The following is a 461,373-nucleotide window of genomic DNA, read 5'->3' as shown; positions in this document are numbered from 1 at the left end:
CGTCGGTCGAGTTCGCCGTACGTGAGCGTGACGGATGTGGCGACGTCGACGATTGCCGGAGCGTGCGGATCGGCAGCGCCGCGAAGCAGCAACTCCGGCAAGGTCAAAGCATCGCCGGCCGGACGTCCGGGCAACGCACGCAGGCGACGTCCCGCAAGATCCACGTCACCGACGACGGCGGAGGGCTGGGCAGTCAGTGTCTCGACGATCGTTTCCAGCATCACTGCAAACGACTCCGCTGTATCGGTGTCGAAGAGATCCTTCGCGTAGGTGAGGGAGGCCTCGTAGCCGCCGCCTTCCTCCGTGGTCTGTTCGACAACGGTGAACTGCAGGTCGTACTTGGCGATGTCCGGTGTGATCTCGTGGGCACGAACGGCAAGTCCAGGCAGGTCCCACGTCGTCGGGTGGGCGCCGTGGAACGAGATCATCGTCTGGAACACCGGATGACGGTCGGTGCTCCGGGTCGGCGCCACCACGTCCACGACCTGCTCGAACGGAATGTCCGCGTGGGCGAAGGCGTCGAGATCGACGGAGCGGACAGTACGCAGAACGTCGACGAACGTCGACCCGGGGTCGACCGTCGTGCGCAGTCCCACCGTGCCCACGAACATTCCCACGAGGTCGTCGAGAACTCGGTGTCCTCGCCCGGCGACCGGAGATCCGATCACGATGTCGGTGCTTCGACTCAGCCTGGACAGCAGGACGGCATAGGCAGCGTGCAGCACCATGAACGGCGTCGCCGCATTGGCTCCGGCAACCGCCTCGACCGCGATCCGGGTGTGCGCCGGAAGCGAGACCGCGGTGTGGGCACCGCTCAACGACTGGGTGAGCGGACGCGCTCGATCGCTCGGAAGGTCGATCAATTCAGGTGCGCCCCGCAACGTCTCCCGCCAGTACGACGCCTGTGCCCCGAGCACGCTCTCGGATTCGTTCACCGAGCCCAGCGCTTCCCGCTGCCAGATGGCGAAGTCCGCGTAGTGCACTTCGAGCGGGGTGAACTCGGGAGCGTGTCCCGAACTTCTCGCGACGTAGGCGGTGAGCACGTCCTTCATCAACGGCGCGATCGACCATCCGTCCGCCGCGATGTGGTGGATCACGATGACAAGTGTGTGGTGCTGCGGCGTCGATTCGAGCAGGAGCGCGCGAACGGGAGCTTGGGTCGTGATGTCGAATCCACGCGACGCGAATTCTCTGGCGAGCTCTGCCGGTTCACGGGTGTCCGCATTTCCGTACTCGAGCGAGGTGAATGCATCCTGGATCACCTGGTGTGGACCGGAGTCGGAGTCGGGGAACACCGTGCGCAGGATTTCGTGCCTTTCGATCACGTCGAGGACCGCAGCTTCGAGGGCCGGCACGTCGAGTGCACCGTCGAGGGAGATCGCAGCAGGGACGTTGTACGCGGGTGAGCCGGGATCCATCTGGTTGAGGAACCAGATGCGTGCTTGCGCGTAGGACAGCGGAATTCGCTCGGGGCGGTCTACGGCGGTGATCGGTGGAAGCGCCTTCGCCCCGGCGGATGTGTCGAGCGCAGTGGCAAGTTCCCGAATTTCGGGGTGCTCGAACAGCATTCGGACAGGCACCTGCCTGCCCAACGACTCGCCGAGTCGCTGGGCCAGTCTGGTGGCGAGCAGTGAGTTGCCACCGAGTTCGAAGAAACTGTCCGACGCACTGATCTGTTCGATACCCAGCAGTTCCGCCACGACGCCGGCAACCTGGAGTTCGGTCGCGGTCGTCAGCGGCTCGACACTTCGCTCGGACGAACGCAGTGTCGGCGCCGGCAATGCCGATCGGTCGAGCTTCCCGACGGGGGTCAGCGGTACGTGATCGATCGGGGTGATCGCCGACGGCACCATGAAGGCGGGCAGTGAGCGGCGCGCATGGCTCAGCAACTCGTCCATCTCGACCGCATCGGCACCGAGCACTACGTACGACGCCAACATCGTCTCACCGGAAGCTGCGTCGACGCCCACGGTGACCGCGAACTCGACGCCGGGGTAAGTGCTGAGGACGGAGTCGATCTCGCCCAGTTCGATGCGGAATCCGCGCACTTTCACCTGGTGATCGGAGCGTCCGACGTATTCGATCGTCTCGAGCGGCGTCCACCGAACCAAGTCACCGGTCCGGTACATGCGGGTGCCGGCCGGGCCGAACGGCGCTGCCACGAATCGCGTCGCCGTCAAGGCGGGTTGGTCGAGGTAGCCGCGGGCAAGTCCCAGGCCGGCGATGTAGAGCTCACCGGTGACCCCGACGGGTACCGGCTGAGCCGAGCCGTCGAGAATTACCGCGGACACGCCGCGGACGGGCCCGCCGATGGTCACGGTCTCCCCCACGCTCAAGGCATCACTGATGCAGACCATGACGGTGGTTTCCGTCGGCCCGTAGCCGTTGAACAATCGGCGACCCGGTGCCCACTTACGGACCAGTTCGGGTGGGCATGCCTCGCCACCGACAACGATCGACTGCAAGACGTCCAGCCCGGTGGGATCGACCGAGGCCAGCGCTGCCGGTGTGATGAACGCGTGGGTCACCTGGTGATCGGTGACCAATTCGGCTAGGTCCTGGCCGCCGTAGACGTCGGGAGAGGCGATCACCATCGTCGCGCCTTCACCGACTGCGAGCAGCAGTTCGAGGATGGATGCGTCGAAGCTCGGTGAGGAGAAGTGCAGCGTCCGCGACTGCGCCGAGATGCCGTAACGCGCCGTCTGCTCGGCCGCCAACGCGCTCAGGCCACGATGAGTGACGCTGACGCCCTTGGGCTTTCCCGTCGATCCGGAGGTGTAGATGATGTAGGCGAGGTTGTCGATTCGGATCGGCGCGGCCGGAACCGGCTGCCCGACACCGTCGCCGTGGATGTCGTCCATTGTCATCCACGGAACCGGGCGGGGCAGTGATTCGATTACCGCTTCCGTCGTCACTCCGCGAGTGGCTCCGGAGTCGGTGAGCATGTGCAGAATGCGATCGGCGGGGTATCGCGGATCGACCGGAACAAACGCGGCGCCGGTCAAGGAAACGCCCCACAAGGCGACGATCGAGTCGATCGAGCGCGGAATCGCGATCGCCACAATGTCTTCGGCACCGATCCCTTCCGTGGTCAGACGGCGGGCAAGCGCCGATGCACGGGCGAAGAGATCTCGGTAGAGCACGGTGGTGTCACCGGATCGAAGGGCCACCGAATCGCCTGAACGGGTGGCGGTCCGCGTCAATATTTCGGCCAAGGTGCGCGAACTGGTCCACGCCGGACCTCGTACCGGCATCAGCGACGCCCGCTCGAGGGTGCTGAGGAAATCTAGGTCGTCGATCGCGGCGTCCGGATCTGCGGCGACGGCGCGGGCCACCGACTGCACACGCGCGGCGATCGTTTCCGCGGTGGCAATGTCGAAGAGCGCCTCGGCGAACCTGAGCGACCCGGTGATCTCGGTCTTCTCGGAATCGCCTGCCAGCAGGGTGAACTCGAGGTCGAACTTCGCGACGGACGGTTCGAGTGCTTGCGCTTCGAGATGCGCGTCGTGGACCGTGACCTGCGGCGAGACCACATTCTGGTGGTACGACAGCATGACCTGAAACAGGGGGTGTCGCGTAGTGGACCGGTCGAGATCGAGGGCGTCGACCAGCACCTCGAAGGGCAGCTCGGGGTGCGCGAAGGCGGCAAGGTCGCGTTCACGGACGACCTCGAGCAGGGAGGTGAACGGCGCTCGGTGATCGACCGGCGTGCGAAGCGGTACCGAATTGACGAACATCCCGATCAGGGAATCCAGCTCGGGTCGCCCGCGGCCTGCCACCGGGGTGCCGACCACCACGTCGTCGGTTGCACCGAGACGCGCGAGAACAACCGCCAGGATCGCGTGTACGACCATGAACTGCGTCGAGCCACTGCGCCTCGCCAAGGCGGCGAGACGCTCCCCGGTCGCCGCGTCGATGACGATCGGCACCGATCCGACGGCGGTCGTGGAGACAGATCCGCGTGGGCGATCGACCGGTAGCAGTACCTCGTCCGGGGCACCAGCCATGGCAGTGGTCCAGAAGGTCAGTTCGCGGGCAACCAGAGACTCCTGGTCGCCGACCTGTCCGAGCGAGTCTTGCTGCCACACCGCGTAGTCGGCGTACTGCACGTCGAGCGGTGTGAAAACCGGGGCGTCTCCGACGACGCGTGCGGAGTACGCCGCGACGAAATCTGCCGCAAAGGGAGTCAGGGACCAGCCGTCGAAGGCGATGTGATGGATGACGACGACCAGTACGTGAGCGAAAGTGTCCTCGCGCACACGCATGGCCCGAATCGGCAGATCCGAACCGAGATCGAACCCACGCGCCGCGAACTCCGTCGTCGCGGATTCGATACCTTCGGATCCGCGGTAGCGCTCGACGGAGAACTGCACGTCGGAAATTGCTCGGATGACCTGACTCGGGCCGTCGGCGCTGTCGACGTAGATCGTTCGAAGCACCTCATGGCGTGCAATGACGTCCGCAAGCGCCTCCTCGAGTGCATCGCCGTGGATGTCTCCGGTGATGCGGATCGCGAACGGAATGTTGTAGACCGCGGACTGCGGGTCGAAGCGATTGACGAACCACAGCCGCTGTTGCGCAGCGGAGAGCGGTAGGCGGTCCGGGCGAGCACCGGCGCTCAGGGCAGGTCGATCGTCTGATTCTTCGGCGCTCGCCGCCAGACGTGCAGCGAGCGCTTCGACGGTCGGCGCTTCGAAGATCGAGCGAACGTCCACCGTGAGTCCCGTCGCTGCGCTCAACCGCGCGGACACCTGCGTCGCGACGAGCGAGTTGCCCCCGAGATCGAAGAAGCTGTCTCCGGCCCGGACCTCGGGCACGTCGAGCAGTGAAGCGAACACGTCGGCAACGGTTCGTTCGAGTCCGGCCTCGGGTTCACGGCCCGTTCCGAGGATTTCGCGCGGTATCGGCGTCGGCAACGCTCTGCGATCGAGTTTGCCGACCGGAGTCAACGGAATGGCGTCGATCGGGGTGATCGACGACGGAATCATGTACCGCGGCAGCGTGTCGGCGAGTCCCACGAACAGCGACTCGATATCAGCGTCGCCGCTGAGCAACACGTACGACGCCAGAGTGGTACCCGCGGCGGATTCGACGGGAATCGTCGTGGCGAACTGGACGAGAGGGGAATCCATCAGAGCAGCGTCGATCTCGCCGAGTTCGATGCGGAACCCGCGGATCTTGAGCTGATGATCGCTGCGGCCCACGTAGCGAAGGGTCAGGTCCTTGGTCCAGCGGACCAGGTCACCGGTTCGGTACATCCGGGCACCGGGCGTCGAGTACGGATGCGCGACAAACCGATCCGACGTCAGCGCGGGACGAAGGTGGTAACCACGTGCAAGGCCCGGCCCACCGATGTACAGCTCGCCGACGCCGCCGATCGGGACCGGTTGCAGCCGAGAGTCGAGCACCACGGCGTCGATTCCGCGGATGGGACCGCCGATGGTGATCGGATCCCCCGGTGAGAGTGGGTCACTGATGGCAACCATGACAGTGGTTTCGGTCGGACCGTATCCGTTGTGCAGTCTGCGCCCGTTGCCCCAGCTCGAGACCAATTCCGGCGTGCACACGTCGCCGCCGACGACTACGCATTCCAGTGCCGTCACGCCCGCCGGATCGACGGTCGCCAGCGCAGCCGGAGTGATGAAGGCATGAGTGACCTCGCGGCTTCGGAGGAACTCGCTCAACGCCTCCCCTCCGTAGATGTCGGGAGGGGCGATCACCATCGTCGCGCCGGTCGAACCGGCGAGCAGTAGCTCGAGTACGGCGCCGTCGAAGCTCGGTGACGCAAAATGCAGAGTTCGCGACCCGGCGGTGATCCGGTACCGATCCTGTTGTTCGCGAGCAAGATTGGCCAAACCCGCGTGAGTGACGACGGTGCCCTTCGGCACTCCGGTCGAGCCGGACGTGTAGATGACGTACGCGGCCGACGCCGCAGTGGTCGACGCTGTTCTGTCAGCGTCGTCGATGGCAGAGTCGGAGTAGGCGGCACATTCTGCAACCGTGTCCGCGTCGCCGAGGTCGATCCAGACTGCGACGTTCCCACCGGCTGCCGGACCGGCCGCAACCTCGGCGGACCGAATTCCGATCCGCACACCCGAATCCGCGAGCATGTGCGCAACTCGATCTGCGGGATAACGGGGATCGACCGGGACGAAAACGCCACCGGCTTTGGTGACCGACCAGACTGCGAGCACGGAGTCGACCGATCGGGCAACTGCCAGTGCGACCGGTGTCTCGGGGCCGACGCCCAGGTCCATGAGGTATCGAGCGATCCGATTCGATCGACGCTCCAGCTCCCCGTACGAGAGTGAGCGCTCGGAGTCTTCGAGGGCGATCGCGTCGGGATACGTCCTCGCGGTGTCTCCGAGGATCTGCGCCAGCGTCGATTCGCCCACCGAAGCCACGCCGCGCCGCGGCAATATCGCGGCACTCTCCCGGGATCCGAGTACACGAAGGTCACCAACCGGTGCAGTCGGTTCCGACACTGCCGATTCCACGAGGGTTACGAAGTTTCGCGCCAAGGCTTCGACGGTCGCGTTGTCGAACAGGTCGGTGGAATAGGTGAACGTGGCATCGATTCCTGCTGCGGCCCCGGCCTCGTGACGTTCGGTGACGGTGAGCTCGAGGTCGAACTTGGTCAGCCCCGTCTCGACTGCCCGCGCCGTCATCGACACCCCTGCCAGTTCGGCTGTGTGGGTGGTGGCTATCCGCGAGGTGATGGCCGCTTGAAAGACCGGGTGGTGTGCGGGCGAGCGGTCCAGTTCGAGCGCGTCCACGACGACGTCGAAAGGCACGTCCGCATTGTCGAAGGCATCCACGTCGACGGCCCTGACCTGTGACAGGTATGCGGCGAACGTTGCGTCCCGATCGACGACGGTCCGCAGGGCAAGAGTGTTGACGAACATGCCGACGAGCAGATCGAGAGATCTGTCCCCTCGTCCGGCCACCGGTGTTCCGATGACGATGTCGTCCGTGCCGCTGTACCTGGCCAGAAGCAGGGCGAAGCACGCGTGCAGGGCGATGAACGGCGTGGCGTCGTGATCGGCGGCAAGTACAACGAGCTTCTGATGCGTGGAAGCGCCGATTCTGATGTCGACTCCGGCTCCGCGCATGGTCGGGTCGAGTGCGCGCGGACGGTCCGTCGGCAGGTGGAGCTGCTCGGGCGCTCCCGCCAGCTGCTGCTTCCAGAACGCGATCTGTGAGTGGGCAAGTGAATCGGTGGATGACGCGTCGCCGAGGTGTTCTCGGTGCCAGAGCGTGTAGTCGGCGTACTGCACCGGAAGGGGTGCCCACTGCGGGCTGTTGCCGCCGACGCGGGCGGCGTAGGCGCCGGTGAGATCAGCAGCCAACGGCGCGAGCGACCAACCGTCGGCCACCATGTGGTGCAGAACCACTACGAGGACAGCTTCCTCGTCATCGCCTTCCTTCTCGGCGGCGACAGTGATCAGCAGGTAGCGCACCGGACGTTCGCGGACCAGATCGAAACCGGCCGAAGAGAATTCGAAGATCACTCTCTCGAGGCTTCCGCGTTCCACGTCGATCGACTCGAGCCCTGCGATCCCCTCGCCCAGGCCCAGAACCTTCTGCGTCGCGTTGTCCCCGATCTGAGGAAACACGGTGCGTAGTGACTCGTGACGTGTCACGACGTCCACGATCGCGGCACTGAGTGCGTCGGGATCGACGGCGCCGCGCAACGACACCGCCAGTGGAATGTTGTACGCACCTGATTCCGGTGCCACGCGGTTCAGGAACCACAGTCGCTGCTGCGCGGGAGCGAGAGGCAGTACAGCCGGCCGGGCCACGACCTGAATACCGTCGGCGTCCGGGGTCTGTGCCGCACGCTCGATCGTCGCCGCGATCCCAGACACCGTGGGATGGTCGAAGAGTGCACGCAGCGGCATTTTAACCCCGGTGGCTTCGGTCAAGCGCGCTACCGCCGTCGTCGCTACCAGCGAGTTTCCGCCCAGATGGAAGAAATTATCGTCGAGTCCGAGCGGTCCACTACCCAGGATGTCAGCCAGAACCGCCGCAACCTTGCCCTCGGTCGGGGTCGTCGGGGGTCGGAAGACCTTGGTGGAGGCCAGGATAGGCGACGGCAGCGCACGCCGGTCCAGTTTTCCGTTGGTGGTCAACGGAATCGAATCGAGGACCATGAAGGCATCGGGAACCATGTAGGTCGGGAGGGCTTCGGCGGCGTGAGCTCGGAGGGCGTCGGCGTCCACGACGTCGGAAGCGGTCACATAGGTCACGAGAGCGCCGCCCGCCGGCGTCGGAGCCACAACCGTCACGGCATCGTCGATTCCCGGCGCGCTGAGGATGACGGAGTCGATTTCGCCGAGTTCGATCCGGAATCCGCGGATCTTGACCTGCGCGTCGCCGCGTCCGAGGTACTCGAGTTGTCCGGGCGCAATCCATCGTGCGCGGTCGCCGGACCGGTACAACCGTCGTCCGCCGGCATTGAAAGGATCGGCAACGAACCGGCCCGCGGTGAGGTCTGGACGGCCCAGATAGCCACGGGCGAGTTGACCGCCCGCGACATAGATCTCCCCCGCGATCCCCACCGGGACCGGGGAGAGATGCTCGTCGAGCAGGTACACACGAAGTCCGTCGATCGCGTCACCGATCCGGCTGCCGGTCAGCGCACTCGCGCTCGCCCGGTCGAGTTCGAGATGGGTGACGTGCACCGTCGTCTCGGTGATGCCGTACATGTTGACGAGTGCAGGCGCGGATTCCGTGTGACTTTCGTACCCCGGGTGATTGTCGTACCAGCGCCCGAGTCGACGCAGGTCCAAGGCTTCGCCACCGAAGATCACGTACCGGAGCCGGGTCTCCGAATCGGCCCGAAGGTCGGCTTCGATGTACTGGTAGAAGGCCGAGGGCGTCTGATTGAGCACGGTGACGCCTTCTGCGGCGACCAGCGCCCGGAAGGCGTCAGGGTCGCGTGATACCTCGTGATCGACCAGGACCAGCGTTCCGCCGTGGAGCAGCGCGCCCCACAGTTCCCAGACCGAGAAGTCGAAGGCGAACGAGTGGAACATCGTCCACACGTCGTTGCCGTCGAATCCGAATTCGACGTGCGTGTTCTCGAACAATCGCACCACGGTGGCGTGGGTGACGGAGACACCTTTGGGTCGGCCCGTCGACCCCGAGGTGTAGATCACGTACGCCAGATTGTCGGCTCCGTGTCCGCGCGGGCGCTCATCGGTTTCCAGACTCTCACCGGAGTATTCGTCGGATTCGACGCCGACGACCACCACGTCAGAGTTCGGGAAGGCGGAGTTCGGGAAAGTGGAATCGGAGATGACGCACACCGGTTGCGCATCCTCGACCACGTATGCCAAACGCTCGGCGGGGTGTGCACGATCGAGTGGGAGGTATCCGCCGCCGGCCTTCACTACCGCGACAGCGGCAACGATCATGTCCACGGATTTCGGCAGCATGATTCCGACCAACGACTCGGATTGCACGCCATGATCGACGAGCTTGCGCGCCAACTGATTCGATCGTCGATCGAGTTCGCGGTACGACACGCGCTCGCTGCCCGCGACCACGGCGATCGCTTCCGGGGTCGCCCGAATGCGGTCGGAAAGGATCTCGGAGAGCGTTCGGACCGGGGTAATCGGCAGAACGGGCGGCACCAGCGCCTGGCGCGCCTCCGGGCGCAGTAGATCCACTGAGCCGAGCGCCGAGTGCGGAGTACCGACCATCGCGGTCAAGATTCGTAGATAACGGTCGGCGAGGTCCTCGGCTTGCTCTTTCGTGCCGAGCCAATCCAGAACACCGGAGATCGGCTGATCGAAATCGGCATGCTCACCAGTCGGAATCGCCAGGGAGACAAACAGTTCCGGCACGGTGGCCAGATCCGATCCGATAGGCGCACCGACCATGAGCCCCGGAAATCTCGGGTGAGCATCCAGCGGCTCCTCGAAACAGACCATCGCCCGGAACAACGGGCCCGTCTCGACCCAGCGGCCGTCACCGAGTGCGGCGGTCACCGAAGACAGAAGAATGTCTGCGTGTTCGAGAGCTTCGATTGCGACGGTGTCCACCGCACCGACCAGGTCGGTGAGCGTCATGGTGTTCGACACCGTCGAGCGAAGCACCAACTGGTTGGCGAACATCGAGACGAAATCGTCCGGATTGGAGGCGCCGTACCCTCGGACCGAGACGCCGATCGACACCTCGTCGGCCGAACCGACGCGGCGCAGCAGTCCGGCCATCGCAGACTGAAACAGCACGAACAGACTCGTGTTCATCGTCGTCGCCATCGTCTCGAGGCTCCGGCAGAGGCCTGCCTCGATCTCGAGGGGCGTGGACGTTCGACCGGATCCGGCGACGACCGGCAAACCCAGTTCCTCGGCGGGGTTCGACAAGGTCGCAGACCAGTACTCGACGTTGCGGGCGTGTTGGACTTCGGCGATCCATTTACCCGCGGCGTCGGGGTCGATATCCATCAATCGAGTTCCCGATTCCGCAGCGCAGAACAAGTCGAGGAACTCGAGGAAACGCCGGTGGTGACGCGAGATGTCCTCGTTGGTGTACAGGTCTGGATTCGCGGCGAAGTCGATCTGGATCTCTTCGGCTGCGGAAGTCTGATAGACGTTGACGGAGAGGTCTTCGATCGGCCCGGTCGAGATCACGTTCAGTTCGCCGTGCGCGTCCCCGAGAGTGATTCCGGAATGGAACAGCATGAGGTTGATCAACGGCCCGTGGAAGCCTCGTCCGTCGGCGATGCTGTGATCACCGGCGTTGAGGTCGCGTCGTAGGTCCTCGTGGCGGTATTTCTGATGACGCAGTGCGCCGGTGAGTTCGATCTTCACCTCGTGCAGCAAGTCCCCGACCGCGAAATGCGGATCGACGCTCGCACGTATCGGGACGACGTTCGACATCATTCCGCCGGACCTGCGAGCAGCTTTTGTCGTCCGCCCCGAGACCGGCAGGCTGAGGACCACGTCGCGGGTCCCGGTGGCCCGGGCGAGGTAAGCCGCCAGAGCACCGATCACCACTGACGACGTCGTCACATCGTGGGCGGCGGCCAGCCGTTCGAGGGAGCTCCGCAGTTCCGTAGGTACCGTCGCCGACCGTAGGCGAGACCATGCCTGCGACGGAGCAGTCGAGGACGCGAGCGAGGTTCCGCCCGGTTTGTCGGCCATCTTGGTGTTCCAGTAGTCGCGATCGCGCTCCCACCGCGTGGAGCCCAGATAGTCGGCCTCTGCCTTCACCAACGATTGGAGGGGGGCAGTTACCGCTGGGGGAACTGGTAGATCGCGCACCGCGGCGGTGTAGATCTCGGCTGTGCGGTTCATCATCGACATCGCGCCGAAACCGTCGAGCGCTACGTGATGAATACGGCTGTACCAGTAGTAATGGTCGTCGCGCAGCACCAGGACTGCCAGCCTGACCAGACGATCGGTGAACGGATCGATGGCGGTGGTGTGCTCTCTGCGCATCCATTCCTGCGCTGCAGATTCCGGATCCGATTCGGCGCGAAGATCGACCACGTCGAGGGAGTCGTCCATGTCGAGATCGAGCCACTGACGCGCAACCCCGTCCACCTCGACCAGGCGCAGATATCCGGAGCCGATCTCACGGCCGGTCTGTTTGCTGGCAGCGGTCAGCAGCTCGATGTCGAGTGGGCCGTCCACGTCCACGTACTGAGCGATGCTGACGGGAATCTCGGGTCGAAGCTGTTGTGCGACAAGCAGGGAAAGTTGCGCGGCAGAAAGAGGGAAGGTGAGTTCGTCGTCCGGACGAGCTGCGGAAACGATTCCTCGGTCGGGACTGCCATCCACACGAATCTCCCTCTTACAACTTGATCATGATGCAAACAGGTTTATGCGTCTGCTGGACGCTTCGAACTGATCGGGGCACTTCGAAAATGAGACGAATACTTTGGAAAGCTCGGGTGGAAACTGGCAAATCGCCCGCCGGAGATCACATCGTGACAAGCAGCTGCGATGTTACCGATCAGTCAGCTTCCAGCAAATATTCATCAAACAACCATTTGGGACTATTGTCCTGAATATCATGGCTAAAACGGCCCTATATAACAAACCGAAGCGCCGGTACCCGACGAACGGGCACCGACGCTCCGGTGAAATGTATTCAGTTGATCGTGCCGAGGTTGCTTGTCAGACCGTGAAGCCGAGTGCGCGAAGTTGCTCGCGTCCGTCTTCGGTGATCTTGTCCGGTCCCCACGGCGGCAACCACACCCAGTTGATCTTCATGTCGGTACACAGATCGCTACGCACAAGTGCGCCGCGTGCCTGGTCCTCGATCACGTCGGTCAACGGGCATGCCGCCGACGTCAAAGTCATGTCGATCGTGACGACACCGTCGTCTTCGAAGAGTCCGTAGACCAAGCCGAGATCGACGACGTTGATTCCCAGTTCGGGATCGACGACGTCGCGCATCGCTTCTTCGAGTTCGTCGAGTCGCTCAGGCGACGGGACAGTGCCACTGCCCTGTGCGCCACCGAATTCCGCAGTGGAATCGGGATTCGGATTCACCGGAGCGCCGACCTCGGCGTCCTGCAATGGTTGTGTCTCGGTCATGATCCCTGTCCTTCAGTCGTGTCGACCAATTCACTGCTGCTGTCCGCCGTCGTCACAGCACTGCCGTCGACAATCTGGACTACAGCATCCTTGAATGCCATCCATCCGAGCAAGGCGCACTTCACGCGTGCCGGGTACTTCGAGACACCGACGAACGCGATGCCGTCGCCGAGAACGTCCTCGTCCCCCTCGACGGTGCCCCGACTGCTCACCATCTCGTTGAACGCCGTCACCGTCTTCAGTGCGTCGGTGACCTGCATCCCGATGACGAGGTCGTTGAGCACCGACGTCGACGCCTGGCTGATCGAACAACCCTGACCGTCGTACGAGACGTCGGAGACCGTTCCGTCCTCGGATATCTGGACGCGCAACGTCACCTCGTCGCCACACGTCGGGTTGACGTGGTGCACCTCGGCGCCGAACGGCTCACGGAGTCCGCGGCCGTGCGGATGTTTGTAGTGATCGAGGATCACTTCCTGATACATCTGCTCCATGCGCATGATTCAGTTCAACTCCCCTGCGACACCGAAAAATTCCTGCGCACGCTTGATCGCGGCAACGAGAACATCGATTTCCGCGGTGGTGTTGTAGAGCGCAAACGACGCACGGGCCGTCGCAGCGACACCGAACTTACGATGCAGCGGCCACGCACAATGGTGTCCGACGCGAATCGCGACGCCCTCGTCGTCGAGGATCTGTCCGAGGTCGTGGGCGTGAATACCGTCCACGACAAAGGAAATCGCTCCGCCGCGGTTCTCGGACGTCTGCGGTCCGATGATGCGCAGACCTTCGATCGCCGACAACTTTTCGAGAGCAGCCTCCACCAACACGTGCTCGTGCGCGGCGACTGCGTCCATCCCGAAGGTGTTCAGGTAATCCACGGCAGCGCCCAACCCGACCACCTGTGAGGTCATCGGTACGCCGGCTTCGAAACGCTGAGGCGGTGGCGCGTAAGTGCTGACCTCCATGGTGACCGTCTCGATCATCGAGCCACCGGTGATGAACGGAGGCATCGCTGCCAGCAGTTCACGACGGCCGTAGAGAACTCCGACCCCCGAAGGGCCGAGCATCTTGTGACCGGAGAACGCCGCGTAGTCCACTCCCAGTTCGTGGAAGTCGACCGCCATGTGAGGCACCGACTGGCACGCGTCGAGCACGACGAGCGCACCGACGGCGCGTGCTCGTCGCACCAATTCCTCGACGGGCGCGATCGCGCCGGTCACGTTGGACTGGTGGGTGAACGAAACGACCTTCACCGCGTCCGTCAGCTCCAGCGAATCAAGATCGATCCGGCCGTCGTCGGTGACGCCGTACCACTTGAGCGTCGCACCGGTTCGGCGCGCAAGTTCCTGCCAGGGAACGAGGTTGGCGTGGTGTTCGAGTTCGGTGATGACGATTTCGTCGCCAGGACCGACATGGCGGTCGAAGCGATCGTCACCGAGAACGTAGGTCACCAGATTGAGAGCCTCGGTGGCGTTCTTGGTGAACACCAACTCGTCCGAATCCGCACCCACGAAGGAAGCGATGGTGGCGCGAGCATTCTCGTACGCGTCAGTCGCCTCTTCTGCGAGCTGATGAGCACCCCGGTGTACTGCCGCGTTACACGTGGTCAGGAAGTCCCGTTCGGCATCGAGAACCTGGACCGGACGCTGTGAGGTAGCGCCGGAATCCAAGTACACCAAAGGTTTTCCGTCGCGCACGGTTCGCGCCAGGATCGGGAAGTCGGCCCGAACCGCTGTGACGTCGAGCTCGCGCACCGAGGTGGTCATCGTGATTACGCTCCCTGGGTAGCTGCGGTGTCCGCGGTGAAACGAACGTAGCCGTTGGTCTCGAGCTCGTCGGCCAGCTCCGGTCCACCGGACTCGACGATGCGGCCACCGACGAACACGTGAACGAAGTCGGGGTTGATGTAGCGCAGAATGCGCGTGTAGTGCGTGATCAGCAGAACGCCGCCGTTCTCGCGCTCCTTGTAGCGGTTGACGCCTTCCGAGACGGTGCGCAGAGCGTCGACGTCGAGGCCGGAGTCGGTCTCGTCGAGGATCGCGATCTTCGGCTTGAGCATGCCCAACTGCAGGATCTCGTGGCGCTTCTTCTCGCCACCGGAGAAACCTTCGTTGACCGAGCGCTCGATGAACGAGGGATCGATCTCGAGCTCGCTGAGGGCTTCCTTGACTTCCTTGACCCAGTGGCGCAGCTTGGGAGCCTCGCCTCGCACGGCCGTAGCGGCGGTGCGCAGGAAGTTGGACATGGAAACGCCGGGAACCTCGACGGGGTACTGCATGGCCAGGAAGAGCCCGGCACGCGCACGCTCGTCGACGCTCATTGCGAGGACGTCTTCACCGTTGAGGGTGATGGAGCCGGACGTGACCTGGTACTTGGGGTGACCGGCGATGGCGTACGACAGAGTCGACTTGCCGGAGCCGTTGGGGCCCATGATCGCGTGGGTCTCCCCCGAGCGGACCGTGAGGTCGACGCCCTTGAGGATCTGGATGGGCTCGGCGTTGGCATCGGAGTTGGCGACCTCGACGTGCAGGTCACGAACCTCGAGGACCGAAGTGGTGGTGTTGTCACTGGTAGACATGAAATTCCTTCAAGATGAGGCGGGCGAGCGTAGCGACGGGGTGGTGTCGCCGGCGGGGCGGTCAGGAGCCGACGGCTGCGAGTTCGGCTTCGACTGCGGCTTCGAGGCGATCGCGCACCTCGGGAACAGCGATCTTGTTGATGATTTCGTGGAAGAACCCACGTACGACCAGACGACGAGCCTGATCCTCCGGGATACCACGAGCACGCAGGTAGAACAGCTGCTCGTCGTCGAAACGTCCCGTTGCACTTGCGTGGCCGGCCCCGACGATCTCACCGGTTTCGATTTCGAGGTTCGGAACCGAGTCGGCGCGGGCGCCGTCGGTCAGCACCAGGTTGCGGTTGAGCTCGAACGTGTCGGTGCCCTCCGCTGCGGCGCGGATGAGAACGTCGCCGATCCACACGGTGTGCGCGTCGGGCTTGCCGGATCCGGGATCGCCCTGAAGCGCACCCTTGTAGACCACGTTGGACTTGCAGTTGGGCTGCGAATGGTCCACCAGCAGACGCTGTTCCAGATGCTGGCCGGCGTCGGCGAAGTACAGGCCGAGCAGTTCGGCGTCGCCGCCCGGTCCGTCGTACTTGACGGTGGCGGACAGGCGCACCAGGTCGCCGCCCAGGCTGATCGAGGTGTATCGAAGCACTGCGTCGCGGTTCAGGCGAGCGTGGTGTGACGTCACATGAACTGCGTCGTCCGCCCAGTCCTGGATGGCCACCACAGTCAGCTGCGCACTGTCACCGAGAACGAATTCGATGTTCTCCGCGAAGGTTCCGCTGCCGCGCTGGTCGATCACGAACGTCGCCTTGGCGAACTGCGCCAGACGAATCTGGGTGTGTCCGTAGGCGACGTTGTCGACTCCGGGGCCGGTCATGGTGACCACAACGGGCTTCTCGACCTCGACCTCGGCACCAACCGAGATGACCGTTGCCGTCTCGAAGCTCGAATACGCCTGCGCTGCAATGCGATCAGCGGGAACGCCGGCTTTGCCCAGACGTGCGTCGTCACGGCCGACGGTCTCGACGGTGATGTCGCTTCCGCCGTCGACCTCGACGGTGACCTGTCCGTTGGCGACGGCGCTGCCGTCGTGCAATCCCCGGAGGCGACGCAGCGGGGTGAACCGCCAGATCTCGTCACGTCCGCCGGGAACCTCGAAAGCATTGACGTCGAACGAGGAGAACTGCTCACCCTTGTTCGTGATGGGTGAGCCTGTGGCTGCACCCTTTACAGGAGCGGTCGGGTTCTCCCCGGCAACAGCTCCGATGACTCCGGTCTCTGGCGTGGTCACTAACCCACAGCCCCTTCCATCTGAAGTTCGATAAGGCGGTTGAGCTCGAGCGCGTACTCCATCGGGAGTTCCTTCGCGATGGGCTCGACGAATCCACGCACGATGGTGGCCATCGCCTCGTCCTCGGTCAGTCCGCGGCTCATCAGGTAGAAGAGCTGATCGTCACTGACCTTCGAAACGGTGGCCTCGTGACCCATGGTGACGTCGTCCTCGCGGATGTCGACGTACGGGTAGGTGTCGCTTCGGCTGATCTGGTCGACCAGCAGAGCGTCACACTTGACGGTCGACTTGGAGCCGTGGGCACCCTTGTTGACCTGCACCAGACCGCGGTACGACGCACGTCCACCACCACGGGCGACAGACTTGCTGATGATGGTCGAGGACGTGTGCGGCGCGAGGTGGAGCATCTTGGCGCCGGTGTCCTGGTGCTGGCCCTCGCCGGAGAACGCAACGGAGAGAACCTCACCGCGGGCGTACTCGCCCATCAGCCACACGGCCGGGTACTTCATGGTGACCTTGGAGCCGATGTTGCCGTCGACCCACTCCATGGATCCGCCGGCCTCGACCTTGGTGCGCTTGGTCACCAGGTTGTAGACGTTGTTGGACCAGTTCTGGATGGTCGTGTAGCGGCAGTGGCCGCCCTTCTTCACGATGATCTCGACGACGGCCGAGTGCAGTGAATCGGACTTGTAGATCGGCGCGGTGCAACCCTCGACATAGTGCACGGAGGCATCTTCGTCGACGATGATCAGGGTGCGCTCGAACTGACCCATGTTCTCGGTGTTGATGCGGAAGTACGCCTGCAACGGGATGTCCACGTGGACTCCCGGCGGAACGTAGATGAACGAGCCACCGGACCACACGGCGGTGTTCAGCGCGGAGAACTTGTTGTCGCCGGCCGGGATGACCGATCCGAAGTACTCCTTGAACAGCTCCGGGTGCTGCTTGAGACCGGTGTCCGTGTCGAGGAAGATGACGCCCTGCTCCTCGAGGTCCTCACGGATCGAGTGGTAGACGACCTCGGACTCGTACTGAGCTGCGACGCCGGCCACGAGGCGCTGCTTCTCCGCCTCGGGGATGCCGAGCTTGTCGTACGTGTTCTTGATGTCCTCGGGCAAATCTTCCCACGACTCGGCCTGCTTCTCGCTGGACCGGACGAAGTACTTGATGTTGTCGAAGTGAATACCTTCGAGGTCGCTGCCCCAGTTCGGCATCGGCTTCTTGTCGAAGGTGCGCAGCGCCTTGAGGCGGATGTCGAGCATCCACTCGGGCTCGCTCTTCTTGGCGGAGATGTCCCGCACGACAGCCTCGGACAACCCGCGCTGCGCGCTGGCTCCGGCTTCGTCGGAATCGGACCAGCCGTAGCCGTAATGACCGAGGGACGCGATGGTCTCTTCCTGCGTGAGCGGCTCGGTGCCTGCTGCCGCAGTGGTAGTCGCCTGGTCTGATGTGACGGTCATGCGAGCTCCTTCCGGAGTCTTGTTTCTTGACGGCTGCTCGGGTTCAGCGAGGGCTGGTCGCTGTGGTCGAGCAGTTCTGACTTTGAAGAACTAGCTGAAAAATCTCTATTCGAACGCTGCACGGTGGCAACGCTCTGTAGAACAATCTGGTCCGGTCATCTACTCCCGGTGGACACGAGGGGCACGTGCGTCGTGCAGGCGCAGTCACCGTTGGCGATGGTCGCCAGACGCTGAACATGAGTCCCGAGCAATTGCCGGAATGCTTGCTGCTCTGCCTCGCACAGTTCCGGAAACTCTTCTGCCACATGGGAAACCGGGCAATGGTGTTGGCAGATCTGCACGCCGTTGCCGACCGGCCGGGTCGACGCTGCGAACCCCACCGCGTTGAAGGCTTCGGCGATTGCGTCCGCTGTCGCCTCGACGTTGTCGACATCTGTCGGATCAGCCGGTTCGACGTCGCCGACGATCGCCTGAACCCGACGCTTGGCGAACTCCTCGATTGCCGCGTCTCCGCCGATTTCACGGAGTTGCCGCATCGCGGCTCCCGCCAGATCGTCGTAGGTGTGGCCGAGGCGGCCGCGGCCGGTCGCGGTGATCTGGAACTGCTTGGCGGGACGACCTCGTCCGCGCTGACGCAGCGACGCCGCCGAAGCGGTACGGGCTTCGCCGGACTCGATCAACGCATCCAAGTGACGTCGGACACCTGCGGCACTCAAACCGAGGCGCGTGCCGATTTCGGAGGCGGTAATGGGGCCTTCTTCGAGTAGCAGCTTGACCACTGCGGCCCGGGTCTGGCCTTCGACGCTCACCGTCACCGGATTTGCGGCAGCACTAGGCGAGGTCGCTACAGTGGGCTGACCTGCAACTTCCTTGCTTCGTGGGTCTGACGCATTTCTTTTCACAACACAAGTGTGACGGAATTCTTTTCGCAGGTCTACTAAGGGCAACCTGCATTACATTCGGGAATATCCGGACAACGTACGTTGTTTGTGCTTGTCTGTCCGGCTGGATGGAGCCGCTACGCTGCCTGGTGTGCCGCAGACCCCCGAGAAGACGACGACCGCCCGATCGGCGCGCGCGATCCTGCTGGAAAAACCCAAGGCACTCGCGCTTTCCACAATCGGCGTTCGACCTTTCGGATCCGCTCCCCGGCAGAGTATGGCCGCGGTGCTGCACGGCGACGAGGACGAGCGCCCTGGCCTGAACGCGAAGGAAACCGCACAAATGCGAGGGATTCGCCGATTCGGCGCAACCGGCGCGGTCTTGATGGCAGTCGGAGCGCTCGGCGCCGGCGCACAACCCGTCCTGCAGAATCCGACCGCAGGACTTCGAGTCCTCAGCCTTCCCGGACGTATGCCGACGGTCTCACTCACCATGACGATGACCGGAACCGTGCTCGTCGTTCTGGCCTGGCTGATGATGGGCCGATTTGCAGTCGGGGACATACGCAGCCGTTCCGGCGCACCGCGGCGCATGACCCGTTCCCAGTTGGACCGCACACTCCTGCTGTGGATCCTGCCGCTCTCGGTCGCACCGCCGATGTTCAGCCGCGACGTCTACTCGTATCTGGCTCAAAGCGAAATCGCGGCCCGTGGACTCGATCCGTACGCCATCGGCCCCAAGGCGGCACTGGGCGTCGACCACGTTCTCACCCGCACGGTTCCGACGATCTGGCGCGACACCCCGGCTCCGTACGGACCGTTCTTCCTGTGGCTGGGACGCGGGATCAGCTCACTGACCGGCGACAACATCGTGGCCGGAATCTTCTTGCACCGCTTGCTCGCATTGGCCGGCGTCGCGCTCATCGTGTGGGCGATACCGCGACTGGCCAAGCGATGCGGTGTCTCTGCCGTCAGTTCGCTCTGGCTCGGTGCCGCGAACCCGCTGTTGCTCTTCCACTTGGTGGCCGGCATCCACAACGAAGCACTCATGCTCGGGTTGATGCTCGCCGGAATCGAGATCGCTCTTCGCGCAGTCGAAGGGTCCGGGCCCATCCGTGGGCGAGCGCTGTTCTATCTCGTTGCGGGATCAGGTTTGATCGCCTTGTCGTCGACCGTCAAAATTCCGTCCTTGCTTGCACTGGGATTTGTCGGCATGGCTTTGGCCCGGCGTTGGGGTGGAACCTGGAAAGCCCTGGCGGGAGCCGCGATTCTCCTGGGCATCGTTGCCGCTGTCGTCACGTTTGTCATCAGCGTGGCCAGTGGGCTCGGTATGGGTTGGATCAACACCCTCGACACCGCCACGGCAGTCCGGAGTTGGATGTCCATCCCGACGCTCCTGGGCGTCGGCACGGGATTGGCAGGCGTACTGCTCGGACTCGGCGATCACACGACGGCGATCCTCACGATCACGCGGCCCATCGCAACTCTCGTCGCCATGCTCGTCACCGCACGGATGATGATCTCGGTCTACATGGGCCGCATCCATCCGGTCGGCGGACTCGGCATCGCGCTCGGCGCGATCGTTCTCCTGTTCCCCGTCGTTCAGCCGTGGTACCTGCTGTGGGCGATCCTTCCGTTGGCGGCGTGGGCCACCGCGCCGATTTTCCGCATCCCTGCCGTCGTCTTCACCTCGATCGTCAGCGTCATGTTGATGTCCAACGGCGCCGAATACCTTCCGTTCATGATCGTGCAGGCCGTCATCGCGACCATCCTCACCGCCGGAACGCTCATTGTCTTCACCCGCAATTCACTCCCCTGGCGTAGCGACAAGCCAGTAGCGGAGATCACGAAAGGCGGACCGGTAGACGAAGACAACTCGGCGGGGGCTTACGCTGATTCCCCGTGACCTCGAGAGCCTCCAGATCGTCGACGCCGGCGGTACAGATCCAGGGTGTCGTCAAGTCCTTCGACGGTGTTCGAGCCGTCGACGGTATCGATCTCACTGTCGAGACGGCCCAGGTCGTTGCCCTGCTCGGCCCCAACGGAGCCGGTAAGACGACCACCGTCGAAATGTGCGAAGGTTTTGTCACCCCCGATGCCGGCACGGTTCGAGTGCTCGGTCTCGACCCCATCGCCGACTCCGGTGAAGTCCGCTCGCGAATCGGCGTCATGCTGCAGGGCGGCGGCGCGTACCCCGGGTCCAAGGCCGGGGAAATGCTCGACCTCGTGGCCGCATACTCGGCCGACCCGCTCGATCCCGCCTGGCTCCTTTCCAAACTCGGCCTCACCGATGCGCGCAAGACCCCGTACCGCCGCCTCTCCGGAGGCCAGCAGCAACGACTGTCACTGGCGTGCGCGCTGGTCGGCCGTCCCGAATTGGTATTTCTGGACGAACCCACCGCCGGCCTCGACGCTCAGGCACGTCTACTCGTGTGGGAACTCATCGACGCTCTGCGACGCGACGGCGTGAGCGTCCTGCTCACCACACACCTCATGGACGAGGCCGAAGCGCTCGCCGACGAACTGGTCATCATCGACCACGGCAAGATCGTCGCGTCGGGAACGCCGGCGGAGGTCACCAGCAAGGGCGCCGAAGGACAACTCCGTCTGACGACGGTTCCCGGTTTGAGCCTCGATTCGCTGGCCGGTTCACTCGCCGGGTTCCGCATCGAGGAATCCAACCCCGGCACCTACGTCGTCGAAGGTGCAATCGATCCGGCAACCGTGGCGACTGTCGCAACGTGGTGTGCCGATCAGGACGTGCTGATCAACGACATTCGCGTCGATCAACGGAGTCTGGAAGACGTCTTCCTCGAATTGACGGGCCGGGAACTGAGGGGATGACGGAGATCAAGGTCATGAACGAAACAGCGTCGAACGGCCAGAGCAGTCCCATCAGCGTTGCCAGAGACCGACGGCTCGCCGAGAACCGCTTCGAGCCAGGCACCTTCTCGCCGGATCCCCGCCCCAATTCGGCGGCCAAGATGCTGGCGGCGCAGACCAAACTGGAGCTGACTCTTCTGCTCCGCAACGGTGAGCAATTGCTGCTCACCATGTTCATCCCGATCACCCTGCTCATCGGACTGTGTCTACTTCCGATCGGCGATTTGGGCGATTCTCGGGTCGATACCGTGCTCCCTGGTGTCATGATGGTTGCCGTGATGTCGACGGCGTTCACCGGACAGGCCATCGCCGTCGGATTCGACCGCCGATACGGCGCGCTCAAGCGACTCGGTGCAACGCCGCTACCGCGGTGGGGAATCATCGCAGGCAAGAGCGCTGCCGTCATCATCGTCGTGGCTCTGCAGTCACTCTTGCTCGGCGCTATCGGTTTGGCGTTGGGATGGCGTCCGTCATTCGTCGAACTTGTACTCGGCGCAGTGGTCATTGCCATCGGTACTGTCACATTTGCAGCGCTTGGCCTACTGCTCGGCGGTACTTTGCGAGCAGAGATCGTTCTCGCTCTCGCCAACATCCTGTGGTTCATCATGGTGGGCATCGGCAGTGTGGTCTTCGCCAGCGGCGAACTCCCGACCGCCGTCCACACGCTGGTCCGCATTGTTCCGTCCGGCGCTCTCGCACACGCACTCGAAGCGGCCCTCGACACCTCGATGGACTGGTTCTCGATTCTCGTACTACTCATCTGGGCCGCAGTGGCCGGAGTCTGCGCAGCAAGGTGGTTCAAGTTCACGTGAGTACACGACGGACAGCTCAGATCGTCGGCTGTGTGGCCGCAACAGTCATGTTGTGTGCCGGACCCGCAACGGCGACCCCTTCGGTGTCCGGTCCACTCGCACCTGCAAATCCGTACCTCGGTCCCGTCGGTACTTCCACCATGCACGGTGACGCGGGCTCGTCCGACGTCACTCCGCTGCCCGGTCCAGGAACCGGCCCCCACGAGGTGACTGCTTTCCCGATGATGGCCGCCTGCCCGACGGTCCTCCAGGGTTCCGACGGCATGGTCGTCTCGCTCTGCACGACGATGATCGGCCAGATCCCGACCATCCATTTGATCGATCCGAAGGCCGACGCCACGCCGTTGGGTAGATCCGTAGCACAACTGCCGCTCGCGAAGGGCAGTCTGCTCGGCGGCGTCTACGCCTACCTCGACAACGAGAACCGTCTCGTAGCCGTTGACGGAAACCGTCAACTGGTCCGCATTTCCCATGCGCAGAATCCGGACGGCAGTTGGCGGCTGGAACTCGCGGATGTAGTCGATCTCAGTGGTGCGGTTGCCGCCGATGACAACGTCACCGGCCTCGCTCCGGACTGGGAAGGCAATGTCTGGTTCGCCACCGGGCACGGCACCGTCGGGTATGTCGGCGCGGATCGAATCGCGCACAGCATTGCGCTCCCCGAAGGTGAACAGGTGCAGAACAGCATCTCCACCTCCCCGACGGGCACTGCCGTCGCAACGACCCACGCGCTCTACCAACTGAAGCGAAATGGCGACGAGGTCGTCATCGACTGGCGTCAGCCGTACGACCGCGGGCCGGCCCGTAATCCGGGTCAGCTCAGCTGGGGAACCGGATCGACGCCGACATACTTCGGCCCGTCGACGGGCAGCGATTTCTTGACCATCGTCGACAACGCCCACCCGACAGTAAGCTTGCATGTCTATCGTGCTGACACGGGCGCCGAGGTGTGCACGCAGCCGGTGTTGTCCGCTGCCAGCCAGGACGGCTCACCGAGCGGCAGCGAGAACTCCCCCGTCGGCATCGGTCATTCCGTCTACGTCGCCGGCACTTACGGATACCCGTACCCCACGACTCCTGAAGGTGCCGGTCCAGCGGTCCCCGCCACGGCACCCTTCAACGGCGGAATGACCCGCGTCGACATCGATCCGGTCGGCTGCCATGTCGTGTGGGACAACACGATTCGTAGCTCCGCGGTACCCCACCTCTCGACGGCTGACGGCTCGATTTACACGGTGACACGGGACGGTGCTCCGAACACCTCTCCGCTGGACGGTTACTCCTTCGCGGTGATCGACTCGAAGGACGGGTCGCAGATCGGTTCGACTCCCCTGCCGTCGACCATCCTCAACGACACCCTTCAGATGTCGGCACTCATCACCGAGTCGGGCGAGTACTTCCAGGGAACGATCTCGGGAATCGTGCGAGTTCGCGCGAACTGACGCGAGCTGGCCCCAACGACGCGGGGCAAGCGCGGAGCGAGCTGGCCCCAACGACGCGGGGCAGGCGCGGAGCGAGCTGGCCCCAACGACGCGGGGCAGGCGCGGAGCGAGCTGGCCCCAACGACGCGGGGCAGGCGCGGAGCGAGCTGGCCCCAACGACGCGGGGCAGGCGCGGAGCGAGCTGGCCCCAACGACACTGTGTAGTTGATGGGGAACTACGATCGTTGGCGTGGTGAATCGTGTGTATGCCGGATAACCGCATGTAGTTGTACGTTCCACTGCACAATAGCAGTCGGTTTTGGGGTCTTCTCGCAACGGCAACCAGCCAATTCGGTCAATCAAATTTTCATTTTCACGCAGTGCATGCACACCACGCACTGCGTGGAAGTCTGAATTTGACGTCTTTCCATACCCACAAAAAATGTGCGGTTGATCTGACCTCTGCGTGTCGTGTCTGACCTGCACTGACAGCACAATCTACGGTTAGCGCATGCAATCGGTTCTGGCTCAAGCTCAGGCTTCACAAGTCATCGTCAAAGCGGCGTCACCTTGGATCACCCTCGGCGCTGCTGCGCTGGCTGCCGTGATCGCGGGCCTGATCGCGTGTGTCGGCTGGTATGTCGTCCATCGGACAAGCAGAAGCAGAGACTTGCTCAACTGGCGCAGAACAGCGCTTTTACAGGCAGCCACTTCGCTCATTGATGCTTCAAATCATCGAAACGAAATACTTCACACCAAAGATGCTCTGAGATCAGAACTTCGCACACAGTATTACCGAATGCAAGTACCGTATGACCAAATTCGGATATGCGGGTCAGAAGACGTATTTTCACTGGCTACTCGCGTGATGAAACTTCACCATGAAAGCGAAGAGCAGATAACGGCATACCCCACCAGGTGGCTTACAGAGGAACCCATGTCTCGACACACAAAAGTAGGAGATGCTCAAGAATACGCTGGCCTGGACAGCAAGCAGCTATACGCCTACCACCACAGCTTGATCAGCGAAGTCCAGGTTGATCTTAAGCTAGTTTCGAGAAAAGATGCTTTGAAATTCCCGTGGCCAGAAGATGCAAAGAAAGATAAGAACAGAAAAGCGGTTGTCCAGTGAGTTCAGGCGCGCCCTGGTGGGCATTCATCGTTACCGCTGTCGCGTCACTTGGATCAGCCCTGTTCAGTTGGCTGATGACACATCGTTCAGCCGGTAAGCGAGACCTGAAGAACTGGCAGCGAGCAATGATCACCGAAACGGTTTCCGATTTTATTGAGCTTTCCGACGAACGGTTCGATCTGATAATTCCGTACCTCCACACTAGACCAAACGAACCTTGGTGGGGAGACGAAGTTGGAGAAAAACTATTGTCCCACCTTCTACGAATGAAAAGAACGAATCATAAAATCCTGATGTGTGCAAGCGGAACAGACATTGAAACCGAAGCTCTGAAAATATTGACCGCGCACACAAGTAGCTATTGGGGCGAAATGATGCTCAATCTGCTTACGCTGCACCACACCGATTCGGACCGTGAAAGGTATAGAAACGCTGCCAGAATGAAGGAATTTGATTTAGCAAATGCTAACAACCAACTACTACGCGCCGCCCAGAAAGAGCTGGGACAAACACAATCGCCTGCAATGAATCGTGAAGGTGCCAAAGTAACGTACGGGGACACTCCGGAAACGAAATCAACAGGCAAGGATGAAAGCGAATGAGTACAGGCGCGCCCTGGTGGGCATTCATCGTTACCGCTGCAATCGCGATTTTAGGGTGGTTTCTAGTTAATGCACTCAACACAAAAAGAGAAATAAGGAACTGGAAACGAAGCGAACTACTGAAAATCAGCAGTCAACTGATTACATTGTCCAGCAGACGCAATCGGTTATTGTTGGACCAGATTTCAACAATGGAATCTAACGACGCAGTGTTTAGATCGCATTTCCAGCAAGCTTTTACGGATCTACTAGAAATGCAGAGCGTACTCGATCAATTCGAATTACTGAAGGAACAAGATTTGCATGATCGAGCGAAAGAGATTGTGCAACTTCACATTGACGCTGACAAGGAATCTGACCAACAGGACACACGTGACGAATATATGGTCGTCAGACAAGCAATTGTCGACACCGACAGCCTTGCCGCTAGCCACAAGGTCTTTATTCAGACTTTCCATAGGACAACCCGACCAGTAAGAATGCTGAGATAGTGATATAATAGAGGGGTTCCACACTCCTCCTAGAGTGTTTATTTTGTACCGGGTAAGAATAAGGGCCACAAGCATTCAGCTTGTGGCCCTTTTCGTTTATCTAGCGATCTTTTTAATCGTCGTTGCATACAGCTCTAAATACAGCTCGTAGCAGTCATTCTGACCGTTCAAGTCGATACGGGTGCCAATGTTGCTGATGTTGAACACTTCTGGGTAGAAGTCTCCGTCTATGAACCGTTGATAATAACGCTGCTTTCCGTCTTTGCTTCTCAAGTTTCCAGCCTGTTGACCTAGATCGAACTGACCTGTTGGAATTTCGAGCTTGACGAACTTTTTGTTGACATGAACAAACTGTTTGCAGGCCATGACCGTAGGAAGCTCTCAGATTAATTGGAATCTCCGTCACATACAGATTGGCCCGACAGCCAATTTCATTAACCAGAGAGAGGATTACGTGCCAAAACAGGACTGCACAGCGACGGCAGACGGATAGGTCCGTCTGCCGTCAGCAGGAGCTACCCGAACGCTCGTTTGACCTGCGTTTCTACGTCATCGGTCGTAGTTTGCACGTAGAAGGTCAACGATGTCTGCACACTATGGTGCCGAAGCTGTCTACGCAGAATCTCCGGTGAACAACCGTTGTTGACCAGCTCGGTTGCGAACTTGTGCCGTAGTGCATGCGGAGTGACTTCTATTTCTGCGTTACGTCCTACTCGTTGCAGACCCAGGTACACAGTATTTCGGGTGACCTTCGGATTCCACTGCGCGTACTCCGCTGCAAACCACTCAGGAACTACGACCGGACCGGACGATTTGGCTGAACTGAGTGTTCCGTTGGGTAGCATTTGCCTATCTACCAGCATGACATTTCCCGAAATACGTTGCTTCACAACAGATTCGCCCAAGCGAAGTCCCGCATAGAGCATCGAGAAACCGTACATTTTGTATCGTGACGATTCGATTGCCTGGTGAATGGTCGTCAGCGGAGCAAGTGTGTAGATCCTTGGTTGACCCTTGGACACTTTGAGCTGTACACCGAGCATCGAACGCAGTGCAATCGCATGCTTGTTGCGTGTGGATTGGTTCAGCACGGTTTGCAGGCGGTTGTGCAGGAAGCCCACCGTTGCCTGTTCGATCGGCACCTCACACAGGTCGAGGCATCGCAGAGTGCTCAGATAGTGATAGACGGTTGATGCCTTCACCTGCTTGTTGGCAAGGTTCTGCTGGGCAACGTCGAGAATCGTTGTAGTTGACACTTCCACTCCTCACATCGGAGCAGTCACCCGGCAAGCCCCCAACGACACTGTGTAGTTGATGGGGAACTACGATCGTTGGCGTGGTGAATCGTGTGTATGCCGGATTTTTACGCTTGGTGGATCGACTACCTCTCCCCTCGCTGAAAACGCAGAAGATCATCGCGTTCATCGTGATCCTGACGCAGGGCGGCATCGCTGTCACCGGCGCGGTGGTGCGCGTGACGGACTCGGGACTCGGTTGCCCGACGTGGCCGCAGTGCTTCCCCGGTAGCTTCGTCCCGGTCGGCCACGGACAGGTCGCGGTGATTCACCAAGCCGTCGAGTTCGGCAACCGCCTGCTGACCTTCCTGGTCGTCATCGTCGCCGCTGCGATCGTGCTTGCGGTGACTCGCGCTCGCCGACGCAAAGAGGTGCTTGTCTACGCCTGGATGATGCCGCTCGGCACTGTCGTTCAGGCAGTGATCGGCGGTATCACCGTCCTCACAGGCTTGCTGTGGTGGACGGTCGCCATTCACCTGGTTGCGTCGATGCTGATGGTCTGGGTTGCCACGGTGATGTACGCGAAGATCGCGGAACCCGACGAAGCAACAACTCTGGTCGTGATGCCGAAGCCGTTGCGCTGGCTTACCGCGCTGTCAGGTGTCGCGCTCGCCGGCGTTTTGGTCGCTGGAACTCTCGTAACGGGCGCAGGCCCGCACGCCGGCGACAAGGGACTGGACCGGACGGTGCCTCGCCTGGAGATCGAGATCGTGACGCTCGTCCATCTGCACTCACAGCTTCTGGTCGGATATCTCGCGCTGGTCGTGGGTCTGACCTTCGGCCTGTATGCGGTCGGGACATCCGCAGCCGTGAAGATCCGCCTGAAGGTCCTGCTGGGACTGATCCTCGCGCAGTCGCTCATCGGTGTCGTGCAGTACTTCACCGATGTGCCGGAAGTTCTGGTGATCATGCACGTCGCCGGTGCAGGACTGTGCACGGCTGCGACCGCAGCAGTTTGGGCTGCGGGTAAGACCCGCCAGTACACGCCGACCAATTCGCCGATACCAGCTGTCTGACGCTTCAAGACACGTGTGGGGCGTAGGAACACCAAAAGGTGTTCCTACGCCCCACACGTCCATTTCAGGATTCGTTGCGAGCTTTCGGGAACCGAGTCTGGTTGGCGACCCAACCGGCCATCTTCTTGAAATGGCCTTCCTGCGGGGTGACGATGCTCGTCAGTTCGCGCTCCCACTCGGCGACGGTGACGTTGTCGAAGGACGCGACGACCGCGTTTGCCGTGGCGAGGTCCTCGACGACCTGATCACCGAGGATGCCGTCGGCACCTACGAGGGTGATGCGAACGCCGGCCAGGCCGACCGGCTGGATGACGGCGCTGGCGGAGCCGCCGTGCTCGGCGACGAACTTGGTGATGGCGTTCACCGTGGACTTCGGCAGTTCCGGCGCGGACGGGGTGGCGTCCGACTTCTCGGTATCGGTGCTCATGACTCGACAATACTGGTCGGTAGCCCGGAAGCGACACCAGGCATGGACTGAGCGTCGGCCGCCTCGGGTGTAGAACAGAAACCATGCGAGCCATCTACGTGACCGAGACCGGCGGACCAGAGGTTCTGACTCTGACCGAACAACCCGAACCGACACCAGGCCCAGGCGATCTACTCGTCAAGACCGAAACGATCGGCATCAATTTCATCGACACGTACTTCCGAATGGGCCAGTACAAGCGTCCGCTCCCCTACATTCCCGGCGACGAGGGCAGCGGTGTTGTCGAAGCTGTCGGCTCCGACGTCTCCGAATTCTCCGTGGGCGACCGGGTCGCGTGGGCCGCTGCCACTGGCAGCTATGCCGAGAAGGTGGCTGTTCCCGCCGCAGTCGCAGTGAAAGTGCCTGACGGTGTCCCGGCATCGGCCGCAGCGTCGGCGCTCCTGCAGGGGATGACGGCGCACTACCTCGCGAAGTCGACGTATCCGATTCAGAGCGGCGACACCGTGCTCGTGCACGCAGGCGCGGGCGGCGTCGGGTTGATCCTGACGCAGATGGCCGTCAGCCTCGGGGCGAAGGTCATCACGACTGTGTCATCGGATGCAAAGGAAGAACTCTCGCGTGGCGCGGGCGCCGCGGAGGTCCTGCGGTACGACGAGGACATCGTAGCGCGAGTCCGGGAGTTGACCGGCGGCGAAGGAGTAGCGGCGGCATACGACGGCGTCGGTGCGACAACTTTTGATTCGAGCTTGGCTTCCGTGCGCATCCGCGGCACGGTCGCTTTGTTCGGTGCGGCCAGTGGACCGGTTCCGCCTGTCGACCCGCAGCGGCTCAATTCGTCGGGTTCGCTGTTCCTGACGCGTCCGACGCTCGCGCATCACATTCGCACTCGAGAGGAACTGACCTGGCGTGCCGGCGATGTCTTCGACGCCATTGCAGCCGGGAAACTCGATATTCGCGTCGGCGCCGAGTATCCCCTCGCCGACGCGGCAACAGCCCATCGGGATCTGGAAGGTAGAGCAACGACCGGGTCGATCGTTCTGATTCCCTAGCGAAGTGCTGTGCGCCTTTATTAACCGCCCGCGGTTAATAAAGGCGCACAGCAGAATCAGCTCAGCATGTCGCTGATCGTCTGCAGTCCGAGAACCGAGTCGACGGCGAGGCCGACGAACACGATCGCAAGATAGTTGTTGGACTGCAGGAACAGGCGGAGCGGTTTGACCTGAGCACCACCGCGAACGCTGCGGTACAGCTGATGTGCCATGAGCAGGAACCACGCACCGGCGACGATGGTGATTGCGGCGTAGATGACGCCCGACGCGGGGACGAGGACAAGCGTCGTGACGACCATTGCCCAGCTGTAGAACAGAATCTGCTTGGTGACGTGCTCTTCGGTGGCGATCACCGGAAGCATGGGAACACCGGCAGCTTTGTAGTCCTCTTTGTATCGCATCGCCAGCGCCCAGGTGTGCGGCGGCGTCCAGAAGAAGATGATCAGGAACAGCACGACGGGCTGCCAGCTCAGCGACCCGGTGACAGCGGCCCAGCCCACGAGGACGGGCATACATCCGGCTGCGCCACCCCAGATGACGTTCTGCCAGGTACGACGCTTGAGAACCATCGTGTAGATGAGGACGTAGAACGCGATCGTGATCACGACGAGGATGCCGGCTAGGAGGTTGGCTCGCCACCACAGCCACAGGAACGACGCGAGTCCGAGAAGGAGCCCGAAGACGAGCGCGTTGCGCGTCGGCACCGCCTCGCGGGCCAGCGGACGCTTCGCCGTGCGCTTCATGACCTTGTCGATGTCGGCGTCGACGACGCAGTTGAGCGAGTTCGCACTCGCCGCGCCCATCCAGCCACCGAAGAGGGTGCTGAGGATCAGAACGATGTCGACTGTTCCGCGATCGGCCAGCAGCATTGCCGGAATGGTTGCCACCAACAGCAATTCGATCACTCGCGGCTTCGTGAGCGCGATATAAGCCAGAACCTTGCCCGTTGCGCGACCCCACACCGTATCGGTATTGGTCGCCCGCGGGGCGGCACCTGGGCTGCCGAAGCCATGTCCGCTCGGCTGTTGCCCTGTCCGCACGTTCTCTCCTTGCACCACGCGTTACCGCACTAACTCTTCACGACACACTGCTGACACTGTTCTCTACTACGAACGATGGTAGACCGCAGCCATTGAGGAACCGAATCGACCCGGACAGCCAGGACCATTAGGCTGGGTTACGCAGTGGAGGGACACCCCACCCTCGCAATCCACGTACACCATGTCAGGAGACATCTGCCAGTGTCGATCACAGACGAGATCCACGTCCTCACGCAACCCGTCCACCCCTCGGACTGGACCGACCTGGACACCAAGGCTGTCGATACCGCCCGCGTGCTCGCCGCCGACGCGGTTCAGAAGGTCGGCAACGGCCATCCCGGAACTGCAATGAGCTTGGCGCCGTTGGCATACACCCTCTTCCAGCGCGTCATGCGCCACGATCCTTCGGATGCAGAATGGGTCGGCCGTGACCGCTTCGTTCTCTCCTGTGGCCATTCATCCTTGACGCTGTACACCCAGCTCTACCTGTCGGGCTACGGCCTCGAGCTCGCTGACCTCGAAGCTCTCCGCACGTGGGGCGCACTGACCCCCGGCCACCCCGAGGTCGGCCACACCGTCGGCGTCGAGATGACCACCGGTCCGCTGGGCCAGGGCCTTGCGTCCGCAGTCGGTATGGCGATGGCCGCGCGTCGTGAGCGTGGGCTGTTCGATCCGGAGACCCCGGTCGGCTCCTCCCCCTTCGACCATCACATCTACGTGATCGCGTCCGACGGTGACATCGAAGAAGGCGTCACGTCCGAGGCCTCGTCCCTCGCCGGTGTCCAGGAACTGGGCAACCTCATCGTCTTCTACGACGACAACAAGATCTCCATCGAGCACGACACCACCATCGCTCTCGGCGAAGACGTCGGAAAGCGATACGAGGCGTACGGCTGGCACGTTCAGCACGTCGAAGGTGGCGAGAACGTCTCCGGCATCCTCGACGCGGTTGCCGCGGCCAAGGCCGTCGTCGATCGTCCGTCCATCATCTTGCTCCGCACCATCATCGGTTTTCCGGCTCCGAAGAAGATGAACACCGGCGACGTCCACGGCTCCGCTCTCGGTGCCGACGAAGTTGCAGCGGTCAAGGAAGCCCTCGGCTTCGATCCGGCCAAGTCCTTCGACGTCGACGCCGACGCTCTGGCTCACGCCCGTGAGGTCGTCTCCCGCGGCGCCGACGCACGCAAGGCATGGCAGGTCGAGTTCGACGCGTGGGCTGCACGTGAGACCGAGCGCAAGGAACTCTTCGACCGCCTGTTCGCCGGTGAGTTCCCCGCCGGCTGGGCCGACGCTCTCCCGACCTACGAGGCCGACGCCAAGGGCGTTGCGACTCGCAAGGCCTCCGGTTCGGCACTCAACGCGCTCGGACCGATCCTGCCCGAGCTGTGGGGCGGCTCCGCCGACCTCGCCGGCAGCAACAACACCACCATCAAGGGCGCAGATTCGTTCGGCCCGTTCTCCATCTCCACAAACGACTGGAATGCGCAGCCTTACGGCCGCACGCTCCACTTCGGCATCCGCGAGCACGCGATGGGCTCGATCCTCAACGGCATCGCGCTTCACGGCCCGACCCGCCCGTACGGCGGAACCTTCATGGTCTTCTCCGACTACATGCGTCCGGCGGTTCGCCTGGCCGCACTGATGAAGACTGCCGTCACCTACGTCTGGACCCACGACTCCATCGGTCTCGGCGAAGACGGCCCGACTCACCAGCCGGTCGAGCACCTCGCTGCTCTTCGTGCGATCCCGAACCTCGCCGTCGTCCGCCCGGGTGACGCCAACGAGACCTCTTTCGCATGGCAGGCAGCACTCGAGAACAAGACGGGCCCGACGGCTCTGGCACTCACTCGCCAGGACATCCCGGTTCTCGAAGGCACCAAGGAGAAGGCTGCCGAGGGCGTCAAGCGCGGCGCTTACGTCCTCGTCGACGCAGCCAACGGTTCGCCCGAGGTCATCTTGCTGGCGACCGGTTCCGAACTGCATCTGGCCACCGAGGCTCGCGAAACCCTCGAAGCTCAGGGCGTCGCAACCCGCGTCGTTTCCGTGCCGTGCCTCGATTGGTTCCTCGAGCAGGATCAGGCGTACCGCGACGAGGTCATTCCGCCCGCCGTGCGCGCGCGTGTGTCCGTCGAAGCCGGCATCGCGATGCCGTGGTGGCGCATCCTCGGCGACGCCGGTCAGGCCGTCTCGCTCGAGCACTACGGCGCTTCCGCCGATTACAAGACCTTGTTCCGGGAGTTCGGCATCACTGCCGACGCGACTGTCGAAGCCGCGCAGCGCTCCCTCGCAGCTGTGAAGGGATGATCTCGATGACACAGAACGTGAATACCGAAAAGCTCTCCGCTGCAGGCGTTTCCATCTGGCTCGACGACCTCTCGCGGGATCGCATCCAGTCCGGCAACCTGCAGAACCTCATCGACACGAAGTCGATCGTGGGTGTCACGACCAACCCGTCGATCTTCCAGGCGGCACTGTCCAAGGGATCGGCGTACGACGCTCAGGTCCGTGAGCTCGCACAGCGCGGCGCCGATGTCGACGCCACCATCACCGCGGTGACCACCGACGACGTGCGTGCTGCGTGCGACATCCTGGCTCCGCAGTTCGAGGCGTCGAACGGCGTCGACGGCCGCGTGTCCATCGAAGTCGATCCTCGCCTGGCACACGATACCGACGCCACCGTCGCGCAGGCGATCGAGCTGCACAAGATCGTCGATCGTCCGAACGTCCTGATCAAGATCCCCGCGACGCTGGCAGGCATTCCCGCCATCGCCAAGGTGATCGGTGAGGGCATCAGCGTCAACGTCACCTTGATCTTCTCGGTCGAGCGCTACGAGGCAGTCATGGGCGCATACCTGGAAGGTCTGGACACCGCCAAGGCTGCCGGCCGCGACATCTCGTCCATCGAGTCGGTCGCCTCGTTCTTCGTCTCCCGCGTGGATTCCGAGATCGACAACCGCCTCACGGCAATCGGCACGCCGGAAGCCCTCGAGCTTCGTGGCAAGGCTGCACTCGCAAACGCGCGTCTGGCGTACAACGCGTACCAGCAGATCTTCGAGGTGCAGCCGCGCTTCCAGGCTCTTCTGTCCGACGGCGCCAAGGCTCAGCGTCCGCTGTGGGCGTCGACCGGCGTGAAGAACCCGGATTACCCCGACACTCTCTACGTCACCGAGTTGGTTGCGCCGAACACGGTCAACACCATGCCGGAGAAGACGCTCGACGCTCTCGCCGACCACGGCGAGATCACCGGCGACACGATCTCGGGCACCGCTCAGGAGTCACAGGCGGTCTTCGATCAGCTCGCTGCAGTCGGCATCGATCTTGCGGACGTGTTCAAGGACCTCGAGACAGAGGGCGTCGACAAGTTCGAGGTGTCCTGGAACGAGTTGCTCGACGCAACCGCCGAGCAGCTCCGCGCAGCAACCCAGAAGAGCTGAGCCTGTGAGCGATTCCGCGGCGGCATCAGATTGGGTGAATCCCCTTCGGGACAGCACCGACAAACGGCTTCCGCACATTGCGGGGCCCTGCGCCCTGGTGATTTTCGGTGTTACCGGCGACCTTGCCAGGCGCAAGCTCATGCCCGCCATCTACGACCTCGCCAACCGTGGACTGTTGCCGCCCGGATTCGCTCTGGTCGGGTTCGCCCGGCGTGACTGGACGGACGAGGACTTCACGAACGTCGTCCTCGAAGCAGTCAAGGACGGCGCTCGCACCAAGTTCCGTCAGGACGTCTGGGAGAGGCTCGCCGAAGGTATCCGGTTCGTGGAGGGCAGTTTCGACGAGGCCGAGGCCTTCCAGAACCTGTCCGACACGTTGGCCACGCTCGACAACGAACGTGGTATCGGCGGCAATCACGGTTTCTACCTTGCGATTCCGCCCAACGCGTTTCCTCAGGTGCTCGAGCAACTGTCGGCGTCGGGCCTCGCGCAGGCCGAGGACGGTCAGTGGCGACGAGTCGTCATCGAGAAGCCGTTCGGCCACGACCTCGAGAGCGCTCGCGAACTGAACGCCGTCGTCAACAAGGTGTTCCCCGAGGACACGGTCTTCCGTATCGACCACTACCTCGGTAAGGAAACCGTCCAGAACATTCTGGCTCTGCGCTTCGCGAACCAGTTGTTCGATCCGATCTGGAACGCGCACTACGTCGACCACGTTCAGATCACGATGGCCGAGGACATCGGCCTCGGTGGACGCGCCGGGTACTACGACGGCATCGGCGCGGCCCGTGACGTGATCCAGAACCACCTGCTGCAGTTGCTCGCGTTCACGGCGATGGAAGAACCCATCAGCTTCGAGCCGCTCAATCTGCAGGCGGAGAAGATCAAGGTCCTCTCGGCCACTCGCCTTGCCGAGCCCCTCGACGAGACCACCGCACGCGGCCAGTACGCGGGCGGCTGGCAGGGTGGGCTGCCGGTGGTCGGGCTCCTCGAAGAAGACGGCTTCGCAGCGGACTCCATCACGGAGACCTTTGCCGCCATCACCCTCGAGGTCGACACCCGCCGCTGGGCGGGTGTGCCGTTCTACCTGCGCACGGGCAAACGACTCGGACGCCGTGTCACCGAGATCGCGGTGGTGTTCAAACGTGCACCGCACCTACCGTTCGACAAGACGATGACCGAAGACCTCGGCCAGAACGCTCTGGTCATCCGCGTGCAGCCCGACGAGGGTGTCACCATGCGGTTCGGTTCGAAGGTTCCCGGATCGAGCATGGAAGTCCGTGACGTCAACATGGACTTCTCGTACGGCCAGGCTTTCACCGAGTCGTCACCGGAGGCGTACGAGCGACTCATTCTCGACGTGTTGCTCGGTGAGCCGTCACTCTTCCCGGTCAACGCCGAAGTCGAATTGTCTTGGGAAATCCTCGATCCCGTCCTCGAACACTGGGCAGCCGGCGGCAAGCCGGAACCCTACGAGGCCGGAACGTGGGGACCACCGTCTGCGGACGAAATGATGCAACGCACCGGACGCGAATGGAGGCGACCCTAGTGATTCTCGATCTGCCCTCCACCACCACGGTCCAGGTCAGCAAGAAACTGGTCGAGGTGCGTAAGACCGGCGGCGCTGTCACCTTGGGGCGAGTGCTGACGCTCGTCGTCTGCACCAGGGACACCGGGAATGCCGAGGAAGCCATCGAGGCCGCCAACGAAGCAAGCCGCGAGCACCCTTGCCGCGTCATCGTGCTCCTGCGTGGCGACGAGCAGAGTGAGCCCAGGCTCGATGCTCAGATCCGTGTCGGCGGGGACGCCGGCGCCTCGGAGGTTGTCGTGCTGCGTCTCTACGGTCCCCTGGCGGACCACGAGAGCAGCGTCGTCATCCCGTTCCTGCTCCCCGATACACCGGTAGTCGCGTGGTGGCCCCTCGAGGCACCCGAGATTCCAGCCAAGGATCCCGTCGGGAAGCTCGCGATACGGCGCATCACCGATGCCACCGGCGCCCCCGATCCGACCGCCACCATCAAGGGGCGACTCGCGTCGTACACCGCCGGCGATACCGATCTCGCTTGGAGTCGCGTCACCTACTGGCGCGCGCTCCTCGCGTCGGCTCTCGATCAGCCGCCGCACGAGAAGATCACCTCAGCGGTGGTCTCCGGTCTCAAAACCGAACCGGCACTGGATATTCTCGCCGGTTGGTTGGCAGCCAAGATCGACGGTCCGGTCATTCGACGTACGGGTGAGCTGACGGTCGAGTTGAAGCTCGAGACCCGCAGTATCTCCATCAGTCGTCCGCAGGAGGGCACGACCGCTACGTTGATCCGCACCGGTCAGCCTGACGCGCTGGTTTCTCTGGGTCGTCGAGAGACACGCGATTGCCTCGCCGAGGAATTGCGTCGGCTCGATCCGGACGAGATCTACGAAGAAGCTCTGGCCGGATTGGAGAAGGTGACCTATGAGTGATGTTGTCGTGGAGAAGTTTTCCGACGCCGGCCAACTTGTCGACGCTGCCGCCGCACGGCTGGTCACGACCATCGTCGATGCCCAGAAGGCTCGCGGGTTTGCGTCCATCGTGCTGACCGGTGGCGGAACCGGCATCGCACTTCTCGAGAAGTTGCGTGAAGCTCCCGGCGACATCGACTGGTCGCAGATCGATCTGTACTGGGGCGACGAACGGTTCCTGCCGTCCGGCGATCCCGAGCGGAACGAAGTGCAAGCACGTGAGGCGCTTCTCGATCATGTGCCGGTCGATCCCGACAGGGTACATGCGATGGCCGCATCCGACGGTATCTACGACGGTGATCCACACGGGGCGGCGACGGCGTACGAACAACTGCTGGGCGCTCAGGCACACGGGAATCAGGTTCCGACGTTCGACGTGCACCTGCTCGGTATGGGCGGCGAAGGACACGTCAACTCGTTGTTCCCGCACACCGACGCTGTTCGCGAAGAAGCGCGTTTCGTAGTCGCGGTGACGGACTCCCCCAAGCCGCCACCGGTGCGGATCACCCTCACGTTGCCTGCTGTTCGGCGAGCCAAAGAGGTTTGGCTGCTCGTCTCGGGTGCTGCAAAGGCCGAGGCCGTTGCCAAAGCCGTCGGAGGTGCTTCGGCCGACGACTGGCCGTCCGCCGGCGCCACCGGTTTGGTTGCGACACGTTGGTTCCTCGATTCGGACGCTGCCTCGCAGCTTCCCTGATCTGATTTCACAGATCTGATTTCACACCGGTCGGGAATCGTCTTCCGGCGATTCCCGGCTTGGTGGTACGTCGACGACTTCCTCACCGTGGCGACTTTCGACTACCCGCCGAGTCCGGATCCGATGCGAATTTCCTTTTGACGGAACGGAACTCAATCCCGAGATCCCGTTTCTCCAACCAGCACTGCGCCCCACACAACGATTCATCTCTCCCCCTGCCTCCTTCATCCGAATGATTACTACCTTGGACGCCGCGAAGTAAGGTTCGGTTCCGCAGATCGCGTTCACTCTTGAACGAAGCAATCCAGGCGAGAACAATCGAACAATGTCGTGGACACCGAATCCGGACGCACTTCGCGGGCGAGTGGCTGTAGTTGCCGGGGCGACGAGGGGCGCCGGACGCGGAATCGCCGCGGCCTTGGGCGAGGCCGGTGCAACCGTCATCTGCACTGGCCGGAGCACATCTGCCGGAATTCTTCAGTCGGACTATCCGCGCGGAGAGACCATCGAAGAGACGGCAGAGTTGGTCACCGAACTGGGCGGCGTCGGCGTGCCGATTGCCGTCGATCATCTCAAGAGCAAACAAGTGGCTGATCTCGCCGAACGCTTGCGAATCGACTATCACCATATCGACATCTTGGTCAACGACATCTGGGGCGCGGAATTACTCAAGGGTGGGCCGGCGGAGTGGAACACGCCGGTATGGGAACACGATCTGGACAAGGGGTTTCACATCTTGCGTCTGGCGATCGACACCCACATCACCACGTCGCACCACCTCCTGCCGCTGATGATCGATCGGCCGGGCGGACTGGTCGCCGAAATAACCGATGGCACTACCGAATACAACGCATCGAACTATCGCATCTCGGTGTTCTACGACTTGGCCAAGGTGTCCGTGAACAGGCTCGCATTTTCGCAAGGCCACGAACTTGCCCCGTTCGGCTGTACTGCCGTCGCCATCACTCCCGGGTTCCTGCGATCGGAGATGATGCTCGACAATTTTGGTGTCGGCGAATCGAATTGGCGTGACGCTCTGTTGCCGGAGCGCGATGGCCCGACTGCGCCCGCGGATTTCGCACGCTCCGAGTCACCAAGATTCATCGGACGTGCGATCGCGGCCATCGCTGCCGATCCGAATCGACAGCGATGGAATCAGCGATCGGTCAGTTCAGGCGAACTCGGAACGGAATACGGGTTCACCGACGCGGACGGCAGCCGCCCCGATTTCTGGCGGACCAAATGAATCCGGCTGCGATTATGATCCGCGCATGGCCGAATTCGCGACGATCGACGAATACATCGCTTCGTTTCCCACCGACGTGCAACCAGCCCTCGAGAGTATCCGCGAGACGATTCACAACACGGTTCCAGGCCTCGATGAGACCATCAGCTATCAGATGCCGACCATGACGGTGAACGGAAAGAACCTGATTCACTTCGCAGGCTGGAAAAACCACATCTCGATGTACCCGCTCCCGGCGGGTGACGCCGAGTTCGAGAAGTCCGTCGACCCTTACCGGGCTGCGAAATCAACGGTGAAGTTCCCGCTGAACAAACCGATCCCTCTCGATCTCGTGGCTCAGATCGTCGAATTGCTCGCGCAGCGCCACTAACGTCCGTTCTCGTCGGAGCCTTGTGAGAACGTATGGCCGTGCAGAGACAACCCATCCGCCGCATCAAGGCCGGGCCATCGTCGGGCGCCGACGTAGGCAGCTGGCCGATGACGGTGCCTGCAGTCGCGCAGATCGTTCAGCACGGTCTCGAGCTACCACCGGGTGTCACCATTCTGGTCGGCGAAAACGGAGCGGGAAAGTCGACCGTCATCGAAATTATTGCCGCCGTTCTCGGTCTCAACGCCGAAGGCGGGTCGACCAATACGCGGCATCAGACTCGATCGAGTGAACCGGGCGGCCTCGACCTTGTGCTCGAACGGAGTCCCGGAGCATCGAAGTGGGCGTACTACCTCCGAGACGAAACCCTGCACGGTTTGTACACGTACTTGGAGGACAACCCCAATCCCAAGCGACCTGAACCGCTTTACCATCACCTCTCCCACGGTGAGGCGCTGCTCGAGATCCTGTCGTCGAGGACCTCCGACGGCGGCTTCTATCTCATCGACGAACCCGATGCCGCACTCTCCTTCCAAGGGACCCTGACACTGGCCGCGCTGCTCGGCGAGCTGGTGGAATCCGGCGCGCAGGCGGTGATCGCGACGCACTCGCCGATCATCGCGGCGCTGCCGAACGCCAACCTGCTCGAGATCGGAGAATGGGGAATCCGAGCCTCGAGCTGGGAGGACCTCGATCTGGTGTCGAACTGGCAGCGGTTCCTTCACGACCCGCACACGTACCTGCGCCATCTGATCTAACCTGGAACTCCACCCCAGGAGGCCTCCATGGCATACGACAAAGCGCTGGCTGAGCGTATCCGCGATGCGCTCTCGGGCGAGGACGACGTCGAGGAAGTAAAGATGTTCGGTGGGCTGAGCTTCATGGTGAACGGGAAGCTGGCCGCCAGTGCGAACTCACACGGCAACATCATGGTTCGGTGTGACCCCGATCGAGTCGACGAGCTTCTGACGCACAAGGGTGCAAGCTGGCCCGAGATGCGGGGTAAGCCGATGAGCAAGGGATGGATCGTCGTCGACCGAACCGGGACGAGTTCGAACGTCGAATTCAACGCGTGGATCAAGGAAGCTCTGGACTTCGTTCACTGACAGCTGGGGTGCGTTGCCGAAGATATCTGACGAGACTGGTGTGGCCGCGGGCTCTCGCGTCGGTGAGAGACTAAACCGTGCCCGATCGACCTGAGATTGTCTGTATCTGCGGCTCTGCGCGATTCGCTGAAGAGATGCGGGAGGCGAACCGCGACCTGACGTTCGCGGGCGTGATCGTCGTCGCGCCGGTTGAAGCAGACGAGGCGGTCTCTGTCGAGCAGAAGAACCTGCTCGACGCGCTCCATCTGCGCAAGATCGACCTCGCCGATCGGGTTCTGGTCGTCAACCCTCGCGGATACATCGGTGAGTCCACGCGCCGAGAGATCGCGTACGCGCGCGCCGCCGGCAAACCAGTGTCGTTCACGACGCCGTTTGAACAGTAAGCGCCTCGTCGGTGCGGGCTGCAACGAATATTCTCACGCCGAGTTGCTCGAGCCCTAGCGCCGGTTCGATCAATTTCGCTCGATTCGGCAAAAGTGAACTGGGCGGCCCTTAGACTCCGGAAAAGCATTGGATTGGGCGGCTCGACGCCGCGGAGGAAAGGTGGTCCGTCCCGTGACGTTCACACCCAATCAGCCGGATCACCAACGCGCCTTCGGGTTTCAGCTGCCGTCGACCCGCGCAATTCCCTCCCTCATGCCCGACCGTTTCGGACCTAGCCTCATCGGATCGCTCTGGGCGTGCGCCGGGATCGTCGCCGGAAGCCTCGGCCCGTGGACGTCATCCTCCGCGCTGGACCACAGTGGTATCGACGAATGCGGAGTGATCACTCTCGTCCTCGCTCTCTGCGCGGTGACCGCGCTGATCACCCTCGTGGTTCGAGACGTCACGCCCGAGATCAAGAATCACTGCACCGGCCCTTTGGTCGGAATCGCGGTCTTGATCGTTGCCGTCGGAAACGCCGCGTCCATCGTGCGACGTAGTACCGAGTTCGCAGGGCACACTGCCGGACCGTCCATCGGGTGGGGACTGTGGGTGGTCATCGCGTCCGCAGTGATCCTGTGCATCACGTCGTCGACCGTCGCGCACATGATCAGGTTTCAGGCAGCAATGATCACAAGGTCTTGATCAGACCGCCGTCGATCACGAAATCCGCGCCTGTCACGTTCCCCGCACGATCGCTGGCGAGGAACAACACCAGGTCGGCAACCTCTTCGGGGAAGGTGAACCGCCCAGTCTCGGCTCCGGCCGCGGCGCTTTCGACGATGTCGTCGGCGGCTGATCCACTCGCCTTCGCCAGCGTCGAGGCCACTCCGTGCTTGCCGAGCCACAACTCCGTTTGCACCGGGCCAGGGCTGACGGTATTGACGCGGATCCCCTGCCCGCCCAGTTCTTTCGACAACGACTTCGAGAAGTTGGTCAACGCCGCTTTGGCGGCGCTGTAGTCGATCACCGTGGGGTCAGGTAAGAATGCGTTGACCGAACTGATCGTCACGATGCTCCCGCCACCTCGGCGGATCAACTCCGGCAGCGCAGCGCGAACAGTGCGTACAGCCGACAAGAACGTCAGATTGAACGACGCCGTCCACTCTTCGTCTGTGATTGCCGCGAAACCGCTCGTTCTCGGGGTGACGGCGCCGACGTTGTTGACCAGGATGTCGACGCCGCCCCTCACTGCTGCAACCGCGAGCAGTCGGGTTGATCCTTCGACACTCGCGAGGTCGACGCCGACAAAGGTGACGGCGCCGCCGGACTGCAGCGATTCGAGTTCCGGCGAGAGCGTCCGCGAGCCCGCGACGACGTGGACTCCCTCGGCCACCAAGGCCCGAGTGATCGCCAACCCGATACCTTTTCCCGCGCCGGTAACGACGGCAGTTCGTCCGTCCAATTGCAGATCCACTGCGGTCCCCGTTCGGTCCGGTGCGCAGCGTTGGGTGTGCGTGCGACAGCTCTAGAGTCGCCGCACGCACACCCTGGTAAACCTGCAGAACCAGCCGCTGTTACCTAGCCACTGTTACGAAGCGCAGTGGCCAGGCCGTTCATCGTCAGCTGGATACCCCGACGCACCTGATCGCTCTCGTCGCCGGAACGGTACCGACGGATCAGCTCGACCTGTAGATGGTTGAGAGGTTCGAGGTACGGGAACCGGTTGTGGACCGAACGCTCGAGGCCCGAGTTGTCGGCAAAGAGGTTCTCGTTGCCCGTGATTGCCTTGTACATGCGAATTGTGCGTTCGTGCTCGTCGGTGATCATTCCGAAGACTCGATCGCGCAGTTCGGCGTCGGGCACGAGGTCCGCGTACCGGGCCGCCAAACCGAGATCCGACTTCGACATCACCATGGCCATGTTCGAGAGCACGGTTCGGAAGAACGGCCACTTCTCGTACAGGGCCGTCAACGTGGCAAGCCGAGCGTCGTCTCCGTCGATCCATCGTTCGAACGCGGCGCCGGTTCCGTACCAACCCGGAAGCATCACGCGAGACTGACTCCACGAGAGCACCCAGGGAATCGCTCGCAGGTCGGAGATCGCCTTGGTCTGCTTGCGAGAGGCCGGACGAGAGCCGATGTTGAGTGCCCCGATCTCCGCGACCGGTGTCGACGCTTCGAAGTACTGCACGAATCCTGGTGTGTCGTGCACCAATTCGCTGTACGCAGTGCGGGCGAGGGCCGCGAGCTCGTCCAGTACCGCGTAGGCAGCGTCGGCATCGCTGCCGAGTCCTTCGACGTCGAGCAATGTCGACTCGATAGTCGCGGCGATGAGTGTTTCGAGGTTGCGATGTGCCAGACGCGGTTCGGCGTACTTGGCCGCAATCACCTCACCCTGCTCGGTGATTCGCAGAGAACCAGCGACTGCACCGGGAGGCTGAGCCAGAATCGCTTCGTAACTCGGTCCGCCGCCACGTCCGACGGTTCCGCCGCGGCCGTGGAAGAGCCTCAACCTGATTCCGCTCTTACGCGCGGCATCGACGAGGTCGAGTTCGGCACGGTACAGCGCCCAGTTGGCTGCCAGGTACCCGCCGTCCTTGTTCGAGTCGGAGTACCCGAGCATCACTTCTTGACTGTCACCACGGGAACGGACGATCGCACGATAGATCGGGATGTCGAGCGTCGCCAGCAGTGTGTCGGCGCCGCCCTGCAGATCCTCGATCGTCTCGAACAACGGCACGATGCCGATCGGGCACGAGGGCTCGCTACCGACGCCCGGATCGAGCACCCCGACCTCTTTGAGCAGCACTGCGGCCTCGAGCATGTCACTGACCGAGGTACACATGCTGATGATGTAGTTGGGTACTGCGCCCGCTCCGAGAACCCGCACTGCCTTGGCACCCGCCGCCATGATGGCCAGTTCCTTGGTGGTCAATTCGCTGAACTCGGCGTCCGGCGAAGTCAGTGGTCGCCGCGTCGTCAACTCGGCCGACAGCAATTCGACTCGATCGCCTTCCGGCAAGGACGCGTAGTCCGGGTGAACTCCGGCCCACGCCAGAAGTTCTGCGACGACGCTTTCGTGTACCTCGGAGTTCTGCCGCATGTCCAGACCGGACAGGTGAAAGCCGAACACCTCCACCGCTTCTCGGAGCCGATCGAGTCGATCGTCGGCGATGGTCTCGTCACCGAAACGACGCAACGAGGTGTCGATGATTCCGAGATCCCGCTGCAACTGTGCCGGGTCGGTGTACGCCTCGAGTCCGTCGTCGGACCCGTGGGCGGGCAACTCCCCCAGTACCGTCAGTGCTGTGGCGCTCAAGCGCCCGCGGATACCGCGAATCGCGCGACGGTACGGCTCATCGGCCCTGAAGGCAGAGTCGTCGCCGGAGGTAGACGCCAGCAGATCGAGTTCGGGCGTGACGGAAACCAGCCGCGCCGACATCGACAGTTCACGCTCGAGATGTTCGAGTTCCTCGAGGTGATGCTCGAGAGCAGTCGCCGCAGCGCGCGACGTGGCGCGCTGGACGATTTCGCCGGTCACGTACGGATTGCCGTCTCGGTCACCGCCGATCCACGAACCCGGCCTCAGGATCGGTTCCGGCAGGAGCCCGGCGTCCGGCCAACGAGTGCGCAGAGCTTTGCGAACCTCGGCGTTGATCTTCGGAATCACCTCGAACAACGCTGCGTCGTAGTAGCGCAGGCCTACCTCGATTTCATCCTGGATGCGGAGGCGGCTGAGCCGGATCAGAGCCGTCTGCCACAGGGTCAGGATCTGACGGCGCAATTGCAGATCGACATCAGCGGTTTCTGCGACGCTCAGCGCCGTGCGCTCGCGGTATCGCATCAACTCGGTGATCCGACTCTGCGTCTCGAACACCGTACGGCGTCGAGTCTCCGTCGGGTGAGCGGTGATGACGGGTGAGACCAGGGCGCCCCGCAGCGCTTCTTCGACGGTGGCCGAATCGATATCGGCTGCATCAAGTTTGGTGTACGTGGCCGCGAGAGTGCTGTCGCGGGGCGGTTCCCCCGCGTTGACGTGGATGGCCCGTCGACGCTCGCGATGGATGTCCTCGGCCAGGTTGGCGAGCAGTGCGAAGTGACTGAACGCCCGGATGACGGGAATGGCGTCGTCCGTACTGATTTCGGCGAACAGCGACACCAGTTCGGCGCGATCGATCTCCGAACGACGGACTCGGAACGACTCGACACGGGCTCGCTCGACCAGATCGAACACATTGTCGCCGGCTTGCTCTCGCACTATTTGTCCGAGTATTCCGCCGAGAAGCCGGATGTCTTCGCGCAGCGGCTCGGTGGCCTCTCGCGGTGTTTCTCGATGCGACGCGGTTTCAGTCATCACACAATTATCGACCGAAACAAAGAACCCCGCTCGATAGGCGGGGTTCCGTGTCTGAAATTCGTGTGTGAAAAACTACCGGCTGTAAGTCATGAGCCGAGAATCAGGCGAACTTGATCTCCAGGCCGATGCCGACGATCGAAATGAGCCAGATCAACGCGGTGAAGACCGTCAACCGGTCGAGGTTCTTCTCGACAACAGTCGATCCGGACAGGCTGGACTGGACACCGCCACCGAACAGACTCGACAAACCGCCGCCCTTACCGCGATGCAGGAGCACCAAGGCGATGAGGAGCAAGCTGGTGATGACCAGCAGGATATCCAGGAACAGTTTCATGTCTGTCTACGTCCACCAATCCAATAGGGACAACTACAACCGATAACACCATACAGGCGCGCGCAGATAGCCTGACCACATACCCGCCTCGCACATAACTTTGCACCCGGCCAGGCACGACTCTTGGTCAGTGGCATCGATCACACTGTCGAGATACCGATTCAGTAGTTTTTCAGTTGACGCGACTCTACCTCCGAAAGGCCGGCTCCATGCTTTCCGACACTGCCCTGCCCGACACACCACGTCTGGCTTCGATTCACAACTTCCGCGACGTGGCCGGCCCCGGGTACGTCACGACCAGCGGACAGGCGATGAGCCGCGGAGTCTTCTACCGTGCAAACGTACTGACGCCCTCGCCCGAGGATCTTGCAATCGTGGAATCGCTGGGGCTGACCGCCGTCTATGACGTGCGCTCCGAAACCGAGGCGAACGAAACTCCCGACATCGTGCCGGCGCCGGCGATGTACGCCCACATTCCCATCCTGTCCGGAAACATCCACGCCGAAGCGATGGCGCTCCGAACAGCGGACGCTGCAACAGCTTTCATGCAGAACATCAATCGCAGCTTTGTCGCAGACCCCGTCACTCGGAACGGATTTTCGCAGTTGTTCGCCGCCCTGGCGACCACCGAGGGGCCGCAACTCTTCCACTGCACGGCGGGCAAGGACCGAACTGGTTGGGCGGCAGCGCTACTGCAGACACTCGCTGGTGTACCGCGCGAAACGATCACGGCGGACTACCTGCTCACGAACACGTACTCGGCCGAGTACATCGAGGCAACAGTCGCGAAGATCGCCGCTGCCACAGATGCAGACAAGGGCGAGGTGATCCGGTTGCTGCTTTCCGTCGACGCGAGTTACCTGGGCGCTGCCTTCGAGCAGGTCGAGCACCACTACGGAACCGTTGAGAACTATCTGACCGCCGGGTTGGAGCTTGCTCCCGAACTCGTCGGCGCTCTGGAAACCAAACTGGTGAGCTGACTCGCGAACAAAAAAACTGCGGGTGTGTGACCTACTCGGTCACACACCCGCAGACTTAGTCGCGAGCAGTTTCAGCTCACTACCCGATCATCACGGGAGCGGACCGCCTGCAGCGATCGCAGACAGTGTTGCGAACTCGTCAGCCTTGAGCGACGCGCCTCCGACAAGAGCGCCGTCGACGTCGGTCTGGCCGACGATCTCTCCGACGTTCTTGGAGCTGACGCTACCGCCGTACAGAACGCGAACGCCGGCCGCGACCTCGGCGTCGGCAAGTTCGGCCACTGTTGCTCGTACCGCAGCACACACTTCCTGTGCATCGGCGGCAGAAGCGACACGGCCGGTGCCGATGGCCCAGACAGGTTCGTACGCGATGACGATCTTGGAGATCTCCTCCGCGCTCAGGCCCGCCAACGAACCCTTGAGCTGGTCGACGTTGTAGGCGACATGCTCGCCCGCTTCGCGGATCTCGAGGCCTTCGCCGATGCACACGATCGGCGTGAGGCCGTTCTTGAGAGCAGCCTTCGTCTTCGCGAGGACGGTCTCGTTGGTCTCACCGTGAAGGGTGCGACGCTCGGAGTGACCGACCACGACGAAGGTGCAACCGAGCTTGGCCAGCATGGAGCCGCTGATCTCGCCCGTGAACGCACCCGAGTCATGAGCCGAGACATCTTGCGCGCCGTACGTGAGGAGGAGCTTGTCGCCCTCGATCAGCGTCTGGACGCTTCGGATGTCGGTGAACGGCGGGATGACCGTGACGTCCACTTTGTCGAAGTACTTCGCAGGCAAAGAGAAAGCGATCTTCTGCACCAGGGCGATAGCCTCGAGGTGGTTCAGGTTCATCTTCCAGTTGCCGGCGATCAACGGCTTACGTGCCATGTCGGATCAGCCTTCCAGTACTGCGATGCCAGGCAGCTCTTTGCCCTCGAGGTACTCGAGGGAAGCGCCACCACCGGTGGAAATGTGCGAGAAGCCCTCGTCCGGGATACCGAGCTGACGAACGGCTGCTGCGGAGTCGCCGCCGCCGACGACGCTGAAGGCGCCCTTCTCGGTTGCCTCCACGATTGCCTCGGCGACACCGCGGGTGCCTGCCTCGAACTTCGGGAACTCGAACACGCCCATCGGGCCGTTCCAGAACACCGTCTTGGCGCCGGTCAGGATCGCGGCAAAGCGCTTGACCGACTCCGGTCCGATGTCCAGACCCATCCAGCCGTCGGGAATCTTGTCGAACGGAACGATCTTCGACTCGGCATCGGCCGAGAAGGAGTCCGCGACGACAACATCCTGAGGGATGTGGATGACGTCGGCGTACCGGTCGAGGAGATCCTTGCAGGTCTCGATCATGGACTCTTCGCACAGCGAATTGCCCACGGACACACCCTGAGCCGCGAGGAACGTGTAGAACATTCCGCCGCCGATCACCAGAGTGTCGACCTTCGGCGCCAGTGCCTCGATGACGGCCAGCTTGTCCGAGACCTTGGAGCCACCGAGCACCACCGCGTACGGACGCGCTGCGTCCTGCGTGAGCTTGGCGAGCACCTCGACCTCGGCGCCGACCAGGTATCCGGCGTAATGCGGGAGCAGCTTCGCGACGTCGAAGACCGACGCCTGCTTACGGTGAACAACACCGAATCCGTCGGAGACGAATGCGCCGTCGTCACCGACCAGCTCGACGAGAGCCTTGGCGAGCTTGACCCGCTCGGCTTCGTCCTTGCTGGTCTCGCGAGGGTCGAAACGGATGTTCTCGAGCATCAGGACGTCACCATCGGTGAGTCCTTCGGAACGAGCCAGCGCGTCCTGTCCCACGACGTCACCGGCGAGTTGCACGTTGCGACCGAGGATTTCGGCCAACTTCGCGGCAACCGGTGCGAGGGAGAACTTGGGATCGGGCTGACCGTCGGGGCGCCCGAGGTGCGCGGTCACGATGACCTTCGCTCCACCCTCGGCAAGTGCCCGCAGGGTGGGAGCGGACGCGACGATGCGACCCGGGTCCGTGATTTCTCCGCCATCCAACGGGACGTTGAGATCGGAACGCACCAGTACGGTGCGCCCTCCGACCCCAGCGTCCAGCAGATCCTTCAGCGTCTGAACTGCCACTGTTATCGAAACTCCGCTCAGAGAGACTTGGCGACGAGGCCGATGAGGTCGGCGAGGCGGTTGGAGTAGCCCCACTCGTTGTCGTACCAGGAGACGATCTTGACCTGGTCGTCGATGACCTTCGTCAGACCCGAGTCGAAGATCGACGAGTGCGGGTCGGTGACGATGTCCGAGGAGACGATCGGTGCGTCGGTGTACTTCAGGATGCCCTTGAGGGGTCCCTCGGCAGCAGCCTTCATCGCAGCGTTGATCTCGTCGGCGGTGGCCGACTTCTTCAGGTTCGCGGTGAGGTCGGTGACCGAGCCCGTGGGGATCGGCACGCGCAGTGCGTAGCCGTCGAGCTTGCCGAGCAGCTGCGGAAGAACCAGGCCGATTGCCTTGGCTGCACCGGTACCGGTGGGAACGATGTTGAGGGCAGCTGCGCGGGCGCGACGGAGGTCTGCGTGCGGAGCGTCCTGCAGGTTCTGATCCTGGGTGTACGCGTGGATCGTGGTCATCAGACCCTTGACGATGCCGAACTCGTCGTCGAGAACCTTGGCGATGGGGCCGAGGCAGTTGGTGGTGCACGACGCGTTGGAGATGATGTTCTGGCTGCCGTCGTACTTGTCGTCGTTGACGCCCATCACGATGGTGATGTCTTCACCCTTGGCCGGAGCCGAGATGATGACCTTCTTGGCGCCGGCTTCGAGGTGTCCCTTGGCCTTTGCGGCGTCGGTGAAGATGCCGGTGGACTCGACGACGACGTCGACGCCCAGCTCGCCCCAGGGAAGTTCGTTCAACGGGCCACGGTGTGCGAGGGCCTTGATGCGCTGATCGCCGACGACGATCGTGTCGTCACCGTCGAGCGACACGTCGTACGGCAAACGGCCGAGGATGGAGTCGTACTTCAGCAGGTGAGCGAGCGTCGCGTTGTCAGTCAGGTCGTTGACTGCCACGATCTCGATATCGGTGGTTCCGAGCGCCTTCTGCGCATCCACCGCCCTGAAGAAGTTACGTCCGATACGGCCGAAACCGTTTACGCCAACCCGGACAGTCACAATTCGCTCCTTTGACCATGATTCTGGTGTGCAACTTGACCCACGCATACTCCGAATCCGTGTGTGCACGACGCGGACGTGGGGTTCATCGGTCGATGTGACTCATACCCTAATGCGCGTGGCCCGAACGTGCGCAGCCCACCCTGACGGAGGGCAGGTCACCCCTCTTCGAGTAGCTCCACATTCACTGCGGATTCGGTGTCGGGTATGCCCGTTTCCTTGGCCTTGCGATCAGCCATCGACAGCAGGCGACGGATACGTCCGGCAACGGCGTCCTTGGTCATCGGCGGGTCGGCCAACTGGCCGAGTTCTTCGAGGGACGCCTGCCGATGCTCGACGCGCAGTGCACCCGCCGCCGCGAGGTGATCGGGCACGTCCTCACCGAGGATCTCCAACGCACGCTCGACGCGCGCAGCAGCCGCAACGGCAGCGCGAGCAGAGCGTCGCAGGTTTGCGTCGTCGAAATTGGCGAGACGATTGGCGGTGGCGCGGACCTCGCGTCGCATCCGCCTCTCCTCCCACACCAGACGTGTGTCCTGGGCTCCCATTCGGGTCAGGAGATCGCCGATGGCCTCACCGTCGCGGATCACCACACGATCCGTTCCGCGAACCTCACGTGCCTTCGCCGAGATCCCCAGACGCCGCGCAGCTCCAACCAGAGCAAGTGCGGCTTCCGGGCCCGGGCAGCTCACTTCGAGCGCCGACGAACGGCCGGGTTCGGTCAGGGAACCGTGCGCGAGGAACGCACCGCGCCACGCTGCTTCGGCATCGCCGACACTTCCGCCGACGACCTGCGCAGGCAAGCCGCGAACCGGGCGCCCGCGAAGATCGAGCAGTCCCGTCTGGCGCGCGAGGGCCTCACCCTCCTTCGCCACACGCACGATGTAGCGAGCGGACTTTCGAAGCCCGCCCGCACTGAGTACGTGCACATCGGCACTGTAGGTGAACAGGTCGAATATCTCCCGGCGCAGACGTCGCGCCGTGGAGCCCAGATCCACCTCTGCTTCGACGACCACCCGGCCGCCGACGATGTGGAGCCCACCGGCAAAGCGCAGCAACGCGGAGACCTCTGCCTTGCGGCAGCTGACCTGAGTCACCACTAACCGGCTCAGTTCGTCCTTGACCTCCGCTGTCATTGCCACGAAGCGTTCTCCCTCTGTTCTTCGGATTGCTGTTCTTGCAGGGAAGACTGTGTCGAATCCCCTACTGCCGCACTGCTCGACAGTTCAGCCAGTACATCGGCCAGTTTTGCCGGATCGTGTACATGCGCTGCGCCCGGTGAGGTGTCCGCGACATCCGCGTACCTGACTTCGGCTGAAAATTGATCCGCCGCACGCTGCAGATGTTCACGTTCACGCCCGGCCGGTACCGACGCCGAGTCGACCACCACGTAGTCGACCCGGAAATCGGGCACGTGTTGGGAGAGTACGTGCAGGTGACGCTCTGCGGAGAATCCGGCGGTCTCCCCCGGCTCGGGTGCGAGATTGAGCACCAGTACCTTTCGAGCCTTCGTCGACGACAGTGATTCGACGAGTTCGGGTACCAGGACGTGTGGGATCACGCTCGAGAACCACGATCCCGGGCCGAGAACCACGAGATCGGCACGATCGATCGCAGTCACGGCATCGGGGCACGCGGGCGGATTGGACGGGAGCAGTCTCACACGCCGAACCTTGCCCGGGGTGGTCGCGACGGCAACCTGTCCACGAATGCAGCGGCTGACGCGGGGGTCCTCTTCGAGTCCCTGAACGTCGGCTTCGATCTCGAGCGCGATCGGCGACATCGGCAGCACACGGCCACGGATTCGCAGCAGTCGCGCCATCTCGTCGAGCGCGGCGACCGGATCGCCGAGCACCTCGGTCAGTCCGGCCAGGATGAGATTGCCCACCGAATGCCCGGCAAGTGCGCCGACACCGCCGAAGCGATGCTGAATGGTCCGAGTCCAGTCGACTATCTCGGGTTCGTCCGACGCGAGAGCAGCCAGCGCCATCCGGAGGTCTCCAGGCGGGATGACGCCGAGTTCGGCGCGCAGCCGGCCCGACGAACCACCGTCGTCGGCGACCGTGACCACGGCGGTGACGTCGACCGTCAAGCGTCTGACGGCCTGGAGCGTGGCGAACAATCCGTGCCCGCCGCCGAGCGCGACGATGGCCGGCCCCTCGGGTGTCTCCCGCGAGCGATGTGTCGGTTCACTCATTCGCGCCCCAGATCCCGGTGCACGATGCTGACCGAGATGTCGTCCTCGGAACCCAAACGCCTCGCGAGAGCTTCGGACATGGCCACGCTTCGGTGCTTACCGCCGGTGCACCCGACCGCAATTGTCATGTAGCGCTTTCCTTCTCGTCGATATCCGGCGATCGTCAAATCCACCAGATGTCGGTAGGTGTCGAGATAGTCTTCCGCGCCCTCGCGCGACAACACGTAGTCGCGGACGTCGGCATCCTGACCGGTGTGCGGGCGAAGTTCAGGGATCCAGTGGGGATTGGGCAGGAAACGAACGTCACAGACGAGATCGGCGTCCATCGGCAGGCCGTACTTGAATCCGAACGACTGGACCGTCACCTTCATCGTGCGGTTGGCATCGTTTCCGAACGCCGTTTCGATCTTCTGACGCAGCTGATGCGCCTTCAGTGCCGACGTGTCGATGACCAGATCGGCGGCCGCCTTCACCACGGCCAACTGCCGACGCTCGGCTGCGATCCCTTCGGACAACGTGCCGTCGATGCCGTCGTTCTGCAACGGATGACTGCGGCGCACCTGTTCGAACCGTCGGATCAACACGTCGTCCGACGCTTCGAGGTACAGCACCCGAGTGTGGATCGGTTCCGCCTCGAGTTCGGTGAGCACCCACCCGAGATCGCCGGTGAAGAGTCGACTCCGCACGTCGATCACGACGGCGAGACGATCGACCGGCGGATCGGAGGTCAAGCTCAGACCGACCATTCGGGAAATGAGCTCAGGTGGCAAATTGTCCGCGACATACCAGCCGAGGTCTTCGAGCACCTTGGCAGCGGTACTCAAACCTGCTCCGGACAATCCCGTCACCAGCAGGAAATCCATCGTTCGACTGTCTTTGGCGCTGTCGGTAGTCACTGTGCACTCGGCCCCGTCGTCGGCATGGACAATTCTCGCGACTCGGAGCCCTCGTCATCGCTACCGGATTCGGCGCTGGGCGCGTCAGCAGACGTAACAGACGATTCGGATTCCGTGTCCAGCTCATCATCCCCTACCGCGGCTGGCAGCGCTCGAGCTTCAGCGCCCGCGTCGGCTGCAGCCGAATCCGTGCCGAGTGCGGCCAGAACTGCTGTGGCGGTGGTCTCACCGATACCGGGGACCTGCATGATCTCCTCGACCGTTGCCGTTTTCAGCTTCGCCACGGAACCGAAGTGAGCCACCAGAGCGGTTCGACGAGTTTCACCGAGCCCCTTGACCGAATCCAGAGCCGAAGCCGTCATCCGCCTCGAGCGTTTGCTGCGATGGAACGTGATCGCGAAGCGGTGGGCTTCGTCTCGGATGCGCTGCAGTAGGTACAACGACTCGCTCGTCCGAGGGAGGATGACCGGATCTTCTTCCCCCGGCACCCATACCTCTTCGAGTCTTTTGGCCAACCCGACTACCGCGACGTCAGTGACCCCCAGCTCGTCGAGGACCGCCGCTGCCGCCGTGACCTGAGGGGCGCCGCCGTCCACGACGAACAGATTGGGCGGATAGGCGAACCGCCGAGGCCGGCCCGTCGCCGGGTCGATCGCCGCTTCGGGAGCCAGATCCCCACCGTCCGAGTCCATGGTCGACGCCGACGCCGCGAGGACGCCCAGGTCGCGGTTGTGGCGCAGGAACCGCCGACGCGTGATCTCCGCGATACTCGCGACGTCGTCGGAATGACCGTCGCCGGCAGCTTCCTTGATCGCGTAATGGCGGTAGTCCGACTTACGCGGGAGCCCGTCCTCGAACACGACCAGTGACGCCACGACGTCGGTTCCCTGGACGTGACTGATGTCGATGCATTCGATTCGTAGCGGAGCCGAGTCCAGGTCCAGTGCTTCCTGGATGCCCTGCAGCGCCGCGGAACGCGAAGTGAAATCGCCGGCGCGCTTGAGCTTGTGCTGCGCCAGAGCCTCTTTCGCGTTTCGCTGGACTGTTTCGGCGAGGTCTTTCTTGTCGCCGCGTTGCGGAACCCGCAGTTGCACTTGCGATCCCCGAAGCTTGCTCAGCCACGCCTGGATCTCGGTCGCGTTTGCCGGCAGAACCGGCACCAGAACTTCCTTGGGAACTGCGCTGATCCCGGCCTCGGAACCCGCTCCCGGGTCGAGGGCCGCCTGCTCACCGTAGAACTGGGTGAGGAACTGCTCGACCAGGATCGGCAGGTCGGACTCGGCGTCGAGTGCGGCCCAGTCGATGGCGTCGCCTGCCTTCTCCACGACCCATCCACGCTGACCCCGCACGCGTCCGCCCCGCACGTGGAACACCTGAACGGCGGCTTCGAGATCATCGGTGGCAAAGGCGACGAGATCGGCGTCGGTGCCGTCACCGAGTACGACGGCCTGCTTCTCGAGCGCCTTGCGCAAAGCCCCGATATCGTCACGCAGACGGGCTGCGGTCTCGAAGTCGAGATCCTCGGAAGCCTGCTGCATGCGCTTTTCGAGATCTTTGACCAACTTGTCCGTGCGGCCGGCGAGGAAGTCGCAGAAATCTTCGACGATCTGACGATGCTCCTCGGCGCTGACTCGCCCGACGCAGGGCGCCGAGCACTTGTCGATGTAGCCGAGCAGACACGGACGACCGATCTGGTTGTGCCGTTTGAAGACTCCGGACGAGCACGTTCGTGCGGGAAAGACTCGTAGCAGCAGATCGAGAGTTTCGCGGATCGCCCAGGCATGGGAGTAGGGACCGAAGTACCGGACACCCTTGCGCCGCGGACCGCGGTAGACGAACAAGCGCGGGAACTCTTCGTTGAGCGTCACCGCGAGAACCGGATACGTCTTGTCGTCGCGGTACCGGACGTTGAACCGCGGATCGAATTCCTTGATCCAGTTGTACTCGAGCTGAAGCGCTTCGACTTCGGTACTGACGACGGTCCACTCGACGCTGCCGGCGGTGGTCACCATCTGCCGAGTACGGGGATGAAGTGTCGTGACGTCCGCGAAGTACGAGTTCAAACGTGAACGGAGGCTTTTCGCCTTTCCGACGTAAATGACCCGACCATGCGGATCGCGAAATTTGTAGACGCCCGGCGCAGCCGGAATGGTTCCGGTAGCGGGGCGGTAAGTCGAGGGATCCGGCACGGTTTCAGGTTAGTCGCCGCCACCGACCGACTCGGAAACGCGCAGGATGCGGGCACCGAACCGGTCGGAAGACGTCAGTTGCTCTTGTGCGCGACCGGTGCGTAGCGGTCGGCCAGTTCGCGGAACTTACCGACCGTGTCGACGGCGTACTCGCGGTCGTTGGACTGGATCGCCATCACTGCCATGTACTCGTCGTCGGGCAATTCGATGCGTGCCCAGGCGGCACCGTCGGGGAACGAGAGTCCCTCGAACAGATCCCAGTCGACGATCTTCTCGCCCAGGATGTTTCGTACGGCAATACCCTGCTTGCCCACCTTGACCCGGGGCCGCGTCAACATCAGCACACCGAGAGCCAGAATGGTGCCGATGCCTGCCATCGCGATCTGGTCCGCGGCACGGAAGTACACGCCGGTGGACCCCTGGCGAAGCAGGAGCGCCAGTGTGACGTGAACGATCACCAGAAGGACAGCAACTCCGATCGCGTATCGCGTCGACTTACGCGGTGACGCAATCAGTTCCCAGTTCTCGTTGTCGCCGGGTGTACTCATCGAAACGAATCCTCGGTCCATGGTGCTCGGAGATGGCGCAGGGTCACTGCGGTGTCCAGTGCGGCGGCGCAGGCCTGTGCGCCCTTGTCCTCGACGCTACCCGGCAGACCCGAACGGTCAAGAGCCTGCTGCTCGGTGTCGGTGGTCAGGACACCGTTCCCCACGGGAGTGCTTTCGTCGAGCGAGACGCGTGTAAGGCCCGCGGTGACCGCGTCGCACACGTACTCGAAGTGCGGCGTGCCGCCGCGGATGACAACACCGAGTGCGACGACGGCGTCGTGCGTGCGCGCCAATGCCTGCGCAACGACCGGCAGTTCGATCGCGCCGGCGACACGGACCAGTGTCACGTCCTTGATCTGCGCCTCCTGCGCGACGCGCTGCGCGCCGGCGATCAGAGCCTCGGAGATCGTCGCGTGCCACTGCCCGGCAACGATCGCCAGCTTCAGATCCTTGGCCTCGGCGATCGCGAGCTGCGGCTGACCTTCGCCGCTCACAGTGCGGTTCCCGGCTGTGCGGTGTTCTGGTTCGCCTCGTACTCGTCCAGTCCGATCAGATCGTGACCCATCCGATCGCGCTTGGTGCGCAGGTAGGTGAGGTTCTCCGCATTCGCGCGCAGCGGCATCGGAACACGATCGGTGATCTGCAGGCCGTAGCCGTCCAGACCCACACGCTTGGCCGGGTTGTTGGTCAGCAGACGCATCGACGAGATCCCCAGATCGACGAGGATCTGCGCACCGATGCCGTAGTCGCGGGCGTCCGCCGGTAGGCCGAGTTCGAGATTGGCGTCGACGGTGTCGGAACCGGCGTCCTGGAGCTGGTAGGCCTGCAGCTTGTGCATGAGACCGATGCCACGACCCTCGTGCCCGCGCATGTACAGAACAACGCCGCGGCCCTCCTGGGCGACCATGTCCAGTGCGGCGTCGAGCTGCGGGCCGCAATCGCACCGCAGCGAACCGAAGACGTCGCCGGTGAGGCACTCGGAGTGAACGCGGACGAGTACGTCGCTACCGTCGCCGTCGGGGCCTGCGATGTCGCCGCGCACCAGCGCAACGTGCTCGACCTCGTCGTAGATGCTCGTGTAGCCGACAGCGGTGAACTCACCGTGGCGGGTGGGGATGCGGGCCTCGGCGATGCGCAGCACGTGCTTCTCGTGCTTGCGACGCCACGCGATGAGGTCCGCGATCGAGATCAGAGCAAGGTTGTGTTCGTCGGCAAATACTCGCAGCTCGTCGGTCTGAGCCATCGCGCCTTCGTCCTTCTGGCTGACGATTTCGCAGATGACGCCGGCAGGACGCAGGTCCGCCATGCGGGCGAGGTCGACTGCAGCTTCCGTGTGGCCAGGACGACGCAGTACTCCGCCTTCCTTCGCGCGGAGCGGAACGACGTGACCGGGGCGAGTGAAATCGTTGGCACCGGATTCGGGGTTGGCGAGCAGACGCATCGTCGCAGCGCGGTCCGACGCCGAGATGCCGGTACCGATTCCCTCACGGGCGTCGACGGTGACGGTGTACGCCGTGCCGTGCTTGTCCTGGTTGGTGGCGTACATCGGGGGCAGGCCCAGCCGATCGCAATCGTCACCGTCGAGCGGCACGCACAGGTAGCCGGAGGTGTACCGGACCATGAACGCCACCAGTTCCGGGGTGGCTTTCTCGGCGGCGAAGATGAGGTCGCCCTCGTTCTCGCGATCCTCGTCGTCCACGACGACAACAGCTTTACCTGCAGCGATATCTGCTACTGCGCGCTCGATACTGTCGAACCTGGTCACGTGCTCGCACTCCAAAGTCTTGACTTTTCACATCATCGAATACAACAAGTGCATCCGACGGATGCACTGACAACCCTACGACCAATCGGACGGGTCCGATCAGCCTGGTCCTACCGACCGGCAGAGTGAAGCCGCTCGACGTACTTCGCGATCACGTCCACCTCGAGGTTGACCGGCGTACCGACCACAGCGGTTCCGAGCGTCGTCAACTCGAGCGTTGTCGGGATCAGCGAGATCTCGAAGTACTCGAACCCGCGGTCTCCGCCCAGCGCGGAGACCGTCAGCGAGACTCCGTCGACGGTGATCGAACCCTTCTCCACGACGTAACGGGAAATGGAGTCGGGCAGTGCGATCCGCACTACCTCCCAGTTCTCGGACGGCGAGCGGGAAATGACGTGGCCTGTTCCATCGACATGCCCTTGAACCAGGTGGCCGCCGAGTCGGCTGTTCAGCGCCGCGGCACGCTCGAGGTTGACGCGAGAGCCGACATCCAATTTCGCCAGGCTCGAGCGGTTCAGGGTTTCCTGCATGACATCTGCGGTGAACGAACCGTCGGCAAGCACGTCGACCACCGTCAGGCACACTCCGTTGACCGCGATTGAATCACCGTGGCCGGCGTCGGAGGTGACCAGTGGCCCGCGCACCGTGAAACGTGCAGCATCGACCAGTTCTTCCTTGGCGACAATTTCGCCGAGTTCTTCCACAATTCCTGTGAACACGCGCCCTACTCCTCGTTCCCCGGAGCAGAACTCTCCGGAACCAGACTCAACAAAATATCGGGGCCGATCGTTACCGCAGACTCCAAACGGAATCGGTGGGCGTCGGTGATGGTGTGCACTCCGGCATCGACGAGTGCGGAGGCGCCCGCGCCGAGCAGGATCGGAGCGATGTATGCCTCTATGACGTCGACATATCCGGCGGCAAGGAATGCTCCGGCCAGACGGGGCCCACCCTCGAGAAGTACGTCCGTGTACTCCCCCAACGCCTCGACTACTTCGTCGATGTTGTCGGTGTTGAGCACCAGAGTCGGTGCGGTGTCGTCGAGAATGCTTGCCGTCGAGGGTATTTCGCGCTTTCCGACGACGACGCGAACGGGCTGGTGCGCCGCGAGCTCACCGGTGGGCTGACGTGCGGTCAGCCACGGATCGTCGGCAAACACGGTGCCGGTACCGACCACGATCGCATCGATCTGCGCTCGCTGCGCATGCACGCGCGCCCTCGCCTGCGGACCGGTGATCCACTGACTCGTTCCGTCCTCGGCGGCGCTGCGTCCGTCCAGACTGGCCGCGTACTTCCACGTGATGTGCGGGCGACCGGTGCGCTGTTTGTGCAGCCAGGCCCGCAGTGGACCAGCTTCCACCTCGGGTGCTCGCAGTCCGGCCGTGACGCTGATTCCAGCGCGCATGAGGGTCGCTGCGCCGCCGGAAGCCTCGGGATTGGGATCACCGACGGCGTAGACAACCGCCGAGACTCCGGCGTCGATCAATGCCTGCGAGCAAGGGCCGGTTCGTCCCTGGTGATTGCACGGTTCCAGTGTCACCACTGCCGTACCGCCACGCGCTGCATCGCCGGCCTCGTCGAGAGCCACGACCTCCGCGTGCGGTCCACCGGGCGGTTGCGTCATACCGACGCCCGCGATGGTTCCGTCGGCAGCGAGGATGACCGCGCCGACCGGTGGGTTGGGGCTGGTGAATCCGCGCGCGGAATCAGCTGCGGCCAGCGCGATCTGCATCGCGGCGTCGAGATCAGCCGTCGACGCCTGTCCACCCTTTGCCATCGAGCGGCTCAGACCGACAGCGTCAGGTGCGGCGACGCCGAGGCGGCCTGCGCGCGCAGCTTGCGCACCGCCTCACCGGGATCACTCGCTCCGTACACCGCCGAACCGGCGACGAAGCAGTCGATCCCTGCTTCAGCGGCCTGCTCGATCGTGGAAGCGTTGATGCCGCCGTCGATTTCGACAAGGAGCGTCAGCTCACCCGAGTCGACGAGCTTTCGAACTGCGCGTGCCTTGTCGAGCACCTGAGGCATGAAGGACTGACCACCGAATCCGGGTTCGACGCTCATGATCAAGAGGGTGTCGAAGTCCTTGAGGATTTCCAGGTAGTCGTCGATCGGGGTTCCAGGCTTGATGCTCAGCCCCGCCTTGGCACCAGCTGCACGAATATCGCGGGCAACCGAACGCGGATCGTCGGTGGCCTCGGCGTGAAACGTGACGTTGTACGCACCGGCCTCGGCGTACGGCGGCGCCCAGCGCTCCGGATTCTCGATCATGAGATGGCAGTCGAGCGGAATATCCGTCGCCTTCAGCAGACTCTCGACCACCGGCAGACCCAGCGTGAGATTGGGAACGAAATGCGCGTCCATCACGTCGACGTGAAGCCAGTCGGAGCCGGACACGGCAGTCGCTTCATCAGCGAGTCGAGCAAAATCTGCGGACAGAATGGACGGTGCAATCATCGGGGAAGCCACGACGCCGAGTTTAGCTGTGTCTCATTGCCGACCGTGCATGCACATCGGAGCCGGTGCAATCAGATCAGTTCTTGACGACGGTGTGGAGCTTTCGCACCTTGGCCGGTGCCTTGATCCGCCACGCGTCTTCGAGCATCTCACCCAACTGCACCTCGTCGATCAGTTCGAGGTGCACCAGGATCGAGCCGTGCCCGTGATAGTGATCGGTGGTGAAGAAAGCCGCCTCGCCACTGGCGAGTAGCGCCTCCTTCTCGTCCAGACCGCACATCACGACCAAAGCACCCTCCGCTTCGGTGCGGAGCCGCGCAAAAGTTTTACCTGCCACCTTGAGTGCCGGGGTGTTGTACGAGGTCGACTCTTCCACGGAGGGAAGAGCCGAACCCAGTACTACAACCTGTTCCCACGTAACCATGTAGGCACCATACGACTACCGATGCCCAGAAGTCATCCGATCAGGCCAGCGGCTTGCGCAAAGCGGCCATGAACATAGCGTCCGTGCCGTGTCGATGCGGCCACAACTGAACCGACGATCCGTCTCCGACGTCCGGGACACCTGGCACCAATGCCTTGGTGTCGAGTTCCACGACGCCATGACGCCGCACCGCATCGGCGACCACAGCCAGCGTTTCCGACAAGTGCGGCGAGCACGTGGAGTACAGCACCACTCCGCCGGGGCGAACCAGTTCGATTGCGGCAGCAAGCAATTCACGCTGCAACTTCACGAGCGGGGCCACATCGGACGGCTGCCGACGCCAACGTGCCTCCGGGCGCCGACGCAGCGCACCCAACCCGGTGCAGGGAGCGTCGACGAGGATGCGGTCGTATCCGGGTTCGAGCCCGGATTCGCGGCCGTCCGCCACGTGTACGTCCACGGGAAGCTCGCGAGTGGTCTTGCGGATCAGTTCGGCGCGATGTTCGACGGGCTCGACGGCGTCGAGTCGCCCGCCTTCGATACCGGCGAGAGCGCCGAGAAGCGCTGCCTTACCGCCCGGACCTGCGCAGAGATCGAGCCAGCGTCCGGAGTCTTCACCTTCGAGAGGAGCAATGCTGAGGGCGCGGGCCACCAGCTGACTGCCCTCGTCCTGCACGCCCGCCAAGCCTTGGCGGACCGCCTCGAGCTGTCCGGGGTCACCGCCGTCGAGATGCACGGCGTACGGCGAGTACGGCCCGATCTCGCCGCCGGTCACCAGTGCTAGCTCCTCGGCGGAGATCTCGCCGGGGCGGGCGACGAGGTGTACTGCAGGGCGGGCGTCGTCGGCGATCAGGACGTCTTCGAGTTCACCGGCAGCAGCGCCGAGCGAGTCGGCAAATACCTGCGCGATCCACAGGGGGTGAGCGTGCTCGAAGGCGAGCCGGCCGACCGGGTCCTTCGGGGCCAGCAGCTCGACCCACTCCTCCTGGGTGCGTTCGGAAACACGGCGCAGGACCGCATTGACGAATCCTGCTCGGCCCTGGCCGTTTTCGGCGCGGACCAGATCGACCGAGGTTGCGACGGCAGCGTGCGGTGCGACACGAGTGCGCAGCAATTGGTACGAGCCGAGTCGGAGTACATCGAGCAGCGTTCCGTCGATCTCTTCGATCGGCCGACCCGCTGCATGGGCGATCACCGCATCCAGCAGTCCCTGAGCACGTGCCGCGCCGTACGCCAGTTCGGTTGCCAGCGCAGCGTCGCGTGCGTCGAGTTTGCGGTCACGCAGGAGCCCTGGCAGAACCAGGTTCGCGTACGCGTCACGCTCACGGACCGCGCGCAGGACGTCACGCGCCGCCAGACGCGGTTGATCGAGCCCGGCGGTTGCCGGATCAGGCCGCTTGGCCTGCTTCGGCTTGGTGTTCTTGCCGCCGCCGGTCTTGGCTCCGGGACCCTGTGTCCGCCGTGCCGGTCGTCGTGATTCGGTCACTGTGCTCGTACCTCCGCGTCGAGTCGGGCACCGCGTGCCCAGTCCCCTGCCGACATCAATTTCTTGCCCGGGGGCTGAATCTGCCCGAGTCGCACCGCGGTGGTCGCGGTACCGATGTACAGACCATCCTTGCGTACCGAGATCTCACCGACTGCCAGGGTCTCGTCCGTGACGGTGATCGGGCCGACCTTGACTCGAAGATCACCGATCATCGTCCATGCCCCGGGCGCGGGTGTGACGGCCCGGATATGCCGGTCCACTGTGGGAGCGGGCAGTTCCCACCGCACGCGGGCCGCGTCCACCGTCACCTTGGGGGCATACGAGACGCCGTCGGCAGACTGCGGAACCGCGTTGATCTCGCCGGCCTCGAGTCCGTCGAGTACCGATTCGAGCAGGGCAGCGCCGTTTTCCGCGAGACGTCCGAGCAGGTCGCCCGCCGTATCGGTGTCGCGAATCCGCTCGGTCATCACTCCGTACACGGGGCCGGTATCCATGCCGGCTTCCAAACGGAACGCGCTGGCGCCCGTCACCTCGTCACCGGCACTGATCGCGGCCTGCACCGGCGCGGCGCCGCGCCACGCGGGAAGCAACGAGAAATGCAGATTGACCCAACCGTATTTCGGAATGTCGAGGACGTTCTGCGGCAACAGGTTTCCGTAGGCGACGACGGGTGCACAGTCCGGTTCGAGGCGGGCGAGTTCGGCCGCGAAGTCGGGATCGGACGCCTTGGCCGGCGTCAGCACCGGGATGCCGTGCTCGTCGGCAAGCAGACCGATCGGCGATCGGGTGACTTTTCGACCGCGGCCCGCCACAGCGTCCGGACGCGTGACGACGGCTACCACTTCGTGGTTGGCGGATTCGATGAGCCGACGCAGTGAAGGAACCGCGGGTTCGGGTGTTCCGGCGAACACGACGCGCATGTCAGCTCTCCCGTTTCGTTGGGCTCTTCGGACTCTGATCAGCCGATCGGCCTGTCGAACGCGGTGGACTGCAACTCACGAAAATGCTCCCGGATGTGTCGGTGGGTGGAACTGTCAGTCTAAGGACTGCGAGAGCTACGACCTACCTCGCGCCACACCGAACCACTTTCTCAGCAATTTCTTTGATCAGAACCCTGCACATTCACCGGTCCTCGGTATTGACTGTTTCTGTCGTCGCCACTCGGCGGAGGCTGATACGGGATACACCGATCACACGGAGGAACTTAGATGGCAGGCATCGACAGTAAGTTCGACAAGGCCTACGCAGGAAAGTCCGTCGAAGAATTGGCGGACGCCCCAGTCGCGGCACTCAACGGCGTAAGCGATTCGGACGCAGAACATTTGAAGGCAGCGTTCAACATCAAGACCGTCCGCGACCTCGGAACGAACAAGTTCTTCCTGTGGGCGCAGGCCACTGCCAAGCTCGCCGAGTAAACATCCCGACCCACGTGATCTCGGTGCTCACGAGTTAGCAGCTCACGAATTTGCAGCTCACGAATTTGCGTCGATGACCACTTGCGGAATATCCGTGCCGAGCGGCACCACGCTGCACGAAGCGTGCCGCTCGGCATCGGGGTCGAGGACCGTCCGGATGACGTCGATCACGTAGGGGTCGTACGGCATGCGGAAGTGGCCGGTCAGGTTAGACGGGCACAGATCCTGGAGGACGATGTTTTCTGCACCGGCACCGCGGAGCGCGATGTTCGAGGACGGCTGGATCATCTCGTCGACAGTGGACCCGATGGTCGTGTAGCGCACTCCGGGTACGGTGTCACCGCCGGCGTTGAGGGCGTTCAACATATCCGACCCCTGCATCTGCTCACGGACAGCTCGAGAAAAGACGTCTTCGACAAAGTCTTCTCCGCCGGGGATCGCACGCACAATGGGAACCAACCCGAACATCACCCCGCCGTAGGTCGGCGAAGCCAAACCGACCCAATGATCGACGTAGGCGTCGCCGCCCATCTTGTTGACGTAGTACCGCGTCACCGTCGCGCCTTGCGAATAGCCGATGACGTCGACCTTGTCCGCGCCGGTCGCGGTCAGCACCTGATCGACGAAAGAACCGAACGCGGTGGCACTACCGACTATGTCGCCGACGCCGTAGGTCTCGTGTGCGACGTCCCCGTCTTCTTCTTTGATCGCACCGCCGTAATTGAGGGCGAAGACGCAGTAGCCGTCAGCTGCCAGTGCCGGCGACATGGCCGCCCAATCCGCGTACGCCTCGGTGTCGGTTCCGTGGGCGAGTACAACCGGTCGGGGATGCGTGGCGGAAGGCTCACAGCCGAAATCGTTCGATCCGGCAGGTGCGGATGCTGGATGAGCATGCGCATATGCCGTAGCAACGGAACGGGTCGCCTGACCCGGACCGACGTCGAGAGGAACGTCCATCGCGTCGGCACTCGCAGACGGAAGCGTCGGTGCGGCACCCGATATAGCCGGCGGTGCTCCGATCAGCAGCGCCACTGCTACCGAAAATGTCAGTCCCACAGACCGTTTGACGCCAGACATTGTTCCTGCTCCTGCTCTGATCCTACGAGGGAGCTGACCGTAACACCAGAAACTTCGAGGCGCATACCCTACCGAACAGTAGGTATCCGACGTCTCAATTGCCGCCTTCATCGGCGTCATCACCGGCAAGCACTCGGTAGAGCGATTTGCGCGCCTCGACAAGCACGTCGGCTGCGGCCTTGACCTGCGCTGGTGTGCCTACAGCAGCCACTTGACCGGCCGCGCCCATCAGCTGGCCGATCAGTTCTCGAAGGTCCTGCTCCGGCTCCCCTACGCTGAGACGAACGTCATCCCACGGCGCCCCGAGATCGGCGCGATGTTCCTCGACGTACGCGACGCCTTCTTCTGTCAGCTTGGCGGTCTTGCGGCCGGCAACCTTTTCGATGATCACCAGTCCTTCGTCCTCGAGTTGGGACAGCGCGGGATAAATGGAGCCCGGACTCGGCTTCCAGACGCCGCCGCTGCGCTCGACGATCTGCTGAATCAATTCGTAGCCGTGCATCGGCTCTTCCGCGATCAACAGCAGAATCGCAGCGCGCACATCTCCTCGACGACCTCGTCCGCCACGTCCTCGCCCGCGACCGAACTGAGCGCCCGGACCGAAGCCGGGGCCGGGTCCGCCGTCTGGACCGAAACGCCCCCGCCGATGGCCTCTGCGTGGCATGTCACCGAAGCCCGGCCGCTCGTGCGGTCGACCGCGTCGTCCACCGTCTCGATCGCCGGGACCATCGCCCGACGCGCCGTCGTCCGTCGGCACCCACATCACAAATGGTGGCCGTTGCTCACGGCCGAAACCGCCGAAGAAACCGCGCCGGCCGAACATCCCCTCGTTCGGGAAACTTGCATCCATCGTCGAACCTCCATCACTATCGTTGATAGTTCGACGATATATCGTCATATCGGGTAGCGCAAGGATTCCTCCGACAACTCGAAACTCAGCCGATGCGGCGTGGGTCGATCTGAATGCGGACCGGACCCGAAGACTTCCGCGCACTGCGCGCGGCCCTCGCATGTGCCAGAGCGTCCGCAAGGCCGCGACCGTCCTTGCGTGGAACGCGGACCAGCATTCGCTCCGGCGCGACACCGCTCTCGTCCTCACCGGAATACGGAAGCCTCTCCCCCGCAGGCAATTCCACTGGTCCGAGCAGTACAGCACTTGCCGGCAGATCAGCTGAATCCACCAACTCCGCAATTGCCGCGGATCCACCGTCGATCGCAGCCATGTGAACGGCCGGAGGAAAGCCGACCTCGTCCCGTTCCTCGAATTGAGACTGTGCGTGCCCCACTGGATCCCATCGGACCAACGCCTGCACCGTCGGGATACCCGAGTCTGCGACAACCACAACTTCACCGCCTTCGGACAGCGGAATCACCATGGCAGCAGCCGACATCCAGCGTCTGAGTGTTTCCTCGGCGGCGCGAAGATCGGGCCGGCCGAGCAGTGCCCAACCGTCGAGCAAGAGCGCGGCGCCGTAGCCGCCGGTCATCACCGGCTCCGCACCCACTGTCGAGACCACCAACGCGGGCCCGTGTGGCAGTTCCTTGACCACATCACTGCCCCCGGACAGAACAACTTTCACACCGGGAAACGCCCGCCCGAGTTCTTCGGCGGTCCGGCCGGCACCGACCACCACCGCGCGCAACGCTTTCGCCCCGCACGCGTGACATCGGTAGGCGGCATCGGCAACCCCGCACCAGCGGCACGCCGGTGTCCCGGCGCCGTCGGGACCTGCCGCAGCGGGAAGAGCCAGTGGGCCGTTGCACCGACGGCACCGTGCCGGGGCACGGCACTTTCCGCAGGCCAGGGTCGGTACGTACCCCCGCCGAGGCACCTGTACCAGGACTCCGTTGCCCTCACCCAGAGCGCGCCGGGCGGCCGCGAATGCAATAGCGGGCAAACGAGCCGCTCTGGCTCCCGGATCGCGGGCCAAGGCTTGATCGCTGTCGGCAAGCGCGGTGATCTTGGGTGCGTGGGCACGAACGACGTCCCGCGTAGCGACCAGATCGTGCGCCCATCCCGAGTCGACGAGTACCTGCGCTTCTGCCGTACGGGAGAACCCACCGATCACGACGGCGCACCCGGCGACGTAGCCACGCAGGACGGCAACTTCGCGGGCATGTGGATACGGCGACCGCGGCTCGGACAAGTTGTCGTCGCCGTCGTCCCAGACGACGACAAGACCGGTCTCGGGCGTCGGCGCAAAAACAGCACTCCGCGTGCCGACGACGATCCGGGCGGTCCCGCGCAGTGCAGCGAGCCACCTCCGATATCGCATGGCCGGCCCCAGGCCCGCGGACAGACCTACCACCGCATCCGCTCCGGAGAGTTCGGTACAAGCGGCGACGACGCGGTCCAGGTCGCGTTGATCGGGCACAACCAGGATCGCGGATTTACCACTTGCCGCTACGGCCCCGGCCAGTTCGGCCAGGCGCAGTGGCCAGTTTTCACCAGGCAACGCCTGCCAGACCGCACGTGGGCTTTTCGACTCGCGAATCGCGGACAGGAAGGCGTCACCGAATCTGTAGAGATGCCAACCATTTTCGATCGGTTCAGGAGCGGACGGCGGCTCGGCGGGCCCCCACGGTTCCGCCTCGACCTTCGCGTGCCGCGGCGGTACCGCCAAACGGAGAACATCGGCGCGGGTTCCGGCATAACGCTCCGCCACACGATCGACGACTTGCGCGATTTCGGCCGTCAGGACCCGCTCGGACGAGATGACGCGTTCGAGCCAGCCGAACTTCCCCTGATGGTCACTGGTCGCCTCGCGCGAGACGATGAAACCGTCCACCAGACGACCAGCGAAGCGGATGCGCACCCGGACTCCGGGCTGCGCATCCGCTTCGAGTTCACGAGGAACGAGGTAGTCGAATTCACGGTCGAGGTGAGCGAGCGGGAGCATCGGCAGCACCCGGGCGACCGGATCGACTTCTGCCGCTACTCTTTCCGCGCCCACCCGCGCCCCGTCTGTACGTCAGTGATCAGAGACCAGCTGCGCTACGCAGCTTGTCGGCGCGATCGGTGCTCTCCCACGGGAGGTCGATATCGGTGCGACCGAAGTGACCGTATGCCGCCGTCTGCGCGTAGATCGGGCGCAGCAGGTCGAGGTCGCGGATGATCGCTCCCGGACGCAGGTCGAAGATCTCGGTGATCGCCTTCTGGATCCGTGCCGGATCGGTCTTCTCGGTGCCGAAGGTTTCGACGAAGAGTCCGACCGGAGCTGCCTTGCCGATGGCGTAGGCGACCTGAACCTCGATGCGGTCGGCCAGACCTGCGGCAACAGCGTTCTTGGCCACCCAGCGCATGGCGTAGGCAGCGCTGCGGTCGACCTTTGACGGGTCCTTGCCGGAGAACGCGCCGCCACCGTGGCGAGCCATTCCGCCGTAGGTGTCGACGATGATCTTGCGGCCGGTCAAACCGGCGTCACCCATCGGGCCACCGAGGACGAACTTGCCCGTCGGGTTCACCAGCAGACGAACATCGGAGGTGTCGAGATCGGTGAGGTTGACGTCGGTCAGCACCGAGTGAAGCACCTTCTCGCGAAGATCGGGCGTCAACAGGTTGTCGAGGTCGATGTCAGCGGCATGTTGGGTGGAGATGACCACGGTGTCGAGACGGACAGCCTTGTCACCGTCGTACTCGATGGTGACCTGGGTCTTGCCGTCCGGGCGCAGGTACGGCAGCACGCCGGACTTACGGACCTCGGTCAACCGGCGAGAGAGACGATGAGCCAGCGCGATGGGCAGCGGCATCAGTTCCGGCGTGTCGGTGGTGGCGTAGCCGAACATCAGGCCCTGGTCGCCCGCACCCTGACGGTCGATCTCGTCGTCGCTGATTCCGTCGACGCGAGCCTCGTGCGAGTGATCGACACCCTGCGCGATCTCGGGCGACTGGGCGCCGATCGCGACGTTGACGCCGCACGAATTTCCGTCGAAGCCCTTTGCGGAGCTGTCGTAGCCGATTTCGAGGACCGTGTCGCGCACGATCTTCGGAATGTCCGCGTACGCAGTGGTCGTGACCTCACCGGCTACGTGAACCTGGCCGGTGGTGACCAGTGTCTCGACGGCCACGCGGGCGCGCGGGTCCTGGGTGAGCAGCGCGTCGAGGATCGAGTCGCTGATCGCGTCACAGATCTTGTCCGGGTGCCCCTCGGTGACGGACTCGCTGGTGAATAGCCGACTGCCGGACTTGCTCACAGATCTCCCTCTCGACGACTGAGTTCTTGACTACAGCTTATTGAAGTATCCGAATCACCGTTCGGTGACCGTTTTGTCATGCTTTGTTAGCTGGGGGCTGAGCCGACGATAACGGTTGGACCGCCTGCGCAACACCCTTGTACTCACCCGATTATCGTGGGGTAACTCTCACCACCGGGCGCGTGTCGCTACTCGGGAAAGAGCTTGACCAGGGCGTCGAGTACTCGACTGGCCATCAAAGCCTTGGATCCGTGTTCGAGAGCGGACTCCGAGCCGTCGGAACCGAGCAGCCAACCGTCGTTGTGATCGACCTCGAACGCCTTGCCCTCGCCGACCGCATTGACCACGAGGAGATCGCAACCTTTGCGGGCAAGCTTGGAGCGGGCATAGGTGAGTACGTCACCATGGGCGTCACCGGTCTCAGCGGCGAATCCGACGATCACCGTTCGAGCATCCAAGTCGCCGTCACGACGCGCTTCGACGAGACCGGCGAGGATGTCGGCATTTCTGGTGAGGCTGATCGAGTCGGGTTCGTTTGCGCCCTTCTTGATCTTGCTACCTTCGACGGTGGTGGGGCGGAAGTCCGCGACAGCCGCAGCCATGACGACTCCGTCGTGTCCCGGTGCGTGCTTTTCCACTGCCAACCGGAGATCTTCGGCCGTCTTGATGTGCACGACGTCGACAGCGGCGGGGTCGGCGAGATCAGCCGTGTACCCGGCGATCAGTGTCACGTGCGCGCCGCGTTGCGCAGCAAGTCGGGCGAGCGCGTAGCCCTGCTTGCCCGAGCTGCGATTACCGAGAAAGCGCACGGGATCGAGCGGCTCGCGAGTACCGCCGGCGGTGACCAGAATGCGGCGACCCTCCAGGTCGCGCGGCAACGCGTCCGAGCGCTCGAGGAGCAACGATGCCAACCCGACGATCTCGTCGGGTTCGGGAAGTCGACCGGCTCCGGTGTCTTTCCCGGTCAAACGCCCGGAGGCAGGTTCGATCACGTGGACGCCGCGCGAACGCAGTGTCGCCACGTTCGAGACCGTTGCGGGGTGTTCCCACATCTCGGTGTGCATTGCTGGGGCGAAGACGACCGGACAGCGCGCGGTCAACAAAGTGGCCGTCAACAGGTCGTCTGCGCGACCCATGACCGCTCGCGCCATCAGATCAGCGGTTGCCGGCGCGATGACGACCAGATCGGCTTCCTGTCCGAGACGGACATGCGGAACCTGCGGGACGTCGTTGAAGACGCCGGTGTGAACCGGGTTGCCGGAGAGTGCTTCGAACGTCGCGCGCCCGACGAACTCCAGAGCGGATCCGGTCGGAATCACGCGGACGTGATGACCGCTCTCGGTGAAGCTGCGGATGATCGAGCACGCCTTGTACGCGGCGATACCCCCACCGACACCGACGACAATGCGCTTACGTATCGATGTGGGCGCGTCGGACACTCCCCCGACACCCGAACGAGGTTCGGGTGCGGCAGATGTGGTGCTCACTCGCCTTCGGTGTGCTCGAGGAGATCAGCGTGGATTTCACGCAACGCGATGGACAGCGGCTTTTCCTGCAGACCGGGCTCGACCAGAGGTCCGACGTATTCGAGGATGCCGTCACCGAGCTGGTTGTAGTAGTCGTTGATCTGGCGCGCGCGCTTGGCCGAGTAGATGACCAGGGCGTACTTGGAAGAGGTGCGTTCGAGCAACTCGTCGATCGGCGGGTTGGTGATGCCGAGCGGGGTGTCGTAGGCAGGCAGAGCGCCCTGACCTGCTGCGGACGCGGCTGAAGTGCTGCTCACTCTTGTGTCTCCTGAATTAGATCTTCATTGAAGAACTAGTTTTATCGATCCGGATATCTGAGAAACGGGGTGGAAATCGGTTCCCGAAGGGTGCGGAATCAGTTCCCAACCAACAAGGATACCAACTCATCGCAAGCACGGCTTACATCCTCATTCACGATGACCGTGTCGAACTCGTCCTGTGCGGCCAATTCCACTCGGGCCGTCTCGAGTCGGCGCGCCACGACGTCTTCCGTTTCGGTTCCACGTCCGGTCAGCCGTTGCACCAGAACGTCCCAGCTCGGTGGAGCCATGAACACCAACAGAGCCTCGGGCATCGCCTTGCGGACAGCTCGTGCTCCGGCGAGATCGACCTCGACGAGAACGGGCTTTCCAGCTTCGAGCGCTTCTTCGACCGGAGCTGCGGGGGTGCCGGAGCGCTGCAGGCCGCCGTGGATTTCCGCCCATTCGAGAAGTTCACCGGAGTCGATCATCCGTTGAAATTCTTCACGGGAGGTGAATCGGTAGTCCTTGCCGTCCACTTCACCTGGACGGGGATCGCGAGTGGTCGCCGAAACACTGAAAACGAGTTCAGGCAACCGAGTTCTCAGCTCGCGAACGACGCTGGACTTACCGACAGCCGAAGGGCCGGCCAGTACAACCAGCCGACCCCTCCGCACTGCGGTCTTGCTCTCTGACACTGTTGCGTCAGCAATCATCAGACACTGCCGCGTCAGCAATCATCACTTGTCGGCTCAGGCCTCGAAGTCAAACTTGGTGAGCAGAGCCTTGCGCTGCCGATCACCGAGGCCACGAAGGCGACGGGTCGGTGCAATCTCCAGCTCGGTCATGATCTCCTGAGCCTTGACCTTGCCCACCTTGGGCAGCGCCTCGAGCAGTGCCGAAACCTTCATCTTGCCCAAGATTTCGTTGTCTTCGGCGTCCTTGAGGACCTGCTTGAGGTCGGTGCCGCCACGCTTCAGGCGCTCCTTGAGCTCAGCCCTGGCCTTGCGGGCAGCAGCTGCCTTCTCCAAAGCAGCAGCGCGCTGCTCATCAGTCAACTGGGGAAGGGCCACGGTTCCTCCGTCTCGTCGTGTGCAAATTTTGTCTATTCCGCTGATAACCAGCAGCGATAGCGACCGTACTCACGCCTGGCGCGAATTGCTAACCCACCCCCCGCGGTCCGATGCAGATCGCGGTGGGTTATGCGCGTCGAATCGATGTCACGGATCGTCACCGTTTTCGGCTGGATCGAGACGAATTCGACGCCACACGAACGTGCGTACAGTACCGAAATAGACTGTAACACAATGTATTTCGACCCATAGCGTGCGACACCCCCGTGCGAGTGTGCGAAATCGTTACCTGCGGGAATGAACGTGGTCGCCGACACATCCAAAATTTTCGAGCATTTTCGACGCCTATGCGCGTGTCGCGGCCCGTTTTCAGGTCTGCAGCGACGATTTCGGATCGCCGGCGTCGACCGTCTCGGGTTCGATGCGACTCACGCCGGGGGCGGCCAGAGCGAGCACTACCGCGAGGCTCGCCCAGAGCAATGAATTCTCCAGCACGAAGCCGACTACCGGGATATCCATGTCCGCGCCGACTCGAGGAAGCCGAAACAGCACTACGACAGCGGTGAGACCGATCGCGATCCAGGACCACACAGGGACCGATCGAGTGCCCTCCCCCACGCCCGACTTGATCGGAACGAGGAGTACACCCACCGCCGGCACCAACCACACGAAGTGGTGCGTCCAGGCAATGGGAGTCACGATTGCCGCCAGCAGAGCCACCACCGTGAAACCGGCGAGATCGCCCCGCAGGCGCTGAGCGCGCCGCGTCGCGACAATTCCGAGGACACCCAACACCGCACAGGCGACGAGCCACGCCGGACCCACCAGGCCCTCGGGAAGTAGCCGCAAGGCCATTCCACGCACGGACTGGTTACCGAACACGGACGGGTCACCGACGGCGACGCGCCCCGAGAGTGAGGCGATGTCGCCGAAGTAGTCGATCGTCTGGCGCGGGAGAACCGCAAAGCCCAGAGCCGTGGCGCCGAGGAAGCCGGCGAGGCCGCCCGCAACTGCTTTCCAGCGCCCGGTGATCACGTAGTAACCGATGTAGACGAGTGGCACCAGTTTGACCGCGCCGGCGATCCCCACCAGCACACCCTCGGGAATCCACCGTGGTCGAGCCAGCACGTCGATCAAGCACAGGAGAGTCAGAAACAACCCGACCTGGCCGTACCCGAGGTGATCGGAGATCGGCGATGCCGCCGTCCACAGGACCAGGAAACCCACGTAGACGACGACTGGCCGCTTACGTGTGAACGGGACTTCGCGATAGCTGAGCACGATGATCGCGGCCAGCATCAGGAGGCTGACGAAACTCCATCCCCACTGGACCGCACCCCAGGAACCCAATGCGACGGGAACGGCGACGAGCGCAGCGAAGGGCGGATACGTGAACGGCAATCTCGCGTTGAACGACTCGTCGTACAGGTTCGAGCCGTCGAGGACGGCCTGACCCGCTGTCCGGTACACGGCAAGATCGTCGCCGTGTACGCCGGTGACGGATTGGAACCCGGTGGCCAGCAGCGCGCACGCCGCGACGAGAAGTCCGATCTGCCACCAACGATTCACCGACGGACGGTACCACCGGGTTCCACCGCTCGAACGAGCCTCGAGGTCACTCACGGATCAGTTCGCCAATGCGGCTTCGATCTCGTCTCGGTCACGCATTGCTGCCTCCCGAAGTGCCGATACCGAAGGACCATGCTTGAGCACCCCACGGGAAGTGTTCGGCAGCAGGAGCTCGGTCGATCCCGCGAAGATGTCTGCGAGATCCGCTGCCGTCGCACCCTGCGCGCCGAGTCCCGGAGCGAGAATCGGGCCGTTGAACTGCGACAGGTCCAGACCGTGGTCCCGAGTTGCACCGACCACCAGTCCGACGGTGTCACGGCCGTCGCCGTTCGCATCGACCGCAGCGTCGACGATCGACTGAGCCACGCTCACACCGTCAGCCGACGACTGTTGAAGTACGCCGCCTTCCGGATTGGAGGTTCGTGCCAGGACGAAGATCCCGCGGGCGTTCTGCCTTGCCAGTTCGAGTGTCGGAGTCAGCGCCCCGAATCCCAGGTACGGCGAAACGGTGACCGAGTCGGAGGCCAACGGCGAATCACCCAACCAGGCTTGGGCGTACGCGTCCATCGTCGAACCGATGTCACCGCGCTTGGCATCCGCGACGACCAGCGTTCCCGCATCGCGAAGAACCGAGATGGTCCGCTCCAACACGGCGAAGCCGGCGCTGCCGTAAGCCTCGAAGAACGCGACCTGCGGTTTGACCAGTCCGACCTCACCGGTGAACGCCTCGACGCAGATCTCGGCGAAAGTCTCGAGACCTTCGGCCGTACGCGGCAGTCCCCACGCGTCGAGAAGCGCGGGATGCGGGTCGATACCGACGCACAGCCGCCCCCGGTCCGCGATCGCGGACCGGAGACGCTGCCCCCAACTGTGACTCACGACTGCTGTGCCGGCTGACGAAGACCTGCGTGCAATTCCTGCAGGGAGTGAACTCCGATGTCGCCGCGAATGGCTGCTTCGATGCCCTGCACGGCAGCCGAGGCGCCCTGCACCGTCGTGATGCACGGGATGTTCGACGCAACCGCTGCGCTTCGGATCTCGTAGCCGTCGACACGCGGGCCGTTGTTGCCGTACGGCGTGTTGATGACCATGGCGACCTCGCCGCTGCGGATCTGGTCGACGATGGTCTCGGCACCGGCCGGAACATCTTCACCCGACTGCTTGTACACCTGCTTGCACTCGATACCGTTGCGCCGCAAAACATCTGCGGTTCCTTCGGTGGCAAGAATGGTGAATCCGAGGTCTGCCAGGCGCTTGACCGGGAAGATCAGCGAACGCTTGTCCTTGTTGGCGACCGAGACGAACACCGCGCCCGTGGTGGGCAACGAACCGTAGGCGGCAGTCTGCGACTTGGCAAAAGCCGTACCGAAGTCGAAGTCGATTCCCATGACTTCACCGGTGGACTTCATTTCCGGGCTGAGCAAGGTATCCACGCCGGTACCGTCGGCGCGGCGGAAGCGGTTGAACGGCAACACAGCTTCCTTGACCGCGATCGGTGCACCGGCCGGGGTGTTTCCGCCGTCGCCCTTCGCCGGCAGAATGCCGCTCGCACGCAGTTCCGCGATGGATTCGCCGAGCATGACGCGGGCGCATGCCTTGGCCAGCTGGACGGCCGTCGCCTTGGACACGAACGGAACCGTGCGGCTGGCGCGGGGATTTGCTTCCAGCACGTAGAGGATGTCGTCCTTGAGGGCGTACTGGACGTTGAGCAGGCCCTTGACGCCGATGCCCTTCGCGAGAGCCTCGGTGGAGCGGCGGACGTTCTCGAGATCCGCCCGGCCCAGAGTGATGGGCGGGAGCGCACACGCCGAGTCACCGGAGTGAATGCCGGCTTCCTCGATGTGCTCCATGACGCCGCCGAGGTACACCTCGGTGCCGTCACACAGAGCGTCGACGTCGATCTCGACCGCGTCTTCGAGGAAGCGGTCGACCAGGACCGGACGATCGTCGGAGATCTCCGTGGCGCGCGAGATGTAGTCGGCGAGGGAAGCCTCGTCGTAGACGATCTCCATGCCGCGTCCACCGAGCACGTACGACGGACGCACCAGCACCGGGTAGCCGATACCTGCCGCGATCTCGCGGGCGCCGTCGAACGTGGTGGCGGTACCGAACTTCGGTGCGGGCAGACCGGCTTCGGTCAGTACGCGGCCGAATTCGCCGCGGTCCTCCGCCAGGTCGATGGCTGCGGGGCTGGTTCCCACGATGGGGACGCCGGCAGCTTCGAGACGCTTCGCCAGTCCGAGCGGGGTCTGGCCGCCGAGCTGGACGATGACGCCGGCAACGGTGCCCGACTGCGCCTCCGCGCGGTAGACCTCGAAGACGTCCTCGAACGTCAGCGGCTCGAAGTACAGGCGATCAGCGGTGTCGTAGTCCGTGGAGACGGTCTCGGGGTTGCAGTTGACCATGACGGTCTCGTACCCGGCCTCGGACAGCGTCTGCGCCGCGTGGACACACGAGTAGTCGAACTCGATACCCTGACCGATGCGGTTGGGGCCGGATCCGAGGATCAGAACCTTGGGTCGCTCGGTCTGCGGAGCAACTTCGGACTCGGCCTCGGGATCGAGCTCGTAGGTCGAGTAGTGGTACGGCGTCTTGGCCTCGAACTCTGCGGCGCAGGTGTCGACGGTCTTGTAGACGGGGCGCACGCCCAGCTGATCACGCAGAGCGCGAACGGCGTCCTCACCTGCGTGAGTGTCACCACCGAGTTCGGGGCGCAGAGCCGCGATCTGGCGGTCCGAGATGCCGTGGTACTTGGCCTGACGCAGGGAAGCCTCGTCGAAAGACTCCGCAGCGCGCAGCTTTTCACCGAGCTCGTGAATCTGCTGGAACTGGTCGAGGAACCACGGATCGATCTTGGTGGCGTCGAAGAGCTGCTCGACAGTTGCTCCGAGCGCGAATGCCTTCTCGATGCCGTACATGCGGCCGTCCTGCGGAACGCTCAGATCGGCGAGCAGTGCATCCAGGCTCTCCGTCTCGATGTCGGCGCCGGTCCAGTAACCCGCACGCTTGGTCTCGAGCGAACGCATGACCTTGCCGAAAGCCTCGGTGAAGTTGCGGCCGATGCTCATGGCCTCGCCCACCGACTTCATCGTGGTGGTCAGAGTTCCGTCGGCACCGGGGAACTTCTCGAAAGCGAACCGCGGAGCCTTGACGACGACGTAGTCGAGCGTCGGCTCGAAGCAAGCCGGGGTTTCCTTGGTGATGTCGTTGACGATCTCGTCGAGCGTGTAGCCGATGGCAAGCTTGGCCGCCATCTTCGCGATCGGGTAACCGGTCGCCTTCGACGCCAGAGCCGACGAGCGGGAGACACGCGGGTTCATCTCGATGACGACCAGGCGGCCGTCCTTCGGGTCCATCGCGAACTGGATGTTGCAGCCGCCGGTGTCGACGCCCACCTCACGCAGAATGTCGATGGAAAGGTCGCGCATCGCCTGGTACTCGCGGTCGGTCAGCGTCATCGCCGGGGCGACGGTGACCGAGTCTCCGGTGTGGACACCGACCGGGTCGACGTTCTCGATGGAGCAGACGATCACGACGTTGTCGCGACTGTCACGCATGAGCTCGAGTTCGTATTCCTTCCAACCGAGGATGGATTCCTCGATCAGGACGTTCGCCGTCGGCGACGCGGCCAGACCGCCACCGGCGATGCGGTTGAGATCGTCGACGTCGTACGCCATGCCGGAACCGAGGCCGCCCATGGTGAAGGACGGACGCACGACAACCGGGTAACCGAGTTCGGCGACCGTGGCGTGTACTTCGTCCATCGTGTAGCAAACTGCGGACTTCGCGGATTCGCCACCGACCTTGGCGACGATGTCCTTGAACTTCTGGCGATCCTCGCCGCGCTGGATGGCATCGAAGTCGGCGCCGATCAGTTCGACGTCGTACTTCTCGAGGATGCCCTGCTCATGCAGCGCCACTGCGGCGTTGAGCGCAGTCTGACCGCCGAGCGTCGCGAGGACGGCGTCGATCTTGTTGCCCTGCAAGGCTTCCTTGGCGATGACCTTCTCGAGGAACTCGGCCGTGATCGGCTCGACGTACGTGGCGTCGGCGAACTCGGGGTCCGTCATGATGGTGGCCGGGTTGGAGTTGACCAGGCTGACGCGCAGGCCCTCCTCCTGGAGGACGCGGCAGGCCTGGGTGCCCGAGTAGTCGAACTCGCAGGCCTGACCGATGACGATCGGACCGGAGCCGATTACCAGGATGTGCTTGAGATCTGTACGGCGTGGCATTAGTTCTTGACTCCGGTTTCTTTCCGTGCGGAGAGCAGGCTGGTGAAGCGGTCGAAGAGGTACGCGGCGTCGTGCGGGCCGGCTGCTGCCTCGGGGTGGTACTGCACCGAGAAGGCCGAATCGTCCAGCAGGCGAACACCTTCGACGGCTCCGTCGTTGGCGCAGGTGTGGCTGACCACCGCGCGGCCGAACGGGGTGTCGAATTCCTGACCGGCTTCGCCTTCGAGCGCGAAGCCGTGGTTCTGAGCGGTGATCGCGATGCGACCGGTCTGATGCTCGATCACCGGGATGTTGATGCCGCGGTGGCCGAACTTCATCTTGTAGGTGCTCAGGCCCAGGGCGCGGCCCAGGATCTGGTTGCCGAAGCAGATACCGAACAGCGGCAAGCCCTGTCCGATGACCTCTTTCGTGAGGTGGACTGCGCCGTCGGCGGTGGCCGGGTCACCGGGACCGTTGGAGAGGAACACTCCGTCGGCCTTCAGGTCGAGGATCTGTTCGAGACTCGCGTTGGACGGCAACACGTGGACGCGGATACCGCGCTCGGCGAACATGCGCGGGGTGTTGGTCTTGATACCGAGGTCGATGGCGGCAACCGTGTACAGCGCCTCCCCGCCCTTCGGCTCGACGACGTAGCCGCTGGTGGTGCTGACCTCACCGGCAAGATCGGCGCCGAGCATGGTCGGCTGATCCTGAACCCGTCGGACCAGTTCGTCATCGGCGGCGATGGCTTCACCGGAAAAAATTCCGGCCTTCATCGAACCGCGAGTACGCAGGTGGCGAACCAGGGCGCGGGTGTCGATCCCGGCGATTCCGACGATGCCCTGCTCTTCGAGCTTGGCCTGGAGCGAACCAGTTGCACGCCAGCTCGAGGTGACGCGCGAGGGGTCACGAACGACGTACCCGGCAACCCAGATCTTGGCGCCGGCACGCTCGCCGGTCGGTCCGACCGACTCGTCGTCTTCGTCGTTCCAGCCGGTGTTGCCGATCTGCGGTGCGGTGGAGACGACGATCTGGCGGTGGTAGCTGGGATCGGTGAGCGTTTCCTGGTAGCCGGTCATTCCGGTGCTGAACACCGCTTCGCCCAGGGTCTGTCCAACCGCACCGAAGGTGGTTCCGCGGAACACCCGTCCGTCTTCGAGGACCAGTACTGCGGGGCTGTTGTCAAAGCCGCTCATGCGTTCTTTCCGTTCTGCTCGATGTCGCCAGAGCTTGCGTCTTCGTTGTCATTCGTCTTGTTCGAAGCGGTCTTGTTCGAAGCAGTCACCGGCTTGACCCAGTCCGGATAAACCGTCTTGTCGTCACCGCGCACGCCCGTGTCGATCTCGGTTCCGCTCGGCAATTCCCAGCGAATCACCAGGACGCCGTCCTTGCTCATGACCTTGCCGGCAAGACCGTTCTCCGTGCGGATCGCGCGGATCGACTTCTCCGGAATCCAGATGGCCGACGCGCCGTCACGCTCGACCAGAATTCCGCCGCTGTAGCGGCTGATCTCGCAGGTGGCGCGGAAACCGAGGTCGCCGACGGCGATACGGTCCTGCCAACTGGGTGCGATGGTGCTGCCGACGTACAGGCCGGTGGTCGGCAGGACGAGCAGTTCACCCAGGGTTGCCGGTACCGTCGGCAGTTCGCCGATCTTGTCTTTCTGGCGTCGAGCGCGTCCACGCCAGCCGACGTACATCAGGCCGATCATCGCGACCCAGAAGATCGCCAGACCGATGATCCACAGTGCTCTGTCCATGACGCGCTACTCCTCGCTACTCCGCAGCCGCACATTCCCGTCGTGTGCGGTGATGCGGCCACGTAACAGTGTGGTCGTGACCCGAGCGGGCAATGTCATCGACTCGTACGGAGTGTTATGCGCGACACTCGCCAGGTCGGGACCGTGGACCGTCCACTCGGCCGACGGATCGACCAATGTCAGGTTCGCGGGCTCCCCCACCTCGATGGGACGGCCCTGATCGTCGAGGCCCACGATTGCCGCGGGGCGCTCGCTCATGACCCGGGCAACACCGCGCCAGTCCAACAGGCCGGGCTGGACCATCGTCTGCACGATGATCGAGAGTGCGGTCTCGAGGCCGAGCATTCCAGGGCGAGCGGCTGCGAACTCGCAGCACTTGTCCTGCTCGGCGTGCGGAGCATGGTCGGTCGCGACGCAGTCGATGATTCCCTCGGCCAGACCCTTGCGCAGCGCGGCAACATCACTGGCCTCACGCAAGGGCGGGTTGACCTTGTTGATCGCGTCGTACGTCTCGAGCCGTGAATCGTCGAGGAGCAGGTGATGCGGGGTGACCTCGGCGGTGATCGAAATCCCTTGGCTGCGAGCCCACTTCACGAGTTCGACGGTTCCGGCGGTGGAGGCGTGGCAGATGTGAACGCGGGCGCCGGCGTCACGCGCGAGCAGTGCGTCGCGGGCCACGATCGATTCTTCGGCTGCGCGCGGCCATCCGGCCAGGCCGAGACGCGCGGCCGTGGGGCCCTCGTGGGCGACCGCACCGACGGTCAAACGCGGCTCTTCCGCGTGCTGGGCGATCAGGACGCCCAGTGAACTGGAGTATTCGAGCGCGCGACGCATGATCAGTGGGTCGTAGACGCAGTGGCCGTCGTCGGAGAACATCTTGACCTTGCCGACGCCTGCGGCCATGGTCGCCATCTCGGCGAGTTGTTTGCCTTCCAGGCCCGCTGTGACTGCGCCGACGGGGTGGACGTCGACGAGGCCGACTTCCTGCCCGCGTCGCCAGACGTGATCGGTGATGACCACCGAATCGGCGACGGGACTCGTGTTGGCCATCGCGAAGACCGCGGTGTATCCACCCAGAGCCGCTGCCGAGCTTCCGGTTTCGATGGTCTCGGTGTCTTCGCGGCCGGGCTCACGCAGATGTGTGTGCAGGTCCACGAAGCCGGGAAGCAGGATCTGCCCGCCGGCATCGATCACCTCGGATGCCGTGGCCGGATCGAGGTCCACGCCGATCTCGAGGATCGTGCCGTCGCCGACGAGTACGTCGGTGGGCTCACCTTCTCCGTAGATCAGGACTCCGCGGAGCAGGACACTCACGGGTGATTCTCCGTTCTCGTTTCTGGTCACAGCGCACCGTCCTCCGACCCGACCAGCAGTCGGAACAAGACAGCCATGCGCATGTGTACGCCGTTGGTAACCTGTTGCAGTACAGCAGTTTTGGAGGAATCGGCAACGGCGGATGCAATCTCCATGCCGCGCAGCATCGGGCCGGGGTGCAGGACCACCGCGTGATCGGCCAGCATCGCCAGCCGCTTCTCGGACAGGCCGTAGTTGATCGAGTACTCGCGCTGCGACGGGAAGAAGCCACCGTTCATGCGTTCGGCCTGAACCCGCAGCATCAGCACCGCGTCGAGTCCGGGCAGTTCGGCGTCGAGCGAATGCGAAACCGTGACCGGCCACGTGTGCGCACCGACCGGCAGCAGTGTCGGCGGCGCAACAAGAACAACCTCGGCACCGAGCATCGAGAGCAGCAGTGCGTTGGAGCGGGCGACACGGCTGTGCAGGATGTCGCCGACGATGGCGATCCGCTTGCCCTCGATGTCGCCGAGACGCTGGCGAAGGGTCAAAGCGTCGAGAAGCGCCTGAGTGGGGTGCTCGTGCGTGCCGTCACCTGCGTTGATGACTGCCGGGCCACCGTCGTCGGCCGCTCCGGTCCACTTTGCGATCTGGTGGGCGGCGCCCGAAGCCGGGTGGCGCACGATGAGTGCGTCGGCACCGGCCGCGCGCAGGGTCATCGCGGTATCGCGCAGGGATTCACCTTTGGACACCGAGGAACTGGATGCGCTGACATTGATGACGTCGGCACTCATCCATTTGCCTGCCACCTCGAAAGACACCCGGGTGCGCGTCGAGTTCTCGAAGAACACCGTCATGACCGTGCGTCCGCGCAGCGTCGGGAGCTTGCGTACCTCGCGTCCCAGAAGTGCCTGCTCGAACCGTTCTGCCTCGTCGAGAAGTTCTACCGCGGACTCACGATCGAGGTCCGCGATGGAAAGTAGGTGCTTCACGCGCTCTTACCCCCGGAGATGACTACCGCTTCCCTGCCGTCGTGCTCCTGGAGGAGAACCTTGACGTCCTCGGACCTCGCGGTCGGGACGTTCTTGCCGACGTAGTCGGCGCGCAGCGGGAGTTCGCGGTGACCACGATCCACGAGCACTGCGAGTTGGACCGCGCGGGGGCGGCCCAGATCGCGCAACGCGTCAAGTGCCGAGCGCACGGTGCGACCGGAGAAGAGGACGTCGTCCACGAGAACGACCAGCGCATTGTCGACGCCACCCTCGGGGACGGACGTGCGCTCGAGCGGGCGGTGCGGCTTGTTCCGGAGATCGTCGCGGTAGAGGGTGATGTCGAGAGATCCGATGGGAAGACGCACACCGGAGAATTCTTCGATCTTGGCGCGCAGTCGCGTGGCGAGGGTGGTTCCACGCGTCGGGATCCCGATCAGGACCACACGAGGGGCAGTTCCCTCGGGTCCGTCGAGTGCGGTCTTCTCGATGATCTCGTGAGCGATCCGCGCGATGGTCCGGCCCACATCCTGGGCGGACAACAATTCGCGGGTTTCGCTACCTGCCTCGGCACCGACCGGCGCCTTCGAGTTACCTGGACCTGCAAGATCGGATGGGCGAGACCCTTCGGGCACGCTCATGCAGCGACCTCCTTCTCCGCCTCACTGGACGGATCGTTAAAGGATGTCTGACGGTCCCCACCCTATCAGCCGACAGACCTGATCCCGCCGTGCGAGCAGCGACTCCGACCGGTTGTGTGCAGACACACAACGCGCTCGGTGACACTCGCACGGCGGTGGTGGAACAAAACTTGCTACTCGGTACCCGAATCCGATTCCTGCGCGCGCTGGGAGGTCGCGGCCGCAGCCGATCGAACCTGCGGCGCCACGAGAACGACCTGGCCGAGGATTCCGTTGACGAATCCCGGAGAGTCGTCCGTCGAGAGCTGCTTCGCGAGTTCGACGGCCTCGTCCACGGCGACAACCGGGGGAACGTCCGTCGCGTGGAAGAGCTCCCACACGGCGATACGCAGAATCGCACGGTCGACGGCGGGCAGACGCTCGAGCGTCCAGTCCTGCAGATGCGAGGAGATGACCTGATCGATCCGGTCCAGATTCTCCGCAACGCCGGACACCAACGTGACGGTGTAGGCCGCGACGGGTGCTACCGCGTCGTCCTTGACGGACAGATCGGAACGCTCCGACGCCAGTGCGACCGGATCGAGGTCACGTGCCTCGGCTTCGAAGAGGAAGTCGACGGCACGCTTGCGCGCCTTGTGGCGTGCACCGAGTTTCTTATGTGTGCCGGACACTCAGGAATTCACACGCCCGAGGTAGTTGCCGTCACGAGAATCGACCTTGAGCTTGTCACCGGTGTTGATGAAGAGCGGGACGTTGATCTCGGCACCGGTCTCGAGGGTCGCAGGCTTGGTGCCGCCGGTGGAGCGGTCGCCCTGCAGGCCCGGATCGGTGTGCTTGACGACGAGCTCGACGGTGACCGGAAGCTCGACGAAGAGGGGAACGTCTTCGTGGGTCGCGACCTGGACTGCCATGTTCTCGAGCAGGAAACGCGACTGGTCGCCGACGGTGGATTCGCTGATCGACACCTGGTCGTAGGTGTCGCCGTCCATGAAGATGTAGTCGCTGCCGTCGTGGTACAGGTACGTCATGTCACGACGGTCGACCGTGGCGGTCTCGACCTTCACACCGGCGTTGAACGTCTTGTCCACTACCTTGCCCGAGAGCACGTTCTTGAGCTTGGTGCGCACGAAGGCAGGGCCCTTGCCGGGCTTGACGTGCTGGAACTCGATGATCGTCCACAGCTGGCCTTCGATCTGCAGAACCAGACCATTCTTGAAATCACTGGTGGAAGCCACTTGCTTCGCGTCTCCTAGGGGTCGGGAAACCGTCTCAGACGACGGTAAGGTCTTTTGCGGTCAGTGTGAGCAGCTCTGGCCCCTGCTCACGAACAACGAGCGTGTCCTCGATCCGTACACCTCCGCGCCCGGAGAAGTACACGCCCGGCTCGACGGTCACCGCCGCGCCGGAAAGAAGTGTACCGGTGCCGAGCTTGCCGATCCCCGGTGCTTCGTGGATTTCGAGCCCCACACCGTGGCCGAGGCCGTGCAGGAACAACTCGCCGTAGCCTGCATCGTCGATCACCGCACGGGCGACGGCGTCGACTGCCGCACATTCGACACCCGGCGCGAGCGCGTCGCAACCGGCAGCTTGCGAACGCGCGACGAGCTCGTAGATCTCCCGTTGCCAATCGGAAACGGACTCGAGCACGTAGGTCCGTGTCATGTCCGAGTGGTACCCACCGACCTGGGCTCCGAAGTCGAGTTTGACGAAGTCACCCGACGCCAGGATCGCATCGGTCGGTCGGTGATGCGGAATCGCCGAGTTGGCGCCGGCCGCCACGATCGTCTCGAAGGAAATACCGTCCGACCCGTTGTCGAGCATCAGATTTTCCAGCTCGCGGCCGACCTCTCGTTCCGTTCGGCCAGGTCGCAGGCCACCGCGAGCGATCAACTGCGCCAACGCGACATCGGCTGCGGTGCACGCGGCTCGCAACAACTCCACCTCGTACTCGTCCTTGACCATGCGCAATTGTTCGACGAGTCCGCTCACCGGTTCGAACCGGATCTTCGGCGCTGCTTCGGTCCAAGCCCGATGTTCGGCGAACGTCGCCACATGTGACTCGAACGCGAGAACGGGCGCCGTGGACTTCTCGATCAAGTGCGCAGCACTCGAACGGGCGATTTCGGCCCGAAGGTCCGGCACCTGCTCTGACACCTGCGTCACGTAGCGGCCGTCGGTGCAGATCACCGTCTCACGCTCGTCGGACGCTGAATCCGATGCACTGACGACGAGCGCCGCATTGGAACCGGTGAAACCGGTGAGGTATCTGATGTTGAGGAGATCTGTGACGAGAATCGCGTCGAGTTCGCGCTCCGAGAGGAGACGTCTGAGGGATTCACGGCGTGTTCTGAAGTCGACCGGCATCCCTCGAACCTACCGCCCGCGCAGACCTGCCGATCAACTCGAAACTCGCGGTTACAGCAATAAGTGTGGGTTAGGCCACAAGGTGTAATGGGTTCTAGTTAGGCTGTACCCATGAATGCGTGGTTGGTACGTGGCCTCGGCATGGCCCTGATACATGTTGTGTTTCGTGCGTTGCTCGGTGCAGCGATCGCACAGTGGCCACTTCAGGGGTCCACCCTGCGCTGGCTGTCCCTGTTGATCGTCATCGTCTTCGCCGCGATCTGGGGTGGTATCGACGGCATTCGTGACCGCCGGAATTTCCCCGAACCCGAGGACGGCGCCGATCTGACCATGCTGTGGCTCAAGGCCGCATTGGTCGGCGGGTTCGTCGCCGGCGCTGCCAGCTGGGCACTCAGCCTGGTCCCCTCCCTCGAACTCACCCAGCAGGGCTTGTTCTTCGAGGTGACCTCCGGTGCGGCGTTCACGATCCTTCTCATCTTCGTCCCCGCCATGATCGCCATCACCGTCGGACGCTTCTTCGTCAGCCGTGAACAGCGCAAGAACGGAACAGCTCCGCAGACCCCGTCCCACGAGCGTCACCACGAACCGGTGCCCGTCAGCGAGGGCTACGACTCCCCCACCGAGCAGCACGCATACAGCGGAGCCGCGATGTCCGTCGAGGAATCCGACGCCGATACCGCGGTCTTCCCGGCGATCGATCTGGGCAAGCGCGAGCAGTAACGCCCACCGTCCACACAACCGAATGCGGCCCCGAGGATATTTTCCTCGGGGCCGCATTCGTGTGGCTGTTTTTTCGACTTCCCTCGTTCAGCCTCGCTCGGCGAGGAACCTGATCGCCAGCGGATACGCGGCGACGCCGAGTCCGACGATCACTCCGGTCACAATCGGACTCAGGTAGGAGTGGTGCCGAAACTCTTCTCGCGCATGAACGTTCGAGATGTGTACCTCGACGAGACCTGCGGTCAGTTCGGCGCATGCATCTCGCAGGACCACCGACGTGTGCGTCAAGCCACCGGCATTGAGGATCACCGGTTCCCCCGCGTCCGCCGCGTCGTGGATCCAACCGAGCAGATCGCCTTCGTGATCGCTCTGACGGACGATCACCTCGACACCGAGCTCCTTGCCTGCCGCGACGCACAATTCGATCAGATCGTCGTGTGTGGTCGCGCCGTAGACCTCGGGCTGACGCTTACCCAGACGCCCCAGATTGGGTCCGTTGACGACGTTGATCCTCACAGCAGGACCGTTCCGCCGGCCGGCCGCGCATCGCGGGCAATCGCGGAGTACGCCGCAACCAGCAGACTCGGATCCGGCCCCTCGAGGCGACCCGGCTTGGCCAGTCCGTCGAGGACCACGAAACGCAGCAGCCCGGCACGGTTCTTCTTGTCGGTCTGCATTCCCTTCATCAGATCGCCGAACGCATCACCGTCGTACGACGTCGGCAGCCCGACGAGATCGAGGATCGACTTGTGACGATCCGCGGTGGCGTCGTCGAGTCGGCCCGCGAGCCGTCCGAGTTCGGCAGCGAAGACCAGGCCGACGGAGACAGCGGCACCGTGGCGCCACTTGTAGCGCTCACGACGTTCGATCGCGTGGCCGAGGGTGTGGCCGTAGTTGAGGATTTCGCGCAGATCCGACTCGCGCAGATCCGCGGCCACGACCTTGGCCTTGACCTCTACGGAGCGCCGAATCAACTCGGGCAGAACAGTTCCCGACGGATCGAGAGCTGCCTTGGGATCGGCTTCGATGAGATCCAGGATCACCGGGTCGGCGATGAATCCGGTCTTGATGACCTCGGCCATGCCGGCAACGATCTCGTTGTGCGGCACAGTCTCGAGCGTCGCGAGATCGATGAACACCGCTCCCGGCTCGTGGAACGAACCGACGAGGTTCTTGCCCGCTTCGGTGTTGATACCGGTCTTGCCGCCCACTGCTGCGTCGACCATCGCGAGCAAGGTGGTGGGGACGTGAACTACCTTGACACCGCGCATCCACGTAGCCGCGACGAAGCCGGTGAGGTCGGTCGCCGCTCCCCCGCCCAAACTCATGATCGCGTCGCTGCGAGTCAGGCCGATCCGGCCGAGCACGTCCCAGCAGAAGCCCGCCACAGCAAGATCCTTGCCGTCCTCGGCATCGGGGATCTCGATACGGTGGGCGTCGATTCCCTTCTCCGCCAACGCAGCCCGTACGGCCTCCGCGGTCTCTGCCAGCGGCGGCTGATGGAAGATCGCGACAGTGCGCGCGCCGTCGAACTCGGCAACGAGATCACCGAGCAGGCCGCGGCCGATCACGACCGGGTAAGGACTTGCGGTCTTCACCTCTACACGTACGGGTTCGGTCACTGCTCCACTACTCCGCTCCGGTTGTTCATTTGTCTTGAAGTTTCGACACCAGTTGCCCGACGACACGCGCCGGACTTCGGCCGTCGGTCCGAATCCGAATCGTGGCCGAACGCCGGTACAGCGGACGACGACGCCTCATCAACTCCTGGTACTTGACCTTGGGATCTCCGCCGGCCAGCAGCGGGCGATGATTGTTCGCCCCCGTGCGGCGAAGCCCTTCGGCGACACTGATCTCGAGGTAGATGACCGTGTGCCCCTGGAGCAGTTCGCGCGTGCGATCGGAGAGGATCGCACCACCGCCGAGCGAGACGATTCCGTCGGTGGCCTGCAACGCTTCGCGAACCACCGATTCCTCGATCTCACGAAACCGAGGCTCTCCGTCATGGGTGAAGATCTCCGGGATCGTCCTACCCGTGGTCCGTTCGATCTCGGCGTCGGTATCGACCAATTCGAGTTCGAGTGCCTGCGCGAGACGTCGACCGATGGTCGATTTGCCGGCACCGGGCGGACCGATGAGTACAGCCTTCGGCTTCATCGATACGTGAGTCCTATCGAGGCGGTCGGGCTGCGATGCCCTCGGCGTAACGACGGTAGTTGGCAGTGGTTTCAGCAATGGAATCACCACCGAACTTTTCGAGTGCAGCCTGAGCCACGACAAGCGCGACCATCGACTCGGCGACGACGCCGGCGGCCGGAACCGCGCACACGTCGCTGCGCTGGTGGATGGCAACCGCTTCCTCGCCGCTCTCCATGTCGACCGTCGCCAGAGCGCGCGGAACCGTCGAGATCGGCTTCATCGCGGCGCGAACTCGAAGAGCCTCACCATTGGTCATGCCACCTTCGATTCCGCCTGCGCGGTTCGTGGAGCGCACGATGCCGTCCGGGCCCGGGCGGATTTCGTCGTGAGCTTCGCTGCCACGACGTCGCGCGGTCTCGAAGCCGTCACCGACCTCAACGCCCTTGATGGCCTGAATTCCCATGAGAGCAGCAGCAAGTCGTGAATCGAGACGCTCGGCGCCGCTGACGAAGGTGCCGAGTCCGACCGGCAGGCCGTGGATGACGACCTCCACGACGCCACCGAGGGTGTCGCCGTCCTTCTTCGCCGATTCGATTTCGGCGATCATCGACTCTTCTGCAGCCTTGTCGAATGCGCGGACCGGGCTCGCATCGATCGCGTCGAGATCCTTGCCCGCCGGCACGGGGCCGACGTACGGCTCGGAAGCACCGATGGAAATAACGTGTGAAACGACCTCGGCACCGAATACTTGACGCAGGAAGGACCGTGCGACGGTTCCAGCGGCTACGCGGGCCGCGGTCTCGCGAGCGCTGGCGCGCTCGAGGACGGGACGCGCGTCGTTGAAGCCGTACTTGAGCATGCCGCTGTAATCGGCGTGTCCGGGACGCGGGCGCGTCAACGGGGCATTGCGAGCCTGATCGGCGAGCAGGTCCGGGTCGACCGGGTCGGCGGACATGATGGTTTCCCACTTGGGCCACTCGGTGTTGCCGATCTCGATGGCCACGGGGCCACCGAGCGTAAATCCGTGGCGGACACCGCCGATGATGGTGACCTTGTCGGCCTCGAACTTCATCCGTGCGCCACGGCCGTAACCGAGTCGACGACGGGCAAGTTCGGACGAGATGGCCTCAGAGGTCACTTCGACCCCCGCGACCATGCCCTCGAGCATCGCGACGAGGGCGGGACCATGGGATTCTCCGGCAGTTATCCAACGCAGCACGCCGACCATCTTTCCACGTCGCAGACCTCAGTTGTCACAGTGGTCCTCCCGGTGAACACAGATGGCCCACACGCACGAGGCGTGTGGGCCATCTCAGAGGTACCTGTGGGTCTAGAACAGGCGGAATCCTCCACCGTTTGCGTTGATGTCAGCCAAACCGATGTTGATGTCCGCCGAGTTGTCGGGAGCGTGGAACGGCGGCGGAAGCGGCTCGAAGCAGTACGGCGGGTAGCCGTTGCTGATCAAGCCCACCAGGCGGTCACCGACGACGAGCGGTCCACCGGAATCACCGGGAATCGAGCACGTGTGCTCGACGATCTCACCGTAGACGGAGTCGTAGCCCCAGGTGATACCGCACGTGTTGCCGGTCGAACGGCCTTCCTTGCACACGATCGTGCCCGGTGCCGGCGGGGCGCCGATTCCGTTGATCGTCGTGCCGCCGACGGTACGCAGCGGAGCTACCTTGGCGTCGTCGAGATCGATCACGGCGATGTCCGAGACCGGGCTCGAGTAAGAGAACCGACCGATGGGTCCGGCCTCGGGCAGGTACTCGGCGAACACCCGGTCCCCGACAACTCCGCAGTGTCCGGCGGTGAGTGCCACGAGAGAACCGGCGTTGTCGTAGCCGACCGCGGTCAACGTGCATGCTGCAACTCGGTCAGGATCGGAGTGATCCACGTCCGGCAGCAGGATTCCTGAGCCCCCGCCCAGTGCCACCGATGAAGGTGCAGGCGCGGCGCCGGCGACGCCCGCTCCTGCAGCCACAGCCGCCAAACAGGCTGCCGCAGCGACGAAAAGCCTTGTGCGCATAGGTTCCCCCGATAATCGAGTGCGAAACGAGATTCGTTTTGTCCCATTTCCGAAACCTCAGTGAACGTCAGGGTGTGGACATTCGGCAAGTCCGACTCGCCGCATACTGGGACCGCGCGCTGGCAATACCCGCATTTATGAAACCGACGGTTACGTCTTTCCTGCAGTTCACCGTCCGTCGTTGAACGGTCAATAACGCCAGACTTCTCGCGGATGTTGCACTCGTCACGTCAGCCAGGCAAACGCAATCGAACCGCAGGCTGCCAGGCACATCGAGGGTCCGTGCGCAATGGGCGAATTATGGGCTACCGGCCCTTGTCTTCGCAGTTCGAGCGCGGTGCCCAGCGTTGCGGTGAGCACCGACGCAGACACCAACGACCACAGCCAGGCGTCCGCTCCCACCAATCCGGTCACGGCGCCCAGAGGAAGCGAGAGCTTCACATCGCCGACGCCCATGGAACCAGGCGACATCACGTGCGCCAGGAGGTGGATTCCGGCGAGCAGTGCCGACCCCACCACCGCCACCCACACCGTTCCCGACACCGTCGCGTAGACCATCACGACGGCGTAGCCCGGCAGCGTGAAACTGTTGGGCAGCCGACGCACAGCCAGGTCGACAGTCGAGATCGCGACGCACCACCACACCACGGCGAGACCGGAAAATAACTGCACCACCGAGGTATTCAGCGCACCGACGACAACCCAGCCTGTTGCGACGGCGCACTGCGGCACACAACAGAAAGTCACGACTGGTCGATAACCGTGTCGCCGCAACCAATTGTCGACGATCGCCCGAGCTCCGAAGCCAGCGACTACCCCCGAGCCTGCCAAGACCATCAACGTCCACATGGTTTCGAGCTTGGCGTCTGGCGTTCACCAGCGGCAGACTACGAATCGTCTTGTGGACTACCTCGACACTGTGAACAGACCTAAGCGATAGCGGCTGCCATCGCCTCTCGCGGAGCGGGCTTGCCCGTGAACTGCTCTACCTGCCCGAAGGCCTGATTGAGCAACATCTCGAGGCCACCGATCACCGTGCCATCGGCCGCCTCGACAACCGAAGCAAGTGGCGTCGGCCAGGGGTTGTAGATCGCGTCGAGGACAAATCGCGCCTTCCCCAATTGCTGGGCAAAGGGCGCTGCCGCTTCCGCGGGAACGGTACTGACCAAGACCGAGGATTCGGCGCAGATCCCTCCTAGCCGTGCGTCGTCGAAGGCGACCAGATCAATGTCCAACCCGACAGCACCGCCGCATTCGATGGCACCGGATGCGCGCCCCGGATCACGCGCGACCACGGTGACCGTCCGAACTCCCATGTCGGCCAACGCGACCAATGCCGGCCGCGCGGTGCCGCCCGCGCCGACAACTACCGCCGAAGTGCCGCTGAGATCGCCGACACCGCCGGCGATCAACGCACCGCTGACTCCGTCGACGTCCGTGCAGTCGGCACGCCAACCGCCGTCGATGCGAACCAGGGTGTTGGCCGAGCCGATGGTCACCGCTCGCGGTGTGCGTTCGGTGGCATATTCGAGTGCTGCGATCTTGCCCGGCATCGTCACCGAGAGGCCGATCCATTCGGGGCCGAGTGAGTCGACGAGGGCAGGCAACTGCTCGCCGGTGCATTCGATCCGCTCGTAGGTCCAATCGCTCAGCCCCAAAGCCGCGTACGCCGCAAGATGCAGCAACGGGGACTTCGAGTGAGCGATCGGGCTTCCGAGAACTGCCGCCTTACGTGGCGTCGCGAGCGAAGTCGCGGTACTACCGTCCACTGTCGAGAATCCCACTTTGCTGTGCCAGTTCGATGTTGGCCAAATGCTCCTCGTAGCTCTTGGTGAAGAGCGTCTGGCCTTCCTTGTTGATCGTGACGAAGTACAACCAGTCACCGGCCGCCGGCGATTCCACGGCCTTCAGCGCGTCGATGCTCGGCGCAGCGATGGGCGTTGCAGGCAGACCCGGCATTGCGTACGTGTTCCACGGCGTGACGCGCTCACGGTCGGCATCCGTGGTTGCGACCTCGGTGGTGTCGAGTGAGTAGTTGACCGTGGAGTCGAACTGCAGAGGCTGATCGACTGCGAGTCGGTTGACGATCACCCGCGCGACCTTGGCCATGTCAGCGGGCAACGCCTCACGCTCGACCAGCGACGCTGCCACCAACAACTGGTACGGAGACATTCCGACCCCGCTGCCGGCTGTCAGAATTCCCGTGGCCTCGTACTTGGCGGCGCTACCCTCGACCAACGACCGCAGGATCTCGGTGGGCGTCGCAGTGGGATCGAAATCCCAACTGCTGGCGGCGATCAGGCCTTCGAGCTGACGGTCCTTGTCCGGCACGCTCTTGACCGACGACATCGCCCATTCGGGCACGCCGAGCGAAGCCAGATCGGAAGATGCTCCCGCAGTGTTCAATTCGTCTGTCGAGACACATTTCTGAGCGGAAACCGGGCCTACACAACTCGCCTCGGAAATGAGGTTGTAGATGCCCTTCTTGAGTGAGCCCGTCTGCGCGTCCGAACTGTCGTGCAGCTGACGCCCCTCGGCGATGACAACACTGCCGACTCGGGAGTCCGGGGCAACCAAGGTGTCGAGTGCGCTCGCGGCGCTACTCTGCACCGGCACCTGGTAGAAGCCGGGTTGCACCTTCTGGATCTCCGACGGATTGGCGATCGCCGCGTTGTAGAAAGCAGCGGAACTCGCGACGACGTTTTTCGCCTCGAGCGTCGCACCGATCTCCGATGCAGTTTCTCCACTGTTGATCTGGATGACCACGGGTGCGCCGCCGGGGCCGGCAAAATCCTCCGCGGTCTTGTTGCGATCCATGTACCAGAGAGCGCCGTATGCACCGACACCGAGGACTGCGATCACCAACACCAGCAGGGCGAGAACGCCGACCTTCTTGCCACGCTTGGCGCGCTTGTTGCGCGCTTCGCGTTGCTTGCGTGCCTCGGCTCGCGACATATGCGGCGGATCGATGTTCTGCGGCAGTGCACGCATGACCATGGTCTCGTCGTTGTCGAAGTCGAACGAACTGGTGGGCCGGCTTCCGCCGCCCTCATCCCACCGCGCGTTCACAGATCGCCCTCCAGTGCAGCGTCCTTCGACGACTCCCCTGGTTTCACAGCTCTACTCCGCTCGTCCAGCCAGCCTTGCAGGATTTCCACCGCCGCAGCCTGATCGATCATCGGTCGCTGGCCGCGTGCCTTGACTCCACTTTCGCGGAGATTGCGCGCAGCCGTGACGGTCGTCAGTCGTTCGTCGGACAGTCTCACCGGAATCGGTTCGACGGCCCGCTGCAGTCGTTTGGCGAATGCAGTCGCGATACCGGCGGCTTTACCTTGCTCACCGCGCAGCGTCTGTGGCAGTCCGACGATAACCTCAACGGCCTCGTATTCGGACACGATGGCGATAATGCGCCGGATATCCGGCGCGTCGGGCCCACGCTCCTTCGAGCGTGGAACCGTTTCCACCGGTGTCGCGAGGATGCCGTCGGGGTCGCTGGACGCGACGCCGATGCGAACACTGCCCACGTCGATGGCGATGCGCCGCCCGCGACCAGGGTCGTCGATGCCGGGGCGATCGGGACCCTGCTGCGTAGCCACCACCGTCAGCTGCCGCCCGCCAGCTCTCCGACTCTGTCCCGGATCGCATCGAGCGCCGCCGGGATTCCTGCGGAGTCCGAACCCGAACCCTGGGCCATGTCGGGCTTTCCGCCGCCGCGGCCACCGATCTTGGGACCGAACGACGCGACCAGCTCACCGGCCTTCACACCGAGACCTTGAGCTGCCTTGCTCGAGGCGACCACGAACGGAACCTTGCCGTCGACATCACCGAGCAGAGCTACGACGGCAGGTTCGGAGCCGAGGCGACCCTTGATGTCCGTGACGAGGCTGCGCAGGTCGTTTCCGCCGACTCCGGCGGGAGCAGGCTCGGCGATGACGAGGACACTGCCGATGCGCTTGGCCTTGGCGACGTACTCGCCTGCCGACGCCAGCACAGCCTTGGCCTTGGTCTGCTCGAGTTCCTTCTCGGCCACCTTGAGTCGCTCGACGAGCGCCTCGACGCGGGCGGGCACCTCTTCCGAAGGAACCTTCAGCGAGGAGGAGAGTCCGGCCAGGAGCGCGCGTTCCTTGGCGAGGTAGCGGTAGGAGTCCAAACCGACGTACGCCTCGACGCGTCGGATTCCGGAGCCGACCGACTGCTCACCGAGCAGCGTTACCTGACCGATCTGTGCGGAGCTTCCGACGTGAGTGCCACCGCACAGTTCCATCGAGAACGGGCCGCCGATTTCGACGACACGAACCTCGTCGCCGTAGTTCTCACCGAAGAGTGCCATCGCACCCATCGCCTTGGCCTTGTCGAGATCCGTGACAAATGTGTTGACCGCGTAGTTCGACGCCACGGCTTCGTTGGTGAGTGCCTCGATGTCCTGCTTCTGGGAGTCGGACAGCGCGCCCTGCCACGAGAAGTCGAAGCGGAGGTAACCCGGCTTGTTGAGCGAGCCCGCCTGAACGGCGTTGGGGCCGAGCACCTGACGCAGCGCCGCGTGCACCATGTGGGTACCGGAGTGCCCCTGGGTTGCACCCTTGCGCCACTCGGCGTCGACGTGCGCGAGCACGACGTCGCCCTCGGTGATCTCACCCTTCTGCACCGTCACCTTGTGCGTCCAGACTTTCTTGGCGATCTTCTGCACATCGTTGACCTTGGCTTCGAGGCCCGGAGCGGTGAGCGAACCGATGTCGGCGATCTGTCCACCGGACTCTGCGTAGAGAGGGCTTCGGTCGAGGATGACCTCGACGTTCTGACCGGCCTTCGCGACCGGGACACGGACGCCGTCGACGATCAGTGCGAGGACGTGAGCCTCGGAGACGAGCTCGTCGAAACCGGTGAACTCGGTGGCTCCTCGGTCGAGCAGTTCCTTGTAGACCGTGAGGTCGGCATGGGCGTGCTTGCGCGCTTGAGCGTCGTCCTTGGCGCGCTTGCGCTGCTCGGCCATGAGCGCGCGGAAGCCGTCCTCGTCCACGGTGAGACCGGCCTCGGACGCCATCTCGAGCGTGAGATCGATCGGGAAGCCGTAGGTGTCGTGCAGTGCAAATGCCTGATCGCCGGCGATGACCGACTTTCCGGACGACTTGACCGTCTCGGCAGCATTCTCGAACAGAGCAGAACCCGAAGCCAGCGTCTTGAGGAACGCGGTCTCCTCGCCGACGGCAACGTTCTCGATGCGCGTGAAGTCGGTTTCCAAAACCGGGTACGACGGCGCCATCGTGTCGCGGACGACGACCATGAACTCGCGCATGGTGGGCTGCTCGCTGCCGAGCAGTTTGGCCGAACGCACGATGCGACGCAGCAACCGGCGCAGGACGTAGCCGCGGCCGTAGTTGCCGGGGTTCACACCGTCGGCGATCAACATCGCTGCGGTGCGTGCGTGGTCGGCGATGACGCGGAAACGGACGTCTGAAGTGTGGTCGGTCCCGTAGACACTGCCGGTCAGTTCGGCGGCCTTGTCGATGACGGGGCGGAGAAGATCTGTCTCGTAGACGTTTTCGACGCCCTGCAGGAGGAACGCAACGCGCTCGACGCCCATGCCGGTGTCGATGTTCTTCTTCGGCAACGGTCCGAGGATCGGGTAGTCGCCCTTGTTGGTGCCCTCGCCGCGCTCGTTCTGCATGAACACGAGGTTCCATATCTCGATGTAGCGATCCTCGTCGGCTTCGGGGCCACCCTCGACGCCGTATTCGGCGCCGCGGTCGTAGAAGATCTCCGAGCAGGGACCGCACGGCCCGGGAATGCCCATGGACCAGTAGTTGTCCTTCATGCCGCGGCGCTGGATGCGCTCTTCGGGCACTCCTACCTCGTCGCGCCAGATCGAGAACGCTTCGTCGTCGTCGAGGTAGACGGTGGCCCACAGGCGCGTGGGATCGATGCCGTATCCGCCGTCCTCGACCGAACCTGTCAGCAACTGCCAGGCGTGGGAGATGGCTTCCTTCTTGAAGTAGTCACCGAAGGAGAAGTTGCCCGCCATCTGGAAGAAGGTGTTGTGGCGGGTGGTGATGCCGACCTCTTCGATGTCCAGGGTGCGGACGCACTTCTGCACGGACGTCGCCCGTGAGTAGGACGGCGTCTGCTGCCCGAGGAAGAACGGCACGAACGGAACCATGCCCGCGTTGACGAACAGAAGGTTCGGGTCGTCGAGAATCAGCGAGGCGCTGGGCACCTCGGTGTGGCCGGCCTTGACGAAGTGGTCGAGGAATCGCCTGCGGATCTCGTGGGTTTGCACTAACCGGTCCTTACCTTCAAGAGCGTCGAGCTATGGGTGTCCAGACTAACGCGTCGGCCGGTGGAACCTGGCAGGCGTCAGCCACGAACTATTCGGCGAAGTTTGCTCACCCGATCGGCGATCTCCCGCTCGTTGCCGTGCGCGGTGGGCTGGTAATAGTCGACACCCACCAGATCGTCCGGTGGATACTGTTGCCGCAGAACACCATCACGTGTGTCGTGCGGGTACTTGTATCCGACTGCGTTGCCCAATTGCTCGGCGCCCTTGTAGTGCCCGTCACGCAGGTGCGGCGGTACCAGTCCGGATTTTCCGGCGGCCACGTCGGCCATGGCCGCGCCGAGTGCGGCGATGACCGCACCCGATTTGGGAGCCGTCGCCAGATGAATGGTGGCCTGTGCCAGCGCCAGACGAGCCTCCGGCATACCGATCAGCTGCACTGCCTGCGCCGCGGCGGTGGCAGTCTGCAGCGCCATCGGATCAGCCATGCCGATGTCTTCGCTGGCGTGAACCACCAGACGCCGTGCGATGAAGCGAGGGTCTTCGCCCGCGGTCAGCATCCGTGCGAGGTAGTGCAGGGCGGCGTCGACGTCTGATCCACGAATGCTCTTGATGAATGCACTGATGACGTCGTAGTGCTGATCTCCGGCACGGTCGTACCGAACCGCGGCCTTGTCGACACTGGCCTCGACGGTCGCGAGGTCGAGCACCACCGGGCCCGAAGCGTCACCGGCCGTGTCCAGTGCAGCTCCGGCGGCAGCCTCGAGTGCCGTCAGGGCTCGGCGGGCGTCGCCGGCCGCCAGACGAACGAGGTGTTCCATCGCGTCGTCGTCGATCGTGATCGCTCCGCCGAACCCGCGTTCGTCGGCGACAGCGCGCTCGAGCAGTTCCTGGACATCCGCAGCGGTGAGCGATTGCAGTTGCAGGACCAACGAGCGCGACAACAGAGCGGAGACGACCGAGAACGACGGGTTCTCGGTGGTCGCGCCGACCAAGAGCACGATGCGGTTCTCGACCGCGGCGAGCAAGGCGTCCTGCTGGGTCTTGGAGAAGCGATGAACTTCGTCGATGAACAAGACGGTTTGTTCGCCGTTCAGCAGGCGGCGGCGCGCGAGTTCGATGACACCGCGGACTTCTTTGACTCCGGCGGACAGAGCCGACAGAGCCTCGAACCGGCGGCCGGTAGCACCCGAGATCAACGATGCGAGCGTGGTCTTGCCGGTGCCGGGAGGTCCGTACAGAAGTACCGATGCGGCGCCGGACCCCTCGACCATTCTGCGGAGTGGCGCGCCGGGCCCGAGTAAGTGCTGTTGGCCGACAACTTCACCAAGAGTGAGCGGACGCATGCGGACAGCCAGAGGAGCACCGGGCGGCACCGAGGACAGGGCGCGCTCGGCTACAGACACGACATCTGGTTCGTCGACGATCGCGGATTCCTCCGGAGTTGCCTCGAACAGGCCGTCTTCCGCCACCACGCCGTCTTTCGCCCCCACACTGTCTTCCGCTTGCCAATCGCTCACGAATCGACGCTACTAGAGACCACCGACGCCCGACACAATCCGCTGTTCCGCCAGCCCTCACCCAGTCGTGAATCCGCATTGGATAGCGTTGTCGCCATGAGCACCTCCGAGATCGCCACCGTCCTCGCGTGGCACGATGCACTCAACTCCCAAGACGTCGACACTCTGCTGCAGTTGTCGAGTGACGACATCGAGGTAGGCGGCCCCAAGGGCGCGAGCCAGGGACTCGCTGCCCTGCGCGAGTGGGCCACCAACGCCGGCATCACGCTCGTCCCCGGAAAGATGTACGTCCACCACGGCGTGGTCGTCGTCGAACAGAGCGCAACGTGGGCGGCCGAACCGGACAAGTCCGCGACCCTGGCCTCTGCTTTCCGAGTCGTGGCCGACCAGGTGACGTCGACGTTCCGGCATCCCGATCTGGCGACGGCGCTCGCGGCGACGGACCTGTCCGAGAACGATCTGGTCTCCGACAACTGAGCGGACTCGACCGAGAAAGGGCGCTCGTGCTTCGTGCACGGGCGCCCTTCTGTGTGTGATAGGTCAGGGCCTCAGCTGAACTCGGTCCGCAGCGCCGCCACGACGTCGCGGGCGTGTGCCTCGACGGCGTCGTTGCCGGCGAGCTGAGCCGAGCGTGCGAGCCTGGCCCAGCGTCCGACCAGTGCGTCGGCGCGTGGAATCGAGAGATAATGTTCGCGGACGGCGGCGATACGCGAATGATCCTCGGGCAGGTACAGATAGGTACTGAGCCAGACCCAGATGAGTTGGGCCTCGACGATCCTGCGCCCCAATTCGGCCTCGTCGGCCAGGGCGGGCCACATCCCCACCACCTCGGCCCGCCAGGCATCGACCATCGCCGACGCCCGCTCTTCGGTCAGGTCGATGTTGCACAGGCAACCGGGGAAAGACACCAACGCGTAGGTGATGTCGAGGAGGGCATCGCGGTAGCCACCCCACTCGTAGTCGAGGAACTGCACGCCGTCGTCGTTGACGATGATGTTGTCGGGGCACAGGTCCGACGGACTGAAGGCACGGAACCGGCCACCGCTGAACAGTGTCTGCGCATGCTGAACCTGCTCGAGAATGTCCGAACTCACATCGATGCCGAGACTTTCCACCAGCATCGCGGGAACACCGGCCACGGCACGTCCCACCTGATCCGCCACTTCGTCGGAACAATGCGCAACCTCGGCTCGACGCAGAAGCGCGGTGAAGTCGTCCTCACGGCCGACGGTCGCGGCGTGCATGCGTCCCATTGCCTGAGCCATGGCCATCAACGTGTAAGTGACGGTGTCCGGGTCGGAGTCTTCGAGTCGGACGCTGATTGCGGTGGCGTCGCCGAGATCACTCAGGATCAGGAGGCGAGCATCGAGGTCGGACGCCAACAGTTCGGCGCCGGGGCGCGCGTCCTTGGCAAGCGCGTTGGCGAACTGATAAGACACCGCTTCACGAAGGAATGCGGTCTCGACGTCGAAGTCACCTTCGGACGCGGCCGGGAGCGCAATCGCTGTTTTGGTAGCTCCCTGGAAGTTGTCGCGGACCTGCTTGATCACCAAAGTTCGGGGCAGGGAGAACGGGTTCTCGGCGACGCGAACGCGCAGCACGACGGTGCGGCCACTCCCCCCGAGATCTACGGGATCCACCAGGGTTACGGGTGCCCCTGTGCGGCGTGTCAGCAACTGCTCAGCAGCTGCGACGACTTCGGAAACGGGGTCTGCCAGTAATGCGGTCATCACCGACCAACTTACCCGTTAGTGACTCCGATCATGCCCAGCTCGTCCGCTCGCAGCGGAGAATTCAAGGCCTCACAGCATCAGAAATTGCCGACTACCTGCGGTGATGACAAAAGTCCCCAATCGCCACACCGGCACACAGTTCTCTCGAGAATTTTGCTGTCGGTGAGCAGAACTCCGAACCGGCGACGTCATGGAGTTTTGTCCTCGTCGACAAATCGAGAAATGCCTTTCAACGCTGCTTCGAATTCCTCGTCGGCCCGGGTTCTGAGCCAGAGAACAAGCACGCAGGCAGTGACGATCCCAAGCAGGTTGACAGCCAGTTGCAGAGACGACAACCCGGCGATCCGCCATTCTCCGTTTGCTGCCGCAACCACCGCGAAACCGGCGGCAGGAACCGTGGTGACAGAGATGAACACCCCGACCAAGGCAGCGGACTTCGACGAGACGAGTGCCAGCATCCCAGCCGCACCGGCAAGAAGCGCGACGACAAACGAAATGGGCCCGACCTTGTATACGAAATCGACCTCGTGGAGTGACTCGAGACTGACGACGTCCATCCATCCGAAGAACTTCACCACGAACGTTGCGGCAAGCGTCACGCCCATCGCGATGGGGAATCCGACGGCAAGCGCGAGAATCGAACGTCGACGCAACCGTCGATCTCGCCGTACGAGTGCGACTGCCAAAGCAGCCAGCGGACCGAACTCCGGACCGACGACCATGGCGCCGACGATCGTGATCTGAGAGTCGGTGACGACGCCGATCGCGGCCAGCAGACACGCAATGGTCAGGAACGCGACGAACAATCCGTTGAGAGTCGACTCTTCGCGAGTGCGGGACAGCAATTCCTCCCACACGACGGAATCCGCGGGATCACCAGGCACGTCACGCTCGGCTTTGCGCGCCGACGCCGACAACACCGTCTCGACCGGTACGAGCGTCATTCCGCCGTCCTCGGCGACGCCGAGTTCGTTCAGGGCATCGACGACGTCGTTTGCCGCCTCACGGGCGACGTCGGCCTCCACCATGTCGCCGGCAGGATGAACCGCGACGTCGCGCATCACGACGATGTGTGTCGCGCCCCGCTGCGACGCGAGCGCACCGAGAACTTGCTCGGTGCGCTCGGTCGGGCAGATCACCCGCAAATGCAGCATGGCGATCCGGTGTCGGCTCTACTTGGCTTCGCCGGTGTCGCCTTCGGACTTCTTGTCCTCTGACTTCTTCTCGGGCTTCGCGTCGATACCCGATTCCTTGCGCTGCTGAGCCGAGATCGGTGCCGGAGCATCCGTCAGCGGGTCGACGCCGCCGCCGGACTTCGGGAACGCGATGACCTCACGGATGGAATCCATGCCGGCGAGGAGCGCGGTGATGCGGTCCCAGCCGAATGCGATTCCGCCGTGCGGCGGCGCACCGAAGGCGAAGGCGTCGAGGAGGAAGCCGAACTGCTCCTGAGCCTCGTCCTCGGAGATACCCATCACCTTGAACACTCGTTCCTGAATGTCCTTGCGGTGGATACGAATACTGCCGCCGCCGATCTCGTTGCCGTTGCAGACGATGTCGTACGCGTAGGCGAGAGCGGAATCCGGATCGGTGTCGAACGTGTCGAAGAACTCCGGCTTCGGCGACGTGAACGCGTGGTGCACGGCGGTCCACGCGGAGTGGCCGAGAGCGACGTCACCGGATGCAGTGGCGTCGGCGGTCGGCTCGAACATCGGAGCGTCGACGATCCACACGAAGGCCCACGCGTCAGGATCGATGAGGTCCTTCTTGCGGGCGATCTCACCACGGGCAGCGCCGAGGAGGGCGCGCATCGGCTTCGTTGCACCAGCTGCGAAGAAGACGCAGTCTCCCGGCTGAGCTCCGACGTGGGCGGCCAGGCCCTCACGCTCGGCGTCGGTCAGGTTCTTGGCAACAGGTCCACCGAGAGTGCCGTCTTCACCGACCAACACGTACGCCAGACCCTTGGCCCCACGCTGCTTGGCCCATTCCTGCCAGGCGTCGAGTTGCTTGCGCGGCTGGCTTGCACCGCCTGGCATCACGACGGCGCCGACGTACTCCGCCTGGAACACGCGGAACGTCGTGTCCTTGAAGAAGTCCATGCACTCGACGAGTTCGATGTCGAAACGCAGGTCCGGCTTGTCGCTGCCGTAACGACGCATTGCCTCGGTGTAGGTCATGCGGTCGATCGGCGTCTTGATCTCGTGGCCGACGAGCTTCCAGAGCGCCGTCAGGATTTCCTCGGCGAGCAGGATGATGTCGTCCTGGTTGACGAAAGCCATCTCGATGTCGAGCTGAGTGAACTCGGGCTGGCGATCGGCGCGGAAATCCTCGTCGCGGTAGCAACGTGCGATCTGGTAGTAGCGCTCGATGCCGCCGACCATGAGGAGCTGCTTGAACAGCTGCGGGCTCTGCGGCAGTGCGTAGAAGCTACCGGGCTGAAGGCGCGACGGCACCAGGAAGTCACGGGCACCCTCGGGCGTCGAGCGCGTGAGCGTCGGAGTCTCGACCTCGACGAACTCGTGATGCGCGAGAACGCCGCGCGCTGCAGCACTTACCTTGGAGCGCAAGCGAATTGCGGAGCCGGGGCCTTCACGACGCAGGTCGAGGTAGCGGTACTTGAGGCGCGCTTCTTCGCCGACCTGATCGTCGAGCTGGAACGGCAGCGGTGCGCTTTCGTTGAGAACCTCGAGTTCTGTGGCGTTGACCTCGATCGCTCCGGTGGGGATCTCGAAGTTCTGGTTGCCCTCGGGGCGAACCTCGACCGTTCCGGTCACGCGAACGCAGTATTCCGCGCGCAGACGGTGCGCCTGCTCGGCCACGTCACCTGCCCGGAAAACTACCTGCGCAACTCCGGATGCATCACGGAGATCGATGAAGATCACTCCGCCGTGATCACGACGCCTGGCTACCCAACCGGTGAGCGTTACGGTCTGCTCTGCCTGCTCGGGTCGCAATGAACCGGCGAGATGTGTGCGCAGCACGGGATTCCTTTCGAACTACTTCCAATAACCGACGACCGACTACTTTGCCTGCGATCCTACGGAGCGAACTGCACAGAGCGGAAACGCGGACCCGCATCGCATGCGAAGCTATCTCCAGAAGTGACGGCAAGCACTTGTTCACGACAGCAGAAAGCGGACATAGATGACCTTCAACGAGGGGGCCCGCGGCGAAGCGGGACGCGTTCAGGTTCAAGGCGGCGGGGGTGGCGGTGGCCGCGGCGGCAAAATCGCGATCGGCGGTGGCGCGGGCGGCATTATCGTTCTGATCCTGGCGCTGTTGTTCGGCGGTGACCCCGGCTCACTCCTGGGTACGTCTACCGAGACTTCGAGTTCGTCGACCGGACTGTCGTCGGTCGACGAGTGCACCGGCGCTCAGGCAAACGCCGATGTGAACTGCCGCGTCACACTGACCGTCGGAAGCCTCGACGACGTTTGGGAACAGCAGTTGGTCAAGCAGACCGGCACGGCGTACGTGCGACCCGAAGTCATTCTGTTCAGCGGTTCGGTCAACACCGGTTGCGGCCAGGCGTCTAGTGACGTCGGTCCGTTCTACTGCCCGGCCGACCAGACTGCGTACTTCGACACGAGTTTCTTCCAACTACTCGTCGACCGTTTCGGTTCCAGCGCCGGACCGCTCGCACAGGAGTACGTGGTCGCGCACGAGTTCGGACATCACATCCAGAATCAGCTCGGCGACATCGGCCGCGCGCAGGCCGACCCGCAGGGTGAGCAGTCGGGTGCGGTTCGCACCGAACTCCAGGCCGATTGCTACGCAGGCGTCTGGGCACATTTTGCGGACACGATTCCCGATCAGGCGACCGGTCAACCGTTCCTGAAGCCCTTGTCAAAAGACGACATTCGCGACGCGTTGTCCGCCGCCTCGTCGGTGGGCGACGACCGTATCCAAAAGTCCACGACCGGTCGGGTCAACCCTGAAGGTTGGACACACGGCTCCTCCGCACAGCGTCAGGCGTGGTTCATGACCGGATACCAGACCGGCCAGATTTCGTCGTGTGACACGTACTCGGCGCGGGATCTGAACAACCCGCCCGACCTCAAGCGATAGCGAATCTCCGAAACCATCCCACCGACAATTTTTTCTGTCTTGACAGATTTAGTTGTCGGTGGGATGGTTTTCTCATGTTGGACGTAGCAGTCATCGATCGCCCCGGAGCTGCCGAGGCGTCGCTCGATCCGATTCGGCAACGGATTCTGGCCGAATTGGCGGTGCCGGGATCGGCATCCTCGCTGGCGCCCCGGATCGGGCTGACACGCCAGAAGGTGAACTACCACCTGCGCACTCTCGAAGACCACGGACTTGTCGAGCTCGTCGAGGAACGCAAGCGCGGCAACATGACCGAGCGAATCATGCAGGCCAGTGCCGCGTCGTACGTCATATCCCCTGCCGCCATGTCGGCGCTCGCCCCGGACCCGGGCCGGTTCCCCGATCAACTCTCGGCGCGCTGGCTCGTCAGTCTCGCAGCGCGGATCGTCCGAGAGGTCGGCGAACTGATCGCCGGAGCAACTGCAGCCGGAAAACCGTTGGCGTCCTTTGCCATCGACAGCGACATCACCTTTGCCACGGCGGCCGACCGTGCCGCCTTCGCCGGCGAACTCGGCGAGTCGATCAACTCACTCGTCGCCAAGTATCACGACGGCAATTCCGAAGGCGGACGCAAACACCGCCTCGTTGTCGCCCTGCATCCCAGCCTCACCACACCCCAAACCATCACAACCCAAGCGATCGACGCGCCCGAAACGGAGAAGTAGCAATGTCCGAGAAATTCGAAATCCGCCGCGAGGTGGTCGTCCCAGGAACCCCCGAGCAGATCTGGGCCGCCATCTCGGCCGAAACGGCCGGCTGGATGTTCCCCTCCCCTCTCGAGATCCCCGCCGACGGCAGCCGCCCGGACAGCCCGATCATCGCGACCTGGGAGCCACCCCGCGAACTCGCCATCCACATGCAAGGCCCCGACGGCTGGTTCAACAACCTCGAATACGTCGTCGAGGCCCGCGACGAGAGCACCGCCGTTGTCCGCTACGTCCACGCCGGAGTGTTTGCCGATGACTGGGACAACCAGTACGACGGCGCGAGCAAGCACACGGACTTCTACCTGCACAGTCTCGGCCAGTACGTGCGGTACTTCGCCGGCAGGCCCACCACCTATGTCTCGGCTGAAGGCCCGGAATCCTCTTCCGCGCCGCAAGCGATGGGAACGCTTCGCAGCGCCCTCGGAATCACCTCGGGCGCCGCTGTCGGTGACTCCGCGTCGGTGGAAGTCCCCGGAATCGGAACCGTCGACGCGATTGTCGACTACATCAACGACTGGTTCATCGGCTTGCGCACCCAGGACGCATTGCTGCGGTTCTACGGCCGAAATGCTTTCGGCGGCACCGTCGACGCGGCCCATCACCTCTTCGCAGAGGGTGCTGACGGTGGATCAGCAACGGCAGCGTGGCAGGGCTGGCTCGACGGCGCGTTCGCCTGAGTCGTCACACTCCCCGCTCTGCTGACACGCGACCGTCGTCGATCGCGGTCAGCAGAGCGGCGTGATCGCGAGCATTGCGCTTGGCGTAGGCAGCCGCGAACTCCCCGATCGCGAAATCGAATTCGGTTCCGTCACCGAGATATTCGGCGATCGCTATCCGATCGGACGAGCGAGCGTGTGCGTAGGCAAGGACCCTGGCGCACAGGCGCCCGTAGAGTTCCAGCCCCTGCGGCACCATCTCTTCGATGACTGCCGACCCTTTACCGTCACGCAGTTGACGAATGTAGAAATCGTGCTCACCCTCGTCGAGCCCCGGCCCTCGTTCCCAGCCGAGAAAGATGTCGCTTGTCGCTTGCATCAAGCGTTGCCCGTTGACGACGCGTTCCCCTTCGTTCTTGAAGGTCGGACCATCGACGTAGCCGGACAATACCGAGGGTTGAGCTTCCTTGACCTGCAGGATCAACGGATCGTCGTCGTCGACTCCTTTCATGAGGATCATCCATGCGCGTGTTCCGACGCTCCCGACACCGACAACCTTCCGCGCAATGTGCGTCATCTCGAAGCTTTCGAGCAACACCCGACGGTCCCACTGCAGCGTGCTCCGATACGACCGAACGCGCTGACGTAGCAACTCCTCGATCTGCGTGAGATCGGTCCCTGCGAACAACTCGTTTGCGGGCACGATCAGCGGCGGATCACTGATGAATTGCCGCCGGCCGTCGACGATTTCGGTGAACTTGCCTGCCGCCTGCACACTGTCGCGGCGACGAGCCTTGTCCAGCGTCGCTTGTGTGCGAGCAAGCATGCGCTTCTTCAGGTCGATCTGGAGAGCCTCGAGCCCGTCCTCGGGTGCGATGTGCGAGTACCAGACTGCAAGATTTCCCAATCCTGCCTGGGTGATCATGGTTTCCCGATACTCGGCCGCGCATCCGCGAACGATCTTCTTCCGCTCCTTGCCCGAAAATCCGTTGTCCTTTGCGGCGATCACCAAACTTGCGGCCAGTCGTTTCACGTCCCATTCGAACGGTCCCGGGTACGTTTCGTCGAAGTCGTTGATGTCGAACGCGAGCTTTCGCTCGGGCGTCGCATAGATACCGAAGTTGCTCAGGTGCGCGTCGCCGCAGAGTTGGCTGGCAAGACCCGAATCCGGACTGCGTGACAAATCGTCGGCCATCACCAGAGCAGCGCCGCGGAAGAACGAGAACCGCGATGCCGACATCCGCCCGTATCGGATGGGCACCAGGTCCTGTACCCGCGACTTCGCCTGCAATTCGAGCAGTGATATCGGATCACGGTCACTCTCTGCCAGATCCGCGAGCGCGGCCAATGGCGTATCTCTACGCGCCTGACGGCCGCGCGCCCGCCTTTCGTCGACCGTGAGATGCTCGGTACGCACTGCTGTCATCTGCCCGACCTTTCACTCGCAACGGCTATCGCTACGAACTCGACGCGTCGGGCGTCGTGCGGCCTCCTGATCCGCGCGCTGCGCGTACCAGGAGTTCCGGACTTGACACCAACGCCTTGCGCCACGGAAGTACCCCGTCGATCTCAATCTGAATCGACAGGCTCAGCACGGTCCTAATAAGAACGATCATGCCCAGAACTGCGGCGTCTGTCAGCGACGGCGACGACGTCACCGTCTTCACCAGATCAGCGGCGACAAGGATCTCGAGGCCGAGAAGGATGACCGCGCCCATGGTCTCGCGCAGAGTACGAAACGCCGAACTACCGTCCCGCGTTCGACTCCATGCGCGCCCCGCGATCACGAATGCGAACACGAACCCGAGAACCATGGCGACAACACCGAGTACCTCGAACCATTCGGTGACCAGCTCGAAGAACCTGATTTTGTCCATGGTCATGATTCTCGAGGTAATGCACCGATAAGTCGAGGTGACACGACGGCGTCAGCTGAAGATCCGCTCGATGTCGTCGAGTCGCAGCTCGGTCGCGCGGGGAGAATAGCCCGAGCCCCACAGGCTGTCGTCGACGTAATGGACGTTCCCCGAGCGGACAGCGGGAAGACGCTCCCAGAGCGGGTTCATCGCCAACTGCGCGCGGACGTCCTGCTGGTCCTGGAATGCGCCCACGATGATCACGTCGCTGGTCACCTGATCGAGTTGCTCCGCTGTGAGTGTGCGCGTGAACTCCTCCGATGTAGCTCGTTCGCCGGGGAAACCGAGGGCGTCGAGAAGAGCGTCGACCTGGTTGTAGACGACACCGTTCTCGCCGGTGCGGAGGAGGGTCACCGACGGCAACGAACCGAGGGCGGAGAGTCGATCCTTGATTGCCAGGAGGCGGTCTTCCGTTCGCGCGTTCAATTCGGCCGCCGCGTCTTCGCGTCGGACCGCGACGCCCATCGAGGTGACCAATTTCTTCATCTCGTCCCACGTGAGGTACCCGTTGAAGCCGGCGAATACTGGAACACCAGTCGCGGAGAGTTCGTCGTAGGACTTTGCCGCATAAGCATTTCCGGCGGTCAGGAGCATGACGATCAGATCCGGCGACGCGCCGATGATCGCTTCCTTGTTCCACGTCCCCGCCGTGCCGAGGTTCGGGATGTTCGCAGCCTCCGGCATCGTGCGCAACACCGCGTCACCGCTCACACCCTCGAGACCGAAGAAGCCGCCGACGATCTTCTCCGGCGGCACACCGAGGTCGAGCACCGTCGCCATGGCGCTGACATGGGCGATGACCATTCGCTGCGGATCCGAAGGGATCTCGACACTGCCCGTCTCGTCCTGCACCGTGACGAGACCGCCTGACTCCAAGCCATTTTCGTCACTGCTGCACGCTGCCAGCAAGGTCGCGGCCGCGGCACCGAGCCCGGCGCCGAGGAAACCCCTGCGCGTCAGCGCATCGACGATGCGTTTCCACTGCTCCTCTGTATCGAGTGTGGTGTTATCGAGTGCGGGCGCCAGGCAGATCGAGTTCGGCACAGTTCGGTCCATTCGTTCGAGCGGTCGAGAATCACCTCGATTGTGGCTATCGAACCGTCGAAACTGAACAGGATTTCGAGCCGACAACTATCGCTGTCCGGTCACACCTTCTTGACGACGCTCGACTTCAATTGCATCGGTCCGATGCCGTCGACCTTGCAGTCGATGTCGTGGTCACCAACACCCTGAACAAGGCGGATGTTGCGAACTTTCGTACCTGACTTGATGCCGGTCGGACTGCCCTTCACCTTGAGCGTCTTGACGACCGTCACCGTGTCGCCGTCCGCAAGAATGTTGCCTACGGCATCTTTCACTACACCCAGGTCCTCGCCGGCACTATCGGTCGGCGCCCACTCGTGCGCGCAGGACGGGCAGACCATCAACGCGCCCATCTCGTAGGTGTATTCGCCGGCGCATTCAGGGCAAGGGGGCAAGGTGTCTTCCACGCGGTTCATCCTATCCACCAGGCACCCGATCCCCATTTTTGCATTTCATGAGGCATTCTTGGGCGAAATATTGCATTCGATGAAACTTTGCACTCTGTGCAATTATGGATGAAATGGGAACCGAAACTCTCGGATTGCGCGAACGAAAACGAATTGCGACGAGGCAGCTGATCGAGCACACCGCCGTCGAACTCGTTCTCGACCTGGGCTATGACGAAGTGACCGTCGAGAAAATCTGCGAAGCCTGCAATCTGTCGACCCGCACGTTCTTCAACTACTTCCCCACCAAGGACGCAGCGATCGGTGGGCTCATGCTCGTCGTGCCAAGTGAGACGACCATGCTCACGCTCATCGGCGAGCACCCGGACGATCCGCTGCGCGGCGCTCTCGCGGTATTCGAGGCGGCGATGCAAATCGTCGACGAGCGACCCGATCTGCTCGCGCATCGACGCGAATTGTTCGAGCGTCATCCCACGCTGTTGCAACAACATCTGGCCACCTTCCACGATCTTGAAGACACGCTCACCCGGATCCTCACGCGGGAGTTGTCGAACAGAACCGAGTATCGCCGCCTGCACTCGGACACAGCCGCTGCCGACGAAGCCACAGCAACGGTCATCACCGCAGGCGCCGCGATGCGTTACGTCTTCCGAAAATGGCAGAACAGTGAACGGGCAAGCCCCAGAACAGATTTGCTCGATCCGGCACTACTCCTGATGGCTCGAATACTGAGGTCCGAGAGCTGATCCACACTCTCGCACCCGCCGTCACTCAACTAAGGAACTACATGTCCACTCGAGAAGCTGCGACCGTCGAGCCCGACGGCACGCATACCGACACCGAGGCCTCGCCGGACAAACGGTCGATCATCCTCGTTTTTGTCGGGCTGATGATCACGATGCTTCTGGCTTCGCTCGACCAGATGATCTTCAGTACCGCTTTGCCCACCATCGTGGGCGAATTGAACGGCGTCAACCACATGGTCTGGGTGACGACGGCATACATCCTCGCCTCGACCGTCATGATGCCGGTGTACGGAAAACTCGGTGACCTGATCGGCCGCAAGGGCCTCTTCATCGGCGCCATCAGCATTTTCATCGTCGGTTCGGTGATCGGCGGTCTGTCCCACGACATGACCACACTCATCGCTGGTCGAGCCGTGCAGGGACTCGGCGGCGGCGGATTGATCCTGCTGTCCCAGGCGATCATCGCCGACGTCGTCCCCGCCAGGCAACGCGGCCGGTACATGGGTGCGATGGGCGGGGTGTTCGCACTGGCTTCGGTTGCCGGTCCCCTACTCGGCGGCTGGTTCACCGAGGGCATCGGTTGGCGTTGGGCCTTCTGGATCAACATCCCCCTAGGCCTACTCGCCATCGCGAGCGCGATGGCATTTCTGCACCTGCGGAAGCCGAACCTCGGCAAGCCTCGCATCGACTATCTGGGCATGGTTCTCGTCGCGACGGCAGCGACGTGTCTGATCCTGTTCACGACCTGGGGTGGAAACACCTACGCCTGGGGATCGGCCGTCATCATCGGGTTGATCGTCGGCTGCGTCGTGACGGCAGTGGCTTTTGTCTTCGTCGAGAAGCGTGCCGACGAACCGGTGATTCCGATGCACCTGTTCGCTCAGCGCAACTTCGTGTTGACCACCGTCGCCGGCCTGATCATCGGAATCGCCATGTTCGGTGCGCTCGCCTACCTGCCGACCTACATCCAAATGGTGACAGGCAAGAACGCCACCGAAGCTGGATTGATGATGATTCCCATGATGGCGGGCCTGCTCGTCGCCTCCATCGGGTCCGGCCAGCTGGTCAGCAAGACCGGCCGCTACAAGATCTTCCCCATCGTCGGAACATCCATCGTCGCTGTTGCTCTGGTCCTGCTCTCACGTCTGACGCCGTCGACCTCACTGCTGGTCTTCGGTTGCTACATCGCACTCATGGGTATCGGACTCGGCCTCGTCATGCAGATCTTGATCTTGATCGTGCAGAACACCTTCCCCGCGGCCGAAGTGGGAACGGCCACCGCGTCGAACAACTTCTTCCGCCAGATCGGTGCGTCGTTGGGCAGCGCGATCGTGGGCAGCCTGTTCGCCTCGCGTCTGACCAATCTCCTGGCCGAGCGACTCCCGGCGAATGGCGGCGCGGTCGGTGGTGACGAGAACTCCTTGACCCCGGGAATCCTCTGGAAGTTGCCGAGCCAGGTTCGCGAGATCATCGTCGGTGCATACAACGACGCGCTGGCGCCGATCTTCCTGTACCTCGTCCCCTTGGTCATCGCGGCGGTCGTGTTGTTGCTCTTCGTCAAGGAGAAGCCACTCGCGACGACGATCGATCGCTCGGCGCCCCCGCTCGAGTAATTGACTATCGTGGCGTGATGTCGCACCCACCGAATACGCCCAGACGCACTCTCGCTGTTCTGGGCGTATTCGGCGTTGCGGTGGTCGTAGTTGTCGCCGGCGCACTGTGGTGGTTCGCGCGCGGCGACGACGCTCTTGCCGGCGAGAATCTCGATTCGTTCCCGGCCGTCGACCACAGCATTCTCAGCGCTCAGCAGAGTGCGCTACTGGGCGTCCTCGAGCAGGAGTGGGAGTCAGGGAGTCCCGGCACCAAATACGCCGAGGGTGTCGAAGAATCGTGGTGTGCCGATTTCGTGAGCTGGTCGATGAACCAGATCGGCACGCCGTTCTCGAACCCCAACTCAGGGTCGTGGCGCATCCCCGGGGTGTACACGCTGCAGGAGTATTACGAGTCCGTCGACGCGTTTGTCCCCTACGGTCAGGACTACCAACCCAAGGTCGGCGACACGATCCTGTACGGCGACTCGAGCCCCTTCGGCCAACACGTCAACGTCGTTCTGGTCAACGACGCCGGCACTCTGACGACCGTCGGCGGCAACGAGAACAACAAGGTCATGCTCCATCGCATCGTCCCGTCGGAAGTCCCGGGGATCGTCGGGTTCGGCGTCATCTGAGCCCGAGCCCCACCGTCGTTGCTTGATGGTTCCTGCGATGTGCAGAGGTGAGGCTACAGATTGGGGGTTGCCGTTGGATGGCACTTGCTATCAACCAATATTCTGATAATTCCGTGTTTCCGTCATTGACAGACATTAGACATCTGTGAAGAAATTTCCCTGCCAACTAGATTCGCATCCAGCTGTCCCCCCACCCAGAACAGGAATTCGATGCGCCCTGGTGAGCTCTCCACTCTCGAGCAGATACAACTCATGGCCCGCGCGGCTGCTGCGCAGGCCATGAGTGCTCCGTCGATGCTCCGACTGCGGCTCGGCCGCTACCCCACTCGCACACCCGAGCTGCGCAAACGCCCACTCCCCGACACCAAGCTGTGCAGCGAAGCGCTCGATCACGCCAGAGGAACCCTGTCCCCCGCGGTCTTGAACCACAGCCTGCGCTGCTGGATCTGGGCCGACGCCTTCGCGCAGATCGATGCGATCGAGTACGACCCCGAAGATCTCTTCACTGCGTGCGCCCTTCACGATGTCGGACTGGGCGCAGAAGGATCGGCCGAGCAGGGGTGTTTCACCTACATCAGTGCCGCAGACGCAGAAGAACTCGCGACCAGAGTGGGAACTTCGGAGAGGTCGGTACAGCGAATCGGCGAAGCGATCCGCCTGCACATGGATCTGACCGTCGACCGCGGCGCGGGCGCTGACGCCTACCTACTGCATGCCGCAGCGCATTTCGACGTTGCCGGTCGGCGTGCGCCCGAAATTCCGCGAGCAACTGTTGATGCAACAATCGCGGAGTACCCGCGAACAGGGTTCACCGACGAGTTCGCGCAGTCGATGCGGCGCGAGGTCGAGCTCCGTCCTCACTCTCGCGCGGCGACGCTCTGGAGATCGGGAATGGCCTTGCCGTTGCGTACCAATCCCCTGGATTGGAAGAGCCGGTAACTACGAAAAGTCCTCGAGCACTGCGGTTCGTGATCCTCCGACGTTCCCGGTATTCACCACGCCCACGGGTTCGATCAACATCACCTCCGCTTCGTCCTCGGCGATCGGGCAATGTTCGACTCCGCGAGGCACAACGAACAATTCACCGGGCCCCAGCGAAACATCTCCGTCGCGCAGTTGGATTCGAATCTGCCCCTTCGTCACCAGGAACATTTCGTCGGTGTCGGTGTGGGAGTGCCAGACGAATTCACCTTTGATCTTGACGATCTTGATCTCGTAATCATTGAGGGCCGCAATCTTCTTGGGCGACCAGTGCTCGGTGAACTGACCGAACTTCTCGCGGAGCGATACCGCTGTTGCCGAACTGTTCATGTTGTTCCTCCCTCGGGCGCGCCACCACCGCGATGACGACCCCGCCACTCTTCGTCACCCGAGGCAGCTGCGTCTTGTACGTTTCTGACATGGATCCCCGCGGCGCACAGATCACCGCGTGGGCACCGAGCCTCGCGGGAATCACCGAGGTCTTCCATGCCGATTTCGTCGGACACGCCTATCCCAAACACACGCACGATCAGTGGTCCCTGATGCTCGTCGACCGCGGCACGATTGCATACGACCTCGATCATCGCGCTCATGGCGCAGCACCAGAGATCGTGACTCTGTTGCCGCCAGGCATCGCACACGACGGAGTTCCGGTCACCGAGGCCGGATTTCGTCAACGAATCCTCTACCTCGACACGTCAGTTCTCGGCGAGGTCCTCATAGGCCCGGCGGTGGACAGCCCCGAGATTCGAGACCCTCTGCTGCGCCACCGCATTGATCAACTGCACTCTGCACTCGGCCCACACGGCGAATCACTCGAAGCCGAAAGTCGCCTGGGGTTCCTCGCTGAAAGATTGAACGAGATCCTCACACCGGCCACAGGTCGATCCCTTCACACGCCGACCGTTGACGAACGCGTTGCCGATCAACTTCGGGACCTGCTCGATGCGCGACTCACAACAGGAATCACGATGCGGGAAGCGTCGAACATCCTGCAACGGAACCCCACGTATCTGATCAAGAACTTCGCGAAGCATTTCGGGCTTCCGCCTCACAAGTACGTGACGGGACGTCGAATCGATCTGGCGCGACGCGCAATCCTCGCCGGGCGCGAATTGGCGGACGTGGCCGTCGACGTCGGATTCCACGATCAATCCCACCTGTCGCGGCACTTCGTCAAGCATGTCGGGGCGCCGCCCGGCAAATACTCACTGAACGTGGCCAGTGGAGCGCGCTAGTCGCAGCACCTGGCACCGGTTTCGTCGAGCAGACACTGGTTCCGGTCAGCTGGAGTCTGTGTCCACTGAATAAAAACGGTGTCAGGTCCCAACGATCAAGCAGCCGTCTCGAGGTCGACCAGGAGGAAGTCCTCGCGCCGCGGCCCGTATTCACGATCGGTCAGCTGATACGAGCGCAACGCACGAGGTGCACGGGCCAACTCGTAGAACCGCTCGGAGCCAGGCACGAATTGCCTCGTAGCCCAACCCCAGTTCGGGCCGTGCGGAAACTTCGGGTCGGGCAGCATGTCGGACTCCATCGACATGAGCCGCAGGCGCCGAACTACCCCGGTCGTGGCGGCATCCGCGCCGAAGTCTATCCACGCCTGACGCGCGTTTGGGTCGTCACGAGGAGTTCCGGCAAGTAGGTGCAATGCACCCGCGACTTCGGCAACCGCCCACCGGCGCGGGTTGTCGGCATTCCAGGAGAGTCCCCACCGGACGGTCTCCCCCAATTCTGGAGGAACAAACCACCGAAAACGCAGACCGTCGATGACTACCGGCGTGATCATCGTGTCGAGGTTCGCCGACGCACCGACCATTCGACCGGCTCGGCCGCATCGTCGAGCCCGAGAACCACGCGAGCTGCATTGCGCCCTTGATCGAACAGGGACTGGCGAACCGTTGTCAGGCCGGCGTCCGATGCGGCTGTTGTGTCGTCCCATCCGACGACTGCGACATCGTCGGGCAGCGCGAGGCCGAGTTCACGGATCGCGTCCAGAACCCCCAGAGCCAGTTCGTCACTCATCGCCAAGATGACATCGGGCCTTCGGCTCTCGGGAACGTCGAGCAGGGACCGAGCCATTCGCGCACCCTCGCTCCGCTCGTTGACGGTGACCACCCCCACCCGCACCGAGGACCAATCGAGGCCCGCATCGCGGACGGCACGCTCGTAGCCCTCGAGCCGATGGCGGGACACCGGAAAGAACGCTTCACCTGGATCCACGTCCATCCGAATCTCGGACCGACGCTCACGATCCCACGGAAGGCTGATCACCGCGGGCCGCTGCGCCCCCGACAACCCGACTGCCCCGATCGCAACGGCGCCGGCAACATCGTCCATCCCGACGAGATCCACACCCTCGTGCAACGGACCACCCTGGATGCATGCGGGTTTTCCGGTGCCGACAATCGCGTCGAGGATGGGATCGTCGAAGACGGTGGTCCAGACGACAAAACCGTCTACTGCCGCCTCGCGAACTCTGTCGACGTCTCCCGGTTTCCCCGAGTTCGGCAGCATCATCAGCCCGGCGTTCGCATCCAGGCACGCTTCGGCGACTCCCGAGAGGAATCGCCGAGCTACTGCGTCTTCGAAGGCGTACGTCAGCTTCTCGCTGAAGACGACCGCGATGTTGTTGAATTTCCCGCTCCGCAAGGACTGCGCCGCCCGGTTCGGGCCCGCGTACTCGAGCTCTTCGGCGGCGGCGAACACCTTGGCCCGCGTTGATTCAGACACGCGCTCGGGCTGCGCGAAGGAGTACGACACCGACATCACCGACACGCCTGCGGCCTTGGCGACGTCGGCCATCGTCGGACGACTCGAACGCTGCGCACGTATGGCCATGAGCATCAGCATAGCGAATGAAAAATATCCATTGCGCAGGCGTGTATCGATACATGTATCGTTACACAACATGAGTGCTCGACTGCCGAAGGCAACCACGCTACGGCTGATGACACTGGCCGGAGCAGCCTTCGCCTACGTGACGGCCGAAATGCTCCCCGTCGGACTGCTCAGCGAAATCTCGACGGACCTCGACGTCACCGAAGGGCGTGTCGGCCTACTGCTGACCTTCTACGCATACGGTGTCGCGGTCTTGACGCTTCCGCTGATCGGAGCGGTCAAAACCTGGCCGCGACGACGCGTCGTCGTTCTGACGGTGGCCACCCTCGCGGTGTCGCAACTGGTCGCAGCATTGGCCGTCAACTATCCGATGCTGGTGATCGGACGATTGCTCTGCGCTGCGACGCACGGAGTGTTCTGGGCTGTCGTTGCACCGGTCGCAGCCACTCTGGTTCCGCGCGGACAACAGGGCAAGGCAATCGCGATGGTGTATGCCGGTACGTCTCTCGCATTTGTTCTCGGAGGTCCCCTGTCTTCGGCGATCGGCCAGTCCTGGGGTTGGCGGACCGCGTCGGCGGCAATCGGTGTGGTGGCAGTGGGCATTGCTTTCTCACTGCATCGTGCGTTGCCAGAAATGCCGGTCGATCAACACCATCGGAGTAAGCCAGACAAACCGAAGCCGACACCGGCGATGAAACGGGCACTCGCCGTCATCTGCGCGGCAACGCTGTTTGCCGCCCTGGGGCAATTCGCTTCGTACACGTTCTTCACACTTCTGGTGGAGGAAAGCCTCGGCTCGTCCGGTGGCATCCGTACCGCGATGCTTCTGGTCTACGGCGCCGCCGGCGCCGTCGGAGTGTGGGTCGCCGGCAAGTACTACGACCGCCGACCGCGTCTCTTCACGCTCATCTCGATCGCGACAGTGGCAGGCGCGCTGGCCATGTTCTGGCTCTTGGCGCCGTCGATGGGAGCGTTCGCAGTTGTCGCCACGATCTTGTGGGGTGCGGCGTTCACCACCGTTCCGATCTGCCTCCAGTCCTCGGTTCTGCGCGCCGTTCCGATCGGGACCGACCGTGCCTCGGCCATCTACGTCGTCGTGTTCCAGATCGCGATTGCAACGGGCGCTCTGCTCGGTGCGGCCGTCGTCGACAGTGGCGGGCTCTCACATCTGGCGGGCATCGGGGTCGCTCTGATGATCGCTTCGTTGGCGATAGTCGGGTTCGGCCGACGCGCGTTTCCCCAGGAACCGGAACGGTCTACTCACTCCCCCACCGACGCGCCGGCCGGACTCTCGTCGTAGATCAGGGTGTATCGCCAGAACAGTCGTCTCCTGATCCGGCTACCTGGCAAATACAACGCGGCCGCGCGTCGGACGTCAGCCATCGACTCACCCGGTTCCGCGGTGGGAGCTGTCATCGCCTTCAGCGGCTCGGAGGCAACCCGTCGATGCTTGACGACGCCGACGACGGGATTGCACACGGTCGCCAACACCGACAGGAGTGCGTCGGTGGCTGTGGTCGATCGATAACACCCGACCACGACGAGCCGCCCGCCCGGTTCGAGCAGGCTACTCAGCTGCTTCATCGATTCTTCGAGTGGAAGATGATGCAACGCTGCGACGACTGTGATCGCGTCGTACTTCGCCTCGGATGCAAAGTCCTCGATCCGCTGCGCGTCGATGATCACGTTCCCGTCGTCGACAAACCTTGCGCGCACGGCGGCCGAGGTTGTCAGGTCGGGTTCCACACCGACCACCACGTCGAACCGCCGACGCAAGAGGTCGATCAGATTGCCGGTCCCGCTCCCCACGTCGAGAGCGCGACCGGACCTGACCCCGCTCAGATTACGTAGAACCCACCGGCCATAGTGATCGTTGTGACTCCACGGATGGCGTCGATTGAAACCGTCCAAGCGAGCAATCACACCCATACCCGACGGTATCAATCCGAGCCCGCGCACCGGCCGTCACAACCGCGGGTCGACCGGCTCCGATTCGAGAGCCAGCACCGCGAACACGGCCTGGTGCGCTCGCCACAAAGGTTCACGGTCGACGAGCCTGGATACCGCCTCCATGCCGAGCGCGTACTCGCGCAGCGCCATCGACTGCTTGTGTCCGAGGTTGCGGTTACGCAATCTCGCAAGCGTCGACGGTTCGAGGTAGTCGGCACCGTAGATCAATCGCAGGTAATCCCGGCCGCGGACCTTGATCCCCGGCTGAACCTTCGCGTTGTACCCCCGCGGTCCGTGAATCTGATTCGCCAGCGGTTTGACGACCATCCCCTCACCACCGTCGCCGGTGAGCGACTCCCACCACTTCGTCGCTTCGAACACCGAGTCCTCGGAACCGAGATCGACCACCAGGCGACGTGTAGTGGTAAATCGACTCGGGTCGGCCGCGGCCAGGCGGTCCAAAATACCGAGGTGCCATTCGTGATCCCGTTCCCCGTACGACTGGCCCTCGGCCGCCAGAATCTGGAACGGCGCGATGGTGACGCCGTCCAGTCCGTTCGTCGGCCACACGTACCGTCGGTACGCCTCGCCGAAGCGCTCGATACTGGCGGCCCGAACAGTTGTCTGTTCGAACATCTCCGCCACGTCCAGGCCCCGCGACCCGGCCCGCGCCAACACGGCCTCGCGAGCTGTGAGGTCTGATCGCCCGGCCGCCGCGACCGACGCGTACTGCGAGCGCAGCAGACCTTCCGCTTTGACGTTCCACGGCAACAGTTCGCAGTCGAGGAGCAGCCAGTCGGTGCCCAGCTCTTCCCACAACCCAGCGGAGGTGACTGCGGCGGCGATGTCGTCGATCAACTGCTGAGTCAGGTCGTCGTCGAAGAACTGGCGGCCGGTGCGGGTGTGCACCATCCCGGTGAGCGCATCCGGTGCGTCGAAGCGGGACTGAGCAACCGATCGATCACGGCACACGAGCACCACTGCCCGCGAACCCATGTGCTTCTCTTCGCAGATCACTGTTCCGATTCCGCCGGCCCGGTATGCGTCGAACGCGGTCGACGGGTGTTCCAGATAGTCATCGGATTGGGCGCTCGCGCAAGGCGCCATGGTCGGCGGTAGGTACCGCAGCCATTGCGGCGCGACCGCGAATCGGCTCATCACTTCCAAGGCGCCGGCAGCGTTGTCGGTGCGAACGGACACTCGACCGCGCAGTTCGGTGTCGACGCCGGTCGTTTCGAGGACGTCGGCGAGATCGAGCACGTCCGGATCACGAGTCGGCGGTGCCAGCGGTACCACCGGCTCGTACCAAACCTGCTCCGCCGGAACCGACACGATCTCTCGTTCCGGGTATCGAAGGGCGGTGAGGGATCCACCGAAGACGCACCCGGTGTCGAGGCACGCGGTGTTGTTGATCCATTCCACCTCGTGCACCGGCGTGTGACCGTAGAGGACCATCGCTGATCCTCGGTAGTCCTGCGCCCACGGGTATCGAACGGGTAAGCCGAATTCGTCCGTCTCACCGGTAGTTTCACCGTAGAGCGCAAAGCTCCGGACTCGACCGGATGCCCTGTTGTGGTAATCCTCCTTGAGACCGGCGTGCGCGACAACGAGTTTGCCGTCGTCCAGGACGAGGTGCGCGACGAGGCCGTCACAGAAGTCGACGACGCTTTCGCGGAACTCCGCCGACTCGGTGGCCATCTGCTCGAGGGTCTCGGCGAGTCCGTGACTGGCCGTGACCTTCTTACCGCGCAAGGCCTTGACGAGTTTGTTCTCGTGGTTACCCGGAACCGCTATCGCATGTCCCGCCGCGACCATCCCCATGACCAGACGCAGCACACCGACCGAATCCGGTCCTCGATCCACGTAGTCACCGAGAAAGACGGCAGTTCGCCCTTCCGGCGGCACCGCATCGACAGCTCTGCCGTCCGTCCCGTAGTCGACGGTGTAGCCGAGTTTCACGAGGAGCGTCTCGAGCTCGCTTCGACATCCGTGGATGTCACCGATGACGTCGAACGGACCACGCTCGACACGCAGATCGCTGCGGAGCGGGTGGCGTAAGAATGTGGCTTCGGAAACCGCGTCCTCACCTGTGAGGATGTGAACCGAACGGAAACCTTCCTTACCCAGCCCGCGGAGCGAGCGAGTCAGCTGTTGGTGCTGGCGGCGAATCACGTCGCGTCCGAACGTCCGGTCAGAGCGTGCGTCGTTTCGTGCAGAACAGACCGATTCCGGAACATCGAGCACGACTGCCACCGGCAGTATGTCGTGCTCGCGAGCCAACGCGACGAGTCGCTTGCGCGCGGCGGGCTGGACGTTGGTCGCGTCGACCACCGTGAGGCGTCCGCGTCGCAAACGCTTGGCCGCGACGAACTCCAGCACTTCGAAAGCATCGGACGTCGACTCCTGTGAGTTCGGATCATCACTGACCCACCCTCTGAATGTGTCACTCGAGAGAGTTTCGAACTCACTGAAGTGACGCGCCGCGAAGGTCGACTTTCCCGAGCCACTGACGCCGATGAGTACTACCAGGGCGAGATCTGGAATCTCGTACACCGTCATGACGTTCGTGCCTCCTTCGTGAAAATTGCCATCTGTGTCGGTCCGCCAAGGACCGGATCAATTGCTCCGACAAGTTCGAACTCCACGCAATAGCCGTGGACTCGGGCCGTTTCGGTTGCCCAGTCGCGGAATTGGGTTCGGGAGAACTCGAACCTGTGATCGGGGTGCCTGAACTCTCCCGCGGCCAATGCCGGATACAGCACGTTGTAGTCGGCATTCGGAGTAGTCAGCAGCACATACTGCGGTGCTGCGTCCACGAAGACCGATCTGACCAGCGCCGGCAGGCGCGCCGTATCGACGTGCTCGACCACCTCCATCAGCACGGCCGCGTCGAAGCCTTTCAAGCGTGCGTCGCGGTACGTCGCAGACGACTGCATCAGAGAGACACGATCACGTTGGGCGTCGGACATTTCGGTGAACTTCAATCTGCGTTGCGCCCGTGTCAGTTCGCGCGCGCTCACATCGACGCCGACAAGTTTGTCGAATTGAGCGTGCGGCATCAGCGCCTCGATCAGTTTGCCTTCGCCGCAACCGATGTCGACAATCGTTCTGACGTGCAGTCGCTGAAGCGTCGCCAAAACTGCGTCGACGCGAAGCCGTGCCAGCGGCGGATCCGGTCGCGGTACTTCGATCTGCGCCTCTGCTTGTTCGGGAATCAGTCGATCGACCACCGATTCGACCAGGTCGCGTCGACGCGCCAGGTAGCGGGACATGATCAGCGCGGAATCCGGATGCGACGCCAACCACTCTCCAGCGACGCGGATCAACTTGTCTGCCTCGTCGGGTCCCACCCAGTAGTGCTTCACGTCGTCGAGGACCGGCAACAGCACGTAGAGGTGCCGAAGGGCACTCTGCACCGTGTGTTCCCCGGTGAGCGTCAACGACACGAAGTCGGAGTTTCCCCACGTCGGCAGGTGCGGATCAAGCTGCACCGGTATCGCGGTCACATCCCAGCCCAGCGGCTCGAACAACCGACGAGGCAATTCCGCATCGCCGCCGCACGGAACCACCGGAATCGAGACGGTCAACGCGAGTTCGGTTCCGACGAGTTCCGGGTGCGACTTGCACGTTCCCGTCAACGCGGTGCGAAACAGCTTCGACAGAGCAACCGAGAGTATGGACGACGCCGCATACGGCCGATCGTTGACATACTCACCCAGCGAAAAGTTGTCGCCACTCTTGCCGCGTCGATACCTACTCTGCACAAGTTCGATGGGGTCGACGTCCACAATCACTGCCACCGTGGTCTTTTCGGCCGAGGCCTCCGGGTACAGAACCGTGGCGGTGCCGATCGCCAAGTCGAAGCTTTGCACGCGGTCGGGATGTTTGTGCAGCAGGTAGCTCAACGCGGTCGCATCAGGAGTCTGCGGGGTCGGGGTGGACGTCAGTGTGAGTAGCACCAGGCGAATGTAGCCCGGCAAACGTCCGGGGCGCCTCCGATTTACGCGCCCGCGGCCGTCAGAACAAAGTGAGAGCTGCTCCCGCACCCACCAGTTCCCGGGGCGCCTCACGCGGCTCACTGCCAGCTGCACTGACGTCTCGATGCTCCGAACGACCACCCAACCCATGGCGCTCGACCAATGGCTCGACACGGCTTGCGAGCCAACGCTTGTATTCGGGAGTGACATACGCGCCCCGCCCGTACAGCTCGCGGTAGCGACGGATGAGCGCCGGATGTTCCTGAGCAAGCCAATTCATGAACCAACCCCGAGTACTCCCCCGCAGGTGCATCGGGAAGACCGTCACACTCGTCGCACCGGCTTCGGACAGTGCCTCGAACAGCCCGTCGAGATGGCTGGTGGAATCGGTGAGGAACGGAATCACCGGCGCCACCATGACATTGCACGAGAATCCCGCGTCGGTGATGGCGCGGATCATCTCGAGACGCGCCCGCGGCGACGGGGTACCAGGCTCGATCTGCTTCTGAAGTGCAGCGTCGTTGATCGCCAACGACACTCCGATTCCGACGTCGACCTGCGCCGCCGCCATTTTCAACAGCGGCAGGTCCCGTCGGAGCAAAGTTCCCTTCGTCAAGATCGAGAAGGGAGTTCCCGATTCGGTCAACGCGCGAATAATGCCGGGCATCAAGCGGTATCGGCCCTCCGCTCGCTGATAGGGATCGGTGTTGGTACCCAGTGCCACCGCCTCCCGCTTCCAGGACTTTCGCGCCAACTCTTTGCGGAGCACCGCGGCAATGTTCGTCTTCACGACCACTTGGGAGTCGAAATCCGCGCCGGCGTCGAGGTCGAGATACTCGTGACTCGGTCTCGCGAAACAATATCGGCATGCGTGCGAGCAACCACGAAAAGCGTTGACGGTGAAGCTGAACGGCAATGTCGACTCTTCGGGCATCTTGTTGAGCGCGCTCTTGCAGAGCACCTCGTGAAACGTGATTCCCTCGAACTCGGGAGTCTGCACGGAGCGAACCAACCCGGCTCGTTCGAGTCCGGGTAGCGCTCCGTCATCTGCATCCAATGCCTGACCCGACCACCTCATGGTCCCAAGTCGAACACTTGTTCTAAGGTATGTCAAGATGGAGCGAATACCCGACCGTGCCTCACCACGGCCGGGAAGTTGTTGGCAGAATTCGGTGCATGTCGAACAGAATCAATATTTCGTCCGGTTCCGAATGGGAACCCAAGATCGGTTACTCACGCGCTGTGCGCATCGGTAACCAGATCGCAGTCTCCGGCACCACCGCTCCTGGTGAGACCCTCACAGATCAGACCCGCGCAGCGCTCGAAACGATCAAGGCGGCACTGGCCGAGGCCGGCGCCTCGCTCGACGACGTCATTCGCACTCGCATGTACCTGCGCGACATGACGCAGTGGGAGCAGGCCGCTCTCGCGCACGGTGAAGTGTTCGGCGAGATTCGTCCCGCCACGACGATCCTCGAGGTCAGCTCGCTGATCGACCCCGCTCTGCTCATCGAGATCGAGGCCGACGCGGTTCTCAGCTGATCGCCAATCCGGACATTTGTGAAATGGGCGCCTAGTCTGAGCCGATGAAACCGATGCGGCTGTATCCGTTGACGCTCGCGCTCGGCATCACCGCCGCTTTCCTCTCGCCCGGTTCTGCACTCGCAGAACCGGGCGAGAGTCTTTCGACGGCTTGCGGCAGCCAGTTGAGCAATGCCGAGGTGGGCCGGATTGCCGAACTCAGCGACGTCACGACCCTGAACGGTGCCGGACTGCCTCGGCTCGAGACCGCTGTCGAACGTCATCGTGAGATCACGTCGATCCTCGTCTCCCACCACGATTGGCGAGGCCTGTTCTCCGTCGGCCTCGACGCTGTCGAGCACGAGGCGGTGATGCCGCTGCAGCGAGACCCCGCGGCCTTCGACAATGACGAGTGGGCCCATTCGGTCAGCTACGAATTGCTGCGAAGGTACCTGGTGAACGTCCATGCGGAGTTCACCGGCACTCCCACAGATCCGGCGTGGAACAACTACTTCACCCTGACGCGTCAGTGCGACGCCAGTCCGGCACGAGTCGCCATGGCCGGCTACAACGCGCATCTCACCGTCGACCTCGCTCACGCCGTCGCCGCTTCCGGAACCACAGCAGAGGATGTCCCCGATTTTTACAAGATCGTCGATTCCATTGCCGTCAAAGGTGGTTCGATCGTGACGCTCACCAAGGCCGAGTACGACGCCGATCTCGGGCCCCTCTGGCGGTTCTACTTCGTCGGCGAAGGACTCGACCGATTGGCCGGAAACTCGCAGCCCTCGGAACTGTTGCTCCGCGCCGCCGACAGCGGATACAACACCATCACGCTGGCCAACGGGTTCGCCCTCCAGAATCCGCAGACACGTCCCGGCGCAGAACAGGAGATCGACGCGCTCTGGCGTACTACAGATTCCGCTCTCGACGTACTCTCGCGACTCGGTGGTCTCTGACATCTCACCCTCCGCTGCCTGAACCGGACACACCTGCGACAATGACCCCATGACGGGGCACTCGACGGGGCAAGGCATGCAGAGTCCCGCCATGCGCCGGGTGCGAGACCTGTTGCGCGGGCCCGCAATTGTCTGCGATGGCCGGGCAACCATCCGCGAGGCCGCGAAGTTGATGACCGATGCGGGCCGCCGCGCTGTTGTGATCCCGACGGAGACAACCGGTTTCGGAATCTTCACCGAAGGTGACCTACGTGCTCGTGTGGTAGTCGGTGGTATCGACAGCAATCAGCCGGTATCAACGGTGATGACGCCGTCAGCAGTGACAGTCGATCCGGATCGATTGGGCGCCGACGCCGTGACCGACATGCTCGAGTACGGATTGCGCCATCTCCCGGTCGTGACCGAGGCAGGCGCACTGATGGGCGTGCTCGAACTCAGCGACCTCCTGACTTCGGCCACCAATCAGGGTTTCGAACTGCGCGCAGCGCTCGCCACAGCACAGGATGACGCCCACCTCGTCGAAACAGCCCGCGCGGTCCCTGTTCTGGTGACGGAATTGGTGGCGTCACGGGTCTCACCGCTCGACATCGGTGCGACGCTGGCGGTGCTGATCGACGTGACGGTCAGGCGCGCCATCGAATTGGTGGTGGACGGAGACGAGCGACCGGATTTCGCGTGGCTGTCGCTCGGCAGCGTCGCCAGACGTGAAGCGCTCCCCTCTTCGGATATCGACAGTGCGCTGGTGTGGGGCGGCGAATCTCATCACGAGGGAGCCGACGCCGCGAAGACGATCCACGACATCCTCGATCTCTGCGGGTTCCCTCGCGACACCAAGAACGCCGTCGCGACCCAGGCCAGGTTCGCTCGGACGCTCCCACAATGGCGCACTGCGCTGCGGAAATGGGTATCCAATCCGTACCAGGACCAGGCCCTGGTCATGTTGTCGATGCTGGCGGATGCCCGCGTCGTCGCGGGCGATCCGGCGTTGGATCCTCGCCCTGCGGCGTTGGATCAACTGCGACTGCACCCGGCCGTCATGCGACTGCTCCTTCGCGAAGCCGTCGGAGACAAGGCAAAGCTCCATTCGTTCAAGGACGTGATGACGCGTCGGACCGGAACCGTCGACCTCAAAGCCAGCGCCGTCCAACCGATCGTGAACATCGCTCGTTGGGCGGGGATTTCCGTGGGCGCCCGCACGAGTTCGACACTCGAACGCCTCAAGGCTGCAGCGGGAAGCGGTTTCCTACTCGACGACGACGCCCAGGTACTGATCGAATCTTTCGAGGTGTTGCAGCAGATTCGTGTCCGCCACCAGACCGATCAGTTCGCGGCAGGTCGGCCACCGACCGACGAAGTCGTGATCTCCGAACTCACTCCGCTCTCGCGGAGCTTGCTGAGCAATGCAGTGCGCGAGGTCGCAGGTGTGCAACGACGACTCGAATATGCCGCGTCCGCGTCGGCGCTACCCGACATCGACCCGTGAATCGCACTGCGCTCGAACAGGTTCTAGCGGCGGAGCGCCTCGAAGGCTGGGATCCGAGTAACGAGCAGATCGCGGAACTCGAGGCCGTCATGATCGGGATGCTCTCTCGGCGTGAGTATTTCGAGCAGGAATTAGCGCGAGCAGTCGGCCTCTCGTCTGCAATTCCCCCGCGAATCCGCTGGCGAAGATCAGCGCCGTACGTCTATCGCGGTACATCGGTGCTCGAGAACAATTTCGACGTGCGAGATCCCGCCGCACTGCAATCACTCGAGTTCGCGGCGACCGCGCTTCGTCTGGGTGAGGCGCATCTCGGCAGCGACCTCGTACCGCACACGCGAGACACAGCCGAACTTCTCCTACTTCACCAGCACGTTTTCCAAGATCTGTACCAGTGGGCCGGCCATATCAGAACCGTCGACATCAGGAAAGGTGCGGCAACGTTTGCTCCGGTCTCGGCGATTCGGAACTACCTGTCCGAGGTGGAAGAGATCATCGCCGCCGTCGATTGGGTAGCGCTCGATCACGGCGCTGCGTCGTTCGCGCTCGCATCGGTGTACTCGACGCTCAATCATGCCCACCCGTTTCGGGAAGGAAACGGGCGAACCGGAACCCTCTTCCTGCACCGACTCGCCGCCGACACCCGGTATCAGCTCGACTTGTCGCGGGTGAGCAGAACCGAGTGGGTATCCGCGTCGAGGGATTCTGCGCCTTTCCGGCCCACCGGAACCCCGTCACCTCGCCCGTTCACCGATCTGTTCAATCGCGCGCTGACTCGCTGACGCAGACATCTGCAACCGTTCCAGGCGGACTGAACACCTTTACTACTGAGTGAGCACCGCTTCCGACACTCTGGAAGCGGTGCTCACTTGAGGAAAAGGGTGCTCACTCGACCATCAACCGGGCAGCGCGAACTCCCCTGCGTCGGACCAGCGCTGACGCTCGGCCCCGAACGCGACGGACTGCATCGCGCGAAACTCCTCGATCGAGCGCGAGTTCGACGCGAGGAACTCCTGATGCTCGGCCAGCGAGAAGCTGCCGTCCTCGATCTCGACGCCCCCGCCGCGGCCGGCGGCGGTGTCCGCGCGCAGATCCATCAACTCTTCCGGCTCGACGGGGTACCAGGAGATCCGGTCGAAGAATCGCAGCAACCACGGAGTGCCCTCCTCGAACGGCCCGGACTTCGCGGGGTGGCGGTGATTCCACACCTGCGTCGTACGTCCGACGAACTGGTACCCGCCTGGGCCTTCCATGCCGTAGATGCAGAGGTACGCCCCACCGATCCCGACGGCGTTTTCGGGGGTCCAGGTGCGGGCGGGGTTGTACTTGGTCGTGACCAGACGATGACGCGGATCGAGCGGCGTCGCGACCGGCGCTCCGAGGTAGACGTCACCGAGTCCGAGCACCATGTATTCGGCGCCGAAGACGGTGTCGAACACGTCGTTCACGGATTCGAGACCGTTCATCCGGCGGATGAACTCGATGTTCCACGGGCACCACGGCGCGTCGGCGCGAACCCCGTGCATGTACCGCTGGATCGCTTCGCGCGTAGCCGGGTCGTCCCACGACAGTGGCATCCGCACAGTGCGACTGGGCACAACGAGTTCGTTGGCCGCCGGCAAGGTGTCCTCCGCCTCGGCGAGCATTCCCATCAGCTTGCCGACGGGCAGCACGTCCGGGTCGACGCGGACCTGCAGGCTGCGGATTCCCGGGGTGAGATCGAGTAGTCCGGCCGGCTTCTCGGCGTCGAGTCGCTGATGCAGTGCATGAGCACGCGCACGTAACGCCAGGTCGAGATTCATGTCGCCGTATTCGACCAACACGTTGTCATCGCCTGAGCGCCGGTACGTGACCGCGGTGTCGCCGTCACGGCGGGCTATGACGCCGTCGTCGCCGTCACCACCGGAGGAATGAACAACCGAATTGGACGCTCGACGCGATACTCCGAGGTCACGCCGGGAGGCTGCCCGTTCGGCGCGGACCGGCACGAAGCGAATCTTGTTCCCGGGAGCCAACTGTCCGAGCTTCCAGCGATCAGCGGACACCACCGTGATCGGGCAGACGAAGCCGCCGAGGCTCGGTCCGTCGGGTCCGAGGAGGATGGGCGTGTCGCCGGTGAAGTCGAGTGCACCGATCGAATACGCGTTGTCGTGGATGTTCGAAGGGTGAAGTCCGGCTTCGCCGCCGGTGGTTCTGGCCCAGTCTGGTTTCGGACCTATCAACCGGACACCGGTGCGGTCGGAGTTGAAGTGGACCTCGTACTCGGTCGCGTACAGCGTGTCGATGTCGGAGCGGGTGAAGAACTCCGGCGCCCCGTGCGGGCCCTCGGTCACCGCAAGTTCCCAGCACGTGTGTATCGCCGGAACATGCTCGGCGGGAACAGCTCCCGCGACCCCGGTCGCCTGTCCGAGTTTGAGAACGTCTCCTGCCCGCAGAGTCCTACCTTCGTGTCCCCCGAACCTGCCCAGGGTGAAGGTCGACGCACTGCCGAGATAGTCGTCGGTCTCGATTCCGCCCTGTACGAGTACGTAGATGCGCAGTCCCGGGCCGCTGACCGTTCCGACGTCGAGCACCGATCCAGCGGGGACGAAAACTGGTCGCCACTGACCGTGTACGACGCCGTCGACGGTCACCGACACCGGGGCACCTGTGATGCAGACCGTGGTGTCTTCGTCGAACGTCATGGCAGGTCCGGCCATCGCGCATTCGATGCCGGGGGCGCCTTCGGGGTTTCCGAGTGCGGTGTTTCCCAACCGAAACGACAGGTCGTCCATCGGGCCCGATGGTGGGACTCCGATCTGCCAGTATCCGACGCGTCCTGGATAGTCCTGAACCGTCGTCAGCATTCCGGGACGCACGATGGTCAGTTTTGCGTTCATTCGTCTGCTCCCGGCCGTGTGACGATCATGCGGACGGCCGTGGGATCGAAGCCGTTGCACGGGTTGTTGATCTGCGGGCAGTTGGACACGAGGACGAGCACGTCACGTTCGGCACGCAACGCGAGCCGCTTGCCTGGTGCCGACAGTCCGTCGACGATTCCGAGTGTGCCGTCGGGGTCGACCGGGACGTTCATGAAGAAGTTGATGTTGGACACCAGGTCCCGCTTACCGAGCCCCCATTTTGCGCCCTCGACGAGGAAGTTCTCGACGCACGCGTGCTGATGCTTGGTGTGGTGGCCGTATCGCAGGGTGTTCGATTCCTGTGAGCACGCGCCGCCGACGGTGTCGTGGTTTCCGACCTCGTCTGCGACCAGGGTCATGAGTGGAGTTCCGTCGTCACTGCGGAGCACGGAGCCTGTGGACAGAAACAGGTTCTTCTGGGCTGTGACCGTCGCTGCTGCCGAGTACCGAACGCTGTGATCGTCACCGGCGTAGACGAGGGTGTCGACGGCTTGATTTCCGTGTAGATCGACGATGGTCAGAACGTCACCGGCACGGACAACTGCGGACCACGGCCCGAATGCGTCAGCAATCTCGTCGAGGATCACCGTTCCGGGAACGAGGGCGGGGACATCCAAGGTGGTGGTCATGCGATCTCCTCCAAGTTCGAAGCCGTCCAGGCATCTTCGGTATTGAGCACTGCGCGTTGGTATTCCGGCCCGAGATCGTCAAGGCTGCCGAGTTCGTCGGCGGCCTTCCACGCGAGCACTTCGAGGGACGTGGTGGGAAACTGCGGCGCCGGATCGAGTGGGTGCGCGGTGTTGGCGATCATCACGATGACCGGCAGGTGGATCAGAAGATCGACCGTCGCGCCTGAGCCGGCGGACCCCGTACTGGTGAGAGCGCCGTCCGCCTCGACGCGGACACCATGGAAGAAGGACAACGGAGGCGCGATGTCCTGCGGCCCGAGCCCGTTCTTCGCGGCAGCGACGGTGAACAGTTCACGACCGGCGGGTGAGGCACTGTGCAGCGAACCCTGCCCGTACTTCGCCTCGTTGGTGGCGCGTGACGTCGTTCCGCAGAACGCGTCGTGGTGACCCGACGTGTCTGCGACCACGGTCGCAAGTACTCGCCCCTGATCGGAGAGCAACGGGTGCCCGACGCCGAGATAGGCCTGCCATGGCACCTTGACGGTATCGGCGACGTTGAGACGCTCCCAGGGGGCGTCGGCGCGATAGAGCAAGATGTTTGCGCAGGCGCTGCCAGCGATGTCGCGAAGTCGCAATCGGGTTCCACGTGCGAGAACCTTGGTCGTGTACCGCCCACCCGGCACGGTCTCAGCCCAGGTCAGACGTTCGGGAGCGACGTCTTCGGGTGGGTTCGGCCAACGCGTTGCCGGCAATACGGGCATGGAATCGGTGATCGTTCCAGCTTGAGACCGGGCATGCTCGCGCGCTCCGGCGGTGGTCTGAGTACTCATGGTCAGGCTCCGATCGTGACGGGATTCGGGGTGGCGCGGCCACGTGGGAAGCAAGCGACTCCCAGCCCCACGACCAGCGCTACCGTGATGGGCGCGGCCCACTGCAGAATGGGGTACTCCCCGGTGGGGTTGAAGATCTCGGCTCGTGGCCAGGACAGGTTGATCACCATCAGCGCGCCGTACACAACCGCGGCGATGTTGACCGGAACTCCCCAGATGCCCAGGGAGAAAAGCTTTTTGCCTTCGGCGTCGAACTTGGGGCCGACTGCCGTGCGAGGCCATCCCTTGAGACGCTGAACCAGCAGCGGCACGGTCACCATGAGGTAGGCCAAGTAGATCAAGATGATGCATACGCTGGACAGGGTTGCAAAAATTGCCGAGTTGCCCACGTTGACGGCCAGGACGGCAATGCAGACCAGACCGATGAGGACGGACGGCGCGATAGGTGTTCCGGTGCGGGGGTTGACCTTTGCCAGTACCTGCGAGGCAGGAAGCCGCCCGTCGCGGGCCATCGAGAACATCAGCCGTGAAGCAGCAGTCTGAATGGCCAAGGTGCACACGAACACTGCGATCGAGACGTCGATCAACAAGACCGTGCCCCACGGGGAACTGAGAATCGATGTCAGTACGTACGGCAAACCTTCCGTGGCCAGGCGTCCGTCGGTGAGTGAGGGCGCTGCCATCAACGCGCCGAGGATCATCAAGCCGCCGCCGAGCGCAGAAGCGGACAGTGCAAGCCGGATCGTACGAGGTGCGACGCGTCGGGGGTTGCGGGTCTCCTCGGCCAGTTCGCCTGCCGAACCGAAGCCGACCATGACGTAAGCAGCCATCAGTCCGGACATGATCCACGCCCAGGCGTATCCGGGCTGACCGCCGGCACTGCCGGTGTCGAAGACGACGTCCGGTCCGCGCTGAGCGTGGGTGAAGAACATCCCAATCACTGCGATGACACCGACGATTTCGCAGGTCACGCCGATGTTGTTGATACGCGACATCCAATTGACGCCGATGCAGTTGATGAAGGTGGTCAGAACCAGAAGTACCGAACCGAGCAGTACGGCATTGGCAGCACCGCTCGAGGAGGTGAGTGCACTGTCCTCGCCGATGATCTGGAACCCGCTCCACACATTGGGGAGCACGACCTGCAAGGCGATCGCGGCGGCGGACGCGGTGACGATCTGAGCGAGAATCATGAACCAACCGGCGAACCAGCCGACGATTTCACCACCCATCCGCCGCGACCACTGGTAGATGGCGCCCGAAATCGGATATCTGGCAGCAAGTTCCGCGAAGTTGAGAGCAACCATGAACTGACCGATGAAGACGACGGGCCAGGTCCAGAAGAACGCCGGACCCGCGAAACCGAAACCGAGGCCGAACAATTGGAAGATCGTGGTCAGGATGGAGACGAAGGAGAAGCCCGCGGCGAAAGACGCGAACTTTCCCAGCGATCGATGCAGCTGCTGCTCGTAGCCGAACTCCGCGAGGTCACCGTCGTCGTGAGGCGAAGAGGCGAGTGCGGATGCGGTGGTGGGCTGCGCAGCCGGGGTGGTTGCACTCAACGGCGTACTCCTTCGGCGAAGCGATTCAGAGGCGAATAACTGTCGATTGATAGTTTTCGCGAAATCCACTCGCCGCAGGTGACGCCCGCGTATACGATTCGCCTGATTCTGTAACAGGCTCGTTGAGTACGTTTCGAGCACGTGACCGAATGCTCACAGCGGCGGCCATCCCGCACGTAAGGCCGCAGCCTGCCACTATGGAAGGCGTGACCAACGCCGGCCCCGGAAGACCCCGCCTGACCGCTCGCCGACGCCCGGGTGGCACTGCCCGGGCGGAGATCTTGGATGCAGCCGCTGAACTGTTCACCACCCGAGGCTTCGCCGCGACGTCCACACGCCACATCGCCGAAGCAGTCGGAATGCGTCAGGCGTCGCTGTACAACCATTTCGCCACCAAGGACGACATTCTGGTTGCACTGCTCGCCGACACCGTGACGCCGGCGCTCGACTTCGCGGAGAATCTCAGGCCACTCGACACCGCACCCGAGGTGAAGCTTTACGCACTTTCGTACATCGACGCGGCACAACTGATCACCGGACGGTGGAACCTCGGCGTCCTTTATCTCTTACCGGAACTGAGAAGTGACAGGTTCATGTCGTTCCGAGCCGATCGCGATCGGCTTCGCGAGCAATACCGGGCACTCGCCCAGGATGTGCTCGACGCGATTGACGATCCATCATCAACGCACCTGGCCGAGCTTCCGTTTCGCCTGGTAGAAAGTGTGATCAGCGCGCGAGCCGACGCGCTCGAAGGCACCCCGATTCCCGACGCAGCTGTCATCGCCGGGTCGGCGCTGCACATTCTTGGGTGGCGCCAGGATCTTGACCCCATCCATACGGAAGCGGCAACGCTCATTGCGAACGCAGAAACGCCGAAATTGTCCGGGGCTGCATCAGCTCCGGACAATTTCGACGCATTGAGGACCTAAACGGCCACGTGACTAGACCGAGAGGGACTGTCCCGGGAAGATCAGGTTGATGTTCGGAACCTGGCTGGCGAGGTTCTCGAGCGAGATGCCGTGTGCAGCAGCGATCTTCGACAGGGTGTCGCCTGCCTTGACCACGTAGTTGCCGCTTCCGGTGCTTGCTGCCGGAGCCGACTCGACGGAAGCCTCAGCGGTGACGGGGGCGGCTGCGGCCTCGTAGTTGCCTGCGGTGGTGCCGGTGGTCAGGTACTGACCGCAGACGGGCCATGCGCCGACGCCCTGGCCTGCGAGAACGTTCTCGGCGACACGGATCTGCTCGGCCTGGCTGGCGTTGGCAGCGTTGCCCGATCCACCGAATGCGTTCCAGGTGCTCTGCGTGAACTGCAGACCACCGTAGAAGCCGTTTCCGGTGTTGGCGGCCCAGTTACCGGAGGACTCGCAGTTTGCGACTCCGGACCAGTCGTGGCCGGCTGCCGAAGCGGTGCCGGTGCTCATGGCGAGCGGGATCGCGACGACTGCGCCTGCGGTTGCAACTGCGCCGAGGGCGCGCTTGAAGGTGATGCTGGTCATTGGGTAAATCCTCTCCGCTACCGCGGACGAGGTCGGCCCGGACGCTTTCACGTCTAGTCGATCGACTCGTCTGTTTCACTCCTGCCCCGCGAAGGTTTCGGGAGTACCGGACCCGCGGGGCAGAAGCACGCAGTTGCGGGTCGGTGTTTGCCCGGTAGTTTCGGGCTGTCAACGACCGTAGGTGATGGTCACGGATTGGTCACGGGGCAAGTTTCCGGCACTGCCGTACCAGATTCAGTCGAGTTTCAAGAAATAACCACAGGTCAACTAGTTGATTCGAGGTTCAACCATACCGATCGTTATCCGTCCGTTATGTGTCAACCGTCACTGCGATTTTGTGACCCACCGCACCGAAAAAGGGCCGTGTCGGACCACGAAGGAGCCCCCTTCGGATGTTAAGAGATTCCTGGCAACGGGCAAAAACCAACCGCCCCAATCGTTATGGAGAATCAACTGGTGATCATCGCAGTAGAAGGACCCAGCGCCGCCGGCAAGACCACTTGGTGCCGAGCCCAGATGACGAATGAATCGGTCGTCGAGGAATTCGTGGCCGAATATCAGCCCACCGGGTTCGAACCGGATGGAACCAACCTCGAAGTGCAGGCAAGTTACTGGACAACGGTCAATTCGAAGCGATGGTCGCAAGCGGAAGATCTCGAAGCGAGAACCGGTATCGCGCTCTGCGACAGCGACCCGCTGAAACTGCACTACAGCTGGTGTCTCGCTGCGGTGGGCGCAGCACCTCGGGAGCGATTCGAGTACGAGCTCGCGGCAGTCGAGACAGCTTTCGAGCACCTCGAACTGGGTTTCGCGGATCTGACCGTCATCTCGATACCGTCACCGGGGCAGCTTCTACTTCAGCGCGAAGGAGACCCCAGCCGCCGACGACGGCATTTCGAGCTTCACGCGGCGCTCGCCGAGCCCCTCACCCACTGGTACTCGGCGGTGAACAGGGTAGATCCAGGTCGCGTTGTGTGGCGCTTTCCGACACAGCTCGATCTTTCGCGCTGTCCCCCGCCTCGATCGGATCGCAGCGATCCGGGCCTCCTTCGCGCGATGATCAACGAGCTGCCGCCTCTCCCCAGGTAGGGAGTGGCTGCTCGATCTCAGCGCGCTCGTTCGACCCTGGCCTCGTCCCACACCGGCGACTCGCTCTCGTACACGTTCCCATCCGATCCGAAGACGAGGAACCTGTCGAACCCGCGCGCGAACCAGCGATCGTGCGTGACCGAGATGACCGTGCCGGCAAACTGAGCAATGCCCTGCTCGAGCGCGTCAGCCGAATGAAGGTCAAGGTTGTCGGTCGGTTCGTCGAGCAACAACATCGTGGCGCCGGAGAGCTCGAGGAGCAGGATCTGCAATCGTGCCTGCTGACCGCCGGACAGGTCGTCGTACTTCTGTTCCGCAGCTTGGGACAATCCGTAACGGTCCAGCGCGCGGCTCGCCGCTTCGCGTCCCATTCCGCTGCGGTGTTCGTCGCCCATGTGCAGGATCTCGAGCAGCGTGTTTCCGGTCAGATCGGGCCTGGAGTGTGTCTGCGCAAACAATCCGGGACGTACCCGGGCACCCAGCGTCGCAGTACCCCCGTGCTCGACCGGCGCGATGTCGAGCGCCTCGACGGGCAGATGCTCGCTCCCCGGATCGGTCCCCCCACCCGCCAAGAGCCGAAGGAAATGCGACTTTCCGGATCCATTGGAGCCCAGCACGGCAACCCGATCTCCGTACCAGATCTCGGTGTCGAAAGGCTTCATCAATCCGGTCAGCTCGAGATCTTGACATACCAACGCGCGCTTGGCGGTTCGCCCGCCCGCCAGCCGAACCGTCACCTTCTGCTGAAGTGGAATCGCTTCGGGTGGCCCTGCCTCCTCGAACTTCGCCAACCTGGTTTGCGAGGCGTGATACCGCGCAGCGACGCCGTCGTTGAACTTGGCCTTTTCACGCAATCGCAGAACCAGGGCACGTAATTTCGCGTGCTCCTCGTCCCAGCGTCGGCGCAGTTCTTCGAATCGAGCGTTGCGATCCTCGCGGGCTTGGTGGTAGCTGGCCAGCCCAGCGCCGTGCGTCCACGACGTTGCGCCGCTGATTCCGGGCTCGAGCGTCACGATGTGGGTGGCCGCGTTGGCGATCAGTTCGCGGTCGTGGCTGACGAACAAAACCACTTTCGACGATTCCGAGATCGTCTTTTCCAGCCATCGCTTGCCCGGAACATCGAGGTAGTTGTCCGGCTCGTCCAGTAGGAGTGCGTCGTCGGGCCCAGCGAACAGTGCTTCGAGAACCAACCGTTTCTGCTCGCCACCACTGAGGGAGTTGGCCGCGCGCCACTTCGCACGGTCATAGGGAACACCGAGAGCCGCGGTAGTGACCTTGTCCCAGAAGTCTTCGGTCTCGTAGCCGCCCACGTCGGCCCAATCGGCCAGCGCATGCGAATACTTCATTTGAGTTGATTCCTCGTCGCGCTCGATCATCGCGTTTTCTGCCGTATCGAGCGCCAGTGCTGCGTCCCGGATCCGTGCCGGCGAGACGGACAACAGAAGATCGCGCACGGTGGACTCGTCGCGAACCTGGCCGACGAATTGCCGCATCACGCCCAGTGTTCCGGATCGAGTGACAGCGCCCTCGTCGGCGACGACGTCTCCGGCGACAATGCGGAGCAACGTCGTCTTACCAGTCCCGTTGGGGCCTATCAGTGCAGTTTTTGCACCGTTGCCGACCCGAAAGCTGACACCGCTGAGCAGTTGCCGACCATCAGGGAGAAAGTAGTCGACGTCGGCGATGTTGAGGTGGGTCACGCTGTCAAGAGAACCCTACCCACGGCGATCTGCCAAACCATTATTCCTGCCTTCGGTCTCGAGCTCACTACCGTCGCGGGATCGTCCGACCGCATCGAGCGCCGCCAGATATCCGAAAACCATTGCGGGACCGATAGTTGCACCTGGACCGGCATAGGTATGACCCATCACCGGTGAGCTGGTGTTACCTGCTGCATAGAGCCCGTCGATGACCGAACCGTCGGCGCGCAACGCTCGCGCGCGAGCGTCCGTGTTGATGCCGCCTTTGGTCCCCAGGTCTCCAGGCACCATCTTCGCGGCATAGAACGGACCCTTCGTGAGTTCTCCGAGGCTGGAGTTGGGCCTGTTGGTGCAGTCGCCGTAGTAGTGGTCGTATCTGCTTGTCCCACGGCCGAAGTCGCGATCGACTCCGTCGCGCGCGTGACTGTTGAATCGTGTGATGGTCGCGGACAGCGCATCGCCCGGCACTCCGATCTCGGCAGCGAGTTCGGCAATCGATCCAGCTCGCACGATCGCACCCGATTCGATCCACGACCGAGGTATCGGCCTGCGCGCCGGAACCCCCGCGAACAGGTAACGGTCACGGTACGTCTGATCGAAGATCAGCCAAGCCGGGATGTTCTCAGCGGGTCCTTCACCTCGGCCGTACTTTCCGCCGAACATGGCGTGTGCCGCTTCGACATAGGGAAGTGACTCGTTCATGAAGCGCTGACCGCTGGCGTTGACCATGAGGCTGCGAGGCAACGAGCGTTCCGCCAAGGCGAACCACGGGCCTTTGGGCAGTGGAATCGACGGGGCCCACCACGCGTCGTCCATGTACGAAATTGCGGCGTCGACGCGTAGAGCTGCACGGATGCCATCCCCGGTATTGGTCGGTGCCCCGAGAGTCCACTGCGCGCTACTCGGCCGTCGCTGGTACTCGCCTCGCATGTCGTCGTTGTTGTCGAACCCGCCACACGCGAGGATGACACCGCATCGAGCGTGCATGGTGGTCTGCACTCCCCCGGACTCGAGTCGCACACCCACGACACGATCACTGTCGGTCACCAAATCCACAAGCCTCGTCCCGAGCTCCACCGTCACTCCGGCGTCCCGAACTCCGAGCATCAGTTCGGCCATGAGCGCCGGCCCGAGCCCGATCAGCTTCTTCTTCCGAGCTCTTGCGGCCAGGGATCTCATTCCTACCCGAAGCATCCGCACCGGACCCCGCCAATGCCGGATCCCCGTGCTCAGCCAACGGTAATCAGATTGTTGGACAACCATGTTGAGCGGAACCTTCATGTACGGCGGATGAAGTGTCGCAAGATCGTCGCCCAGAGCTCGCGCGTCGAACGGGCGCGGCTCGCACGAGCGGCCGCTTGCACGTCCGCCAGGTGCCTCGGGAAAGTAGTCGGAGTAACCCTTCACCCATTCGAGCTCGAGTGCAGAGTGACGAATCAGGAAATCGAGGGCTTCCGGACCTCGATCGAGATACGTGTCGATTCGGTCGCTGTCTGCATCCTCTCCGACAATGCTCTTCAGATATGTTCGCGCAGAGTCGATATCATCTTTCGGTGCCTCGCGGCGAAGTATCGAGTTTCCCGGAATCCACACGCCGCCCCCGGACCGGGACGACGAACCGCCCCAGTATTCGGACTTCTCCACGAGTATCGTCGAGAGTCCGTTGCGGGCTGCGGTGATGGCTGCGGACATGCCGGCAGCCCCCGATCCGACAACAACGACATCCACTACGGGCGGCGCGGCGCCCTGAGAGTTCTCGTCCATCACTGGTCACGACCTTTCGTGTCATCTTCGTCCTGCGTGTGCCACCGGGATCCCCGAACTGCGTCGAGCGCCCCCTCGACGCACACGGGAAGTGATGCCCCGCGCTTGTGAGGGTTACGTATCCATTGCCGATAACCGAACTCCGCCGCTGCCAACATCAAATGAACGAGAAGTCCTGGGCGGCTGTCATTTTCCGGATCGAGGTACATCCGTTGTGCCACCAACTCGACCAACCGATCACGATGCTCGGGCGCGATCAGGGCGACTCGATCCATCAGGTGCGGCGCGGTGCGGAACGCTGCTCGCCACTGATCGATCTCCGAGGACTCGAAAGCATTGGAGCGTTCCAGGATTGCCCGCGAGATCGCAAGATCAGCCGACTCGGATGCCGGGCGATCCTCGAGCAGCGTCACGATTCCGGCGCCGCCCTGCCTGACCGGATCCAACAGCAGATCCTCCTTGTTACGAACGTGCCGGAAGTACGTACTCGCCGATACCCCCGCTGCCGCCGCAATCTGCTCGGTGGTCACATCCTCGAAACCGTCACGCGCGAACAGATCGAATGCCGCACGTTGAATGTCTGCTCGCACCTGCAACCGCTGTCTCTCCCGTAGTGACATCAGCAACGTCCTCCCGCCTCGGCCGAGATCCGGCCATTCTCGATAATGCGAGTCTCACCTATTGTGACAGTCACTGTCAATATCCAATTCTCTGTCAGATATCAGCAGACCCGGGCACATCGTTGACAGGGCATTCGATGCCACGACAAGCTTCGAAGATGAAGCGATGGGGACCGAATCGAGACGTTTCTCCAACAATTTGTCGATGCGGGGCTTCAAGGCGCGGTCACCGAAGCGTATTTCGGTGGTCCACTCTGGCGCATGACCCTGCTCGCCCGTTTCGACGACCGAGCCCTTGGCCCCGACGGCGCCGTCATCTATCGAAATCGAACAGTGCTTCTCGTTCGGACCAAGTGGGAAAGATCATCGAGCAAGAGGACTACTACGAGGACACCGCCAGAATCGGTGACTTCGACAGGCGGCTCCGCGAAATCGAAGCCGGACGAGCCTGTGGCACAGTCGTGGAATGACAGACGTCAGGATTGACCGCCACCGAAAGCTGTCGGCGTTCCTGTCTTCCCAGAACGATGTCGAACTGGCCCGACTGGTCGACACCGTTCAAATCTCGAGTGTCGGCGTAGGTGGCGCCGCAGGAGTGATCAGGGTCTATGACAACAGGCTCAACGGCGTTCCGGTATTCACCAAACGCATCCCACTGAGCGTGCGGGAAATCGCCGAGGTGGGCTCTACTTCCAACCATTTCGATCTGCCGACGTTCTGCCAGTACGGCATTGGTGGCCCAAGCTTCAACGCCTGGCGAGAACTGGCCGCGAACATCGTGGTCACCGATGCCGTTCTGGCCGGCGAAACACAGTCGTTCCCAATGCTTTACCACTGGCGGATACTTCCCGGACGTTCGCCCGTTGCGGCCGAACACGCCGACATCGATTCCGTTCACACCGCCGGCGCCAGCCGTGAAGTGCGGACCCGTCTCGAAGCGCTTGCCGCTGCGCCGTGCAGCCTCGTACTGTTCTGCGAGTACATCGAACACCCGATCTCGAATTGGCTGGAAGACAACCCGTCCGCCAAAGCTGCCGAAGTCGAGCGACAGTTTTCGGAGATCGTGGCATTCTTGCGCGATCGACAGTTGCTGCACATGGACGGACATTTCGGCAACATGCGCACCGACATGGAGCGGATCTATCTCACCGACTTCGGACTGGCCACATCCCCACACTTCGACCTGTCGACTGCCGAGCACGACTTCGTCCGGCGCCACGCCACTCATGACGCCGACTACGCCGCCATGCTTCTGGTCAACTGGCTGGTGACCGAGGTCTGCGGGGTACCGAGGCCGACGAGCGGCGGACCAGTCGCCCGCAACCAGTACGTACGACGATGCGCCACAGGTCATATTCCAGGTGATGTGACACCAGAGGTGGCCGCGATCGTGACACGGCACGCGCCCGTCGCTGCGAGGATGAACGACTTCTACTGGCGATTGTTCGACGGCGACTTCGATGCGCCCTACCCGCATGCCGCGCCAGTTCCGACTTCCGGTCGAGCACAGGGTTTTCCCTGAACTGCCGTATTCACATCTCAGGGTTCATGTCATCCTCGGGACCGATGTGCTGGTCAGTGCCGGTAGGGCACAGTTCTCCTCATGATTGAACTGAGGGGATTGACCAAGGTTTACGGACCGACGAAAGCGGTGGACGACTTGTCGTTCACGGTCAAGCCGGGCATCGTGACGGGCTTCCTGGGCCCGAACGGTGCAGGCAAGTCGACGACGATGCGGATGATCCTGGGTTTGGATCAGCCGACGTCGGGTGCGGCGTTGATCGAGGGCAAGCCGTACCGCGAGCTCAAGACGCCGTTGCGGACGGTGGGTGCGTTGCTGGATGCGAAGTGGGTGCACCCCAATCGCAGCGCGCGTGCACATCTGCAGTGGATGGCTGCTTCGAACGGGATCCCGAAGTCCCGCGTCGACGAGGTGCTCGGGTTGGTCGGATTGTCCGAGGTGGCGGGCAAGAAGGCCGGCGGGTTCTCGCTCGGTATGTCGCAGCGTCTGGGGTTGGCGGGTGCGCTGTTGGGGGATCCGAAGGTGTTGTTGTTCGACGAGCCGGTCAACGGTCTCGATCCGGAGGGCATCGTCTGGATTCGTAAGTTCATGCAGCGGTTGGCGGCCGAGGGCCGCACGGTGCTCGTGTCGAGTCACCTCCTGTCGGAGATGGCGCTCACGGCGGAGCAGTTGGTGGTGATCGGTCGGGGTCGGTTGATTTCGGATTCGACGGTCGCGGAGTTCGTGGATCGTTCGTCGGAGTCGACGGTGCGCGTGCGCAGCCCACAATTGGACGCTCTCCATGCCGCATTGACTGCCCAGGGACTGACTGTCCGCGAGGAACATTCAGGATCGGAGCCGGTGTTGGTGGTCGTGGATTCGACCACCGATGTGATCGGTGGTTTGGCTGGTTCGCAGGGAATCGTGTTGCACGAGTTGGCTTCTGTGCAGGGATCGCTCGAGGATGCGTTCATGAAGTTGACCGGGGACGATGTCCAGTACCACGCATCCGGTATCGATCCGGGCGCCGGAGCCCACCACGCAAACACACAGCACGCTATGGGAGGTGCACTGTAATGGCTGTTCTCAGTGCTGAACGTATCAAGATCACCACGACCAAGTCGCCGCTGTGGTGCACGATCACAATCATCGTCCTAGGGTTGGGCGTCGCCTGGATGATCGGGCGTTCGTCGAGTTCGAGCATTCAGGCGTACAACGACGAAGCCGCATCAGGAACTCCTGATTTCGAGAAATTCCTCCCCACGTTCAACGACGCGGGGCTAGGAGTATCCGGATTCGGCGTCATGGTCCTGATGATCATGGCGGCGCTCGCGATCACCAGCGAGTACCGCTTCGGCATCATCCGTACCACCTTCCAGGCCATCCCGAGTCGGGCTTCGGTTCTGATCGCCAAAGCCTGCCTGATCGGGGCTTTCGGCGCGGTGCTGTCCTTCGTTCTCATGCTCGGCGCGGTATTCATCACCAAAGCTGCGGCAGGCTCTGAAGGTTCCACCAATCTGGCACTGGACAACGCCGACGCCTGGCGCGCCGTTTACGGCGTACCGATCTTCGCGTTCCTCTGCGTTGCCCTTGCCATCGCCGTCGGAGCACTCCTTCGTCAGTCCGCAGGCGCCATTGCACTACTGCTGCTGTGGCCACTGCTCATCGAGAGCCTGTTCGGCATGTTCGGATCCTTCGGCAGAAACGTCACACCGTTCCTCCCGTTCGCCAACGCCGACCACTTCCTCTCTTCGGGTTCGAGCACCAATTTCCATTGGGGCCCTTGGGGAAGCTTGTTCTACTTCGCAGCGTTTGTGCTGGTGATATTCGGAATCAGCATCGCCGTCGTCAACAAGCGCGACGCCTGACCGAGTCGCAAACCGACCAAGACCAAAACTGGCCGCACCGGAGCCCTTCCGGTGCGGCCAGTTTCGCGTTGACAGAACCCGCAGCGCTTGTCGATCACGCCAAGGAACAGGGCACGCGCGGGTTCGCGTCACTCTGCCCCGCGGACGCGGCACCTCGAAATAAGACCTGGTCGAGTTCCTGGCAGACTGACCTTACGCGTCAGCGTTCCAGTTGCGCGGCAAGCTCTTTCATCCAATCGAGGAATGCCTGCGGGCCGTCGAACTGGACGCCGTCGACAGCAGCCACTTCCGGTGCGATGTCGTCGCCCTTGACCACCAACGCTTCTCCACCCGAGGCAAGGACAACGGCAAAGGCCGGTAGGTCACCCCGGTCGTCGCCCGCGTACGCGACGACGTCGACCCCTGCGGCCGCGATCGCGCGAAGGAGGCCTGTCCCCTTGTCCTCCTCAACGGGTGGACGCAATTCCTCGACCAACTTGCCGGGCTCACGCCGCAACCCGGTCCGGCTCGCGATTTCTGTCGTCGCTGCTTCCACCAGGCGCTGCGCGACCGCACGATCCGCGGCCCGACGCCAATGCACGGCCACCGCAAGGCCTTTGCTCTCGACATGGATGCCAGCAACTGCCGGAGAGTCGAACAAGCGTCGCAATTCGGCTTCTGCTTCGGCGACAGCATCACTGAACGCCGCGACGGCCGGAAGCACGTGGATTCCGTCGTCCGTCCAGGTCTCGACGCCGTAGGAACCCATGAGCACAACGGAATTCAAGCTGAGCCGCTCTCGCAAGAACGACACAGGCCGTCCCGAGAGCAAGCCGACAACACCGAGATGCTCGGCCAGGGTCGCAAGCACGTCTTCGGCGCCGGGCAGTAGCGCACTCGCCGACGGATCGTCGACGATGGGTGCAAGCACGCCGTCGAAATCCATCACCAGTCCACAGCGAGCTGGATCGGACGTGAGTCGGAGGATGACGTCCGAAGCGGTTCGCATGGTTCGAGTGTGCCAAATCGATCGCACTCGTAATACCAACACCGGAGCCGAATGTAATCTCTGCCACTTCGTCCAGGTTGTCCGGAACCGCTGAGTAGGTCGCGTCGTCTCCCTGTAAGGGCCCACAGTGGTCCGCTAAAGTTCTCACGACGCTTACCAACTGGGGGGTAATGATGAGCGAATTGACTGTCGCCACTGACGGCATCCGAAAGTACGGCTCGACGTCGACCGAAGCGGCAGGACGCATCGCGCAGGCCGCCGCCGTCGATCTGGGTGCAAACATCGCAGCAGTCGCACCGGCCGTGGGCCCCGTCGGGATCGAATTTCTCGAAGCATTCGCGCGCGCTCAGGCCACACACACCAAAGATGTTGCAGCACTCGCCACGTTCTACGCCGGCAACGCCGCGACGGCCGGTGCAGCCGCGCAGGCCTACGACACCACAGATCATGCAATCGCAACAGATCTGACCGCTGCGGCCGGATCGACGGGCGCGACCGCGTGAGCACCGAAGACGACTCGACAACCGTCATCGAATTCCTTCACGGTGGCGCTCCTGCCCCGGTACTGCCGAACAATGTGGTCGAATCGATGCTCGCCGGCATACCGGTACCGGCACTCCCCGGAATCGAAGATCTGTTCGCGCCCTTGATCGAACTCGGGAAGAGTCTCGGCACAGGCACTTTTGCGGGCATCGATCCCGTCGGCATCTTCGATCAGGCGTCCACTCTCATCGACCACGCCATGGGACTGTCCCGAAGCGCGGTCGCCGACGTGGGCCAGACCTGGAACAGCACCGGCAGTGACGCCGCGACCGAACTGTCGCGATCCGCCCAGAACAGCGGCGCAGAATTGAGCGAACGCGGAACCGCGATATCGAAAACTGCTGCCGCCGCCGCGGAATCGGTGCAGCGAGGCAACGCGAATCTCGCGGCAATCGCGCAGTCCTTCGCCACCACGGTTGCAGCTGCCGCGCCCATCGCGTGGACACCACCAGGACAGGCGATGTTGCTTGCCTCGGCAGCTGAACACATGCAGGCAGCCGTCGCGGCGGTGACTCGGACGCGTGGGGAGATGCTCGGGCACACCGCAGCCATGAACGCCCTTGCCGGACCGATCCCCGTGCCGACCCCACCGACCAGTGAGGCACTCTCCAACCTGGTCACTGCGGAGGCAATCAACAACGCCGCCCGTCAGATCGCCCAACCTCTTTCTGCCTCAACCGATGCCAGTGATGCACCGTACTCCACCCACCCGGACTCCACTCAGCCAGGCACAGAGGCTGTTCGAACTTCGGCTGCACGGGCCGGCGCCGGGCTTCCGACCGGCGTCGACAAGCTGTGGGGCGCAGGCAATCCGTCGACGTCACTCGCAGCCGGCGCGTCGCCGTCACCCAGTGCGACGGCAAGCTCTGGCGGAGCATGGGTGAGCGGAAGCGGTGGCACTACCGGCGGAATGGTGAGGGGTGCAGCGGGAGTTGCTGCAGTTCAACCGGTTCCGGTAGCAACGCCCGGCCTGGGTGCACCATCGTCGACAGTCGGCAGTAGCGGCATGTCGCCGGGCGGCATGCTGGGCGGTGGACCCCGCGGATCTCGGGACGACGAGTCGTCACGCACTACCCCGAGGTATCTCGTCACTGCCGGCGACGAGAATTCGATGGTCGACGATCTGCCGATGGTGTCGCCGCCCGTGCTCGGGGCTGACGATCCCGATCAGTACCTGTTCCGAGATCTCTGATCAAGACAAACCTCAGACGAAGCCCAACTCCCGCACCGCCGCACGCTCCTGCTCCAGTTCGCTGACGGACAGGTCGATCCGTTCGCGCGAGAAGTCGTCGATCGCGAGGTCGGGCACGATAGCGAACTCGCCATCGGCACAGGTCACAGGGAAGGACGAGATCAATCCTTCGGGCACCCCGTAGGAACCGTCCGAACAGACGGCCATGGATACCCAGTCATCCTCGGCGGTACCGATCACCCAGTCGCGGACGTGGTCGATCGACGCGCTGGCCGCACTCGCCGCAGAGGACGATCCACGCGCAGCGATGATGGCGGTGCCTCGCACCTGCACAGTCGGGATGAAATCGTTCTCCACCCAGTCGCGGTCGTCGATCACCGCGAGTGCAGGCTCACCTGCGACAGTCGCGTGGGACAGGTCCGGGTACTGCGTCGCCGAATGGTTTCCCCAGACGGACACCTTGCGCACCGACGACGCACGAACCCCGGTCTTCTTCACCACCTGCGCGATCGCTCGGTTGTGGTCGAGACGCGTCAGTGCACTGAACCGAGTATCGGGCACATCCGGTGCATTGTTCATCGCGATGAGCGCGTTGGTGTTGGCCGGATTTCCCACGACCAGCACCTTGACGTCCGAGGCTGCGTTGTTGTTGATCGCCTTCCCGTGGGCTGTGAATATCGCGCCGTTCGCACTCAGCAAGTCGGCACGCTCCATCCCCTTGCTCCGCGGACGTGCGCCGACCAGCATCCCGACGTTCGCGCCGGAGAAGGCGACATCGGGATCGTCGGTGATGTCGATGGAGCTCAGCAACGGAAATGCGCCGTCTTCGAGTTCCATCGCAACGCCTTCGGCAGCGGACACGGCGGCAGGAATCTCGAGCAGTCGAAGTTTGATCGGGACGTCAGCGCCGAGCATCTCCCCCGCAGCTATGCGGAAAAGCATTCCGTATGCGATCTGACCCGACGCTCCGGTTACCGTGACGGTTACGGGCGCAATACTCATTGCCGACTCCTCACCTGCCGTTTTCACGACTGTCCGTTCTACAACGCTGTAAGAACGGTTTCCACGCTAGTCGAGTAAACCGGCCACTTCGTGGTCTGTCAGTGTGGTTCTCGGCACTCGTCCCTCCGCCGTCACGAGTTCGACGGCGCGGTAGAGCGGACGCTCGGCGAGTCCGGCGCCGCGGGCTTCGGCACGCAACTGTTCGATCAGCACCGAGGACAACGCGGCAGCCGGTACCAACTCGCTGGCCGCCAGCGCGTCGGCGAGCTTGCGGAGTGCAAGGATCTCCAACTCGCGCCCACCCCCCGCGGTATACAGCGCGAGCGGGATCCGCACGGTGGACCGTCCGTCGCCGAGCGTCAAGCTGACTTCGCTGATCCGGCCGGATCGCACCGTCAATGCCGCCGTGAGTACCTCGGCCACGTCGACGTCGTTGGTTCGAAAACCAGCTTGCGCACGAACTCTGTTGCCGTACAACGTGATATGTCGGCGCAGCGTCATCAGGATCGCCAGTGACGTCGGCACCGCGATGACGGCACCGACGATCACTCCAACGGTCGCCGTCGAGAACACACTGACGATCAACCCGACGACCACACCGAACACCACGACAACAACGGCGAACTTCTTCAGCCGCGGCGCGATCAACGCCACGGGAACCAGATCGAGCGAAACCGGTTCGGCCTCAGTGCTCAACGAGTTCCCCGAGCTTGTCGACAACCTGGTCGAGCGCCACTGTCTCCTGCTCACCTGTTGCCAACTGTTTGACAACGACAACGCCCTCTTCGAGTTCACGCTCGCCGAGAACCAAAGCGATCGCGGCACCCGAACGATCAGCTGCCTTCATCGAGCCCTTCACGCCACGGTTTCCGTACGCCAGGTCGACGCGAATCCCATTGGCACGCAACTGATGTGCGATCTTCACCAGTGCAGCCTTCGCCTCGGCACCCATCGGTACACAGAAGACGTCGACACGCGCCGGTGGCGCAACGGACTTGCCCTCGGCCTCGAGCGCGAGAACCGTGCGGTCGACGCCGATTCCGAACCCGATGCCCGAGAGCGGCTGTCCACCCAGCTGTTCCATCAGACCGTCGTAACGACCACCACCACCGATTCCGGACTGCGCACCCAGTCCGTCGTGCACGAATTCGAAGGTTGTCTTGGTGTAGTAGTCGAGGCCGCGGACCATGCGCGGGTTGACGACGTACGGAACGCCCAATGCGTCCAGGTGCGCTAGCACCTCGTCGAAGTGCGCCTTGCAGCTCTCGGACAGGTGATCGAGCATGAGCGGTGCGCCGGCCGTCATCTCGCGTACATCTGGGCGCTTGTCGTCGAGCACGCGGAGCGGGTTGATCTCGGCGCGTCGACGCGTGTCTTCGTCGAGTGGGAGTGCAAAGAGAAACTCCTGCAGCAGTTCGCGATACTGCGGCCGGCAGGTGTCGTCACCGAGAGAGGTGATTTCGAGGCGGAAGCCGTCGAGCCCCAACGACCGGAATCCGGCGTCGGCGATCGCGATGACCTCAGCGTCGAGCGCGGGGTCGTCGATCCCGATGGCTTCGACGCCGACCTGCTGCAACTGGCGGTAGCGACCGGCCTGCGGGCGCTCGTAGCGGAAGAACGGGCCCGCGTAGCTGACCTTGACCGGCAACTGTCCACGATCGAGGCTGTGCTCGATGACCGCACGCATGACTCCGGCGGTTCCCTCGGGACGCAACGTCACCGAACGGTCACCGCGGTCGGCGAATGTGTACATCTCTTTGCTGACGACGTCGGTCGACTCACCGACACCGCGAGCGAACAGGCCGGTGTCCTCGAAGATCGGCAATTCGATGTGGCCGTATCCGGCCAATCTCGCGGCGCGCGTCAAACCGTCACGAACGGCGACGAATTCGGCTGACTGCGGCGGAACGTAGTCCGGAATGCCCTTGGGTGCAGAGAAGGTGCTGGCTTTACTCACGAGAGGTACTTTTCCTTATTCTTGTGCGCTGAGTCCAACGAGAAACGGATTCGAGCTTCGCTCGGCGCCGATCGAACTGTTGCCGCCGTGCCCGGGCAGGACCACTGTCTCGTCACCGAGTACCAATAGCTTGCGGGCGATCGAAGCGAGCAACTGCTCGTGATTTCCGCCGGGCAGGTCGCTGCGCCCGATGGAACCCTGGAACAGGGTGTCACCGGTGAACGCCAAATCCACGGGCCCGCTCTCGGTGTTCGCCTGGGTGCGGAACACCACCGATCCCTGCGTGTGCCCGGGTGTGTGGTCCACGACGAACGTCATTCCGGCCTCGGTGATCTTGTCTCCGTCGGCCAGTTCGATCACCTCGTCCGGCTCCACGAACGTCATGCCTTGAATGAATTCCTTCATCGTCGGGCCGATCCCCCGTGCCGGATCGCTGAGCATGTAGCGATCCTCGGGATGGATGTACGCGGGTACGGAATACCGCTCACAGACCTCGCGGGCCGACCACACGTGATCGAGATGACCGTGCGTCAGGAGGACCGCCGTGACCGACATGTCCTTGGAGTCCAGATATTCGAAGAGCGGCTCAGCTGCATCCTGACCCGGATCTACGACTACGCACTCGCACGCGTCGTCCTGAGCGAGTATGTAGCAGTTGGTTTGGAACATCCCGGCCGGAAAACCAGTGACGAGCACGGGGGCAACTCCTCTTCGAAGGGTGGAAACAAACAACACGCTGTCGGTTACAGCCTAAGCTGCTGCCCCGCCAGTAAGTTCTCAGGTTGCAATGGGAGACTCTGACGACGAGTAGAGCCGCTTGCCGAAGCCGACCCCCAGGGTGTCGCTCGGCCGGCCGACCACGATCCACCCGCGATACGGAGGACTACAGCAGTGCCGAGTAACGAGCAACGCCGCGAGGCGGCGAAACGCAAGCTCGAGCGTCAGCTCGAACGTCGCGCAGAACGTGCCCGCAAGCGCAAGCAGATGACGATAGCCGGAACTGCGCTCGGCGTGGTCGTCGTAGTCGGCGTCGTCGGTGGACTCATCTGGCTGAGCAATCGCAGTGACGACGACGCGAACACCACCAACACTGCTGCCGACGACTCGAGCCTCACGCCACAAACCGCGGGTGCAATGCCGGCCGGTCTGTCGACGCCACTGGCCGACACGGTTTCCTGCTCGTATCCAGCCGACGGCGCTACCGCGTCCAAGGCCAACAACCCTCCTCGTACCGACGGGATTCCCACCACCGCGCCGGACGCGACGCCGAGCATCAGCGTCGAGACCTCGCAGGGAAACATCGGGCTCACACTCGACGGAACGAAGTCTCCGTGCACCGTCAACAGCTTCGTGAGCTTGGCGCAGCAGGACTACTTCAACGACACCACCTGCCACCGCATGACGACGAGCCCCTCGCTCCAGGTGCTGCAGTGCGGTGACCCGTCGGGCACCGGCACCGGCGGACCGGGCTACGGCTTCGACAACGAATTCCCCACCACGGCGTATTCCACCACCGACCCGGCAGCGCAGGAGCCCGTCACCTACGCGCGCGGCACGGTTGCGATGGCCAACACCGGGGCACCCGGTAGCAACGGCAGCCAGTTCTTCCTCGTCTACGGCGACTCACAACTCCCCCCGCAGTACACGGTTTTCGGCACGATCGACGAAACCGGGCTCGCCACTTTGGACAAGGTCGCGGCCGGCGGATCGACGCCAGAGGGTGACGGCAAGCCGAATCTGACCACCGACATCAAGACAGTAAGGCTCGACTGATGCGACGTAATCCTGTGATGCGCTTTCCTGTAGTTATTGCCGCCGCCAGCGCCGCGGCGCTGCTTCTGGCTGGTTGTTCCAGTGATTCCGGTAGCTCGGACTCGCCGTCCAGCACCTCCAAGGCGAAGACGACAACGGCTGCCATGCCGCCGCTCGACATGTCACAGTTCGACGCACTCCCGCCTGTCCCGACTCCGGCCTCGGCGACCGTCGACTGCTCGTACCCGAGCGCGGCGGGTGCAGCAAAAACCGTCAATCCGCCGAACTCCACGGGTGTGTCCACCGAGGGAACCGTCAACGTCGCGCTCACGACTACGGCCGGCCCGATCGGGATGGAACTGAACCGGGCGGAAGCCCCCTGCACGGTCAACAGCATCGTGAGCTTGACCGAGCAGAAGTACTTCGACGACACCCCGTGCCATCGACTCGTCACCACACCCGGTCTACAGATCCTGCAGTGCGGCGATCCCTCGGGCAAGGGCACGGGCGGACCAGGCTATGGCTTCGACAACGAGTACCCGACCACTGCCTACCCGGCTAACGATCCGGCACTCTCCTTGCCTGCCGTCTACCCCCGCGGCACGCTGGCAATGGCCAACTCGGGTAAACCGGGCAGCAACGGCAGTCAGTTCTTCCTCGTCTACGAGGATTCGGTCTTGCCGCCCAACTACACGGTCTTCGGAAAGATCGACGACGCCGGCCTGGCGACGATCGAGAAGATCGCGGCCGACGGCGACGACGGTGGCATGGGAGCAACCGGCGGCGGTGCACCCAACACCCCGATCACCATCGAGACTGCAGTAGTCGCCTGACCCCCTGTGCGCCTTTATTAACCGCCCGCGGTTAATAAAGGCGCACAGCAGTTTACGAGGCAGAGGTCACGCGGTAGACGTCGTAGACGCCTTCCACGTTACGAACCACGTTGAGAACATGACCCAAGTGCTTCGGGTCGCCCATCTCGAAGGTGAACTTGCTGATCGCCACTCGGTCACCTGAGGTGGTGACCGAGGCCGACAGGATGTTCACCTTCTCGTCTGCCAACGCCTTGGTGACGTCGGAAAGCAACCGATGACGATCGAGTGCCTCGATCTGGATCGCGACCAGGAACACCGATGTCGCTGACGGTGCCCATTCGACGTCGATGATTCGCTCCGACTGATCGTGGAGCGAGTTGGCGTTGGTGCAGTCGGTACGGTGCACGCTGACCGCGCCGCCACGCGTGACGAAGCCCAGAATCGAATCGCCCGGTACCGGCGTGCAACACTTCGCGAGTTTTGCCACCGTGCCCGGTGCTCCGGGAACCAGAATTCCGGAGTCACCCGTACTGCGGGTGCGCACCGGCATGGTCGACGGCGTCGAACGCTCGGCCAGTTCCTCCTCGACGGCGCCGACGCCGCCCAGATGAGCAACCAGTCGCTGCACGACGTGGTGCGCCGACACCTGACTCTCGCCTACGGCCGTGTACAACGCCGAGACGTCGGGATAGCGAAGTTCGTGCGCGATCGTGCTCATCGATTCGGCATTCATCAACCGCTGCAACGGAAGTCCCACACGGCGGACCTCCTTCGCGATCTGATCCTTGCCGGACTCGAGCGCCTCCTCGCGGCGTTCCTTCGCGAACCACTGACGGATCTTCGCCTTGGCACGCGGCGAGACGACAAACGTCTGCCAATCACGGCTCGGCCCGGCGGTGGCAGCCTTCGACGTGAAGACCTCCACCACTTCGCCGTTTTCGAGAGTTCGTTCCAGCGCGACCAGTCGGCCGTTGACCCTGGCACCGATGCATCGGTGCCCGACCTCGGTGTGCACCGCATACGCGAAATCGACGGGGGTCGATCCGGCAGGCAACGTGATGACGTCGCCCTTCGGCGTGAAGACGAAGATCTCCTTGACCGCGAGGTCGTAACGCAACGATTCGAGGAACTCCCCCGGATCGGCCGCTTCACGTTGCCAGTCGAGTAGCTGACGCATCCACGCCATGTCGTCGACCTCGGCGATGTCGCCCGCGTGCTTGCCCTTGGTCTCCTTGTACCGCCAGTGCGCGGCGATACCGAACTCCGCGGTCCGGTGCATGTCCTGGGTCCGGATCTGGACCTCCAGGGGCTTGCCTTCCGGTCCCACGACGGTGGTGTGCAGCGACTGGTAGACGCCGTAGCGCGGCTGTGCGATGTAGTCCTTGAAGCGTCCGGCCATCGGCTGCCACAGTGAGTGGACAACGCCGACCGCGGCGTAACAGTCACGCACTTCTTCACACAGGATGCGGACGCCGACCAGATCGTGGATGTCGTCGAAATCGCGGCCCTTGACGATCATCTTCTGATAGATCGACCAGTAATGCTTGGGCCTGCCTTCGACGATGGCGTTGATCCGCGAGGCGGACAGGGTCGAGTTGATCTCGGCGCGAACCTTGGCCAGATAGGTGTCACGAGAAGGCGCGCGATCGGCGACCAGTCGAACGATCTCGTCATACTTCTTCGGGTGCAAGATGGCGAATGAGAGGTCCTCGAGTTCCCACTTGACGGTCGCCATTCCTAGTCGATGTGCAAGTGGCGCAATGACTTCGAGAGTCTCTCGCGCCTTACGTGCCTGCTTTTCTGGCGGCAGGAATCGCATCGTGCGCATGTTGTGCAGACGATCCGCGACCTTGATCACGAGCACGCGCGGGTCCCGCGCCATCGCGATGATCATCTTGCGGATGGTTTCGCCCTCGGCGGCGGTGCCCAGAACGACCTTGTCGAGTTTGGTGACGCCGTCGACGAGGTGAGCGACCTCGTCACCGAAGTCCTTGGTCAACTCTTCGAGTGAGTACCCGGTGTCCTCGACGGTGTCGTGCAGCAGGGCTGCGACGAGGGTGGTGGTGTCCATACCCAACTCGGCCAGAATGCTTGCGACGGCCAACGGATGCGTGATGTACGGATCGCCGGACTTGCGCCGCTGGCTCGAATGTCTGTCCTCGGCGACGTCGTACGCACGCTGGAGCAGCGCGAGGTCGGCCTTCGGATACAGCTCACGGTGGAGGCTGACCAACGGCTCGAGCACCGGGCGGATGGTGGCGTTGCGCTGACCGGTGATGCGTCGAGCAAGCCGAGCGCGCACCCTACGGGAGGCGGAAGCGGGCACGGCCAGATTCTGCCCACCCCGATTGCCGGCAGTTTGCGCAGATCCCGAATCGTCGGGCACCGCGGACTTCGATGGTGTCGTCTCCGGAGCCGGAACTGCACCCGTCTCCTGCGACACTGCACCCGAGTTCTGTGATCGATCAAGATTCGACGTCATGTCGCCACCTCCTACCACCGAGTTGGTTGAGGCAACCGCCCTGCATCGGGTAATTGCCCTGGAGGTCTAACTCGACCCCCAGGAGACAACTTTAATACTCAGACCTTCACCAGTGATGTCAGTGGGTACTTCAAGAAGCGATCTCGACCGCGCAGTTCCTCGATCTCGAGCACCACTGCGACGCCGACGACGTTCGCTCCACCCAACTCGACCAACTGTACAGCAGCCTCGAGTGTCCCTCCGGTAGCCAGAACGTCGTCGATCACCAGAACATTCCGCCCGGTGAGATCGAAGCCGTTTGCGGGAATCTCGAGAGTCGAGGATCCGTACTCGAGGCTGTACGAACGAGAGAGCACCGGCGGCGGCAGTTTGCCGACCTTCCGCACGGCAACGACTCCCGCACCCATCTTCGCGGCCGCACCGGCACCGAGCAGGAATCCACGAGCATCGACGGCGGCGATCGTGTCGGCGTCCGGAGCACAGGCGACAAGGGCATCGAGCACGGCCCCGAACCCCTCGGCGTCGGCGAACACCGGAGTCAGATCGGCGAACCGAACACCGGGACCGGGAAAGTTGTCCGCCCAGCGGGTCAGCCGAACAACTGCGTCCCCGGCAGCCCGGTGGATTGCGATCAATTCTTCAGTCGTGTGCAAGGCAACACCATTCGAGACGCTCATCTGCGTAGTACCCATCTGTCCATGTTCCAGCCGGTAGCGGCCCGAGTCGGATTGACCAACACTGCCGACATGCCTGGAGCTACAGCGACAGTTCGTAGTTGATTGAACAGTGGAATCGTAGGCACCTGGGTCCACAGGATGTTCTCCGCCTCCACCGAGAGTCCCAATTGCGCACTCGTGCTCGCATCCACGTTCAACTGATCGATGATCTGATCGATCCTGGCATTTCCGTACGTACCGAGGTTTGCGCCGTTGCCCGATCGCAGCGCTCCGCGCGCGTCGATCATGCTCGCTGTTCCGCCTGCGCCGACTTTGCCTGCCATGCCGGAGAGCACGGCGTCGACTCCCCCACTCTGCAGACTCGCGGGATCGAAGCTGTCGCTACTTGCGTCCTCGACCGTGATTCCCGCCGGAGCACACGCGGCTTTCGCTTCGGAGACGATCTGCGCCCGCACCGGGTCCGGTGCGAGGTACCCGACCCGGACGGTCAACTGGTCGAGGTCGGCTTCCGACAACGACGTCTTCGCAGCCTCGATGTCGGCATTGGCGTACCGATCACCGTCGACCGCAGCGGCGTCGCTGTAAACGAGTGAATCCGGCGCCATCAGTCGCGAATCGACCACGCCGGAACCCAAACCCGCCTGCGGCGCATTCTCCGTCTGCCCGAACTTCTCGAACAGAGTCGTACGCGGAACACAATGCGCGAACGCTCGACGGGCGGCTTCGTCGCCCAGCGAACCAGAGGTCGCGAGAACGAACTGCTCGATCGACCGCGACGGAATCTGTTGGACGTCGAACCCGGACGGAGTACCGAGTTCGCCAGCCGAGCCGGAAGCGACGTCGACTACCTCGATCGAGTTCTTGTCGAGATCCTCGGTCAGATTCACACCACGTGGCCAGACGACGATGCGATCGGTCGCAGGCTTGTTGCCCCACCACCGCTCGTTCGCGACCAGCACCAGGCCGTCGTCGGTACTGTACGAGTCGATTCGATACGGACCAGCGGAGGGCAGTACGGAGGTGTCCACCTGACCTGGAGTCAGGTTCCACCCGGTGTTCCAGAAGTCCGCGATCTTCGACAACGCTTCGGTGTCACCGGCATTCACCGCGCTCACCACGTCGCTGACACCCGTGCGCTGCGTCACGACGTGTGAAGGCATCAACGCAGTCGCACCGAACAACGACCGCCAATCGGTGAACGATCGCCCGGGTTTGAAGAACACCGTCGCGTCCTTCGCCCCGCTCTGGCAGTCGATCCGGTCGATGTCCGCGTATCCGAGATTGTTCGCCGTGTCGAACATGGGCTTCACGGCACCATCGACGTCTTCGGTGAACTTGCCACTCGACGCCGCCCAGGTGAGGACGAGATCGTCACAGGACATCGGAATCCCGTCGGAGTACACGGACGCCGGATTGAGCTTGTACGAGACCGTGAGCACGTCACCGGGCAACTCAGACGCCGTTCCGATGTCGGTGTCGGAGACAGGTGCTCCGGCCGGGCCGGTGAACGTGAAGCCGGGAAGCACCCGGCCGAACGCGGCCATCGCCCCGGACACCGATCCAGCTGTCGTGTTGGCGTTGTACGTGGAGATGGAGTTGTCGATGGCATATCCGATGGACGGAACCTGCTCGGCGCTTTCCGAGCAGGCCGCCAACGAACCCGCAGCCACAGCGGTGGCCGCAACGAACGTCATCGATCGAACCAGTGTGCGTGTTCTTGGGAGCATGTTCAGTGCCCCTTCTTGTTTCGCTTTCCGGTCGGCCGCGCACCCGGCTGCGGAGCAACCGGCGCACGGCGTGCAACTGGTGCGCCGACGGCAACCGTCTGCGTACCCTTCTCGGCCAGCGTAGCCCGGCGCGAGAGCACCTTACGAGTGTGCGCGGCAACGGGTCCCCAGCGTTCCTTCATCGACACCAGGAGCGGCGTCGCGAAGAAGATCGAGGAGTACGCACCCACGATGATGCCGACGAGCTGAACGAGCGCAAGGTCCTTGAGTGTGCCGACGCCGAGCATCCAGACCGCGACGACCATCAGAGCGATCACCGGGAGCACACTGATGACGGTCGTGTTGATCGATCGCATCAAGGTCTGATTCACCGCGAGGTTGGCCTGCTCGCCGTACGTCCGGCGCGTCAGATGCAGAACACCGCGGGTGTTCTCTTCGACCTTGTCGAACACCACCACGGTGTCGTACAGCGAGAAGCCGAGAATGGTGAGCAAACCGATCACCGTCGCGGGCGTCACCTCGAAACCGACGAGCGAGTAGACGCCGGCAGTGACGATGATGTCGAAGAACAACGCAACGATCGCAGCTACCGCCATGTCCCGCTCGAAGCGGATGGCGATGTAGATACTCACGATCACCAGGAACACAATCAGCGCGATCAGCGCCTTCTTGGTGATCTGGCCGCCCCAGGTTTCACTCACGTCCGCAAAACTGATGGCTTGCGCCGACGGGTTCCCGTTCTTGTCCTTGGGCTGGAACTCGTCGAAGAGAGCCGACTGAAGATCGTTGATCTGCGTCGCGTTCAACGTCTCCGACCGGATCTGCACGGTTGCGCTGGCACCCGAGCCGACTGTCTGCACGCTGACCGGTTCGAACCCGAGTGTGTCGGAGTAGACGGTTTCCACCGCCGACGTCTCGACTCCGCCCTCGGCCGGGAACTGAATGCGTGATCCGCCTTCGAAATCGATACCGAAGGTGAAGCCGCGCAGGATGATGCTCAGCAGCGCAATGGCGACCAGAGCGCCGGTCAGTCCGTAGTAGAAGCGACGCTTGCCGACGACCTCGAACGCACCCGTTCCGGTGTACAACCGCGAGAGCCAGCTGTGCTTGGGCATCGCGCCCTGATCGACGCCTGAGTCAGTGATCTCCGACCGGGCCGCCGCATCGGCGGACTCGGCGGCGGAACTGTTGGTGGACCCCACCGGGGAGTTGTTGGACTCGCTCATGCTCGTGTCTCCTTAGCCGACGCAGCGGCGGCAACCTTACGTTCGCGGGCAACCTCTTGCACTGCGCCGAGACCGTTGACGCTGGGCTTGGACCAGAACGCCGAACGGGACGCCATGCTGACCAGTGGCCACGTCACGAGGAACACGACAATCACGTCGAGAATGGTCGTCAGACCCAAGGTGAAGGCGAAGCCTCGCACCTGTCCGACCGCCAGCACGTACAGAACTGCAGCGGCGATGAAGCTCACCGCGTTGCCGGAAAGAATTGTTCGGCGTGCTCTTGCCCAACCGCGTGGCACCGCCGAGCGGAAGCTACGGCCCTCACGCATTTCGTCCTTGATGCGTTCGAAGAACACGACGAACGAGTCGGCGGTCATACCGATACCGATGATCAGACCAGCCATGCCGGCCAAGTCGAGCGTGAAGCCGATGTATCTGCCGAGCAGAACCATGATCGCGTAGACCATGACTCCGGAGAGAATCAGCGACAACGCCGTCAGGACGCCGAGCATGCGGTAGTAGACGAGGCAGTACAGCAGAACGAGAACGAGACCGACCGCGCCGGCGATCAATGCCGCCTGCAGTGAGGCCAGGCCGAGCGTGGCCGAGACCGTCTCGGCCTCAGAGGCTGCGAACGAGAGCGGAAGCGAACCGTACTTCAGTGTGTTGGCAAGTTCTTTGGCACTCTCGGCAGTGAAACTGCCCGTGATCGAGGTGGCGCTACCCGCAGGCGTTGCACCTTGAATCGTGGGAGCGCTGACGACCTTCGAGTCGAGCGTGAACGCTGCCTGCTTGCCGATGTTGGCTGAGGTGAACTCGGCCCAGGTGTTGCTGCCGGTCGTCTTGAACGAGAGGCTGATCTCGTGGCGCGACTGCTGCGAGTTGAAGACCGAAGACGCGTCGGCAATCTCCTGGCCGTCGATGATCGAAGGACCGAGGAGATAGATGTTCAGTCCGTCTTGCGAGCACGCGACCAGCGGCAGGGTCGGGTCGTCGTTTCCACGGAGCGGATCCGCGACGGAGCAGTCGAGGTTCGCCACTGCTTGCTGCTGCACTGTCGGATCGCTGCTCTGCCGGAGGGCGCGCGCTGCGGCGATTTCCGCTGCTGCTGCGTCGCCTTCGTCGGTGCCGTCGCTCGGAGCGTCCCCGGTGGGGGCCGGAGTCGTTGTCTGCGGCGCGGGCGTTGCCTCGGGAGTAGTCGGGTCCTGAGCCAGGAACGGACGGTTCTGCGGCGTCTGCGTCCCGTCAGCGGGTGCTTCGGGGGCCGGTGCATCAGTGGCCGGAGTTTCGGCCGCCGGCGCCTCAGGCGTAGCTGTCCGATTCGCGTCACGGGTGGCGACGTCGATCGAACCCGTCACCGGGCGGATGTACAGACGAGCGGTCTGGCCGAGCGAGCGAGCCTGCGCACTGTCGTCGCCGGGAACGGTGATGACGAGGTTGTCACCGTCGACAACGACCTCGGAACCGGAAACGCCGAGACCGTTGACGCGGGTCTCGATGATTTCCTGAGCCTGCTTGAGACTGTCCTGACTGGGAGCGCTGCCGTCCGGGGTACGAGCGGTCAACGTGACGCGCGTTCCACCCTGCAGGTCGATGCCGAGTTTCGGCGTGGCCGACTTGTCTCCAGTGAAGAACACCAGGGCATACAGTGCCACTACCAGGACCCCGAAAAGGGCCAGGTAGCGGACCGGATGCACCGTTCCGGTGGAAGGTGCCACGATCTTTAAGTCTCCTCGGTAGGTGCAGAGCTTCAGTAAGTGCACGGCTCGGGTGGTCGACGACCACCCGAGCTGCGGCGTTCGAACTGCAACGATTGATCAACGGGGTGAACTGAGCTGCTGGTGTAAGAGCGGACAAGACAATCTGGACGTGTGTCCGAGTTCACAACTCTAGAACACGTACCAGTTCGACGAAGTCAGGACTCCTTGGTGAGCCGGATTTCGGTGTCGGCAGCAGACTCTTCGATCTCGGAAATCGAGTCGTCGTCGTACTCGTCGGTCTCGGTCGTCTCGACGACGCGCTCACGGATGACCAGACGCGACCAGGTGGTGATGACACCGTCCGCGATCTCGAGGTCCACGGTGTCGTCGTCCAGGGAAGCGATCGTGGCGTAGAGCCCGGCCGTGGTCTGCACCCGATCGCCGACTTGCAGCGAGTCCTGCATCTCGGAAGTCGCGGCCAAGGCCTTCTTCTGCTTGCGCATGCCCAGGAACATGGGCACCAGCAGTGCGAGGATCAAGAGGGGGAAAAGCAAACTCGACATGTGTTGATCAACCTCGGTTGTGTTGCACGTTTTACGCCGCGATGGTCCCGGATGGACCTACGCAATACACCAGTGTGCCATTAGTTGCTGAGGATTCCTGACAGATCGGCCGTTCAAGTAGGCCTTTCCAGTCGAAATTCACTCGCCGTTCGGATCGAACAACGTGGCCTGCGGTTCGTTGACACGAACCTCGATACCCCCCGCTGCGGCATCCGGCGGCGGTGTCATTCCGAGTTGAGTCCAGGCAGCGGCGGTAGCCACACGTCCTCGCGGCGTCCGGGCGATCATTCCGGCCCGGACCAGGAACGGCTCGCACACTTCTTCCACCGTCGACGGTTCCTCGCCGACGGCCACCGCAAGCGTCGACACGCCGACGGGCCCGCCGCCGAACGAACGCACCAAAGCACTCAGTACCGAACGGTCGAGACGGTCCAAGCCCAACTGGTCCACGTCGTAGACGGCCAAGGCCGCCTGAGCGACGTCCATGGTGACGATTCCGTCGGCGCGCACCTCGGCGAAGTCGCGAACCCGGCGCAGCAATCGGTTCGCGATACGCGGTGTCCCCCGCGAGCGTCGTGCGATTTCGGCACCGGCGTCAACTTCGAGATCGACGCCCAGAATTCCGGCCGAACGCATCAGAATCTGTTGCAGCTCTTCGGGTTCGTAGAAATCCATGTGAGCGGTGAACCCGAAGCGGTCGCGCAACGGACCGGTCAGCGCACCCGACCGCGTAGTCGCACCGACCAGCGTGAACGGTGCAACCTCCAGAGGAATCGACGTGGCGCCCGGCCCCTTACCGACGACGACGTCGACACGGAAGTCTTCCATGGCCAGGTACAACATCTCCTCGGCCGGACGAGCGATTCGGTGAATCTCGTCGATGAACAACACGTCGCCCTCGACGAGGTTGCTCAGCATCGCAGCCAGGTCTCCGGCGCGTTCGAGCGCCGGTCCGGACGTCAACCGCAGAGAAGAGCCCAACTCCCCCGCGATGATCATCGCCATCGACGTCTTGCCGAGCCCGGGGGGACCGGACATCAGGATGTGATCAGGCGTGCTGCCGCGAAGTTTTGCTCCGGTGAGCACGAGCTGCAGTTGTTCGCGAACACGAGGTTGACCGATGAAGTCGTCGAGACTCTTGGGGCGCAGACTCGCTTCGACATCACCGTCTCCCGCCACCAATTCGGCAGAGACCTGCGACTCGTCGTCGAAATCGTCGATCGGGTCGAAGTTCATCGAGTCTTACCGAGCAGCGACAGAGCAGAACGCAGTGCGACCGACGTGGTGGCCTCGGGCGATTCCGCCAGAACCGAATCCGTGGCCTGCTCAGCCTGCTTGATCGGGAAGCCCAGACCTTCGAGAGCCTCGACGATCTGATCACGGATCGAACTGCCGACGACGACACCGGACGCCGCGCCGGCCGTCGTCGCGACGGCGTCGACCTTGTCACGCAGTTCGACAACCATGCGCTCGGCGCCGCGTTTTCCGATACCGGGCACCCTCGTCAACGCCGTCAGGTTGCCTTCCGAGAGCGCCCGCCGCAGCGCGTCCGGTTCGAGAACTGCGAGAGTTGCCATCGCCAGGCGCGGTCCGACTCCGGAAACCGTCTGCAGGAGGCTGAACAGGTCCTTCGACTCGGTATCGGAAAAACCGTACAGCGTCATCGAGTCTTCGCGAACGATCATCGTCGTGAACAGTCGCGCTTCGCTTCCCCGGTGCAGCGCACCGAGAGTCACCGGGGTGGCATTGACCCGATAGCCGACACCTGACGCTTCGATGACCGCGTGATCGAGCGCAATATCGAGTACCTCGCCGCGTACCGACGCGATCATCGTGAACCTGCCTTCTTCGTCTCGGCCAATTTTGCCTGATACTTACGCATTTGTTCAGCGGCCATCGCCTCGGCGCGGGCCATCCGCTCGATCATCGGTGCTCGCCAGCAGTGACAGATCGCCAGCGCCAGAGCGTCGGCAGCGTCAGCCGGTTTCGGCGCCGTCTTCAAATTCAGAATTCGCGTCACCATCGCAGTGACCTGCGCCTTGTCGGCGTTACCGCTGCCGGTGACGGCGGCCTTCACCTCGCTGGGCGTGTGGAAACACACCGGAATGCCGCGTCTGGCGGCAGCGAGCGCGACAACTCCGCCTGCTTGCGCCGTCCCCATCGCGGTACTGACGTTGTGCTGCGCGAACACGCGCTCGATCGCGACCACCTCCGGCTTGTACTGCTCGATCCACAGTTCAGCCGCATCGGAGATCCGCAGAAGCCGAGAACCGAGGTCCATTTCGGCCGGAGTCCGCACCACGTCGACCGCAATGGGGCGCACTTTCCTGCCGTTGCTCCCGTCGACCACTCCCAACCCGCAGCGAGTCAAGCCTGGGTCCACTCCGAGCACGCGCACTTGTCACACCTCTCCATACCGAACAGCTGTTCGATAGCTTAGCGGTGCGCGGGACTACTACCCCGCATCAACACGCAACCCGGCCCGGACGCGGACGTCAGGGCCGGGTTGAGTTGAAAAGCAATCAGTCTTCGAGCGCCGCGAGAACCTCGTCGGACAGATCGATGTTGGTGTAGACGTTCTGCACGTCGTCAGAATCTTCGAGCGCGTCGACGAGCTTGAAGATCTTGCGTGCGCCGTCGACATCCAAGGGAACCTCGACGGAAGCGCGGAAATCGGCTTCGGCGGAGTCGTAGTCGATGCCGGCTTCCTGAAGTGCCGACCGTACGGCAACCAGATCCTGTGGCTCACTGACGATTTCGAAGGTGTCACCGAGATCGGTGACTTCCTCGGCACCGGCGTCGAGCACAGCCATCAGGACGTCGTCCTCCGACTGGCCGTTCTTCTCGAGCGTGACGACACCCTTGCGAGCAAACAGGTAGGAGACGGAACCCGGGTCAGCGAGGTTGCCACCGTTACGGGTCATCGCGGTGCGAACTTCACCGGCTGCGCGGTTGCGGTTGTCGGTGAGGCACTCGATCAGGACGGCGACGCCGTTGGGTCCGTAGCCCTCGTACATGATGGTCTGCCAGTCTGCGCCGCCCGCTTCTTCACCGGCGCCGCGCTTGCGCGCACGCTCGATGTTGTCATTGGGAACAGACGTCTTCTTCGCCTTCTGGATGGCGTCGTACAAGGTGGGGTTGCCCGTGGGATCGCCACCGCCGGTTCGTGCCGCCACCTCGATGTTCTTGATCAGCTTCGCGAAGGATTTGCCACGACGTGCGTCGATCACAGCCTTCTTGTGCTTGGTGGTGGCCCATTTTGAGTGGCCGCTCATGCGATTCAAGCCCCTTTCCTGCTGCGTTGCGCACGCCGAATGCGCGTCTTTCAGCTCTGCCGATGTTACCCGTCCCACGTCACAACTCGCTGCATCCCCCGACACGAATTAGTCAAACCGCGCATTGTTTGCATAGAATGCAAACATGTTTGTCCGAATAGATCACGCCTCCACAACTCCACTCGCGGAGCAGATTGCAGCCGGGGTTCGTGGCTCGGTCATCCGCGGTGAGATCGGACCAGGTGACCGCCTGCCGTCCGCTCGCGCTCTCGCCGAGTCGATCGACGTCAATCTCCACACGGTTCTTCGTGCGTACGCAACACTCCGCGACGAAGGCCTGATCGACCTCCGACGCGGACGTGGCGCCGTCATTCGCGCCGAATTCGACTCGGGAAGAACAGCTCTCAACGAATCTGCGCGCGAGTTCGTACGGCAGGCCCGAAATCTCGGACTCGACACCGCGCACATGCTCGACCTCATCAAGGAGACCAGCACACAATGACGACCAGCAAGATCCGACTCTGGACAGCAGCTTCGCTGACTCTGATCCCGACCCTGATCCTGGTTCTCGCACGCTTCGCGTGGGGTGACCGCCTACCCGAGACCGTCGCGAGCCATTGGTCCGGATCGACCCCGGACGGCTTCAGCACCACGACGACGTTTTTCGCCATCGCGCTGGTGATTTCTCTGGTGGCTGTCGTTTGCGCCTGTGTCGTCGCGGCCCGTTCGAGCGACAACGCGCCCTTGTTTCTCGCCGTAACCTCGATCTCGAGTGCGACACTGGCGACGATCTGGATTCTGAGCGTCGCCCTGACGATCGACGCCGGGTCGCCGGAAGCCGCGCGTATCGGCTGGTGGATTCTTGCGCCGATCGCGGCGGTACTCGTAGGAGTTCTGGCATACGCGCTGCCTGACCAGCAACGAAGCGGACCGGAGTCGCCACTGCCGACCCCGACGCTCGACACTCCGCTGACGGCCTCCGAACGTGCAGTGTGGGTCGGGCAGGTCCGCAGCGTCTGGCCGTGGATCGTTACCGCCGGCCTCGTAGTTCTCGTGATCGCGACTGCCGCGTACTCGGATTGGTGGGTTGCCGTGATCCTGGGTGTGTCCACCCTCGCCGTCACAGCATTCGCGTCGGTCACCGTGCGCGTCGACCGTCACGGTGTCGGCATCAGTTCCTGGGGCGTTCAATGGAAGAAGATCCCCATCTCGAAGGTGAAGTCCGCATCAGTCGACGCGATACGTCCGGCCGAATGGGGCGGATGGGGTTACCGAATTACACCGCGCGGAACAGCCGTCACTCTCCGCTCGGGTGAGGCCATCGTGGTCACTCTCGAGAACGGACGACTGTTCGCCGTGACCGTCGATCACCCGGAAGACGGTGTGAAGCTGATCAATTCGTTGGTTCAGGCTGGTTGATTCACGAACAACGTCAATTCACGAACAACACGGCAGCGGCATTGCCGGCGAGGTAGAAGCCGGCAATGCCGAACACCCAACCCATCGCGCTGTCGCCGTAGCGAGACATCAGCGAGTCCACCCCGCTCAGCGGCTTGTCCAGTCGGTCGCCGGCCACGATCCGCCCGCACAACAGAAGCACTGCCGGAGTGGCCATGATCAGGCAGTATCCGGCAAGTATCGACGCAGACGTGACTGCGGACAGCCCAGCAGCGGTGATCATCGCGATCGCCGCCAAGTAGGGCAGCATCGTCACCAATTCGGCGGTTCCGGCAGCAATCGCCAGAAGTACAACACTTCTCGCGGAACTGGCCGAGCCGAGCACCCGCTCTCGCCAAACATGGGTTCGATCGGCCTGACCGGATGTGCGCCTCTTCTCGGAATCGAATCGAAAGCTCCACGCGAACAACGCGATACCGAGAATCAACTGCGCACCGCGGGCGGCGGGGGTTTCGAGCAGCGGGGCGACGACAGGCATACCTGCCCGTGCCGTCGTCCAGACTGCCACCCCGACAACAAAATAGAACGTCGTGATGACCACCAGATACGTCAGCAGCCTGCGAACCTGCGGTCGTCCCGGCATCAACAACATCCAGACCGGGACGACCAAAGTTCCGATGCTCGTACTGTCCAGCAGGGCGAGCCCGCCCAGGGACGTGATCAGGACGAGTTCCACGTCAGTCGTTTCGGCGCTCGAGCATCGCTGTCTCCCTCGTTCGGACTGCATTCACGATGTCGAAGGCACCGATGATCGCGAGGATCACGCCGAGTGGCCCGCCGCGAAACCAGAAGAACTCGGCGTCACGCGCGAACAGCCACAGACAGCCGCCACCGACGACCAAGAGAATGCCGATCATCAACTCGAAGCGAATTTTCATACGTCGAGCCTGTCTTCTCTCTCGAATCCGCACATCAGCCATCGGAACAACGCCGACCTCATCATTTGGTATGACAAGTCAGGCGCCCCGATGTGCTCTGATAAGTCTGTGGTGACCAGAAGTCGGAGTGTCGGCAAGTGGAACGATCCGCTCATCGCCTTCGGCCTGTTCGCGATCGGGGTACTCCTCTACCTGGTCGGCCTGTACCAAATGTGGACAGATGTCGGAGGTGTCGCCGACGTTCCCGCCGGGGTTCGGATCGGGATGCTGGCTCTGCTGTGTGCGATCGACTCGTTCCGGCGGGTGCGTCCGGCAACGGCCTTGGCGGCGGGGGCCGTCATCGTCGCGGTCGACGCCGCCCTGGGACCCACTCTGCCGATGTGGCTGGTCCTCTCGGATCTCACCTACGCCGCAGTTCTGTACGGGACGGCGCGGTTGGGCCGAGTGGTCTGTTCTCTGACCGCAGTGACGGTTGCCGCGCTCACAGCCCTCGTCTACCTGTCCGCCCAGGACGTCCGCGCTGCGGCTGGGGCAGGCGTCGTGACCGCTCTGTTCTTCGGTACACCGGTGTGGTGGGCACTGGTCATCCGTCGACAAGTCGAACTGACCGAGGCCGAACGCGAGCGTTCCAGAGTCCACGAAGCACTCGCCGCTCTGGACCGCGAGGCCGCGGTCGCTCACGAACGCGCGACCATGGCGCGCGATCTGCACGACGTGATCGCAAGCCACCTCTCCGCCATCGCCATCCATTCGGAGGCGGCACTGTCCACCTCAGCTCTCGCCGCTGAACGGGGTGAACCCGACGACGGTTTGCGGGAGATGATCGGGGCGATCAGATCGAGCAGTCTCGCGGGCCTTTCCGAGATGCGGTCGATGATCGAACTGCTCCACGCCGGGGACGACGAGACCCCGGACCCGCGTTCCTCTCCCCCGAGGCTGACCGAGTTACCCGTAGTCCTGGATGCAGTTCGGGCAGCCGGCGCCGCCGTGCACGTTGCGATCGACATCGATACTGCCGACCTGCCGAGCGTGGTCGATCACACGGCGTACCGGATCACCCAGGAAGCCTTGACCAACGCACTCAAACATGCGCCCGGTGCGCCGATCTCGATGTCGATCTCTTTCCAGCACAATGCATTACAGATCGAGATCCGAAACCCCGTCGGTCGCGACACATCCAGTTTTCGGGCGGGAACGCACGGACTTGCAAACATGCGTCACCGCGCCGAACTGCTGGGCGGTTCACTCGACGCACTTCCGGTCGACGGAGAATGGACGGTATGCGCACAGCTACCGGTCCCCGCGCCGAACGGAACGGATCGGTGATCACCGTCGCCCTGGTCGACGACCACGCCGCGATCCGGTCGGGACTCGCGATGATCCTGCGGCAGCACGACGACATCGATGTCGTCGCAGAAGCCGGTGACGGAGCGTCGGCGATCACCGTCACCCGCACGCATCAACCCGACGTCGTACTCATGGACGTCCGGATGCCAGGCACCGACGGCATCGAGGCGACGCGTCAGATCATCGGGACGACCCGCAGCCGGGTTCTGGTGTTGACCACCTTCGACCTCGACGAATACGTCTTCGCGGCCCTGCGCGCCGGTGCTTCGGGATTCCTGCTCAAGACTGCGACCGCGGACGAGCTGACCAGCGCTATCCGCAACGTCGCGGCCGGAGATGCAGTGCTCGCTCCGCGCGCGGCGCGTGTCCTGATCGGCGAGTTCGTGCAGCGCGCACCCAAACCCACCGAACCGCTGGGATTGAGCGAGCTCACCGACCGTGAACGCGAGGTCCTCGCGCTGTTGGGTACGGGTATGTCCAACGCCGAACTGTCGCGTGAACTCGGAGTCGGTGCTCCGACGGTGAAGTCGCACGTGTCGCGAGTTCTGTCGAAGTTGCACCTCACCTCACGCGTCCAGGCGGCGATCCTTGCCCGCGAACTGGAGCTGTAGGTTCGGCCGAGGCTGACTACTCCAGTTATCCGCGAACCAGATCGACGAACATCTCGTGCACTCGACGGTCCCCGGTAACCTCGGGATGGAAAGAAGTGGCGATCACCGAGCCCTGCCGAACCGCGACGATCCGGCCCGCGGCCTCCCCCGCGGCGGCGGGAACCTGCGCAAGGACCTCAACGCCCGGCCCAACTCGCTCCACCCACGGCGCGCGGATGAAGACAGCGCGAATGGGATCACCGATGATGCCCTCGAACGCCAGGTCGGACTCGAAAGAATCGACCTGCCGACCGAAAGCGTTGCGGCGCACCGTCATGTCGATGGCGCCGAGATGCTCGGCGTCCGGCCGGGTGTCTAGTACCTCGCTCGCCAGCAGAATCATGCCGGCACACGAACCGTAGGCCGGCAGCCCCCCGCGAAGACGCTCACGCAGCGGATCCAACAGTTCGAACACCTGCAGAAGCCGGCTCATGGTGGTGGATTCGCCACCCGGAATCACGATTCCGTCGACCTTGTCCAGCTCCTCCGGCCGTCGGACACCCACGGCATCCGCACCCGAATCATCAAGTGCGGCAAGGTGCTCGCGAACATCACCTTGGAGGGCGAGTACACCGATCAACGGACGCGTCATCACACAGTTCCTGTCTTGTTCTCACGGCTGTTCTTGCTCTCATGGCTGTCGGGTTCGCGTTCGAGACGCGTCAAACCCTCCTGAACCACCGCTGCCACCATGTTGCCATCGCGATCGTAGATACGCCCCTGAGTGAGCGCGCGACCGAAACCTGCCGACGGCGATGTCTGGTCGTAGAGCAACCACTCGTCGGCCCGGAACGGACGCAGGAACCACATCGCGTGATCGAGCGAAGCAGTCTGCGTCTTCACGCCGCGGTGCGGGACTTTCGAAGTTCCGAGCAGGGTCATGTCACTGAGATACGCAAGCGTGCAGATGTGCAGCAACGGACGATCCGGCAGAGCCTCGCGGTAGCGCATCCACACGCGTTGCTGCGCGGCGAGATCCGGCGCTGACGCGCTCTGCTCAGCGGGCACAATTCTGATGTCCCAGTTCTTCCACTCCTGATAGAACTGCGATTCAGCCAACTTCGGAACGGTCTGCGCGTCCGGCAAGTCCTCCGGCGCCGGAACGGAGGGCATCCGGTCCTGGTGCTCGATACCTTCGTCGTCGACGTGGAACGAGGCCGACATCGTGAAGATCGTCTTGCCGTCCTGAACTGCATTCACCCGGCGGGTGCAGAACGAGCGCCCGTCGCGGATGCGGTCCACCAGGTAGACCGTCGGAATCTTCGGATTGCCCGGGCGCAGGAAATACCCGTGCAACGAGTGCACGTGGTAGCTCTCGTCAACGGTGCTCACGGCAGAAACCAACGACTGCCCGGCAACCTGCCCGCCGAACGTCCGTTGAAGTGCGGTGGGATGGACCGCACCACGGAAGATGTCCTTCTCCAGGTGTTCGAGCGCGAGGATCTCCTCGATACCAACCATGAGTCCTCCGAAAACATAGACCGCCGCACTGGGCGCGATGACGGTTCACAATATCGCCTCGGCGAGCGGGCACGGCACCATGGTGGGCGTGAGTACATTCATCCCGTCCAGTCCCCTCGCCTTGGCCGAGCAGATTGCAACGCTGAGCGGATCGTTTCCGTCGGTGGCGGTAGTAGCGATCGACGGACCTGATTGTGCACAGCCGTCTCGGCTCGCGGAACTGGTCAGCACCGCCGTCGAGTCGCGCAACAGGCCGAGTGCTGTTGTGTCACTGCACGACTACGTGCGGCCGGCTTCGCTGCGATACGAGTTCGGCCACGAGGATGCGCTGAGTTACCGCACTATCTGGTTCGACTATCGGGCACTCGATCGTGAAGTGATCACCGCAGCCCGCACCAAACGGGCGTTCTTGCCGAAACTCTGGGACGAACCCACCGATCGATCGGCTCGTTCGACCCGTATCCCCGTCCATGAGCGCGCGGTCATCGTGATCGCCGGTCCGATGTTGCTCGGGCGCGGGCTGGAGTTCGACGTCAGCGTCCGCCTGGACATGAGCGAACCTGCCATGCGGCGGCACACACCGGAGGCAGATCTGTGGACCGTCGAGGCACTCCTCGAACACCGATCAGAAGTGTCCGAGGAGGTCGATTTCGAGGTCAGATACGACCATCCGGCCCGGCCTGCGGTGCGGTCTCGCCAGTGAAGGTCTCACTGCGATTGATCTCACGTCGGCCGACCTCACTTCGGGCGATACAGCCTGGTCAGACCCTCCTGGACGACTGCAGCAACCATATTTCCTCGGCTGTCGAAGATTCGTCCCTGCGTCAGTGCGCGACCGAAGCCCGCTGACGGCGACGTCTGGTCGTACAACAGCCACTCGTCGGCGCGGAACGGCCGCAGGAACCACATGGCGTGATCGAGCGAAGCGCTTTGCATGGCCACGTCCATGTGGGGGCCGCGGGAAGATCCGAGCAGCGTCATGTCGCTCATGTAGGCAAGCGTGCACACGTGAAATACCGGGTCGTCCGGGAGTGCCTCGCGGGAACGAAACCACACTTGCTGCTGCGCGGCAGCGCCCGGACGTTTGTCGATGTCGGCCTTCGGCACCATTCGAAGGTCCCAATCGGACCACTCACGCGCCAGCCACGCAGTCTCGGGATCCTCCGAATCCTGGGCGATGGCCAAGGTCTCGGGGTCAGGAACGGGTGGCATCTCGTCCTGGTGCTCGATGCCTTCGTCTTGGACGTGGAAGGACGCCGACATCGTGAAAATGGCTTGCCCGTCTTGAATTCCGGTGACCAAGCGGGTCGCGAACGATCGACCGTCCCGAACACGATCAACCAGAAAAACCGTCGGCTCCATCGGATTTCCCGGACGCAGGAAATATCCGTGCAACGAATGAACCGAGTAGGCCGGATCGACCGTGCGTACCGCCGACACCAATGCCTGTCCGGCGACCTGGCCGCCGAAAGTGCGGGTCAGGGTGGTCTCCGCGATGATTCCTCGAAAGATGTCCCGCTCGAGGCGTTCCAACTCCAGAATTTCTTCGATCCTCGCCATCGATGCTCCACATCTTCCCGTGTACCGACGTCTACCGACCTTCACACAATGCCTGACGCACCCCCGGCCACCAAAGTGGGCATCCGAAAACACTGAGCGACGGGGCGCATCGACTCAGAATGGCGGTGGATCGTCTCCGCCGTCGAAGGTCCTCCTCCGGGCCTTCTTCTTCATTCGGAGGTGCATTCGTAACCGCTGCCGCCGGCGTTCACCCCGCACACGAGCGGCTTTGTTTTCCAGACGTGTGCGCCGACGCCGACCACCCTCGGGCAGTACAGGCTCGAGCATTCCCGCCAGCAGACCTGACGGCCTCGTTCGGTAGCAATGTCCGGTCGGCGAGGTCAGCATGACACTCCGGTCCGGGTTCGAGATATGCAACCACTGACCGGAATGCTTGAGGCGGTGATGGTTTCGACAATAGGCACTCAGATTCGACGCCACGGTCTTTCCACCACAAGTGGGATCGCGATGATCAAAGGGCTCAGTGTGATCAAGATCTGAATTCCATGCAGCGACATCGCAGTGCAACCACTGGCAGCTTCCTGCGATCACCCGCACCCAGGTGTCGAGGACAGCGCCGGGGCGGTAGACCGACGCCGAAGGAACAACGGGCGGAGGTACTGGCTCGCCCTCACCGGAAGACTCGAGCGCGGCATCGGCTGGTACCTTCACCTTCCGAATCAGCGCACCCGCGGCGATGTCACGCGCATGCTCTGCACTGATCACTCCATAACCGTCGAGGTGAGCGGGTTCGTCTGCACCTGGTGCGTCACCGCCCTGAAGCGTTGATTCCAGCATGACCACGTGAACCAACGGCCGACGCACCACCACAATCCCGCTTCGATCTTGTGGGCACTCGTCCCGGCCGCAATCGCACGGCAGAATCGTCGACCCGGATACCAACGCTCCCAATGCGTCAGCTCGTCGTTGCTCGTACTTACGGGAATCGTGTCGACACACCGACATTGCCAACTCCCGCAACCGACGGTCGAAAGCCCGTGCTTCCTCCGCCGGAATACTCCCCAATATCCGCGCCATTCCGTCCTCGGCAGCGCTCACACCCACGAACCGATCAGCCAGGGCGCGGCGTCGACGTTCGCGTATCCCCTCGGGATCCACCACGGCGACGATCCGGTCGATAGCCGCTGTCAATCGGCGACCCGTCAAGCCGGTACCGCCAGGCATCGGTGGCGCCGAGATCTTCTCGAGGAGTTGCCGTTCCACCTCGTCGATCAAATCGTCGGCTACGTTGGCCGTAGCGGAGTCGATCAATCCGACTCGATACAGATCCAGTTCTCCGCGCGCCATGGCGGCACGCGTGCGATGGAGGCGAGTCTTGAGAGAAAAGCCGAGACCGATCAACTTTCCCGCTGCGGCACGGCCCATGGTCAATGCCGCGCCGAGCTCGGCCTCAGCCAGTTCGTGAGCGGTAGACGACCAAGCACCGTTATCAGTGTGGTCAGCGCTGCGACGCTCGAAAAACTCGGCAATGGCAGCCAGTTTCCGTTCCACGAGCATCGATTCGCGCGCATGCAGTTCGGCGATGAGATCGATGAGGGCGCAGTCGGATTCAGCACCGGACAGCTGCGCTGCGGTACCCGAACTTCCTACTCCGTCATCGAACATTCCTCAACATTATTCGAATATACGTTCGATATCCATGATTTCCAGGAATCAGTCCGAACAATCCTGATTGACCGAAAATTGTTGCGGAGCAACCTTTGCGGCCACTCGTGTTCCGGCAACGGATTCCCCTACTGAACGAGGGCGTTGATAATGCGGGCAGCTTCGGCCGGGTAGATAGGGCGGTCGGACCCACCACTCAATACCCAGTGGACTGGACTACCTTCGTCTAGGACTCGGAGTTGCACGTCGAGCGGAAACGCATCGATGTCAGCCGAGTCGACTCCAAAGACATGGACAATCTCATGCCCAGGTCGCCCCTCGAACTCGAAGATGTTCTCTACGACCTCGAGCAACTCGACGCTTCCCAACGTGACGCCGAGTTCCTCCGCGAACTCGCGCCGCAGCGCTGCCTCGGCCGTCTCACCGAACTCGATACCGCCACCGATCAATCGATGAAAGTTCTCCCCCGTGACAGAGTCCGTGCCGTCGAGTATGTGTATGTGACCGGAACGGACAGGTATCCCCAGTGAGATGTTACGAATTGACGACATACGACACAGTTTAGGTGGCCAACTCGAACACCATTTTGAATCCGACGACGGCGAATATCACCAAAAGTGATGGGGTGGGCGCAAATACGACTTGGACTTGCCGAGACTCCCGATGACAGACTCGAACACCATTCCCGGACAAAAGAACCCATTGAGGAACCGATGAACGACGCTAGTACCTGGACCGCACGACTCGCAGCACTCGACCTGACCCTCCCGCCGGTCGCTACCCCGGCAGGCTCCTACCTCCCCGCTGTTCAGACGGGGGCATACGTCTACACGTCGGGACAATTGCCGCTCGTCGACGGCACTACGACGTGCATCGGCAAGTTGGGCGAAGGTGTCTCCGTCGAAGACGCCGCCCAGGCGGCGCGGTTGTGCACACTCAACGGACTCGCGGCCGTCGATGCCTTGGTCGGGCTCGATCGCATCGTTCGCGTCGTCAAGGTTGTTGGATTTGTTGCTTCCGGATCCGGATTCTCGCAGCAACCCCAGGTGATCAACGGCGCCTCCGACCTGCTGGCCGAGATCTTCGGCACGGCAGGACAACACGCACGCTCCGCGATCGGCGTCGCCGAACTACCCCGAAACAGTGCCGTCGAGGTCGAGTTCGTGTTCGAGGTATCGGACAGCATCTGATCGGTCTGCCACACCCCGAAGGGGCGGCGGTTGCCAACGCAACCGCCGCCCCTTCGTCTGTGAGGACTTTCAGGCACTGAGCCCGGTCGTCGAACCTGCTGTCACCAACCGCGCTCTGCGAGGCGGTGTCCGACAGGCAGGTCGTCGACGTTGATACCGACCATTGCCTCGCCGAGTCCGCGCGAGACCTTGGCGAGCACGTCCGGGTCGTCGTAGAACGTGGTGGCCTTGACGATGGCCTCGGCGCGCTGCTTCGGGTTGCCGGACTTGAAGATGCCCGATCCGACGAACACGCCCTCGGCGCCGAGCTGCATCATCATGGCAGCGTCTGCCGGGGTGGCGATGCCGCCGGCGGTGAACATGGTGACAGGCAGCTTGCCGGCCTTGGCGACCTCGACGACCAGTTCGTACGGGGCCTGCAGTTCCTTGGCGGCTACGTACAGTTCGTCCTCGCTCAGCGAGGTCAACCGGCGGATCTCGCCGCGGATGGTGCGCATATGGGTGGTGGCGTTGGAGACGTCTCCGGTGCCTGCTTCACCCTTCGAGCGGATCATGGCCGCGCCTTCGTTGATGCGACGGAGCGCTTCGCCGAGGTTGGTGGCGCCACAGACGAAGGGAGCGGTGAACTTCCACTTGTCGATGTGGTTGGCGTAGTCGGCCGGGGTCAGGACCTCGGACTCGTCGATGTAGTCGACGCCGAGGCTCTGCAGGATCTGCGCTTCGACGAAGTGACCGATGCGTGCCTTGGCCATGACGGGGATGCTCACGGTGGAGATGATGCTGTCGATCATGTCCGGGTCGCTCATGCGCGAGACGCCGCCCTGTGCGCGAATGTCTGCGGGGACCCGCTCGAGTGCCATGACGGCGACGGCGCCTGCGTCTTCGGCGATCTTGGCCTGCTCAGCGGTGACCACGTCCATGATCACACCGCCCTTGAGCATTTCAGCCATGCCGCGCTTGACGCGGGCGGTGCCGATGGCGGTGGTGGGGGCAGAGTCGGGGGTGCTCACAGCAAACTCCTGCAGTAGTGGCGTGACAAAAGAAACGAGGCACGGCGAACACACGAGTTCATTCGCTCGGAGGCCTCTGGCCAGAACTCTAGGACTAACCGGCCTTCGATTCCGTATCCAATTTGCCATTGCTGGCCTTAGACTGCCCGCGAGCACTGAACGACCGAAAGATCAGCGGATGGAACGCACTTCCGGATCCTCGGTACCGTCCGCGATCGTCGCCGCTTCCACCAGGAGGTTTGCCAGATCCAACGGGTAGACCGGCTCACCGGACTTGGCCAATTGGCGGATCTCGTCGGCGCTGCACCAGCGATGGCCGGTGATGGCACGCTGCTCCAATTCGGTGTGGCCTTGGAAGACCGGCTCGAAGCCGTGAGTGCGCGTAGCGAAGAACAGCTCTTCCGAACGGATCAGCTCACCGTCGAACGGGAAAATCGCCACACGCCGCCAGAGCGGACCTCGCAGATTCTCCGGAGCCACGACGAATCCGGTCTCCTCCTCGATCTCACGAACGGCAGCCGCCCGTAGGTGTTCGCCCCGTTCGAGCCCTCCGCCGACGGTGAACCAGAAGTAAGTGTTCGGGATCTTGGGATCGTGGCCGCGCAACAGCAGCACCCGATCGTCCTCGTCCAGCATCACCACGCGGGCAGAGGTCCGTGACGTATCCACGGTGATGCCCTCGGGCACCGCCGCCGCGGTCGTGCGCTCCGATATCTCGAAGTACTGAGGTAGCGGTGCCGTTCCCCCGAGGTGCAGCCAGCGAACAAGTCGACGCGTACGCAACGCGAGAGTGTCGCGCACCGCGTCGTTGTGGAACCGCCGAGCGATCAGGACCCTCGCCTCGGCATCGGCCAACTCGGCCACCAGTTGAGGTCGCAGCGACGTCGTGCCGTAGGCAGCGAGAGCATTGGACAGCCGGTTCTCGGCAAGCTCGCGATCCTGACGATCCGCACGTTCGGCGGCGTCCGCCAAGGTGACGAATCTGCGCGCGTCGTCGGCGTTCATGTCCACCGCCGCCGCGCGGACAACCGCGGCACGACGGGACAGAGCCGCATCGAGCGCCAACCACGACTGATCCGAACGCACATGCAGTCGATCGAGTCGGTTCGCCGTCCCGTACGCCCACAGTCCGACGACCAGGACGACGGCAGCGACAAGCCCGAGAATGAAGATCGTCAGAGCGGAGAAGGTCATGAACCCACCACGCGTACGCCGGCGCCGCCAACCGTGACGGTCTCGTAGACACGCAGGATCTGTTCGGCCACCACCGGCCAGTCGTATTCGGCAACAACACTTGTCGCGGTGTTGACCAGCGCGCGTCGTCGATCCGGGTCACCGAGAACGGAATCGATTGCCTCGGCCAAGGCATCGGAGTTCCCGATGGGGACCAGCAAGCCGGCCTGACCGTCGCGAAGGACACGGCGAAAAGCGTCCAACTCACTGGCCACGACGGCAGTGCCAGCCGCCATGGCCTCGACCAGCACGATCCCGAAGCTCTCACCGCCGAGATTGGGCGCGCAGTAGACGTCCGCACTGCGAAGCGCCGACGCTTTCTCCTCGTCACTGACCTGCCCGAGCAGGCGGAGATGCTTGAAGTACTTACCCGCCTCTTTGCGGAGTTTCTCCTCGTCGCCGCGTCCGACCACGATCACTTCGAGATCCGGGTGACGCTCGACCAACTCCGGCAGCGCACCGAGGAGGACGGCCATCCCCTTGCGCGGTTCGTCGTAGCGACCGAGGAACAGAATGGTTCCACCTTCGCGCGGGTAGCCGGGCAACAGATCGGCCTCGGCAAACGCTGCGACATCGACGCCGTTGGGGATCTCGACCGCGTCGGATCCGAGAGACTCGACCTGCCAACGACGCGCCAACTCAGAGACTGCGATCCGGCCGCTGATCTTCTCGAGATACGGAGCCAAGACACCCTGAAACGTGCTCAGCACCAACGACTTCGTGGTCGACGTGTGGAAGGTGGCGACGATCGGGCCTTCCGCGATGCGCAACGCGAGCATGGACAGACTCGGCGCATTGGGTTCGTGGATATGTAGAACGTCGAAGTCACCTTCCGCGATGAACTTGCGGAGGCGGTTGTTCGCCGTCGGGCCGAAAGACAACCGCGCAACAGAACCGTTGTAGGGAATCGCGACGGCTTTACCTGCGGAAACCACAAAATCCGGCAACTCGTCGTCATCGGACGACGGCGCAAGCACACTCACTTTGTGACCACGTTCGATCAGCACCTCGGCCAGATCCACCACGTGCGCCTGGACGCCGCCGGGGACGTCGAAGGAGTACGGGCAGATCATGCCGATTTTCATTCACCCTCCATGCGGGCGAGCCGCGATTCGGAAAGGTCCGAGCGCCACAGCGGTTGAAGCATGTGCCAGTCAGCGGGGTGCGCTGCGATGTTGACCGCGAAACGGTCGGCAAGTGCTTGCGTGGCCGGGCCGACTCCGCCGGATACGTCGATCGGCGGGTCGATCTTGAAACCCCAACCGTCGGGAGTGAACCAGCAGTGGACCGGAAGTAGCGGCGCGCCGGTATCGATCGCGAGCTTCGCCGGGCCGGCGGGCATGCGAGTGGGTTCTCCGAAGAAGGTGACGGGCACACCCTTCTTCGCCAGATCGCGCTCCCCCAGCAAGCACACGATCTTGTTCTCGCGCAGATGCTTGGACAGTTCGACGAACGGAGGATGCTCCCCGCCGCTGAGCGGAAAGATCTCGAAACCGAGACTCTCGCGGTATTCGACAAACCGTTCGTACAGGGATTCGGGCTTGAGCCGTTCGGCAACGGAGGTCAACCCACCCCATTGCTGAACACACCACACGCCGGCCATGTCCCAATTACCGCTGTGGGGCAGCGCCAATACCGCGCCATGACCTGCTGCCATTGCTTTTTCCAGATGTTCCTGGCCCTCGACCAGCGCATGCAACGCCTTACCTGTCGCGACCAGGTCCATCGACGGTAGACGGAATGCCTCACGCCAGTACCGGGCGTACGAGCGCATAGAATCCTTGATCAACTGATCCGGAACTTCCTCCGGCGTCGTGCCCAGAACTCTCGCGAGGTTCTTCCTGAGTTGTTCGGGTCCGCCCTTGCGTACCGCGAAATCCGCTCCGGCGTCGAACAGCTTGACCGCCACCGATTCCGGCAGGCTTCGCACCAGACGCCAACCCGCGGCGTATCCCAGGTCGGTTGCACGCTCGGCAAAGCTCATTTCTCTGCCTCGCCGTCCGTGTCCGGCGCACCTTCGACCGTCGATGCGGCCGGGGCGATCGGCAGAAGTTCCCGAGCGCCAGGGGAATTGCGCACCGCGAGCACTCGCTGGAAGACCGTCACGATGCTTCCGGCGGCAAGTACCCACATCGCGATGTGGATTGCCCACGGAAGACCCATACCCGTCAGGCCGGATCCGACCAACACGATGATCAGTCGGTCCGGGCGCTCGATCCACCCGCCGTCCGCAGTCAGCCCGCTCGCCTCCGCACGCGCCTTCGCGTACGAGATGACCTGCGAGGTGACGAGGCAGATGAGCGTCGCGACGAGCAGCCACTTGCTGTTCTCGTGGTAGACCGCCCACCAGGCCAGGCCGGCAAAAATCGCGCCGTCGGCTACGCGGTCGCAGGTCGCGTCCAGTACCGCCCCGTACCGCGTTCCGCCGCCGCGAGCACGAGCCATTGCGCCGTCGAGCATGTCGAACATGACGAAGAACCAGATGAACATGGTTCCCCAGAACAGATGTCCGGACGGAAACAGCGTCACCGCACCGGCGACGCTTGCCACCGTGCCGATCACCGTCACCGAGTCCGGCGTCAGACCGGTCTTGACCAGCGCCTTCCCCATAGGTGCCGTCACCTTGGACACCGATGCGCGCCCGAAGAAGCTCAACACCGCAGGAACCCTCCAAGTCGTGAGTTCCGGTTCGGAACTCGTTGCAGCAATGCATCCTGCCATGAAGCCGGATGCGTCAACCTATTGTTGCCAGGCACCGGCGAGTAGTCCCCTGGTCTCTCGCAGCAATTGCGGCATCACCTTGACCCCACCGAGCACGGTGATGAAGTTGGCGTCGCCGCCCCAACGTGGCACTACGTGTTGGTGAAGGTGCTCGGACAGCGAACCGCCCGCAGCGGCACCGAGATTCAGGCCGACGTTGAATCCGTGAGGATTCGACACACTCTTGATCACCCGCAACGCACGCTGGGTGAACGCCATCAACTCGGCGCTCTCCTCCGGCGTCAGATCTTCGAGAGCCGCGACCTTGCGATACGGAACCACCATGAGATGCCCGGGGTTGTACGGATACAGGTTCAGAACCGCATAGACATGCTCACCGCGGGCAACGATCAGTCCTTCTTCGTCCGACATCTTCGGAATGTCGATGAACGGTTCACCCGTCGTGCCCGGGGTGTTGGGCGCCTCGGTGATGTACGACATCCGATGCGGCGACCAAATGCGCTGCAAATGGTCAGGGTCACCGACGCCGTGGTCGATCAGCGAACCCGGACCGTCGTCACCGGGGGCGCTCACTGCGCCACGCTTGGCTGCACCAGTTCGGCTGTCGGCGAGGCGTTCTCGCGGCGGCCGATCCACTCGGTGATGATCCGGACGGCGTCGTCGACGGGAATGCCGTTGATCTGCGTGCCGTCACGGAAACGGAAGCTGACCGCGCCGGCCTCCACGTCACGCTCGCCCGCGAGGAGCATGAACGGGACCTTTTGCGTGGTGTGGTTACGGATCTTCTTCTGCATACGGTCGTCACTGAAGTCGACCTCGGCGCGAACACCGGCTGCCTTGAGCTTCTTCGTGACGTCGAACAGGTGATCGGCGAACGCCTCGGCCACCGGGATTCCGACGACCTGCACCGGTGCCAGCCACGCCGGGAACGCGCCCGCGTAGTGCTCGGTCAGGACACCGAAGAACCGTTCGATCGAGCCGAACAGCGCGCGGTGGATCATGACCGGACGAGTCTTGACGCCGTCGTTGCCGGTGTATTCGAGCTCGAACCGCTCGGGCAGGTTGAAGTCGAGCTGGATGGTCGACATCTGCCAGGTGCGGCCGAGTGCGTCCTTGACCTGAACGGAAATCTTGGGACCGTAGAAGGCGGCTCCGCCCGGATCCGGCACCAGCGTCAGGCCGGAAGCTTCGCCGACCTCGGCGAGCGTTGCGGTCGCCTCTTCCCAGACGTCGTCGCTACCGACGAACTTGTCCGGGTTTTTGGTGGACAGTTCGAGGTAGAAGTCGTCGAGGCCGTAGTCCTTGAGCAGGTTCAGAACGAACTGCAGGGTGGTGGTCAGCTCGTCGCGCATCTGCTCACGGGTGCAGTAGATGTGAGCGTCGTCCTGGGTCATGCCGCGCACGCGGGTCAGTCCGTGGATGACGCCGGACTTCTCGTAGCGGTAGACCGAGCCGAATTCGAAGAGCCGCAACGGCAATTCACGGTACGAGCGTCCGCGAGCACGGAAGATCAGGTTGTGCATCGGGCAGTTCATCGGCTTGAGGTAGTAGTCCTGGCCCGGCTTGCGCACGGTGCCGTCCTCGTTCAGTTCCTCGTCGACGTGCATCGCCGGGAACATGCCGTCGCGGTACCAGTCGAGGTGACCGGAAACCTCGTACAGATGCCCCTTGGTGATGTGCGGAGTGTTGACGAACTCGTAGCCCGCCTCGATGTGGCGGCTGCGCGAGTAGTTCTCCATCTCGGTGCGGATGATGCCGCCCTTGGGATGGAACACCGGCAGACCCGAACCGAGCTCGTCGGGGAAGCTGAAGAGGTCCAGTTCGGTACCGAGCTTGCGGTGATCACGACGCTCGGCCTCGGCGAGCAGTTCGAGGTATTCGTCCTGAGCCTCGGTGGACTCCCACGCAGTGCCGTAGACACGCTGAAGATCGGCGTTGTCCTGGTTGCCACGCCAGTAGGCGGCGGAGCTTCGGGTCAACTTGAAGGCCGGGATGTGCTTGGTGGTCGGAATGTGCGGGCCGCGGCACAGATCGGACCAGATCTTGTCGCCGGTACGAGGATCGAGATTGTCGTAGATGGTCAGCTCGTTGCCGCCCACCTCCATGATCTCGGGATCGTCGATACCGGACTTGTCGTCGATCAATTCGAGCTTGAACGGCTCGTCGGCCAACTCGACCCGAGCGTCCTCGATCGAATCGACCACTCGACGCGAAAAGCGCTGTGATCCCTTGATGATCTGCTTCATACGCTTTTCGAGCTTGGCCAGATCCTCCGGAGTGAACGGGCGGTCCACCGCGAAGTCGTAGTAGAAGCCGTCCTTGATCGGCGGACCGATGCCGAGCTTCGCGTCGGGGAATTCTTTCTGAACCGCCTGCGCGAGGACGTGGGCCGCGGAGTGCCGGATGACGCTGCGGCCGTCTTCGGTGGATGCTGCCACCGGCTCGACGTCGACATCGACATCAGGTGTCCACGACAGATCCTTGAGCGTTCCCTCGCCATCGCGGACAACGACGATCACGTCGGGCCCCTTCGTGGGGTATCCGGCTTCGCGCACTGCAGTCCCGGCGGTCGTCCCCGCGGGCACCCGAAGTGGGGCGGCTGAGTGCTCTGGCGCGGGACTGGTCACGGCGATGTGCTCCTAAAGGTATTGCGACAAGTTAGACAGGCGTCGTACCCACTGCGAGCACGCGCACGATCATGTTATCGGCCCTACCGACATGGTGAGACAACCGAGTGAAGGAAACCGGGCCGCGTTCAACTCACAGCGGCGACTCGAGCCACGAGTAGTCCAGGCCCACCCATGTCCCGATCAGGCCGAAAGTGCCGAGCACCCACAAAGTCGCCAAGACGATCACTGTGGTGAACAGAACGCCCAACCCTTTGACGAACAGCGACTGCTTGCCGAACCATTCCATGAACCGGTCGTATCGCGCCTTCGCGAAATGAAGGAGTCGATGTGCCCACGCGAACTCCGACGCCAGGATGCCGAGGCCGGCGAAAACGATGAGCCAACCGGGCCCGGGGTACGGAATAGCCACGATGCCGGCGGCGAACACGATCGTGCCCACGACTCCGACGCCGATGCGGTACGCAAGATTGAGGGTGGGCCGCGCGGCGATTCCCGCGCGCCACCGCTCCCAGCGGGACTCTGCGTCCTGGAAGACGGACAGGTCTGAATCGTCGACGGAAGAATCGACCTTTTCGGTACTCAAAGCAGTCACCTTTTCGGTCGCGAAATGTCTCTTCGACCAGGCTACCGAAATCGTCGCCCGGCGACCTGCGACGACGGTCTGCATGCCGAAATAACCGTGCCCTCGAACAGCTGTGCTCTCAAACGACTGAAGGCGTCCCCGATGATCGGGAACGCCTTCAGTGTTTTTCTGTGGTCCCGGCTGGGATCGAACCAGATGTGATATACCTGCTCGGAGCGTCTAACCATGAGTTCAGAGGCATCGGGGAGTGCCACACCGTGCCAAGATATGCCGACTTCTTACACTCTAGGGCCCACGGAGGGCCCACGAAATCAAGGAAACCAGCTGAATGGCCAGAAAAGTCTTCGGACGCATTGAAAAGTTGCCGTCAGGCCGGTACCGAGCCCGCCACCCCGACCCCACTCCGGGGAGCGCGGAACGTATCCCTGCACCCAGCACGTTCAGCACGAAAGGCGCGGCGCAGACCTGGCTGAACACGCAGCAGGACGCAATCGCCGGGGGCACTTGGGTACACCCAGATGACGCTGCCGCGGCACAGCAGGCCACTCAGGCCGAGAAGGCACGTAAAGCTGTCGCGTTCGGTGTGTACGCCGAGAAATGGGTCGCCACCAGGACCAATAGCAAGGGCGAGCCGCTACGCCCCCGCACACGCAAGGAATACGAGCGAATGCTTGGCACAACCGGATCGCTATTCCATTGGTCGGCAACACCCATCAACGAAATACGCCCCGACGCAGTCCGTGAGTGGCGATCTGAACTACTCGCAACGGGCAAGGCCACGGCCACCGCAAGGGCCTACGACTTAATGAAATCGATATTGAAAACAGCCGCAGAAGATGGTCTGATCAGCGCAAACCCTTGCAAAATCAAAGGTGGCTCGCTTACTACCACGGGGAAGTCCACAACGCCGCCGACCGAGGTCGAGCTGGACATCGTCATCGAAAAGATCGTGCCGAAGTACAAACCATTCGTGATCATCGCCGCCGCCGGTGGCCTGCGATTCGGCGAGGTCATCGGCCTGACCAGCGACGATGTGGCTGTTGAGCGCGATGGTGATCGCGAGGTGGACGCGGTGCGTATCGCTGTCGTGCGCAGCATCGTCGAAGGCAACGGCATCGCCAAGGTAGCCGGACCTCCGAAGAGCGCCGCAGGGCGACGAATCATCGCAATTTTCGGCCACGACGCCCGGATCGTGGCCGCCCACGTCGAATCCGTGAGACCGGGCGCACTCCTGTGGACAGACCGTAGCGGTGGTTACGTGTCACAAAGCACAGTGAATAACCACTGGCGCAAGGCTCGGGCAGCAGCTGGCCGCTCCGACTTGGCGTTTCACTCGCTGCGCCACTACGCGGGCACTCGATACGCGCAAACTGGTGCGACCGTGGCCGAGACTATGGCAAGGCTAGGGCACAGCAGCGTGAAGGCCGCGATGCGTTACCAGCATGCCGGCACCCGTGACGACGAACTCGCCAGGCGCGCTTCGCGCCGGTAACACCGGCTACCACCCCGAACTACATCAGTGCGAGGTGGTTTCGACACCGTCGCCGGGGTGTTCTCGGCGCCCCGGGCGCTGCGCGCCCTACATCGGGGCGAAACACCCTCTGACCTGGGATTTTGAATTTGCCGCCCTGTTTCTCAGTGAGTTCGCATACTTTCCGGGTTCTTCCGGTTCTGGAAGAACCCCTTTAGGAGAGTCGGTCGTCAAAACATGGCGAGTGCACCATACAATTCAAGGTACGTTCGTGTGCGATCGATGAAAGCTGCACGGCAGTGGGGACGCCGCCAGCGGCGTGCTCCTGCCTGTGGCAAGGGAAGTAGGAGTAAGTGGCCGGGAATAACAACGCCAATCTGGTGTGGAGCATCGCAAACATTCTGCGAGGTACCTACAAGCCTGCACAGTATGGTTCGGTGGTTCTCCCGTTCACCATCCTGCGCCGGCTAGACGGTGTCCTTGAAAACACAAAGGATGGCGTGCTGAAAGAGGCAGAGGCCAAGAAAGATCTGAACATTCCCTTGGACACATTCCTCCAGAAGGCTTCAGGCCATAGCTTCTTCAACACCTCTCTATTCAACTTCGCCAAGCTCCTGGATGACCCTACGAATATCAAGGCGAACATCCTTAACTACGTCCAGGGGTTCTCGGAGAACACCCGGGACATCTTCGAACGATTCGAGTTCTACAAGACGCTTGAGAAACTGGACGGCGCGGACCTCCTGTACCACGTGGTCAAGGACTTTGCCGAGATCGACCTTCGCCCGGAGACCATCAGCAACATCGAGATGGGCCTCATGTTCGAAGAGCTCATTCGCCGCTTCGCTGAATCTTCCAACGAGACCGCCGGTGAGCACTTCACCCCGCGCGAAGTCATCCAACTCATGGTCCAGCTCCTACTGAACTACGACGACGACGTACTCACCAAAGAGGGCATCGTCCGCAGCATCTATGACCCCACCGCCGGCACGGGCGGCATGCTCACCGTCGCCCAAGAGCACCTCCACGCTCTCAACCCCAGCGCCTCACTCGTCGCATATGGCCAGGAGATCAACGACGAGTCCTACGCTATCTGCAAGTCTGACTTGCTCATCAAGGGCCAGGACATCTCCAAGATCTCCGTCGGCGACACCCTGGCCAATGATCAAAACATCGGCCAGCAGTTCGACTTCATGCTCTCCAACCCGCCCTTCGGCGTGGAATGGAAGAAGATTCAGCCGCAGATCCAAAAGGAACATGATCTTCACGGATTCGACGGGCGCTTCGGCCCGGGACTCCCCCGGGTCAGCGACGGATCCCTGTTGTTCCTGCTGCATTTGGTCCGCAAAATGCGCCCGGCTCACGAAGGCGGCTCGCGCATCGGCATCGTCCTGAACGGCTCGCCGTTGTTCACCGGCAATGCCAGCTCCGGTGAGTCAGAGATCCGCAAGTACCTGATCGAGAACGACTTCGTGGAGGCCATCATCGCGCTGCCCACTGACATGTTCTACAACACCGGCATCGCCACCTACATCTGGGTCCTGTCCAACAGCAAGAAGAAGAAGCATCCGGAGCGCGTCGGCAAGATCCAGCTCATCAACGGTGTGGACTCTTTCCAAAAGATGCGAAAGAGCCTTGGGTCCAAGCGCAAGGAACTCGGGCCCAGCGATATTGAGAGCATCGTGCGGCTGTACGGTGAGTTCGAGGACAATGGCGAGACCTCCAAGATCTTCGATAACCGAGATTTCGGCTATTCAACCATTACCGTGGAGCGAGCACTCAAACTGAATTTCGCGTTCACGGCCGAACGCATCGACACCGTGCTGGAGCAGAAGCCGGTCGAAAAGTTAGCTAACGACGACCGGGGGCTTCTGGAGAAAGCCCTCCGCTCGGCGGCCGTTGATCCGGGAGAGGTCTACAAGAACCGGGAGACCTTCCTCAAGGTCCTCAAACCAGTTCTCGCCAGCAGCGGGCTGAAACTCGGCGCTCCAATCTTGAAGGCGGTGCTCGCGGGGCTGTCTGAACGAGACGAGACGGCGGACGTGTGCAAGACGCCAAAAGGAACGCCGGAGGTTGACACAGAGCTTCGCGACACCGAAAACGTTCCGTTGACCGAAGTCATTCAAACCTACTTCGAACGAGAAGTGCTCCCGCACTTCCCCGATGCTTGGATCGACGAACTGAAGACGAAGGTGGGCTACGAAATCCCGTTTACGCGACACTTTTACAAATACGTCGCACCCAGGTCACTGGAAGAGATCGACGCAGATCTCAACATCCTTATCTCGGAGATCACCACACTGTTAGCCGAGGTCGAGAAGTGACCGGAAACAAACGGTACGAGGAATACAAGGATTCCGGTATCGAATGGGCCCGCACTATACCCATGGAGTGGGAAAAGTGCCCACTATTCGCCTTGGTTCGGGTGAATACCGAGTCGAACAAAACTGGGACTGAATCTAACCTTTTATCTCTCAGCTATGGGCGAATCATTCGAAAGGACATCACATCCAATGACGGGCTTCTGCCAGCGTCATTTAATACCTACCAAATGATCCAACAAAACGACATCGTCCTTCGCCTAACAGATCTTCAGAACGACAAGCGCAGCCTTCGATCGGCTATCTCGCCGGAACGCGGAATCATCACCTCCGCCTATCTGGCCGTGACACCAACTGGTATTTTACCCAACTTCCTAAGCTATCTCCTAAGGGCCTACGACCTCCAGAAAGTGTTTTACGCCATGGGCGGCGGTCTGCGACAGTCCATGAAGTTCTCGGACATAAAGTGGCTCCCAGTCGTTCTTCCGCCGGAGTCTACCCAGCAAGCAATCGTTGACTTTCTGGACCAGGAAACTTTCCAAATCAATGAACTTATTGGTAAGCAGGAGCAGCTCGTCGAACTGCTTGCCGAGAAACGTCAGGCCATTATTACTCGTGCGGTCACCAAAGGTCTTGACCCCACATCTCTCACCAAACCCTCCGGCGACCCATGGATTGGTAATGTCCCGGAACATTGGTCGCTCCTTACACTGAAGAATTGTAGTCAAGTTAAGCGTGGCCGTTTTACGCACCGCCCCAGAAACGCTCCTCACCTCTACGGCGGGAAGTACCCATTCATCCAGACAGGTGCCATAGCCCGGGCTCAGGGCAAGTACATCACCGAATACTCTCAGACTTTGTCAGAGGCAGGCCTGGAGACCAGCGCTTTGATGCCTCAAGGAACGCTTGTCATGGCGATTGCAGCCAACATTGCTGACGTGGCAATACTTTCCTTTGATAGCTGTGCACCTGATTCCGTACTCGGCTTTCGGCCTACGGATCGCACTAACCCTGATTTTCTCTACTATGCCCTAACCGCGAAGCGTGCAGAACTAATTAGTGAAGCGCCAGTCACGTCACAAGGCAATCTCAACGTAGAGCGAGTAGGAGGCGTTACTATTCCACTGCCTCCGCTTCGGGATCAACAGGACATCGTGAAAATGCTAGATTACGAATTGGAAAAAATGGCACAAATTTCATCTAAAGCCTCTAGCGTTCTTCGTCTCTTAAACGAACGTCGTTCCGCCCTCGTCTCTGCTGCCGTAACAGGCAAAATCGATGTTTCTTAGCTATGGTGTTGCAGCGATGGAATGGAGTCGTTGACCCTGTCCTTAGGATTATTTCTGATGGGCAGATTCGGAGGAAATGCCGAGATTCGAACCGCCGTGGCGGACCGTACGCAGCCTTCCCCCGAGGCCATGTCTCGACCAAGATTTTTTCGACGGTTTCTAGGGGGAACAAGATGGCGCAGCACAATGAAGTGACGTTTGAGGACGAGATCTGCCAGGCGCTTGCCGCCCGGGGCTGGATCTACGAGCCGCAGCGCAAAGCCGGCCAGCTTTACGACACCACCCGGGCACTGATCCCCGAGGATGTCTTCGGCTGGCTGGCCGACACACAGTCGGAGCAGCTGGCGAAAGTCCTGAAGCCCACGGATTCGCCAGCTGAGCTGGAGTTCGCCCAGCGTCTGCTGATGGACCGACTCTGCAAGGTGCTGGACAAGCCAGCGACCAAGGAAGCAGGCATGCTTTCGGTCCTCCGCACCGGGTTCAAGGACGTTGCCGCCAAGTTCGAGATGTGCCAATTCAAGCCCGCCATGGGCCTGAACCCGGCAACTTTGGAGCGATACAGCAAGGTTCGGCTGCGGGTGGTTCGGCAAGTCCACTACTCGACGGTCGACACCAAGAAGAGCATCGATTTGGTCCTGTTCGTCAACGGCCTGCCTGTGGCCACCATCGAACTCAAGACCGACTTCACCCAGAACATCAACGACGCCGTCGCACAGTACCGAAACGACCGATTGCCCCGCAACGCGAAGAACAAGGACGAGCCGCTGCTGTCCTTTGGTCGACGGGCGTTGGTGCACTTTGCCGTCAGCAACGATGAAATCCAGATGACCACCGAACTCAAGGGCAAGGACACCTATTTCCTGCCGTTCAACCTCGGCGACGACGGCCATGCCGGAAACCCGGTCAATCCGAAGGGGTCGGCCACCAGCTACTTGTGGGATCAAGTGTTGCAGCGTGATTCCTGGCTGAACATTATCGGCAAGTTCCTGCACCTGCAGGTCAGCGACAGGACCGACCCTGTCACTGGTGAACGCGACCTCCGGAAGTCTTTGCTCTTCCCGCGGTACCACCAGTGGGACGTGGTCAACCAGCTCATCGAGACGAGCCGCACCGAGGGCCCTGGCCACCGGTATCTCGTCCAGCACTCGGCGGGTTCCGGCAAGACCAACTCGATTGCCTGGACCGCACACCAGCTCAGTTCCCTGCACGGGGCTGGCAACGAGAAGCTCTTCGATTCGGTAATCGTGGTGACAGACCGCACCGTGCTGGATTCTCAGCTGCAGGACGCGATCTACCAGATCGAGCACAAATCCGGTGTCGTGGTTCCCGTCCGAGGCAATTCGGGTTCCAAATCCGCTGAACTCACCGCCGCGCTGGTGGCCCGGACGCCGATCATCATAGTCACCATCCAGACGTTCCCCTTCGCGTTGAAGGCCATCGCAGAATCTCAGACCCTGAAAGGGCGGAATTTCGCAATCATCGCGGACGAGGCACACTCGTCCCAGACCGGTTCCACAGCCAACAAGCTGAAGAAAGTCCTGTCTTCGGAGGAACTGGCGGACGTCAATGACGGCGGAGAGTTCGACGTTGAGTCGTTCCTCGCAGCCGAGATGGCCGAACGCGCGGACGCGAAGAACATCAGCTACTTTGCGTTCACTGCCACCCCGAAGGCCAAGACCCTTGAGCTGTTTGGCAGAAAAGGGCCGGACGGGTTGCCGCAGCCGTTCCACCTGTACTCCATGCAGCAGGCCATCGAAGAACGTTTCATCCTGGACGTTCTCCAGAACTACACCAGCTACAAGGTCGCCTACCGGCTCACCCACGAGGGACGAGACTATGACTCCGAGGACTCCAAGGTCGAAAAGTCCGAGGCGCTCAAATCGTTGATGGCCTGGGTGAAGCTGCATCCCTACAACATCAGCCAGAAGGTTCAGGTGATTGTCGAGCACTTCCGTAGCAATGTTGCCTGGCGCCTGGACGGCAAGGCCAAGGCCATGGTGGTCACCGGCTCCCGCAAGGAAGCGGTCCGCTACAAGCTCGCGATTGACAGGTACATCAACGACGCGGGCTACTCCGGGCTGGGGACAATGGTCGCCTTCTCCGGCGAGGTGACCGACGACGAGTCTGGCCCCGAGCAGTTCACCGAAATCAACATGAACCCGGGGCTGAAGGGCAGGACGCTGCCCGAGGCGTTCTCCACCGAGGAATACAAGATCATGCTGGTGGCCAACAAATTCCAGACCGGCTTCGACCAGCCCTTACTGGTGGCAATGTATGTGGACAAGAAACTCTCCGGGGTCTCCGCCGTACAGACGCTCTCCCGGCTGAACCGTATCGCCGTGGGCAAGGACCAGACATTTGTGCTGGACTTCGTCAATAATCCCGACGAAATCCTAGCCTCCTTCCAGCCGTACTTCCACGAGGCCACACTGGAGGGCGTCTCTGACCCGAACATCGTCCACGATCTGCAGGCCAAGCTTGATGCTGCTCAGGTCTATCTCGAATCCGAGGTGGACGGGATGGTGAAAGCCTATGTCCTGGAGGAAGGCAACAACGCCATGTCCGGCTGGGTGGCACCGGCGAAGTCCCGCTTCAATACCCGGTACAACGCCGCCGTGGCAGAGGAAAATAAGACCATACAAGACGAACTTGACCTGTTCCGCAAGGATCTGGGCTCGTTCGTCCGTGCCTACGATTTTCTCTCCCAAATCTTCGACTTCGCCGACACGGACCTAGAAAAACGCTCGATATACTACAAGCACCTGTTGCCTGTGCTCCGGGTAAACGACGCCAAGGTGGCGCTGGACCTTTCGGGAGTTGTGATGGCTAAGTACGCGCTGAAGGACAAGGGGCAAGCGCAGCTGGAGCTCACGGGGGAAGACGCGACCTTGAAACCGCCAACAGAGATGGGCACCGGGCAGGCGAAGGATCCTGTCCTTTCGACCTGGGAAGAAATCATCCAGCAGGCTAACCTGCCTTTCGAAGGTGAAGAAATGGATGCCGTGGCGCACTTCGTTGAAGGCGTACGGCGGGAGCTGGTAAAAAACGAGACGCTTCAGAAACAGGCGCAGAACAATTCCCGCAGCCACTTCGGAAGCAGCCCCGACCTGGCCCAAGCAATCACCGATGCCGTGTCGAACTCGATGGACAGTCACTACAACCTGAGCCTGCAGGCGCTGGGAGATAAGACAAAAATGGGCGCCCTACTCAAAATGCTCAGCGAAGTCATATATGAGGAGCTACAGCAATAGGAGGCAGGCCGACCAACTTGGTACCTGTCCGTCCTGAATGCTGGAGATCGGAATGGTGAAGAGTATTCTTGCTCCAAGGGGCAGAAGATGGTCACCGGATGAACTAGTCCTTCGAAGGTGGCCTCAGTGCAACACGCTGAAAGCGTGTAGGGAACCCCTGTACAACACCGGTAACGACGGCTGGATCTACGGTGACCGCTGCGTCGACCAGAACGACCGGGCGAAATAAGGCAAACCCAACGCGGGCGAGTTTCTGGTGGAGACGTCTCGTTTGGCATGGGAAGCGCAGGTCCTCGACGTCGAGCGGGCCGCCGAGACGCTCGTTAGCTGGTACCGGAATCCCTGGTCGGGCCGGCACGCTCTCACGGTGCCTTACGTGTTCAGCAACAAGCATCAGCTGATGCACCCCGACTTCCTATTCTGGCACGACGACGGCGACGGCGAGTACGTCATGGACATCGTCGACCCCACCGGTTCGACCTCCCCGACACCTCGGCGAAGTGGTCAGCGCTGTCGCGCTACGCCCACGATCACCCTGACCGGGTCCGCCGCTACCTCGCGATCGCTAAGGTAGGTGATTCTCTCCGGGCGCTCGACCTTACGACTACAGGAATTGACGAGCGCATCGCGGAGGCGACCAACCAGAACTTGATCGAGGCGATTTTCGTTGCTGACGGGATGTCCTATCCGTAGATAAGGCGCGACGCAATGGTCAGGATGTCTTGATCCAACTGTGGCACGGCGTGGATCCCACGCCGGTAGTGCAGTCAGGTAGGGAATCCGTGCTTCCGCAGTGCCACCAACCACTCATGCTGTCGTGCGTCTGCCCAGTCCGGCTGCACGGAGTGTGCATAGGCAATGCACCCGTCGATATGGCTTACGAACGAAAGCATCGAATCGAACCGGCGATGTGTGGCATGGTGCGCAATCCCAAATTTACTGACACCGCGTATATGGACCTCGACTCTGCGACGGAATTCCGGGGTAAGCCGTAGGCGGTCGCCATCAACCAGCAGGCCGAGCACGATTCGTCGTGCGCCTGGTGGTACCACCCTTGTCTTTTTTTGATGCAGTTGGAAGCGGTGAAAGCCTATTATTTCGCTGACCTCACGGATAATTGACTTCGCCTGTGTACGGTCAAATCCGTTGAGTGTTGTTGACAAAACCATATCGTCCGAATAACGGGTGTACGTGAAACCGCTACGGGCGGCAAACCCCGCCATGTCATAGTCGAGCGGTGTGGCGACCATGTTCGATAGCGCCCCGCTTGTGGGTGCACCTTGCGGCAGACACCCGGAAACCTGCACCTCATAACCCGGAATGGCTTGGTAACGTCCGCTCCCGCGCTCAGGTCGATCGAATACCGTCAACCGCGTACATAACCGCGCTAACTCAAATGACACCAATTTGGAGTACCCGCGGCCTTCGAATACACGGAAGACATCGCGCTCTTGAATCTGACCGAAGAAATCGTGCAAGTCGAACTTGATCATCCACTGAGCACCGAGATGCTGCTCGGCGCACTGCTGGACACTGCGCCCCGCCGTGTAGGCATAACTGAACGGGTGGAGGGGGAGATTACTAAGTGCTCGGTGCAGAACCGTGCGGTGCACGTCCATCAGAACGGGCTCGGGGGCAGAAATCGACCTAGTTCCACCGGAGCGTTTAGATAAGATCACGTCATCGTAGGGGTCTCTCTGACGCTGGACGATCTCCCGTAAGTACAAGTAGGGAGTGCCGGTAAGGTGCGCAAGGTGTCCCAGACTCAAGATCGGACCGGCTCCCCGCGAGCGAGTGGCCGACGCTTGTGCGACGCTGGCCCTGAGAACATCTAACGGTACGCCCGCGGACCTGCCAGCTTCGACGTACTGGTGAAGAGTCGAGGGGTTCATCTACTTTTGGTGTTATCCCGACAGGTCGGGCGGACGTGGCCCCAGCTCGCGTCGGGAAATGTCACGTTCGCCCGGGCACGCGTAGCGAGGGATAGTCCAACGATCACGGTCAGCCGTGACCTTCGAGCCGTTCGACTCGACGTGCCGGCGCGAGGCACCGGCGTCCTAGATTCACCACCTCGACTCCTCATCGCAACATCTTAGGGTAGTAGGGATCAGGGTTGTTACCTCGATGGCTTGTCACGACGCGGTCTAGTCTTCTGGCATGCCAAAGCTCGTTCCGGCCGGCCAGGGTGATTTCGAAGCCCTTTGTGATGAAGCCCTCCTTGACTAGGAAACCGATCAACGCATTCACCTCTTCAACCGGCCTGGCAAGACGGTGCGCGAGAGACGTCGGCGTCTGAGCGCTGTGCGCGACGAGCGCCAAGGTCGCAACTAGCCTCTCCGACGGAGTACGGAGCCTGCCTGCATCGATAGCATCTGCGACTCTTCGCTGGTTAGCACCGCGGACCACCTCACTCAGATCCCGATTGCGCGCCTCGTAGCCGCTCAATTCGCTGACAAGGTCCGACGGCATCGTGCGGCCATCGAGAAACGGTTTCCATCCGGGCGATTTACGTCGCAGTATGAATGGAAGGTTATTAGGCACGCTGGTCTTGGTTAGAAAAAGACCACCGCTGGCCTTGTAACCCAGTGCCTGTTTCCGCTCCCCCGAGGGCGTATAGCGATTACATAGCTCTTCGATAGCAGTACGCTCCTGTGCACACCATCCAGCGTCGTCAAAGGATGCAGCAGGCGTATGCGGCCGAATACGATCGATGGTCGGAGCATTCTCGATCGATGCGACCGCAGAAGCTGACGCTGTGTAGGTAACCACGATGATTTCCAATCGACCGAACGACCGCCAGCTTCGCAACTGAGCGTTACGTGGAAAGGTTGCGGCGAAATCGATCACCTGACGACCAGAGCTCGTGTAATCAGTCACCAGGACGATCACCCGGCAGTTGCGCGCACGAAGATCGTCAATGCTCGACGACGGGTGCAACCATGGTCCGTTTTCCTTGCCTGGTGCTTCACCGGTGAATTCGCGGATCACGTTTCCGACGGTGGCTTCGCTGCCTGGGGTCACCGCGCCGCGCATACCCGGTGCGAACGTTTCGTACGCGACATGGCGGGCAGCCACTTGCTGTCGCTGACTTGCGCTGGAGGCTCTCTCAATATCTTCGATACTCAGCACCGGGATGACTACAGCACGTCCATTAAGCTCAGGAGCAAGTGCCCCGATTCGGGACTTGAGTCCGTGATAGATGTCTTCTGGGCTTGCAATCTGCAAGCTGTCGAGAAGGAGCGTGGCAACTGGGCGTTCACTTTCGGCAAAGTTCGTCAGCCACGACTGGCCGCGTTGCGTCTCACTCGGCATCAACAGTGACATGGACCCATCTTGCCTTCCTGCGCCCGTGGTGCTCGCGCCGTATTCCGCCCGTGAGCCGGTCAATCACCACCCGCACCCCGGACAGCCACCTCACCATCACTGCCCCCACTGACCTACCGACGTCCGCCCGAAACTTATCTGTGATGCTCGAAAAACCGCTAAGAAATACGCCTCGGAAGCGGGCGACGACCCCTATCCCCTGCACCCTCGTTCCTATACCAGCCTCGCCCACAACGACATTCGTGGCGCAGCATGTTCAGTGTTTCGGCATAGATTCTCCCCACATCGCAGGCGATCCCATCGAGCTACCAGTGGAACATCTTTCCATGCTCGAAACCGTGGTGGCCGCCAACTACGCTGCTGGTCCAGAATATGGGTGACAACTTCTGGCTCGTTCAGCAAGCGGGCTCGGCCCGTTGAGACCAAGGTCGATAGTCGAACATCTCAAACGACGCACCCCCGGACGATCGTCGCCCAAAGCGTTCGGAAATCCGTCAGCGACTGGTAACCCGACCCTGACCGCCTCGGTGAGCGGGCACCCTGCGGCCGGCCGCTCGACCTGGGCGGCAAGGTGTCCGTAAGACCCGCCCGCGCCTGTGCGCCAGTGAAGGTGCCACTAGCCACCGTTCCCGGCGAAGAGTACGGCTTCATCCCGCAACTCATTTAGAACTCGATGGACGTGCCGCGCTTGGGCCTCCCGAGAAGTGTGCGGCGGCGCCAACCGCTCAGCTCGCGCATTCACCTCGGCGTCTGACAATTGGTCGAGCCAAGCGGTTATCTGTTGGTTCGACAGGCTGTCGTCAATATCTGGTAGATCGTCGGCCGCGAGACCCAGCGGCTACGGCTTCATTGGCCCGCCCCATTGTTGATGGACGGAAATGCTGTACAAGGACGCTCCTCCAGCACTGCTCGGTCCAGAATCTCCGCACACGTGGAGAGGAGCTTGGCGACTTCGCGCTTCGCCACAGGCACCGGCACCGCGACCATCTCCGAAACAGTCTTTGGTGATGACGGTGACACATTGCTGCGCATCTCACTAAGAAAGAACTGCACGCGCTCCGCGTTGTGCTTCCACGACTCACGGTCGGCGTCACTGGCAAGGGCTACCAACTCATCATCTCCCGTATGCACCGACACCCTTGACCACCTCACAGAGACCTCGCGCAGCTGCTCTGGCTCCAGCTCCGCTCCAGGAACCCTCATCAGTGTCCGAACCTCGTCCAGCGCGCTTGTCAAAGAGCTGATCGACACAGCTCGGTCCACCCGCCCCGAGGCGACTCGTGTCACCGCGTTGAGCGCGACCAATGCCACCGGGACGCCGACCAGAAACCCGATGAGTGCGGTCACGAGGTTTACCCGGTACCCCGATGCCCAGAACCCTTCGGTCGGACCTACGACGAAGAAGACCGCAGCCAGGAACAGTCCCCCTGCGGATGAACACAGCAGACCCGCCCGCTCGCCCTTGGAAAATGACTTCCACGACAGCTTGATTGAACCCCACATGGCCGCGACCCTACCGCGTACAAGTCCGAACAAACCTGTTCAACAAACGGTCGTTGACTGAACAGGTGAACACTGCTCGGATCGAGCCGAAATTACCGTCGCCAATGTTCAAAAACCCGTTCAACAATTGGTACCGCGGACAGCACAAGATGAACACCTTTTCTGAACGGAGATCGCCGTGGCGCTCGTCGGACTGGTGCGCGTGAACACCGACAAACAGGAGACGCAGCGCCAGCGCGATGCGCTCGACCCGATTTGCGTCAAAGTTTTCGAGGAGAAAGTCTCGGGCGCACTCAGCGTCGACCAGCGCCCCGGAACTGCAGGCCGCCCTCCACTACCTCCGTCCCGATGATCTGCTCACCGTCCAAGAGGCCGCCTCGGCCGCAACCTCCTTGAGGGACTGTTGGCCTTGACGGACCTGTTCGAGCGCGGTAGCGGGTTCAAGGTGCTCGACGGCATCGCGGTCGGCGAGCACACCGAGCGGTCGCTGGTCCTCGACCTCGCACTCGCTTTGGCAGAGGACCGGCGCCGCGACATCGTGCGCAAGAACCCGCAACGGCCTAGAGGCTGCCCGCAAGCGCGGCAACGTCGGTGGTCGCCCCACTGTCGTCGACGACGACAAACGTGCGGCGACCCTGGCTCGCCACGATCGCGACGAGTCGATTCGCACCATAGCGGCCGGCGTGCGGGTCTCGGTAGGTACGGTCCATCGAGTTCTTTCCGGCGCTGCTACTGATGTCGACGGAGTGCTCGCAAGAGGCGATACTGACTGCGTAGAGGAGGATCATTCTTGACGAACTCGATACCATTCAAACCGTCACGTGTGACTGACGCGCGAATCAATGCGGCTCGGACGAAGTTGATCATCGACAAGAAGCTGAAGAGAACGTCCAAGCCCGAGATCGAGAAACTTGCGGCACTCAAGACCACGAGTGAACGACGGCTCATCGCTGGTTGACGCCGCCGAGGCCACTACGGTTGACCTGGTTGACCAACTAGGAGATCGCATGAACACCCTCGTCGAGCAGGAACGCAAGCTCATGGACCTTCTCACCCGCCGCGTCCACCAGACGTTCGCCGACGCGCGCGCCGCCGGCGTCCCCGCCGAAGTCTTCGATGAGGTCGAGTCGATCGCCCGCTCCATGACCGCAGCACTGCCCACCAACCACGTCTACGACCGGCTCATCGGCCCGTTCTACGACACCAACGGCCCGACACAGTGGTGGGGTGTGAGCCGCAAAGCCGTCGACAAGGCTGTTGCACCGGTCCCGCCACAACAGAACGAGCAGCCGACCCCACCGGCAGAGAAGAAGCAGAGCAACAAGCCGGTGACGGTGTACATCTCGCAAGAGGTGTACACCCAGGCCCGTCTGGCCTTCAATGCCACACGCACAGTTGAAGCAGACCGCAACTGGTCCCAGTTCGTCGAGAAAGCCGTTGCAGGGGAAATCCGGCGCCGGGCGGAACGTCACAACGGCGGAGAGGACTTCGAGGGGATCGATGCACCACTCTCTCCAGGCCGCCCCCTGTCCGACCACTGAGTACGATTCAAAGGCCCGTTCTGGAGGTCGACCACATGATCCTCAGTTCTCTGACAACCCATCAGCTAACTTAATAACTTGTTAGAAACAGAGATTTACATGCACAGTTCGCAAGTGCGGCGAGTCGATTCGCACCACCGCGCCCCTGTGTGCGGGTCTCGATAGAAATGGCTCGAATCGGACTGTAGATACTTGCGCAACGCTCTTTAACGAACGCGGATGCTACCTTTGCGCTACGACCGCCTCTGATGCTCAATGCATCATGCGGGAGGGGTCCGGTTCCGCCTCTGCCGATCTTGATCGGTATGCAGATCGGGCCCCTTCTTCGTTTCTCCATCAGCCATTTCCAGGGAAGATGGAGCAGGAGACATGCCCATATAAAGCAGTTGCCCCTAGTGACTCGGCACTGGGTGCTAGCTGACTAGGGGCTTACGAGAAGCAACCGTACCCTGTTCATCCGCACCAACTTCCTTCGGAGACGCCGCATGGACACGAACATGAACGCCGTCGTCGAGCAGGAACGCAAGCTCATGGCCCTCATCACCTGCCGCGTCCACCAGACGTTCGCCGACGCCCGCGCTGCCGGCGTCCCCGCCGAGGTCTTCGGCGATATCGAGTCGATCGTCCGCTCGATGGACGCGGCGCTGCCTACCATCCAAATCTACGACCAACTCGTCGTCCGTTCTATGACACCACTGGTCAGCACTGAACTCGGTGACACGTCCGCTCCCGCAGCACCCTCCGGGTGCGCTCGCCGAGAGCGTTCACCGCCTCGGACATTGATCCCCGAATTCGTCGGGCGGGCAGCCCCGTACCAACCTCACGAAGCAAGGGCTGCGGACTCCACCAGAGGCGCTGAAAATCAGGGTCAAGAAGCAGCCCTGACGTCACATCCCGCCCCAGCCGATGAGACCCGCCCAGTCGTATCGACTGCCGGTGTGGCGGTGTCGATACGACACTCACCGCCACCCCTGAAATCGACCTCAGAGCGGGCAGACCGAGCCGAGCGGAGCGAGAGCCTCCACCGCCCGAACCAGTCCGGCCGGCACGCCGGAACCACCAGCGCAGCCACCGGATGTCTCCGGTTAATGCAGCAGATCGCAGCGGACGCTGCGATAGGAAGTTCCGTCACAGGCCGTGGACGGCCGACCCACCCGGCGAGCGAGCGAGGCGGGGGAAACAGCAGAAGGCCGCCAGGCCGCCACACCCGCAGCAGCAGCCGAGCGGACGCCGGCTGATCGCGGCCCCACTGTCACAGCAAAGCGCGCCAGCGGCGCGAACCAGGCCGACAAGACGCAGCGGCATCAGAGGTTACGAGCGAGCGAGTAACCGACCCGGAACGGGCCGCAGGCGCGCCAGCGCCGAGCACCGCTCCGGATCTCCGCCGCAGCGGACCAGGGCACCCCGAAGGGGGCGCCGACAGGAGAGAACGAGAAGGCCGCCCGCGGCCGCCCGAGAGAACCCTGACGGCGATAAGGACCCGAGCGCAGCGAGGGCGACGAGGCGCCAGCCGAGGAGGTCGTCCCGGCTCTGCCGGGCAAACAAGGGTGCAGAGAGCGAAGCGAACGAAACCCGCCGTGCGTCACGACTCCTTATGCCCTTTCAGCTTGGAGCCACAGCAGCCGACCTGGAGCGTTAGCGGAGGGAGGTTGCGACCGTGGCGTACTGGGGAAACACGGCAGATTTGCCATCTTTGCGACCGGTCGCAAATACGTGAGATCACCCTGAAACGGGGGGTCGCAAAGATGGCCTCCGTTGTAGGTTTCCCCAGTTCAGGGCGGGTTCGGTTTGCCCCCTGTGTTTCAAGTCACTGACGCAGTTGACGCAAACCCTGTTTTTGGGGTTTGTGGCAGCCTCAGGGCCGCCTGGGAGCGCAGCGAGTGGCGGGACTGCACCCGTGGTGGCGTCAGGGTCGTACAGGCCGCGCCAGCGGCCTGTGGGGGCAAGGCGGAGCCGTGTTCGCAGCATCGCTGCGACCGTCTGTGAGTCGATTCCAGGTGGCGGACGCAGGCCACCACGTTGGGTCCGGGAGTCTCCAGATTCAGTAGGGACGAAGTCCCGACCAACCTCCGCGTAGGTGGAGTGTTTTCGTGGGTCCGATGCCCGCGCGTCAGCGCGCCTATAAGAGTTGTTGGCATCGGTGAGGGCCCCACGAAAACGCGCAACCGCAGCGGCCCGGCACGCCGGGCTGGGCGCCGAAGGCGCATCAACCTTCGTCGCCGAGGTCGTTTCTCTCGTGTCGCCGGTGTGGCTCAGGGCCGGTCCGCGTCAGCGGCCGGCGGGTCGCCGATGCGCCGCGAGGCGGCGGCGAGCTGCGCAGCTAGCCGGTGTCACCGGCTGGGAATCAGTGGCAGCCGCCGGGCTGCTCCGTCGTGCGTCCCGCAGGGGCGCGAAACAAGCCGGGCCGGTCTCGGCCGCTGGCCTAGTTGCAGCCGTCGAGGCTGCCTCGGTAGAGGCGCCGTAGACGGGCGTGCGGCACAGCGCGCTGGGTCCGGTGACGTCACGAAGTGGCATTCTGCTGGCGCGGCTGCAGCGGCCCGATCTGCAGGGGCTACGAGGTGGCCGCCGGGCGGCCACAGTGTCGGGGGCAGACATGCGGCGGCGGAGCCGCCAGCGCCGGCTGGGACGGCCACCGGGCCGGTCCGCAGATCTCGTGGCGAGCCAGTTTTATCGGCCGGCCACGAGGCACGGTGGGGGTTGGCGCGGGGCGGCCGCGTGGCTTTCGAAGCGGGCTTCGGAAGCCACGGTCGCAGCCGCCGGGCTGCGCGGCGCTGTTACCGACCTTGGTGGCAGCGGTGGATACAGGCGGGCTCATTCGGCTCACGTGGGTGGCGGCCGCAGCGCTTTTCTGCGGTCGACGCGGGCGCGAAGCGACCGGCATCAGGTCATTATCGAAGAATCGAAATACCTGGTGCCCACGTGCGCCGGAGGAGGCTGTTCACCTCGACCGGGAGTATCGCCGCGACCGGAAAAGAATGGCGCCGACGGCGCACAATATTGATCGCGGGATTGTTGTTATCAACGGGGCGTCTCGATATTCACGAAACAATCTATTTATGTGGTTCGAGGAATTGTTTTCGGCGCATTTATGTGCGGCCTGTTCGTATTAGTGCCGCTGTGAGGGGAAAGGGATTGTCTCGGTACCTCGGCACTGCCTTTTGTGGCTTGCGGAGAAACGGAAATTGCCGCATCGGGGTGTCTTCAGGGCGTCTCAGGGCGGGTTTCCGGCCGCTACAACGACTACAAAAGCCCAGGTCGCTGTGTTTCGGTGTGCCGGTGGGTCATGGTGCTGTTGTACTGGCTGCACGGCGGCCATTGTGCTGTCCATTACCCGCCCACGCGGATCTTCAGCCAAGTAAGAGCCACTTGTACTGTGACTATAACGCCGCCGTACTGACAGATGAGAGCCACTACAAAGGCGGTATAGCTGTGCATCAGTAGCCGGTTGTGCAGTGTTGTGGCCGTCCAGGTGCGCGTATTGCAGATGAAGTGTCCTTTGAGGGACGGTTGAACTGTTATACAGCCGTATAACCGTCTCAGTGCTGTTATATGGCCGTAGTTCAGCCACATATGCGGCGGTATAGCGGCGTTCACTCGGCGGTGTTTGGCACGTCAGTGACGGTATAACAGCCACTACTGCGGCCATTGAACAGTTATGCAGGCAGTTGGGCGGCAGCGCGGCGGGCCGGCGAAAAGCGCGAACCCGAACACGGTCGGGGTGGTGCTGGGCGCCGGCTCGGGCCGACTCGGCAGGCTTCTCACCGCGCTGGATCTGGCCGAGTCGACGAGTCGACGGGCTCGGTGCTCGACGGGTGGAGGCCGGGGCGGCTGGCCGATCCGAGGTCCTGGCACCAGGTTCAGCGATAGCGTGCGGACATGAATGATGCACCGAACGGACCTGAGTCAGGCGCGAAGACCTACCGGGACTTCGAGTGGGTGACCCGCGACTACCCGTGGATCGCGAACGGCCTTTTCGTGACGTATGTGCAGGGTTCGGATCCCGCATTCGTGATCGACGCGATGACCGTCGAAGACCTGGGGTCGGAGACCGGCCTGGTCGGTCTCAACGAGCGCGGATGGGAGGAGCCCGGCATCATCGGGGCCGCATCAGTGGGTAACTGGACGATTGCGATCGCGCCTGCAGCGACCGCAGGCGCATCCGAGGAGTTGATGCGGCCGCTCTCCCTCGGCCGCGAGGTGGTGACCCACTACCGCGACGTCAACGGAGGTTCCGGGTTCTACGTGTGGGCGGACGGTGAACGCACGGTGTACTTCGATCCGATGTTGCGTTGCGGCTTCGGGCTGGACCCGATGCCGGCGCAATGGGTGCCTCGACTGGTGGAGGTCGGTGTCAACCCTGACGGCGAGGAGCCCATGACAGCGGACGGAGGCTTCCCGGTGATCGAAGCATCACTGGCGCTGGCGGCGAACTACACCGGCGCGCTGATGACGCCGGAGTCCTTGGCGAGCGCGACCTTCATTGTGGGCAGCGCCGACTGATCGAGCGGAACCACTAGAGTCCCAGGTCATGAACGTTCCGTATTGGAAAGACCTAATCTATGAGGGAGAGTTGTTGACCGATGCCGCCGAGGGCATCCCTCGCGACTTGAGCAACGACATCTCGGACTCTGAGGCCGGTCGAGCGTCGGTCCGACGCGAGGCCGAACAGTTTCGGGCATCGGTGAACGACAAGCGTCCGCGTGATCCGGATCGGCCGGAGCACCAGCTCCAGGACGTGGTCGATGCGTACAGGTGGAACCATCCCGATGCCGCTCGTGCGGTACGCCGCGGCATCGGGTTCACCCGCCCCGGGCGATAGAAGTAGCTGTTCGAGACCGGCGCTACGGTTGCAACAATCGTTCGGTCCGCACCAGGAGCAATCCTGGGAGCGGGCCGGATCTCTGTGGATGGGTTGCGGCATCTGCTATCCGCCTCTCCCCCGTCACCACAGTGTGAACGGCAGCCCTGATTGTTCGGCGGCGAGGATTCTCTGTTCGATGCTGTCGAGGTCTTCGTGCTGGCCAAGGCCGGTTCGGATGGCATCGGCAATGGCGCGGGTGCGCCCAGCCTGTCCGCGGACGTCGGCCAGCGGGCTGGAAATGTTGCGGCGCCGGAGGTCGTATTCACTGCGGTTGGTGCGATTCGTCCCGAGCAGCATGTGCGCAGGGTTGACGCAGCCGGCGAAATCGCACTGATGACACAGCACTGCATCGTCGGTGTTGGTCCACCCCAACCGTGGGATCACCCCGTATTCGAGCTGGTAGGCGAACAGATGCGCCGGGACGGTACCGCGGCGGGTCGTGCCGGGCAGACTGGCGGCGCGGAACGACCCGTGCCCGGTCGAGGACACCCCGGCCAGCCAGGGGGTGCAGAGATTTCCGGCCCGGAGGAAGCGTTTGGCTTCGAACCTGGCGACGACAGCAGGATTGTCGAGCCAGGACCGCCACAAGCGTTCGGGGATCCGGACCGGTTGCGGATGCCCGATCAGCGTCATCTGGAGCGCAGGCGGCGCAGGAGTGGCATCGGGCATTCCGGGAAGTAGCAGCGGAGCGTCTTCGGCGAACGTCATCGCAGGTCTCCTGACAGCCGATTCGAGCTGTTACCAGGGTGACGGTAGGCGCAGGGTCTGACAGTTTCCCCTTGTGACAGATGTAGGCGGCATGTACCCCATTACCGATAGTGGTGACGGCGTAGCGGGGCAACGCCGACTGATCGAGCGGCGAAAAAGAAGAACCCGCACCTGCCCGTGGAGGCAAAGTGCGGGTTCGTAAGTGAGGCGATTGGCAATGTGGGGTTCTGGTTTGGCCCCGTCGTGATGTGGGAGGCTACGACCGCCTTGACGGCCACTACCGAACCACCAACTCTGACTACGAGAGAGAGCTGTAAAGGGTGCGAGCAGATATCGAACGCGCTGCCCAGGCGGTGCGCGCGGCCGCCGGGTTCGACTGGACGTGGACCGTCAATGACCTGCCGTCGTTCTGCGGTGAGGCCGGTTGGCAGTTCAGCGGCCTCGATGAGCAGGTGCCAGCAGCCGTGACCAATCTCGAAGTCAATCGCCCGGATGTGATGGTGGGCGTCGCGGACATATCGACAACCGAGTTGTCGCGAGCGATCGATGAGATCTCCTTCCGTGCCAGTGATGTGGTTCTCGGTCGGAGCGACTTGGAGCCTGAGCTGGATGAAGTTTTCAATGCACTGGTGGACCGGATGTTCGAACTGCTGGGGCAGCGGCCCACGGATTGGTGGATCGAACCGACCCGCGGCCTGCGCTGGGACCTTCCGGGCCTGGTGGTTAGGGCCCAGATCGGCGTCTCATCGGTCTGGGTGGATCTGCTCAGTCCTGCGTACCAGCAATGGAGCGACGAAATCGAGCAGAGCGCCGAAGATGAGTAGACGTGAGGTCGGTTGAGGTTGCGGCCGGCCCGACTCACTGGCATTCCTGAAAATCGATAGCTTGCGCAGCTCGCACTGGGTACACCTAGGCCGTGATCCCGTGCGACTTCGGCGGACACTGCCCCTGATTGGAGGTGAAGTTGATGTCTGCAACGGATTGGGCCTTTTGGGGGCCTTATGCGCCGCTCGTCTACTTGCTCTACAGGCTCGGCGTGCCGATCAACTGACACCAGAACGACACGGGACCGCCGTGACATAGTTCGTGTCATGGGACGAACGACGGCGACGGTGCGGGAGTGGCATGGCGAGCTGGGTTGGGGAGTGCTGGACTCCCCGGAAACTCCTGGTGGATGCTGGGCGCATTTCAGCAACATCGACGGGCCCGGATACCGCGCTTTGACTGTCGATGAGACAGTCGACCTCGACTGGGAACAGACAGAACAGGACGGCTACGCGTTCCGGGCAATCCTGGTCAAGCAGAGGAACACGTAAGGGCCGCGAAGCTGCGGGCAATGAATCTGACGGAGATTAATGGACCGCATCTTCAGCGAGGGCGGTCCCGTCGACAGGTCAGCAGCCATGATGGAGCTGTTCATCGATCAAAGCCGCCCGGTGGGCTAAAGGAGCAACCCGCATGAGCAAAGTGACAGGTTCGGTAAGAGTTTGGTACGCCGAGCAAGGATGGGGTGTATTCGACTCCGCGGAGACTCCCGGCGGATGTTGGGCCGACGCCAACGAAGTGATGCCGATGGAGCAACCCCTCGATCTGTACCCCGGCTCGCCAGTCAGGTTCGACTGGACGGACATCAGCCCGTCGCTTGTCGAAGGTTTCCGCTACCGCGCACACTCCTTCTATCCGATCGACGAATCGCTCGACCTCGACGACGAGGATTACGAACTACTCGATCTCGAAGACGCGGTCATCCTCGATGACGATGACGAACCACCCAGGTCGGCGGCAGACTTCGTTCGGGACTCGGAGATCGGGATCCAACCGACATGAACGGTGCATGAGCGGGTCCGAGGCAGGCGGGACGACCTACCGAAACTTCGAGTGGCTGACCCACGGCTGCCCATGGATCACGAAGAGCCTTTTCGGACGTAGGTGAAGGATTCGGATCGCTAGTTCGCGGGCAGATGAAGGCGCCGGTTGTGTGCGACGGTGACGACCAGAGTAGGGACCACGATGGCTAGTACTGCGAGCACTGCACAAAGAATCGGTCCAAGCAACGGCCGCTCAGACCACAGCTCCTGCGCCAGTATCCACGCACCGATTCCTGAACTACCTGCACTGATTCCTCGAAGAGCAGCCACACGCACAGGCGGCCTGACGGGGTACTGCCCAGTGACAATCGGCAGTCGGCGCCCGGCATTGAGAGACGACAACCGCACCGCGTACAGCCAGTTCACACCTGCAGCGATAACCAGTAAGCCAACACCAAGCGCAGTCATCCCCGGACCATACCGAAGGGGCGGTGTGCGGCCGACTGATCAGGGAAGCAAAAAGTAACCCGCACCTGCCCGGGGAGGCAGAGTGCGGGTTCTAGAGTTGCGAGCTTCGATTAGCCTTCGCCCACTGTCAGCAATGCGGGAGTGCAGGTCACCGGTACCGGAAACCTTCCGTAAATGTGACAACGACATGTGTATCGCTACGGACGATCTCTCCAGCTGAGGGCTCTATTGCGAATGCCCGCCAATCTTGAGGCCTGCTGATCGACGTCGTCGACACGTCCTTGGCGGCCAGCTCGATATCGGTGAAACCTAGGCTCTTCAGTTCATCGACGACGATCCCGCCGTTGCGTCCGTACACCTCCGGAACGGTGACATAGACCGATGGGACTGCGGACGTAGTCCGAAGAAAGGTTGCAACGTCAGCCTCAGGGGCAGCACAGCCGGCACTCCCAAGTCCTGCCGAGATGGCTACCACCGCAATGATCTTTTTCATCAGTTTTCCTCTCGGTAGCTCTTGCTCGGTTATGTCGGATGGAACTGGCCGTCTGATACAGCCGACAAAAAGCAAGAACCCGCACCTGCCCGTGGAGGCAAAGTGCGGGTTCTTCTGTGGTCAGCACTGCGCAGTCTGACGACTTCACCATACTCAGTGAACCGTTGTCAGCTCACGGGCGGCGGGACAATGCTCACCGATCGCGGCGGCATGACAACGGTGAAGCCGTTCCTTTGAGCAGCAGCGGTGAACGGCTCGGGGTTGGGATCTGCCGGCCATGCCACGGCCTCCCCTGCTTGCCCGAACAAGCCGACTGCGTTGGGCTTCGGCCCGGTGGTAAACCGGGTTTGGTACTGCAGCCCAGCGAAGGTCGCGTCGAACGCCGCTGCCCATTCCTGCGGAATGGCGTACGGCGTCATGGACGCGAGTTCCCTGGTCAGGCCGAAGTCTGCAGCCTCGTCCGCGCAGGTATCGGCGAGGCGGTGGTCGTGCGGCACGGTCAGGGTGGAGAGCTGGCGGCCGGCAGAAAACGCATGACTGATCACCCCGGTTGTCGTGAGCGCCGCTCCGACGGTCTCCCGGATCGCGGTGAGCTCGTCGTAGGCGAGGTAGCACGTACCGCGGGGCGGGTTCAGATCGAAGCGGCCACCACCCGAGGAGGCGAACCACCATGGTCCGTTCCCGGTGCTGTGCCCGCGGTGCAACGGTTTCGCTGTCGTGAGCGTGGCGCCGGGGAATCGGTACAACGACCGGGACGGCGGTTCGAGAGCGACGCTGTCCCGGCTCACGCGGCCCACCGCTGCGCATCGGCGCGGGCCAGCTCCAGGGCTGTATCGACGGGGCGGCCCTCTGCGATCCAGTCGGCGGCGCTGCGGTCGCCGAGTTCGGACTGCGGGCTGCGCAGCCAGATTGCGCAGGTCCAGGGGTCGGCGCTCTCACGAAGTGTCTGCCACAGGGTGATCAGGTCCGGGTGCACCGTTCGGGACTCAGTGAACTGCCAGGTGGGATAGACCCACTGCCCACCTTCGAGCTGGCAGGCGATCACAGTGCCTGCAGAGACAGCCTTGTTGATGGCTTGGCGGCTCACGCCTCGCCACTGGGTGAGGCTGGGGGTGTCGTAGAACGGTCCGACGAGTTTGTCGTAGACGTGGATGGCGGGCAGTGCTGCGGTCATGGATCGGGCGATCGATTCGACGTCGTCGAAGATCTCGACGGAGGCGCCGGCGGCGCGGGCGTCAGCGAACGTCCGATGGACGGAGATCGTGAGCAGGTCGAGAAGCTTGCGTTCCTGCTCGGCGAGGGTGTTCATGAGAAATCCTCCTAATTAGTCAACCGCGTCAACTCCAGTGTCCGCGTTTGCGTCAACCGTGTCAACGAGTGAAGGCGGGTTGTTCGGATCCTGCCCGATGTTGGCTTCGCCAAGAAACCCTCCGCTGCCTGAGGCAGCGGAGGGTTCGAGGGGGGTGTGCTGAGGGTCAGTACGGCCAGGGATCAGTCGAAGCTGAAGGTCTCACCGACGAGGTCGGATCGGTCGACGCAATCGAGAACCTTGATCGTGTGGAGGCTGTCGACGAAGTACCCGTTGCGACCGGGGAACACGGACAGGGTGTCGTACGCCCATTCCTTGAGGCAGGCACCATCGAGGGGCTGGCCGACAGCGACTTCTTCGGTGCGGATGAACTCGTCACCGTTGGTGTAGCTGTCCGTGATTTCGATGGTGATCTGCATGGGATTCGTTCCTTCTGTTCGTACGTACCGGTTGGCAATGCGCCGTGGTCGGGTTACGGGTCTCGACGTACTTCTCGCCGACCTGTCAGAAGGTGGCGTCGATGCCGATCCAGAAGTCGGCCTTGCCGCCGGCTTCCTTCACGTGGCTGATGTCGGTGAGGATCGCGGTGTCCGTCTGATCGGGCTTGTACATTCCGCTCGGAGCCTCCAGCAGGATGGTGCGACCGGCCGCGGTTGCGGTGTACAGACTCGTTCCCGAGCACTTGCCGGCTTCGATCGGGCTGTCCGTGATCGTGAATGTCATGAGTCCGCTCATCGTGTCTACATCCTTTTCGTGTGGGGCTGGTTTCGGCGCTACAGCCTGATGACCAGCGTTTTTCCGGGGTACTCGGTGCAGGCTGGCGGTCGATGTGACCTGTGTGCTTCGAACTTGTTCCGATGTTGGCTCCGCCAACTCCCCCGATGTAGACGTGCGCCGGATGGTTGATCGTGTAGCGAAAGAGAAGAACCCGCACCTGCCGTGGCGGCAGAGTGCGGGTGGAAAGCGTGGGCGCCCTGGTGGCGACTCCGCCGCCGCCAGGACAACAGCAGCCAGCTCGAGAACCTGACCATCGCAATCGAGACACTGGTGTCAACAGCACGACCGTGAGACGCCTTCACACGGACGATAAGCGCAGCAAAAAGCAAGAACCCCGACACCAAAAGGCGTCGGGGTTCTCAGGGTTTGAGGCCGTAGCCGCGTCAGGGCTTTTCGGCTGGAGGGGTGATGGGGCGACCTTCAGCGGCGTCACGAATCCACTGGGGTACCTCGCGGCCGCTGCGTTCACGGAGTGCGATGGAGGCGCGGGCTGCTGCGGCAGCGACATTGCGCCGTTCTTTCGGGGTCCAGGTCCTGCGGGCTTCTGCGGTGGTCATCGCGGGTCCTCCTGCTCGTTCTGGTTGTCAGTGTCCTCGGTTTGGTCGGGTTCCGCCAGTGCACGCCGGGCGGATCGGTCGGCGATGGCGACTAGGACGTCTTGGTCGGTGGTGGTGATGAGCGGTGAGTCGGTGACGGCGGCGTAGATGTCCCACCCGAGTTCGACTTCGGCGGGATCGGCGCTGGTGGTGCGTTCGAGACACCACGTGATCCGTTGCCAGGCTTGGGCACGTTTGTCGGCGACGGTGCGTTGGCGGACGGTCAGGGCGACGCCGACGACGTGCAGACACACCTGCCGGAGCTTCGCCGACAAGATCCAGAAGGCCACCAACAAGGATGAAGCCAGGGAGCAGGAGCTACGAGGCACTACGGGCAAACTCCTCAACACCCTCTTTCGTCCTCTCCAGTGAGCAGGAAACCCATCGGGGCCAGCCTGTTTCGGAGCGGTAGATCACCGCAGTGTTCGACCCGGTGTTACGAGCTTGTGGAGATCGACAGAGATGGCAGCAGAGGTGTCGCGACCATTCGGTTACTAAAGCCTGTACCACTTCTTCACCGCGTACCGTTTCTGCCCTGATCAAAACTGGTACACCAACGTCAAACCATCGCCGCAGGTCAGCGACACAATCCTCACAACCACCCTGTCGAATTTCACTAAAAATTTAAAAGAAAATGGTACAACCTGCAACCGTCTGACCAGGACTGATGCGGGCCGTGTACCACCGATTAGCGGATGTACCACTTATTTCTAGGAAAGCCCTTGAGAAAGGGTCACGGCAGCATTCACAGACACAGGGCGCCGAAAACGTCAACATAGAGTTTCTCGGACCCGAAAAAGTTGAAAAACGGTACAGATCCTTGAGGAGAAGCGAAGTCGCAGGTCAGAGACCTGACCGTTGTACCGTTTCTGCTGCCGAGCTGTACCACTTTTTACTGGACTTCGATGAGAGCAGGTCAGCGAGGTGCATCCTGGAAATAACTGGTACACGAAAGTGGTACAGCGCGATGTTCCCGGTGGCGGCTTCATCGACTCCGGACAGGGACAGCGCTACTACCTCGGCGGTGAGACCTTCTTCGGTCCTTTCCTGATCGGCAACAACACGCTGACCCCTCGCTGATCAAATCCTGTCAGCGCACCACTGCGTACAAAACGCCGCCTCGTACTTCACGGGGCGGCGTTTTCTTTTCTTCGTGACTACGAACGTGCCCGCAGATACCTGTTACGCGTAATACCGACCAGTCGGACATCAGTGGCATCGTGCAGTATTACCGGCATGCCTGAGATTAACTGCCTGCCCACTGCGAGAATTTGAACACGATGACCAACGACACTGCGCCTGTCAGCAACCAGGTGATCCCAGTGGTGATCGACCTTGCCACCCGCACGCAGCCGGTTCGTCTTGTACTCGACCTGAACGAAGTGTGGGATAGCTGGCTGGGGTTCGGCCCGATGGAAGACGACGAGTTCATGACGATCGACCGTGAACTGCAGCGCAAGAACCTCACCCACGGCCAACGATCAGCGCTCGTCGACGAACAAGCGAACATCGAAGCACTCTTCGAATCAGATCGCCGCGCCTACGCTGCCGCGTACACCACCGCTGTCCATGAGGCCGCTGCAACTTACGGCATTACTGTTCCCGTCGTCGTTGTCATCGCGACCCGTGGGCAGCACGGGGCAATGTGGGACAACCTCGCGGAAGAGCTCCATAGGGTCGCCCGGCAGAAAACGCCAGTACCGGGTTCAGGCCTGGTGCCCGGCGATTACCCGCGCCCCGAGGGTAAAGACCCCCTGAGCTGGACTGTTGCCAAAGGGGAACAGGCTGCTGGGCGAACCTATCGCGCACGAGTGGCCGCGGCCGCCAATCAAATTTGATCTGAGGCGAAGCGTCCCATGCCGAACTATGAGTTGCATTCGGCATGGGGCTGGCGATGACACGCTGACCCGCGCGTCCTAGAAATGATCTGATCTGCGACATGATCCGCTAAGCAGCGGGTCATGCGACGATAGCGCTATTCGTGTTCCTTGGCCTCGTCATCGTCCTCTGCACTAGGTTGTGCCATCAGAGCAGGTGGCCAGACATCCGGTGAAACATTCTCCGGTTTCATTTTTTTCATCTTGTTTGGAACTTTGGCGCTCCAATCAAATTCTACGTTTACCCACACCTCCGGTTGATCAAAAGAAACGCCTTTGGTGAAAATGGCACCGCTAAATTTTATTCGACCGCCAATGAATCTTGCATTGTAGAAGGTGGTGCCGCCCTCGTTATTGAACTCCGCACCAAGAAAGGTGGCCTGGGTGGCACCGAATTTCGACTTATCGAAAGACGTCTGGTATCCGTTGAACTTAACATGAGCGAAGCGCGTCGATCCTGCGAGAAACTCGGCGTCAGTGAAACTGGTACTGGCGCTGGAAAATTCCGCCTTTTCAAATGTTGTACTTTCTGCTCGAAATATAGTTCGGTCGAAGCTCACGACTTCGCCAACGAAGGTCGAAACTTGGAACGACGTCAGCGAGCCGTCGAAGGTGGCATCGGAGAACCATGTTCGAGCACTGTGTAGCTTAGCGTGGATAAAATACGTTTCTCGACTCTTAAACAAAGTGCCCTCGAAGGATGTATCCTCGCCCTCGAACTCAGAATATCTAAAGTTTGTGATGCCGTCGGCGGAGGAAAATTCTACTCGATCGAATATATTATTTTTGCTTTTAAACTTTGTATCAGAGAAATTATTGTAGGGCCCAAGAAACTTTGCTTCGACAAATGTCGTGAGGTCGCTATAAAATTGCGCCCCGCCGAAACGCGCCGACGATGCGAAAGTTGCACGAGTAAATCGGGTAGATGATCCGAGTAGCTTTGCGCGTTCGAAAGAGACACGTTTGTTGAATATTGCGTTAGAGAAGTCCGCATTGTTGAGGTGCGCGCCGGTGAAATCGAAATCTAGATCACTCCATTTGACCTCGCTATCAGACTTCAAGTGAGCAACAATCGTGAGAATGATGCTTTGACGTATTTCACGATCGTCCAGACGGTATTCGTAGTGCTCTTCGACGATTCGGTCCGTAAGAGTGTTCCGGACTATTCTGCTCGTCTGATTCTGGCCGAGGCCCTGCGGTGGTGCATAGGGCGTACGAATGTAGCTGCACAGGACGTTGATGCAAGCTTGCGCCTCGGACTTATTTCCGCGTACCAGCCAGTCGTTGGCAAGAGCTTCCATTGCGTAGACGCCAGCAGTACGAACAGCTGAGGCAGGATCCGCGAGTTGGCCGGCGATGGTGGTGAATCTGTCGCGCAAACCGCGAGTGACTTCGAGATCATGAGAAGTCTTGAAGTGCTTCTTGGTTTGTCTTCGTGTCCAAATTCCGGTCAAGTACACGAGTAATCCGGATAATAGGACTGCAAGGCTCGCGATCACGGTCGCACATGGTTGAGTCAGCCCTTCGGGCGACGACGATGCCGAGTCGAGGAAACTTTTCAAGTCTTCAAGTGTGATGGGGATCGTCGGAGGCGAGGGGATTTCAGCAGGCGGCAGAGTTTCCACCGGAATATCCGGCAGAACTGTTTCCACTGGGACATCCGGCAGAACTGGAGGCTCGGTCGTCGGCACCTGGGCGAGCAAAATGGGCAGCACAGTTCATCTTCGCCTGCATTGCGTCGATTAGTAGATGGGCGCGCCGTGACCGCCACTGTAAGTCAGCGTCTTCAGATTGCGGAGAATCCCGTCCCGCTCGTTGTCCAATGCAGGGGCCAGTGCGTCACAGCGCATTGGACCATTCCTCGGAGACAAGGTGTACGCGGTCACTAAGACAAGAGAATCTATCGAATCCGACTCATCCATCAATCGATCTACTCTGCGACTTCTCTAGAAGGCTCCGCCGTACTCGCTGCGCGAGTAAAAGAGCCGGTACAACACGTCCGTCTCCGCGTTATGAAGGGCTGCTCTGGGATCGAGCCACTGGTCAGCGACCTTTTTCCAGCCGTCTGCCCCGTACTCCTTGTCAGCAAAACCTGCGACGAGAGCTGCAAGGTTCTCGGCGACTTCGGTGTACCCGGCAGGGTCAGTGACCCACCGTTCGATGATCACGGCGATGTCGTCGCGCACCTGAGCATCGACACGGCGATGTGGTCCCTCAGCACGTTGCCGTGTGGGATCACCCGCAGGTTTGTCGGCGAGGTTGAGACTGTTGCCGAACAACACAATCGGGTAGATCAGCTCCGATTCCCATGAACCGGGGCGCCCTGCAATCAACGTGGTGTTCGCGTAGGCGCTGGACTCGGCCCACCGTTCGAGTCCGCCGCGGCTCTCACGCAACCGGTAGTGGACCAACTCGAGTGCGGCCGCAAGAGTCGCCACTGTTTTACGACCAGCGCGAGCGAAAAGCCCGCGCAACGCGTCCGCGTCGGTGCTGGTGAGGGCGACAACGGGGCGCAGCGGGCCATGCGCGGCGACGAGATCGACGTAGACCTGCGCAGCGCCGGCAGGCCTCTCGGCGTACACGTCTCGGTTGTCAGCATCAAGGGTGAGAAACCAGCCCCGATTGTCGTGGTCGACGACTCGGCTGGGTAGGAGGTCGGGTGTGTCGACGTTCATGTGCTGATGTCCTCTCGGGCAGTACTTGAATTCAGAGTAGAGCCCGAGTGCTGCCGAGAACGAACAAACACGCCCCCACCTGCGGATTTCACGTCTCAAGGGCTGAGTCAGGCCCCGTACATGAAAGTCTGCCGCCGCGCCTGGACAGTCTCGTCAGCCCTGTAATTCATGTATGTTCCCGCCGGACTCGTAAATGGTGCAGCGCGCGGACGGGCGGCGTTCCAATCTCATGTCAGTCAGGGATTCTCACAATCTGATCAGAATCCTCAGGCATCCGCGACGGCGCCGTGAGTCACATGTAGTAGGGCATGCTGTCGACCGAGTAACCGAAGGCACACATCGCCAGTCCCGTAAGGAGACAAGCTACGGCGAACCCTGCCACGGCGGGGCGTGCACCACGCCAGATCGTGAACGTGGTCGTACCAATGGTGGCGACAGCGATGAGGGGCAGTCCCCACGCGAGCCAGTACAGTCCCCCACCGGGTGGAAAGGCGGGCACATCCCACGCCCTGCGCAGCGCGTAGACCAGCGGCCAGTAGCCCACGGCACAGACAACGATGCCAGCGAGCGCGCCCCACCACATCAGCGCCCACCGGAACCCGGACCACACATCGGACATCGTGACAACCTAGCCGACCTCCAGGTCGAACAGGTCTGATCGTGACTCAAACCCGAGCCGTCCAGGATCATTCTTGCTGTTCAGAGATATTTTGACGGTGTCTGGCTGGTGCGATGCCGACCGACATGAAACGCGGAAACCGCCCCGCTACCGACATAAAGACTGGAAACCGACCCGGAATCGTGAAACCTAGTGTCGAGATGCAGTGAAGATTAGCGGGGCACGCCGTGCTAGATTGCCCAACCTCGGGCGAGTCGTCTGCGCCCGCTGATTTGCGTGCGCGTATGCCGACGATCGCAATCCGCGGTCGCAACGCTATTCACAGGGGTCAGCTGCGGCGGCCGAGCCCAGGGGCGCCCCCGCTGACGATCCGGAAGGCTCCGTCGACCGGAATCGACCGGTCGGAGCGCCGGCGCTTCGCATCACGGGTCCGATCGCGCTCGAGTGTCTCGTGCAGCTTCTGGTAGTCCTTGGCCCTGGACTTGAAGTCCGCCTTCTCCAGCCTCACCCGCTCGCAGAATGCTTCCAGCATCGACAGCCGATCAATCTCGGACTTGCCGGCGATGCCGAGTTCTGCGCGCGAACGCAACTCCTGCAGCAACATGTCGAGGCGCTGGGGATCCTTGCGCAGAGCGTCAAGTTCCTTGAGGTCCGACCTCGACAGGACACCGACGTGCTTTCGCTTCTTTGCAGTCCGGGGCATGGTGGCATCGTATAGCGATGCTCGATCGGGCTCGCCTGTGCGTTCATGGCGTTGATCTTGATACGCCCACCCGACAACCTTGTGGCTCCGCGCCGACGATCCCAGCGGCTGCACCCATCTCGATCTGGTGCGTCCACAACCGTGAGGCAGATTGACAACCTACTTTGACGGAAAGGAGGTGACGCCGACTGCATTTCTTGCGCATAAGTGCAGGTACGAGCGATGGCGGCCTGAATGGTCGTTGTCAATCTGTGTGGTCGGGCTTGTCAATCTTCGCTGCATCTCGACACCTAGTTCTCGCCGAAATCGGGCTTCACTACTTCCCCGCATTGTCACTCCCCCTTTATGCGCGATCAGTGACGAGAATTTCCTTTCTCGCAGCGTCTCCGGGAAAAGGCCACCTCAGCGCACTTTTCGCGCGACGGAAATGTCGGTTGGGGCCTATACCGTGGCCTTATGGCGTCTCAGCGAGAAGTGCCGGTCCCGCTCACCTGGGGAAACAGGTCTGAGCGTGAGAGGTTGCGGTGTAAATGCCTTTTCCGTCCAACGGGTCTGGTAGTCATAGCGGATGAACAAGACATTCGTGGCTGTCCTCGGTGCCGGCGCTCTGCTCCTTGCCGGGTGCGGGAGTGATGACAAGGCTGACGACAACCATGCGAAGGCTTGCACTGATTTCGCTACAGCCCAGAACAAGCTCGTCAACTACGGAGTTGACGGTAAGCAGAGCTTGACGTTGGAACAGTTCACCGCAGCGAAGACGGAAACAGTCGGGGCAATCGATTCGGCCGGCCTCTCAACGAGTGACGCGGACGTCAAGTCTCGAATCTCAACCTTGGTCACAGGCATTCCGACTGAAACGGTGAAGCTAATGACAAGTAAGTCGGTAGCCGAATCGTTCAACTCGAATTCAACGGCAGTCGCTCGTGCCTGTGAATCAGCAGGGACCCCGATCACGGTTTCGAACATCCGGATCATTAGATTCATGGGGCCCTAATCCATCCGTGCAATCGGAAATATTCGCACCGGTTTCGTGCCGACCGGCTGTCTGTCTGACCTGATCGCACCGGGTCTTGGTTCGGCGAGGGTAGTCGTCGTATCCGTAGTAGCACTTGAGCTTCGATGAATCAGGGCTAGTTGGTCTGATTGGCGGGATGACCAAATCGCATCAATATACGGACATTTCACGGAAGCAGTATTGTTCAGGTATGGCAACAGTGGCGATGGCGACGAGTTCGGGGTTTCCCGCGCCAACTGCTGGTGTCCATCAAGCCCTCTCGGTTATCAGACAGGCTATGCGCTCACCGGTAGTAGCTGAACTTGAGCGGATGCGTGAACAAACATTGGCTTCGCACCGTGCTGCGTATGGCACGGTGTCTCGTGCCACTGAAGATATGGTCCGCGCCATGTCACCGATGCGCTCACCCGTAGTTCCTGAACTCGAGCGGATGCGCGAACAAACATTGGCTTCGCACCGTGCTGCGTATGGCACGGTGTCTCGTGCCACTGAAGATATGGTCCGCGTCATGTCGCCGATGCGTCAGGTGCTAAATGAGCTGGGGTTCTCTCGCCGCTCGTTGAAATCGTGGATATGCCGAAATACGCCGGTTCGCTGGGCGAAGATCACAGGCCTCCAGGAACACCTCCCTCCAAGCAAGCGCCGGAAGCTTCAAACAGAGACCGGACTCACCGCCCGCATAAAATCCTTGTTGGTTCGGCGCGCCCAACAGAGCGACGCCCCGGGGCGGACAGTCACAACTAAGCCGCAGGTCACACGCGGCCCCAATGCTCGCAGGTCGATTGCAACTAATCCACCTGCGGGTCTTCGGCGCGTCTAAACAACGAAATCGAAGCCCGCCCAACACGCACTCTGCGTGGAAGGACGATCTTCGTGAATATTTTCACCACGTTGACTGACGCTGTACCTAATTCACCTGTTGCCTGGATCTTCTCGGCGGTCCTGATCCTCGTACTGCAGTGGCGCGGCATCATCATGCTCTCGCTAGTGCCCTGCACTTTGGCCCTTGCGCTATTCGCATCGGCAGACCGATCGGAGCGCGCCACTCGGCTCTTCGAGATCCTGCTGAACCGCCTGGCGCGCGGCGGTAAGAAATGAACGGCCGCAGTGTTGGCCGTCCGATGATGTGCCCTCGTCCGGTGGTTCGCAGAATTGTGGAGATGCGCAAAGACGGGAGAAAACTGCAATCCATTGCCGACGAGCTCAACCGCGATGAAATCCCCACGGCGACAGGAAAGCCGGAGTGGAAACGCCCTCATGTTCACAGAATTCTCGGAACAGCAGTCGCGTCGAAGCTGCGCGACGAAATGACCTCGACTGAGGATACGAGCATCTTTGGCGGAGAACTATTTTCGGAAAACGGGGGACGCCAAGCCTCCTAGCTCGATGACGCCGACGCTGGTGATAGTGACCCAACCTGGTTAAGTCGCTATCACCCGTCGAGGCGAAAGTTGTCTTCTCCCATACCTTTACCGGCACAGATCCTGATCTGACAGTGAGGTGGATTCGACCACGGACGCACCGAAAAGCTCCGGGGTAGCGGGACGACGAAGAATGTCGGTGGGTGCCGATACTGTGGCCTGATGCCGTCTCAACGAGCAGTTCCGGTCCCGCTCACCTGGGAGAACGACGTCGCTGTGGCCGCGCCGCCCGATCTAACCGACTCGATGGCGACCAAGATCATGCAGTCGATGTCCGCCTCGCGCTCGGATGGCACCATGCAGGCCTACGCCTCAGCGCGACTGAGCACACGATCCCCGGGTCAGCATCTTCGCTCGTCCCTCGCGAGAACGACAGCGTCGACAGGTCCCCCCGCATCGGTCCCTCTCTGCCCCGTCGGTTGGGATCGACGAATTCGTCGCCGCGCAGAATTGGGAGCAAAGACATCTACGGAATGATCGAGTAATCATGTTTACTACCTCAGGTGTGGTCCGGGCACCGCAACTCCCGCGCCACCGTCCACCCGCTCGAGGTGAGCCACTGCTGCACCGGATCCGGAAGGATTCCGTCCTGTGCGGTCTGCGCGAAATCACCGGCCAGGATCGGCCCGTCACCGCACACCGCGCACGCGACATCGAATGCCGGCGGCGCGGGTTCGCAGTGGTGGCAATGTAATCGGGCGATCACCGAACCCAAATCGGCGGGATACGGGTAGAGCCAGATGACGGCCAGGTCCGCACGTTGGTGAGCGGCTTCCGCTCGGGTGCTCGGCGCGTACCCGCAGCTCGGGCAGATCCGCGGCGACCGCACCGCCGCAACAGAATCCGCGACCGCCGCGGGTTCTCTACCCGGACGAGTCTGCGAACTCGTGGCCTGGCTTCGTTTGTTGAGATGCCCGTAGACGGTCGTGCGAGGAACATTCAACATCGCCGCGATCTGCGCGACCGTCTTCTCCCCGCCGTCGTACAACTGTTGGGCGAGTGCGATCTGATCGCCGGACAGTTTCGACGGGCGACCGCCGGTGCGGCCCCGCGCCCGTGCCGCGGCCAACCCGTCGCGGGTGTTCGCCACGATCAACTCACGCTGGAGCTCCGCGAGCACCGACAGCATCCCGAACATCGCCCGGCCCTCGGCGGTGGCGGTGTCGATGCCCTGCTCGAGGACCTTCAATCCGATCCCACGCTCACGCAGGTCGGCGCCGAGGGTGATCAGATGCAACACCGAGCGCCCCAACCGATCGAGCCGGGTAATGACCAGGGTGTCACCGCTACGTAGTCGAGTCAGCACCGCATCGAGTTGCGGGCGTGAGGCTTTCGCGCCGCTGGCGTGGTCGGTGTGGATGTTCGCAGCGTCGATCCCTGCCCGAACCAAGGCATCGATCTGATGGGCGGGGTTCTGATCTGCGCTCGAGACTCGGGCGTAACCGAACAACATCTGTCGAAAACTACCCTTGTTTAAGGTTTTCCGACAGGTTTGGAGTTGTCGGAATCAGGCGTGAGGGGGCACGAACTCAGACCCTCACCCGGCGCACCGGGATCATCGCGCTCTGAAACGTCGCACCACCATGAACCTCGGCGATGTGCCAAAACCAACCGCAGTTCACAGCAGCGGAGGAGCCACCGACGATCCTTCGTATATCTTCTCCACCGCGTCGTTGTAGGACGACTTGTGTTCGGCGTAGACGATCCGGGAGCGGGCAATGGAACTTTCTGCTGTGGAACCAGCTGCGGTGTATAGCGTTTCGAGGTAGTAGCCGAAACCGTCGACAGACTCGTTGATATCACTCACCGCCCCCTCTAGATGATCGGGAAGGTCCCGGCCTTCGAGGATCGCTATATAGGAATCCATCGTCCGTTTGAAGGCCTGCTTGTAACTGACGATGTCGAGAACTGATGCGCGACCTGCACTGACATCCTCTCCGAAGACCAACGCCTCGTCGATGGCAGCCTTCGCCAGTCGGGTCGCGGGATCGACCTTGCCGACATAACTCTTCGAGTCCGCCAGGCGTTGCGCTGCGTCTTTGCGTTCCTTCTCCGCAGCTTTACGGTCGTCTTCGGCCTTCCTGCGTTCGGCGGCTGCGTCACGCTCGCGTATTTCCGCCAGGACAGGTGAATCCTGGGGAAGAATTTCCCTTATTCCCTCGTCTTCCGGTTTCGCGATCTTCAAGGTGACGCTGTCCTTCTGGTCCATCCGATCCCCCGCCGGCGGGATCTGCTCGACCACCACCCAGTTGGCATCCATCAAGGGCTGCCGGTCCGATATCGCGTCGATATCCTCGAATTCCTTGAAACCGGCATCTTTGAGGACATTATGGGCGTCGTCGAGTCGAATACCTGCCACCTTCGGCACTTCGACCGGATCACTCCCACACGCCACCAACGCGAAAGAAATAGCGAATCCGGATATCAGGGCTGTGGTGGTGCGTTTCGTCGGCATTTTTACCTGTCTTGGGGCAACTGGAAGATTCGGTAACTGTTTTCCGGATGACTGATTTCTCGGATATTGCATCATGCGGCAAAACCGTCCGCTGCATCGCCCGATCTTCTATTTCGCTCAGCGATGTCGGAGTACTCGGGCATAGTGCGCGGGGAAGCCATCCAATTCAGACCACAGATCAGAGGACACAGCATGCCCACAACGTCAGATGCTCGGCTTGAACTTCTCGCGAAGCGCTGCGACGCCGACCTCGGTGATCCTGACCTGTGGTTCCGCCCCGACGGTTATCCGCACAGTCTTGCCCTGTGCATCATCGACTCGATCGCATCCACCGGCGCGCACTACAACTCCGTCAAAAACGTCCTGCGGCATTACATCGACTATCGACAAGCTCAAGACGGTAATGCCGATACCGACAATGCCGGCACTCTGTTGGGTACCTTCGACGAACTCGGCGGCCCGCAGGAGTGGGCTGCGATGACGAATAACCGCAAACCGACCTCGACGACCAAAGGCGCTCCACTCAAGGCTGCGGCCATTCACGAGGCTGCCGGGCGGCTGCGTGAACTGGGTATCGACAGCACCGACGACCTCCGCGCAGCCGACGCCGACGCCCTCGCCAACGCGAAGAAAGTCTGGGCCACAGTTCCTGGCCAGCGCTCCGGGATCACCTGGAACTACTTCCTGATGCTCGCAGGCATCCCCGGCGTGAAAGCCGATCGCATGGTCATCCGCTACGTCGCCGACGCGATCGGCACCACTCCGGAGAATGTGAGCGCACCCGATGCCGCGATGCTCGTGAAAACAGTCGCCGAAAAATCCGGCCACAACGTCACCCACCTCGATCATGCGATCTGGCGATTCGAATCCGGCCGACCCGTGAATCAGCAGAGCTGAGTTTCGCAGATCCGAGCGGAGATTCTCGGAACCTTCTCCACACGCCAGACTCAGCGAAAAACGAACTTACGGAAGTGCAACCGCATGGCAAGTGATGCAGAGCAAGGATTGTTGGTCCGGCGTCTAGGTACAACAGGAACCTGGGATTCACCGGAAATGACTGCCTACGACAACGAAGACCACCTCCAACGGATCATCGCTTCCGACCCGCACTACGTACCCGGGGTGCCCGAGGGCTCACTGACGGTGCGAGAACTGTCCACAACAGCAGGACCCGCCGACGTGTGCATCATCAGCCCGGACGGCGCGATCACAATCGTCGAGTGCAAACTGGCCTCCAACTCCGAACGCCGCAGAATGGTCATCGGCCAAGTCCTCGACTACGCCTCCGCGATCTGGGTGGACGGTCCGAAATCGTTTCGCGAACAATGGAATCGCCAACGCGGCGACGACCTGAACGGGCTCGGCGAGACCGCCCTCGAACAACTCGACAACAACATCACAGAAGGCCGAATCGACCTCTGCCTCGCCGTCGACCGGATCGACAACGATCTGAAACGGTTGGTGGAATTTCTCAACCGCATCACCCGCGACGACGTCGCCGTCACCGCACTTCAACTGACCTACGCCCGACACGGGGACATCGAATTCCTGATGCCGTCGACCTACGGCGGCGAGATCGCCGCCGCCAAAGCCCGCAGCGCCGGCCCCACAACCTCCTGGACCACCGAATCGTTTCTCGATGCCCTCGGCTCCGCATCCGACCGTGCCCTCGCCGAAAAACTCTTCGACCGGATCGAAGGCCTCGACGACAGACGCGGCACGCACGAGAACCTGTGGTTCGGCAATCGGCCTGGAGGTGGGGTATTCCTCTATCCTTATGGGTTGCGGTTTGCTCCGATCCAACTGTGGATCAACAAAGCTGCCCGACTCATGGCTTACGGAACCTGGAATCAATACGAGGTGGTCCGTCAGCACCCAGGCTTTGCCGAAATCGCCGATTTGATCGGGCAAGACTACCGTTCCACTGCAAAGGGTTTCGCGGTCGCCGATACCGATCTCGACGAGTTGTGGCAGGTCGTGCTGCGCTGCGCGGTCAGTATCAACAACTCCGACGACTGAAACCTTCGAATGAACCGTTGCCGGCCGGCATCCCTGTGCAGTCCGGCCGGCAACCTATCGAAACCGGCGTGGTCAGCGTGGATGTTCACGGCATCGATTCTGACCCGCACCAGTGCATCGACCTGATGGGCGGGGTTCTGATCTGCGCTCGAGACGCCTGTGTAACCGAGCGTGAGTATCCGAACAACAACTGTCGAAAATGCCCCATTTCAGTGTTTTCGACAGGTTTGGTCAGTTCGCCGGGTCGTCGATTTCACGAGCAAGGACGATGAGTTTCGTACCCTGGTAGTAACAAACGTCACCGCCGGGGAGGTAATCGCGACGCTCACCTATGGCCTGTTCGATGATGTGTTTCGCCAAGCTTGTCGGCGCCCAGGTTCGGAGCGGGTCGTCTCCGCCGAACCATTGAAGCGGCTCCGCCCGGTTGCGCACCCAGTGCGCTTCCCCACGTCCAGGCTTCGCCGCTATCCATGTCTCGACTTTCTCCACGACATCGGCGGCGAGGTTCGCACGCAGATTCAATTCGAGTACGGCTCCCTCCGGAATGACGTCATTGTCGTGAAGCAGGTAGGTCGAGCGGTCCGCCCACTTCTTGTTTGCGATTTTCGTAACTACGCCGTCTGCGCTCGCCGCAACACCAGGGGTGAGGACCCTGGTGGCCGGGTCATCGGTCGGATAGAGCCGACGGAACACCACGCAGGGTTGCTGGATCGGACCAGGCAGCACGAACACGTTGACAGTGTGCATTTTGATGCTCAGATTCGGAGTCAGCTCGGTCAGCCACGTCACCGTTGTGTATGTCTGCGCGGAAAAGTCCTCGGCGAACAACACAATTTTCGGGACTTAGGGACTTCCCCGTTCTGATGGACGTCCCGGTGGGCGCCTGTGTCGCCCGCGCCGCGTCCGACCGGTCGGACGCGCTGTTGAGACACTCGCAGCTGAGAACTCCGCACCGACCTCGAAGTCGAGTTCGAGTTGTGGCTTCGGTGCGCGTTCGCGCAGGCCATCAAGGATCCGGCGCAGCACACGCTTGGCCCTGTGGTGCTCGGCGCGTGTCTCCGCATGCCAAGCACCCCTTTCAGCATTGATCCGAGTCCTAAGGGCCCTCAACCGCACCAGCGCACCGGAAGCTTCTTCAGCCCTCCGGACAGCGTCACCCGCGATCGCCACCCATTTCGTCCGGCGCCCTCGATCAATCCGCTCGACCAGCTGCGCATCCACCAGAGCATCCAGCAGGCGTAGGCAACCGTAACGCCGGTTACCCACGGGCAGATCAACCTCGGAGGCCAGGACCGCAGACGCGACGGGAGCGGGGTTTGCCAGTAGGTGGGAGTAGACCCGCCAGCAGTCGGCACCTAGCAGACCCCAAAGCGGGGAGAGGGGCTCGCCGTGGGTGAGGGGGAGCTTCGCGGTGGACCCCCCAAGGATTGTGACGTCATGTTCTGAATATGTCCGGGATAAACCACCCGCCGGATCCAAAAGCGAGTACCGGGAAGCTTCTCGGGGAGCGGTCTGCGCGTACGGGGTGGAGACCGCAAGCGCTCTCTGCTCGACGAGATCGTCAAGGAGTTTTTTGGCTGTGCCGATAGAGGCCACATTCAGCCACGACATCAGATCCCGGACTGCGATAGGGCGGTCAGTGAGCCCATGACCATCGGTAAAGCGGCGCTCGAGGATCGCGAGCATCGCGATGGCCTGGGCAGGGCGGTCGGTCCAGGAGCACAGCTGCTCGCGGACGCGGTCAATAACGCCGTGCTCAGCACTGCTCAGTGGTGGGCGATGCCCCCGTGCCCTGGTGGCGATGGACTCCCAATGCGCACGGCTACTACCCGGGGCGGTGCTGTCCCGGGTAGTGAACTTCGCGAAGACCGCGCAGTTGCGGTAATACCAGTGGGCCATTGACCAGTCGCGGATGCCTGACTGCCACAACCTCCACGCGGCATCGGTGGCCCGGTCTGAGCGGGCACCGACAGGTGGGTGGCTCATGAGGAGTCGCCAGTCGGTGGCGCTAAACCGCGTCCGCAAGCGCCATGCCCGCGGCGCAACGTCGGTCACCACGACTGGGGATGCGTCTTCTGACGATGTCCGGACGATGCGGGCAGCGGTGGCCGCATCGCCGCCCACATTCGTTGGCCGCAAACGCCGTTCGCTGGCAGCCGGTGTCGTATCACCGACGTCGTGCCGGGTCGACGGGGTGATGCTGACGAGGGCAGCGCGGGCTCGGGCGGCCGCAGCGGCGGCGGACAGGAGCACTCCATCGACGTCGATCGGCCGGCAGAAATCACCGGCCGGTTTGAGTGACGCCGAGCCCGGCAAGCGCAGGTAGCGAGCAGGGGTGAGGACGTCGACGGTCCGGGTGTCGTAGCCAGCCCACACCCGAATCTCGTCGATCAGGCCTATCAGATGGGTCCGCGCCGATAGCGTCGGTGGCGCGAAAACCATGTGGACCGAATCAGGTGATCCGGACGCGGCCAGGTGGACCAGCGGTGCATTCACGATCTCTGCGGCGTCCAAGACGGCGGGCTGTATGACGTCGGCGCAACCATCAAGGTCGACCGTCAGAAGGTCAGATCGGATACGAGCAACCACGGCATGGGCGGCGTCACCGTCGCCGAGAGCCTCGGCTTCGGCTATCAGTGCGAGCGGGTTGCCGGCCTTCAGCGACTGTGCAACGTCAGTTCCGTCGGCGGCCTTAGTTAAGGCTCGGCCAGGGGCGCTGAGGTCGACGATCAGCTTGTAGAGCTCACTCCACCGAGATGGCGGGGAGCTAGCATCGGGCATTGTTTCCGACGCGCTATGTGCAGGGATTGCACACCCTTTAGGGTGCGCGGTACCCTGAGACCTGTCATGCAAGACAGTCCCTTCGTGGACATAGCAGCACCGCTGAGAAGCGAGCCTCTAACTCGGATCTCACACAGCTTTGATGAACCCCCGGCCAGCACCGGGGGTTTTCTATTTCTCAGCTGGGCAGTGCCACGGCGGATTTGGCAATTGATTTATAACGAGGTTGGCAGCAAATCCGGCTCGAGTTCCAGAATCAGATCGGCGCGGCCGAAGTGACTCGCCAGGACATCGGCAACGAACTGACTGAGGCTGCGCACGCCAGCCGCGCGCCGGTGCTGTTCGAGAATTTCGTACAGATCACTAGGGACGCGTGAGGTGATCACCCTGCGTGACCCCTTGCTTGCCATGCCCATTACTGGCTCCTCCCGATCAAGCTGCTCCAGACATTCCCATAACCTGGGTGGAACCCACAAACCCTCCGAGTCACGCCATTACCGCAGGTCAAGGGAATATTTCACCTTCGTTCACCTTCGATGAGTTTCACGGCGGACAATCACCCGGGTAACGCAAAACAATTCATTTCCCCAGGGAGACCCCACCGACATAACTAACTCGAGTAACGCAAGAAGTTTTTTGGCAACCGATCCAAAAAGTGACCAATCTCACATCCTGTCGGACGGAGATTTTCCATCGGCCGATTCCGGAACCGAGAAGCGGGTCCGCAGCAACCTCTACGAGGCCGGGCACACGGCTGGTGTCCGAGGCGTCGTTTCGCTACCCTCATCGCCGCGATCGCCTTAGCGGACGAGTCTGCTATGACCTAACGGACCTACTCCAAGGCCCCGCAGGATGCCGCTCAGCGACTCAAACGTGCTCTTGGGTGCTCACCACCCCGTGCATCCGGGTCCATGATGTTCACTGCTCGCTGACGGATGGCGCCGTCGGGCCTCCCAAGCATCCGCAGGCGTGCATACGGCTTGCCGACACCATTGCGTCCAGGAACAGGTACACAGCAACACTGGTGGCCATCTGGCAGCCTTCGCCGCGTCCTGGCACGCCGCAGACACACCCAGGTCTTACCCACGCCCCACTGCTAGTAAGAAGCCCGCAGCCGACCTCAAGTAGCGGGCCGTCGAGGTCGGGACCCAGCGGTGGGTCAGCAGTGTCGGAGACCGTGGTGAGCCCGATGTCGATGGGCTCGACATTGGGCTGTAGCCGGACCGCATACTCACGCGCCATTAGCCCTGTCGCGGGTGGCAGCGACATCTCCGCGCTCTAGGAGGTTCAGCGTGCCGGCCGACACGGATACGGCGAGCCTGTCGATATGGCCCGCGTCCGCGAGGGACTCGCAGAGACAGCCGTAAGCGGCCACCGTAGTTATCGTTGCCCCAAGCTACTCAGTTTTCTTCGAGGCCCCGTCAGCGCTGCTGGCGGATTTTATGCGTGCGACATCAGGCATCGCCACCGATACCGTCACGGTGGCCGTTGGCCAGAAGTGCCCGCAAGCTTTCGACCGGAATGCGTACCGGAACGCCCGGCTTGCGGGCGAAAAGAGTTTTGAGGTGGCCGTCGGCAAGCAAGCGCCAGATGGCGCGCTGGCTGAGCTGTAGCCGTTCGGCCACCTCAGGCACGCTGAACGCCCGTAAGTCGGCGTACGGATCGGGTGTCGATGCAAAAGTTCGAGTAGACAAGGAGACTCCAGGACAGATATTTCTGTCCGGCTCCCGCGCGCTGTGGCGTCTTACCCGGCTAGGTATCGGGGGTATCTCAGACGACCCCGAGGCTTCTCTTGTCTGGCTCCAAGCCTACATGCCACGCCATTGCAGTCGCCTGCCACGACACGGCGGGCCACAGGGCCTACCAGACAGCGCCGTAAACTGCTAGGGCCCACGTAGGGCCCACGGCCCCACGCTTAACCCTCCGCAAAACGAAGAAAACCCCCTGCTGCCAGGGGGTTCTTCGGGTGGTCCCGGCTGGGATCGAACCAGCGACCTTCCGCGTGTGAAGCGGACGCTCTCCCACTGAGCCACGGGACCGTAAGTCATCCGAACGCATGCGCTCGAACGAGTTGGAACATTAACACGGCTGCGCGATGAATACGAATCACCAGGTTGGCATTCGTTTTGCTCCAGGCGACCCCGAAATCTACGAATTCGAACTGATTTCAGACCATATTCATCGCCAAGACGGACAGTTGCAACGCGCGCGACGGGCCGATTCGACTCCGAACACGCCACTGAGCTGGGGATTTGTGTGTATCCGACACGGTCGGCTAATGTTTCCAACGCACCGAGGAGAGCGAGCAGCTCCCCAAGCAACACGGTGCGATGCGGACGTGGCGCAGCTGGTAGCGCACAACCTTGCCAAGGTTGGGGTCGCGGGTTCGAATCCCGTCGTCCGCTCGAGAGGTGTGACTCAACCTTTTACGGTGGAGTGGCCGAGTGGTGAGGCAACGGCCTGCAAAGCCGTGCACACGGGTTCGATTCCCGTCTCCACCTCGCGCGATTAGCTCAGCGGGAGAGCGCTTCCCTGACACGGAAGAGGTCACTGGTTCAATCCCAGTATCGCGCACCACGTCAGGCCCTAGGGCCTGGTGGTCAAGACCTGCTTGCAGGTCTGATAAGTTAGAAAAGTACTGAGTTCCGGTAACGGAGTTCATTGCTCATGCGGACGTGGCGCAGCTGGTAGCGCACAACCTTGCCAAGGTTGGGGTCGCGGGTTCGAATCCCGTCGTCCGCTCCATTTTTCTCCAGAACCCGCGCGATTAGCTCAGCGGGAGAGCGCTTCCCTGACACGGAAGAGGTCACTGGTTCAATCCCAGTATCGCGCACCATTTGAGAATGCAAGAAGCCGGAACCTCAGGGTTCCGGCTTTTTGCGTTCGAGCGCCGAACACACGGGCCGCAGTACTGACGCAAGCCCCCTCGGGCATCCACGTCAGTACTGCGGTTGATGTAGCTGATCAGATTGTTGTAACTGCTCAGTGAGAGAAGCGGTTCGCTGCCGAAGTCATCGCGCGCAGCGAGGACTCCGTCGACGACTCCGCAATACCCATCGCCCAGCTCCGACGGCCGTCGCACTCGGTGAAGATGAACGTCGCAGTGCGGTGGCCGATCTGGTGCTGATGGAAAGATAGGATCTCGAGCGAGATTCCCGCGTCGTGCAGCATCGACGTCATGGCCGAGATCGCGCCGGTCGAGGTGGCGGACGCTTTCTGGATACGCTCCCCCAGACCGAGAGTCGCTTCGAAGGCCCAACGACCCGGCGCAATCTTCTCGGAGGACCACGCACCCAGACGGATCGGGCCGCTCATAGCCGCATACGTGGACTCGAACTCGGTCCACGACATCGCTGAGCATTCGGCACGCAAGCCGGCGGGCAGAGATTTGCCGTGACGCGCCGCGAAGGGATCAGCAGCAGAAGAAGAATCAGAAGCGAAAGCGAAGTTGTAAGTCATGATCGTGGTCTTCCTGGAATGAAGTGGAGGACCAACTGGTAGCAAGACGACCCGCAGCGAGGGGTCGGTCCGATTCAGACCCCGCTACGGCGGCTTACTACGAGAATTCGCTTCATGAGAGACGAGGGTAGGCGGCCCGGTTCGAGAATGCAACCCAGACCGACTCCGCACAGGTCAGACCTGAGCCGCTTTGTGCTCGGCGATGAGGGCGCGATACCACTCGAACGAGGTCTTCGGAGTGCGCTTCTGGGTGTCGAAATCGACGTGCACCAGGCCGAATCGCTCTTTGTATCCCGCAGCCCATTCGAAGTTGTCGAGAAGTGACCACACAAAATAACCGCGGACGTCGACACCGTCGTCCATTGCCGATCGGAGGGCGCGAAGGTGCGCATCGTGGTAGTCGATTCGTGCTTCGTCGTCGACGACGCCTGCGGCATCCGGGGCGTCGTGGAATGAACATCCGCTTTCGGTGATGTAGATCGGCGGCAGTGCGTCACCGAAGCGGGCGTGGAACGTCCGCAAGATCTCGCCCAGCCCCTCGGGAACGATCGGCCAACCGAAATCGGTTGTGGGATAACCGGTAATCGCGACAGGGGCAAAGGGCAGGCCCGGGGGCAGGTCGACTTCGAGCACACCTTCGGTCCCCTGGCCTTCCACCGGAGCAGCAATCATCGTCGGCTCGTAGTAGTTGATCCCGTACCAGTCGAGCGGCGCCCCGATGATTTTCAAGTCCTCGTCGACAGGACCGCTGAGCAGCTGAGCGAATTCGTCGGCCGGGTACTTCCCGACCAGAACCGGGTCGGCGAACATCCAATTGACGACGTGGTCGTAGATGTCGGCAGCCATCACGTCTTCCGGCGAATCCGAAGCGGCACGCACCGGAGCATGGTTCGAGGCGATTCCGATGTTCGTGCATCCGGTTGCCCGAAGCGCTTCGACAGCGAGGCCATGCCCGAGCAGCTGGTGATGTGCGGCTTGGAAAGCGTCGAACCCCAAGGCCAGTCCGGGGGCGTGAACTCCGAGGGCATGCCCGTAAAGCGTGTGCACAACTGGTTCGTTGAGCGGCATCCACATTCCGACCCGATCCGACAGCCGCTCGCCGACGACCTGCGCATACTCCCCCAGCCGATACGAGGTGTCGCGGTTCATCCAGCCGCCCTGCTCCTGCAAGGCAAGGGGCAGATCCCAGTGAAAGAGCGTGACAGCGGCAGTAATTCCCGCCGAACACAGTCGGTCGATCAGGCGGTCGTAGAAGTCGAGCCCCTTCGTATTCACTGCCCCCGATCCGGTGGGCAGAATGCGCGACCACGACAGAGACAGCCGATAAGCGTCGAGCCCGAGCTGATTCATCAGCTCGATGTCCGACTCCCAGCGGTGATAATGATCGGCAGCGACCGTCCCGGTGTCGCCCCCGACGACAACACCGGGACGGTCACAGAACTCGTCCCAGATCGACGGTCCGCGACCGTCTTCGGCCACTGCTCCTTCGATTTGATAGGCCGCAGTGGCGGTTCCCCAGACGAAGGAAGTCGGAAATTCTGGTGTCGGCTGCCGAGTCATGTCGGTCAGTTAATCAAAGAACCGTGCAAAACACGCAGCTTTGTTGGACACTCGACCAGTATCAAGATCCAGTACCGTTCGGCCTAACCGAACGAACGAGACAAAGGCCCTGCTTGATGACGGATAACACCCGCACCCTGACGAGGGCTCGGATCGCCACTTCGGTGGCCTTCGGACTTCAAGGATTTCTGCTCGCCGCCATTCTGACGCAGCTGCCGCAGTACAAGGACTTGTTCGAGCTGAGCGAGACACTGGTTGTGGTTGCGGTTGTCACCGTGTCCGTCATCGCCGGACTCGGCAGCGTGCTCGCCGAGATGCTGGCCGTGAGAACGTCGAGCAAGATGACCCTGCGAACTGGGCTCGCCGTCATCGCAGTCTTCGGCGGGGCAACCGGAATTGCGCCCAACGCAGCGATGTTCTTCGTCTTCCTGGCGATCTACGGCATCGGACTCGGCATGGTCGACGCGGCCGCCAACATGCAGGCAGTCTCGATCCAACACGCCAAGGGCCGCTTCATCCTCTCCTCGTTCCATGCTTCCTGGAGCGTCGGAGCGATTGTCGGCGCCCTGTTCATCTCTGCTACCGCAGGCCTCGACATTTCGATCCGCGTCACGCAGGTGATCGCTGGAGTTGTTGTCGGACTGATGCTTCTGGCCTTCGGCCCGCAACTGCTCGATCGGTCCGAGTCTCCGGTTGCCGAGGAAAACATCACGAGCACCGCAAAATTCGCGGTACCCACCCGCGCCTTCGTCCTCCTCGGCGTCGCGATGGCATTGTTCTACGCGGTCGACTTCAGCGTCGGAAACTGGTCGACTCTGTACGTCAAGGACGAACTGCTCGCCGACGCCGGGACCGCTGCCCTTTCCGTGGCGGCGTATCAGATCGCGGCACTTGTCGCACGACTGACCGGGGACTACTGGGTCGGGAAATTCGGTGAGACCACCGTCGTGCGGATCGGCTCTCTCATCGGCGTAGTCGGTATGACAGTTGTCGTCCTCGCGCAATCTCCCGCCGTTGCCATCGCCGGGTTCCTCATCGTCGGGCTCGGGGTACCGGTGATCGCTCCGATCTGCTTCAGCGCTGCCGGCAGGATGGCTCCCCCGGATCAGGTCGATGCGGTGATCGCACGCATCAACCTCTTCAACTACGTCGGCACAGTCGTCGGCGGCGGCATCGTCGGCGCGGTCGCCGCCTTCAGTGACCTTCGAATCGGGTTCCTGATTCCGCTGGCGTTCTGCGCGATCTTGATAGTTCTTGCTCCCGCGTTCGCACCGAAACGAGCCACAACTCCGGTCGCCGAGAACGCCGCTTGAGCATTGCGCCCGAGGAAAGTGGTGTACTTGATCGACCGAATTGTGTGCGCGAGAGGCAGAAACTGACGTGACGATCACCGTTGACCGGGCCGGGATCTGGGATTCCGAAGCAATCGCCGACGTGGCAGCGGTGACATTTCCACTGGCGTGTCCGCCCGACGCGTCGGACGACGACATCAGTGCCTTCATCGACAACGTTCTCTCCGTCGACAAGTTCTCCGAGTACCTGACCGATCCGACGCGAACCGTTCTCAAGGTCATTCGCGACGGTTCGATCGTCGGCTACGCGATGCTTGTCGACGACGAGCCCTCCGACCCGGACGTCAAAGCTGCTGTGACACTTCGCCCGACAACGGAACTGAGCAAGTTGTACGTGCTTCCGGGTAACCACGGAACCGGCGCGGCAGCATCCTTGATGGACGCGGTTGTCGACCACGCACGACGCAGCGGAAGTGCCGGGATCTGGCTGGGCGTCAATCAGGAGAACCTGCGCGCCCAGAAGTTCTACGCAAAGCACGGTTTCACCCAGGTCGGCACGAAGACTTTCCTCGTGGGCGCACAACTCCACCACGATTTCGTGATGGAGCGCCCCGTCAGCTGACAGGCGTGCAGACTACCCGGCCGCGACCTCGAAACGAGAAAGTGCGAGCAGGCGCGAGGTCGCGCGCAAGTACTTCTTCTTGTACCCACCGGCGAGCATCTCGGGAGTGAAGATCTCGTCGAGGCGTGCGCCGGAAACGGTGACCGGGATGCTCGCGTCGTACAGGCGGTCGGCGAGAACCACGATGCGCAGTGCAACGGACTGATCCGTTGCCGGGTGGACACCGTCGATGAACACGGCCTTCACACCCTCGACCAGCTTGTTGTACCGCGACGGGTGCAGGGTGCTGAGGTGCTTGCACAGCTCGTCGAAGTTGTCGAGCGTGGCGCCGTCGATGGCGTCGGCCCGAGAGACCAACTCCTCCGAGGAGATGGGCTCGGGTGCGGGCGGGAGATCGCGGTGACGGTAGTCGGGGCCGTCGACGCGAATCGTCTCGAAGATCGAGCCGAGCTTCTTGATCTCGCGCAGGAAGTCCTGGGCGGCGAAGCGACCCTCCCCGAGCTGGCCGGGAAGCGTGTTCGACGTCGCGACGATGGACACGCCGCGCGCGGAAAGCTCCGAAAGGAGGCGGGATACGAGCATGGTGTCGCCCGGATCGTCGAGCTCGAACTCGTCGATGCAGAGAACGCTGTGGTCGGCGAGCGCTTCGACCGCCTTGTTGAAGCCGAGAGCGCCGACGACGTGTGTCAGCTCGACGAAGGTTCCGAAAGCCTTCGGCGACGGAACGCTGTGGAAGATCGACGCCAGCAAGTGAGTCTTACCGACACCGAACCCGCCGTCGAGGTACAGGCCGGCGCCGGTCGCCTGGGTCTTCTTGCCGAACAGTCCGCGGCGTCCACCACTACGGATCTTGGTGACGCGCTTGGAGAATTCCTCGGCCTTGGCGACAGCAGCTGCCTGGCTCGGTTCCTTCGGATCAGGAATGTAGGACGCAAAACTCACCTCGTCGAACATTGCGGGAGGCACCATTTGAGCTACCAGTTGATCGGCGGGTACCACCGGGCTTCGATCGACAAGACGTTCATGCATCCGTCAAGGGTATCTACGTGATGTGATCTCTCATGTGCACCGTATGGATATTGCGACCTACTTCACACCAGGCCACGACGACGAACTCCGCGGCTTGTACGCCTATCCGGAGAACCTCTCGCAACCCTGGATGCGCGTGAACTTCGTTTCCAGCATCGACGGGTGCGTCGCCGTCGACGGAGTGAGCGGTGGACTGGGCACACCGGCAGACAAGTCGGTATTCGGGATCTTGCGCGAACTTTGTGACGTCGTCGTGGTCGGCGCAGGCACAGCGCGAGCCGAGAACTACGGGGGTGTGCAGGTCTCGGACGCAGCTCGGGCGCGACGAAAGGCGAGCGGCCTCGCTCCGGTCCCACCGATCCTCGTCGTCTCGGCGCACGCGTCGATCGACCCCGAAAGCCGACTCCTTCGCGATACCGAAGTTCCACCGATCCTTGTTGTCGGTCGCGACGCGGACTCCGCGGCAATTTCGGCGCTGAGATCTGCCGGAGCGCAGGTGGAGGTGACGGACTCACCGAACGTCACCAGCGGCGACATCGACAGGGCCTTGTCGGCTCGCAAGCTCCGTCGCGTGCTGTGCGAGGGCGGACCATCACTTTTCGGGCAGTTGATCGAGGACAATGCCGTCGACGAACTCTGCATCACCACGTCACCTCAACTGGTGGGGAGCAAAGTCGGCCGAATCTCCCTCTCCCCCAACGCAATGCCCACAGCCATGCGTCCCGCGCACATTCTCGGCGATACGGACGGCACGATCCTCACTCGATGGGTTCGTCAGCAGCCACGTCGGTGAACCTGGCACTCTGGTCGGCATGCGCAGAGTTGCTTTGATGGCCGTCGTCCTCGCGACGTGTTGTGCGTGCGGCGCCGGTCCGTCGCTTCGGCCCGCCGTCGCGGTCGAAGGCCGCACCGACGGCAGCCCTGCCCAGAGCGAGGGACCGTCGCCCGATGCGCCGCCGGTTGACCCTGGCGTCCCGACCGATGACATACCGTGGCGAGACTGCACCGGCACGTCACTCGCCGACCAGGCTCTCGCGGCGTCGAGCGCCGGCGTCATTCTCGAATGCGCGGAATTCAATGCCCCCATCGACGTGACCGGCGCCATCGACGGCAACTTCACTGCCGGCTTGACCCGCGCTCGGACCTCGTCGACGCCTGCCGACGCGTATCCGATCGTGTTCACATCGGGCACCGATCGTTCGTCGGGAAACTCTCTGGCCGTGCTCGCCGCTTCCGGCTTGAACACGGTTCTCGCCGAACATCCGGTGGTTGCCCTCGATCGCCGCGGAATCGACAGGTCCACCGCAATCGACTGCATGACGCCGGAGATTCGGCGCGGACTTCACGATCTGGGCCAATTCGACTCGGACACCACCGGTGACGCCGCCGATGCGGTCGCGGCCCTCGGTCACGACGCCACCATTGCCTGCACGGACTACCTCGACCCTCAAGAACTGAAGTTCGGCGCCGACTCCGCAGCCGAGGACATCGACGCTCTACGTACACGGTGGGGCGTCGAGACCATCGCTCTGTGGTCGGCAGGGTCCGGCTCGGACATCGCGCTGAGCTATGCGGCGGCCCACCCGAACAACCTCGCGAGGTTGATCCTCGATTCTCCCGCTCCGGTGGCCACCGACGCTGCCACCGAGGCAGAGAGTCGCGTGCAGGGCGAGGAAGCCGCGTTGACCGCGTTCGCTCAGCGATGTGTGGCGCTGGGGTGCTCGCTCGGACCTGATCCGAAGAAATCGGTCACGGACTTGATGGAGCGCGCTCGAGCCGATGAATTCCAGCCGCTGTCCGCCGCTGCGGTGTCGAACGCGATTTCGGCCAGCCTGTGGACTGCCGGAACCAACCGTGAGCAGGAGACCCGCTCACTGTCCGACGCTCTGTCCGCGCTCGGTACCGGCAACGCTTCGCCGATTCGAGAGCGCGCCGCCCGGGCGGAGAACGAGGTGGACGGCGACGGCCAGTTCATCGGACGGTGCACCGACGGCATGCAATGGCCGGGCATCGGGCGTGCGCGCGAGCTTGCGGACACCTGGGGCACCAACTATCCGGTGTTCGGGCGAGAAGCCGCGCTCGGGTTGCTGGCGTGCGCCAGCTGGCCGTCGACCGCCAACTCCCCCCTGCCGAATCAGTTGAAGCCCCCAGTCCTCGTGCTGAGCGGTCAAGGTGACCCGGCCGTCGGGAACTCCGGACTCTCGACCGTCACCGGCGTCGTGACCAATGCAGGATCGCGCTTCGCAACTCTGGACTGGCAAGGTGCGGGTCACCCCGCGGCACAATCCACCTGCGCTCAACAGGCGATGCGCCTCTACCTCAGCGACGCCTCCCTGCCCAGTAACGGAAGCGTGTGCCCAGCCTGACTCGGGCGCTCGTCCACCACGACCGAAAAGGGGTGCATCCCCCGATCACACCCTGCTCCGGTGTACCGTGCCGAAGTGTTCCTTCGACAGCTCGAGCCGCGTACCGGGCGGACAACCCAACAAGTCGTCAACTTCGTTTTGTGGCCGATCGCCGTGATGACAGTGCTCAATCGTGTCATCGTCACAGCAGTCAACGGCGCCATCACCGATGACTTCCGACCGGTCTACAACGCCGCGCTGGCGTTCTGGAACGGGCGCGACGTCTACACCGCAGATTTCAACTCCGTAGACCCCCATTACCTGTACCCACCATCGGGTTCCTTGTTGATGGCCCCCCTGGCGATCCTCGATCCCGAGCGCTCACGGTGGCTGTTCATCGGTGTCAATGCCGTCGCCATTCTCGTGGCTCTCTACCTGCTGTTGCGCTTGTTCGACCTGACGATCAGTTCCATCGCGGCGCCAATTCTGGTGCTCGGCGCGTTCATGTCGGAGACGGTCACCAACACGTTGGTGTTCACCAACATCAACGGCCTCGTCCTGCTCGGCGAAGTTGCCTTCCTCCTGTTGCTGATGCGCAAGAAGGATCTGTGGGCCGGCGCCGCGATCGGTCTCACCATCGCAGTGAAACCCACTCTCGCGCCGCTGCTCCTGCTGCCACTCGTTCGCGGTCAGTGGAAGGTGTTCGTCACCGCCCTGGGCATCCCGTTCATTCTCACGGTCGTGGCATGGCCGCTGGCGTCGGATCCGATGGACTTCGTCCGCCGCACCGTGCCGTACCTGCTCGAATCTCGTGACTACTTCAACAGTTCGATTGTCGGAAACGGCGCTTACTTCGGTCTGCCCGAATGGTTGATCCTGCTCTTGCGCGTCGTGTTGGCCGCCATGGTCGTCGTCTCGCTGTGGCTTCTGTACCGCTACTACCGCAACGACGAACTTTTCTTCCTCACCACCGCGACCGGTGTGATCATGACCGCGTCGTTCCTGCTGCCCTCGCTCGGCCAGATGTACTACTCGATGATGCTGCTCCCGCTCCTGATGTCCGTGGTGCTCAAGAACTCGGTCATGCGGAACTGGCCGGCCTGGCTCGCCGTCTACGGCTTCATGACGTTCGACAGCTGGTGGTCGAACCGCTGGCCGACCTTCGGCCGGGCGGCCGAATACACCAAGAGCACCCTCGGCTGGAGCCTTCTGCTGATCGTGATCTTCTGTGTCCTCGGATACCGGTATCTGGTCGCGCGTCGAGAGGGCCGCTTGGATCGGGGAATCGATCCCGCGTACCTCCTCGATCCCCCACTCGATACCGTCTCACCTGCCGACGAAGCCGAAACGGCGACAAAGCATTAGCGTGGAGGCATGAGTTCTTCACACGATGGCATCGACAGCACACCTGAGGTCACGTACACCGAGAGCGAGTGGCGCGAAAAACTGACGCCGGAGGAGTTCGCCGTCCTGCGCCAAGCCGGCACCGAACGCCCCTTCGTCGGCGAGTACACCGACACCACCACGGAAGGTGTCTACTCCTGCCGGGCCTGCGGAGCCGAACTGTTCCGCAGCACCGAGAAGTTCGAATCGCACTGCGGGTGGCCGTCCTTCTTCGATCCGGCGGATTCGGATGCCGTGATCCTGAAAGAAGACAGCTCACTCGGGATGCGCCGCGTCGAGGTCATCTGCAAGAAGTGCCACAGCCACCTCGGTCACGTCTTCGAGGGCGAGGGATACCCGACGCCGACCGATCAGCGGTACTGCATCAACTCGATCTCGCTGGTCCTCAAGCCCGCTCAGTAGCCAGGTCGTGGGCTACCCCGTATCACTGGTAGCCCACGATTCGAGACTTTCCACTCAGAAGTCCCAGTTCAGCGCAGTCGGGCTCAGACCGGCCGCATTCAGGTCCTCGTTGCGAGCGACAAGTCCGTCTTTGACGGAACCGATCCCGCCACCGATCGCGCCGGAAGTGATGTCCGTCAACGCGGCGTCGCCGCCCGTGACTTCCTTCGTCACGATCGCAGCGGACGCTCCCGAGACCGCGTCGTCGAAGGCACCTCGCGCGATCTCCTGCAACCTCGAACCGGTCGGAAGCGGGTTCGGGTCAGGGCCGACACGATCCGGCGTCGTCTTCAACCCTCCGTTCGCAAGTCCCTTGATGAAACCGTCGCGCCCCTCGGTCACGACCTTGCCACCGTCGATCGACTGGCGATGATCCATCGTCATCTGCCCGAGTTGAATGGCGAGGCCGGAGAAGACGGCAGCGGCAGCTTCCACTGCCGCAGCCTCGATCACTCGTATCAACAATTGCTGCAACAACATTCGGACCGTGAGTGTTGTTGCGACCTCAGCCGCCACGACCCCGGCGGTACTGACACCCAGTGTCGGGACAGCAGCCGCCACCATGGCGGCAATCTCGAGCGCCAGTGCGCCCAGCGCCGCGAGGATCGACAGTTTGGTGTACTCGATGTCCGTGCCGGTATCGGTGCATGACTGACCCAGTTCGGCCGCGGCAGAGGACAACCGCTCGAAGACCTCCGCAACTCCCCCGGCCTCGGACCAATACCGAGACAACGAGTCGCCGGCTCGACCGTCGATCGATGCCAGTACTGCCTGCAATCCGTAACCACCGGCAGCGGCCGAAGCCTCGATCCGATCAGCCGCGCCTGACCAGGCATCACCCAACCTCCACAGTGCCGTTTCGTCTCCTTGCGGCCAGTCACTGCCCACCGCGACCGACGCAACCGCCTGTAACCAGCCTGGAATCTCGAGTCCCATCAGAGCCCACCCGCCATGTCGTCGGCAAACGAGGTGTCGATCGATTCGAAACGATCGGTGATCTCGATCAGCGTGGCGGTCAATTCGCGCAGCGCGCCCGCGACCAGCGTCATCCCACCGACTGCTGACTCAGCACCGGGAACATATGCGCCTGAGAATGCGGATCCGAACTGGTCAGTGCCCCAGCAACCCTCTTCGGCGGCGACCACTGCGTCGAGAGCGCTCCGCGCCTCGTCGAGATCGGCAGCGACCACCGCGAAGGCTGGTGCAGCACTTTTCATCGCGGCCACATTCACGCCCAGTTCAGACATTGCCGGAGCTCCTCAGAACGGTGCGGTCCCAGTTCTCGTCGCAGGAAGCCGGTGTGGAGCTCGGACGAGGTTCGAGAATCTCGCGCAATCCGAGCACGCCCGGAACCAGGTCCGGCAAGTCGATTCCGGCCGCCTCCGTGAGCGGCTTCGTCATCTCGGCAACCTGTCGGCGTATGTCTTCTGCCGCAGACGCGGCCGTAGCCAGGATCAGATTCCCCAACGCTGCCGGCGAATGCTTGGCGTAAGAACTCCCCGAGAGATCGACTCCCACCACCGCCCCCGAGGCGTCGACGACGATTTCCACGCTGCCGTCACTCGAACGCGCGCTCGCCGTCGCTCGAGCGATCCTCTCCTGCAAGTCCACCAGCGATCGAGTCCGCTCCAACAGAACGTGCTGCATCGAATCGATCTGGGCCCGAAGTACTTCGACTTGCCCCCGCATCGAACCAACATCCGCTGCACTCACGATGGCCCCCACCTTCGATAGATCGTGACACCTGATTCAGGCGCTCACGAGGTTCGACGCGAGAGGTGGCCGATCGGTTCCGTCAGCGTGAACGAAGCACGGGCGGATCGAACGCCTTGACCGGCGGCAGGGCCCCGTCGAATTTCTCGATCTGCACCAGAACGTGCTGGCCGGTGCACCCGTGCGAGAGTGACGACGTACCGATGTCCGGTGTCAGAACGTTGGGATTGCCGTGCACGCACAGAGAGTCGGGATCGGCAGGATCGAGCGGGTCGTACCAGGCACCGGTGGAAAGTTGGACGACGTCGCTCCGCAAGTCCGAGTCGACGATCACACCAGCAAGGCACGCTCCGCGATCGTTGAACACCCGCACCACGTCTCCTGCCGAGACGCCGCGCGCGGCCGCTGCATCGGGGTGCATACGAATCGGCTCGCGTCCCTGAATCTTCGACGCCTGGCTCGCAGCGCCGTGATCGAGTTGGCTGTGCAGACGCGTCTTGGGCTGATTGGCGATCAAGTGAAGCGGGAATTGCGAGGCTCGCGGTCCACCCAGCCACTCGTCGGGCTCGTACCAGCGCGGATGGCCGGCGCAGTCGTCGTAGCCGAAGGACTCGATGGTCTCGGAGAAGATCTCGATCTTCCCACTCGGAGTCGAGAGCGGATATTTCTCGGGATTCTCACGGAAGTCACCGAAGAGCACGAGGTTGTCTTCGGTTCGCATCCGGTAGTGCCCTTCTGCCCAGAAGTCCTCGAACGTCGGTGTGTTGCCGCCGTCTGCATCGACGAACGGCCGCCATTGAGCGTAGAGATGCTCGATCCACTCCTGTGAGGATCGCCCCTCTGTGAACTGTGCCCCGAATCCGAGCGCAGAAGCCAGAGCGGCAAACGTGTCGTAGTCGTCACGCGAGTTCTCGAAAGGTGGAACGACCTGCTGCATCGCGACCAGAAGCGGGTCGTTTCGAGTGCAGCTCAGGTCATTTCGTTCGAGCGAGGTGGTCGACGGGACAACGATGTCGGCGTTGCGGGCCATCGGCGTCCAGTACGGATCGTGAACGACGATCGTGTCCGGACGCGCAAATGCCCGTCGCAGCCTCGGGAGATCCTGATGGTGGTGAAACGGATTGCCACCGGCCCAATAGACCAACCGGATGTCAGGATAGGTCAGGCGTCGGCCGTCGTAGTCGAACTCCTCCCCGGGCGAAAGCAGCAGGTCGGAAATCGCGGCTACCGGAATGAAATCCGACACCGGATTCACACCTTGCGAGAAGGTCGGCAAGGGATACGGCACCGGAGCCAGACCCGGCTCGTTCATCGAACCGTAGCCGTGCCCGAAACCTCCACCCGGAAGCCCGAATTGGCCGAGCATCGCTGCGAGTGTCACGCCCATCCACGGCGCCTGTTCACCGTGTTTGATGCGTTGCAACGACCACGTGACGGTCACCAGCGTCCGGCCAGACGCCATTCTCCGAGCCAGGTCGGTGATGAACTCCGCCGACACACCGGAGATCTTCTGCGCCCAGCGCGGATCCTTCGGTACACCGTCGGAACGTCCGAGCAGGTAATCCTCGAAGCGTTCGTAACCGACGCAGAAACGGCCCAGGAAATCGCGATCGTGCAGGTCCTCCGACGCCAGGACAAACGCCAGGGCAAGCATGATTGCAACGTCAGTTCCCGGAACGGGTGCGATCCACTCGCAGTCACCCTCGACGTCGTCACGCAACGGACTGAAGGAAACGATCTTTCCGCCGCGGGCACGAAACGCGTCGAGCGCCCCGCGCGTCGGATGATCGCTCGTACCACCGGCATTGACTCCGGTGTTCTTGATCGGCACTCCTCCGAACGAGACGAGGAGATCGGAGTGCTTCGCGATGACGTCCCACGACGTGGAGCGCGCGAACAACTTCCAGTGCGTTCCGACCACACGCGGCATGATGACGCCGGTGGCACCGAGCGAGTAGCTGTGAACTGACTTGGTGTATCCACCCAGCTGATTCAGAAATCGGTGAACTTGGCTCTGCGCGTGATGGAATCGGCCGGCGCTGGCCCAGCCGTACGAGCCGCCGAAGATCGCGTTGTTTCCGTGCGCGTCGACCACGCGACGCAGTTCACGCGAGAGGAGTTCGGTCAGCTCGTCCCAGGAGACCGAGACGAATTCGTCGGCTCCACGTCGGTCGCTGGGACCCGGCCCGTTCTCGAGCCAACCCCGACGCACCGCCGGGCCCGAAACACGAGCCCGACTGCGCACCGAACCGGCGAGGTTCCCGAGCATCGGCGAAGGATTCGCATCACCCTCGTACGGATGCACGGCGGTCACCTCGCCGGCGACCGATTCGGCGGTGAACATTCCCCAATGGGACATGTGTTGACGACGCCGGTTCGGTGCAGTTGTCACAGGAACTACTTTCGAAGCAGATCAGGGAAGGGAAAGGACCAGCTTCTCGATGTCCACGCGCGGGCCGGTGAAGAACGGCACCTCTTCGCGAACGTGCAAGCGAGCTTCGGTGGCACGTAGATCGCGCATCAGATCGACGATACGAATGAGCTCGGGTGCTTCGAACGCGAGAATCCACTCGTAGTCCCCCAGGGCGAAGGCCGGGACCGTGTTGGCGCGAACGTCCTTGTACGAGCGAGCAGCCATACCGTGATCGGCGAGCATCTTGCGACGCTCCTCGTCGGGGAGCAGGTACCACTCGTACGAGCGGACGAACGGGTAGACGCAGATGTAGTCGCCCGGATCCTCACCCGCGATGAACGAGGGCACGTGGCTCTTGTTGAACTCCGCGGGGCGGTGCACCGCCGAGTTGCTCCAGATGGGAGCACTGGCCTGTCCGAGGACGGTGGTGCGACGGAAATCCGCGTACGCGGCCTGCAGTTCCTCGATGGTGGCCGCGTGGGTCCAGATCATGAAGTCCGCGTCGGCGCGCAGGCCGGCGACGTCGTAGATGCCGCGAACCACGACGCCCTTGTCTTCGAGACCCTCGAAGAACAAGCGGGCGTCCTTGACCGCAGCTTCCCGATCATCGCCCAGCACACCGGGTTCCACCTGGAACACGGAGAACATGAGGTAGCGGATTTCAGAGTTCAGTTTGTCGAAATCAAGGCGTGCCATGGGTCTATCGTGCCACTCGCTCGAATATCCGTGTAGCCGCCGTCGTGCCGACTGCGACACACGCCGGAACCCCGACGCCGTGCAGCCACGACCCGGCCAGGGCGAGGCCGTCGAACTGCGTCATCCCGGACTCGATTTCAGCCACGATTTCCGTGTGACCTGGGGCGTATTGGGGAAGACCTCCGTGCCACCGCTGTACGAAGGTCGCGCCTGGCTCCTCGGTGATTCCGGTCACGGTCTCGAGATCGGCGCGCGCGAAGTCGATCAACTCACCATCCGGCCGGTCGACGATCTCCGATGCACCGAATCGACCGAACGACACCCGAACGAGGTGCTCACCGCGATCAGCGAGGTGTGTCCACTTTCGGCTCGACAGCGTGAACGCCTTGGCGGTCAGGTCGGCGTCGGTGGCTACCAGGATCCCTGAATTCTGCGGAAGTTCGACCTGCCCGGACAACCGGAGCGCCACCACCGCGGACGACGCCAGTTCGATCCGAGCGACGGTACTCGCAACATCCGCATCGACTCCGGCCAACAGCGCCGCCGCGCGCGGGGCCGGGACGGCCAGAATCACCGCGTCGACGCTTCCGAGCGGATCGACGTTCCAACCAGCCCCGTCGCTGCGCAACCCAGAAGCCTCGCCGCGGACGAAGGTCGCGTCGGCGGCCTGCTGCAGCGCATCGAGCAGGATGCCGTACCCGTCTCTGAGCGCTCCGAACACCGGCCCCGGCGCAGGCGTCGGCAATGCGGCTGCGACTGCATCCGTGAGGCTCCGAGCGCCCGCATCGAGGGCCGCAGCGAGTGTCGGCAAAGCTGCACGCACGCCGATGGTCTCCGCCAGCCCCGAGTACACCCCGCCCAAAAGCGGATCCACCGATCGGCTGACCACCTGATCACCGAATCGCTGCGAAACCAGTTCGGCAACACTGCAATCGGAACCGCGGGTCCACTCCAGCGGGACGCCGGCCTCGGCGGCGATGCGAGCCAGGGTCTGCTCGTCGACAAGATCTCTCACCGACTCCGCCGAAGCCGGGATTCCCATCAGGGTGCCGGTGGGCAACCGGTTCAGTGATCCCTGAGACCAGATCAACGGGCTCAGGCCCGCGGGGTAGACGATCTGATCGGTCAGACCCAGCTCGGCGAGAAGCGCAGGAACTTCCGGCCGACGGGCGATGAACGCCTCGGCACCGATGTCGATCGGGCCACCGCCCAGATCAATCGTTCGCAGCTTCCCGCCCAGTCGCGGTGAGTCGTCGACGATCGTGATGTCCGCTTCGAAGCCCAGACTGCGCCGAAGCCGGTACGCGGCAACCAGACCGGAGATTCCTCCTCCGATCACCGCGACCGACGGCCGATTGGTCGTCACAGCGAGTGCACCAGCTCCACCGCCGCGGTGATCGCCGTGGGATCGGTGTCGGGAAGAACTCCGTGGCCGAGGTTGAAGATGTGGCCGATGGCACCGGCCTCGATCGCGCGGTCCCCTTCGGCGGCGATCCGGCGCACCTCACGATCGATCACCTCGGGGCCCGCGAACAGTACGGCGGGATCGAGATTGCCCTGCAGCGCCTTACCCGGACCGACACGACCAGCCGCGACGTCGAGCGGAATCCGCCAGTCGACGCCCACGACGTCGGCGCCTGCCTCCCCCATCGCGCCGAGAAGTTCACCGGTGCCGACACCGAAGTGGATACGCGGGACGCCGGCAGCGGCAACCTCGGCGAACACTCGCTCGGAATGCGGCAGGACAAATTCCCGATAATCGGCCAGCGAGAGCGCGCCGGCCCACGAGTCGAACAGCTGGACCGCGTCGACGCCCGCCTTGAGCTGCGCCTGCAGGAAGCAGATCGTGGTGTCGGCCAAACTTCCGAGCAACGCGTGCCAGGTCTTCGGATCGGAGTGCATGAGCGCTTTGGTCTTCTCGTGGTTCCGGCTCGGACCACCTTCGACCAGATACGACGCCAGAGTGAACGGCGCTCCGGCAAAGCCGATCAGCGGCGTGGAGCCCAACTCGGTGGTGAGAAGCCGAACGGCCTGCGCGATTGCGCCTACCTCTTCGGGGACCAGTCGCGGGAGTGCTGCAACGTCGGCGATGGAGCGAATCGGATTGGCAACCACCGGTCCGACGCCGGCAACGATGTCGAGATCGATTCCCGCGGCTTTGAGTGGAACGACGATGTCCGAGAACAGGATTGCCGCGTCCACGTCGTGACGGCGCACCGGCTGCATCGTGATCTCACAGACCAGCGCCGGATCGAAACAAGATTCCAACATGCCGATCCCGGCGCGGACCTCGCGGTACTCCGGCAACGAACGCCCGGCCTGACGCATGAACCACACCGGCCGTCGACTCGGAGTGCGTCCGGTCGCCGCGGCAAGCAACGGTGCGTCGGGCAAGACTCGCCGAGCGCTGTACTCCGCCGACCCGGTAATGCCTGAATTCATGTTGTCCAACCCGCTCATCAGTCCTCGCGCTCTCCGCCAACGTGTGTCTTCGATCGACTCAATGCTGCCACGTCCCACACTCGGGATCGGACACCCGAGCGGTTCGTGAGCGGCCACACACCCGAGCCACACTCGGTCGGCGCGCCTCCACCTCCCCGCCCACATCCCCGACTAACGTCCTGACCTGTGACGACATCCGGATCGACAGCCGACCCGGCCGAGTTCCGTGCCGCCGTGGAGGCGATGACCGCTGCGCGGGTTCGGCCCGAGATAGAGGTCGGTCCCATCCGCCCGCCGCAGCGTCTCGCTCCGTACAGCCACGCGGTGGGGGCCGAGGTTCTCCACCCGGACTCCGACGTCGTGGCCGAGCAGTCCGAAGGTGACGCTTTCGGCCGCCTGATCCTGTTGTTCGATCCGGACGGCGACGAGGCGTGGAACGGCACCATGCGGTTGGTGGCGTACATCCAGGCCGATCTCGACGAAGCCGTCGCCGCGGATCCACTACTTCCCGAAGTAGCCTGGAGTTGGCTGGTGGACGCTTTGGAGGCCGGACCGGAACCTTTTGTGGCCCTGGGCGGTACGGTCACAGCTACAACTTCCGTGCGGTACGGCGACATCGCCGGGCCTCCGCGAGCCCATCAACTGGAGTTGCGAGCGTCCTGGACTGCAACTTCGTCCGAATTGGCTCACCACGTCGAGGCTTTCTGCGAGGTTCTCGCGTACGCGGCGGGGCTTCCGCCTGCCGGGATAACCACGCTGTCGCGGCAGAACGACTGACTCTTTCACTCGTTTGAGCATTCCCCCGGAAAAATACTAGAACCTGTTCTAGAATGAGTCATGCAACGTCTCAGCGGACTCGACGCGACCTTCCTCTACTTGGAAACACCGACCCAGCTATTGCACGTTTGTGGACTTGTCCTGCTCGACCCCACGACCATCCCGGGCGGCTACGACTACCGGAAGCTGCTTCGCGAGTTGGACTCGCGAATGGCCACCATGCCGACCTTCCGGCGCAAACTCAAAGATTCCCGTCTCAATCTCGACTACCCCGTGTGGGTCGACGATCACGATTTCGACATCGAGCGGCACTGCCATCGGACCGCGGTACCTGCTCCCGGCACACACGCGGAACTGGCAGAGCTCGCCGGACACATCGCGAGCCAACCGCTGGATCGTTCCCGACCGCTGTGGGAGATGTGGGTCATCGAGGGACTTGCCGACGGACAGATCGCCGTCATGTCGAAGATCCATCACAGCGCTGCCGACGGTGTCACCGGCGCGAACATCCTGGCTCAGCTGTGCAGTCTCGAACCGGATTCACCGGCGCTCGTGGATCCCACAGCACAGGGTGCGGGCGACGCGGGAACGCTGGACATCGCGATCGGCGGACTCATGGCCGTCATCGCCCGGCCCGCAAGAATTGCCCGTCTGGTCCCGGGCGGAATCGCCATGCTCCCGAAGTGGGTGACGCGTGCGCGAAAGGGTGAAGCGATGCCTGCTCCGTTCACCGCGCCGCGGACCTCGTTCAACGGCGCGATCACCGGTCACCGCAACGTCGCGTTCAGCCAACTCGATCTCGCGAAGGTCAAAGCCGTCAAGGACCGTCACGGCGTCAAGGTCAACGACGTGGTTCTCGCGCTCTGCGCCGGGGCACTGCGTAAGTATCTGGAGGACCGGGACGAACTGCCGGAGGACTCCCTCGTCGCCATGGTGCCGGTGTCGGTCCACGGCAAATCCGATCGTCCGGGCACGAACCAGATCTCGGGCATGTTCACGCAACTCGGCACCCAGATCGCCGATCCGGTCGAACGCCTGCACGCAATCAGCGATTACAACGCCACCTCGAAGAACCACAACGAGGCTCTGGGCGCGAACATGCTCCAGGACTGGTCGCAGTTCGCTTCGCCGGCGGTGTTCGGCGCCGCCATGCGCGTGTACTCGTCGCTCAAACTCGCCGAGCGTCACCCCGTCGTGTCCAACCTGGTCGTGTCGAATGTGCCTGGACCGCCGGTGCCGCTCTACTTCCTCGGTGCCCAGATCAAGGGAATGTTCCCGCTCGGCCCGATCTTTCACGGAGCAGGTCTCAACGTGACTGTGATGTCTCTCGACGGAAAACTCGACGTCGGCATCGTCAGTTGCTCCGATCTGGCACCCGAATTGGACCAGCTCGCGCAAGGTTTCGGAGCCGCACTCGACGAACTGTTCGACGCTGAGGTGACAACCCCGGCCCCGACTGCGACGTAGAGTCAGTGACCATGTCCGAAGTCACCGATGATGCAACCGAGCCCACCTCCGACGTAGTTCCGCTGCTCGTTCCGCGTGACGGAGTTCCGGACGTCATCACCACTGCCGCCGGTGTCGCCGACGCCGCGGCCGCGCTGGCCTCCGGCCACGGCCCGCTCGCCGTGGACGCCGAGCGCGCATCCGGATTCCGCTATTCGGCACGGGCGTACCTGATCCAGCTTCGACGCGAAGGAGCAGGATCGTTCCTGCTCGACCCGATTCCGACAGCGCAAGACCTGCAGCCGTTGGCCGAGGTGATCAACCCGTTGCAATGGGTGCTGCACTCTGCCGATCAGGATCTCCCCGGCCTCGCCGAACTGAGCCTGACGCCGGCCGAGCTGTTCGACACCGAACTGGCCGGACGACTGGCCGGGTTCGAGCGAGTCGGACTCGCCGCGATCGTGGAACGAACCCTGCGAGTGGAACTTCGCAAGGGTCACGGGGCTGCGGACTGGTCGACACGTCCGCTGCCGGACGCCTGGTTGAACTACGCTGCCCTCGACGTCGAAGTGCTTCTCGAACTGCGCGACGCAATGGAAGCCGAACTCGAATCCCAAGGCAAGCTCGAGTGGGCGAAGGAAGAGTTCGAGTACATCCGTCTGGCCGGCCCGCCCAAGCCCAAACCGGACCGCTGGCGTCGTACGTCGCACATCACCTCACTCAAGACCACCCGTCAGTTGGCGGCAGTACGGGCGCTGTGGCAGGCGCGCGAGGATCTCGCACGCAAGCGCGACGTGTCTCCGAGTCGGGTTCTTCCTGACTCCGCGATCATCGATGCCGCTCTCAAAGATCCTCGGTCGCTGGATGCGCTCCGCTCGCTTCCCGTCTTCGGCGGGCCACGTCAACGCCGGTATTCGCGTATCTGGATGGATGCACTGGAAGCCGCGCGCAGGCTCCCCGACAGCGAGCTTCCGCCGAAAACCCCGCCCATCGTCGGGCCGCCCGCTGCCGGTCGCTGGGCCCGCCAGGATCCAGCGGCGGCTGATCGGTTGACCGCGGCGCGCGCAGCACTGTCGGACCTGAGCAAAGAGGTTTCGGTGCCCGTGGAGAATTTGCTCCAACCCGACCTGGTCAGGCGCCTGTGCTGGGACTGGAAACTGGAACCCGACTCGGACATCGCCGAAGTCGAGAGTGCGATCGAGACCAAGCTCACTTCCGGTGGCGCACGTGGCTGGCAACGCACTTTGACCGTTCCCGTCCTCGCCGAGGCACTGAACTCCGTGGTCCCGGCCGAGCCCGAAGTGGAAGAGCCGGAATCCTGACCTGACCCCGGTGTGAGGTTGGAGCAATTCGGCACGTTAAGTTACCGGTCAGTAATGGGCAGTAGTACGCTCGACACGAGGCCGGACGCCTGGCCGTGATCGCCGAACCAACGTCTCACCGCCCTTCGGTGCGGTGGGCAGCTCCATCAGGAGGAATTCGCGTGGCTCCATCCACAAACAACCAACGCAACGTCGTCTTCGTCGACGGCATTCGCACCCCGTTCGGCAAGGCCGGCCCGAAAGGCATGTACGCCGACACGCGCGCAGACGATCTCGTCGTCAAGGCGATTCGTGAGCTGCTTCGCCGTAACCCGCAGCTCGATCCCGCACGGATCGACGAAGTTGCTGTCGCAGCCACCACGCAGACCGGTGACCAGGGCCTGACCATCGGCCGCACCGCTGCGATCCTCGCCGGTCTCCCCGAAACCGTTCCAGGATTCGCCATCGACCGCATGTGTGCCGGCGCGATGACCGCCGTCACCACGACCGCGTCGGGCATCGGCTTCGGCCAGTACGACGTCGTGATCGCCGGTGGCGTCGAGCACATGGGTCACCACCCGATGGGTGAGGGCGCAGACCCCAACCCGCGTTTCCTCGCCGACCGCCTGGTCGACCCGAGCGCCCTCGTGATGGGTAACACCGCCGAGAACCTGCACGACCGGTTCCCGACCATCACCAAGGACCGCACGGACGCCTACGCCGTCAACAGCCAGAACAAGTACGACGCTGCCAAGAAGGCCGGCTTCATCGCCGACACCCTGGTCCCCGTCGCCACCCGCAGTTCCGCGGGCTGGGGTCTGGCCACCGAAGACGAGCCGCCGCGCCCCGGAACCACCGTCGAAGATCTCGCGAAGCTCAAGACGCCGTTCCGACCGGCCGGACGCATCACCGCCGGTAACGCAGCCGGACTCAACGACGGTGCCACCGCAGCACTGCTCGCCGGTGAGGACACCGCAGCCGAGCTCGGCCTGCCGGTCGGCATGCGCATGGTGGGCTTCGCCTACCAGGGCGTCGACCCCGCCGTCATGGGCATCGGCCCGGTTCCCGCCACTGAGAAGCTGCTGGCACGCACCGGCCTCAAGATCGAGGACATCGGACTCTTCGAGATCAACGAGGCGTTCGCCGTTCAGGTCCTCGCGTTCCTCGAGCACTACGGAATCGCCGACGACGACCCGCGCGTCAACCAGTGGGGCGGCGCCATCGCGTGTGGCCACCCCCTCGCTTCCTCGGGCGTTCGCCTGATGACGCAGCTCTCCCGCCAGTTCGCGACGCGTCCCGACGTGCGCTACGGCTTGACCACCATGTGCATCGGCCTCGGCATGGGCGGCACCGTCATCTGGGAGAACCCGAACCACGCTGACTACCAGGCAGGAGTCAACTAAATGTCTGATATTGCAACAGCATTCGCCGACGAGGTCGTGACGAACGCCTACACGAAGATCATCTCGGTCCCCGGCATCGAGGGCCCTTTTGCACTGATCACCCTCGACAACGGCTTCGACCACACCAAGCCGTCGTCCTTCGGTCCCGGCGGACTCGCAGCATTCGACGCCGCCCTCGACGAAGCCTTTGCCGCCAACCCGGTTGCCATCGCCGTCACCGGCAAGCCGTTCATCTTCGCCGCCGGCGCGGATCTCAAGGGTGTTCCCGCGATCACCTCTCGTGAGCAGGGACTCGAGCTGGGCCGCTTGGGTCACAAGGTGTTCCGACGCCTGCGTGAGTCGTCCGTTCCCACGTTCGCCTTCATCAACGGTGTCGCTCTGGGCGGCGGCCTCGAGGTCGGACTGCACAGCCACTACCGCACGGTTGCCGCCAATGCGGGCGCACTGGGTCTTCCGGAAGCATTCCTCGGTCTGGTCCCCGGTTGGGGCGGAACGCAGTTGCTCCCCAACCTCGTCGGCCCGTCGAACGCCGTCACCGTGGTTATCGAGAACTCGCTGAACCAGAACAAGGTGCTCTCCCCCAAGAAGGCACTCGAACTCGGCGTCGTCGACGTCGTTCTCGATTCCGCCGACTTCATCGAGCAGTCCCTCGCCTGGGCGTCGCAGGTCCTCGCCGGCACAGTGACCCCCGCTCGCCCCGAGATCGATCGTGGCCAGGGCTGGGACGACGCGATCGCTCGTGCGAAGGCGATCGTCGACGGCAAGACCAAGGGCAACGCTCCCGGCGCCGTCAAGGCCGTCGAGTTGCTCGAACTGGCTCGCAGCACCGACATCACCGATGCCGCCTCGCTCGACAAGGGCTTCGCGGCCGAGGACGAGGCTCTTGCCGACCTCCTCCTGACGGACGAACTCCGCGCGGGTCTGTACGCCTTCGATCTGGTGAACAAGCGCGCCAAGCGTCCCGCCGGAGCACCCGACCGCTCGCTCGCTCGTAAGGTCAGCGGCGTCGGCATCGTCGGCGCCGGCCTCATGGCCAGCCAGCTCGCGCTGCTCTTCGTCCGCCAGCTCAAGGTGCCGGTCATCCTGACCGACATCGACCAGGAACGCATCGACAAGGGTGTCGGCTACGTCCACACCGAGATCGAGAAGCTCCAGGGCAAGGGACGCCTGTCCCCCGACGCTGCGAACCGCCTCAAGGCGCTCGTCTCCGGCTCCCTCGACAAGGCCGCGTTCGCCAAGACCGACTTCGTCATCGAAGCCGTCTTCGAGAACATGGACGTCAAGAAGAAGGTCTTCGCGGAACTCGAGCAGTTCATCGCCCCCGAAACCATCCTCGCCACCAACACGTCTTCGCTCTCCATCACGGAGATGGCGTCCGGCCTCGAACATCCCGAGCGTGTGGTCGGCTTCCACTTCTTCAACCCGGTGGCCGTTCTTCCCCTCCTCGAGATCATCAAGGGCAGCAAGACCGATGATGCCACTCTGGCAACGGCTTTCGCCACCGCGAAGTCGCTGAAGAAGTCCGCCGTCCTCTGCGGCGACAAGGCCGGCTTCGTCTTCAACCGCCTCGTCACCCGCACCTTGGGTGAGGTCATGTCCGCCGTCGACGAAGGCACCCCCTTCGACGTCGCAGACAATGCCATCGCCGAACTCGGCATGCCCATGTCGCCGTTCACCTTGCTGGCCCTAGTCGGACCCGCAGTGGCACTGCACACCGGGGAGACCCTGCAGGAGTCGTACCCGGACCGGTTCAAGAGCTCACCCGGACTCGAAGCACTCGTCGAGGCCCGCAAGCCCGGCGTGTGGACCTGGGGCGAGAACGGTCAGGCCGTCGACCCCGAGGTCGCCGCACTGTGGCCGCAGGGTGACAAGGTGTCCACCTCGGAAGAGGTCCTCGAGCGCACACGTCGTGCATTTGCCGAGGAAATTCAGATCATGCTCGACGAGGGCGTCGTAGCGGCAGCCGAGGACATCGACCTCTGCCTGCTGCTCGGCGGAGGATTCGGATTCTGGAACGGCGGCATCACGCCGTACCTGGACCGCACCGGTACCTCCGAGGCTGTCAACGGCAAGCGCTTCCTCGCGCCTGGTGTTGCCAGCGTCTGAGTCAGTCGATCGACCCGTCACGGACGGCGTGCCTTCGGGTACGCCGTCCGTGGCGTTTGCGCAGGTTCAGAATAGTGTTCCCACATCGTCTTTCACGATGTTCTCGAGCGCACGCTCCGCGACGGCGGCGATGGTCATCGACGGATTGCACGCAGCGGAGTTTCCCGGCAGCAGAGCGCCGTCGAGCACGTACAACCCCCGCTGGCCCAGAACCCGCCCATCAAGATCGCACACCGAGTTCATGCAGGCACCGCCGAGGGGATGCCACGTGGAGGGCAGTATCGCGTTCGTGTCGGTGAGCAGTCCTCCTGCCGCGATCCGCTGGGCGGCCGGCCCGATGTGGCCTTGCTGGATCGCCGAATCCCCGTCCTTCGGCCAACGGAGCACCGCCTCACCCCGCGCCGAGTCGTACACGAACCGACCTCGGTCGCCGCTCACACCGAATCCGACCATCACCGTGCTGTGAGCGTCGAACGCAACGGGCGGGAACGACGCCTGAATGACGGTGAACGCATTATGCGGGTCGTCCCAGTTCCGGCTGCCGTAGACGACCGGCCCGCCCTGCGTCGCACCGAAGTTCTCGGCGAGATCCGACCAGATGTAGATCCGATCGGCATTGGTCCCCCACCCTGCGCCGAGCTCGTCCGGTAGATCCCTGATCCGCCCCGTTGCCGCGGCGCGGACCAGGAGTTTGGTGGTGTTCATGCTGCCTGCAGCCATCACGAGCGCATCCGTCGTCAAGATCTTGTTCTCGAGAATCTTGCCGGAAATGTCGGTCCGGTCCACGTACACGCGCCACCGTCCGTCGGCGGCCCGCTCGACATCGGTGACCTGGTGCAGAGTCTCCACATTCACCAATCCGGTCGCTTCCGCAGCCGCAATGTAGGTGACATCCACCGAATGCTTGCCACCGTTGTTGACACCGAGCGCGCCGTCACCGTTGGTGTAAGACGGCTTCATCTCACCCCTCAATTCGGCCAACGCGAAGTTCCAGTCGATCGGCATCGGAATCTTCGACACGGGTAGACCGGAACGCGCTGCGTTACGCGCGAATACACGTGCCGCCTCGTAGTTCGGGCTGGAAATCAGTTCGTCTGGTGCAGTTTCCACTTGCAGCATCCGCGCCACCCGCGGGTAATGGACGCGGCCCATTCGTGCGTAATCGAGCTCCTCCGGAAAGTGCGTGTTGAAGACCGCTTCTTCCGGTTGCAGCGTCATCCCCTGGTACACAAGCGATCCGCCGCCCACACCGGCTGCGCAGATCGCGGTCATGTTCTCACCGGTCACCGTCTCCAACAAACCCGTGTATGGCTCGAAGATCGCCGGCCTGCCGAACAGAGTCGGGTTGGACTGATGCCAGAGGATGCGCTTGTCCGGACTGGCTGGGTGCGGAAAAGTTTCGGCATTCGGCCCGGTCTGCCACCGAATCCCTCTCTCCAGCAAAGTGACCGGAACCCCCGCCTCGGCCAGGCGAAGTGCCGTCACCCCGCCGCCGAACCCCGATCCGATAACCACGGCACGGTGCACTTCACGTGTCAGTGGAATCCCTGTTGCAGCCCTGGCCGTGCGTGGCGCCATCATCGCGACTCCCACGGCGGCCGTACCGGCCAAGAATGATCTACGTTTCACTCCGGACATGACTGGTGCTCCCTCGAAGAATGTCGCCAGAGAATTCCGGGCACGCCAAAACTAGACACTCTGACGCTCGAGTGTCAAGGTTTTGGCGGAGCAGGCAAGGAACTACGAGGTCGACCGGATTGCGGGCCCGAGCCACCTCGAGAGAAAGGCCCGCAAGGAGTCGTCGGAATGTACGAGGTCACTGTCGAATGCAACAACCGAAAGCCCCAGTCGCACGGCAATTTCCACTATCTCATCCAACTCCGCCTCGGTGGCGAGGCCACGTTCGACCATAGGGGTGAGCATCTGACCAGCGAAAGGTATTGCTCGACTCATCATTTCGAGATCGAAGACAGGGTTTCCCCGCTCGGCGAGGAGCAGAGTCGCGAGCACCGGGTGAGCACGCACGGCAGTTCGCGCGGCAACGATGAATTCGACGACGTATTCACACGCCGTGTCGACCGACTCCACCTGTGCCGTGATCTCCCCGAGAACCTCGACAGCGAGACCGCCCATCGCCTGGGAGACGACCTCTTCACGTGTGCCGAAAATCGAGTACACCGTCTGGCGCGAGACACCGGCCGCGGTGGCAACTGCGGCAATGTTCACAGCCTCGAATCCGCCACCTTCGATCAGTCCGAGGGCGGCACCGAGAATCTTCTGCTGTGATCGCACGAGGAAAGTATTGCCCACCGAAACGGTGCACTGAGAAACGCGGTCCAGATCCGACTCCCACCTGCATAAACGGCACAATCGGTTTCGTTTGGCTGCCGAAATTCAGTAGGTTAGGCTGCCCTTCATGAAAACTTCTGTTCGGGGCTTCACTGCCCTCGGTGCGGCTGCAATCGCGGTCACCGCACTTGTCTCGTGCTCCTCGGATTCAGGCACATCCACGACATCCCAAGGTACGGGCGGATTCCCCGTCAGCATCGAGAACACCTTCGGCACCACGACCATCGACTCGAAACCCGAGCGCCTCGTCACCCTCGGATGGAACGCGCAGGACATCCTGTACGCACTCGATCTGACTCCGGTCGGACAGCCCAAGTACACCTACGGCGCGGACGACAACGGCGTCATGCCCTGGGCGCAGGACTACTTCGACGCGGACAAGACAACGCTCTTCGACATGCCGGCCAGCGGAGAACCGCCGATCGAGTCCATCGCGTCGTTGACCCCCGACGTCATCCTCGCGCCGTACGAGGGCTTCGAGGAATCCGTCTACAACCAACTGAGCAAGATCGCACCGACGGCCGCTTACCCCGGCGCGGCCTGGCAGACATCCTGGCAGGACCAGACCCGCATCGTCGGCAAGGCAGTCGGCAAGAGCGAAGAGGCCGACAAGCTCGTCGACGGCCTCGACGCGACTCTCGCCGATACCGCCACAGCCCACCCGGAGTTCGCCGGAAAGACATTGGCAGTGGTCAAGTTCGACACCGATTCGAGCAACATCAACGTCTATCTGCCCACTGATCCGCGGGTCCAGGTGCTGACCGAACTCGGGTTCGTCAACGCACCGGGCGTCGAGAAGCTAGCCGCGGACAATGCAGGTGGATCGTTCTTCAAGACGATCTCCTACGAGAACATCGCCGACATCGACGCCGATGTGATCGTCGGCTTCACCGACGGCTCCGGTGATCCGTCCGGCATACCCGCAGTCGGTGGACTCGGCGCGGTCAAGCGTGGATCCACCGCATTCCTCAGCGACACCCGGGTCATCGGCGGACTGAGCAACGTCAACGTCCTGAGCACGCCGTGGGTCCTCGGCCAGATCACACCGACGTTGAGCGAAGCCGCAAAGCGCGCCTCCGCCTAGAAACGAGATTTTCCCGACAACCCTCTCCGGCGTGATCCGTATCGAACGGCTCGCCGGAGAGGCGGGTGACCCGGAAATTCATGGCGAAGGATCTCGAAGACATCGCAGCAAAAGCCGAGCGCCGCTCGGGCGAGTAAAGCGCCCTCACCTGCACTTACCATATTGTTTGCATAATAACTGCAATCAATACGACATTACTGTGTCCAGCTGATTCGCTGCGGGAATGGACTCAGCTGGGTAACGGCGCGTGAGTCCCCGCCAAATCTGCCCGGGTGGGCGTAGCGTGCAGAGTGCTCGCGGATGGATCGGCGCATCGGGGTGTCGACCGTAGGGCCTTTGAGGGGGCAGGAATGGCATTCAGCGGAACCGCCTCCGGCGGAGGATCAGGCGCTACTCGCGCCGACGTCGGACATGCAGTGCTCTTCGCCGGCGCCGCCGCGCTCGGCGGTTTTCTGTTCGGATACGACACCGCAGTCATCAACGGGGCGGTCGGTGCGATCCGAGACAAGTACGACATCGGCGCCTCGGGCACCGGGCTCACGGTCTCACTGACTCTGCTCGGCGCAGCACTCGGCGCCTGGATCGCAGGCACACTCGCCGACCGACTCGGCCGCATCCGCGTCATGCAGATAGCCGCGGTGTTGTTCATCATCGGCGCCGTAGGCTCCGCAATTCCGTTCAGCGTCTACGACCTCACGTTCTGGCGCGTGGTCGGCGGCCTGGCAGTAGGTTTCGCGTCAGTCATCGCCCCGGCCTACATCGCGGAGATCTCCCCCGCCGCGATTCGCGGACGTCTCGGCTCGATGTACCAACTGGCGATCGTTCTCGGAATCGCCGTGTCGCAGTTGGTCAACTACGCCCTCCAGGCCGCGGCCGGTGGTGATCGCAATCAGATCGCAGGCCTCGAAGCCTGGCAGTGGATGCTGATGCTCGAGGCGGTTCCCGCAGTCCTGTACCTGATCATGACAACCACGATTCCCGAATCTCCACGGTTCCTCGTGGCGCAGGGCAAGGACGATCGTGCTCGCAAGATCATCTCCGATCTCGAAGGTGGAGATCACGACGCCGTCACCGAACGCATGAACGAGATCCGCGAATCTCTGACGGAGAAGCAAGCCAAGACCACAGTCCGCCAACTCTTCTCGAAGCGGCTCGGGGTTTCCCATCTGGTGTGGGTCGGTATTGCACTCGCCGCATTGCAGCAGTTCGTCGGTATCAACGTGATCTTCTACTACTCGAGCACCCTCTGGCAGGCGGTCGGATTCGGCGCCGACCGATCCCTGCTGATCAGCGTCGTGAGCGCCTTGGTCAACATCGTCGGTACATTTGTCGCCATCGCCGTCATCGACCGGGTCGGTCGAAAGCCGCTGTTGTTGGTCGGTTCCGCCGGTATGGCCATCTCACTGGGCACCGCGGCGTTCTGTTTCCATTCGGCAACAGTGACCAAGAACGAGATCGGCGAATCTGTGGCCACGCTGACCGGAGCGAACGCGACTATCGCACTTATCGGTGCGAACGCATTCGTATTCTTCTTCGCTCTGTCCTGGGGCCCGGTGGTCTGGGTGTTGATCTCCGAGATGTTCCCCAACCGCGTGCGTGCTGCAGCAGTAGGAATTGCGACCGCCACCAACTGGGTCGCGAACTTCCTGGTCTCCTGGACGTTCCCGGCACTGGCCGATTGGAATCTGTCGTACACCTACGCCGGCTACGCCGTCATGGCAGTGTTGTCGCTGTTCGTCGTCCTGCGATTCGTGAAGGAAACGCGAGGCAGCACACTCGAATCCGTCCAGTAACGAGATCTCACGGTGTCACACCGAAAAGCGGTGGCCCTCGGATTGATCCGAGGGCCACCGCTTTTCGAGATTATCGTGAGACGAGCCGTCAGCCTTGCGCGACTTCGCCCTGAGCCGACGCCGAGGACGCGTCTTCCTGGACGTGGACACCGACGCTGCCCATGCCCGCCACCCAGCCGGTGATCTTGCGGGAGAGGTCCTGAGCCGTGAGTCCGAGTTCCTTGTGGATGGCCTCGCGGCTGGCGTGATCGAGGAACTGCTGGGGAACGCCCATGTCGCGGCACGACGTGTGCACTCCGGCTGCCCGCATCGCCGCCGAGACCGTCGAACCGATGCCGCCGTGCAGACCACCGTCTTCGATGGTGACCACGAGGGCGTACTTGTCCGCCATCTTCACCAGGGAATCCGCGACCGGCAGAACCCACCGCGGATCGACGACGGCAACCGAGATGCCCTGCTTGTCGAGCCGCTCGGCAATCTCGAGTGCCAGGGATGCAAACGGGCCCACCGCGACGAGGAGCACGTCGCCGCGCTCACCCTCGCTGGACTTGAGAACGTCGACCATTCCGTCGAGTCGCTTCACGGCCGGAATCGCTTCGGGTACAGCGCCCTTCGGGAAACGAACGACGGTTGGGCCGTCGTCGACGAGAAGCGCCTCGTCCAGTTCTTCCCGCAGCGTGTCGGCGTCACGCGGTGCCGCGACGCGGATCCCCGGGATGATTCCGAGCAGCGAAAGATCCCAGACGCCGTTGTGGCTGGCGCCGTCGACTCCGGTGACCCCGGCGCGGTCGAGCACGACTGTCACCGGTTGCTTGAGCAGAGCGACGTCCATCAACAACTGGTCGAAAGCCCGATTGAGGAAGGTCGAGTAGATAGCAACGACGGGGTGAAGTCCGCCAAGTGCAAGACCGGCGGCCGAGGTCATCGCATGCTGCTCGGCGATACCGACGTCGAAGATCCGATCGGGGAACTTCTCACCGAAGGCCGCGAGGCCGGTGGGCCCGGCCATCGCCGCGGTGATGGCGACGATGTCCTCACGACGCGAAGCCTGCTCGATCAACGCGGCCGAGAAGACCGACGTCCAGTCCGGCGCGGACGACTTGGTGCCGCGACCGGTGACGGGATCGATGACACCGGTGGCATGCATCTGGTCGGCCACGTCGTTCTCGGCGTGTGCGTAACCGTTGCCCTTTCGAGTGACGGCATGCACGATGACCGGTCCGCCGTAGGCCTTCGCCCGGCGCAATGCCGATTCCATGGCGGCTTCGTCGTGTCCGTCCACCGGTCCGAGGTATTTGATACCGAGATCGGTGAACATGACCTGAGGGCTGACCGCGTCTTTGAGACCCGCCTTCATTCCGTGCAGGACGGAGTACGCGGTGCGCCCCACCCAGGGCAGTCTCTTGACCATGCGTCGGCCACTGTCGAGGGCGCGCTCGTAACTCGGTGCGGTTCGCAGTGCCGAAAGATGGTCGGCGAGTCCGCCGATGGTCGGTGCGTAGGAGCGGCCGTTGTCGTTGACGACGATCACCACCGAACGGTCCTTGCCTGCCGCGATGTTGTTGAGAGCTTCCCAACACATTCCGCCGGTCAGCGCACCGTCACCGACGACGGCAACTACGTGGCGATTCTGACCCGTCAGCGCGAAGGCCTTCGCGAGGCCGTCGGCATAGGACAGCGCGGCGGAAGCGTGAGAGGACTCGACCCAGTCGTGTTCGCTCTCGGCGCGGCACGGATACCCGGACAGTCCGCCCTGCTTACGCAGAGTGTCGAACTGATCCTGACGACCGGTGAGGATCTTGTGTACGTAGGCCTGATGGCCCGTGTCGAAGATGATCGCGTCCTGCGGCGAGTCGAAAATTCGGTGCAGTGCGAGGGTCAACTCCACGACGCCCAAGTTGGGCCCGAGGTGACCACCGGTCGCAGCGACCTTCAGCACGAGGAACTCACGAATCTCGTCGGCCAACTCCGTCATCTCGGCGTGGCTCAACTGACGTAGATCGTCAGGACCCTGAATGCGGGCAAGAACACCCAACGAGATCGCTCCCTCCGTGCTTCACAGCTGCACCGGTGCGCGCCGCGGCTGTCTTCGCGACAGTGCTGCCAGTCTACGGAGCGTTCCGGCGAACCGACACGCGGACTCGGCCCGATTCCGGTGTGACTTCGCGTAACAGCGAAATCCCGCGGATCGCTCGTGATCGCAATCACAGACAAATGGGATCCGTCGCGATCGACTCGGCAACTCTTCTTCCACAAAACGACCGCCATGTCAGCTTAAGGTCGACGTATGGGAACTGTGGTCGACGACCTGATAACGCGAGTGTTCGACGAAGTCCGATCACTCGACGAAGGCGAGTTGGCCGACTACATCCCCGAACTCGCGGCGGTCGCCCCCGATTCGTTCGGAATCTGCATCGCCACCGTAGACGGTTACGTCTACGAGATCGGTGACTCGCGAATCCCGTTCACCATTCAGTCGATCTCGAAGCCCTTCACCTACGCCTTGGCTCTCGCCGATCGAGGAAGCGAGGCGGTTGCCGCGAAAATCGACGTCGAACCATCCGGCGAGCCGTTCAACGAAATCAGCCTCGACCCGCTCACCGAACGGCCACGAAACCCCATGATCAATGCCGGGGCGATCACCGCTGCATCACTGGTTGCCGGACCGAATCCCGAGGCCCGCTTCGAGCGCATCCGCTCGGCGTACTCGCGATACGCAGGCCGCGAGCTGACCTTCAACGAAGCCGTCTACACCTCCGAGGCCCGCACCGGTCACCGCAACCGTGCGATCGGCCACATGCTGCGATCCTTCGACGTCATCACCGGCAATCCCGACGAGGCCGTCGACCTGTACTTCCGTCAGTGTTCGATCGACGTGACCTGCCGTGATCTGAGTCTGATGGCTGCGACGATGGCGAACAACGGCGTCAATCCGCTCACCCACGAGCGTGCGCTGGCACCCGCAGGCGTCGAACAGGTCCTCAGTGTCATGGCAACCTGCGGGATGTACGACGGCGCCGGCAAGTGGCTGGTAGAGGTCGGATTGCCGGCCAAGAGCGGTGTCGGCGGCGGAGTGCTGGCGGTTCTGCCGGGCCAGATCGGGATCGCCGTGTACTCCCCCAGGCTCGACGTTCACGGCAACAGTGTTCGCGGAGTTGCGTCTGCCCGGGCACTGTCGAAGGAACTCGAACTGCACTTCCTCCACGTGACGCGGGCGTCACGCTCGTCGATCCGGGCCAGATACAGCGTCATCGAAGCACCGTCGCGAGTACGACGCACCCCGACCGAACAAGCCGTGCTCGACGACGTCGGCAAGCGCAGCCGGGTCTACGAACTGCACGGCGATCTCCTCTTCACCGGTGCCGAATCGGCGGTCCGCGAAATCGGCTCGGTGGACGAGGGCCTCGAAGTTGTCGTCATCGACGTCCGCCGCGTCGACGACGCCAGCGACGTCGCAGTACGCATGATCACCGCGCTGCAGGTTCAACTGGCCGAGCAGGCTTGTGCTGTGGCCGTCGTCGATCCGCAAGGACTGCTGGGACAACGAAGTTCGAGCATCGACCCCGCCAGACGAAGTGGTCGGGTTTTTGCCGATCTCGATTCCGCCATGCAGTGGTGCGAAGACACGCTGCTTGCGGTGCATTGTGAGGCCGATCGGCAGGCGTCGACGATCTCGATCGAGGACCACCCAGTTCTCGATGCTCTGTCCGCGGCGCAGATCGAGGGATTCTCCGCAGAACTGGAGACGCGAACCTATGCCCGCGGCGAGAAGATCGCCCGCCGAGGCGAAGCGGCCTCGGGGTTCTATCTGATTCTCAGCGGCCAGGTCAGCACCATGTTCACCGACGCGCACGGGGTCGAGCACCGCATCACGACGCTCTCCGCCGGAATGACGTTCGGCGAGATGACGATGTTCCTCGACACTCCGTTCCTCAACGACATCCGCGCCGATTCCACGGTCACCGTGGCCGTCCTGACTCCGGAGCGATATGCAGAACTGACCGCGCAGGCACCCGAGTTGAAACTTGCGCTTCTCGAACGACTGGCGGCGGGCGCCTACGAGCAATTGGACCTGATGTTGCGGAGTGTCATATCCGCCGGACGAATCGGATAGGAACCACACGTGCCCACCACCGCCTTCACCTCGGAGCCGTCCACTGTCACGGTGACCGGAACCGCCACTGCAACAGCTGTTCCCGACATCGTGCGATTGACGATCGGAGTATCGGTGACACAGACGGCCGTTTCCGACGCGTTCGACGCCGTCGCGCGTCTGTCCACTGCCCTGACCGAGACCCTGCACGCGCGCGGTGTGCGCGGAGCGGACCTCACCACCGCCGGGCTGAGCGTCCATCCGCAGACTCACTGGAGCGACGGAGGCCGCCAGGAGACAACAGGATTCACGGCATCGACAACTTTCCGAGTCGTACTGCGAGAGCTGGAGCCGGAAGCGGCGAACTCCCCCGCTGCCGTCATCGCGGCATGTGTATCGGTGGGTGGCGACGCGATTCGGCTCGACGGACTGGAGTTCGATCTCGACGACCGCAGCGATCTGGCGACAAGAGCACGCGAATTGGCCTGGACGGCAGCCGAATCGAAGGCCAGACAGTTCGCAGACCTGGCAGACAAAGATCTGGTCGAAGTCCTCGAGGTGCTCGAGGACTTCGACCAGATCGTGCCGATGCGCGGACGTGTCGCGGCGATGAAAGCGGATTCGGCCCCGATAGCCGTCGAACGCGGAGAGATCGAAGAATCGATCTCGGTCCGCGTTCGATGGGCTATGGCGTGACAACAGTAATTCAGAAGACGCGGCCGGCAGTAGACCAGCCGGGCTTGCGGATCAGCGAGTGAGGTTCTTCTCCTCGTTCTTCTCTTCGCGTTCTTCTTCGAACTTCTGCTCGGCGTCGGGGGTTGCCATGTCGATGGTGGTGCGCAACGGACGGTTCGGGATGAAGATGACCGACACGAGCGTGACCACGGCGACGACGGCTGCGACCAGGAAGATCCGTCCTGTTGCGTCGCCGTAGGCGAACCGAACGATCTGCGAGACGAAGTCAGGCATATTGCTCAGGTCGAGGCCGTCCTGGAGGCTCTTTCCAGCTACTGCCTGCTGCTCGGGCGGCAAGGTGGAGACCGAATCGACTGTCAGTGTCTTGACGCGGGTCGCAAGAATCGAACCGAGCACCGACACGCCGATCGCGCCGCCGAAGGTGCGGAAGAACGCCACGATACTGCTGGCCGCGCCGATGTTCTCGACGCTGACCGTGTTCTGCACGGCGAGAACGATGTTCTGCATCAGCATGCCGGTACCGAGACCCACGATGGCGATGAAGATTCCGATTGTCCACAGGCTGGTTGCGTGGTCGATCGTCGACAGCAGCCCGAAACCGACCAGCAGCAGAACTGCGCCGGCGACGATGAAGGGCTTCCACTGACCGAACTTGGTGATCAGCTGGCCCGAGCCGACCGAGGCGACGAGCATGCCTGCGACCATCGGAATGGTGAGCAATCCGGCTTCGGTGGGATCGAATCCGCGTGCGGTCTGGAAGTACTGCGTCAGGAACGTCGTCGCGCCGAAGAGGCCGACACCAACTGCGATCGAGGCGATGATCGCGAGAGCCGTTGTGCGCTCGGTGATGATCTTGATCGGCAGGATCGGATCCTTGACCTTGGATTCGACGAACATCGTCAGGCCGAGCAGGGCCAGACCACCGATGACGAAGAAGGCCGACTCCTTCGAGAACCAGGCGTAGTAGTCGTCCTGACCGGCAAACGAAACCCAGATCAGCAGGACGCTGACACCGGCGGTGAGCAAGGTGGCGCCCATCCAGTCGATGGAGACGTTGTCCTTCTTCACGGTCTCGACGTGCAGTGTGCGCTGAAGCAGGAACAATGCGATGACTGCCAGCGGAACACATACGTAGAAGCACCAGCGCCAGCCGGCAGTGTCCACGAGGACGCCGCCGAGGATCGGTCCACCGGACATCGAGACGGCCATGGCCGCACCCATGTATCCGGAGTAGCGACCGCGATCTCGCGGCGGGATGATCGTGCCGATGATGGCTACGACGAGAGCGGTCAGACCGCCCATACCGATGCCCTGGATGACACGCGCACCGAGCAGCAACGGAACGTTGTGCGCCGCGCCGGCGATGACCGAGCCGATCACGAAGATGACGATCGCGGTCTGGACCAGGACCTTCTTGTTGTAGAGGTCGGCAAGCTTGCCCCAGATCGGCGTCGACGCCGCGGTGGCGAGCAACGCTGTCGTGATGATCCAGGCGTACTGCGTCTGAGTTCCGTGCAGTTCACCGATGATCGTGGGAAGCGCTGTGGAAACGATGGTGCTACTGAGCAGCGCGGTGAACAGCGCTGCGATGAGTCCGGTGAGTGCTTCGAGAATTTCGCGGTGAGTCATCGCGCCCGCTTCGCGAGCCGATCCGTCACCTCCGGTACTTGCCCGGGTTTCTCCTACTGTTGCTGCCATGTGCCTTATCTCCCAATACTTTCTACGCCCGTGTGCGGAACTGCCGGTGAGGCCTGCCGATTCGATGCGCCGAACGTCTCGTTGAGACGTTGCAGCGATGTCACTGCGGCCATGGCCTCTTCCTGGCTCCAGTCTTCGAGCATGTTGCGCAAACGCGCCGCACGCCGCTGCGTGGTTCTCCGTAAAACGTCGTGTCCCTCTTCCGATACTCGGATGCGGAACGCCCGCTTGTCAGCCGGATCGGGATTTCTCTCGACATACCCAGCGTCGACCAGATCCGACATTTGTCGGCTGAGCGACGACTGACTGACACACAGATCGACGGCCAATTCGTTCTGTCGGCACTCCCCACGCGCTGCCAGCATGAACAACACACTGACCAGCGCAGGCGGCAGCAGGCTGTCTGCACCGGTGGTGACCGCGGCTCGCAGCGATCTGCCGAACATGAAGATCGTGTCGACGAGCGCTTGGGCCGTCTCCGGCTGTACCGACATTGCCTACCCCTGAATTCGAGTGGCCCGAACGAGCCGTGACTTGAAAACGGAAAACTACTTGCAGAACGAAACTATACGATTAGTTGCGTAATGCAAGCAACTGTTGTGAACGCGAGAAGCGTCACACCGTTTCAGGGAAAGAATTCGGGACGTCTCAGCGTTCGAGGAGCGCGATGCACTCCATGTGGTGAGTCTGGGGGAACGCGTCGAACGCCCGGAGGCCACCGATTCTGAAGCCCTGCTCCAGGTAGAGGCCGATATCGCGACCGAACGACGCCGGGTCGCACCCGATGTGGACTATCCGCTCAGCGCCCGTTGCGGCGAGAGCTTCCACGACCTGACGGCCGGCTCCCGCACGTGGCGGGTCGAGCACGACGACAGCAGGCGAACGCTCCAGATCCGCGATGATGTTCTCGACGCGGGCGCTGTGGAAGCGCACCTGACCGAGATCGGACAGCGCTGCCTGCCCGTCCGCGACTGCACGCGCCGAAGATTCGACGGACTCCACCACGCCGGACGGACCGACAAGCTCGGCGAGCGCAGCTGCGAACACGCCGACACCGCCGTAGAGATCCCAGGCCGTGTCCGCGGTAGCGGCTCCGGCCCAATCGCCGACCACCTGTGAGTAAGTGGCCGCCGCGCCGCGATGGGCCTGCCAGAAACCGGTCGCGGCAAGCGCCCATTCTCGATTGCCGACGCGCTCGATCACTGTGTCCGATCCGATGGCAACTCGGGTCTTTCGCGGGCCGCCGCTTGCCGCTCGGCGTGCCATCGCGCCGCGTCGCCCGGGCGTCCGCCGTCCCGTCTTGGACACTGCGGGTGCCGCGATTTCCACGACGTGCCGCTCGCCCGCAGCGTCGAGAACGACCTGCAGCTCGCTACCTGGCGCCCACTGCGCACCGCCGAGACCGTCGTACGCGCTCTGATCGATCTGGGTGCACCGCAGGTCTGTGACGATCCGGTTGCTGCGGTACGCGTGGTATCCGGCGACACCGTGCCCGTCCACCGCCAACCGGACTCGCGTGCGCCAACCCGTTCCGCCTCCGGTTCCGGGCAGTTCCTCTACCTCGACGTCCGATTCGACACGAGCGAGTCGCAGAAGCTGCTCCCGCACGACCGAGGTCTTCATCTCACGTTGGACGCTCAGATCCGCGTGCGAGTAGTCGCAGCAGCCCGCCCCGCCCGGGCCGGAGATCGGGCATGTCGGATCGATCCGATGCGGAGAAGCGTCGAGAACGGTGATCGCGTCGGCGCGGCAGAACGATCCGCCCTTGTCCTCGGTCACCCGGACCAGCGCCCGCTCCCCCGGCAAACCGTGATGGACGAACACGACCCGCCCCTCGTGCCGGGCGACGACGAACCCGCCGTGACCGGGGTTGCCCAGATCGACCTCGAAGGTCTGTCCGGTCCAATTCTCACTCAACGAACTACGCCTGCCATTTCGATGTTGCCGATCATTTTTCGCCGGTGGTCATTTCTCGCCGGTGTCGTAACCGCGACGCGTGGCACCTGCGGTCTTCTCGATGTCGAGCGGCTTCGCCTTTGCCGACGAACTCAGCTGCCACGGAACGCTCGTCACCATCACGCCGGGCTGGAAGAGCAGGCGGCTCTTGAGGCGGAGCGCACTCTGGTTGTGCAGGATCTGCTCCCACCAGTGTCCGACGACGTACTCGGGAATGAAGACGGTGACGACATCACGCGGAGCATCGCGTCGTACACGCTTGACGTAATCGAGAACCGGCTTGGTGATTTCGCGGTACGGCGACTCGATCACCTTGAGCGGAACCGTCACGTCACTCTTCTCCCACTCCCGCACGAGTGCGCGGGTGTCCGGCTCGTCGACGTTGACCGTGATGGCTTCGAGGGTGTCCGGTCGCGTGGCTCGCGCGTAGGCGAGAGCTCGCATCGTCGGCATGTGCAACTTCGAGACGAGCACGATCGAGTGCGTGCGGCTGGGCAGTACGCCGTCCCACTCCTGCTCCTCGAGCTCGGCTGCGACGCTGTCGTAGTGCTTGCGGATCATCTTCATCACGATGAAGATCGCGACCATCGCGACGATGGCGATCCATGCGCCGGCAGCGAACTTGGTGATCAGAACGATGATCAAGACGGTGGCGGTCATTGCCAGACCGATCGAATTGATCACTCGCGAACGCTGCATACGGGCCCGCTGCGCCTTGTCGGTCTCGGACTTCAGATGCCGAGTCCAGTGCTTGATCATGCCCGTCTGGCTGAGCACGAACGAGACGAAGACGCCGACGATGTACAACTGGATGAGCTTGGTGACCTCGGCGCCGAACACCACGACGAATGCAATGGCAGCACCGGAGAGGAAGAGGATTCCGTTGCTGAACGCCAGTCGGTCGCCGCGCGTGTGCAGCTGACGCGGTAGGTACCGATCCTGTGCCAGGATCGATCCGAGTACCGGAAATCCGTTGAACGCGGTGTTCGCGGCCAGAACCAAGATCAGTGCCGTGACGATCGCCATGAAGAAGAAACCGATCGGGAAACCACTGAACACGGCTTCGGCGATCTGCGCGATCAAGGTCTTCTGATGGTAGCCCTCCGGCGCTCCGACCAGCTGTTCTTGCGGATTGTGTGCGTAGACGATGCCGATCTTCTGAGCCAGGATGATGATGCCCATCAGCAGGACGATGGCGATCGACCCGAGCAGCAGCAAGGTCGTGGCAGCGTTGCGCGACTTCGGCTTCTGGAACGCCGGTACGCCGTTGCTGATGGCCTCGACGCCGGTCAGTGCGGCACAGCCCGAGGAGAATGCGCGAGCGATCAGGAACGCGAAGGCAATTCCGTACAGATGCGAATCCTCGGCGTTGAGCGTGAACGACGACGATTCCGCGTGCACATCCTCACCGAGGACGTAGATCCGGAAGAATCCCCACCCGAGCATCAGGAACATGCCGACGATGAATGCGTAGGTCGGAATTGCGAACGCGGTCCCCGATTCACGGATACCGCGAAGGTTGACCGCGGTCAGCAACACGATCGCCGCAACCGCGAACAACACCTTGTGCTGCGCGACGAACGGCAGAGCCGAGCCGATGTTCGACGCCGCCGACGAGATCGACACGGCGACCGTCAGCACGTAGTCGACCATCAGCGCACTACCGACGGTCAGACCGGCGGTCGGGCCGAGGTTGACCGTCGCGACCTCGTAGTCGCCGCCACCGGAGGGGTATGCGTGGACGTTCTGGCGGTAGCTCGCCACCACCACAGCCATGACGATGGCGACGGACAATCCGATCCAGGGTGTGTACGCATACGCGGAAATACCCGCGACGGAGAGAACCAGGAAGATTTCTTCGGGGGCATACGCGACGGACGACATCGCGTCGGACGCGAAGACCGGTAGTGCAATTCGCTTGGGTAGCAGCGTGTGCCCGAGTTTGTCGCTTCGGAACGGCCGACCGAGCAGGAGCCGCTTGGTAGCGGTCGAGAGCTTAGACACGTGCAAAGCGTAAGCCGTCTCGCCCGATTCGGAGTCATCAGAGCCCCAACTTCACCTTTTGTCGTGACAACCGGCACGCGAGCGACCGTTGTACTTGCTCTTCCCGTGAGGGGCTGTACCGTTCGATTCGGCGTGCAATCGCGCCATGAGGGTCCATGAACGGAGTAGGGCGTGTATGTCGTCATCATGGGGTGCGGTCGAGTGGGTTCTTCCCTCGCCGCGTCTCTGACCAGGATCGGACATGAGGTCGCCGTCATCGACCGCGATCAGAGTGCGTTTCTGCGTCTCGATCTGGACTTCCCGGGAACCAAGGTTCTGGGAATGGGGTTCGACCGTGACGTGCTGGTCCGGGCGGGAATCGAGCGGGCCGACGCCTTTGCCGCGGTGTCCTCGGGAGACAATTCCAACATCATCGCAGCGCGAGTCGCACGCGAGACTTTCGGCGTCGAACGCGTCGTCGCACGTATTTACGACGCCAAGCGTGCCGCCGTTTACGAGCGACTCGGCATTCCCACGGTCGCCACCGTGCCGTGGTCGACGGATCGTTTCCTGCACACGTTGACCAAGGAAAGTCAGACTGCGAAGTGGCGCGATCCTTCGGGCACTGTCGCCATCACCGAACTTGCCCTGCACGAGGATTGGGCGGGCAAGCCGATCGCGCTCCTCGAGGGCGCGACCAGTTCGAGAGTCGCCTTCATCATCCGCTTCGGGACCGGCATTCTCCCCGACCGCAAGACTGTCATCCAGGCCGACGATCAGGTCTACATCGCCGCCGTGTCGGGAACCGTCGCCGAAGCTGTCGCACTGGCCGGCAACCCGCCGCCGAGCGACGACTGAGGGAGGCCGCAGATGACTGATCCGTACGCCGCCCCCGACAACAAGACTGCGACTGTGTTGCACTACAACGTGATTGGAAGTTCTCGATGAAGGTCGCCATCGCCGGAGCCGGCGCCGTAGGCCGTTCCATTGCGCGAGAGCTGATTCGAAGCTCACATGACGTCATGCTGATCGAACGCAAACTCGATCACATCGAACCGGAGTCGGTGCCCGAGGCGAAGTGGGTGCACGCGGACGCCTGCGAACTCAGCAGACTCGAGGACGCGTCGATGGAGTCGTACGAGGTCGTGATTGCCGCGACCGGAGACGACAAGGCAAACCTGGTCCTCAGTCTGCTCGCGAAAACCGAGTTCGGTGTTCGCCGAGTTGTCGCCCGCGTCAACGATCCCCGCAACGAGTGGCTCTTCGACGAGTCCTGGGGCGTGGACGTCGCCGTCTCGACACCGCGGATGCTCGCTTCGCTCGTCGAAGAGGCCGTCTCGGTCGGTGACCTGGTCAAACTGATGACATTGCGGCAGGGACAGGCCAACCTCGTCGAGATCACGTTGCCCGACAACACACCTCTTGCCGGAAAAGCCGTCAAGAAACTCGAACTTCCGCGAGACTGCGCACTGGTCACCATCCTGCGTGGCGGACGCGTGATCGTCCCGCAGATGGACGATCCCATCGAAGGCGGGGACGAACTGCTCTTCGTTGCGGCCGTCGACGCCGAGGATCAGTTGCGCGTTGCACTCCGCCTGGAGAATTGACCGACGAACACACTGACGACGAAAGGGAATCACATGGCACAAGCGCCCGAAAACACCGTAGTCACCGACAATCCGGCCCAGAGCCGGTACGAGATCCATGCCGACGGCGACCTCGCCGGGATCGAGGACTACACCACCTCCGGTGACGTCGTCTCGTTCAACCACACCGAGATCTACCCCGCCTTCGAAGGTTTCGGATTGGCCGGGGTTCTCGTCCGCCAGGCTCTGGACGACCTACGAGCACGCGGCCTCAAGGTTCACCCGGTGTGCCCGTACGTCGTGAAGTTCCTCGACAAGCACCCCGAGTACCAGGACCTGATCAGCTGAGATCGCGGTCTTCGCGCGGCTTCGTCAGATTCACCGAGCCCACCTCTTCGGACCCTGCGTCCGTGGCGGTGGGCTCGCTGCTTTCGGGCTCCACAACCGGTTCAGGCTCGACGATGCGATCGGCCTTACGCACAGCCCAGACCGTCACGAGCAGCACCAAACCGGTCAACGGCCAACCCATGCCGATACGCGCGACTGCGAGCCATCCGGTGTGGTCGGTGTCGTAGAGCTGTGACTGAACGAGATACCGCGCACCGAAGACCAACGCCCACGCTGCCGTCGCGACGTCGTAGAGCCGGACGGCGGAGCTGTGCTTGCGCCAGAGATTGCCGTGCCCGTTGAGATAACCCCAGATGATTCCGACGAGGGGCCAGCGTACGAGGATCGAAATCAGGAAGACCGCACCGTAGGCGAGGCTCGTGTAGATACCGAAGAGGAAATATCCTTTGGCGTCGCCGGTGCGGTAGGCGATGAATGCGGAAACTCCGACTCCGAGAAAACCGGAAATAGCGGGTTGGAGGGAATCCTTGCGGAAGAGGCGCCAGGCCGCGATAGCGACAGCGACGCCCAATGCGGCCCAGATTGCCGCGGTGAGATTCCAGATGCTGTTGACCGGGACAAAAATCAGAATCGGCAAAGACGAATAGATCAGACCACTCAGCCCGCCGAGTTGGTCGATTACCGATCGCTGTTGTGTTTCAGTCACCTGTCGAGGGTGCCACAGTCACCGAGTTGCACGGTAAATGCGGGAAACGCGCCTATTCGCCGCGCAGTTCGTAGTAAGGGTTGAAGATCGCCTTGCGACCGTCACGCTCGCCCACACGACCGCGGATCAGCAGGGTCTTACCGGTCTCGATTCCCGGGATCCGGCGACGCCCGATCCAGACGAGATTGATCACCTCGGTGCCATCGAAGAACTCGGCCTCGATACTGGCATTTCCCGACTTGGGACACGCGTCGACGCTGCGGAGTCGGCCCACCATCGTGACTTCTTCACCGCGACGACAATCGCATGCCTTCTGACCTCCGGAAGCCTTGTTGGACTCGGCCATCTCCTGGGCGTCCAACTGGTCGACGTCCTCGGTCAGACGCTGGGTCAGTCGACGAAAATATCCTGCGGCGGCGGGTGCCATTGCGCGCTCCTGCGAACATGTGTGACGCAAGGGTTTCGCGTCACGTGAAGGGCTGTGTGATCGCCACTGTAGACCCATTACGAGCGTGTAACCACACCGGTCAGTCCGCGTCTCGGGGGCACCGGGCAAGATCAAGAGATGCAGAACTCGGAATTGGCGACCGTTGCCGTCGTTCTCCCAGGTACAGGCTCTGACGCCCACTTCGCGGACCGCGCATTCCGGGCGCCGCTGGAGGCTCTGGGTGTGCGCATCGTCGCAATCGAACCGGACCCTCGGCGTGTCGTGGACGGCTATCTGGACGCGATGGACAGAGCCGCGGACACGCACGGCCGAATCATCGTCGGAGGGGTCTCGATCGGAGCGGCCGTTGCACTCCAGTGGGCCGCCGACAATCCCGATCGAACCGTGAGTGTGTTGGCAGCGCTTCCGGCCTGGACGGGCTCGGCCGACGACGCCCCCGCAGCAGCGAGCGCGCGGTTCACCGCCGGGCAACTGCGCTCCGAAGGCTTGGAGTCGGTGATCGCTGCGATGCTCGCGTCGAGTCCGGCGTGGCTCGGAGCCGAACTCGAGCGCTCCTGGCGCTCTCAGTGGCCCGATCTCCCGGCTGCGCTCGACGAGGCGGCGTCGTACCACTCACTCGGCGAGAGCGCGCTACGCGCGGTAGGCGTTCCGGTCGGCATTGCGTCGGCGGTGGACGATCCGGTTCATCCCGTGTCAGTGGCGCAGGCCTGGGCGGCTTCACTCCCCCGCGGCGCAGTCGCCACGACGACGCTCGACATGATCGGGCGCGACCCCGCGGTTCTCGGGTCCACCTGCATCAAAGCGCTCGCGGCGATCGAATCCGATACCACCGCGAGCGCCTGAAGAAAATCCTGTTACTGACCCAATTGCTGCATGGCAGAACCGGATTCGCCGCTACGAGGCGGCGGGGTCGGCCGTGCTGGAGGTGCCGGCGGAGCGGGCGGTGCTGACTGCTGTTGCTGCTGGGCGGCGACCTGTTGCTGCTGCGCTGCCGCCAACTGCTGCTCGTGTGCGGCCGCCAACTGCTCGGCGAGCACCTGCGGGAGCACCACGGGCAGCGGTGTCCGCACCGGATGCGGCTCTGATCCTCGGTTGACGACGGTGTCACGCAAGATGTCCCGTGCGATTGCCACCAGAGGGGCGTTCGCGGCGGTGGATCCACTCGGACCCGCGACCACGCAGCGCACCATCCACCGGGGACCGTCGACGCCGATGAACCGCAGGTCCATGTTGGCCGTCACAGCAGCCAGTTCACGGCCCCACGGGCCGTTCTCGACGCTCACCGCGGAATTGTCGTCGCGAAGCGACTGCGCGAGCTCGGCAACGACCTCACGCCACTGACCGGGCGATTTCGGGGCGGCGTAGGCAGCAACCGTGATGCGGCCGTGCTCGGTGACCAGGTGCACGGCCTGCGGCGAACCGTTGGGCGCCATCTCGACCTGCAACTGCCCGCCGGTCGGCATCGGCACCAGAACGGAACCGAGATCAAGACGCTGACCGTCACGGCCTGCCGTCGGATCGTCGGAATCGATCTCCGAGATGTCGTAAGGGCCTTCCGATTCGTCACCGAACTCGTCGCCGGTGACTTCGAGATCGTCTTCGACCTCGTCGATCTCCACCGACTCGTCGTTCTCGTCACCGAAGAAGCTGGTGGTTTCCTCGTCGACGTCTGTCTTCTTCTTGCGTCCGAACATGATTCAGACTCCCTCTCCGACTACCGCGCCAGGCGCATCGGTATCGAGTATCGCGTGCCCGCCGCTGGAACCGTAGCCTCCGGTTCCTCTGGTCGTGTCGTCCAGCGATTGGACTTCCTCGAAAACCGGAAGTTCGACTCGTTGAACCACGAGCTGAGCGATTCGGTCACCGCGGCGGATGTCGATGGCTGTGGCCGGATCGAGATTGATCAAGCAGACCTTGAGTTCGCCCCGGTATCCCGCGTCCACGGTTCCGGGCGCATTCACGATCGACAGTCCCGATTTGGCGGCGAGTCCGGAACGCGGATGGATCAACCCGACGGTGCCCACCGGCAAAGCGATCGCGATCCCCGTTCCGACCAGTGTTCGGTGGCCGGGTTCGATGGTGACGTCGCTGGTGGAGCACAGATCCACACCCGCATCTCCGGGATGCGCACGCTGTGGAACGGGCAGGTCTGGATCCAGTCGCTTCAAGGCGATGGAGAGATGGTCGCTCACGTGGGCCAAGACTACTCGTAGCGACGGACTATCCTTGACAGGTGCCCGAAACATCTCGACCTGACGTCGCCACCACAACACCCCCGTCCACGACGCTGTACTCCGAGCGCCTGTGGGTGCCGATCTGGTGGTGGATCGCCGGGCTGGCCGTAGCCGGACTCCTCGCGGCCGAGGTCCACATGGGCCGCCCGGGGCTTCTCTCGTACCTGGCGTACGTCGTACTACTCCCGATCCCGATCTGGGCGGCATTCTGGCTCAGCCGGATGCGCGTCGAGGTGGTGGAGACAGCAGGGGTGAAGGAATTGCACGTGGGTAGAGCCCACCTGCCGGTCGAATTGATTTCACGGGCGGCAGCAGTGCCGGCTTCCGCGAAGAGTGCTGCGATGGGGCGCCAACTCGATCCGTCGGCGTTCGTCCAGCATCGCCCATGGGTCAAGACAATGGTGTTGATCGTGCTCGACGACCCGGAGGATCCCACGCCGTACTGGTTGGTGAGCACACGTCGTCCCGCTGATCTGCTGGCTGCGCTGGATCTCTGACCAGCGCGGTCACAGCAAAGCAGTACTTCCCGACCCTTGGTCGACCCTCGCGCTGACGGGTCGACCACCGGGAAGGGAGATCAGGCAGCGCAGTCCATGCATACGAGCTGTCCGTTGGCATCACTGGCCAGGCGGCTGCGGTGATGAACCAGGAAGCAGCTCGAACACGTGAACTCGTCTGCCTGCTTCGGAACAACTCGAACCGAGAGTTCCTCGCCGGAAAGGTCGGCACCCGGCAGCTCGAAGGACTCCGCGGTGTCCGTCTCGTCGATGTCGACGACGGCTGACTGCGCTTCGTTGCGTCGCGCCTTCAGCTCCTCGAGCGAGTCCTCCGAAACCTCGTCGGACTCTGTACGCCTCGGTGCGTCGTAGTCAGTTGCCATCTCGTCTACCCCATCCTCTTCGTGTATCCCGGTCCCGTGTGCGCCGAGAATCCGGTAGATCCTTGATGCGCATGGAAACCGCCGTGGCATCCAGATCATTCCCTGTCGCTGCATAACGCTGCAGGACTGGAATTAGTGCCCGGAAGTTCCTTCCGAGAACGTGATCTGCGCCTCATTTGGTTGTCATTTCGGCGTCCGGCCGATGCCCAGTTGAACGACCTGGGCCGCCAGACAGTAGCCGACGTGAGCACGAAAGTAGTAACCGAATCGGAAATTTCCGAAAAATGACTGCGAATTGTCACCAAGGCAAGAGCAAGCTGTGACCTTTCCACGATGTTTTCGGGCCGAATCCGGGTAGAAACAGGCCGGTAATCGGCCAACTGCCGTTTCTCAATCGACAAGGACTCGACGCGTCGAGCCTCGCTTCGGCTGTCTCGTCACACAGGCCCTCTAAGGTAGGCACCGAACGTCATGCCGGCGCCGCTCGGCCCGATGGCGAAGTAGAAGTTTCGTCAAGAAAGTCGAGGGATACCGTGGTTTCTCTGATCACCGAAGGCAGCTCTACCGATGACCAGGGACGTCCGTTCCGCCGTCGGCGCGCGTGGCCGGTGATCGCCGTGTTCGCGGTACTCGCATTGATCGGCAGTGTCTTGTGGGTCCGCATCCTGAGCGCCGAGGCGGAAGTCAGTGACACCGTCGCCTGCAACCTGCCGCAACCTTCGTCCGATCCTTCGGCAGCGGCGCCACTACCGCTGGGATCCGTCGTCGACCGCTCGAAGCTGCTCGACGTGGATCCCGCTCCCCTCGCCGCCACCAAGGTTCGTGTGTTCAACGCCAACGGTGAACACGGTCAGGCGGCCCAGGTGGCAGCGCAACTGAGCGAGTTCGGCTTCTCCAGCGCGCCGGACGTCCAGGTCGGAAACGACCCCGTCTACGTCGACCAGAACATGGAGTGCCAGGGTCAGATCCGATTCGGAGCGAACGGCCTTGCCGCCGCCAGTTCCGTCTGGCTGGTCGCCCCCTGCGCCGAACTGGTCCAGGACGGCCGCGGCGACGACACCGTCGACCTGGCTCTCGGCACGTACAACAAGGGCGCCCTGACCCCCAACACCGACGCCACCGCGATTTTGCATGCTCTGGCCGAGCAACCCGCAAACGCCGAAGTCGCTCCGATGGACATCGCACTGCTCAAAGCAGCGCGCACGGCGCGCTGCTGACAAGCCTCAGCTCGGAATCGGCTGATCTGCGCCGGTAGCTCCGAGCATGTGCGCGAACTGCTCGGCGATCGCCGGAGCGACTGCGTAAACGACATCGCCGTCGGCGGACGTGGAATTGGGCGCCGGGACGTTGATGACGGCGCCCGCTTCGGAAGCGATCAAGGAGCCGGCTGCCCAGTCCCATGGACTCAGTCCGTGTTCGAAGTGAGCGTCGACCCGGCCGGTGGCAACCATGCACAGATCCAAAGCCGCCGAACCGATGCGTCGGATGTCGCGAACCTGCGGCAGGATCTGCCCGATCAACGTGCCCTGCACCTTCCGGCGATCCGCTCCGTAACCGAAGCCGGTGGCCAACAGCGCCATTGACAGCTCGGTCACCTCATTGGCTTGCAGGTCGCTGACGACGCCGTCGGCCGTGGTCATGGTTGCACCGCCGCCCCGATGCGCGGCGTACGTGGTTTCCAACGACACGTCGACGACAGCCCCGGCTACCGAGAACCCGTCGATCTGTACGGCCACCGAGATGGCGAACGCGGGGATTCCGTAGAGAAAATTCACCGTGCCGTCGATGGGATCGACAACCCATCGAACTCCCGCGGAATCGTCGGTGTCTCCGCCACCTTCCTCACCCAGGATCGAATCTGCAGGGCGCAATTGCGCCAGAAGGTCGCGAATCACTTGTTCGGTTTCGGTATCGACCACCGTGACGGGATCGGTGGGCGTGCTCTTCGCCGCAACCGAACCACCCTCGGCGGCACCGGAACCCACCAGGCCGAATACCTCGGGCCGACGCAAGCGGACGTGTTCGGCTGCGCGTTCGGCGACGGCTACGGCTACTTCCCGCAACTGTGCGGGGTCCAGAGAATCGGCGGAAAAGTCGGGCAACGTTCTTTCTGAAGGGCGCACCGGACCATCGCAACACATCTCTACCGAGGGGCACCACTCGAACGTCTGGAGGCGGGCGGTTCGAGAGGACGCGCCCGGGTCCTTGTTCGGGTTAGTGTTTGCAACGGTAGATCGTGACCTCGAATTCGACACTCAGGAGCGCAGGACGATGACAACCACAGGTTTCGGGATCGACGTCGGCGGCAGCGGCGTCAAGGGCGGCACGATCGACCTGAGCACCGGGGAAATGATCGGTGACCGCATCAAGATCCTGACCCCGCAGCCGTCCACACCCGATGCGATCGCGGGCACTGTCGCCGAGATCGTCGAGCAGGCCAAGTGGACCGGTCCGGTCGGCATCACCTTGCCCGCTGTCGTGACCGGCGGCGTCGCGCGAAGCGCCGCGAACATCGACAAGTCCTGGATCGACACCGACGCCGCCGCCCTGTTCGGCAAGGCGCTGGGCGGGCGCGAGGTCACCGTCCTCAACGACGCCGACGCTGCCGGAATCGCCGAGGACTCGTTCGGAGCGGGCAAAGACACCTCCGGCGTCGTGATCTTGTTGACCTTCGGCACCGGAATCGGATCTGCCGTGCTGCACAACGGAGTTCTGTTGCCCAACACCGAGTTCGGCCACCTCGAGGTCGACGGCAAGGAAGCCGAGCACCGGGCGGCGTCGTCGGTGAAGGAGAAGAAGGACTGGAGCTACAAGGAGTGGGCGGTCGAGGTCTCCCGAGTTCTGACCACCTTCGAGAACCTGCTGTGGCCTGATCTCTTCATCGCCGGAGGCGGAATCAGCCGCAAGCACGAGAAGTGGATTCCGCACCTGACCAACCGCACGAAGGTCGTCCCCGCCACCCTCCTCAACACCGCGGGAATCGCCGGAGCTGCGCTCGCATCGGTCGGACTGACTAGGCCGGCCTCCGTCGCCGGATGAGAAAACCCGCACGTGAAAAGCGGAAAATCTACCTGTTACGGCCCGCCGTGACGTAAGAGTTTCCTGAGAGTCGTTACAATGGTGAAGTCCGGCTGCGCGCCGGCCAACAACCATTGACCTCTCCGCCGGATCACCACTCTGGCGTGACGCCGCACGACACCGTCACGAAAGGGCGTACGTGGCAGCCACCGATACACGTCAGACTGCTGATTCTCCATCAGAGTCAGAGCCACAATCTCCAGCCGTGGAGGCGGCCACCGTCACCGCTCCGGCAGCCAAGAAGGCTCCGGCGAAAAAGGCCCCCGCCAAGAAGGCAGCAGCAAAGAAGGCTCCGGCCAAGAAAGCTCCGGCCAAGAAGGCAGCAGCTAAGAAGGCCAGCCCCAAGAAGGCCGGCGATCCTGACGCCGAAGACGGCGATGTCGAGTTGGAAGACATCGACATCACGGACGGCGACCTTGCCGAGGTCGAGTCCGATGTCGTCGAGGTCGTAGCAGTCGGCGAAGACGAAGAGACCGCTGCAGAGCCGTCCGAGAAGGACAAGGCTTCCGGCGACTTCGTCTGGGACGAGGAAGAGTCCGAGGCTCTCCGTCAGGCACGCAAGGATGCCGAACTGACGGCGTCCGCCGACTCGGTTCGCGCCTACCTCAAGCAGATCGGCAAGGTCGCACTCCTCAACGCCGAAGAGGAAGTCGAACTGGCCAAGCGCATCGAGGCCGGCCTCTACGCCGTGCAGATCATGCAGGACCTCGCTGACAAGGGCGAGAAGTTGCCTGCGGCTCAGCGACGCGACATGAGCTGGATCTGCCGCGACGGCAACCGCGCCAAGAACCACCTCCTCGAGGCCAACCTCCGCCTGGTCGTCTCGCTGGCCAAGCGCTACACGGGCCGCGGCATGGCGTTCCTGGACCTCATCCAGGAAGGCAACCTCGGTCTGATCCGTGCAGTCGAGAAGTTCGACTACACCAAGGGTTACAAGTTCTCGACCTACGCCACGTGGTGGATCCGTCAGGCCATCACCCGCGCAATGGCCGACCAGGCTCGCACCATCCGTATCCCGGTGCACATGGTCGAGGTCATCAACAAGCTCGGCCGTATCCAGCGTGAGCTGCTCCAGGACCTGGGCCGTGAGCCCACGCCGGAAGAGCTCGCCAAGGAAATGGACATCACGCCGGAGAAGGTGCTGGAAATCCAGCAGTACGCGCGTGAGCCGATCTCTCTCGACCAGACCATCGGCGACGAGGGCGACAGCCAGCTCGGTGACTTCATCGAGGACTCCGAAGCTGTTGTCGCAGTCGATGCCGTCTCGTTCACCTTGCTGCAGGATCAGCTGCAGTCGGTACTCGAGACGCTGTCCGAGCGCGAAGCCGGCGTGGTTCGCCTCCGCTTCGGTCTCACCGACGGTCAGCCGAGGACTTTAGACGAAATCGGACAGGTCTACGGCGTCACGCGTGAGCGTATCCGCCAGATCGAATCGAAGACGATGTCGAAGCTGCGCCACCCGTCGCGTTCGCAGGTTCTGCGCGACTACCTCGACTAGTCACACCAGCTATGCACACAAGAGCCGCTCTCCGGATCGCCGGAGAGCGGCTCTTGTGCGTTTGCCGCCTCAGACCAAGAGTGTGTCCCGGAGTTGTGCGACATCGTCCTCGCTCAACTGAAGGCCGTCCCGGACGTAGTTGTCGAAGTTGCCGTACACCCGATCCACCGTGGCGAAAGACGTGTCCAGCCAAGACTGTTCGACGCCGTCGATGAACGCGCTCCCCGTGCGGGGTCCGGTGAGGTACTGATTGCTGAGCATGTAATCGGCGTTCACGTCGGTGCGACTCACGCCGAGGACGGTCAGGAGAACTGCGGTCATCCAACCGGTACGGTCCTTGCCCGCCGAGCAGTGGTAGAGGACTGCACCGTCGGTGTTCGCGACGTTCACCAGCGCGTCGTGGAATGCGCGGCTCGCCCCCGGATCGGTCACCATCAACGCGTACATCGTCGGCATGTCCACCAGCGCCGGGAGGTTGGCGGGGTTGGTTCCGATGACGTCGAACCAGTTGCTTCGCGCCCCGTTCGGAAGGCGATCCTGCGAGAGCGTTCGTTCGACGACCGTACGGAAGTCGTCGACCGATTCCACTCCGCGTTCGCTCAACGACGCGAGATCCGACGGTGTCAGCTTGTCGAGGGCATTCGAGCGAAATACCTTCCCCCACCGAACGGTCTGCCCGTCCGCGGCGACGTAGCCACCGATGTCACGCGCGTTCGACGCACCCTCGAGGTGTAGCGATCGATCCGCGGCAACCTGCGCAGCTGTGGGTCCGGCGTGGTCGAGAGCGGGAATTCCACCGGCGAGCGCCGGGACCGGTGCACACGAGATGATCAGCGCACACAGAGCGGTCGCGGCGGGACGGGCGATTCTGTTCGACATCCGGACAGAATAGGACCGCAATCAGGACTTCGTACGAACCTTGATGTACAACGAGGCGACCGGTTCGATAACTCTTGCCGCCACCGGGCCGATGACCGCCATCAGGAGCACGTAAGCAGTTGCCAATGCGGCAAGTTCGGCGTCGACGGCGCCTGCGGACACCGCGAGGCCTGCGATGATGATGGAGAACTCACCGCGGGCGATCAGAGCGGCACCGGCGCGCGCCTGACCCATTCGCGCGACACCCTGACGTCTGGCCGCCCAAGCGCCGGTTACCAGCTTCGTGATCGCCGTGACCACTGCCAGGATCGCGGCCCATCCGAGGACTGGCGGAATGGAACTGGGATCGGTGTTGAGACCGAAGACCACGAAGAACATTGCGGCGAACAGATCTCGAAGGGGCTCGAGCACGCGACTGGCATTGTGCGCCGTCGACCCCGAGATCGCGATTCCGAGGAGGAATGCGCCCACAGCCGCCGACACCTGCATCGCCGAACTGATGCCGGCGACCAACAGTGCGGCACCGAGCAGCTTGAGCAGGAGCGTCTCACTGTCGGGACTGTCGAGGAGGGCGGAGACGTACCGTCCGTATCGGAGGGCCACGACAAGAACCACGGTGATGACCAACAACGAGATCCCGACCGCTTCGAGCCCGCCCATGAAGCTCACGCCCGCGAGCATCGCGGTCAGAATCGGCAGGTACAGCGCCATCGCCAGGTCTTCGAACACCAGAATCGACAGCACGACCGGTGTCTCGCGGTTACCGAGGCGCCCCAGGTCGCTGAGCACCTTGGCGATGATTCCCGAAGACGAGATGTAGGTGACGCCGGCCATGACCGTCGCCCCCACGACGCCCCAACCGAGCATCAAGCCGACAACCGCGCCAGGTGTGGCGTTGAGGACGATGTCGACGATGCCGGCTACCCGCGAGCGTTTGAGACCGGTGACGAGCTCGGCCGCAGTGTATTCGAGCCCCAACAGCAGCAAGAGCAGGACGATCCCGATCTCACTTGCCAGATGGGAGAACTCGCCGATGTCGCCGAGCTGGATGAAACCGCCCTGTCCGAAGCACAGGCCGCCGATCAGGTAGAACGGGATCGGCGACATGCCGACGCGAGCAGCGAGCCGTCCGAGCAGTCCGAGCGCGAAGAAGACCGCGCCGAGTTCGATCAGTGCGAGGGTGGTTGTGTCCACGCGCCAGTCAGCCGTTGGCCAAGATTTTTGCCGCTGCAGCCAAACCGTCCGGCGTTCCGACTGCCACGAGAAGGTCTCCCCCGGTGAACGTGAAGTCGGGGTTCGGAGACGGGCTCACCTGTCCTGCCCGCATGACGGCGACGATGGACACTCCGGTACGCGTGCGCATGCCGGTGTCCCCGAGGGTCTGTCCGTCGTAGCGAGAACCGTCCTTGATGTAGAGCTGTTTGGTTCGAATGCCCGGAAGATCACGGTGCTCTTCCTCGAGCTGAGCAACGAGCTGGGGGGCACCCAGGAGATTGCTGAGCGCTGCCGCTTCCTCGGTGGTCAGAGGCAGCGAGGCAGCACACGCGTCAGGGTCGTCTGCCTTGGAAACGATGAGGTCGGTATGACCGTCCCGATGGGTGACGACACCCACGCGACGACCGGAAGACAGAACAAAATCCTTGCGCGTCCCGATCCCCGGTAGTGGGGTGACTTCTACGTTCATATACCAACGGTAGCGCCGATCGGTGACCTGCATCGCGGGAGGGCCGTAATCCGCAGGGCACAGTTCACGACCGGCCAACCGGCGACCTACCGAACCGGCGAAAACACGCCGTTCTCGCCCGGAAAATACTCGACGACAGCGGTGACGGCTGCGACGGGAATCGGGGCGTACAGATGCGGGAATCGCATCGATTCCGGGTCCGAGGGGACACCCGGTTCGTACTTGACCTGACCGCCGAGCAAGGCCGGATCGATAGCCAGAAGGACTATGTCGTCACGGCCGGCAAAGATCCGATTGGCCGGGAGATGAACTTGCGCCGGAGTCGACATGTGGACAAATCCCTCCGCCTCGAATCCGTCGGGGATACGTTCACCGAGCTGTTGTGCCCGCGCCCACTCCTCGCGCGTGCACATGTGGAGCAACTCGACGCTCTCGTCGACAAGTGGTTCGCGTCCCGGGTTCATCCGCCCAGAATATCGGGCTGAGGTCGGCGATCCGAATCAGCTGTCAGCGAACAATCTTCACCCGAGAATGCCTGCCCAGCGCATTTCCAGTGAGACACAACACTAAGAAACGCCTTCGGGAACAACCCGTAAACCCCAAACGTCTGTAAGAGTGGATCTACCGCGCCATTCCGACGCGGCGGACCAGGCCCCAGGCACGCGGCCCGAATGCCGCAAAGCCAGTACGGAGGAGTCATGCCCGGAACACTGACCAGCCCACAGTTGACCGCTGCCGACCGGTGCGACCGGTGCGGTGCCGGAGCACGCGTACGCGCCGTGCTTCCCACCGGCGGCGAGCTTCTCTTCTGCGGACACCACGCAACCGAACACGCGGATCGACTTCGCGAGATGAATGCCGTCGTCTCCGAAAGCGAACCCGCAATCTGACCTGTCAGCCGGGGGTGGCCTCTTCACGAGGCGCGCCATGAACGCCAGAACGGGCGATCACAGTCACTGTGATCGCCCGTTCTGCCGTTCCGGGGTCGCAAGCACGCGAAGCGTGGGGGACCGGTATCGGCTGCTACCAGCTGCGGAGAATCGCGATGCGTTCGGTCAGCTGATCGACAGTAGCGATGGCCGTCGGCGGACCGCCGCACACCCGGCGCAGTTCTGCGTGAATGATGCCGTGCGGCTTACCGGTGCGGTGGACGTTCATCGCCACCAACCCGTTCAGCTCCTTGCGGAGCGCACCGAGCTGATCTGCCGTGGCCGCTCGATCGGATACCACTGCCGCCGTGGGTTGCGGGGCGGCAGCCTTGGCCGAGTTGGCCTCGACCTGTGTCTGCTGGCGTTGACGCAGCAACGCCCGCATCTGATCGGCGTCGAGTAGACCTGGCAGACCGAGGTAGTCGGCTTCCTCGTCACTTCCGGCGAATGTCGCGGTACCGAAGGACGATCCGTCGTAGATCACCTGGTCGAGTTCGGCATCGGCGCCCAGGGACGTGAACGCCTTCTCCTCCTCGCCCAGCTCGTCCTTCTGCTTGTTCGCATCGGCGAGCAGGTCGTCTTCGAGGCCGTCCTTCTCACGATGCGGCTTGCCGAGTACGTGATCACGCTGGGCCTCGAGCTGTGCGGCAAGGTCGAGAAGCACCGGCACCGACGGCAGAAAGACGCTGGCAGTTTCGCCCTTACGACGCGAGCGCACGAAGCGCCCGATCGCCTGAGCGAAGTACAGCGGAGTCGACGCGCTGGTCGCGTACACACCGACCGCCAGACGGGGAACGTCGACACCCTCGGACACCATGCGGACCGCGACCATCCATTTCTGGTCGCTCGCACCGAATTCGGCGATTCGCTTGGACGCGGTGGGGTCGTCGGACAGCACGACAGCCGGCTGTTCGCCGGTGATCGCGGTCAGGGCCTTCGCGTACTCTCTGGCCACTGTCTGGTCCGTCGCGATGACAAGTCCGCCGGCATCGGGCATCCCGGTACTGCGCAGCTGCGCCAAACGGGTGTCTGCTGCTTGCAGCACGGCAGGAATCCAGTCGCCGGCAGGGTCCAAGGCCGTACGCCAGGCCCGAATCGTCTGCTCGGCGCTCAGCGGCTCGCCGAGTCGAGCGGTGAATTCCTCGCCGGCGTTGTTTCGCCACCGTGCCTCGCCCGAGTAGGCGAGAAACACGACGGGGCGAACCACGCCGTCCTTGAGGGCATCCGAATATCCGTAGGAGTGGTCGGCTTTCGAGCGGAGCAGACCTTCCTTGTCCGGCTCGTACTCGACAAAAGGAATGGCACTGTCGTCACTGCGGAACGGGGTTCCGGTCAGTGCGAGACGCCTGGTCGCGTCGCCAAACGCTTCACGAATGGCGTCGCCCCAGCTCTTGGCGTCGCCGCCGTGGTGGATCTCGTCGAGGATGACCAGCGTCTTGCGGCCCTCTGTCCGCACACGATGCTTCGACGGGTGCGAGGCAACCTGGGCGTAGGTCAGCACGACGCCGTGATAGTCACTCGAGGTCTGGCCGGTCGAGTTGGAGAACCGCGAGTCCAATGCGAGGCCGGAGCGCTGTGCGGACTCCGCCCACTGGTGTTTGAGGTGCTCGGTCGGCGCCACGACGGTTATCTGGTCGACCGTCCGGTCACGGAGCAATTCCGAAGCTACCCGCAGAGCGAAGGTGGTCTTACCTGCTCCCGGCGTTGCGACCGCCAGAAAGTCACGCGGACTGCTGGAAAGGTACTTGGTCAGTGCACGGCGCTGCCATGCACGAAGGGAACCGGTAGGGGCGCCAGGTTGGGTTCCCGCGGATTGAGCTCCGGCGGGTTCGGGCGAATTGCCGAACTCGGCTGCCACGGTCTCAGACGTCATAGGCCGCGCCTCCACTGGAATCGCACTGTTGTCTCGCGCTCCTCGAATTTTCATCAATGTCCGGCGACGAGCCTAGCCGCCGCCACCGACGAAAGCCGCACTCGAAGCGCGTACTCATGGCCGTTCTCACTCCGGCCGGCGAGGTTTCGCTTCTCTCGCATCCTGCCGACCTGCACGCGAATTGTCTCAGAAATGTGCGACACGTCGGCGCCATGGTTGGGCAACCGGGTGTGTCGTCAGGGATGCTGGAGACATCATGAGTGAAGCGCGAGGCGAGAAGTCGAGCGGAAGTGATCTGCACCACCGCAGATGGCATCCGCTACGCCGCACCGGGCAGTTGATCGGTCGAACCCTGAGCAAGGCCTGGGACGATTCCATCTTCGGAAAGGCGGCTACGGCCGCGTTCTGGCAAACGCTGTCGCTTGCTCCCCTGCTGCTCGGCCTTCTGGGAATGATCGGCTACATCGGTGGGTGGTTCGGACCCAACACCGTCGAGATCATCGAATCCAAGATCGTCACGTTCAGCGGAACGATCTTCAGCGAAAGCGTCGTCGACCAGATCATCCGCCCGACGGTGACGGACGTCCTTCAGCGCGGACGCCCGGAGATCATCTCCGTGGGCTTCCTGCTGTCCCTGTGGGCGGGATCATCGGCGATCAGTACGTTCGTCGACTCGATCGTGGAAGCACACGGGCAGCAGGATGCCCGCAATCCCATCTGGCAGCGCATCTTCGCCCTGCTGCTCTACGTGATGTTCCTGGTGATGGCGGTGTTCATCCTGCCGCTGGTAGCTCTGGGGCCGACGCTCGTCGGGCGAGCACTGCCGGCCTCCTGGTACGTGGTCGGATCGAATCTGGTCGACACGTTCTACTACCCCGCTGTCGGTCTGCTGGTGATCATCGGCCTCACGACGCTCTACAAGGTCGCTCTGCCGAAGTCGCTGCCGTGGCATCGGCTGCTCGCGGGCGCCCTGGTCGCCGGTGTGTTCTTCATGGCCGCCAGCACCGGATTGCGCTGGTACCTGGGATTCGTCACCAGCACCGGCTACACGTACGGCGCGTTGGCAACGCCGATCGCGTTTCTGCTCTTCACGTTCTTCCTCGGTTTTGCCGTCGTCCTCGGCGCCGAGTTCAACGCGACGGTTCAGGAGTTCTGGCCCGCTCGTGCCACTCGGATGGAGCAGATGCGAGAGTGGCTTGCGGCTCAGAACACCGACGAAAAGACCGGTCCGGTCACCAACCTGACCTGGCACCTGGCCACCAGCCCCATCCGCATCTCGGGCGACAAAGCGGACCCGGCCACGGTCCCCTCGTACGGGCGGCCCCGCAGCAGACAAACCGAGAGCAGACAATCGGAGTCGCGCCAGAACTCGTGCGTCGACCAAGATCCCTGCGATGAACCGCACGCAGACGCGAAGAGCCCGGCGGCCGACTGCGTCGAGGCTGTCGATCCGCCGAGCTCCGGAAGTACTCCCTCTCGCCTGACCCGAGGTCAGTCGCCCTTACGGAGTCCTTCGTAAATCTTCTTGCAGTCCGGGCACACCGGTGATCCCGGCTTGGCGGACTTCGTCACGGGAAACACCTCACCGCACAGCGCGACGACATGGGTTCCCATGACGGCGCTCTCGGCGATCTTGTTCTTCTTCACGTAGTGGAAGAACTTCGGGGTGTCGTCGTCGGTCGTTTCGTCGGTGGAGACGTCGGGACGTTCCTTGGTTTGAGTGCTCACCCCTCCAATAATGCCGTCTCCGTCACAGCGGTGCGACCCACGGGTCGTGTGCAATTGTCGGCCGAGAGTGGAACAGTGGAGTCATGGCACGAAATGGCGCGTTCGGCAGGTCCGACGAGGCCGGGACTCCCGACAATCCCGTACTGATCACCGAAGCGCAGCAGTCCGTCGAAGAACAGCACAAAGCCCGAGTGCGCAAGTACATGATCATCATGTCCTTCCGGTTCCCGGCGTTGATCCTCGCGGCGATCGCGTACGGCATCTGGGCCAACGCCTGGATCTCGATGCTCATCATCGGTGCATCCATTCCGCTTCCCTGGATCGCCGTCCTGATCGCCAACGACCGACCACCGCGCACCAAGGACGAACCGAGTCGATACGACGGACGAAAGAAGACCGCAGGCGAGATCGAATCCGCGACGCACCACACCATCGAAGGCTGACAAGTTTCGCCTGCGAGAATGACAGGGTGAGAAGCGAAACGCTCCTGTCCATCACCCCTGCGCTGCGTGAGGCTCTGCTTCGCAATCGATTCGACACCGGAACCATGCTCGAGGCGTTGGGTCCCGAAGTTCACGCTGCTCTCGGTCGAAGTGAGCCGGTGCCCGTGCGCCGCGCCACCCGAGAACTCGGGGACCTGGGCGTTCTCATCAGACTGTTCCTTCTCGCCGATGACTGCCCGGCGGGCGACGTCGCCGCGGCGCTGGCTCCGCTGACAATCGCGCAGTGCGTCGACGCCGGTCTGCTCGAAGGTGAGAACTTCGACAGTGAGAATCCGCTCGTGCGGGCCGCGGTGGATCTTCGCCCCATCGACGTCGGCGACGGCGATCGTTGGGTGATCTCGGATCTCGACGGCGGAATCCGTCCCAAGAAGGCCACGGCCGATCATGTGCTGGGCGTCGGGCATGCGTCACTGTCCTTGCTGCAGGCCACGCCCACCGCGAGGGTCGGCAGCGTGCTCGACCTCGGTACGGGATGCGGCATCCAAGCCCTGCACGCGAACACGTACGCCGATTCGGTCACCGCAACCGACATCAATCAACGCGCTGTCGACCTCACGGCAGCAACCATGGTCCTCAACGGACTGGACGTCGAACTCCTTCAAGGGTCCTGGTTCGAACCCGTCGAGGGTCGAACCTTCGACCAGGTGGTCGCCAATCCGCCGTTTGTCGTCGGCGAGGCACGCGTCCATCACACGTACCGCGATTCCGGCCTCGATCTCGACGGTGCGAGCGAATTGATGATCTCGCAATCGATCGACTACCTGAACCCCGGCGGCACGGCAGCTCTGCTGGCGTCCTGGGTGCACGTCGAAGGGCAGGACTGGCGGTCGCGGATCGCGTCGTGGCTGCCGGCCCACGGCGTCGATGCCTGGGTGGTCCAGCGCGATGTCGCGGATCCGGCTCTGTACGTCGGCACGTGGCTCAAGGACGGCGGGCAGGATCCTCGAGATCCGGAAACGGCATCGAGAGCAAACGCCTGGCTGGATCACCTCGAAGAAGCCGATGTCGAGGGCGTCGGCTTCGGTTTCGTGTTCCTTCGCCGCACCGACTCCCCCACCGACCTGATGGCCGAGGACCTCATGCACGGCTTCTCGGACCCGCTCGGGGCCGAGGCGCTCGCTTACTTCGACCGTCTTGCCTGGTTGCGTGAACACGACGTCCTCGAGGAACGCTTCGTCCTCGATCCGGACACGGCTCTCGAACGCGTCTACCTCCCCGGTGACGAGGGATGGCAACAAGTGGTCACGCGTGTGCACCGCGGCAACGGACCGCACTGGCAGCACGAGATCGACGAGCTCGGTGCTGCGCTGTTGGCCGGACTCCGAGCGGATGGACTGGTGGTCGACGAATTGATCGAACTTCTTGCCGCGGCGAACGGCGAAGACCCGGACCAGCTACGTGAGGCCGTCGTCACAATGATGGTCTCGCTGGTTCGGCACGGGTTGGTGCTTCCCATCACGAACTGAGTTCCCGGTGAGTTGCAGATTTTTGTGTTCTCAGCAACTTCTCAGGACGACTGGGAAATAACTGCAGGTCACGGCGATTTAGTGGAAATCGGCACGGGAACTTTCCCGGAACTCTCACACGTTGAACTGTGTGAGAGACCGCCGATAGGGAGGCAAGTCATGACAAGCCCCAGCACCACTACTCGCATTCGTCCGAGCGCCGCAGATCTGGACGCCCAGAGCCCGGCCGCAGACCTGGTCCGCGTCTACCTGAACGGGATCGGTCGTACCGCACTGCTGACAGCAGCAGACGAGGTCGAACTGGCGAAGCGAATCGAAGCGGGGCTGTACGCCAGCCACGTCCTTGCCACGGGAAAGCGCCTGACAGTCGCCAAGAAGAGGGATCTCGCAACGATCGTTCGCGAGGGACAGTCGGCACGTAGCCACCTCCTGGAAGCGAACCTGCGACTCGTCGTGTCGCTGGCCAAGCGCTACACCGGCCGCGGCATGCCGCTCCTCGATCTGATTCAAGAAGGCAACCTCGGACTCATCCGTGCAATGGAGAAGTTCGACTACGCCAAGGGCTTCAAGTTCTCGACGTACGCCACCTGGTGGATCCGTCAGGCGATCACCCGCGGAATGGCTGATCAGAGCCGCACCATCCGGCTCCCAGTCCACCTCGTGGAGCAGGTCAACAAGCTCGCCCGCATCAAGCGCGAACTGCACCAGCAGCTCGGGCGAGAAGCCACGGACGACGAGTTGGCCGAAGAGTCGGGCATCCCGGCGCACAAGATTGCCGACCTGCTCGACCACAGCCGCGACCCGGTAAGCCTGGACATGCCTGTGGGCAACGACGAAGAAGCGCCCTTGGGCGATTTCATCGAAGATTCCGAGGCGACCTCGGCCGAGAACGCCGTCATCGCCGGTCTGCTGCACAGCGATGTGCGCAGCGTGCTCGGGACGCTCGACGAGCGGGAGCAGCAGGTCATCCGACTTCGCTACGGTCTCGACGACGGCCAGCCCCGCACCCTCGATCAGATCGGCAAGCTCTTCGGCCTCTCGCGTGAGCGGGTTCGTCAGATCGAGCGTGAGGTCATGGGCAAGCTCCGCGTCGGCGATCGCGCCGAGAAATTGCGGTCCTACGCGAGCTGATCAAACAACACAGCACGTGCGTCAGCGCGCCACACCACTCGCGCTGACGCACCGCACAAAGCACCGCCACCGCTACTTCCCTCCCCCTCGGGAATGTGCGGTGGCCGGTGTTGTTCGCTGTGTCTACCGCAGCCGCCTGGGCCCCAGGTCGATTGCGCTCGGCTCAGGTCCGATTCGGACACGTGAATCGGTGATCTCCGCGCCGGTAGCCGAAGCGAGTACCGGCTCACAGGCCAGTTCGCGGACTTCGGGAATGTCGTCGGCCAGCGCCGAGATGCGCTGAACTAGATCAACCAACGCACCCTTGTTGACCGGAACGGCGTTGCGGTATCCGGAGAGAAGCGGCGCGGCCTTGGGCGCGTCGATCAATTCCGTAGCAGCGTCCTCGGTGAGAGGCAGTACGCGATAGGCACGGTCACCGAGGAGATCGGAGATCACACCGGCAAGCCCGAACGAGATCAGCGAACCGAACGACGGGTCGTCTTGGACACCAACCACACATCCGATGCCCTTGGTTGCCATTTTCTGCACGTGCAGCAGCGGTTCACCCGACGCGGCCGCAAGATCTCGGTAAGCGAGGCGCACCGATTCCGGTCCACTCAGATCCAGCCTGACGCCGCCCAGATCCGGTCGGTGTCGCCACATTTCGCCGGTTGCCTTGACCGCGACCGGGTAGCCGACAGCATCCGCTGCCTCTACTGCTTCGTCTTCGCTCAGGACCGAACGGAATTCGACGACGGCGACCCCGTAACACTCGAGCAGCGCCGCCGCTTCCACATCTGAAAGCCAACGGCCAGGAGAGTTTTCAAGCCAATCAGCCACCATCTTCTGGGCTCGCTCGGAGTCGATACCCACGGGGCGAACCACCTTCGACGCAGGCTTGCTGCGCCACTCCGCATATCGCCAAGCCCTCGCCAACGCCAGGGCGGCACGCTCCGGCCCCGGGTAGGACGGCACCGAACCGCGGGTCGGGTTACCGACTTCGTCACGAACCGCCAGGACGTCCGGCACACCCTCAGCTGCGAGGAACGTGGTGAGAATCGGCTTGTCCGAGCCTGCGACGGCGTCCTTGAGTGCTTTCGCGAACGGCTCGACCGGAATGGCTACCGGAGGAACGAAGACGGCGATGACGGCATCGACGTCGAACGACGCCAAAGCGTCGCGCACGGCAGTGGCGAACAGTTCCGGACTCGCCTGAGCGCCGAGGTCGACCGGGTCGCTGACCTGCAGACCTTCACTGCGGGCCGCGTCCGCAGCGAGGACACCGAGCGCGGTCGAGTTGCCGATGACCGCAAGCCGGGGGCCGGCGGGCAACGGTTGGTATCCGAAGAGCAAGGCGCAGTCGAACAATTGTGAAATGGACCCGACCTGAATGACGCCCGCCTGTTCGAAGAGGGCGCGGACGATCGAATCGTCGATCTCGACTCCGGTGGCGGCGAGCACCGGCGGAACCGCGTGCCGACCGCTCTTCACCGCGACGATCGGCTTCTTCCGCGCAACTCGACGCGCGATGCGAGAGAACTTCCGTGGGTTGCCGAAGCTCTCCAGATAGAGAAGGACCACTTCGGTGGACTGGTCGGAATCCCAGTACTGCAGAAGGTCGTTACCCGAGACGTCCGCACGGTTACCGGCGGAAACGAAGGCGGACAATCCGATTCGGCTGCGAGCGGCTTCGTCGAGAATGGCGATACCGAGCGCGCCGGACTGACAGAAGAAGCCGACGTTGCCTGCCACCGGCAAGACCGGCGCGAGCGTCGCATTCAACGAAATCGCCGGGTCGTTGTTCGCGACACCCAGCGCATTCGGGCCGATGAGGCGCATACCGTGAGCGCGCGCTGCATGGACCAGTTTGCGTTCGGACGAGCGCCCGTCCGGACCACTCTCACTGAAGCCCGACGAGACGACCACCAGCGCTTTGACGCCCTTGTCGAGGCAGTCGTCGAGTACCGAATTGATCGATTCTGCAGGTACAGCCACGACGGCGAGATCGACGTCGTCGGGGATGTCACGAACCGTCGGATATGCCCGAACGCCGTGTACCGAACGATGCTCCGCGTTGACGGGATAGACCGGTCCGGTGAATCCGCCGCGCAGCAGGTTGGTCAACACCGCGTTACCCACTTTGGCCGGGTCCGCTGATGCGCCGATCACCGCCACCGATCGCGGGCTGAGCACGTTTCCCATGCTGCGGGCCTCAGCTGCCCGCTCACGCGAATTGCGTACTGAAACAAGCGCTTCCGTCGGGTCGATCGCGAATTCGAGTCTCAGCACGCCACCGTCGAAAGAGCGGCTCACCTGATACCCCGCCTCACGGAACACCGTCACCATGTTGCGGTTCTCGGAGAGGACCTCGGCGACGAACATCGTCAGACCGTTCTCGGCCGCTGCCGCTGCCAGGTACTCGAGCAGGATCGGGCCGAGGCCGCGCCCCTGGTGTGCGTCGGCGACGACGAAGGCGACCTCGGCAGACTTTCCGTCACCGACGTCGAGCAGTCGCTCGTATCGACCCACCGCGATGATCTCGTCGCCGAGCATCATCACGAACGCCACACGGTTGTGGTGGTCGACCGTCGTGAAGTTCTTGACGTCGCGCGCCGACATCGTGGGGTACGGGCCGAAGTAGCGCAGATACCGGGTGCGCTCGGAGAGTTTGCCGTGGAATTCGACGAGCTTGTCCGCGTCTTCGGGAACGATGGGTCGCAACGCCACCGCTCCGCCGTCGGAGGCGAGAACATCGACTACCCAGGAATGGGGATAGGTGTGAGCGGGGTCGGTCTTCGGCGCCTGGCCGCTCGCCTCGCCGCCGACAGCTTCGGTATCGGACTGTTCAGTCACGGGGATCCTCCGGGTCGAGTCCGAGTAGCGGGAACGAAGCGCGACGTGTCGCGATGATCGCCGAGTCGATACGGGTGAGTGCACGGTCCACCGAGGCGACACCTGTCTCCGGTGTACCACCCGGGCCGTCCCACGGCGTGTAGGCGACATCGCCGCCGTCCCCCATGGTCGGCGGGAGGTCGACGCTCGGCGCTCGCAGCTTCGTCGATTCCTTCCAGTCTTCCGGGACAGCGGTGTCGACGTCGATCTCGCGATCGAGCGCTGCAGCGATCAAGTGAGTCCATGCCCTCGGCACGACGCGCACCAGTCCGTATCCCCCGCCTCCGACTGCCAGCCACCGCCCCTCGGAGTAGCGGTCGGCGAGGTCACGCATCGCCAAAAACGCGGCGCGCTGACCGTCGACGGTGAGGGCGAGATCCGCGAGCGGGTCCTCGCGGTGCGAGTCGACTCCGCACTGGCTGATGATGATCTGCGGGCGGAAGGCTGCAATGGCTCCCGGGACGACGGCGTGAAATGCACGCAGCCACAACGCGTCGACGGTTCCGGGCAGCACCGGGATGTTCACCGCCGTACCTTCGGCGGCCCCGTCGCCGACTTCGCTCGACCATCCGGTGTTCGGCCACAAGGTTGCCGGGTGCTGATGCAGCGAGACCGTGAGCACCCGCGGGTCCCCGAGGAACGCATGTTGCACTCCGTCGCCGTGGTGAGCGTCGACGTCGATGTAGGCGATGCGGTCGTAGCCGTTGTCGAGCAGCCACGAAATCGCAACCGCCGCATCGTTGTAGACGCAGAATCCAGAGGCCCAATCCGCCATCGCGTGGTGCATGCCGCCGCCGATGCTGACCGCGCGCCTCGTACGTCCCGAAGCGATTTCCTGCGCTGCGGCCAGCGAGCCGCCGGCGAGGATCGCACTGGCTTCGTGCATGTGCGGGAAGACCGGGTTGTCCTCGGTACCGAGCCCGTGGGGAACATCCTGGCCGCTCACACCGTTGTTCGCAGAGTTACCCGCGTCTTTGACCGCTGCAAGATATGCCGGTGTGTGGATTCTGAGGAGGTCGGCATCGGACGCGGCACTCGGTTCGAGAAATTCGATGCCCTCGAGAAGTCCGAGGCTTCGCGAGAGTGCCATCGTGAGATCGAGGCGAGTGGGATTCATCGGGTGATCGGCGCTCCACCGATAGCTCAGGTACTCCGGACTCCACACCACGACTCGATTCGCTCGAGACGCCGCGGGGTCCCCGTCAGATCTGATCGACGCGGTCATGGGATCACGCTACTTCCTTCTCGTTTCGTGCTGCACACCACACTCGTGGCCCGCTTCGGAGACCGAGATCGAGTGACACGAATCCAATTCGGACACGCGCTGGACTCGCCGCGGTGGAGGCGGCACCGGAACCACGAACTGAACGGTAGAATGATCAACTGACGAAGGGGTTGAGTGTGAAGGATCTAGTCGACACCACGGAGATGTATCTCCGGACGATCTACGACTTGGAAGAAGAGGGCGTAGTCCCACTCCGGGCGCGGATCGCCGAACGGCTCGAACAGAGCGGACCCACCGTCAGCCAGACTGTTGCGCGTATGGAGCGTGACGGCTTGCTGATGGTCGCCGGCGATCGACATCTGGAACTCACCGACAAGGGTCGCGATCTCGCGATCTCTGTCATGCGTAAGCACCGGTTGGCAGAGCGCCTGCTGGTGGACGTCATCGGTCTCAAATGGGAAGACGTACATGCCGAGGCATGCCGTTGGGAGCACGTGATGAGCGAGGAGGTCGAGCGTCGGCTCGTCGTCGTTCTGAACAACCCCACGACGTCGCCCTACGGCAACCCGATTCCGGGCTTGGACCAGTTGGGACTCGACGGCCCGGTTGCCACCACCGAAACATTGGTGCGCCTGACCGATATTCCGCACGGCGCACAGACAGCTGTGGTCGTTCGGCGACTGGCCGAGCACGTGCAGTCCGATCCCGAGGTGATCGCGCAGCTGCGTGACGCCGGCGTCGTTCCCGACGCCAGGGTGACGGTCGAAACCCGTCCGGGCTCGGTGACGATCATCGTGCCGGGTCACAGCGGGTTCGACCTGTCCGAGGAAATGGCTCACGCCGTTCAGGTCAAGCAGGTCTGAGGAAGTAGATGAAACTCCTGGTCACCGGCGGCGCCGGTTACGTCGGCAGTGTGTGCAGCACTGTGTTGCTCGAGCGTGGACACGAGGTTGTCGTCATCGACGACCTCTCCACCGGAAATGCCGACGCGGTGCCTGCCGGTGCCGAGTTCATCGAAGGAGACGTGGGAGCGCTTGCTGCCGACGTCCTCGGCAGTGCGGGTTCACCGGTTTTCGACGGTGTGCTTCACTTCGCGGCGCAGTCGCTGGTCGGCGAATCGGTGCTGCACCCCGAAAAGTACTGGCGCGGAAACGTCGTCACGACCATCGAGTTGCTCGAGGCGATCCGTGTCTCCGGTACTCCGCGCCTCGTGTTCTCGTCCACCGCCGCAACGTACGGCGAACCGGAGCAGTCCCCGATCGTGGAGACCGCTCCGACCCGCCCCACCAATCCGTACGGCGCGACCAAGCTCGCGATCGATCATGCGATCACCTCGTACTCGATCGCCCACGGCCTCGGTGCGACGAGCTTGCGCTACTTCAACGTCGCGGGCGCGTACAAGTCCGCCGGTGAGAACCGGGTGATCGAAACCCACCTGATTCCGCTCGTCCTTCAGGTCGCACTCGAGCAGCGGGACAAGATCTCGGTCTTCGGAACCGACTGGCCCACGCCGGACGGAACCGCGGTACGCGACTACATCCACGTGCTGGACCTCGCCGAAGCACATCTACTTGCGCTCGAATCCTCGGTTCCCGGCGAGCACCGCATCTACAACCTCGGAAGCGGTGCCGGCTTCAGCGTGCGCGAGGTGATCGCCGCCTGTGCGCGGGTCACCGGCCTGCCGATCAACGTCGAGGACGCGTCACGACGGCTGGGTGATCCGGCAGTACTGATCGCATCGAGCGACAAGGCGATTGCCGAGCTGGGTTGGACGCCCACGCGTACCGATCTCGACGTCATCGTCGCCGACGCATGGCAGTTCCTCCAGGATCTGGGCGACCGCTCACACGCTGCTCGCTAGCTTCCACTCGGCAGTGCCGGCGGCAAGCCGGTGATTCCGAGCGATTCCCCGATGGACAATCCGACGGCCGCGAGGTCACGGATTCCGTCGGGGCGCACACCGGATTGCAGCGATAGATCCAGCAATCCCGCCAAGGTGTGTTCCGAATCGGCCGACAGTGCGGCCGACAGCGCAACACCTGCCAGAGGGCCGTCGCCACGCACGTAAGCAAAGAAGCCGAGAAGTGTTGCCGGCCAAGCTCGTTCGGGCGACGGTACTTCATGGGTGAGCACGAGCCACAATTGCTCAGCATGTGCCGCAACGGACGTGATCGCCAATCCCAGCACCACGTCGCGCACGCGTACGTCCGTCAATGCGACCACCAGATCGGCGCATTCCTGCGGGTCAGGGCGGTGAGCGCCTGCCTCGACACGGCGGACATGTTCCAACACCAGATCGATCCGGCGCTGAACTGCGGTTTCACCGCTCGGTCCCCCTCTGTGCGCGCTCGACTCTCGTCGGCTCGCGATCAGTCGGGCAATCGTGTCGTGATTGCGAGCGGCGCCGTGTACCCACCGGACCAGTTCCTCACGCGAACGGCGAATGACCCTCCCGCCCAACACCTGTGCTGCCGCAACCGACGAAGATGCCGGGTCTGGCAGGGTGCCGCGGTGAATCGAACGCATGACGCTCGTCCACGGCTGGCCAGATTCTATTGCGGCCGTGCACAATACGTCGGCCAGCTCGACGCAGGTTCCGCCGAGCATGTCTTCGAATACCTCGGCCAGCTCGATGGTTTCATCGATCAGAGTTTCAGCTGCCGAGCAATCGGTGATCACCACGAGAACGACCGCACGCGCGCCTTCCCCGTCACAGACGGCGGCGAACTGGCGCAGCGCCGCGCTCATCTGCCTCGCGGGCTTTCCCCTGACACTGGGAAAGTAGTCGTGCCGCATCACTGGTCCGAGCGTCGAGGCGGAGGCGCCCATCAGAGACAGCGCAACCACAGAGTTGGACGGATGGAAGCCCAGGAGTGCGGGTATTGCCGCGATCAATTCGCCTGGATCGGAGACGCGTTCGACGCATCCGAGAAGGGCGGCAAGGTCGTCGTCGGAGAATTCGAATTCTCCCGGAAGAGGTGATGTCGTCATGCACACACCGTCGCTGATCACCCTGACCCGGCCGTCTGCTCGACCAGGGAAAACAGCTGCGTCCAACTCGTCTGTGGATTACCGCATTTGTTGGGGACCAAGTACCGCGCCGCACCGAGCAGCTCCGCTACTTGTCGGACCTGTGTGCTGCGAAATCACTTGCCTGCTTTGACCTTCTGTACGGCTGCGGTGAACGCTTGATCCAGCGGTGCCGTCGAGGGCGTCGCAGAACCGAACGTCATCAGTGTTGTCGCCACCCGTACGTCGCCGACCTGCGCGATCAAGGTCAGCATCGTCTGATCACCGGCTGTGGCCTTGGGGGACACGACAGTGCGGCGAAGTGACATCGTCTTGTCGGCATCGATCGGCGACGGCGGAAGAATTTCCGTCGTCACTGCCGTAGTGACGCCGTTCGCAGTGACAGTCATGGACGGGCACTGCCGAGTTTGCGCTTCCAACTCGTCCAGTGGTGCATCGACCTTCGTGAGTTCGACCGAAATCGTTGCCCTCGTCGCGTTGTCGGTCCCGACCGCCATCACGGTCCCGTTCGGACCGTAATCCTGTTCCGGTGGCTCACATTCGGACGGATCGACGGTGGCACCGCGCGGGACGCCGACTAGATCCGGCGCTGCCATCGGAACGGCTTGCGGGGGCAGCACAACAGCGCCGAAGGGCTCGGGGAATTCCTCGGGAGTCAGCAGCAGTTCGGACAGCGGTGCCGCCGTTTTCGGAGAGGTGGATTTCGGCGTCGAGGATTTGGGTGCAGCCGTCGTACTCGGCGCCGCCGTGCCGCTGTCGGTCGCACCGGCAGTCGCCGGCGCGGAGTCCGGAACGGGTGCTCCTTGGACCGACCCGGAGCAGCCCGCGAGTAGTGCAACGGCGGCCACCGCAGCAAGTGAGCATGCGGCCACTCGCCTGGACGATCGTGGACACACCCGCATGTAAGCCTCCGCACTCGACCGATCCCGACAATCGACCAATCCATTTCGGACAAATCGGCCGTGCCGACCTTGTGTTCCACTCTGCCATGTCCGAAGCCGCGCACCCGACATCTAGCGAACGCCCAGGCCAAGTGTCGAAAGATACCGCTCAGCTTCGCTCTCGGCGAACGCCCGTCTCGTCGGATCGGGAATGATCGGTCACCGACTCGGTGTTCTTACCGATGAACGTCTGATCCAGTGCTGTCGGGCACCTGACTCCGATGCTGTCGCGCGTGCGCCGATAGTGGACACTTGAGATCAAGACCGAAGAGCGAAGGGGACTGCGATGGACGAACAGTCGAGGATGTACGAGCTGGAATTTCCGGCGCCCCAGTTGGCGGCTGCCGACGGCCAGGGACCGATCCTGATTCACGGACTCGAGGGTTACTCCGACGCCGGTCACGCCGTGAAATTGGCGACGACGCATCTGCGCGAAAGCCTCGAGACCGAGCTTGTCGCGTCGTTTGCTGTCGACGAGCTGATCGACTACCGCTCGCGTCGACCGACGATGACGTTCAAGGCCGATCATTTCTCCGATTACGACGCTCCGGCGCTCAATCTGTACGCACTGCGCGATACGGCCGGCACGCCGTTCCTGCTGCTTGCCGGGATGGAACCGGACCTCAAGTGGGAGCGGTTCACCACAGCTGTTCGACTGTTGTCCGAACAGTTGGGAGTGCGTCGAACCATCGGGCTCAACGCGATTCCGATGGCAATCCCGCACACCCGACCGCTCGGTGTGACAGCACATTCGACCAACAAGGACCTGATCCAGGACCATCAGCGTTGGTCAGGTGAACTGCAGGTTCCCGGCAGCGCATCATCACTGCTCGAGCTTCGTATGTCTCAGCACGGGCACGAGGCGATGGGCTTTTCGGTGCATGTCCCCCACTACCTCGCGCAAACGGACTACCCGGGCGCCGCAGAAACTTTGCTCGAAAACGTTTCCGAGGTTTCGGATCTGGAGTTGCCCTTGGTGGCACTGGGTGAGGCCGCGGCGCGCGTTCGGGAACAGGTTAACGAGCACATAGCCGGGAACGAAGAAGTTCAGACTGTAGTCCACGCTTTGGAGCGTCAATACGACACTTTTGTCGCCGCTCAGGAACAACAGTCGTCCCTTCTGGCCGGCGAGGCCGACCTTCCCAGCGGTGACGAGATCGGCGCAGAGTTCGAAAAGTTCCTGGCCGAACAGGCAGGAAATGACGACTTCGGCTCAGCTGGAGACCTCGATCGAGGCGACAACTGACGAAAATGTGACGGGCGGGGCGCATAATTCGACATTGTGCGCATTCCGCAACCCCTCCGTTACCTGGGCTGTTGTTCAGGACACATCCGTCGGATAGCCTCAAACTCTGTGTGATTTTCGTTGACGGCTCAACAACTGGAGCAGACAGTCAACGTGGTCACACGCCGAGCCAGGAGGCGACATGAGCAGACCACGGAACCGTCAGCTCCGACCGGTCCCCGACGAGGAACCGCGGATGATGTTCCGGACGATTCACGGCTACCGACGCGCATTTCGGATAGCCGGCGAGGGTCCGGCAGTACTGCTCCTGCACGGAATCGGCGACAACTCGTCGACGTGGACCGAGATCATTCCCCACCTCGCCAAGAAGTACACAGTCATCGCACCTGACCTGTTGGGTCACGGCCGTTCCGACAAGCCACGCGCGGATTACTCGGTAGCCGCGTACGCCAACGGCATGCGGGATCTTCTGTCGACGCTCGGCATCGAGCACGTCACCGTCATCGGGCACTCGCTCGGCGGCGGCGTAGCGATGCAGTTCTCCTACCAATTCCCACACATGGTGGATCGCCTCGTGCTGGTCTCGGCCGGTGGCGTCACCAAGGACGTCCATCCGCTGCTGCGCCTCATGTCCGTTCCGGTGGTCAACGAGGTGGTAAAGCTGCTCCGGATACCTGGTGCGATGCCGCTCGTCCGGATGGCCGGGAACCTTGCCGGCGTAGTTCACGGTTCAAATCTGCGTCCCGGCACCATGTTGCATGACACACCGGACCTGATTCGCGTGCTCGCTGATCTCCCCGACCCCACTGCCTACGAGGCCTACCTTCGTACGCTGCGGGCCGTCGTGGACTGGCGCGGACAGGTCGTCACGATGCTCGACCGCTGTTATCTGACCGAGAATCTGCCGGTTCAACTGATCTGGGGCGACGACGACTCCGTCATTCCCGTCTCCCACGCTCATCTCGCGCACGCGGCGATGCCGAACTCACGCCTCGAAGTCTTCCGCGGCTCGGGCCACTTCCCGTTCCGCGACGATCCGATGCGTTTCCTGCAGATCGTCGAAGATTTTCTTTCCAGCACCGCACCACTCGTCTTCGACGAGGCTCGCTGGCGCCACATGCTGATCTCCGGGGTCGGCGAGAACACCATCACCGGAACGTCGTCCACCCGCATGGCGGTGCTCGACGCCATGGGCTCGGACGAGCGAAGCGCAACCTGATCCACGGTTGCGGCTAGCCTGTACGAGTGCTGCTGACGGAACTTCTCCCCGACAACGCGGATCCTGATTCCGTTTTCGACGCCTTCTCTTCGTGGACCATCGAACGAGGTTTGACGCTCTACCCGGCCCAAGAAGAGGCCGTCATGGAGTTGGTCTCGGGTGCAAACGTGATCCTTGCGACGCCGACCGGGTCAGGCAAGTCGATGGTGGCGATCGGCGCGCATTTCTATGCGATGTCGCTCGGCAAGCGCACCTATTACACAGCGCCGATCAAGGCCTTGGTGAGCGAGAAGTTCTTTGCGCTGTGTGAAGTCTTCGGTGCCGAGAACGTCGGCATGATGACCGGCGACGCCGCCGTGAACTCGTCGGCGCCGATCATTTGTGCGACGGCCGAAATCGTCGCGAATCTTGCACTGCGCGAGGGCCCGAACTCCGATATCGGCCAGGTCGTGATGGACGAGTTCCACTTCTACTCCGAACCCGATCGAGGTTGGGCGTGGCAGGTTCCGCTCATCGAGTTGCCGCACGCCCAGTTCCTGTTGATGTCGGCAACTCTCGGTGAGGTCGACTTCTTCTCCGAAGATCTGACGCGGCGTACCGGGAAACCCACCACCGTCGTCTCCGGCACAGAACGCCCCGTGCCTTTGATGTTCTCGTACGCGACCACGCCGGTCGGCGAAACCATCGAAGATCTGGTGACCACCAACCAGTCCCCCGTCTACATCGTGCATTTCACGCAGGCCGCCGCGCTCGAACGCGCCCAGGCATTGACGAGCGTCAACTTCTGTTCCAAAGAAGAGAAGGAAGCGATCGCCGAGGCGCTGGGTGGTTTCCGCTTCACCACCGGGTTCGGAAAAACACTCTCCCGCCTGGTCCGGCACGGCATCGGCGTTCACCATGCGGGCATGCTGCCCAAGTACCGACGGCTCATCGAAGTTCTCGCACAGGACGGGCTTCTCAAGGTGATTTGCGGTACCGACACCCTCGGCGTCGGCATCAACGTCCCGATCCGCACGGTGCTGCTCACGGGTCTGGCCAAGTACGACGGCGTCCGTACGCGGCATCTGAAAGCCCGCGAGTTCCATCAGATCGCCGGTCGCGCGGGTCGTGCAGGCTACGACACGATGGGCACCGTCGTCGTCCAGGCACCGGAACACGAAGTAGAGAATCTGCGGGCAGTCGCCAAGGCCGGCGACGATCCGAAGAAGATCAAGAAGATTCAACGCAAGAAGGCTCCCGAGGGGTTTGTGTCCTGGAGCGAAGCGACGTTCGATCGCTTGGTCGCCGCATCGCCCGAACCGTTGGTGTCGCGATTCTCGGTCAGCAACTCGATGCTGCTCAATGTCATTGCCCGCCCGGGTAACTGCTTCGACGCGATGCGGCACCTGTTGGAGGACAACCACGAATCGCGTCCGGCGCAGCGCAAGCACATCCTCAAAGCGATCTCGCTGTATCGCGGATTGCTCAGCGCCGGCATCGTGGAACGCCTCGACGAACCCGACGAGTACGGCCGCATGGCTCGGTTGACGATGGACCTGCAACGCGACTTCGCCTTGAACCAGCCACTCTCACCGTTCGCCTTGGCGGCATTCGAACTTCTCGACGTCGAATCCGACAGTTACGCACTCGATGTCGTCTCGATCATCGAGTCGACGCTCGACGATCCGCGTCAGGTTCTGATGGCGCAGCAGCACTTCGCTCGTGGCGAAGCGGTTGCGCAGATGAAGGCCGACGGCATCGAGTACGAGGAGCGCATGGAACTCCTCGAAGAGGTTACGTGGCCGAAACCGTTGTCGGACTTGCTGTTCCCGGCTTTCGAAATGTACCGGGGTGGCCACCCGTGGATCACCGAGTTCGCCCTCTCCCCCAAGTCCGTGGTGCGCGACATGATCGAACGCGCCATGACGTTTGCCGAGTTGATCAGCCATTACGGACTCACCCGGTCCGAGGGCCTCGTCCTGCGCTACCTCGCCGACGCCTACCGCGCGCTGCGACAGACCGTCCCGACGGAAGCGCGCACCGAGGAACTCGAAGACATCATCGAGTGGTTGGGCGAGCTGATCCGTCAGGTCGACTCGAGCCTGCTCGACGAATGGGAGTCACTCACCGACCCCGGAGCCGAGGCAGATACGGAAGAGGTTGCGTTCGGCGCCGACATTCCCCGTCCCATCTCGGCGAACCCGCGCGCATTCCGCGTCATGGTGCGCAATGCGATGTTCCGACGCATCGACCTCGCGTCGCGTCGGCAGTGGAATGAGCTGGAAAACCTCGAGGACGGTATCGACGCCGCCGAGTGGGAGGAGCAACTACTCCCGTACTTCGAGGAGTACGCAACAATCGGAACCGGGCCATCGGCGCGCGGGCCGGCGCTCTTCCAGGTCACCGAAGAGGGTGAGTTCTGGCGGGTGCGGCAGGTGCTCGAGGATCCGGAGGGCGATCACGGATGGGCACTGCTTGCCGTCGTCGACATCCCGGAATCGGATGCCGCGGGTGAAATCGTGTTCGACGAGCTGAGCGTCGTAGAAGGCTAGCGCCTGTGCGCCTTTCTGGTAGTCGGCGCTACCAAAAAGGCGCACAGGGGGCGTCAGCCCCTACGAGCCTTCCGCGGCTGGTTGCGGCGAGCAGCGCGCTTTTCCTTGATGCGAACGTTCTCGGCCCGCACCTCGGCCTGAACAGCGCGTTCCTTTTCGAGCCATTCGGGCTTCTCTTCGAGGAGTGCGGCGATCTGATCCGTGGTGAGTGCTTCTTCGACGCCGCCGCGGGCCAGGCCGGCGATCGATACGCCCAGCTTGGCGGCGATGACCGGGCGAGGGTGCGGTCCGGTGCGTCGCAGCTCCAGCAGCCACTCCGGCGGATCGGTCTGCAGAGCGGTCAGCTCGTCACGAGTCACGTCGCCTTCCTGGAACTGCGCAGGTGTTGCTTCCAGGTACACACCCAGCTTCTTGGCAGCCGTCGTCGGCTTCATCGTCTGGGGAGTTTTGTTCGACGTCATGCAACAAGAGTAACCAGCCGATACGGGTGCTTTTACCAAGGCGGTAGCCTTGCCTGGTGACAGACGCGGATAGTCAGGCAATTTTTCGACTCGCGTACGCCCCGGGGGTGACGCCCACCAAGTGGGTCCGGGTGTGGCACGAGCGGCTCCCCGAGGTGCGTCTGGAACTTGTTCAGTTCCCGGTTCTCGAACTCGAAGCTGCACTTCGCGCCGGTGAAGCAGATGCAGGGTTGGTTCGACTGCCGATCGACCGGACCGGCATCAGCGCCATCTCGCTGTACGCGGAAACCCCGGTGGTGGTGGTACCGAAGGATCACGTGTTCACTACTGTCGATCAGATTTCCGTCGACGATCTGGCCGACGAGATAGTGCTCGATCCTCTCGACGACAGACTCGACTGGCCGACCCGTCCCGGAAAGACCGCCGCCGAGCGACCCGCGACCATCGCCGACGCCATCGAGTTGGTGGCCGCCGGCGTCGGAGTTGTCGTGGTTCCCCATTCGCTGGCGCGGTTCCACCATCGCAAGGACCTGACCTTCCGTCCGGTGGACGGTGCGCCCGAGGCACCTGTGGCTTTGGCATGGATGGAGTCCAAGACCACAGATCTGGTCGAGGAACTTATCGGCATCGTGCGGGGCCGAACGGCGCAGAGTTCCCGCGGCCGAAACGGTGAGCCGGCGGAGAAGATCAAGGGCTCCGTCAAGGCCAAGATCGCGGCCCGCGAGCGTCGCGCAGAAGCTGCCAAGAACGGGCAGAAAGCAAAGGGCGCCGGCACCGCGAAGAACATTTCCGGCCGCAACGCCGGTTCCGGTAAGGCCAAGGCGGGTGGCAAATCGGGTAGCGGCAAGTCAGGTGGGACCAAGAGTTCGGGTGGCCGGTTCTCCGGAAAGCAGAAGGGCCGCTAGGGCTTCAACTGGCAACTCGGAGGATCGCTGCCGGACAACGCTGAACTGATCAGGCGCGACAGACTCGGGCTGTGGTCTCGCGAATTGGCGCATCGTCGAACTCCGTCGAGCATGATGAGAGTATGACTCCCGCGAGTTCTTCAGCCCTCGACGAATTGGTAGCGGCACTCCCCGAGGGAGCGGTCCTGCTGGATCCGGATGTGACCGCGGGCTACCGCCAGGACTGGGCCGCCGACCCGACTGCCGGCCATCCCGCTGCCGTGGTTCGCGCAACGTGCACCGAAGACATCCAAACAGTGATGCGCTGGGCAACCGCCAACCGCGTACCGGTGGTTCCCAGAGGTGCCGGCTCGGGCCTTTCCGGTGGATCCAGCGCCGTCGACGGTTGCATAGTGGTCAGCACCGAGCGAATGCGACAGATCACGATCGACCCGGTCGCCCGTGTGGCGGTTACTCAGCCCGGCTTGATGAATGCGGAGGTCAAGAAAGCCGCCGCAGAGCACGGACTCTGGTACCCACCTGACCCGTCGTCCTTCGAGATCTGTTCCATCGGCGGCAATGCAGCCACCAACGCCGGCGGACTCTGCTGCGTCAAGTACGGAGTTACCACCGACTACGTTCTCGGACTCCGGGTCGTGCTGGCAGACGGGACAGCGGTCAGCCTCGGAGGTCCCCTTCTCAAGGACGTCGCCGGACTCTCACTCACCAAACTGTTCGTGGGCAGCGAGGGCACTCTCGGCATCATCACGGAAATCACGTTGCGTTTGATTCCCGCGCAGCCGCCCGCATCAACCGTCGTCGCGTCGTTCGACTCGGTACAAGAAGCTGCCGACGCGGTCTTGGCGATCACCAGCAACATGCGTCCGGCGATGCTCGAGTTCATGGATCACGCCAGTATCAATGCTGTCGAGGATTCGGTACGCATGGGTCTGAACCGCAAGGCTCACGCACTACTGCTCGCGCAGTCCGACGCACCCGGCGCGGCAGGCGTGCTGGAAATCGAGACGATTGTTCAGGCGTGCGAAAACAACGGAGCCACCGAAGTATTCGCCACCGATGACCAGGCCGAAGGTGACGCTTTTGCGGCGGCACGGCGAGCGGTGTTCCCGGCCGTGCTCGCGATGGGAAGTCTGCTTCTCGAAGACGTGGGCGTTCCCATGCGCGCACTCCCCCAGCTGGTAACCGGGGTCGAAGCCATCGCAGACGACCTCGACGTCCTGATCTGCACGGTGGCGCACGCCGGAGACGGAAACACCCACCCGCTCATCGTCTTCGACCCCGCAGACCCGGACATGTCCGAACGCGCACAGATCGCATTCGGACGGGTGATGGATCTCGCCATCGCGCTCGGCGGCACGATCACCGGCGAACACGGGGTCGGTCGACTCAAGCGCGACTGGCTGCCGTCACAGTTGGGTGAAGACGTCATGGCCCTCAATCGCAAGGTCAAGGATGCGCTCGACCCGCTGGGAATTCTCAATCCCGGAGCCGTCATTGCCGTGAAAGAAGGCTCTCTCGACTAGCTTTCACGTCGACGTCGAACGAGTCACGTCATCGAGGAACCGTCGGGCTGACCGAACGGACCAGCTCGGCCAGCTGACGGAATCCTTCTGCTCGGCCACTCGACGAGCGGAACACGACGCCGATCGTGCGACCTGGAGCCGGCGAAGCGAAATGCGCCGTCGACAAGTCCCCGCGTCGAACCTCCACGGCAACAGCCGATTCCGGGACCAAAGTCACCCCGAGTCCCCCGGCCACACATTGCACGACTGTCGCGAGAGAGGTAGCCCGCGTGTCGCCGGCAAGCGGATGGGCGTCTACCGAACGGCACAGATCCAACGTCTGGTCGCGCAGGCAGTGGCCGTCGTCGAGCAAGAGCAACGGCAGCGCGTCGAGCACGTCCGCCGTGAGATCGACACGTCCGGCCAAGGAATGATCGTTCGGCACGACCATCACAAAATCCTCTTCGTACACAGGAACTTCCACCAGGCCAGGTGTTCCGGCAGGAAGCGCCAACACCGCGACGTCGAGCGCTCCCGATCGCAGGGCATCAAGCAAGCGCGCCGTTTGATCCTCGACTATTTGCGGCGCCAACGACGGCAGCTTCTCGCGCAGCTCCGGCAACAACCCCGGAAGAATGTAGGGCGCAACGGTCGGGATCAACCCGATGCGTAGCGGTCCGGTCAGAGAGTCGCCGGAGCCGGCTGCGCTCGCGACGAAACCGTCGGCAGCCTCGAGAATCTGCTTGGCCTGACCGAGCAAGCGCTGTCCGTCCGCGGTCACGAGCACACGCCGGGTACTGCGTTCGATCAGTCTGACTCCCAGCCCCGCCTCGAGAGCTGCCAGCGCCTGCGACAGTGTGGGTTGGCTCACACCGGAACGCGCTGCGGCAGTACCGAAATGCCGATACTCGGCCACCGACACAAAGGCACGCAGCTGTGACAAGGAAGGTTGATAAGTCTGATCAGACATGCCTATCAGTGTAGTGCCACCCATCACCTTTACCTTTTGAACGGTTTGATGCAGAATGGACTCATACCAAAAAGCGCCGGTCACAACCTCGACACTCCAGTCGAAACCGTCCGACCCGCTGACGGTGACAAACCCTCTCGATCCAGCACGTTCGGCCGTCACAGTCCGAACAGCCGGATCGTGTGCGCAAGAAATTCCTGTTCACGAGACACGTAGGAGAATGAGACACATGGCTCTGCTCACAATCGGCGACCAGTTCCCCGCTTACAACCTCACGGCTGTCATCGGCGGCGACCTGTCCAAGGTCGATGCCCAGCAGCCCGATGACTACTTCACCACCGTCACCAGTGACGACTACGCAGGCAAGTGGCGCATCGTCTTCTTCTGGCCCAAGGACTTCACCTTCGTGTGCCCCACCGAGATTGCTGCATTCGGCAAGCTCAACGAAGAGTTCGCAGACCGTGATGCTCAGGTTCTCGGCGCTTCCGTCGACAACGAGTTCGTGCACTTCCAGTGGCGTGCACAGCACGAAGAGCTCAAGACCCTCCCCTTCCCGATGCTCTCGGACCTCAAGCGCGAGCTTGCCGAGGCCACCGGCGTCCTCAACGCCGACGGCGTTGCAGACCGCGCGACGTTCATCGTCGACCCCAACAACGAGATCCAGTTCGTCTCCGTCACAGCCGGTTCCGTCGGCCGTAACGTCGACGAGGTTCTCCGCGTCCTCGACGCTCTCCAGAGCGACGAGCTGTGCGCATGCAACTGGAAGAAGGGCGACCCGACCATCAACGCCGGCGAGCTCCTGACTGCGAGCGTCTGAGTATGAGCGTCGAGAACCTCAAGAACTCGCTTCCCGAGTACGCGAAGGACCTCAAGCTCAACCTGAGTTCCATTGCGCGCACGACGGTCCTGAACGAGCAGCAGTTGTGGGGAACGCTCCTCGCAACGGCCGCAGCCACCAAGTCTGCGTCCACGCTCAAGGAGATTGCTTCCGAGGCTGCCGACAACCTGTCGGCAGAGGCATACAACGCCGCTCTCGGCGCAGCGTCGATCATGGGCATGAACAACGTCTTCTACCGCACCAAGGGCTACCTCGACGGTAAGTACGACGACCTTCGTGCCGGCCTGCGGATGAACATCATCGGCAACCCGGGCGTCGACAAGGCCGACTTCGAATTGTGGTCGCTTGCAGTGTCCGCGATCAACGGCTGCAACCACTGCCTCGAAGCTCACGAGAACACCCTCCGCCAGGAAGGTGTCGACCGCGAGGTCATCTTCGAAGCGATCCGCGCCGGTTCCATCGTCGCGGGCGTCGCACAGGCTGTCGAAGCCAACGAGATCCTCTCCGCCGCACAGGTCTGATCACTCGGACCTGAGTGCAGTTCGACGAGCCCTCCCCACCGTGAAGGTGGGGAGGGCTTTTCGCGCGCTAGGGTGGACCGATGGGTATCGAGGTGAGTGTGGTCCGGGTCTTCACGGACGAGAACGGCAAGCACGGGAATCCGCTGGGAATCGTCGACGCGTCCACGGTTGCAGAATCGGATCGACAAGCCGTCGCGAAGGAACTCGACTACAGCGAGACCATCTTCATCGACGTTCCGGATGACGGCGCCTCGCGTGCGCGGGTCCAGATCTTCACTCCGGCAGCAGAACTCCCCTTCGCCGGACACCCGACCGTCGGTGCCACGTGGTGGCTGGGCGAACAGGGCCGTCGCGTGAGCGCCCTCGACGTTCCTGCCGGCAGTGTCGACGTCCGCCAATCCGGCGCTTTGACGTGGGTACGCGCGCGTGCCGAATGGGCACCGGAATTCGCGATCTATCCGATGGACACGGTGGACGACGTCATCGACGCCGATCCGTCCGACTACGAGGCGGATCATTCGTATCTGTGGGCATGGCAGGACAAGCTCGAAGCTGCCATCCGCGCACGCATGTTCGCACCGGTGATGGGAATCGCCGAGGACGAGGCGACCGGATCTGCAGCGCTGCGCATCACGGACCGATTGAGGAAATCACTGCTCATCACCCAGGGACGCGGATCGGTGCTTCACACCACCTTCTCTCCGGAAGGTTGGCTCGAAGTCGGCGGCCGCGTCGTCGCCGAGCCGTCACGAACCTTGTGAGTACCCGGCGGGATTGCGTCCGGCCTCGAGGTCACGTGCACTCAGTGACACCGAGATCTCGTCACCGAGCGCAACTCCCGGCGCGAGGGGCAACTGATCTCCACTCCAGAACTTGCCCGGGTCGAACCAGTTGACACGACGATTACCGACGAGCAGACCCATCGCTTCATAGGTCTTGGCAACCACTTCGGCGCAGTAGGCGCTCTCGACGCCCACTGCCGATACGTCGGACTTCTTGCGCAGCTTCGGGATTCGGCCTCCGAACCAGCGCGAAGCAAGCTTGGCCGTCGACGGGAAAGGCGTACCGTCCAGCCGCGCGATCGTCTCGAGCAGAGCGTCTTCCTGCTCCCGGGTGACTTCGTGGTCGAGCTGGCGCAACCATCCACGCTGCCCGTACTTGGCGCCCCAGACCTGAACGGCCGATCGCAGATCGTGCAGTTGGACACCACGCTGGAAGCGTCCGGTCCACATGTCCTGCAGCGAGTGACCGAGTTCCGCATGCCACATCAGCGGCGGGAGGTCGTCGATCACGACCGACATTCCGACGTGGTTGACGGGGCTGTTGGTCAGTGTCTGAATGGCCCGGTCCGCCGTCGACTCTCCGCGGAAGATCCAGATGTCGCCCGTGCGGGTCGCCGCAGCGGCCTCGTCGAGACTCACCTGCGAAAGCAATCGTCGGTCCATGCCTCTAGCGTAGAGGGATGAAACTCCGTACTCCTCTGCGCGCCTCGCACGTCTGGAAACTGGTCGGCCTCGCCGGTGCAATGGGCGTTGCCGCCACCGGGGTTCTCGTTGCGCGCGACGAACGCCAGCGTCGGGCCTACTCTCCGGACGAAATTCGCTCGGTACTGCACGAGCGGTACACCCAGGCCTACGCCAAGCAGTCGGAACAAGAGGTTCTGGAACTCGAACCTGCACCCAACGCTGTGCGGCGCCGAATCGAGAAACTCTTTCGGCGCCGCAGCTGACTTCAGCCGAGGGCTGCGAGGATCCCTGCTGCCATCTCCGCGACCTGATCATCGGTCATGACGAACGTCGGCGAAATCTGCATCGCACCCTGACCCGCGGCGCGACCCGAAATACCGTGCTCACGAAGCGTCTTCACAAACGGCAACGCCTCCGCCGGATCAACCAACTGCACCGCAGCAACCGCACCGAGCCCACTACGAACCTCCGCCACCCGCGGATGCTCCGCCAACGGCTGCAGATGCGTATGCAACGACGCCTCCAAACGCTTCGACTCCGCGAGCAGATTCTCACGCTCGAGAATGTCCAGGTTCGCCATCGCCGCCGCAGCAGCACCGGCATGCCCGCCGTAGGTGTACCCATGGCGCCACCACGAACCCGCATAGAACGGCTCCGCCACCCGCGGCGCGATGAACACCGCACCCATCGGAACGTAACCCGACGTCAAACCCTTTGCCGTGGTCATCATGTCGGGCTGCAAATCGAAACGGGTGGACGCGAACCACTCACCACCGATCCGGCCGAAACCGGTCACGACCTCGTCGACGACAAACAGAATGTCGTGCTCACGGCAGATGTCACGCACCTCCGCCAGATACCCCTCCGGCGGCAGATACACCCCACCCGCACCGATGATCGGCTCCGCGAAGAACGCAGCGATCTTGTTCGCACCGATCTTCTCGATCAACTCGAGCAGACTCTTCGCATCATCCCAGCCGACGGTCGCCGCATCCGCCATCAGCTCGCCGTACCCCTCACGGTTCACCGGAATACCCGCCAGAGCCGTTCCGGCAACGTGCATTCCGTGATACGCCTTCTGGCGTCCGACGATGATCGTCTTCTCCGGCTGCCCCACCTCGTGCCAGTACCGGCGAGCCAGCTTCGCCGCAGTGTCCACCGAATCCGAACCACCCGAGGTGAAGAAGATCTTGCTCCCGGCAACCGGCGCGATGGCCGCCAACCGCTCGGCCAACACCTGCGTGGTTTCGGGAACGAAATCACCGAAGTTGGAGAAATGAGCGATCTTCGACAACTGAGCCGCTACCGCGTCCGCGATCTCGGTGCGCCCGTGCCCGACATTGGTGAACCACAGGCCCGCCGTCGCATCCAGATACCGAGTGCCCTCGCGGTCCCAGATGTACGCGCCCTCACCGCGTGAGACGACAAACGCGCCGTTCTTCTCCACAGCGCCCATGTCCGCGAACCCGTGCCACAATGCCGAAGCCATCATTGTCCCCTTCGAATACAAACGATGCTGGTGTGCAAACGATGTGCTGCGACTATATCGACACCAGGAATCCGCGCACGACGGCGCTCGCCCGGCACCGGCTTTCACGGGCGCACCCGTAATCTGTCGACCATGACTTTTGCCGACAATCTTGCAGCACTGCCCGCCATCGATCATCTGGCCGCCATCGAGGTACTCGACGCCGACGGAAACGTCATCGACACCGTGGAGAACAAGCCCGGAAAGTCCGGCTCGGTCAAGGTGTACAACCATCTCGCTCAGGTCTACGGCGCGCTGACACCCGAAGCCGCCTCGGCAGGATTGACGATCTTCGCCGAGCACACCGAGGACGCCCGGGCGAACCCCGGTAAGCACCCGAACGTGGACCGCCTCGAGCAGGTGCTCGCCTCCGGCAATCCCCTAGGACTTCGCAGCGTTCCGTCCGCGTAACCCGGCTCCCAGCCGTCCGACGGCATTGACCGCCAACGCCATCAGGGCCATCGCGATGCCCAGTACGACGAATCCGATGAACAGGGCCAGATAGCCCTGGTGGCGAGGATCCATGAACGGATACGGATACCAGTCGACGATCGGCCCTCGAATCAACGTGTACACCGCGTAGATCACCGGAAACAGCAGCCACTGCAGTGAGCGGGCTTCGGAGATCCTGTGCCTCGAAGCGAAGAACACCCAGTCGAGAAGCATGACCAGGGGAAGAATCCGATGCAGTGCCGAGTTGATCCAGGCATCGTTCAAATTGACGTCGATATCGGCCAGGAGCACGGCGTAGATGATCCCGGTGATCACCATGTACAGCGTCACCGCCCCTCGGATCGACTGCCACGCCTGCGATTGTGGATCTCGAATTGCACCGACCAGCAACACGATCACCGCAAGAATGTTGCTCTCGATGGTGAAGTAGCTCAGATAGTTCGACAGAGACAGCTCAGCCGCGTCACGGATCGGGATCCACAGCAAAGCGGCAAGTCCGAACACAGCAAACAACAGTCTCAGGGCTCGCACGGCGATCGGCGTCGACAAGACAGGCACCGATGACTCATTTGCGGTATTTGTCGTCACTGGTCGATATTTGCACATCAGCACGATCTGCGAGCGGTAGTTGTGAACGCGTTCGATAGGCTGTCATCAGCATGTCTACATCACCACCGGCCCCGCTCTCCCCCAAGCGGAGTGACCTGAAGAGCGCGCTGGCGCAGGTCTCACTCCGCGACGAGAGTCGACTCCGTCGCAAACTCGACCGTGCCCGCACACCAGACGCTTTGGTGGCGCTGGCCGAGGAAATCGAAACGGCGCGCACACGGTTGGCCGCACGCTCCGCCAATGTTCCCGCAGTCTCGTATCCGGAAGCTCTGCCCGTCAGTCAGCGCAAGGACGACATCGCGACCGCGATCTCGGAGAATCAGGTTGTCATCGTCGCCGGCGAGACCGGCTCGGGTAAGACAACCCAGATCCCGAAGATCTGTCTCGAACTCGGACGTGGCGTCCGCGGTTTGATCGGACACACACAGCCGCGCCGGTTGGCAGCACGCACCGTTGCCGAACGTATCGCCGAAGAACTCGACACCGAACTCGGCGACGCCGTCGGATACACCGTGCGGTTCACCGACCAGGTCTCGGACCGCACCTACGTCAAGCTCATGACCGACGGCATTCTCCTCGCCGAAATTCAGCGCGACCGTATGCTCCGACGCTACGACACGCTGATCATCGACGAAGCGCACGAACGCAGTCTCAACATCGACTTCATCCTCGGTTACCTGGCTCAGCTGCTCCCCCGCCGACCCGATCTCAAGGTCATCATCACGTCGGCGACCATCGATCCCGAGCGCTTCGCCAAGCACTTCGCTGTCGACGGTAAGCCCGCGCCGATCGTCGAGGTATCCGGGCGAACATTCCCTGTCGAAATGCGTTACCGGCCACTGACCGTCGAATCCGGCGACATCACCTTCGACCGCGATCCCGTCGACGCGGTCTGCGAGGCGGTCGACGAGCTGAGCGCGGAGGGCGAAGGCGACATCTTGGTCTTCCTCTCCGGCGAACGCGAAATTCGCGACACCGCAGATGCTTTACGCGATCGGCGTCTTCGCAACACCGAAATCGTCCCGCTGTACGCGCGGCTGTCTGCCGCCGAGCAACACAAAGTGTTCTCGCCGCACACCGGCCGACGCGTCGTCCTTGCCACCAACGTGGCCGAGACCTCGCTGACCGTTCCCGGCATTCGGTACGTCGTCGATCCGGGCACAGCGCGCATTTCGCGATATTCGGTGCGCACCAAGGTTCAGCGGTTGCCGATCGAGCCCATTTCGCAGGCGTCAGCTCGTCAGCGTTCCGGGCGTTGCGGCCGCGTCGCCGAAGGAATCTGCATCCGCCTGTATTCCGAGGAGGACTTCGAGTCACGGCCGGCATTCACCGAACCGGAGATCCTGCGAACCAACCTCGCATCCGTGATCTTGCAGATGACGGCCCTCGGCCTGGGCGACATCGCGGCATTCCCCTTCGTCGAACCGCCGGACCAGCGCGCCGTGAAGGACGGAATCGGACTCCTCGAAGAACTCGGCGCCATCGCGCGAGGTTCCGAGGCCAGCCACCCCGAACTGACGCCGGTCGGCCGCGAGCTGGCCCAGATTCCGGTGGATCCGCGGATGGCACGGATGCTGGTGGAAGCCAAGAACAACGGTTGCCTTCACGAAACCCTTGTCATCGTCGCGGCGTTGTCCATCCAGGACGTTCGCGAGCGGCCCGCCGAGTTCCAGCAAGCCGCCGACGAAAAGCACGCCCGCTTCAACGTCGAGAACTCCGACTTCCTGGCCTACCTGAAACTGTGGGACTACTTACGCGAACAACGTAACGATCTGTCCTCCAACCAGTTTCGCAAGATGTGCCGGAACGAGTTCCTGCACTGGCTCCGCATCCGCGAATGGCAGGACTTGCACGGGCAACTCCGGCAGATCACCCGCGGTCTTGGCTGGACAGTGGGAGAGACACCGGCAAGCGAGAACGCGATCCATCAGTCGCTCCTTGCCGGGTTGCTCTCGCATATCGGGCTACGCGAGGGCGAGAAGCGGGACTACCTCGGCGCCAGGGGCAGCCACTTCGCGATCTTCCCCGGATCGGGACTGTTCAAGAAGCCACCACGCTGGGTCATGGCCGCCGAACTCGTGGAAACGTCGAGGCTGTGGGCGCGCATGTCCGCGCGTATCGAACCCGAGTGGGCTGAAAAGCTCGCCCCGCACCTGGTGAAACGGACCTATTCCGAACCGCACTGGTCCTCCAAGCGCGGCTCGGCGATGGCATACGAGCGGGTCACTCTCTACGGAGTTCCTCTGGTAACCGGCCGCGCAGTGACGTACTCACGAATCGATCCCGAGGCCTCTCGCGATCTCTTCATCCGCCATGCGCTCGTGCAGGGCGAATGGCAGACGAACCACAAGTTCTTCCACGAAAACCGTGCACTCCTCGACAACGTCGAAGAACTCGAGAACCGCGCGCGCCGACGCGACATCCTCGTCGACGACGAAACTCTCTACGAGTTCTACGACGAACGTATCGGCCAGGAAGCCGTATCCGCCAAGCATTTCGACCAGTGGTGGAAGACCGAGCGGCGCAAGAATCCGAGTCTGCTGACTTTCACACCGGAAACGGTGGTCAACTCCGACGCAGCTGCAGTACTGGGCGGCGAGTACCCGGACGCCTGGCGCCAAGGCGACATGCAGTTTCCACTCACTTACCAATTCGAGCCGGGAAAGGACGACGACGGCGTCAGCGCGCACATCCCGGTCGGCCTGCTCGCGCAACTTCAGCCGGTCGGCTTCGACTGGTTGGTCCCCGGTATGCGCGTCGATCTCGTTACCGCTCTGATCAAGACGTTGCCCAAGAACATTCGACGCGCTGTCGTTCCGGCTCCGGATTATGCCGCCGCAGCATTGGCAGCAGTCAAACCTCGATCCGAGCCGTTGATGACCGCGATGGCCCGCGAACTCTCGCACTTGGGCGGGATCCAGATCGACGCCAAGGACTTCGATCCCGCCGCGCTGCCCGACCATCTTCGGATGACATTTGTCGTCGAGGACGAATCGGGCAAGGTGCTCGCGAAGGGTAAGGATCTGGCGCAGCTACGACGCACGCTCGCCCCGCGCGTGCAGAAGGAAGTGGCCAAGGCGGCAACCGGAACCGAACGGGCAGCGGCAACCGTCTGGACATCCGAAACGCTGGGCGCATTGGAACAGACCATCACTCGCTCCATCGGCGGACAGCAGGTGACCGGCTACCCAGCTCTGGTGCCGGAGAACGGCGGAGTTGCCGTTCGTGTCCTGAGTACGCCGGCCGCGCAGGCGCAGGCGATGAGGGAAGGTACGCGGGCGCTTCTCCTCGCGGCCGTTCCCACCCAACTCAAGGCAGTGACCGCCGGCTTGTCGAACACTCAGCGTCTGGCTCTCGGCCAGAATCCGGACGGCGGCTTGGAGGCCCTCGTCGAAGATTGCCGGGTGGCAGCTGCCAACGAAGTGATTGCGGCTCACGGTGGACCGGTACGCACGCCTGAAGCGTTCGATGCCCTGGTGAAGATCGCACGCTCCGAACTGGCCGGACGCGTTTCCGCGATCCTGCGCATGATTGTTCCGATCCTCGAACAAGCACACCAACTGAGCGTCGTGCTGGACCGCTCGCGCAGCGAGGCAGCCGACGACGTCCGAGAACAGCTGACCTCACTGCTGTTTCCGGGATTTGTCGCCGAACTGGGATCGGCCCGCCTACGCGATTTACCGAGGTATCTTGCCGCAGCAAAATTCCGTCTCGAAGCTCTGCCCGCAAGTGCACAACGAGATCAGCAGGCTATGGATGTCCTCGACCGGGTGTACGCAGCGTACGACCGGTTGTTGAGTTCGCTTCCCGAAGAGCGTCGCACTGCTCGAGATGTCGACGCGATCAGTTGGATGATCGAGGAACTGCGCGTGAGCCTGTTTGCGCAGTCCCTCGGTACACCCACACCGATTTCCGAAAAGCGAGTCCTGAAAGCTATCGAAGCGATCAAGCGTTGATGTTCGGCGAGAATTGCGCGATCAGTAGATTGTCTGAATGTTGACGTTGGTGAGGAAACCGCCAAAGGTGGCAACAGTGTTGGCGAACCCGAGGGTTACCAGGCTGTTCACGACTCCGAGAACTGCAACTAAGTTCATAACGCCTCCGTGAAGATCCGAGATGCGGACGAACGTACCTGGTAGACACTAAGCGAATAACGTGCCCGATTTGTTCGATTGTTCGCTTTGTGTTCTCAGCGTTACCTAAGACCGCTCTGTGCTCTCAGCGTTATCTGAGGCGAAGGCCTCAGTCGACGGAAACGGTCTCGGCGCCGGGAGCCTTCTCGGCGGCACGGGTCTCTGCATGCTCGCGCATGTCGGTGATCTCACGTTCGAAATCCGCAGCCGAGCTGAAGGACTTGTACACCGATGCGAATCGCAGGTAGGCGACTTCGTCGAGATTTCGAAGCGGATCGAGGATCGCGAGCCCTACCTCGTTACTGGGAATTTCGGCAGAACCCGAAGCTCGAACGGCATCTTCGACCTGCTGGGCGAGCAAATTCAGCGAATCGTTGTCCACTTGGCGGCCCTGGCATGCGCGACGCACACCTTTGACAACCTTTTCTCGGCTGAAAGGCTCCGTGACGCCGCTGCGCTTCACGACCGAGAGAACTGCCGTCTCGACCGTGGTGAATCGGCGGCCACACTCGGGGCACGAACGACGCCGCCTGATCGCCTGGCCCTCGTCGGCCTCGCGCGAATCGACCACTCGGGAATCAGGGTGCCGGCAGAACGGGCAATGCATCGGGGTTCCTTCGTTGTCGCCGAAATGGCCGCAACTCAGATTCGCTACCGACTGCAAATCCTCCGACGATTTACAGAGCAGATCCACGTACTCAACGCGACCACCCGAGGTGGTGGGACTGTCAAGTGGACAGCTTACTCGCTGTGAACGGACTGCTCTCACGCTCGGTACGCCCCCGCCCGGTACGGGGTAGGTCAGCGCCCCGAGGCCGGCACGATCAGCGTTTGTCCCACTGACAGTCCGGAACTCGACATCGCATTGAGATCCATGATCTGCTCGATCACCGAACCGACAGCCTGGCCAGGTGCAACCTTGGCAGCAATATCACTGAGGGATTCACCCGCGGCAACACGAACCACTTCGGTCGCGCCGTTTGTCGCAGCTACGTCACCACTCGACAAAGCGCCGATCCCCACCAACGCCAACACTGCGAATGCGGTGAATACGGCGCCCAGGAAAACCGTCTTCCAAGTGACATCCTCGGCGGCCACTTCATGTTCGACCCGTGACACACCGACCCTGTTTCGGTGCGCGAAACTTCCTCCGTACGGGCGTGACGAATCGTGCTCGCTGTCCCACCGGCGAGGAGATTCGCGCAATGAACGCGAACCTGAAACCGCGCCCACCGCCGGAACCCGGCGAACGACGGCCGCCTGCGGTTCGTTGTCGACGTCCCTGGCCACGCCATGCATTTCGGCCGCTCCGCGCCGTTCGAAGGACACAGCGTCTGCATCGGGCCCATAGAACGAGGGGTGGTACTTCAGTGCCGACGTACCGTCGAAACCAAACGCGTCGAAACCAATCGCGTCGTCGAAAACCCTGTTGCTTTTCAGTGCTGCGTTACCCATCGTGACCTCCGCTGGTCGACACCGATCGATGTGTTCGATCATGCGTTCGATGGAACGCATGTTCGAATTTCTACCACGCCTGGCCGACAATGTCTCTACTTGGAGCGACACGAATCGAACAGATGTTTGAAACCGCGAGCAAATCCGGCTAGATTCGTGTCAGACCACACAGCGGGAATTGCGAAAGCCTCCGTGTTTGTCGACAGCTCGAATGTTGGCAGGAGGCACCGACAGGTTTCTGCGCGACTTGCACCAGGCACTTTGCAGGCACTTTTGCAGGCTGTTTTTCAGACACGACTTCTTCAGACACGACTTCTTCAGACACGGAGGCAACAGGCCATGAAGGACGATCGCTCCAGCACAGCCGCGGAGGCAGGAGCTTCTGCAGTTCCGTCTCCGTCGAGCGAGACGCTCACCGAGCGTCAGCGGCGCGTTCTCGAAGTGATCCGCGATTCGGTGACGGAGCGCGGGTATCCGCCGAGCATTCGCGAAATCGGGGATGCGGTGGGGCTTACCTCCACGTCGTCGGTCGCGCATCAACTGCGAACGTTGGAGCGCAAGGGCTTCCTTCGACGCGATCCCAATCGCCCTCGTGCAGTCGATGTTCGGGGTCTCGACGAGGTTGCGGCCGATACCGCCATCGCGTCGGTGTCGAAGCATTCCGGCGAGTACAACAGTGCCGACCCGCTGCCAGAGCCGGCGTTCGTCCCCATTCTGGGCCGCATCGCTGCCGGCGGACCGATCCTCGCCGAGGAAGCTGTGGAGGATGTGTTTCCACTCCCCCGCGAGCTCGTCGGCCAAGGTTCGCTCTTCATGCTCAAGGTTGTCGGTGAGTCGATGATCGATGCAGCGATCTGCGATGGCGACTGGGTTGTCGTCCGTCAGCAGAACGTCGCCGAGAACGGTGACATCGTGGCCGCAATGATCGACGGCGAAGCCACCGTGAAGACGTTCAAGCGTACGAAGAAGGAGGTGTGGTTGATGCCGCACAACGACCTCTTCGAGCCGATTCCCGGCAACAACGCCGTCATATTGGGCAAGGTTGTCACGGTCATGCGGAAGATCTGAGTTCGCTCGCACCCTCGATCACAAGACTCTGGGCCCCGGCATCAGCCGGGGCCCAGAGTCTTTTCGTGACGATCAGCGGTGCATCACCCGAATCAGAGGTTCAACGAGCGTCCGATGATCTCCTTCATGATCTCGGTTGTGCCACCGTAGATGGTCTGCACACGAGAGTCCATGTACGCCTTGGCAACCGGGTATTCCTTCATGTAGCCGTAGCCTCCGTGCAGCTGGAGGCAGCGGTCGATGAGCTTGACCTGAGCTTCGGTGGTCCACCACTTTGCCATCGCAGCTTCCTGCACGGTCAGCTTCTCGGCATTGAGCTGCTCGATGAACTTGTCCACCAGGATGCGCACTGCCGTGGTCTCCGTTGCCAATTCGGCCAGTACGAATCGGGTGTTCTGGAAGCTGCCGATGGACTTGCCGAATGCCTTGCGGTCACGGCAGTACTGGATCGTGCTCTCGAGAACCGATTCCATTGCGGCGGCAGCAACGACGGCGATCGAGAGTCGTTCCTGGGGAAGGTTCTTCATCAAGTAGAAGAAGCCCATTCCCTCTTCGCCCAGCAGGTTGGCAGCGGGAACGCGTACGTCGGTGAAGCTGAGTTCGGCGGTGTCCTGAGCCTTCATGCCGATCTTGTCGAGATTGCGTCCACGCTCGAAGCCGGGCATGTCCCGCTCGACCACGAGGAGGCTGAAGCCCTGAGCACCCTTGTCCGGGTCGGTGCACGCGACAACGATGATGATGTCGGCGTTGATTCCGTTGGTGATGAAGGTCTTCGAACCGTTGAGTACCCAGTGGTCCCCGTCGCGAACTGCTTTCGTCTTGATGCCCTGCAGGTCGCTACCGGTACCCGGTTCGGTCATCGCGATCGCCGAGATCAGCTCACCCGACGCGAATCCGGGTAGCCAACGCTGCTTCTGCTCCTCGTTGGTCAACTCCAGGAGGTACGGCGCCACCACGTCGTTGTGCAGCGTGAAGCCGATACCACTGAAGCCACCCTTGGTGGTTTCCTCGGTGATGATCGCGTTGTAGCGGAAATCCTTGACACCGCCGCCGCCGAATTCCTCAGGTACCGCGGTTCCCAAGAATCCCTGCTTTCCGGCCTCGACCCAGACGTCACGATCGACGATGTTCTGCTCTTCCCACTTCTCGTGGTTCGGTGCCACGTGCTGTGCCAAGAACTTCTGGTACGACTCCCGGAAGAGTTCATGTTCCGGTTCGAACAGGGTGCGCTCCACGCCGACTCCTTGCAATTCGATATACGGCACTTCAGTGATGTACCCGGTGGGGACGATGTACCCGGTCGGGATGTTTTCGCTGAGACTGGGCACGCCGAAGTTCGCGGGCCCACGTCACTGCCTCCGACGGTAGAACCTGTTGCGATACCCGTCGATGACCCGAACGATCACGATTCGTGACTGTAGCGGTTATCTGTTACTCGAAGTACGGAATTTGGCGAGGTATCGCATGATCGGGTAGGCGACCAGGATGCCGATCGACCCCCAAGCGATGCCGCCCAGCTCGACCGAACCAATGGTCAGCGTCAGGTTCCCGATGCCGGCAACCAGTGCGGCAGCGGCGACGGTCAGGTTGACCGGATCGGTGAAGTCCACCTTCGCTTCCATCCAGATGCGCACACCGAGAATGCCGATGAGTCCGTAGAGAACCATCGTCGCACCGCCGATGACGCCGTTCGGAACCGTGAAGACCAGTGCACCGAATTTGGGCGAAAATGCCAGGATCACGGCGGTGGCGGCCGCTACCCAGTACGCCGCGGTCGAGTACACACGCGTCGCTGCCATGACCCCGATGTTCTCGGCATACGTGGTGGTTCCGGATCCGCCGCCGGCGCCCGCCAAGGTCGTGGCGAGACCGTCTGCAAACAGCGCATTGCCGGCCAGATCATCGAGGGACTTACCCGTCATGGCGGACACCGCCTTGACATGTCCGACGTTCTCGGCGACCAGAACGATCACCACGGGCAGCGCGAGCACGATCACCGACCAGTCGAACGACGGTCCGTGCAGACTCGGCAGCCCGAACCAGTCGGCTTCGCGCAGAGCGGACACTCGTTCACTGTCGAGACCACCGATGACCGCGGCGAAGACCCAGCCGATCACGACGCCGACCAGAATGCCCAACCGGCCGAGCAGCCCGGGACCGACGACCGTGACCAGCAGGATCGAAACGAGCGTCACCGTGGCGATCAGCGGCTGCGATTCGAAGGAGCCGACCGCCGTCGGAGCGAGGTTGAGACCGATCAGCGCGACGACGGCGCCTGTCACTACCGGCGGCATGACGGCGTCGATGACCCGGCTGCCGATCAGACGTACGGCGACGCCGATCAACATCAACACGATGCCGACGGCCATGACGGCACCGAGCTGCGCGGCCGGGCCTGACCCTGCTGACGCTGTCAGCGGCGCGATGAACGCGAAGGACGAACCGAGATAGCTGGGGATCCGGCCCCGGGTGATGAGCAGGAACAGCGCGGTGCCGATACCCGAGAACAACAGCGTCGTCGTGACGGGAAAGCCGGTAATGGTCGGAACGAGCAGTGTCGCTCCGAACATCGCGATGACGTGCTGCATCCCGATCCCGATGGTGCGCGGCCAACTCAGTCGTTCGTCCGGCGCCACGACGGCGCCGTCGGCGATCCGCTTGCCGTCTCCGTGGACAGTCCAGCCGATTCCGCCGGTCCCGGTCATTGTTTCTCGTTCGATCACAGGTCGAAATACTAGAGGTCAGGCGCTCGGTCTCCGACCGAGACCGACGAAACCACTTCAGCTGATTGCGTCAGCCGCCGCTTTGCGCGCTGCCACGGGATCACCGGTTGCCAGCACGGCCGCCGCAGCCGCCTCACATTGCGCCATGGTGACGGACCCGACCTTCGCTCCCACACCCGCGACCGACGCCGCAGCGCACGACAGCGAGGAAACGCCGAGACCGGCAAGTACGCAGGCCAACAGTGGATCGGCGGCCGCCTCACCGCAGACGCCGACACGCTTGCCTGCCGCCTGACCGGCCTGGGCCGTACGTGCGACAAGGGCGAGCACCGCGGGCTGCCATGGATCGGTCAGGTCGGCGAGTTCGGAGGACATCCGATCAGCGGCCATCGTGTACTGAGCGAGGTCGTTGGTACCGATCGAGAGGAATTCGACGTGTTCGAGAATCTGGTCGGCCAGCAGCGCCGCCGCCGGGATCTCCACCATGACTCCGGGAACGAGATCGCGTGCCCGCACCGCATCGGCAAAGCGTTTCGCCTCGGCCGGGGTGGCGATCATCGGCGCCATGACCCACGGGGACGAGTTGGTCGACGCCGCTGCTGCGGCGATCGCGTCGAGCTGGCGGTCGAGAATCCCCATGTCCTGCCAGGCGATTCGGACCCCACGAACGCCGAGGGCCGGATTAGCTTCCTCTTGGTGGTTGGCGAATTTGAGCGGCTTGTCCGAACCCGCGTCCAACGTGCGAATGATGACCTTCTTGCCTGCGAAGGCCTCGAGAACTTCGGCGTAGATCGCCGCCTGCTCGTCTACGGTCGGTTCGGTCTCACGGCCGAGGAAGCAGAGTTCGGTCCGGAAGAGCCCGATGCCTCCCGCTGCGGTCAACGCCGCGGCGCGAGCGCCCGCGCCGTCTTGAACATTGGCGAGAACGTCTACCGGCCGACCGTCCGACGTCCGGCCTGGTCCGGTCCACGTGCTGACGCGTTCGCGATCGATCCGGGATTGTTCGACCAGTTCGCGCGCCTGTTCGGGATCCGGCTCCGCGATCACGTCGCCGGTGGTTCCGTCGATCAGAATCGGTGTTCCGGCCGCGATGGATTCCAATTCCTTCGCAGCCACGATGCACGGGATGCCCAACTGCCTCGCGATGATTGCCGTGTGGCTGGTCGGGCCGCCGAAGATGGTCACGAGTCCGATGATCTTGGTTGCATCGAGGCCCGCGGTGTCCGCAGGAGCCAGATCGTCCGCGCACAGCACCGACGGCGTCTCGGGCATCGGAACTCCGGGTTCGGGCAATCCGGAGAGTTCGGCGATCACGCGGTCGCGGATGTCCTCGAGATCGGTGACGCGCTCGGCCATCACACCGCCGACCTTGGTGAACAGCACCACGAACTGCTCCGTCGCCGCGATCGCAGCCTGCACTGGGGGCACTCCGCCGGCGATCGACTTCTTTGCCGCCCCGATCCAGCCGCGATCGGCTGCCATCGCCGCGTTGGCCTGCAAGACCTCGGCGGCCGCGCCTGTGGCTTCGGCAGCCCGTCCGAGAAGGCGGTTCTCGACAGCCTTCGCTGCTGCGACGAAGGCGTCTGCAGCGGCCTCTCGATCGGCCTCGTCGAGTGCGGGCGCATCGGTGACGAGTTCTGGTCGGCTGGACGGCCAGATAGCCGGGCCGTAGGCAATTCCGGGCACGACGGGGGTGCCGTGCACGGTGATTCGGTTGAGCTGTTCGGTCATCTGTCCTCCTTGAGCGATGGGCCCGGTGTCACACCGGATCACCTCGAGCGCGTAAAGCCCGCACCTTCGTTGTGACGAAGATTACTCCCAAGTCTTGACATGTCAACACACTCGGGCGTAAAACAACATAAAGCAACATTCACTGTGATCCACAACGCACCGTCGGATCACATTTCGGAATCGGAGAGCACGTGTACGCGGAAGAACGCCAACAAGCGATCGGCACCATGGTGTCGCAGCGCGGACGCATGTCCGTGGCGGCGCTGTCGGAGACCTTCGGTGTGACCACCGAGACCGTGCGTCGCGATCTGGCCTTCCTCGAGCGGATCGGACAGATCAGGCGTGTACACGGCGGCGCCGTTCCGACCGGATCCCTCCATGTGACCGAACCGGGCATGGCGGAACGCGATCAGACCCGCGCGCAACAGAAGGACCGGATCGCCCGCTGCGCGGTCACCTATCTCCCTCCTACCGGCGGCAGCGTCATCTTCGACGCGGGCACGACTACGGGCCGCATGATCCCCGAACTACCGACCGAGAACGACTTCACGGCCGTGACCAATTCCGTGCCGATCGGCGCACGACTGGCATCGATGAACTCGATTTCCCTGATCCTGCTCGGCGGACGAGTACGCGGGGTGACGCAAGCCGCGGTCGGCGAGGACGCTCTGCGCCTGCTGAGCACGTTGCGGGTCGACGTCGCCTTCGTCGGAACCAATGCGATCAGCGTCGGGCACGGACTCTCCACCCCGGACAGCGAAGAGGCCGCCGTCAAACGAGCGATGGTCAAGGCCGCCAATCACGTTGTCGTGGTGGCCGATTCCAGCAAAGTCGGCCGCGAGCACTTGATCAGCTTCGCGCCACTCGACAGCATCGACGTCCTCATCACCGACGAAGAGATCAGTCCCACAGACACATCCGAGTTCCACGACCACGGAATCGAGGTGGTGATCGCATGATCGTCACACTGACAGCCAACCCGAGTATCGATCGGACCGTACAACTCGAGCAACGGCTCGAACGAGGCTCCGTCCTACGTGCCCACTCCACTCGCAGCGACCCCGGCGGCAAGGGGGTCAACGTGGCGCGTGTTCTCGCCGCAGCCGACCTCGACGTGCTCGCGGTGCTACCGGGAAATGGTGGCGATCCCTTGCTCTCGGCGCTCGCAGCCGGTGGGATTCCCCACATCGGCGTCGCCACAACGGGTCCGGCTCGCACCAACATCACCATCGCGGAACCGGACGGGACCACGACGAAGATCAACGAACCCGGCGCAACGCTGTCCGGTTCGACGCTCGACGCCCTGGCACAGGAGTTGATCGCCCGCGCCGATACCGCACTGTGGTTCGCGCTGTCCGGCTCACTGCCTCCCGGCGTTCCGCTGGGGTGGTACGGCGAACTGGTCGCCGCGCTGCGCGATCACCCGTGCAAGGTGGCGGTCGACACCTCGGACGCCCCACTGACGGCACTCGCCGAAGGCTTCCCCGGCTCGGCACCTGATCTGCTCAAACCCAACGGCGAGGAACTCGCGCAACTGACCGGCGTCGACGGCCACGTCCTCGAACGTGCTGCCGAGAACGGTGATCCCGGGCCTGCGATCACGGCGGCGCAGCGATTGGTCGATCGCGGCGTCGGCAGCGTGCTCGCCACGCTCGGCGCAGCCGGTGCCGTCCTCGTCACGGCCGACGGCGCGTGGATCGCCACCGCTCCCCCGATTGTCGCAGTCAGTACCGTCGGCGCAGGCGATTCATCGCTGGCCGGCTACATCCTCGCCGAAGCGGGCGGCGGCTCGGAATCCGAGCGGCTACGTCACGCGGTCGCCTACGGAAGCGCCGCTGCCTCCCTTCCCGGCACAACCCTTCCCACACCCGAACAGATCGATCTGGCAGCGGTTTCGGTATCTGCAGCAGATGCCGCCTCTCCCATCCCCGTCCCCACCGAACTCGCCTGACGCCCTAAGGAACCTGACATGTCCGATACCACCGCAGCCGGCAGTTCCGGCCCGGAGATCATCAGTCCCGAACTGATCTCACTCGACACCGACCTGGGTTCGACCAAGGAAGATGTCATTCGTTCTCTCGCAGCGCGATTGACTGCAGCGGGGCGGGCGAGCGACGCCGCGGGACTGGTCGATGCCGCACTCGCTCGCGAAGCGCAGTCCGCGACCGGACTGCCCGGCGGAATCGCAATTCCCCACTGCCGCGCCGAGGCTGTCTCGTCCGCGTCCCTGGGGTTTGCTCGACTCGATCCGAAGGTCGACTTCGGTGCACCCGACGGCCCCGCCGATCTGGTCTTCCTGATCGCGGCACCCGAAGGCGCCGGGGCCGAGCACATGAAGCTGCTCTCCTCCTTGGCCCGAGCACTCGTCAGGCCCGCGTTCGTCACGTCACTTCGTGAAGCGTCGACGCCGGACGAGATCGTGAGACTGGTCGACGAGGTACTCAATCCCGCACCGAAGGATCCTGCAACAAAGGCTGCGGCAGCGACACCCCCGGCACCTGTTTCCACCGGGAAACACGCTACCGAGGAGACCCCGGCACCAGCGCCCGCGGAGCGTCACATCGTCGCGGTCACCGCCTGCCCGACCGGAATCGCTCACACCTACATGGCGGCGGACTCACTCGTCGCCGCGGGTGAACGCGCCGGCGTCAAGGTGCACGTCGAAACGCAAGGTTCAAGCGGAAGCACCCCCCTTGACCCTTCGGTGATCGCGGGAGCCGCCGCGGTCATCTTCGCCACCGACGTCGGCGTGAAGGGCCGCGAACGATTCGCCGGTAAGCCCGTCGTCGCTTCCGGTGTGAAGCGGGCAATCAACGAGCCGGACAAGATGCTCGCAGAAGCGTTGCGCGCCTCCGAGAATCCCGCCGCCGCCACCGTTGACGGCACCGCCGCAGCGGCCGCGGATTCCGATGCCGGTTCCGTAGGATTCGGCACCCACCTCCGTCAGGTCCTCCTGACGGGTGTCAGCTACATGATCCCGTTCGTCGCGGCCGGCGGTCTGCTGATCGCACTCGGCTTCCTGCTCGGCGGATACGAGATCTCCGGTCCGGCCAAGGACATCGTTCTCAACAACTCGATCACCAACCTTCCCGACGGTGGTCTGGCCACCTATCTCGGCGCAGTGCTGTTCCAGATCGGTTCGTTGGCATTCAGCTTCCTGGTGCCCGCGTTGGCCGGCTACATCGCCTTCGCCATCGCCGACCGGCCTGGCATCGCTCCCGGCTTCACAGCCGGCGCGGTCGCCGTGTTCGTCGGTGCCGGTTTCATCGGCGGCTTGGTCGGTGGTCTCATCGCCGGTGTCGTCGCGCTCTACATCGGCCGGATCGCCGTCCCGCAGTGGCTGCGAGGCCTGATGCCGGTGGTGATCATCCCGCTGTTCGCGACGCTGGTCGTCGGAGCACTGATGTTCATCGTCCTCGGGCGTCCGCTCGCCGCGATCACCTCCGGTCTCACCGACTGGCTCAACGGACTGTCCGGCAGCTCGGCCATCTTCCTCGGCATCATTCTCGGCCTGATGATGTGCTTCGACCTCGGTGGACCGGTCAACAAGGCGGCTTACGCCTTCGCCGTCGCCGGACTCAACGTCAACGACCCGGCCACTTTGCGCATCATGGCGGCTGTCATGGCTGCCGGTATGGTTCCGCCGCTTGCCATGGCACTTGCCTCGACGGTGCTGCGTCCCAAGCTCTTCAGCGAAGCCGAACGGGAGAACGGAAAGGCTGCCTGGTTGCTGGGTTCGGCATTCATCTCCGAGGGCGCGATTCCGTTCGCCGCTGCCGACCCGCTTCGCGTGATCCCCTCGATGATGGCGGGCGGCGCGGTCACCGGCGCGCTGATCATGGCTTTCGACGTCACTCTCAGCGCCCCGCACGGCGGGATCTTCGTCTTCTTCGCAGTCGGCGGAATCGGCTGGTTCCTGGTCTCGCTCGCCGCGGGAACCGTGGTAGCTGCGCTCGCCGTCGTCGGAGCCAAGGAGTTCTTCCGCAAGGGGCCGTCCGATGCCGAACTCGACCCCGAAATCGTGCCCGCTGCGGCATGATCGACAGCAGGCAACGCTGCAGTCACCACCTGAGTCACCAGATCTGCCCGAACACCCCATAACGTCCGCAACGACAGTTCTACAACGAGGAGATCCCATGCCCAGCAAGACAGTTGCCGTCGGTTCCGCAGTCGGCCTCCACGCCCGCCCCGCCGCTCTCATCGCCGAAGCAGTCGGAGCCTCCGGCGCCACGGTCACCCTCGCAGTCGCCGACGGCGAACCGGTGGATGCAGGGTCGGCACTGATGATCATGACGCTCGGAGCCGCCAAGGACACCGAAGTAACCATCGAGTCCGACGACGCCGACGCACTCGCCAAGGTCGCCGAGCTGGTAGCCGCTGATCTCGACGCCTGACCTGATGTCAGTCGGTGCTGTGTAGCGGGCCGGACACTCTCACGGAGTCAGTGCGAGTGTCCGGCCCAGCCAGTCCATTTCGAGTTCCAGAGCAGTGCCCCACACATCACCCGAGTGCCCGCCGGGAAGGGTGTAGTAGTCCACGTTCATGTCGGCGGCGCGTGCAGCCTCGAACATGATCTCCTGCTGAGGGCGGTAGATGTCGTCGTCCTCACCCGCGACAAATACACCCGACAACTGCGGATACCGATTCTGCGCCATCAGGTCTCGGGCGTTGACCGCGTCGAACGCGCTTTCGTCACCGTCGAACATGGCCGCCACGGTGTCCTCGTGATCACCGGTCGACGGTTCGTCCTGGCCGGAGAAGTCCAGGAACGACGGGTATCGGTCCGGGAAGTTCACGGCCATCTCGATCGCGCATGTCCCGCCGTAGGAGAACCCACCGATAGCCCATTGCGCAGCGTCCGGATTCACTTGAAGGTTCGATTCGATCCAGTTCGGGACGTCCTGGTCCAGATACGTCGCGACGTTGCCGAGCGCAGAATCCATGCAGCCGGGGTTGGCGTCGTAGTCCCCCAACGCGTCGGGCACCACCACGACGGGAGCAAGCCCGGAATGCCTCGACGCATAGGCGTCGACGGTGGTCGCGAGCCGGCCACTGTCCAGCCAGTCGCTGGGGCTGCCGGGCTCACCCGCCACCAACACCAGTACGGGCAACTCGGCACGCGGATCGGCAAGATAGGCCGGCGGGAGATACAGCGTCGCAGGCCTCGCGTCGAATCCCGAAACGTTTCCTGGAATCGCCGCTTCCGTCACGACACCGTTGCTCGGCATCCGCACCGGAACCTGCCAATGAGTTTCGGTGGGCAGTCCCCGTTGTACCCAAGGTTCGGCCCCGGGGAGCGAATCGAAGGCAATGTTCTCGACCGACCCGACCGGCCAGTGCCCGACCAGTGAGCCGAGTGTGGGATAGGTGCCGGTCTGCGCGTTGACCTGACCTACTGCGACGATCGCGGCCAGCCCGGCGAATGCCGTCACCGAAAGGCCCCGCGCAAGCCCTGGGCGCCGAAGGAGAACGAGTGCGGCGCCGATGACTCCGAACATCGCCAGCGCTATCCAGACAAAATTCGACGCCGGTAGCTGCGCGGGCAGCGGCCGAAAGCTGAGCCACACGAACATCGCACCGGTGGCTGATCCGAGCACTGACAGACCTAGCGCGACCAACGCGGCCCGACGCGGCAACCACCGAAGCAGAAGCAACGTGCCGACGCCGACGATGACGGAACCCACGAGCAGCGCTGCGGTGATGTGTCCGTGCTCGAGTGACATACGCGAGAGCCGCGTCAGGAGTTGATGCCCGTGCATTCGTTCCAGTATCCACATCTACCGTCGGTCTGCGAATTCGTGGAATTATCGGGAATCAGCGGCGTCGTCGAAATCTCACGAATGCCGCGCCCCCGATCGCACATCCTGCCGCGACCAACCCGGCCCACACGAATGTCCACGGATCGACCCCGACACCGACCGAACCGTCAGACGAGTCAGCCGTCGCTTCTGTCGCGTCCACGAGCGCTCGCATCACGTACACCGGCGGCAACGCTCCGCCGGCAGATTCAGAACCGATCAGAACATCGCCCGCATCGTTGAATGCCACCGCCTCACCCTGAGGCTCCTTCGGGAGCGGGATCCGCAGCGGTTCGGTACCGGTGAGCGTCGCGCCGATTCCGCCGTCCACGACTTCGTACAGGTACAGGTCGGAGTAACTCCGAAGTGCGATCGCCGAACCGTCCGACGACACCGCTCCCCCGGTGAACATCACCGACACGGGCTTCTCCGGTCCGAGGGACACGGCTCCGACGCGCTCGAGCGGCGTCGGGCCGGGCTGCGCCAAGTCACTCAGTTTCTGATCCCCGACCGGTGTGTAGACACTGCTTTCGCCGAACAATTCCTTGGTCACGACAAAAACGTGGCCGTCGGGGTCGAGCAGTATCGACTCGGTGTCGTGCGCACCGTCCGGGTACGTGAGGCGGTGCAACGTACCGTCACCGGAATCGAGGTCCATCGTGATGAACGCCACTGTTTCGCGGGTCCGGAGGTTGTCACCGGTGTCCGACAGAACGAGCGTTCGCCCACTCACCGCAAGATCTTCGACGTCGTAAGGATCTATCGGGACCGGAATCTGTTTCTGGACAACACAGTTCAGGTCCATTTCGAATACGAAGTCGTCACTGCCGCCGTCACCCATCGCGTAGATCCGATCGTCGACGACGACCATCCCCGACAACTCCTGGAGCGCAGGATCGGTAGGCGTACAGAGTGGGGCGAACTCGCTCGGTTCGAACGACGACGCCTGTGCGAGCGCTCCGGGAAGCAGTGCGGCTGCCGTAGTCGCAGCAATCACCGCGACCACGGCCCCGAAACTACGCACTAGGTGCGTACTCGACCAATGCCGAGGCCAACATCTGTGGCACGCGTGCATGCACCCGCGTTCCCGCCTCTTCGTGAGTCGATTCCAAAATCGTTCCGTCCGAGTGGATTCGAGCCATCAAGTCACCGCGCGTGTACGGCACCAGCACGTCGACCTCGACCTCCGGCCGAACCAGCACCTCGCTGAGATGTGCTCTTAGTTCGGCGATTCCCTCACCCGTCCGCGCCGAGACGAACACGGCACCAGGCAACAGACCACGCAGTTGCGTCAACGTAACCGGATCTGCCGCGTCGATCTTGTTGACCACGATCAACTCCGGCGGAGCCTTCGAATCCGTCTCGCGCAGAACATCGGTGACGACTTCCCGAACAGCCTTGATCTGTTCTGTCGGCAACGGATCCGAACCGTCGACGACGTGCAGCAGCAGATCCGCGTCGGTTACTTCCTCGAGAGTCGAGCGGAATGCCTCGACCAACTGAGTCGGCAGGTGTCGCACGAAGCCGACCGTGTCGGTGAGTACGTACTCGCGGCCGTCGTCGAGTGCTGCGCGGCGAGTGGTCGGGTCCAAGGTGGCGAACAACGCGTTCTCCACGAGCACACCCGATCCGGTGAGCGAATTGAGCAGACTCGATTTGCCCGCGTTGGTGTATCCGACGATGGCGATCGACGGGATGTCGCTCTGCAGTCGACGTGTGCGCTTGGTGTCGCGAGCGGCCTTCATGCCCTTGATCTCGCGGCGTAGTTTTGCCATGCGCTCACGAATACGGCGGCGGTCCGTCTCGATTTTCGTTTCACCGGGACCACGCAGGCCCACACCGCCGTTACTGCCGGCACGGCCACCGGCCTGGCGCGACATCGACTCGCCCCAACCACGCAGACGCGGGAGCATGTACTCCATCTGAGCAAAAGCCACCTGGGCTTTACCCTCACGAGACGTGGCGTGCTGAGCAAAGATGTCGAGAATCAGAGCTGTCCGGTCGATGACCTTGACCTTGACGATCTTCTCCAGCGCCGTGAGCTGCGCCGGCGTCAGCTCACCGTCGCAGACGACGGTGTCGGCGCCGGTCGCCAGGACTACTTCGCGCAGTTCCTGCGCCTTGCCGGAACCGATGTAGGTGGCAGCGTCGGGTTTGTCGCGACGCTGAACCAGTCCTTCGAGGACCTCGGAGCCGGCCGTCTCGGCAAGTGCGGCCAACTCGGTCATGCTCGCCTCGGCCTGCTCGGCAGTTCCCTGCGTCCAGACGCCGACCAGGACAACTCTTTCGAGTCGAAGCTGGCGGTACTCGACTTCGGTGACGTCCTCGAGCTCGGTCGACAGACCGGCCACGCGGCGCAGGGCGCCGCGATCTGCGAGTTGCATCTCACCGGTCGACGGGTTGCCCGATGCGGACGCTGCCGTGTATTCGGCTTGCGCGTACTCGGACTGCTCGTGAGCGGTGGACTCTTCGTTTTCATGTGTGTTCGTCATACAAGATCCATGGTCCCACGAAACCTGGCCACGGTGCATCCGTATTTCCTGCAGGCGTATTTCCCGCGGGCGATATCACACAAGCGATTGCCACCACGCGTCGCTGATCGTTCCGCTCGCCACCAGAACCGAGGGCCCCCGCAACGACCCTTTGCCGCCTTCGACGGTGACCTGTACCTCGCCGCCGAGCACGCGCACCAGTACCGAGCCTTCATCGCGGCCGTCGTACCTCAGCGCCGCGGCCGCAGCTGCGACCGTTCCGGTTCCGCAGGAACGAGTCTCGCCCACACCACGCTCGTGTACGCGCATGTGGACCCCACCGTCGTGGATCGGCGTCACGATCTCGATGTTGACCCCGTGCGGGAAGAACCCGGGATCGAAGCCCGGAGAAACACTCAAATCGAGCGCACTCAAAACTTCTGCCGTCACGTGCTCGTCGACACACGCCAAATGCGGATTACCGACGTCGATGCCGACGCCGGCGAAGACGCGGCCGTCGATTGTTGCCGAACTGGTGCCGAGGTCCTTGATCGGGCCCATCGCCACGGTCACGTCACCATGTGTGGCGTCGTAGCCGTGCACCACGACCGGACGCGCTCCGGCGCGGCTGCCGACCACGAACTCGTCCTTGCTCTCCAAGCCCGAGGCCTTGAGATAGTGGGCGAATACGCGAACTCCGTTTCCGCACATCTCCGCGATGGAGCCGTCGCTGTTGCGGTAGTCCATGAACCAGTCTTCGGCAGCGACGCCGTCGGGCAGCGCACCGAGCACGCCCGCGTCCGCAAGTGCGCCTGCCCGGGCGACACGAAGGATGCCGTCGGCGCCGAGGCCACGCTGACGATCACACAACGCTGAAACTCGCGCCGGCTCGAGATCGACCCGAACGTCGAGGTCAGGGAGAACAACGAAGTCGTTCTGCGTGCCGTGGCCCTTACTGAAATCCATGGTCGCCATCCTATCCGGACCTGCCGACCGACTCACGCAGGTGACGCGGTGACCACGACGTTCTGTTCGTACGTGAAGCCGGACGGCAACGAGGGGTCGGGCACGGTTGCGCCGCCGCAGGTCACGAGGACCAGCCTGGGCGCACCCGTTTCGGAAAAGAACTCGGCCGGCAAAGCCACCTTTTCGTACAGCTTCAGGCTCGCTGCGTGATAGGTGAACATCGTTCCGGTGTCGTCGCTCACGTAGATCGGTGTTCCGGGCTTCATCTGGTGCAGCGCCCACAAGGCGCCGTGCGTGCGATCACCGTCGTCGACGTGGCCGGCAACAAGATTGGTGCCCTCCGAAGATCCGAACTGCACACCGTTGGTGAAATGCGAAACCTTGTCAGGATGCGGAAGGATCATTCCGCGGTTGGCGCCGAACCCACTGGTCACGATGTCGGCTCGCACATCGAGATCGGGAATCGCGAGCGTGTTCGGCGGCAGATCCGTTGGCGCAGGCGCCCACGTCGCCCCTGGATCGGTTGGAGCTCCCACGTCGAAGGGTGCTTCGGGAACAGGTGCGCTGATGGGCTTCCCGGCCGCCCTCACCGCAAAATAGACGAGCACCCCGCCGACCGCGAGAAATGTGACGAGCAGTAGGAGAAGCGGCAGCCGACCCGCGCGTCGGCCTCTCGGTCGCGCGTGTGTCCCGGTCTGCGCCATGTTCGTTGTCCTCCAGTCCGTCGATCGCGAAACGAATGGATCGCGAAAGAGCTAACTGTAAGATAGCTGATCGGGGCGATCGTGTTACAGGCCGCGATATGCAAGGGCAGCGAAGGCCGAGCGAGCCAGCTCCGGATCGGCACCGTCGAGCCAGTGCACGCGTGCGTCACGACGGAACCATGATCGTTGGCGGCGAACGTAGCGCCGCGTCCCGATGAACGTCCGTTCGAGTGCTTCGGCCAGATCGTATTCACCGTCGAAATGTGCGAGCACCTGTGCGTAGCCGATGGCTCGCGGCGCTGTGACGCCCTCACGCAATCCTTGCTCGACGAGTACGGCGACTTCGTCGACAAGTCCGCCTGAAAACATCAGCTCGGTTCGCAACCGAATCCGGGCGTCGAGTTCTTCCGTATCCCGATCCACGCCGAGAATGCGGGTTCCCCATCGAGGGTCACCGATCTGCGGCGCCGAGGCCGCGAACGGCAGACCTGTCAGCTCGACGACCTCGAGCGCCCGAACCATCCGCCGACCGTCCGTCGGCAGTATCGACGCCGCTGCTACCGGATCAGCAGCAACAAGCGCCGTATGCACCGCACCGACCCCACCGTCGGCAAGCACTGCCTCCCACTTCGCACGAACTTCGGGATCCGTTGCCGGAAAGGACCATTCGTCGAGTAGAGACTGGACGTACATCATGGATCCGCCGACGATCACCGGAACCTTGCCCGCCACGATCAGATTCTCGGCGATCGCGATCGCGTCGCTTTGATAACGCGCGACGGTGGCGGTCTCCTTCACATCGAGAACGTCGAGCAGGTGATGCGGAATCCCACGGCGCTCGGCCGGTGTCAGTTTGGCGGTCCCGATATCCATGCCGCGATAGAGCTGCATCGCGTCGATGTTGATGATTTCACCGCCGAATTCCTCGGCCAGTGCCAGCGCGAGATCGGACTTTCCCGACGCTGTCGGACCGACAACTGCGATCGGGCGAAGTTCTTCAGGGACGTTCACGGCCGCCACGTCCCGACGTGGTAACCGACGCCGAACGGCGCATCGCTGTAGTCGACCGTCGCGCGAGGATGGGCCGACCGAGACGAGCCCGTAAAGACACCGGCCAGGACCTGCCACGCCGCGCGCCCCTGGGCTCCGACACTGCGGCAGAGCCGCGGATCGAGAGCAAGCAGCGCCTCCGGGTCCCCGGCCGTCAGGGCGTCGTCGATGGCCGACTGCACACCCGCGGCGCGCTCGTCGAAGCTTCCTGGCGCCTTTGCCGTCAGCGTGGACGCACCGTCAGCAACGATCAGAAGCCCTTGCGGTCGGTTGTCGCTGTCGAGTTGCTTGCGCAGCTGCTGCCCGAATTCACGACATTCATTCGCCGACGCCTTTGCACTGACGACGTGCATGTCGACGGTTATCTCCACGTCTGTTCGGCCACGCAGCCAGCCGGCAACAAGGGCGCACAGTTCGAGAGATGGCATCGGTTCGCCTGCCGCATCCGCGTCCAGTGACGTCCGGACATCGGCGCCGAATCCAGCGAACGTACCGATCTGCCCACGTCCGACGCCCGATCGCCAGAGTTCGCCTGCTGCTTTCTCGGAGTCGACGCCGACGCCCACCCAGTGCACCGCCTCGTGAGCGAGCCGGCGCACGGCGGCTATCGCTGTAGCGCGCACCTGAGCGGACTCGGCCGAATCACCGGACAATTCCGGCACGAGTAACGGCGCCGAGGGGACGAGAACAGCGGAAGTCAACACAGTTGCCACGCTAGTCGACCCCGAGGTGGCGACCTCACACCCTCTTACCTGATTCAATAGTCGGAGAACGTGAGTACCGGGTTCAATGGAACCAGGAATGCGATCAGGCAGCCGTGACGCGCGGCAGAGACGAGGACCGATGACCGAGAACAGTGAACCCACCACCGGCGCCGACAGCAGTTCGGCCAGCCCGAGCCCGGCAGCACCCAAACCCGGCGCTCCCAAACCTGGTGGACCACGCCCCGGTGCGCCCCGCCCCGGAGCACCTCGCCCCGGACCAGCAGCCTCGCATGCCGTCACCGCCGCACCGGCCAGCGACCCGAGCAAGTTCGGACGCGTCGAGGAAGACGGAACCGCCTGGGTGAAGACCGCTGACGGTGAACGTCAGATCGGTTCGTGGCAGGCCGGCGACGCCACCGAGGGCCTCGCCCATTTCGGTCGTCGCTACGACGACCTCGCGACCGAGGTCTCGCTACTCGAGGCGCGACTGACGTCGGGCGCCGGAGACGCCAAGAAGACCAAGGCTGCCGCCATCGCTCTGTCCGAATCCCTCTCGACCGCTGCAGTGATCGGTGACCTCGACGCTTTGGCTCGCCGACTCGACGTGATCGTTGCCGGTTCCGACGAGGCCGCAGCGCACGCGAAGGAAGAGAAGGAACAGTCGCGCGCGGCAAGCACCGCCCGCAAGGAGGCCCTCGCAGTCGAGGCCGAGCAGATCGGCTCGGAGTCGACCCAGTGGAAGACCGCGGGTGATCGACTGCGCGAGATTCTCGACGAGTGGAAGACGATTCGCGGAATCGACCGCAAGGTCGACGACGCACTGTGGAAGCGTTACTCGAAGGCTCGTGAGTCCTTCAACCGGCGACGTGGAGCCCACTTCGCCGAACTCGACCGGGATCGTGCGAGCGCCCGTTCGACGAAGGAAGAACTGGTCGAGCGCGCCGAGAAGCTGTCGACCTCCACTGAATGGGGACAGACCGCCGGGGAATTCCGCGATCTACTCAGCGAGTGGAAGGCTGCCGGCCGCGCACCGCGCGAGGCCGACGACAACCTGTGGAAGCGCTTCAAGGGCGCTCAGGATGTGTTCTTCGCCGCGCGCAACGCTGCTGCATCCGAGCGCGATGCCGAATTCGAGCAGAACGCGGTTGCAAAAGAGGAGCTGCTCGCTGCCAATGCGAACATCGATCCGGCGCACGGACTCGAGAACGCCCGCGCAGCGCTTCGCGATCTGCAGGAGAAGTGGGACGCGATCGGCAAGGTGCCGCGCGACCGAATGCAGGAACTCGAAGCGAAGCTCCGGGCCATCGAAACCAAGGTGCGCGACGCGGTCGACGCCGAGTGGCGTCGCACCGATCCGGAAGCACTTGCCCGGGTCGCGCAGTTCAAGGAGCGGGTGAGCCAGTTCGAGGAGCAGGCCGCCAAGGCTCAGGCTGCCGGCAAGACGAAGGACGCCGAGAAGGCTCTCGCTCAGGCCAAGCAGTGGCGTGAGTGGGCCGAAGCTGCCGAAAGCGCCGTCAACGAGTAATCGACGACGAGCTGTAAAGACAACAAAAACGCCGGCTCACTCCGAAAGGAGTCAGCCGGCGTTGTCTTGTGCTTTGGACGGACGGCCTGCTGTGTCAGCCGACGTTCCATTCCTGATGCTTCTCGGCTTCGGCCGCAGCGATCCGGCGTTGCTCCTCGGCGGCGAGCTGAATGTTGGTTCGTGTCCAGACCACCTTGAGCCAATGGAACGTCAAGAACACGACGGCAAACCATCCGATGATCAGCCCGATCGACGGTCCTGCCACATTGAAACCGGCGGGAATGGTCTGACGCGACCAGACGGCCATCATGCCGAGAGCGCTCGCCACGGCACTGCCGGCGAGTGCGACCCAGGCCAGACTCCAACGCCGCGTGACCAGCGCGAGCATCGAGAATCCGATGCCGAAGATGACGACGAACCACACGAACAAGCGTGAGAACAGTGCAATCCGTTCACTTTCCGCGTCCTGGTTGTACGCGAGCACATCCCAGCCGTTCGCCACTCCCGCATGGGGCAGTGCAAGGGTGCCGACCAGCACGAGCACCGCAACCGCGACAACCATGGCGCGCGCACCCGGATCAATTTCTCCCGCGACCTTGCGTTCCGCGTCGTCGAGGTCCTTGCGGTAGCCCTCGAAGGCGTCGTCGCCCGGCTGTGGTGTCGTGTTCTCGTGTTGCGAGGTCATGCGTTGCATCCCATCTGAACGGGTTGTGGGGCCGGGGCACCGATCTTCGGTAGTCCGAGACCTACGCCGATGGGCGGGGTCTTGGGTGTGATGCCCTTTTCGAACGAATCACCGGCGCGGGTCCGACGGTGCGTGAGCACTCCGTCATCTGCCACGAGGTGATGAGGGGCTCCGTGGGTGACGACGACCGTCACCACGTCACCGGGTCGGATTGTGCCGTCGAGGTTTCCCTCGGGGCGGAAATGCACCAGGCGGCCGTCTCGCGCGCGACCACTGAGACGGTGAGTCGCCGCGTTCTTCCGCCCCTCCCCCGCTGCCACCAAGAGTTCGACCTCGGTGCCGACGAGCTTGCGATTCTCCTCGATGTTCACTTCTTCCTGAACGGCGAGCAATCGCATGTAGCGTTCCTGGACAACCTCTTTGGGGAGTTGATCGGCCATCTCCGCCGCCGGCGTGCCCGGGCGCTTGGAGTACTGGAAGGTGTAGGCGTTGGAGAATCGCGCCTTGCGCACGACGTCCAGCGTCTCCTCGAAATCCTCTTCCGTCTCCCCCGGGAACCCGACGATGATGTCCGTGGTGATGGCGGCGTGCGGCATTGCGGCGCGCACCTTCTCGATGATCCCGAGGTACTTCGACTTGCGGTACGAGCGCTTCATCGCCTTGAGAACCTTGTCCGAACCGGACTGCAACGGCATGTGCAGTTGCGGGCAGACGTTGGGAGTGGTTGCCATCGCTTCGATGACGTCATCGGTGAACTCTGCCGGGTGCGGCGATGTGAACCTGACCCGTTCGAGGCCGTCGATGTGTCCACATGCCTTCAAGAGGGAGGCGAAGGCTCCGCGATCGCGCGGTTGCTCCGGATCGGCGAACGACACGCCGTAGGCGTTGACGTTCTGTCCCAGCAGGGTCACTTCCGAGACACCCTCGTCGACGAGTGCCTGCACCTCGGCCAGGATGTCGCCGGGACGTCGATCTACTTCCTTGCCACGCAGGGCCGGAACGATGCAGAACGTGCACGTGTTGTTGCAGCCCACCGAGATGGAAACCCAACCTGCATAAGCAGATTCGCGCTTGGCTGGCAGTGTCGACGGAAACGCCTCGAGTGCGTCGAGGATTTCGACCTCGGCGCGCTGATTGTGACGCGCACGGTCGAGCAGCGCGGGAAGCGAGCCGATGTTGTGAGTGCCGAAGACGACATCGACGAACGGCGCCTTCTTGACGACGGTGTCACGATCCTTCTGCGCCAGGCACCCGCCGACCGCGATCTGCATGTCGGGGTTCGCCTCCTTGTTCGGGGCGAGCTGGCTGAGGTTGCCGTACAACTTGTTGTCCGCGTTCTCGCGGACCGCACACGTGTTGAAGACGACAAGATCAGGATCGGTGCCGGTCTCCGCCTTCGAATACCCGGCGTCCTCGAGCAGACCGGACAGTCGCTCGGAATCGTGGACGTTCATCTGACAGCCGTACGTCCGCACCTCGTAGGTGCGAACAGACTTCGCCGTCGGCTCCGGAACTGCAGTCGGCTCCGGAAGTGCAGGGGACATTTCGTCGATCAGTGACACGCTTCAGCCTAGCTCACGTCCACTACGACGTGTAATAACGCCCTGATAAACAGCCGAAACGCGACATAAACGTCGTCACAGTAAAATTTCCATTACATATGGCAAGAACCATGGCGAAATCACGGGCGTCGACGCAAACTACGCCTAAGGTTCTCGTTTATGACCCAAGCCGACGATGCGACGACGCCGACCACCTCCGGCGATTCCACATCCATGATTTCGATGACCTCGGTGAACAAACACTTCGGGGAACTTCACGTCCTGCAAGAGGTCAATCTCGAGGTACCCAAGGGCCAAGTGGTGATCGTCCTTGGTCCGTCGGGCTCCGGTAAGTCGACTCTGTGCCGCACCATCAATCGCCTGGAACCCATCGACTCGGGCACCATTGCCGTCGACGGCAAGACGCTCCCCGAGGAGGGCAAAGCACTTGCCGCACTTCGTGCCGACGTCGGGATGGTCTTTCAGTCCTTCAACCTGTTCGCACACAAGACGATCCTCGAGAACGTCATGCTCGCACCGATGAAGGTTCGCAAGGCGAAGAAGGACGAAGCCAAGAAGACGGCGCAGGCATTGCTCGAGCGCGTCGGTATCGCCAATCAGGCCGACAAGTACCCGGCGCAGCTTTCCGGCGGTCAGCAACAGCGTGTCGCGATTGCTCGCGCTCTTGCGATGCAGCCGAAGGTGATGTTGTTCGACGAGCCCACCTCCGCTCTCGACCCCGAGATGGTCAACGAGGTCCTCGACGTCATGACTTCCCTCGCCAAGGAAGGCATGACCATGCTCGTGGTCACGCACGAGATGGGATTCGCCCGCAAAGCCGGCGATCGTGTGCTGTTCATGGCTGACGGCCAGGTCGTCGAAGACACCACGCCCGAAGAGTTCTTCACCCATCCCAAGTCGGATCGGGCCAAGGACTTCCTCGGCAAGATCCTCACTCACTGATCACAGTCCCCTCCGACAGTCCTGTCCTCGTCCACAAGACAACTTGCTCGACTGCACCGTTCACCTCGGCTGCACCGTTCATCTCGACTGCACCGTTTGCATGTCGACAACTGAGAGGATCTTCATGAAGATCAATCGCTCCGTCCGTTTCGGAATCGGAATCATGGCTATCGCGTTCGCTGCCACGGCTTGTGGTGGAGGAGAAGAAAAGAGCGCATCGCAGAGTGCTGCCGACGGAACGCTCACCGTCGGTATCAAGTTCGATCAGCCCGGCCTCGGTCAGCGCAATCCGGACGGGACGTTCTCCGGCTTCGACGTCGAGGTAGCCCGGTACATCGCGAACGAACTCGGCGTGAAGCCCGAAGGAATCACCTTCAAGGAATCACCGTCAGCCCAACGCGAGACCCTGATCCAGAACGGCGAGGTCGACTACATTGTGGCCACCTACTCGATCACCGACGCACGCAAGGAAAAGGTCGGCTTTGCCGGTCCGTACTTCATCGCCGGCCAATCGCTGCTCGTTCGCTCCGACAACACCGACATCACCGGTCGCGATTCTCTCAGCGGCGGCAAGAAGCTCTGCTCGGTGACTGGCTCCACTCCGGCTCAGAAGGTCAAGGACTCCGTACCTGACGTCCAACTTCAGGAGTTCGACACCTACTCTGCTTGTGTCGAAGCACTGCGCAACGGCGCTGTCGACGCAGTCACCACCGATGACATCATCCTCGCTGGTTTTGCCGCACAGTACCCCGGCCAGTTGAAGGTCGTCGGAGAACCGTTCACAACGGAAAACTACGGCGTCGGCCTGGCCAAGGACGATTCCGAGACCCGCGGCAAGATCAACGACGCCATCGAGAAGATGATCTCCACCGGCGCATGGGAAGAAGCCTTCAACAACACCGTTGGCGCTTCGGGCTACCCCATCCCGGCGCCGCCCACCGTTGATCGTTACTGACCTGCTTTTTTCACCGTCAATCTCGCTGCGGCTCCCACTTCGGGAGCCGCAGCGCGTGACGCCACCAACGGAGATCCCGTGATCTGGGGAGACGGCAAGTGAACCTTCTGAGCAAGTACGGCGACCAGCTTCTGGAAGCCTTCTGGACCACGATCCAGCTGACATTTTTCTCCGCGATCGGCGCTGTCATCATCGGTGTGCTGATCGCGGCGATGCGCGTGTCACCGGTCCCGGTCGCCCGATTCCTGGGCGCCGCGTACGTGACCGTGTTCCGCAATACCCCCCTCACACTGATTCTGTTGTTCTGTCTGTTCGGTCTTTCGCAGACGCTCGGAGTCAACCTCGCCAAGTCGGATTCGCCGACATTTCTGGTGGACAACAACTTCCGACTCGCCGTCCTCGGCCTCAGTGTCTACACCGCCGCGTTCGTGTGTGAGTCACTTCGATCGGGAATCAATACCGTTCCGGTCGGCCAGGCCGAAGCGGGCCGATCACTCGGTCTGTCGTTTGCACAAAATCTTCGGCTGATCGTCCTGCCTCAGGCATTTCGCGCGGTCACAGCACCGCTGGGTAGCGTGCTGATCGCACTGACCAAGAACTCGACCATCGCCGCGGTGATCGGCGTATCCGAAGCGTCAGCGCTGATGAAGAAGATGATCGAAAACGAAGCGGCGATCTTCGTCGTCGGTGGAATCTTCGCTGTCGGTTTCGTGATCCTGACACTTCCCATGGGCTTGATCTTCGGCAAGCTGAGCAAGCGATTCGAGGTTTCACGATGAGCAACCGCGCAACAGTCCTCTACGACGCGCCAGGTCCGAGAGCGCGAAATCTCTACCGATTCGCATCCCTTGTCGTCGCCGCACTCATGGTCGCAATCGGTTACGTCATCTACCGCGCACTCGACGAAAAGGGCCAGCTGACAGCAGCGAAGTGGGATCCGTTCCTCGAATCCACCTCGTGGACAACGTATCTGATACCCGGCATCCGAGGGACGCTGATCGCGGCTGCGATGTCCATCGTCTTCGCGCTCATCCTCGGTTCTGCCCTGGGTATCGGCCGACTCTCCGAGCACAACATCATTCGGAAGATCTGCGGCGTCATCGTCGAATTGTTCCGAGCAGTACCGGTTCTGATTCTGATGATCTTCTCGTATCAGGTGTTCGCCGAATACGAAGTCTTCAAGTCCAAGTACCTCGCACTCGCCGCAGTCGTCGTGGGCTTGACCCTGTACAACGGGTCAGTGATCGCCGAGATCGTCCGCGCCGGAATCAACTCACTCCCACGAGGGCAAAGTGAGGCCGCCAAGGCACTAGGCATGCGCAAGACGCAGATCATGGTGACAATCCTGCTCCCCCAAGCGGTTACCGCCATGCTCCCGGCACTGATTTCACAGATGGTCGTGGCGTTGAAGGACTCCGCCCTCGGCTACCTGATCGGGTATGTCGAGCTGGTGCGTCAGGCCCAACAGCTCGGCACCTTCTACGGAAACTTCCTGCCGGCGCTCATCGTGGTCGCAGCGATCATGATCGCTCTCAACTCGGCTCTGACCTTCCTGGCAACCAAGGTGGAGAAGCGCCTGCGGTCCGGGAAGCGAAAGGGCAAGGGCCCCATCGCGGCTCCGTCCGCCGACCCAGCTGTTTCGGTTCCGGGTATGGACCTGACCAAGCCGTGAATCAGATGGAGCCGTGAGTCGAATCCAGCCGCGTTAGCGCGAATACACAACAGGGCGGGGGTACCACCGAATTTCGGTGGTACCCCCGCCCTTTTGTTCTGAATGCTGCACTTCGCTACGAGTCGGTGACCGCCGCCATCTCGGCTTTGACCACCTCGTAGGACATCCCCGCTGAATATCCCTTGCGTGCCAGCATCGAGACCAGTCGACGCGTGACCTTGTCGCGATCATCGACGGGCTTGTTCTTCAGCTTCCGCCGAACCAGCTCCGCTGCTCGCTCGCGTTCATCTTCCGGATCGATCTGTGACAACGCTTCGGAAGCGGTGTCCTGGTCGATTCCTTTGAGCCGCAACTCGACTGCAAGCGCACGCTTTCCCTTGCCCGAGTACGTATGCCGCGAATGAACCCACTGGTTCGCGAAGTCTGCGTCGTCGATCAACCCGATTTCTTGGAGTCGATCGAGGACCTTGGCAATGATCTCGGGCTCGAAGCCGCGCCCGCTCAGCTTTGTTTCCAGCTCGGAACGACTGCGCGCCCGGTCGGTCAGGAGGCGTAGGCAAGCATCTTTGGCCTGCGCCTCCGTCCCACCCTCTGCGCGTTGCGACGGCTTCTCGGATCGTTGACGGGATCGACGCCGAGGAGCGCCGTACTCTTCACGAGCATTCTCGCCGTTGTCACCGTCGTCGAAGCTCATGACTGAACTCAGAAGTCGGCGGGAGCTTCGTCGGTTGCAGTGACGTCAGCACCGATACCGAGCTTTTCCTTGATCTTCTTCTCGATCTCGTCACGGATATCGGTGTTCTCCAGCAAGAACTTACGAGCATTTTCCTTGCCCTGACCCAACTGGTCACCTTCGTAGGTGTACCAGGAGCCGGACTTGCGGATGAACCCGTGCTCGACACCCATGTCGATGAGCGAGCCTTCCTTGCTGATGCCCTGGCCGTAGAGAATATCGAACTCGGCCTGCTTGAACGGCGGCGCGACCTTGTTCTTGACGACCTTGACGCGAGTGCGGTTACCCACTGCGTCGGTACCGTCCTTGAGAGTTTCGATACGACGGATGTCGAGGCGGACCGAAGCGTAGAACTTCAGTGCCTTACCACCGGTGGTGGTTTCGGGAGAACCGAACATCACACCGATCTTCTCGCGAAGCTGGTTGATGAAGATGACGGTGGTGCCCGAGTTGTTCATGGCACCGGTGATCTTGCGCAGCGCCTGACTCATCAGTCGAGCCTGCAAACCGACGTGGCTGTCACCCATCTCGCCTTCGATCTCGGCGCGAGGAACAAGAGCGGCCACGGAGTCGATCACGACGATGTCGAGGGCGCCTGAACGGATCAGCATGTCGGTGATTTCGAGGGCCTGCTCACCCGTATCGGGCTGCGAGACCAGGAGTGCATCGGTATCGACGCCCAGCTTGGCTGCATAGTCGGGATCGAGTGCGTGCTCCGCGTCGATGAACGCCGCGATGCCGCCGTTGGCCTGAGCATTGGCAACTGCGTGCAGTGCCACGGTGGTCTTACCCGAAGATTCCGGGCCGTAGATCTCGATGACGCGGCCACGCGGCAGTCCGCCGATACCCAGCGCGACGTCGAGCGCGATGGAACCGGTGGGAATGACGGCAATGGGCTGGCGGACACCCTCACCCAGGCGCATCACCGAACCCTTGCCGAAGTTCTTGTCGATCTGCGCCAACGCGAGGTCGAGTGCCTTGTCCCGATCAGGTGCCTGTGGTGCCATCGTGATCCCCATCCTTGTTTCAGTCTTCAGTGCCTGCCTGAGCAGACTCCGTCTCTTCAGCGCCTGCCTGAGCCGACCCTGTTGGTGTGTTGCGATCAGAGTAGATCCGGCCACCGACAGACTTTTCGATCTTGCTTTAGCGCTTGTCGATCACCGCGTTTGTAGGTCACCGCGTTTGTAGAACATCGAAAGTTCGCAGTTACCAAAGAAGCGTCACCACCGAACAGGTTCAGCATAGACGAACACGTGTTCGAACAGAAGATGGGAGACGTTCGACACGCCGAAGAATCAGCGGCGGGCGGGTGGTACGTCGAACTCCACACAGAGCGCACGCCACACTTCGCGAGGCTCCCAGCCTGCTTCGACGGCCTCCGCGGCAGTCATTCCGTCGAGACTCTGGAGTACATGGTCGATCAGCATCGAGTCGCCTCGTACCTGCCCGAACTCTTCGCGCACCATTTCATGAAATTCGGTCAACCGCACAGCCGCCACCGTAGTCCACAGAGCGGTGCACCTGCATTCAGGCGCAACGTGCTCACGCCGTCACACCTCCGTTGACCACCTGTCGGCACACCGCCACCGGATCGGTGACCTGCGACGCAGTCGCGGCAGCCGCTCTCGCAGCTTCCGCGAATCGTTTGTCGGAGAGCACCTGCAGTACGGCATCGCGAATCGACTGAGCATCTGCGGGCCGCACGATCACCGACGTCCCTGCCCGCGCAGCGCGATTGGCCAACTCCCACTGGTCCCCGCCCCCGGGAACGACGACCGTCGGCACGCCGGCCAGCAGGGCCTTCGCCAACATGCCGTGCCCGCCGCCACATACCAACACCGACGCGTCACGCAGCATCGCGTCCTGGCGTCCGAGACCTGCACGAACCCAATCAGGATGCTCACCTTCAGCCCCGTCGAGCATCGACGCAATCAGCCGCACACCGGCTCCGCCGAGTCCTTCGACCGTGCCCTCGAACATTCCCACTGCGCCGGTGTGCGCCGTGGAGGGCGCCACCATAACCAGCGGTTCGTCACCTGGCGGTGGATCCAGAATCACCTCGGTCGGCTCCCACAGAAGCGGTCCGACGACGTGAGCGCGCTCCGGCCAGTCGGGGCGAGGCACTTCGAGTGCCGGAAGTGTTGCGATCAGCCGCGCTTGCGGACCGGGATCCAGAGCGGGCAGTCCGACACCGACACGGGCCTGGGATCGCTGGGCCAACCCTTGCTTGATCGAACGTCCCGTCGCTGCGCGCATCAGGGTATCGCGGAGTCGACCACGAATTCCGACGCCGGGAGCGAGCCCACTGCCGATCGGCGGCAACCCCCGTGAAGGTGAGTACAGCGGGTGAGGCGAGAGTTCCACCCAGGGGATGCCAAGTCTTTCGGCGGCCAATCCGCCTCCGGCAGTGAGGATGTCGGAAACGACGAGATCCGGGGAGACGGATTTCAGGTCGGGAAGCAGTTCGGTGGAAATATAGGCGGCGCGCGAATGAATCCGAGCGCCTGCATCAAGATCGTCGTCTCCCGGCCGCGGGGCCAAGCCCTTGAGCGGCTCGGCTTCCACGCCGGCTGCTCGCGCTGCCTCGACCCACCGGGTCCCCGTGTACAGGATCGGTTCGTCGCCGGCCTGGATCAACGCCAGCGACAACGCTATTGCGGGAAAAGCATGACCCGGGTCCGGCCCGGCAACAACGGCTACACGCACCGGATCAGAGTGTCACACCGAGTGAAAGGCCTGTTCCGCCGCACCCCGTGCGCGTTCGCGATCCGAAGCCACCAATCCGATTCTCGTCCTGCGATCGAGGACGTCGTCGACGTCGAGGGCGCCTTCATGCGACACCGCGAAATCGAACTCGGCACCGCAGATCTCCAAGTCCGCAACCGACCGGAGACGATCGCCGCTCGCCGCGGCAACGACCTCGGCCTCGGTGCCGTATCGCGCCACCAATGACGCGGGTGCCTTGATCTTCTTCAATTCCGCCGGTGATGCAGCGCCTACCAGCGGCAACGCGCGTGTCCGACATGCCCCGGCGCTCAGCGACCCGACCTCGACCGCAGCGTCGACGGCGTCTTCGGCCATCTTGCGGTACGTCGTGAGTTTTCCGCCTACCACCGTGACCAAGCCCGAGTCCGAACGGACTACAGCGTGATTGCGCGAGAGGTCGGCCGTCGAGCCTTCACCGGTGTCCAGCAGCGGACGCAGACCCGCGAAGGTCCCCAAGACGTCCCCACGGGTCAGCGGAACTTCCAACGCCGTGTTCACGGTGTCGAGCAGGAAGTCGATCTCGTCCTCTGACGCCGACGGCACGTCTGGCACCGGTCCCGGCGCTGCTTCGTCGGTCAACCCGAGGTAGATCCGGCCGAGCTGGGCGGGCAGGGCGAAGACGAAACGGTTGGTCTCGCCGGGAATCGGCACGGTCAGCGCTGCCGTGGGGTTCCCCAATCGCGCTGCATCGAGCACCAGGTGCGTCCCGCGGCTGGGGCGGAGGGTGATGCTGGAGTCGACCTGATCAGCCCAGACACCGGTCGCATTGACCACGACGCGGGCACGCATCAAGAACTCGGATCCGGTCAACTCGTCGCGCAAGGTGGCCGACGTTCCGGATACGTCGTATGCACCGACGCGGGTCAGGATTCGCGCGCCGTGCGACGCTGCGGTTCTGGCGATACCGACGACGAGGCGGGCGTCGTCGATGAGCTGCCCGTCGAACGCGGTCAAGGCGCCTCGTAGGTTCTCCTGCTTGACCGCGGGAGCCAATTCGCGCGCCCGCGCAGCGCTGACCGTCCGTGATCTGGGCAGCACCGAAGCCGGGGTTCGCGCCGACATGCGCAGAGCGTCACCGGCCAGGAAACCGGTACGCACCAGGGCCTTCCCGAAGAACGACGTTTCGGGCAACAGCGGTACGAGTTGAGGCATGGCGCGAACGAGGTGCGGCGCGGTGCGCGTCATGAGGATGCCGCGCTCGACCGCACTTTCACGCGCTATACCGACATTGCCGGAAGCCAGGTACCGAAGGCCGCCGTGTGCGAGTTTCGAACTCCAGCGGCTGGTGCCGAACGCGAGGTCGTGCTTTTCGACCAGCGCAACACTGAGCCCACGAGTCACGGCGTCGAGAGCGACACCGACACCGGTGATTCCGCCGCCGATCACCAGGACGTCGACCGAATCGCCGTTCGCCAACTGCTCGAGTTCACGAGTACGCCGTTGTGCGTTGAGCGCTGAATCGCTGCCTGCTGAATCTAGGGGGCTCACAGCTATTCTCCCGAATTCTTGACGGGTGCCAGATAAGCAGCGACCGCATATCGAAGTTGCTCGACCGACGCATCGGAGGAAAGCTCCGGCTCGAGAGTCGGCGCAGAAATGACGACGGACTGAGCCATCAGTAGAACCATCGCCGCGATCTCGTTGACGCTTCCCTCGCGAATCGAACCATCCTGTTGGCCGGCCGCGACAACGGATGTGATCAGCTCGAGAATCGACTTCTGGCTCGCGCCGAGCCGGTCCACGATGTAGGTCGTCAGCAATTCTTGATCGGCTTGCCGAATTTTCACGAAGAGCGGATGGTCGCGAATCTGGCCGACGACGTCACCGATCGCCTCCACGAGCAACGTGCCGGCAGACCCGTTGAAGGTCACCTCGGGCAGCACCGATCGGATCTCCCGGGTGAGCAGGTCCGCGACGACAGCTCGCGTGTCCGGCCATCGCCGGTAGACCGTCGGTCGGCTCACGCCGGCCCGACGCGAGATCTCGGCAAGTGTGGTTCGCTGCATTCCGAAATCGAGGACACACGACCTTGCTGCGTCGAGAATCACGTCGTCGATCTCGCGGCTGGGGATGCGCTGACCATCTGCCTTGCGAGGGGCAATTGAGTCATCTGCGTTACGGATTACCATCGTGTGTAACACAATACCGGACAAGTCACCGGTAATCCCGTCGGGACTTGCGATTTCTCTCGCTCAGAGATCATCAGAAATAGTACAACTCGAAACCAACTGCTCGCTCGGCGTCGAAACCAGGCTTCGGTCCGCTGACCATGTCGATCTGTGCGCGCGCCTGTTCCCGGATCGGCGTGGAACTCAGCGCCGCCAGATATCGCGCATGTTCCGCGAGCGAATCCACGGCGCGATCGACCGTCGACGTCACGTCGACGCAGTGTGTGGGAGTCATCGTATTAACCGCAACCCACCGAACACCGGACCACGGCGCCAGTCCCTGCGCTGTCAAAGAGGGAAAGATCCATTCGTTCGCTGCGTCGGCAGTTGCGTCGAGAACGCTGATCCCGAGTGCACGGTGATCTGCGCTGTTCAGATAGCCGGGGCCCCAGGTGTGGGAGAAGTTCATCGTCACCACCAATTCCGGACGGTGGCGGCGAATTGCTGCGGCGAGAGTCGAGCGCAACTCCAAGCCTTCCACGAGACGACCGTCGGGCAGGCCGAGGAACTCCACCTCACCGACACCGACGATCGCGGCCGAGCGACGCTCTTCTTCCTCGCGGATCGGGCCGGACTCCTCGGGCGACAGACCGGCGATTCCGGCCTCGCCGCGCGTGGCCAGGATATATCGCACGTCTTTGCCGCGATCGGTCCACTGCGCCACTGCTGCGGCTGCGCCGTATTCGATGTCATCGGGATGCGCCACGATGACAATCGCGCGCTGCCAGTCCTCGGGGAAGTTTTCCATAGGGCAGATCTTGCCCGTCAGAACCGCGAAGCGGGCGAATTGTCGTCACTTCCCGACATCGCCTTCACCAGGAAGTAGATTCCGAAGCCGACAGCGCCGACCACCAGAACCCAGAAAAGCCCCTTGATCAGCGCACCGACCACCGCGAGTGCGACCCACACCAGTACGACGGCCAAGACGATCTTCCAAAACATGCTTACCTCCAACGTGCCGTTGAATAATCAGTCGAATCGGACAGGTGCTGCGTCGTCCGTAGAACCAGCCTGACAGGTCTGGCGTGACAAAGCAGCAGCTCAGCGGCAAGTTCAGGTAAAGATCAGGGTTCACCCCGAGACCGGCCCTCACGCAGGTCAGGTGTCCAACCCATGGGTGCCTGCTCCTGGCGTAAACTCGCGAAGTTCGATCCCGTATGCCGAAGGAGCACGTCCGCAGTGTCTACGACCCGTTTCCCCGCTCGCGATCTCGCGCATGTAGCCGTCTTCGCCGCACTCATCATCGCGCTGGGCCTACCCGGGTCGATCAACATCGGCATTTCCGGCGTGCCGATCACCCTTCAGTCCATGGGCGTCATGATGGCCGGCGCTCTACTCGGACCGCGCAAGGGTGTTCTCGCCGTCCTGACGGTCATTGCTCTGGGATTGGTCGGTCTACCGGTCCTTGCCGGCGGTCGCACCGCACTCGTGTCTCTATCGAGCCCGACAGCCGGATTCCTCATCGGTTGGATCCCGACGGCATTTGTCATCGGATGGCTGACCGCCAAGATGCTGCCCAAGTACCGGATCATCGCGGGCATCGGCATCAACCTTCTCGGCGGCGTCGTCGTTCTCTACGCGTTCGGCATCGTTGGAATGATGGTCCGCGGACACATGAGCTTCGTTGCCGCATGGTCGGCCAACGCCGCCTTCATCCCGCTCGACGCCGCAAAAGCAGTCGTCACCGCGTTGGTCGCGTCCCAGGTTCACCGGGCATACCCGGCACTACTGCGCGACTCGGTGATCTCGTCGAACAAGACCGTGGTGGCGAATTGATCTCCGATGAGTGAGATCGTCTTCGAGAACGTCGGACACAGCTTCGGTGAACGAACGGTCCTGCAGCAGATAGATCTGCGACTGAGCGAGCAGCGAATCGGAATCGTGGGTGCGAACGGAAGCGGCAAGTCGACGCTCGCTCGCATGATCAACGGACTGGTCGTTCCGACGGAAGGACACGTCCACGTCAACGGCTTGGACACGGCGAAGAAGGGCCGCGACGTACGCAAGCAGGTCGGATTCGTCTTCACCGATCCCAACCACCAGATCGTGATGCCGACGGTTGCCGAGGACATCGAATTCTCGCTCCGCCGTAGCGGATTGGGCAAAGCCGAGCGCGCCGCAAAGGTGGCCTCGGTGCTCGAACGCTACGGCCTCGCCGGGCACGCCGACCATCCCACCCACCAGCTTTCGGGCGGGCAGAAACAGCTCCTCGCGCTCGCGGCCATCATGGTGACGGAACCGAACGTACTCGTCGCCGACGAACCCACCACGCTCCTCGATCTTCGCAACTCTCGGCTGATCAGCTCGGTATTCGAGTCACTCGATCAGCAACTGATCGTCGTGACCCACCAACTCGATCTCCTCGAGTCCTTCGAACGGGTGTTGGTCGTCGACCAAGGCCGCGTCGTCGCTGACGGTTCCCCCGCCGACTCCATCGATCACTACCGGTCGTTGGTCTCGTGACCACTCTCGGCGTCTACCGTCCGGGCCGCTCACTCCTGCACCGGATGCCGACGGGAATCAAGCTCTTCGCCTTGGTCGTGGCCATCCTCGCCGTCTCGATCTTCGTTCGTGAGCCGTGGCAACTGGCAGCTCCCACGATCGTCGTTGTGGCCCTGTACGCGGTTGCGCGCATTCCTCCGATGACTGCGATCCGGCAGCTGCGTCCGGCGCTGTGGATGTTGCTCTTCATCGGGGCGTTCCAGCTGGTAGTCGCGGGATGGCAGCGAGCGGCCGTCGTGTGCGGGGTTCTGATCATTTCGATCGCCTTCGCGGCGATCATGGGTCTGACCACACGGATCTCCGAGATGCTCGACGCGATCACCCGGTTCCTGACACCCTTGCGACGCTTCGGCGTCAATCCCGAACGGATCGCTTTGCTCCTCGCAATGACGATCCGGTGCATCCCGCTGATGTTCGAGGTCATCACACAGGTGTCCGAGGCACGCAAGGCGCGAGGGCTCGGATTCTCGCTGCGATCCTTCGCAGTTCCGGTCATCGTCGGCACCCTGATGACCGCGGACGCAATGGGTGAAGCGTTGGCGGCCCGCGGCGCCGACGACTGAGATTTCGAACAGGGTGCATCGATCAGGCGCGAGGACCGATCAGTTGTACTTGCGGGTGATGTCGTCCACCTCACCGATGGCGTCGGCAAGCGCCGAGAGTCGCTCGGCGGCCGCGTGCAGCGCCGAGAGTTCTCGGTTGAATCCCACCAGAGCCGAAGGGCTGTGAGGCGCTGTCAATGCAGCTGCGGAGGTCACCAGATCCTCGTACTGATCCAACCCCGACTGCAACTCACGAACTGCGCCGTCAATGGTGGGATCAAGAGGTTCGGTCACCTTGGGTGTAGCGGCCACGGCGCGTTCCATCGCGACGACATCCGAAGACACCGCGAACATCGCTCTCAATGCCGAATCGGCGGTAACAGTGATTTCGTCCAACTCACCGGGGTCGATGGTGTCGGCGCGCCTGAGCACACTCAAGATCTCGAACAACGAAGTCTCGGCGCCGATGAGGCGAGACATCGGGATGAACGCGCGAGACGACGACGGTGGCAAGCGCCGGCGAATCGGCGCCGACGGCGGTGGGCCGGAACTCATCGAACGGTAACGGCCGACCGCGATGACGGCGGGAACCGCGAACAGTGCCGCTCCCCCGCCTGCCACGACCACCGACCACTCGGGGGCCGACGCAACAGCAAGGCCGGCCGTGCCGACCACTGATCCGCCGGACATGAAACCCCAACGCTGAGCGCGTCGACGTGCACGGGCACGTTTGCGCTCGAATTTGGCGCGCGGGTCCTGCCACCGCCGAGCGGCATCCGCCGCAGACAGTCCGACCTCGCGCAATGTGTCCGCGGTGCGTCCCAACGCTCCGAAGGCGCCGGATACGGAAACGGGAACGGCCGACCGGGGCTCGCGCCCAGATCGACCGTCTCGTGAAGAAAACATCAGAGCATCACTGCCGACATCGAGGATTCGGCTACTGACCGGTCTGACCGGCAGCCGGGGGCTGCTTCTCGACGGACGGAGTCGCAGGAGTGGCAGCTGAGCCGCCGGACGGCAGTGCCTCGCCCTTCATGGAAGCACGAATCTGCTCGAGGCGACTGTGCCCTGCCATCTGGACCGAGGCCTGCTGGACCTCCATCATGCGGCCTTGAACGGAGTTCTGGGCGAGCTCGGCAGAGCCGAGTGCGTCGGCGTAACGCCGCTCGATCTTGTCGCGCACAGCATCGAGGCTGGGTGTGTTGCCGGGAGCCGACAGCGTGCTGTCCATGGACCGAAGGGACTCGCTCACGCGCTCCTGCATCTTGGCCTGCTCCAGCTGGCTGAGCAGCTTGGTGCGCTCGGCAACCTTTGCCTGCAGAGTCATCGCGTTCTGCTCGACAGCCTTCTTGGCCTGAGCGGCGGCCTGCAAGGACTGGTCGTGCAGTGCCTTCAGATCTTCGACGCCCTGCTCGGCCGTCACCAACTGGGCCGCAAAAGCTTCGGCAGCGTTGGTGTACTGGATCGCCTTGTCGTTGTCGCCGGCAGCAGCGGCCTGATCGGCGAGGTTGACGGCCTGGCGCGCGTTGGCGTTGAGCTTTTCGACCTCGTCGAGTTGACGGCTGAGCTTCATCTCGAGTTGACGCTGATTACCGATCACCGACGCAGCCTGCTGGGACAACGCCTGATGCTGGCGCTGTGCGTCCTCGATCGCCTGCTGAATCTGAACCTTTGGATCTGCCTTCTCATCGATCTTCGAATTGAAGAGCGCCATCAGGTACTTCCAGCCCTTGACGAAAGGATTAGCCATTGGTTTGATCCTGCCTCCATCTGATGCGCCGCGCCGAACGCGACCCGGAGCGCGACCGTCGCGCACCGAAACAAGGGCTGCGCCCTATCTGCTCTGACCCCACCTGCTGGAAACCGGCGGTTACGTACAAAATCTATCGGTTACGGCCGGTAGTGGCTACGCCGCCGCCAACCTTCGAGCGTTCGGCGCCGGAATCACGACGCGGGTGTCGCGTGCGATTGTCGGCGAACCGGAAGCCGACACGGCGGGTTCGGCGACCTGTCGACCAGCGACCGGAGCGCTCTTCTTCGTGGCCAGGGTCTCGCTCACGTCGACCAGCACGTCGGACAGTGGGACTGCGAGCGCATCACAGATCGCCGCCAACAGTTCGCTCGATGCTTCCTTACGTCCACGTTCCACTTCGGACAGATAGCCCAAGCTCACACGCGCGCTGTTCGACACCTCACGTAGCGTGCGGCTCTGCGAAACGCGCGTACGCCGGAGACTGTCACCGATTGCCTCACGCAATAGCAGCGCCATCTCGCTCCTCCTTCATCCGTGACCTCATCGTGCATGGTCGTACGTCTTCACAATCGTCAACGTCCGAACACATCCGATTGGTTCCCGAGCCTATCGTGCCGCACGCTCTGCGACACGATCACGTAACCGCGACACGGCAGTTGCGACTGCGGTTGTCCGAATCTCCCACCGTTCGCCGCCGAGCGCGAGGGGTACGCATTCGGTTCCGTCCGGGCCGGCGATACCGAGAAACACCGTTCCGACCGGGTGTCCGTCCTGCTCACTCGGACCGGCGACTCCGGTCAGTCCGATACCCCAGTCGGCGCCGCACCTCGTCCGGGCGCCGAGCGCCAACGCCACCGCCGTGCTCTCGGACACGGGGCCGTCCGTTGCCAGACGCTCGGGATCCACGCCCGCCAGCGTCGCTTTCAGGTCGGTCGCATACACGACCAGGCCCCCACGCAGCACCGCGCTCGACCCCGGCACGGACGCGACCGCAGCCGTGAACAAGCCAGCCGTCAGAGATTCGGCGGCGGCGACAGTCTGCCTCGCGGCGCCAAGGGCGTCGACGAGTTCGACCACTCCGAGTGCGAGCAGCGGGTCCGTCATGACTCGACTGCGCGAACTCCGGCGCGAAGCCTGATCGCCTGCACGATGTATTCGATTCCCGTCGCCACCGTCAGCACGACGGCAGCAGCCATCAGCAATCCGCTGACGATGTCCCAACTGCTCGGCAGCGGGCAGAGGTAGAACCCGATCGCGACGGCCTGCACGAGGGTCTTGAGCTTGCCGCCCTTGCCCGCCGGGATGACCGCGTGCCGCAGTACCGCGAACCGCAACAGCGTGATTCCGAGTTCTCTGGCGATGATCACTCCGGTCACCCACCACGACAGGTCACCGAGAACCGAAAGACCGATCAGCGCGGCGCCGATCAGTGCCTTGTCCGCGATCGGGTCCATGAGTTTGCCGAAATCGGTGACCAGACCGTACTTCCGAGCCAATTGGCCGTCGATCCGATCCGTGATCGCGGCGACGATGAACACGCCCATTGCCCCGAGACGCCACCACGTCGAGTGTCCGCCGTCGACGAACAGAACAACGAGAAAAACCGGAACGAGAACCATTCGGACCATCGTGAGAATGTTCGCGATGTTCAGCAACGGAACCGGGTTGTCCGCGACAGGTGTGCCGTCGGACGGGCCGACGGCGGCGCGATGGGCGTCGGTCTGATCGCGCGGGGTACTCATCGGATCACCGCACAGGCGGTGAGCCGAACCCGGGACAAAGCCGAGCGGCGCGGGAATTGCGTGGGGCGGACAGGCACGCGACTTAGAATATCGGTAGGGCCATTGACTAATGTGCACCACATGACTTCGACCGCGCCGACCTATACCGAGAGCCAGTTGATCGTGCGTCGCGCGCGAACGTCGGACATCCCCGAAATCAAGCGTCTGATCGACATCTACGCCGGCAAGATCCTCCTCGAGAAGAATCTCGTGACGCTGTACGAGGCAGTCCAGGAGTTCTGGGTCGCCGAGCGAGGCGGCCAGGTAATCGCTTGCGGCGCACTGCATGTGCTGTGGGCGGACCTGGGTGAGATCCGCACCGTCGCAGTCGATCCGACTGCCAAAGGCCAGGGCGCAGGTTTCCACGTCGTCGACAAACTCATCGAGGTCGCCAAGGAATTGGAGTTGGAACGGTTGTTCGTTTTGACGTTCGAGACCGAGTTCTTCCACCGTCACGGATTCGCGGAGATCGACGGCACCCCCGTCACCGCCGAGGTCTATGCGGAAATGTGTCGGTCCTACGACGCCGGCGTCGCCGAGTTCCTCGATCTGAGCTATGTGAAACCCAACACACTCGGCAATACTCGCATGCTCCTGACTCTCTGAACCGTTCAGACTCTTCACACACCACCCTCTCGATCACCAGCCCCGAAAGCGGTTCACGATGTCGTTGTTCCTCGTCGAATACACCTACGCGCCCGAGAAGAACGCTCAGCGCGACGAAGTCCGTAGCGATCACCGCGCGTGGCTCGCGGATCTGGTTTCCCGCTCGATCGTCTTGTCATCCGGCCCGTTTGCAGATGGAAACGGCGCGCTGATCATCGTCGACGCCGCAGACGCCGACACCGTTTCCCTCCTCTTCACCCACGATCCGTTCGCGATCGCCGATTTGATCGAGAAGGTCCGGATCACCGAGTGGGTTCCGGTGTTGGGTCAGTTCAGCGCCTGAGAGCCCCGGCCCCGGCTTACTCCCCCGCCCGGTCGCGAGTCTTCAACAGGCTCGCGACCGTCGTCACCGCCAATACTCCGATGATCACTCCGAGTGAGAGTGCCGTGGAGATTTCCGGGACGGAGACGTGTTCACCTCCGTTGACGAACGAGAGGGTGTTCTCGTGCAACGCGTGAAGTACCAATTTCACACCGATGAACGCCAGGATTATCGAGAGCCCGTACGAGAGATAGACCAGCCGTTCGAGCAACCCACCGATCAGGAAGTACAGCTGCCGTAGACCCATCAGCGCGAAGGCGTTGGCGGTGAACACCAGATACGGTTCCTGGGTCAGACCGTAGATCGCCGGAATCGAATCGAGCGCGAAGAGCACGTCGGCAAACCCGATTGCGATGAGCGCCAACAACAACGGTGTCACGACGCGCTTGCCGTCGATCCGGGTGATCAGTTTGTCCCCGTCGTATTCCTCGGTTGTCGGCAGCACCCGCTTCACGAGTGAGATGATGCGACTGTCGCGCTTCTCCTCGGCTTCCTTCTCATGCCCGTGATCGCGGATCAGGGTGTACGCGGTGTAGATCAGGAACGCTCCGAAGAGGTAGAACACCCAGCTGTACGCATTGATGGCGGCGGCGCCGACTCCGATGAAGATTCCGCGCATCACCAATGCGAGGACGATGCCTATCAGCAGGACTTTCTGCTGGAACTCTCGCGGGACGGCGAACGTCGACATGATGATCACGAAGACGAACAGATTGTCTACCGAGAGCGCCTTTTCCGTGACGTATCCGGCGAAGTACTCACCGCCGTACGTGGTGCCCCAGATCCACATCACGACGAGGCCGAAGACGATGGCGATCGAGATGTAGACCGTCGACCAGAATGCGGACTCCCGGAACGTGGGCGCATGTGGCGTGCGGACGTGGGCGAAGAAGTCGAAGACGAACAGGCCGAGGATCACCACGATCGTGATTCCCCAAGCCAACGGCGTCACATGCACGGGTTCCTCCGGTCGTCTGTCGACGGCTTGTCCGCCGAGGTGTCGCTACTCGTCTGCGGGTGCCTCGTCCGGGTCGCCACCGCGAATCGACCACAGCAGACCGTCGAGTTCCTCAGGCTTCATCAAAACCTCGCGTGCCTTGGAGCCCTCGCTGGGGCCGACGACGCCACGATTTTCCATGAGATCCATGAGTCGACCGGCCTTGGCGAACCCGACGCGCAGCTTGCGCTGCAGCATCGACGTCGAACCGAATTGACTCGTGATCACCAGTTCCACGGCCTGCAAGAGGACGTCCATGTCGTCGCCGATGTCGGGGTCGACGTCTTTCTTCTCCCCGGCCTTCTGTGCGGTGACACCTTCGGTGTACTCGGGCTCGGCTTGGTTCTTCGCGAAGTCGACAACCGCCGAGATTTCCTCGTCGGTGATGAACGCGCCTTGCATACGGGTCGGCTTGCCGGCGCCCATGGGCAGGAACAAGCCATCACCCATACCGATGAGCTTCTCGGCGCCGGGCTGATCGAGGATGACTCGCGAGTCCGTGAGCGAGGACGTCGCGAACGCCAGACGCGAAGGCACGTTGGTCTTGATCAGGCCGGTGACGACGTCGACGGACGGGCGCTGCGTTGCCAGCACCAGGTGGATTCCGGCAGCGCGGGCTTTCTGGGTGATGCGGACGATTGCTTCTTCGACGTCGCGCGGAGCGGTCATCATGAGGTCGGCCAACTCGTCCACGATCGCCAGGATGTACGGGTACGGGCGGTAGACGCGCTCGCTGCCCAGCGGCGCGGTGATTTCCCCGGACTTGACCTTGGAGTTGAAGTCGTCGATATGACGCACCCGGTTGGCCTGCATGTCCTGGTAGCGCTGTTCCATCTCCTCGACCAACCAGGCCAGCGCTGCCGCTGCCTTCTTCGGCTGAGTGATGATCGGCGTGATCAGGTGCGGGATACCTTCGTACGGCGTGAGCTCGACCATCTTGGGGTCGATGAGGATCATCCGTACTTCTTCGGGCGTTGCTCGGGTGAGCAACGAGACGAGCATCGAGTTCACGAAGCTCGACTTACCCGAGCCGGTCGAACCTGCCACCAGAAGGTGGGGCATCTTCGCGAGGTTCGCACTGACGAAGTCACCTTCGATGTCCTTACCGAGACCGATCACCAGCGGATGGTGATCGCGTCGGGTGCTCGGCGCGTTCAAAACGTCGGCGAGGCGGACCATTTCGCGGTCGGAGTTCGGTACCTCGATACCCACCGCGGACTTACCCGGAATGGGGGCCAGGAGGCGGACGTTGTCGGTTGCCACGGCGTACGCGATGTTGCGGGCGAGCGCGGTGATCTTCTCGACCTTCACGCCTGGGCCGAGTTCGACCTCGTAGCGTGTCACCGTCGGTCCGCGGGTGAAACCGGTAACAGCGGCATCGATCTTGAACTGTTCGAGGACTTCGCTGATCGCCTCGATCATCGCGTCGTTCGCAGAACTGCGGAGCTTGGGCGGGTCTCCCTCGATCAGCAACGTCGTCGGCGGGAGGTTGTAGTCGCCGTCGGTGACCCGATCGGTGACGAAGTGTTCCTTCTCCTCCGGCTCCGGTTCGGGTTTCGGCACGGGCTTGGCGATGGGGACCGAACGCGCAGGCACCTTGGGGCGCGGCGCCGGAGTCTCCACCACGGGCGCTGCCGCAGCCGCGACGGGCTCGTCGGGTACTGCTGTGTCGTCGGCGTTCCACAGGCCGAGGACTTCGGTCTTCTTGTCGCCCGACTCGAACTCGTCCGTCGGGTAGTTGTCGATCGGTGCGCGTCGGCTGGTCCGCTTGGCGGGCTTGAGCGGTGGCTCGGCGTAGGTGTCGACCGGGTAGCCGTCGGCGTCGAACAGTGAAGGATCGTAAGCAGATTCGCCGTAGTGGTGCTCGCCGTCCTCGTCGAATTCGGATCCGTAGTCGCCGTATTCGTCCGAGCGATACGAGGCACCGAAGAAGGACTGGAACTTGCTCGGCACCTCACGCAGCGTGGTTCCGGTCAGAAGGAGGATTCCGAATCCGGCGGCGATGACCAGCAGCGGCGCAGACAGCCAGACGGTGAGCCCGTTGGTGAGCGGGCCGCCCACGACGTATCCGACAAACCCTGCGCCGTTGGAGCGACCGGTGGCGTCTGTCGGTGAACCCGAGATGATGTGCCAGAGGCCGAGCGCCGGCAGACCGACCAGCAAGGATCCCATGATCAGTCGGGGCCGGATCTCAGGTTTCGGTTCGGTGCGCATCAACAGGATCGCGAGGCCGACGCCGACGATGGGGAGCACGGCGGAGGCCGCGCCGAAGATCGCCCGCACGAGGGTGTCGATGCCGCCGCCGATCGGACCACCGGCCTTGAACCAGACGCCACCGGCGATGACGACGCTGAATGCGATCAGGCCGAGCGCTATTCCGTCGCGGCGGTGGCCGGCTTCGATCTCGCCGACCTTACTGACGGTGCGTGTGGTGGCGCCGACGCCGCGGGCAGCCAGGGACCACCCGGCTCCGATTCCCTTGCCCACAGCGGCCAACGGGCTGGCCCGCTGAGAGGTTTTCGATACCGGGCGGCGCGCGGCCGACGACGTACCGGACGCCTTCTTGGGCGCCGGCTTGGAGCCTTTGCCCGACGCGGGGCGCCCACCAGCCCTGGCCGAAGTCGTGACATTTCGAGGAGTCGATACGGTTCGCGTGGTGCGCGAGGCACGAGGTTTTGCGGTTGCGCGCGCGCTCGGAGTAGAGGCTGACGACCTGGTCGATGCCCTGGACGTAGACGTGCTTGTACTGGATCCCCGGGCGCTCGACTTACCTGCCATGGAGTTCAGGCTAGTCTGTGCGACCCCATCTGGACCATCCGCAACACCAGCAACACTGGTGGCGAGTGCGAAACGTGATCTTCACAACCCGTCTGTCGAGCTCGGCTCCGGCAGAAGGGGGCCATCAGAAACTGCGATCGAGCGCCATCACGGATTGAACGTCGGCCAGTTCACCTTTGGCTTCGATCTTCACCTCGTTGCGACCGAAAGCGTGCAGCAGCAACTCGGCGGGTTCACCCTGCAGGACAACACTGCGAGAGCCGGATTTGTGGACGACCGCACTCTCGCCGGACGGAAGTTCGAAAATGACCTCGACAGCGGCTTTGCGGTAACCCATCTTGCCGATCTGCCGGGCGTACTTCCACAGCTGAGCCTGCCGACCCTCCGACAACGGACGCGGCGCCCAGTTCAGATGTGCGCGTCGTACATCTTCGTGGTGGACGAACATTTCCGTGGTATTTACCTGCGCGTCGAGCCAGTACATCGGCGACCACCGAGGCGGCCCACTCCGAACGTCGTCGAGGATCTCCTCCCACGGACGCGCCGCTGCGGCCTTACGCACGCTCTCGGTGTGACCGGCAAGAGGGCTCAACATGATTCCGGGAGCGGCGTCGAGACGCCGCTCCCGGACTATCAGATGTGCTGCCAGGTCACGATTGGTCCACTCCCCACACAGTGTCGGAGCATCGGGGCCGAATTCGACCATGCTGTCCACCAGGGCGAGTCGTTCGTCATGAGCGAAGGTCACCTTCGCCAAAGTACTCGAACCGGACCGGGTTCGAGCGGAAGCGACCTGCTGTGCCGAATCTACGGAACCGCGATGACCGTCGGAATGATCATCGGACGGCGGCGGTACTTGTCCGCGACCCAGCGTCCGACGACGCGGCGCACCGACTGCGCGATGCGATGAGCGTCGATGACGCCTTCGCTCGCCAACCGGGCCAGGTCCGATTCCACGAGATCCGCGGCAGCCTTGAGCGCTGTCGGATCGTCGGAGAAGCCGCGACCGGACACCTCGGGGGTGCTGACCGCACGGCCCGTCGACTCGTTGATGACGATGGTGATCGCGATGAAGCCGCCCTCACCGAGCACGAGGCGATCGGACAGCGTCGGCTCACCGACGTCGCCGACGGACAGACCGTCGACGTAGACGTGTCCGACCGGTACGCGTCCGACGATCTCGGCGAGGCCGTCCACCATGTCGACCACGACGCCGTCCTCGGCCAATACGATGCGCTCTTCCGGCACGCCGGTTGCCTTTGCCAGCGCGGCGTTGGCACGCAGGTGCCGCCATTCACCGTGGACGGGCATGGCATTGGTGGGCCGAACCGCGTTGTACAGGTAGAGCAACTCACCGGCGGACGCGTGGCCCGAGACGTGAACCTTGGCGCTCTGCTGGGTCACGACGGTGGCACCGCGCTTGGCCAAACCGTTGACCACGGCAAAAACGGAGTTCTCGTTGCCCGGGATCAGCGAAGACGCGAGAACGACCAGGTCGTTGGCGCGGATGTTGATCTGACGGTGTTCGCCGCGCGCCATACGCGAGAGCGCTGCCAACGGCTCACCTTGCGAACCCGTCGAAATGAGCACCAGGCGATCGTCGGGAAGGGTGGCGGCGGTGTCGATGTCTACGACGAGGCCGTCGGGCACCGTCAGGTAGCCCAGATCCTGGGCGATCTGCATGTTGCGGACCATCGAGCGGCCGACGAAGACGATGCGGCGGTTGTACCGAGCGGCTACGTCGACGACCTGCTGGATGCGATGCACATGGCTGGCGAAAGATGCCACGATGACGCGCTGCTTCGCCTTGCCGATGACGTTGTCGAGCACTCCCCCGATTTCGCGCTCGGGTGTGACGAATCCCGGAACTTCGGCGTTCGTCGAGTCGACGAGGAACAGGTCGACGCCCTCGTCGCCCAGGCGGGAGAATCCGGCGAGGTCGGTCAGGCGGCCGTCGAGAGGCAGCTGATCGAGCTTGATGTCACCGGTGTGCAGTACGACGCCGGCGTCGGTGCGAATCGCGATCGCGAGAGCGTCGGGAATCGAGTGGTTGACCGCGAAGTACTCGCAGTCGAACGGGCCATGGGTGGTGGTGTTTCCCTCGACGACCTCGACCAGGTTCGGACGCAGGCGATGCTCGCGGCACTTGGCGGCAACGAGAGCGAGAGTGAACTTCGCGCCGATGACCGGAATGTCCGCGCGCAGACGCAGCAAGAACGGCAGAGCACCGATGTGGTCCTCGTGTCCGTGAGTCAAGATGACGGCTTCGACGTCGTCCATACGGTCTTCGATGTAGCGGAAGTCCGGGAGGATCAGGTCGACGCCAGGCTGCTGGTCCTCGGGGAACAGCACACCGCAGTCGACGATCAGCAACTTGCCACGGTGCTCGAACACCGTCATGTTGCGACCGATTTCGCCGATGCCGCCCAGCGCGACGATGCGCAGACCCGATGCCGGCGCCTTCGGGGGTGTTCCGAGGCGACCCGTGGGATCGACGGCCGGACGGTTCTCGGGGCGCTTGTTTCCGCGCCCGTTGCCCGACTTCGATGCTGCCGGTCGGTTACCGCCGGAAGATTTGCGCGGCGACCTCTCTTCGGTCGACTTCTTGGGTGCAGCAGATTTGGTGGCAGTGGACTTGGTTGCTGCAGATTTGGTTGCTGCGGCCTTCTTGGGCGGGGCGGCTGCGGCGGGGGCCGCTTCTGCCGCCGGCGCAGCTGGTGCCTCTACCGGTGCGGCCTTTGCGGCCGTTTCGGGAGCCGGAGGCGAAGGCGGACCGGCTTGACGACTGGCACTACGACGTCGGGGGGGACGGGTCATTTACAAAACTCCTGCCGCATGCAGATCGGCGGCAAGACCGTCGATCTGCTCTTTAGTGGGTGCAACCTGCGGAAGGCGTGGTTCTCCGACATCGATTCCGATGAGTCGCAGACCCGCCTTCGAAGCGCTGACACCGCCGAGGCGGGCAACGGAACGAATCACAGGGATCAAACTGAGGTTTATCTCGCGCGCGCGGGCGATATCGCCGGACACGAACGCGGTGTGAAGGTCGCGGAGACGACCCGGAACAAGATGGCCGATGACGCTGACGAAGCCGGTGGCGCCCACAGCGAGCCACGGCAGATTCAGCGGGTCGTCGCCGGAGAAGAACTGAAGCTCGGTGGTGCCGATCAACTCTGCGCCGGCGTTGAGGTCGCCCTTGGCGTCCTTGACGGCCTTGATTCGCGGGTGCTCGGCGAGTCGGCGGATCGTCTCGGTCTCGATGGGAACGACGGAGCGGGGCGGAATGTCGTACAACATGACGGGCAGGTCGGTCGCGTTGGCGACGGCGGTGAAGTGTGCAAACAGTCCGGCCTGGGGCGGACGTGAGTAATACGGGGTGACGACGAGCAGACCGTGCGCTCCGGCGCGAGCCGCGTCACGTGCGAGTTCGACGCTGTGAGCGGTGTCGTTGCTGCCGGCGCCTGCAACGATCTTCGCGCGGTTACCGACGGCGTCGATCACTGCGCGGAGCAGGTCGAGCTTCTCGGACTCGGTGGTGGTGGGAGATTCACCGGTGGTACCGGCAAGAACGAGGCCGTCACAGCCGTTGTCGACGAGATGGGCTGCGAGGCGCACTCCCGCGTCGACGTCCAACTTCCCGTCGGCAGTGAACGGGGTCACCATCGCAACGGAAATGGTGCCGAACGGACGCTCGACAAGAGAAGCGGAATCACCGTAGGTCATGGTCAGAAGGTTACCCGGTTCAGCTCTTACTTCTGCACACGAGTCACGACTCGGCCGCAAATGCGCTGACGGCAATTTCCGATCCGTCGCTTCCGCGAAGAATCTCGTAGTCCCCGAACACATTTGGCGCGACATCACGAAGCTGACGCAGGCACTCGACCGCGACTCGCCGGATCTCGACATCCGCATGTTCGGTGGCACGCATCTCGACGAAGTGCCGCCAGGCCCGATAGTTCCCGGTCACGACCAAGCGCGTCTCGGTGGCGTTGGGCAGCACCGAGCGCGCAGCCTGCCTGGCTTGCTTGCCCCGCATCGGGGCACCGGGCACCGATTGCAGTTTCCCTTCGAGGGCAGTCAGCAGTTCCCCGTAAGCGCGACGGCTTTCGTCGGTGGCATTCAGAAACAGTGCTTCGAGCTCGGGATCACCTTCGACAGCAGGAGGCACGACGACGTTTGCATCGTTCTCACGGACGAATCGCTGCGAGAGTTGCGAGTACGAGAAGTGCCGGTGACGAATCAATTCGTGAGTGCACGAGCGCGAGATACCGGTGATGTAGAAGCTCACTGTCGCATGCTCGAGCACCGAAACGTGTCCGACCTCGAGCAGATGCCTCAGATAGCCGGCGTTGGTTGCGGTTCGCGGATTCGGCTTGGACCAACTCTGGTAGCAGGCTCGACCGGAGAACTCGACCAGCGCTTCGCCACCATCCGCGTCCGTCTCCCACGGAATGTCCTCGGGCGGGAAGAACTCGGACTTCGCCACCAACTGCACTTTCAGTGACACCGTGTTCGGCACAACCCACTCCTCGACAAGCACGAAACGACCAGCACGAAACCCGGGCGCCGTTCGCCTCAGGTGCTGGGCAACTCTATAGCGGTCGACCGCCCTCGATACCGAGTGACGTCATCACATCCTTGACTGACGTCACTTTTGACGCCACTGTGGTGTCATGGACATTTCGGAGTACACCGCAAAGCTGCAGAACGACCTCGCCACTGCAGCCGAACTCGGCGACGATCACACGCGCCGGATTGCGGCGTCGTTGTCCGCCGCCATCGAACCCTCGGTCCGCCTGGTCTTGTTGGCCGCGGCGACGGAACTGGCCAAGGAGATCGGGGCGAAGCTGGGCGACCGAGAGGTCAAGGTGAATCTCGACGGAAGCGAATTACTGGTCGACGTCGTTCGCCCGCCGAACTCGACCGGCGGCGAGGGTGCAAACGAGAAGGCAGACGACGAGAAGAAGGACTCAACCTACTCGTTCGACGACGTCAGCGGAGATATCAGCCGGGTGACGTTGAGGATGATGGAGCAGATCAAAGCCCGCGCCGAGGAGGCCGCCAATCAGAACGGAGTCTCCCTCAACTCGTGGGTTTCACAAGCCGTCCAGGGCGCATTGCGGGACCAGATGCGCAAGAACGGCATGGCTTAGCTCGACGCCAACCCGATCACCGAATGATCTAATTGCGCAACTGCAGTAATCACGAACCGTTGCCGCAAGGCGAGAAGGAGCACGTTCATGGCCGTTTCGGGCGTCAAGGAATTCGAGATCAAGGCTGATCCGGAAACGGTGATGAAGGCCGTAGCAGCCGTCGATCGGCTGCCGGAGTGGTCGTCTGCACACAAGAAGATCACCATCGAGAGCACCCACGACGACGGTCGCCCCCATCGCGTTCGCATGGCCGTGTCCATTCTGGGAATCAACGACGAGCAGGTAGTCGACTACACCTTCGAGGGCGACGAGAAGGTGACCTGGACCCTCGTGGAGAGCGGTCAGCAGAACCAGCAGGACGGCTCGTACGTCTTGACTCCCACCGACGGTGGAACCAAAGTCACCTTCGAACTGACCATCGATCCCAAGATCCCGCTGCCGGGCTTCCTGGTGAAGAAGGCACAGAAGACGGCCCTGGAAACAGCGAGCAAGGGCCTGACGAAGTTCGTCGAAAACTTCTGAGCGCACACGCAATTCAGGCGGCCCTTACTTCGGCGTTCATCGCCGGGTAAGGGCCGTTTGCCGTGAAGCCGAGCTGTGTTTTCGCGGAAGTCCCTGCCGATGTTGAAGATTCGCCGGTAGCCGGGGACCGCCCGGAGTAACGTCGGCCGCGTGTCCGCCGAGACCGCAGAGCCCAACTCCATGGCACCCGTGCGCATCCTCGTCTACAGCGACGACGCACACACGCGCGAGCAAGTTCGGCTCGCTCTCGGAGAGCGCCCACATCCGTCGATGCCCACCATCGACTACATCGAGGTCGCGACGGCGCCGGTCGTCGTAGCCAAGCTCGATGCCGGCGGAATCGACCTCGCCATTCTCGACGGCGAGGCGAGTCCGGCGGGCGGCATGGGCGTCGCGAAACAACTCAAGGACGAGATCGCCGACTGTCCATCGATCCTCGTACTGACCGGTCGACCCGACGATGCGTGGCTGGCGTCGTGGTCGAGAGCGGAAGCCTCAGTGCCGCAGCCGATAGATCCGATCGAACTTGCTTCCACCGTCATCGCGCTTCTGCGTCGACAACTGAGCCGGTGAGCACCCGTTGCAGCGGTGATTCGTTGCGGCGCCGACTACTTCGGACTTTCGAGAGCGAAACTCGGCACCCCGAAAACGAACCCAATGTCGGAGGCCTCCCCTAGTGTGGGTGTCGCAGGTCACATAAGTATCGAATTGCTGGCAGTATCGAAATCGAACGGCACCTTCGGGCTGGGCGGACATCCGCACAGCGGAGAGGAGTTCGGGTGACATGAACGCTTACATCCCCATTCTCGTCCTCGGGGTCATCGCGATGGCCTTCGCTGTGGTGTCGGTTGTTCTCGCGTCCGTGGTCGGCCCGAAGCGGTACAACAGGGCGAAACTCGAAGCCTACGAATGCGGAATCGAACCGGCACCCCGTACCGCCGGTGGCGGGCGGTTTCCCGTCAAGTTCTATCTGACGGCAATGCTGTTCATCATCTTCGACATCGAGATCGTTTTCCTCTACCCGTGGGCGGTGCATTTCGATTCGCTCGGCTTGTTCGGCCTCGCGGCGATGGGCCTTTTCATAGTCAACGTCTCGGTGGCATACGCATACGAATGGCGACGAGGCGGTCTCGGTTGGGACTAGGCCAGCGGACACAGGTACAGCACACATACGTCAGACAAAACCGGTCACACCGCAGCTGTTACGACTGAAAAGAGTCGGATATGGGTCTCGAAGAAAAGCTCCCCAGCGGATTTCTACTGACCACTGTCGAGGGCCTGGCAGGGTATGCCCGCAAAGGATCACTGTGGCCTGCCACCTTCGGGCTCGCGTGCTGCGCGATCGAGATGATGGCAACCACGTCAGGTCGCTTCGACCTGGCGCGGTTCGGCATGGAGGCATTCCGCGCGTCGCCGCGACAGGCAGACCTTCTGATCGTGGCCGGGCGGGTCAGTCAAAAGATGGGGCCGGTACTTCGTCAGGTCTACGACCAGATGGCCGAGCCGAAATGGGTTCTGGCCATGGGTGTGTGTGCGTCGTCCGGCGGTATGTTCAACAACTACGCAGTGGTACAGGGCGTCGACCACATCGTGCCGGTCGACATCTACTTGCCCGGCTGTCCGCCGCGGCCGGAGATGCTCCTGAACGCGATCATCGAACTGCACCGAAAGATCCAGGAGATGCCCCTCGGCGTGAACCGCGAAGAGGCACGCGCGGCAGCCGAGCGCGCCGCACTGGCATCCACCCCCACCATCGACATGAAGGGGCTTCTGCGATGACCGCGGGCAACAACGGATCGAGGGGGATGTTCGGGGTCCGCGGCAGTGGTGACACCTCGGGCTACAGCCGGCTCGCCCCGCCGATCTCAGTAGAGGACAAGGCCTCTCGACCGTTCGGTGGATACTTCGACGAAGTTGCGGACTCCTTGGATGCCGCATTGCGCAGCGCGGGCAGCACTTTCACCGATGCAATCGAGCGGGTAGTGATCTTTCGAGACGAGATGACGCTGCATGTCGAACGGTCTCACCTCCCGCAGGTCGCGCGCAGACTGCGCGACGAATCGGAACTGCGCTTCGAACTTTGCCTGGGTGTCGATGGAGTCCACTATCCGCAGGACACCGGTCGCGAGCTCCACGCCGCATATCCATTTGCTTCGATCACGCACAACCGCCGGATCAGACTGGAAGTGTCCGTGCCGGACACCGATCCACATATTCCGTCCATCGTCGGGATATACCCCACCAACGATTGGCATGAGCGTGAGACCTACGACTTCTTCGGGATCGTCTTCGACGGTCACCCGGCCCTGACCCGTATCGAGATGCCCGACGACTGGAAGGGCCACCCACAGCGCAAGGACTATCCGCTCGGCGGTATCCCGGTCGAGTACAAGGGCGCCCAGACTCCTCCACCCGACGAGCGTAGGTCGTACAACTGATGAACGAGACGACAGGAAGCAACTCCGGTGCCACGACGGAAACCGTCGTCACAGCATCGGGTCAGGACTGGGACGACATCGTCACCGCGGCCGCTCGCCAGCGAACCGGCGAGGCCGAACGGATCGTGGTCAACATGGGCCCGCAGCATCCGTCCACTCACGGCGTCTTGCGCCTCATTCTCGAAATCGAGGGTGAGACAGTCGTGGAAGCTCGGTGTGGAATCGGCTACCTGCACACCGGAATCGAAAAGAATCTCGAATACCGGAACTGGACGCAGGGCGTCACTTTCGTTACTCGAATGGACTACCTGTCACCGTTCTTCAACGAAACCGCGTACTGCCTCGGAGTCGAAAAACTGCTCGGCATCACCGACGACATTCCCGAGCGAGCCACCGTCATTCGCGTGATGATGATGGAGCTCAATCGAATCTCGTCGCACCTTGTCGCCCTGGCAACCGGTGGAATGGAACTGGGCGCCGTGACGGCGATGCTGTTCGGATTCCGCGAACGCGAATTGATTCTGGACGTGTTCGAGACGATCACCGGACTGCGGATGAATCACGCCTACATCAGGCCTGGTGGTCTCGCTCAGGATCTACCCGACGGGTCGGTCGCGAAGGTACGAGAACTGTTGAAGGTCCTACCGAAACGGTTGCGTGACGTCGAACTGATGCTCAGCGACAACTCCATCTGGAAAGCCCGCACCCAGGGAATCGGATATCTCGATCTCACCGGCTGCATGGCGCTCGGCGTGACGGGGCCGGTCCTACGCGCCACGGGTCTCCCCCACGATCAGCGTCGAGCGCAGCCCTACTGCGGCTACGAGAACTACGAGTTCGACGTCGTGACGCACGACGGATCCGATTGCTACGGAAGGTACGTCATCCGTGTCGAGGAGATGAAGGAGTCCCTCAAGATCGTCGAGCAGTGCCTCGACAAACTGCAACCGGGGCCGGTCATGGTGGACGACAAGAAGATCGCCTGGCCTGCCGATCTCGCTGTCGGACCGGATGGCCTCGGCAATTCGCAGAAGCACATCGCCAAGATCATGGAGTCGTCCATGGAGGGTCTGATTCACCATTTCAAACTGGTCACCGAAGGAATCCGCGTGCCGCCCGGCCAGGTGTACGTCGCCGTCGAGTCCCCGCGTGGCGAGTTGGGTGTGCACATGGTCAGCGACGGGGGAACCCGGCCGTACCGCGTCCATTTCCGGGATCCGTCATTCACCAACCTTCAAGCGGTAGCGGCGATGTGCGAGGGAGGCATGGTGTCCGACGTGATCGCCTCGGTTGCCAGTATCGATCCCGTCATGGGCGGAGTGGACCGATGACCGGCCCGAACGGCTCGTCACGGGTGTTCATCGAACTCGGGCCGCGCCCGGACGAGCCCACGCAACTGGTACGCCCTGGCGCACGATCGAGTTATCCGCCTGACGTACTCGCCCGACTCGACGCCGATGCCGAAACCGTCATCGCTCGTTACCGTGAGCCTGACGCCGCGGCGACCACCAGTCGATCAGCCCTCCTGCCGCTCCTTCATCTCGTGCAGTCCGAGGACGGGTACATCACCCCGGCCGGGATCGACTTCTGCAGTGCCAAGCTGGGTTTGACCGGCGCCGAGGTTGCCGCCGTTTCCACCTTCTACTCGATGTATCGCCGTGGTCCGACGGGTGAGTATCTGGTCGGAGTCTGCACCAACACGCTGTGCGCGATCATGGGCGGAGACGACATCCTCGCAGCACTCGAAGAGCATCTCGGGTCAGCAGGCTCCAGAGACGAAGGCGGACACTCCATCTCGACGTCCGACGGCAAGATCACCCTCGAACACATTGAGTGCAATGCGGCGTGCGACTACGCCCCCGTCATGATGATCAACTGGGAGTTCTTCGACAACCAGACTCCGGAATCGGCGCGCTCACTCGTCGATGCGCTCCGCGCCGGAGAGCGCGTGACACCCAGTCGCGGTGCCACACTGTGTTCGTTCCGACAGACCGCACGCACCTTGGCCGGGTTCCCGGATACGCGAATCGAAGCAGCCGAAGCACAAACAATCGGCGGGGCAACTCTTGCCGGACTGCGTATCAGCCGATCTCACGACGACAACCCACCCGGCTCGGCCTCAGCAGCCGACGCTCCCGGCGAAGGGAAGTGACATGACACTCGCCCCCGTCCTGAGTCGCTACTGGGATCAACCGAACTCGTGGACTCTCGACAGCTACCTTCGTCACGACGGCTACCAAGCCCTACGCAAAGCGCTAGCCATGTCCCCCGACGCCGTGATCGAAACGGTCAAGGACGCGGGCCTTCGTGGGCGCGGTGGCGCCGGTTTCCCGACGGGCCTCAAGTGGAGTTTCATTCCACAGAGCACCGAAGACAAGCCAGGAGACGGCAAGCCTCACTATCTCGTCGTCAATGCCGACGAGTCCGAACCGGGCACATGCAAGGACATGCCGTTGATGATGGCGACCCCACACACGTTGGTCGAGGGAGTCATCATCGCGGCGTATGCAATTCGAGCGGCCAAGGCGTTCATCTACGTCCGGGGCGAGGTGGTCCCGGTCCTGCGACGTCTGCAGACCGCCGTGGCCGAGGCCTACGCGGCCGGATACCTGGGCCGCAACATCCTCGGTTCGGGATTCGACTTGGATCTCGTCGTGCACGCCGGAGCAGGCGCGTACATCTGTGGTGAGGAGACAGCCCTCCTCGATTCGTTGGAGGGACGACGCGGTCAGCCTCGACTGCGGCCGCCATTCCCCGCCGTCGCCGGCCTCTACGCCTGCCCGACCGTCGTCAACAACGTCGAGTCCATCGCGAGTGTGCCGTCGATCGTCCTGGGCGGCCCGGAGTGGTTCCGGTCGATGGGAAGCGAGAAGTCGCCGGGGTTCACGTTGTACTCGCTCTCTGGTCATGTCACCACTCCCGGCCAGTACGAGGCGCCGCTCGGCATCACGTTGCGAGAACTTCTCGACTACGCGGGCGGCGTTCGCACCGGGCACACCCTCAAGTTCTGGACTCCCGGCGGATCCTCGACTCCGATCTTCACCGACGAACATCTCGATGTCCCACTCGACTACGAGGGCGTCGGCGCGGCGGGATCGATGCTCGGCACCAAAGCACTGCAGATATTCGACGACACAACCTGCATCGTGCGTGCGGTGCTGCGGTGGACCGAGTTCTATGCCCACGAATCTTGCGGTAAATGCACGCCGTGCCGCGAAGGCACGTACTGGCTGGTGCAGATCCTGCGTCGGCTCGAAGGCGGAACAGGTACTGAAGCTGATCTCACCAAACTTCTCGACATCTCGGACACCATCCTCGGAAAATCCTTCTGCGCGTTGGGCGACGGAGCGACCAGCCCGATCATGTCCTCCCTGAAGTACTTCCGCGAGGAATACGTAGCGCATTTCGACAGCAACGGATGCCCGTTCGATCCTCGCCGATCCGTTCTCGCGACAGGAGCGTTCGTCTCATGACTGCAGCCGACGCTACCAAGAACGACGCCACCAAGACCGACACGGCGCCGCCCACTGATCTGGTCGCCCTCACCATCGACGGCCGGGAACTCCAGGTACCCAAGGGCACGTTGATCATTCGCGCTGCAGAGATGACCGGCACACAGATTCCGCGGTTCTGCGATCATCCTCTTCTGGACCCGGTCGGGGCGTGCCGACAGTGCATCGTGGAGGTCGAAGGTCAACGCAAGCCGGTGGCGTCCTGCACGACACCGGTTGCGGACGGAATGGTCGTCACCACACAGCTCACGTCACCGGTGGCGGAGAAGGCGCAGCGCGGGGTGATGGAACTCCTGCTCATCAACCACCCTCTGGACTGCCCCGTGTGTGACAAGGGCGGCGAGTGTCCGCTTCAAAACCAGGCGATGTCGACCGGTCGCACCGAATCCCGGTTCGGTGAGGAGAAAAGGACCTACCCCAAGCCCATCCCACTCTCGTCCGAAATCCTGCTCGACCGCGAGCGTTGCGTCCTCTGCGCCAGATGCACACGGTTTTCGGGCCAGATCGCCGGCGACCCGTTCATCGATCTCCTCGAGCGCGGCGCGCTTCAACAGGTCGGGATCTACGCCAACGAGCCCTTCGAGTCCTACTTCTCGGGCAACACCATCCAGGTGTGCCCGGTCGGCGCGCTTACCAGTACGGCATACCGATTCCGGGCGCGACCGTTCGATCTGGTGTCCAGCCCCAGCGTGTGTGAACACTGCGCCGACGGATGTGCTCAGCGCACGGACCACCGTCGCGGAAAGGTTCTCCGCCGTCTCGCCGGGGACGACCCCGAAGTCAACGAGGAATGGAACTGCGACAAGGGCCGTTTCGCATTCACGTACACGACCCAAGGTGATCGGATCACCACTCCCCTGATCCGCAACGCTGACGGCGAATTGACTCCGGCGTCGTGGCCCATGGCACTCGACCTCGTTGCGCGATCCTTCGCGCAGGCCCGCGGTGACGCAGGCGTACTCGTCGGCGGACGCTCTACCTTGGAGGACGCCTACGCCTACGGCAAGTTCGCGCGAGTTGCTCTCGCTACCAACAACATCGACTTCCGAATCCGTGCTCATTCTGCCGAAGAGGCAGGTTTCCTCTCAGCACACGTCGCCGGCCGCACACTCGAAGAGTCGGTGACGTACCAGGACCTCGAGTCGGCCCCGGCCGCATTGCTGGTAGCTCTCGAGCCCGAGGAGGAGTCACCGATCATCTTCCTGCGGCTGCGCAAGGCCGCACGTTTCGGCAAGACGACGGTGCTCTCCAGCGCGCCATTCGCTACGCGCGGCCTGCAGAAGATGGGCGGCTCTTTGCTTCGGACCGTACCCGGAAGTGAAGCAGCTCTGATGGATTCGTTGGCTCGCCCTGGAAATGAGGAGGGCCAGCTCCTCCGGCAGCCCGGTGCAGTGATCCTGTTGGGCGAACGACTCAGTGAGGTGGCGGGCGGCTTCGCCGCGGCGGTACGTCTCGCCGAAGCGACAGGAGCTTGTTTGGCTTGGGTCCCACGCCGCGCTGGTGATCGCGGCGCCGTCGAGGCCGGCGCACTACCGGGATTGCTTCCCGGCGGACGCCCCGTTGCGGACCCGGCAGCACGTCAGGAGGTGGAATCAGTGTGGGGGGCCTCCATCCCGGCATCCGACGGGCGCGACGCCGCGAGTCTGCTGGATCCGGGGCAGACGACTGCTGCCCTTCTTGTCGGCGGCGTCGAATTGAGTGATCTCCCGAACCCGGCGAAGGCAAGGGCCGCGATCGAAGCAGCAGGTTTCGTGGTGAGTTTGGAGATCCGTCACAGCGGAGTCACCGAACTCGCCGACGTCGTCTTCCCGGTGGCACCGGTCGCCGAGAAGCCCGGAACCTTCCTCGATTGGGAAGGCCGCGAGCGCGTGTTCGACACCGCATTGAGAACGACAGGAGTGATGCCGGATCAGCGCGTCCTTCACGCGATCGCAGCCGAGATGGGCATCGATCTGGGCCTACCCGACGCAGATTCCGCACGCTCGGAGATACACCGCCTCGGCGCGTGGTCCGGATCGCGCCCCATCTCGCCTCAGGTGCCGTCAGGCACCATGCCCACACCGGCGCTGGGCGAGGCAGTGTTGTCGAGCTGGCGAATGCTGCTCGACAACGGCCGATTGCAAGACGGCGAGCCCAACCTGGCGGGTACGGCACGGCTCCCACTCGTGCGTTTGTCTGCCGAGACCGCTGCCGAGATCGACGCCGACAACGGCGATCACGTTGCGGTGTCGACTGAATCCGGTTCCATCACATTACCGTTGGAGATCACCGAACTCCCGCCTCGAACAGTCTGGCTCCCACTCAATTCACCGGGTAGCACGATCTACGAAACGCTCTGCGTTACCGCGGGTTCCGTGGTGAAGATTGCGAAGGCGGGAGCGCAATGACCACCCACGAGTACGGGACCGTCGCAGCTCCGGTCGACCTGTCGGCGTTCGGGCACGACCCGTGGTGGTTGGTGATCGGCAAGGCTCTCGCCATTTTCGTGTTCCTCGTACTCACACCGCTGGTGGCAATTTACGCGGAACGAAAGGTCATGGCACGCATGCAGATGCGTGTCGGACCGAACCGCGTCGGCCCCCGTGGAATGCTCCAGAGTCTCGCTGACGGAATCAAGCTCGCCCTCAAGGAGGGCATCACACCGACCGGCGCCGACAAACCGATTTATCTCCTCGCGCCCGTCATCGCAGTCGTGCCCGCGTTCATGGCCTTTGCCGTCATCCCGTTCGGTCCGCAGGTGTCGATCTTCGGAACCCTTTCACCCCTGCAACTGACCGATCTGCCGGTCGGAGTTCTCTACATCCTCGCCGTGACTTCAATCGGTGTGTACGGGATCGTGCTTGCCGGCTGGTCGTCCGGATCGACGTATCCACTACTGGGCGCACTTCGATCGACCGCGCAGGTCATCTCCTACGAAGTAGCAATGGGGCTGTCCTTCGCCGCAGTCTTCCTCTACGCCGGCACGATGTCCACGTCCGGCATCGTCAGCGCCCAACAAGGTGCCTGGTACGTCTTTCTCCTCCTGCCGTCCTTCCTGATCTACGTGACAGCCATGGTCGGCGAAACCAACAGGGCTCCCTTCGACCTTCCCGAGGCCGAGGGTGAACTGGTGGGTGGGTTCCACACCGAGTACTCCTCACTCAAGTTCGCGATGTTCATGCTGGCCGAGTACGTGAACATGGTGACGGTGTCCGCTCTGGCCACGACACTGTTCCTGGGCGGGTGGCACGCACCGTTCCCGTTCAACCTGTGGGACGGCGCCAATTCCGGTTGGTGGCCCGTGCTGTGGTTTGTTGCCAAGGTGTGGGGCTTCCTCTTCGTCTTCATCTGGCTGCGCAGTACCCTTCCGCGGTTGCGCTACGACCAGTTCATGAATCTCGGATGGAAGATTCTCATCCCCGCTGCCTTGGTGTGGGTGATGGTGATCGCGACTGTTCGTGCCTTCCGCAACGAGGGTTACAACACCTGGGTCGTACTTCTTTGCGTCGCACTGGTTCTCGGAGCTGCGCTCCTGATCGTGTTGGCCGGGACTTACCGCAGCCGACGCCGAACCGCCGCGTCGGTCACCGCTGCGGGGAACATGCCTTTCGATGCGATGTCGGGCGGCTTCCCGGTTCCACCCCTACCTGGTCAAACGCTGCCGACCCGAAAACTACCGGGTCAGAACGTGCCACCGCCGCGGCGGACAGATGTTTCCGACACATCGGAGGACTCCCATGCCTGATTTCCTCGGACCTATCGCGGGTTTCGGAGTGACGCTCTCGACCATGTTCAAGAAGCCCGAGACCGAGTTCTATCCGGAGGAGAAGCGCCCCACCGCGCCCGGATACCACGGTCGCCATCAACTCAACCGGTATGCGGACGGACTCGAGAAGTGCATCGGTTGCGAACTGTGTGCCTGGGCCTGCCCCGCCGACGCGATCTATGTCGAGGGTGCTGACAACACCGAAGAAGAACGGTTCTCCCCCGGCGAGCGTTACGGGCGGGTGTATCAGATCAACTACCTGCGGTGCATCGGCTGTGGCCTCTGCGTCGAGGCTTGCCCCACTCGGGCTCTCACCATGACCAACGAGTACGAGATGACCGACGACAACCGAGCCGGATTGATCTACGAGAAGGACCGCCTTCTTGCGCCCCTGAAACCCGACATGGCAGCGCCACCACACGCGCTGCGTCCCGGCACAACTCAGGACGACTACTACCGCGGCGACATCACAGCAGCTCCCGAACAGCCAGCACCCGAGCAAGAGCCGAACCCGGAGACCGAGAAATGATCGCGTCGGTCACGACCACGATCCTGGCGGAGGGAACGATGACATCGACCTCCACCGGCGAGGCGGTGCAGTTCTGGATCCTCGGAACCCTTGCGGTGATCAGCGCTTTGGGTGTGGTCGCCGCCCCCAAGGCCGTCTACTCTGCGCTCTTCCTTGCAATGACGATGATCATCCTGGCCGTCTTCTACATCGTGCAGGGCGCACTGTTCCTCGGTGTCGTCCAGATCGTCGTCTATACCGGCGCAGTGATGATGTTGTTCCTGTTCGTCCTGATGCTGGTCGGCGTGGATTCTTCGGACTCCTTGGTCGAAACGCTACGGGGACAACGCGTCAGCGCGATCGTGATCGGTGTCGGATTCGGACTGCTCCTCATCGGCGGACTCGGAAATGCGTCGATCTCGGGCTTCACCGGATTCACCGGACTCGACCAGGGCAACATCGACGCTCTCGCCGATCTCATCTTCATCCGCTACGTCTGGGCCTTCGAACTGACCGGCGCACTGCTGATCACGGCGACACTTGGCGCAATGATGCTCGCGCATCGGGAGAAGATCGGAGCCACACTCAGCCAACGCGAACTCTCGCAGCAACGATTCGCGTACCTGGGCAGCGATGAGAGCAATCCCGACAAGGGCTCGGCCACTCCCCTCCCCAGTCCCGGCGTGTACGCACGTCACAACGCAGTAGACATGCCGGCGTTGTTGCCCGACGGAACGTTCTCGATCCTCTCCGTCAGCAGCGCCCTCACTCCGCGATCCCCGGATCCCGATACCGGCGAGGAAACGCAGCGATGAATCCAGAGAACTATCTGTATCTGTCGGTCCTGTTGTTCACCATCGGGGCTGCGGGAGTCCTCCTGCGACGCAACGCCATCGTGGTGTTCATGTGTATCGAATTGATGCTCAACGCCGCGAACCTGGGATTCGTGACCTTCGCGCGCATGCACGGCAATCTGGACGGCCAGATCTTCGCCTTCTTCACGATGGTGGTAGCTGCGGCCGAAGTAGTCGTCGGCTTGGCAATCATCATGATCATCTTCCGATCTCGGCGTTCTGTATCCGTCGACGACGCAGACCTGCTGAAGTACTGACATGTCAGGAGGAATCACGTCCGCCATCTGGTTGCTCCCCGCCCTGCCCCTGTGCGGCGCCGCTGTCCTGTTGCTGGCGGGTCGTCGCACGAACGCGTGGGGCCACCTGTTCGCCTGCGTCATGGCACTCGCGTCGTTTGTCGTCGCAGTGGTGTTTTTCATCGCCATGCTCGGCCGCGACACCGCCGACCGCACCGTCACCGAGCACCTGTTCAGTTGGGTCCCGGTCGACAGTCTTCAGGTCGAGTTCGGACTGCAGCTTGATCAACTGTCGATGTGTTTCGTCCTGCTCATCACCGGTGTAGGTTCGCTGATCCACATCTACTCGGTCGGCTACATGGCGCACGACCCCGAGCGTCGTAAGTTCTTCGCCTACCTCAATCTCTTCCTCGCTGCGATGCTGCTCCTCGTGCTCGCCGACAACTTCCTCGGGCTCTACGTCGGCTGGGAAGGCGTCGGTTTGGCGTCGTACCTGCTGATCGGTTTCTGGCAGCACAAGCCGTCGGCGGCGACCGCTGCCAAGAAGGCTTTTGTCGTCAATCGGGTGGGCGACATCGGATTGATGATCGCGATGATGTTGATGTTCAGCACGTTCGGCTCGCTCTCGTTCAGCAGCGTCTTCGCCGACGCGTCTGGTGCAAGCGAAGGTGTCCTGACGGCGATCGGCCTGATGCTCCTCCTCGCTGCATGCGCGAAGTCCGCGCAGGTGCCACTGCAGTCGTGGCTCGGCGACGCGATGGAGGGCCCCACCCCCGTCTCGGCTCTGATTCACGCGGCCACGATGGTCACGGCCGGCGTCTACCTGATCGTGCGCTCCAATCCGATCTTCGATCTCGCACCCGACGCTCAACTCGTGGTTGTCATCGTCGGTGCCGTGACGCTGCTGTTCGGTGCGATCATCGGCTGCGCGAAGGACGACATCAAGAAAGCGCTCGCCGCATCGACCATGAGTCAGATCGGATACATGGTCCTGGCAGCGGGTCTCGGACCAGCTGGATACGCCTTCGCAATCCTTCATCTGATCACCCACGGATTCTTCAAGGCAGGCCTGTTCCTCGGCGCGGGTTCGGTGATGCACGCGATGAACGACGAAACCGACATGCGGCGCTACGGCGGGCTCCGAGCGTTCATGCCACTGACTTTTGTCACGTTCGGGCTCGAATACCTTGCCATCATCGGTGTTCCGCCGTTTGCCGGGTTCTTCTCCAAGGACAAGATCATCGAGGTTGCGATCGGCGAGGGCGGCATCAAGGGTGTTGTGCTGGGCATCGTCACGCTGTTGGGTGCGACGCTCACTGCCTTCTACATGAGCCGCGTGATGCTGATGACCTTCTTCGGGAAGGCCCGCTGGGAGAACCAGAAACCTCACGAATCTCCGGCGGTGATGACGTCTCCGATGATCATCCTGGCGGTGGGGTCCGTCGGCGCCGGGATGCTCCTGACCATCGGGTCCAGCTTGCAGAACTGGCTCGAACCGGTTGTCGGCTCACATCACGTCGAACCGCCGATACCCGCATGGTCGATCACCGCGCTGGCGCTGCTCGCAGTTGCCGCCGGCGTCGCGATTGCGTATCGCGAGTACGCCACCCGGGAGATTCCACTTGTGGCACCGACTCCGGTTTCACCGTTGACCGGTGCGGCTCGCCGCGATCTGTACGGTGACGCCTTCAACGAGACGGTGTTCATGAAGCCTGGACAACAACTCACCAAGTCGTTGGAAGTGTTCGACACCAAGGGAATAGGCGGCGTCGTGGGCAGCTTTGCGGTGGTCGTCACCGGGCTGTCCGCGCTCACGCGGAAGCTACAGACCGGGTTTGTTCGCTCGTACGCGCTGGTGATGTTTGTCGGAGCAACACTCGTGGTCGCGACAATGATGGCGGTGACACTGTGGTGATCGAAGCGGCGGTGAGCGACTCTGTGACCAATACCGGCTTCCCCGCGCTGACGGTGCTCTGGTTGCTTCCGCTCATCGGAGCGGGTGTTGTCCTCGCTCTGCCGGCACGGTCGTACCAATTTGCGAAGTCTCTCGCATTGGCTGTGTCCGTGGCAGTCCTGGTGGTCGCCGCCGTTCTCGGAGTTGCGTTCGACCGCGGCGGCGAACAATTTCAATTTGTCGAAAGCCACAGCTGGATACCGGCTTTCGGCACCAGCTACACACTCGGACTCGACGGGATCGCACTCGTTCTGGTTCTTCTCACCGCAGTGCTGGTGCCATTACTACTGATCGCGGGCTGGAACGACGTCCCGGCAGACGCGGAATCACCCAAGAGAATGCCGCACACCTATTTCGCGCTGATCCTTGTTGTCGAGTCCATGGTGATGATTTCGTTCAGCGCCTTGGACATTCTCTTGTTCTACATTTTCTTCGAGGCAATGCTGATACCGATGTATTTCCTCATCGGCGGGTTCGGCGGAGTGGGCAGATCTCGCGCAGCCGTGAAGTTTCTGCTCTACAACCTCCTCGGCGGCCTGGTCATGCTCGCTGCAGTCATCGGCCTGTACGTGGTCACCACGCGCGACGAGAGTCCCTTCTCCAGCGGCACTTTCGACTTCCGGGCGATCGCCTCAGCGGCAAACAGCGGTGAACTCGGTGTTGGACCCGGGGTGCTCAACGCCTTGTTCCTCGGATTCATGTTCGCGTTCGCGGTGAAAGCACCGCTCTGGCCGCTGCACAGTTGGTTGCCGGACTCCGCGGTGGAATCGACTCCGTCGACAGCAGTGTTGATGATGGCGGTCGTGGACAAGGTGGGCACGTTCGCGATGATTCGCTACTGCCTGCAACTGTTCCCGGAGTCGTCGTCGACCTTTGCACCGTGGATCATCACGCTCGCCGTTATCGGGATCGTCTACGGCGCAACACTGGCGATCGCGCAAACAGACGTCATGAGACTGATCGCCTACACGTCGATTTCGCACTTCGGCTTCATCATTCTCGGAATCTTCGCGATGACCAGCCAGAGCCAGGCGGGTTCCGCGCTGTACATGGTCAATCACGGAGTCTCCACTGCGGCTCTGTTCTTGATTGCGGGATTCCTCGTCTCGCAGCGAGGTACTCGATCGATCGCGGCGTACGGCGGCGTCCAGAAAGTTGCACCCGTACTTGCCGGCACATTCCTCGTTGCGGGGTTGGCAACGCTGTCGCTGCCGGGTCTCGCGCCGTTCGTCAGTGAGTTCCTGGTGCTGATCGGGACGTATTCGCGATACCACGTGGCCGCTATCGCGGCGACTGCCGCGCTTGTCCTGTCCGCGATCTACATACTCTGGCTCTACCAGCGCATGATGGGCGGACCTGTGAAGGAAGGGCAGGGAACGATCCGCGACCTCGCTCGACGCGAACTTGTGGTGGTCGCCCCTCTGATCGCACTCCTGTTGCTTCTCGGCATCTACCCCAAGCCTGCCTTGGACGTCATCACTCCTGCAGTGAGCCATACGGTCGTCGACGAGGCTCCGACCCCGCTCGTCGCCGACCACGAAGGAGGTGCCCACAAATGAGTTCCTTCAACGACGTGACCATCCTCGGCTCAGCCGGCACGGCGTCACCCAGTGTCGAATACAGCTTGCTCTCGCCAATGTTGATCGTGTTCGGTGTTGCGGTTGTGGGCGTACTCATCGAGGCGTTTGCACCCCGGCGCATTCGATACCCCGTGCAACTCGTCCTCGGTGTCGCAGGTTTGGCGGCCGCGTTCGTGGCAGTGCTTCTACTCGCCGGCACGCGGTCGACGGCGATGATGGGTTCTGTAGCGGTCGACGGTCCGACCCTTTTCCTACAGGCCACGATCCTTCTCGTGTCGATCCCCGCAGTACTGCTGATCGCCGAGCGAGGCTCGGGCAACACCGCCGAGGTGATCGCGCAACACGACGCGCTCGGCGGTTTCACCCCTCAAGCGTCGAGCGTCCCCGGAAGTGTTGCGGAACAAGAAGCGGTCAAGGTCGGTATCGCCCAGACCGAGGTCTTTCCGCTCACCCTCTTCGCTGTCGGCGGCATGCTCCTTTTTCCCGCGTCCAACGATCTGCTGACGATGTTCGTTGCGCTCGAGGTGTTCTCACTACCTCTGTATCTCCTGTGTGGTCTGGCACGCCGACGTCGCATGCTCTCCCAGGAAGCTGCGCTCAAGTACTTTCTGCTCGGGGCATTTTCGTCGGCGTTCTTCGTTTTCGGAATCGCGTTGCTGTACGGCTATGCCGGGACGGTCACGCTCTCCGGTATCGCCGACGCAGCACGCAGCGGGTCGGGTACCGACGCCTTCCTGTGGCTCGGGACAGCACTCGTGGCCGTGGGATTACTGTTCAAAGTCGGTGCCGTGCCGTTCCATTCGTGGATTCCCGACGTCTATCAAGGGGCGCCGACGCCGATCACCAGTTTCATGGCTACTGCGACCAAGATCGCCGCATTCGGTGCCATCCTTCGTGTCTTCTATGTGGCTCTGCCGAACGAGTACGTGAACTGGCGTCCACTGATGTGGGCGGTCGCGATTCTCACGATGGTTGTCGGATCGATCGTCGCTGTGACGCAAACCGATATGAAGCGGATGCTCGCGTATTCGGCCATCGCGCACACCGGATTCATTCTGACCGCTGTGGTTGCGGATTCGGATGCCGGCCTGGCCTCGGCGATGTTCTACCTTCTGGCCTACGGATTCAGCACCGTGGGCGCGTTCGCCGTCGTGAGTCTGGTTCGGGACGCAGACGGTGAGGTCGCGACGCTCTCGCGCTGGGCCGGATTGGGCCGGCGCTCACCGCTGGTCGGAGTTGTGTTTGCACTGTTCCTGTTGGCTTTCGCCGGGATCCCGTTGACCAGTGGGTTCATCGGAAAGTTCGCGGTGTTCAGCGCGGCAGCCGAGGGCGGGGCCGCACCTCTCGTGATCGTCGGTGTCCTGTGCAGCGCGATCGCCGCGTACTTCTACGTGCGAGTGATCGTGTTGATGTTCTTCACCGAATCGGCCGCAGACGCTCCGACCGTCGTGGTACCGAGTGCACTGACCAGCAGTGTGATCGGCCTCGGCGCCGGTGTCACGCTCATCCTCGGCATACTCCCCCAGCCGGCGCTCGACCTCGCCGAGCGTGCAGCGGACTTCCTACACTGAGCCGATGCGTGAATCTGATTACGACACCGGACTGCCGAGCACCATCCGGTCGCCATGGTTTGTCGGGTTTTCAGCGGTAGCGATTGTCCATCTGATCCTCAATGCCGCTGATGCTGCGCCCTGGGACGGGATCACCAAGGTCATGCTCGCGCCGATTCTGGCTGCCTGGGTTGTCGCCCGACGCGGACCTCGAATTGTTGCTGCTGCGCTGATTGCCTGTGCTTTCGGAGATTTGTTCCTGATCTGGGACTCCACGTTTGTCATCGGGATGGCAGCCTTCGCGATCGGTCACCTCTGCTTCATCCGATTCTTTCTCTCACACGGCGCGCTTCGGGAGATACGAAGGCGGCCATGGTTTCTGTGCGCTTACACCGTCGCTGGGATCGCTCTAGTGTCGTACACCTGGACCGGTCTCGAACCTGAACTTCGAATTGCCGTCCCCGTGTACGCCGCAATCCTGGTGGGAACCGCATCAACCGCACTGACGTACAACTCGATCACCGGTATCGGCGGCGCGCTGTTCCTCACCTCTGACGCCCTCATCCTGCTCGGCCAGGCGAACAAGTGGCAGCCCGCCGCTGCGGGCATCTGGATCATGACGCTGTACATCCTCGCTCTGTTGCTTCTGACAGTGGGAGTTCTCGGCCGGAGTAAGACGCCAAACCGTCCATTAGCTCAGCGGCTGTAAGGATCAGCAACCAGCCGGACATCTCTTCATATGACCCCGAAATCCGAGGAACAACCGCCGCCGAGCGGCGAAGACCGGTTCACCGCCCTGTGGGACGCCTACGCCGGTCGGGTGTTCGCGTATACCTGTCGCCACGTTGATCATCACAGCGCGCAGGAGGTTGTCTCCGAGACGTTCCTCGTTGCCTGGCGACGCTTGGACGAAGTGCCCGAGCCGGCACTGCCATGGCTGTTGGTGGTGGCTCGAAACACCGTGAACAATAACCGTCGCAGCGTTCGGCGCCTTGACGCGCTCACCGAGAAGATGGGACGCATCGAGCAGATTGCGGCATCGACGCCGGGCGCCGACGTCACTGTCACCGAACGCACGGAACTGCTCGAAGCACTGGCAACACTCACCGTCACCGAACGTGAAGCCCTGCTCCTGACTGCTTGGGACGGGTTGACCGCCACCGAAGCCGCGCGGGTCGCTGGGTGTTCGGTTCCGGCCATGCATGTTCGTCTCTTTCGCGCTCGGCGTCGATTGCGCGCCGGGTTGCCTTCAGAATCCGTCACCGTAATCCCGATGAACACCGCCCGACCTTGCGCTGCCGCCGAACACGGGAGTACCCCATGACCAAAGATCTGCTGACCACGCTCGAGAAGCTGCGGCCGAGCGATACGGTTTCCGCCGAACTCTGGCCCGAGAACGTCCAAGATGCCGTACGCACCCGAATCATGGCTACTGAAAACAACATTGGGGCAACCAAGGCTCCACGCCGTCGCGTCGGTGCCATCGTTCTCGTCGCGGCGATCTGCGCAGCAGTGGTGGTGGGCTGCGCCGCTGCCACGGGGATGATGCCGAAAGCGTTCACCGACATGTACTCGGGTTGGCAGACGATGCCGGGAACCAACGGCGGAATAGATCCGTCCACCGCCGAGCGGGTCGGGTCCATTCCCGGACCTGACGGAACCTTGTTCAGCGTCTTTGTCGCCCACGGCGCCAATGGCTGGAGGTGCGTCGCCCCGGTTTTCGAGGCGTCAGCCGACATCGACAAGGTTGGTCCGTCGAAATTCATCGGCCTCGGACACGGCTGCAGATCAATTGACTTGTACGGCGCGGATTCATTCGGGGGCGGCGCCGGGTACGAGGCCGGTCCGCACGAGGCGACCTACGACGCAGGGGCGGGAGGTGCTGTCCGAGCCGAACTTCACACCGCAGACGGCCATATCTATCCGACAATTCTTGCCGAAGACCGCTTCTACGGATGGATTCCCCTGTCGCTCACGTCCCCTCGTCCAACCCTCGTCGGATATGCCGCAGACGGGACGGTCGTCGGCACCCGGTGAGCTGTCGGTACCCTCGAAAGATGACTGCACACGCCCCGAACGAGCGCATCCCCAGCCAGTGGGAAGAGATCACTGCAGCCGACTCGACGCATTCCACACGATATGTCGAGCGTTTCCGTTCCATGAGAGCGGACGGCAAGGACATTGTCGGGGAAGCACGTTTGATCGACGCGATGCTCGGACGCGGTGGCCGGGTTCTCGATGCAGGGTGCGGGCCTGGCCGACTCGGCGGTTATCTGCACGACGTCGGGCATGTGGTTGTCGGAGTCGATGTCGACCCGGTTCTCATCGCTGCCGCAGAAGAAGACCACCCCGGACCGACGTGGCTTGTCGGCGATCTCGCCGAACTCGATCTGCCGGCCCGCGGTGTCGAGGCAGATTTCGACGTCATCGTGTCGGCAGGCAACGTGGTGGCGTTTCTCGCTCCGTCCACCAGGCAAGCAGTATTTTCAGGATTTGCTCGTCATCTCGCTCCGAGCGGCCGAGTGGTCATCGGATTCGGTGCCGGCCGTGGCTACGAGTTCCCCGAGTTTCTCGCCGACGCGACCGCGAGTGGCCTCGAGGCTGATCTGCTGCTCTCCACGTGGGATCTTCGCCCGTTCAAGGAGGATTCCGAATTCCTGGTCGCGGTGTTCTCCCGCGCCTGACCCGGCACTTCCCCCGCACTCCCTGCGATCCGTCACACGGCGATCAACTCACCCTGATCACAATGGTGGCGACTGTTGTTCACTACGAACATAATTGGATCAATGCGGGTGTGGCCGAGCGGCAAGGCAGCGGTCTGCAAAACCGTCCACGCAGGTTCGACTCCTGCCATCCGCTCCCCTTGCGAACCAGCGACTCATGTCGCAACCCCCACCTAGGAATGACATTCGGTGCACGCAGCCTGCATCGCTCCGCTCCGTCTCCGCGCACATGGCTCCGGACAGTTACCCTCGATCGATGCACCCTCTCCCCGAGACAGGACAGTTACCTCCCGGACCGATGGCTTTGCAAGTGGAACACCTCTGCATGGCGTTCGGCGCGAAAGTTGCTGTGAACGACCTTTCTCTTGCGGTGCCCTCAGGTTCGTTGTTCGGACTGGTTGGCCCGAATGGTGCGGGAAAAACGACCACATTGTCGATGGCTGTCGGATTGCTTCGCCCGCACTACGGTCGCAGCCTGGTGTACGGCTACGACGTGTGGAACGACCCTGTGGCAGCGAAGAGTCTGCTCGGCGTCCTACCCGACGGTTTGGCGCTACCCGCCCAGTTCACCGGTCATGAACTACTCACCTATTTCGGGCGACTGCGCGGTATGCCAGAGGACGTCATCGCGTCACGACGCGACGAACTGTTGGCCGCGCTCGATCTCGCCGATGCAGGTGGAACGGTCATCGCCGATTATTCAGCGGGCATGACGAAGAAAATCGGGTTGGCCTCGGCCTTGTTGCACGGCCCTCGCTTACTGGTACTGGATGAGCCGTTCGAAGCTGTCGACCCCATTTCTTCGGCCGGAATTCGGAGCATTCTGCTCTCGTTCGTCCACTCAGGTGGCTCGGTCATTCTTTCCAGTCACGTGATGGCCCTTGTCGAACAACTGTGTACTCACATCGGAGTCATCGCAGACGGTCGCGTCGTGGCTTCAGGAACGGTCGACGAGGTGCGCGCAGGCAACACTCTCGACGAGGCATTCGTTCGCCTTGTCGGTAGCCGCAGTCCCAGTCCCGACGGACTGTCATGGATGCGCGCATGACCACCACCAGCTTTTCACCGACACACTGGAACCCGTCCGACTCGCCAGAGCACTGTTCTCGACGTCGCTGGTCGGTATGACCGTGCCGATTACCGCGTTGGCTGCAGCAGCGATTCCAATTTATGCCGCTACACACCACCCTGCCGCACTGCCATTGGCCATTATCGCTTGGCCCGCAACGGTCCTGCTCATTGTCGGCACCTCACGGGTCGCGATGCTGGCGATGTCGCAGCTCCTGCGGAGTCGTCGCAGCCGCGAACTGGGACTGTTGGCATTCGGCACGTTCTTCGGCGGACTGTATCTGCTGCAATTTCCGCTGCAGAGTCGCCTCGGCACGGTCGTGGACGGCGACGTCACGTGGCCGCTCACGGTCGCGCATTCGATCCCGTTCGCGTGGGGAATCACCAGTGTCGACGCAGCAGCAGGAGGCGCCTGGCTCCTCGCCGCCGGAGCAATCCTCGCCCTGGTGCTGGTCGATCTCGCACTGCTGTGGTCATGGCAACGCCTGGTCGTTCGCTACTTCAACGGGAAGGTCGCAGAATCAGCGGGCGCCACTTCCGTGCAATTGAAGAACCAGGGCCGCGACATTCGAACCGGTTGGCGCGCATCCCGACTGGGCACCGTCATCTCTCGCGAGCTTTCGCTCTGGCACGGAGACATGCGCCGACGAACACAACTGCTCTCCGTTGCCATCATGACCTTGGTCTCCGGCTTCGGACCGCTGATCTCGTCATCGATCCCCTTCTCCGCCGCATGGGGTGCCTGGTTCCTGATCTACCTGGCAATGGCAGCCGGATCGAATCTGTACGGATTCGACGGCGCATCGATCTGGCATCTGGTGATGATCCCCGAAGCCGCTGCCGCTGACGTCCGGGGCCGACAAATCGCGTGGGCGATCGTGATGACACCCTTCGTGGTCGTCGCAACAGCTGCTGTACGGATCTTCGGGGACCTCGGGACCGACCGACTGGCCGTGCCGCTCGCCGTCGGCATTTCGATGATGGGAGTCGGTGCAGGACTGGCAGTAGCGATATCCGCCAAAGCCCCCTACCCGGTCCCGGAGATGAAGAAGACGTTCTCCCTCAACACCCGCGGATCCTTCAATGGCTCGTCCTTCGGACTGATCATCCTCGCCATCGTCATCTTCGCCGCGACAACGGCGCCCGGCGTTCTACTCGGGGCGCTGCTACCGAACCCGGTGAATTATTTCGCCATCCCTGTCGCTGTTGCGATTGGTGCACTTGGTGCTTGGATCGGGGGCCGCGTCGCGATCACCCGTATGCAACGCGAGCCGGATCGGATTCTGTTCGCGGTTACCACCGCATGATCGTTGCCCAGATAGTCCGAGAATTTCTGGGCGTCAGCGCAGTAGCCGCAACTTGCACCAAAAAACTCAGTCTGGGCAATCGGATTATCAGGGATCCAGGTAGCGCAGCTCAACGGGTTCGGTCCTCGCATATCGCCGCCGGGCTTTCGTGACATAGCTTCCGCTCGAGCCGAACCATTGCCCTGGAAACATCGCACCACCAAGATGTTTGGCATGTCCCCGGAGCACTACGGTTCCGTACGTGTCGCCGAACGTCCCGGCCGATGCGGGAACTGCGCGCACCCCGCCCCTTCGCTGGAGCGTGGGTGGATCGAGCGCTGCCTCAGGTTCGCTCCGCAGCCCGCTCGGTGTGCAGAAATCCTGGTGATGGACCACTACACCGGAGCGATGGAATTCTGCCGGTGCCGACATCCGTTCCACGGGTCCTGATCGCGCCGGATCCTCGAGATCCGCTGTCGAGCCGAGTCCCTCGGCGCCCCGGCTCGACAGCGAAATCACACCTGAATCAGCTCAGCGAGCTCAGCAGCGGCTCGAGAAGCTTGTAGAGCTCGAAGATTCCGATGATCGTTGAAATAGAACCCATGATGATCCTCCGTGATTCGTGAACTTTCCGTGACGTCGCGTCACAGGCAGAAAGCTAACAAACCCGGCATTCAAACGGGGACCTTGGATGTGTCCGGCAGATGAACTCCCTGCTCGGAGAAGCATTTTGGTGACCAGCGTCATGCTCATCGAGAAATGAGCCCCATCGTCACATCACCTGACACCGACTGACGGTGGCAGCAAAAGTCTGCCCGTTGCGATCTGGCGATACATGGCACCATTTCCACCCCATCCGACTCTTGCTTTGTGCGCTGAATCCGATTACATTTCTCCACAATAACGGTACGCGTAACGAAATAACGAGACGGTCTACTTCACAGCTCGATATATCCAGTGCCACAACCTTTCCGGGCTCTTGGAGGGGCGACGTTTCGTCGCGTCCATAAGCTCCTCACTCCCCGATCGAAAGAGAGCACGATGACCACAGAGAGCGTCTCCGGCAATCAGCCGCGACCGGTAGCAACTATCGCAAGCCTGACCCTGCTGATCGCTGCCGTGGCCGCGCTCGAAAGCATCATCGTCCCCGCACTCCCCCTGATACAGAGAGACTTCGGAGTGACGGCCGACGTCGGAGCGCTCGCATCCGTCGCTCTGACGTTGAGCACTGTCCTCGTCACGCCGATGGCCGGGCGAATAGCCGACGTGTACGGCGCCCGCCCCACCTTGCTCGCGATCACGACAATCGTTGCCCTGGGCGGCAGCGTGTCCGCTCTCGCAACGATCTTCCCGCTGTTCGTCCTCGGCCAATTTCTCCAGGGATTCGGGCTCGGGTTGCTTCCCGTGAGCTTCGTGGTCCTACGACGCACTTTGTCCTCGGACCGACTGAAGACGGCCACGGGTTTACTCGGGGCTGTCGTAGTGGCCGGCGGCGCTCTGGGAGTCGTATTGGCCGGGCCCGTCGCGGAAAACGTCTCACGCACCGCGATGTATGCAGTTCCGACCGCGTTCGTTTTGCTCGGCGCAATTACTTTTGCCGTGAGCACACCACGAGATCACATGTCGAACGTCGGCGGCCGACTCGATTGGCCGGGAGCGGGCGGATTGGCTCTGGGATTGTTGACGCTGACGGCGTGGCTGGCGAGCGCATCGAGCAACGGGTGGGGCGCACCGACGTCGATGCTGCTGCTTCTCGCTTCCGCTGCCGTGTTCACGATCTGGGCCAGGTATCAGAGCCGGACAACCGAGCCGATGGTCGACCTGACGATGATGCGGCATCGTTCGATGTGGAGCGCCGTGGTCGTCGGCGTAGTTTTCGGGTTCACCTACGGCGCTGTTGTCTATCTACTTCCGCAACAACTCGCCGTGCCGGCAGAGAGCGGATTCGGCCGCGGTGCATCGACAAGTGCCATCGGAATCCTGCTGTGCATCGGTTACGGCGCAGCGGTGATCGCGTCGGTGATTTCCGGAAAGCTCGCACAACGGGTCGGCACGAAAGCCATTGCGGTAGCGGGAGTTGCCTTCCTCGGCCTGAGCGGCTCCGTCGGGGTCTTTGCAACCACGATGTGGCAGATCGTTGTGGTGCTGATCCTTGCGGGTACCGGCGTTGCCGCCGCGTCGACGGCAGTGTTCGTCATCTCCGCCGACAGCGCACCGGCAGACCGCGTAGGTGTCACGACGGCAATAGTCACGATCGCCAGATCGCTGGGTTCTGCTGTGGGAACCCAAATTGCCGCCGGGATCATCGCGAGCGCGACTTCATCCGGCGGCCTTCCCCAGCACTCGGCATTCGCCACAGCTTTCGGAGTGGCGGCAATCGTTGCGATTGTCGGACTCGTTGTCGCGGTGACGATGCCGAAACCGGCATCAACCGATGTTCAGTGGTCGTCGTCGTCCTCGTCGAAGTCTGCGACTCCGCGCTTCCAGTAGCCCGTGATCAGGTGGTCGCCCGAACTCAGGCCGAGTTCGTCGCGCACGAATCTGCGAATGGGCTTGAGACTGGTGGCCTCACCGGAGATCCAGGCGTAGACACGCTCACCTTCGGGCACGGTGACCGTCCGTACTGCCTGCTCGAGCAGATCCGAGTGACCGGCTGGGACGTCACCGCGGTGCAGCCATCGCACCTCGACGCCTTCCGGAACAGTGAGTTCGATTTCCTGTGAAGGGTCGGTGATCTCGACGAACACCCACCCGGCGGCAGCAGCGGGCATCATCTCGAGCCAACGAGCAATGGCAGGAAGGGCGGTGATGTCACCGGCCAGCAGATAGCGGTCGTACGTCCACGGAACCACGACGCCACCGGGCGGACCTGCCACGTGCACCCGAGTGCCGACGGTCGCCGCCTGAGCCCAATCAGAGGCGTACCCACCTTCGTGGAGCGCGAAGTCGAGGTCCAGCTCCCCCGCCTCGGCGTCGTATCGACGGACGGTGTACTCACGCGAGATCGGCAATGGACGAGGCCACTTCAGGCTGAATCCGTCGCGTTCGGGTAGACGTAAAGTTCCGTCTGCATCCGGGTAGACCAGGCGAACATGCTCGTCGGGAGCGTGCGATTCGAAGCCCGCCAACTCCGGTCCACCCAAGGTCAGACGCAACAGTCCGGTCCCGACCATTTCGCTGCGAACAACTTCGAGTTCGCGAATGCCGATGGGGTACGGCACTTTTGCGCCGGTGGTTCCCGCCAGAACTTCGGCGATGGTCGCGAGGTGGTCTCCTCGGTTCATGAACTACCTTCCTTTTCCGGCGGAGCATTCCCCACCGGCACAGTGTTTTCGGAGAGATCGACTTCGTTGATCTCCGAAGTTACCCGGCGCACCGAACCCAATGCTGCCAGGAGCACCAGGCCCAGTGTCACACCGGCGAGCCCCAAGACCAGTAGCGCGGCGCCAGGCTCGAGCCACTGCCCGAGGAACCCGGCTGCCATCGAACCGATCGCCGTACCCGTGACGGCTTGCACCATCCACAGACTGGACACGCGTCCGCGCAATTCGTCCGGCGTGTTCTGTTGAAGGACTGCAAATCTCAGAATGTCGTTGAGTGCGCGGCCGAGGCCGAATCCGGCCAGGCCCAGGAACGCGACAATCGCTGCTCCCGACGCACCCAGTACCACCAGGCCGAGAGGCATCAGCGCCACAGAGATCAACATCGCGGCGCCGTTGCGGTGGACTCGTCCGGTCCAACCGCTGGTGAGGGAACCGACCACAGCGCCGACAGCGGGGGCGCCGTAGAGCAGACCGAGCATGGTGGGTCCGCCGCCGAGGACCTGGTCGACGAAGGCAGGCAGCAACACCATCGGCCCGCTGACGAACATGACCAACAGACCGCTGATCAGGATGCCGCGAATGACTGTGTGCGTGCCGGCGAATTTCACGCCGGTCACCAGCGCGCGCATCGGGCTTTCGTGATTCGTGCCCGGTGCAGGAGAAGGGCCGATGGCTTGGAACAACGTGACAGTTGCTGCGGTGGCCACCGCAGCAACAAAGTATGTCGCGGGAATGCCGCCGGAGGCGATGATCACGCCGGCGATTGCCGGCGAGATCATCGTCCCGATGTCGGTGGTCAGCGCTACCAAAGCGCCGGCCGCAGCCATCTTGTTGCGCGGCAACAACGTCGGCATCAAAGCCATCAAGGCCGAGCTGCTGACACCGCCGGCCAAGCCGTCGACAGCTGCCGCGACGTAGATGACCCACATCGACGGGTGTGGCAAGAGCGCGTTGCACCCGAGAATGACAAAGCCGAGACCCGCAGCACTGCGGGCCAACTGGATGGTGCGTCGCCGATCGTAACGGTCAGCGAGCACGCCGCCGAACAGGCTGCCGAAGAACATGGCGATGGCCATCGCCGTGGACACTCCGGCAACCTGCAAGGTCGAGCCGGTGAGCTGGTACGTCTGCGCGGGGACGGCTACGACGAGCAGTCCGATCCCGAGCAGCGAGATCAATCGCGCGGAAAAGGCGTACCTGAAGGGACGGCTGGTCCGCAAGGGTGAAACATCGATCACCAGCCCAGCGAATCGAGTCATGCGAAGGTCTGGCCGATCAGGTCGAGGGTAGCCATTGCGCCGTCGTAGTCAGGACGGTAGCTGCTGGCGGGGAGCTCGAACGTCGTGCCTGCCTTGAAGGACGGCAACTGCGAGTAAAGCGGATCGGTGGCAAGTTCGGCCATCGGGCGACCGGACACCGGAATCACAAAGGCGACAGGAGCATCGGCGACCTGCGAGAGCAGTTCCGGGCTGACCTCGAACGAGTCACCCGAGCCGAAGAGCTGCGGGTTGCCGGCCTTGGCCATGACGTCGTCGGCCTTGAAACCGAGCTCGGCGAGCATCGCGGGCAGCGCGGCCGTCGGCGGAACGAGGTACGGCTTGTTGCTCGAGACCGAGAGGAAGTAGACGACGTTGCCCTCGGGAACCTTGATCTTGCCCTTGACCTCTTTGACCTTGTCCTCGTATGCGCTCATCAGCGCCGGAACCTGGTCGGAACGGCCCGCCGCGTCGGCGACGATTTCGAGCTGCTTGTCCCACGCGGCGACCGTCTTGGGGACCAAGACGGTGGGTGCGATAGCAGTGAGCTGATCGTAGAGTTCCTCGGACTGAACAGAGGTGATTCCCTGGCCACCGCCGATGATCAGGTCGGGCTCAGCCGCCGCGACGGCTTCGATGTTGAGCTGCTCGCCGGCCGGCAATTCCTTGGTGCCCTGCGCCTTTGCGGCGTCCGCCCAAGCCGGCGGGAATCCACCGTCGAGGTTCGTGACACCGAGGACGCGGGTATCGGTGGCAACCACCGGTGCGTCCAGGGCGTACAGGTATCCGGCGAGACCGCCGCTCAGAACCACGATGCGCTCCGCCGACGCGGGCACGGTGACCGAGCCCTTCTCGGTCTCGATCACACGGGTCGTGGGCTCTGCAGCCTTGGTCGGTTCGTCGTTCGAATCGCTACTGCAACCGATCATCGCCACGAGTGCGACGATCAGCAACCCTGCGATGGCGACGAATCGTCGCCAACTCCGTATCGCGAGGGGCGGTGTGGACTTCATCATTGAGCTCCCATTGTGTTTCAACTGTGTGGTTTTCGAACTATGTGGCCGTGCGTTTCGACAAATGGCTGTCGAGCAGCGGGGCGATCGCCGCCCACCCGGCTGGGGTCACCAATCCGGCGTGGTCGTACGGCAGATGGTGTACTGCCATGTCCCGGTCCCCGCGGACTCTGCGCCAGCGATCGGCCAGCAGCTGTCCGGACGCCTCGGCGTCGGCGGTGATCAGAGTAACCGGTCCGTCGTAGGTTGTGTCGGTCGAACTGGCCACGAGCAAACGAGTGGCATCAAAACCCGCCCGAACAGCGTCGACCAGTCCCGGTGCCTGAGTGAGGATCTCGGGTGGCAGGGCGGCGGCCAGATCTCGGTCGTCGGAATCGTCGCGACCGTGATCGTCACGATCTCCCAGTGGATGAGTATCGATCAGACCGGCGAACTCCACTGTCTCGCCGATATCGACCAGCTGAGCCGCCATCGCGGCAACGACGTTGCCACCGAACGAGTAGCCGAGCAGGTGGTACGGCCCGCTCGGTTGCACGCCGCGAATCGTGTCGACGTACATCGCTGCCAGTTGGTCCACGTTCGTCGGTTCGAGTGGCTCCCCGGCAACTGTGGGCAGTTGCAGGCCGAACAGTGGACGGTCGGCCTCGAGAACACCGGTCAAAGGCGCAAAGGGCCAAGCGAATCCACCGGCCGGATGCACGCAGAACAGTGGTTCTCCGCTGCCTTCGGCTCGCAGTGTCAGGAGGCGATCACGACTCAGATCGATTTCGGACGCCGACTCGTCAAGGTGTACTGCAAGTTCTGCAACTGTCGGACGGGCCATCAGCGTTCCCACACCGACGCTCACCGACAGGTCGTGCTCCATCTCCCCCACCAGTCGCATAGCTCGAAGCGAGTCGCCGCCGAGATCGAAGAAACTCTCTTCGGGATCGACTGCCTCGACGCCGAGTACCCGCGCAAAGACCTGGCACAGTTGCCTTTCCATCTCGGTTCGCGGTGCTCGGGCCGCTGCTCGGGCGGGGGGTGCCGGCAACGCACCGCGGTCCAGTTTTCCGTTGGGCGTCAACGGGATCGAATCCACGACGACGATGTCCGACGGAACCAGGTGTGCCGGTACGCTTTCCCGCAACGCAGCTCGCAGATCGACTGGATCACCGCCGGGTTCTTCGATGACGTAGCCGACCAGTCGCGGCGGCGCACCGCCTTCGCTACGGACTGACGCTGCCGCTCTCAACACTCCCGGCAACGACGCCAGCGCGGATTCGACTTCACCCAATTCGATCCGAATGCCTCGGATCTTGACCTGATGGTCTGCGCGACCCAGATATTCGAGTTCGCCGTCGCGGCGACGCAGTACAACGTCACCCGTGCGGTACATGCGCTTGCCGACGGAGTAGGGATCAGCAACGAACACAGCGGAGGTCAACGCGGTCCGGTGAAGGTAACCCATCGCCGTTCCGTCTCCGGACATGTACAGCTCGCCCGCCGCTCCGATCGGTACCTCCCGCAGACCCGAATCGAGTACCCGCGCAGACGCGTTCAGAATCGGACGACCCAAGCAGGGTGTCTCGCTCCCCTGAACCGGGGATCCCATCGCGTTGATCGTGAACTCCGTCGGCCCGTAAAGGTCGTACCCGTCGACACCGTCCTGATCGCGCAATCGCGACCACAACTCGGCAGGTACAGCTTCTCCGCCGAGCATCACCAACACCGGCGTCCGCTCACCGTCGAGGAGACCGGCGGCCATCAGTTCCCGTGCATACGAGGGGGTTACATTCACGACGTCGATACCGACTTCGCGGTAATGCTTCACCAGAGACGCGGGGTCCAGTCGCGCCTGCTCGTCGATCACGTGAACTTCGTGCCCCGCGAGCAACCAGAACAGTTCCTCCCACGACATGTCGAACGAGAACGAGACCGTATGCGCGATGCGCAGACGTCGGCCACCCACACTGTTTTCGGTCGGAGTGAATATCTCGGCCTTGTGATTGTGATACATCGTCGTCAACCCGCGGTGACCCACCACGACGCCCTTGGGTTTTCCGGTACTGCCCGAGGTGTAGATGACGTAGGCAGGCTGGTCCGGTGAGGTCGGCCCGCAGACCGCAGCCTCGTCGACAACTGGTGCCGAAGACTGCCCGTCGAGTACCCCGGCCACGTCCGGGTCGTCGAGTACCAGACATGCCTGTCCATCGGGAACTACGAGGTCACGCCTCTGAGTCGTGGTGACTACCAGCGCCGCATCGCTGTCGAGGATGAGTTCGCGCAGGCGTGCCGGCGGGTGAGCCAGATCCAAGGGAAGGTAGGCCGCTCCGGTTCTCATGACGGCGAAGATTGCGACGACGTGATCGGCAGTACGCGGAAGCGCGAGCGCGACAACACGGGTCGGTCCCCCGCCTGGTACCGACTGCCCCAGCGCCGAAGCGAGTATCCGTGCCAGTCTGTCCACCCGAGAGTTCATCTCGGCTGCGCTCAGTGTGACGTCTCCGAAGACCAGCGCCGTCTCGTCCGGAGTTGCCGCTGCCCTTTCGCGCAGTAGTGCGTCCACGCTACCGCCGGCCTGGTCCGGCCGTGGCATCACGACGTACTCCGAAGCGAATTCCGCGGGGGTGCGCGAAAGCGGAACCGCCGTGTCCGCCACCGTGGCGGTATCGGAATTCGCCATCACTTCGAGAATCGTGATGGTGCGGGACAGGATGTCCTGAGCCACGTCGTGCGGAATCAGGTCAGGACGGTTTTCGAGTGTGAGCGCCATCGCCGCGTCCCCGACACCCGGATCCACGTCGAGCGTGAGCGCATAGTGCGTGCCGTCCACCGCATCGAACCCGACGATTCCACTGCGACCGAACGTGTCTCGACGTGCCTGTTCGTCGCGAGGGGTGTTGCGGAAAACGTAGAGCGTGTCGAAGAGCGTGGCGAACCCTGCACTTCGCTGCACGTCGCCGAGCCCGAGATGGTGATGCCCCAGCAGCGAACCTTGTTCACGGAACAGGCGTCCGAGCAACGCCGAGATCTCCTCGCCTGGCCGGACCCGGACACGCACGGGAATGGTGTTGAGCGCCAATCCCACCATGCGGTCGGCGCCCTCGACCTCGGGTGAACGTCCCGAAACCGTCGATCCGAAGACCACGTCGTCACGGCCCGTCACGGCGCGCAATGCCAGGCCCCACGCCGCAGAAACCACGGCGGACAGCGTCGCTCCGCTACGTCTGGCCAGCTCGCGTACGTGCTCGGTGATGCTCTGTTCGAGCTGAGCCCGGGTGAACACCGGCAACGGAGCGCGCCCGCCTGATCCCGTACCACCCACGAGTGTGGGTTGCTCGAGATCCGCGAGGTAGTCCTTCCAGGACGAGATGGCGTCCGTGCGATCCGCTTCGGCGATCCATCGCAGGTGATCACGGAAGTCCGCAGGCTTGTCGAGCGCGCCGTCGAGTCCAACCGGGTCCGTGCCGTGTGTGCGAGCAAACTCGTAGAGCGCAAACAACTCCGCGTACATCAAGGTCTGCGACCAACCGTCGGTCAGCAGGTGGTGCTGAGTGAAGACGAGGTGCGCTCCCCCACCTGGCAACCAGACCAACACCATTCGAATGAGTGGCGGCGCACTCAAGTCGAACAGCCTGCCGAATTCAGCCTCGTCGACGGCGCGGACCTCGATATCCAAGTCGTCGGGTGCGACTGCGCTCAGATCGATTTCGCGGAAAGGCATTTCGGCTGCCCTGGGCACGAACTGCACCGGAGCGTCGAAACCGGCGTGTGTGAAGCCGGCCCGCAGGTTCGGATAGCGCCGCAAGAGCGCATCCCCTGCTGCGCGGAGTGAGCGAACGTCGACGGCGGCATCGGCGGAGAACTCGAATCGCGGCTGCATGTGATAGACATCCGTGCCGCCGGCGCCGTCGAGAACCGACTGGAAGTACATGCCTTCCTGCAAGGGACCGAGTGGCAGCACGTCCTGCCAGCCCGGGCTCAGCGACTCGAGCCGTGCCCGACGATCCGCATCGACGGCCACGAGCGGACTCGGCACGCGATCCGGCGCGGTGTCGGGCAATGCCTTCCGGTCCACCTTCCCGTTGAGGGTGAGTGGTAGTGCCTCGAGCACCGTGATGGTCTGCGGCACCATGTGTTCGGGTAGGAGCCGCGCAATCTCCTTGCGCACCAGTACCGAATCGAGCGTGGTTGCACCTTCGGGAACCACATACCCGTGCAAACTTCCGGTACCCGCCGCATCGACGCGAACGGTGGCTGCCGCGCGGAACACACCTGCCACCGATCCGAGCGCGCCTTCGACTTCGCCGAGCTCGATGCGGAAACCGCGAACCTTCACCTGATCGTCCGCACGACGAAGGAAGTGCAAAACCCCTCGCCGGCGTCGGACCAGATCGCCGGTGCGGTAGAGGCGTGCCCCCGGCAGAGAAGGATCGGCGACGAACCGAGCGACGGTCAGATCGGGGCGGTTCAGGTATCCGCGTACCACCTGCGCACCGCCCAGATACAGCTCGCCCGCAACGCCTTCCGGAACCTCACGCAGGTCGTCGTCGAGGATTCGCACGTGCACATCGGTCCAGGGCTGACCGATCGTGACTCGGTCGCCGGTCGTGATGACCGAAGATGTCGCCCACACCGTGGCCTCGGTGGGTCCATAGACATTCCGGACCGAAGCAGCGTTGGTCACCAGATCGTCGGCCAGATCCTGCGGGAGGGCTTCCCCTCCCACCAGGGCTCGCACCATCGCGAGTCCGACTGCGTTCTCGTGTTCGGTGACCACTCGCCACAGCGCCGGCGTTGCCTGCATCACTGTCGCATCGCTTGCGATGATCAACGCCGACAACGCATCCGGGTCGCGAACCGTCCTGCGGTCTGCGATCACGACAGTCGCGCCCGCCGCGAGCGGGCACAGCAACTCGAGTGCCGCGATGTCGAACGACACCGTTGTCACCGCGACGATGCGATCGCCCGGCCTGATCCAGCAATCCTCGAGTACCGTGTCCGCGAAGGCTGCGAGGTTGCCCGTCGAGACCATCACGCCCTTGGGGCGACCCGTCGAACCGGAGGTGTGGATCATGTAGGCGAGGTGATCACCCGCCGCGGGCGGCGGAGGAAGCACGACACCCGAGTTGGTGAACTCACCGTCCACGAAGACACTCGTGGCGACCGTCAACGGAAGTTGCCCGGCGCTGTCGATACTGGTCAGGACACACACCGGAGCCGCGTCCTCGATCATGAACTCGAGCCGCTCAGACGGGTAATCGACGTCGAGTGGCAGGTACGCAGCGCCGATGCGCAGTACCGCGAGCAGTCCGGCCACCAGATCCGCATTTCGATCCAGCGCGACGGCGACTACCTTCTCGGGTCCGGCGCCGACCGCGAGAAGTTCGCGGGCCAGCTCGTCGACGCGCGCCGACAGTTCCCCGTAGGTAATTCCGACCTCGCCGGAGATCACCGCGATGTCGTCGGGGTGACGGCTGACGTGTCGAGCGAACAACTGCGAGATCCCCGACGGCGGCGTCGCGCGTCGGCCCGGGTCGCGATCCGGCTTGTTTTCCGCCAGTCGCAGATCCGCGACGACAGTGCTGATTTCGTGACCGAGGACCGCGATCACACCGTCGAGCAATGCGTCCGCAGTCGCGGCGTCGAACAGCCCGGCATCAACCGTCAATCGAAGTTCTGTTGCGGTTCGGACGAATTCGAGGTCGACGCTCTTTCCGGGCGAGTGACCGACACGGGCAGCGAACAGGCTGCTCGTCGGACGCCCGAGTAGATCCGCGATTCGGTCGAGGCTGACATCGGAATGCGCAAGTGCCTCGGTGACAGCGTTTTCGACTCGCCGAACGACATCGGCAATTCTCGGCCGACCGGACAGGTCGACCCGAATCAGGGTGTCAGTCCCTTCCGAGACCAGTCCGACCGCAAGGTCCCGACCACCGCCGAAGCTGTTCAGCGTCGCCGCCACGGCAGCCAACAGCACCGCGTCGAATCCTGGTTCGTCACCGAACCGGGCATCGCGTAGCTGACGGAGGTAGGTGTGCGGGCGGTACTCTTCGCCGCGCGGGCGGTCATACGGAAGGTCCGTTTCGAGGGGCAGGTCCGCGAGCGTGCGAACCCAGTACCGCTCGTGATCAGGATTTCCCGCCACCGCCGGGGCGCGGAACGTCGCCACGGTCACGACGGGTCGATCGACGCCAACGACCGAATCCGGCGAGAACTTCGTCCGATCGACGCGTGCGGCCACGGCAAGACCGAGGGGGGTCGGGGTGTCGAAGACATCCGAGACGACGACGCGAATTCCCAGCTTGCGCAGGCTTCCCACCAACCGCATCGCAGTGAGCGAGTGACCGCCGAGAGTGAAGAAATTGTCACCCGGATCGACGTCGGGAATCTCCAACACCGTTTCGACACAGGCGCACACTGCATCAACGACCGCGGGATCGACATCGATCGCAGGATCGGACGCGGCCACCTTTTTCGTGACAGCGACATTTTTCGCGGCAGACACCGCATCGGCAACGGACACTGCCGGTCGGACTACCGTGAGCACCTCGGATGCGGGAGCTGTCGGTTCGGTCAGCAACCCACGCAGGATCTCCGCGAGCCGTGTGACCATTCGCTGCGCCGTGGCGTCGGAGACAACTGCCGGATCGTGGTATAGAACCAGATCCAGATTGGTGCTCGGTGGCGCCATCAACGTCATCGGATAGTGCGTGACTCCGCGGTTGGTGAATCCCTCGACCCGCAGTGTGTGCGATGCAGGCTGTCCCGCACCGGAGTTCGGGAAGTTCTCGAACACCAGGAGCGTGTCGAACAGTTGCCCGATTCCGGCGATGCGTTCGATCTCGGCCAAACTGGTGTGTTCGACGTCCACGATGTCGAATTGGGCGTTCTGGAGATCGACGAACTGATCGAGCAAAGGCCGGTCCGCGACGATGTCGAGGCGGGCCGGAATCGTGTTGCTGAACAACCCGACCATTCCCTCCACCCCCGAGAGTTCGGCAGGTCGGCCGGACACCGTGGCCCCGAACACGACGTCCCACTGTCCTGTCGCTTCGGCGAGCGCTGCTGCCCACGCACCCTGAACCAGGGTGTTGACCGTCAGCGCTCGCGCACGGCCGAGTTCGATCAGCGCTTCGGCGTCCGATGTCGCGAGAGGAACCTCGAGCGCGACGGGCACACTTCGCGGCGCTCCGGCATCGGCAACGAGAGTCGGCGCGGTGAGCCCACGCAAACGCTCGCTCCACGCTGCGCGGGCAGAGTACTGATCACGGCCGGCGATCCATGCCAAGTAGTCGCGATACGGCGTCGGCGCAGGGAGGCGGCTGTCGCCGTCGTGGTAGACGTTCATCAGCTCGCGCAGGACGATCGGAGTCGACCAACCGTCGGTGAGCAGGTGGTGCGCGTTGAGGACCAAACGGTGCACCCCGCCGGGCAGCCGAACCAGTAGTGCACGCAGCAGAGGCGGTGTACTGACGTCGAAGACATGCTTGGCGGCCTCGTCCTCGAGCTGATCTGCAGAGCGGAATGCAGTGTCAGCTGGAACGGAGGTCAGATCGACCGAACGCCACTCGACTTTTGCGCCGCGCGGAATGATCTGAACGGGCCGTTCGAACTGCTCGTAGTGAAAAGCTGCGCGAAGGTTCGGGTGCCTGTCGATCACGGTCTCGAACGCGTCGGCCAACTTCGCCTCGTCCAGTGGCCCGGAGAGGTCGAAGCGTGCAGTGAGCGTGTAGACGTCTGCGGCTCCGTCACGGACCGCATGGAACAGGAGACCTTCTTGTAGCGGCGAGAGCGGAAGGACGTCGGCAAGCGGTCCGTGGACGGCTTCGAGTTCGTTGATCCCTGCCTGATCGACCACCGCGCCCTGGCCGAAGATCGTCGCCGAGCAATCGGAAGGCGTCAAACCACCCTCGAAGAGCGCGGCATGCGCGGTCAGGGCAGCGAGCGCACGTTCCCAATGCTCTTGCAGCTCGACGATCGTCGCGCCGTCGAGCACTGAACCCGCCGCAGTCCATTCGACTGCCAGCGTCGTCGAGTCGTCCTCTCGGACAAATGCGTTGAGCGCCAGCACTTCCGACATAACCTTCGTCGCCGGCTCGATGACCGCGAATGGATCCTGCTCCGGCAATCGCCATCCGGTTCCGGGCAAGGACGGGAAGCGGCCCAGATAGTTGAGCAGCAGTTCGGGTGTAGCGCACGCGGAAAGGTCAGGTGCGGTGTCGGGATCCAGATGCCGCAGAACTCCATAGCCGACTCCGCCTCCGGGTACGGCGCGTTTTGCCTCCTTCACCGCACGAAGGAGATGTCCCGCAGCTGCTCCGCCGCTCAGTGCGTCGGCAAGATCGTCTGCGGTGAGCAGTGCATCGGTGGGAACCCGAACAGGGAACTCACTGGTGAACCACCCGATGGTTCCGGCGAAGTCGGTGTCGCTGGTGAGCGCGTCGCGGCCATGACCTTCGACGGTAACTGTCTGCGCGGGCAGCCCAGTCAGGCCGCGACTGTGCTGCCATGAGCGCAAGGCAAGCATCAATCCCGCGAGAAGCACTTCGTCGGTCTTGGCTCGATACGCCGCCGGAAGCGTGGTCAACAGCGCGTCCGTGACGGCCGGGGGCGCAACAGTTGTCGTGCGAGTGGCGGTTGCGGTCACGTCGATCTTCGGGTCGAGACGACGACTGCCGATCGCCTCGTCGTCCGCCTGTACCGACGCGGACTTCCAGTACTCGAGCTCTGACGCCCTGCTGCCAGAGGCCCCGAATTCCGCGAGCAACCCTGCGTATCGACGCCACGAACTTCCGCCTGCAGCCAACCGGGCCGACCTACGCTCGCGCGCTGCATCGGTAGCTTCGCGGAGGTCTGGAAGCAGAATTCGCCAGGACACACCGTCGACGATCAAATGGTGAGCCACGACGATCAATTGGTCGGGTCGACCGGCCTCGGTATTGACCAGTACGACTCGCAGGAGTTCACCGGCGCGTGGGTCGAGACTCGCCGCCGACGCCTCCGCGAGCTCTCTGATCCGGGACGGCTCGGAGGTGTCGGACACCTCGCGAACGAGTCCCTCGCTGCGCACTGCACCGGCGTCCCGGACGATCAATTCGGTAGTGCCGCTGTCGTTGTCACGGCGCAGGAGCAGGCGTAGAGCGTCATGGTGATCGAGGATCGTCTGCACGCCGGACTGCAGGTCACCCAGTGAAAGGCTGTCGTCGATGCGCACTGCGGTCCACTGCGCATAGCCCGCGATTGCCTCGTCTGCCGAATTTTTTTCGATCAGTGCTCGAACGATCGGCGGGGCGATCACGGTGCCGGTGGCCACGTCCGCAACCGAGGCTACGGCGTCGGCGTCATCGGCAATCTCACGTGCCGCAGCGGCGATGGTTCCCAGATCTCGCTGTGCCAGTAGTTCTTTGGGAGCAACGATCAGACCACGCACCCGCAGGCGACTGCTGACACTGATTGCCGTGATGCTGTCACCACCGAGGCCGAAGAAGTCCTCGTCCACGCCGACGCGTTCGCGGCCGAGCACCTCGGCCACCACGTCACAGAGGATTTCCTCGCTCGGTGTGGATGCGGCGCGACCTGCCGATTCGGCAGCCGGGGCTGGTAGTGCCGCACGATCGAGCTTTCCGTTCACCGTGACGGGTAGTTCGTCCAGAACGACGATTGCGGCGGGAACGAGATGATCCGGTACGCGACCGGCGAGGTCACGGCGCAATTCTTCCTGCGGCGGAAGCGCCGCGCCGGCGGCGGCTACAACGTAGCCGACGAGGCTGGGCCGTCCCCCATCCGTGCGGATCAACGCAGCAGCCGCGCCGATTCCGGGTACCGATCCGAGAACAGCCTCGACCTCGCTCAACTCGACTCGATGTCCGCGAATCTTCACCTGCTTGTCGCTGCGACCGATGAAGTCGTAGCCCCGCCCCGGCACCCACCGCGCCACGTCCCCGGCGCGGTACATCAGATCTCCCGGAGCCCCGAAAGGATCTGCGACAAAACGCTCGGAGGTCGCGCCGGCGCGGCCGAGGTAGCCCCTGGCCATTTGCGGTCCCGCCAGGTAGAGCTCACCTCGTTCACCGTCGGCGACCGGCTCGAGCGCGCTGTCGAGCAGGTACGCACGGGTACCCGCGAGGGGGTACCCGATACGCGGTCCGGCACCTTCGACCGTGGTCGCGATCGCGTCGACCGTCGTTTCGGTGGGGCCGTACAGGTTTCGAGCCGGAACACCGGATTCGATGATCGCGTCCCACAGTGCGGGCGGTGCCGCCTCGCCACCCACGACGAGGAGCTGCAACCGATGCGTACGCAGCAACCCGTTGTCCACCATCGCTGCCGCCATCGACGGCGTCGTGTCGACCACGTCGACGCAATCTCGCTCGAACGCCGCGACCAGAGCAACCGCGTCCTTCTGCAGTTCCTCGTCGTATACGTGCACACGATGACCACACAGCAGCCACAACAGTTGATCGAGAGACGCATCGAAGGCGAACGACGCTGTGTGCGCGGTGTGCAGTTGGCGGTTCCCGACGCGCTCGGCGGTGTCCCGGTAGATGGTGGCGCGATGGTGGTGAAGCAGGTGCGCCAATCCACCGCCTCTGACCAGCACACCCTTGGGCTTGCCTGTCGATCCCGAGGTGTAGATGACATACGCCAGGTGATCACCATGCCGTGCTGTCGCCAGTTCACCGAGTTCGAGTGGAAGCTCGGAATTAGCACGGAGTTCTTCGCGGACTGCGTCGGAATCGATGACGAGGGGGTCGGGCCGAAAACCTCCGACGAGTTGCTCGGCCAGAGTGGAAGTGGTGATCACGACCTTCGGCTGCGCGTCGTCGATCAGATCTCGCAACCGCTCGGCCGGGTGCTGCGGATCCAGGGCCACGTACGCTGCGCCCGCGTTCAATGTCGCGAGCAGAGCCACCACCATCTCGGAAGTACGCGGAAGCGCAAGTCCGACAATGTCGTCCGGGCCGACATTGCGGGCCCGAAGCAACCGGGCGAGCTTGTGGACGCGGCCACCGAGTTCTGCGCCTGTCAAACGTTCGTCACCGCACACGAGGACTGTGTCATCCGCGTGCTCGACAACGATGCGGTCGAACACGTCGGGAACGAGTTCGACCGAGCCGGGCAGCGGTGCAGTTTCGCGGCCGGCGAGAATCCGCGCGGCTTCGGCCGCAGGCATCATCTCCACCTGACCGACGGCAGGATCTCCCTCCCCGACCATCGCGTTGACGATGCTGACGAAACCGGCGAGGCGACGCTGAACCGATTCCCGAGTATTGGTACGCGCGTCCACTTCGAATCCGAGTAGAACTTCGCCGTCCGCAATGGGCGTAACCGTCAAACCCAGGTCCTCCGGCGGTCCCCCGGCGACGTTTCGCAGTACACCCACAGCGCCGGCGAAATCGAGGGCGAAGTCGAAAGCCTTGAGATTGATTCCGATCCCGTGAAGCAGTGCGCCGGTTCCGGCGACGCCCAGGTCCCGAGCAAGATTCTCACCGCGGTAGCGCTGGTGTGCGCGCAGGCTTTTCATCGTGGCGGCCACCTGCTTGCTCAGGTCACCGAGTCGATCGTGGCTGCGAATCGTCAACCGGAGAGGCAGAACGTTGACTGCCATGGCCGGCGTCTTGAGTGCCGTGCGACCTACGCGCGCCATGAGTGGCATCGCGATGACAACATCCGTCTCGCCGAGCAGTCGGTGGAGAAACGCGCCGTAGCAGGCGATCAGTGCCTCGGCCCACGTTGTTCCCGTCGCGTCTGCCACGTCTTTGAGGCGGTTGAGGGCGTCGGCGGTAATGATCTCGCGAACCTGGATCGTTCGTTCCGCCGGACCGGTGACCTGCTGGCCGCGTCCGTCCAACGCGGGCAACGGCGTCAGGACATCACGCCAGTAGTCACGATCTTCCGCGAACTGCTCGCCAGCCCGGTACGCCTCGTCCTCGCTGACCAGATCTGTCATAGAACCGAATCGCGTTGGTGCGACGTCGGTTCCCTTCTTCGCGGCCGTGTAGTGCGCGGCGACACGACGCGAAATCATGGCTGCGCTGTAGCCGTCGACGATCAAGTGGTGATAGAGCTGGATGCACCAGATCTCGCGATCGGAGAGCCTGATCAGCGAGTACGTGTACAGCGGACGCTCCACCATCAGGCGGCAGTACTCGGACGCCCGGCTGCGCTCGGCGTCGACCAGTGCGTGCGCCACGGCTACGGGATCGCGCTCGTCACGGACGTCGGTGATCGGGATGATGCCAACCGGCTCGTCGGAGATGTACTGACGCGGGCCGTCCGACGTCTCGATCATCCGCAGCCGCATGGTTTCGGCTTCACCGATCGTCGCCGTGATGGCAGCTGTCAGCAGTTCGGTGTCGATCGGTTCGTCACCCGAGATTTCGAGCACCTCGCCGACGAGGTAGCTCCGAGATTCGGGATCAAGCCTCTGTGCGTTCCAAATCCCGAGTTGAGCTCCTGTGAGAGCAAACGTAGCTTCGCTCGCCGCTCCGGAGTTCGAACCTGGAAGAACGCTCACACTGATCCCCTCGTCTGTGGACACACGTCACCCAAGGGTGACCTAACGTCGTTTTGGGTAGCCTAAACTAAATGTCAATGAATCGGGGAATCCGCCTCGCCGGTGACCCGAGAACCGACGGCTCCCGACGCGTCAATCAGAGGACACGCGCTTCTACAACCGCTTGCGGGACAGTCTCTTTCGTGAATCGAAACGAGAAAGTGAAGGCTAGTCCATCAGCGTTGCCGCGACGGTTCCGCCCAGTTCATAACAACCATCGCGGACAGATTTGTCCACGCTCACAGTCACTTCGAGCGGATCCGCCACCGCGACCAATCCGAGCCCGGTGGCGAGTTTGCGCACCGAGGACACTGCACCGGCAGTGTCGTTGTTGCCGTGAACCCACAGGCCGTACGGTCGATCCGAAACCGCGCCGAGGCATTGGTAGTACGTGGTGTCGAAGAAGTATTTCAGCGCGCCCGACATGTAACCGAAATTGGCGGTGGTTCCGAAAAGATAGCCGTCAGCAGCGAGGACGTCGGGCACCGTCGCCGCCAACGCCGGCATCACCTTCACCTCGACGCCCTCGATCTCGGGATCGCGAGCCCCGGCCAGGACTGCATCCAACAATTCGTGGGTTGTCGGCGAGGGCGAGTGGTGAACCACCAACAGAGTCTTCACACATCTGACAATACGGCGACGGGTGGCGCACCCGTCGCCGTTCACGCCTACGCCGAAACGGTTTCCGCGCTCATCGCCTTGACCAGGTCGTCGGTTCGGGTGACCGAGGCGCAGCGCCCGGCCGCGTACTCGAGCGCACCGACATGCTCGTCCAGGGAGAAGTCGGCTACCGCGTCGCCCACGAAGAAGATCTGCACGTCTTGCATGAACCCGTCCAAAGCGGTAGTCAGGCAACCGATGTGGGCATAGATTCCGGTGATGATCAGCTGGTCACGCCCACTCTCGCGCAGCCGCTCACGCAGATCCGTCTTGATGAAGGCGCTGTAGCGCCATTTTGTGAGCATCACGTCGTCCGAATGCGGAGCCAACTCGGCGATCACGTCGGTGTGAGCGGGATCTGCCTTCAGACCCGGTCCCCAGAAATCCGACAGCAACGCACGCTCCTCGGGATCCTGATCACCGGGTTGGGCGGTGTAGACGATCGGGATTCCGGCAGCTCGCGCCGACGAACGAAGCCGGTCGATGTTCGGAACCACGGTTTGGAGCGGGTCGACGCTTCGGTCGTACGCGTTCACGAAATATTCCTGCATGTCGTGCAGAAGCAACACCGCTCGGGAAGGATCGAGAGTCCAGTCGACCCGATTCTGCGGAAACTCGGTGGGCATCTCGTATCGCACTGCTGTGGGTAGCGCCATGATGAATCTCCTCGAAAATGGGGGTGGGAACCGATCAACTCGACAGAGTCTGTGCGGCAATCGATTCGCTGAGAACACGGCGCAAGGCCGCCTTGCTGGTCTTTCCGACGCCGGTGACGGGGAACTCGGTCACGAACTCCACTCGATCCGGAACCTTGTACGCCGCAACGCCTCGGCCTCGTATGTATCGCTTGATCTCGCCGACGGTCGGTGCATCTCCGGAAATCACCAGAACAGCACAGGTTCGTTCGCCCAGGTACTCGTCGGGAACGGCGACGACGGCCGCATCGTGGACAGCCGGATGCGAGAGCAGGTGGTTCTCGATCTCCTCGGCCGCAACCTTCTCACCGCCGCGGTTGATCTGGTCTTTTGCGCGCCCCTCGACTATCAGATGTCCTGAATCGGTGACGCTGACCAGATCGCCGGTGCGATAGAAACCTTCGGCGTCGAAGACCTCGGCATTGTGCGCATCCGCCCGGTAATAGCCGCGGATCGTGTACGGACCCCGAGTCAGTAAGTGCCCCGTGGTTCCGGGCGCGACGAGCGCGCCTTCGTCGTCGACCACACGAACCTCGTCGTCGGGTGAAATGGGCCGGCCCTGAGTGCTGACGATCAATTCTTGCGTGTCGTCGAGGCGGGTGTAGTTGACCAGCCCCTCGGCCATCCCGAACACCTGCTGGAGGGTGCAGCCCAACTCCGTGGGTACGCGTGCAGCGGCTTCGGCGCTGAACTTCGCTCCGCCGACGCCGAGAACCCGCAAGCTCGACAGATCGTGATCTGCCTTACTGGGGGCGGCCATCCAGGCCAACGCGATCGGTGGAACCAAGGAAGCGTGCGTGACTCGCTCTGATTCGATCAGACCGAAAGCTGTGGAGGGCATGGTGTCCGGCGCCAGAACCACGGAGCCGCCCGCGTGGAGAACACCCAGGATGCCCGGCGAACTCATCGGAAAATTATGCGCTGCAGGAAGAACCACCAACATGCGCGTCGCGTCGTCGACGCCACAGATCGGGTTGGACGCTCGCACCGAGTAGAGGTAGTCGGCGTGCGTTCGCGGAATCAGCTTCGGAACACCGGTCGTGCCACCGGAAAGCTGAAGAAAGGCGACCGACAACGGATCGACGTCGGCAAGAACGGGAACCTCGTATCCGCGCAGCGAATCGAAACCGACAAACTCTTCGGGGTCACCGGCCACGATCACAACAGGCGGAGTCTCGAGGCCTTCGTTCACCTCACGCGCCAGCGCGCGGTAGTCGAACCCGCCATGACGGTCGGCGACGATATAGGCAGCGACATCAGCGAACTGGCAGAAGTATCCGATTTCGGTTCGGCGATGCGCCGGCAACCCGAATACCGGCAGGGCGCCGAGCTTCAACACACCGAACAATGCTTCGACGTATTCCACGATGTTCGGCAGCTGCAGAAGCACCCGGTCACCGGCGCGAACACCCAAGCCGGACAGGCCTCCGGCCACGGCCGAGCTGCGACGATCGAGGTCGGAATACGTCAGCCGTGTCTGTGTGCCAGAGGCATCGCTGCCGACCACCGCTTCATTGTCGGGATGCCGTGCGGCCGCGGCCGTGACGAATCCGGCCAGCGTCTCGTCAGTCCAATAGCCTCGTCCCCGATAATACGTCACCAAATCGGGTGGATACTGTGCGACGGGTGCCAAGGGCTCGCGAGCGATCCTCGAGGTCATGCAAGTGACTCCTGTTCGAAAGTACTGTCAGCAAATACGTCTCACGCTTTGAGCGTCGCTCCACCGTCGACGTACAGCGCCTGCATGGTGATGTGGGCCGCCCGGTCGGACAGCAGGAAGTGCACCGAGTCCGCGATATCGTCTGCGGTGGCCAGTTTTCCGAGCGGAATACCCAGGCGATAGCTCGCCAGATTGCCTTCGATGACCGCGTCGGCACCCGAATCGTCGGAAGGGTCCGACCACAGTGACCGCTGCATCGCTGTGTCGGTGGATCCCGGAGCGACCACGTTGACACGAATGCCGTCAGTAGCCAGCTCCAGTCCAGCGGTTCGAACCAACATGGTGGCAGCAGCTTTGGACGAACCGTAAGCACCCATCCCGATACGTGGGACACCGGCCGCGTTCGACGAGACGACCACGATCGCCCCGGCCCGACGGCGACGCATTTCCAGTCCCACGCTTTGCAGCACGTTCAGCAATCCGAAGACGTTGACGCCGAATATCTTCCGCCACTGGTCCGGATCGGAGTCCAGCACCGATCCGGTGTCGAGAATTCCGGCGACGTGCGCGAGCGCGTCGATCCGGCCGAACGTGTCCATCGTCGAGGCCACTGCAGCGTCGACTGCCTGCCGATCGGTCACGTCCACGACGTGACTCTCGATATCGGCGCCTTCGACGATTGTTTCTGCCAATTCCGCAGTTACCCGCTTCAATTCGACGTCGTCGCGATCGAGCAACGCCAGCGAATACCCGTCGCGCGCAAGCGTACGGGCCACTGCGGCGCCGATCCCCGCCGCAGCACCGGTGACGACGGCGATTCGGCGCTCGCTCACTGCGGGCACAGGACCTGAACCCAGGCATTGATCGTGGGCTCTTCTGCCAACTCCGCGAAGTCGGCATCCGCGCCCGCTCCCCGCCACCGTTCGACGAGCGTCATCAAGCGAACCGAGTCAAGGCCTTCGTCACCCAGGTCCGCGTCGTCGCCGAGTTGCTCTGCCCTCATCGACAGAACCTCGGCGACGTCGCGCACGATCTGGTCACGGTCCACGGTGTTGCTCATCGGTCTCCTCGAGTAGTGGTCGACGCGCTCAGATCGAGCCAACCCAACCCTCGTGTCGACCCCGTCCGCACGCCTTGACTTTAGGCCAGCCTAACCATAACGGTACGGAAGTACACAACCCGGGCGCTCGCAACACAAATTCACCCAAACTAAGGCTAGCCTCAACATAACAAGCAATCTGTCGAACTGGAAGGGTGTCCATGTCAGCACTCGCCGAAGTCTCCGAATTCCCGTTGCGCAACAACCGGACTGACGATGAAACGGACTCCGTTTTCCTGCTCTCACGTAGGCAAACGTCGATCCGCACTTCGGGAGTAGTCGAAGAATTCGACTCGGCCTTCGACGCTGCCGAAGCCCTCAAGACCGGGCGCATCGACTCGGTCGTCGGCGCCCTGCCGTTCTCCCCGGAGACGCCGTCCGCCCTCACCGCGCCACTGAGTTTCACACGAGTCCGCGGTGATCTATATCACTCCAACATCCCGTCATTACCCACTTCGCGGGTAGCCGGATTCGAACCCAGCCCGCAGATCCACACCGACAGGGTCCGCGGAGCCATCGAACGACTTCGAGCAGGCGAACTCGACAAAGTTGTCCTCGCACGCTCCCTGACCATCGAGGCCGAGTCCACGATCTTCCCCGCCGCTCTGGCCGAGAAACTGATTGCACTCGATCACGCGCACAACGGTTTCTGCGTCGACCTGTCCCCCGCCGGAGGAAAGTACCGCGGGCGTTCGCTGGTCGGTTCGACGCCCGAGGTTCTGATCGAAAGGCGAGGCGGCGTCGTCACCTGCCACCCGCTGGCGGGCTCGATTGCACGCCATCCGAATTCGGATCAGGACGAGGCGAATGCCGAGCAACTCCGCGCGTCGACCAAAGATCTGGCTGAACACGCGTTTGTCGTCGACTCCATCAGCGCGATACTCGGACCACTGTGCACGTCCTTCAATGCACCCAGCGCACCGGAAATCCTTCGGACACCGCAACTGTGGCATCTCGGGACCAAGATCGAAGGTGTCCTGATCGACCCGAGCCTGACCTCGCTCGAACTCGCAATGGCGCTGCATCCGACTCCCGCTGTCTGCGGCACACCGACGGTCGCCGCACGCGAGCACATCACCGCAACCGAAGCCGATCGTGGGTTCTATGCCGGTGCCGTGGGCTGGTGCGACCGGACTGGAGACGGCGAGTGGATGGTAGCTATTCGTTGCGCCGAGATCGCAGCAGACGGCCTCTCGGCGCGGGCCTACGCCGGCGGCGGCATCGTCGCTACTTCCGACCCGGAAATCGAATTGAGAGAGACCAGTACAAAATTCCGCACGCTACTCAGTGCGTTCGACCTCGCTGAACATCATCTCTGACAGGGCGTCACTTCTTCGAGGTGTTCAGGGCAATCGCGGCGTGAACGAGTGCCTTGAACGCCTTTTCGTCGACGGCTTGGCCCTCGTGGCAATCGATCGCCCGTCGCGTATTGCCCTCGAGGCTGGAGTTGAAGAGTCCTGAAGCGTCGTCGAGTGATGCGCCTTTGGCAAAGGTCACCTTCACTGCGCTCTTGTAAGTCTCACCGGTACAGATCATTCCGGCGTGGTACCACACGGGAACACCTCGCCACTTCCATTCCTCCACCACATCCGGATCCACTTCTTTGATCAGAGTTCGTATCCGGGCGAGCATCTCGCCCCGCCAGTCTCCGAGTTCCTCGATTCGCTTGTCGATCAACCGAGACGGGGAATCTGCGCCTTGCTTGTCGGACTCACTCTTCGCCATCGCTTCGTCACTTCCTGCTCGTCGCCGCCGATCTCCGGTGAGTCGAGTATCCCCTCCTGCACGCGGATTCACTCGGTGAATCACTGACGCATCACGGCGTCTCGGCAGATGCGATTTCTTGCAGTTTCGGTCAAAGTGAGACGGACGTCCAGTATTCTCTGGGTACTAAGTCCCGATTCTTCGGCCTGGAGGACTGCATCGTGATCTGGAATCGACCGCTCACCCACTCAGTCGCTTGGGCTGCCGGATCGGTTGTTCTCGCCGCCGCGATTGTCGGCGTTCACACCGTTCCTGCGGCGGCGCAACAGGCCCGCGTCTTCGACGTACTGTGCACACCCACCGATGCAGGCCTTTCCGAGCTGTCCGGACTCACCGTCACCGCGGCCGGGATGTACGCAATCGGCGACAGCGGCTCCGACGATCGGGTCGCCGAACTCGATTCGAACTGCCACGTGCAGCGCTGGATCAGCGTGGGCACCCCTCGTGTCGACGTCGAGGATCTGTCGTCGACTCCCGACGGCCATCTGTGGCTGGCAGACATCGGCGACAACAACGCGGTACGAACGTCGGTCGGGCTGATCGACCTCGATCCGGCTTCAGGTGCGGCGACCTCCTACCCCCTGGTCTATCCCGACGGCGCGCACGACGCCGAGACACTACTGATCCAGAGCGACGGGGTTCCCGTCATCGTCACCAAGGACTACCTAGGTGCAAGCGTGGTCTACACAACCGCTGAGCGACAGCAGGTTCAGGATCTGAGTACGGGCTCGCCGACCATGTTGGCCAAAGTAGGTCAGCTCAGATTTACTCCCACCCTCACACCCGGTGGGCCCGTCCCCCACGCCGGCACGATGGCTGTCACCGGCGGCGCCGTGAGCAAGGACGGCACGGTGGTAGCGCTCCGCACGTATACCGACGCTTACCTGTACGCAGCTCCCGACGGCGATATCGTGAAAGCGTTGAACACCAACCCGATTCGCGTCCCCCTTCCCGACGAGCCACAAGGTGAGGCGATCGCGTTCGACGCTGCGGGTGATCTGATCAGTGGCTCCGAGGCATACCGAGGGCCATTACCACCAATCCGAATTCTTCGCGGCGCCAGCGACATCGCACTGTCGGGCGGAGCGAGCGGCTCTCTCGGGTCGTAGTCGATTCGCGTCCCCGGGAAAGCGGACAGGCGCCGCTATCATGGCCGAGTGAACAAACAACTTCGAGCGACAGTGGTGGTCTCGGCAGTTCTCGCACTGGCTTCGTGTGCGAATTCCCTCGAAGGATCACCGCGCCCGGATGCGTTTGTTCCGAGCATCGACAACCCGGATCCGTCCGAAGCCATCGACGGAGTTGTCACGGTCGACTACCCAGCAGCCCAACACGTACGCCCGAACGAACGCGTGGCGTACACATATTCACCGCCCTTCGGCGGCCGTCATGACTCGGTCTGGGCAAACTGCACCGGAGTTGTTTATCCACAAGCGATTCGGACCGAGAATGCGGTCCATTCTCTCGAGCACGGGGCCGTGTGGATCACGTACAACCCCGACCTCGTCTCGAGCGAGGATCAGGCTCGCTTGGCACAGCGAGTCGAGGGCATGAGCTACACGTTGATGTCGCCGTATCCGACCCTGGATTCGCCGATCTCGCTGCAGTCTTGGGGCCGTCAGCTCAAGCTCGACAACGCCGCGGACGCGCGCATCGATCAGTTCGTCTCGGCTCTGCGCGTCAACCCGAACACGTATCCCGAAGTGGGCGCGACCTGTTCGGTGCCGGTGACGAGCTTCGACCCGAACAACCCGCCGCCATTCGACCCCACCACTCCGGATCCGTCATCTCCCACAACTGTTCCGGAGCGGTAGCGTCTCAGCAGGCCCCGCTCCGCGGCGTAGACACCTACTTGCCTCGTGAACGGCGTTCCAGTTCGACTGCCCGTCGCATGGTTTCCCGACCCCGGCTTCGGTCACCGGCATAGTCGTAGGCGCGAGCAAGTCGGAAGTTCTGCTTCCAGTTGTCCGGGTCTGCTTCCCAGTCGACCTTGATCTGGGCGAACAACTCGTCGGCAGCCGCTCGCTCGATCCGGCCCGAAGGCAATTTCGGAAGCGCAGACGCATCGACAGCGAGGCCCTCGTCGTGAATCTGCTGCGCGAGGCGCTGGTGCGTGAAGCCGGCACGGAGCGTGGCGATGACGAGCCACAGCCCCAGGAACGGCAGGATCAGCACGCCGATCCCGAGACCGATCGCGGCGCCGCCACCGTCCTGGATGAGCTGGATTCCGCGCTGGCCGAGCAGCACGAAGTACACCGCGAGCGCAATGCAAATCGCGACGATCAGTGCGACGGTGCGGGTGGTCTTGTTCATAGATCGAGAAAGGAATCGATACCGACCGTCAGACCCGGACGCGAGCCGATCTGGCGGACACCGAGCAGAACGCCCGGCGCGAACGAATTCCGGTCGATCGAGTCGTGGCGAATGGTCAGCGTCTCGCCCTGAGTTCCGAGAATCACTTCCTGATGCGCGACCAGTCCGGCCATCCGCACGGAGTGAACCCGGACGCCGTCGACGTCCGCTCCGCGCGCACCCTCGAGCTCGGTCGTGGTGGCGTCAGGACTGCGTCCCACGCCTGCTTCCGCGCGAGCCTCGGCGATCATCGCGGCCGTTCGGTATGCGGTGCCCGAGGGAGCATCTGCCTTGTTGGGGTGATGGAGTTCGATGACCTCGACGGAATCGAAGAAGCGCGCCGCGGCAGCCGAGAAGCGCATCAACAGCACAGCACCGATGGCGAAGTTCGGGGCGATCAGAACACCCGTTGCCGGCTGGGCGTCGAGCCAGGACTGCACAGTCGCAAGCCTGGACTCGTCGAAACCGGTGGTGCCGATCACTGCGTGAATTCCGTTGGCCACGAGGAATTCCAGATTTCCCATGACGACGTCGGGGTGCGTGAAATCGACCACTACCTGAGTGCGGGTGTCGACAAACGTCTCGATGCGATCACCGGTGTCGACCTGAGCGACGAGTTCCAGATCGGGAGCAGCTTCCACTGCCTCGCAGATCGCTCGACCGACCTTGCCCTTGGCTCCCAGAACCCCGACCCTGATGGGTGCTGCACTCACGTCTTCCACGCTCCGTCCGATGCATTGTTTGAGGTGAAGCCTACGCAATCACCCCGATGCGCTCACCATCAGTCGGGCGGGAGTTATGTCACCACTGGCACACTGGACGTAGTGAGCAACCGTCCGCAAGTCCGCGAAACCGGCAACCTTCGACCACTCGAGTTGGCAACGGGTGCCGTCATGGCCGGATTCACGGTCGCGTTGTCCGTCATTGCCACGGTCATCCCCATGGCCAGCGCCCTCAACCTCGTGGCCGCCGTTCCGATGGGAATTGTTGCCCAGCGCTTCCGAGTCCGCGCCGTGACGACGGCCGGTATCTCGGCTACGGCAGTCGCCTTCGTCGCGGCGGGTTCGGGATCTGCGGCGGCGGTCGCATTGAGCGCTCTCCTCGGCGGAATCATCGGTACGGTCAAGCGGCGCGGTCTCGGCTTCGTCTCCGCATTGCTGTCGTCATTGGTCATCGGGCCCGCGCTGGCGTTGTTCTCCATAGTCCTGTTGCTTGTTCTCGCTCCGCTGCGCACCTTGTTGTTGACCTCGCTCGAGAACACCGCGTTGGGCGTGGCCGAGATCTTGAAGCGTGCCCCCACACTCGTCGGCGCAGCCGAATGGATCGAGAACAGCATCGGCTCGATCATCGACTACTGGTGGTTGTGGATCGGCGTGTCCATCATCTCCGGAATCGTCCTCAGTACCGTCGTCTCCTATTTCGTCCTCGGCGCCGTCCTCGACCGATTGGCTGCACTCCCTTCGGCCGACCCGCTCCAGACAGCACCCGACGACCGTCCGATCGATCCGTTGCCGGTCACTTTCGATCACGTGGGCTTCACCTATCCGGGTGCAACGACACCGGCCCTCGTCGACGTCAACTTCACCGTGCGACGAGGAGAGTTCGTCACCGTCGTCGGCCACAACGGCTCGGGCAAGTCCACACTCACCCGGTTGCTCGCCGGTCGCGCGCCGACTGTCGGGACGCTGACGAGACCCGGGTCCGCCGGTCTCGGCCGACACGGCGGAACCGCCGTCGTCCTCCAACGACCCGAAAGCCAGATCCTCGGAACCCGCGTCGCGGACGACGTCGTCTGGGGGCTCCCCCCCGAGTCGCATCCCGACGTCGATGCACTGCTGGCCGAGGTGGGACTCGCGGGCATGGGTATGCGTGAGACCTCCGGGCTGTCCGGTGGCGAGATGCAACGTCTGGCTGTTGCAGCCGCGCTGGCGCGGCGCCCCGCTCTGCTGATCGCGGACGAAGCCACCGCGATGGTCGATCAGGCCGGCCGGGAGGAATTGGTCTCGCTCCTTGCCGAACTTCCGCGACGCCACCCGATGGCCGTGGTACTGGTCACCCATCACCACGCCGACACCCGCAACGCAGATCGGGTGATTCAACTACAACGCGGACGGCAGATCGATCACCAACCAGGTTGGATGACGTCGACGTTCGGGGGTCCTCCGTCTGCGCCGTGGCCGGTCAGCACTCGAGCTGTCCTCCAACTCACCGATGTCACCCACACGTACAACGACCGGACTCCGTGGTCGCGGCGCGCCTTGTCGGACGTCAATCTCACAATCGGCGACGGCGACGGGCTGCTGGTTCTGGGCGGCAACGGTTCCGGTAAATCGACTCTGGCCTGGATCATGGCGGGCTTGATCGCACCGAGCAAGGGAACCGCAGTCTTCGACGGCAAACCCGTCTCACGCCAACTCGGCACCGTCGGTCTCACGTTCCAGCATTCGCGACTGCAGCTGCAACGCCGAACCGTCGCCGAAGACATCGAGGCCGCCGGAGGTCCGGAGATCGGATCGGTGCAAGTCTCGTGGGCGCTCGACGCCGTCGGACTCGACCGTCACATCGCCGGCCGCAGCATCGACGAGTTGAGCGGCGGACAGATGCGACGCGTCGTCCTGGCCGGTCTCCTCGTGCGCCAACCGCGGGTACTCATCCTCGACGAACCGTTGGCCGGTCTCGATCCACCCGGTCGACACGAAATCCTGAACGTACTCAGGTGGATTCGTCGGAACGGAACCGCAGTAGTCGTCATCTCCCACGATGTCGACGGCACGGACGCCGTGTGCAGCAGAACAATTCGACTGTCGGAGGGTCGCATCCTCGACCCTGCCGCCAGCAGCGCCTTGGAAGGATCGACGACGTGACAACACTTCTGCGCGAAGTCCCGACTTCATCGCCGATCCACCGATTGTGGGCCGGAACGAAGATCGTTGCCGTCGTTCTCGTCAGCATCGTGGTCGTGACCGCTCCGTCCTGGCCGGCGATCGGCGTCGTACTCGGATTGTTGTTGCTGACCGCGGTGATCGGACGCATCCCCCCGACTGCAGTTCCGCGACCTCCGTGGTGGTTGTGGGCGCTGATCCTGCTCGGCGCGTTGATCAATCTTCCGATCGGCCTCGACGCAGTCTTCATCTACCTGCAAGCTGTGACGTTCGGTCTTGTATTGCTCTGCGTCTCACTGATGTTGGCATGGACCACGTCGATGAGCGATGTGGCGCCGGCACTGGCAACGCTCGGTAGACCGCTGCGATTCCTCAAGATCCCGGTCGACGAGTGGGCGATCGCGACGGCCCTCTGCATTCGTTCACTTCCGCTCTTGATCGACGAGATGCTCACCCTGGTGGCGGCGCGACGACTACGCCCGAAAGCTGTGGTGAACAGCGCTGCCGACAATTCGATAGTCGATCTGATCACCACGACCATGTCGGTGGCAATTCGGCGCTCTGCCGAGATGGGTGAAGCGATCTCCGCTCGCGGGGGCACCGGTTTGATCGCGGCGTACCCCAAGCGCCCTCAGCTCGCCGACCTGTTCGCGCTGATCGTCGTCATCGCCGCGTGCGTCAGCGCGGTTGTTTTGACTCTGGTTCTGCGCTGATCGGATCACCGCTGACAGAATTTCCCTGGGCGATGATCGCAGAACCCATCCAGCGCCGTAGGTATCGCCGCAGTTCCTCGTCGCTCCGCTTCGGGTCGCCGGGCGCGAGGAAAAACGACTGCATCGTCCGCAGGACGTATTCGACCAGTTCCTGAAGTGATGCGTCGTCGTATCCGAAACGCACCCAGTCCACGTCGAAGCGGGTGATCATCGCCATTCCGAAGGCCTGCGCCTCCTGAGAGGTCAGACCTTCGGGATGAAGACTCGAATTCGTGCTGGTGAGCAGAATGCCGAGATGCGGCGTTCGGTGGACCTGGGTCAGGGTGTAGACGACACCCTCGGTCATCGCCTCGACGGGATCTTCGATGCCGCTCACGTGTGTGGTGAGCCGATCGAGGTAGCCGTCGACCGACGCGATCGCCGCTGCCCGCATCAGAGCGTCAGCGCTGGGGAAGTATCGATACACGGTCTGCCGGATCACGCCCAGTGACTCGGCGACGTCGCCGATGCTGATTTCCGAACTCGTCCGTCCGATCAACTCGACCGCGGCCTCGACAATGCGACGAGACGCATCTTCGTCACTGTCCGGTGGATTGCCGCCCCACCCACGCCTTCGTGCCACTGCCCACTTCCTCGCTCGAACGAGGCTCGAACCATGTCTTTGCGCTCGAAGTCCAAGAGCCACAGGCTAACACAGGCAGGTTTTGCATCTGCGCCCCTCGAATTCACTCCCCTCGCCGAAAGTGAACATACAACTGCACACCAATATGTATGATTACCGCCACACGTGGCTTCGAGTGCCAGAGCGGCCACCTGACCAGCCCCTCCGAAAGACGAGGTTCGACAAGTGACCAACCTTCAACCCCGAAAAATGGACTTCGGATTCGAGGATCAGGACGTTCCCTTCCTGTGGAACCCGGAGAATCCGGCCTGGTCGAGCATGTCCAACGCGGTCTCGTTCCTGGCCATCGGTTTCGAGAAGATGATCGTGAAGATGATCATGCAGACCAAGTCGCGGATCAGCGATCCTGAAGTGGCCGAGGAAGCCGTGGCGTTCATGCGTCAGGAAGGCCATCACTCGACCGCGCACCGCCAGCATGTGAAGGCTCTGATCAGGCGCTACCCCGGACTACAGAACACGCTCGACGCTGTGATCGGTGAATTCGATCTACTGACCGAGGCGACCTCGCTGAACTACCGGCTTGCATACACCGCGGACCTGGAGGCGACCTTCACTCCGGTGTTCAAGCTGATGCTCGACAACGAGGCGACCTTGTTCCGCCCGGGAGACGACCGCGTCGCGTCGCTGTTCATCTGGCACTTCGTCGAGGAGGTCGAGCATCGCAGCTCGGCTCTGATCATCTTCAATTCCGTTGTCGGAAGCGAGCTTTACCGGATGCGGATGGCACCGTCGATCTTCGCGCACGTGATGAAGGTGATTCGTATCGCCTGCGCAGGCTTCAACCAGCACGTTCCGCTCTCCGAGCGGCAAGTCGACTCACTGTCGATGTTCGCCACCCACCGCACCAAGCAGAAGATTCTGACGTCGTTCGCTCCGTATCTGACCAAGGGCACGATGCCTCGCGCCTTCGATCACCTTCAACTCGGAGAACAACTCGTTGCACTCGGCGGTGTCTTCCGCAGCCAGATGCCCAATCACAACCCGGACCACGAGAAACTCCCCGCACTCGCCGACCAGTGGTTCAAGCGTTACGACGACGGCTACGACTGCACACGCTGGTACACCGCCGAATCTCAGGCACAAGCCGAGTCGATCACGTCAGGGGCCAACTGATGGCAGAACACTGCTCCCCCACGTTTTCCCAGCTCGCAACAGAACTCGGTTTCTCCTGTCAGGAAGCAGGTGGACTCGTCGAGTTCCGTAACCCGGCGGCGCTGGAGAACTGGACCCTGCCCGTCCTCGAATGGACCATCATCGTCGGCTCGGTGCTCGCACTGGTCCTGGCGATCGTGCGGTTGCGCCGCAACGGCGACCCCACCAATCTGGTTCTCTGGTTCGGCGCCACCGCCTACCTGTTCATCATCGAGCCTCCGCTGTACTTCCCGGCGGCGTTCGGCATCGAAGAACAAGTGGACACGATGTTCGCGCACAACGTGTTCACCGTCGACTTCATGTGGGGTCGACTGCCGCTGTACATCGTTGCCATCTATCCACTGATGGCGACGTTGGCCTTCGAAATAGTCAGAATGCTCGGCGTTTTCCGCAGATACGGTCCACTACTGGGCGCTGTCTGCGTCGGCTTCGTCCACCATGCGTTCTACGAAATCTTCGACCACCTGGGGCCCCAGTTGCGGTGGTGGGAGTGGTCGACGTCGAACCCGATCAACCAACCCATGTTCAACGCGGTTCCACTTCCCAGCGTGGTCGTCTTCGCCGCGCTGTGGCCGATGTCGTTGGCATTCTGCGTCCAGTACTTCGTCGGACGGCACGTCGATGCCGGCAAGCACTTCTCCGGACTTCAATTGGTATGGCGCACCATCGTGATCGGCCTGCTGGCCTCGCTGGGTACGTTCATTCTCCCGCTCCCGGCGACGGTCTTCGGTATGGGAAGCGACACTGTCCGCGGGTTCCTCTACGCCGCTGAACTTGCAGTCCTCACAGTGGTCGCGATCGTGGTTCTCGTCCGCCAATGGACGCACCTGCGCTCGGCAGAATCGAACACTCCTGCACACACCAACAGGTTCGTGCAGATCTACAGCGTGGTGTACCTGGTTGTCATGGCCGTCCTGTGGGCGAGTGCGCTTCCCGACTTCTTCGACGCGGTCGACGGTTCCACCAGCGCTGGAGATCCCATCGGGAACCTCTGGTACACAGTGGCGTGCTTCGTCATCGCAATCCTGTGCGTGAGCGCAACTTTCACCATTCCGAAGCGGAACTCCGGGACGGCCGACGCCGAGCTCCTCGGGGCAAACTCAGCGACTCCGGCTACCTAGGCGACCGGGACGAGACCGCTCGGGTCTCGTCCCGGTTTCTCGGTTTCACGGGACGCGGTGAGTCCACTCTTCGGTTCTGAACTTCGTGTCCACCAGCTTGCGCGCCTGCTCCAACTCCGAGTCCGTGTAATCGCTGTCGTGGGTGTCGTATTGACCTCGAAAGTGCTGCGCAAACGACTCCAGGATTGCTGCACGCGTCATTCCGGTCTGCGAACGCAGCGGATCGACGCGCTTGGCCGCACTCTTGGTTCCCTTGTCCGACATCTTCTCTCGTCCGATTCGCAACACCTGCGTCATCTTCTCAGCGTCGATGTCGTAGGCCATGGTCACGTGATGGAGCACAGTGCCGGACGCGAATCGCTTCTGAGCGGCGCCGGCGATCTTGCCCTTGTCCGAGGCGATATCGTTGAGCGGCACATACCGAGCGTTGATACCGACCTCGGCAAGCGCTCCCATGACCCACTGATCGAGAAACGCGTAGGACTGCTCGAAACTCAAACCCTCGACCAATGACGCCGGTACTGCCAACGAGTACGTGATGCAGTTGCCCGGTTCCATGAACATCGCGCCGCCACCGGAGATTCGGCGCACCACCCCGATGCCGTACCGCGCAGCCGCCTCGGAGTCGACCTCGTTACGCACGGACTGGAACGATCCGATCACGACCAAGGGCGAGTCCCAGTCCCAGAAACGCAATGTCGGCGGACGCTCACCCGATGCGACCTCACGCGCGATGACCTCGTCCAGCGCGACGTGCATCGCGGGATCGAGAACCACCGGCGGGATGAGGTCGAAGGTGTGATCCGCCCAGCTCGTGGCGTGGCCGAGTGCGCGCCGGATCGCGATGCCGACCGACTGCGGCGTGAAGCCGATCATCGAGACGGACTCGTCGAGCGCAGTGGAGATGGCATGCGCCAACTGTTCTGCATCCGAGTCGGCGGGCATTCCGCGCAACGCCGCGTTGATGTCGTCGAGCGCGCTGTCGGGCTCGAGGAAGAAGTCCCCCGAGACTGCGACTTCGGACAGCCGACCGTCCGCCACCTCGACGTCGACCGCGACCAGTTTTCCACCAGGAACCTTGTACTCTCCACGCATCCGTCCAGCCTATCCCTGCGGGATTCTCTGCGGTGAGCGCCGTCGAAGATCACACCCCGCGCGCAGTGCGCATCTGTTCGGAAGGCAGGGCGATCAAGTAACCACACCTGTAAGTCGCTGCGGGGCTGCACAATCGCGCGGACGGGACCGCACGTGTCGACCCCTGGCAATTTGGCCGAGCAACGGCCCTGCTTCTGCCGACAGGCGAGATGATCTCTGTGGTGGGAGGATTGCCGCAACGAGCCAACTCCCTGGCGAGCCACAACGGAGGTAGACATGAAGGTCCCGGCGTTCCACTCGACGGTTCCTTCGGATCTCGACGTCTATCACGACAACGAAAGCTGCATTTTGGCCGCGCGCATCGCAGTGTCCCATCGTGCCCACGGAGTCGACGGCCGACCGTGGTGCACTGCGTGTGCGTCTTTGGACTGACGAGCGACCACCAGCTCACTCACACCCACGTCGCCGATTCGGGGGCAACCCCGTTGGCCCGAGCATTCGCATCGATGACAGCGCGGAGCCACACTGTCAGACCGGTCTCGACCTGCTCGTAGAACGCGGTGAATCCCGGATCGGCCACGTACATCCGTCCCAGACACACCTGCATCGAATGTGTGCAGTCGAAGTAAACCCCGATCGACGCTCGGTGCCGTTCTGCCAGCAAATTCGCCTCGCCGCTTCCCGGTTCGACACCGGATCGGCAGGCCAGCGCCAGATCTTCGTTGAGCGTCTCGACGCAGTCGGCGATCTTCTGCCAATCCTCAGCGGTCCTACCCGCCGACCGTTCCGCGTGCTGCGCCCACTGCGCACTGTCACCCCAACGCTCGTGCGCCTCAGGTCCCCATGACGGCTGCCAGTGTCGGCCGAAGATCGAGACCTGCTCGTGTGCCGGCAACAGCACACCCGACTTCCTGGCATCGATGATGCGATCCAAGGACTCGCCCAGTTCCTCCAAGTCGGCTATCCGTTGCCGCAACTCGGCGCGCTGCCCACGCAGCGTCTCGTCCACGTGGGCTGCGGGCGCATCGAGCAATATCCCGATCTCGTCGAGCGACAAACCCACGTCACGGTAGACAAGCACCCGGCCGATGCGACCGAGGTCCGCGTCGGTGTACAGCCGGTAGCCCCCGTCACTGCGCCCGGACGGACGCACCAAACCGATTGCGTCCCAATGATGGAGGGTACGTACGGTTATGCCTAGTCGTGATGCGGCAGCACCGACAGTGAGAGCACTGTCTGCCTCGTCTCCGAAGAGTTGGTCCGTCACGTGATCCAGTCTGACAGACGCGGTTCGGGAGGCCACAGCGTCAGACCTCGGTTCAGTCGTCGGGTCCGTCAATTCCCATGCCTCGCAGATGCTCGGCCTCGGCACTGTTCGGGTCGTACGGACGAGCGGCCGTCATGATCACGCGCGCGTTCTCCGGTGTCACAATCTCCAACTCCAGTGAATTCCACGGCTTCAGATGTGGACCGCTGGTGCATCCGGGCCGCAATTCCTCACACGCCTTGGCTATCTGATCGATCTGACTCAGCACACACGCAAAGCTCACGCTGACGGACGGCGGTGAATCTGCACATTCGCCGGGCACGAGCAGAACGTCTTGAAATGCCCAGCGTCGCAGGTGCGTCAGTCGATCCGGTACCGAAAAGAGGTCGAAGAAACCGAGCCCACGGATCCAGAAGTCGGCAGATTCGGCCAGATCCGATGTCGGAACCGACACGAACATGGGCATTCCGTAGAGACCTCGGAACTGTTCCGGAGGCACGGCGTCTGTAGCGGGGACAGGGACGGGGCTGATGTCGAATGCCGGGTAAGTATCGGTCATGAAGCCATCGTGAGCCCTCACGCTACGTCAGGGTCAAATCGTGTGAAATCCGATCGAACCAGATTGCGCGATCACACCGTGCGTGCGAATGCGCCGTCGTCTGCGAATACCCGTTGGGCAAAGCGTTCGCCGATGAGACGGTGCGTCGCAGCGTCCGGATGGAGCTGATCGGGAAGCGGCAACTCTTCGTTCTCGGCCGCACCATAGAGATCGCACCCGTCGACGTAATGCAGATTGGGATCATCCGCCGATCGCTGGGTTACGATGCGCGCCAACTCTTCCCGAATAGAGCGCAGCGTCAGCTTTCCGGCTGCGCGCTCGGCGGGATCGCCGGTAGCAACGAATCGCATTTCGCCTCTGGCAAGCGCGTCGAAATCGAATGCATCAGGTCCAGGCGTGTCTTCGTGAATCGGGCAATAGACAGGCGAGACGACCAGCAGTGGAGCCACTGGATGACCGTCGCGGACCGTGTCGAGGAAGCCGTGCATTGCCGACGTGAAGGCCCGCAGGCGCATCACGTCGGAGTTGACCAGATTGATGCCCATCTTGATGCTGATGAGGTCGGCAGGAGTGTCTCGCATAGCGCGGGCGACGTACTGGTCCAGCAGAGCGCTGCCGCTGAACCCGAGGTTGATCAGATCCACGCCGCCGAGGGAGGCTGCGAGAGCAGGCCAAGTGCGGGAGGGACTTTCAGCGCCGGAGCCTTGACTGATCGAGCTTCCGTGATGGAGCCACACATCACGCTTCGTGCCGACTGCGAGTTCGAGCGGGGCGTCGGTTCGCAATGCGACAAGTTCGGTGGTTTCGTTGTGCGGCAACCATATCTCGACGGTCTTGGATCGCGCGGGCAAGTCCGCGAAGCGGATGGTGCTGACGGGTCCGGATTGTCTCTGAGCGGTACCGGTCGCCATGTCGATCGTCACCGTGTTGCCACCCTCAGCGATTGCGTGCCCGGTTGGTTCGCCGTCGACGATCAGGTCGTACACCCCTTGCGGCCTCGGCGGAGCACCGATGTAGATCATTTTCGTGGGCAGAGTGTCGAGTTCGATGGCCGTAGCGCTGGTTCGGAACACCAGCCGCACTCCGGACGGTTGTGATTGCGCCATTGCCATCTGCCCGTCAGCGAATTGCGTGCGAGCTCTGGCAGGCAGACGGTGTGTCAGCACACCGCGTTCGGTCCGCTCGAGCTCGAGGGCTCCGCGCACGATTTCCTCGGAAATTACGGTAGTAATCCAGCTGCTCTGGCTGTTCATCTCATTCACCTGTAGATAAGTTGCGAAGGTTTTAACTACAGCACACAGTAATTTGCCTATACTATTTAGGCAAGCGGTTTCACTTCTCGACGAACAGGACCAACGGACATGCCTCGCGCAGGACTGACACCCGAACGCCTCGCCGTGGCGGGCGCCGAATTGGCCGACGAGGTGGGCTTCGAGCAGGTGACCGTATCGGCGGTCGCCAGAGCGTTCGACGTCAAGGTCGCAAGCCTGTACTCGCACGTGAAAAGTTCGAACGACCTCAAAACCAGAATCGCGCTGCTTGCCTTGGAAGAGATGGCCGACCAGGCTGCCGACGCCGTGGCCGGTCGGTCCGGCCGCGACGCCTTGACCGCCTTCGCGAACGTGTACCGCAACTACGCGAGGTCACACCCTGGTCGGTACGCCGCGTCACAGATGCGCCTCACCCCGGAGGCCGCGGCCGCGAGCGCGGGTTTCAGACACTCGCAGATGATGCGATCGATTCTGCGCGGGTACAACCTCACCGATCTCGATCAGACCCACGCAGTTCGGTTGCTCGGCAGCGTTTTTCATGGGTACGCCAGCCTCGAGCTGGGTGGATCGTTCAGCCACAGTGCACCGGACAGCGCCGAAAGCTGGGCAAGAATCCTCGAGGCTCTCGATTCGATGCTGACCAATTGGCCAGCGTCGAGTCCATGACCAGTCGTGATTCTTGCGCGCCAAGTTCTTGCGCCACTTGGTGATCGCACACGGCCAAGAAACCTCGGGCCCACCCCAGGAGCGGCGCCACACAATCGCGCGCTCCCGCAACCACAGGTCGCACTGGGACAGAAGAAGGTCCGAGTAGGCAAGAAGCCGGGCGTGGAGCTCCGCTTAGAGGAGAAGCTTGGCGCGCAGAGAGTCGACAGTGCCCTGGTCGACGCCGAGGCCCTCCCGTACGTAAGTATCCATACCGCCGTAGAGCCGGTCCACCTGTGCATACGCCGCATCGAGCCACGACAGGTCCACCGCGTCGTCCCGGCCCAGGTACGTGTTCGACGCCATGAAATCGGCACTGATGAACTCACGCGGGACACCCAGAATGGTCAGCAGGATCGCGGTACCCCAACCGGTGCGGTCCTTCCCTGCACTGCAGTGGTAGACGGTTGCGCCGTCGGAGTTGTTCGCGATCGCAGTCAGCAGGTCACGGAAGGCGACATCGGAACCACGGTAGTTGACCATGAACGGGTAGCCGATGCTCTGGCCGATGTTCGAGGTTCCCTTGACTGCGCCGTCGATCAACGCGCGACCGAGGGTCAGGGGAACGAACTCGTGGAACGCGATGCCGTGTTCGATACTGACGACGTCGGCGACCTGGTAGGTGACCCCGGCGGGGATCCGATCGGGATCCTCCGCACGTTCGGAGGCGTTGCGCAGGTCGACGTCGAGGGTCAGGTTCGCGGCGGTGAGTTTTGCCAGATCAGTCTCATTGAGCGAGCTGAGCTTGTTGGAACGGAACACCAGGCCTGTCCGGACGGTCCTGCCGTCGGTAGTCCGATACCCGCCGATATCGCGGAAGTTCCGCGCCTCGTCGAGCCTGATCTCGGCCGCGGACGGCGGTGGGATCTCCGGCAGCGGCGGTTGCTCCCCGGACGATCCGAACTGACTCGAACCCAATTGCAGGTCGCCGCTCGAAGCGGAGGCGAGTGTGGGGCCTGTCAGGGCCGCACCCATAGCGACCAGCGCAGCGAGGGCGATTCCGAAAGGGCGCGCCCCTCGGCGGCGCGTGTAGACAGTTGTCACCTTCATCCTCTCATTCGCTGTGCGGGATACCCCGCGCCCCGCAAACTCCCGTGCGAGATTACAAGGGTGGCACGCTCCTCGTCCCGACTTTGCTCCAGAAACCGGACATGTGTTCAGGTGCCCGGCCAGCCGCCATCCTGCAGGAAGAAACTCTTGCCCGTCACTGCGTCGCCATCGACCACGCCGGGCCCGATCGAACGACAGACCGCGGCCGCGGCGGCAGCCGTAACTGCACAGCGCCGAACAACTTCACTGTCGAGCAACTGCACGAATCTCCACCTCGAGCTGGTATCCGTTGGGACGAAATCAATCTCATGCGCTACCGGCCGTCGACCATGACCAGTGCAGGCTGAGGAATGTCGGACGAAGCGTCTGCGAGAGCAGCAAGAGTGCCGTCGAGCGCGACAAGGTCCGCACGACGACCCGGCGCCAAGATCCCCACCCGTCCTTCGTCATGGACCAAGTACGCACTGTCCACAGTCATGGCCTGCACTGCACGCTGCACTCCGATCCGTTGGTGGGCGCCAAGCACGGCACCGCCCATGGTCAGCCGATTCACAGCAGTCCTAATCGTCTGGAGGGGATCCATCGGCGTTATCGGGCAATCCGAGTGCAGCCCGAATTTCAAGCCGATGTCATCGGCGCACGCCAGCGGGTCCAGGTTGCCGGCTCTCTCAGGACCGAGGAAACGGTCACGGTGACGATCGCCCCAATGAAAAACATGGTTGACGAAAAAGCTCACCCCGATCTCGGCATCACGTATCGCCTCGAGATCCGCAGGCCCACTCACCTGGCAGTGCTCGATACGGTGCCGCGCTCGACGTCCGTCACTGCGGTGCGCACTGCGCAGCGCCGCGATGGCGGCGGCTACAGCCGCATCGCCGTTGGCGTGCACCGCGACCTGACCTCCCTCGCGGTGCACCTGGAGAACCATGTCGTCGAGTTGCTCCTGCGGATAGAGCAGATCACCGTGATGGTTCGGGCTGCAGGTATACGGAGTTCGCAAGGCTGCAGACAATCCTTGAATGGACCCATCCGCCCAGAATTTGGCGCCGGCCAGGCGGAAGCGTGACCCTGGGGCCGGTGCAGCCGTGAAAGCGATGTTCCTTTCCTCCAGTTCTGCGATCGCGAGATCACCCCGAAGGAAGCCAACCGTGTGCACGGGCATCTCGCCCATGGTGTCCAGGGCACGATAGGCGGCCAACTCCTGCATGCCCGCCGACAGGCCGACCCCTAGATCGTGGACGGTCGTGATTCCTCGCGAACGCGCCAGTGTCAAGCTACGCAGCAACGCGGTCTGCACCTCTGCCTGTGTCAGGTCTGGTATCGCGCCACTCAACCGTGCCACGGCGTCGATTTCCCAGGCCATCCCTGTGAGCCTCCCGTCCGCCCCACGCGGAAACTGCGAGTCCCCGGGATCCACCGTCGATTCGTCGATGCCTGCAGTTGCAAGCGCAACAGTGTTTGCCACCGCAAAGTGCCCCGAGATATGCAGAACGATGATCGGGCGGTCGGTGCAGACTGCGTCGAGGTCATCGCGTGTGAGATGGCGACCTTCTCGAAGTTGTGTGTCGTCGTACCCCCATCCACGTATCCAGCCGTGAGTGGGAGTGGAGTTCCGCAGAGCCCCTTGGATATCCGTGATCGAGGCGCACGGTGGCGTCCGGCAATCGGCCCATCCGTCAGTCAAGCCGGAGTAGGTCGGGTGAATGTGCGACTCGATCAGCCCCGGGATCACAGTAGCGCCGGCGAGATCGAGCCGACGAGTTTCCGGTCCGGCGTACTCCCCCATGTCCTTTCGACTTCCGGTGGCGACAACCAGGCCTCCATCGAGGACGAGCGCCTCAACCTGGGGTGACGCTGCGTCTTGGGTGAGGATTGCATCTGCGGTGAGTAGTGTCCGAGTCATCGGATATCCGCCTTCGCGGTCGGGACTGCGGGGCAAGGCACTGGTGCCGATCGATTTTCTGCACGGAGGCCCGAAACCGCTTCGACAGGAGGCCACATCACCCGGGTGGCGGACACGAACAACACGTTCAGAACAAGGGCTGCGGCACCGATGTTCATGCCTTTGTCCGCCAACCACATCGATACCGTGCCGTGTGTGTCGAGGTACAGCCAGAGCACCAGCACGTCGCCGAGCACCACGCCCATCGCGAGCGCTGCCGGTCGCAGCTTCCATCCGAAGATCATCGTCGCGAACACCACCACGGCCTGGGTCACCCCGTAATACGCGGTATTCACCAGCGTCAGCAGCAATTGGGGTGCGGCGAGGGTGAGGATCAGCGAGAGGCCGAGGTAGGCGACTATGACCCCGCGCACCCACACTCTCTGACGTGATTCGGGTATTCCAGGAACGATGTTTCGCGAGACGATCGAGCCGATTCCCAGCGCCGAGCCACACAGAACAACGATCGCGCACAGTGCCGCACCACCCGCCACCACTCCGGTCAGCCAGTCCGGGAGCACGAGGCGGGACAGTTGCAGGAGGACCTCATTGGACTCTGCGCCCTCGAGCTTGTTGGGCAGCAATGAAATTGCGCCGAAGGCAGCAGCGACGAGGAAGGGATACATGAGCATGTACAGCGGGTTGAATCGGGCGACTCGCTTGAGGGTTGCCTCGGACTTCGCCGATAGCACCGCTTGCACGATGAAGGGGAAAACGAAAAAACCGAGTGACTGGAACACAATTGTGGTGAGAACGAAGGTCAGCGACGAACCGGTGACGGTGGATTGCGAGGCCTGCCCGGCCCCATGGGATGCCGCATCGGCAAAGAGCTTCGTGATACCGCCCGATTTGGCCGTGGCGGCCAGTCCGATCAGGATCGCTCCCAACAGCAGAGCTGCGTCCTTGACGTAAGACACGAACGCCGGTGCACGCACACCCGAAAGCAGGAGGAAGAGCAGAGCAAGCGCAGCGCCGACGAAAACCGCCACCGTCGGGTTGATGGTGATGCCAAGTCCGCTCAGTGCGACCTGGAGGCCGGCAAGCTGCAACTGCCCCCAGGGAATGAGGAAGACTACCGAGGCAATCGCGATTGTCAGTTCCAACCCGCGCGACCGAAAGTGCCGCCCTGCCACATCGGGCAGCGTCATCGCGTTATACCGCTTGCCTGCCCGCCAGAGATAGGGCGCAAAGAAGTATCCGATCGGGTAGGCAAGCAAGATGTATCCGATGAACCAGACGCCGTAGCTTGCCCCGTGGGCGTACACACCCCCGGGAAATCCAATGAGCGTGCCGATGCTGTAGGCCTCACCTGCTCCCAGGATGAAAACCAGCACGGGACCGAAAGACCGCCCGCCCACGAGGTAGTCGGAGATCTCTTTTTTGCTTCCACGGCGTGAAAGCACTCCGGCGCCGAGCGCGAGGAGTAGCACGAGCGTAAATGTTGCAGCGATCATGTCGGATCCCCGATCTCGGTCTTGGCCTGAGCCAGTTCGTTTCGTTCCGCTTCCTCGAAGTCCTTGCGGTCAAAGAACTTCCATGCCATGTGGAGACACAACGAGGTCAGCGGCATCCACAGGAAAAGCCACGCGAACAAAATGGGAAATCCGAGAACAGTCAGTTCGGATCCGGAGAGCGCAACTATCCCGCCCAGCACCCCGACGAACGGAACTCCGATTGCGAGCAAGGCACTCTTCGCCTCGTTGGACATGATTGTGGCTCCTTAGCCGTTGATCGATCCGGAGCAGATGAGGCGAGGGGCGTTTTGCCGTCGAATCGTCGTCCGGTCTAGCGTTGAGTGTGCCTCCCGTCACTATGGCGGGACCATGGGTGAACCCCGGAATCCACGACGCTCGTTCGTGAAATTCACGGGACGCAAGACCAAGCACGCACAAAGGAGTAACCCCGTGGACGTAACCGACGTCGAAGAAGACACGATCCGACGGTTGTGTCGCGAGGTTTCCGACGAGCTCGAAGCGCTCACCGAGCGCGCGGTACAACAGATTCGCAGCGAACTCCCGGCCTACTCCGCGGTACCAGTGGCCGAGCAAGGCAACTACATCCGCAAACAGTTGTCCGCAATGCTGTGTGCCGTCGCCGAGAACGAAACGATCACCACAGAAGACACCGACCGAAACCGCGAACTCGGGCGCCGTCGCGCGATGCAAGGGCTCCCCCTCTCCGATGTCATCGAGACCTATCACATTGCATCTCGTGAGCTCTGGGACACGATGGTCCAGCGGTCCACGAAACCAACACACGAGCTGCTGCAAGCAGGCGGCAAACTTTGGGACCTCGTTCACGCCGCGACGAGCGCAGTCGCAGTCGGACACTCCGAGGCAACGCGCAGCGAGCAGGCCATCCGCGCCGGCGTTCGATACCGATTCTTCGAAACACTGCACAGTGCAACGGATATGGAACTGAGCAACGCCCGAGAGCTGGCACAAACCCTCGGATTCGATACACAGAAATCGTTCCAAGCACTGTCGGCCGTCGAGGACGAATGGTCAGAAGCACAAGTGGAACACCTGCAACGAACCCTGGATTCCGTGCATGTTGTCGCGCATTGCAGTCGACATGGCTCCCGAGTAATCGTGATGTGTCAGGGCGAACCAACCGAAGTCATCCACGCAATCATGCGAGATCATCCACGAACGTCACTAGGTATCGGGATGCCCCGGGTCGGGCTCGTCGGCGCAGCTCAAAGCATCACCGACGCCGAGCGCACATTGCAGTTGGCGACAGCGCCGGGCACGACGGTCAGTTTTGCCGACGAATGGCTCATCGCCACTCTTGCCACCCACCAGGACGAGCTGCTGCCGCTTCTACAGGCCGGGGCATCTGTGGCCGAAGAGCACTCACATCTGATGGACGCCGTCCGCGCCTTCGCGCGAAGCGGGTTCTCTGTCAGCGCCGCCGCCCGTGACATCCACCTACATGCGAACTCTGTCACCTATCGACTCGACCGCTGGCAGCATCTGACTGGATGGGATGCGCGAACCCTCGACGGCCTGATGAAATCCATGGTGAGCCTCGAATTGTTTCATCGTAAAACGCTCGCCAAGATCTGACACCGAACACAGTCCGCTTTTCCTCGGCACACTGAACCGCGCCCGTGCTTGTCACGCGGGGTCGGAGTCGAGTCGATTCCGAAGCCAAGCACCCATATCTAGCGCAGCACGCCGGGCAACAGGCGTTGGATGGTTTGTAAATCCATGCGGGACATCAGGATAGAGACGCAAGTCGACGTCGTTTCCGGCCGCCGACAGTCGCGCCACCATGGCAAGGTTCTCTGCCAGGACCACGTCTTCTGATCCAACGACAACGAGGGTCGGCGGCAGGCCGCTGAGGTCGCCGAATGTCGGAGAAATATCCGGAAGAGTGCGATCATCGACATGGCCGACGTAGGCTTCGATGAAGTATTCGTCGCTGATGGTGCGGCCCGCGGGAGTCTGGGCACTGACGTCGTACGTGCCCGCTTCCAGCACCGCACCCGAAAATGCCTTGGCCAGACCTCGATCACGAAGGCGCAGCAACGTCGTCGTCACCAAGGTTGCTCCCGCCGACATGCCACCGATGGCGAGCCTGGTCGTCCCGAACCGTTCGGCAGCGACCTCAAGCAGCCACAAGGCGACTGCCTCACAATCGTCCGGCGCTGCCGGCCAAGGGAATTCCGGTGCAAGCCGGTAATCGACGGTAACCACTACCACCCCGACCTCGTCGGCAAGTCTCATGCTTCGGGCGTCAGCGCTGGCCGCTGAACTCATGTAGAAACCCCCACCCGGAAGATACAGATAGACCCCGTTGACATCGCCGTCTTTCGGAGTGACTACGCGTACCGAAACGGATCGGCCCTCGATGTCGAGTGTGTGTTCAACAGCCCGGCTCGCCGTGGGATCAACCACCCTGGATGCTCGCACCACAAGCAGTTCCTGCAGGGAACTCGGACCGACACCGGCAGGCCGCGACGCATAGAACGCTCGCGTACTCGCCAAATCGTCACGAGGCATTTGTTCGATCAGATCAGTCAATGCAAGCTTCACCAGGGCTCCCTCGGGTCGAGACTTGTCGACAATGATGACACCTCCAGCAGGAGCACGTGTCCGACGTGTTCTCGGCAACGCGGGGCCGTGACAGGTATGAGCAAACCGCGCCGGAAAGAGGTCTTCTCACGCTAGCCTCGACTCGGAATTGGACGTTTGTCTAGAAAGGTCGATGGATGCGTGCGCTGTTGCTTGCCACCCTCGCAATCCTGGTCCTCCAGATTGCAACTCCGGCGGCGAACGCTGCACCACCGGATCCGGGCTGGACTCTCCCCCAACTGACCGTCGCAGATCGAACGATCAAGGACGTCGACGGACGAACGGTGTTGCTCCGCGGCGCGAACGCCAACGGTCTCAATGACTACGCAACCAACGGCACCGGTCTACCCACCGTTACGCCGCTGGGAAGAACGGACTTCGCGCAGATGGCAGCGCTGGGCTTCAACGTCGTCCGGCTCAACGTCGCGTGGTCCCTCCTGGAACCGACCCGCGGTGCATTCGACACTGCGTACGTCGACCGCGTTCGAGTAGCGGTCGAGGATGCAAAAGACCACGGCATCTACACCGTTCTCGACATGCATCAGGATGCATGGGGCCCGTACGTCGGCACTCCGAGCGACCAGTCGTGCCCGTCATTCATGCGGCCGGGAGTCGGCTGGGACGGCGCACCCGAGTGGGCAACCCTGACCGGCGGATGGACAACCTGCAACATCGGTGGACTCAGGGAAGCCGCACCCGCGATCGCCCATGCCTTCCAGGCGTTCTACGACGACGAGCAAGGAATCCAGAGTCGCCTCGTCGCGACGTGGGCGCGGTTGGCTGCCGAGTTCAAAGACGAACCAGCTGTAGCCGGATACGACCTGTTGAACGAACCGAACCCCGGCCTGCGCGATCCATTCACGGCAGCTGATCAGATCGGGCAGTTCTACAAGCGGGCCACCGACGCCATCAGACAGGCCGAAGCAGGAGGATTTCCACACCTCGTGTTCTTCGAGCCCAGCGCGATCTGGTCGGCTTTCGGCCTCGACGCGCTGCCTCCACGCCATTACCTGACCGATCCCCTGGTGGTCTTCTCGCCCCATCTCTACAGCGAATCGATAACGGTCAGTAGCGAATTTCCCGGAATCGAAGACGGATTCAAGATCGCCGACCTCGCTGCCGCCTGGTACGACGCACCGTTGTGGACAGGTGAATGGGGTTGGTTCGGCGACGCCGACGAGCAGAGAGCAGACGTCGACCGCTTCGTCGATGCCACCGACAGGTACCGGATGGGCGGCGCGTGGTGGTCGTGGACACAAGCGTGCGGTGACCCCCACCCGGTTCGCGACGGCAATACCCACCAGCCGCAGGGAAATCTGAATCGCATCGACTGCCCGTCCGGTGAATCACTCGGGCTCGTAGAGGGATTCACCGCGCCACTCTCGCGAGCGTATCCGCGGGCAGCGCCCGGCTCGCTGAGGGAGGTATCGCGTGACGGGTTTGACGGGAGCGGCACCGGACGGGTCGAGGCCTGGTACCCCGGCACCGACCGGCCACAGCTCGAGACCACGAATCTCTCCGACGTCCGACTGTCCCCGATCGAGGGCGGATGGCAACTGATCGGTCACGCCGACGGCGACTACGCGGTCAAGCGCGCCTGATCGAACGATCATCCGGGAATCGCGCGTTCACACCACGCGAAAGAGCGGGTATCAGAAGATTCCGCCAATTCCCTTGCCGATCAGAACAACTCCGACGACCAAGATCAACACACTCATCACCGTGGTGTTGTTGTCCTCGAGCCAGACTTTGAGATAGGCCAATGGCTTTCGCAGGCGATCAGCAGCCACCAGGTATCCGATGACCGGGATCGCGACAGTTGAACTGGCGATGACCGTGAATACGAGAATCGAGGTGATCGCTCCGCTGGTCGCCAACGACGCCGAGCCGATCGACACTCCGGCCGCGATGCACATGAGCAGGTTCTTCGGGTTGATCGCGGCGAGCGCGAATCCAAGGCCCAATCCCTTGACCGCGGTCATCTCGTCGACGGCTTGCATCCACTTCGGTGTTTCGTGCTCGCCGCTGCGCCCCCGCCACTGCTTGACCCCGACGGCCAACAGGAGGACACCGAGAGCTAGTTTGATCCACGAAACCGTGGCGGACGGTCCGTCGTCTGACGTGCTGACGGCACTGGACAAGATGACGAAAAGAACTGTAGCGATGAAGATTCCGAGTAACCAGCCCACCGCGAACCCGGCGCTGGTGCTACCCGCTCGCTTGGAGAGCAACATCAAGATAGTGGCGATGACGGCCACCGGCGACACGGCGACACCGACGGCCAATGGGAGAAGTTCTCCGACAACGGAACCCATGTCAAAACTCATTTCTGATTGCAGCAAGCAGGATAGGCGGTAGGCGAGAAAAGGCGCCCCTGTCCGCCACGGCGGACAACAGAGCACAGCTGATACCGCTGCGCGACAATGCTGACACTGCGAGCGCCTGCGTAGTTGATGCCTCATTCGAAAGGGATGAGTGCCTGAACCGCAGGCCTCGATTCCCCACCGAAGATCGCGAAAAGACTTGGCTAACGGTGTGTCGGCTGCGCTCGCAGCAGAGCGCAGCCGACATCATCGAGGAGGATCACCAGACACAATCTCGAGTAGTGACCTCACGCGTAAAGACGGGTTACTTCGCGCAGCCACTGCCCTCGAACGCGAGCTTGGACGTATATTGCCCGTCCGGCAAATACTCTCCCATCACGGCCTTCTCGTCGCCGGGCGTCTTGGTATCGTGTGCAGCGTGGCTGAAGTCCTTGGCCGGCAGCATGTTCCGCATGATCAAGAGGGAATCGTCGGGATGCCCTGCGCCGTCACCGGCCGGCGAGAGCGAAAGCCATGACACCCCACATTCCTTCGTAGCGTTTGCGGGTCGGTCTTCAGGGAGCGACGCGACAATCGTGTAGCGACCATCCGCATCAGTGGCCATCTGCTCGTCGAACAGACACGTCGCTACCTTCGTCGTTGCCAGCGATTCATTGCTGCACATCGACCAGAACCGCATGTCGACCGCGCTGTCGAGATTCTTTGCGCCGCCTGTAGTCTTCGGAGTCCTCGGCAACTCTCCCCGAAGTACTAGAACTTCGCCGAACCCACGGTTGACTTCGGCTGTGACGTAGCTGTTGTCGATGTTGGAGTACTGCCCGCCCACCCGCTGGGGTGTGCCATCGCATTTGCCGAGATAGGTACAGCCGAGCGTGAACTCGGCGCTGTAGTACGCCCGCCAGACTGGTGCCTGCTCGGAAGGGAATGTCGCAGGCTTGCCCGGTTGGTCACGCAATGCCTTGTACGTGTCTAACGGCAGCGAAGCCGGCTTCAAGATTCCGTTGTCCGCACCGACCGCTGAACACAGATCCTGCCCCCGCAGCACTTGACCACCGGGAAGGTGCAGCTCTGGCTCAGGCAGTCCTACGCCGCCGGTGAGATCACGCCCAGTGTCCGGCAGGTAGATGCGATAAAGCAGGCTTATCCGGTCCTGACCTGGCACACCGGCATACAAGGTGTTGGGTTTCGGCTCAGCAGGTGAGGCCTCGTTGAGGACGGAAGCCGTGTACGACCTGGCACCTTCGTTCGCTCGATCGGCACCGGGAAGATAGGTATTGCGCGAGCCTGCGTCCGGAGCAGTCGAAATGTCATTGAGGACGGCGGTCGGCATCGCGGTTGCCGCGTTGTACGAGTTCAACGACTGATAGCGAGCATGCGCATACTGCCCTCGGATAACCAACTCGGCGTTCTCGGGGATTGTGAACTGCGCAGCCCAGTAAATCGCCGCAGTGTCAGGAAAGGCGTAGTTGAGCTGTGGGTCCGCGCGCTCGGGATTGATCGGCACGGACCAGAAGCAGGTCGACACCGGATGCTCGACGTCCGGTCCGCCGGATCCGAAATCGACAGAACCAGATTCGGATCCGCTAGCCGAACCGGTTCCTGATCCGGATCCGCTCGACGAACCGAAATCGACAGATCCGACCGCCGGCGCGGCGACCGCGGACCCAGCCCCGGCAAATACAGTGATCGCGCTCAGCGCCACCGCAGCTACGAGTGTTCTTGATGAATGCATCGCGCTCCTTGTTAGATAGCTGACAAACAGTGATAGAACGATCTAGAGCGAGTACTCCCGGTCCAACGACGAGAGACCGTCACGAGGTCCGCACTCCGCACTACTACTTGGTGGGTTGAAAGTCGTTCGTCAGAGCGCCGCGAATCGCGTCGGTGTCCGACTGAGACCAGTTGTCGGGGTGCAGGATCCGCGCCCACATGTCCGCCGCCTCGGCACCGTAGTTGTGCCCGTGACCTGGCGGAACGTCCGCCGAGAAGACCATGTCGAGTGTCACCTGCCAGAATGTCACGAACGGTATCCACGTCATTCCCGGATCGACATCACGGCCGAGAGGCTCGGCAAGCCAGTCCGGCTTGTTCAGAAGCAGGTCGAAAGACCACCAGACAATTGGGTCGCTGGCGTGCTGCCAGTACACGACGCGTGAGTCGTTCCACGGCGCATCCAGTTCGAGATCCTCCGGATAGGCAGCGAAACGAATCGACTGCCCGTCGTCGATCACCGGCACGGCTTCCCGTGAGCCGGAGTCACGACTGCTGGTGATCTCCTGCCATTGAGCGGTGAAGTTCGGAGTCCCCGACCACAACGCCCCATCCACCCGCGTCGCCATGTCCTGTGCTCCCGCGAACGCGGCCTGTCCCCCGTACGATCCGAGGCTCTCGCCGAAAACGACAAGCTTGGGGCGCTTGTCGAGCGGCAGATCGATCCACTTCGCATAGACAGAGTTGAACAGCGCCCGGCCTGCGGCCATCGGGGTTTCGCGATCGGCGATGAATGCCAAAGGGCTGGGAAGGAACGAGTACTGCATCGCCGCGATGGCGGTGTCGCCGCCCTGGACGTATTCGAAAGCGGACGCCACGTCGTCGTTCACCCAGCCGCGGCCGGTGGTGGTCACTACTGCCAGGACGGCACGGTCGAAGCCGCCGGTGCGCTCGAGTTCGTTGACGACCCGCTGCGCGACACCGTCGACGGAATCCGACGACTCACGGCCGGCGTACACGCGGATGGGTTGCTTCGCGTCCAGCCCGGTCAGCGCGGAAATCTGCACCGCAGACGGCCCGCTACCCATGAAGGTGCGACCCTCCTTGCCCAGCGAATCCCATGCCTCGGCAGACATGGGTGAACCACTGCGTTCGGCGATCAGAGGCTGGTCGATACCATCGGGCGTGTCGTTGTCCGCGCCGGAGAAACTCCAGTTCGCAAAAGCGATGAGCCCGTTGTAGAGGGCACCGTTGACGACGAAGATCGCCAACGCGAAGACGACGACCAAGCTCGCGACTTTCGCTGCTTCCTTGGGAACAAACCGCAGAGCAACGGCAGCGAGTCCTCTGGTGAGATGCCGCAGACCGCGACCCACCTCCAACAAGATCAACCACACCACCAGCGAAATCAGCAGCACCAGAAGATAGTTCGCCCGGTTCACGCGAGGCGCCTCGACCAGATCACGGACGATCTGCTGCCACCACGAACCCAAGATCAGAAAAAGAGGCACCAATATCACTGCCAGTACGGCGAGTACGGCCCAACCGATCCGCTTGGTCCGGTCCGACCATCTCGGTTCGACTCCGCATTTGCGGATCATCCACGCCACGCTCACACCGATGCCGTACCCGGTGGCGACGGAAATACCGGTTGCCACGCCCTGCAGGTACCACGCGCGCGGTAAGAGGGACGGGCTCATCGAGAGGACGAAAAACACCAGACCGAACGACAACCCGACCGAGTGCAGTGTCTTGCCGTAGCGCCGCACACCTTCCCACACACGTTTCATGCCCGAATCGTAAGTGCGCCAGAAAGATGAAATGCGCCTCTCATCCCTTTCGAATGAGGCGCGAACTACGTCGGTGGAAAGTGTTCGCTATTCCGCGTCATGCACCGAAAAGCTTCGACCCAACGGCAATCACGGGCGAACACCGGTGGTGCGTTGACAGATTTCACACACGCGATTCCGCGTACACTGTGTGGGGTCAATCCACTCAGCACGTACAAATTCGGCGCGATTCTCATGGCGGCAAAACGAGGAAACCTACCGATCGAACTGAGCAGTTTCGTCGGTCGCCGGTCCGAGGCCAAAGAAGTCCGACGCCTGCTGTCGGACTACCGGCTCGTGATCCTTACGGGCCTGGGTGGGGTCGGCAAAACCCGCTTGGCGCTCCGTGCCGCCGATGATTCCTCCCGTGCGTTCCCCGGGGGCGTCTGGTTCGTCGACTTCAGCGAACTGCGGGAGCCGGCACTTCTCGATCAGACGATTCTTGCCGCACTCGGAGTACAAGACCGATCTACGCGGTCACCGCGATCGGTACTGATCGGCCGTCTCGTCGACGAACGTGTCCTGCTTGTTCTGGACAATTGCGAACACCTCATCGGCTGGGTGGCCGACACCGCCGCCGAACTCCTCCGGTGCTGTGCCCGATTGGCACTTCTGGCGACCAGCCGAGAACCGCTCGACATTCCCGGCGAGATGGTATTACGGGTGCCGCCTCTGCGATTTCCCACCGAGGCGCCGTCGCCAACCGACACCCGTGATGGTGATGCGATGATGCTGTTCGAGCAGCGGGCACGTTCCTCCGTGACGGACTTCCGCATCACCAGCGAGAACAGCGCGGCTGTGGAGAAGATCGTCCGCCGGTTGGAAGGACTACCGCTGCCGATCGAGTTGGCGGCTGCCCGACTGAGGGCGATGTCGGTCGATCAGATCCTGCAAAAACTCGACGACCGCTTCCAACTGCTGACGCGGGGCAGCCGGAACGCTCCAGCGCGTCAACAAACGCTTGCACAGAGTATCGACTGGAGCTTCGATCTGTGTACGCCGCCGGAGAAGTCGTTGTGGGCGAACTCGAGCGTATTTGCGGGTAGCTTCGATCTCGGGTCCGTCGAAGGAATTCTCGCCGACGAAGCACAGAACGACGACTTGGGCGATCTCGTGATGTCCCTTGTCGACAAGTCGATCCTCATCCGTGAACAAAACGGCTCGTACGTCCGCTACCGCCTACTCGAGACTCTTCGCGACTACGGGCGTGAACTGGTGTCAGTCGACGAGTGGGTCTCGCTGCAGCGCAGGCACAGTGAGTGGTTCAGGCAACTCGTCTTCCGCGCCGGAGTCGACTGGACGGGGCCGCACCAAATCGACTGGATGACGCGGATCGACCGCGACTTACCCAACCTGCGCACCGCGTTGGAATTCGGTCTGACCGAACCCGACTCGGTCGAAGACACATTGCGTACCGCAAGTGCTCTGCATGATTACTGGCTTGCACGTGGTCGATTCAACGAAGGTCGCTACTGGTTGGGTCGCGCCCTGGCCGAGGTGCCCGAACTGACCGAGGGCACTCTCGGTGAGGTGGTAGTCGAGGCCGCCGCGACAGGCGCACTGCTGGCAGCCCTCCAACGAGATATCGCTTCGGCGACAAGCATTGCCGAAGAGGCTCGGCGACAGGCCGAGATGCAGCGGAACGACGACGGTCGCATACTGGCGCGGTACACGCTCGGATTCGTCGCGGTCGCCGACGGCGATCTCGTGCGCGGCGCCGAGTACCTGGAGCAGGCTGTCGCAGCATTCCGGGCAAACGACGACATCGCCCGTCTGGTACCCGCGCTCTACTGGTTCGCCTTCGTCGTCGACGCACTCGGCGAAACCGACCGGGCTGCAAGCATTTACGAGGAGGAGTTGGCCCTCACCGAATCGCGCGGCGAAATCTTGTGGCGGTCGATGACGATGTCGGACTACGGATCCGCCCTGTGGCGTCATGGCAACCACGCTCGCGGTATCGAGCTACTCGAAGATTCTCTCCGATTGCTTCGAGGGCTGGGTAACCAGTTCGGATGTGCATGGTGCCTCGAGGAAATCGCGTGGACGCTTGTCGACCGGGACGCAAAGCTGGCAGCCACACTGATGGGAGCTGCCGACACGCTGTTCACCGCCACGGGCAGCCCGATGGACACCTTCAGGAGCATGGTCCCGTACCACGAAAACAGCGTGACCGAGGCTCGTAACCGGCTCGGAGACAGGGTGTTTCAAACAGCATTCGATCATGGACGAGCTCTGACTCTCGACGACGCAGCGGCCCGCGCGCTGAGAGAGCAACCGCCCGGTGGATCACCGAAATCGGCGGCCGACGAAGTGCTGACTCCGCGGGAGCAGCAGGTGGCCGAACTCGTCGCACAGGGCCTGACCAACCGAGCAATCGCGGACAAGCTGGTCATTTCTCAGCGCACTGTCGACGGCCACGTCGATCACATACTGAACAAACTGGGGTACGGCTCGCGCACCAGGATTGCGGCCTGGGTGCTCCAGCGCACAAACGACTTCCGCAACCCTTCGACCTCGTGACGGTCGGTGTCTTCGATCGATCGCGGCGCGGCGGGTAACCCGGCCGAATCCTGTCGCAAGAATCCGACCGTCGAAAGTTTTCTCAGCCTTCGTGATCAGCGAGAGTCCAGTGTCCCGCACCGCGCAGTTCGAGTTGTCGATTGTGAAAAACGTCGAGAGTGCTGCGATGCCCGACGCTGACAATGATGCTGTCGGGCAGTTCACGGCGAAGGATGTCGTAGAGCGTGTACTCGAGGCCTTCGTCGATTCCGGATGTCGCCTCGTCGAGAAATGCGGTTCGCGGTCGGATCAGGAGGACCCGGGCGAACGCCAACCGTTGTTGTTCGCCCGGCGACAGAATTCGAGTCCAATCAGCCGGCTCGTCGAGCCGACCGATCAAATGTGCGAGATGCACCTCGGCGAGCGCGTCGTGGAGCCTGCGGTCGTCGAAGTCCGAGCGCCCGGTGTTCGGCTGACCTGAGGGCAACTGGTCCGGATATACCAAACCCGCGCGCAGAGAACCCAATGGTAGGTATGGCCGTTGTGAGAGGAACAGGACGTCTCCGACCGGGGTGGTCACGGAACCGTTTGTGTACGGCCACAACTGCGCGATGCTGCGGAGCAGCGTGGTTTTGCCGCTACCCGACGGACCCTTCACCAGCAGTGCATCGCCGGGCCCCAGTGACATGTCGAGTTCGGAGATCAACGCCTCACCAACCGGCGTGCGCACGTCGAGTCCCCGAACAACCAAATGACTGCCAGCGGAGAACGCGTCGAGCACGGGAAGTGCGCGGGCACGACGATTGGCATCGGCGAGCCCGGTCAAACGGATCAGTGTGGCCCGGAAACTTGCAAAATCGGCATAGGACTCTCGAAAGAACGACAACGAATTGTGCACCTGGCCGAATGCTTGAGCAGTTTGCATCACGTCGCCGAAAGTGATCTGCCCGCTGAACAATCGAGATCCCTGGACCAGAAACGGAAACACCACCGCTGTCTGATCCACTGCCAGATTGAAGCCACTGAACTTGAGCGTCCGGAAGACGATCGCCCACATATTGCGGATCACTGCAGCAAAACGTAGTCCGAGCGTGCGTCGTTCGACGTTCTCTCCGCGATAGAAGGCGATACTTTCGCCGTACTCCCGTAGTCGAACCAACGCGTACCGGAAGGTGGCGCCGAGTTTCTCGTTCAAGAAGTTCAGCATGATCAAAGGCCGGCCGATCCAGAATGCGAGTGCCGTGGTCACCAACACGTAGATGTAGACGAGAAAGATCATCGCTCGCGGAATCTCGGCACCGAAAACAGTCAAGGGACCGGACAGATCCCACAGGATCTTGGTGAAGCTGACGATCGAGACCATTGCGGCGACGGCGCCCATGGACAACGTGCGGGACGACGTCGCGAATGCGGTGATGTCTGCCTGAATACGTTGGTCCGGATTGTCGACCGGGTTCTCCAGGAAGTTTCCGCGATAGTAGGCGCGGCCGTCGAGCCAATCGTCGGTCAATGTGTCATTGAGCCAACTGCGCCAATTGATATCGAGTGTTTGGCCTACCAGGTAGACGACGAGTGAGCTAGCGACGTGGACTGCGGCCAATATCGCGAACACTCGCAGGTAGTGCCAGAAAGCGGTTTCGTCAAGGTTCTGAATGGCGTCGTAGAAATCCTTGTACCAGTACGAGAACAACACCGTCACGCGGACACCGAATATCGTGAGCAGCAGCAGTAACGCGAGAATCGACAGCGGAATGACGGTGCGCCGGGGATCGAAGTAGGGCCAAGCCATTCGCCGAAACTGGTTGCCCCAGACGGTATACCGAGCAAGCAGCAGCGCGGTGACGACGAGAACCACTACCGTGATCGCATATGCCTCTGCCAACCACAGTGCGCTGTCCGTTACCGCGCTACCCCAATTCACCGTAGCCTCCGCCCTGGAGGGGAACTGACGATCACATATCGGTCGACAGCATTCGGTTCGCGATCCGCAATCCCGAGTCTTCCGCGGCATCCAATGCACGTGATTGCTCTGCCGTTATCCTGTCGCACACCCAATCCCAGTGCATCGTCACCACAGCGCCGGGGACGGGCATCGCCGCAAGCGCGTTGCCCTCGACCCTCCACCGCACTCTCTGCGTTGCCGGTCGGCCGCGTGCGAGTTGCTCACCGTCGAACTCGAGCGGGGACGAAACCACCAATGCATGCTCCTCGCCGACGTCCTCGACCACTCCCCATCTGATCCGGCAGTTCTGGAGGACGGACAGTGGGACCGCACCGCGCTTCCGAAGAAGCTTGACCCACGGATACACCAGAAATACGTGAAAGCTGTGGTGCGCGAGCGCGCGGTCCATATCCCCGAGGACGGGGAGGAACCCGGTGTTCTCGCGTTCACCGAATGCCCCCCTCAAGTGCTGTAACAACTTCCCCGAATCGAGAGAGTCGAGGAGATCACCTCCCACCCAATAGGCTTCGATCACTCGCGAATCCAGGGGGTCGTCGATGCCCGCTCCTACAGCCAATGCCTCGAGGTACGGCCACGCACCGTCGAATTGACGAGCGTGATCACGGTCGCCGCTGCCCGAGTTGCCGCTGGCCAGACGAAGCAGCACTGAAGGATCGTCGGGTCCGCAGTAACCCAACTCGTTCGGCGGATACGCGTAACGAGCAAACAATGCCGGCCCGTTCATACCGACGGCAGTCATCAGCAGATCCGAGGAAGTTGTTCACCTGCCGGCAAATCCACTACCCGATTGCCTCCCAATGCCGTACGCGCCACCACCATTGTGCGATGTTCGGCCACGCACTCCCCGATCACGGCGGCTCCCACACTCAGTGGATTGCCGTGCATCGCTTCCAGAACCAGGGCGGCATCTTCGCGTGGAACGAAAGCGATCAACTTGCCCTCGTTTGCGACGTACAACGGATCCAAGCCGAGTAGCCCACAGGCGTCGCGCACGTCAGCGGGAATCGGCAGATCTCGCTCCACCAGCGCAACCCCGATGTTCGACGCCTGAGCGATCTCGTTGAGGGTCGCGGCGACTCCGCCCCGCGTAGGGTCGCGCAGGACGTGGATGTCGACACCGGTGGCAATCATGTCGGCCACCACGCCGTTCAGGGCAACACAATCACTGCGCACTTCGGTCCCGAATTCGAGACCTTCGCGACAACTCATCACGGCCACGCCGTGAACGCCGATGTCGCCGCTGACGATCACGACGTCACCCACTTGTGCGCGAGTGGGGCTGATGTCCACCCCGTCTGCGACAATCCCGATTCCTGCGGTGTTGATGAAGACTCCGTCGCCGTGACCGGCATCGACGACCTTGGTATCACCTGTCACCAGCCGAACGCCGGCAACGTGCGCGGCCTCACCGAGCGCCTTCGCGATTCCCGCGATGTCGGTCAGCGCCGTCCCTTCTTCCAGGATGAATGCCGTTGACATCACCAATGGCTGCGCTCCCACCATCGCCAGGTCGTTCACCGTTCCGTTGACAGCGAGATCGCCGATCGTTCCGCCGGGAAACACCATGGGTTTGACGACATACGAGTCGGTCGAGAACGCGAGCCGCACCCCGCCGACGTCGAATACGGCCGAGTCACCGAGTTCTGCATCGGCAGCGCTTCCGAACGAGGGCAGGAACAGGTGCTCGATGAGCTCGGCGGACATCGCTCCTCCACCGCCGTGCCCCATGACGATGTTCGGCGAATCACGCAGCGGCAGTGGGCAGACCCACGCCGACAAGTCCACTACAGCGGTCTCCTCAGCCGGCATGACCCGCCTCCTGAAGTTCCAGGCGCCGGTACAGGTAGTACGCGGCGCACGCCCCCTCGGACGACACCATCGTGGCACCGAGCGGATTCCGCGGAGTGCATTCCTTCCCGAAGGCACTGCACTCGTGTGGCTTGATCAAACCTTGCAACACTTCTCCGGAACGGCAGACGCTCGACTCGTCGGTATGGATATCGGTCACCGAAAAACGCTCTTCGGCATCAAAATACGCATACTTCGGTGCCAGCTGCCAACCGCTGTCCGGGATCGATCCGATGCCGCGCCACGTCCGGTCCGACACGGCGAACACATCCTCGAGCATCGCTTTCGCTGCGGTGTTGCCCTGCGCGGTGACGGCACGGGCGTAAGCATTTTCGACCTCGTATCGACCCGATTCCAACTGCAGCACCGTCTTTCTGATGCCCTCCAGCAGATCCAGCGGCTCGAATCCGGTGACGACGATCGGGACCTTGTACTTCTCGGCCAGCGCCGGGTACTCCGACGTTCCCATCACACTGCATACATGCCCGGCCGCCAGAAATGCCTGCACGCGGCACTCTGGCGAATCCATGATCGCGGCCATCGCCGGCGGGACCAGAACGTGCGAGACGAGTAGCGAGAAGTTCTCGATACCCAGGCGATTGGCCTGATAGACGGTCATGGCGTTGGCCGGCGCGGTGGTCTCGAATCCGATCCCGAAGAACACCACTTGCCGGTCCGGATTCTCCTTGGCGATAGTCAGTGCATCCAACGGTGAGTACACCACCCGCACGTCACCGCCGGCGCTCTTGATGCGGAACAGATCCGACGAACTCCCCGGAACTCGCAACATGTCCCCGAAGGAGCAGAAAATGACATCGGGTCGTGCCGCGATTTCGAGAGCTTTGTCGATGATCTCGAGCGGGGTGACACAGACCGGGCATCCGGGTCCGTGGATCATCTCGATCTGTTGGGGAAGTAATTGATCGATGCCGTGTCTGATGATCGAATGTGTCTGACCACCACACACTTCCATGATCGCCCATCGCCGTGTGGCCAGCGCACGGATCTGATCCAGCAGTTTGCCGGCCAGTTCCGGATCGGAGAACTCGTCCAGATATTTCATGATTCCGTCTCCTTCGGTTCGATCCCCGCGGCCCGGGCAGCCCTTTCGAACCCGTCACCGAATTCCTCTTCCAGTACGCCGAGGTGCTCGAATTCCGCCAGCGTGCTGCGAGCGGATTCCTCGTCGAGTCGCTGGATGGCAAATCCGACGTGCACCACGACGTACTCGCCGACTTGGGCGCCCGGAATGTACTCGAGGCACACTTCTTTTCGGACGCCACCGAAGTTCACCACCGACATCGTCGTTCCGTCGCGTTCCTCCAGGGACTCGATACGTCCCGGTACGGCTAGGCACATGACACAACTCCTGACCTCATGACGAACTCCCCACCAGCACTTGGCCGTAGGCGAGACCGCCGTCGTTCGGCGGCAACTCCAGTCCTGTCAACGGCGTGAATCCAGCGTCTGAGAGCAGAGCACACGCCCGAACGAGCAGTAGAGGGTTCTGAAAGACACCTCCGGTGAGTACTACCTCGTCCACTCCCGCCAGTTCCCGGCCACGAATTGCCCACTCGAGCACCAGGTGCGCTACGGATTCGTGGAAACGGGCGCCGATCACTTCAGCGGGCAACTTCTCCCGGAGATCGCGGACAACAGCCCGAATGACCGACCGCGGATCTGCTGTCCACGAATCGTCGTCCGACTGCGTCCAATCGAAGGTGTACCGCGAACCGGCGCTGTCGACTCCCCTCGACACCCCCTCCAACTCGATGGCAGCCTGCGCTTCGTAGTCGACCCTCTGACGGACCCCGGTCAGCGAGGAGACTGCGTCGAACAACCGCCCCATGCTCGAGGTGTCCACGCACCCGAAACCGGTTTCCATCTGGTGAAGTAGGACCGACTGCTCTCGGGGCGGACAGGCTGCCACGGGCGCGAGGTCGGATTCCCAGTCCAACCCGGCATGCCACAGGTGGGCGAGCGCCATTCGGTACGGCCGTTCCACTCCGGCATCGCCACCGGGCAGCAGTACGTATCCCAGATGCGCGAGACGGCGATAACCCTTGTACGTCGCCAGCAGTAGTTCCCCTCCCCACACTGCGCCGTCCGCCCCGTAGCCGGTGCCGTCGAACGCTATTCCGAGAACTGGTTCGCTCCCGTCCCGGCCGTTCTCCCCCATCACGGAAGCCACATGTGCGTGGTGATGCCCGACGATGCGCACCGGTCGGTCACCACTACGACTGCGAGCCCACGAGGACGAGCGATACCGAGGATGCTCGTCACAGGCGATCTGGTGCGGCACCACCCCCGTGATCGATTCGAAGTGACTCTCCGACGCAGCAAAACTGTCGATGACAGCGAGGTCGCCCATGTCTCCGATGTGCTGACTCGGCCACACATATCCGTCCTCGGCAAGACAGAAGGTGTTCTTCAGGTCGGCCCCGACCGCCAAGGTAGGCGGTACGTCGAACGGCGCGGTGACGGGCAGCGGAGCATATCCGCGCGAGCGACGAAGCAACTGTCTTCCACTGCCGACTATTCGCATCACCGAGTCGTCACACGGCATCAAGATCGGACGGTTGTGGGTCAATACCCCGTCGGCCAGGTCACCCAATCGTTCGAGATCGTTGTCGGAGTACAGAATCGGCTCACCGCCGATGTTCGCCGATGTCATGACCAACACCGCTGGGCCCGCCTCTTCTCCGGCCAAACCCAGAAGAAGATGCTGAATCGGGTTGTAGGCCAGCATGATTCCGATATCCGGAATGCCGGGGGCAATCAAGGGGGAAAGCGCGTATCCAGACGCTTTGGCAACCAGCACAATCGGGCGCTCGCGCGAGGACATGGCATCAGCCTCGGCATCACCGACCACACCCAACTCTCTGGCTTCTGGCACATCGCGCACCATCACCGCCAACGGCTTGCTTGCTCGATGCTTGCGTTCACGCAACTCGTGAACCGCGCGGTCGTCGCGGGCATCACAAGCCAGGTGAAATCCTCCGATTCCCTTGACAGCAAGAATCTTCCCGTCTCGCAGTAGGGATCGGGCTCGTAGCAGTGCACCCTCACCGGTCACGGCGGGCGCGTCCCCTTCCACGAACGATAGCGTTGGACCGCACTGCGGGCAGGCAATCGGTTGCGCATGAAACCGGCGGTCGGCGGGATCCACGTACTCCGCCGCACAGTTCGCGCACAACGGGAATCGCTTCATCGTCGTAGCGGCCCGGTCGTAGGGCAGCGATTCGATGATCGTGAATCGCGGACCGCAGTTGGTGCAGGTGATGAATGGATGACGATATCGCCGATCGCTCGGATCAGTCAGTTCCCGGAGGCAGTCGTCGCAGATCCCGACATCCGCCGGCGCCAAGGTTCGCCCGACCGACCCCGCATCCGTCTCGACTATGCGAAACCCCTCACGACCAACCGGCCGCGAGTCCTCGCGCTCTACCGACTCCACCCGTGCCAGCGGTGGGGGGCGGTTTCGCACCCGAGCGACAAATGCATCGATTGTCTCTCCGTCGCCTTCGACGTCGATCACGACACCGAGAGCAGAATTTCCCACCGAACCCGACAGTCCCAGTTCGGTGGCGGTCGCATGGACGAACGGCCGGAAGCCCACCCCCTGGACTACGCCACGAACGATGACACGGCAGGCGATCTTCATGTCCCGACCTCGCCGTTACCAGTATCGGAGTCGACTACCTCACCGTCGTGGCCACCACGGCCCATCAGTTCGAGGCCGGCCCGAGCGTGGCGAGCTCCCTGCTCGTCGACCTTCTCGACTGCAAAGCCCATGTGGATCACCACCCAGTCACCTGCCGTGACGGTGCCTTCGTCGAGCATTCCGATGTTGACCTTGCGTGGTGCCCCCTCCACGTCGACGAGAGCGAGTTGACCTCCGTATCCGTCCAGTAGTTCGCGTACCCGTCCCGGAATCCCCAGACACATGACTCACACCTCCGGCCCCAGTGTGGTGGCATCACAGTCCACGTCGATGGACCGGACGAGTGCCAGCACCGCAGAAGCGGCTTGCCTTACCGAATCACGCATCTCCGCACTCAATCCGATTCCGTCGCCGATCGATTTCGCATGTGCCCCCACCACGAACGTCCGCGGGAGTGTTCCGCCGAGGGCCTGCAGGCTGGCAAACACCGAACTCGGATGCATCGAGTGCGCGTCGAAACCTCCTTGCGGGCCTTCACTTTCGGGGTCCACTTCGATGATCGCGAGCTTGCCCGGGACTCCGGTCGCCGGTAAGGCATCGATCAGGACCAGGGCGTCCCACGACTCCAACAAGTCGTACGCCAGATGCACGCCCCGAATCCCGTAGTCGACCAGGTGAGCTCCCGATGGGAGATTCTCATGCTGCAGCGCCCGAACAACTTCGGGGCCGAATCCGTCGTCTTCGAGAAAAATGTTTCCGACACCTGCAATCAGCACGCGCACAGCGCTTTACATCTTTCGCATTCGCAGATAGCGCTGGATGTCCGGCATCGACACCACCAGGACGATCGCGGCTGCGATCGCGGTGGCGCCGAGAAGTGCCGTCGACAGCAATCCCATGCTCCTCATGGCGAGTTCTCCTCTCGATAGCTGTGAAGTTCGATACCTGTGAGTACGTCACGCGCTGTCGCGCGGCATCGGCTCTATCTCGTCCGGCGCGAAGTACAGGTAGCGGCCGTACCAGTTGTGCAGATCGGCGGCCGGATCGTCCAACAGTGTCACCCCAACATGAATGTCGCCGTCCACGTCTTCATGAATGGTGGCGACGTGGGCGATCCGGCCGTCGAAGAACAGGTCCTGAGCATCAGCGCGGCGTGAGGGGTGGAGCCGAACCGTACTTCCACCAGAGACACGGACGCCGTTGATCAGAACTGCGTCGGTGCGTGGTTGAACACTGGTGTCGGCTTCCGGGGTCCACCAGTCCACACCGTCAGGCACCTCGGGTATCAGATCAGAACCGGCATTCGAATCTCGCAGCACGCCGTGCAGGCCGGCTAGATCGTCGTCCGTCAATCGCTCACATCGGTCGATGATGTCGGCAGCTCTGGAGTCGGTAGCTCGCGCCCGCGCCTTTTCCTCGTCGGTCATGGCAAGGATTCTCAGGGTGAGAATTTCGTCGATCTCGGTCGAGTCGAAGAGAGATCCCTCGCTCTGCGGCGCAATCTCGGGAAAGTCGTACAGGATGATCGGTGACACCAGAACGGTGGGCGATGTGCCAGGGTGAGTGGGGTTCTCGGTCCCCGCAAGCACCGGATAACAGCGATTTTGCCGCAACTGCTCCGAGTGATCTGCTTCTTCGAACAACGACAGGAACCTCGAGCCTGTGCAGTTCACAATGACGTGAGTCCCCAGCATCGATTGCGCGGTGGCCGTGCCCTTGTCCCGTGCGTCGACGCTCGTGGCGTTCATGATCTCCACCGAAATCACCGTGCGTCCGTCCCCGGCGGAGGCGCTCACCGCCAAGAGGCCATTCACCGGAAGCCGTGTCCGAATGATCCGTCCGACCACCCTGCCCCGAGAGTCCGACAGAGTCTCTCCTTCGACAACTCCGGCCGCACAGAAGGTTTCTTGGACGCCGGCCTCGAGTTCGTCCAGACCCCACGGACCCAACACGATCTCGGACTCGGTGGCTTCGTCCCACGAGATGGACTCCCGCTCGTCGACTACCAACCGATCGACCGGGATCCACGCCCCGCCGGCGCCGAGTCGTTCAACCGTCCGCGACTGGTGGTGCAGAAATCTCACAGTCGCAGTCACTTCGACGCCGTTCCGCTCGAATTCGCCGAGCAGACATTGCGCGGACATCGACGGTTCCTCGCCGACTCCGACCTCGGCGGCGCCGGGCGGTCCGAGAACCCCGAACTGCCAACGGGATTGATTCTTCGCCGAGCCGGCCCGGTAGGGATAGAGAAGATATCCCTCGTACAGGACGGCGTCGGCCACGGCCCGAACGTCGTGATCCATCCCCGTTCGAGTCATCGCGGCACCTGGCTCGCCGTCAGCAACTGCCGCACGGCTGAATCGAGGTCCGTGAGGCCGTGCGCTGCCTTGAACCGCACGAGATCGGCAATCGTCTCATGGTCGAGGCGTACCCAACCAGACGCCGGATAATGCGCAGCCATCAGCTGTTTCCACACGTCGACCGGCAATTCGTAGGTAGCAGATCTGTCCCACGGGATCTGCTGCACGGAGAAACCACGCGGTCCGTCGGTGAATACCGTGCCGCTCAGTAGAACCACGATCGGAATCGTTCCGCCTCCGAGTGCGTGCATGTACTTCGACGCCGTCACCGAGAAGTCGTACGTACACGCCATGGGCAAGGCCGCGACCGTTGTTCCGGTGAATCCTTGAACGACCGTGGAACATTCCATCCACAGGAAGGTGCGCAGCGTACTCGACCAACGCTCCCGCGGACCGAAGAGATCGCGCAGACCTTCGCCTTCGGCGTCGGAGTACGGTCGGCGGTGTGGTTCGATTCGTACCTGCGCGCGCAGAGCCACCGCACGGACGGTCGTGCCGGTGGATTCCGACATTCTCAATCTCACCGTCAGATTCGGCGTAACCGCGTACGGTTCCACCTCCATGTTGTCGATCGAGAAGTCGAGAACAGTCATGCCGACCTGCTTCGCGCCTCGACGCGCCCGAAGAACTCGTCCACTGCGCGTGCGGCATCCTGGCCACCGTCGAATCCGCGCCACACGGTGCGCAATCGTCCCACCAGTTCGTAACAGGCGTCGATGGGAACAACGAAGCATCTCGGCGATTGTCCTGACGTGGGCACCGACACGATCAACGCCTCGACGTCGGCCCGCATCTGCGCGAGCCCCGGATTCTCCTCGAGCACAGTCTCGAACGAGTCGATGGGCAACTCGGATTCGGTAGCTCCGGCCGGTCCCGGATAGAAGACTATGTACTTGTCGAGGAGTGAGTTGCGGAAGAAGAATGCCAGGCCGACGGGGATTTCCAGAGACTCCCACCGGCCAGGGCCGAGGTCGAAGTCCGGAAACTCGAGGTACCGATCGGGAACCGCTTTGTATCGAAGGTCCGCGTCGACCGGCGCAAAGAGTAGATAGCACGGTCGGCACACGCACATCAGGCTCCGGACCTGTACGTCCACGACGTGCTGGTGTTCGTCGCCTATGCCCGCCGCACACATCTCACACCTCGGTCCGGTCGGAACGACACGCGACGAGGCGATTCGTGTGAGCACCTCTCCCACAGTGACTTTCATGACGGGGCTGCGTTCACGGCTAGGTCACCGGTATCACAGACTCGTCAGCAAGCGCGACCGAGAGCACTCCGTCGCGAATCAGCACCGGCACAGGCGCCAGGTGCTCGGAGCCGGTGCCCACCCGCGCTCCCGCCCCGTACACACTGAAGTGGGCAGAGCACGTCGGACAGGTGAGGACAGCGGCGTCTCGGGCAGGACGGCCCATCATGCGTTCGAGCACAGCCCCCGCCATCGAGTGCTCACACACCGGACAATGGTCGCGATACGCATACAGATCGTCACCGGAGCGGCAGACCAACAGATCGGTGCCCGACACGCGGAAGCCCGCGACCTCTCCCACCTCGACTTCGGCGAATTCGGGGACCTCCACCCAGTGCGTACCTCCCCCGTCGGCGTGAACGTGCGAGAACAGGGACTCGACCGAAATCACACCCGACTTCAGCTCGTGCGAATCCGGTGTTTCGACGTCGATTCCGGTGGTCTCGGGTGCCGCCGCCTGCACCGCGTCCTGGACCGCGGTTTCGAGGGTCACCGAGGACGAAGGGCAACTGTTACAGCTTCCGAGAAGCCGTAGTCGCACCACGCCGTCCGCCACCTCGATCAGTTCGACGTCGCCTCCGTGCGAACCGAGGTACGGACGCACGCTGTCGAGCGCAGTGCGGACGCGGGTCTCCACGTCGTGCGGGTGAAGTCCGTGCACCAGTAGCAGGCTGGACACCAGATCGTCGCGAACCATCGCATCCATCGTGGCCGGATCCGCCAGAGCGACGGTGCGTTCGAGTGCTGCGCCGTACAACTGCACGACTTCACGCACCAGTTGCTCGGCGCGATCTCTCGCCACCGGGCCTGCGCCGGCATTGGCCTGCAACAACGTCTCGATGCGCTCACCTGCTCCGCGCCAGTAGTCGGCCGATTGCTCCATCGATCACTCCCCGGTCACGGACTGCGTCGGAGAGTGCAACTTCTCCAGGGTCTTGCCACCGCCGAGATACATGTGAACACCACACGGCAGGCAGGGATCGAAACTACGCACGGTCCGCATGATGTCGATGCCCTTGAAGTGGTCTCGATCGTTCTCCTCGAAGATCGGCTGACCCTGCACGGCATCCTCGTACGGACCGGGGGTTCCGTAGCTGTCGCGCGGGCTCGCATTCCACGGTGTCGGTGGGTACGGGTGATAGTTCGCGATTTTTCCGTCACGAATCACCATGTGGTGTGAGAGAACTCCGCGGACGGCTTCGGTGAATCCGCAACCGATACCCTCGTCCGGGACCTCGAACGACTCCCACGTCTTGGTCCGGCCGGCCCGGATCTCGACAAGCGCCTTCTCGGCGAAATGAAGGGCAGCCGCGGCTGCGTATGCCTGGAAATACGTTCGCGCGCGGTTTCTTTCGAGGGTATTGCTGCCATGTTCGGGAATCTTCCACTCGAGCGAGACAGGACCCTTCAGTGCTGTTTTCGGAAGATTGATCTTCACACTGTGTCCGGTCGACTCCAGGTATCCGATGTCGACCAGGCCGGCCAGAGCGGTGCTCCACAGACGAGCCAATGCTCCCCCGCCCGTATCCAGAGCAAGGTTGTCGTTTCCGTCGAACCATCGCGGTGACATGACCCAGCTGTACTTGTCCTCGAGGTTCCGCTTCTGCGGGTGAGGGTTGGTGTGCTGATTCCACGGGTGCCGGCGATCGACCGGGTTACCCAGCGGATCGGTTTTGACGAACATCTCCTGATCACTCCAGTCCTCGTAATACGAGGAGCCCAGCATGATTCGGATACCGAGGTTGATGTCCACCAGATCCGTGGTGACCAACTTTCCGTCGACAACCACACCGGGAGTGACAAACATCTTCCGGCCCCAGTCGGTCATGTCCTTGTAGGAGAAATTGCAGTACTCGGGGTCTTGGAACGATCCCCAACAACCCAGCAGGGTCCGCCGCAGGCCAACCTGTTCGTAACCCGGCAGCGCCTGGTAGAAGAAGTCGAACAGGTCGTCGTGCATCGGCACGACCTTCTTCATGAATTCGACGTACCGCATCAGCCGCGACATGTAGTCCGTCATCAGTTCGATCGTCGCGACGGTGCCGACGCCGCCGGGATAGAGCGTCGACGGGTGAACGTGCCTGCCCTCCATCAAGCAGAACATTTCGCGAGTCGAACGCGAGACTTGCAACGCTTCGCGATAGAACTCACCCGTGAACGGATTGAGAGTCCGCATGATGTCCGCGATCGTGCGATACCCGTGCTGCTCCTCGTGCGGGCAGCGCGTGTTCTCTGCCTGCGCCAGCACACCGGGATTCGTCTCGGAGACCATCTTCTCGCAGTAGTCGACGGCGACAAGATTCTCTTGAAAGATGTTGTGGTCGAACATGTACTCGGCGGCCTCGCCGAGATTGACGATCCACTCGCCCAGATGCGGCGGCTTGACGCCGTACGCCATGTTCTGTGCGTAGCACGAGCATGTGGCGTGATTGTCACCGCAGATGCCGCAGATACGACTGGTGATGAAATGCGCGTCGCGCGGGTCCTTCCCCTTCATGAACAGGGAATACCCGCGAAAGATCGACGACGTGCTGTGGCACTCCACCACTTCGCGATTGGCGAAGTCGATCTTGGTGTAGATGCCCAGACTGCCGACGATTCGGGTGATGGGGTCCCACGCCATCTCGACAAGACCGTCGCGGTCCGCAGTCGAGGTGGGTTCGGGAACGATGGCCGTCATTGCAGTGCCTCCCAGAGACGTTGCTCACGAACTGATTTGAATGTATCCGGTCGGTCACCACGTACGCGTCGCACCGGTGAGTAATTTCGACCCGCGCTCGCGCCAGTGCGGTTCCTTGTCCAACGTGTTTCCGGTGATCCGGCGGAGACTGTGGATCACGGACCCGTACATTCCCACCGCATTGGTGGAGAGTTTGCCGCCAGGTGGTTGATCCATGAACGGCATGAACTTGTCGGGGAATCCCGGCATCGTGCACCCGATGCAGATCCCGCCGACATTAGGACACCCGCCGACTCCGTTGATCCAACCACGTTTGGGGACATTGCATTTCACGACCGGTCCCCAACATCCGAGTTTGACGATGCACTTCGGTGACCCGTACTCCGTCGCGAACTCACCCTGCTCGTAGTACCCACCACGGTCACAGCCCTCGTGTACGGTGGCACCGAAAAGCCACTGCGGGCGCAGGGATTCGTCCAAGGGAATCATCGGCGCCTGATCAGTGGCCATGTACAGAAGGTAGGTCAGGGTCTCGGAGAGGTTGTCCGGCTGAATGGGACACCCGGGAACGCAGACGATCGGGATGCCCGCCTTCGATTTCCAGGTCCACCCGAGATAGTCCGGCACACCCATCGCACCGGTCGGATTGCCGGCCATCGCATGTATGCCGCCGTAGGTCGCGCACGTACCAACCGCAACTACCGCAGTGGCTTTCGGTGCCAGCTTGTCGAGCCATTCGCTCGTGGTGACCGGTTGGCCGGTTTCGCGATTGTTCCCGAAGCCGCACCAATACCCCTCGTCGTGAAGTTTCTCGTTCGGTATCGATCCTTCGACGACAAGAACAAAGGGTTCCAGTTCTCCGCGGTCGGCTTTCCAAAACCACTCCAGGAAATCGTCAGCGCCACCCTGCGGTCCGCATTCGAAGTCGATGAGCGGCCAATGAACCGCTACCTGAGGCAGGCCGGGCAACGCGCCGAGCGCGATCTCCTCGATACTGGGTTGTGTGGCTGCAGTGAGCGCCACCGAATCTCCGTCGCAACTGAGACCGGCATTGATCCACAGCACGTGGATCAGAGTTTCTTCCGCTTTGGCCGCTGCGCTTGCGGGGGTAGCTGCGCTTTCGGAGGCAGGTTCCGCCGTGGTGCCAGCAGTCGATTTTTGTGTGTCCATGTCAGCCGCTTTCACGGGTGCACTTGCGCCTGATTCTCGGCGCCGCCACCGGCCTGACACGCTATGGCCTCAAGACTCTGTGGCCTCGAATTGCCGCGGCACCGAAACGCTGACGCCACCGGAGTCGAACCTCGGCCCACTTGCGTGGCACCCACTCATTTCATTAACTACCCGAGCAGATCAGTTGTCAACGGCCACCGGAGAAATCGCCGAACGACTACCGACCCACTCGTACCACTCGTCCATGCCCTCACCTGTCGTGGCAGACAAAACAACAACGCGCACAGCAGGATTGAGTATTCTCGCCTGCTCGACGCAGGCATCGACGTCGAACTCGACGTACGGGAGCAAGTCGATCTTGTTGATCACCACGAGGTCCGCGACAGCGAAGATGTGTGGGTACTTTTTCGGCTTGTCTGCCCCCTCCGGCGTCGAAATTAGGACAACCTTGCCTTCCTCGCCGAGGTCGAAGAGCGCGGGGCACACCAGGTTTCCGACGTTTTCGATCAGAAGCAGCGATTCTTCAGCGGGATCCAAGGCGCGCAGTGCGCGGTCGATCATCGCGGCATCGAGGTGACATCCGGCCCCGGTATTCACCTGCACCACCGACGCGCCGGTATCTCGGATCCGCTCGGCGTCGAGCCGGGTTTCCTGGTCACCTTCGATCACGGCTATCGGTCGCTGACATCCGAGCTCCCGGATAGTTCGCGCCAGCAATGTCGTCTTCCCCGCGCCGGGGGAACTCATGATGTTGAGCGCCGTGATTCGGCGGTTCCGCATCCACTGACGATTGTGAACCGCAATGCCGTCGTTCTTGGCGAGCACCTGCTGCTCGAGAATCACGGTGTGGTCGGGGTGGCCGCGCTCATGGTCATGCTCGTGACCGTGCCCATGACCGTGCCCATGATCGTCGTGTTCCTGCTCGTGTTCTCCGTCTGCGACTACCGACACCCGAGGTCCTGTGGTGTCCCCGCACCCACACGTCGCGCACATGCTCAGCTCACTTCCATCGACAGGATCCGTAACTCTCGGCCGGCAAGCACCTCGACATCAGCACTGCCGCATTCACACAGCAAGAACATGTCGGGCGGCGAGAACATCACGCCGCAGCTTTTGCATCGCGCGCTGGTTGCAATCTCATCGATGTGCAAGCTGGCACCTTCGGCGTGAGTACCCGCGGTGACGACGTCGAAGCAGAACAGCAGAGAGTGTGGAACCACCGCGCAGAGTTGCCCTACTTCAAGCCGCACGCTCGATACTCGTCGCTCGCCGGCACGCTCACACACGGCTTCGACCACACTCTGCGCAATGGACAGCTCGTGCACGGTGAAACCCACGATTCGTGATCCGGAAACCTCCCTTCCACGATAAGCACCAACGGTCGCTGTGCGTAACCCGTACACGAAAACAGGCTGCGATCCGCAACTAATTGCGGATCGCAGCCTGTGACAGCGTTATTCGTGTGACGAACGCCGGCGAGAAGGATTACGGGTTCGGAACCGGCACCTTCGTCGTCGTGGTCGTCGACGTCACTGTCGTAGTCGGGGGCGCCGTCGTTGCATCCGTTCCCGCTACCGGTGTGGTCGGAACTGTCGACGTCGGCGTCACTGCCGCCGAACCCGTCGGAGTGGCAACCGCTCCCGATGTGACCGACGCCGATCCTGCCGCAGGCACCTGTGACGTGGTTGCGGGCGCTCCAGCAGATCCCGTGGAGCCAGTGGTCCCGGCCGGTGCCTGACCGGTTCCGGTGCCTTCAGCCACCGCGGCGTCGCCCTCAGCATTGCCGTCAGCCATGTAGGCATCGACAGCAGCACTGATCTGTTCCGGGGTCGGCTTCGCAGTTGTGTCGACGGGCTTTCCTTCCTTCGCCTGCTGGGCGAGGTAGGTGAGCCAGGCCGCTGCGTACTCAGCTGAAGTCAACGGCTTGCCGTTGGCCGCATCCGCATCTCGCCAGTAATCGAAGTGGTGTCCGACGTCTGGAGCGAGTGTCTGCTGGTAGGGGTCGCTCAAGATCACGGGAATCGTGTTCTGGTTGGTAGCAATCAGACCGACGATCTCCTTGAAAAGCTTCTGCGGCAGATATGCCAGCGGAGACACCTTGTCGGTGGACACCGTCTCGCCCTCGGCTACCGGCGCCGGCGCGGGTGTTTTTCCGGGCTTGTACTCCGGATCCGAGACCTTGAGCATCACCTGAAGGAATGTCTCGTCACTCTGCATCCAGTTGGGATTGGACGAAATGTCTGCGAACGCCTCGAAGACGATCTGGCCGAACACCACCGCGACGTCCTGACCGGTGGCCGGGTTCAGACCCTGCGCTTCGAGTTGGTCGATGTTCAACTGCCGACCGACATTTGCCGCCAAGATCAACAGAGAGATGTTGCTGGGAGCCGAGCAGGTGAAGTCACCGTCCGAGCAGAAGGACGCGACCTTGCCGTTCAGCTTGCCGAAACCTCCGGCAGTGCCGGGGAGTACACCTTCGCCAGGTGTCGCGGAGGTGCCGTTCTGGTACTTCGTATTGAAGTTATCCGGGTTCGTGAACGGATTCTTGGCACCGAGGAACGTACCGTCGCCCGCTTCACGGCCTGCATCCGCCAGCATGACCACACCGACAACCTTGTCCGGGTCGACCCCGAACTCGTTGTTCTCCTGCGTACCGATGTCCATCGCGACGCGACGCACCACATCGGCGCCTTCGCTGTACCCGACGATCGAGAACTGAGTCTTCGGGCATTCCTTGGCGATGGCACTCATCACGGACTGCGTATTTGCAGCGCCGGCAGCGACGGCATCCTCGTAGGACGCCATGTTGGCCGGGTACGCGATGTACACAGCCGCGTACGAGCCGGGCTTGTTCGCGTTGACGGAGCCTGCCGGGTTGATCACCTGGTCGACGCGTTCACTCTTGTAGTCACCGGACAGGGCGGCCGGCAGCGGCTTCCCGTCGGCTCCCAGCAACATCTTCACCGTCGAAGCGTCCGGTGTGTCGTGTCGACCGGCAACCGCGATGCTGACCATGTCGTGACACTCGGTGACCGACGACGTCAATTGTGTCTCGATCGTGCGTGACTCCGGAGAGTCCACAGCGACCGCAACCGCGACCAGTGCGGCCACGCCGAGCGCTGCGGGCGCTACTGCACCCGCCAGTATTCGATGTCGCGAAAAGAACCCACGAACCGGCATATCTTCTCCCCAATCAGCTTTTGGAAAACGTACGACCGACCCCCGGGGCGTCACGCAACGTCATTCGAGTAGTCGTCCAGTACGAGAGGAGCGTTACAACGGGTAACGATTTTCCGTGGCGACTCGGGAGGGAATCGGGAGCGCAAACGCCTCATTTCCGCTGCATAACACCGACGTGCTCCTACTCCGCGTCGAAGATAATGACCTGTCGGATTGCTTTTCCGTCGGCGAGTTCGTCCATACCCGAATTGATGTCGGCCAATTCGATTCGCGAGGAAATGAGCTTCTCGACCGGCAGCTTCCCGTCGCGCCACAACTGCGCGTAGATCGGGATGTCGCGGGACGGGACCGCAGATCCCAGGTAGCTGCCGATAATGGTCCGCGCTTCGGCGACCAGTCCGAGAGGTGAGATCGACGAGCGCGCGTCAGGCGCCGGCAACCCGACCGTGACGGTCGTGCCACCCGCTGCCGTCGCAGCCACCGCTGTCTCGAAGGCCCGAGCATTTCCCGCGGCCTCGACGACGATGTCTGCGCGAACGCCACTCTCGGACAGGCCGGACGGTGTGAAGACCTCGGTCGCGCCCCGTTCCAGCGCCTGAGCCAGCTTGGATTCCAGTGCGTCGACACCGATGACGTTCTCGACCCCGAGTGCCCTCGCCGTCAGGATTGCGGCCATCCCGACGCCACCCAAGCCGACCACCATCACGGTGTCTGCCGGGCGAGGCTTCGCCGCGTTGAGGAGCGCTCCCCCACCGGTCAACACCGCACAACCGAGTACGGCTGCAATTTCGGCCGGGATGTCGTCGTCGACGGGAACAACCGACTTGGCGTTGACCACAGCATGCGTCGCGAAACCCGAAACACCGAGATGATGTTTGACGTTCTCGCCGGAGCGCCGCAGTCGATGCGCGCCGCCGAGCAAACTGCCGTCGTTGTTGGCAGCGCTACCCACCGTGCAAGGCATCCGGCCGTCAGTGGCGCATCCCGCACATTCACCGCACCGCGGAAGAAAAGTCATCACGACGCGGGTGCCCACCGACAACGAATCAACTCCGTCGCCGAGTTCGATGATTCGACCTGCCGCCTCATGGCCCAACAACATCGGCACGGGTCGTACCCGATTGCCGTCGACCACGGAGAGGTCGGAGTGACAAAGCCCGGCAGCTTCGATCTTGACCAGGATCTCACCCGGGCCCGGGGATTCGAGGTCGAGTTCCGAAATCGAAATCGGAGTCGACTCTGCGAAGGGACGCTTCCGGCCGATCTCTTCGAGCACTGCACCACGGATCTTCAACTGCACACCCCGATTTCGATAGTTCGAACTACTTGCCCACGATCCCGCGTACCGACGCGGGGAGGTCACGAACCCGCTTGTACGGACCCACGACGGCGGCTGCAAACGGCCTCGTCAAGAGCACCTGCGCCACCTCGAGCACCTCTTCGGAGGTGACTGCGTCGATGGTCGCGAGCGTCTGCGCAACACTGCGATGGTTGCCGTAGTTCAGTTCGCTGCGACCGATACGGTTCATGCGTGAGCCTGAATCTTCCAGTGCCAGAACCAATCCGCCGCGCAGCGATCCCTTGGCGCGGGCGATCTCGGCATCGGTGATTCCGTCCGTCGCCACGTTCGCGAGTACCTCGCGGATAACCGTGGCAACCTCCCCGAGGTTCTCCGGCTGGCAACCTGCATACACGGAGAACGCTCCGCTGTCCGCGAAGGTGTCGACGCCGGAATAGACGGAGTACGCCAGCCCGCGCTTCTCCCGAATCTCTTGGAACAGACGAGAACTCAGCCCACCGCCCACTGCGGCGTTGAGCACCGACAGCGCCCAGCGATGGCCCTCGTGCCGGCCGAACGCGCGTACCCCGAGCGCAAGGTGGACCTGCTCGCTGTCGCGGTGGGTCAAGCTCAGTTCAGGCATCGTTCGCAAACGCAGAGTGCCTTCGCGCCGCGGCGCCGGCTTGACCCCGCGCTCGAGATGTCCGGCAAATGCACGGCGAGCGAGCGTCACAACCTGCTTGTGGTCGACGTTTCCCGCTACGGCCAGCACCATCCGCTGCGGTGTGTAACGCCGAACATGGAAGGAATGCAACTGATTGCGCGACATCGACTCGATCGATTCGACGCTACCGATGATCGGACGGCCGACAGGATGATCGCCGAACAACGCGGTCAGGAACGCGTCGCCGAGCAAGTCTTCCGGATCGTCGTCACGCATCGCGATCTCTTCGAGCACTACTTGCCGCTCGACATCGACGTCCGCGGTTCTGCAACGCCCTCGCAGCACGACGTCGGCGACAAGGTCAACCGCCATCGGAAGGTCGTCGTCGATCACGTGCGCGTAGAAACAGGTGTGTTCCTTCGACGTGAATGCATTGAGTTCGCCGCCCACACCATCCATTACCTGCGCGATGTCCAACGCCGTCCGTGACGGCGTCGACTTGAACAGCAGGTGCTCGAGAAAATGCGCGGCACCGGCCACACTCGGCTGCTCGTCGCGCGAGCCGACTCCGACCCACACACCGACGGAGGCGGAACGCACACCGGGAATGAACTCGGTGACGACGCGCAGGCCGCCGGGAAGGACCGTACGCTGTACTCCGGATTCGGGAGTCGCATCGATCGGCGATTTCAGCACAGCGCTGCGGCTGCGCGTGGTGTTGGGAGTGGTCTTTGCCATGAAAAGGTTCAGCAGTCCTCGGTGCAAGTGGTCAATCAGGTATCTACAGGCTCTGTGTCTACAGACAGTACAGATGCGGCCCCGCACGGAAATCCGCGCGGGGCCGCATCAGAGTACGAAGTGAGATCTACTCGGAAGCAGCCTCGTCGGCGGCCGGAGCGGCAGCCTCGTCGTTGCCCTCTTCGACCGGGATCAGCGAGATCTTGCCGCGAGCATCGATGTCGGCGATCTCGACGCGGATCTTGGATCCGACGTTGACCACGTCTTCGACCTTGGCAATGCGCTTACCGCTGCCCAGCTTCGAGATGTGCACCAGTCCGTCGCGTCCCGGCAGGAGCGAAACGAAGGCACCGAAGGCGGTGGTCTTGACGACCGTGCCCAGGAACCGCTCGCCGACCTTGGGGAGCTGCGGGTTGGCAATGGCGTTGATCATGTCGATCGCGGCCTGTGCAGACGGTCCATCGGTGGCGCCGACGAACACGGTGCCGTCGTCTTCGATGGAGATGTTGGCACCGGTCTGCTCGGTGATGGAGTTGATCATCTTGCCCTTGGGGCCGATGACCTCACCGATCTTGTCGACGGGGACCTTGATGGCCGTCACGCGGGGAGCGAACGGGCTCATCTCGTCCGGGGTGTCGATGGCTTCCGCCATGACCTCGAGGATCGTGGTCCGTGCGTCCTTGGCCTGCGAGAGTGCACCGGCAAGGACCTGCGACGGGATGCCGTCGAGCTTCGTGTCCAGCTGCAGGGCCGTGACGAAGTCCTTGGTACCTGCGACCTTGAAGTCCATGTCGCCGAAGGCGTCTTCGGCGCCGAGGATGTCGGTCAGCGCGACGTAGCGGGTTTCGCCGTCGACCTGGTCGGAAACCAGACCCATGGCGATACCGGCAACCGGAGCGCGAAGCGGCACACCGGCGTTGAGCAGTGCGAGCGTGGACGCGCACACCGAGCCCATCGAGGTGGAACCGTTGGAGCTCAGAGCCTCGGAGACCTGGCGAATCGCGTAAGGGAACTCTTCGACGCTGGGCAGAACCGGCATGAGAGCGCGCTCGGCGAGTGCACCGTGACCGATTTCGCGACGCTTCGGCGAACCGACGCGGCCCGTCTCACCGGTGGAGTACGGCGGGAAGTTGTAATGATGCATGTAGCGCTTGGTGGTCTCGGGACCGAGCGAGTCGACCTGCTGAGCCATCTTCACCATGTCGAGAGTGGTCACACCCAGGATCTGGGTCTCGCCACGCTCGAACAGTGCGGAGCCGTGTGCGCGCGGGATGATCGCAACCTCGGCGGACAGCGAACGGATGTCCGTGACGCCGCGGCCGTCGATGCGGAACTGATCGCGCAGGATGCGCTGGCGAACCAGCTTCTTGGTGAGCGAGCGGAACGCTGCTCCCAGTTCCTTCTCGCGGCCTTCGAAGTTGGGTGCAACCTGCTCGAGAACCTCGACCTTGACCTCGTCGGTCTTGTCGTCGCGTTCCTGCTTGCCGGCGATTGTCAGTGCGGCATTGAGCTTTTCGGACGCAGCAGCCTCGACGGCAGCAAAAACGTCGTCCTGGTACGCCGGGAAGACCGGGTAGTCACCCGTGGGCTTTGCAGCCTTGGATGCAAGTGCTGCCTGTGCAGCGCACAGGCGTGCGATGAACGGCTTGGCGGCCTCGAGGCCCTCGGCGACAATGGCCTCGGTCGGTGCCTGAGCGCCGTCGGCGATCTTCGCGATGACGTTGTCGGTGGCCTCGGCCTCGACCATCATGATCGCGACGTCGGCGTTGTCACCGCTACCGGAAACGACGCGGCCGGCGACGACCATGTCGAAGACGGCGTTCTCGAGCTGATCGACCGTCGGGAATGCAACCCACTGGCCGGTCTTGTTCTCGTCCGAGACGATGAGTGCAACGCGCACGCCACCGACGGGTCCGGAGAACGGCAGGCCCGCGATCTGCGTCGACGCGGAAGCGGCGTTGATGGCCACGACGTCGTACAGATCCTGCGGGTTGAGGCTCATGACCGTGACGACGACCTGGATCTCGTTACGGAGACCGTCGACGAAGGACGGGCGCAGCGGCCGGTCGATGAGGCGGCAAGTCAGGATCGCGTCGGTGGAGGGGCGTCCCTCACGACGGAAGAACGAACCGGGGATGCGGCCCGCTGCGTACATACGCTCTTCGACGTCCACCGTCAGGGGGAAGAAGTCGAAGTGCTCCTTGGGGTGCTTGCTGGCGCTCGTGGCGGACAGCAGCATGGTCTCGTCGTCCAGGTAAGCAACGACGGCGCCGGCGGCCTGCTGAGCAAGGCGTCCGGTCTCGAAACGGATGGTGCGGGTACCGAAGGACCCGTTGTCGATCACGGCGGTGGATTCGAACACGCCTTCGTCGACCTCTACTACGGAATTCTCTGTCATTCTTTTCTCTTCACTTCCCTCTCGTCTTCGCCGTACCCGCGCGGGCGCTTCCACCCTCCTGGTGGAAACTGCGCACCGAGGGACGTCCCCCTCTTGAATTGCAGACGCTCCTTGCGATGCGAGCGATTTCTGCTTCGGGACGTCACGACGTTCGGGCGGCCGTCGATCGAAGTCCGCCGGAGCTTTCGGGCACTTGCCCGTTCCGGAGAACCACTACCGACAACCGACACCACGTTCTCTGGTGCATACGGTGTGCTGGCTGCGCACTGCACAACTGCGCATAAACAACTGCGCATAGACAACTGTGCATAGCGCCGACAGCGGAAACTGCCTTGCGGCAGCTAACGCCGAAAGCCAGCGAAGCCCAGTATATGCGTGGCTTCGCCGGCTGACGGAGTGTTCGGCAAACCGAAGCATGCCGTGTTGCTTTCGATCAGCGTCGTGAGAAAAATCTAGCGACGCAGGCCGAGACGCTCGATGAGCGTGCGGTAGCGAGCGACGTCGGTCTTTGCCACGTACTTCAGCAGACGACGACGGCGACCGACCATCAAGAGCAGTCCACGACGCGAGTGGTGGTCATGCTTGTGGGTCTTGAGGTGCTCGGTGAGATCGGTGATGCGCTTGGTGAGCATTGCCACCTGAGCTTCAGGCGATCCCGTGTCGGTCTCGTGCAAGCCGTACTCGCCGAGAACGGCCTTCTTTTCTTCCGTGGTCAATGCCACTTGCATTCACTCCTGTGATGACGTTTGCGTGAAAGGAACTAGATCGGGCGCGGCCACCGCAAACCGCAGCACGCACCGAGAGAAGATCCTACCAGCAGCAATGAGGCGCTCTCGCCCACCTGGAGCGAATGTGGCGGCCGCCACTGACACAGGAGGAACTCAACCGACGCTACGTTCTGCATCCTCACTCAGAATCCGGCGTGCGCGTTCGACATCTCGGTTCATCGCCGTGATGAGCGACTCGATCGAGTCGAACTTCTCCATACCGCGAATCCGCGAAACCAGGTCGACCGCGACGTGTTGTCCGTACAGGTCTGCTTCGGTGTCGAGAACGTATGCCTCGACGGTTCGGGTCCGGCCGGAGAAGGTCGGATTGGTACCCACAGACACCGCGGCTTGGTATCGGCGACCGGGAACGACGGTTCCGAGTTCCTCGCCGGCACCGAGCACCGTGAACCACGCCGCGTACACGCCGTCGGCCGGAATCGCCGAAAACATCGGCGGTGCAACGTTGGCCGTCGGGAACCCCAACTCGCGTCCACGCTTGTCACCGTGGACGACCACACCTTCGACACGATGTGGACGGCCCAGAGCTTCGGTAGCCGCTTCCATGTCGCCTGCGTCGACGCACGAGCGGATGTAGGTCGACGAGAACGTCACCGCATGCTCGGCGAGCAGCTGGACGCCGTCGACGGCAAAGCCGAAGCGAGCGCCCATTTCACGAAGAAGATCGACATTGCCGAGCGCCTTCTTGCCGAAGGTGAAGTTGTCCCCCACCACGACCTCGGCGACATGTAGACGTTCGACGAGAATCTCGTGGACGTAGCGCTCCGGCGTCAGCTTCATGAAATCAGCGGTGAACGGCATCACGCAGAACACGTCGATGCCCAGATCCTGAGCCAATTCCGCACGCCGTTGCAGCGTCGTCAACTGGGCTGGATGACTACCCGGCCGCACAACCTCCATGGGATGCGGGTCGAACGTCATCAACACGCTCGGAACACCACGTTTGCGGGCAGCAGTAACCGCTCTCGCTATCAATTGGGCATGCCCACGATGCACACCGTCGAACACACCGATAGTGAGCACACAACGACCCCAATCGGCCGGAACTTCGTCGAGACCACGCCATCTCAGCACGATTGGCAGCCTACGGGTCCACCGGCGGCGGGTCACGTTCGGACCCGCCCAGCGAATCACCGCTGTGCTGCCGCTCACGTACGGAAGTTCCGGATTTCGTAGCCTAAGCTAAGCGTTGTGGCAGCTCACAAGACCGGAACCTCGGAAGCATCATCGACGTCGGATGGCGACAGCACTTCGGCGCAGGACGCGGCAATCGACACGCTCGCACTCTCGTCGGTGGCCCAGGACTACCTCAAGGTCATCTGGACGATCCAGGAGTGGTCCCACGAGCGGGTTTCCACCAAGCTCCTCTCCGAGAAAATGAGCGTCTCGGCCTCGACGGTGTCCGAGGCGATCCGCAAACTCTCGGACCAGGGCCTGGTCGATCACGCCCGCTACGGATCCATCGCCCTGACCGACAGTGGCCGCGCGGCCGCCGTCTCCATGGTCCGGCGCCACCGGTTGATCGAGACCTATCTGGTTCAGGAACTCGGGTACGGCTGGGACGAAGTCCACGACGAGGCCGAAGTCCTCGAACACGCCGTTTCCGATCTGATGATCTCGCGGATGGACGCCAAACTGGGCTTCCCCGAACGTGACCCGCACGGTGATCCCATTCCCGCCACCGACGGTTCGGTGCCGACTCCCCCGGCCCGCCAGCTCAGCGACTTCGCCAACGGTGAGCGGGGCCGCGTTGCCCGGATCTCCGATTCCGATCCCGAAATGCTCCGGTACTTCGATTCCGTCGGCGTCAGTCTCGATGTCGAGATCACCGTCGAGGAACGCCGCGATTTCGCCGGGACAGTGTCCGTTCGACTCGGCGACAGCCCCAACACCATCGACTTGGGAAGTCCAGTCGCTCAAGCAATTTGGCTCGTCTAGCCGAGGTAGTCAAAGCGGCAGTCGGTATCGGCGTTCCACGGGCCGGACGCCGTCGGTCCGGGTCCAGTCGGCGAGCCTCTCGTCGACGTACACCCACCCTCGACGCTCGTACAGTGCGATCGCCGGCAGAGCGTCGTCGACGACGTCGAGCACCAGTTCCAACCGACTCTCGGCTGCGAAATCCGTCACGGCATCGAGTAGCGCATCGCTGAGGCCGTTTCCACGTGAGCCAGGATGAACGAACAATCGCGACACGGCTATCGATCCCGCGGTTGTGGGCGCACCTGCGACCTCGCTGTCGACGGCCACATGACCGACAACACGACCGTCGCTCTCACCGACCCACGCCTTCACCACCGTGGGCGAACTGAGCCAGCGGTGCGGGTTCTGCGGCCACGTGTTCGGATATCCGTCGCACTCGTGGACCTGTGCCAGCGCATCGACGCAACCGTCGAGGTCGCCGTCGACACGCTCGCGGACGATCACCCGCGAAGCGTCGCCGGTCGCACGACCATCACCGAACTGGCGCGTCGACCCTTCTCCTGCAGAAGCGCAATCGTGTGACCGGTGGGATCGATCGCCGCACAGATCCCCTTCATCCCGATCGGCTCGAGCCAGCGCCCCTGGCTGATCGCCTCGGCTTCCTCCGCCGTGATCTGCCGATGCGGAAAAGCCGTCTGCGCGGCCTGATCGATGTCGAGGCTCACACCCGGCTGATCCGCGAGATCTTCGAGCGTGCGCGCATGTTCGAGAGTGAACGGCCCGACGCGGGTGCGGCGCAATGCCGTCAAATGACCGCCGACGCCCAATTCACGACCGAGGTCGCGGGCAAGCGAGCGGATGTACGTACCGGACGAGCACTCCACGTCGACGTCCAGATCGACGAAGCCACCCGGGACATCTCGCCGAGCCAGAACCTCGAAAGTCGACACCGTTACCGGACGCGGCGCCAGCTCGACGGTTTCTCCCGCACGCACCAGAGCATGTGCGCGCTGACCGTCCACCTTGATAGCGCTCACGCTTGCCGGGATCTGCTTGATGTCCCCGGTCAGCGTGGCCACGATCGCCGCGATCTCCGCGTCCGTCACCTGCGAAGCGTCTGCGGAGGTCAGGACCTCCCCCTCGGCATCGTCCGTGTCCGTCGCTGCCCCGAGGCGAATGGTCGCCGAGTACGCCTTGGTTGTCAGCGCCAGGAGTCCGAGCAACTTGGTCGCACGCTCGACGCCGAGAACGAGAACACCGGTCGCCATGGGATCCAGCGTCCCGGCGTGTCCCACCTTCCGGGTGTTCAACAACTTGCGGCACCGAGCGACCACGTCGTGGCTGGTGATACCCGCCTCTTTGTCGACAATCAGAATTCCGGCGCCGACAAGACCGGAGGAAGGCTTTTCACGAGCTGACACGTGTGCCGATTCTGCCAGTCGCGCTCACTGCACCGAAATTGCCGTCAGGATGAGCCCGTCCGACACCAACCACCTGCCGTCGAAAGAGGTGAGCGGCGGACCGGACGTCGCCTCGCCGGGGACCAGCAGACGCGAGTTGAAAGTGCCGGACGTTTCCGACTCCGCCTCGAACGTGATGTGGGCGTCCTCGAAACCCAACCAGCGCCCGGTGAGCGGAAACCACGCCTTGTACGTGGCTTCCTTCGCGCAGAAGAGCACTCGATCCCAGTGCACCGGACCGCCGGTTTCCTGAGTGTCCAACCACGTTCGTTCCGCCTCGACGCTGACCGCGGGCAATACCCCGTCCGGCAGCGGGCCGTGCGGTTCGGCGTCGATACCGAGTGAGCGGACCTGCATGGAGTACGCCAGGACAGCGCCGCGGTAGCCGTCGCAATGGGCGAGGCTCCCGACCACTCCCTGCGGCCAGAGTGGGGCACCACGCTCGCCGCGCATGACAGCGGCAGACGGAACACCGAGCTTGCCCATCGCCTGACGCGCAAGGTGCCGGGTAGTCACGAACTCACGACGACGCTTCTCGACCGCGCGGCCGATCAACGCCTCCTCACTGGGGTGCGGAACCAGACCGGGCGGATCCACGAAGGCCTCGGCCGTCGCAACTCCACCGGGAAGAATCTGTTCGATCACGTAGCGATACCTCTCAGCGTCCGGCGCGCATGCGCTCGACTTCGGCTTCCTGCTCCGGCGTGACCTTGAAGTGGCCACCCCACTTGTTGAGCGTTCCCGGCGGGTACTCCGGAACGGGAAGAATCTGACGCAACAACTTCTCCGGCAGTCCACGCCGACGCCACTCGCGCGGGTATCCGAGTGAGACTTCCTCGAAGCGGACGCCGTCGTAGTAGGTGGTTCGAGGGATGTGCAGGTGCCCGTACACCGAGCACACCGCGTTGTACTTCACGTGCCAGTCGGCGGTAGCGGTGGTTCCGCACCACAGTGCGAACTCCGGATACATGAGCACGTCCGTCGGCTGCCGGACCATCGGGAAATGGTTCACGAGAACGGTTCTTGTGCCTTCGGGAAGCGCATCCAATCGCGCCTGGGTGTACTCGATCCTCGCCCGGCACCATGCGTCGCGCGTGGCATACGGCTGCGGTGAGAGTAGGAACTCGTCGGTGGCGACGACGTTCTTGTCACGCGCGATCTCGAGCCCGTGTTCCTTGTCTCGCGCACCTTCCGGCAGGAAGGAGTAGTCGTAGAGAAGAAACATCGGGACGACCGTGACCGGTCCCTCGTCTCCCTCCCACACCGGGAACGGGTCCTCGGGTGTGATGACGTCGAGTTCGCGGCACATGTTGACCAGGTACTCGTAGCGCGGCGCTCCGTGAATCTGAACCGGATCCTTGGCGGTCGTCCACAGTTCGTGGTTGCCCGGAATCCAGATGACCTTTGCGAATCGGCTGCGAAGGAGCTTCAACGCCCACCGAATGTCGTCAGTTTTCTCGGAAACATCTCCGGCGAGAATGAGCCAGTCGTCAGGCGAATCCGGGAACAGTTCCTCCGTCATCGGCTTGTTGCCGTTGTGACCGACATGAATGTCGCTCACCGCCATCAGCTTTGCTGCCACGATCCCTCTGCTTCCTCAGTTGAACTTCCGCGCTTCGCCGTCGCCGGACCTGTCACTGCCCACTTGCCGGAAAACGCTCGCCACGACACCGCGACCATCCGAAGTACTACGAACACGGTAAGCCCTGCCCAAATTCCGGCGAGCCCCCAGTCGTAGGCGAGAGAGAGCCAGATCGCGGGCAGAAACCCGAGAACTGCGCACAGCATGGTCGCGTTGCGCAGAAACACCACGTCCCCGGCGCCGAGTAGAACACCGTCGAGTGCGAAGACGATTCCCGCCACCGGCATGATCGCGACGAAGAACCACC

At 62.8% G+C, this 461,373-nt stretch carries 425 protein-coding genes, 7 tRNA genes and 1 pseudogene (2 of these 433 running past the window's edge); 171 read left to right on the top strand and 262 right to left on the bottom strand.

The window, feature by feature from the left end; all coding sequences use genetic code 11:
* The 8 genes from GN300_RS29920 to GN300_RS25415 form a co-directional block, all read right to left on the bottom strand.
* Positions 1-11,792, bottom strand: the 5' portion of a protein-coding gene (locus GN300_RS29920; RefSeq protein ID WP_063316409.1) for a non-ribosomal peptide synthetase. The gene continues 2,494 nt to the left of window position 1, outside the view; 11,792 of the gene's 14,286 nt are visible here — the first part of the coding sequence; its start codon is at positions 11,790-11,792; its stop codon lies beyond the left edge, outside the window.
* A gap of 339 nt (positions 11,793-12,131) precedes the next feature.
* Entirely contained in the window at positions 12,132-12,554 is a 423-nt protein-coding gene (locus tag GN300_RS25445) for a metal-sulfur cluster assembly factor (protein ID WP_063316410.1), read from the bottom strand.
* The gene (gene sufU / locus GN300_RS25440; protein WP_003944894.1) at positions 12,551-13,054 is read right to left on the bottom strand and encodes a Fe-S cluster assembly sulfur transfer protein SufU; all 504 of its coding nucleotides are present in this window, start codon (positions 13,052-13,054) and stop codon (positions 12,551-12,553) included. The genes GN300_RS25445 and sufU overlap by 4 nt, the downstream gene beginning before the upstream one ends.
* Positions 13,055-13,057: 3 nt before the next feature.
* On the bottom strand, positions 13,058-14,323 hold the full coding sequence (locus tag GN300_RS25435; protein ID WP_003944865.1) for a cysteine desulfurase: 1,266 nt from the start codon (positions 14,321-14,323) through the stop codon (positions 13,058-13,060).
* Between the two features lie 5 nt (positions 14,324-14,328).
* On the bottom strand, positions 14,329-15,135 hold the full coding sequence (gene sufC, locus GN300_RS25430) for a Fe-S cluster assembly ATPase SufC (protein ID WP_003944795.1): 807 nt from the start codon (positions 15,133-15,135) through the stop codon (positions 14,329-14,331).
* Positions 15,136-15,196: 61 nt separating this feature from the next.
* The gene (sufD, locus tag GN300_RS25425; RefSeq protein ID WP_042919809.1) at positions 15,197-16,417 is read right to left on the bottom strand and encodes a Fe-S cluster assembly protein SufD; all 1,221 of its coding nucleotides are present in this window, start codon (positions 16,415-16,417) and stop codon (positions 15,197-15,199) included.
* On the bottom strand, positions 16,417-17,877 hold the full coding sequence (sufB, locus tag GN300_RS25420) for a Fe-S cluster assembly protein SufB (RefSeq protein WP_003944799.1): 1,461 nt from the start codon (positions 17,875-17,877) through the stop codon (positions 16,417-16,419). Before sufB ends, sufD begins: the two co-directional genes overlap by 1 nt.
* Before the next feature lie 155 nt (positions 17,878-18,032).
* Positions 18,033-18,779, bottom strand: coding sequence for a metalloregulator ArsR/SmtB family transcription factor (locus GN300_RS25415; RefSeq protein ID WP_076948451.1), 747 nt, complete (start codon positions 18,777-18,779; stop codon positions 18,033-18,035).
* A 130-nt stretch (positions 18,780-18,909) separates the two neighbouring features.
* Here GN300_RS25415 and mptB point away from each other — a divergent pair, with 130 nt between their 5' ends.
* From mptB to GN300_RS25380, 7 genes are all read left to right on the top strand, one after another.
* Positions 18,910-20,664: a polyprenol phosphomannose-dependent alpha 1,6 mannosyltransferase MptB gene (gene mptB, locus GN300_RS25410; RefSeq protein WP_082845786.1), complete on the top strand. Its 1,755-nt coding sequence runs from the start codon at positions 18,910-18,912 to the stop codon at positions 20,662-20,664.
* Positions 20,661-21,602 (top strand): ABC transporter ATP-binding protein, encoded by a 942-nt coding sequence (locus tag GN300_RS25405; RefSeq protein ID WP_007727917.1) that lies wholly within the window; start codon positions 20,661-20,663, stop codon positions 21,600-21,602. Before mptB ends, GN300_RS25405 begins: the two co-directional genes overlap by 4 nt.
* 14 nt (positions 21,603-21,616) lie before the next feature.
* The gene (locus GN300_RS25400; protein ID WP_371684328.1) at positions 21,617-22,453 is read left to right on the top strand and encodes an ABC transporter permease; all 837 of its coding nucleotides are present in this window, start codon (positions 21,617-21,619) and stop codon (positions 22,451-22,453) included.
* A gap of 47 nt (positions 22,454-22,500) precedes the next feature.
* On the top strand, positions 22,501-23,895 hold the full coding sequence (locus GN300_RS25395; RefSeq protein WP_233405710.1) for a hypothetical protein: 1,395 nt from the start codon (positions 22,501-22,503) through the stop codon (positions 23,893-23,895).
* A 490-nt stretch (positions 23,896-24,385) separates the two neighbouring features.
* Positions 24,386-25,006, top strand: coding sequence for a hypothetical protein (locus GN300_RS25390; protein WP_156511762.1), 621 nt, complete (start codon positions 24,386-24,388; stop codon positions 25,004-25,006).
* On the top strand, positions 25,003-25,608 hold the full coding sequence (locus GN300_RS25385) for a hypothetical protein (protein ID WP_156511763.1): 606 nt from the start codon (positions 25,003-25,005) through the stop codon (positions 25,606-25,608). The genes GN300_RS25390 and GN300_RS25385 overlap by 4 nt, the downstream gene beginning before the upstream one ends.
* Positions 25,605-26,099 carry a hypothetical protein gene (locus GN300_RS25380; RefSeq protein ID WP_156511764.1) on the top strand — a complete coding sequence of 165 codons (495 nt, stop codon included), beginning with the start codon at positions 25,605-25,607 and terminating at the stop codon, positions 26,097-26,099. Before GN300_RS25385 ends, GN300_RS25380 begins: the two co-directional genes overlap by 4 nt.
* A 515-nt stretch (positions 26,100-26,614) precedes the next feature.
* On the opposite strand, the gene GN300_RS29915 is transcribed toward GN300_RS25380, so the two are convergent.
* Positions 26,615-27,355 (bottom strand): site-specific integrase, encoded by a 741-nt coding sequence (locus tag GN300_RS29915; RefSeq protein ID WP_143542607.1) that lies wholly within the window; start codon positions 27,353-27,355, stop codon positions 26,615-26,617.
* Positions 27,356-27,435: 80 nt separating this feature from the next.
* Here GN300_RS29915 and GN300_RS25370 point away from each other — a divergent pair, with 80 nt between their 5' ends.
* Positions 27,436-28,410 (top strand): heme A synthase, encoded by a 975-nt coding sequence (locus tag GN300_RS25370; protein ID WP_021332987.1) that lies wholly within the window; start codon positions 27,436-27,438, stop codon positions 28,408-28,410.
* Between the two features lie 64 nt (positions 28,411-28,474).
* Here the strand turns inward: GN300_RS25370 and GN300_RS25365 are convergent, their stop codons facing one another.
* Positions 28,475-28,837 carry a hypothetical protein gene (locus GN300_RS25365; RefSeq protein ID WP_003945032.1) on the bottom strand — a complete coding sequence of 121 codons (363 nt, stop codon included), beginning with the start codon at positions 28,835-28,837 and terminating at the stop codon, positions 28,475-28,477.
* Between the two features lie 83 nt (positions 28,838-28,920).
* On the opposite strand from GN300_RS25365, the gene GN300_RS25360 reads away from it, so the two are divergent.
* Positions 28,921-29,886 carry a quinone oxidoreductase gene (locus GN300_RS25360; RefSeq protein ID WP_063316416.1) on the top strand — a complete coding sequence of 322 codons (966 nt, stop codon included), beginning with the start codon at positions 28,921-28,923 and terminating at the stop codon, positions 29,884-29,886.
* A 56-nt stretch (positions 29,887-29,942) separates the two neighbouring features.
* Here GN300_RS25360 and GN300_RS25355 read toward each other — a convergent pair whose 3' ends face one another.
* Complete coding sequence (locus GN300_RS25355; RefSeq protein ID WP_003944994.1) at positions 29,943-30,926, bottom strand: heme o synthase; 984 nt, start codon at positions 30,924-30,926, stop codon at positions 29,943-29,945.
* A 201-nt stretch (positions 30,927-31,127) separates the two neighbouring features.
* Here GN300_RS25355 and tkt point away from each other — a divergent pair, with 201 nt between their 5' ends.
* The 11 genes from tkt (at position 31,128) to GN300_RS25300 (ending at position 41,337) form a co-directional block, all read left to right on the top strand.
* Positions 31,128-33,230 carry a transketolase gene (gene tkt / locus GN300_RS25350; RefSeq protein WP_003944976.1) on the top strand — a complete coding sequence of 701 codons (2,103 nt, stop codon included), beginning with the start codon at positions 31,128-31,130 and terminating at the stop codon, positions 33,228-33,230.
* Positions 33,231-33,235: 5 nt separating this feature from the next.
* The gene (gene tal / locus GN300_RS25345) at positions 33,236-34,360 is read left to right on the top strand and encodes a transaldolase (protein ID WP_063316718.1); all 1,125 of its coding nucleotides are present in this window, start codon (positions 33,236-33,238) and stop codon (positions 34,358-34,360) included.
* A 4-nt stretch (positions 34,361-34,364) separates the two neighbouring features.
* Positions 34,365-35,909 (top strand): glucose-6-phosphate dehydrogenase, encoded by a 1,545-nt coding sequence (gene zwf, locus GN300_RS25340; RefSeq protein WP_030536404.1) that lies wholly within the window; start codon positions 34,365-34,367, stop codon positions 35,907-35,909.
* Positions 35,909-36,817 (top strand): glucose-6-phosphate dehydrogenase assembly protein OpcA, encoded by a 909-nt coding sequence (gene opcA, locus GN300_RS25335; RefSeq protein WP_003944921.1) that lies wholly within the window; start codon positions 35,909-35,911, stop codon positions 36,815-36,817. Before zwf ends, opcA begins: the two co-directional genes overlap by 1 nt.
* Positions 36,810-37,550 carry a 6-phosphogluconolactonase gene (gene pgl, locus GN300_RS25330; protein ID WP_030536405.1) on the top strand — a complete coding sequence of 247 codons (741 nt, stop codon included), beginning with the start codon at positions 36,810-36,812 and terminating at the stop codon, positions 37,548-37,550. The genes opcA and pgl overlap by 8 nt, the downstream gene beginning before the upstream one ends.
* A gap of 325 nt (positions 37,551-37,875) precedes the next feature.
* On the top strand, positions 37,876-38,796 hold the full coding sequence (locus GN300_RS25325) for an SDR family oxidoreductase (RefSeq protein WP_058226747.1): 921 nt from the start codon (positions 37,876-37,878) through the stop codon (positions 38,794-38,796).
* Between the two features lie 25 nt (positions 38,797-38,821).
* Positions 38,822-39,166 (top strand): iron chaperone, encoded by a 345-nt coding sequence (locus GN300_RS25320; RefSeq protein ID WP_050656346.1) that lies wholly within the window; start codon positions 38,822-38,824, stop codon positions 39,164-39,166.
* A gap of 32 nt (positions 39,167-39,198) precedes the next feature.
* The gene (locus tag GN300_RS25315; RefSeq protein WP_003944997.1) at positions 39,199-39,921 is read left to right on the top strand and encodes an AAA family ATPase; all 723 of its coding nucleotides are present in this window, start codon (positions 39,199-39,201) and stop codon (positions 39,919-39,921) included.
* Positions 39,922-39,948: 27 nt separating this feature from the next.
* The gene (locus GN300_RS25310; protein WP_003944891.1) at positions 39,949-40,269 is read left to right on the top strand and encodes a TfoX/Sxy family protein; all 321 of its coding nucleotides are present in this window, start codon (positions 39,949-39,951) and stop codon (positions 40,267-40,269) included.
* A 134-nt stretch (positions 40,270-40,403) separates the two neighbouring features.
* Positions 40,404-40,652 (top strand): hypothetical protein, encoded by a 249-nt coding sequence (locus GN300_RS25305; protein ID WP_230359854.1) that lies wholly within the window; start codon positions 40,404-40,406, stop codon positions 40,650-40,652.
* 172 nt (positions 40,653-40,824) lie between these two features.
* A complete protein-coding gene (locus GN300_RS25300; protein ID WP_233405700.1) occupies positions 40,825-41,337 on the top strand; it encodes a hypothetical protein in 513 nt (170 codons plus the stop codon).
* On the opposite strand, the gene GN300_RS25295 is transcribed toward GN300_RS25300, so the two are convergent.
* The 3 genes from GN300_RS25295 to secG all read right to left on the bottom strand — a co-directional run bounded on the left by GN300_RS25295 (position 41,324) and on the right by secG (position 45,325).
* A complete protein-coding gene (locus GN300_RS25295) occupies positions 41,324-42,109 on the bottom strand; it encodes an oxidoreductase (protein WP_063316417.1) in 786 nt (261 codons plus the stop codon). The two genes, GN300_RS25300 and GN300_RS25295, sit on opposite strands and share 14 nt — an antisense overlap.
* Before the next feature lie 104 nt (positions 42,110-42,213).
* Positions 42,214-44,988 carry a phosphoenolpyruvate carboxylase gene (gene ppc / locus GN300_RS25290; RefSeq protein WP_063316418.1) on the bottom strand — a complete coding sequence of 925 codons (2,775 nt, stop codon included), beginning with the start codon at positions 44,986-44,988 and terminating at the stop codon, positions 42,214-42,216.
* A gap of 103 nt (positions 44,989-45,091) precedes the next feature.
* Entirely contained in the window at positions 45,092-45,325 is a 234-nt protein-coding gene (secG, locus tag GN300_RS25285) for a preprotein translocase subunit SecG (RefSeq protein WP_003944946.1), read from the bottom strand.
* Between the two features lie 209 nt (positions 45,326-45,534).
* On the opposite strand from secG, the gene GN300_RS25280 reads away from it, so the two are divergent.
* A complete protein-coding gene (locus tag GN300_RS25280) occupies positions 45,535-46,305 on the top strand; it encodes a tyrosine-protein phosphatase (protein WP_063316419.1) in 771 nt (256 codons plus the stop codon).
* Positions 46,306-46,395: 90 nt separating this feature from the next.
* On the opposite strand, the gene tpiA is transcribed toward GN300_RS25280, so the two are convergent.
* The 16 genes from tpiA to fmt form a co-directional block, all read right to left on the bottom strand.
* Entirely contained in the window at positions 46,396-47,181 is a 786-nt protein-coding gene (gene tpiA, locus GN300_RS25275) for a triose-phosphate isomerase (RefSeq protein WP_042445664.1), read from the bottom strand.
* A 6-nt stretch (positions 47,182-47,187) separates the two neighbouring features.
* Positions 47,188-48,399, bottom strand: coding sequence for a phosphoglycerate kinase (gene pgk / locus GN300_RS25270; RefSeq protein ID WP_054801929.1), 1,212 nt, complete (start codon positions 48,397-48,399; stop codon positions 47,188-47,190).
* A gap of 17 nt (positions 48,400-48,416) precedes the next feature.
* Entirely contained in the window at positions 48,417-49,436 is a 1,020-nt protein-coding gene (gene gap / locus GN300_RS25265) for a type I glyceraldehyde-3-phosphate dehydrogenase (protein ID WP_003944851.1), read from the bottom strand.
* Between the two features lie 158 nt (positions 49,437-49,594).
* Entirely contained in the window at positions 49,595-50,572 is a 978-nt protein-coding gene (gene whiA / locus GN300_RS25260) for a DNA-binding protein WhiA (RefSeq protein ID WP_021344225.1), read from the bottom strand.
* Positions 50,569-51,633, bottom strand: a complete 1,065-nt coding sequence (gene yvcK / locus GN300_RS25255; protein ID WP_054188215.1) for a uridine diphosphate-N-acetylglucosamine-binding protein YvcK — start codon at positions 51,631-51,633, stop codon at positions 50,569-50,571. The genes whiA and yvcK overlap by 4 nt, the downstream gene beginning before the upstream one ends.
* Complete coding sequence (rapZ, locus tag GN300_RS25250; protein ID WP_003944872.1) at positions 51,630-52,529, bottom strand: RNase adapter RapZ; 900 nt, start codon at positions 52,527-52,529, stop codon at positions 51,630-51,632. Before rapZ ends, yvcK begins: the two co-directional genes overlap by 4 nt.
* A complete protein-coding gene (gene uvrC / locus GN300_RS25245; protein WP_007727980.1) occupies positions 52,526-54,718 on the bottom strand; it encodes an excinuclease ABC subunit UvrC in 2,193 nt (730 codons plus the stop codon). The genes rapZ and uvrC overlap by 4 nt, the downstream gene beginning before the upstream one ends.
* A gap of 74 nt (positions 54,719-54,792) precedes the next feature.
* A complete protein-coding gene (locus tag GN300_RS25240; protein ID WP_003944987.1) occupies positions 54,793-55,266 on the bottom strand; it encodes a PH domain-containing protein in 474 nt (157 codons plus the stop codon).
* Complete coding sequence (gene ribH / locus GN300_RS25235) at positions 55,263-55,760, bottom strand: 6,7-dimethyl-8-ribityllumazine synthase (RefSeq protein WP_003944999.1); 498 nt, start codon at positions 55,758-55,760, stop codon at positions 55,263-55,265. Before ribH ends, GN300_RS25240 begins: the two co-directional genes overlap by 4 nt.
* Entirely contained in the window at positions 55,757-57,031 is a 1,275-nt protein-coding gene (locus GN300_RS25230; protein ID WP_003944833.1) for a bifunctional 3,4-dihydroxy-2-butanone-4-phosphate synthase/GTP cyclohydrolase II, read from the bottom strand. The genes ribH and GN300_RS25230 overlap by 4 nt, the downstream gene beginning before the upstream one ends.
* 110 nt (positions 57,032-57,141) lie before the next feature.
* Positions 57,142-57,750, bottom strand: coding sequence for a riboflavin synthase (locus GN300_RS25225; protein WP_003944892.1), 609 nt, complete (start codon positions 57,748-57,750; stop codon positions 57,142-57,144).
* 5 nt (positions 57,751-57,755) lie between these two features.
* The gene (gene ribD / locus GN300_RS25220; RefSeq protein WP_030536416.1) at positions 57,756-58,808 is read right to left on the bottom strand and encodes a bifunctional diaminohydroxyphosphoribosylaminopyrimidine deaminase/5-amino-6-(5-phosphoribosylamino)uracil reductase RibD; all 1,053 of its coding nucleotides are present in this window, start codon (positions 58,806-58,808) and stop codon (positions 57,756-57,758) included.
* Positions 58,809-58,816: 8 nt separating this feature from the next.
* The gene (gene rpe, locus GN300_RS25215; RefSeq protein ID WP_019748384.1) at positions 58,817-59,500 is read right to left on the bottom strand and encodes a ribulose-phosphate 3-epimerase; all 684 of its coding nucleotides are present in this window, start codon (positions 59,498-59,500) and stop codon (positions 58,817-58,819) included.
* Between the two features lie 64 nt (positions 59,501-59,564).
* The gene (locus GN300_RS25210; protein WP_003944924.1) at positions 59,565-59,912 is read right to left on the bottom strand and encodes an MmcQ/YjbR family DNA-binding protein; all 348 of its coding nucleotides are present in this window, start codon (positions 59,910-59,912) and stop codon (positions 59,565-59,567) included.
* A 40-nt stretch (positions 59,913-59,952) separates the two neighbouring features.
* Entirely contained in the window at positions 59,953-61,398 is a 1,446-nt protein-coding gene (locus tag GN300_RS25205) for an RsmB/NOP family class I SAM-dependent RNA methyltransferase (RefSeq protein WP_063316420.1), read from the bottom strand.
* On the bottom strand, positions 61,395-62,318 hold the full coding sequence (gene fmt, locus GN300_RS25200; RefSeq protein WP_003944846.1) for a methionyl-tRNA formyltransferase: 924 nt from the start codon (positions 62,316-62,318) through the stop codon (positions 61,395-61,397). The genes GN300_RS25205 and fmt overlap by 4 nt, the downstream gene beginning before the upstream one ends.
* A 288-nt stretch (positions 62,319-62,606) precedes the next feature.
* Here fmt and GN300_RS25195 point away from each other — a divergent pair, with 288 nt between their 5' ends.
* Complete coding sequence (locus tag GN300_RS25195) at positions 62,607-62,813, top strand: hypothetical protein (protein ID WP_003944900.1); 207 nt, start codon at positions 62,607-62,609, stop codon at positions 62,811-62,813.
* A 57-nt stretch (positions 62,814-62,870) separates the two neighbouring features.
* Here GN300_RS25195 and GN300_RS25190 read toward each other — a convergent pair whose 3' ends face one another.
* The 19 genes from GN300_RS25190 to GN300_RS25100 all read right to left on the bottom strand — a co-directional run bounded on the left by GN300_RS25190 (position 62,871) and on the right by GN300_RS25100 (position 83,748).
* Positions 62,871-63,890: a triacylglycerol lipase gene (locus GN300_RS25190; protein WP_156511765.1), complete on the bottom strand. Its 1,020-nt coding sequence runs from the start codon at positions 63,888-63,890 to the stop codon at positions 62,871-62,873.
* A 94-nt stretch (positions 63,891-63,984) separates the two neighbouring features.
* On the bottom strand, positions 63,985-64,653 hold the full coding sequence (locus tag GN300_RS25185; protein ID WP_370852745.1) for a PadR family transcriptional regulator: 669 nt from the start codon (positions 64,651-64,653) through the stop codon (positions 63,985-63,987).
* Between the two features lie 172 nt (positions 64,654-64,825).
* Positions 64,826-66,844: a primosomal protein N' gene (locus GN300_RS25180; protein ID WP_081557843.1), complete on the bottom strand. Its 2,019-nt coding sequence runs from the start codon at positions 66,842-66,844 to the stop codon at positions 64,826-64,828.
* Between the two features lie 25 nt (positions 66,845-66,869).
* Positions 66,870-68,084 carry a methionine adenosyltransferase gene (metK, locus tag GN300_RS25175; RefSeq protein WP_003944827.1) on the bottom strand — a complete coding sequence of 405 codons (1,215 nt, stop codon included), beginning with the start codon at positions 68,082-68,084 and terminating at the stop codon, positions 66,870-66,872.
* A 188-nt stretch (positions 68,085-68,272) separates the two neighbouring features.
* Complete coding sequence (gene coaBC, locus GN300_RS25170) at positions 68,273-69,571, bottom strand: bifunctional phosphopantothenoylcysteine decarboxylase/phosphopantothenate--cysteine ligase CoaBC (RefSeq protein ID WP_063316421.1); 1,299 nt, start codon at positions 69,569-69,571, stop codon at positions 68,273-68,275.
* Positions 69,568-69,867, bottom strand: a complete 300-nt coding sequence (rpoZ, locus tag GN300_RS25165) for a DNA-directed RNA polymerase subunit omega (protein ID WP_003944996.1) — start codon at positions 69,865-69,867, stop codon at positions 69,568-69,570. Before rpoZ ends, coaBC begins: the two co-directional genes overlap by 4 nt.
* Positions 69,868-69,965: 98 nt before the next feature.
* Positions 69,966-70,565, bottom strand: a complete 600-nt coding sequence (gene gmk, locus GN300_RS25160; RefSeq protein WP_003944801.1) for a guanylate kinase — start codon at positions 70,563-70,565, stop codon at positions 69,966-69,968.
* A gap of 36 nt (positions 70,566-70,601) precedes the next feature.
* Positions 70,602-70,922 (bottom strand): integration host factor, actinobacterial type, encoded by a 321-nt coding sequence (gene mihF / locus GN300_RS25155; protein WP_003944825.1) that lies wholly within the window; start codon positions 70,920-70,922, stop codon positions 70,602-70,604.
* A 369-nt stretch (positions 70,923-71,291) separates the two neighbouring features.
* A complete protein-coding gene (locus tag GN300_RS25150; RefSeq protein ID WP_225320370.1) occupies positions 71,292-72,491 on the bottom strand; it encodes a glycosyltransferase 87 family protein in 1,200 nt (399 codons plus the stop codon).
* A gap of 57 nt (positions 72,492-72,548) precedes the next feature.
* Positions 72,549-73,370: an orotidine-5'-phosphate decarboxylase gene (pyrF, locus tag GN300_RS25145; protein WP_063316422.1), complete on the bottom strand. Its 822-nt coding sequence runs from the start codon at positions 73,368-73,370 to the stop codon at positions 72,549-72,551.
* On the bottom strand, positions 73,367-76,723 hold the full coding sequence (gene carB / locus GN300_RS25140) for a carbamoyl-phosphate synthase large subunit (protein WP_003945010.1): 3,357 nt from the start codon (positions 76,721-76,723) through the stop codon (positions 73,367-73,369). The genes pyrF and carB overlap by 4 nt, the downstream gene beginning before the upstream one ends.
* Positions 76,723-77,898: a glutamine-hydrolyzing carbamoyl-phosphate synthase small subunit gene (carA, locus tag GN300_RS25135; RefSeq protein ID WP_007728009.1), complete on the bottom strand. Its 1,176-nt coding sequence runs from the start codon at positions 77,896-77,898 to the stop codon at positions 76,723-76,725. The genes carB and carA overlap by 1 nt, the downstream gene beginning before the upstream one ends.
* Positions 77,895-78,461 carry a transporter gene (locus tag GN300_RS25130; protein ID WP_003944773.1) on the bottom strand — a complete coding sequence of 189 codons (567 nt, stop codon included), beginning with the start codon at positions 78,459-78,461 and terminating at the stop codon, positions 77,895-77,897. The genes carA and GN300_RS25130 overlap by 4 nt, the downstream gene beginning before the upstream one ends.
* A 6-nt stretch (positions 78,462-78,467) precedes the next feature.
* Positions 78,468-79,805, bottom strand: coding sequence for a dihydroorotase (locus GN300_RS25125; protein ID WP_007728012.1), 1,338 nt, complete (start codon positions 79,803-79,805; stop codon positions 78,468-78,470).
* Positions 79,802-80,746 carry an aspartate carbamoyltransferase catalytic subunit gene (locus GN300_RS25120; protein WP_003944883.1) on the bottom strand — a complete coding sequence of 315 codons (945 nt, stop codon included), beginning with the start codon at positions 80,744-80,746 and terminating at the stop codon, positions 79,802-79,804. The genes GN300_RS25125 and GN300_RS25120 overlap by 4 nt, the downstream gene beginning before the upstream one ends.
* A complete protein-coding gene (pyrR, locus tag GN300_RS25115) occupies positions 80,743-81,384 on the bottom strand; it encodes a bifunctional pyr operon transcriptional regulator/uracil phosphoribosyltransferase PyrR (RefSeq protein WP_003944977.1) in 642 nt (213 codons plus the stop codon). Before pyrR ends, GN300_RS25120 begins: the two co-directional genes overlap by 4 nt.
* A gap of 173 nt (positions 81,385-81,557) precedes the next feature.
* Positions 81,558-82,055 (bottom strand): transcription antitermination factor NusB, encoded by a 498-nt coding sequence (gene nusB / locus GN300_RS25110; protein ID WP_007728014.1) that lies wholly within the window; start codon positions 82,053-82,055, stop codon positions 81,558-81,560.
* Positions 82,056-82,619 (bottom strand): elongation factor P, encoded by a 564-nt coding sequence (efp, locus tag GN300_RS25105; protein ID WP_003944958.1) that lies wholly within the window; start codon positions 82,617-82,619, stop codon positions 82,056-82,058.
* Positions 82,620-82,653: 34 nt separating this feature from the next.
* The gene (locus GN300_RS25100) at positions 82,654-83,748 is read right to left on the bottom strand and encodes a Xaa-Pro peptidase family protein (protein WP_063316423.1); all 1,095 of its coding nucleotides are present in this window, start codon (positions 83,746-83,748) and stop codon (positions 82,654-82,656) included.
* A gap of 111 nt (positions 83,749-83,859) precedes the next feature.
* On the opposite strand from GN300_RS25100, the gene GN300_RS25095 reads away from it, so the two are divergent.
* Complete coding sequence (locus GN300_RS25095; RefSeq protein WP_019748369.1) at positions 83,860-84,468, top strand: B-4DMT family transporter; 609 nt, start codon at positions 83,860-83,862, stop codon at positions 84,466-84,468.
* A gap of 87 nt (positions 84,469-84,555) precedes the next feature.
* On the opposite strand, the gene aroQ is transcribed toward GN300_RS25095, so the two are convergent.
* The 11 genes from aroQ to GN300_RS25040 form a co-directional block, all read right to left on the bottom strand.
* Complete coding sequence (aroQ, locus tag GN300_RS25090; protein WP_063316424.1) at positions 84,556-84,984, bottom strand: type II 3-dehydroquinate dehydratase; 429 nt, start codon at positions 84,982-84,984, stop codon at positions 84,556-84,558.
* Complete coding sequence (gene aroB, locus GN300_RS25085) at positions 84,981-86,090, bottom strand: 3-dehydroquinate synthase (RefSeq protein WP_003944873.1); 1,110 nt, start codon at positions 86,088-86,090, stop codon at positions 84,981-84,983. Before aroB ends, aroQ begins: the two co-directional genes overlap by 4 nt.
* A 25-nt stretch (positions 86,091-86,115) precedes the next feature.
* Positions 86,116-86,625, bottom strand: coding sequence for a shikimate kinase (locus GN300_RS25080; protein ID WP_030536425.1), 510 nt, complete (start codon positions 86,623-86,625; stop codon positions 86,116-86,118).
* Positions 86,626-86,638: 13 nt separating this feature from the next.
* Positions 86,639-87,826 carry a chorismate synthase gene (gene aroC, locus GN300_RS25075; protein ID WP_063316721.1) on the bottom strand — a complete coding sequence of 396 codons (1,188 nt, stop codon included), beginning with the start codon at positions 87,824-87,826 and terminating at the stop codon, positions 86,639-86,641.
* Between the two features lie 111 nt (positions 87,827-87,937).
* Positions 87,938-88,636, bottom strand: a complete 699-nt coding sequence (locus GN300_RS25070) for a S1 family peptidase (protein WP_007728030.1) — start codon at positions 88,634-88,636, stop codon at positions 87,938-87,940.
* Positions 88,637-88,861: 225 nt separating this feature from the next.
* Positions 88,862-89,383: an A24 family peptidase gene (locus GN300_RS25065; RefSeq protein WP_233405699.1), complete on the bottom strand. Its 522-nt coding sequence runs from the start codon at positions 89,381-89,383 to the stop codon at positions 88,862-88,864.
* Between the two features lie 182 nt (positions 89,384-89,565).
* The gene (locus GN300_RS25060) at positions 89,566-90,405 is read right to left on the bottom strand and encodes a shikimate dehydrogenase (protein WP_003944839.1); all 840 of its coding nucleotides are present in this window, start codon (positions 90,403-90,405) and stop codon (positions 89,566-89,568) included.
* Entirely contained in the window at positions 90,395-91,705 is a 1,311-nt protein-coding gene (gene mltG, locus GN300_RS25055; protein ID WP_063316426.1) for an endolytic transglycosylase MltG, read from the bottom strand. Before mltG ends, GN300_RS25060 begins: the two co-directional genes overlap by 11 nt.
* Positions 91,702-92,235 (bottom strand): Holliday junction resolvase RuvX, encoded by a 534-nt coding sequence (gene ruvX, locus GN300_RS25050; protein ID WP_003944838.1) that lies wholly within the window; start codon positions 92,233-92,235, stop codon positions 91,702-91,704. The genes mltG and ruvX overlap by 4 nt, the downstream gene beginning before the upstream one ends.
* Positions 92,236-92,237: 2 nt before the next feature.
* On the bottom strand, positions 92,238-94,910 hold the full coding sequence (gene alaS / locus GN300_RS25045) for an alanine--tRNA ligase (RefSeq protein WP_063316427.1): 2,673 nt from the start codon (positions 94,908-94,910) through the stop codon (positions 92,238-92,240).
* A gap of 77 nt (positions 94,911-94,987) precedes the next feature.
* Positions 94,988-96,427 (bottom strand): replication-associated recombination protein A, encoded by a 1,440-nt coding sequence (locus GN300_RS25040; RefSeq protein WP_370852743.1) that lies wholly within the window; start codon positions 96,425-96,427, stop codon positions 94,988-94,990.
* Between the two features lie 96 nt (positions 96,428-96,523).
* On the opposite strand from GN300_RS25040, the gene GN300_RS25035 reads away from it, so the two are divergent.
* Positions 96,524-96,904 (top strand): nuclear transport factor 2 family protein, encoded by a 381-nt coding sequence (locus GN300_RS25035; protein ID WP_063316428.1) that lies wholly within the window; start codon positions 96,524-96,526, stop codon positions 96,902-96,904.
* A gap of 71 nt (positions 96,905-96,975) precedes the next feature.
* Here GN300_RS25035 and GN300_RS25030 read toward each other — a convergent pair whose 3' ends face one another.
* The 3 genes from GN300_RS25030 to aspS form a co-directional block, all read right to left on the bottom strand.
* Complete coding sequence (locus GN300_RS25030; RefSeq protein WP_042448767.1) at positions 96,976-98,157, bottom strand: kinase; 1,182 nt, start codon at positions 98,155-98,157, stop codon at positions 96,976-96,978.
* 191 nt (positions 98,158-98,348) lie between these two features.
* Positions 98,349-99,314, bottom strand: coding sequence for a DUF389 domain-containing protein (locus tag GN300_RS25025; RefSeq protein ID WP_042448764.1), 966 nt, complete (start codon positions 99,312-99,314; stop codon positions 98,349-98,351).
* Positions 99,315-99,332: 18 nt separating this feature from the next.
* Positions 99,333-101,141, bottom strand: a complete 1,809-nt coding sequence (gene aspS, locus GN300_RS25020; protein ID WP_050656336.1) for an aspartate--tRNA ligase — start codon at positions 101,139-101,141, stop codon at positions 99,333-99,335.
* A gap of 163 nt (positions 101,142-101,304) precedes the next feature.
* Between aspS and GN300_RS25015 the strand changes: the two genes are divergently transcribed.
* From GN300_RS25015 to GN300_RS25005, 3 genes are all read left to right on the top strand, one after another.
* Entirely contained in the window at positions 101,305-102,228 is a 924-nt protein-coding gene (locus GN300_RS25015; protein WP_003945028.1) for a neutral zinc metallopeptidase, read from the top strand.
* A gap of 74 nt (positions 102,229-102,302) precedes the next feature.
* Positions 102,303-102,932, top strand: a complete 630-nt coding sequence (locus GN300_RS25010) for a helix-turn-helix domain-containing protein (RefSeq protein WP_007728048.1) — start codon at positions 102,303-102,305, stop codon at positions 102,930-102,932.
* Between the two features lie 2 nt (positions 102,933-102,934).
* The gene (locus GN300_RS25005; protein WP_063316429.1) at positions 102,935-103,651 is read left to right on the top strand and encodes a hypothetical protein; all 717 of its coding nucleotides are present in this window, start codon (positions 102,935-102,937) and stop codon (positions 103,649-103,651) included.
* A gap of 4 nt (positions 103,652-103,655) precedes the next feature.
* Here GN300_RS25005 and GN300_RS25000 read toward each other — a convergent pair whose 3' ends face one another.
* The 4 genes from GN300_RS25000 to GN300_RS24985 form a co-directional block, all read right to left on the bottom strand.
* Positions 103,656-105,056, bottom strand: coding sequence for a DUF2252 domain-containing protein (locus GN300_RS25000; RefSeq protein WP_007728051.1), 1,401 nt, complete (start codon positions 105,054-105,056; stop codon positions 103,656-103,658).
* Between the two features lie 31 nt (positions 105,057-105,087).
* Positions 105,088-105,507, bottom strand: a complete 420-nt coding sequence (locus tag GN300_RS24995) for a DUF1622 domain-containing protein (protein ID WP_007728052.1) — start codon at positions 105,505-105,507, stop codon at positions 105,088-105,090.
* 51 nt (positions 105,508-105,558) lie between these two features.
* The gene (locus tag GN300_RS24990; protein WP_063316430.1) at positions 105,559-106,602 is read right to left on the bottom strand and encodes an ABC transporter substrate-binding protein; all 1,044 of its coding nucleotides are present in this window, start codon (positions 106,600-106,602) and stop codon (positions 105,559-105,561) included.
* Between the two features lie 89 nt (positions 106,603-106,691).
* A complete protein-coding gene (locus GN300_RS24985) occupies positions 106,692-107,045 on the bottom strand; it encodes a zinc ribbon domain-containing protein YjdM (protein ID WP_164490578.1) in 354 nt (117 codons plus the stop codon).
* A 104-nt stretch (positions 107,046-107,149) separates the two neighbouring features.
* Here GN300_RS24985 and GN300_RS24980 point away from each other — a divergent pair, with 104 nt between their 5' ends.
* From GN300_RS24980 to GN300_RS24965, 4 genes are all read left to right on the top strand, one after another.
* Positions 107,150-107,782 (top strand): TetR/AcrR family transcriptional regulator, encoded by a 633-nt coding sequence (locus tag GN300_RS24980; protein WP_003944787.1) that lies wholly within the window; start codon positions 107,150-107,152, stop codon positions 107,780-107,782.
* Between the two features lie 41 nt (positions 107,783-107,823).
* The gene (locus GN300_RS24975; RefSeq protein ID WP_003944867.1) at positions 107,824-109,395 is read left to right on the top strand and encodes an MDR family MFS transporter; all 1,572 of its coding nucleotides are present in this window, start codon (positions 107,824-107,826) and stop codon (positions 109,393-109,395) included.
* A 17-nt stretch (positions 109,396-109,412) separates the two neighbouring features.
* Complete coding sequence (locus tag GN300_RS24970) at positions 109,413-110,009, top strand: CHAP domain-containing protein (protein ID WP_063316431.1); 597 nt, start codon at positions 109,413-109,415, stop codon at positions 110,007-110,009.
* A gap of 210 nt (positions 110,010-110,219) precedes the next feature.
* A complete protein-coding gene (locus tag GN300_RS24965) occupies positions 110,220-110,948 on the top strand; it encodes an HD domain-containing protein (protein ID WP_063316432.1) in 729 nt (242 codons plus the stop codon).
* Here the strand turns inward: GN300_RS24965 and GN300_RS24960 are convergent, their stop codons facing one another.
* Positions 110,949-111,320 (bottom strand): cupin domain-containing protein, encoded by a 372-nt coding sequence (locus tag GN300_RS24960; protein ID WP_063316433.1) that lies wholly within the window; start codon positions 111,318-111,320, stop codon positions 110,949-110,951.
* A gap of 89 nt (positions 111,321-111,409) precedes the next feature.
* On the opposite strand from GN300_RS24960, the gene GN300_RS24955 reads away from it, so the two are divergent.
* A complete protein-coding gene (locus GN300_RS24955) occupies positions 111,410-112,228 on the top strand; it encodes an AraC family transcriptional regulator (RefSeq protein WP_063316434.1) in 819 nt (272 codons plus the stop codon).
* Positions 112,229-112,323: 95 nt separating this feature from the next.
* On the opposite strand, the gene GN300_RS24950 is transcribed toward GN300_RS24955, so the two are convergent.
* Positions 112,324-112,779: a hypothetical protein gene (locus GN300_RS24950; RefSeq protein ID WP_233405698.1), complete on the bottom strand. Its 456-nt coding sequence runs from the start codon at positions 112,777-112,779 to the stop codon at positions 112,324-112,326.
* The gene (locus GN300_RS24945; protein ID WP_233405697.1) at positions 112,776-113,831 is read right to left on the bottom strand and encodes a LacI family DNA-binding transcriptional regulator; all 1,056 of its coding nucleotides are present in this window, start codon (positions 113,829-113,831) and stop codon (positions 112,776-112,778) included. The genes GN300_RS24950 and GN300_RS24945 overlap by 4 nt, the downstream gene beginning before the upstream one ends.
* A 70-nt stretch (positions 113,832-113,901) precedes the next feature.
* Between GN300_RS24945 and GN300_RS24940 the strand changes: the two genes are divergently transcribed.
* A complete protein-coding gene (locus tag GN300_RS24940) occupies positions 113,902-115,131 on the top strand; it encodes an MFS transporter (RefSeq protein ID WP_063316437.1) in 1,230 nt (409 codons plus the stop codon).
* On the opposite strand, the gene GN300_RS24935 is transcribed toward GN300_RS24940, so the two are convergent.
* Genes GN300_RS24935 through GN300_RS24920 form a run of 4 tightly spaced genes read right to left on the bottom strand, consistent with a single transcriptional unit; the run spans position 115,092 to position 120,836 of the window.
* A complete protein-coding gene (locus GN300_RS24935; RefSeq protein ID WP_007728073.1) occupies positions 115,092-115,760 on the bottom strand; it encodes a bifunctional 2-polyprenyl-6-hydroxyphenol methylase/3-demethylubiquinol 3-O-methyltransferase UbiG in 669 nt (222 codons plus the stop codon). The genes GN300_RS24940 and GN300_RS24935 overlap by 40 nt on opposite strands.
* 36 nt (positions 115,761-115,796) lie before the next feature.
* Complete coding sequence (locus GN300_RS24930) at positions 115,797-118,340, bottom strand: polynucleotide kinase-phosphatase (RefSeq protein WP_063316438.1); 2,544 nt, start codon at positions 118,338-118,340, stop codon at positions 115,797-115,799.
* Complete coding sequence (locus GN300_RS24925; protein WP_374229196.1) at positions 118,337-119,740, bottom strand: 3' terminal RNA ribose 2'-O-methyltransferase Hen1; 1,404 nt, start codon at positions 119,738-119,740, stop codon at positions 118,337-118,339. Before GN300_RS24925 ends, GN300_RS24930 begins: the two co-directional genes overlap by 4 nt.
* 58 nt (positions 119,741-119,798) lie before the next feature.
* Complete coding sequence (locus GN300_RS24920; protein ID WP_003944842.1) at positions 119,799-120,836, bottom strand: Rv2578c family radical SAM protein; 1,038 nt, start codon at positions 120,834-120,836, stop codon at positions 119,799-119,801.
* A gap of 98 nt (positions 120,837-120,934) precedes the next feature.
* On the opposite strand from GN300_RS24920, the gene GN300_RS24915 reads away from it, so the two are divergent.
* Genes GN300_RS24915 through GN300_RS24900 form a run of 4 tightly spaced genes read left to right on the top strand, consistent with a single transcriptional unit; the run spans position 120,935 to position 124,500 of the window.
* Entirely contained in the window at positions 120,935-121,300 is a 366-nt protein-coding gene (locus GN300_RS24915) for a RidA family protein (RefSeq protein ID WP_019748335.1), read from the top strand.
* Positions 121,301-121,353: 53 nt separating this feature from the next.
* A complete protein-coding gene (locus tag GN300_RS24910; RefSeq protein ID WP_082845804.1) occupies positions 121,354-122,238 on the top strand; it encodes a DUF5995 family protein in 885 nt (294 codons plus the stop codon).
* A gap of 49 nt (positions 122,239-122,287) precedes the next feature.
* A complete protein-coding gene (locus tag GN300_RS24905) occupies positions 122,288-123,721 on the top strand; it encodes a putative nucleotidyltransferase substrate binding domain-containing protein (RefSeq protein ID WP_231915016.1) in 1,434 nt (477 codons plus the stop codon).
* Positions 123,718-124,500, top strand: a complete 783-nt coding sequence (locus tag GN300_RS24900; protein ID WP_063316441.1) for a Fic family protein — start codon at positions 123,718-123,720, stop codon at positions 124,498-124,500. The genes GN300_RS24905 and GN300_RS24900 overlap by 4 nt, the downstream gene beginning before the upstream one ends.
* A gap of 114 nt (positions 124,501-124,614) precedes the next feature.
* On the opposite strand, the gene GN300_RS24895 is transcribed toward GN300_RS24900, so the two are convergent.
* Genes GN300_RS24895 through GN300_RS24880 form a run of 4 tightly spaced genes read right to left on the bottom strand, consistent with a single transcriptional unit; the run spans position 124,615 to position 129,639 of the window.
* Positions 124,615-126,597: a 5-oxoprolinase/urea amidolyase family protein gene (locus GN300_RS24895; RefSeq protein ID WP_058038740.1), complete on the bottom strand. Its 1,983-nt coding sequence runs from the start codon at positions 126,595-126,597 to the stop codon at positions 124,615-124,617.
* On the bottom strand, positions 126,594-127,247 hold the full coding sequence (locus GN300_RS24890; RefSeq protein ID WP_007728099.1) for an urea amidolyase associated protein UAAP2: 654 nt from the start codon (positions 127,245-127,247) through the stop codon (positions 126,594-126,596). Before GN300_RS24890 ends, GN300_RS24895 begins: the two co-directional genes overlap by 4 nt.
* A complete protein-coding gene (locus tag GN300_RS24885) occupies positions 127,244-128,077 on the bottom strand; it encodes an urea amidolyase associated protein UAAP1 (protein WP_047270362.1) in 834 nt (277 codons plus the stop codon). The genes GN300_RS24890 and GN300_RS24885 overlap by 4 nt, the downstream gene beginning before the upstream one ends.
* A 2-nt stretch (positions 128,078-128,079) precedes the next feature.
* Positions 128,080-129,639 carry an amino acid permease gene (locus GN300_RS24880; RefSeq protein ID WP_042951823.1) on the bottom strand — a complete coding sequence of 520 codons (1,560 nt, stop codon included), beginning with the start codon at positions 129,637-129,639 and terminating at the stop codon, positions 128,080-128,082.
* A gap of 197 nt (positions 129,640-129,836) precedes the next feature.
* On the opposite strand from GN300_RS24880, the gene GN300_RS24875 reads away from it, so the two are divergent.
* Positions 129,837-130,568, top strand: a complete 732-nt coding sequence (locus GN300_RS24875; protein WP_003944898.1) for a TetR/AcrR family transcriptional regulator — start codon at positions 129,837-129,839, stop codon at positions 130,566-130,568.
* A gap of 12 nt (positions 130,569-130,580) precedes the next feature.
* Here the strand turns inward: GN300_RS24875 and GN300_RS24870 are convergent, their stop codons facing one another.
* Positions 130,581-131,135, bottom strand: a complete 555-nt coding sequence (locus tag GN300_RS24870; RefSeq protein ID WP_003944949.1) for a transglycosylase family protein — start codon at positions 131,133-131,135, stop codon at positions 130,581-130,583.
* Positions 131,136-131,576: 441 nt separating this feature from the next.
* Here GN300_RS24870 and GN300_RS24865 point away from each other — a divergent pair, with 441 nt between their 5' ends.
* Positions 131,577-132,224 carry a hypothetical protein gene (locus GN300_RS24865; RefSeq protein ID WP_058038739.1) on the top strand — a complete coding sequence of 216 codons (648 nt, stop codon included), beginning with the start codon at positions 131,577-131,579 and terminating at the stop codon, positions 132,222-132,224.
* A gap of 17 nt (positions 132,225-132,241) precedes the next feature.
* Here the strand turns inward: GN300_RS24865 and GN300_RS24860 are convergent, their stop codons facing one another.
* From GN300_RS24860 to GN300_RS24850, 3 genes are read right to left on the bottom strand one after another with little or no spacing between them, the layout of a single operon-like run.
* Positions 132,242-133,924, bottom strand: coding sequence for an ATP-binding cassette domain-containing protein (locus GN300_RS24860; RefSeq protein WP_003944811.1), 1,683 nt, complete (start codon positions 133,922-133,924; stop codon positions 132,242-132,244).
* A 15-nt stretch (positions 133,925-133,939) separates the two neighbouring features.
* Entirely contained in the window at positions 133,940-135,688 is a 1,749-nt protein-coding gene (gene kstD, locus GN300_RS24855) for a 3-oxosteroid 1-dehydrogenase (protein WP_058038738.1), read from the bottom strand.
* Positions 135,688-136,308: a TetR/AcrR family transcriptional regulator gene (locus tag GN300_RS24850; protein ID WP_030536452.1), complete on the bottom strand. Its 621-nt coding sequence runs from the start codon at positions 136,306-136,308 to the stop codon at positions 135,688-135,690. The genes kstD and GN300_RS24850 overlap by 1 nt, the downstream gene beginning before the upstream one ends.
* 466 nt (positions 136,309-136,774) lie before the next feature.
* On the opposite strand from GN300_RS24850, the gene GN300_RS24845 reads away from it, so the two are divergent.
* From GN300_RS24845 to GN300_RS24835, 3 genes are all read left to right on the top strand, one after another.
* Complete coding sequence (locus GN300_RS24845) at positions 136,775-137,830, top strand: serine/threonine protein phosphatase (protein ID WP_030536453.1); 1,056 nt, start codon at positions 136,775-136,777, stop codon at positions 137,828-137,830.
* An 81-nt stretch (positions 137,831-137,911) separates the two neighbouring features.
* Positions 137,912-138,886, top strand: a complete 975-nt coding sequence (locus GN300_RS24840) for an ABC transporter ATP-binding protein (RefSeq protein ID WP_042919882.1) — start codon at positions 137,912-137,914, stop codon at positions 138,884-138,886.
* A complete protein-coding gene (locus GN300_RS24835) occupies positions 138,886-139,677 on the top strand; it encodes an ABC transporter permease subunit (protein ID WP_007732982.1) in 792 nt (263 codons plus the stop codon). Before GN300_RS24840 ends, GN300_RS24835 begins: the two co-directional genes overlap by 1 nt.
* A 199-nt stretch (positions 139,678-139,876) precedes the next feature.
* Here GN300_RS24835 and otsB read toward each other — a convergent pair whose 3' ends face one another.
* Positions 139,877-140,665 (bottom strand): trehalose-phosphatase, encoded by a 789-nt coding sequence (gene otsB / locus GN300_RS24830; RefSeq protein ID WP_233405696.1) that lies wholly within the window; start codon positions 140,663-140,665, stop codon positions 139,877-139,879.
* Positions 140,666-140,838: 173 nt separating this feature from the next.
* Here otsB and GN300_RS24825 point away from each other — a divergent pair, with 173 nt between their 5' ends.
* Both GN300_RS24825 and GN300_RS24820 read left to right on the top strand, forming a co-directional pair.
* Positions 140,839-141,168, top strand: coding sequence for a type VII secretion target (locus GN300_RS24825; protein ID WP_037130770.1), 330 nt, complete (start codon positions 140,839-140,841; stop codon positions 141,166-141,168).
* A complete protein-coding gene (locus GN300_RS24820) occupies positions 141,165-142,400 on the top strand; it encodes a hypothetical protein (protein WP_233405695.1) in 1,236 nt (411 codons plus the stop codon). Before GN300_RS24825 ends, GN300_RS24820 begins: the two co-directional genes overlap by 4 nt.
* Positions 142,401-142,412: 12 nt before the next feature.
* Here the strand turns inward: GN300_RS24820 and GN300_RS24815 are convergent, their stop codons facing one another.
* The 4 genes from GN300_RS24815 to GN300_RS24800 form a co-directional block, all read right to left on the bottom strand.
* Entirely contained in the window at positions 142,413-143,402 is a 990-nt protein-coding gene (locus tag GN300_RS24815; RefSeq protein ID WP_042452093.1) for a malate dehydrogenase, read from the bottom strand.
* Between the two features lie 66 nt (positions 143,403-143,468).
* Positions 143,469-144,098, bottom strand: a complete 630-nt coding sequence (locus tag GN300_RS24810; RefSeq protein ID WP_042919891.1) for a hypothetical protein — start codon at positions 144,096-144,098, stop codon at positions 143,469-143,471.
* Positions 144,088-145,359 (bottom strand): histidine--tRNA ligase, encoded by a 1,272-nt coding sequence (gene hisS / locus GN300_RS24805; RefSeq protein WP_007732972.1) that lies wholly within the window; start codon positions 145,357-145,359, stop codon positions 144,088-144,090. The genes GN300_RS24810 and hisS overlap by 11 nt, the downstream gene beginning before the upstream one ends.
* 15 nt (positions 145,360-145,374) lie before the next feature.
* Positions 145,375-146,055 (bottom strand): MBL fold metallo-hydrolase, encoded by a 681-nt coding sequence (locus tag GN300_RS24800; protein ID WP_007732970.1) that lies wholly within the window; start codon positions 146,053-146,055, stop codon positions 145,375-145,377.
* A gap of 195 nt (positions 146,056-146,250) precedes the next feature.
* Here GN300_RS24800 and GN300_RS24795 point away from each other — a divergent pair, with 195 nt between their 5' ends.
* Both GN300_RS24795 and GN300_RS24790 read left to right on the top strand, forming a co-directional pair.
* Positions 146,251-147,132, top strand: a complete 882-nt coding sequence (locus GN300_RS24795) for a peptidylprolyl isomerase (protein ID WP_003943303.1) — start codon at positions 146,251-146,253, stop codon at positions 147,130-147,132.
* Positions 147,132-147,944, top strand: a complete 813-nt coding sequence (locus GN300_RS24790) for a peptidylprolyl isomerase (RefSeq protein ID WP_370333875.1) — start codon at positions 147,132-147,134, stop codon at positions 147,942-147,944. The genes GN300_RS24795 and GN300_RS24790 overlap by 1 nt, the downstream gene beginning before the upstream one ends.
* A 52-nt stretch (positions 147,945-147,996) precedes the next feature.
* On the opposite strand, the gene GN300_RS24785 is transcribed toward GN300_RS24790, so the two are convergent.
* From GN300_RS24785 to GN300_RS24740, 10 genes are all read right to left on the bottom strand, one after another.
* Positions 147,997-150,408, bottom strand: coding sequence for a bifunctional (p)ppGpp synthetase/guanosine-3',5'-bis(diphosphate) 3'-pyrophosphohydrolase (locus GN300_RS24785; RefSeq protein ID WP_063316442.1), 2,412 nt, complete (start codon positions 150,406-150,408; stop codon positions 147,997-147,999).
* A 98-nt stretch (positions 150,409-150,506) separates the two neighbouring features.
* A complete protein-coding gene (locus GN300_RS24780; RefSeq protein ID WP_007732962.1) occupies positions 150,507-151,085 on the bottom strand; it encodes an adenine phosphoribosyltransferase in 579 nt (192 codons plus the stop codon).
* Complete coding sequence (locus GN300_RS24775; RefSeq protein ID WP_003943316.1) at positions 151,082-152,812, bottom strand: ABC transporter substrate-binding protein; 1,731 nt, start codon at positions 152,810-152,812, stop codon at positions 151,082-151,084. The genes GN300_RS24780 and GN300_RS24775 overlap by 4 nt, the downstream gene beginning before the upstream one ends.
* A 2-nt stretch (positions 152,813-152,814) precedes the next feature.
* On the bottom strand, positions 152,815-154,038 hold the full coding sequence (gene secF / locus GN300_RS24770; RefSeq protein ID WP_007732958.1) for a protein translocase subunit SecF: 1,224 nt from the start codon (positions 154,036-154,038) through the stop codon (positions 152,815-152,817).
* Positions 154,035-155,756: a protein translocase subunit SecD gene (gene secD / locus GN300_RS24765; RefSeq protein ID WP_007732956.1), complete on the bottom strand. Its 1,722-nt coding sequence runs from the start codon at positions 155,754-155,756 to the stop codon at positions 154,035-154,037. Before secD ends, secF begins: the two co-directional genes overlap by 4 nt.
* Before the next feature lie 197 nt (positions 155,757-155,953).
* On the bottom strand, positions 155,954-156,301 hold the full coding sequence (gene yajC / locus GN300_RS24760) for a preprotein translocase subunit YajC (protein ID WP_003943339.1): 348 nt from the start codon (positions 156,299-156,301) through the stop codon (positions 155,954-155,956).
* Positions 156,302-156,439: 138 nt separating this feature from the next.
* Positions 156,440-157,537 carry a Holliday junction branch migration DNA helicase RuvB gene (gene ruvB / locus GN300_RS24755; protein WP_003943304.1) on the bottom strand — a complete coding sequence of 366 codons (1,098 nt, stop codon included), beginning with the start codon at positions 157,535-157,537 and terminating at the stop codon, positions 156,440-156,442.
* A complete protein-coding gene (gene ruvA, locus GN300_RS24750) occupies positions 157,534-158,133 on the bottom strand; it encodes a Holliday junction branch migration protein RuvA (RefSeq protein ID WP_007732953.1) in 600 nt (199 codons plus the stop codon). Before ruvA ends, ruvB begins: the two co-directional genes overlap by 4 nt.
* Complete coding sequence (gene ruvC, locus GN300_RS24745) at positions 158,130-158,699, bottom strand: crossover junction endodeoxyribonuclease RuvC (protein ID WP_003943325.1); 570 nt, start codon at positions 158,697-158,699, stop codon at positions 158,130-158,132. Before ruvC ends, ruvA begins: the two co-directional genes overlap by 4 nt.
* A 124-nt stretch (positions 158,700-158,823) precedes the next feature.
* Entirely contained in the window at positions 158,824-159,576 is a 753-nt protein-coding gene (locus GN300_RS24740; RefSeq protein ID WP_063316443.1) for a YebC/PmpR family DNA-binding transcriptional regulator, read from the bottom strand.
* Positions 159,577-159,721: 145 nt separating this feature from the next.
* Here GN300_RS24740 and GN300_RS24735 point away from each other — a divergent pair, with 145 nt between their 5' ends.
* Entirely contained in the window at positions 159,722-160,078 is a 357-nt protein-coding gene (locus tag GN300_RS24735; RefSeq protein ID WP_063316444.1) for a GntR family transcriptional regulator, read from the top strand.
* Positions 160,075-160,995, top strand: coding sequence for a hypothetical protein (locus GN300_RS24730; RefSeq protein ID WP_007732948.1), 921 nt, complete (start codon positions 160,075-160,077; stop codon positions 160,993-160,995). The genes GN300_RS24735 and GN300_RS24730 overlap by 4 nt, the downstream gene beginning before the upstream one ends.
* A gap of 13 nt (positions 160,996-161,008) precedes the next feature.
* On the opposite strand, the gene GN300_RS24725 is transcribed toward GN300_RS24730, so the two are convergent.
* Together GN300_RS24725 and GN300_RS24720 are read right to left on the bottom strand one after the other, a co-directional pair.
* On the bottom strand, positions 161,009-161,710 hold the full coding sequence (locus tag GN300_RS24725; protein ID WP_063316445.1) for a GAP family protein: 702 nt from the start codon (positions 161,708-161,710) through the stop codon (positions 161,009-161,011).
* 1 nt (position 161,711) lies between these two features.
* A complete protein-coding gene (locus tag GN300_RS24720) occupies positions 161,712-161,912 on the bottom strand; it encodes a hypothetical protein (protein WP_063316446.1) in 201 nt (66 codons plus the stop codon).
* A gap of 111 nt (positions 161,913-162,023) precedes the next feature.
* Between GN300_RS24720 and GN300_RS24715 the strand changes: the two genes are divergently transcribed.
* Together GN300_RS24715 and GN300_RS24710 are read left to right on the top strand one after the other, a co-directional pair.
* Entirely contained in the window at positions 162,024-163,238 is a 1,215-nt protein-coding gene (locus GN300_RS24715; protein WP_233405694.1) for a sensor histidine kinase, read from the top strand.
* On the top strand, positions 163,193-163,870 hold the full coding sequence (locus tag GN300_RS24710; RefSeq protein WP_063316448.1) for a response regulator transcription factor: 678 nt from the start codon (positions 163,193-163,195) through the stop codon (positions 163,868-163,870). The genes GN300_RS24715 and GN300_RS24710 overlap by 46 nt, the downstream gene beginning before the upstream one ends.
* Positions 163,871-163,895: 25 nt before the next feature.
* On the opposite strand, the gene pdxT is transcribed toward GN300_RS24710, so the two are convergent.
* The gene (gene pdxT / locus GN300_RS24705; protein WP_063316449.1) at positions 163,896-164,501 is read right to left on the bottom strand and encodes a pyridoxal 5'-phosphate synthase glutaminase subunit PdxT; all 606 of its coding nucleotides are present in this window, start codon (positions 164,499-164,501) and stop codon (positions 163,896-163,898) included.
* Positions 164,501-165,370 (bottom strand): acyl-CoA thioesterase II, encoded by an 870-nt coding sequence (gene tesB, locus GN300_RS24700; RefSeq protein ID WP_007732935.1) that lies wholly within the window; start codon positions 165,368-165,370, stop codon positions 164,501-164,503. Before tesB ends, pdxT begins: the two co-directional genes overlap by 1 nt.
* A 79-nt stretch (positions 165,371-165,449) precedes the next feature.
* Here tesB and GN300_RS24695 point away from each other — a divergent pair, with 79 nt between their 5' ends.
* The gene (locus GN300_RS24695; protein WP_063316722.1) at positions 165,450-166,073 is read left to right on the top strand and encodes a hypothetical protein; all 624 of its coding nucleotides are present in this window, start codon (positions 165,450-165,452) and stop codon (positions 166,071-166,073) included.
* Positions 166,074-166,108: 35 nt separating this feature from the next.
* On the opposite strand, the gene GN300_RS24690 is transcribed toward GN300_RS24695, so the two are convergent.
* The 3 genes from GN300_RS24690 to GN300_RS24680 all read right to left on the bottom strand — a co-directional run bounded on the left by GN300_RS24690 (position 166,109) and on the right by GN300_RS24680 (position 169,107).
* Positions 166,109-166,930: an acyl-CoA thioesterase II gene (locus GN300_RS24690; protein ID WP_003943337.1), complete on the bottom strand. Its 822-nt coding sequence runs from the start codon at positions 166,928-166,930 to the stop codon at positions 166,109-166,111.
* 114 nt (positions 166,931-167,044) lie between these two features.
* Entirely contained in the window at positions 167,045-168,556 is a 1,512-nt protein-coding gene (locus tag GN300_RS24685) for an HNH endonuclease signature motif containing protein (RefSeq protein WP_063316450.1), read from the bottom strand.
* Positions 168,557-168,684: 128 nt separating this feature from the next.
* Positions 168,685-169,107: an NUDIX domain-containing protein gene (locus GN300_RS24680; protein ID WP_063316451.1), complete on the bottom strand. Its 423-nt coding sequence runs from the start codon at positions 169,105-169,107 to the stop codon at positions 168,685-168,687.
* 162 nt (positions 169,108-169,269) lie between these two features.
* Between GN300_RS24680 and GN300_RS24675 the strand changes: the two genes are divergently transcribed.
* Positions 169,270-169,746 carry a RidA family protein gene (locus GN300_RS24675; protein ID WP_047269323.1) on the top strand — a complete coding sequence of 159 codons (477 nt, stop codon included), beginning with the start codon at positions 169,270-169,272 and terminating at the stop codon, positions 169,744-169,746.
* A 101-nt stretch (positions 169,747-169,847) separates the two neighbouring features.
* Here GN300_RS24675 and pdxS read toward each other — a convergent pair whose 3' ends face one another.
* The 8 genes from pdxS to GN300_RS24635 all read right to left on the bottom strand — a co-directional run bounded on the left by pdxS (position 169,848) and on the right by GN300_RS24635 (position 177,881).
* Complete coding sequence (gene pdxS / locus GN300_RS24670; protein ID WP_003943338.1) at positions 169,848-170,756, bottom strand: pyridoxal 5'-phosphate synthase lyase subunit PdxS; 909 nt, start codon at positions 170,754-170,756, stop codon at positions 169,848-169,850.
* A 171-nt stretch (positions 170,757-170,927) separates the two neighbouring features.
* Complete coding sequence (locus GN300_RS24665) at positions 170,928-171,950, bottom strand: NUDIX domain-containing protein (protein WP_047269324.1); 1,023 nt, start codon at positions 171,948-171,950, stop codon at positions 170,928-170,930.
* Positions 171,947-173,074, bottom strand: coding sequence for a glycosyltransferase family 4 protein (locus GN300_RS24660; protein ID WP_063316452.1), 1,128 nt, complete (start codon positions 173,072-173,074; stop codon positions 171,947-171,949). Before GN300_RS24660 ends, GN300_RS24665 begins: the two co-directional genes overlap by 4 nt.
* Positions 173,071-173,973, bottom strand: coding sequence for a phosphatidylinositol mannoside acyltransferase (locus GN300_RS24655; RefSeq protein WP_042919909.1), 903 nt, complete (start codon positions 173,971-173,973; stop codon positions 173,071-173,073). Before GN300_RS24655 ends, GN300_RS24660 begins: the two co-directional genes overlap by 4 nt.
* The gene (pgsA, locus tag GN300_RS24650) at positions 173,970-174,647 is read right to left on the bottom strand and encodes a phosphatidylinositol phosphate synthase (protein WP_007732918.1); all 678 of its coding nucleotides are present in this window, start codon (positions 174,645-174,647) and stop codon (positions 173,970-173,972) included. The genes GN300_RS24655 and pgsA (GN300_RS24650) overlap by 4 nt, the downstream gene beginning before the upstream one ends.
* 81 nt (positions 174,648-174,728) lie before the next feature.
* Positions 174,729-175,283, bottom strand: coding sequence for an HIT domain-containing protein (locus GN300_RS24645; protein ID WP_019748284.1), 555 nt, complete (start codon positions 175,281-175,283; stop codon positions 174,729-174,731).
* A complete protein-coding gene (thrS, locus tag GN300_RS24640; RefSeq protein WP_063316453.1) occupies positions 175,280-177,337 on the bottom strand; it encodes a threonine--tRNA ligase in 2,058 nt (685 codons plus the stop codon). The genes GN300_RS24645 and thrS overlap by 4 nt, the downstream gene beginning before the upstream one ends.
* Before the next feature lie 133 nt (positions 177,338-177,470).
* Positions 177,471-177,881 carry a TIGR02611 family protein gene (locus GN300_RS24635; RefSeq protein ID WP_085989954.1) on the bottom strand — a complete coding sequence of 137 codons (411 nt, stop codon included), beginning with the start codon at positions 177,879-177,881 and terminating at the stop codon, positions 177,471-177,473.
* A gap of 709 nt (positions 177,882-178,590) precedes the next feature.
* On the opposite strand from GN300_RS24635, the gene GN300_RS24630 reads away from it, so the two are divergent.
* The 5 genes from GN300_RS24630 (at position 178,591) to GN300_RS24610 (ending at position 186,829) form a co-directional block, all read left to right on the top strand.
* The gene (locus GN300_RS24630) at positions 178,591-179,415 is read left to right on the top strand and encodes a tyrosine-type recombinase/integrase (RefSeq protein WP_233405693.1); all 825 of its coding nucleotides are present in this window, start codon (positions 178,591-178,593) and stop codon (positions 179,413-179,415) included.
* 332 nt (positions 179,416-179,747) lie between these two features.
* Positions 179,748-181,718 (top strand): class I SAM-dependent DNA methyltransferase, encoded by a 1,971-nt coding sequence (locus GN300_RS24625; RefSeq protein WP_063316455.1) that lies wholly within the window; start codon positions 179,748-179,750, stop codon positions 181,716-181,718.
* A complete protein-coding gene (locus GN300_RS24620; protein ID WP_063316456.1) occupies positions 181,715-183,004 on the top strand; it encodes a restriction endonuclease subunit S in 1,290 nt (429 codons plus the stop codon). The genes GN300_RS24625 and GN300_RS24620 overlap by 4 nt, the downstream gene beginning before the upstream one ends.
* A gap of 173 nt (positions 183,005-183,177) precedes the next feature.
* Positions 183,178-186,255, top strand: coding sequence for a type I restriction endonuclease subunit R (locus tag GN300_RS24615; protein WP_063316457.1), 3,078 nt, complete (start codon positions 183,178-183,180; stop codon positions 186,253-186,255).
* Positions 186,256-186,511: 256 nt separating this feature from the next.
* Positions 186,512-186,829, top strand: coding sequence for a hypothetical protein (locus tag GN300_RS24610; protein ID WP_063316458.1), 318 nt, complete (start codon positions 186,512-186,514; stop codon positions 186,827-186,829).
* Between the two features lie 193 nt (positions 186,830-187,022).
* On the opposite strand, the gene GN300_RS24605 is transcribed toward GN300_RS24610, so the two are convergent.
* The 4 genes from GN300_RS24605 to GN300_RS24590 all read right to left on the bottom strand — a co-directional run bounded on the left by GN300_RS24605 (position 187,023) and on the right by GN300_RS24590 (position 191,792).
* Entirely contained in the window at positions 187,023-188,147 is a 1,125-nt protein-coding gene (locus GN300_RS24605; RefSeq protein ID WP_063316459.1) for a reverse transcriptase family protein, read from the bottom strand.
* Positions 188,148-188,334: 187 nt separating this feature from the next.
* Entirely contained in the window at positions 188,335-189,579 is a 1,245-nt protein-coding gene (locus GN300_RS24600; RefSeq protein ID WP_156511766.1) for a hypothetical protein, read from the bottom strand.
* 846 nt (positions 189,580-190,425) lie between these two features.
* Positions 190,426-190,926: a hypothetical protein gene (locus GN300_RS24595; protein ID WP_197487739.1), complete on the bottom strand. Its 501-nt coding sequence runs from the start codon at positions 190,924-190,926 to the stop codon at positions 190,426-190,428.
* A gap of 716 nt (positions 190,927-191,642) precedes the next feature.
* Positions 191,643-191,792 (bottom strand): hypothetical protein, encoded by a 150-nt coding sequence (locus GN300_RS24590; protein WP_233405691.1) that lies wholly within the window; start codon positions 191,790-191,792, stop codon positions 191,643-191,645.
* A gap of 113 nt (positions 191,793-191,905) precedes the next feature.
* Here GN300_RS24590 and GN300_RS29795 point away from each other — a divergent pair, with 113 nt between their 5' ends.
* The 6 genes from GN300_RS29795 (at position 191,906) to GN300_RS24565 (ending at position 197,442) form a co-directional block, all read left to right on the top strand.
* The gene (locus GN300_RS29795) at positions 191,906-192,040 is read left to right on the top strand and encodes a hypothetical protein (RefSeq protein ID WP_267933315.1); all 135 of its coding nucleotides are present in this window, start codon (positions 191,906-191,908) and stop codon (positions 192,038-192,040) included.
* A 49-nt stretch (positions 192,041-192,089) separates the two neighbouring features.
* Complete coding sequence (locus GN300_RS24585; RefSeq protein ID WP_156511768.1) at positions 192,090-192,623, top strand: hypothetical protein; 534 nt, start codon at positions 192,090-192,092, stop codon at positions 192,621-192,623.
* Positions 192,624-193,108: 485 nt separating this feature from the next.
* Positions 193,109-193,861 carry a hypothetical protein gene (locus tag GN300_RS24580; RefSeq protein WP_063316464.1) on the top strand — a complete coding sequence of 251 codons (753 nt, stop codon included), beginning with the start codon at positions 193,109-193,111 and terminating at the stop codon, positions 193,859-193,861.
* 902 nt (positions 193,862-194,763) lie between these two features.
* Entirely contained in the window at positions 194,764-195,087 is a 324-nt protein-coding gene (locus GN300_RS24575; RefSeq protein ID WP_156511769.1) for a hypothetical protein, read from the top strand.
* A gap of 1,412 nt (positions 195,088-196,499) precedes the next feature.
* Positions 196,500-197,123, top strand: coding sequence for a DUF6461 domain-containing protein (locus GN300_RS24570; protein ID WP_063316465.1), 624 nt, complete (start codon positions 196,500-196,502; stop codon positions 197,121-197,123).
* A gap of 28 nt (positions 197,124-197,151) precedes the next feature.
* Positions 197,152-197,442: a hypothetical protein gene (locus GN300_RS24565; protein WP_063316466.1), complete on the top strand. Its 291-nt coding sequence runs from the start codon at positions 197,152-197,154 to the stop codon at positions 197,440-197,442.
* Positions 197,443-197,565: 123 nt separating this feature from the next.
* Here the strand turns inward: GN300_RS24565 and GN300_RS24560 are convergent, their stop codons facing one another.
* The gene (locus GN300_RS24560) at positions 197,566-198,192 is read right to left on the bottom strand and encodes a hypothetical protein (protein ID WP_063316467.1); all 627 of its coding nucleotides are present in this window, start codon (positions 198,190-198,192) and stop codon (positions 197,566-197,568) included.
* A 320-nt stretch (positions 198,193-198,512) separates the two neighbouring features.
* Here GN300_RS24560 and GN300_RS24555 point away from each other — a divergent pair, with 320 nt between their 5' ends.
* The 3 genes from GN300_RS24555 (at position 198,513) to GN300_RS24545 (ending at position 200,019) form a co-directional block, all read left to right on the top strand.
* Entirely contained in the window at positions 198,513-199,016 is a 504-nt protein-coding gene (locus tag GN300_RS24555; protein ID WP_156511770.1) for a DUF6301 family protein, read from the top strand.
* Positions 199,017-199,283: 267 nt separating this feature from the next.
* Positions 199,284-199,508, top strand: a complete 225-nt coding sequence (locus tag GN300_RS24550; protein ID WP_063316469.1) for a hypothetical protein — start codon at positions 199,284-199,286, stop codon at positions 199,506-199,508.
* 142 nt (positions 199,509-199,650) lie between these two features.
* Positions 199,651-200,019, top strand: a complete 369-nt coding sequence (locus GN300_RS24545) for a hypothetical protein (RefSeq protein ID WP_063316470.1) — start codon at positions 199,651-199,653, stop codon at positions 200,017-200,019.
* Positions 200,020-200,616: 597 nt separating this feature from the next.
* Here the strand turns inward: GN300_RS24545 and GN300_RS24540 are convergent.
* From GN300_RS24540 to GN300_RS24510, 7 genes are all read right to left on the bottom strand, one after another.
* Entirely contained in the window at positions 200,617-200,961 is a 345-nt protein-coding gene (locus GN300_RS24540) for a PASTA domain-containing protein (protein WP_063316472.1), read from the bottom strand.
* Between the two features lie 167 nt (positions 200,962-201,128).
* Positions 201,129-201,749, bottom strand: a complete 621-nt coding sequence (locus tag GN300_RS24535; protein WP_063316723.1) for an RES family NAD+ phosphorylase — start codon at positions 201,747-201,749, stop codon at positions 201,129-201,131.
* Positions 201,746-202,270, bottom strand: coding sequence for a hypothetical protein (locus GN300_RS24530; RefSeq protein ID WP_063316473.1), 525 nt, complete (start codon positions 202,268-202,270; stop codon positions 201,746-201,748). Before GN300_RS24530 ends, GN300_RS24535 begins: the two co-directional genes overlap by 4 nt.
* A 182-nt stretch (positions 202,271-202,452) precedes the next feature.
* On the bottom strand, positions 202,453-202,689 hold the full coding sequence (locus GN300_RS24525; protein WP_063316474.1) for a hypothetical protein: 237 nt from the start codon (positions 202,687-202,689) through the stop codon (positions 202,453-202,455).
* Between the two features lie 85 nt (positions 202,690-202,774).
* Positions 202,775-203,005: a hypothetical protein gene (locus tag GN300_RS24520; protein WP_063316475.1), complete on the bottom strand. Its 231-nt coding sequence runs from the start codon at positions 203,003-203,005 to the stop codon at positions 202,775-202,777.
* 425 nt (positions 203,006-203,430) lie between these two features.
* Entirely contained in the window at positions 203,431-203,604 is a 174-nt protein-coding gene (locus tag GN300_RS24515) for a hypothetical protein (RefSeq protein WP_156511771.1), read from the bottom strand.
* On the bottom strand, positions 203,601-203,972 hold the full coding sequence (locus tag GN300_RS24510; RefSeq protein ID WP_233405690.1) for a hypothetical protein: 372 nt from the start codon (positions 203,970-203,972) through the stop codon (positions 203,601-203,603). Before GN300_RS24510 ends, GN300_RS24515 begins: the two co-directional genes overlap by 4 nt.
* A gap of 625 nt (positions 203,973-204,597) precedes the next feature.
* Here GN300_RS24510 and GN300_RS29790 point away from each other — a divergent pair.
* Both GN300_RS29790 and GN300_RS24505 read left to right on the top strand, forming a co-directional pair.
* Positions 204,598-204,723, top strand: coding sequence for a hypothetical protein (locus GN300_RS29790; protein WP_267933189.1), 126 nt, complete (start codon positions 204,598-204,600; stop codon positions 204,721-204,723).
* A gap of 200 nt (positions 204,724-204,923) precedes the next feature.
* Complete coding sequence (locus GN300_RS24505; protein WP_063316476.1) at positions 204,924-205,481, top strand: hypothetical protein; 558 nt, start codon at positions 204,924-204,926, stop codon at positions 205,479-205,481.
* A gap of 137 nt (positions 205,482-205,618) precedes the next feature.
* Here the strand turns inward: GN300_RS24505 and GN300_RS24500 are convergent, their stop codons facing one another.
* The 4 genes from GN300_RS24500 to GN300_RS24485 form a co-directional block, all read right to left on the bottom strand.
* Positions 205,619-207,235: a pentapeptide repeat-containing protein gene (locus GN300_RS24500; protein ID WP_063316477.1), complete on the bottom strand. Its 1,617-nt coding sequence runs from the start codon at positions 207,233-207,235 to the stop codon at positions 205,619-205,621.
* Positions 207,236-207,466: 231 nt separating this feature from the next.
* A complete protein-coding gene (locus GN300_RS24495) occupies positions 207,467-208,195 on the bottom strand; it encodes a hypothetical protein (RefSeq protein WP_063316479.1) in 729 nt (242 codons plus the stop codon).
* Between the two features lie 292 nt (positions 208,196-208,487).
* Entirely contained in the window at positions 208,488-208,814 is a 327-nt protein-coding gene (locus GN300_RS24490; protein WP_063316480.1) for a hypothetical protein, read from the bottom strand.
* Between the two features lie 328 nt (positions 208,815-209,142).
* Positions 209,143-209,517 carry a hypothetical protein gene (locus GN300_RS24485; protein ID WP_156511772.1) on the bottom strand — a complete coding sequence of 125 codons (375 nt, stop codon included), beginning with the start codon at positions 209,515-209,517 and terminating at the stop codon, positions 209,143-209,145.
* 1,888 nt (positions 209,518-211,405) lie between these two features.
* On the opposite strand from GN300_RS24485, the gene GN300_RS24480 reads away from it, so the two are divergent.
* Together GN300_RS24480 and GN300_RS24475 are read left to right on the top strand one after the other, a co-directional pair.
* Positions 211,406-211,630 carry a hypothetical protein gene (locus tag GN300_RS24480; protein ID WP_082845789.1) on the top strand — a complete coding sequence of 75 codons (225 nt, stop codon included), beginning with the start codon at positions 211,406-211,408 and terminating at the stop codon, positions 211,628-211,630.
* Positions 211,627-211,914, top strand: a complete 288-nt coding sequence (locus GN300_RS24475) for a recombinase family protein (protein ID WP_082845790.1) — start codon at positions 211,627-211,629, stop codon at positions 211,912-211,914. The genes GN300_RS24480 and GN300_RS24475 overlap by 4 nt, the downstream gene beginning before the upstream one ends.
* A gap of 209 nt (positions 211,915-212,123) precedes the next feature.
* Here GN300_RS24475 and GN300_RS29785 read toward each other — a convergent pair whose 3' ends face one another.
* The 3 genes from GN300_RS29785 to GN300_RS24465 all read right to left on the bottom strand — a co-directional run bounded on the left by GN300_RS29785 (position 212,124) and on the right by GN300_RS24465 (position 214,483).
* Positions 212,124-212,252, bottom strand: a complete 129-nt coding sequence (locus GN300_RS29785; protein ID WP_267933188.1) for a hypothetical protein — start codon at positions 212,250-212,252, stop codon at positions 212,124-212,126.
* Between the two features lie 200 nt (positions 212,253-212,452).
* Positions 212,453-213,406, bottom strand: coding sequence for a recombinase family protein (locus GN300_RS24470; RefSeq protein ID WP_063316484.1), 954 nt, complete (start codon positions 213,404-213,406; stop codon positions 212,453-212,455).
* 165 nt (positions 213,407-213,571) lie between these two features.
* Entirely contained in the window at positions 213,572-214,483 is a 912-nt protein-coding gene (locus tag GN300_RS24465; RefSeq protein WP_233405689.1) for a PASTA domain-containing protein, read from the bottom strand.
* Between the two features lie 117 nt (positions 214,484-214,600).
* On the opposite strand from GN300_RS24465, the gene GN300_RS24460 reads away from it, so the two are divergent.
* A complete protein-coding gene (locus GN300_RS24460) occupies positions 214,601-215,305 on the top strand; it encodes a hypothetical protein (protein ID WP_063316486.1) in 705 nt (234 codons plus the stop codon).
* An 84-nt stretch (positions 215,306-215,389) separates the two neighbouring features.
* Positions 215,390-216,427, top strand: coding sequence for a hypothetical protein (locus tag GN300_RS24455; RefSeq protein ID WP_156511773.1), 1,038 nt, complete (start codon positions 215,390-215,392; stop codon positions 216,425-216,427).
* Positions 216,428-216,658: 231 nt separating this feature from the next.
* Here the strand turns inward: GN300_RS24455 and GN300_RS24450 are convergent, their stop codons facing one another.
* The 5 genes from GN300_RS24450 to GN300_RS24430 all read right to left on the bottom strand — a co-directional run bounded on the left by GN300_RS24450 (position 216,659) and on the right by GN300_RS24430 (position 221,247).
* Positions 216,659-217,216 (bottom strand): hypothetical protein, encoded by a 558-nt coding sequence (locus tag GN300_RS24450; RefSeq protein ID WP_156511774.1) that lies wholly within the window; start codon positions 217,214-217,216, stop codon positions 216,659-216,661.
* A 54-nt stretch (positions 217,217-217,270) separates the two neighbouring features.
* A complete protein-coding gene (locus GN300_RS24445) occupies positions 217,271-219,208 on the bottom strand; it encodes a hypothetical protein (RefSeq protein WP_063316489.1) in 1,938 nt (645 codons plus the stop codon).
* Positions 219,209-219,423: 215 nt separating this feature from the next.
* Positions 219,424-219,624 carry a ribbon-helix-helix protein, CopG family gene (locus GN300_RS24440; protein ID WP_063316490.1) on the bottom strand — a complete coding sequence of 67 codons (201 nt, stop codon included), beginning with the start codon at positions 219,622-219,624 and terminating at the stop codon, positions 219,424-219,426.
* Between the two features lie 1,038 nt (positions 219,625-220,662).
* Positions 220,663-220,902: a helix-turn-helix domain-containing protein gene (locus GN300_RS24435; protein WP_063316492.1), complete on the bottom strand. Its 240-nt coding sequence runs from the start codon at positions 220,900-220,902 to the stop codon at positions 220,663-220,665.
* 273 nt (positions 220,903-221,175) lie between these two features.
* Positions 221,176-221,247 (bottom strand) — tRNA-Val (locus tag GN300_RS24430).
* Between the two features lie 293 nt (positions 221,248-221,540).
* Between GN300_RS24430 and GN300_RS24425 the strand changes: the two genes are divergently transcribed.
* From GN300_RS24425 to GN300_RS24405, 5 genes are all read left to right on the top strand, one after another.
* A tRNA-Gly gene (locus tag GN300_RS24425) sits at positions 221,541-221,613 on the top strand.
* A gap of 25 nt (positions 221,614-221,638) precedes the next feature.
* Positions 221,639-221,709, top strand: a tRNA-Cys gene (locus GN300_RS24420).
* Between the two features lies 1 nt (position 221,710).
* A tRNA-Val gene (locus GN300_RS24415) sits at positions 221,711-221,785 on the top strand.
* 92 nt (positions 221,786-221,877) lie between these two features.
* Positions 221,878-221,953 (top strand) — tRNA-Gly (locus GN300_RS24410).
* Between the two features lie 16 nt (positions 221,954-221,969).
* Positions 221,970-222,044, top strand: a tRNA-Val gene (locus tag GN300_RS24405).
* Positions 222,045-222,190: 146 nt separating this feature from the next.
* Here GN300_RS24405 and GN300_RS24400 read toward each other — a convergent pair.
* Entirely contained in the window at positions 222,191-222,667 is a 477-nt protein-coding gene (locus GN300_RS24400; RefSeq protein ID WP_042919911.1) for an alpha-isopropylmalate synthase regulatory domain-containing protein, read from the bottom strand.
* Positions 222,668-222,841: 174 nt separating this feature from the next.
* Complete coding sequence (locus tag GN300_RS24395) at positions 222,842-224,227, bottom strand: GH1 family beta-glucosidase (RefSeq protein ID WP_063316493.1); 1,386 nt, start codon at positions 224,225-224,227, stop codon at positions 222,842-222,844.
* Positions 224,228-224,343: 116 nt separating this feature from the next.
* Here GN300_RS24395 and GN300_RS24390 point away from each other — a divergent pair, with 116 nt between their 5' ends.
* Both GN300_RS24390 and GN300_RS24385 read left to right on the top strand, forming a co-directional pair.
* Positions 224,344-225,540 carry an MFS transporter gene (locus GN300_RS24390; RefSeq protein ID WP_063316494.1) on the top strand — a complete coding sequence of 399 codons (1,197 nt, stop codon included), beginning with the start codon at positions 224,344-224,346 and terminating at the stop codon, positions 225,538-225,540.
* Positions 225,541-225,607: 67 nt separating this feature from the next.
* On the top strand, positions 225,608-226,141 hold the full coding sequence (locus GN300_RS24385) for an N-acetyltransferase (protein WP_007732909.1): 534 nt from the start codon (positions 225,608-225,610) through the stop codon (positions 226,139-226,141).
* A gap of 12 nt (positions 226,142-226,153) precedes the next feature.
* Here the strand turns inward: GN300_RS24385 and zapE are convergent, their stop codons facing one another.
* Entirely contained in the window at positions 226,154-227,170 is a 1,017-nt protein-coding gene (zapE, locus tag GN300_RS24380) for a cell division protein ZapE (RefSeq protein WP_003942629.1), read from the bottom strand.
* Positions 227,171-227,213: 43 nt separating this feature from the next.
* Here zapE and GN300_RS24375 point away from each other — a divergent pair, with 43 nt between their 5' ends.
* From GN300_RS24375 to msrB, 4 genes are read left to right on the top strand one after another with little or no spacing between them, the layout of a single operon-like run.
* Entirely contained in the window at positions 227,214-227,963 is a 750-nt protein-coding gene (locus tag GN300_RS24375; RefSeq protein WP_063316495.1) for a pyrimidine reductase family protein, read from the top strand.
* Positions 227,964-227,982: 19 nt separating this feature from the next.
* On the top strand, positions 227,983-229,536 hold the full coding sequence (locus GN300_RS24370) for an alpha/beta fold hydrolase (protein WP_063316496.1): 1,554 nt from the start codon (positions 227,983-227,985) through the stop codon (positions 229,534-229,536).
* A gap of 60 nt (positions 229,537-229,596) precedes the next feature.
* On the top strand, positions 229,597-230,880 hold the full coding sequence (locus GN300_RS24365; protein WP_007732903.1) for a glycosyltransferase family 87 protein: 1,284 nt from the start codon (positions 229,597-229,599) through the stop codon (positions 230,878-230,880).
* A 9-nt stretch (positions 230,881-230,889) separates the two neighbouring features.
* Positions 230,890-231,321, top strand: coding sequence for a peptide-methionine (R)-S-oxide reductase MsrB (gene msrB, locus GN300_RS24360; RefSeq protein ID WP_003942631.1), 432 nt, complete (start codon positions 230,890-230,892; stop codon positions 231,319-231,321).
* Positions 231,322-231,375: 54 nt separating this feature from the next.
* On the opposite strand, the gene GN300_RS24355 is transcribed toward msrB, so the two are convergent.
* The 7 genes from GN300_RS24355 to hemE all read right to left on the bottom strand — a co-directional run bounded on the left by GN300_RS24355 (position 231,376) and on the right by hemE (position 238,642).
* Positions 231,376-232,296 (bottom strand): hypothetical protein, encoded by a 921-nt coding sequence (locus GN300_RS24355; protein ID WP_007732900.1) that lies wholly within the window; start codon positions 232,294-232,296, stop codon positions 231,376-231,378.
* A complete protein-coding gene (locus GN300_RS24350) occupies positions 232,296-232,607 on the bottom strand; it encodes a hypothetical protein (RefSeq protein WP_007732898.1) in 312 nt (103 codons plus the stop codon). The genes GN300_RS24355 and GN300_RS24350 overlap by 1 nt, the downstream gene beginning before the upstream one ends.
* Positions 232,600-233,073, bottom strand: a complete 474-nt coding sequence (locus tag GN300_RS24345; RefSeq protein WP_233405688.1) for a YbaB/EbfC family nucleoid-associated protein — start codon at positions 233,071-233,073, stop codon at positions 232,600-232,602. Before GN300_RS24345 ends, GN300_RS24350 begins: the two co-directional genes overlap by 8 nt.
* An 82-nt stretch (positions 233,074-233,155) precedes the next feature.
* Positions 233,156-235,432 carry a molybdopterin guanine dinucleotide-containing S/N-oxide reductase gene (locus GN300_RS24340; RefSeq protein WP_063316498.1) on the bottom strand — a complete coding sequence of 759 codons (2,277 nt, stop codon included), beginning with the start codon at positions 235,430-235,432 and terminating at the stop codon, positions 233,156-233,158.
* Positions 235,433-235,486: 54 nt separating this feature from the next.
* A complete protein-coding gene (gene hemQ, locus GN300_RS24335) occupies positions 235,487-236,182 on the bottom strand; it encodes a hydrogen peroxide-dependent heme synthase (RefSeq protein WP_003942644.1) in 696 nt (231 codons plus the stop codon).
* A gap of 4 nt (positions 236,183-236,186) precedes the next feature.
* Entirely contained in the window at positions 236,187-237,548 is a 1,362-nt protein-coding gene (locus tag GN300_RS24330; RefSeq protein WP_063316499.1) for a protoporphyrinogen oxidase, read from the bottom strand.
* Complete coding sequence (gene hemE, locus GN300_RS24325) at positions 237,545-238,642, bottom strand: uroporphyrinogen decarboxylase (protein ID WP_063316500.1); 1,098 nt, start codon at positions 238,640-238,642, stop codon at positions 237,545-237,547. Before hemE ends, GN300_RS24330 begins: the two co-directional genes overlap by 4 nt.
* 168 nt (positions 238,643-238,810) lie before the next feature.
* On the opposite strand from hemE, the gene GN300_RS24320 reads away from it, so the two are divergent.
* The 5 genes from GN300_RS24320 to GN300_RS24300 all read left to right on the top strand — a co-directional run bounded on the left by GN300_RS24320 (position 238,811) and on the right by GN300_RS24300 (position 245,657).
* Positions 238,811-239,401 carry a DUF3000 domain-containing protein gene (locus GN300_RS24320; RefSeq protein WP_003942604.1) on the top strand — a complete coding sequence of 197 codons (591 nt, stop codon included), beginning with the start codon at positions 238,811-238,813 and terminating at the stop codon, positions 239,399-239,401.
* Positions 239,402-239,461: 60 nt separating this feature from the next.
* Positions 239,462-240,868, top strand: coding sequence for a wax ester/triacylglycerol synthase family O-acyltransferase (locus GN300_RS24315; RefSeq protein WP_003942594.1), 1,407 nt, complete (start codon positions 239,462-239,464; stop codon positions 240,866-240,868).
* 11 nt (positions 240,869-240,879) lie between these two features.
* Positions 240,880-242,169, top strand: a complete 1,290-nt coding sequence (locus GN300_RS24310) for a ribonuclease D (RefSeq protein WP_063316501.1) — start codon at positions 240,880-240,882, stop codon at positions 242,167-242,169.
* A 161-nt stretch (positions 242,170-242,330) separates the two neighbouring features.
* Positions 242,331-243,551 carry a thiolase family protein gene (locus tag GN300_RS24305; RefSeq protein WP_003942598.1) on the top strand — a complete coding sequence of 407 codons (1,221 nt, stop codon included), beginning with the start codon at positions 242,331-242,333 and terminating at the stop codon, positions 243,549-243,551.
* Positions 243,552-245,657, top strand: a complete 2,106-nt coding sequence (locus tag GN300_RS24300; RefSeq protein ID WP_007732875.1) for a 3-hydroxyacyl-CoA dehydrogenase NAD-binding domain-containing protein — start codon at positions 243,552-243,554, stop codon at positions 245,655-245,657.
* Between the two features lie 66 nt (positions 245,658-245,723).
* Here GN300_RS24300 and GN300_RS24295 read toward each other — a convergent pair whose 3' ends face one another.
* On the bottom strand, positions 245,724-247,295 hold the full coding sequence (locus tag GN300_RS24295) for a GMC oxidoreductase (RefSeq protein WP_082845791.1): 1,572 nt from the start codon (positions 247,293-247,295) through the stop codon (positions 245,724-245,726).
* Between the two features lie 102 nt (positions 247,296-247,397).
* Positions 247,398-247,949, bottom strand: a complete 552-nt coding sequence (locus GN300_RS24290) for a TetR/AcrR family transcriptional regulator (protein ID WP_042920005.1) — start codon at positions 247,947-247,949, stop codon at positions 247,398-247,400.
* A 124-nt stretch (positions 247,950-248,073) separates the two neighbouring features.
* On the opposite strand from GN300_RS24290, the gene GN300_RS24285 reads away from it, so the two are divergent.
* Positions 248,074-249,090 (top strand): iron-siderophore ABC transporter substrate-binding protein, encoded by a 1,017-nt coding sequence (locus tag GN300_RS24285; protein ID WP_063316502.1) that lies wholly within the window; start codon positions 248,074-248,076, stop codon positions 249,088-249,090.
* Between the two features lie 350 nt (positions 249,091-249,440).
* Positions 249,441-250,883 (top strand): sugar porter family MFS transporter, encoded by a 1,443-nt coding sequence (locus tag GN300_RS24280; protein ID WP_050656622.1) that lies wholly within the window; start codon positions 249,441-249,443, stop codon positions 250,881-250,883.
* Positions 250,884-250,971: 88 nt separating this feature from the next.
* Here the strand turns inward: GN300_RS24280 and dxs are convergent, their stop codons facing one another.
* Positions 250,972-252,918 carry a 1-deoxy-D-xylulose-5-phosphate synthase gene (gene dxs, locus GN300_RS24275; protein WP_007732868.1) on the bottom strand — a complete coding sequence of 649 codons (1,947 nt, stop codon included), beginning with the start codon at positions 252,916-252,918 and terminating at the stop codon, positions 250,972-250,974.
* 252 nt (positions 252,919-253,170) lie between these two features.
* Here dxs and glsA point away from each other — a divergent pair, with 252 nt between their 5' ends.
* Positions 253,171-254,997, top strand: coding sequence for a glutaminase A (gene glsA, locus GN300_RS24270; protein ID WP_054188510.1), 1,827 nt, complete (start codon positions 253,171-253,173; stop codon positions 254,995-254,997).
* A 9-nt stretch (positions 254,998-255,006) separates the two neighbouring features.
* On the top strand, positions 255,007-255,672 hold the full coding sequence (locus GN300_RS24265) for an SIMPL domain-containing protein (protein WP_050656624.1): 666 nt from the start codon (positions 255,007-255,009) through the stop codon (positions 255,670-255,672).
* A 51-nt stretch (positions 255,673-255,723) separates the two neighbouring features.
* Here the strand turns inward: GN300_RS24265 and GN300_RS24260 are convergent, their stop codons facing one another.
* The 4 genes from GN300_RS24260 to GN300_RS24245 all read right to left on the bottom strand — a co-directional run bounded on the left by GN300_RS24260 (position 255,724) and on the right by GN300_RS24245 (position 261,330).
* Positions 255,724-257,370, bottom strand: a complete 1,647-nt coding sequence (locus GN300_RS24260; RefSeq protein WP_007732863.1) for an MDR family MFS transporter — start codon at positions 257,368-257,370, stop codon at positions 255,724-255,726.
* 5 nt (positions 257,371-257,375) lie between these two features.
* The gene (locus GN300_RS24255; protein WP_003942624.1) at positions 257,376-257,864 is read right to left on the bottom strand and encodes a MarR family winged helix-turn-helix transcriptional regulator; all 489 of its coding nucleotides are present in this window, start codon (positions 257,862-257,864) and stop codon (positions 257,376-257,378) included.
* Between the two features lie 154 nt (positions 257,865-258,018).
* Positions 258,019-259,287 carry a class I SAM-dependent RNA methyltransferase gene (locus GN300_RS24250; RefSeq protein WP_063316503.1) on the bottom strand — a complete coding sequence of 423 codons (1,269 nt, stop codon included), beginning with the start codon at positions 259,285-259,287 and terminating at the stop codon, positions 258,019-258,021.
* Positions 259,288-259,335: 48 nt separating this feature from the next.
* On the bottom strand, positions 259,336-261,330 hold the full coding sequence (locus GN300_RS24245) for an APC family permease (protein ID WP_007732857.1): 1,995 nt from the start codon (positions 261,328-261,330) through the stop codon (positions 259,336-259,338).
* Between the two features lie 171 nt (positions 261,331-261,501).
* On the opposite strand from GN300_RS24245, the gene GN300_RS24240 reads away from it, so the two are divergent.
* The 3 genes from GN300_RS24240 (at position 261,502) to GN300_RS24230 (ending at position 263,243) form a co-directional block, all read left to right on the top strand.
* Entirely contained in the window at positions 261,502-262,167 is a 666-nt protein-coding gene (locus tag GN300_RS24240) for a TrkA family potassium uptake protein (RefSeq protein WP_003942587.1), read from the top strand.
* Between the two features lie 86 nt (positions 262,168-262,253).
* The gene (locus tag GN300_RS24235) at positions 262,254-262,916 is read left to right on the top strand and encodes a TrkA family potassium uptake protein (protein WP_003942632.1); all 663 of its coding nucleotides are present in this window, start codon (positions 262,254-262,256) and stop codon (positions 262,914-262,916) included.
* Between the two features lie 33 nt (positions 262,917-262,949).
* Positions 262,950-263,243, top strand: a complete 294-nt coding sequence (locus GN300_RS24230) for a GNAT family N-acetyltransferase (RefSeq protein ID WP_003942641.1) — start codon at positions 262,950-262,952, stop codon at positions 263,241-263,243.
* On the opposite strand, the gene GN300_RS24225 is transcribed toward GN300_RS24230, so the two are convergent.
* On the bottom strand, positions 263,236-263,949 hold the full coding sequence (locus GN300_RS24225; protein ID WP_003942611.1) for a DUF3159 domain-containing protein: 714 nt from the start codon (positions 263,947-263,949) through the stop codon (positions 263,236-263,238). The genes GN300_RS24230 and GN300_RS24225 overlap by 8 nt on opposite strands.
* 52 nt (positions 263,950-264,001) lie before the next feature.
* Positions 264,002-264,376, bottom strand: a complete 375-nt coding sequence (locus GN300_RS24220) for an OB-fold nucleic acid binding domain-containing protein (protein WP_003942613.1) — start codon at positions 264,374-264,376, stop codon at positions 264,002-264,004.
* 138 nt (positions 264,377-264,514) lie between these two features.
* Between GN300_RS24220 and GN300_RS24215 the strand changes: the two genes are divergently transcribed.
* On the top strand, positions 264,515-265,240 hold the full coding sequence (locus GN300_RS24215) for an alpha/beta fold hydrolase (protein ID WP_063316504.1): 726 nt from the start codon (positions 264,515-264,517) through the stop codon (positions 265,238-265,240).
* An 11-nt stretch (positions 265,241-265,251) separates the two neighbouring features.
* On the opposite strand, the gene GN300_RS24210 is transcribed toward GN300_RS24215, so the two are convergent.
* Both GN300_RS24210 and dut read right to left on the bottom strand, forming a co-directional pair.
* The gene (locus tag GN300_RS24210) at positions 265,252-266,091 is read right to left on the bottom strand and encodes a DUF3710 domain-containing protein (protein WP_003942585.1); all 840 of its coding nucleotides are present in this window, start codon (positions 266,089-266,091) and stop codon (positions 265,252-265,254) included.
* A gap of 3 nt (positions 266,092-266,094) precedes the next feature.
* Positions 266,095-266,589, bottom strand: coding sequence for a dUTP diphosphatase (dut, locus tag GN300_RS24205; RefSeq protein ID WP_054188513.1), 495 nt, complete (start codon positions 266,587-266,589; stop codon positions 266,095-266,097).
* A gap of 41 nt (positions 266,590-266,630) precedes the next feature.
* On the opposite strand from dut, the gene GN300_RS24200 reads away from it, so the two are divergent.
* The gene (locus tag GN300_RS24200) at positions 266,631-267,128 is read left to right on the top strand and encodes a DUF3093 domain-containing protein (protein ID WP_003942596.1); all 498 of its coding nucleotides are present in this window, start codon (positions 266,631-266,633) and stop codon (positions 267,126-267,128) included.
* A gap of 80 nt (positions 267,129-267,208) precedes the next feature.
* Here the strand turns inward: GN300_RS24200 and GN300_RS24195 are convergent, their stop codons facing one another.
* Positions 267,209-267,511, bottom strand: a complete 303-nt coding sequence (locus GN300_RS24195) for a DUF4193 domain-containing protein (RefSeq protein ID WP_003942593.1) — start codon at positions 267,509-267,511, stop codon at positions 267,209-267,211.
* A 533-nt stretch (positions 267,512-268,044) separates the two neighbouring features.
* On the opposite strand from GN300_RS24195, the gene cei reads away from it, so the two are divergent.
* A complete protein-coding gene (cei, locus tag GN300_RS24190) occupies positions 268,045-268,728 on the top strand; it encodes an envelope integrity protein Cei (protein ID WP_063316505.1) in 684 nt (227 codons plus the stop codon).
* A 6-nt stretch (positions 268,729-268,734) separates the two neighbouring features.
* Here cei and GN300_RS24185 read toward each other — a convergent pair whose 3' ends face one another.
* Positions 268,735-269,613 carry an inositol monophosphatase family protein gene (locus tag GN300_RS24185; protein WP_042449947.1) on the bottom strand — a complete coding sequence of 293 codons (879 nt, stop codon included), beginning with the start codon at positions 269,611-269,613 and terminating at the stop codon, positions 268,735-268,737.
* Positions 269,614-269,782: 169 nt separating this feature from the next.
* Between GN300_RS24185 and ppgK the strand changes: the two genes are divergently transcribed.
* On the top strand, positions 269,783-270,550 hold the full coding sequence (gene ppgK, locus GN300_RS24180) for a polyphosphate--glucose phosphotransferase (RefSeq protein WP_042449945.1): 768 nt from the start codon (positions 269,783-269,785) through the stop codon (positions 270,548-270,550).
* Positions 270,551-270,662: 112 nt separating this feature from the next.
* A complete protein-coding gene (locus GN300_RS24175) occupies positions 270,663-272,087 on the top strand; it encodes an RNA polymerase sigma factor (protein ID WP_370333980.1) in 1,425 nt (474 codons plus the stop codon).
* Positions 272,088-272,156: 69 nt separating this feature from the next.
* Here GN300_RS24175 and GN300_RS24170 read toward each other — a convergent pair whose 3' ends face one another.
* From GN300_RS24170 to GN300_RS24155, 4 genes are all read right to left on the bottom strand, one after another.
* Positions 272,157-272,966, bottom strand: coding sequence for a tyrosine-protein phosphatase (locus GN300_RS24170; protein ID WP_054781895.1), 810 nt, complete (start codon positions 272,964-272,966; stop codon positions 272,157-272,159).
* 21 nt (positions 272,967-272,987) lie between these two features.
* The gene (locus tag GN300_RS24165; protein WP_003942634.1) at positions 272,988-274,160 is read right to left on the bottom strand and encodes a cation:proton antiporter; all 1,173 of its coding nucleotides are present in this window, start codon (positions 274,158-274,160) and stop codon (positions 272,988-272,990) included.
* A gap of 7 nt (positions 274,161-274,167) precedes the next feature.
* Positions 274,168-274,650: a cation:proton antiporter regulatory subunit gene (locus GN300_RS24160; protein WP_021344116.1), complete on the bottom strand. Its 483-nt coding sequence runs from the start codon at positions 274,648-274,650 to the stop codon at positions 274,168-274,170.
* An 86-nt stretch (positions 274,651-274,736) separates the two neighbouring features.
* Positions 274,737-275,114 (bottom strand): DUF952 domain-containing protein, encoded by a 378-nt coding sequence (locus GN300_RS24155; protein WP_007732832.1) that lies wholly within the window; start codon positions 275,112-275,114, stop codon positions 274,737-274,739.
* Between the two features lie 234 nt (positions 275,115-275,348).
* Here GN300_RS24155 and GN300_RS24150 point away from each other — a divergent pair, with 234 nt between their 5' ends.
* A complete protein-coding gene (locus GN300_RS24150; RefSeq protein WP_003942643.1) occupies positions 275,349-275,540 on the top strand; it encodes a hypothetical protein in 192 nt (63 codons plus the stop codon).
* A gap of 133 nt (positions 275,541-275,673) precedes the next feature.
* Here the strand turns inward: GN300_RS24150 and GN300_RS24145 are convergent, their stop codons facing one another.
* The gene (locus GN300_RS24145) at positions 275,674-277,452 is read right to left on the bottom strand and encodes a DEAD/DEAH box helicase (protein WP_063316506.1); all 1,779 of its coding nucleotides are present in this window, start codon (positions 277,450-277,452) and stop codon (positions 275,674-275,676) included.
* Positions 277,453-277,708: 256 nt separating this feature from the next.
* On the opposite strand from GN300_RS24145, the gene GN300_RS24140 reads away from it, so the two are divergent.
* Entirely contained in the window at positions 277,709-278,971 is a 1,263-nt protein-coding gene (locus GN300_RS24140) for a YihY/virulence factor BrkB family protein (RefSeq protein WP_063316507.1), read from the top strand.
* On the opposite strand, the gene GN300_RS24135 is transcribed toward GN300_RS24140, so the two are convergent.
* Positions 278,944-279,180, bottom strand: coding sequence for a DUF3039 domain-containing protein (locus tag GN300_RS24135; RefSeq protein ID WP_003942602.1), 237 nt, complete (start codon positions 279,178-279,180; stop codon positions 278,944-278,946). The two genes, GN300_RS24140 and GN300_RS24135, sit on opposite strands and share 28 nt — an antisense overlap.
* Before the next feature lie 83 nt (positions 279,181-279,263).
* Here GN300_RS24135 and GN300_RS24130 point away from each other — a divergent pair, with 83 nt between their 5' ends.
* The 3 genes from GN300_RS24130 to GN300_RS24120 all read left to right on the top strand — a co-directional run bounded on the left by GN300_RS24130 (position 279,264) and on the right by GN300_RS24120 (position 282,280).
* Positions 279,264-279,623, top strand: a complete 360-nt coding sequence (locus GN300_RS24130; protein WP_003942638.1) for a DUF3099 domain-containing protein — start codon at positions 279,264-279,266, stop codon at positions 279,621-279,623.
* A gap of 26 nt (positions 279,624-279,649) precedes the next feature.
* Entirely contained in the window at positions 279,650-281,149 is a 1,500-nt protein-coding gene (locus GN300_RS24125; RefSeq protein WP_063316508.1) for a methyltransferase, read from the top strand.
* A 159-nt stretch (positions 281,150-281,308) separates the two neighbouring features.
* On the top strand, positions 281,309-282,280 hold the full coding sequence (locus GN300_RS24120; RefSeq protein ID WP_003942639.1) for a sigma-70 family RNA polymerase sigma factor: 972 nt from the start codon (positions 281,309-281,311) through the stop codon (positions 282,278-282,280).
* A gap of 123 nt (positions 282,281-282,403) precedes the next feature.
* Here GN300_RS24120 and GN300_RS24115 read toward each other — a convergent pair whose 3' ends face one another.
* Together GN300_RS24115 and GN300_RS24110 are read right to left on the bottom strand one after the other, a co-directional pair.
* On the bottom strand, positions 282,404-285,115 hold the full coding sequence (locus tag GN300_RS24115; RefSeq protein WP_063316509.1) for a bifunctional GNAT family N-acetyltransferase/acetate--CoA ligase family protein: 2,712 nt from the start codon (positions 285,113-285,115) through the stop codon (positions 282,404-282,406).
* A complete protein-coding gene (locus GN300_RS24110) occupies positions 285,108-286,379 on the bottom strand; it encodes an acetoin utilization protein AcuC (RefSeq protein WP_003942159.1) in 1,272 nt (423 codons plus the stop codon). Before GN300_RS24110 ends, GN300_RS24115 begins: the two co-directional genes overlap by 8 nt.
* Positions 286,380-286,555: 176 nt before the next feature.
* On the opposite strand from GN300_RS24110, the gene GN300_RS24105 reads away from it, so the two are divergent.
* The gene (locus GN300_RS24105; protein ID WP_003942150.1) at positions 286,556-287,242 is read left to right on the top strand and encodes a metal-dependent transcriptional regulator; all 687 of its coding nucleotides are present in this window, start codon (positions 286,556-286,558) and stop codon (positions 287,240-287,242) included.
* 8 nt (positions 287,243-287,250) lie between these two features.
* Positions 287,251-288,240 carry a UDP-glucose 4-epimerase GalE gene (galE, locus tag GN300_RS24100; protein ID WP_003942257.1) on the top strand — a complete coding sequence of 330 codons (990 nt, stop codon included), beginning with the start codon at positions 287,251-287,253 and terminating at the stop codon, positions 288,238-288,240.
* Here galE and GN300_RS24095 read toward each other — a convergent pair.
* Positions 288,237-289,370, bottom strand: coding sequence for a DUF4192 domain-containing protein (locus GN300_RS24095; RefSeq protein WP_037126687.1), 1,134 nt, complete (start codon positions 289,368-289,370; stop codon positions 288,237-288,239). The two genes, galE and GN300_RS24095, sit on opposite strands and share 4 nt — an antisense overlap.
* 155 nt (positions 289,371-289,525) lie before the next feature.
* On the bottom strand, positions 289,526-290,281 hold the full coding sequence (locus GN300_RS24090; RefSeq protein ID WP_007732815.1) for a sensor domain-containing protein: 756 nt from the start codon (positions 290,279-290,281) through the stop codon (positions 289,526-289,528).
* A 355-nt stretch (positions 290,282-290,636) separates the two neighbouring features.
* Here GN300_RS24090 and GN300_RS24085 point away from each other — a divergent pair, with 355 nt between their 5' ends.
* The 3 genes from GN300_RS24085 to GN300_RS24075 all read left to right on the top strand — a co-directional run bounded on the left by GN300_RS24085 (position 290,637) and on the right by GN300_RS24075 (position 295,346).
* Positions 290,637-291,596 carry a proteasome assembly chaperone family protein gene (locus GN300_RS24085; RefSeq protein WP_003942198.1) on the top strand — a complete coding sequence of 320 codons (960 nt, stop codon included), beginning with the start codon at positions 290,637-290,639 and terminating at the stop codon, positions 291,594-291,596.
* A gap of 181 nt (positions 291,597-291,777) precedes the next feature.
* Complete coding sequence (locus GN300_RS24080) at positions 291,778-292,815, top strand: alpha/beta fold hydrolase (protein WP_007732813.1); 1,038 nt, start codon at positions 291,778-291,780, stop codon at positions 292,813-292,815.
* A gap of 26 nt (positions 292,816-292,841) precedes the next feature.
* Positions 292,842-295,346, top strand: coding sequence for an RNA helicase (locus tag GN300_RS24075; RefSeq protein ID WP_003942173.1), 2,505 nt, complete (start codon positions 292,842-292,844; stop codon positions 295,344-295,346).
* Positions 295,347-295,399: 53 nt separating this feature from the next.
* Here the strand turns inward: GN300_RS24075 and GN300_RS24070 are convergent, their stop codons facing one another.
* Positions 295,400-295,807, bottom strand: a complete 408-nt coding sequence (locus tag GN300_RS24070; RefSeq protein WP_007732807.1) for a DUF5997 family protein — start codon at positions 295,805-295,807, stop codon at positions 295,400-295,402.
* 56 nt (positions 295,808-295,863) lie between these two features.
* On the opposite strand from GN300_RS24070, the gene GN300_RS24065 reads away from it, so the two are divergent.
* Entirely contained in the window at positions 295,864-296,712 is an 849-nt protein-coding gene (locus tag GN300_RS24065) for a LysR substrate-binding domain-containing protein (protein WP_003942255.1), read from the top strand.
* 122 nt (positions 296,713-296,834) lie between these two features.
* Positions 296,835-298,235, top strand: a complete 1,401-nt coding sequence (locus GN300_RS24060; RefSeq protein WP_063316510.1) for an FAD-binding oxidoreductase — start codon at positions 296,835-296,837, stop codon at positions 298,233-298,235.
* Positions 298,236-298,263: 28 nt separating this feature from the next.
* Here the strand turns inward: GN300_RS24060 and GN300_RS24055 are convergent, their stop codons facing one another.
* The gene (locus GN300_RS24055) at positions 298,264-299,184 is read right to left on the bottom strand and encodes a hydrogen peroxide-inducible genes activator (protein ID WP_047269357.1); all 921 of its coding nucleotides are present in this window, start codon (positions 299,182-299,184) and stop codon (positions 298,264-298,266) included.
* A 229-nt stretch (positions 299,185-299,413) separates the two neighbouring features.
* Between GN300_RS24055 and GN300_RS24050 the strand changes: the two genes are divergently transcribed.
* The 3 genes from GN300_RS24050 to GN300_RS24040 all read left to right on the top strand — a co-directional run bounded on the left by GN300_RS24050 (position 299,414) and on the right by GN300_RS24040 (position 301,304).
* A complete protein-coding gene (locus GN300_RS24050) occupies positions 299,414-300,001 on the top strand; it encodes a peroxiredoxin (RefSeq protein WP_003942119.1) in 588 nt (195 codons plus the stop codon).
* A 2-nt stretch (positions 300,002-300,003) separates the two neighbouring features.
* Entirely contained in the window at positions 300,004-300,543 is a 540-nt protein-coding gene (locus tag GN300_RS24045) for a carboxymuconolactone decarboxylase family protein (protein ID WP_003942122.1), read from the top strand.
* A gap of 80 nt (positions 300,544-300,623) precedes the next feature.
* Positions 300,624-301,304 carry a PhzF family phenazine biosynthesis protein gene (locus tag GN300_RS24040; RefSeq protein ID WP_003942237.1) on the top strand — a complete coding sequence of 227 codons (681 nt, stop codon included), beginning with the start codon at positions 300,624-300,626 and terminating at the stop codon, positions 301,302-301,304.
* On the opposite strand, the gene GN300_RS24035 is transcribed toward GN300_RS24040, so the two are convergent.
* Complete coding sequence (locus GN300_RS24035; RefSeq protein ID WP_063316511.1) at positions 301,290-301,988, bottom strand: hypothetical protein; 699 nt, start codon at positions 301,986-301,988, stop codon at positions 301,290-301,292. The genes GN300_RS24040 and GN300_RS24035 overlap by 15 nt on opposite strands.
* Before the next feature lie 17 nt (positions 301,989-302,005).
* Between GN300_RS24035 and GN300_RS24030 the strand changes: the two genes are divergently transcribed.
* The gene (locus GN300_RS24030) at positions 302,006-302,272 is read left to right on the top strand and encodes a hypothetical protein (protein ID WP_063316512.1); all 267 of its coding nucleotides are present in this window, start codon (positions 302,006-302,008) and stop codon (positions 302,270-302,272) included.
* Between the two features lie 2 nt (positions 302,273-302,274).
* Here GN300_RS24030 and GN300_RS24025 read toward each other — a convergent pair whose 3' ends face one another.
* On the bottom strand, positions 302,275-303,498 hold the full coding sequence (locus GN300_RS24025) for an aspartate aminotransferase family protein (RefSeq protein ID WP_197487741.1): 1,224 nt from the start codon (positions 303,496-303,498) through the stop codon (positions 302,275-302,277).
* A gap of 132 nt (positions 303,499-303,630) precedes the next feature.
* On the opposite strand from GN300_RS24025, the gene GN300_RS24020 reads away from it, so the two are divergent.
* Entirely contained in the window at positions 303,631-303,948 is a 318-nt protein-coding gene (locus tag GN300_RS24020) for a DUF2322 family protein (RefSeq protein WP_003942194.1), read from the top strand.
* Here GN300_RS24020 and GN300_RS24015 read toward each other — a convergent pair.
* Complete coding sequence (locus tag GN300_RS24015) at positions 303,919-304,548, bottom strand: Pr6Pr family membrane protein (RefSeq protein ID WP_003942129.1); 630 nt, start codon at positions 304,546-304,548, stop codon at positions 303,919-303,921. The genes GN300_RS24020 and GN300_RS24015 overlap by 30 nt on opposite strands.
* A 101-nt stretch (positions 304,549-304,649) precedes the next feature.
* Between GN300_RS24015 and hrpA the strand changes: the two genes are divergently transcribed.
* Entirely contained in the window at positions 304,650-308,555 is a 3,906-nt protein-coding gene (gene hrpA / locus GN300_RS24010; protein WP_063316513.1) for an ATP-dependent RNA helicase HrpA, read from the top strand.
* A gap of 286 nt (positions 308,556-308,841) precedes the next feature.
* On the opposite strand, the gene nrdR is transcribed toward hrpA, so the two are convergent.
* Complete coding sequence (gene nrdR / locus GN300_RS24005; RefSeq protein WP_030535543.1) at positions 308,842-309,339, bottom strand: transcriptional regulator NrdR; 498 nt, start codon at positions 309,337-309,339, stop codon at positions 308,842-308,844.
* A gap of 194 nt (positions 309,340-309,533) precedes the next feature.
* The gene (locus GN300_RS24000; protein WP_054782108.1) at positions 309,534-310,247 is read right to left on the bottom strand and encodes a LysM peptidoglycan-binding domain-containing protein; all 714 of its coding nucleotides are present in this window, start codon (positions 310,245-310,247) and stop codon (positions 309,534-309,536) included.
* 279 nt (positions 310,248-310,526) lie between these two features.
* Here GN300_RS24000 and lexA point away from each other — a divergent pair, with 279 nt between their 5' ends.
* The gene (lexA, locus tag GN300_RS23995) at positions 310,527-311,255 is read left to right on the top strand and encodes a transcriptional repressor LexA (RefSeq protein WP_007735195.1); all 729 of its coding nucleotides are present in this window, start codon (positions 310,527-310,529) and stop codon (positions 311,253-311,255) included.
* A 92-nt stretch (positions 311,256-311,347) separates the two neighbouring features.
* Here the strand turns inward: lexA and GN300_RS23990 are convergent, their stop codons facing one another.
* The 3 genes from GN300_RS23990 to GN300_RS23980 form a co-directional block, all read right to left on the bottom strand.
* Positions 311,348-312,490 carry an acyl-CoA dehydrogenase family protein gene (locus tag GN300_RS23990; protein ID WP_007735194.1) on the bottom strand — a complete coding sequence of 381 codons (1,143 nt, stop codon included), beginning with the start codon at positions 312,488-312,490 and terminating at the stop codon, positions 311,348-311,350.
* A gap of 189 nt (positions 312,491-312,679) precedes the next feature.
* Positions 312,680-313,960: a uracil-xanthine permease family protein gene (locus tag GN300_RS23985; protein WP_003942232.1), complete on the bottom strand. Its 1,281-nt coding sequence runs from the start codon at positions 313,958-313,960 to the stop codon at positions 312,680-312,682.
* A 75-nt stretch (positions 313,961-314,035) separates the two neighbouring features.
* The gene (locus GN300_RS23980) at positions 314,036-315,709 is read right to left on the bottom strand and encodes a putative PEP-binding protein (RefSeq protein ID WP_050655800.1); all 1,674 of its coding nucleotides are present in this window, start codon (positions 315,707-315,709) and stop codon (positions 314,036-314,038) included.
* A 191-nt stretch (positions 315,710-315,900) separates the two neighbouring features.
* Between GN300_RS23980 and GN300_RS23975 the strand changes: the two genes are divergently transcribed.
* From GN300_RS23975 to GN300_RS23960, 4 genes are all read left to right on the top strand, one after another.
* Positions 315,901-316,668: a DeoR/GlpR family DNA-binding transcription regulator gene (locus GN300_RS23975; RefSeq protein ID WP_003942134.1), complete on the top strand. Its 768-nt coding sequence runs from the start codon at positions 315,901-315,903 to the stop codon at positions 316,666-316,668.
* Complete coding sequence (locus GN300_RS23970) at positions 316,665-317,660, top strand: 1-phosphofructokinase family hexose kinase (protein WP_007735190.1); 996 nt, start codon at positions 316,665-316,667, stop codon at positions 317,658-317,660. Before GN300_RS23975 ends, GN300_RS23970 begins: the two co-directional genes overlap by 4 nt.
* Positions 317,661-317,678: 18 nt before the next feature.
* Positions 317,679-319,748, top strand: a complete 2,070-nt coding sequence (locus tag GN300_RS23965) for a fructose-specific PTS transporter subunit EIIC (protein ID WP_063316514.1) — start codon at positions 317,679-317,681, stop codon at positions 319,746-319,748.
* 97 nt (positions 319,749-319,845) lie between these two features.
* Positions 319,846-320,103, top strand: a complete 258-nt coding sequence (locus tag GN300_RS23960; RefSeq protein WP_003942144.1) for an HPr family phosphocarrier protein — start codon at positions 319,846-319,848, stop codon at positions 320,101-320,103.
* A gap of 39 nt (positions 320,104-320,142) precedes the next feature.
* Here the strand turns inward: GN300_RS23960 and GN300_RS23955 are convergent, their stop codons facing one another.
* From GN300_RS23955 to GN300_RS23925, 7 genes are all read right to left on the bottom strand, one after another.
* Complete coding sequence (locus tag GN300_RS23955) at positions 320,143-321,468, bottom strand: esterase family protein (RefSeq protein ID WP_233405687.1); 1,326 nt, start codon at positions 321,466-321,468, stop codon at positions 320,143-320,145.
* Between the two features lie 55 nt (positions 321,469-321,523).
* Positions 321,524-322,513 carry a hypothetical protein gene (locus GN300_RS23950; RefSeq protein WP_232330032.1) on the bottom strand — a complete coding sequence of 330 codons (990 nt, stop codon included), beginning with the start codon at positions 322,511-322,513 and terminating at the stop codon, positions 321,524-321,526.
* Between the two features lie 10 nt (positions 322,514-322,523).
* A complete protein-coding gene (gene hflX / locus GN300_RS23945; RefSeq protein WP_003942213.1) occupies positions 322,524-323,999 on the bottom strand; it encodes a GTPase HflX in 1,476 nt (491 codons plus the stop codon).
* Between the two features lie 75 nt (positions 324,000-324,074).
* A complete protein-coding gene (gene dapF / locus GN300_RS23940) occupies positions 324,075-324,944 on the bottom strand; it encodes a diaminopimelate epimerase (protein WP_063316726.1) in 870 nt (289 codons plus the stop codon).
* A 32-nt stretch (positions 324,945-324,976) separates the two neighbouring features.
* On the bottom strand, positions 324,977-325,648 hold the full coding sequence (locus GN300_RS23935) for a class F sortase (protein ID WP_063316517.1): 672 nt from the start codon (positions 325,646-325,648) through the stop codon (positions 324,977-324,979).
* Positions 325,649-325,732: 84 nt separating this feature from the next.
* A complete protein-coding gene (gene miaA / locus GN300_RS23930; protein ID WP_063316518.1) occupies positions 325,733-326,668 on the bottom strand; it encodes a tRNA (adenosine(37)-N6)-dimethylallyltransferase MiaA in 936 nt (311 codons plus the stop codon).
* The gene (locus GN300_RS23925) at positions 326,656-327,402 is read right to left on the bottom strand and encodes a class III extradiol dioxygenase subunit B-like domain-containing protein (RefSeq protein WP_063316519.1); all 747 of its coding nucleotides are present in this window, start codon (positions 327,400-327,402) and stop codon (positions 326,656-326,658) included. The genes miaA and GN300_RS23925 overlap by 13 nt, the downstream gene beginning before the upstream one ends.
* A gap of 139 nt (positions 327,403-327,541) precedes the next feature.
* On the opposite strand from GN300_RS23925, the gene GN300_RS23920 reads away from it, so the two are divergent.
* Entirely contained in the window at positions 327,542-328,927 is a 1,386-nt protein-coding gene (locus GN300_RS23920; protein ID WP_003942193.1) for a DUF349 domain-containing protein, read from the top strand.
* A 94-nt stretch (positions 328,928-329,021) separates the two neighbouring features.
* On the opposite strand, the gene GN300_RS23915 is transcribed toward GN300_RS23920, so the two are convergent.
* Positions 329,022-329,612 carry a hypothetical protein gene (locus GN300_RS23915; protein WP_063316728.1) on the bottom strand — a complete coding sequence of 197 codons (591 nt, stop codon included), beginning with the start codon at positions 329,610-329,612 and terminating at the stop codon, positions 329,022-329,024.
* Positions 329,609-331,156: a tRNA (N6-isopentenyl adenosine(37)-C2)-methylthiotransferase MiaB gene (miaB, locus tag GN300_RS23910; protein WP_063316727.1), complete on the bottom strand. Its 1,548-nt coding sequence runs from the start codon at positions 331,154-331,156 to the stop codon at positions 329,609-329,611. The genes GN300_RS23915 and miaB overlap by 4 nt, the downstream gene beginning before the upstream one ends.
* A 231-nt stretch (positions 331,157-331,387) precedes the next feature.
* On the opposite strand from miaB, the gene gluA reads away from it, so the two are divergent.
* The 4 genes from gluA (at position 331,388) to GN300_RS23890 (ending at position 334,743) form a co-directional block, all read left to right on the top strand.
* Positions 331,388-332,116, top strand: a complete 729-nt coding sequence (gene gluA / locus GN300_RS23905; RefSeq protein WP_007735175.1) for a glutamate ABC transporter ATP-binding protein GluA — start codon at positions 331,388-331,390, stop codon at positions 332,114-332,116.
* A gap of 124 nt (positions 332,117-332,240) precedes the next feature.
* Positions 332,241-333,071 (top strand): glutamate ABC transporter substrate-binding protein, encoded by an 831-nt coding sequence (locus GN300_RS23900; protein ID WP_003942146.1) that lies wholly within the window; start codon positions 332,241-332,243, stop codon positions 333,069-333,071.
* 98 nt (positions 333,072-333,169) lie between these two features.
* Positions 333,170-333,850 carry an amino acid ABC transporter permease gene (locus tag GN300_RS23895; protein ID WP_003942105.1) on the top strand — a complete coding sequence of 227 codons (681 nt, stop codon included), beginning with the start codon at positions 333,170-333,172 and terminating at the stop codon, positions 333,848-333,850.
* A complete protein-coding gene (locus GN300_RS23890) occupies positions 333,847-334,743 on the top strand; it encodes an amino acid ABC transporter permease (protein WP_007735172.1) in 897 nt (298 codons plus the stop codon). Before GN300_RS23895 ends, GN300_RS23890 begins: the two co-directional genes overlap by 4 nt.
* 115 nt (positions 334,744-334,858) lie before the next feature.
* Here the strand turns inward: GN300_RS23890 and recX are convergent, their stop codons facing one another.
* From recX to GN300_RS23850, 8 genes are all read right to left on the bottom strand, one after another.
* Positions 334,859-335,437: a recombination regulator RecX gene (recX, locus tag GN300_RS23885; protein WP_054825713.1), complete on the bottom strand. Its 579-nt coding sequence runs from the start codon at positions 335,435-335,437 to the stop codon at positions 334,859-334,861.
* 8 nt (positions 335,438-335,445) lie between these two features.
* A complete protein-coding gene (gene recA, locus GN300_RS23880) occupies positions 335,446-336,483 on the bottom strand; it encodes a recombinase RecA (protein WP_007735170.1) in 1,038 nt (345 codons plus the stop codon).
* A gap of 288 nt (positions 336,484-336,771) precedes the next feature.
* Positions 336,772-336,966, bottom strand: coding sequence for a DUF3046 domain-containing protein (locus tag GN300_RS23875; RefSeq protein ID WP_003942185.1), 195 nt, complete (start codon positions 336,964-336,966; stop codon positions 336,772-336,774).
* A gap of 52 nt (positions 336,967-337,018) precedes the next feature.
* Positions 337,019-338,182 carry a glycosyltransferase gene (locus GN300_RS23870; protein WP_042450679.1) on the bottom strand — a complete coding sequence of 388 codons (1,164 nt, stop codon included), beginning with the start codon at positions 338,180-338,182 and terminating at the stop codon, positions 337,019-337,021.
* Positions 338,183-338,194: 12 nt separating this feature from the next.
* On the bottom strand, positions 338,195-339,730 hold the full coding sequence (locus GN300_RS23865; RefSeq protein WP_063316520.1) for a glycerol-3-phosphate dehydrogenase/oxidase: 1,536 nt from the start codon (positions 339,728-339,730) through the stop codon (positions 338,195-338,197).
* A gap of 2 nt (positions 339,731-339,732) precedes the next feature.
* Positions 339,733-340,371 carry a TetR/AcrR family transcriptional regulator gene (locus tag GN300_RS23860; RefSeq protein WP_003942216.1) on the bottom strand — a complete coding sequence of 213 codons (639 nt, stop codon included), beginning with the start codon at positions 340,369-340,371 and terminating at the stop codon, positions 339,733-339,735.
* 73 nt (positions 340,372-340,444) lie between these two features.
* Positions 340,445-341,158: a PIG-L deacetylase family protein gene (locus GN300_RS23855; RefSeq protein ID WP_063316521.1), complete on the bottom strand. Its 714-nt coding sequence runs from the start codon at positions 341,156-341,158 to the stop codon at positions 340,445-340,447.
* Positions 341,159-341,175: 17 nt separating this feature from the next.
* Positions 341,176-341,352, bottom strand: a complete 177-nt coding sequence (locus GN300_RS23850; RefSeq protein ID WP_003942133.1) for a hypothetical protein — start codon at positions 341,350-341,352, stop codon at positions 341,176-341,178.
* A gap of 237 nt (positions 341,353-341,589) precedes the next feature.
* Between GN300_RS23850 and GN300_RS23845 the strand changes: the two genes are divergently transcribed.
* From GN300_RS23845 to GN300_RS23835, 3 genes are read left to right on the top strand one after another with little or no spacing between them, the layout of a single operon-like run.
* Positions 341,590-342,186 (top strand): biotin transporter BioY, encoded by a 597-nt coding sequence (locus GN300_RS23845; RefSeq protein ID WP_007735162.1) that lies wholly within the window; start codon positions 341,590-341,592, stop codon positions 342,184-342,186.
* Between the two features lie 6 nt (positions 342,187-342,192).
* Complete coding sequence (locus GN300_RS23840; RefSeq protein WP_007735161.1) at positions 342,193-342,873, top strand: energy-coupling factor ABC transporter ATP-binding protein; 681 nt, start codon at positions 342,193-342,195, stop codon at positions 342,871-342,873.
* Positions 342,870-343,475: an energy-coupling factor transporter transmembrane protein EcfT gene (locus GN300_RS23835; RefSeq protein ID WP_007735160.1), complete on the top strand. Its 606-nt coding sequence runs from the start codon at positions 342,870-342,872 to the stop codon at positions 343,473-343,475. Before GN300_RS23840 ends, GN300_RS23835 begins: the two co-directional genes overlap by 4 nt.
* 39 nt (positions 343,476-343,514) lie before the next feature.
* On the opposite strand, the gene GN300_RS23830 is transcribed toward GN300_RS23835, so the two are convergent.
* From GN300_RS23830 to pgsA (GN300_RS23810), 5 genes are all read right to left on the bottom strand, one after another.
* Positions 343,515-344,360 (bottom strand): hypothetical protein, encoded by an 846-nt coding sequence (locus GN300_RS23830; protein ID WP_020907518.1) that lies wholly within the window; start codon positions 344,358-344,360, stop codon positions 343,515-343,517.
* Positions 344,361-344,391: 31 nt separating this feature from the next.
* Complete coding sequence (gene pspA / locus GN300_RS23825) at positions 344,392-345,204, bottom strand: phage shock protein PspA (RefSeq protein ID WP_054188533.1); 813 nt, start codon at positions 345,202-345,204, stop codon at positions 344,392-344,394.
* A 156-nt stretch (positions 345,205-345,360) separates the two neighbouring features.
* Positions 345,361-345,723 carry a helix-turn-helix domain-containing protein gene (locus GN300_RS23820; protein ID WP_030535559.1) on the bottom strand — a complete coding sequence of 121 codons (363 nt, stop codon included), beginning with the start codon at positions 345,721-345,723 and terminating at the stop codon, positions 345,361-345,363.
* Between the two features lie 90 nt (positions 345,724-345,813).
* On the bottom strand, positions 345,814-346,311 hold the full coding sequence (locus GN300_RS23815; RefSeq protein ID WP_003942100.1) for a CinA family protein: 498 nt from the start codon (positions 346,309-346,311) through the stop codon (positions 345,814-345,816).
* On the bottom strand, positions 346,308-346,949 hold the full coding sequence (pgsA, locus tag GN300_RS23810) for a CDP-diacylglycerol--glycerol-3-phosphate 3-phosphatidyltransferase (protein ID WP_003942125.1): 642 nt from the start codon (positions 346,947-346,949) through the stop codon (positions 346,308-346,310). The genes GN300_RS23815 and pgsA (GN300_RS23810) overlap by 4 nt, the downstream gene beginning before the upstream one ends.
* Positions 346,950-347,069: 120 nt before the next feature.
* On the opposite strand from pgsA (GN300_RS23810), the gene GN300_RS23805 reads away from it, so the two are divergent.
* Positions 347,070-347,594 carry an amino-acid N-acetyltransferase gene (locus tag GN300_RS23805; RefSeq protein ID WP_007735157.1) on the top strand — a complete coding sequence of 175 codons (525 nt, stop codon included), beginning with the start codon at positions 347,070-347,072 and terminating at the stop codon, positions 347,592-347,594.
* A 58-nt stretch (positions 347,595-347,652) separates the two neighbouring features.
* Positions 347,653-347,937 carry a YciI family protein gene (locus GN300_RS23800; RefSeq protein ID WP_003942124.1) on the top strand — a complete coding sequence of 95 codons (285 nt, stop codon included), beginning with the start codon at positions 347,653-347,655 and terminating at the stop codon, positions 347,935-347,937.
* Positions 347,938-347,953: 16 nt separating this feature from the next.
* Here GN300_RS23800 and GN300_RS23795 read toward each other — a convergent pair whose 3' ends face one another.
* From GN300_RS23795 to thyX, 6 genes are all read right to left on the bottom strand, one after another.
* Positions 347,954-348,934, bottom strand: coding sequence for a TerC family protein (locus GN300_RS23795; protein ID WP_019748181.1), 981 nt, complete (start codon positions 348,932-348,934; stop codon positions 347,954-347,956).
* 45 nt (positions 348,935-348,979) lie between these two features.
* Positions 348,980-351,751, bottom strand: coding sequence for a DNA translocase FtsK (locus GN300_RS23790; protein ID WP_030535561.1), 2,772 nt, complete (start codon positions 351,749-351,751; stop codon positions 348,980-348,982).
* Positions 351,752-351,875: 124 nt separating this feature from the next.
* Positions 351,876-352,499 carry a TIGR03085 family metal-binding protein gene (locus GN300_RS23785; protein ID WP_003942175.1) on the bottom strand — a complete coding sequence of 208 codons (624 nt, stop codon included), beginning with the start codon at positions 352,497-352,499 and terminating at the stop codon, positions 351,876-351,878.
* A gap of 59 nt (positions 352,500-352,558) precedes the next feature.
* Positions 352,559-354,568 (bottom strand): ribonuclease J, encoded by a 2,010-nt coding sequence (locus GN300_RS23780; RefSeq protein WP_054188536.1) that lies wholly within the window; start codon positions 354,566-354,568, stop codon positions 352,559-352,561.
* On the bottom strand, positions 354,569-355,474 hold the full coding sequence (gene dapA / locus GN300_RS23775) for a 4-hydroxy-tetrahydrodipicolinate synthase (RefSeq protein ID WP_003942142.1): 906 nt from the start codon (positions 355,472-355,474) through the stop codon (positions 354,569-354,571). It lies immediately after the preceding gene.
* Positions 355,475-355,517: 43 nt separating this feature from the next.
* Positions 355,518-356,270: an FAD-dependent thymidylate synthase gene (gene thyX, locus GN300_RS23770; RefSeq protein WP_003942250.1), complete on the bottom strand. Its 753-nt coding sequence runs from the start codon at positions 356,268-356,270 to the stop codon at positions 355,518-355,520.
* 154 nt (positions 356,271-356,424) lie between these two features.
* Between thyX and GN300_RS23765 the strand changes: the two genes are divergently transcribed.
* The 24 genes and pseudogenes from GN300_RS23765 to GN300_RS23650 all read left to right on the top strand — a co-directional run bounded on the left by GN300_RS23765 (position 356,425) and on the right by GN300_RS23650 (position 378,901).
* Entirely contained in the window at positions 356,425-356,904 is a 480-nt protein-coding gene (locus tag GN300_RS23765) for a toxin-antitoxin system HicB family antitoxin (protein WP_063316522.1), read from the top strand.
* 87 nt (positions 356,905-356,991) lie between these two features.
* Positions 356,992-357,426: an SRPBCC family protein gene (locus tag GN300_RS23760; RefSeq protein WP_003942203.1), complete on the top strand. Its 435-nt coding sequence runs from the start codon at positions 356,992-356,994 to the stop codon at positions 357,424-357,426.
* 180 nt (positions 357,427-357,606) lie between these two features.
* Positions 357,607-357,999: a response regulator transcription factor gene (locus GN300_RS23755; RefSeq protein ID WP_063316729.1), complete on the top strand. Its 393-nt coding sequence runs from the start codon at positions 357,607-357,609 to the stop codon at positions 357,997-357,999.
* Positions 358,000-358,210: 211 nt separating this feature from the next.
* Entirely contained in the window at positions 358,211-358,570 is a 360-nt protein-coding gene (locus GN300_RS23750; RefSeq protein WP_003942165.1) for an NADH-quinone oxidoreductase subunit A, read from the top strand.
* 80 nt (positions 358,571-358,650) lie between these two features.
* The gene (locus GN300_RS23745; protein WP_003942234.1) at positions 358,651-359,205 is read left to right on the top strand and encodes an NADH-quinone oxidoreductase subunit B family protein; all 555 of its coding nucleotides are present in this window, start codon (positions 358,651-358,653) and stop codon (positions 359,203-359,205) included.
* 20 nt (positions 359,206-359,225) lie between these two features.
* Positions 359,226-359,864, top strand: a pseudogene (locus GN300_RS23740) (NADH-quinone oxidoreductase subunit C); the annotation flags it as partial.
* Entirely contained in the window at positions 359,864-361,195 is a 1,332-nt protein-coding gene (gene nuoD / locus GN300_RS23735) for an NADH dehydrogenase (quinone) subunit D (protein ID WP_007735150.1), read from the top strand. The pseudogene GN300_RS23740 and the gene nuoD, both read left to right, overlap by 1 nt.
* Positions 361,192-362,016 (top strand): NADH-quinone oxidoreductase subunit NuoE, encoded by an 825-nt coding sequence (gene nuoE / locus GN300_RS23730; RefSeq protein ID WP_003942123.1) that lies wholly within the window; start codon positions 361,192-361,194, stop codon positions 362,014-362,016. The genes nuoD and nuoE overlap by 4 nt, the downstream gene beginning before the upstream one ends.
* Position 362,017: 1 nt before the next feature.
* On the top strand, positions 362,018-363,337 hold the full coding sequence (gene nuoF, locus GN300_RS23725) for an NADH-quinone oxidoreductase subunit NuoF (RefSeq protein WP_050655787.1): 1,320 nt from the start codon (positions 362,018-362,020) through the stop codon (positions 363,335-363,337).
* Positions 363,334-365,763, top strand: coding sequence for an NADH-quinone oxidoreductase subunit G (locus tag GN300_RS23720; protein WP_063316524.1), 2,430 nt, complete (start codon positions 363,334-363,336; stop codon positions 365,761-365,763). Before nuoF ends, GN300_RS23720 begins: the two co-directional genes overlap by 4 nt.
* On the top strand, positions 365,760-367,100 hold the full coding sequence (gene nuoH, locus GN300_RS23715; RefSeq protein WP_063316525.1) for an NADH-quinone oxidoreductase subunit NuoH: 1,341 nt from the start codon (positions 365,760-365,762) through the stop codon (positions 367,098-367,100). The genes GN300_RS23720 and nuoH overlap by 4 nt, the downstream gene beginning before the upstream one ends.
* Complete coding sequence (gene nuoI / locus GN300_RS23710; RefSeq protein ID WP_007735146.1) at positions 367,093-367,650, top strand: NADH-quinone oxidoreductase subunit NuoI; 558 nt, start codon at positions 367,093-367,095, stop codon at positions 367,648-367,650. Before nuoH ends, nuoI begins: the two co-directional genes overlap by 8 nt.
* Positions 367,647-368,444 (top strand): NADH-quinone oxidoreductase subunit J, encoded by a 798-nt coding sequence (locus GN300_RS23705; protein WP_063316526.1) that lies wholly within the window; start codon positions 367,647-367,649, stop codon positions 368,442-368,444. The genes nuoI and GN300_RS23705 overlap by 4 nt, the downstream gene beginning before the upstream one ends.
* Positions 368,441-368,740 (top strand): NADH-quinone oxidoreductase subunit NuoK, encoded by a 300-nt coding sequence (gene nuoK, locus GN300_RS23700; protein ID WP_063316527.1) that lies wholly within the window; start codon positions 368,441-368,443, stop codon positions 368,738-368,740. The genes GN300_RS23705 and nuoK overlap by 4 nt, the downstream gene beginning before the upstream one ends.
* A 1-nt stretch (position 368,741) precedes the next feature.
* Entirely contained in the window at positions 368,742-370,634 is a 1,893-nt protein-coding gene (gene nuoL, locus GN300_RS23695) for an NADH-quinone oxidoreductase subunit L (RefSeq protein WP_063316528.1), read from the top strand.
* Positions 370,628-372,232 carry an NADH-quinone oxidoreductase subunit M gene (locus tag GN300_RS23690; RefSeq protein ID WP_063316529.1) on the top strand — a complete coding sequence of 535 codons (1,605 nt, stop codon included), beginning with the start codon at positions 370,628-370,630 and terminating at the stop codon, positions 372,230-372,232. Before nuoL ends, GN300_RS23690 begins: the two co-directional genes overlap by 7 nt.
* On the top strand, positions 372,229-373,824 hold the full coding sequence (nuoN, locus tag GN300_RS23685; protein WP_063316530.1) for an NADH-quinone oxidoreductase subunit NuoN: 1,596 nt from the start codon (positions 372,229-372,231) through the stop codon (positions 373,822-373,824). The genes GN300_RS23690 and nuoN overlap by 4 nt, the downstream gene beginning before the upstream one ends.
* A 4-nt stretch (positions 373,825-373,828) precedes the next feature.
* Positions 373,829-374,512 (top strand): lysoplasmalogenase, encoded by a 684-nt coding sequence (locus tag GN300_RS23680; protein ID WP_063316730.1) that lies wholly within the window; start codon positions 373,829-373,831, stop codon positions 374,510-374,512.
* A 30-nt stretch (positions 374,513-374,542) separates the two neighbouring features.
* Positions 374,543-375,127 carry an RNA polymerase sigma factor gene (locus GN300_RS23675; RefSeq protein ID WP_063316531.1) on the top strand — a complete coding sequence of 195 codons (585 nt, stop codon included), beginning with the start codon at positions 374,543-374,545 and terminating at the stop codon, positions 375,125-375,127.
* Positions 375,124-375,840: a hypothetical protein gene (locus GN300_RS23670; protein ID WP_042922610.1), complete on the top strand. Its 717-nt coding sequence runs from the start codon at positions 375,124-375,126 to the stop codon at positions 375,838-375,840. The genes GN300_RS23675 and GN300_RS23670 overlap by 4 nt, the downstream gene beginning before the upstream one ends.
* Positions 375,841-375,860: 20 nt before the next feature.
* Positions 375,861-376,487: a trans-aconitate 2-methyltransferase gene (locus GN300_RS23665; RefSeq protein WP_042922606.1), complete on the top strand. Its 627-nt coding sequence runs from the start codon at positions 375,861-375,863 to the stop codon at positions 376,485-376,487.
* A 104-nt stretch (positions 376,488-376,591) separates the two neighbouring features.
* Positions 376,592-376,662 (top strand) — tRNA-Cys (locus GN300_RS23660).
* 120 nt (positions 376,663-376,782) lie between these two features.
* Positions 376,783-377,574, top strand: coding sequence for an ABC transporter ATP-binding protein (locus tag GN300_RS23655; protein WP_051649609.1), 792 nt, complete (start codon positions 376,783-376,785; stop codon positions 377,572-377,574).
* Between the two features lie 76 nt (positions 377,575-377,650).
* Entirely contained in the window at positions 377,651-378,901 is a 1,251-nt protein-coding gene (locus tag GN300_RS23650) for an ABC transporter permease (protein WP_233405686.1), read from the top strand.
* 87 nt (positions 378,902-378,988) lie between these two features.
* On the opposite strand, the gene GN300_RS23645 is transcribed toward GN300_RS23650, so the two are convergent.
* Positions 378,989-379,399 carry a hypothetical protein gene (locus GN300_RS23645; RefSeq protein ID WP_063316532.1) on the bottom strand — a complete coding sequence of 137 codons (411 nt, stop codon included), beginning with the start codon at positions 379,397-379,399 and terminating at the stop codon, positions 378,989-378,991.
* A gap of 522 nt (positions 379,400-379,921) precedes the next feature.
* On the opposite strand from GN300_RS23645, the gene GN300_RS23640 reads away from it, so the two are divergent.
* A complete protein-coding gene (locus GN300_RS23640) occupies positions 379,922-381,370 on the top strand; it encodes an MFS transporter (protein ID WP_063316533.1) in 1,449 nt (482 codons plus the stop codon).
* On the opposite strand, the gene GN300_RS23635 is transcribed toward GN300_RS23640, so the two are convergent.
* The 9 genes from GN300_RS23635 to GN300_RS23595 all read right to left on the bottom strand — a co-directional run bounded on the left by GN300_RS23635 (position 381,319) and on the right by GN300_RS23595 (position 401,088).
* Entirely contained in the window at positions 381,319-382,164 is an 846-nt protein-coding gene (locus tag GN300_RS23635) for a siderophore-interacting protein (protein ID WP_047271424.1), read from the bottom strand. The two genes, GN300_RS23640 and GN300_RS23635, sit on opposite strands and share 52 nt — an antisense overlap.
* Positions 382,161-383,462: an enterobactin transporter EntS gene (gene entS / locus GN300_RS23630; protein WP_058038680.1), complete on the bottom strand. Its 1,302-nt coding sequence runs from the start codon at positions 383,460-383,462 to the stop codon at positions 382,161-382,163. The genes GN300_RS23635 and entS overlap by 4 nt, the downstream gene beginning before the upstream one ends.
* Complete coding sequence (locus tag GN300_RS23625) at positions 383,459-384,472, bottom strand: Fe2+-enterobactin ABC transporter substrate-binding protein (RefSeq protein ID WP_003942170.1); 1,014 nt, start codon at positions 384,470-384,472, stop codon at positions 383,459-383,461. Before GN300_RS23625 ends, entS begins: the two co-directional genes overlap by 4 nt.
* Positions 384,473-384,512: 40 nt before the next feature.
* A complete protein-coding gene (locus GN300_RS23620; RefSeq protein WP_233405685.1) occupies positions 384,513-396,974 on the bottom strand; it encodes a non-ribosomal peptide synthetase in 12,462 nt (4,153 codons plus the stop codon).
* 207 nt (positions 396,975-397,181) lie between these two features.
* A complete protein-coding gene (locus GN300_RS23615; protein ID WP_003942217.1) occupies positions 397,182-397,634 on the bottom strand; it encodes a flavodoxin family protein in 453 nt (150 codons plus the stop codon).
* 47 nt (positions 397,635-397,681) lie between these two features.
* Positions 397,682-398,329, bottom strand: a complete 648-nt coding sequence (locus tag GN300_RS23610) for an isochorismatase family protein (RefSeq protein ID WP_003942132.1) — start codon at positions 398,327-398,329, stop codon at positions 397,682-397,684.
* A gap of 34 nt (positions 398,330-398,363) precedes the next feature.
* Positions 398,364-400,028: a (2,3-dihydroxybenzoyl)adenylate synthase gene (locus tag GN300_RS23605; protein ID WP_050655773.1), complete on the bottom strand. Its 1,665-nt coding sequence runs from the start codon at positions 400,026-400,028 to the stop codon at positions 398,364-398,366.
* A 41-nt stretch (positions 400,029-400,069) separates the two neighbouring features.
* Complete coding sequence (locus GN300_RS23600) at positions 400,070-400,870, bottom strand: 2,3-dihydro-2,3-dihydroxybenzoate dehydrogenase (protein WP_003942103.1); 801 nt, start codon at positions 400,868-400,870, stop codon at positions 400,070-400,072.
* A complete protein-coding gene (locus GN300_RS23595; RefSeq protein ID WP_003942230.1) occupies positions 400,858-401,088 on the bottom strand; it encodes a phosphopantetheine-binding protein in 231 nt (76 codons plus the stop codon). The genes GN300_RS23600 and GN300_RS23595 overlap by 13 nt, the downstream gene beginning before the upstream one ends.
* Positions 401,089-401,288: 200 nt before the next feature.
* On the opposite strand from GN300_RS23595, the gene GN300_RS23590 reads away from it, so the two are divergent.
* Entirely contained in the window at positions 401,289-402,446 is a 1,158-nt protein-coding gene (locus GN300_RS23590) for an isochorismate synthase MenF (RefSeq protein ID WP_020969440.1), read from the top strand.
* Positions 402,447-402,453: 7 nt separating this feature from the next.
* Here the strand turns inward: GN300_RS23590 and GN300_RS23585 are convergent, their stop codons facing one another.
* Complete coding sequence (locus GN300_RS23585) at positions 402,454-402,852, bottom strand: DUF1801 domain-containing protein (protein ID WP_063316535.1); 399 nt, start codon at positions 402,850-402,852, stop codon at positions 402,454-402,456.
* Between the two features lie 200 nt (positions 402,853-403,052).
* Between GN300_RS23585 and GN300_RS23580 the strand changes: the two genes are divergently transcribed.
* Both GN300_RS23580 and GN300_RS23575 read left to right on the top strand, forming a co-directional pair.
* On the top strand, positions 403,053-404,000 hold the full coding sequence (locus GN300_RS23580; protein ID WP_063316536.1) for a hypothetical protein: 948 nt from the start codon (positions 403,053-403,055) through the stop codon (positions 403,998-404,000).
* A 48-nt stretch (positions 404,001-404,048) separates the two neighbouring features.
* Positions 404,049-404,705 carry a DUF3105 domain-containing protein gene (locus GN300_RS23575; RefSeq protein ID WP_003942235.1) on the top strand — a complete coding sequence of 219 codons (657 nt, stop codon included), beginning with the start codon at positions 404,049-404,051 and terminating at the stop codon, positions 404,703-404,705.
* Between the two features lie 34 nt (positions 404,706-404,739).
* Here GN300_RS23575 and GN300_RS23570 read toward each other — a convergent pair whose 3' ends face one another.
* Positions 404,740-405,204 (bottom strand): hypothetical protein, encoded by a 465-nt coding sequence (locus GN300_RS23570; protein ID WP_063316537.1) that lies wholly within the window; start codon positions 405,202-405,204, stop codon positions 404,740-404,742.
* Complete coding sequence (gene dapB, locus GN300_RS23565; protein ID WP_007735114.1) at positions 405,201-405,956, bottom strand: 4-hydroxy-tetrahydrodipicolinate reductase; 756 nt, start codon at positions 405,954-405,956, stop codon at positions 405,201-405,203. The genes GN300_RS23570 and dapB overlap by 4 nt, the downstream gene beginning before the upstream one ends.
* A 111-nt stretch (positions 405,957-406,067) precedes the next feature.
* Between dapB and GN300_RS23560 the strand changes: the two genes are divergently transcribed.
* Both GN300_RS23560 and GN300_RS23555 read left to right on the top strand, forming a co-directional pair.
* The gene (locus GN300_RS23560; RefSeq protein ID WP_082845793.1) at positions 406,068-408,107 is read left to right on the top strand and encodes an ATP-binding cassette domain-containing protein; all 2,040 of its coding nucleotides are present in this window, start codon (positions 406,068-406,070) and stop codon (positions 408,105-408,107) included.
* On the top strand, positions 408,104-408,838 hold the full coding sequence (locus tag GN300_RS23555) for an energy-coupling factor transporter transmembrane protein EcfT (RefSeq protein ID WP_042450697.1): 735 nt from the start codon (positions 408,104-408,106) through the stop codon (positions 408,836-408,838). The genes GN300_RS23560 and GN300_RS23555 overlap by 4 nt, the downstream gene beginning before the upstream one ends.
* Here GN300_RS23555 and GN300_RS23550 read toward each other — a convergent pair.
* Positions 408,804-409,460, bottom strand: coding sequence for a TetR/AcrR family transcriptional regulator (locus GN300_RS23550; RefSeq protein ID WP_007735111.1), 657 nt, complete (start codon positions 409,458-409,460; stop codon positions 408,804-408,806). The two genes, GN300_RS23555 and GN300_RS23550, sit on opposite strands and share 35 nt — an antisense overlap.
* Positions 409,461-409,685: 225 nt before the next feature.
* Between GN300_RS23550 and GN300_RS23545 the strand changes: the two genes are divergently transcribed.
* Positions 409,686-410,633: a metal-dependent hydrolase gene (locus tag GN300_RS23545; RefSeq protein ID WP_030535581.1), complete on the top strand. Its 948-nt coding sequence runs from the start codon at positions 409,686-409,688 to the stop codon at positions 410,631-410,633.
* Positions 410,633-411,793, top strand: a complete 1,161-nt coding sequence (locus tag GN300_RS23540; protein ID WP_058038677.1) for a hypothetical protein — start codon at positions 410,633-410,635, stop codon at positions 411,791-411,793. Before GN300_RS23545 ends, GN300_RS23540 begins: the two co-directional genes overlap by 1 nt.
* Before the next feature lie 45 nt (positions 411,794-411,838).
* Here GN300_RS23540 and GN300_RS23535 read toward each other — a convergent pair whose 3' ends face one another.
* Entirely contained in the window at positions 411,839-412,888 is a 1,050-nt protein-coding gene (locus GN300_RS23535; protein WP_003942269.1) for a biotin/lipoate A/B protein ligase family protein, read from the bottom strand.
* 276 nt (positions 412,889-413,164) lie between these two features.
* Here GN300_RS23535 and GN300_RS23530 point away from each other — a divergent pair, with 276 nt between their 5' ends.
* On the top strand, positions 413,165-413,320 hold the full coding sequence (locus tag GN300_RS23530; RefSeq protein WP_165638325.1) for a hypothetical protein: 156 nt from the start codon (positions 413,165-413,167) through the stop codon (positions 413,318-413,320).
* A 19-nt stretch (positions 413,321-413,339) separates the two neighbouring features.
* Here GN300_RS23530 and GN300_RS23525 read toward each other — a convergent pair whose 3' ends face one another.
* The 3 genes from GN300_RS23525 to GN300_RS23515 form a co-directional block, all read right to left on the bottom strand.
* A complete protein-coding gene (locus tag GN300_RS23525) occupies positions 413,340-414,155 on the bottom strand; it encodes a MerR family transcriptional regulator (RefSeq protein WP_047271490.1) in 816 nt (271 codons plus the stop codon).
* A 52-nt stretch (positions 414,156-414,207) separates the two neighbouring features.
* On the bottom strand, positions 414,208-414,714 hold the full coding sequence (locus GN300_RS23520) for a glyoxalase/bleomycin resistance/dioxygenase family protein (RefSeq protein WP_050655769.1): 507 nt from the start codon (positions 414,712-414,714) through the stop codon (positions 414,208-414,210).
* Between the two features lie 71 nt (positions 414,715-414,785).
* Positions 414,786-415,967 (bottom strand): GDSL-type esterase/lipase family protein, encoded by a 1,182-nt coding sequence (locus GN300_RS23515; protein ID WP_063316538.1) that lies wholly within the window; start codon positions 415,965-415,967, stop codon positions 414,786-414,788.
* A 108-nt stretch (positions 415,968-416,075) separates the two neighbouring features.
* Here GN300_RS23515 and GN300_RS23510 point away from each other — a divergent pair, with 108 nt between their 5' ends.
* Positions 416,076-416,651: a TetR/AcrR family transcriptional regulator gene (locus GN300_RS23510; RefSeq protein WP_030535586.1), complete on the top strand. Its 576-nt coding sequence runs from the start codon at positions 416,076-416,078 to the stop codon at positions 416,649-416,651.
* A 174-nt stretch (positions 416,652-416,825) separates the two neighbouring features.
* On the opposite strand, the gene GN300_RS23505 is transcribed toward GN300_RS23510, so the two are convergent.
* The 5 genes from GN300_RS23505 to GN300_RS23485 all read right to left on the bottom strand — a co-directional run bounded on the left by GN300_RS23505 (position 416,826) and on the right by GN300_RS23485 (position 421,390).
* Positions 416,826-417,740 carry a tyrosine-protein phosphatase gene (locus GN300_RS23505; protein WP_007735104.1) on the bottom strand — a complete coding sequence of 305 codons (915 nt, stop codon included), beginning with the start codon at positions 417,738-417,740 and terminating at the stop codon, positions 416,826-416,828.
* Positions 417,741-417,847: 107 nt separating this feature from the next.
* Positions 417,848-418,003, bottom strand: coding sequence for a hypothetical protein (locus GN300_RS23500; RefSeq protein WP_155419219.1), 156 nt, complete (start codon positions 418,001-418,003; stop codon positions 417,848-417,850).
* Between the two features lie 50 nt (positions 418,004-418,053).
* Positions 418,054-419,643, bottom strand: a complete 1,590-nt coding sequence (locus GN300_RS23495; protein ID WP_063316540.1) for an amidohydrolase — start codon at positions 419,641-419,643, stop codon at positions 418,054-418,056.
* Positions 419,640-421,136, bottom strand: coding sequence for a sodium:solute symporter (locus tag GN300_RS23490; RefSeq protein WP_003942149.1), 1,497 nt, complete (start codon positions 421,134-421,136; stop codon positions 419,640-419,642). The genes GN300_RS23495 and GN300_RS23490 overlap by 4 nt, the downstream gene beginning before the upstream one ends.
* The gene (locus tag GN300_RS23485; RefSeq protein ID WP_003942271.1) at positions 421,133-421,390 is read right to left on the bottom strand and encodes a DUF3311 domain-containing protein; all 258 of its coding nucleotides are present in this window, start codon (positions 421,388-421,390) and stop codon (positions 421,133-421,135) included. The genes GN300_RS23490 and GN300_RS23485 overlap by 4 nt, the downstream gene beginning before the upstream one ends.
* Before the next feature lie 196 nt (positions 421,391-421,586).
* Between GN300_RS23485 and GN300_RS23480 the strand changes: the two genes are divergently transcribed.
* Positions 421,587-422,750 (top strand): CdaR family transcriptional regulator, encoded by a 1,164-nt coding sequence (locus GN300_RS23480; RefSeq protein WP_063316732.1) that lies wholly within the window; start codon positions 421,587-421,589, stop codon positions 422,748-422,750.
* Positions 422,751-422,801: 51 nt separating this feature from the next.
* Here the strand turns inward: GN300_RS23480 and GN300_RS23475 are convergent, their stop codons facing one another.
* On the bottom strand, positions 422,802-423,722 hold the full coding sequence (locus GN300_RS23475; protein ID WP_030535590.1) for an alpha/beta hydrolase: 921 nt from the start codon (positions 423,720-423,722) through the stop codon (positions 422,802-422,804).
* Positions 423,723-423,898: 176 nt separating this feature from the next.
* Here GN300_RS23475 and GN300_RS23470 point away from each other — a divergent pair, with 176 nt between their 5' ends.
* Positions 423,899-425,362 carry a glycoside hydrolase family 5 protein gene (locus GN300_RS23470; protein ID WP_063316541.1) on the top strand — a complete coding sequence of 488 codons (1,464 nt, stop codon included), beginning with the start codon at positions 423,899-423,901 and terminating at the stop codon, positions 425,360-425,362.
* A gap of 51 nt (positions 425,363-425,413) precedes the next feature.
* On the opposite strand, the gene GN300_RS23465 is transcribed toward GN300_RS23470, so the two are convergent.
* The 3 genes from GN300_RS23465 to GN300_RS23455 all read right to left on the bottom strand — a co-directional run bounded on the left by GN300_RS23465 (position 425,414) and on the right by GN300_RS23455 (position 429,585).
* Positions 425,414-426,076 (bottom strand): GAP family protein, encoded by a 663-nt coding sequence (locus tag GN300_RS23465; RefSeq protein WP_058038672.1) that lies wholly within the window; start codon positions 426,074-426,076, stop codon positions 425,414-425,416.
* Between the two features lie 313 nt (positions 426,077-426,389).
* Positions 426,390-427,817, bottom strand: a complete 1,428-nt coding sequence (locus tag GN300_RS23460) for a hypothetical protein (RefSeq protein WP_063316542.1) — start codon at positions 427,815-427,817, stop codon at positions 426,390-426,392.
* A gap of 103 nt (positions 427,818-427,920) precedes the next feature.
* A complete protein-coding gene (locus GN300_RS23455) occupies positions 427,921-429,585 on the bottom strand; it encodes an alpha/beta-hydrolase family protein (RefSeq protein WP_063316543.1) in 1,665 nt (554 codons plus the stop codon).
* Positions 429,586-429,738: 153 nt separating this feature from the next.
* Here GN300_RS23455 and GN300_RS23450 point away from each other — a divergent pair, with 153 nt between their 5' ends.
* Complete coding sequence (locus GN300_RS23450; protein ID WP_082845807.1) at positions 429,739-432,144, top strand: LuxR C-terminal-related transcriptional regulator; 2,406 nt, start codon at positions 429,739-429,741, stop codon at positions 432,142-432,144.
* A gap of 82 nt (positions 432,145-432,226) precedes the next feature.
* On the opposite strand, the gene GN300_RS23445 is transcribed toward GN300_RS23450, so the two are convergent.
* The 23 genes from GN300_RS23445 to GN300_RS23340 all read right to left on the bottom strand — a co-directional run bounded on the left by GN300_RS23445 (position 432,227) and on the right by GN300_RS23340 (position 457,178).
* Complete coding sequence (locus tag GN300_RS23445; RefSeq protein WP_063316544.1) at positions 432,227-434,044, bottom strand: ABC transporter ATP-binding protein/permease; 1,818 nt, start codon at positions 434,042-434,044, stop codon at positions 432,227-432,229.
* Positions 434,045-434,075: 31 nt separating this feature from the next.
* Positions 434,076-434,825 (bottom strand): DUF6390 family protein, encoded by a 750-nt coding sequence (locus GN300_RS23440; RefSeq protein WP_063316545.1) that lies wholly within the window; start codon positions 434,823-434,825, stop codon positions 434,076-434,078.
* Positions 434,825-435,895, bottom strand: coding sequence for a hydrogenase expression/formation protein HypE (gene hypE / locus GN300_RS23435; protein WP_063316546.1), 1,071 nt, complete (start codon positions 435,893-435,895; stop codon positions 434,825-434,827). The genes GN300_RS23440 and hypE overlap by 1 nt, the downstream gene beginning before the upstream one ends.
* On the bottom strand, positions 435,885-436,997 hold the full coding sequence (gene hypD, locus GN300_RS23430) for a hydrogenase formation protein HypD (RefSeq protein ID WP_042450712.1): 1,113 nt from the start codon (positions 436,995-436,997) through the stop codon (positions 435,885-435,887). The genes hypE and hypD overlap by 11 nt, the downstream gene beginning before the upstream one ends.
* On the bottom strand, positions 436,994-437,293 hold the full coding sequence (locus tag GN300_RS23425) for a HypC/HybG/HupF family hydrogenase formation chaperone (protein ID WP_003942168.1): 300 nt from the start codon (positions 437,291-437,293) through the stop codon (positions 436,994-436,996). The genes hypD and GN300_RS23425 overlap by 4 nt, the downstream gene beginning before the upstream one ends.
* Positions 437,294-437,309: 16 nt before the next feature.
* The gene (gene hypF / locus GN300_RS23420; protein WP_050655148.1) at positions 437,310-439,598 is read right to left on the bottom strand and encodes a carbamoyltransferase HypF; all 2,289 of its coding nucleotides are present in this window, start codon (positions 439,596-439,598) and stop codon (positions 437,310-437,312) included.
* Positions 439,595-439,882, bottom strand: a complete 288-nt coding sequence (locus GN300_RS23415; RefSeq protein ID WP_007735086.1) for a HypC/HybG/HupF family hydrogenase formation chaperone — start codon at positions 439,880-439,882, stop codon at positions 439,595-439,597. Before GN300_RS23415 ends, hypF begins: the two co-directional genes overlap by 4 nt.
* A gap of 3 nt (positions 439,883-439,885) precedes the next feature.
* Positions 439,886-440,380 (bottom strand): hydrogenase maturation protease, encoded by a 495-nt coding sequence (locus tag GN300_RS23410; protein WP_047271381.1) that lies wholly within the window; start codon positions 440,378-440,380, stop codon positions 439,886-439,888.
* A gap of 6 nt (positions 440,381-440,386) precedes the next feature.
* Positions 440,387-440,506, bottom strand: a complete 120-nt coding sequence (locus tag GN300_RS30025; RefSeq protein ID WP_003942178.1) for a hypothetical protein — start codon at positions 440,504-440,506, stop codon at positions 440,387-440,389.
* A gap of 48 nt (positions 440,507-440,554) precedes the next feature.
* Positions 440,555-441,916: a hypothetical protein gene (locus GN300_RS23405; protein WP_042450716.1), complete on the bottom strand. Its 1,362-nt coding sequence runs from the start codon at positions 441,914-441,916 to the stop codon at positions 440,555-440,557.
* On the bottom strand, positions 441,913-442,551 hold the full coding sequence (locus tag GN300_RS23400) for a DUF6084 family protein (RefSeq protein WP_063316547.1): 639 nt from the start codon (positions 442,549-442,551) through the stop codon (positions 441,913-441,915). Before GN300_RS23400 ends, GN300_RS23405 begins: the two co-directional genes overlap by 4 nt.
* Positions 442,548-443,168 carry a DUF5947 family protein gene (locus tag GN300_RS23395; protein ID WP_042922570.1) on the bottom strand — a complete coding sequence of 207 codons (621 nt, stop codon included), beginning with the start codon at positions 443,166-443,168 and terminating at the stop codon, positions 442,548-442,550. The genes GN300_RS23400 and GN300_RS23395 overlap by 4 nt, the downstream gene beginning before the upstream one ends.
* A 19-nt stretch (positions 443,169-443,187) precedes the next feature.
* The gene (locus tag GN300_RS23390; protein ID WP_030535602.1) at positions 443,188-444,090 is read right to left on the bottom strand and encodes a NifU family protein; all 903 of its coding nucleotides are present in this window, start codon (positions 444,088-444,090) and stop codon (positions 443,188-443,190) included.
* Between the two features lie 3 nt (positions 444,091-444,093).
* Positions 444,094-445,887: a nickel-dependent hydrogenase large subunit gene (locus tag GN300_RS23385; RefSeq protein WP_063316548.1), complete on the bottom strand. Its 1,794-nt coding sequence runs from the start codon at positions 445,885-445,887 to the stop codon at positions 444,094-444,096.
* Between the two features lie 54 nt (positions 445,888-445,941).
* The gene (locus GN300_RS23380; RefSeq protein WP_233405684.1) at positions 445,942-447,057 is read right to left on the bottom strand and encodes a hydrogenase expression protein HypE; all 1,116 of its coding nucleotides are present in this window, start codon (positions 447,055-447,057) and stop codon (positions 445,942-445,944) included.
* Positions 447,058-447,237: 180 nt separating this feature from the next.
* The gene (gene hypB, locus GN300_RS23375; protein ID WP_063316549.1) at positions 447,238-448,050 is read right to left on the bottom strand and encodes a hydrogenase nickel incorporation protein HypB; all 813 of its coding nucleotides are present in this window, start codon (positions 448,048-448,050) and stop codon (positions 447,238-447,240) included.
* A gap of 2 nt (positions 448,051-448,052) precedes the next feature.
* Positions 448,053-448,382 carry a hydrogenase maturation nickel metallochaperone HypA gene (hypA, locus tag GN300_RS23370; protein WP_073512368.1) on the bottom strand — a complete coding sequence of 110 codons (330 nt, stop codon included), beginning with the start codon at positions 448,380-448,382 and terminating at the stop codon, positions 448,053-448,055.
* Between the two features lie 160 nt (positions 448,383-448,542).
* Entirely contained in the window at positions 448,543-450,237 is a 1,695-nt protein-coding gene (locus tag GN300_RS23365) for a cutinase family protein (RefSeq protein ID WP_063316550.1), read from the bottom strand.
* A gap of 181 nt (positions 450,238-450,418) precedes the next feature.
* Entirely contained in the window at positions 450,419-451,531 is a 1,113-nt protein-coding gene (locus GN300_RS23360) for an alcohol dehydrogenase catalytic domain-containing protein (RefSeq protein ID WP_197487747.1), read from the bottom strand.
* A 28-nt stretch (positions 451,532-451,559) separates the two neighbouring features.
* The gene (locus GN300_RS23355; RefSeq protein WP_063316552.1) at positions 451,560-452,918 is read right to left on the bottom strand and encodes a pitrilysin family protein; all 1,359 of its coding nucleotides are present in this window, start codon (positions 452,916-452,918) and stop codon (positions 451,560-451,562) included.
* A 127-nt stretch (positions 452,919-453,045) separates the two neighbouring features.
* Entirely contained in the window at positions 453,046-455,316 is a 2,271-nt protein-coding gene (locus GN300_RS23350; RefSeq protein WP_003942275.1) for a polyribonucleotide nucleotidyltransferase, read from the bottom strand.
* A gap of 452 nt (positions 455,317-455,768) precedes the next feature.
* A complete protein-coding gene (gene rpsO / locus GN300_RS23345; protein ID WP_007735061.1) occupies positions 455,769-456,038 on the bottom strand; it encodes a 30S ribosomal protein S15 in 270 nt (89 codons plus the stop codon).
* Between the two features lie 159 nt (positions 456,039-456,197).
* Positions 456,198-457,178 carry a bifunctional riboflavin kinase/FAD synthetase gene (locus GN300_RS23340; RefSeq protein ID WP_003942148.1) on the bottom strand — a complete coding sequence of 327 codons (981 nt, stop codon included), beginning with the start codon at positions 457,176-457,178 and terminating at the stop codon, positions 456,198-456,200.
* A 117-nt stretch (positions 457,179-457,295) separates the two neighbouring features.
* On the opposite strand from GN300_RS23340, the gene GN300_RS23335 reads away from it, so the two are divergent.
* Positions 457,296-458,042 (top strand): metal-dependent transcriptional regulator, encoded by a 747-nt coding sequence (locus tag GN300_RS23335; protein WP_003942116.1) that lies wholly within the window; start codon positions 457,296-457,298, stop codon positions 458,040-458,042.
* Between the two features lie 9 nt (positions 458,043-458,051).
* Here GN300_RS23335 and GN300_RS23330 read toward each other — a convergent pair whose 3' ends face one another.
* The 5 genes in view from GN300_RS23330 to GN300_RS23310 are tightly spaced (at most 24 nt apart) and all read right to left on the bottom strand, a layout consistent with a single transcriptional unit that may run on beyond the window.
* Positions 458,052-458,528, bottom strand: coding sequence for a GNAT family N-acetyltransferase (locus GN300_RS23330; RefSeq protein ID WP_030535608.1), 477 nt, complete (start codon positions 458,526-458,528; stop codon positions 458,052-458,054).
* A complete protein-coding gene (gene truB / locus GN300_RS23325) occupies positions 458,525-459,445 on the bottom strand; it encodes a tRNA pseudouridine(55) synthase TruB (RefSeq protein ID WP_020907442.1) in 921 nt (306 codons plus the stop codon). Before truB ends, GN300_RS23330 begins: the two co-directional genes overlap by 4 nt.
* A 24-nt stretch (positions 459,446-459,469) precedes the next feature.
* Entirely contained in the window at positions 459,470-460,129 is a 660-nt protein-coding gene (locus GN300_RS23320) for a 4'-phosphopantetheinyl transferase (RefSeq protein WP_063316553.1), read from the bottom strand.
* A gap of 13 nt (positions 460,130-460,142) precedes the next feature.
* A complete protein-coding gene (locus GN300_RS23315; RefSeq protein WP_058226293.1) occupies positions 460,143-461,066 on the bottom strand; it encodes a metallophosphoesterase in 924 nt (307 codons plus the stop codon).
* A protein-coding gene (locus GN300_RS23310) for an MATE family efflux transporter (protein ID WP_063316735.1) crosses the window boundary here: on the bottom strand, positions 461,051-461,373 show its 3' end. The gene runs 1,081 nt beyond the window's last position; the window shows 323 of its 1,404 coding nt (coding positions 1,082-1,404); its start codon lies beyond the right edge, outside the window; its stop codon occupies positions 461,051-461,053. Before GN300_RS23310 ends, GN300_RS23315 begins: the two co-directional genes overlap by 16 nt.

The organism is Rhodococcus sp. Ni2, from assembly GCF_021352185.1.
In the GTDB taxonomy this organism is placed as follows: Bacteria; Actinomycetota; Actinomycetes; order Mycobacteriales; family Mycobacteriaceae; genus Rhodococcus_F; species Rhodococcus_F qingshengii.
The sequence above is the reverse complement of the archived record's forward strand: the minus strand, read 5'-3'. Positions and strand labels throughout refer to the sequence as shown.

Excerpts from the sequence above, each read along its gene's own strand:
- GN300_RS23745 (WP_003942234.1), top strand. The coding sequence starts at position 358,651 with ATGGGTCTCGAAGAAAAGCTCCCCAGCGGATTTCTACTGACCACTGTC.
- GN300_RS24150 (WP_003942643.1), top strand. The coding sequence starts at position 275,349 with ATGCCCGGAACACTGACCAGCCCACAGTTGACCGCTGCCGACCGGTGC.
- GN300_RS24470 (WP_063316484.1), bottom strand. The coding sequence starts at position 213,406 with ATGTTGTTCGGTTACGCCCGAGTCTCGAGCGCAGATCAGAACCCCGCC.
- GN300_RS24905 (WP_231915016.1), top strand. The coding sequence starts at position 122,288 with ATGACGGGGCACTCGACGGGGCAAGGCATGCAGAGTCCCGCCATGCGC.
- hflX (WP_003942213.1), bottom strand. The coding sequence starts at position 323,999 with ATGACGAACACACATGAAAACGAAGAGTCCACCGCTCACGAGCAGTCC.
- GN300_RS23915 (WP_063316728.1), bottom strand. The coding sequence starts at position 329,612 with ATGACCTCGCAACACGAGAACACGACACCACAGCCGGGCGACGACGCC.
- GN300_RS25390 (WP_156511762.1), top strand. The coding sequence starts at position 24,386 with ATGCAATCGGTTCTGGCTCAAGCTCAGGCTTCACAAGTCATCGTCAAA.
- GN300_RS24615 (WP_063316457.1), top strand. The coding sequence starts at position 183,178 with ATGGCGCAGCACAATGAAGTGACGTTTGAGGACGAGATCTGCCAGGCG.
- ribD (WP_030536416.1), bottom strand. The coding sequence starts at position 58,808 with ATGGCAAAGGGTGGACAGGCGTCGACGGCTGATCTCGACGCCGCGATG.
- GN300_RS23970 (WP_007735190.1), top strand. The coding sequence starts at position 316,665 with ATGATCGTCACACTGACAGCCAACCCGAGTATCGATCGGACCGTACAA.
- ruvB (WP_003943304.1), bottom strand. The coding sequence starts at position 157,537 with ATGAACTTCGACCCGATCGACGATTTCGACGACGAGTCGCAGGTCTCT.
- GN300_RS23935 (WP_063316517.1), bottom strand. The coding sequence starts at position 325,648 with ATGGCGCAGACCGGGACACACGCGCGACCGAGAGGCCGACGCGCGGGT.
- GN300_RS24375 (WP_063316495.1), top strand. The coding sequence starts at position 227,214 with ATGGATATTGCGACCTACTTCACACCAGGCCACGACGACGAACTCCGC.
- nrdR (WP_030535543.1), bottom strand. The coding sequence starts at position 309,339 with ATGCATTGCCCGTTCTGCCGGCACCCTGATTCCCGAGTGGTCGATTCG.
- hypE (WP_063316546.1), bottom strand. The coding sequence starts at position 435,895 with ATGCCGGCTGAGGAGACCGCTGTAGTGGACTTGTCGGCGTGGGTCTGC.
- whiA (WP_021344225.1), bottom strand. The coding sequence starts at position 50,572 with ATGACAGCGGAGGTCAAGGACGAACTGAGCCGGTTAGTGGTGACTCAG.
- GN300_RS24485 (WP_156511772.1), bottom strand. The coding sequence starts at position 209,517 with ATGCCCCGGACTGCAAAGAAGCGAAAGCACGTCGGTGTCCTGTCGAGG.
- GN300_RS24040 (WP_003942237.1), top strand. The coding sequence starts at position 300,624 with ATGGGTATCGAGGTGAGTGTGGTCCGGGTCTTCACGGACGAGAACGGC.
- entS (WP_058038680.1), bottom strand. The coding sequence starts at position 383,462 with ATGACTCGATTCGCTGGGCTGGTGATCGATGTTTCACCCTTGCGGACC.
- GN300_RS23540 (WP_058038677.1), top strand. The coding sequence starts at position 410,633 with ATGGCAGAACACTGCTCCCCCACGTTTTCCCAGCTCGCAACAGAACTC.
- GN300_RS24775 (WP_003943316.1), bottom strand. The coding sequence starts at position 152,812 with ATGCTCCCAAGAACACGCACACTGGTTCGATCGATGACGTTCGTTGCG.
- GN300_RS24020 (WP_003942194.1), top strand. The coding sequence starts at position 303,631 with ATGACTTTTGCCGACAATCTTGCAGCACTGCCCGCCATCGATCATCTG.
- gmk (WP_003944801.1), bottom strand. The coding sequence starts at position 70,565 with ATGATTGCTGACGCAACAGTGTCAGAGAGCAAGACCGCAGTGCGGAGG.
- GN300_RS25070 (WP_007728030.1), bottom strand. The coding sequence starts at position 88,636 with ATGCGCACAAGGCTTTTCGTCGCTGCGGCAGCCTGTTTGGCGGCTGTG.
- GN300_RS24300 (WP_007732875.1), top strand. The coding sequence starts at position 243,552 with ATGTCTGATATTGCAACAGCATTCGCCGACGAGGTCGTGACGAACGCC.
- GN300_RS24850 (WP_030536452.1), bottom strand. The coding sequence starts at position 136,308 with ATGTCACTACGGGAGAGACAGCGGTTGCAGGTGCGAGCAGACATTCAA.
- GN300_RS23415 (WP_007735086.1), bottom strand. The coding sequence starts at position 439,882 with ATGTGTCTGGGGATTCCGGGACGGGTACGCGAACTACTGGACGGATAC.
- GN300_RS24685 (WP_063316450.1), bottom strand. The coding sequence starts at position 168,556 with ATGTTCGATGACGGAGTAGGAAGTTCGGGTACCGCAGCGCAGCTGTCC.
- GN300_RS23470 (WP_063316541.1), top strand. The coding sequence starts at position 423,899 with ATGCGTGCGCTGTTGCTTGCCACCCTCGCAATCCTGGTCCTCCAGATT.
- GN300_RS24960 (WP_063316433.1), bottom strand. The coding sequence starts at position 111,320 with ATGAACAGTTCGGCAACAGCGGTATCGCTCCGCGAGAAGTTCGGTCAG.
- GN300_RS25240 (WP_003944987.1), bottom strand. The coding sequence starts at position 55,266 with ATGAGTACACCCGGCGACAACGAGAACTGGGAACTGATTGCGTCACCG.
- GN300_RS24195 (WP_003942593.1), bottom strand. The coding sequence starts at position 267,511 with ATGGCAACTGACTACGACGCACCGAGGCGTACAGAGTCCGACGAGGTT.
- GN300_RS24780 (WP_007732962.1), bottom strand. The coding sequence starts at position 151,085 with ATGAGCGTCTCGAATGGTGTTGCCTTGCACACGACTGAAGAATTGATC.
- GN300_RS24815 (WP_042452093.1), bottom strand. The coding sequence starts at position 143,402 with ATGAGTATTGCGCCCGTAACCGTCACGGTAACCGGAGCGTCGGGTCAG.
- GN300_RS23610 (WP_003942132.1), bottom strand. The coding sequence starts at position 398,329 with ATGGCGCTACCCACAGCAGTGCGATACGAGATGCCCACCGAGTTTCCG.
- fmt (WP_003944846.1), bottom strand. The coding sequence starts at position 62,318 with ATGCGCGTCGTGTTCGCCGGAACACCCGAACCCGCGGTTCCTTCACTG.
- GN300_RS24975 (WP_003944867.1), top strand. The coding sequence starts at position 107,824 with ATGTCCACTCGAGAAGCTGCGACCGTCGAGCCCGACGGCACGCATACC.
- GN300_RS25100 (WP_063316423.1), bottom strand. The coding sequence starts at position 83,748 with ATGCCGGTCGACTTCAGAACACGCCGTGAATCCCTCAGACGTCTCCTC.
- zapE (WP_003942629.1), bottom strand. The coding sequence starts at position 227,170 with ATGCATGAACGTCTTGTCGATCGAAGCCCGGTGGTACCCGCCGATCAA.
- nuoE (WP_003942123.1), top strand. The coding sequence starts at position 361,192 with ATGACCGGCCCGAACGGCTCGTCACGGGTGTTCATCGAACTCGGGCCG.
- GN300_RS23520 (WP_050655769.1), bottom strand. The coding sequence starts at position 414,714 with ATGACCGATACTTACCCGGCATTCGACATCAGCCCCGTCCCTGTCCCC.
- GN300_RS24110 (WP_003942159.1), bottom strand. The coding sequence starts at position 286,379 with ATGACCGCGTCGATCAGATCTGACGGGGACCCCGCGGCGTCTCGAGCG.
- GN300_RS23595 (WP_003942230.1), bottom strand. The coding sequence starts at position 401,088 with ATGAGCAACACCGTGGACCGTGACCAGATCGTGCGCGACGTCGCCGAG.
- GN300_RS23465 (WP_058038672.1), bottom strand. The coding sequence starts at position 426,076 with ATGGGTTCCGTTGTCGGAGAACTTCTCCCATTGGCCGTCGGTGTCGCC.
- GN300_RS23675 (WP_063316531.1), top strand. The coding sequence starts at position 374,543 with ATGACCCCGAAATCCGAGGAACAACCGCCGCCGAGCGGCGAAGACCGG.
- GN300_RS24990 (WP_063316430.1), bottom strand. The coding sequence starts at position 106,602 with ATGGACCGAACTGTGCCGAACTCGATCTGCCTGGCGCCCGCACTCGAT.
- GN300_RS23750 (WP_003942165.1), top strand. The coding sequence starts at position 358,211 with ATGAACGCTTACATCCCCATTCTCGTCCTCGGGGTCATCGCGATGGCC.
- hemQ (WP_003942644.1), bottom strand. The coding sequence starts at position 236,182 with ATGGCACGCCTTGATTTCGACAAACTGAACTCTGAAATCCGCTACCTC.
- GN300_RS24690 (WP_003943337.1), bottom strand. The coding sequence starts at position 166,930 with ATGGCGAGGATCGAAGAAATTCTGGAGTTGGAACGCCTCGAGCGGGAC.
- GN300_RS24395 (WP_063316493.1), bottom strand. The coding sequence starts at position 224,227 with ATGACTCGGCAGCCGACACCAGAATTTCCGACTTCCTTCGTCTGGGGA.
- GN300_RS24445 (WP_063316489.1), bottom strand. The coding sequence starts at position 219,208 with ATGCCCGATGCTAGCTCCCCGCCATCTCGGTGGAGTGAGCTCTACAAG.
- GN300_RS25035 (WP_063316428.1), top strand. The coding sequence starts at position 96,524 with ATGAGCACCTCCGAGATCGCCACCGTCCTCGCGTGGCACGATGCACTC.
- GN300_RS25080 (WP_030536425.1), bottom strand. The coding sequence starts at position 86,625 with ATGAAGCCGAAGGCTGTACTCATCGGTCCGCCCGGTGCCGGCAAATCG.
- GN300_RS24230 (WP_003942641.1), top strand. The coding sequence starts at position 262,950 with ATGGCACAAGCGCCCGAAAACACCGTAGTCACCGACAATCCGGCCCAG.
- GN300_RS25360 (WP_063316416.1), top strand. The coding sequence starts at position 28,921 with ATGCGAGCCATCTACGTGACCGAGACCGGCGGACCAGAGGTTCTGACT.
- GN300_RS23800 (WP_003942124.1), top strand. The coding sequence starts at position 347,653 with ATGTCGTTGTTCCTCGTCGAATACACCTACGCGCCCGAGAAGAACGCT.
- GN300_RS24035 (WP_063316511.1), bottom strand. The coding sequence starts at position 301,988 with ATGGACCGACGATTGCTTTCGCAGGTGAGTCTCGACGAGGCCGCTGCG.
- GN300_RS23830 (WP_020907518.1), bottom strand. The coding sequence starts at position 344,360 with ATGTTTTCTTCACGAGACGGTCGATCTGGGCGCGAGCCCCGGTCGGCC.
- GN300_RS24370 (WP_063316496.1), top strand. The coding sequence starts at position 227,983 with ATGCGCAGAGTTGCTTTGATGGCCGTCGTCCTCGCGACGTGTTGTGCG.
- pspA (WP_054188533.1), bottom strand. The coding sequence starts at position 345,204 with ATGGCTAATCCTTTCGTCAAGGGCTGGAAGTACCTGATGGCGCTCTTC.
- GN300_RS23635 (WP_047271424.1), bottom strand. The coding sequence starts at position 382,164 with ATGAACCGAGGAGACCACCTCGCGACCATCGCCGAAGTTCTGGCGGGA.
- GN300_RS24315 (WP_003942594.1), top strand. The coding sequence starts at position 239,462 with ATGCAACGTCTCAGCGGACTCGACGCGACCTTCCTCTACTTGGAAACA.
- GN300_RS24340 (WP_063316498.1), bottom strand. The coding sequence starts at position 235,432 with ATGTCCCATTGGGGAATGTTCACCGCCGAATCGGTCGCCGGCGAGGTG.
- GN300_RS24070 (WP_007732807.1), bottom strand. The coding sequence starts at position 295,807 with ATGACGTCGAACAAAACTCCCCAGACGATGAAGCCGACGACGGCTGCC.
- miaB (WP_063316727.1), bottom strand. The coding sequence starts at position 331,156 with ATGTCCCCTGCACTTCCGGAGCCGACTGCAGTTCCGGAGCCGACGGCG.
- yajC (WP_003943339.1), bottom strand. The coding sequence starts at position 156,301 with ATGTCGAGTTTGCTTTTCCCCCTCTTGATCCTCGCACTGCTGGTGCCC.
- GN300_RS23805 (WP_007735157.1), top strand. The coding sequence starts at position 347,070 with ATGACTTCGACCGCGCCGACCTATACCGAGAGCCAGTTGATCGTGCGT.
- GN300_RS24605 (WP_063316459.1), bottom strand. The coding sequence starts at position 188,147 with ATGAACCCCTCGACTCTTCACCAGTACGTCGAAGCTGGCAGGTCCGCG.
- GN300_RS23960 (WP_003942144.1), top strand. The coding sequence starts at position 319,846 with ATGCCCAGCAAGACAGTTGCCGTCGGTTCCGCAGTCGGCCTCCACGCC.
- glsA (WP_054188510.1), top strand. The coding sequence starts at position 253,171 with ATGGGAACTGTGGTCGACGACCTGATAACGCGAGTGTTCGACGAAGTC.
- GN300_RS25005 (WP_063316429.1), top strand. The coding sequence starts at position 102,935 with ATGTCCGAGAAATTCGAAATCCGCCGCGAGGTGGTCGTCCCAGGAACC.
- GN300_RS24680 (WP_063316451.1), bottom strand. The coding sequence starts at position 169,107 with ATGTCGTCAATTCGTAACATCTCACTGGGGATACCTGTCCGTTCCGGT.
- GN300_RS24515 (WP_156511771.1), bottom strand. The coding sequence starts at position 203,604 with ATGACCACCGCAGAAGCCCGCAGGACCTGGACCCCGAAAGAACGGCGC.
- GN300_RS25380 (WP_156511764.1), top strand. The coding sequence starts at position 25,605 with ATGAGTACAGGCGCGCCCTGGTGGGCATTCATCGTTACCGCTGCAATC.
- GN300_RS25445 (WP_063316410.1), bottom strand. The coding sequence starts at position 12,554 with ATGACCGAGACACAACCATTGCAGGACGCCGAGGTCGGCGCTCCGGTG.
- otsB (WP_233405696.1), bottom strand. The coding sequence starts at position 140,665 with ATGCGAACCGCTTCGGACGTCATCCTCCGACTCACGTCCGATCCAGCT.
- GN300_RS23640 (WP_063316533.1), top strand. The coding sequence starts at position 379,922 with ATGACCACAGAGAGCGTCTCCGGCAATCAGCCGCGACCGGTAGCAACT.
- GN300_RS23765 (WP_063316522.1), top strand. The coding sequence starts at position 356,425 with ATGGACATTTCGGAGTACACCGCAAAGCTGCAGAACGACCTCGCCACT.
- GN300_RS25305 (WP_230359854.1), top strand. The coding sequence starts at position 40,404 with ATGCGGGAGGCGAACCGCGACCTGACGTTCGCGGGCGTGATCGTCGTC.
- GN300_RS23780 (WP_054188536.1), bottom strand. The coding sequence starts at position 354,568 with ATGACCCGTCCCCCCCGACGTCGTAGTGCCAGTCGTCAAGCCGGTCCG.
- GN300_RS25280 (WP_063316419.1), top strand. The coding sequence starts at position 45,535 with ATGCTTTCCGACACTGCCCTGCCCGACACACCACGTCTGGCTTCGATT.
- GN300_RS24920 (WP_003944842.1), bottom strand. The coding sequence starts at position 120,836 with ATGAGGTGGTCGGGTCAGGCATTGGATGCAGATGACGGAGCGCTACCC.
- GN300_RS24995 (WP_007728052.1), bottom strand. The coding sequence starts at position 105,507 with ATGGACAAAATCAGGTTCTTCGAGCTGGTCACCGAATGGTTCGAGGTA.
- GN300_RS24660 (WP_063316452.1), bottom strand. The coding sequence starts at position 173,074 with ATGAAAATCGGCATGATCTGCCCGTACTCCTTCGACGTCCCCGGCGGC.
- GN300_RS24465 (WP_233405689.1), bottom strand. The coding sequence starts at position 214,483 with ATGATGCAATATCCGAGAAATCAGTCATCCGGAAAACAGTTACCGAAT.
- GN300_RS23855 (WP_063316521.1), bottom strand. The coding sequence starts at position 341,158 with ATGGAAAACTTCCCCGAGGACTGGCAGCGCGCGATTGTCATCGTGGCG.
- GN300_RS24940 (WP_063316437.1), top strand. The coding sequence starts at position 113,902 with ATGAGTGCTCGACTGCCGAAGGCAACCACGCTACGGCTGATGACACTG.
- GN300_RS23790 (WP_030535561.1), bottom strand. The coding sequence starts at position 351,751 with ATGGCAGGTAAGTCGAGCGCCCGGGGATCCAGTACAAGCACGTCTACG.
- yvcK (WP_054188215.1), bottom strand. The coding sequence starts at position 51,633 with ATGAGTGAACCGACACATCGCTCGCGGGAGACACCCGAGGGGCCGGCC.
- GN300_RS24865 (WP_058038739.1), top strand. The coding sequence starts at position 131,577 with ATGGAGAATCAACTGGTGATCATCGCAGTAGAAGGACCCAGCGCCGCC.
- GN300_RS23395 (WP_042922570.1), bottom strand. The coding sequence starts at position 443,168 with ATGAAAGTCACTGTGGGAGAGGTGCTCACACGAATCGCCTCGTCGCGT.
- GN300_RS24570 (WP_063316465.1), top strand. The coding sequence starts at position 196,500 with ATGAATGATGCACCGAACGGACCTGAGTCAGGCGCGAAGACCTACCGG.
- nuoN (WP_063316530.1), top strand. The coding sequence starts at position 372,229 with ATGAGTTCCTTCAACGACGTGACCATCCTCGGCTCAGCCGGCACGGCG.
- GN300_RS24840 (WP_042919882.1), top strand. The coding sequence starts at position 137,912 with ATGATTGAACTGAGGGGATTGACCAAGGTTTACGGACCGACGAAAGCG.
- GN300_RS24740 (WP_063316443.1), bottom strand. The coding sequence starts at position 159,576 with ATGAGCGGCCACTCAAAATGGGCCACCACCAAGCACAAGAAGGCTGTG.
- GN300_RS24980 (WP_003944787.1), top strand. The coding sequence starts at position 107,150 with ATGGGAACCGAAACTCTCGGATTGCGCGAACGAAAACGAATTGCGACG.
- ppgK (WP_042449945.1), top strand. The coding sequence starts at position 269,783 with ATGACAACCACAGGTTTCGGGATCGACGTCGGCGGCAGCGGCGTCAAG.
- GN300_RS25365 (WP_003945032.1), bottom strand. The coding sequence starts at position 28,837 with ATGAGCACCGATACCGAGAAGTCGGACGCCACCCCGTCCGCGCCGGAA.
- GN300_RS25195 (WP_003944900.1), top strand. The coding sequence starts at position 62,607 with ATGGCAGGCATCGACAGTAAGTTCGACAAGGCCTACGCAGGAAAGTCC.
- GN300_RS23980 (WP_050655800.1), bottom strand. The coding sequence starts at position 315,709 with ATGACCGAACAGCTCAACCGAATCACCGTGCACGGCACCCCCGTCGTG.
- GN300_RS24675 (WP_047269323.1), top strand. The coding sequence starts at position 169,270 with ATGAACGACGCTAGTACCTGGACCGCACGACTCGCAGCACTCGACCTG.
- GN300_RS23655 (WP_051649609.1), top strand. The coding sequence starts at position 376,783 with ATGCACCCTCTCCCCGAGACAGGACAGTTACCTCCCGGACCGATGGCT.
- hrpA (WP_063316513.1), top strand. The coding sequence starts at position 304,650 with ATGTCTACATCACCACCGGCCCCGCTCTCCCCCAAGCGGAGTGACCTG.
- GN300_RS23720 (WP_063316524.1), top strand. The coding sequence starts at position 363,334 with ATGACTGCAGCCGACGCTACCAAGAACGACGCCACCAAGACCGACACG.
- GN300_RS24355 (WP_007732900.1), bottom strand. The coding sequence starts at position 232,296 with ATGGGACTCGAGATTCCAGGCTGGTTACAGGCGGTTGCGTCGGTCGCG.
- GN300_RS24310 (WP_063316501.1), top strand. The coding sequence starts at position 240,880 with ATGTCCGAAGTCACCGATGATGCAACCGAGCCCACCTCCGACGTAGTT.
- carA (WP_007728009.1), bottom strand. The coding sequence starts at position 77,898 with ATGAGCGGCTTTGACAACAGCCCCGCAGTACTGGTCCTCGAAGACGGA.
- GN300_RS23705 (WP_063316526.1), top strand. The coding sequence starts at position 367,647 with ATGATCGCGTCGGTCACGACCACGATCCTGGCGGAGGGAACGATGACA.
- GN300_RS24440 (WP_063316490.1), bottom strand. The coding sequence starts at position 219,624 with ATGGGCATGGCAAGCAAGGGGTCACGCAGGGTGATCACCTCACGCGTC.
- tpiA (WP_042445664.1), bottom strand. The coding sequence starts at position 47,181 with ATGGCACGTAAGCCGTTGATCGCCGGCAACTGGAAGATGAACCTGAAC.
- GN300_RS24560 (WP_063316467.1), bottom strand. The coding sequence starts at position 198,192 with ATGACGTTCGCCGAAGACGCTCCGCTGCTACTTCCCGGAATGCCCGAT.
- GN300_RS25210 (WP_003944924.1), bottom strand. The coding sequence starts at position 59,912 with ATGGTTACGTGGGAACAGGTTGTAGTACTGGGTTCGGCTCTTCCCTCC.
- GN300_RS25325 (WP_058226747.1), top strand. The coding sequence starts at position 37,876 with ATGTCGTGGACACCGAATCCGGACGCACTTCGCGGGCGAGTGGCTGTA.
- tesB (WP_007732935.1), bottom strand. The coding sequence starts at position 165,370 with ATGGTTGGTATCGAGGAGATCCTCGCGCTCGAACACCTGGAGAAGGAC.
- ruvA (WP_007732953.1), bottom strand. The coding sequence starts at position 158,133 with ATGATCGCGTCGGTACGCGGCGAGGTACTCGATATTGCGCTCGATCAC.
- GN300_RS25015 (WP_003945028.1), top strand. The coding sequence starts at position 101,305 with ATGACCTTCAACGAGGGGGCCCGCGGCGAAGCGGGACGCGTTCAGGTT.
- GN300_RS25000 (WP_007728051.1), bottom strand. The coding sequence starts at position 105,056 with ATGACAGCAGTGCGTACCGAGCATCTCACGGTCGACGAAAGGCGGGCG.
- GN300_RS24520 (WP_063316475.1), bottom strand. The coding sequence starts at position 203,005 with ATGAGCGGACTCATGACATTCACGATCACGGACAGCCCGATCGAAGCC.
- msrB (WP_003942631.1), top strand. The coding sequence starts at position 230,890 with ATGAGTTCTTCACACGATGGCATCGACAGCACACCTGAGGTCACGTAC.
- GN300_RS25130 (WP_003944773.1), bottom strand. The coding sequence starts at position 78,461 with ATGGACAGAGCACTGTGGATCATCGGTCTGGCGATCTTCTGGGTCGCG.
- GN300_RS24590 (WP_233405691.1), bottom strand. The coding sequence starts at position 191,792 with ATGGACCGTACCTACCGAGACCCGCACGCCGGCCGCTATGGTGCGAAT.
- GN300_RS23850 (WP_003942133.1), bottom strand. The coding sequence starts at position 341,352 with ATGTTTTGGAAGATCGTCTTGGCCGTCGTACTGGTGTGGGTCGCACTC.
- pgl (WP_030536405.1), top strand. The coding sequence starts at position 36,810 with ATGAGTGATGTTGTCGTGGAGAAGTTTTCCGACGCCGGCCAACTTGTC.
- GN300_RS23920 (WP_003942193.1), top strand. The coding sequence starts at position 327,542 with ATGACCGAGAACAGTGAACCCACCACCGGCGCCGACAGCAGTTCGGCC.
- GN300_RS24350 (WP_007732898.1), bottom strand. The coding sequence starts at position 232,607 with ATGTCTGAACTGGGCGTGAATGTGGCCGCGATGAAAAGTGCTGCACCA.
- GN300_RS24155 (WP_007732832.1), bottom strand. The coding sequence starts at position 275,114 with ATGAACCCGGGACGCGAACCACTTGTCGACGAGAGCGTCGAGTTGCTC.
- GN300_RS24400 (WP_042919911.1), bottom strand. The coding sequence starts at position 222,667 with ATGACTTACAACTTCGCTTTCGCTTCTGATTCTTCTTCTGCTGCTGAT.
- GN300_RS24055 (WP_047269357.1), bottom strand. The coding sequence starts at position 299,184 with ATGTCTGATCAGACTTATCAACCTTCCTTGTCACAGCTGCGTGCCTTT.
- GN300_RS24945 (WP_233405697.1), bottom strand. The coding sequence starts at position 113,831 with ATGGCCATACGTGCGCAGCGTTCGAGTCGTCCGACGATGGCCGACGTC.
- GN300_RS23460 (WP_063316542.1), bottom strand. The coding sequence starts at position 427,817 with ATGCATTCATCAAGAACACTCGTAGCTGCGGTGGCGCTGAGCGCGATC.
- GN300_RS25310 (WP_003944891.1), top strand. The coding sequence starts at position 39,949 with ATGGCATACGACAAAGCGCTGGCTGAGCGTATCCGCGATGCGCTCTCG.
- GN300_RS23365 (WP_063316550.1), bottom strand. The coding sequence starts at position 450,237 with ATGCCGGTTCGTGGGTTCTTTTCGCGACATCGAATACTGGCGGGTGCA.
- GN300_RS23955 (WP_233405687.1), bottom strand. The coding sequence starts at position 321,468 with ATGCACGGGCATCAACTCCTGACGCGGCTCTCGCGTATGTCACTCGAG.
- GN300_RS23355 (WP_063316552.1), bottom strand. The coding sequence starts at position 452,918 with ATGGCAAAGACCACTCCCAACACCACGCGCAGCCGCAGCGCTGTGCTG.
- GN300_RS23455 (WP_063316543.1), bottom strand. The coding sequence starts at position 429,585 with ATGAAACGTGTGTGGGAAGGTGTGCGGCGCTACGGCAAGACACTGCAC.
- gluA (WP_007735175.1), top strand. The coding sequence starts at position 331,388 with ATGATTTCGATGACCTCGGTGAACAAACACTTCGGGGAACTTCACGTC.
- GN300_RS23385 (WP_063316548.1), bottom strand. The coding sequence starts at position 445,887 with ATGACGGCCATCGTTCCCGAACCCACCTCGACTGCGGACCGCGACGGT.
- GN300_RS23390 (WP_030535602.1), bottom strand. The coding sequence starts at position 444,090 with ATGGAGCAATCGGCCGACTACTGGCGCGGAGCAGGTGAGCGCATCGAG.
- GN300_RS24095 (WP_037126687.1), bottom strand. The coding sequence starts at position 289,370 with ATGACGACATCACCTCTTCCGGGAGAATTCGAATTCTCCGACGACGAC.
- GN300_RS24215 (WP_063316504.1), top strand. The coding sequence starts at position 264,515 with ATGCAGAACTCGGAATTGGCGACCGTTGCCGTCGTTCTCCCAGGTACA.
- GN300_RS24490 (WP_063316480.1), bottom strand. The coding sequence starts at position 208,814 with ATGTCCGATGTGTGGTCCGGGTTCCGGTGGGCGCTGATGTGGTGGGGC.
- GN300_RS24255 (WP_003942624.1), bottom strand. The coding sequence starts at position 257,864 with ATGTCGGTACAGCCGGAGACGGCCCAAGCGCTCGTCGACACGATCTTC.
- GN300_RS23535 (WP_003942269.1), bottom strand. The coding sequence starts at position 412,888 with ATGCGTGGAGAGTACAAGGTTCCTGGTGGAAAACTGGTCGCGGTCGAC.
- GN300_RS24935 (WP_007728073.1), bottom strand. The coding sequence starts at position 115,760 with ATGGGTGTGATTGCTCGCTTGGACGGTTTCAATCGACGCCATCCGTGG.
- sufB (WP_003944799.1), bottom strand. The coding sequence starts at position 17,877 with ATGACCGTCACATCAGACCAGGCGACTACCACTGCGGCAGCAGGCACC.
- GN300_RS24475 (WP_082845790.1), top strand. The coding sequence starts at position 211,627 with ATGAACGGCCGCAGTGTTGGCCGTCCGATGATGTGCCCTCGTCCGGTG.
- GN300_RS23820 (WP_030535559.1), bottom strand. The coding sequence starts at position 345,723 with ATGGCGCTGCTATTGCGTGAGGCAATCGGTGACAGTCTCCGGCGTACG.
- GN300_RS23965 (WP_063316514.1), top strand. The coding sequence starts at position 317,679 with ATGTCCGATACCACCGCAGCCGGCAGTTCCGGCCCGGAGATCATCAGT.
- GN300_RS23900 (WP_003942146.1), top strand. The coding sequence starts at position 332,241 with ATGAAGATCAATCGCTCCGTCCGTTTCGGAATCGGAATCATGGCTATC.
- pdxT (WP_063316449.1), bottom strand. The coding sequence starts at position 164,501 with ATGACGCGTCCGTTGATCGGTGTACTCGCCCTCCAAGGTGATGTTCGC.
- pgsA (WP_003942125.1), bottom strand. The coding sequence starts at position 346,949 with ATGAGTACCCCGCGCGATCAGACCGACGCCCATCGCGCCGCCGTCGGC.
- GN300_RS24885 (WP_047270362.1), bottom strand. The coding sequence starts at position 128,077 with ATGAGTACTCAGACCACCGCCGGAGCGCGCGAGCATGCCCGGTCTCAA.
- GN300_RS25030 (WP_042448767.1), bottom strand. The coding sequence starts at position 98,157 with ATGACCGCATTACTGGCAGACCCCGTTTCCGAAGTCGTCGCAGCTGCT.
- lexA (WP_007735195.1), top strand. The coding sequence starts at position 310,527 with ATGAAGGACGATCGCTCCAGCACAGCCGCGGAGGCAGGAGCTTCTGCA.
- GN300_RS24895 (WP_058038740.1), bottom strand. The coding sequence starts at position 126,597 with ATGAACGCAAAACTGACCATCGTGCGTCCCGGAATGCTGACGACGGTT.
- GN300_RS24950 (WP_233405698.1), bottom strand. The coding sequence starts at position 112,779 with ATGATCACGCCGGTAGTCATCGACGGTCTGCGTTTTCGGTGGTTTGTT.
- GN300_RS29785 (WP_267933188.1), bottom strand. The coding sequence starts at position 212,252 with ATGGTGCCATCCGAGCGCGAGGCGGACATCGACTGCATGATCTTGGTC.
- GN300_RS24565 (WP_063316466.1), top strand. The coding sequence starts at position 197,152 with ATGAACGTTCCGTATTGGAAAGACCTAATCTATGAGGGAGAGTTGTTG.
- GN300_RS24235 (WP_003942632.1), top strand. The coding sequence starts at position 262,254 with ATGAAGGTCGCCATCGCCGGAGCCGGCGCCGTAGGCCGTTCCATTGCG.
- GN300_RS23505 (WP_007735104.1), bottom strand. The coding sequence starts at position 417,740 with ATGAAGGTGACAACTGTCTACACGCGCCGCCGAGGGGCGCGCCCTTTC.
- secG (WP_003944946.1), bottom strand. The coding sequence starts at position 45,325 with ATGAAACTGTTCCTGGATATCCTGCTGGTCATCACCAGCTTGCTCCTC.
- GN300_RS23890 (WP_007735172.1), top strand. The coding sequence starts at position 333,847 with ATGAGCAACCGCGCAACAGTCCTCTACGACGCGCCAGGTCCGAGAGCG.
- GN300_RS24955 (WP_063316434.1), top strand. The coding sequence starts at position 111,410 with ATGGATCCCCGCGGCGCACAGATCACCGCGTGGGCACCGAGCCTCGCG.
- GN300_RS23605 (WP_050655773.1), bottom strand. The coding sequence starts at position 400,028 with ATGACCTCGAGGATCGCTCGCGAGCCCTTGGCACCCGTCGCACAGTAT.
- GN300_RS24530 (WP_063316473.1), bottom strand. The coding sequence starts at position 202,270 with ATGAACACCCTCGCCGAGCAGGAACGCAAGCTTCTCGACCTGCTCACG.
- GN300_RS24580 (WP_063316464.1), top strand. The coding sequence starts at position 193,109 with ATGGACACGAACATGAACGCCGTCGTCGAGCAGGAACGCAAGCTCATG.
- GN300_RS24630 (WP_233405693.1), top strand. The coding sequence starts at position 178,591 with ATGCTTGGCACAACCGGATCGCTATTCCATTGGTCGGCAACACCCATC.
- GN300_RS23670 (WP_042922610.1), top strand. The coding sequence starts at position 375,124 with ATGACCAAAGATCTGCTGACCACGCTCGAGAAGCTGCGGCCGAGCGAT.
- GN300_RS24050 (WP_003942119.1), top strand. The coding sequence starts at position 299,414 with ATGGCTCTGCTCACAATCGGCGACCAGTTCCCCGCTTACAACCTCACG.
- GN300_RS24540 (WP_063316472.1), bottom strand. The coding sequence starts at position 200,961 with ATGAAAAAGATCATTGCGGTGGTAGCCATCTCGGCAGGACTTGGGAGT.
- GN300_RS25435 (WP_003944865.1), bottom strand. The coding sequence starts at position 14,323 with ATGACCACCTCGGTGCGCGAGCTCGACGTCACAGCGGTTCGGGCCGAC.
- GN300_RS24585 (WP_156511768.1), top strand. The coding sequence starts at position 192,090 with ATGAACACCCTCGTCGAGCAGGAACGCAAGCTCATGGACCTTCTCACC.
- GN300_RS24280 (WP_050656622.1), top strand. The coding sequence starts at position 249,441 with ATGGCATTCAGCGGAACCGCCTCCGGCGGAGGATCAGGCGCTACTCGC.
- GN300_RS24825 (WP_037130770.1), top strand. The coding sequence starts at position 140,839 with ATGAGCGAATTGACTGTCGCCACTGACGGCATCCGAAAGTACGGCTCG.
- GN300_RS24260 (WP_007732863.1), bottom strand. The coding sequence starts at position 257,370 with ATGGCAGCAACAGTAGGAGAAACCCGGGCAAGTACCGGAGGTGACGGA.
- GN300_RS24600 (WP_156511766.1), bottom strand. The coding sequence starts at position 189,579 with ATGTCACTGTTGATGCCGAGTGAGACGCAACGCGGCCAGTCGTGGCTG.
- GN300_RS24735 (WP_063316444.1), top strand. The coding sequence starts at position 159,722 with ATGTTTGTCCGAATAGATCACGCCTCCACAACTCCACTCGCGGAGCAG.
- GN300_RS24790 (WP_370333875.1), top strand. The coding sequence starts at position 147,132 with ATGCGACGTAATCCTGTGATGCGCTTTCCTGTAGTTATTGCCGCCGCC.
- GN300_RS23650 (WP_233405686.1), top strand. The coding sequence starts at position 377,651 with ATGACCGTGCCGATTACCGCGTTGGCTGCAGCAGCGATTCCAATTTAT.
- GN300_RS23665 (WP_042922606.1), top strand. The coding sequence starts at position 375,861 with ATGACTGCACACGCCCCGAACGAGCGCATCCCCAGCCAGTGGGAAGAG.
- GN300_RS23625 (WP_003942170.1), bottom strand. The coding sequence starts at position 384,472 with ATGAAGTCCACACCGCCCCTCGCGATACGGAGTTGGCGACGATTCGTC.
- GN300_RS23815 (WP_003942100.1), bottom strand. The coding sequence starts at position 346,311 with ATGACGGACCCGCTGCTCGCACTCGGAGTGGTCGAACTCGTCGACGCC.
- GN300_RS24210 (WP_003942585.1), bottom strand. The coding sequence starts at position 266,091 with ATGTTCGGACGCAAGAAGAAGACAGACGTCGACGAGGAAACCACCAGC.
- GN300_RS24120 (WP_003942639.1), top strand. The coding sequence starts at position 281,309 with ATGACAAGCCCCAGCACCACTACTCGCATTCGTCCGAGCGCCGCAGAT.
- GN300_RS24460 (WP_063316486.1), top strand. The coding sequence starts at position 214,601 with ATGCCCACAACGTCAGATGCTCGGCTTGAACTTCTCGCGAAGCGCTGC.
- GN300_RS24170 (WP_054781895.1), bottom strand. The coding sequence starts at position 272,966 with ATGTCGAACAGAATCGCCCGTCCCGCCGCGACCGCTCTGTGTGCGCTG.
- carB (WP_003945010.1), bottom strand. The coding sequence starts at position 76,723 with ATGCCACGCCGTACAGATCTCAAGCACATCCTGGTAATCGGCTCCGGT.
- GN300_RS24160 (WP_021344116.1), bottom strand. The coding sequence starts at position 274,650 with ATGAACGTAGAAGTCACCCCACTACCGGGGATCGGGACGCGCAAGGAT.
- GN300_RS24130 (WP_003942638.1), top strand. The coding sequence starts at position 279,264 with ATGGCACGAAATGGCGCGTTCGGCAGGTCCGACGAGGCCGGGACTCCC.
- ppc (WP_063316418.1), bottom strand. The coding sequence starts at position 44,988 with ATGACTGAAACCGCGTCGCATCGAGAAACACCGCGAGAGGCCACCGAG.
- GN300_RS23585 (WP_063316535.1), bottom strand. The coding sequence starts at position 402,852 with ATGGCGAAGAGTGAGTCCGACAAGCAAGGCGCAGATTCCCCGTCTCGG.
- GN300_RS24730 (WP_007732948.1), top strand. The coding sequence starts at position 160,075 with ATGACGACCAGCAAGATCCGACTCTGGACAGCAGCTTCGCTGACTCTG.
- GN300_RS25010 (WP_007728048.1), top strand. The coding sequence starts at position 102,303 with ATGTTGGACGTAGCAGTCATCGATCGCCCCGGAGCTGCCGAGGCGTCG.
- nuoI (WP_007735146.1), top strand. The coding sequence starts at position 367,093 with ATGCCTGATTTCCTCGGACCTATCGCGGGTTTCGGAGTGACGCTCTCG.
- pyrR (WP_003944977.1), bottom strand. The coding sequence starts at position 81,384 with ATGAGCGTGCCCGAAGGGTCTCGCCCATCCGATCTTGCAGGTCCAGGT.
- GN300_RS24910 (WP_082845804.1), top strand. The coding sequence starts at position 121,354 with ATGCGGCTGTATCCGTTGACGCTCGCGCTCGGCATCACCGCCGCTTTC.
- GN300_RS24875 (WP_003944898.1), top strand. The coding sequence starts at position 129,837 with ATGGAAGGCGTGACCAACGCCGGCCCCGGAAGACCCCGCCTGACCGCT.
- GN300_RS25095 (WP_019748369.1), top strand. The coding sequence starts at position 83,860 with ATGAATGCGTGGTTGGTACGTGGCCTCGGCATGGCCCTGATACATGTT.
- dapF (WP_063316726.1), bottom strand. The coding sequence starts at position 324,944 with ATGGATTTCAGTAAGGGCCACGGCACGCAGAACGACTTCGTTGTTCTC.
- tal (WP_063316718.1), top strand. The coding sequence starts at position 33,236 with ATGACACAGAACGTGAATACCGAAAAGCTCTCCGCTGCAGGCGTTTCC.
- GN300_RS30025 (WP_003942178.1), bottom strand. The coding sequence starts at position 440,506 with ATGAGGAGCATGGGATTGCTGTCGACGGCACTTCTCGGCGCCACCGCG.
- nuoL (WP_063316528.1), top strand. The coding sequence starts at position 368,742 with ATGTCAGGAGGAATCACGTCCGCCATCTGGTTGCTCCCCGCCCTGCCC.
- GN300_RS23985 (WP_003942232.1), bottom strand. The coding sequence starts at position 313,960 with ATGACCGGGACCGGCGGAATCGGCTGGACTGTCCACGGAGACGGCAAG.
- GN300_RS23490 (WP_003942149.1), bottom strand. The coding sequence starts at position 421,136 with ATGATCGCTGCAACATTTACGCTCGTGCTACTCCTCGCGCTCGGCGCC.
- GN300_RS23570 (WP_063316537.1), bottom strand. The coding sequence starts at position 405,204 with ATGAACAAGACCACCCGCACCGTCGCACTGATCGTCGCGATTTGCATT.
- galE (WP_003942257.1), top strand. The coding sequence starts at position 287,251 with ATGAAACTCCTGGTCACCGGCGGCGCCGGTTACGTCGGCAGTGTGTGC.
- dapA (WP_003942142.1), bottom strand. The coding sequence starts at position 355,474 with ATGACCTACGGTGATTCCGCTTCTCTTGTCGAGCGTCCGTTCGGCACC.
- GN300_RS24550 (WP_063316469.1), top strand. The coding sequence starts at position 199,284 with ATGGGACGAACGACGGCGACGGTGCGGGAGTGGCATGGCGAGCTGGGT.
- GN300_RS23530 (WP_165638325.1), top strand. The coding sequence starts at position 413,165 with ATGAAGGTCCCGGCGTTCCACTCGACGGTTCCTTCGGATCTCGACGTC.
- GN300_RS24045 (WP_003942122.1), top strand. The coding sequence starts at position 300,004 with ATGAGCGTCGAGAACCTCAAGAACTCGCTTCCCGAGTACGCGAAGGAC.
- GN300_RS25190 (WP_156511765.1), bottom strand. The coding sequence starts at position 63,890 with ATGTCTGGCGTCAAACGGTCTGTGGGACTGACATTTTCGGTAGCAGTG.
- GN300_RS24525 (WP_063316474.1), bottom strand. The coding sequence starts at position 202,689 with ATGCAGATCACCATCGAAATCACGGACAGCTACACCAACGGTGACGAG.
- GN300_RS24710 (WP_063316448.1), top strand. The coding sequence starts at position 163,193 with ATGCGCACAGCTACCGGTCCCCGCGCCGAACGGAACGGATCGGTGATC.
- GN300_RS23400 (WP_063316547.1), bottom strand. The coding sequence starts at position 442,551 with ATGACTGTTCTCGACTTCTCGATCGACAACATGGAGGTGGAACCGTAC.
- nuoH (WP_063316525.1), top strand. The coding sequence starts at position 365,760 with ATGACCACCCACGAGTACGGGACCGTCGCAGCTCCGGTCGACCTGTCG.
- GN300_RS24495 (WP_063316479.1), bottom strand. The coding sequence starts at position 208,195 with ATGAACGTCGACACACCCGACCTCCTACCCAGCCGAGTCGTCGACCAC.
- GN300_RS23755 (WP_063316729.1), top strand. The coding sequence starts at position 357,607 with ATGGCACCCGTGCGCATCCTCGTCTACAGCGACGACGCACACACGCGC.
- GN300_RS24695 (WP_063316722.1), top strand. The coding sequence starts at position 165,450 with ATGGTGGGCGTGAGTACATTCATCCCGTCCAGTCCCCTCGCCTTGGCC.
- GN300_RS24845 (WP_030536453.1), top strand. The coding sequence starts at position 136,775 with ATGACAGACGTCAGGATTGACCGCCACCGAAAGCTGTCGGCGTTCCTG.
- hypF (WP_050655148.1), bottom strand. The coding sequence starts at position 439,598 with ATGAAGATCGCCTGCCGTGTCATCGTTCGTGGCGTAGTCCAGGGGGTG.
- GN300_RS23485 (WP_003942271.1), bottom strand. The coding sequence starts at position 421,390 with ATGTCCAACGAGGCGAAGAGTGCCTTGCTCGCAATCGGAGTTCCGTTC.
- GN300_RS23590 (WP_020969440.1), top strand. The coding sequence starts at position 401,289 with ATGTCAGCACTCGCCGAAGTCTCCGAATTCCCGTTGCGCAACAACCGG.
- GN300_RS24085 (WP_003942198.1), top strand. The coding sequence starts at position 290,637 with ATGGACGAACAGTCGAGGATGTACGAGCTGGAATTTCCGGCGCCCCAG.
- GN300_RS24930 (WP_063316438.1), bottom strand. The coding sequence starts at position 118,340 with ATGACGGTGTACGAGATTCCAGATCTCGCCCTGGTAGTACTCATCGGC.
- GN300_RS24030 (WP_063316512.1), top strand. The coding sequence starts at position 302,006 with ATGAAACTCCGTACTCCTCTGCGCGCCTCGCACGTCTGGAAACTGGTC.
- GN300_RS24890 (WP_007728099.1), bottom strand. The coding sequence starts at position 127,247 with ATGACCACCACCTTGGATGTCCCCGCCCTCGTTCCCGGAACGGTGATC.
- GN300_RS24455 (WP_156511773.1), top strand. The coding sequence starts at position 215,390 with ATGGCAAGTGATGCAGAGCAAGGATTGTTGGTCCGGCGTCTAGGTACA.
- GN300_RS24655 (WP_042919909.1), bottom strand. The coding sequence starts at position 173,973 with ATGAGCTTTGCCGAGCGTGCAACCGACCTGGGATACGCCGCGGGTTGG.
- GN300_RS24285 (WP_063316502.1), top strand. The coding sequence starts at position 248,074 with ATGAAAACTTCTGTTCGGGGCTTCACTGCCCTCGGTGCGGCTGCAATC.
- GN300_RS24080 (WP_007732813.1), top strand. The coding sequence starts at position 291,778 with ATGAGCAGACCACGGAACCGTCAGCTCCGACCGGTCCCCGACGAGGAA.
- hypB (WP_063316549.1), bottom strand. The coding sequence starts at position 448,050 with ATGTGCGCGACGTGTGGGTGCGGGGACACCACAGGACCTCGGGTGTCG.
- GN300_RS23515 (WP_063316538.1), bottom strand. The coding sequence starts at position 415,967 with ATGAACAGCCAGAGCAGCTGGATTACTACCGTAATTTCCGAGGAAATC.
- GN300_RS25025 (WP_042448764.1), bottom strand. The coding sequence starts at position 99,314 with ATGCTGCATTTGCGGGTGATCTGCCCGACCGAGCGCACCGAGCAAGTT.
- sufC (WP_003944795.1), bottom strand. The coding sequence starts at position 15,135 with ATGTCTACCAGTGACAACACCACCACTTCGGTCCTCGAGGTTCGTGAC.
- GN300_RS24390 (WP_063316494.1), top strand. The coding sequence starts at position 224,344 with ATGACGGATAACACCCGCACCCTGACGAGGGCTCGGATCGCCACTTCG.
- GN300_RS23510 (WP_030535586.1), top strand. The coding sequence starts at position 416,076 with ATGCCTCGCGCAGGACTGACACCCGAACGCCTCGCCGTGGCGGGCGCC.
- GN300_RS24140 (WP_063316507.1), top strand. The coding sequence starts at position 277,709 with ATGAGTGAAGCGCGAGGCGAGAAGTCGAGCGGAAGTGATCTGCACCAC.
- GN300_RS24060 (WP_063316510.1), top strand. The coding sequence starts at position 296,835 with ATGACTCCCGCGAGTTCTTCAGCCCTCGACGAATTGGTAGCGGCACTC.
- nuoF (WP_050655787.1), top strand. The coding sequence starts at position 362,018 with ATGACACTCGCCCCCGTCCTGAGTCGCTACTGGGATCAACCGAACTCG.
- GN300_RS25185 (WP_370852745.1), bottom strand. The coding sequence starts at position 64,653 with ATGTGGGTGCCGACGGACGACGGCGCGTCGGGCGATGGTCCCGGCGAT.
- GN300_RS24970 (WP_063316431.1), top strand. The coding sequence starts at position 109,413 with ATGTCGCACCCACCGAATACGCCCAGACGCACTCTCGCTGTTCTGGGC.
- GN300_RS25400 (WP_371684328.1), top strand. The coding sequence starts at position 21,617 with ATGAACGAAACAGCGTCGAACGGCCAGAGCAGTCCCATCAGCGTTGCC.
- sufU (WP_003944894.1), bottom strand. The coding sequence starts at position 13,054 with ATGCGCATGGAGCAGATGTATCAGGAAGTGATCCTCGATCACTACAAA.
- GN300_RS24000 (WP_054782108.1), bottom strand. The coding sequence starts at position 310,247 with ATGCGTTCCATCGAACGCATGATCGAACACATCGATCGGTGTCGACCA.
- GN300_RS24295 (WP_082845791.1), bottom strand. The coding sequence starts at position 247,295 with ATGTCCGGAGTGAAACGTAGATCATTCTTGGCCGGTACGGCCGCCGTG.
- GN300_RS24025 (WP_197487741.1), bottom strand. The coding sequence starts at position 303,498 with ATGGCTTCGGCATTGTGGCACGGGTTCGCGGACATGGGCGCTGTGGAG.
- GN300_RS23760 (WP_003942203.1), top strand. The coding sequence starts at position 356,992 with ATGGCCGTTTCGGGCGTCAAGGAATTCGAGATCAAGGCTGATCCGGAA.
- GN300_RS24505 (WP_063316476.1), top strand. The coding sequence starts at position 204,924 with ATGACCAACGACACTGCGCCTGTCAGCAACCAGGTGATCCCAGTGGTG.
- GN300_RS23425 (WP_003942168.1), bottom strand. The coding sequence starts at position 437,293 with ATGTGCCTAGCCGTACCGGGACGTATCGAGTCCCTGGAGGAACGCGAC.
- GN300_RS25395 (WP_233405710.1), top strand. The coding sequence starts at position 22,501 with ATGTTGTGTGCCGGACCCGCAACGGCGACCCCTTCGGTGTCCGGTCCA.
- nuoK (WP_063316527.1), top strand. The coding sequence starts at position 368,441 with ATGAATCCAGAGAACTATCTGTATCTGTCGGTCCTGTTGTTCACCATC.
- GN300_RS24220 (WP_003942613.1), bottom strand. The coding sequence starts at position 264,376 with ATGGCACCCGCCGCCGCAGGATATTTTCGTCGACTGACCCAGCGTCTG.
- GN300_RS23680 (WP_063316730.1), top strand. The coding sequence starts at position 373,829 with ATGCGTGAATCTGATTACGACACCGGACTGCCGAGCACCATCCGGTCG.
- hemE (WP_063316500.1), bottom strand. The coding sequence starts at position 238,642 with ATGAGCGGGTTGGACAACATGAATTCAGGCATTACCGGGTCGGCGGAG.
- GN300_RS24145 (WP_063316506.1), bottom strand. The coding sequence starts at position 277,452 with ATGACGTCTGAGACCGTGGCAGCCGAGTTCGGCAATTCGCCCGAACCC.
- GN300_RS23380 (WP_233405684.1), bottom strand. The coding sequence starts at position 447,057 with ATGGACACACAAAAATCGACTGCTGGCACCACGGCGGAACCTGCCTCC.
- GN300_RS24870 (WP_003944949.1), bottom strand. The coding sequence starts at position 131,135 with ATGACCAGCATCACCTTCAAGCGCGCCCTCGGCGCAGTTGCAACCGCA.
- GN300_RS24720 (WP_063316446.1), bottom strand. The coding sequence starts at position 161,912 with ATGAAAATTCGCTTCGAGTTGATGATCGGCATTCTCTTGGTCGTCGGT.
- GN300_RS24835 (WP_007732982.1), top strand. The coding sequence starts at position 138,886 with ATGGCTGTTCTCAGTGCTGAACGTATCAAGATCACCACGACCAAGTCG.
- GN300_RS25320 (WP_050656346.1), top strand. The coding sequence starts at position 38,822 with ATGGCCGAATTCGCGACGATCGACGAATACATCGCTTCGTTTCCCACC.
- GN300_RS24785 (WP_063316442.1), bottom strand. The coding sequence starts at position 150,408 with ATGACGTCGAATCTTGATCGATCACAGAACTCGGGTGCAGTGTCGCAG.
- recX (WP_054825713.1), bottom strand. The coding sequence starts at position 335,437 with ATGAGCTTCGACGACGGTGACAACGGCGAGAATGCTCGTGAAGAGTAC.
- GN300_RS23405 (WP_042450716.1), bottom strand. The coding sequence starts at position 441,916 with ATGACTCGAACGGGGATGGATCACGACGTTCGGGCCGTGGCCGACGCC.
- GN300_RS24985 (WP_164490578.1), bottom strand. The coding sequence starts at position 107,045 with ATGAACCGCGTGGAAGACACCTTGCCCCCTTGCCCTGAATGCGCCGGC.
- GN300_RS23860 (WP_003942216.1), bottom strand. The coding sequence starts at position 340,371 with ATGGTAATCCGTAACGCAGATGACTCAATTGCCCCTCGCAAGGCAGAT.
- GN300_RS24915 (WP_019748335.1), top strand. The coding sequence starts at position 120,935 with ATGTCGAACAGAATCAATATTTCGTCCGGTTCCGAATGGGAACCCAAG.
- GN300_RS23840 (WP_007735161.1), top strand. The coding sequence starts at position 342,193 with ATGAGTGAGATCGTCTTCGAGAACGTCGGACACAGCTTCGGTGAACGA.
- secF (WP_007732958.1), bottom strand. The coding sequence starts at position 154,038 with ATGAGCGAGTCCAACAACTCCCCGGTGGGGTCCACCAACAGTTCCGCC.
- GN300_RS23495 (WP_063316540.1), bottom strand. The coding sequence starts at position 419,643 with ATGACTCGGACACTACTCACCGCAGATGCAATCCTCACCCAAGACGCA.
- kstD (WP_058038738.1), bottom strand. The coding sequence starts at position 135,688 with ATGGACGAGAACTCTCAGGGCGCCGCGCCGCCCGTAGTGGATGTCGTT.
- GN300_RS23350 (WP_003942275.1), bottom strand. The coding sequence starts at position 455,316 with ATGACAGAGAATTCCGTAGTAGAGGTCGACGAAGGCGTGTTCGAATCC.
- recA (WP_007735170.1), bottom strand. The coding sequence starts at position 336,483 with ATGGCACCACAGGCACCTGATCGGGACAAGGCACTCGACCTCGCGTTG.
- GN300_RS24665 (WP_047269324.1), bottom strand. The coding sequence starts at position 171,950 with ATGACCTTCTCCGCTCTGACGATCTTCATTCTCGGGCTTGTCGCTGCC.
- hypD (WP_042450712.1), bottom strand. The coding sequence starts at position 436,997 with ATGAAATATCTGGACGAGTTCTCCGATCCGGAACTGGCCGGCAAACTG.
- nuoD (WP_007735150.1), top strand. The coding sequence starts at position 359,864 with ATGAACGAGACGACAGGAAGCAACTCCGGTGCCACGACGGAAACCGTC.
- GN300_RS25315 (WP_003944997.1), top strand. The coding sequence starts at position 39,199 with ATGGCCGTGCAGAGACAACCCATCCGCCGCATCAAGGCCGGGCCATCG.
- GN300_RS23440 (WP_063316545.1), bottom strand. The coding sequence starts at position 434,825 with ATGACTGCCGTCGGTATGAACGGGCCGGCATTGTTTGCTCGTTACGCG.
- GN300_RS24545 (WP_063316470.1), top strand. The coding sequence starts at position 199,651 with ATGAGCAAAGTGACAGGTTCGGTAAGAGTTTGGTACGCCGAGCAAGGA.
- GN300_RS24965 (WP_063316432.1), top strand. The coding sequence starts at position 110,220 with ATGCGCCCTGGTGAGCTCTCCACTCTCGAGCAGATACAACTCATGGCC.